This is a genomic window from Sandarakinorhabdus sp. DWP1-3-1, from assembly GCF_049896705.1.
GTDB lineage: Bacteria > Pseudomonadota > Alphaproteobacteria > Sphingomonadales > Sphingomonadaceae > Sandarakinorhabdus.
This window is the reverse complement of the sequence record NZ_JAFCUV010000001.1, coordinates 735,368-1,183,357: the sequence shown is the minus strand read 5'-3', so window position 1 is coordinate 1,183,357 and position 447,990 is coordinate 735,368. Positions and strand designations below refer to the sequence as shown.

Below are 447,990 nucleotides of genomic sequence, written 5' to 3'. Positions count from 1 at the left end.
TCGGCGGCATTGCGATGGGCGGCGACAGCGGCGTCGCGCGGGTCGAGGTGTCGGGCGATGGCGGCGCGAGCTGGGCGGAAGCGAAACTCGGCCCCGATGCCGGCAAATACAGCTTTCGGCGCTTCGATGCGGTCGTCACCCCGACGCGCGGCGCCGCCGCGCTGATGGCGCGCTGCACTAACGCCGCCGGCAAGGTGCAGCCGATGACCGGCATCTGGAACCCCGGCGGCTATCTGCGCGGCCAGGTCGAAACCACCAACGTGATCTTCGCCTGATGCGGACCATCATCGCCGCCCTGGCCGTGTCGCTGCTGTCGGTCGCCGGCCTGTCGGCGCCGGTTTCGATCGAATTGCCCAATGACCTCACGGCGTTTGCCGACATCCCGGGCGGCCCGAGCGCCGAGGCCGTCAACAACAACTGCCGCGCCTGTCACTCCGCGAGCATGGTGCTGACGCAGCCCCGGCTGACCCGCGCCGAATGGACCGCCGAGGTCGCGAAAATGCGCAATATCTACAAGGCGCCGGTCGATCCCGCCGACGATGCCGCGATCATCGACTGGCTGGTGGCGATGAGCGACAAGCTGGCGCCCAAAGCTGCCGGTTGACCCCCCCGCGTCGCGCCGACTACACGCTGCTTGTTGCACCTGCGAAAGCCCAAATGCCCGCGTCTCTGTCGTTTCAAGATATCATCCTGACGCTCCAGCGCTATTGGGGCGCGCAGGGCTGCGTGATCCTGCAACCCTATGACGTCGAAATGGGCGCCGGCACCTTCCACCCGGCAACGACGCTGCGCGCGCTGGGGCCGGATGCGTGGAACGCCGCCTTCGTGCAGCCGAGCCGCCGGCCGAGCGATGGCCGTTATGGCGAAAACCCCAACCGGCTGCAGCATTATTACCAGTTCCAGGTCATCCTGAAGCCGTCGCCCGACGACCTGATCGACCTGTATCTGGGCTCGCTGGATGCGATCGGCATCGACCGCAAGCTGCACGACATCCGGTTCGTGGAGGACGACTGGGAATCGCCGACGCTGGGCGCCTGGGGCCTGGGCTGGGAAGTCTGGTGCGACGGCATGGAGGTGACGCAATTCACCTACTTCCAGCAGGTCGGCGGCCATGATTGCGCGCCCGTCGCCGGCGAGCTGACCTATGGTCTGGAACGGCTCGCCATGTACGTGCAGGGCGTCGAGAGCGTCTATGACCTGCGCTACAACGACCATGGCGTCAGTTATGGCGATGTCTTCCTGCGCCAGGAGCAGCAGTTCAGCGCCTATAACTTCGAAGCCGCCAATACCGAGCGGCTGTTCCAGCATTTCAGGGATGTGTCCGAGGAGTGCCGCGCCCTGGTCGCCCGTGGCCTGCCGCTGCCGGCCTATGACCAGGCGATCAAGGCCAGCCATATCTTCAACCTGCTGAATGCCCGCGGCGTCATCTCGGTGGCCGAGCGCCAGGCCTATATCGGCCGGGTCCGCGACCTGGTGAAGGGCGTCGCGGACGTCTGGGTGGAGCAGGTCAAGTGAGCGATTTCCTGCTCGAACTCGCCAGCGAGGAAATTCCGGCGCGGATGCAGGCGGCGGCGGCCGAGCAGCTGCGGACGCGGCTGATTGACGGGCTGAAGGCGGCCGGGCTGGCGCATGGCGAGGTCACCGCCGATGCGACGCCGCGGCGGCTGTGGCTGATCGCGCACGACGTCGCGGCGGCGAGCGCGGCCTCGTCGGAGGAGCGCAAGGGCCCGTCGGCCAGCGCGCCGGAACAGGCGATCGCCGGTTTCCTGCGCTCGACGGGGCTGACGCGCGACCAGCTGGAGGAACGCGAGACCCCCAAGGGCGTCGTGCTGTTCGCGCATATCAAGACGGAGGGGCGGAGCGCGGCGGCAATCCTGGCCGAACTGGTGCCCATGATCGTCCGCGATTTCGCCTGGCCGAAGTCGATGCGCTGTGGCGCGGCCTCGGCATCGACGGCGTCCCCGCGCTGGGTGCGGCCGTTGACCGGGATCGTGGCGTTGCTCGATGGCGAGGTGGTGCCTTGCGCGATGCATGGCGTTTCCAGCGGGCGGATGACGCGCGGGCATCGCATTCACGCGCCGGAGCCGATCGCGATCGACAGTGCCGGCACCTATGCAGCGCAATTGCTGGCCACCAAGGTAATCGTGTCATCGGCCGAGCGCCGGACGTTGATCGCCGACCGTGCCGATGTGGCGGCGGCTGCAAAGGGCCTGACCATCATCCCCGATGCCGGGCTGGTGGCGGAAAACGCCGGGCTGACCGAATGGCCGGTGCCGTTGCTCGGCGCCTTCGACCCGGCGTTCCGTGCCGTGCCGCGCGAAGTCATCCAGCTGACGATGCGGACCAACCAGAAATATTTTGCCTGTGCCGATGCGGCGGGTGCACTGGCGCCCAATTTCGTCTGCGTCGCCAATCTCGACGCCAGCGACGGCGGCGTGGCCATCGTCAAGGGCAATGAACGCGTGCTGTCGGCGCGGCTGTCGGATGCAAAATTCTTCTGGGACCAGGATGTCGCGACGATAAAGGCCGGCGGGCTGGAGGCGTTCCTGCCCAAGCTGCAGGACATCGTGTTCCACGAGAAGCTTGGCACGGTCGCCGACAAAGTCGAGCGCGTGGCGAAACTGGCGCGCTGGCTGGTTGAAAGTGGCGCGGTTCCCGGCGATGCCGACCTTGCCGAACAGGCGGCGAAGCTGTGCAAGGCCGATCTGGTCTCGGCGACTGTCGGCGAATTCCCCGAAGTCCAGGGCATCGCCGGCGCCTATCTGGCGCGCGATGCCGGGCTCGACCCCCAGGTCGCCGACGCGATCCGCGACCATTACAAGCCGGTCGGGCAGGGCGACGATGTACCGACGGCGCCGGTCAGCGTGGCGGTGGCGCTAGCGGATAAGCTGGATACGATCGTTGCCTTCTTTGCTATCGGTGAACTGCCGACAGGGTCGCGAGACCCCTTTGCTATTCGCCGGGCAGCGTTGGGCTGCTGCGCTATAATCTTGAAAAGCGGCCTTAGGTTGTCGCTACGAACGGCACTGATGCTGCAAAGCCACTCGGTCAGGGCGACGCGGCTCCAGCTGGAAACTCGAGCCGGCGGTCAGCATCGAACATTTGCTCAGGCCGTTGCGCTTACCCACCAACCGCCGCCAAGCCATCCGCGGCGTAAGCACGAGGCTGTCGATTGGGCAGCGTCGGAGCGGATCATCCTGTTCTTGGGTGAGCGAATTGCTGTCCAACAGCGTGAAGAAGGCGTAAGATCTGACTTGATAGATGCCGTCATCAAGCCAAGTAGTGGAGATGAACTCTTCCATTACAGAGTGGAAGATGATCTCGTCCGCCTCCTCGCCCGCGTTCGCGCGCTGCAATCCGTCCTCGCCACCGAAGACGGCACAAACCTGCTCGCCGGGGTCAAGCGCGCCGCCAATATCCTCCGCATCGAGGAGGGCAAGGACGCCGCCACCTTCGCCCCCGAAACCGACCCGGCGCTGTTCACCGAATCCGCCGAAACCGCCCTCGCCGCCGCGCTCGACAGCGCCGTCCCGGCCATCGCCGCCGCGGTCGCGCGTGAGGATTTCACCGCAGCCATGGCGGCGCTCGCCGGCCTGCGGCCCGCCGTGGATGCCTTCTTCGATGGCGTGATCGTCAACGCCCCGGAACAAGCGGTGCGGCTGAACCGTTTGGGACTGCTGGCGCGGCTCCGCGCGGCTGCGATGAGCGTCGCTGATTTTTCGAGGATCGAGGGATGACCAAGTCCGTTTTCCGCTTTGGCGGCGGCAGCGCCGATGGCGATGCGACGCAAAAGACGCTGCTCGGTGGCAAGGGCGCCAATCTCGCCGAAATGGCCGGCATCGGGCTTCCCGTTCCCCCCGGGCTGACGATCGCCACCAGCGTCTGCGCCGCCTATTACGACGCCGGCGGCAAGCTGCCGGCCGATGTGAAGGCGGAGACGCTCGAGGCGCTTGGGGCTGTCGAAAGCATCACCGGCAAGCGCTTCGGCGATGCCGGCGACCCGCTGCTGGTCTCGGTCCGCTCCGGCGCGCGCGTGTCGATGCCCGGGATGATGGATACGGTACTTAACCTGGGGCTCAACGACACCACGGTCGAAGGGCTCGCCACCGCCTCGGGCAACCCGCGCTTTGCCTGGGACAGCTATCGCCGCTTCATCCAGATGTATGCCGATGTCGTCCTCGGCCTCGACCATTATGCCTTCGAGGATGCGCTCGAAATCCTCAAGGAAGACCGCGGGGTCAGCCTCGACACCGAATTGACCGCCGAGGACCTGCAGGGCCTCGTCGCCCGCTACAAGGCGATCGTGCTGCAGACCTGGGGCGACGAGTTTCCGCAGGACCCGCACGAGCAACTGTGGGGTGCCATCGGTGCGGTGTTCGGGTCGTGGCGCAGCGATCGCGCCCGCACCTATCGCCGGCTCAACGATATTCCCGAAAGCTGGGGCACCGCCGTCACCGTGCAGGCGATGGTGTTCGGCAACCGCGGCGACACGTCGGCCACCGGCGTGGCGTTCACCCGCGATCCGGCGATCGGCGAGCGCGTCACCTATGGCGAATATCTGATCAACGCCCAGGGCGAGGATGTCGTCGCCGGCATCCGTACGCCGCAATATCTGACCCGCGCCGCCCGCGAAAAGGCCGGCGCCCGCGCCGCGTCGATGGAAGAGGCGATGCCCGAAGTGTTCGGCGAACTCGCCAAGGTCTTCGCGTTGCTGGAGAATCATTACCGCGACATGCAGGACATCGAATTCACCGTCGAGGACGGTCGGTTGTGGATGCTGCAGACCCGCGCCGGCAAGCGCACCGCCAAGGCGGCGCTGAAGATCGCCGTCGACATGGCCAACGAGGGCCTGATCACCGAGGCCGAGGCGGTGCTGCGCGTCGAGGCCAATGCGCTCGACCAGCTGCTGCACCCGACGCTCGACCCCAAGGCGCCGCGCGATGTCATCGCCCGCGGCCTGCCGGCATCGCCGGGGGCGGCCTCGGGCGCCGTCGTGTTCGACAGCGACGTTGCCGAGGCGCGCGCCAAGTTGGGCGAATCGGTCATCCTGGTCCGCACCGAAACCAGCCCTGAGGACATCCACGGCATGCACGCCGCCAAGGGCATATTGACCGCGCGCGGCGGCATGACCAGCCACGCCGCCGTCGTCGCGCGCGGCATGGGGCGGCCGTGCGTGTCGGGCGCCGGCAGCTTGGCCATCGACCTGCAGGGCCGGATGATGAGCGTCGGCGGCCGCACGGTGAACGAGGGCGACCATATCACCCTCGACGGCAGCACCGGCGAAGTCATGCTCGGCCAGGTCGCGACGGTGGAGCCCGAACTTGCCGGCGATTTCGGCACGCTGATGATCTGGGCCGATCGTCATCGCCGGCTGAAGGTGCGCACCAACGCCGAAACGCCGGCCGATTGTCGCACCGCGCGCGGCTTTGGCGCCGAAGGCATCGGCCTGTGCCGCACCGAGCACATGTTCTTCGAACCCAGCCGCATCACCAGCGTGCGCCGGATGATCCTGGCCGAGGACGGCAAGGGTCGGGCCGCGGCGCTCGCCGAGCTGCTGCCCGAGCAGCGCAGCGATTTCGAGGGCATTTTCCGCGTGATGGCCGGGCTGCCGGTAACGATCCGCCTGCTCGATCCGCCGTTGCACGAATTCCTGCCGCACGACGACAGCGGCTATGACGATGTCGCCGCAGCGACGGGCCTCAGCGTCGCGACGGTGCGCCGGCGCATCGGGGAGCTGCACGAATTCAACCCGATGCTCGGCCATCGCGGCTGCCGGCTCGGCATCACCTATCCCGAAATCTATGCGATGCAGGCGCGGGCGATCTTCGAGGCCGCCGTCGCCGTCGCCAAGGATACCGGCGAGGCGGTCGTGCCCGAAGTGATGGTGCCGTTGGTCGCGACGGCGCGGGAACTGGAGATTACCAAGGCCGTCATCGATGCAGAGGCACGCGATGTCTTCGCCGAGACCGGCCGTACGCTCGACTATATGGTCGGCACGATGATCGAGCTGCCGCGCGCTGCGCTGCGCGCTGGGGACATTGCCGAGTTCGCCGAATTCTTCAGTTTCGGCACCAACGACCTGACGCAGACGGCGCTGGGCATCAGCCGCGACGATGCGGCACGGTTCCTGGGGCAATATGTCGAGCAGGGCATCTATCCGCGCGATCCGTTCGTCGGCATCGACGAGGACGGCGTCGGCGAACTGGTGCAGATCGCCACCGATCGCGGCCGCGCGGCGCGGGCGGGGCTGAAGCTCGGCATCTGCGGCGAACATGGCGGCGACCCGGCGAGCATCGCCTTTTGCGATAAGCTGGGCCTCGATTACGTCAGCTGCTCACCGTACCGGGTGCCGATCGCGCGGCTGGCGGCGGCGCAGGCCGCGCTAAGGGCAAAGGGCTAACGCCGCCGGGATGACAGACGGCCCGTCTACTTGCGCCAGATCCACCAGCCCGTGCCGAGGCCGACGGCGAACCCCGCCGCGACCCAGATCCAGATTTCCCCCAGCAGCCAGATCATCGCCGGTCCTGCCAGACGACCCCGGCGATGCCGGGCCGCGCCGCCAGTTGCGCCGCGATGCGGGCACGCGTCGCCGCGTCGGCGGTGCCCGACAGCCGCGCCAGGCGGCTGCCATGGCCTTCGGCATCGGTCCAGCGCGCTGCGCCATCGCTGACGCCATTGGCCGCCAGCACCGCAGCCGCCTCGGTTCCGAGTCTGGCGAACACCGACTGGCGCTGGGTGACAAAGGCCGCGCTTGCCAGCAGGTGGACGCCGGCGAGGCCGGTCAGCAGCTTGACCGCCGCCGGGACGGCGCTTGCCATCAGCTGCCGAGCTTGCCGAACAGCGTCTCATATTCGGTGTAGCGGCCCTCGGTCAGCAATCGCGCCTGTTCAACCAGGCGATCGCCCTCGATGCGGCCGCGGAATTCGCCCATCTGGCCATCGATGACCTGGATATCGGCACCGCTCCAGCCGGCGATCTGGTCGAGCCGGGTGATGCCGGCGGCACGCAGCTTGTCGGCGAACTTGGGGCCGACGCCCTTCAGCTGCTCAAGCGCCAACGGGTCGACGCTGCGGCCGTCACCGGCAACGCCGGTTGCGGTAGCATCATTGCCGACGCGGCCGCGGGCGAAATCGCGGCGCAGCTTGTCGACTTCATCCGACAGCGGGCGGATTTGCGCCTCGCGCGCCTTCAGCTCGACGGCGAGGCGGTCGCGCTCGGCAAAGGCGTTGTCGCGTTCGCGGGTCAGGCCGTCGTTGCGCTCGGCCAGCACCGCGGTCTTGCGCTTCAGCGGCGCGCGGATGGCAAGGCCCAGCATGATGCCGAGGATCAGCGCGACGACTGCCGCGAGCAGGACATAGGGGTCGATCGAATAGGTCATTTGGGTCTCCGACAGCATTTCTAGGCGCGCTAACGCATGACTCGCAACAAGAGTCGACCGCGCCGCGGCCCCGCGCTATCCCGGCGCCGATAATGACCGCCGCCGCCATTCCCCACCAGTACAGCCAGGCCGAACGCCGCGTCGCGCTCGGCGCCGTGCTGATCGTGCTGTTCCTGTCGGCGCTCGACCAGACCATCGTCGCCACGGCGATGCCGCGCATCATCAAGGAACTGGCGGGGCTCGATCGCATCGCCTGGGTCGGCACCGCCTATCTGCTGACCTCGACGGTGACGGTGCCGATCTATGGCAAGCTGGGCGACATCTATGGCCGGCGGCCGGTGCTGATCTTCGGGGTGCTGGTGTTCCTGGCCGGCTCGATGCTGTGCGGGCTGGCGGGGGAGTTCGGCGCCATGCCGCTGCTGGGGGACGGCATGAACCAGCTGATCGCCTTTCGCGCGCTGCAGGGCCTCGGCGCCGGCGCGCTGACGACGGGGGCCTTTGCGACGGTCGCCGACATCGCGCCGCCGGCGGAGCGCGGCAAATATACCGGGCTGTTCGGCGCGATGTTCGGACTGGCCGGGCTGGCCGGGCCGGTGCTCGGCGGCTTCCTGACCGATCATGCGACGACGACGGTGTTCGGGCATCTGGTGTCGGGCTGGCGCTTCGTTTTCTACGTCAACCTGCCGCTCGGCGCGGTGGCGCTGTACATCCTGCTGACCAAGCTGCCGCACGGCCGGCGCGGCGCCGATGCGCGGATCGACTGGCTCGGCAGCCTGCTCATCGTTGCCAGCGCGGTGCCGTTGCTGCTGGCGCTGAGCTGGGGCGGGCAGGGACTCGGCTGGGACCAGCCGAAGATCATCATCGGCTTTGTTGCGGCGGCCATCGCCTTTGCCGCCTTCATCACCGTGTCGCGAGGCAAGAGCTGGGCGGTGGTGCCGCTCGACCTGTTCGACGATCCGGTGGTGGTACGGGCCAACCTGGCGCTGTTTCTCGTCAACCTCGGCTATATCGGTGTGCCGATGTTCCTGCCGCTGTACCTGCAACTGGTGCGCGGGCTGTCGGCGAGCGAGAGCGGTTTCGCGATGCTGCCGCTGCTGTTCGGCGTGCTGATCGGGTCGATGGCGGCGGGGCGGACAGCGCGCAAGACGCAAGCGTACAAGCCCGTCATCGTCGCTGGCGGGGCCGTCGCGCTGGTGGCGCTGGCGGTGCTGACCCAGCTGACGGCGCAGACGCCGCGCTGGTTGCTGTCGGCCAATCTGCTGGCGCTGGGCATCGGACTGGGCCCGGCGCAGGGCATGTTCACCCTGGCGATCCAGAGCGCCGTCAGCCATGCCCGCACCGGCGTCGCGACCGCCTCGGCGCAATTCTGCCGGCAGATCGGCGCGACGGTGGGGGTCGCCATTTTCGGCGCGCTGCTGACCTATCAGCTGGCGGGCGAATTGCGGACCCGGGTGCCGGAACTCGCCGTCGCCGGCAGCGCGCTCGACCTGTCGACCGCGCAGCAGCTGGCGATGGAGCGTCCGGCGCTGGTCGCGGCGCTGGCGGCGCGCGGCATCGACGATGCGGCGGCGACGGCGCGGGTCGAAAGCGGCCTGCAGGCGAGTTTCGCCCTGTCGATCGAGCGGCTGTTTCCGGTGGCGCTGGCGATCCTGGGCGTCGCATTCCTGGTGACGCTGGCGGTGCCGTCGCGGCGCCTGCGCGGGCGCGACGATCTGGTCGCCGATCCCGAAGCCCTGGCCGCGTGAGCGATATCGGCCGCCGGCGGACGCTGCCGCCGGGCGGCACCGTCGCCATGCTGGCGATGCGCGATGGCTGGCCGGTGCGGACGGCACTGTGGCCGGGCCGCGCCGATGGTCCGGGATCGATCCTGTTCATCGCCGGGCGCGGCGATTTCCTCGAAAAATATGCCGAGACGTTTCACGATCTCGTCGATGCCGGCTGGGGCGTCGCCGCCTTCGACTGGCGCGGCCAGGGCCTGTCGGGGCGGCTCGGCGATACGCCGATGAAGGGGCACAGCACCGGTTTCGACAACTGGCTCGCCGATCTCGACGAACTGGTCGCATGGTTTGAACAATCGCTGCCAGGGCCTTGGTTTGCCGTTGCCCATTCGATGGGTGCCCATCTGCTTCAGCGGCATCTCGCGGGGGAGAATGGAGAGTTCACCCGCGTCGTGCTGCTGTCGCCGATGCTGGGCGTGACAGCGCGACCGCTGGGACCGGCGATGGCGCGGCGTTTGGCGCGGGTGGCGGTGAAGCTTGGTCGCGGCGGCGCCTTCGTGCCCGGCGGCGGGCCCTATGTGACCGGGCTGACGGGTTCTGTGCGCCAGTTGCTGCTGACCAGCGATCCCGAACGCTATGCCGATGAAGGCTGGTGGGTGGCGCGGAATGCCGGCCTCGCCATTGGTAGTGTCACCTATGGCTGGCTCGACGCCTGCTTCCGGTCGCTCGACGCCCTGTTTTCGTCGCCACCGGCGTTGCACGGCACAGGCGAAGGCGCGGCGGCGGTGCCGATGCTGCAGCGGATCACCACGCCGATGCTGATCCTGATCCCTGGCCATGACGGGCTTGTCGACAATGCGGCCACGCGGCTGGCGCTGGCCCGGATGCCCTATGCCCGGCTGGAAGAGATCGCCGGCGCCGCGCACGAACTGCTGCGGGAGGCCAGCGACATTCGCGCACGGGTGCTGGCGCGGGTGACGGCGTTCCTGGAGACGGGCGAATGACCTACGACATCGCCATCATCGGCGCCGGCATGGCGGGCGCGAGCCTTGCCTGGTCGCTGGGCCAGCGCAGCGGCGGGCGTCTGAAGGTCGCGCTCATCGAGATGGAATCGCAGCCGGGCTATCACACCACCGGGCGATCGGCGGCGTTCTGGGTGGCCAGCTATGGCGGCCCCGGCATCGTGCCGCTGACCCAGGCCTCGCGGGCCTTCTTCGATACGCCGCCACCGGGCTTTTGCGACCGGCCGTTGCTCGGGCCGCGCGCCGCGGTGATGCTGGCGCCGCCCGATGACGCCGATTTCCATGGCGGCGCGCTGGCGGCGCTGGCGACGGAGTTCGATGCCGGCGGCGTCGCCTATGTGCCTGTCGATGCCGCCTGGCTGGCCGCGTCGCCGCTCGGCCCGATGCTGCGGCCCGAATGGTTGACCGCCGGGCTGTTGCAGCCCGGGTGCTTCGATATCGACGTGGCCGCCCTCCACCAGGGCTTTCTGCGTGGCGTCGGGGATTGGAAGCCGACGCTGGTGCGCGATGCCGAGGTAACCGGCATGGCCCGGCGCGCCGGCGCCTGGCAGATCGACACCCGCGCTGGACCGCTGGTCGCTACGACAGTGGTCAACGCGGCGGGGGCCTGGGGCGATGTCGTCGCCGGACTGGCCGGCGCCCGGCCGCGCGGTTTGCAGCCGCTGCGCCGGACGATGGCGGTGCTGGCACTCGACCCGCCGGTGGCAGCCGACCTGCCGATCACCATGGACGCTGCCGAGCGTTTCTACTTCAAGCCCGACAGCGGCCGGCTGTGGCTGAGCCCGCACGACGAGACGCCCGACGTGCCGCATGACGTCCGGCCCGACGAGCTCGACCTGGCGACGGTGATCGACCGTTTCGAACAGGCGGCGCGGGCGCGGGTGGTTCGGCTCGAATCGAGTTGGGCCGGCTTGCGGACCTTTGCCCCCGATCGGCTGCCGCTGTTCGGCTGGGACGGCGCCGTCGACGGGCTGTTCTGGTGCACGGGGCAGGGCGGCTTCGGCATCCAGACCGCACCGGCGGCGGGCGACCTGTGCGCCGCGCTGCTGCTGGGGCAGGCGCCGGCGGTCGATCCGGCACCCTATTCCGCTAAACGGTTCACCATCTGAGGCCCGTCATCCCTGCCTGCGCGGGGATGACGGGCGTTTTTCGCGCGCTACCACTCCAGGCAAATCTTCCCGAAATGCGTCGCCGAGGCCTGGAGCCGGAACGCGTCACCGATGCCTTCCAGCGGGAAGCGCGAATCGATCACCGGCTTGATGCCATTGGCCTCGATGGCGCGGATCATCGCGATCTGCTGCTCGCGGCTGCCGACCGTCAGCCCGTTGATGCGGACATTGCCGGCCATCGCGGCGGCGGTCGGCACATTGCCGGCAAAGCCCGCCAGCACGCCGATCAGCGCGATATTGCCGCGCAGCCGGGTCGCGGTGATCGACTGGGCCAGCGTGCCGGCGCCGCCGATCTCGACGACATGGTCGACGCCGCGGCCACCGGTCAGCTTGCGGGCGGTGGCGCCCCATTTCTCGTCCTGCTTGTAGTTGATGAGGTGGTCGGCACCTAGGCTCTTCAGCTTTTCGAGCTTGGCGTCGGACGATGACGTCGCGATCACCGTCGCCCCGCACGCCTTGGCAAATTGCAGCGCAAAGATCGACACGCCGCCGGTGCCCTGGACCAGCACGGTCTCGCCGGGCTGCAGCGAACCTTCGACGAACAGCGCCCGCCAGGCGGTCAGGCCGGCGCAAGTCAGCGTCGCGGCCTCGGCATGGCTGTAGCCGGCGGGGGCATGGGTGAAGGATGCGGCCGGGGCGACGACCTCCTCCCGCGCATAACCGTCGTTGCGGTCGCCGGGCACCTGGGCGAGCGTTTCTAGCGTCGGCTCGCCGGCCTGCCAGAGCGGGAAGAAGGTCGACACGACATGGTCGCCGGGCTTGAAGCCGGTGACATCGCTGCCGACCGCGATCACCTCACCGGCGCCGTCGGACATCGGGATGCGGCCGTCGGGCGTCGGGATGCCGCCCAGCACGACGATATAGTCGTGATAGTTGAGCGAACTCGCGTGCAGCCGGACGTGCACGTCACCGGGGCCGATCGGCGCGAGCTCCGCAGTGCCGACGGTCAGATTGTCGATGCCGGCGGGGGCCTTCAGTCGAATGGCGCGCATGTGGGTCTCCCATGAAGTCGCGTCGGCTATAGCGCGGCCGCGGCGATTGGATCGCGCGCAGAAATGACAGGGCCGGCCGATACCCCCAAATGGGGATGTGGGAACGCCGCTGCTGCCGCCATTAAGGGCCCGGGCAAACGGGGGCAGGGCGCATGAAGTTCGGTTTGATCTGCGGTCTGGCAGTGCTGGCGGGGAGCCCGGCACTGGCAGCGGGGGAAGCGATCAAGGTGTCGGCGGCGGCGGCGGTGAGGGGCACCACCAGCGTCGTCGTCGGCGTCTTCAACGTCGGCTTCATCTTTGAATCGGTCGACAGGACGGCGCCGACCGGCGGCCTGATCGGAGCCTTCGGCGGCGCCACCCGGGCCAAGAGCCAACTCACCGGCGTCACGCCCGAGATGATGCAGGCCATCACCGACGCCGCCTACGCCGATTTCAGGGGCCAGATGGAGGCGCGCGGCGTCACCGTCGGTGACCCGGCGACGCTGTACGGCCATGCCAGCTTTGCCAAGGTGAAGCCGGTGGCCTCCCCCTATGAAGTCAGCGTCCATATCGACAAGAAGGCGACCGGCAAGGTCGAATATTACAAGCCGTCGGCGCTGCCCGGCCTGGTGATGCTGCCCGGCGACATCCAGGGCACCGGCCTGTCGTCGATGGGCATGCAGATGGCGGCGGGCATGACGCAATATGCGATGGCCGAATATGCCAAGGCGACCGGCCAGGCGGTCGTCGGCCTCACCTATCTCATCGATTTTTCCAATGTGAAGCGCCCCGGCGCTTTCAGCATGGCCGGCCTCAAGGTGTCGTCGGGCATGTCGGTGTCGCCCGAATTTTCGAAACTGTCGCTGATGACGCCATCGGGCAAGCTCGCCCAACTGGTGCTGAAGCAGGCCGTGATCGTCGAAGGCGATTTCGCGACGATGGACGACGCCACCAAGGATGCCGGGCTGCAGACCGCGGCCAACATCGCCGGCGGGGTCGCCGCGGTCTTCGGCGCCGGCGGCATGATGTTCGGCAAAAGCCGGACCTATGCGTTCGCGGTGAAGCCCGACAACTACACCGCCGGCGCGGTAAAGGTGACTAGCCTCGCCAACACGACGCTCGTCGATCAGCTCGCCGCCTTGCGATAGCGGGCCAGGAAATGCGCCGCGAAATCATGCACGCGCCGGCCGGCGATGGCATCGCGAAGCCCGGCCATCAGCTGCTGGTAGAACCAGATGTTGTGCTCGGTCATCAGCATGGCGCCGAGCATCTCACCAGCCTTGACGAGGTGGTGCAGATAGGCACGCGAAACGCCGCCGGCGCACGACGGGCAGCCGCATTCGGCATCGAGAACGGCCTGGTCCTCGTTGTGCCGGGCGTTGCGGATGTTGATCGGTCCATCAAGCGAAAAGGCCTGTCCATTGCGCCCGGATCGCGTCGGCAGCACGCAATCGAACATGTCGACGCCGCGCAGAACCGCCCCGACGATGTCGTCGGGCTTGCCGACGCCCATCAGATAACGTGGCGAATCAACGGGAAACTGGCCCGTGGCATAGTCGAGGACGCCGAACATCGCCTCCTGACCCTCGCCGACCGCCAGGCCGCCGATGGCATAGCCGTCGAAACCGATGGTGCGCAGTGCCGCCGCGCTCTCCGCGCGCAGCCGTTCGTCGAGCCCGCCCTGCTGGATTCCGAACAGCGCCGCCCGGCCGCTGTGCCCGGCATGGCTGTCGAAGGCGGCCCGGCTGCGCGCCGCCCAGCGCATCGACCGCTCCATCGCGGCCTGCATCGCCTCGCGCGGGGCTGGCAGGGCGATCAGTTCATCGAACGCCATGACGATGTCGGCACCCAGCAGTCGCTGGATTTCGATCGATCGTTCCGGGCTGAGCAGGTGCCGGGAGCCATCGAGATGACTGGCAAAGGCGACGCCATCCTCGCTGCGCTTGGTCAGGGCGGACAGGCTCATCACCTGGTAACCGCCGCTGTCGGTCAGGATCGGCCGTTCCCAGCCCATGAAATGATGCAGTCCCCCCAGCCGGGCGATGCGTTCGGCACCCGGGCGCAGCATCAGGTGATAGGTATTGCCGAGGATGATGTCGGCACCGGCGGCGCGAACCTCGGTCGGGCGCAGGCCCTTGACCGTCGCCGCCGTGCCGACGGGCATGAATGCCGGGGTACGGATGACGCCGCGTTCCATGGCGATGGCACCGGTGCGGGCGGCGCCGTCGGTCGCGGCGATGGTGAAATCGAAACGGGTCACCGGCGGATCACAGCTGCAGGGTCCAGGTCTCGCCGGGTTCCGGCTTCCCGAACGTGTCATGGGTCGCGGTCGCCGTCACCACGAAGCCCGCTTCGGCATAGAGCTGCCGTGCCGGCAGCAGCACCGCATGCGTCCACAGCATCAGCTCGCGATAGCCTGCAGCCCGGGCAAAATCGACGCAACCGCCGACCAGGCGTCGGCCCAGGCCCTGCCCGCGGACCCGCTCGTCGACATGCAGCAGCCGCAGCTGGGCGACATTGTCCCCGGCATCGCAGCAGAATATCGATCCGACGAGATCGTTGCCGGCCTCGGCCACCCAGCAATTGGTGCGGCCCGGCACATGGCGGCGCAGGAAATCGGCGCAGACTTCAAGCAGCAGGGACTCCATGGCACCGCGCCAGCCATAGGCCCGGTCATAGAATGCGGCTTGCGCCATCACGATGGCGCCCATGTCGCCATAGCGAAAATCGCGGAGTGTTGCGGTCATCACGCGGCTTTAGCCGATGCGGCGGACTTGTGAAGCGTAACAACGGCTCGAAACGCGCCCGTTCGGACCCCGATTGTCGCGCTAGCGTCACATTCCAGTATACTTTGTTAACCGGAACGTTTATCGTGACCACAAGTGGTCGCACATCCGGGCAACGTCCCGATCATTGTTTGTACAGGGGTCAAACATGAAGCGCCTACTGAATTCCGTGGCAACGGCCGCGGTAGCAGCCACAATTGCGTCAAGTGCAGCTGCGAACGTCCTATATTTCCAGATGAACCCGAACTTTTCCGGGGCCGGGCAGCGCCAGGCCTTCATTTTCGGTGCGGCCAATACCACCGGCAACGTGCTGGGCAGCAGTGGTTTCAGCCAGGCCTTCGACCTGGGCCTCCAGGGGTTCGCCGTGGTAACCTTGCCGAACGGCTCGGAGTTGCTGGCCGGGCAGGTGGAATCAAAGGGTTTCCAGATCACCGCCAGCAGCAATGTCAGCGGCTATTTCCTCAGCCGGCAGTCGGCCACCACCGACATGACCTATCTGATCGACGGGGAGCGGCTGGGCACCGACTATTTCGTCGCCGGTTATCAGAATATCCGCGCCGACCAGATGTCGGTGCAGGCCACGGCCGACAACACGACGGTGACCTTCACGCCCAAGGGGGCGGCTGCCTTCGATGTCGTGCTGAATGCCGGCCAGACCTATATGTATCAGGCCAACACCAACCTGACCGGCAGCCGCGTCACCAGTGACAAGCCGATCGCGGTGTTTTCGGGCAATAATTGCACGAACATCCCGAACGGCGTGTCGGCCTGCGACCATATCGTCGAACAGATCCCGAGCACCGACCTGCTGTCGAGCCGCTACCTGGTCGCCCAGACGCCGCGTACCGGCACGCAGGGCAATGTGGTCCGCGTCGTCGCGACCGCCAACGATACCGAGGTGCGGGTCAACGGCGCTGTCGTCGCGACGCTGCAGTCCGGCGAGTTCTATGAAGGCCGGGTCGTCGGCGGCAATCAGATCGATGCCAGCAAAAAGGTTCTGGTGGCGCAATATCTGATCGGCCAAGGCCAGGCCGGTGTCGACACCGACCCGGCGATGACGATCGTGCCGGGCGCTGACCAGTGGCTGAAATCCTATGTCTTTGCGACGCCGTCGGGCGATGCGGACTTCACCACCGACTTCGTCAGCATCATCATCGACACCGCGTCGCTGGGTTCGCTGGTCGTCAACGGGGCCTTTGCCAACACCTCGCTGTTCAATCCGATCGGCAGCACGGGCTTCAGCTTCGGCGATATCAATGTGTCGGACACGATCGGCCCGTTCAGCATCTTTGCCGATACGCCGTTCCAGCTGCTGTTGTCGGGCTTTGAATCCTTCGACAGCTATTTCACCTATGGCGGCGCCGCCTTCTCCCCCGGCGCCTCGCCGCCGCCGGACGAACCACCGCCGCCCCCCCCGCCGCCCCCGGGCACGACCTATCTTATCTGGGATGGTGATGGTGTCGGCAACGCCGGCAACGGCATCGGCGATGGCGGCGATGGCACCTGGACGACCACCGCGACCAATTTCACCACCGATGGCGGGGCCACCAATTCGAAGCAGACGCCGCAGCCGGGCGTCGTGCAGTTCGCCGGGCAACCGGGCGTGGTGACGGTCGACAACACCGATGGCCAGGTGTCCGTTTCGGGCATGATCTTCACCGTCGGCGGCTATGTCATCGCCGGTGCCCCGATCCTGCTCGCCGGCGCCAGCGCTCCGATCAATGTCGGTGATGGCAGCGATGATGCTGCGGCGATGGTGGCCACCATCCAGGCTTCGCTGTTCGGCGAGTCCGGGATCACCAAGGTCGGTGCGGGCACGCTGGTTCTCAGCGGGGTCAACACCCACACCGGCGACACCTACGTCAACGAAGGCAGGTTGATCGGCGCGGTCGGCAGCTTCGGCGACGGCACCATCATCAACAATGCCGCGCTGGTCATCGACCAGGCGGCCGCAGCAACGCTGGGCAATGTGCTCGACGGCACCGGCAGCTTCACGAAGCGCGGCGCCGGCACCCTGACCATCGTCGGTGAAAACGGCCTGTCGGGCCCGACGGTGGTGGAAACCGGCAGCCTGATCGTCAACGGCTCGCTGGCAGCGTCACCGGTCACGATCAACGGTGCTGCTCTGCTGGGCGGCACCGGTACCGTGGGCGCGATCGATGCGCTCGCGGGCAGCACGATCGCACCGGGCGAACCGATCGGAACGCTCAATGTGACCGGTACGGTCAACCAGCGCGCCGGATCGACCTACGCCGTACAGGTCACGTCGACCGGCCAGTCCGACAGGATCCTGGCCGGTGGAGATGTCACGCTGGCGTCGGGTGCCATCCTCAACGTCACCAAGACGGATGCACCGCGCTATGTGCTCAACACGCGCTACACGGTGCTTACATCGGCAACGGCGGTCAGTGGGCGTTACACCCTGACCGGCAACACGCGGGTCTCGCGGTTCATCGACGTCATCGCCACCTATGACCCGAAGAACGTCTACCTGAACGTCGCGCAGACCAGCCGCTTTGCCTCTGCCGCGGGCACGCCGAACCAGCTGGCCGCCGCGACGGGTGTCGATGCAGCCGGCAACGGCGGCTTGTTCACCGCCATCGCCTATCTGCCCGACACCGCGTCGGCGCAGGTGGCATTCGACCAGGTCTCGGGCGAAATCCACGCGACCATGCGCGGCGCCACCTTCGAGGACAGTCGCTTTGTCCGCGAGGCGGTGAACGCCCATCTGCTCGACACCCAGGATGCCGGTGCGGGCCTGTGGATCCATGGCTATGGATCCTGGGGCAGCCAGGACGGCGACGGCAATGCTGCGAAATATGATCGCAACATCGGCGGCTTCTTCCTCGGTCTCGATGCCCTGGGGTCGGACACCTGGCGGGTCGGCGTGCTTGCCGGCTACAGCAGTGCCAAGGTCACGGTGCCGGCGCGCAGCTCCCGGGCCGAAACTGACGACGTTCACCTGGGAGCCTATGGCAATTTCCAGGTCGGTGGCTTCAGCGGCCGGTTCGGCATTGCGAACATGTGGCGGACCATCAAGACGCGGCGGTCGGTGGCATTCGCCGGCTTCAGCGACACGCTGGGCGGCGACTACAAGGCGCGGCAGTTCCAGCTGTTCGGCGACGTCGGCTACCAGATCGACCTGGGCAATGTGGGTATCGAGCCGTTCGCGGCAGCTGCCTATGTCGACCAGAAAACCGACAGCTTTGTCGAAACCGGCGGTGCCGCGGCACTGCGGGCCCCCGGCGATACCGGCGACCATTACTGGTTCACGACGCTGGGCGCCCGGTTGAAAGTCGGCCTGCCGGTGGGCAAGGCCGGTGATGTCGGCCTGACCGCAAGCGCCGGCTGGCGTCATGCCGGCGGTGGCGACCGGGTGACGCCGGTGCGGCTGCAGTTCGCTGCCGGCCCGGCGTTCGATGTCGCCGGACCGCCGATCGCCGATAATGTGGCTGCGCTGGGCTTCGGGGTGACCGCACGCCTCGGCGAATCCGCAAACCTCGACATCGGCTATAGCGGCCAGGTCGGCAGCGGTCTGGAGGACCATGGCCTGAGGGCAGCGTTCAGCCTGCGCTTCTAGGTCCCACCTTCGACCAGAATTGGCCCGCCCGGTTCACGCCGGGCGGGCTTTTTTGTTGCCTGCAGCAGTCAAGCGACAACGCCATCGCCAAGGCGAGACACTTGTGCGACAGGCGCCGGTCAACACAGCGGAACGCACTTGCGATCTTGTACCATCGCCATGATACGAGATGACACTGGACTCCGATGACGTTGCATCGGTGCCAAGAATGTCCGATGCATTGCAGGTGGTCATGCCCCTGTTGTCCTGACAACATTCAGGACCGGAGATATTGGTGAACGCCATCGTGCCTGCAACGCCGCTTGCCGCCGACCATGGTACTGGCGCAGAGCTTGCGACCTTCTCCGACCTTTGGGCCGGCGGCTATTGTGAAGGCGATCCGCTCAACCCCGTCGCCACGAGCGGCTATGGCGACCTAGGCTATATTTCGGTTCTTCACGCCGCGCATCTGGTCTGTATTCGGCCGTTCATCAAACCCGATACCGTCGCGCTGGAGATCGGGCCGGGGCGCGGGACATTCACCCGCAGCCTGCTCGATGCCCGCGAGATCTGGTGCATGGATGCCCTCGATGCCGAGCATAACGGCTTCTGGCAGCATGTCGGAGAGGCGGCACGCCCGCGCATCCATTATCACCGTGTTGCGGACTTCAGCTGCAGCGTCCTGCCGGATGGGCACTTCGACTTCATTTTCTCGTTCGGCGTCTTTTGCCACATCACGGCCGAAGGGCAGCGCGCCTATTACCGCAATCTGTTCGCCAAGGCGAAGCCGGGCGCCAATGCAATGATCATGTTCGCCGATTTCGACAAGTACAACCGCGCCATGTCGCAGATCGACCGCTTGCGGACCTTGCGCTTCAGCCTCGGCGGGATCAAGGCCGCGCTGCTGTTCAATGCGCGCATCATCAAGGCCAGGCTGAAGGGCCAGGGCCGCTTGCGCGACAAGCAGGATGCCCGCCTCGGCCCCGGCAAGTTCCACCACATGGGCATTGCCGAGACCGTCGACATCCTGCATTCGATCGGCTGGGATGTCGTCAGTCCCGACGTCGGGATCAACCTGCGCGACCCGATCGTGCATTTCCGCAAGCCGTTGGATCGACCCTGAAACCCGTGCCTGCATGAAGACCCGCGTCGACCAGTTGCTTGCTACGCGCGGCCTTGCCGAAAGCCGAACGCGGGCACAGGCGCTGATCCTGGCCGGGCTGGTCTATGTCGGGACGCGGCAGGTGGCCAAGGCCGGCGAGCTCGTGGCCGAGGATGCCGATCTGGTCGTCAAGGGTCGCGATCATCCCTGGGTATCGCGCGGCGGCGTGAAGCTCGCGCACGGGTTGGCGCATTTCGGCTGGGATGTATCCGGCGCCATCGCGATCGACGTCGGGTCGTCGACGGGCGGCTTTACCGATGTGCTGCTGTCGGGCGGTGCGACGCGGGTCTATGCGGTCGACAGCGGCACCAACCAGCTGGCCTGGAAGCTGCGGCAGGACCCGCGTGTCGTCGTGCTGGAACAGCTGAGCGCGCGGCTGCTGACTGTCGGGCACGTTCCGGAGCCGATCGACATCATCGTCTGCGATGCCAGTTTCATCGCGATTGCCAAGGTGCTGGAACGGCCGCTGGACTTTGCGGCCTCGCGGGCCCGGCTGCTGGCGCTCGTAAAGCCGCAGTTCGAGGCCGGTCGCGGCGAAGTGGGCAAGGGCGGCGTTGTGCGTGACGCGGCGGTGCACACCCGGGTCTGCGAGGCGGCGACTGCCTGGCTGGCGGCCCAGCCTGGCTGGAGCGTCACCGGCCTGATCCAGAGCCCGATCACAGGTCCCGAGGGCAATGTCGAATTCCTGCTGGCCGGCGTCCGTGGCTGAGGCTGTTGCCGCCCAGCGATATCGTCTAGATGCCGGATATGACAGCAACTCCCCAGCGCGGTTCACAGTGGCGAGCCGGCATCGTAATGGTGCCGCTGCTGATGGTATTGGGCGGTCTGTCGGCACGCTATTCGGGATCGACAGAGGACAATGGCTGGTACCAGACGCTGACCCTGCCGGCGCTGCAGCCGCCCGGCCCGGTGTTCGGCATCGCCTGGTCGATCCTCTATACCGTCATCGCCATCGCCGCGGCGATCGTGTGGGGGCACAAGCGGGCCCCGGGACGGACCCTTGCGCTGGCGCTGTTCGCGATCGGTGTGGCGATCAACCTGACTTGGTCGCCGACATTTTTCCGTTTCCACCTGATCACGCCGGCGCTCGGCATCATCGTGGTGATGCTGATTGTCGCAATCGCGACGACTTTCGCCTTTGCGCGGGTCAGCAGGGTGGCGGCGTGGCTGATGGTACCCTATCTGGTGTGGCTGTGCTTTGCTGGCGCGCTCAACGCCCGCATCATGGTGATCAATCCGGCGGCCGACGCCTTTCAACTGAGGGTTTGACGATGCAGACCGAAAACAAGCTGTTCGAGGATCTGTCCAAGGTCGCATCCTCGGCGATCGGCACGCTGGCCGGGGTCGGCCGCGAAGCCCAGGACGCCGCGCGCCGGCGCGCCCGCGATTTCGTCGGCGGCGCCGACAGTATCGACCGTGACGAGTTCGAGGCCGTGAAGGCGAATGCCGCGGCCGCGCGCGAAACGGTCGAGATGCTGAAGGGCGAGGTCGCGGCCTTGCGTGCCGAAATAGCCGCATTGAACGCAAAAGGACCCGCCAAAGCGTGACATTGGATATTATTTGCAATTCGCCGGCGAGTCGCATGCTTGCCGAATCGACAGCGACTGCCCAGCCTGTGCGCCAGGTCCACGGGTGGGGGCTGGTGAAGCGAGGGGCTACCAGATGAGCCTGACCGATATCGACTATACGCCGTCACCAGCGGCGCCGATCGACATGCTTGAACATGTCTTCGACGCCAATGGCTGGGCCTTCGAGCGCTCCGGTGACGAGGAAATCAGCACGTCGATCAAGGGCGGCTGGGCAACATACCAGCTGCGCGCCCTTTGGCGGGAGGACGAGCGCGTGCTGCAGATCATTGCGCGCGCGGATTTGACCTGTGCCGACGATCGTCGCCTGGCGATTTACGAGACGCTCGGCCTGATCAACGAGCAACTGTGGATGGGCCATTTCGAGCTGTGGTCGGCCGACGGCACCGTGCTGTTCCGGCATGCGACGCTTCTGGACAACGACGATGCCGAGAACGTGCCCGACCTGACCATCGGTCAGGCCGAGGTGCTGGTCGAGGCCGCGGTCGATGAGTTCGAGCGCTTCTACCCGGTGTTTCAGCTGGTGATGTTCGCCGACCGCACGCCGGCCGATGCAATGGCGGCGGCGCTGCTGGAAACTGTCGGCGAAGCGTGACCGCTCCTATCTGGCTGCTCGGTTGCGGCAACATGGGCGGGGCACTGCTGCGCCGTTGGCTCGGCGCCGAGCTCGGGCCTGTGGTGGTCATCGATCCGGCGCCGCGCGGGTTGCCCGACGGCGTCGAAGCGGTCGCGACCCCGCCCGCCGGCCGACCCGACATCATCGTTCTCGCCGTCAAACCGCAGCTGTGGTGGGCGGCGACCGAGGCTCTGGCTGATCGCGCCGGCCCGACGACGCTGATCGTGTCGATCATGGCCGGCGTGACGACGGCCGCGATGGCACGCCGGTTTCCGGCTTCCCCGATCATCCGCGCCATGCCGAACACGCCCGCCGGCGTCGGCCATGGTGCCACGGCGCTGTTCTCCACCGCCGGCGATCTTGCCGAAGGGGCTGCGGAGGCGCTGTTTGGCCCGGCCGGCATGACATTCTGGCTGCGTGACGAAGTCGATTTCGACGCGGTTACGGCGGTATCGGGGTCGGGGCCGGCCTATGTGTTCGCCTTCATCGAAGGGCTGGCTGCGGCTGCGGTCGCGGCCGGGCTGGCGCCCGACCTGGCCGATCGGCTGGCGCGCGCCACGGTCATCGGCGCCGCGGCTCTGGCTGCTGCCGACCCTGCCGTGCCCCCGGGGGAGCTTCGCACCCGGGTGACGTCGCCGGGCGGCACGACGGCCGCGGCGCTCGATGTTCTGCGCCCGGGGCTCGACCCGTTGCTGCAGCGGGCCGTGGCGGCAGCGGCGGAAAGGTCGCGCCAGCTCGGCGGCTGATCGGAACCGGCGCGAGCCATCGCCGGTTCATCGCGGGGATGGCAAAGCGCGTCGTGACGATGACAGCCGGGCTGGCCCCTGACGCGAACGGCGGCGCTGCCGACCGCCGGCGGCCGCAGATCGCGATCGCCGTGCTGGTGCTTCATGTGCTGATCGGCTGGCTGCTGCTCAGCGGGCTGTCTGTCGAGGTCACCCGCCGGGCCGAGGCCGCGCTCAGCGTTTTCGAGGTGCGCGAAGTGCCGCGGCCGGTGGAAGTCGCTGCGCCGAAGCCGCGGGCGCCGCGGAAGTCGGGTGCATCGGCACCGGTCAACCGCACCGCCAAGGCCAGTCCCGTCGTCGCACCGGAGCCGATCGTGTTGCCGCCGATTCCGCCACCGAGCCTGGCCGCTGTCGTCGCCGGCTTTGGAGCCGATCCCGATGCCGGGGCTGCGCCGATCATCGGACCCGGAACCGGTGCGGGTGGCGAGGGGAAGGGTAAGGGCAGTGGTGATGCCGGTGATGGCGATGGCGGCGGCGGGGGGACGCCGCTGCGGTTGTTGTCGGGGCGCATCGGCAATCGCGACTATCCGCGCGCTGCACTGCAGGCGGGCGCCAGTGGCACGGTGCATCTGCGCTTCGTCGTCGATGTCGACGGGCGGGCCCATGATTGCGAGGTGACGCGGAGCAGCGGCAATGCCGATCTTGATGCGACGACCTGCAAGCTCATCGAAAAGCGTCTGCGCTATCGCCCCGAAACCGATGCCGCGGGCCGGCCCTATGCCGTCGTCGTTACGGGTCGGCAGGTCTGGGAACTGGCGCCGCGGCCACCGGTCGATCCGGTGTTGGTCGACCACGGCTGGGCACCGCCGCCGCCGCGGTAATTGTGATCTCGCTGTCGGCGCCCGCGGCTGTGCGATAATTACGGCGCCGTAAAAAGAGACCTGCCGTGCTGATTTTGGGCGTTCAATCGCATTTGTCCGGCGACGTGACGCGGCTCGGCCGAATTGGCGCCAAGAACCCGACTCTGGAGCGTGACCTGGGCTACGCGCCAGGGCGCCTTGGCAACGGCCACTGGATTTGTGTCCTGAAGGAGAAGCTGCGGGCCAACCATGTCCGGTTCGGCGGCCTGACGCTGCGCTCGGGCACAGGTTTCTCGCCGCGGTCGAAGTGGGCAGCGACTGCGTCGCGCGGACGGCAGCGGGTTGGAGTGTGGGCGTCTCCGAAACCGGCAGTTATGACGAACGGGCCCGGCTGCGTCGCTACCTGGCGACGTGTTAAATCAGCCTTGGCCGAGCCGGCCGACCAACGCGCGATCCTCGGGCGGGATCAGGCCGATCAGCACCGCCCAGAAGCCGGTGACGGCAGTCTGCCCGGCCTCACCATAGGCCGCCGCCATGCCGGCTTCGAGCTCGGCAAACAGCGCGGCTTCCAATGCTGCACCGGCTTCGGTCAGCCGCAGCAGGCGCTGGCGACGGTCGGTGGCGCCAACGCTCTGTTCGACGAGGCCATGCTGCTGAAGCTCGTTGAGGACGCGGCCGAGCGACTGCTTGGTGATGGCGAGCAGGCGCAGCAAGTCGCCCACGGCAAGGCCGGGCCGGCGGGCGATGAAGTACAGCGCCCGGTGATGGGCGCGGCCGAAGCCTTCGCGCGCCAGGATCGCATCGGCGCCGCGAATCATCGCCGAATAGCCGAAGTACAAAAGCTCGATGCCGCGCCGGATCTCGTCCTCGCGCAGGAACAGCGGGGAGGCGGCGGCGATCGGTGCGGACGCGCGAGATGGGACAGTCATGTTGACATATCTTGCATGGATGCCTAGCGAAAGGCAAGAACGTGCCGCGGCAGCTTCCCGGGACGGAACAATGTTGCACGAGAAGGCACGGACATGGTCGACGCCACCTTTGACGATCGCGATGGCTTCATCTGGTTCGATGGCGCGCTGCGGCCGTGGCGCGACGCCAATGTCCATGTGCTCACCCATGCCATGCACTATGCCAGCGCGGTATTCGAGGGGATGCGCTGCTACGGCGGCAAGGTGTTCGCCCTTGAGCAGCACAATCAGCGCCTGATCGAATCGGCGCAGATCCTGGGCTTCAAGCTGCCCTGGACGCGCGAGCAGATCGACGCGGCGGTCAACGAGACGATCGCCGCTAACGCGCTTGTCGACTGTTATGTGCGCCCGATCGCCTGGCGCGGTTCCGAGCAGATGGGCGTGTCGGCGCAGCGGACAAAGCCGCATCTTGCCATCGCCTGCTGGGAATGGGGCGCCTATTTCGGGCCCGAGGCGCTGGCCAAGGGCTTGCGGCTGAACATCGCGCCGTGGCGCCGCCCGGCGCCCTACACAGCGCCGACGAAGTCCAAGGCCGCGGGTCTGTACATGATCTGCACCATGTCGAAGCACGCTGCCGAAGATGCCGGTTATAACGACGCGCTGATGCTCGACTGGCGCGGGCAAGTGGCGGAGGCGACCGGCGCCAATATCTTTTTCCTGAAAGACGGCAAGCTGCACACGCCGACACCCGATTGTTTCCTCGACGGCATCACCAGGCGGACAGTGATCGGGCTGGCAAAGCAGCGCGGGATCGAGATCGTCGAGCGGGTGATCTGGCCCGAGGAACTTGAAAACTTCGAGCAGGCCTTTCTGACCGGCAGCGCCGCCGAAGTCACGCCGCTGGCCGAGATTGGTCCGTGGCGTTTCGAGGTCGGTGCCCTCACCCGGCAACTCGCCGCCGACTATTCGGACCTCGTCAACGGGCGTCGGTAGACCACGTCACGACCGAACGCGACGAAGTGTTGCTGAAAAAGGCCAGTCCGGGTTCCGCACTTAACAACTGTCAACTTCCGCCGTTATTCGATCGGCGGAACCGTTATGGTTATGCCGCACTTGCGAAGTGACCAAACTTCGATTAGTGAAGGTTGGTGTTCGTTCACGAGATTGCAACAACATAGCTGCTATGCCGGGGGGTGATAGGCAGCAGGTCTGATTTGGGTGTTCCTGATGTTCAAGATTGCAGTTACGGCTTTCCTGGCGACTGCGCTCTGGATCGTGCCTTCGGTAGGGACCCGTGGTCAGGGAACGCTCGGCGATCGTTTTGTCCATGCCGACCGCGGTATCGTCGAGGATACGCTTGCCGGCCATCGCTTGCTCGACCGCGCCGATGCGATCAACGCCGTCGCCGTCGCGCGCCTTTAGCGGCATCGCGTTTTTCCGCATGGCAGCGAATTTGCGTGGTCGTTGACGCTGTCGCGGTGCACCTTTACACGCCATCGCATTGCTTACAGGGTTCGGAATAATAATGCGCAATGCATTCGGGCGAGCCACCGGCGCGCTGGCAGTTGCCGCGTCGCTCGGCGCACTTGCGGCGCCAGGCTACGCACAGGCCATCGATCCGAAGCTGTTGCAACAGTTCCAGGGACAGCTGGGGACGCCGCCGAGCGCCGGCGATGCACTCGACCGTGCCCGCTCGCAGGGCGACGACCGCGCCGCCCCGACCTTGCCGACGGAGCGGGTCGGCCGTCTCGACACACGCGAGGAACAGGAGCTGCGCCGCGCCGAAGCACGCGACAGCCTGTCGAGGTTGTACCGCCCGTCGGCGATCGAACGTGAGTATCGCGAGCGGCTCGCCGATCCGACGCTGCGCCAGTTTGGTTACGACCTGTTCCAATCGGCGACCCAGGGCGGCGGCGGCCTGACCGGTGCGGTCAGCGACGATTATGTGATCGGCGTCGGCGACGATGTCATCGTGCAGTTCCAGGGGGCAACCAACGATTCGAAGACAGTGCGCGTCAATCGCGACGGCCGGCTCATCGTCGGGGCGCTGCCGCCGATCTCCGCCGCCGGCCGTTCGATCGCCGCGGTAACGCGGGATCTGCAGGCCGCCACCCGTCGCACGTTGCTGGGCACCGAAGTCTTCATCTCGCTTGGCTCGGTCCGCTCGGCGACCGTATTCGTTGGCGGCGAAGTCGATCGCCCCGGCCAGTATAACCTGACGTCGCTCAGCGATGTCTCGGCGGCGCTGGCCGCGGCCGGCGGCGTGCGGCGATCGGGTTCGCTGCGCAACGTTCGCATCGTCCGTGGCGGCGGCAGCATTAGCGTCGACCTGTATGGCCTGCTCGGCATCGGCGCGCCGCCGTCGGTGCGCCTGCGCGACGGCGACCGCGTGATCGTGCCGGTTATCGGCGACACAGTGGCCATCGGCGGCAGCGTGTCGCGGCCCGGCATCTACGAGATTCGCAGGGGTTCGTCGCTCGGAACGCTGCTTGCCTTTGCCGGCGGTGCGCTGCGCCCGCGCGGCAACCAGATCGCGATCAGCCGCATCACTGCCGATGGTAGCGAACAGTATATCCGTGCCGCGACCCTGGCGACGGCACTGGTGCCAGGCGATGCCATCCAATTGACCGGTGGCAGCGCCGGTGGCAGTACGGGCCGTGTCGTGCTGCGCGGCTTCGTCGCCAATCCCGGCGCGCGTGCGCTCGTTGCGGCGCCGACAGTACGCGACCTGCTCGGCGGCGTCACCGAGCTGAAGTCCGACACCTATCTGCCGTTTGCCGTGCTGATCCGGCGTGACCCGGTGACGGCGGCGCGCGTGTTCGAGCCGATCAACCTGCTGACGGCGCTGAATTCTCGCCCCGGCGTGGCGCTGCGCAGCGACGATCGCCTGTATGTCTTCTCGCGGCAGGATATCGACTTCATCAACCGCACGCCGGTGCGCCGCATCGTCCTTGGCCAGCGCAACACGCTGCCCGAATGCAACTCGCTGGAACGGCTGCAGACCCTGGTGCGCGACAGCCAGACAACGCGGTTCACGGTCGTCACGCGCGCAGCCTTGATCGTCGAGCGCGCCGGCCGGAGCGAGGTCGCAGCGACCGGCGGGTCTTTGGCGGAAATCAGCCGCGGTGGCGACGCGGCGCTTGCAGTCGGCGACGACCAAATCGGCTATCGCCGCAACCCCTTGTCGCGATCGGACAGCGAAGTTCGCGAGCCCGTCGAGGATCCGACGGCGACCGCCTTGTCGGCGCGGGCTGCCACGTCTGCCGACAGCCGCTGCCAGGCGGTGTTCGAAGAAGAGCCCGACCTGCTGCCGGTGCTCATTGAAAATGCCGTCTCGGTGGGGGGCGCGGTGCGGCGTCCCGGGGCCTATCCGATTGCCGGCCGAGCCAGCGCCGGCGAATTGGCGAGCGTTGCCGAGGGCCTGCTGACGTCGACATCGGCCCTGACGCTCGACGTCACCCGCGCCGAAGGCCAGGACCTGCGCCAGGAACGCTTCGCGACCGAAGGCTATCCGACCGCGATGACGGCGGTGACCCTGCGCGCCGGCGACGACATGCGGTTCAACGCCGCCCAGCCGCAGTTCGAGCCCGGCGCCGTGCTGCTGTCGGGCGAGTTCAACCGGCCGGGTCTTTATTCGATACGCAAGGGCGAAACGCTAGCCCAGCTGACGGCCCGCGCCGGCGGTCTGTCGCCGCTGGCCTATCCCTACGGCGCCATCTTCACCCGCCGCTCGGTCAAGGAACTGCAGCAGGAGGGGCTGCGCCGCACCAGCCGTGAGCTGACGACGGCGCTCCTGTCGGTGTCGGCGCGCAAGGAAGCGTCGGCTGATGCGCTCGTCGGCGGCCAGCAGCTTATCGCCCAGCTGGCAACGGTCGAGGCCCCTGGCCGCGTTGTCATCGAGGCCGATCCTCGCGTCCTCGCGGTGCGACCCGACCTCGACACCGTGCTCGAAAGCGGCGACGCCATCGTCATGCCCAAGCGGCCCAACTTCGTGCTGGCGCTGGGCGACGTTTCGAATCCGACGGCGCTGCAGTTCGTCGCCAACAAATCGGTCCAGGCCTATCTGCGCGAATCCGGCGGCACGTCGAAGAGCGCCGACAAGGGCCGCATCTTCCTTGTACTGCCCAACGGCACATCGGAGCCGATCACCGGCCGCGGCTGGGGCCGCGCGTCGAACACCATCGTACCGCCTGGCTCCACGATCATCGTGCCCAAGGATATCGACCCCCTGTACAAGCTTGATCTGATCAGGGACATCACCGGCATTTTCGGCACGTTGCTGACGTCGGTGGCGACGGTGGCGATCCTGGCGCGGAACTGAGGGCGGTCGCCAGGCTCGAAGTCGCGGTCGTTTTTAATGCTGCAGTGACTCCGGCACTTGGTAGCGCTGATCAAGCCACTCGCGATCCAGACGCCGGTCCTCGCCAATCCATGGGAACCGGCCCTTGGGCTTTGCGATAAAAAAGGCAAATTCGTTGCCTTGGCGCGGCGCCAGAACAAAGACGGCTCGGATTGGCAGCGCCAGCAACGTGAGCGCAACGCGCTTGCCGCGCGATCCGAACGACAACCTTTCGGTCGGAAGGCGCAAGCCGTAAAAAAAATCGATCGGGATCGGACCAGTAGGATCGTAGGACGCGACCACCTTCGTCACTTCTCGCTCGCTCCAGCGATAGACGTAGTTCGGCAGACTGGTGTTCCTCCAGCCTCCGAACGCATAGCCATGTGCTACGACGGCCTCCACTTCATGATCACTCGTCAACCCGAACAGCTTGCCGAAGCGCAGCAAAGCGCTGTCACGTGCCTCGAATGCGAGCACGGCGTGGCTGGCGACGCGGTACATCTCGGTCAACGCCCGGTGCGGAGACGCACAATGATGAAGTCCGGCATGCTCGATCACCTGTTGAAACTCATTGTCGGCATAGGTCAGGGCCTCGGCGTCCTGAAATGACCAGGCGTAAGGGGCGAACTGGTCTGCGATCATCCGCGTGTCGAGGTTGGAAATCGTGACATCCGTAAATCCGGCGGCCAGCAGGGCATCGCGGTCCGCAGAGCCGCCGGCGACGACCAGCGTCCGGGCCTTGGCATCCAGCTTGCCGGCGGCGATCAAGCTGCGAAGCGTATCGACGTAGAAATTCACTGATGGGCCCCACGACTAAAGGTTGCGGAAATGATCTCAAACCAGCCGCGAGCGCCGGTTGAACGCCAGTAACGTGCCGGCCATTGCCCCCAGCGCGGCCAGTACTGCCAGCGTCAGGAACGGGTTGGGCGTGACCGGATCGGGACTGGCAATCACCGCGCCGAGCGGCTCCGCCGAAAATGCCGATGACGCCATCGTCATCATCTTGACTCGCTCCTGTTCGCCCAGCGACTCTGCCAGTTCCGAACGATGCTCTGCGAGCACGACCGTCGGCAGTGTTCGCTTCAGATAGTCGATTGCTGCCTGTGCCCGCGCTAGCGCACGGTCGCGGACCAGCTTGTCCGCCTGTTTGTCCAGTGCGGACAACAGGGCGACGGCGAGTTTCGGGTCTTCGTTGGCAATGCTGATCGTCGCGATCGCATTGCGCTGGTCATCGGAAACGCTGACATTGTCCTGCAAGAACATCTGCAGTTGCGCAGCATCGGGCGGCGTCCACATCGGGATCGGCGCGCCGGCAAATCTTCTTACGGCATTCTTCAGCCAACGAGTCTTACTCGGCGGCTGACGCCAGACGCGGTTTCGCGCATCCCATGAGCGTTTGAAAATACCGCGCATCAAGGACCGGTCACGCGCCAGCACGGCTGCAACATCACGGCTCTTCAACAAGTTCAAGTAGAGTGTGAATGGCTTGGCCGCGTCGCCGCGACCGACCGAAACCCCGGCCACAGCTGCCAGGCTCGACAGGCTGCTAGACAGGCCGGGGCCGTCCGATCGCACGGGCGTGACCCGGTAGCTAGCAGCATATTCATAGGTTGCGAAGTTGAGATAAAGCAGTGCCACCACAAGGCCCACAGCGAAGCCTGCGACCGGAAACAGCCAGTTCCTACGTAATCGCAAGGCCAGGGAGGGCCGGGCGACCGGCTCGACTTCAATGACTTCGACGATATTCATCCATCTTCCCTGCGTGCATGCCGTCACATGGGCATGGCGGCCGGGCAGGGCCGCGCGACGCCGTGCGGTTGTGTTGACGCCGCAGCCGTCTGAGGGCAAGACCCAACCCGCATTTCAATGTGGTTTCATCGGATATTTTCTCATGGCGCAGCAAGGCCAGGTTTCGGCCAAACGCATTCTGGTGACGGGCGGAGCGGGATTTCTCGGGTCGCACCTCTGCGATCGTCTGGTCGAAGCCGGCGACGATGTTCTGTGCGTCGACAATTTCTTTACCGGCCGCAAACGCAACATCGAGCATCTGCTGGGGCACAAGCGTTTTGAACTGCTGCGCCACGACGTGACCATGCCATTGTACGTCGAAGTTGATGAGATCTATAATCTCGCCTGTCCGGCATCGCCGGTGCACTATCAGGTCAATCCGGTCCAGACGACCAAGACAAGCGTGCACGGTGCGATCAACATGCTGGGTCTCGCCAAGCGCGTGAATGCGCGCATTTTCCAGGCTTCGACGAGTGAGGTCTATGGCGACCCGGAGGTTCACCCCCAGACAGAGGCTTACTGGGGCAGGGTTAATCCCATTGGGCCGCGAGCGTGTTACGATGAAGGCAAGCGCTGTGCGGAGACGCTGTTCTTTGATTATCGACGCCAGCACGACCTTAGCATCAAGGTGGTGCGCATCTTCAATACTTACGGCCCCCGAATGGACCCTAATGATGGGCGCGTCGTCAGCAACTTCATTGTGCAGGCCCTGAAAGGCGAGCCGATAACGATCTTTGGCGATGGCAGCCAGACGCGCAGTTTCTGCTATGTCGACGACATGATCGACGGCTTCATCCGCCTGATGAACACCCCGCACGACGTTACCGGGCCTATGAACATCGGCAACCCGGGAGAATTCACCATGATCGAGCTCGCTGAACAGGTGCTGGCGTTGACGGGTTCCAAGTCGCCGCTGGTGCGCCGGCCATTGCCGACCGACGATCCGCGCCAGCGTCAGCCGGATATTACGCAAGCTAGTGCAGTGCTGGACTGGCGTCCCAAGGTGCAACTGGCCGAAGGCCTTGGCCGTACCATCGCGTATTTCGACCGCCTGCTGACCGAAGCCAGCGCAGCCTGAACCCGGCCGATGCCGCGTGCACTTATTGTCGGCGTCTCCGGTCAGGATGGCGCTTATCTTTCACAGTTGCTGCTCGACAAGGGCTACGAGGTCTGGGGTACGTCGCGCGACGCCGAGGGACGCAGATTTGCCAACTTGCAGGTGCTCGATGTCGCCAAGGCTGTCGTCAAGCGCTCCATGAATCCGCTCGATCTCGGCTCGGTTATCGAGCTATTCGGCGATTGCCGCCCCGATGAAATCTATAACCTCGGCGGCCAGAGCTCCGTTGGCCTGAGCTTTGCCCAGCCCGCCGAAACGCTGTCAAGCATCGTTTTGGGCACTCAGAACTTGTTGGAGGCCATCCGGCTGACACGGCCCAGCGCGCGCTTCTATTCTGCGGGATCGTCGGAAAGCTTTGGCGACACCGGTGGCTTCCCGGCTGACGAAACAACGCCGTTTCGACCGCGATCGCCCTACGGGGTCGCTAAAGCCAGTGCGTTTTGGCAGGTGGCCGCCTGGCGTCAGGCTTATGGCCTATTCTCTGCGACAGGTATCTTGTTCAATCATGAAAGCCCGTTGCGGCCGGCGCGCTTCGTCACGTCCAAGATCGTTCACGCGGCTGCGCGGATTGCGGCTGGCAGCGCAGAGCGGCTGGTGCTGGGCCAAACGGATATTGTGCGTGACTGGGGCTATGCTCCCGAATATGTCGAGGCAATGTGGGCTATGCTGCAGCAGCAAGAGCCCGAGGATTTCGTTATCGCAACGGGTTATCCGATGAGTCTCGACGATTTTGTTGCTACAGCTTTCGCTAGGTTCGGGCTCGACCATCGCGATCACATTGACAGCGATCCGGCATTCTTTCGCCCCAATGAACTTGGCTACAGCTGCGGCATGGCTGTGCTGGCTGAGGAGCGGCTGGGCTGGCGGGCCCGCACCCGCGGTCCAGAACTGATCACGTTGCTGGCAGATGCTGCCTCCAGCAAGTTGCGTACCGGGGAGTCGCGTGTTGGCTGATCGTGATCCGTTTATAACGCGCGTGAAGTATCGCTTGGGTCCCTTGCTTGATATCCCGCAGGTTAATGCGCTCAGGGGCGTGCCTATGCCGGATATCATGGCCGAGGACGCACAGAAGGCGATCTCCCGCATGATCGTCGAGGGCGGTCGCATGGTCGCGCGCGTGGGAGAAACGGAAGGTCGGGCTGCTGCCTGGTATCTGAACCAACGGCTAGGCCGCGCCGATAGCGCGCATTACCAGCCGTTAAATCGTGAACGATTGAAGCTGCTCGCCGGCTATTTCCCGACAACGGACGAAAGCATCGACGAACTGTCGGCGCTCTATGTGAAGTGTATTGCCGGCATCGACCTCTATGCCGCCTGGACCGCTCACGATCGGCTGCTCTGTCCACCTGCGGCCGCGAAGTGTCGCCTTATCGATCTTAACCCGTTTTTCAGCACGAACCGCTGGACACTGGCCTGGGCCGGAAAGCGGGTGACCATCGTCAGTCCGTTCAAAACGACGATCGCCCAGCAGTGGGAGCGGCGAAACGAGCTTTTCGCCACGCCGCTGCTCGGCGAATGTGATCTCAAAATCGTTCAGGCGCCCCAGACTCAATGCGAGGCGGACACATCGGGGCAGAGCTGGTTTGACAATCTCGACCGTCTTGACCGCATGGTAGCGGATACCGACCCGGAGGTCGTTGTGATCGGGGCTGGCGCTTATGGTCTGCCGATCGGCTTCCGTGCCAAAGCGCGTGGTGCCACCGCCATTGTCCTGGGTGGCGTGACGCAGTTGCTGTTCGGCATAATGGGCAACCGCTGGGAAACCAATAGCGCCTTTCGATCCTTGATAACGCCGGCTTGGACGCGTCCCGGTCCTGAAGAGCGTCCGCCTGGATACCAGAACTTTGAAATTTCGGGCGGGGCTTATTGGTGACAACCGCTAGTGCGCCGGCATATGGTCGCGGCCGGCGGATTGGCCATTGCTGCGCCTGCGGACGACCCGCAACACCGTGAGGGCCCTGGGAATTCCGACGTTGACGTCGGGCCTGGCAGCCGGATTGTCGGTCCTGTTCTTCATCGGGCTGTCGGCAGCGTTCGGTGACCGCATGCTGGGCGAGATCATCCTCGTGCAGGCTATTGTCCAGATCGTCGTTGTTACCTGCGTACCACAGTGCTTTGTCTATCTGTTAGGCAGCCGGGATGACACCGATACCGCGCAGCGATATTCCCAAGGCGCAGTCGCCGAGCTTGGTGGCGTGGCGCTGGCCCTTCTGGTTCTGGGCGTCGGCCTGAATCTACCCATCCCAGGACTGAGCACAGTGCAGGCGGGCGCGGTACCGATGTTCGTCAGCCTGGCGGTGCAGGCGCTCGGGTCGTGTCAGGCGCGGCTGCGTACCTTGGAGCGTTGGCCGCGATACATGCTGTGGGTGCTGCTGCCGAACATGGTCAGGGTGCCACTAATCTGGGCTACGCCGCTGGCGCAATCGGTCGGGTATCTTCCCGATTTTGCCGGCGACAGAGCAGCGATCATCGTTACATACTTCGTCATCCCCGATATTCTGCGCCTCGCTCTAATCTATATCCCAAATCTCGTGTCACATTTTGTCAGGCCGCAAGATGAATGTTTTCTAGGTGGGCTGCGGCAGATACTGCGCAACTGGTGGTTCGATATCGGGTCTGCGCTGACCGAGATCGCCGATAAGATCGTGGTCGGCGCCATGCTCGGTCCTGAACTCCTTGTCGTCTATTTCTTCGCTCGTCGCATCGGCATCGTGGCGATAATGGTTATCGAGCCGCTTTACGCCGAAAGCTTCCGTCGCATGCAGAAGATCGACAGCAGCCTACGCACCGCGGCGAGCGAACTGCGCATTTTCGGCAACGGCCTGGCGATGGCTATTTCGCTGTTTATCGTGATGGCGACCCTTTTCAGCGGTGCATTGCTCGTCCCCGCCGTTGCGGTGACTATACCAGAACCGATCATCGTGCATCGGCTCCTGTTCTTCATGGTCCTGTTTTTCGATTGCGTCGTATCGGCGAACCGTTGGAGCCGTTATGCTGCCCAGTTGCGGGGCAAATCTGCAACATTGTTCGCGATCCGGATCATGCTGTTTTCGGTGTTTACCCTCGGAGTTTGGATGTTTGGCAGCAACGGCGGTGGCATTGGTATCGCGGTCGCTTTCGGGATCGCTTGGGCGCTCGAGGCGCTGGTATTGCTGCGCTGGCTGTCACGTCCCGTCGACACACCAGAGGGACAGGTTCTGTGATCGCATATCTTGCGATTGTCATGGCCGGGCTTGCCGCCATCCTTGCCTGGCCACAGATAGAGAAATCTGTCGCAACGCGGACCATATTCGTCGCCGTCAATGCCGCCTTTGCTTACTGGTACTGGATACCATCGATCAACATCCTCGCCGGCGGCTATCTTGGCGAAGATCCCGTGCTGCCCAATCCACTGGTGGCGCGGGAAGCTGTATGGATTGTCCTCATTTATCATCTGGCGGCGCTTGTAACCCTCTCGCTTCTTCCAAGCGTTGTCGATGCATCGGCGGTCAGAGACCCGCGGCGTGGCGAGCCGGTCATGCCGTCGGGCGTTATTTCTATAGGGCTCTTCGCGGCAGCTATCGGCCTTTTCGCGTGGTACTTCGCCGATAAGGGGTGGTACATCCTGATCCAGGTGGCGACGGGCGGAGTGTCGGCACGCGAAGTCATGGATTTCGACAATTTTTCGTCGTCAGCCACCGATTCGCTGCGCGCACTTCTTGAAATCGCGGTGATCTACACTGGCCTTTTTGTTGTCGGCTATGCCACGCTCAAGCGGCAACTTGTGTCGATGCCGACGGGCTTTGCCTTTGCATCAATTATCCTGGTATTCCTTGGCACAGGGACACGAGCCACGATCCTGATGGTGCTGGTCGTCGTGCTCGTGGCCATTGCAAGTGGCGAGCGCGTCCGGCAAAGCACGGTGTCCAGCGGTCGTCTCGTCATTGGCGTGGTTGCCGCCATTATGTTCATAGTGCCGATCGCGATGACTATCGGTGCTCGCTATTCCGTATCCACAGGGCAAACCAATCCGGTGCTTGCCCTGTTGGTTGTCAACAATGACATGTTTCGCGAGCTCGTCTTTGTGATGGAGCAGATGCAGAGCTACCCGGGTGGTGACATTCGGAACTTCGTCGCCGTCCCGTTTACGTACGTGACGCCGCGATTTTTTGGTTTCGAGCGACATATCCCCGACCATTTGCTGATCTACAACATGGCGAGAAACGATATCGACCTGATCCTGGGCGCCGGTAACGTGTTCCCGGGTCTCGTTTCGGATTTTCGCCTGGTTTTTGGCATTTTTGGGCCGGTTGCCTTTTCGGCCTTCATCGGCGCTTTCGCCGTCGCGGTCGGAATGCTTGGACGATTGTTCATGCGGGGGCCGATGCTAACGGCCGCCCAGGTTGCCTTGGCCGCTTTTCTATTCTTCAGCTTTCGAAATATCCACCCTGGACTTGTTCTGGTGCTGATCTTTTCCGCTGCCGGGCTCCGCCTGCTGATTGTCATGGATCGCTTTACACGCGCGGACAGTGCCCATGCACGTCGGACTTGATTCTATCATATTCGGGTTGCAGCGCTTCGGCGGGATCTCGACCTATTGGATCGAGCTCGCGCGGTTGCTGGCGGCACGGCCGGGCGTCGACGCGTCGTTGTTGATGCCGGCGCGCATCATCAGCGGCCGTGCCGACGAGATCGCCGCCATCCCGCTGCCTCGCGCGACGGAATCATTGCCACCAAAGGTTGCGCGCTACTTGCCGGCGCCGCTGATGGCGGGCTGCGACATCCAGCATTCCAGCTATTATCGCCAGCCCCTGCGCTCGCCGTTTCAGAAGCGGCCGGCATCGGTGGTGACGGTCTATGACTTCATCTACGAACGCTATCGCAGCGGCGCCGCCCGTCTGGCCCACACGGTGCAAAAACGTGGCGCGGTGGCCGCGGCCGACGCTGTCATCTGCATTTCCGAAAGCACCCGCAACGACCTGATCGCGCGCTGGCCGCACGTTGACCCAGCCAAGGTCGTCACGGTGCCGCTGGCGGTCGATCACGCCGCCTGGTTCGCCGCCGAGGTGCCGCCGCCGGCCACCAGCCAGGTGCTGTTTGTCGGCCAGCGCGGTGGCTACAAGCGCTTCGACCTTGCCGTTGCCGCGGTGGCGGCGCTGCCGGAACTGTCGCTCGGCATTGTCGGCCCGGCGCTGGCACCCGACGAACTGGCGCTGCTCGAGGCGCGGCTCCCCGGCCGCTATCGGAGCTTTGCCGGCATTTCCAACGATGAATTGCGCCGGCTATATGGCCAGGCCCATGCGCTGCTGTTCCCGTCCGATTACGAAGGCTTCGGGCTGCCGCTGCTGGAGGCGATGGCATGCGGCTGCCCAGTGGTCGCGGCGCACCAGTCGTGCCTGCCCGAAGTCGGCGGTGATGCAGTGATCTGGGCGCGGGAGCAGCGCGCCGACGACTATGCCGCTGCGCTGGCCTGGCTGTCTGACAGTGACGCACGCCGCAACGCCATCACGGCCGGCCATGCCCGCGCTGCCGCCTTTACGTGGGACAGCACCGTCGACCAGACCGTCGCCGTCTATCGGCAACTCATCAGTCGTTGAACATCATCGTCACGCTGATCCGGCGGTTTCGCGGGTCGGTGGGGTCGGCGGGGTTGAACGGATCGGTGTCGGCGACGCCTTCGATGCGGCGAAAGCGGCCATCGTCGATGCCGCTGCCGGCGAGTGCGCGGCGGGTGGCGTCGGCGCGCAGGGTCGAAAGCGTCCAGTTGTTGGCGCCGGTCGCCTCCCGAAATCCGATTGCGTCGGTATGCCCGCGGACCGTCAGCCGGTTGGGGGCCTCGACGAGCGCGTTGGCGACGGTGCGAACCAGCGCCAGTGCCGCGGGCGTGAAGACGCTGGTGCCGATGGCGAACATCGAGAAATCGGCGCGCTCGACGATATCGATGCGCAGGCCGTCGCGGACCCGCACCAGGCGAATCTGGCCTTTCAGCCCCTTCAATGTCGGATCGCCGGCGAGCCGCGAGGCGATGATGCGTTCGACCATCCGAAAGCGCGCCTCGTCGGCGGCGCGGCGGTTGCCCGGATGGTTCTTTTTCTCCTGCGAGGCTATGTCCTGCGCCAGCGGGCCACCGCCGCCGCCGCCGGTTACCGCCAACGCGCGCGGGCCGGTGAGGGTCGGGTGCGGCGCCTGGCCCTCATCGGCCTGCAGCGAGCGCCCGCCCATGACGCCGTTGGAACCGCCGCTGTTCTTCATCTGGATGATCGTCGGGGTGAAATAGTCGGCAATGCCCTTGCGCTGGTCCTCGTTGGTGGCGCCGATGATCCAGAGCAGCATGAAGAACGCCATCATCGCCGTGACGAAATCGGCATAGGCGATCTTCCAGGCGCCGCCGTGGTGTGCGGCATGATGCTTGCCCTTGCGGTTGCGATAGACAATCTCGGGCTCGATATTGAGGTCCGGCTTCACTTGGCAGCCCTGAGCCCGTCGAAGACTTCGCTGAACGTCGGCTGGTTGTCGGGGCCGATCGCCGTCCGCGCCGCCTCGATGACCAGCGGTTGCGGCTGGCCGCGCAGGCTGGCGATGATGACGCGGCGGACGACGAGATAGATCTCGCTGTCGGCATCGATCACCGCCTTCAGCCGGGCCGCCGCCGGGCCGACGATGCCATAGGACAGCAAGACGCCAAGGAAGGTGCCGACCAGCGCCGATCCGATCATGCCGCCGAGGATCGCCGGCGGCTTGTCGATCGACGCCATCGTCTTGATGACGCCGAGCACGGCGGCGACGATGCCGAGCGCCGGCAGGGCATCGGACATGGTGGTCAGCCGCTCGACCGGGCGCATCGCGGCGGTGTGATGGGTGTCGATGGCGGTGTCGATGACATCCTCGACAGCCTGGGCGGGCAGGTTGCCGGTCGACACGACCAGCAACCGGATCGAATCGGTGAGCAGATGAAGAAACACCGGGTCGTTCAGGAACTGCGGATATTCGGCGAAGATGCTCGACGATTTCGGATCCTCGATGTGCGGCTCGACGGCGACGGCGCCATCGTTGCGGAACATCTTCATCAGCCGGGCGGTCAGGAAGATCGCCGCGCTGTAGTCGGCCTTTTTATATCGCGGCCCTTTGACGATGGCGGCAAAGCCGCCGCCCATCGCCTTGATGCCCTTGATGTCGGTGGCGACCAGCGTGGCGCCGGCGGCGGCGCCGCCGATGATCAGCATCTCGTGGGGCAGGGCGTGGAGCACCACGCCGAGGTTGCCGCCGGTCAACGCAAAGCCACCGAAGACCATGACGATCAGCACGATGAGGCCGAGTACGGAGATCAATGGTCCTGCTCCCCGGCAGTGCTGTTGTCACCCCGGGAGTTACGGCGCGACGGCCGACGGACTTAGCGCAGCAGGTCCCACAGGCTGAGATTGCTGGTCTTTACGAATACGCCCTGGCTGGCCTCCAGCACGGTGATGAGCCGCTGCATGCGGGCGATGGCCTCGCTCATGTCGAGATCTTCCAGCTTCGACAGGTCGGCCCTGGTGGCAAGGCTGGTGCGCGCCAGCCGCTCGGTTTCGGCGTCGAGGCGGGCGAGGAGGGCGCCGGCGGTGGCGCGGGCATCGGCGAGGCGATCGACATGGCCACTGAGCTGGTCGAGCGTGGCGGCCAGCGCCGGCTCGCGCAGCATGGTATCAGGCTCTACAAGGGCGGCGGCGAGGCCGGCAAAGGTGGCGAACAGGTCGGCGGCCCCGGTGGCGGCGTCGGAGCGCCCGAAGGCCTGCGGGCCTTCGATGCCGGTGGCGACGCGTGCGCCGCCGATGACGAGCGTCGGGGCGGTCCCGGCACCGGCCCAGGTCATCACGCCATTGGCATCGGGAGTATAGGCCGGTCCATCGGCGGCGGCACCGCCGAACAGCCGCTCGCCATCGCTGCCGCGGCTGTCGGCGAGGCCGGCAAAGGCCTTGCCCAGCTCGGCGACCTCGGTGGCAAGGGTGGCGCGGTCGGTGGGCGCCAGCGTGGCGTTGCTGCCCATCAGGGCGAGCTCCCGGGCGCGCTGGACGAGATTGGTGGTCCCCTCCAGCGCGACGTCGGTCGCGGTCAGGCGACGCGTGGCCGCATCGATGCCGCGGCCGGTCGCGCCGGCGGCGACGTCGGCGCGGCGCAGCGTGGCGGCGCGGGTGAACGCGACCGGATCGTCGGCGGGCAGGGTGACGCGCTTCGTCGTCGCGATCTGTGCCTGCAGGGTGTCGACGCGCGCGGACAGGTCGGTCATGCGCTGAACGGCGGCGGCATGGTTGGCGCGGGTGTTGACCTGGGTCACCGGCTGATGCCGATCAGCGTGTCGAACAGGTCGCGGGCGGCGGCGATAACCTGGGCATTGGCGCGGTAGGCGGTCTGCAACCGGGTCAGCTCGGCGGCCTCGCGATCGAGATCGACGCCCGAGACGGCATCGGCGGCGAGCGCGGCATCCGACGCCACCGCCATGGCGGTGGCGCGCAACCGGTCTGTCTCGGCCAGGCTGGAGCCGATGCGGGCGATGCCGGCGTCGAGGCTGGCCTCGATGGTGCCGCCGGGGCCGATGGCTGCGCGGACATCGGCGAATTTCAGCGCATTGCCGTTGTCGCTGCTGCCGGCGCCGGTGGTGAGGATGCGGAAACTGTCGCCGGCGACGGGCGTCCCGGTCAGCGTGATGCCGAAACCGGCGCCGATAATGCGGCTGCCGTCGATGGGCGCGCTGAGCAGCAGCGTGCCGGTGGCGATGTCGGTGATGTCGGCGGTGCCGCCCGCGGTGATGGTGACGCGGTACGGCGGCTGCGGCACGAAGGCCGCGGCGGCGGGATCGGTGTCGAGGACAACGGCACCATCGCCGCGGTTGCCGCTGTCGGCATCGGCGATGAAGCGGTCGGCGACGGCCAGGCGCTCAGGACCGATGGGCCGCAGCGACATCCCGATGGCGCCGCCGGCGGGATCGAGGAACCAACCATCGCCGTCACGCGCGCCGGCACCGGGGCGCACGGTGACGCCGTCGAGGGTGATGGTGCCCGGGCCGGTGACGGTGGCGCTGCCGTCGGCACGGCTCAGCGTCCAGCCGGCGGAGTCTTTCAGCAGGCGATAGCCGCCCGGGGCGAGGGCCGCGCCGTCGGCGATCGTCACGTCGATGCCCGCCGAACCGCCGTTAGCCTTGCCCGGCCGTACGCTCAGCCCGTCGGTATTGAACAGCGGCTGGCCCGGATCGCCGAGCGCGTCGGTGCCGGCGACGGCCTGGGCATTGACCCCGGTGGCAAAACGCGTCGCCAGCACGTCGACCTCGGCGCGGGCCGCCGTGACCTGGCGGGCGGCGTCGATCAGCCCCGCCAGGCTGCCGCTGGCGGGCAGGCGGATGACTTCGGCGCGGTGGGTGGGGTCGAGCACCAGTTCGGCGCCGCTGGCGCCGTCGCGGACGGCGATACGCAGGGCGGCACCCTTGTCAGGCACCAGCACCGGCGCGCCGCCGCCGGCGCCCAGCCGCACTGTGGCGGTGCCGCGATCGCTGATCGTCACGTCGATGCGGATGCGGTCGGCAAGGTCGGCGAGGAGCGTGTCGCGGCGGTCGAGCAGGCCGTTGGCGGCATTGCCGCCGGCCTGGGTGCGGCGCAGCTCGTCGTTCACGCCGGCAAGGGCGGCCACGATGGCGTTGACCTCGCCTGCTCCGGTGTCGGTGGCGGCCTGGATGTCGTCGGCGAGCGCCGCAAGGCTGGCGCCGAGGCTGGAAAAGCTGCCCGCCGCCTGGCCGGCGCGATCGAGGAAGATCACCCGCGCGGCGGTCGAGGTGGGTGCCGCGGCAAGGTCGGTGGCGGCGTCGAACAGGCCGCCGATGCGCGCATCGAGGTCGCTGTCGGCGACGATGCCCTGCAGCCGCGTCTGCCAGTCGGCGCTGGCGACGAAGCGCGCAGCGGCGCCCGCAGCGTTGCGGGCCGCCGTCAGCTTCAGCGCATCGGTGGCGCGGCCGATATCGCCCGACAGCACGCCGGCACCGCCGCTGCGATCGCGGCTCAAGGGTGTGCCGGCACCGCTCGGTCCCGTCGACAGCGTGACTGTGCGGCGCACGTAACCGGGGGTGTCGGCATTGGCGACATTGTCGCCGGTGATCGCCAACGCCGCCTGATAGGCGCGCACGCCCGACGCGCCGATGCCGAGCAGGTCGGTCATTTGCGGGCTTCGGCGAGCAGCCGCGCGACGCCGATCGGCGCTGCGCGGGCAATGGCCTCGGCGCGCTGGTGGTCGACCATGTCGCGGATGGAGTCGCCGGTGTCGCCAAGGCCGTCGTCGCCGAGCTTTGCCGCGCGGGCGGAGCGCAGCAGCGTCTCGGCGATGAGCGTTTCGAACTTGAGCGCGACTTCGGCATCGCTGGTGCGGGCGTGGCCTGACAACGGCGCGTCGAGGCGCCGTGGCGGTGCGAGGGCGAAAGCGCGGGGCGGTGCTAGGTCCATCAGATCACCACCAGTTCGGCGCGCAGCGCGCCGGCGGCCTTCAGCGCCTCCAGAATCGCGACTAGGTCGCCCGGCGCGGCGCCGAGCGCGTTCACCGCGTCGACGATGTCGCCCAGTTTGGCGCCCGGGCGGAACAGCGACATGCGTGCGGGGGCCTCGCCGGCCTCCACCCGCGACTGCTGGGTGACGACGGTGCTGCCGCCGCTGAGCGCGCCGGGCTGGCTCGCTTGGCTGTTCTCGGTGACCCGGACGGTCAGATTGCCGTGGGCGATGGCGGCAGCGAGGATACGGACCTCGCCGCCGATGACGACCGTGCCGGTGCGGGCGTTGACGATCACCCGTGCCGGTGGCGGGGCAAGCGCTAATTCCAGGCTCTCGATGCGGGCGGCGAGGGCGATGCGGGCGGCGGTGTCGGCGGGGGCGCTGATGCTGATGGTGGCGGCGTCGACGGCGCGCGCCGGGGTGCCGCTGGCGCAGATGGCGTCGGCGATGGCCCGTGCCGCGCTGAAATCCTGGTTGTCGAGGTCGAGCGTCAGCTCGGCGCTGCCGGCAAAGGGCGACGGCACGGCGCGTTCGACGCTGGCGCCGCCGGGCACGCGGCCCGACGACGGCGTGCCGACGACGATCTTGGAACCGTCGCGCCCCTCCGCGCCAAAGCCGCCGACGGCAAGATTGCCCTGCGCCAGCGCATAGACCTCGCCGTCGGCGCCCTGCATCGGCGCCATCAGCAACGTGCCGCCGCGCAGCGACTTGGCCTTGCCGAGCGCCGACACGGTGACGTCGAGGCGCTGGCCGGGCTTGGCAAAGGGCGGCAGCTCGGCAGTGATGATGACCGCGGCGGCGTTCTTGAGCCCTGGGTTGACGCCCGGCGGCAGCATCACGCCCAGCCGCGCGGCGGCGGATTTCAGCGACTGGACGGTGTATTCGAGGTTGTCGTCGCCGGTGCCCGACAGGCCGACGACGATGCCATAGCCGCTGAGCGCGTTGGCGCGCACGCCGGCGAAGTGGGCGATATCCTTGATGCGTTCGGCCTGGGCGGGGGCGGCGAGGAGGAGGGCGATGATGCCGAGCAGGAGGATGGCGAGTCGCCTCCCCCTTGAGAGGGAGGATGTGGTGGCGCTCACAGCGGCGACACCTTGGCAAAGAAGCGCGCCAGCCAGCCCTGGCGGCTCTGGTCCGCAATTTGCCCGGTGCCGGAATAGCGGATGCGGGCGTCGGCGACGCGCGTCGACGCCACGCTGTTGTCGGGGCCGAGGTCGTCCATGCGGACCAACCCCGTCAGTTGCACCTGTTCCTCGCCGCGGTTGAGGGTCAGGCGTTTCTCCCCGGCGATGGCGAGGACGCCGCCGGGGAGGACGCGCGCCACGGTGACGGTGATGTCGCCGGTCAGCTGGTTGTCCTGCGCCGCGGTGCCGCTGCCCTTGAAGCTTTGCGTCGAGCCGCCGGAGGTGAGGCCGGCGGGCACATAGGAAAAGGGCGGGGCGTCGGGCAGGGTCAGCCGCGTGTTGCCGTCGCGGCTGCTGTCGGCGGTAGCCGACTTGCGTGCCTGGGTGCGTTCGACGAGGCGGATGGTGAGCAGGTCGCCGACGCGGCGGGCGCGGCGGTCGCTGGCGAGGCTTGCGAAGGTGGCGGCATTGTAGAGGCTGCCGGTCGAAATCGAGGGCGCCGCGGGGGGCAAGGGCAGCGTCGCGGCCACGCCGGGGGCTCGGCCGAAACCTTCGTCGGCGCAGCCGGTCAGCGCCAGCATGACGAGACCGATGGCGACGAGCAGGGCAGGGCCCTGGAAATCGAACGGCCGGCGCGGGCGCTGCAGTGCGCTTCGGCGCAGGTTGCGCACGTCGAACGGGTCGCTGCGGCTGCGGCGGCGACGTTTGGGGGCCACGACCTCAGACATTCTGGGTCACATATTGCGCCATCTCGTCGGCGGCGTTGATGACCTTGGCATTGACCTCATAGGCGCGCTGGGTCTCGATCATGTCGACCAGTTCCTGCACCGTCGACACGTTGGAACCTTCGAGCGCGCCCTGGCGGATGCTGCCGGCACCATCGACCCCGGCGATGCCGGTCTGCGGCGCACCGCTGGCGGCGGTTTCGGCGTAGAGATTGTCGCCCCTGGGTTCGAGGCCGGCGGGGTTGAGGAAGCGCGTCACCTGCAGCTGGCCGGCCTCCACCGGCACTGCCTGGCCCTGGATGGTGGCGGAAACAATGCCGTCGGGGGCGATGGTGATGGCCTGCGCGCCTTCGGGAATGGTGACGCCCTGGGCCAGCCGCAGCCCGGCGGAGGTGACCATTTCGCCCGTCGCCGACAGCTTGAACGAGCCGTCGCGGGTATAGGCGATGCTGCCGTCGGCCTGGGTGACGGCGAAGAAACCGGCGCCTTCGATGGCGACATCGAGGGCATTTTCGGTCTGCACCAGCGTGCCCTGGGTGTGGATCCGCTCGGTGCCGTTGACGCGGACGCCGGTGCCGGTGCCGAGGCCGGTGGCGTACTGGCTGTCGGCGCCCGATGGCGCGCCGGCCTGCCGTGGATCCTGGTACATCAGCGTGACGAAGGCGGCGCGATCGCGCTTGAATCCGGTCGTGTTGACGTTGGCCAGGTTGTTCGAAATCGTTCGCATGCGCTGGTCGAGCGCATCAAGGCCGGAGCGGGCGATCTGCAGGGCGGATGTCATCGGGGGTGCTCCTTCACTGGCTGTCGAGCGCCATCAGGCGCGCGGTGCGTTCGTCGATGTCCTTGGCAAGGCCGAGCAGCCGGGCATTGACCTCGAATCCGCGCGATTGCTCGACGAGTTCGGTCAGCGCGCCGGCGGTCTGGACATTGGAATTTTCGAGCGCGCCGGTGGTCAGCGTGGCGGTGCGGTCGATCGGCAGCGGGGTTCTGCTGGTGAACTGCCCGTCGAGACCCTTGTCGAGGTCCCTCAAGCCCGCACCGGCGACGAGTTTCAGCTTGCCGAGGCTGGTGACGGCGTCGCCGATGCGCACCGACAGCCCGCCATCGGCGGCGATATCGAGGGCAGCGCCGGCGGGAATGGTGACCGGGCTGCCGCTGGCGCCGAGCACCGCCTTGCCGTCGCCGGTCTGGAGGACGCCGCCGACGCTGACCGACAGGTCGCCGCGGCGGGTATAGGCCTCGGTCGGCGTGCCGCCGACCACCGGTCCCTGCAGCGCCAGCCAGGCGTCGCCGGCCAGCGCGATGTCGAGCGGGCGGCCGGTGATGGTGATGCGACCGGGTTCGGCGGGGGTGGTGACGCTCGGCGCGCCGGCCTGGGCGCGGCTGACGGCGCTGTCGCCGTCGAGATAGCGGCCTTCGGCAGCCACCAGCTCGCGGCGAAACCCCGGTGTTCCGGCGTTGGCGAGGTTGTTCGCCGTCACCGCCTGGGCCCGCGAGCGGGCGTCGAGGCCGCTCAGCGCCGTGTAGATGAGGCGATCCATGGCTTTACTGGCGCAGGTTGATGATGGTCTGGAGCAGCGTCGTGTCGGTCTCCATGGCCTTGGCATTGGCCTGGAAGTTGCGCTGCGCGGCGATCAGTCCGACGAGTTCGATGGTCAGATCGACGTTGGAGCGCTCGAGGCTGCCCGACAAGATGCTGCCGATGCCGTTGCGGCCGGCCTCCCCGGTGAGGGCGACGCCGCTGTCCGGGGTCACGACATAGCTGGCGTCGCCGACCTGCTTGAGCCCTTGGGGGTTGGAAAACATCGCGACGGCGACCTTGCCGATGGTCTGGATCTCGCCATTGGTGAAGCTGGCGCGCATCGTCCCGGCGCTGTCGACGGCGATGCTCTCAAGCTGCCCGGTGGGAAAACCGTCCTGATCGATCGTGGCGCGGGTGAAGCCACCCGATTGCTGGGTGGTGGCGATGCCGTGGTCGACGGCGAGTCCCATCGCCTGGCCGCCGCTGCCGGGGTTGAAGGCATCGAAGGCGATGGGCGCCAGCGGGTCGGTGAGGATGCCCGCGGTGTCGAAGACCATCGGGATGCCGGGGGTGCCGGCCACCGTCAGCTCGCTGCCATTGACGACGACATGCGCGGTCCAGCGGTGAAACGGGTCGAGCGCGGTCGGCACCGACGTCTTCACATAATAAATATTGGCCGCCAGCGGGTTGCCGAGGGAGTCGTAGACGGTGGTCGACGTCGAATTATTGAAGGTCGCGGGGTCTTCGGGATTGAAGGCATAGGGGTTGAGCGGGGTGTAGATCGGCCGGTTCGGGATGATCTGGGCATCCGCCGGCAGGTTGACGGCGAGGCGGATATTGCTGGTCGCCTGGGGAACGCCCGAGGTCAGCGGCAGGCGCGCCGAGATAGTGGAGGCGAGATCGGTCGACACGATGCTGCCGTCGGTGGTGGTCGGGAACAGCTGCAACCGCCGCCCGGAGGCATCGACGACATAGCGTTCCTGGTTGACCGAGAAGCCGCCGTTGCGGGTGAAGCTGACTTCGTTGCCGCCGATCCCGCTCTTCACGGTGAAGAAACCCTGGCCGGAGATGGCGAGATCGAGCGAGCTGTCGGAGGATTCGATGGGTCCCTGGCTGAATTGCTGGGCCACGGCGCGGACGCTGGTGCCCGAGCCGATGGTGCGGGAGGGGGCCTGCAGCGGCGAATTGGAGATGATGTCGCCGAAACTGACGCGGCTGCGCTTGAATCCGTTGGTGCCGACGTTGGCGATGTTGTTGGCAAGCGCCGAAAGTTCGGTCTGGGCGCCCGAAAGCCCGCTGATCGAGGTGTAGAAAGCCATGGGTTCACTCCTTCACGGTGGTGGCGGCGATCAGGCGATCGAGCTTGTCGGCGATGGCGCCGAGGGCGGTATTGGTCGCAGCGATGCCGCTGACGGTGGAGAATTGCGCCATCTGGGCGACATATTCGCTGTTATCGACGGGCTTCGTCGGGTCCTGATTCTTCAGCTGCGCGCTCATCAGGGCGAGGAAATCGGACTGGTCGAGCGTCGTCTTGTGCGCTTTTGCAGGCGATCCCGACGTCGTCGGGATGGTGCTGGGGATGCCCGGGATGGCCATGATCAGCGACCCAGCCGCAGCGTGTCGAGCGCCAGCGCCTTGGCGGTGCCGAGAACCTCGACATTATTGGCATATTGGCGGGCGGTTTCGACCATTTCGACAAGCTCCTGGTTGGGATCGACGGCGGCGGCCCAGACGTTGCCGTCCTTGTCGGCGAGCGGATGGCCGGGGTCGTGGCGGCGTTCGGGGGTGCCGGTGCGCTCGATGGACGCGACATCAACCGTGGCGAACTGGCCATCATAGGCGGTGGCGAACACCGGTTTCAGGGCGCGATAGGCGCCGGCCTCGGTGCCGGCGATGGCGCCGGCGTTGGCGAGGTTGGACGCGATGTTGTTTAGCCGCACCAACTGCGCCGCCATGGCGCGGCCGGCGATGTCGAAGCTGTCGAGGCGGCTCATTCGCCGCCCTTCAGCGCAGCCATGATCGTCTGGATGCGGCCGCCGAGGAAGCTCAGCGAGGCGCGATAGTCGATGGCGTTTTCGGCAAAGGCGGTCTGTTCGGTGGCGAGCTCGACGGTGTTGCCGTCGAGCGAGGCCTGGACCGGGACGCGGTAGCGGATGGCCCCGCTGGTATTGCCGCTGCCCTCGGCCGCGGCCAGCGCCGCCTTGAAATCGAGGTCGCGCGCCTTGTAGCCGGGGGTGGCGGCGTTGGCGATGTTCGACGCGATCAGGTCGAGCCGCTGGGCCCTGAGGCGCAGCGCCGCTGCCGGTTGGCCGAGCTGGCGATCGAGGAAATCGGGTCCGTTCATGCCAGGGGTAAAGCAAGCGCCGTGCCAATTGCCGCTTGCAGGGGGCGGGGGCAGCCGGCGGCGGCGGCAGCGGCAAGACATTGCCGGTGGAACGGTAAAGGCTGGCCGCTGGTGGCGGCATGGCGGTCGGGCCGTGCTGCGCGGCACAGACTGGCGCGGTTTTTGCTGGGCGCGGCGCAGATGTTCCCACGAAAGGCCCCCCGATGCTGATCGCGATGCTGCTTGCCGCCCCTCAATTGATGGCGCCCGCCGTGCTACAGGCGCGGGTGGAGGCCTTTGCCGGCCGGCCGGCGATCGTCGACGCCCGGCTGCTGCTGCCCGATTGCGCTGAGCCCATCCTCGACTGGGCCAATGACCGCAGCGTCGCGGTGCGCTGTGCGGCGCCGGCCTGGCAGGTGTTCGTGCCGGTGGCGGCCGGCCGGGCCGCGGCGGTAATCGCCACGTCGGTGATCCGCCGCGGCGACCGGGTGGTGGTTGAGGCGGGCGGCACGGGCTTCGTCGTCGGGCTGGAAACGGTCGCCGAGGCCGACAGCCGCGATGGCCGCGTGACCCTGCGCGCGCCGGGCAGCAACCGGCGGTTGACCGGGACCATCGACGCCGACGGCCGCGTGCACATAAATGGTTTAAATGCCATGGTGAGCGGCCGTTAACCGCAAGCATGGCAGCCCCCCGGCCGTAGCTGGGGGCATGAGCCAGGAGGAGGACGCAGTGATCGATGGCATTGGCAGGGGCCAGCCGCCCCGGGCGGTGTCGCCCCGACAGGAACCGACCCCGGTGGACGTCGTGCGGGGCAGTTTCGACAAGCCGGCGATCCGCGAATCCGCAGCAGCGCTGTCGGGCATCGCCGCCGATCTGGCCGCCAGGCCGCCGGTCGATACGGCCAAGGTCGAACGGCTGCGCGCCGCCATCATCGGCGGCGATTATCGCGCCGATCCCGATGCGATTGCGTCGGCGATGATCGCGCTCGAGACGGTGCCGAAAAAGGCCTGACGATGGGTCCCGCCGATGGCCATGACACCAACAGCTTCATTCGCCTGATCGACGCCATTCGCGCCGAGATCGCGGCGCTGGAAGCGGAGGATGCCGCCGCCATCGAGGCGGCGACCGCCGGCAAGCTGGCGGCGCTGCAGGCGGTCGAGGCCGACATCGCCGCTGGCACACCGCCCGACAAGGCGCTGCTCGCCGATGCCCGCGACCTCAATGCCGAGGCGGCGCTCAGGGCGCGCGCCAAGATGCTCGGCGTCGAACGCCGGCTGGCGGCGGTGTCAACGGCCGCGGGCCGGCCGGCGCCGCTGGTCTATGGCCGGGATGGCCGCTGGGGGTAGCGGGCGCGGGTTGGCGTGCGTCGAGCCGATTTCAGCCAGGTAGCTTATGCCGAAACGGCTGCTGACGCCGCCACAATGGCGGCACCTCCCGCCACAATTGGCACAGCCCTTGCACAGCCTCTGCTGATGGCGGGCTTCGAGCCCGCTGCAATGCAGCAAGGTAGGCACGCGATGACCCAGGTTTTTGCGGTGGAGGCAATGACGGAGCGGGTGACCGGTGCCGTGCGCAGCGCCGCCGCGCGGACCGGGGTCGATTTTTCCTATCTGATGGCGCAGGCGCGGGTTGAATCGGGGCTGAACCCGGCGGCCAGGGCGCAGACGTCGAGTGCCAGCGGCCTGTTCCAGTTCACTGCCGCGACCTGGCTCGAGACGGTGCGCAAGCATGGTGCCGAGCATGGCCTGGGATGGGCGGCGGACGCCATCGGCAGCGGGGTGGCCGGTGCCGGCAGTGCGGCGCGCGCGACGATCCTGGCGCTGCGCGACAATGCCGATGCGGCGGCGCTGATGGCGGGGGAATTCGCCGCCGACAATGGCGCTGCGCTCGCGGCCAAACTGCAGCGGGCCGTAGGGGCGACCGACCTCTATATGGCGCATTTCCTGGGTGCCGGCGGCGCCACCAGGTTCCTGAAGACACTGCAGAATGCGCCGGAGACTACGGCGGCGTCGCTGTTCCCGGCGGCGGCGGCGGCGAACCGTTCGGTGTTTTATGGTCGCGATGGGGCGGCGCGGTCGGTGGGCGATGTCTACGCGCGGTTTGCAGCGAAGCTGGGCGCCGGCGGCCCCCTCTCCCCGCTTGCCGCTAGCGTGTCGAGTCGCCCCCTCCCGCAGCCGGAGGCGCCGCCTTCGCGTCAGCGGGAGAGGGACGGCGGTGCTGTGCCGGCAAGCGGCAACGCCTTGCCGGTTGCCGCCGATCGCGCCCGGCTCGCCTATCTGCTGCTGGCGGAGCTCGGCGCCTGATGGCTGGCGTTGCGCTTCTCCGTCGCGCCGACCCGCGCGCCGCGCTGCTGCCGGCCGCCATACTGATGCTGGTGCTGCTGATGGTGGTGCCGGTGCCGGCGGTGCTGCTCGACGGCTTCTTCATCCTCAACATCGCCATTTCGCTGGTCGTGCTGATGGTCGCCATCAACACGCAAAAGCCGCTCGATTTCTCCGCCTTTCCGACGGTGCTGCTGTTTGCCACCTTGCTGCGCCTCTCGCTCAATGTCGCCTCCACCCGCGTCGTCCTCGTCCACGGCCATGAAGGCACCGCGGCGGCCGGCCATGTCATCGAGGCGTTCGGCGCCTTCCTCGTCGGCGGCGATTACGTCGTCGGCATCTTCGTCTTTGCCGTCCTGATGATCATCAACCTTGTCGTCATCACCAAGGGCGCCGGGCGGGTGTCGGAGGTCGCGGCGCGATTCACCCTCGATGCGCTGCCCGGCAAGCAGATGGCGATCGACGCCGATCTCAACGCCGGGCTGCTGACCGCCGACGAAGCCCGCAAGCGCCGGCTGGAGGTGACGACCGAGGCGGATTTCCACGGGAGCATGGATGGCGCATCGAAGTTCGTGAAGGGCGACGCCGTCGCGGGCGTGCTCATTCTCGCCATCAACATCATCGGCGGGCTGATCCTCGGCACGGTCCAGCACGGGCTCGGCATCGGCGAGGCGGCACGAGTGTATCTCCTCCTCGCCATCGGCGACGGCCTGGTCGCGCAGGTGCCGGCGCTGCTGCTGTCGATCGCCGCCGCCATGGTGGTGACGCGCGTGGGGTCTGAGCTCGATCTCGCCGGCCAGGTGACGAGCCAGTTCGCGCAAAGCGCCAGCTGGGCGCCGGTGGCCGTCATCCTGGCGCTGCTCGCGGCGCTGCCGGGGATGCCACACCTCGTCATCCTGGCCGCGGCGGCCGGCGCCGGCTGGATCGCGTGGAAACTGCGCAAGCCCGCGGCCGCAGCCGCTGTTGCCGAGGCGCCCGCGCCGTCGGCCACCATCGAATGGTCGGAAGTGTCCGACGTCGCCCCGGCCAGCCTCGACATCGGTTTCGGACTGGTGCCGCTCGTCGACGAGGCGCGCGGCGCGCTGCTGATGGCGCGGATCACCGGGGTGCGGCGGCAGTTGTCGAAGCAGCTCGGCTTTGTGCTGCCGCCGGTGCGGGTTCGCGACGACCTGGCGCTGGCACCCTTCGCCTACCGCATCGCCATCGCCGGCGTGACGCTGGGGGAGGACCTGGCCTTTCCCGACGACGCGCTGGCGATCGAGGCCGGGCCGGTCGAGGCCGAGATCCCCGGACGGCCGGTGCGCGACCCGGCGTTCGGCCTGCCGGCGCGCTGGATCGACCCGGCCGAAAGCGACCTCGCCACCGCTGCCGGCTATACCGTCGTCGATGCGGCATCGGTCATCGGCACTCACCTCAATCACCTGCTGTCGAGCCATGCCCATCGCCTGATCGGCCAGGACGAAGTGCAGGCGATGCTCGACACGCTGGCCGACAGTGCGCCGGCGCTGGCGGCGGGGCTGGTGCCCAAGCTGATGCCGCTGGCGACCGTGACCGCGGTCATCCAGCGGCTGGTCGAGGAGGCCGTGCCGGTGCGCGACACCCGCACCATCATTGCCGCGCTCATCGCCCATGCGGCGCGCAGCCCCGACCCGGCTGAGCTCACCGAGCTGGTGCGGCCGGCGCTGGGCGCGGCGATCGTCCAGACGCTGGCGGGCCTGCGCGAGGCCGTCGCCGCCATCGCCATCGACCCGGCGCTTGAAAACCTGCTCTCCGGGGCCGTCCGCGCGGCGCCGGGCTCGCCCTGGCCGTTCGACCCCGAGCTGGGGCAGCGCGTGGGAGAGGCCATCGGCGCGGCGGCGGAGGCCCTGATGGCCGACAACCGCCGCTTTGCCATCGTCACCACGCCGATCGTCCGCCGGCCGCTATGGGCGCTGCTGCGCGTCCGCCTGCCGCAGCCGGTCGTGCTGTCGTTCACCGAAATCCCCGACGATCGCACCGTCGATGTTGTCGCCGTCGTCGGCGGCGCGGCCGTGCCCGATATGCAAGGAGCCTGACCCGATGGATGCCCGCCTTGGCCATGATCCGGCGCTTTATACCCCGGTGCGGCCCGTCCGTACCGAACCCGAACGGCTGGTGTCGTCGCACCTGGGGTTGGTCAGGAAGATCGCTTGGCATGTCCATGCCCGGGTGTCGTCGGCGATCGACGTCGAGGATCTGGTCCAGATCGGCATGATCAGCCTGATCGAGGCGGCGCGGGCCTTCGAGGATCGCGGCCAGGCGGCGTTCGCCACCTATGCCACCGTCCGTGTCCGCGGCGCGATGATCGACCAGTTGCGCAAAGGGGCGACGCTGGTCCGATCGGCAATGCGGCGGCGGCGCGAATGGGGGGCGGTGCGGGCCAGCCTCGAAGGCCTGCTGGGCCGCGCCGCCACCGATGCCGAGATGGCCGAGAAGCTGGAGCTGACGCTGGAGGCCTATCGATCGGCAATGGCAGCGACGCAGGCGGTGCACACCGAATCGATCGACGATGTCTATTCGGATCACAGCGACTGGTTCGCCGACGATACCCCCGATGCCCATGACCAGCTGGCGTCGAAATCGATGCACGCGGCGATCTCGGGCGCGGTCGCGACGCTGCCGGAACGCGAGGCGATGGTGCTGCAGCTGTACTTCGTCGAGGAACTCAACCTGGAGGAGATCGGCCAGGTGCTCGGCGTCGGCGCGGCGCGGGTCTGCCAGATCAAGAGGGCCGCGCTCGGCAAGCTGCGGGGCAAGCTCGGCGGCTGGGACGATGATTGACCGCAGACTGCGGCTGGCGCTTTAAGGCGCGGTCACCCCTGCGAGGTTCACCATGTCCCTGCGCCCGCGCCGTTCCGCGCTTTACCTGCCGGCGAATCGTGACAGCGCCGTCGCCAAGGCGCGCACGCTGCCGGCCGACTGCATCATCCTCGACCTCGAAGACGCGGTGCAGCCCGATGCCAAGGACGCGGCGCGTGACAAGGCGCTGGCCGCGGCCAACGCCGGCGGCTGGGGCGACCGCGAATTGCTGCTGCGGGTGAACGGTCTCGGCATGCCCTGGTCGGCGACGGATTTCGCGGCGGCGCGGGCAGGGGGCTTTGCCGGCGTCGTCGTGCCCAAGGTCGATAGCGCGGCGATGGCTGCGGAGGCCGTGGCGGCGGCGGGCGACCTGCCTGTCTGGGCGATGATCGAGACGCCACGCGGCGTGCTCGCGGCGGCCGGCATCGCCGCGGTCCCCGGTGTCATCGCACTGCTCGCCGGCATGGCCGACCTTGCCAAGGATCTGCACGCCCGGCCGGACGCGGCGCGGACGCCGCTGCTCTACAGCCTGTCGGCGATCGTCCTCGCGGCGCGGGCGGCGGGCATCCAGGCCTTCGACGGCGTGTTCACCGACATTCAGGACACCGCCGGCTTCGAGGCCGAGGCGCGCCACGGGCTGATGCTCGGCTTCGACGGCAAGTCGCTCATCCATCCGTCACAGGTCGATCCATGCAACCGGGTGTTTTCGCCCAGCGCCGAGGATATCGCCGAGGCCGAGGGGCTGATCGCCGCCTATGAGGCCGGGCTGGCGAGTGGGGCAGGGGTGACGACGTTCAACGGCAAGATGGTCGAGGTCCTGCACGTCGCCGAGGCGCGCCGCATCCTGGCGCTTCAGACGCCGGCATAATCCCGGTACCATTCGACGAACGCCGGCACGCCAACCGCCAGCGGCGTCGCCGGCGCATAGCCGAGGTCGCGCCGCGCCGGGTCGATGTCCGCCCAGGTTGCGACGACGTCGCCGGGCTGCATCGGCTGCAGGTCGAGGATCGGCCTGGTGCCGCAGGCCTGGCCGATGAGATCGACGAGCGCGCCCAATTGCTCGGGCTGATCGTTGCCGAGGTTGTAGACGGCGTGGGGGCTGAAATAGCCGCCGGGCTTTTCATTGTCGTCGTCCGCCGGCGGCCGGTCGAGCGCGGCGATGACGCCGGCAACGATGTCGTCGATATAGGTGAAATCGCGCTGCATCGCGCCGCCGTTGTAGAGCGGCAGGGGCTCGCCGCGCAGCACGCGCTCGGTGAACCGCCACAGCGCCATGTCGGGCCGGCCCCAGGGGCCATAGACGGTGAAGAAGCGCAGGCCGGTCATCGGCACGCGATACAGATGGGCATAGCTTTCGCTCATCAACTCGTTGGCGCGCTTGGTGGCGGCATAGAAGGACACCGGCCGATCGGCGCGGCCGGCGACCGACAGCGGTAGCTGCGCGGCGTCGCCATAGACCGACGAGGATGAGGCATAGACGAGATGCGCGATATTCCGGCTGCGCGCGAGCTCCAGGATCTCGAGCTGGCCGACCAGGTTGCTATGGGCATAGGCGCGTGGCGCATCGATGGAGAAACGCACCCCGGCCTGGGCGCCGAGATGGACGATGCCGGTGAGGGCTTCGCCGGCAATGGCGGCGCCGAGCGCGGCCTCGTCGGCGAAGTCCGCTTCGACGAAGCGAAAGCCCGGCTGCGATCCGATCAGTTGTTCGAGGCGGGCATGCTTCAGCGCGACAGGATAATAGGCGTTGAGGTTGTCGATGCCGATCACCCGTTCGCCGCGTGCCAGCAGGGCGCGGGCGACATGGGCCCCGATGAAGCCTGCCGCCCCGGTCACCAATATCGTCATTGCCGCAGCCCCCCTCTCCGCGCTCGATGTCCCGCTCCCCCTTGCTTTGGAATCGCGTTCGCGGCTAGTGGGATATCGGGTCGAAGGCATAGAACAGCCTCAGCTGCGTACAAAGGATAGCTTGCCCCTTGTCCATGCCGGCACTTTCCGCGGTCACGGCGATTATATCCCTGCTGGTCGCGTCATTGGTCGGTATTTTTGCGCGTCCATTGGGCGAAGCTCTGTTATTGCTTGATTTTCCCGATACCGATGGCGGCCGCAAGCGCCATGCCACGGTGACTCCGCTGGTCGGCGGGCTGGCGGTCGCCGCTGCCATTGTCGGGGCCGCCTGGCTGTCGGCGATCATCGTTCCCGAGGCGGCACCGGCGCTGCACCTGGGCTGGCTGGCGGGTACCGTGGCGGTCATGTTCGGCATCGGCATCGCCGATGATCGCTTCCACCTGTCCCCCATCCTGCGGCTTGGCGCCGCACTGACCGTGCTGCTGCTGGTGATCAGCGAGGCCCCGGATTTCAGCCTGGCGTTCCTGCGCTTTTCGGGCATGGACCAGACATGGCTGCTCGGCCGCGTCGGCGATGCCTTCACGCTGCTGTGCCTCGTCGGGCTGTTGAATGCGGTCAACATGGCGGACGGCAAGAACGGCATCGTCGCCGGCATGGGCCTGATCTGGGCGGTCATCCTGGCGCTGCACGCGCCGTCGGCGATGCTGCCGGTGCTGGCGGCGGCGGCGGTTGCGCTGGCGGTGATCTGGGCCTTCAACATGGCCGGCAAGCTGTTTTTGGGCGACGCCGGCAGCTATGCCATATCGGCGTTCTTCGGGCTGGCGGCGGTCTATGTCTACAACCATGATTTCGAGGTGATGCGCGCCGACGATGTCGCCGTGCTGTTCGCCATTCCGGTGTTCGACACGGTGCGGTTGATGGTGGTGCGCGTCGCCCAGCGCCGGTCGCCGTTCGAGGGCGATCGCAATCATCTTCACCATCATCTCTACGCTGCCATCGGCTGGCCGCGCGGGCTATGGGTCTATATGGCGTTAGTGGCCGTACCCAACGCCGGCGCCGTGCTGTTGCCGGGCACGGCCCTGTTGTGGCTGGTCGTGTCGTTCATCGCCTATTGCGGCGTCATGTGGCTGACCCGGTTCAGCAGCGCCCAGGCCGAAGCTGCCGCCCGCCCGGCGGAATGACGCGGCGCCGCCACGAGGACGCTTTTTATATTGCCGCCGCCGCCGCGCTGACCTAGGTCGCATGGCTTCGCATTGGGGCGTCGCCAAGTGGTAAGGCACCGGTTTTTGGTACCGGCATTCGCAGGTTCGAATCCTGCCGCCCCAGCCAGGCTTTTCGGCTGACGAACAGGTTTCGCGGACACCTCCCGCTTTGTCCGGCTCGAGGCTTGGCTACAGCTCGTTCCGCGCCAGCCATGGTGGTTGCCTGCTGGTCCGTGCGCCCCTGCACGCCACTTGGCCCGCCGGGACGTCACATTATCGGGTAGAAGCGCCGGCTGTGCGTGCGGGCATTTTGACAGGTTGAACCACTAATCGAAGATGGCATCCAAGTCCGGCTCGCTCGCATAGGCCGGGAGCGGTATCGCGGCCGCTGCCGCCCTGAGCGCGTTCGACCAGCGGTCGTTGAGTTCGCCGTAATATTCGTCGTCGGGGCCGATGCGGTGGCTGAGTTCGATCTTCGATACGCCGCTGCGGATGGTGATGAGGTCGATGGGCAGGCCGACGGCGAGGTTGGAGCGCATCGTGGCCGAAAAGGAGATCAGCCCGACCTTGATGGCTTCGGCGAGCGGCGTGTCATAGCTGATCATGCGGTCAAGCACGGGCTTGCCGTATTTGTGCTCGCCGATCTGGAGGAAGGGCGTGTCGGGTTGGCATTCTATGAAATTACCGGCGCCGTAGATGAGGAACAGCCGCGGGCGGCGGCCGCCGATGCTGCCCGACAACAGCAGGGTCGCATCGGTCAGCACACGTTCGTGGCGGGCGTTGGTCTCGTTCTTGACGACGGCGTCGATGGTTGCCTTGGCCTCGCTCAGCGCATGTCCGACGATCTGGGCGGCGCGGAACACCGTTGGTGCGCTGGTCAGCGTTTCCATCTCGCCGCTGTCGGGCATGGTGACGCCGAGCGCGACACGGCTCAGCGCCGATTGCGTCACCGACAGGCTGCCGGCCGAGGCGACGGCGATGACGCGGTCGCCCTGTGTTTCCATCACGCGCAGCTTGCGATAGGTCGAAATGTTGTCGACGCCGGCGTTGGTTCGGGTGTCGCCCATCATGACGACGCCTTCGCGGACCAGGATCCCCATGCAATAGGTCATGGCCAGCGCCTCCCCACCCAGCAGGCTGAATTGTTCGGGGGAGCGCTCATTCACTGCACCTGAGCCTGTGATTGCGACTGGCCCGATTGACTCTGGGACTGCCGCTGCGCCGGGCCGGCATCGCTGGCGGTGACGCTGACGATCATCGTCTCGGCACCGCCGCCTCGCCGGGCGCCGCGCACCGGGGCGGCATCGAGATAATCGAGGCCGATGGCGACGCGCAGATAGGCCTCGGTCGTCGACATGCCGTTGGTGGGGTCGAAGCCGACCCAGCCGAGATCGGGCAGATGCGCCTCCACCCAGGCATGGCCGGCGGGTTGGGTCACCAGGCCGTCGGCGCGAACGAGGTGCCCGGAGACATAGCGCGCCGGGATGCCGAGATGGCGGGCGGCGGCGAGGAAGACGTGGCTGTAGTCCTGGCAGACGCCGGCCATGATGCTGAAGGCGTGGATGGCATCGGTATGGCTGTGGGTGACGTCCGCGTCGAAGGTCATGCGGTCATACAGCCCGCCGAGCAAGGCGTGGCAGGTATCGAGCGGGTTGGGCGCCAGGCAACTACGGGCATAGGCACGGATCGCCTCGTCGGCGGTGCTGAGCGGGGTGGTGCGCAGGAACACCGACGGCGGCAGCGGCTCGGCGGTGCCGCCGAGGACGCCATGGGTCTCGGTGGTGTCGACGTCGCCGCTGACGTGCAGCGCCAGCCGGCGGATTGGCGCATCGGCGTAGAACATGTGGGTGATGTTGCCGAATACGTCGGCGCCGCGACGCAGATGGCCATCGGTATCGGTATCGAGCCGCCAACTGACGACATGCTGGGTGTCATGCCCCGACGGTTCGACGCGCAACAGCTGGATCACGTCGCTGGCGAGCAGTGAGTAATCGTAAGTTGTTGTATAGTCGACACGGATGCGCATGTGGCTATCGATTCAGAAGAGGTATTGTTCGGCGATGGCTTCGCCCAGCTTGTTGTTCTCGACGATGAAACGCGTCAGGAACTCGTGGAGGCCATCGGCGAAGACCTTGTCGATGTTCGATTGCGCCAGGCGGTTGTTTCCGGCCGACGCGAGGCGATGCGCCGGGCCACGCTTGCCGGTGACGCTGGCGAGCAGATCGAGATGGCGCAATATCTCTTCATAGCAGGACGCGAGGCTGCGCGGGATCTGGCGGTTGAGGATGAGGAGATCCGCGACCAGCCACGGCTTGACGCTGTCGCGATAGACCCAGCGATAGGCGGTCATCGCCGACACGGTGCGCAGGATCGTCGTCCACTGGAAATAATCGAGGCTGCCGCCGACCGATTCGCCGCGCGGCAGCAGCAGGTGATATTTGACGTCGAGCAGCCGCGCCGAGTTGTCGGCGCGTTCGATGGCGGAGCCCAGGTTGACGAACCAATAGGCGTCGCCGCGCAACATGGTGCGCTGGGCGGCGCCGTCATAGGCGGCGACGGCGTGCTTGATGAGCTCGAGCAACGGGCCCAGCGCCTCGCGACTTTCGAGATGGGTGCCATAGCGCGAGATTTCGAGCCAGGCGGTGTTGATCGCCTCCCAGGCTTCCTCCGTCAGCGCGGTGCGGACCGAGCGGGCGTTGGCGCGGGCGGCTTCGAGGCACGACCGGATCGAGGACGGGTTGGCCGGGTCGAGGGTAAGGAAGTCGCTGACCTGGTGCTCGTCGAGGGCGAGGCCGCGGTCCTTGTGCGCCTTGGTCATCCAGGTCGCGGCGAGCGCCGATTCCCAAGCGTTGCCGGCGCCGCCGTAGGAGGAGGGCAGGGCGGCGAGGCGCTGGGTGGCCTCGATCAGGCGCGCGGTGAAATCGGCGCGCTCGAGGTAGCGGCCCATCCAGTAGAGGTTTCCGGCGGTTCTAGAGAGCATCGCGTCAGCGCCCCGCGCGGCTTTGCGCCGATTGCGCAGCGATCGAAGCAAAGGCGCCGAGAGGCGCCAGCGCGGCCGGCGGGGCGACGCGGCCTTCGCGCGTCGAACCCGTCCGACGTCGGCGCGGCTTCGCCGCGGCGCTGCTGGCCTGCACTTCAGTCATCCACCACCCATGTATCCTTGGTCCCGCCACCCTGGCTCGAGTTCACCACCAGCGACCCCGGCGTCATCGCCACCCGGGTCAGCCCGCCCGGCACGATCTTCACGCCGTTGGCGCCGGTCAGCACGAACGGCCGCAGGTCGACATGGCGAGCCGCAACGCCGGCGTCGGTCGCGGTCGGGCAGGTGGACAGCGCCAGTGTCGGCTGGGCGATGAATTTTTCGGGGTGGGCCTTCAGCTTGGCGGCAAAGGCGGCGAGCGTCGCCTGGGGCGCGTGCGGGCCGATCAGCATGCCATAGCCGCCGGAACCATCGACTTCCTTGACCACCAGCTCGGCCAGGTGATCGAGGACATAACCCAGCGCCTCCGGCTCGCGGCAGCGCCAGGTCGGCACGTTCTTCAAGATCGGCTCCTCGCCGGTGTAGAAGCGGACGATGTCGGGCATGTAGCTGTAGATCGCCTTGTCGTCGGCGACGCCGGTGCCGACCGCATTGGCCAGCGTGACATTGCCGGCGCCATAGGCCGCCATCAGCCCGGGCACGCCGAGCATCGATGACGGGTTGAAGACCAACGGGTCGATGAAGGCATCGTCCAATCGACGGTAGATGACATCGACGCGTTCCGGTCCCTCGGTCGTGCGCATGAAGACGACATCGTCGCGGACGAACAGGTCGCTGCCCTCGACCAGTTCGATGCCCAGCTTGTCGGCGAGGAAGCTGTGTTCGTAGAAGGCGCTGTTGTGGCGGCCGGGGGTGAGCAGCACGCACACCGGCGCGCCGCCGTTGTGGCTCTTGCGCGGACTGACCGACGCCAGTGTTTCGAGCAGTTCCTCGGGGTAGGTTTCAACGGGCGCGACTTTCACCCTGTCGAACAGCTCGGGCACCAGTTTCAACATCACCTCGCGGTTTTCGAGCATGTAGCTGACACCCGACGGGGTGCGGGCATTGTCCTCCAGCACATAGAATTCATCGGGGCCGGTACGGACGAGATCGATGCCGGCGATATGGGTCCAGATGCCGCCCGGCGGCTTTTTCCCGGCCATGTGCAGGCAATAGCCGGGGTTCTGCAGCACCAGTTCCTCGGGCATGATGCCGGCGCGCAGGATGTCGCGGGCGCCATAGACATCGGCGAGAAAGGCGTTGAGCGCGCCGACGCGCTGTTTCAGCCCGAGTTCCAGCCGCTCCCATTCGCTGCGCGCCAGGATGCGCGGCACGATGTCGAATGGAATCAGGCGCTCGGCGGCGTCGGGATCGCCATAGACGGCAAAGGTGATGCCGATGCGACGAAAGAACAGCTCCGCCTGGCGCCGCCGCGCCGCCATGACCTCGGGCGGCGACTGGTCGAGCCAGAGCTGGATGGAGCGATAGGCGGCGCTGACCGATTGGCCGGCGGTGGGACCATAGGCGTCCCCCAGCCCGTACATTTCGTCAAAGGCTGTTGCCGCCGCCATTCCCGCTCCCGTCTGTGCCGGGCGATAGTGTGCAGCGCAGCGAAAAGCGCAAGTTCATTGTTTGGGAAAGGTGGATACGGGGCCGATTGTTGCCGCAAAGGCGCAACGCCGCGACCCCGTATCGCTTTACTGCGGCCGTTCGGCGCGCGATTCGCCCGACCGGCCACGGAAGCCGCCGCCGTTGTCGCCGCGCGGGGGCGGCGCCGAGCGTTGGACCTGCGGCGGTGCGGAGCGCTGGACCTGCGGTGGTGCCGAACGCTGCACCTGCGGTACAGGCCGCTGGACCATGCCGCCGGCAATGGCGCCACCGACATTGCCGCCCTGATAGGCCGGGCGACCACCGCCGGGCACGCCGCCGGGCACGCCATCCGGGCGCGGCCGGCCAAAGTTGGCGCCCGTGCCAGGCTGGCCGTTGCCGGGCCGACCCTGCCAATTGGCCGGTGGCCGCACCGGAGCGCCGGAAATGCCGCCGCCGATCGCCTCGCCGACGCCGGGCGGGCGACCCTGATTATAGCCGGGACGGCCCGCCTGATTGCCGCCGTTGGGCCGGCCCTGCCAATTGCCGCCGTTCGGCCGGCCCTGCCAGTTGCCGCCGTTGGGGCGACCCTGCCAGTTGCCGCTATAGCCCGGGCGCTGCGGCACGCCGGCGATGCTGCCGCCGATGGCACCGCCGACCGCCGGCTGGCGCGGGCGATTGCCGTTCCAGTTGCCGCCGGGCCGACCGCCATTCCAGTTGCCGCCAGGGCGGCCGCCGTTCCAGCCACCCGCGCGACCCTGCCAGTTGCCATAGCCCGGCCGGCCGTTCCAGCCGCTGTTCCAGTTCCAGCGGCTGCCGCGCCAGTAATCGAAGCCGCGGTTCCACGGCAGCACCCGGCCACCGAAACGCGGCTGGTACAGATAGGCGCTCGGTACCCAGACCCAGCTCGGCCCGTACCAGCTATTGAAATTGTCGAAGCCGAAGCCGCTGCCGAACCCGACGCCGAACGAATAGTTGACGCCCGGCGGGATCGGCGCCCAGCCGACGACCTGGCCATCGGCTTGGTCAGCCTCGCGCCATGCCACCCATGACGGGGCCCATTCGGTGCCAGGCACCCAGACCCAGGCGTTGATCCGTTCGTCATAGCCCCAGCGACCATAGTGATCGGTCGCCCAGCCCCAGGGATCGTCGCTGATCCACAGCCGGTCCTCGCCCCAGCGGCCGTTGACATAGGGGCGCCAGCCCGGGGACGCATTGGGCAGGAAGGCACGGCCGAAACGGCTGTCGACCCACTGGCCATATTGCGCCAGCGGTTCGAAGAACGCGTCGATCGACTGGACATTCTGGCCGCCGAACAGGTCGCCCGGCTGGATCATCTGGCCGCTGCCCATGCCGTCGTCATAGCCGGGCGGATATTCGGGTGCGTACCCCGTATTGTAGCCCAGCGCATAGCTGTCATAGGCGCAACCGCCGGTGAACATCAGCGCCACAAGCGGCATCACGCGCAGCAGGGAAGTCGGGGAAAACGGCATGGCAATCCTTTCGAATGTCCGATGCTGTACGCTCCGCCGACTGTCGCAGCGATGAATGGGCGGTTTAGCGGGGTGAAAGGAATGGCCGGCATAAGCCGGCGTTGCGCCTGTCTGCCCTATGGGCAGAAATGGCTCCGCGGGTAGGATTCGAACCTACGGCCAGACGATTAACAGTCGTCTGCTCTACCACTGAGCTACCGCGGAACAGGGCAAGGCGGCGGCTATAGCGGGGGGATCGGCGGGGGGCAAGCGGGTTTCGCAAGGCCAATTGCGCTCCGGCTGCGGGATCGGCTTTTCAGCTGGCGAACTGTTCGAGGACGATACGGTCGTCGAGGGCATAGCCGGGGTCGAAGAGCAGCTCCAGCGTCACCGATTTGTCGGTGACGACGCGGACGATGTCGACATCGCGGACCTCGCGCTGGTCGGCGACGGCGGAGACCGGGCGCTTCTTTGCCTCCAGCACGCGGAATTCGATGACGCTGGCCTGGGGCAGCAGCGCGCCGCGCCAGCGCCGCGGGCGGAACGGGCTTATCGGGGTTAACGCCAGCAGGTCGGACTGCAGCGGCAGGATCGGGCCATTGGCGCTCAGGTTATAGGCGGTGGAGCCGGCCGGTGTCGCGACCAGCACGCCGTCGCAGATCAGTTCCGCCATGCGAACCTGGCCGTCGATGGCGATCTCGATCTTGGCCGTCTGGCGGGTCTCGCGCAGCAGCGAGACCTCGTTGATCGCTGGTGACGTGATCGTTTCCCCGCCGACGGTGATCGCCGTCATCAGCAGCGGGTGCAGGGTGAAGGCGCGGGCGGCAGCGATGCGCGCCGGCAGGTCGTCCTCCTCGAACTCGTTCATCATGAAGCCGACGGTGCCGCGATTCATGCCGAACATCGGTTTCGGTGCCTGGGCGGACAGCGCCTCGTGGAGGGTGTGGAGCAGGAAGCCGTCGCCGCCGATGGCCACGACGACATCGGCATCGCGGACGGCGACGAAATCATAGCGGGCGCGCAGCGCGGCGCCGGCCGCCTCCGCGACCTCGGTATCGGACACCAGCAGCGCCAGCCGGGGATCAGCCACCGGTAACGCTCATGTGACGCCGGACGGCGGGGGCGGCGGCGCGGCGATCGATGACGAAATCATGGCCCCTGGGCTTGCGGGTGATGGCTTCGGTGAGCGCCGCATCGAGCGCATTGTCGTCATCGCTGGTGCGGACGACGCTGCGCAGGTCTGCGACATCGTCCTGGCCGAGGCACATGTAGAGCTGGCCGGTGGCTGTCAGCCGGACGCGGTTGCAGCTTTCGCAGAAATTGTGGGTCAGCGGCGTGATGAAGCCGAGCCGCTGTCCGGTTTCGCGGATACGGACGTAACGCGCCGGGCCGCCGGTGTTGTCGGGCAGGTCGTCGAGTGTCCAGCGCGTCTCCAGGTCGGCGCGGACACGGCTGAGCGGCAGGTAATGATCGACGCGATCGACGCCGATTTCGCCGAGCGGCATGGTTTCGATCAGCACCAGATCGTGGCCATGCGTCGCGCAGAACGCCAGCATGGCCTCCACCTCGCCGTCGTTGACGCCGGCGAGCGCCACCATGTTTATCTTGACGTGCAGCCCGGCGGCGCTGGCGGCGGCGATGCCACCCAGCACCTGCGGCAGCCGGCCCCAGCGGGTGATGTCGGCGAATTTGCCCGGGTCGAGCGTGTCGAGGCTGATATTCACCCGGCGCACGCCGGCGGCGAACAGGTCTTCGGCGTGGCGCACCATCTGGCTGCCGTTACTGGTCAGCGTCAGCTCGTCGAGGTCGCCGGTCCTCAGATGGCGGCCGAGCGCGCGGACGAGATCGATGATGCCGCGGCGGACCAGCGGCTCCCCGCCGGTCAGGCGCAGCTTGCGGGTGCCGCGGCGGATGAAGGCGGAGGCGAGGCGGTCGATTTCTTCCAGGCTGAGCACTTCGGCCTTGGGCAAAAACGTCATCGCCTCGGGCATGCAATAGACGCAGCGGAAATCGCAGCGATCGGTGACCGAGACGCGCAGATAGGAAATCGCGCGGCCGAATGGATCGACCAGCGGCGCGCCGCGGGTGGCGGGGCGATCGAGGAGGGCGGTGGGCGTCATCGCCGCGCAACGTGGCCCCGCGACCCCGACAAGTCCAGCCCGGCAGAAGCGACAGGCGGGCTGCGACCCAGTTGCGGCTGGCACTTGCCGATAGCGCTGCTATGAACGATCGGACCCGGGATGCGACACCGCTGTCGCCGGGCGGAGCGTGAATGCCGATGCCTGCGGCGCTACCAGTGCTGATCGTGTCCCCCCGCTATGCCGACGAGGTCGCGGCATCGGTGACGGCGACCGGAATGGTGCCGCGCATCGAACGCCGTACCGAACGTGCCGAGGAACGATTTGCCGATGAACCGGCGCGGCTGGTCGTCGTCGACGCCCGCGGCGCGCTGGCGCCGGGTATGGTGGTTGCCAAGGCGCTCGGCCCGGCCGTCGAGGAGCGCCGCGGTGCCATGCTGGTGCTGTTGTCGCGAGCCGACAGCGGCGCCACCAGCGCCGCCCATGATGCCGGCGCCACCGGCGTGCTGGTCAGCCCGTTCGGCGCCGCAACGTTCGGCAATGCGCTGCGGCTGGCGGCGCGCCACGCCCGGCGGCTCGACGCGGCGACCGAGGCGCTCGAGACGGGTGGCGGCACCGACCGCCGCCACGACACGCTGACGGGGCTTGCCACCGGCGACCTGTTGCAGGGCTGGATCGCCGCGCGGCTGGCCGAGCCCGGGCGCCCGCAGCCGGTCTATGTGCTCGCCGTCGGTGTCGGCCGCTTTGCCCAGATCAATGCCGCCTATGGCCGCGCCGTTGCCGATCGCGTGCTGAGCGCGGTTGCGCTGCGGCTGTCGCAGATCGTCGATGCGCGCAGCCACCGCGGCATCGATGGCGAAACCCGCCTGCTCGGACGCCTGGCGGCGGCGGAATTTGCGGTGGCGACGGCCGGGCGGCTGGTGCTGGCCGATGCGACGCGGCTGGCGCATGCGCTGGCGGCGGCGTTCGAGCGGCCGTTCGTCGTCGACGACCATGTCATCCATTTGTCGGCGCGGGTCGGTATCGCCGCCAGTGCCGACGAGGAAGGCGACAGCGATGGTGAGCGGGCGGAAAGCGACGCCGCGGCGATCATCCGTCGTGCCACGGCGGCGCTGGCGATGGCGCGCACCGGCGAGGCCGGGACGGTGGAGGTCTTCCAGACCGAACCCGGCGGCGACCCGCTGACGCGCATGGCCGACCTCGAATCCGACTTGCACGACGCCATCGAGAATGGCGACATCGCGCTCGTTTTCCAGCCGCAGATGGCGCTGGCCAGCGGGCAGATCGCCGCTGTCGAGGCGCTGGTGCGCTGGGAACACCCGCAATTGGGGCTGCTGCCGGCGGAAACGCTGCTCGAAACCGCGGCGTCGGCGGAGCTGGCCATCAAGCTTGGCCGCCATATCCGCGAGCGGGCGATCGCCGAGGCGGCGCGTTGGCTCGGCCGGCTGGCGCGGCTGAAGCTGTCAGTCAATGTCACCGCCGCCGACCTGGCCGACCCGGGTTTTGCCGAGGCGCTCGAGGCGGCGCTGGCGGCATCGGGACTGGCGCGACAGCGGCTGACGCTCGAAGTCACCGAAGGCGCGCTGATCGACGACATGCGCGGCGCGGTGAACCTGCTGGCGCGGCTGCGCGCGACGGGGGTCAAGGTGGCGCTCGATGATTTCGGCACCGGCTATTCGTCGCTGGCGTGGATGGCGCGGCTGCCGATCGACCAGATCAAGCTCGATCGCAGCTTCACCCTGGGGCTGACCGGGTCCCCGCGCGAGCGTGTCGTCGTCGAGACCGTGGTGCGGCTGTCGAAGCAGCTGGGGCTGACGGTCGTCGCCGAGGGTGTCGAGGACGATGTCCAGCTGGAGGCGACGCGGCTGGCGGGCTGCGATGCGATTCAAGGTTACCAGGTGGCGCCGCCGATGCAGCTGGCGGCGCTGGAGACGTTCTGCAACGGCTGGCGGGTGGCGGAGCTGGCTGGGTAGGCGACCAGTCTCCGCCGCGGCACGTCAGCGGCCCTTTACCTTCGCCTTGAACACGCTGGGACGCGGCGGTGCCAGTTTCGCCGGCGGCAGCGCCTTGCCCGCGGGCCTGGGTGCCGCGGGCTTGACGGTCGCACCGGCGGCGAGCTTGGCAAGCGTCGAGGCGACCTGCAGCGCACCCTTGAGCCGGGCCGAGTCGGCCGCCCAGTCCGCGGCGATGAACAGCTTCTGGTCCGGCCGGATCTTGGCGCGCGCGCCGAGCCGGTCGATATAGGCCATCAGGCCGTCGGGGTTGCTGAAATGGTCGTTCTGGAACGTGACGAGGCCGCCCTTGGGCCCCGCCTCCAGCTTGGCGACGCCGGCGCCCAGACACGCCAGCTTGATCTCGATGATGGCGAGCAGGTTCGATGCTTCCAGCGGCAGCGGCCCGAAGCGATCGATCATTTCCGCGGCAAAGCCGTCGATGTCCTGGCGGCCCTGCATCTCGTTGAGACGGCGGTAGAGCGCCATGCGGACGTTGAGGTCGGGCACATAATCCTCGGGGATGAGGATCGGCACTTCGGCGGTGATCTGGGGGCTGAAGGCTTCGGCCGGCGGCTTGACGCCCTTGGCGGTGGCTTGGGCCTCGAGGATCGCCTCCTCCAGCATCGACTGGTAGAGCTCGAAGCCGATCTCCTTGATATGGCCCGATTGTTCGTCACCGAGCAGGTTGCCGGCACCGCGCTGGTCGAGATCGTGGCTGGCGAGCTGGAAGCCGGCGCCGAGCGTGTCGAGCGCGCTGAGCACCTGCAGGCGTTTTTCGGCGCCTTCGGTGATCGACTGGTCGGCGGGCGTCGTGAGATACGCATAGGCGCGGGTCTTGGCGCGCCCGACGCGGCCGCGGATCTGGTACAATTGCGCGAGGCCGAAGCGATCGGCGCGGTGGACGATCAATGTGTTGGCGGATGGAATGTCGAGGCCCGATTCGATGATCGTCGTCGACAGCAGCACGTCATATTGCTTGTCGTAAAAGGCGCTCATCCGCTCCTCGACTTCGGTCGGCGCCATCTGGCCGTGCGCGGTGACGGGCTTCACCTCGGGCACCTGTTCGCGGATGAACTGTTCGATATCGGCGAGGTCGGCGATGCGCGGCACGACAAAGAAACTCTGCCCGCCGCGATAATGTTCGCGCAGCAGTGCCTCGCGCAGCACGACCTCGTCGAAGGGCATCACGTACGTCCGCACGGCGAGGCGATCGACCGGCGGGGTGGCGATGATCGACATTTCGCGAAGGCCAGTCAGCGCCATCTGCAGGGTGCGCGGGATCGGGGTGGCGGTCAGCGTCAGGACATGGACATCGGCCTTCATCGCCTTCAGCCGTTCCTTGTGGGTGACGCCGAAACGCTGTTCCTCGTCGACGATGACGAGGCCGAGGCGCTTGAAATCGACCGACTTGGCGAGGATGGCATGGGTGCCGACGACGATGTCGACGGTGCCGTCGGTGATGCCCTCGCGCGTCGCCTTGGCGTCGTTGGCGGTGACCAGCCGCGATAGCTGGCGAACCTCGATCGGCAGGCCGGAGAAGCGTTCGGCAAAGCCGGCGAAATGCTGGCGGGCGAGCAATGTCGTCGGGCAGACGACGGCGACCTGCATGCCCGACAGCGCCGCGGCATAGGCGGCGCGCAATGCCACCTCGGTCTTGCCGAAGCCGACGTCGCCGCAGACGAGCCGGTCCATCGGGCGGCCCGAGGCGAGGTCGCCGAGCACATCGTCGATGGCGCGAAGCTGGTCGTCGGTCTCGATATAGGGGAAGCGGTCGGCAAAGGCGGCATAGCCGTGCGGGTCGACGATCGCCGGCTCGGCCTCGCGCAAGGAGCGTTCGGCGGCGGTCTTGAGCAGCTCGCCGGCGATCTCGCGGATGCGATCCTTCATGCGGCCGCGGCGGGCGGCCCAGGCGACGCCGCCCAGCTTGTCGAGGCCGACGCCTTCGGACTCGCTGCCGTAGCGGCTGAGCACGTCGATATTCTCGACCGGGACGTAGAGTTTCGAGCCGCCGTCGTAGGTCAGCGCGACGCAATCATGCGGGCGGCGCGCGATCTCGATGGCGACGAGGCCTTCGTAGCGGCCGATGCCGTGCTCGCGGTGGACGAGCAGGTCGCCCGGCGTCAGCATTGCCAGCTCGGCCATGAAGGCATCGGCCTTTTTCGCCGAGCGCTTGCGGCGCACGAGGCGGTCGCCGAGCATGTCCTGTTCGGTCAGCACCAGCAACGCCGACTTGGGCTCGGTGCGGGTGAAGCCATGCTCCAGCGGCACGACGGTCAGCGCGACCTGGCCCTTGGCGGTCAGGCCAAGCGCCTCCTGCCAGCTGTCGGCGACGGCGAGGCGGTCGATGCCTTCGTCCGCCAACAGCCCGCGCAGCCGCTCGCGGGCACCGTTCGAATAGCTGGCGAGGATCAGCCGGTCGCCGGCGGTGCGGCGGTCGTGGATGTGGGTCTTGATCTCGCTGTAGACCGGCGCGCCGCCATTGGCCTGGGCAATGCGCTCGGGGGCGAAGTCGCGGGCCGGATCGGCGTCGCAATCGATGGTGTTGCGGGTGCCGTCGGGCACGCCATAGGGAGACGCGACGTGGACGGTGCGGGATTTTAGCAGGCCGGCCCATTCGTCCTTGGCGAGGTACAGCGCGTCGGCGGGCAGCGGGCGATAGCTACCCTTCTTGCCTGACAGCGCCGCGGTGCGGTTGTCGTGATAGTCGGCGATGGCGGCGAAGCGATCCTCGGCGGCCTTGTCGGCACCGGCCTCGCGGACGATGACGGCATCGTCGCCGAGATAGTCGAAGACGGTGGCGAGTTCGGGTTCGAACAACGGCAGCCAATGTTCCATGCCGGCAAGGCGGCGGCCGTCGCTGACTGCTTCGTACAGCGGGTCGCCGGTGGCGGTGGCGCCGAAGCGTTCGAGATAGCCCGAGCGGAAATTGCGGATGCGATCCTCGTCGAGCAGCACCTCGCTGACCGGCAGCAGGGTAAAGCCGTCGGCAGGGCCGAGTGTGCGCTGGCTGGCCGGATCGAACTTCCTCAGCGTCTCGACCTCGTCACCGAAGAAGTCGAGTCGGAGGGCGTGTTCCGAGCCCGCGGGCATCAGGTCGAGCAGCGAGCCGCGCACCGCATATTCGCCGGCCTCGATCACCGTATCGGTGCGGACAAAGCCGTTGGCGGCAAGTTTCTTCGCAAGCTGGTCGCGATCGATGCGGGTGCCGGCCTCGATCCGCGCCGTCAGCGCGGCGATGCGCGCCGGCGGCAAGGTGCGCTGGGTGAAGGCGTTGATGGTGGTGACGAGCAGTTGCGCGCCGGCGGGCTTGCGTTCCAGCGCCGACAGGGCGGCGAGGCGTTCGGCGGCCACCCGAAGCCCCGGGGAGGCGCGGTCATAGGGCAGGCAATCCCAGGCCGGCAGGGTCAGCACCTCGATCTCGGGCGCGAAATAGCCGGCGGCGTCGGCCAGCGCCCGGGCGCTGCTGTCGTCGGCGGCGATGAAGACGGCGCGGCCAGCCGCGGCGCGGGCAACGTCGGCCATCAGCCAGGGCAGGAAGCCGGGGGCGCAGCGGGCAAGTGTCAGCGGCGACGTGGCGGCGACGAAGCGGCGGAGATCGATCACTTCGGGTCAGCGCATGGTGAGCGAAACATAATCCAGCTTTTTCAACGCATCCAGCATCGGCCCGTGGAACGCCGGAGGGGCCGCGATGGTGCCGAAGGCCCAGCCCATGACGTCGACATCCTGTTCGTCGAGCAGCGCTTCGAACCAGCGCAGTTCGGCGTCGTTCCAGCCGGCGGCGTAGCGGTCGGCAAAGCCGCCGATCATCAGGTCGGCCTCGCGGGTGCCGCGGTGCCAGGCGCGGAAGCGCAAGCGGCGCAGCCGGTGGTCGTGCGTGATGCCGTCGTTGGCCGCTTCCATCGCAAACTCCAAATGCCGCGGGCCCGTTTGAAATCGGGCACGCGGCGGCTATGACTGTCCCTAGCCATGCGGCCCGCCATCCTCAACCCGCTGTTCACGGAAACCGCCGCGCTGAAGGGCGTGGGTGCCGCACTGGTGCGGCAATTGGCCCGGCTGAAGCTCAATCGTGCGCTCGACCTCGTGTTTCACCTGCCGGTGATGGCGATCGACCGGGTGCAGGTCGAACAGATCGACGAATCGCTCGTCGGGCGGCCGATCGTCGTGGTGCTGACCATCGTGCGGCACGACAGCGGCGGGCCGCGCAGCCCGCTCAGGGCGCGGGCCGTCGACAGCGGCGGGCAATGGGTCGACCTGGTGTTCTTTGGCCAGTCGGGCGCCTGGGCGCGATCGAAGCTGCCGATCCAGCAGCAGCGGCGGATCACCGGCAAGCTCGACCGCTATGGCCAGTCGCTGCAGATCAGCCATCCGGAGATAGCACTGCCCGGCGAGCCGATGGGGCCGATGCTGCGCGAGCCGGTCTATCCGTTGACCGAAGGCGTCAGCAATCGCCGCATGGGCCAGATCATCAACATGGCGCTGGAGCGCGCGCCCGAGCTGCCCGAATGGATCGAGCCGAGCGTGCTGGAGCGCCACCAGTGGTTGCCGTGGCGGGCGGCGCTGGCGGCGGCGCATGACCTGCAGGGGGAAGGCAAGGCCAAGGACCGCCTGGCCTATGACGAATTGCTCGCCAACCAGCTGGCGCTGCTGCTGGTGCGGCGCGACACGCGAATGCGCAAAGGGCGCGCGCTGGCGGGGGATGGCCGTCTGACGGCGCCGCTGATCGCGTCGCTGCCCTGGGCGATGACCGGGGCGCAAAGCCGCGTACTGGCGGAGATCACCGGCGACATGGCGCAATCGTCGCCGATGCTGCGGCTGGTGCAGGGCGATGTCGGGTCGGGCAAGACGCTGGTGGCGCTGCTGGCGATGCTGACCGCGGTGGAGGCCGGGGCGCAGGCGGCGTTCCTGGCGCCGACCGAGATTCTGGCGCGGCAGCATTTTGCGACGATCAGCAAGCTGCTCGGGGACCTGCCGGTACGGGTGGCGATATTGACCGGGCGCGACAAGGGCAAGGTGCGGGCTGACCTGCTCGACGATCTGGCGATGGGGCGGATCGACATATTGATCGGCACCCACGCGATCTTCCAGGATGCGGTCGATTACGACGACCTGGGGCTGGTCGTCGTCGATGAGCAGCACCGGTTCGGCGTGGCGCAGCGGCTGTTGCTCGCCGCCAAGGCCAAGGCGCCGCCGCACCTGATCGCGATGACGGCGACGCCGATTCCGCGCAGCCTCGCGCTGACCAACTATGGCGAGATGGACGGATCGCAGATCGACGAGCTGCCACCGGGGCGGCAACCGATCGAAACGCGGGTGACGGCGGTGGAGCGGATGGACGAGGTCGTCGAGGCGCTGGGCCGACATCTGGCGGGCGGCGGCCAGGCATACTGGGTGTGCCCACTGGTCGAGGGGACGGAGACGGGAGACGAGGCGGCGGCGGAGCTGCGCGCGACGATGCTGCGAGCGCGCTTCGGCGGGGGTGTGGGCCTTGTGCACGGCCGGATGAAGCCCGCCGAGAAGGACGCGGTGATGGCCGAATTTTCCAGCGGCAATCTCGGCCTTCTGGTTGCGACGACGGTGATCGAGGTCGGCGTCGACGTGCCCAATGCGACGCTGATGATCATCGAGGCGGCGGAACGCTTCGGCCTGGCGCAATTGCACCAGCTGCGCGGCCGGGTCGGGCGTGGGCCGGGGCGATCGGTGTGCCTGTTGCTGCGGGGGACCGACCTGTCGGAGACGGCCAAGGCGCGGCTGAAGCTGATGCGCGAGACCAACGACGGCTTTCGCATCGCCGAGGAGGATCTGCGGCTGCGCGGTGCGGGCGAAATTCTCGGCGTGCGGCAATCGGGAGAGGCGGCGTTCCGGCTTGCCGATCCTGAGCGCACGGCGAAATTCGTCGGCATGGCGCGCGACGATGCGCGGCTGCTGCTCGATCGCGACGGTGGGCTGGATGGCGCGCGCGGGCAGGCGGCGCGGGTGCTGCTGTACCTGTTCGAGCGCGACGCCGGGGTGGCGCTGCTGCGGTCGGGGTGACGGGTGGCGGCGATGGGGCTATGGGCCGGGCGATGATGAGGATCATGTTGATTGCGCTGGGCCTGCTGACGGCTTCCCCGGTGCGCGCGGCGGATGCGAGCGCTGCGTTGCAGGCCGGGCTGACGGCCTATGCCGCGGCGGATTATGGCGCCGCACGGCGGGCGCTGCGGCCGCTGGCGGACCGCGGCTCGGCGGTTGCCGAAACGCTGATGGGGGTGATGGCGGCCAAGGGGCAGGGCCGGCGCGCCGACCCGGGGGCGGCGGTCGGCTGGTGGCTGCGTGCCGCCAATCGCGGCTATGCCCCCGCGCAGCTGGCGCTGGCGAAAGCGATGGCGGCAGGGCGCGGTGTGGCGCGCGATCGCGGCAAGGCCTGGGTGTGGGCGCGGCTGGCGGCGGGGGCCGGTGGCGAGACGGCGGCGGCGGCAGCGGCGCTGGCGGAGGGGCTGGGGCGGGGGTTTTCGGAAGCGGAGCTGGCACGGTTGGAGGATGAGCGGGCGGCTTGGCGGCCGTGGTCGTAAGGCGCAGCGCGTCCGTGAGCAGCGTAGCTGCGCGAGTCCGCGCATAACGAGGGATTTGCGTAGCAAATCGCCCGTCATGCGCGGCCGCGCTGCAGCCAGAGGATCTATAAGCCGGGTTCTGTACCTGCCCGAAGACAGGCGACGATCATTCCTCTAGGACGCCGATTGCCCGGCGCCTCAAGCAACCAACCCGGACGGCGAGGCCGGTTCCTGCCCTGGGTCTTGCGACCCGTGCCGTCCCTATTCGGTCTTGCTCCCGGTGGGGTTTGCCATGCCGCTTCGGTTACCCGTCGCGCGGTGCGCTCTTGCCGCACCCTTTCACCCTTGCCTGTCTCTCCGTTGCCGGAGCCCATCGGCGGTCTGCTCTCTGTGGCACTGTCCCTGGGGTCGCCCCCGCCGGGTGTTACCCGGCACCGCGTTCCGTGGAGCCCGGACTTTCCTCCCCCGCTTCAGCCTTGCGACTTTTTCGGCGGCGATCGCCCGATCCTCTGACCGCGGCGCCGCCCTAACAGCTTGCGCCGGCGTTCGCCAGTCGCCAAGGCCTGCAGCCATGATCGAGATCGACAATGATGGCTTCACCGTCGCCGCCGAGGTGATCGCCGAGGGGCTGAAGCTTGCACCGGCCGATATCCAGCCGATGCTGAAAGCCGGGATTATCCTGTCGGCGACCGAGGCCGGGGTGGACGAGGACCTGGGCACCTTCCGCCTGACCTTTTCGACGCGGCATCGCCGGCTGCGGCTGGTCGTCGATGCACTCGGCGGCGTGCTGTCGTCGTCGGTGCTCGATTTCGGCGAACAGCCGCTGCCTCCCGCCTCGCGGCGGCCGGCGCGGTCTGAAGTTTATCGGCGATCCGGCGCATTTCGGCGCCCACGCCCCTTGAACATTACTGTTTTGTCATGATGTGAAAGCTGTGGACGGGCCCCTCTGGCGATCCTCCGGGATCGTGATGTCGGACACACGCCGATCCGCGGGAACGCGCCGATGCGCTGATCCTCGAGGACTGGGCCGATGAAAGCCTGTATTTCTTCGACCTGACGATGCGCAACTGGCCGCAGAACCGGCAATGGTTCCTCGACGACCTGCTGCATGCCGAATCTGGACTCAAGCGCCGCGTGCTGCAGGCGTTGGTGCCCGGCGCGCTGCGCAAGGTCGCGGTCAATCAGGGGCTGGGCCGCAAGACCAAGGCGCAGGTGGTCGCCGAATTGACGCGGCACTACGATGGCCTGAATGCCAAGCTGCAGGGCCACGCCTGGCTGGTCGGCGACAGCATCGGCATCGCCGACCTGGCGGTGCGATCGATGGTGAATGTGATCGACCGCACCGTGGAGGGCCAGGCGTTGGTGGCGGCGCGTCCGGCGCTGCGCGACTGGGCGGAGCGGGTCGACGCGGCGACACTCTAGCGGCGGTGGTGATCAGCCGCTCAGTCGCGGCGTGTCCGGTTCAGATAGCCGGCAATCCGGTCCTTGATGGCCAGGCGCAGCTTCTTCATGCGGCTCAGGCGCGCTGCGTCGGGAACCCGCCGGCGCGCTTCGTCGCCGATGGCGGCGTCGAGTTTGCCGTGGACGACGCTCAGGCGATAGATGTCGGCGCTGCTCATGTGATCTCCCATCGGTTCCAGATCCGGCGGCGCCGTTCGACAGCGCGGCCGGGGATCAGCCGCGGCTCGGGCGCGATGGCATCGAGATGAGCGATGATGTCGGTCGAATCGACGATAATCCGGTCGCCGAAGTCGACGGCGGGGAATTTATTTGTCGGGCTGACGTGCTTGAACTTGCCCGGCGGCACGACGGGGATTTCGACCACCGTCCAGCCGATGCCCTTGAGCTTGAGCGCGCGGCGGACCTTGTCGCAGAACGGCGAGATCCTGAATTGATAGAGCGTGACGTTCATCGGCCCCCCCAGCGCGCTGCCGCGTCATCGTCGCTCGCCTTTGCCGCCACCCAGTCGCTGCCGTCATGTTTCCAGAATGGCGCCCGGGTTTTCAGCCAGTCCATCAGGAATTCGGCGGCTTCGAATGCCGCCTGGCGATGGGCACTGGCGACGGCGACGAACACGATGGCCTCGCCGGTCAGCAGCCGGCCGTGGCGGTGAATGACAGTGCCGGCGAGCAGCGGCCAGCGCGCTTCGGCTTCGGCGGCGATCGTGGCCATCTGACGGTCGGTCATCGCCGGGTAGTGCTCGAGGGTGAGCGCCTCAAGGCCGTTTTCGGCGCGGACATGGCCGGTGAAGGTGACGACGGCGCCGATATCGGTGCGGCCGGCGGTGAGCGCCGCGGTTTCGGCGGCGGTGTCGAAGGGTTGGGGCTGGGTGCGGGTGGTGATCATTTGGGTTGTATCATCCCGGCGCAGGCCGGGACCCATACACCACTGGTTCGGTGGCAAGGGTGCACCCGTTGCAACACTGTTTGTGGTTTATGGGCCCCGGCCTTCGCCGGGGTGACACGGGGGCTCACCCTCCGGTCACCGGCGGGAAGATCGCGATTTCCCGCGCGCCTGCCACCGACCCGGCCGGCCCGGCGAAATCCTGGTCCACCGCCACCCGGATGGCATCGCGATCGGCGAGCGCCGCTGCATGGCCCGGCGATCGAGTCGCCAGCCAGTCGAGCAGCTCGCCGACCGTTGCCACATCCGCCGGGGGCGCCAGCACCTCCTCGCCGACGCCGATCCGTTCGCGCACCCAGGCGAAGTAGAGGATTTGCATCACGGCCATGATCAGGCCATGTGCTTCAGGCCGACCCGCAAATAGTCATAGCCGGTGACCAGCGTCAGCCCGGCGGCGATCCACAGGCAGATCAGCCCGGCCTCCAGCACCGGCACGCCGGGCATCAGCCAGCCGGAGGCGCCGGCCAGCACCAGGCCGCCGAGTGCGATCATCTGGAACGCCGTTTTCCATTTCGCCAGCTGCGACACCGGCAGCGACACCTGCAGCCCGGCGAGATATTCGCGCAGGCCCGAAACGATGATCTCACGCAGCAGGATGACCAGCGCGGCGATAACCGCAACACCATGAACGATGCCGCTGTGGACCAGCATGACGATGGTCGCCGCCACCATGATCTTGTCGGCGATGGGATCGAGAAAGACGCCGATCTTCGATACCGTGCCCTGCGCCCGGGCCAGATAGCCATCGAGGTAATCGGTGACGCCGGCGATGCAGAACAGCACGAATGCGGTCAGCCATTGCCAGTCGCCCGGGCCCCACATCAGCGCCACCAGCAGCGGCACGGCGAGGATCCGGCTGAGCGTCAGCAGATTGGGGAGGCTGGACAACACCGCCCCTCCCTAGGCAATCCTGCGCCGTCTTGAAAGTAGGGGCTTGCCATGAACGTCAGTGAAGCCGTCGCGTCGCGGCGATCCGTGCGCGGGTTTCTCGACACGCCGGTCGATCCCGATGTCATCCGCCGCGTCGTCGAAAAGGCGGCGCGCGCCCCGTCGGGTGGCAATTTGCAGCCCTGGCACATCGATGTCGTCGGCGGTGCACCGCTTGCCGAGCTGAAGACGATCATGCAGCAGCGCATCCGCGAGCTGCCGGGCGGGGAGCCGACCGAGTACAGCATCTATCCCAAGGAGCTGGCCGACCCGTACAAGCGCTATCGCTTTGAAGTCGGAGAGGAACTGTACCGCGCTCTGGGCATTCCGCGCGAGGACAAGATGAAGCGACTGATGTGGTTCGCGCGCAATTTCCAGTTCTTCGGCGCGCCGGTAGCGCTGTTCTGTTCGGTGGCAAAGACCATGGGGCCGCCGCAGTGGAGCGACCTCGGCATGTACCTGCAGTCGCTGATGCTGTTGTTGCGCGAGGAGGGGCTCGACAGCTGCCCGCAGGAATGCTGGGCGATCTATCCTGCGACAATCCGGGCTTTTCTCGGGATACCCGAAGAGCGGATGCTCTTCACCGGCATGGCGATCGGCTATATTGATGCAGATGACCCTGCCAATGCCGCGCGCGCTGCGCGTGCGCCACTGGCGGACTTTGCGACCTTCCGCGGTATCTGACCGCAACAGGAGCCGATTTGCTCGATCGTCGTCGTTTTTTCGGACTGGCTGGAACAGGCGTCGCGATGACGGCCGTGCCGGCAAGGCTGATGGCGAGCGTCGCGCCGTCGCCCACGCTCGATCCGCGGCTGCTGGCGCGGGCGCTGGCGTCGTTCCAGCGCCACCGCGCGCAGGTCGGCAAGGCCGATGTCATGGCGATCGCCGACTACAGCCGGCCGTCACGCGACAAGCGCTTTCATCTGCTCGACCTCGCGTCGGGTGCGACGACATCGATGCTGGTGGCGCATGGCCGCGGTTCCGACCCGGCGCACAGCGGCTGGCTGAAGCAATTCTCCAATACCGACGGCAGCTATGCCTCGTGCAACGGCGCGTTCGTGACCGGCGCCGAATATGTCGGCAAGCATGGCCGCTCGATGCGCCTCGCCGGTCTCGACGCCAGCAACTGCAATGCCGAGCCGCGAGCGATCGTCATCCACACCGCGCCCTACGTCACCGAGGTCATGGCGCGGACGATGGGCAAGGTCGGCCGCTCGCAGGGCTGCTTCACGCTGACCGAGGCCGACTTGGGGCAGGTCATGGCGCGGCTCGGCAAGGGCCGGTTCCTCTATTCCGACAAGGTTTGACGCCGGCTTTCGAACGCCGCAATCTTCCCGAAAAAGGGGAGTTTGCCATGGACCTGCCGCACCGTCTCGACACGCCGCGCATCGCGCCGTTGCCGGTCGATGATTGGGACCCGGCGTTGCGCGAACAATTGCTCGGCAATCGTCCGCCCGAGATGGGCGATGGCGAGGTGTTCAACATCTTCAGGACGCTGGCCAGTCATCCAAAACTCGCCGGCGCCTTCGGGCGCTGGGGCAACCAGATATTGTTCAAGTCATCGCTGTCCCCACGCGATCGCGAACTGGCGATCCTGCGCGTCGGCTGGCTGGCGCGCGCCGCCTATGAATGGGGGCATCACGTCGCCATCGCGCGCGACCATGCCGGGATGAGCGAGGGCGATATCGACCTGGCCCGGTCGGGGCCGGTGGCGGGCAGCGATGCGCCCGACGATGTGCTGCTGCGGGCGGTCGACGAGCTGGTCGGTGACCATTCATCAGCGCGCCGACCTGGGCGGCGTTGGCGACGCGCTACGACGAGACGCAGCTGATCGACCTGGTGTTCACCGTCGGCCAGTACACGATGGTCAGCATGGCGCTGAACAGCTTCGGGGTGCAGCTGGAGGACGGGTATCGGGGGCGCACTTCATAAGCTGTCACCCCGGCGTAGGCCGGGGTAACAGCTTCAAACCGCGGCCCTCACGCTTCTCGCTTGCCCATTTCGACCATGGACCGGGCGCGGTCGACGAAGCGGCGTGTCTCGTCGGTGTCTTCGGGCTTCATCTTGCTCGGCTCGGGTATCAGGATGCCGCGCTGGGCCGCCGGACGTTCGGCGATGGCGGCCTTCCAGCGCAGCAGATTGGGGAGGCCCTCGGTCTCGATGCCCGACCATTTGGCGGTGCGGACCCAGCACCAATTGGCGATGTCGGCGATGCTGTAGTCGCCGGCGAGATATTCATGGTCGGCGAGCTGGCGGTCGAGCACGGTGAACAGGCGGCGGCCCTCGCCCTGGAAACGCGCGATGGCGGCCGGGATCTTCTCGGGAAAATAGCGGTAGAAGACATTCGCCTGGCCCATCATCGGGCCGATGCCGCCCATCTGGAACATCAGCCATTGCATGACGCGGCTGCGGCCCTGCACGTCGGTCGGCATCAGCTGCCCGGTCTTTTCGGCGAGATAGACGAGGATGGCGCCCGATTCGAAGATCGGGAAGCCATCGTCGACCAGCGCCGGCACGCGGCCGTTGGGCGAAAGCGTCGTGAAGGCCGATGTCTTCTGCTCGCCGGCGGCCAGGTCGACGCGATGAACGTCGTAGGGCAGGCCCATCTCCTCCAGCGTCACGGAGACCTTGTAGCAATTCGGCGTCGCGGCGGTGTAGAAGCTGAGTGTCATCGTGCGGTCCATCCCGGGCGGGAGCGATAGCGCTGCGCCTGCACGCGGCGGCTGTAAAGAGGCTGCATCATCCGCGCGGGTGGAAATGCTGGTGGATCGCCTCCGCCATCAGCCGCGAGATACCGGGCGCGCGCTCCAAGTCCTCCAGCGTCGCGCCGCGCACCGCCCGCGAGGTGCCGAAGTGCATCAGCAGCGCCTTCTTGCGCGCCGGGCCGATGCCGGGAACATCGTCGAGCGGATTGGCGGCGATCGCCTTCGATCGCTTGGCGCGGTGGGCGCCGATGGCGAAGCGGTGCGCCTCGTCGCGCAGCCGCTGCAGGAAGAACAACACCGGGGCGTTGGGCGGCAGGTGGAGTTCGCGGCCCGACGGCAGATGGAAGGTCTCGCGACCGGCGTCGCGATCGAAGCCCTTGGACACGCCGACGACGCAGACATTGTCGACGCCGAGTTCGGAAAGCGCCTCGTTGACGCTCGACAACTGGCCCCTTCCGCCGTCGATCAGCACCAGGTCGGGCCAGTCGCCCGCCGTCCGGTCGGGATCTTCCTTTTCCAGCCGGGCAAAGCGGCGGGACAGCATCGCCTTCATCATCGCGAAGTCGTCGCCCGGCGTGATGCGCGAATCGTTCATGTTGAACTTGCGATACTGGTTTTTCAGAAAGCCGTCGGGGCCGGCGACGATCATCGCGCCCAGCGCATTGCTGCCCTGGATATGGCTGTTGTCATAGACTTCGATGCGCTTCGGCGGCGCGTCGAGATCGAACAGCTCGGCCAGCTCGACCAGCAACCGGCCCTGGGTGGTCGATTCGGCGAGCCGGCGCTGCAGCGCCTCGACGGCGTTGCGGCGGGCCTGTTCGATCAGCTTGCGGTTGGGGCCGCGTTGCGGTGCCTTGACGCCGACGCGGTGTCCGGCTTTTTCCGACAGCGCCTCGGATAGCAGCGGCGCTTCTTCCAGCGCGCGGTCGAGCAGCAGTTCGCGCGGCGGCGGCAGTTCCTCGTACAGCTGGGCAAGGAAGCTGAGCAGCACCTCGTCCTCGGAAACGCCGTCGGTGTGGGCCGGAAAGAATGCCCGATGGCCCCAGTTCTGCCCGCCGCGGATGAAGAAGATCTGGATGCACATGGTGCCGCCCTCACAGGCCAGCGCGATGATGTCGGCGTCGCTGGCCGAGCCCTCGGCGTTTATGGCCTGGCTGCCCTGGATGAAGGTCAGCGCGCGCAGCCGGTCGCGGAGGACCGCGGCGAGTTCGAAATCGCGTGCCGCGGCGGCGGCGGTCATGGCGTCGCCGAGCTTCTTCTGCGCCTCCTGGGTGCGGCCCGACAGGAACGACTTGGCGTCGGCGACGAGCTCGGCATAGGCGGCGTCGTCGATGCGGCCGACGCAAGGGGCGGAGCAGCGCTTGATCTGGTGCAGCAGGCAGGGCCGGCTTCGGTTGGCGAAGAAGCTGTCGCTGCACGATCGCAGCAGAAACACCTTTTGGAGCGCATTGAGCGTGACGTTGACGGCGCCGGCGCTGGCGAAGGGTCCGTAGAACACGCCTTTGCCGGCCTTGGCGCCGCGATGCTTGGAAATGCGGGGGAATTCATGATCTTCCCGCAGAAAGATGAAGGGGAAGCTCTTGTCGTCGCGGAGCAGCACATTGTACGGCGGGCGATAGCGCTTGATCAGCTGCGCCTCGAGCAGCAGCGCCTCCGCCTCGCTGTTGGTAGTGACGATCGTCATGTCGCGGGTCTGGGCGACCATGCGCTGCAGGCGTCGCGACAGGCGCGACACCTGGGTATAGTTGGTGACACGATTCTTCAGCGCCCGCGCCTTGCCGATGTAGAGCACGGCGCCCTCGGCATCGGTCATCCGGTAGACGCCGGGGCGGACGGGCAGGGTCCGCAGCACATTGCGGATGGCGGCGACGCCGCGATCGATATCGGGCGCATCCTTCCCCTGCACCGTGAAGGTGGCGGTTTCTTCCGAAAAGCGATCGAGGGTCGGCGGCTGTGCCATGCGGCGGATTTAGGGGTGCGCGGCGGGTTGCGCCAGCCCGGTATCGCCACCTGCGTCATCGCTTTGCCACAGGGGCTTGCGACAGGGTGGCCGACGCGGCAAGCGATTCCGGTCGGCTGTCGGCAACCTGCAAAGGCACGAACCATGCGCCACCCGATCCTGTTGCTGCTGCTGATGCTGGCGGCCTGTGCCGGGCCGCGGGTCGCCACCGCGCCGGGGGCCGGGTCGCGGCCGCCGGTCATCCTGGTGTCGATCGACGGCTTCAGGCCCGATTATCTCACCCGCGGCGTCACGCCGAACCTGAATGCGCTGGCCGCGGCCGGCACGCGCGCCACCGCGATGCGACCGAGCTTTCCGTCGCTGACCTTTCCCAACCACTACACGATCGTTACCGGGCTGCGGCCCGACCATCACGGCGTCGTCGGGAACAACATGGAGGATGCGGCCATTCCGGGGGTGCGCTTTGGCATGGGCAACCGCGATGCTGTCGGCGACCGGCGCTGGTGGGACCAGGGTGAACCGATCTGGGTGACGGCCGAACGCGCCGGGATCAAGACCGCGACGATGTTCTGGCCGGGCTCGGAAGCGCCGGTGCAGGGGGTGCGGCCGACGCGCTGGCTGCCCTTCGACGGCGCCATGCCCGGCGACCGCCGCGTCGACACGCTGCTCGGCTGGCTCGACGGCCCGGATCGGCCGGGACTGGCGACGCTGTATTTCGATACCGTCGACCATGATGGCCATGAATTCGGCCCCGATGCACCGCAGACGACGGCGGCGGTGGCCGCTGTCGACGTCCAGATCGGCCGGCTGGTGGCGGGGCTGCAGGCGCGCGGCATCGCCGCCAATATCGTCGTCGTGTCCGATCACGGCATGGCGGCGGTGCCGGCCGACCACATCATCCGCATCGACGAAATCGCTCCGGCGGGCAGTTTCCGGCTGGTCGGCAGCGGCGCCGTCGCCGGGATCGAGTCGCAGCCGGGGCAGGAGGCGGCGCTGGCCGCCGCGCTGCTGCAGCCGCGGCCCCACCTGCAATGCTGGCGCAAGGGGCAGATGCCGGCGCGGTACGGATATGGCCGCAATGCGCGGGTGCCGGCACTCGTCTGCCTTGCCGATGTCGGCTGGTACATGCTGGCGGCGCCGCCGCGCGCGGACATGACGCTGGGCGGCGCCCATGGCTTTGATCCGGCGGCGCCCGAGATGGCGGCCAGCTTTGTCGCCGCCGGGCCGGCGTTCCGGGCCGGCACGGTGCTGCCGCCCTTCGACAATGTTGACGTCCATCCGCTGCTGCTGCGCCTGCTCGGCCTGCCGCCGCGGGCTTCGGACGGCACGATCGCGCCGCTGCGGAAGGCGCTGCGCTGATCTCGACAGGGCCGGCGGCCGGTGCGATGCTGCGCGCGGAACGATCGATCGGAAATTGCATGCGCATGTTCGCAACCCTGGTCGCGGTCCTCGTCGCCGGCGCGCCCGCTGTCGCCCAGACGCCGCCCGCCGAAACGCTGTTTCGCAATGTCCGGGTCTTCGACGGCACCGGCGCGCCGCTGTCGCCGCCGACCGATGTGCTGGTGCGCGGCAATGTCATTGCCAGCATTGGTGCCGCCACCGCGGCTCCCGGTGCCACGGTGATCGATGGCGGCGGCCGCACGCTGATGCCGGGGCTGATCGATGCCCATACCCACATCATGTTCTCGACCTTGCCCCAGGCGGCGCTGCTGACCGCCGACATCGGTTTCGTCAGCATCGCCGCTGCAAAGGCGGCGCAGGACATGCTGATGCGCGGTTTCACCAGTGCCCGCGACCTGGGCGGGCCGGTGTTCGGGCTGAAGCAGGCCATCGATGCCGGGCTCGCCACCGGCCCGCGCATCTGGCCGTCGGGCGCCTTCATCTCGCAGACCGGCGGCCATGGCGATTTCCGCCTGCCCAATGAGCTGCCGGCGGCGCCGGGCAGCTTCGGTTATGCCGATCGCATCGGCGCCGCGGCGATCGCCGACGATGCCACGATGGTCCGCACCCGCGCCCGCGAGCAACTGGCGCTGGGCGCGACGCAGATCAAGCTGATGGCGGGCGGCGGTGTGTCGTCGGCCTATGATCCGCTCGACGTCACCCAGTATACCGAAGGCGAACTGCGCGCCGGGGTCGAGGCGGCGGAAAACTGGGGCACCTATGCCACCGTCCACGCCTATACGCCGCGCGCCGTGCGCCAGGCGCTGGCCGCCGGGGTGAAATGCATCGACCATGGCAACATGCTGGACGATGCGACGGCAAAACTCATGGCCGACAAGGGCGTCTGGTGGTCGCTGCAGCCCTTCACCGACGACGGCAGCGATTCCCGCTTTGCCGAAGGGTCGCCCAGCCGCATCAAGCAGCTGACCATGTATGCCGGCACCGACACCGCCTATGCGCTGGCCCGGAAGTACCGCATCAAGACAGCCTGGGGCACCGATATCCTGTTCAGCGCGGCGGCGGCGCGTGGCCAGGGGCAATTGCTGGCCAAGATGGTCAAATGGTACTCGCCCACCGAGGCGCTGACGATCGCCACGTCGGGCAATGCCGCGCTGCTGGCGCTGTCGGGGCCGCGCAACCCCTATCCCGGTAGGCTCGGCGTCGTTGCGGCCGGGGCGCTGGCCGACCTGATCCTGGTCGACGGAGACCCGACCAGGCACCTGGCGCTGGTCGCCGACGCCGACAAAAATTTCGTCGTCATCATGAAGGACGGCAAGGTCTACAAGAACACAGTGTCGCGCTGACCTTGCCGCTGACGGTGCCGGCCTGTAACGGCGGGGCCGCAATGACCAGCCCGCGTAAACAGACAGCGATCGTGACCGGCGGCGCCAAGCGCATCGGCGCCGCCATCGTGCGGGCGCTCGCCGCCGACGGCTGGCATGTCGTCATCCACTGCCACACGTCGGTGGTGGAGGCCGAGGCGTTGGCCGCCGAAATCGGCGCGGCGACGGTGGTGTCGGGCGACCTGGCCGACCCTGAAATCGGCGCCATCATTGTCGATGCCGCCGCCGGCGCGCCACCGCTGGGGCTGCTTGTCAATTCGGCATCGCGTTTCACCTATGACCGTATCGAGGATTTCACCGCGGCGGACTTCGACAGCCATATGGCGGTGAATCTGCGTGCGCCGGCGCTGATTGCCCGCGCCTTTGCCGCGGCACTGCCGGCTCATGCCGCCGAAGCGGCGCTGGTCGTGAACCTGCTCGATGCCAAGCTGCAGGCGCTCAACCCCGATTACCTGACCTATACGCTGTCGAAGATCGGGCTGGCCGGGCTGACCGAGCTGATCGCGCGATCCTATGCGCCGCGGCTGCGCTGTGCCGGCATCGCGCCAGCGGTAACGCTGGTCAGCGGGCCGCAGAGTCGCGAGAATTTCGAGGCGGTACACGACATGAACCCGCTGCGACGTGGTGTCGCGGTCGACGAGATCGTCGCGGCGCTGCGCTTCATCATTGCCACGCCGACCTTCAACGCCCAGACGATCACGCTCGACGGCGGCCAGCGCCTGCTGGGGCTGCCGCGTGACGTTGCTTACATGGTGAACACATGATCGATGACCTGACCCGCAACCCCGTCCTGCACGGGCTGGTGCCCGACCAGCTGGCGCCGCGGCGGCGCAAGATCATGCTCGAGGATTTCGATCTGCCGGTCGACATCGGCTTCCATGATTTCGAGATCGGGACGCCGCAGCGGCTGCGCGTCAATGTCGAGGTCTGGCTGTCGGCGGCGCATTTCCCGCAGTGCGATACCGTCGCCGAGGCCTGGGACTATGACGTGCTGCGCACCGCGATCCTGGCGCTGGTCGCCGGGCGCCGGTTCAACCTGCAGGAAACCGTGGCGCACGAAATCTACGGCTTGATCGCCGCGCGGCAAGGGGTCGAGGCGGTGCGTGTGTCGACGCGCAAGCCCGATATCTACCCCGATTGCGCTGCCGTCGGCGTTGAGTTGAGCAGCTTCTAGGACCCGCGGCCGCACGGCCCGATCGCGGCGAGCGCCGCCTGCCAGTCGGCGGCCAGGGCCGGGTCGCCGCCCCCGGCAGCGGCAGGCAATTTGGCGGGCAGCGTGCAGGCGAGGCGATATTGCAGCAGCGTCTCGGCCTTTACCATTGCCGCTGATTCATCAATGACATCGCCTGTCGAAACGGCGACGCTGCGGGCCTGGCCGGGCTTGGCGGTGACGACCATCGTCAGGCCGCGGCCGGTGCGTGTCGACAGGAAGAACTGGCTTTCGCTTTCGCCCGGCACGGTGCCGTCGGCGCGAAAACCATTGGTGACGCCGGTGACGATCGGCACGGCGCCCGACCGCGCCTCGACCGCGATGGCGCGGGTCCGGGTTTCGATCGCTGTATCCCAGGGCTGCTGGGCATCACGGGTGATCAGCCTTGTCTTGCCGTCAGGTCCCGGCGCGGCAATCCAGGCGAGAATGGCTTGGCCCTTGGGCTTGGGAACCTTGCCGCGGGCATCGAGCGGCGCGTCCCACAGCCATTGCAGGGTCGCCGGAATGGCGCCGGGGGCGACCAGCGACGCGTCGACGGCAGCGGAGATCAGCAGGCGAGCATGGCCGGGCGCCAGCCCCGGACTGTCCTTGTCAGCGATGCGTTCGGCGCGCGCGATCGTTGCGCGCACGATCACCGGCGCCGCCAGTGTCAGGTCGGCAAGGTCGGCATATCCGGGGGCGGCATTCCCCGGCACGGCGAGCATCAGGAACGATAGGAATAGCGTGGCGGGCGGGATTCGGACCATGGCGACGGTCTACGCCGGTGCTGTCGCGCCTGCAACGCCGGGCGCCACTCAGCAGGGTTCGATTATGCCAGGGCGCGGGTCGGATTCGGCAACTTGTATACAGATAACGGCTCGGCAACGAAAAAACCTGCTGTCCACCGGCATCGCCGGGCCTCGCAATGCGTCAATAACCGGTTGCTTGGCCGCACGCGTTGCGGTTAAAGCATCATTGGGAGAGGGTCTGCTGACGGGCTGAGGGAGAGACTGCCCCCGGCGATCCTCGCATTCGCATTCACAGGAGTATCGCAGCGCCCATGGCTTACGCTGATCAGGGGATGAGCAGAAATCGGATGGTGTCGCTGGTCATTGTGGCCTTGCTGCATGTCGTCATCGGTTATGCCCTCATCACCGGCCTCGCATTGCAGGTCGTCAAGGCAATCGTGAAACCGCTGGAGACGGTGAACGTCAAGGAGGAGGCACCGCCTCCGGAGGAACCGCCGCCGCCGCCACCCAAGGACGTCGAGATCCCGCCCTACGTGCCGCCACCGGAAGTTTCGGTGCAGTCGGAGGCCGCGCCGACGATCACCACCCAGACCACCGTGCCGGCACCGCAGCCGCCGGTCTTCACCCCGCCCGCTCCGCCGGCGCCGCCCGCGCCGGCCCCGACGGCCGCGCCCACCCCGGCAACGCCCAAGGGTCGCGGCAATTCCTTCTCGGACGATGATTTCCCGGATGCATCACGCCGCGCCGAGGAATCGGGCACGACCCGCGTCAGCTATGTGGTCGGGGCCGATGGCCGCGTGAACGAGTGCCAGGTGACCCAGTCGAGCGGCTTCCCGCGGCTCGACGAGGCAACCTGCAACATCATCAAGCGTCGGTTCCGGTTCAACCCGGCGACCCGCGATGGCCAACCGGTTGCGGAAACCAAGACCCAGCCGGTTCGCTGGAAGCTGACCGACGCGCGCTGATCTGGCCGCGCCGGGGGGATGGATCCCGGCACGGACCTGGAAGACCTGAAACAACGAAATAAATCGAGGGAAATCAAAATGGAAACAGTCGCAGCCGAAAACCCCTATGGCCTGGTAGCGTCGCTGCAGCAGGGCGGCATCATCGCTCAGGCGATCTTTGCCGTGCTGGTCTTCATGTCGTTCGTGTCGTGGTACATCATCATCACCAAGTACATCGATCAGCGTAAGGTGCTCGGCGAAGCCGGCGAGCTCGAGAAGAAGTTCTGGAGCGCCCCGGACCTCAAGACCGGTGCGTCCAAGCTCGAGAAGAATTCGCCGTTCAAGCAGATCGTCGACGACGGCCTGCGCGCTTCGGATCATCATGAAGGTCGCCTGACCGACAAGATCGACCAGCATGAGTGGGTGACGATGGCGCTCAACCGTTCGACTGCTGCTGTCGCTTCGAAGCTGACCGGCGGTCTCGCCTTCCTCGCTTCGGTCGGTTCGACCGCGCCGTTCATCGGTCTGATGGGTACCGTCATCGGCATCTATCGCGCGCTGATCAACATCGGCATTGCCGGCCAGGCGTCGATCGACAAGGTTGCCGGCCCGGTCGGTGAAGCGCTCATCATGACCGCCATCGGCCTGTTTGTCGCCGTGCCGGCCGTGCTCGGCTACAACTGGCTGATCCGTCGTAACAAGGACGTTTCGGACAAGCTCAACAACTTCTCGGCCGATGTTCATGGCGCCCTGGTTTCCGGTGCGCGCGTGGCCCAGCCGGCCGTCGTTGCGCCTGCCGCCGCCGTCAAGCCGCAGGCTCGCTGAAACGCGAGCCGGAAAGGGCATCTGACCCATGTCGATGAACATCGGATCGCCGGACGAAAACGGTGAAGAAGGCCCGATGACGGAAATCAACACGACGCCGCTTGTCGACGTCATGTTGGTGCTGCTCATCATCTTCCTTATCACCGTGCCGGTCGTGATCCAGACCGTGCCGTTGCGCTTGCCGACCGTCACCAACCTGCCGACGACGACGAAGCCCGAGAACGTGCTGCTCTCGGTCGACGCCAATTGCGATACCTATTGGGGTCAGGCCAAGGTCGAAACGAAGCAGGAGCTGCTGGATCGCGGTGTGGCGGCGCTGAAGGCCGAAATTGCCCGGCAGGAAAAGGCCGGCAGCAAGATCGAATTGCCCGAGGTCCATATCCGCGGCGACAAGGACATGGAATACCGGTGCGTCGGCGGCGTGATTTACACGATGCAGCGGGCCGGGTTCGTCAAGATCGGGTTCATTTCCGAACCTGTGCCGGGCGAAGTCACGCGCTGAAATCCCGCGGGGCGGCAGTGACGCCCCGCGGTCTCAATCCAGGAGTTTAGTCCATGTCAATGTCAGTGGGCGGTGGGGGCGGCGACGACGCCCCGATGAACGACATGAACACGACGCCGCTGATCGACGTCATGCTCGTGCTGCTCATCATGTTCATCATCACCATCCCGGTGCAGACCCATGCCGTGAAGCTGGATCTGCCGCCGCCGAACAACCAGCCGAACCAGGTCGATCCGGTGTTCAACCAGGTCGATATCGATTTCCTGTCCAACATCTACTGGAACAAGACCGAAGTCGATATGCCGACCCTGCGCAGCTACATGAAGCAGGCTGCTGCCATGCCGACCCAGCCCGAACTGCGCCTGCGCCCCGAGGGCCTGGCCAAGTACGACGCCGTCAACAAGGTCATGGCCGAGGCCCAGAAGGCCGGCCTCACCAAGATGGGCTTTGTCGGGAACGAAGCCTACGCCAACTGATCCCTCGGGATCGTTGATCGCGAATTCGGGGCGGGCCACAAGGTCCGCCCTTTTTCGTTGCGGACTGCCGGGCGCCCGCCGAGCGCGGGCTATCTGAATTGCCTCTCGTCCTTCGGCCGGCACTTGCCTACGCTTCCGGTAAAAGGGGAGCGATGATGGCGGATCGGGTTGCAGGTAAGGTCGCGCTGGTGACGGGCGCCGCCATGGGGCTCGGTGCCGAAACGGCACGGCGGCTGGCCCGGGAGGGCGCCGTGGTGCTGCTCACCGATCGCGATCCGGCGGTGGAGGCGGTGGCGCTGGCGATTGTCGCCGCGGGCGGTCGCGCCTATTTCAGGCTCCACGACGTGACCAGCGAGGCTGATTGGCAGGCTGCCGTCGCCGAGGCCGTCGGCACGTTCGGCAAGCTCGACATCCTGGTCAACAATGCAGGCGTCGCCAGCAGTTCGCTCGCGCTGATGACGCACACGCTCGATGATTGGCGGCGCATCCTGTCGATCAACCTCGACGGCGTCTTCCTCGGGTTGCGCTACGCCGGGCCGGTGCTGGCGGTGCAGGGCGGCTCGGTCATCAACCTTTCGTCGATCCTCGGCAAGGTCGCCATTCCAAACGCCGCCGCCTATTGCGCGTCGAAGGGCGGGGTGCTGCTGCTGACCAAGGCCGCGGCGGTCGAATGGGCGCCGCTCGGCATCCGGGTCAATTCCGTCCACCCCGGCTTCATAGACACGCCGATGGTAGCGAACGCGCTGCAGGCGTCCGAGAACGGCAACGAGATGCGCGATGCGCTGATCGCCGCGCATCCGATGGCGCGTTTCGGCGTACCGCGCGAGATCGCCGATGCGGTGGTGTTCCTGGCGTCGGACGAATCGAGCTTCATGACCGGGGCGGAACTGGTGGTGGACGGGGGCTATACGGCGCAGTAGCTCGCTTGCCGGCGAGAGGTGATGCGCTTCGCCCGGCCGTCGCGCGGATGGCGATGATCGCGGGTTGCCGAAGATGGTGGTCCATGGTCCCGGCCTTTGCCGGAGTGACAGGTGCCTGCGGGCGTTCAGGGCCGCGTATTGAGTGCGTGCTGATCGGCGAAGGCGCGGGCGTAAGCGGGCCGGGCCTCGCCGCGGACGACATAGGCGGCGAGGCTGGGAAATTCATCGAGCAGCCCCGAGGAGCGCAGTCGCAGCAGCACCGAAACCATCATCAGGTCGCCGGCGCTAAACGGGCCGTCGAGCCAGTCGTCACCGCCCAGCCTGCGGGACAATTGGCCGAGCCGGTCGCGGACGCGGGCTTCGACCAGCGGCAACCGTTCAGAGGCCCAGGGCTTGTCGCTTTCGAAAAGACGGGCGATCTCCAGCTCGATGACCGGCGGCTCCACGGTGTTGACGGCGGCGAACATCCAGGTGATCGCCCGGGCCCGTGCATCGGCAGCGGCCGGCAACAGCCCGGCGTGGCGTTCGGCGATGTGGAGGATGATGGCGCCGGTTTCGAACAGCACGAGATCGCCGTCTTCATATGTCGGGATCTGACCGAACGGGTTGAGCGCCAGATGCGCTGGCTGCTTCAGCGCGTCAAACGTGACCCGCCGCACCGCATAGGGCTGTCCGACCTCCTCCAGCGCCCAGCGCACCCGCGTATCGCGCGCCAGCCCGCGGCCGCCGTCGGGGGAGCGATCGAAGGCGGTAATGGTGATCGTCATCGCGGGCCTCACGCCACCTGTGGTTGCACCTGCTCGAATTGCAGCCGGGCGAGCTTGGCATAAAGCCCGCCCTGCTTGATCAGCTTGTCATGGGTGCCCTCGGCGACGATGCGGCCGGCATCCATGACGATGATGCGATCGGCGTTGCGGACGGTGGCAAGGCGGTGGGCGATGACCAATGTCGTCTTGCCCTGCATCAGCCCTTCGAGCGCGTGCTGCACAAGGCGTTCGCTTTCGCTGTCGAGCGCGCTGGTGGCCTCGTCGAGCAGCAGGATCGGCGCGTCGCGCAGGATGGCGCGGGCGATGGCCAGGCGCTGTCGCTGGCCGCCCGACAGGCGGGTGCCGGCTTCGCCCAGAAAGCTGTGGATGCCGTCGGGCAGTTGCTTCAGGAAGCCATCGGCATGGGCAGCCTCGGCCGCCGCCCAGACCTCGGCTTCGGTGGCGCTGGGCCTGCCATAGCGGATGTTCTCGAGTGCGCTGGTGGCAAAGACCATGGTTTCCTGCGGCACCACGGCCATCCGAGCGCGGACTTCCTCCGGGTCGGCGGCGACCAGCGGCACGCCGTCGAGGCGGATCTGGCCAGCCTCCGGGTCATAGAAACGCTGGACGAGCTGGAACAGCGTCGATTTGCCGGCGCCCGAGGGCCCGACGACGGCGACTGTTTCCCCTGCCGCGATGTCGAGCGAGAAGTCGATCAGCGCCGCGCCATCGGGCTTCGACGGATAGTGGAAGGTGACATGGTCGAGGCACAGCGCGCCGCGCGGCGGCACCGGCAGCGGCGTGGCATTGTCGGGAGCGCGGATGCCGGGCGTCGCGGCGAGCAGTTCGCGCATGCGGCCGCTGGCACCGGCGGCGCGCATGAAGTCGCCATAGACCTCGGTCAGCGTGCCGAAGGCACCGGCGACGATGACGGCGTAGAAGATGAAGGCGGCGATCGTGCCGCCGGTGAGGTTGCCCGAGATGACATCGAGCGCGCCCTGCCACAGGACCAGGGTGATGGCGCCGAAGATCAGCGTGATGACGACGGCGGTCATGCCGGCGCGCAGCAGGATGCGCTTTTTCGCGGTGACGAAGGCGCTTTCGACGGCGGCGCCGAAGCGGCCGGCTTCACGGCGTTCCTGGGTGAAGGCTTGGACGATCTTGATGGCGCCGAGCACCTCGGCCACCATCGTGCCGACATCGGCGATGCGGTCCTGGCTGGTGCGCGCGACGGTGCGGACGCGGCGGCCGAGCAGGATGATCGGCACCATCGTCACCGGGATGACGAGCAGCATCAGCGCGGTCAGCTTGGGGGCCAGGGTGAACATGAAGATGATGCCGCCGATGCCGGTGGCGGTATTGCGCAGCGCCAGCGAGGCGGAGGTGGAAACGACTTGTTCGATGACGGCGGTGTCGCTGGTCAGGCGCGAGGCGATTTCCGCGGGGCGGTTGATTTCGAAGAAGACGGGGTCGAGCGACAACAGGTGCGACTGGACGGCCTTGCGCAGGTCGGCGACGACGCGCTCGCCGATCCAGCTGACGAAATAGAAGCGGAAGGCGGTCGCGATGCCGAGCAGCAGCACGATACCGAGCATTGCCCAGAAGAACGGCGCGATGGTGGAGGGGTCCGAACCCGCGGCAAAGCCCTTGTCGACGACCAGTTTCAGGCGCTGCGGGATGGCGAGGGTAGCGAGCGCGGCGACGACCAGCGCGGTGAGCGCGGCGGCCAGGTGCGCGGGGTACGACCGGACAAAGCCCCACAGCAGCGACAGGTTGCTGAGTTTGCGCTGTTCGGGCGGCGGCAGATCGGGTTTTGTGGCCATCGGGCCTGATAGCAGGGGTTTGAGTGCGGCTCAATGCGCGCCCGGTCGCAGCCGCGGCGCGTGTCGTTCGTTACCCCATTATCATAAAGGATGGTGTCCGCGGCGTTTCTGCGCTTTATGCTGCACCTGCGATATGGCATGCGCGAGACGGCGGCATTTGTCCGGACAAACAGGGAAACACGATGCTCTATACGGCCTATGAAATGCAGCGGGCATGGCTTGGTGGCCTGGGTTCGCTGGCGCAGACCAGCTCCGAATGGCTGCTGAGCGCGTCCAACCCGATGTCGTTCATGCCAACGAGCCCGATACTGGCGCGCGGCCTGGAAGTTTTCGCCCATGCCAATGCGCCGCGCGGCAAGCCCGATTTCGGCCTCGACACGACGATCATCGACGGCGTCAGCATCGCGGTGAGCGAGGAGATCGTCGCCCGCAAGCCGTTCGGCCAGTTGAAGCATTTTACCCGCGCCGTCAGCGGCCGCACCGATCCGCGCGTGCTGATCGTCACGCCGATGTCGGGCCACTACGCGACCCTGCTGCGCGGCACGGTCGAGCGTCTGCTGCCCGACCACGACGTCTATGTCACCGATTGGCGCGATGCCAAGATGGTGCCGGCGTCGGAGGGCCGTTTCGACCTCAACGATTACATCGACTACATCATCGAATTCGCCAGTGTCGTCGGGGCTGGCTCCCACATGCTGGCGGTCTGCCAGCCGGCGGTGCCCTGCTATGCCGCGGTCGCCTATATGTCGGCCAACGATGACCCGGCGACGCCGCTGACCCTGACCATGATGGGCGGGCCTGTGGATACCCGCCGTGCGCCGACCTCGGTCGACGATCTCGCCACCGAACGGCCCTATGCCTGGTTTGAACAGAATGTCATCGCGACGGTGCCGGGCATGTATCCGGGCGCCGGGCGCAAGGTCTATCCGGGCTTCCTGCAGCTCGCCGGCTTCATGTCGATGAACCTTGCCAACCACATGAAATCGCACTGGGAGCTGTTCAAGCACCTTATCGACGGCGACGACGATAGCGCGGCGGCGACCAAGGCGTTCTATGAGGAATATCGCTCGGTCTGCGACATGACGGCGGAATTCTACCTGCAGACCATCGACGTGGTGTTCCAGCGCCAGGCGATCGCCAAGGGTGAGTTCGTCCACCGTGGCCAGCTGGTGAAGCCGGAATCGATCACGCGTACCGCGCTGCTGGCCATCGAGGGCGAGCGCGACGATATCTCGGGGCTGGGCCAGACCAAGGCCGCCTTGGAAATCGCCACCGGGCTGCCTGAGGACAAGAAGGCCTATTTCATGGCGGAAGGTGCCGGGCATTATGGCATCTTCAACGGCCGCAAGTGGCGCGACACGATCGCGCCGGTGGTGGAGAAATTCATCCGCCAGCACGACCCGGTCAAGATGACGGCGCTGCCCGAGCGGATCGCGCTGCCCGAGCATGTCGAGCCGGAGATCGTACCGGGCATGGAGGTCGCCTGAGCCATGGTGTCGGGCGCCCTTGACGGGCTGGCCCCGGTACTGTTTCGGCCATAAGCTTGCGGCCGACAGGATCGCAGACCATGCGCAGCACGATCAAGGAAGTTTCGGCTGCGGCAGGCGTTTCGGTGACGACGGTGTCACGGGTGCTCAACAACGAGCCCTATGTGAAGCCCGAGACCCGGCGCCGCGTCGAGGCGGCCATCGCCAAGCTGGAGTTCCGGCCCAGCGTCGCGGCACGGGCGCTCGCCGGCCAGCGGTCGTTCCAGATCGCGCTGCTGTATGACAACCCCAGCCCCTATTACATCTACAGCATCCAGACCGGCGCCCGGGCGCACTGTGTCGAGCGCGGCTTCCGGGTATTCTTCCAGGAATGCGACATCACCGCGCCGGGGCTGGCGACGGAGATCGCCGGGCTGATCGCCGAAACCCATCTCGACGGTGTCATCCTGTCGCCGCCGGTATCGGATTCGCCCATCGTCATCGAGCTGTTGCAACGCAGCAAGTTGCCGTTCGTGCGGATCGCGCCGGGCGCGGACCTAGATATCTCGCCCTATGTCTTCATCAACGACGAAGCGGCGGCCGAGGAGGTTGCCGATCATCTCGTCGGGCTGGGGCACCGCCGCATCGGCTTCATCATCGGCCATCCGGACCATGTCTCAAGCAGGCAGCGGCTGACGGGGTTTCGCCGGGCACTGGCGCGGCACGACATTGCCGAGGATCCGACGATGATCCGGCAGGGCTATTTCGATTTCGACTCGGGCCACCGCGCCGGGCGCGAGATGCTGGCTGCGGCGGAACGCCCGACGGCGATCTTTGCCAGCAACGACGACATGGCGGCCGGCGTGCTGGCGGCGGCACACGAGCTCGGCCTTCCGGTACCGGGGGATATCGCCATTGCCGGGTTCGACGATACCGACCTGGCGCGGCTGGTGTGGCCGCCGCTGACGACGATCCGCCAGCCGACGCGGGCGCTGGCCTATGCCGCCGCCAAGATGCTGATCGACGCGGTCGAGCCGGGCGGCCAGCAGCTGGGCCACGAGCTGATTGTCCGCGCCTCGACGATGGGGCCGGGCCCGGCCTGAGGGCCCGGACAGCCGGTGTGCGCTATCCCGTAACAAAGTGACTTGACACTGGGAGCGCTTCCGGACAAATTTCTGGTAACGTTTCCATACCAGAGAAACAGAGAAGGGGAGGGGTGGTGAGCCACCGATTGCGCGCCTGGAGGCCGATGCTGGCGATTGCCATCGCAGCAGCCGCGCCTGCCGTCGCCCAGCCGAGCCCGCCCACCGCCGTTGCGCAGCCGGCTTCGTGGCCCGCGCTCAAGGCGCCGCTGCCGGTCGATCCGGTCGTCGAAGCCCGTATCGACGGCTTGCTGAAGGTAATGACCGTCGAGCAGAAGGTCGGCCAGATCATCCAGGGCGACCTCGCCAGCATCACGCCCGACGACGTCTACAAATATCACCTGGGATCGGTGTTCAACGGCGGCAATTCCAGTCCCGGCAATGACGAGTTCGGGCCGGCGAGCGGCTGGCTGGCCGCGGCCGATGCCTTTTACGATGCATCGATGCGACCCGATGGCAAGCTCGTCCGCATTCCGGCGATCTGGGGCAGCGACGCCGTCCATGGCCACAACAATATCGTCGGCGCGACGCTGTTTCCGCACAACATCGGCCTGGGCGCGACGCGTGACCCCGGCCTGGTCGGCCGCATCGGGGCCGCAACGGCGCTGGAGATGCGCGTCACCGGGCTCGACTGGACCTTCGCGCCGACGCTGACGGTGGTGCGCGACGATCGCTGGGGCCGGACCTATGAAGGCTTCGGCGAACATCCGGAGATCACCGCAAGTTTCGCCGGGCCGCTGGTCGAGGGCCTGCAGGGTAGGATCGGCAGCGCCGACTGGCTGAAGGGTGCCCACATCATCGCCACCGCCAAGCATTTCCTCGGCGATGGCGGCACCGCCGGCGGCAAGGACCAGGGCGACACGCTGGCGACCGAGGCACAGCTGCGCGACACCTTTGCCGCAGGCTATCCGCCGGCGCTTGCCGCCGGCGTCCAGTCGGTGATGGCGTCGTTTTCGAGCTGGAACGGCGTCAAGCTGCACGGCAACGCCTCGCTGCTGACCGGCGTGCTCAAGGATCGCTGGGGTTTCGACGGCTTTGTCGTCGGCGACTGGAACGGCCATGGCCAGGTGCCGGGCTGCACCGTGACGCATTGCGCCGCCTCCGCCACGGCGGGGCTCGACCTTTACATGGCACCCGACAGCTGGAAGGGGCTGTGGCAGAACACCGTCGCCGATGTGAAGAGCGGCGCGCTGCCGATGGCGCGGCTCGACGATGCCGTGCGCCGCATCCTGCGGGTGAAGATCCGCGCCGGGGTGTTCGAGGCCGGGCGGCCGTCGACGCGGCCGCATGCCGGGGACTGGTCGCAGCTGGCATCGCCGGCACATCGGGCGCTGGCGCGGGAGGCGGTGCGCAAGTCACTGGTGCTGCTCAAAAACGACGGCGGCGTGCTGCCGCTACGCGCCGGCGCGCGCATCCTCGTCGCCGGCGATGGTGCCGACAATGTCGCCAAGCAGGCCGGCGGCTGGACGCTGACCTGGCAGGGGACGGGGACCAAGCCTGAGCACTTTCCCAACGCCCAGTCGATCTGGCGCGGCATCGCCGAGACGGTGAAGGCCGGTGGCGGCAGCGCCGAACTGGCGGTCGATGGCATCTGGAAGACAAAGCCCGACGCAGCGATCGTGGTGTTCGGTGAAGATCCTTATGCGGAATTCCAGGGCGATCGCGCCGATGTCGCCTTCAACGACACCCGCGACACGCTGGCGATGATGAAGCGGCTGCGTGCTGCCGGCATCCCGGTGGTGGCGGTGTTCCTGTCGGGCCGGCCGCTGTGGGTCAACCGGGAGGTCAATGCCGCCGACGCCTTTGTCGCTGCCTGGTTGCCGGGCTCCGAAGGCGGCGGCGTTGCCGATGTGCTGTTCGGCAAGGCGGATTTCACCGGCAAGCTGCCGTACAGCTGGCCGCGCCGGGCCGACCAGGTCGTGCTGAATGTCGGCGATGCCGATTACCAGCCGCTGTTCGCCTATGGCTTTGGCCGGTCGGCGCGGGACGCGGCCAAGCTGGCACCGCTGTCCGAAGATGGTCCGGCCGCGATGCGCAACGCGCCGGGCGTGCTGTTCACCGCCGGCCGCGCGACCACCGGCCGCCAGCTGTTCATCGCCACCGCCGGGCTGGCGCCGCAGAGCGTCGAGCTGACGGCGACGCTGCCGTCGCTCACCGCCCGTGCCGCCGATCGCCGCGCGCAGGAGGATTCGCGCCGCTTCACCTGGACCGGACCGGCGCAGGCCAGCGTTCTCGTCCGCGAACCCGCGGCGCGCGACCTGCAGCGCGAGGCCAATGGCGAACTGGCGCTGATCGTCGGCATGCGCGTCGATGCGGCACCGACCGCGCCCGTCGCGCTGCTGATGCGTTGCGGCGATGGCTGTGCCGGCAGCATCGACATCACGGCGCAACTCGCCGCCGCCAACGGCAGGGGTTGGACCAGCATCGCCGTGCCGCTGGCGCGCTTTGCCGCTGCCGGTGCCGACATGGCGCGCATCGATACGCCCTTCGAGCTCGGCACCGCCGGCCGGCTCGACCTGACCATATCCGAGGTCAGGCTGGGCTCCGCCGACGGCGCACGCTGACGATAACGACGCAAGAACAACAAAAGGGGATGGACATGATCATCGAAAACACCCGGAAGACGCTGCTCGCCATTCTGCTCGCCGGCGCCGCCGTGCCGGCGCTGGGCCAGCAGACAACTGCCACGGCCGAGACCACTGCCACGACCGACGAGGTCGACATCATCGTCACCGCCGAACGTCGCAACCAGAGCATCCAGGACGTGACCGGCGTCGTCCAGTCGCTGTCGCAGGCCCAGTTGCGCGCCGACGGCATCTCCGATTTCCGGCAGTTGCAGGTCGCCGTGCCGGGGCTCAGCATTGCCAACCAGGAAGGCAATATCGAGATCTTCATCCGCGGCGTCGGCTCGGCGAACAACACCGAGCTTGGCGATCCCGGCGCGGCACCGCATCTCAACGGCATCTATATCCCGCGGCCGCGCGGTCTCGGCTCGATGTTCTACGATCTCGACCGCGTCGAGGTGAACAAGGGACCGCAGGGCACGCTGTACGGCCGCAACGCGCTCGCCGGCACGATCAACATCATTACCGCCAAGCCGCGGCTGGGTGAAACCAGCGGCTATATCCAGGGCGAATATGCCAACCGCACCTCCTATGGCTTTGAAGGCGCGCTGAACCTCCCGCTCGGCCCGACGGCCGCGATCCGTGCCTCGGGCTTTTACGCCAACAAGGATTTCGGCTTCAAGAATGTCGCGACCGGCGCGCAGGCCAGCCAGCTGAAGCCGGCGGGGCTGGAGGAGAACTACGGCGGCCGCCTGTCGCTGCTGTGGGAACCGACGAGCGACCTGTCGCTATCCATTGTCGGCGATTACGGCAAGGAGACCGGCACCGGCTATCCCGGCGCCAACATCTTTGCCGCCGTTACCGCCACCGGCCTGCGGCCGGAGGACCTCGAACTGCGCAATGTCGTCTATCGCGGCCAGCAGGGCGTGCTCGACAACACGAACTGGGGTGTCCAGGGCAAATTGCGCTATGACTTCGGCGGCGTTTCGGCGGAATTCAACGCCAGCTATCGCGATGTCGATTTCTACCAGGCCAACGCCAGTTCCGAAAGCATCGACTGGCCCGGCCGTGACTTGAACGCCATCCAGTACGACAATTTCTCCAACAACTTCTGGCAGACCCGCTCACAGAGCCAGATCTATGAATTGCGCCTCGCCGCCGACGAGAAATCGTCGCTGCGCTGGACGCTCGGCGCCTTCTACTTCAAGGAAAAACAGCAGGTCGGCTTCCTGTCGCTCGCCGATCGCGGCTATTGCTGCTATTCGGGAACCGAGTTCGTGATGCCCGACGTCGAGGGCAAATCCTATGCCTTTTTCGCCGACACGACTTACGACGTCAGCGACCGTATCCGCATCTTCGGCGGCATCCGCTACACCGACGAAAAGAAGTCACGCTATGGCATCGGCGGCAATCTGGCGCTGACGCTGGGCGGCGAGGATTTCGCCTGCTGCATCGCGACGCGCTTCGGCACCGAAGGTTTCCGCCCCAATCTGCTCGACCGGCCGAATTTCGACCTGAGCAAGGTGCAGACGCCGGCGCAGGTGGCCCAGTTCCTTATCGAAAGCACCAAGACGCCGGGCCAGCGCGATACGCTGATCCAGCAGATTCAGGCGATCGCCAACGGCAGCAACCCCAATGGCACCTGCTTCACGCGTCCCGACATCGACAATGGCTTCGTCACCTGCCCGGCCGGCAACAATGGCGGCTTCAGCTATGCCAATTTGACCATCCCGAGCCAGCAGGTCGGCAGGGCCGCCTTCAGTTATTTCGACTTCCGCATCGGCGGCGACATCGACCTCAGCGACGACAGCAAGCTTTATGCAAAGGTGTCGACAGGCCACAAGGCCGGCGGCTTCAACGACAGCTTCAACGGCTCGACGATCCCCGAGGCCTTCAGCCCCGAAAAGGTCGTCGTCTACGAAATCGGCTCGCGCAACACGTTCGAGATCGGCGGCCGGCGCTCGGTCGTCAACCTGACCGGGTTCTGGTATGATTACAGCAACCAGGTCTTTCAGGACCTGACCTGCATCAACCTCGATCAGGCGCAGACGCCGCCGGTCTGCAACGGCTATTCGCTGGTCAACCGGAACATCGGTTCGTCGCGCATCCGCGGCCTCGAGTTCGAGACCCGCTTTGCGCTGCCGGCGCGCCTGGGCCTCGATTTCAACGTCACCTGGCTCGATACCAGGATCACCAGCGGCACCGTTGCCGATGCCCGGGCCCAGGATTTCGGCGCCGGCGGCAACTCGCCGTTGATCAGCCTGGCCGGCAACCGCGTGCCGCTGGCCTCCAAGTGGAACATCAACGCCCGGCTGTCGCAGACCATCGACGTCGGCCGCGGCAGCTTCGACTGGCAGGCGCTGGTCAACTATCGCTCAGCCTATTTCCTGTCGCAGTTCAACGAGGACGACATCGTCTTCCTCGACGGGACACGGCAATCGGCGCTGTCGGCCGGCTTCCCCGACGAACAAAGAGGCTATGCGACCTTCAACATCGCTGCCGGCTACACGCTCGGCAACTACCGGATCGAGGCCTGGGCCTCCAATCTGTTCGATGTCGAGGTCTCGCAAAAGGCGCTGGTCGGGTCGTCGCTCAACATTCGCTTCCTCAACGATGCCCGCACCTTCGGCGTCCGCGGCCGAGTGACGTTCTAGACCGATCGGGCGCTCGTGCCGGTTTGGCATGGGCGTCGTTCCTAGCCCACCGGTGCCGCCGCCCGACCGGCGCGGCCGGAAGGAGCCGCATGTCCTGTTCCCCTCCCGATCGCCCGGCCGGGCCCAGCCGCGATGCCGGCGCCGCCCGGGATATCGTTGCCGTCGATATCGGCGGCACCCATGCCCGCTTTGCCATCGCGACGATCGCCGGCGGCCGGGTGGTGGCGCTGTCCGACGATCGTCGCTTTCGCTGCGCCGATGATCGCGACTTTGCCACCAGCTGGCGGCGCTATGCCGCCAGCATCGGCCGCGTGCTGCCACGTGTTGCTGCCGTTGCCGTTGCGGCACCGGTCGGCGGCGATGTCATCGCACTGTCGAACAATGAATGGGTGCTGCGGCGTTCGGAACTGGCCGGCGAGCCCGGCATCGAGACGCTGTTCGTCATCAATGATTTTGCCGCGGTCGCCCATGCCGTGGCACAGGCACCGTCGGCGGACTTCCGGCGCATCTGCGGGCCGGATGTGGACCTGCCGGCAACCGGCGTCATCTCGGTCATCGGCCCCGGCACCGGCCTCGGCGTCGCCATGCTGGTGCGCGACAACGAAGGCCACCGCGTGTTTCCATCCGAAGGCGGGCACGGCAGTTTCGCCGCGCTCGACGCCGAAGAACGTGCGCTCGCGATGCGGCTCGACGACCGCTACGGCCGCACCTCCGTCGAGCGGATCGTGTCCGGGCCGGGGCTGCGCGACATCAGGGCAATGCTGGCAGAGACGGCTCAGTCGGCTGATGGCATCGACGATGCGGCGCTGTGGCAATCGGCGATCGCGGGTACCGATCCGTTGTCGGCGGCAGCGCTCGATCGCTTCTGCCGGTGCCTGGGCACGTTCGCCGGCGACATGGCGCTGGCGCATGGCGCGGCGGGTGTCGTCATCGCCGGCAGCCTGGCCAATCGGCTCGCCGGCCATCCGGCACTTGCAGGGCTGGCCGATCGCTTTGTTGCCAAGGGCCGGTTTTCGGCGGCCATGGCGGCGCTGCCGGTGCGACTGCTGACCCTGGCCGAGCCGGGCTTGTTCGGGGCAGCTGCGGCGTTCGCGGCCGAGGCCCCGGCCTCAGCCCGCTAGGGCGGCTTCCTTTTCCGCCAGCATCAGCCAGCGTTCCTCGGCGGCGGCGAGGTCGGCGCGGACACGTTCCAGCTCGGCGTTGACGCTGGCAAAGCGCTTGGGGTCACGGGTGTACAGTGCCGGATCGGCGAGTACCGCCTCGTGCCGCGCGATGGCGGTCGTCAGCAGCTCCAGCTTTTTCGGCAGGTCGGCGAGTTCGCGGGCATCGTTGTAGCTGAGCTTGCCGCCGGCCTTCTTCGGCGTCGCCGGCGCGTTGGCATTGCTCGCCTTGGGCCGGTTGGCGTCGCGATTGGCGGTGCGCGCCGCCGACAGCTTTTCCTTGTTGAACGCCGCCCAGTCGGACCAGCCGCCGACGACGGTTTCGGAATTGCCTTCGCCGTCGAGCGCCACGACCATGGTGACGACGCGATCGAGAAAGGCGCGATCATGGCTGACCAGCAGCACCGTGCCGGCGTAGCCATCGAGCACTTCCTCGAGCAGGTCGAGGGTTTCCATGTCGAGGTCGTTGGTCGGCTCGTCGAGCACCAGCAGGTTCGACGGCGTGGCGAATTCGCGGGCCAGCAGCAGCCGCGAACGCTCGCCGCCGGAAAAGCCGTCGACCGGGGCATCGATCACCGACGGGTCGAACAGGAATTCCTTGAGATAGCCCGCGACATGCTTGCGGACGCCGCCGACCTCCAGCCATTCGCCGCCATCGGCGAGTACGTCGCGCACCGTCTTGCCGACGCCGTTTTCGGCATCGAGGCGCTGGCGCCGTTGGTCGATGACCGTCGGATTGAGCGACTTGGCGCGCTTGACGACGCCGCTGTCGGGCTCGAGCTGGCCGAGCAGCAGCCGGATCATCGTCGATTTGCCGGCGCCATTGGGGCCAATGATGCCGATGCGGTCGCCGCGCCGCACGCGCAGCGTCAGGTCGCTGAGGATCGGGCGGCCGCCAAAGGCGATCGCGGCATGCTGGGCATCGATCAGCACCTTCGTCTTGCCGTCATCGGCAGTGGTGGCGATCTTGGCAACCGCGTCGCCGGTGGTCATCGCCTTCCTGGTGGCACGCAGTTCGACCAGCTTGGCGAGGCGACCCTCGTTGCGGCTGCGCCGGGCGGTGACGCCGCGCAGCAGCCAATGTTCCTCGGCGCGCAGCTTGGTATCGAGCTTGGAGGCGTTCTTGGCTTCCTCCGCCGCGACACGTTCCGACCAGTCCTCGAACCCGCCGAAGCCGACTTCGGCGCGCCGCAACGTGCCCCTGTCCAGCCACAGGCAGTTCTTGGTCAGCCGGGTCAGGAAGGTGCGGTCGTGGCTGATCGACAGGAAGCCGCCGTTGTAGCGATCGAGCCAGTTTTCCAGCCATTCGATGGCGGCGATGTCGAGATGGTTGGTCGGCTCGTCGAGCAGCAGCAGCCCGGGCTGTTCGGCGAGCGCCCGCACCAGTGCGGCACGGCGGCGTTCCCCCCCCGAGGCGGTGGCGGCGTCGCGATCGAGATCGGCGCCGAGCCGCGACGCGACGGAATCGAGCAGATGGTCCTGCGGGGCATCCTGGCCGGCGCGGGCATAGTCGCCCAGCGTCGCGAAGCCGGTGAGATCGGGGTCCTGCTCCAGCCGGACGATGCGCAGTGCCGGCGACACGGCGCGGCGGCCTTCGTCGAGCTCGATCTCGCCGGCGATCAGCTTCAACAGCGTCGTCTTGCCGACGCCGTTGCGGCCGATCAGCGCCAGCCGGTCGCGGGCATCGATGGTCAGGTCCAGACCGCGGAACAGCCAGCTGCCACCCTGGCGCAGGCCGGCGTTTTCGAGGGTCAGGATGGGTTCGGGCATGATCTTCGAAATGGTGCGGTGGGGAAGGCCCGGCAAGTGGCGCGGATCGTCCGCCCGCGCAACCGGTTTCGGTCAGGCGTCATTCGTGCCGTTCCGCCTCCTTGATGATATTCATCGAATATTCACGGCGACAAGTGCAGCTACGTTGCTGCAAAGGTAATCACTCGCCGCCATGAATCGTCCCCTTAAATTGCTGATCGCACTGGCAGTCGCCGCCGCGGCACCGCTGGCGACGCCGGTCTCAGCCGGTATCGAGGACCAGGTGCGCGGGCTTGTGCTGGCGGGCGAAATCATGCCGTTCGAAACCATACGCAACCAGGTGGCGTCGCGCGTGAAGGGTGACTATATCGGGGCAGAGTTCGATGCTGCCACGCTCACCTACCGATTCCGGTTTCTGGTCGATGGCAGCGTCAAGAATGTCGTGGTCGACGCACGGACCGGCAAGCGGGCGCGCTCGGCGAACTATTGAAAGATGTTGAATGCGCGTATTGGTCGTCGAGGATGAACCCAATCTGCTGCGGCAATTGAAGGCGGCGCTGGAAGGCGCGGGCTATGCCGTGGACACGGCCAGCGACGGCGAGGATGGCCAGTATCTCGGCAGCACCGAAAATTACGACGCGGTCGTCCTCGATCTCGGTCTGCCCGAAGTCGATGGCCTGACCGTGCTCGATCGCTGGCGCAAGGAAGGCAAGACCATGCCGGTGCTGGTGCTGACGGCGCGGGACAGCTGGTCCGACAAGGTCGCCGGCCTCGATGCCGGTGCCGACGACTATCTCGCCAAGCCGTTCCAGACCGAAGAGCTGATCGCCCGGCTGCGCGCGCTGATCCGCCGGGCCGCCGGCCAGGCGACGTCGGAGCTGACCGCAGGCGGCGTGCGGCTCGACAGCCGGTCCGGCCGGGTGACGCTGGATGGCGAGCCGGTCAAGCTGACCGCGCAGGAGTTCAAGCTGCTCAGCTACCTGATGCACCACAAGGGCAAGGTGGTCAGCCGCACGGAACTGATCGAACACATCTACGACCAGGATTTCGATCGCGATTCGAACACCATCGAAGTGTTCATCACGCGCATCCGCAAGAAGCTTGGCCCCGACCTGATCAGCACGACCCGCGGCCTTGGCTACAGTCTCAACGACGCCGCCTGAGGGACCAGCCGTTGCTCCGCCGATAAGGCCGCGCAGCCGCTGGTCGCCGGCCAAATCGCTGCGCCTGCGCATGATCGCGCTGGCGGCGGCGTGGATCATCCCGCTGCTCGGCCTTGGCGGCTACGCCCTTGACCGCGCGATGGTCGGCACCATCACCCGCAATTTCGAGAACCAGCTCGATTTCGCGCTCACGGCCATGGTCAGTGCCGCCGATCTCGACGATGTCGGTGAGGTGCGGTTTCTGCGGCCGCTCGGCGACCAGCGCTTTTTCGAGCCTTATTCGGGGCTGTACTGGCAGGTTTCGGCGGAAGGGCAGGAGCCTTTCCGTTCGCGGTCGCTGTGGGATCGCATATTGGGCGGGCCGCCCCGTGCCGACTGCCGCAAGCCCTGCCGCTATGCCAGCGAACGCTTTGCCGGCGAGACGCTGCGCATCGTCGGGCGCCAGATCAAGCTGCCGGGGTCCGACACCAGCTTCTACTTCCAGGTGGCCCAATCGACCCGCGACCTCGATGAACAGGTCAAATTGTTGCGGACGATCATGTTCTGGTCGCTGGGCGGGCTCGGGGTGTCGCTGCTGGCGCTGGCGGCGCTGCAATCGACCTATGGCCTGTCGCCGCTCGAAAAGGTCAGCCGTGCCATCGCCGCCATCCGGTCGGGCGAGGCCAAGCGCGTCGGCAGCGATTTTCCCGACGAGATCGCACCGCTGATCAGCGAGATCAACGAATTGCTGGAGCATAACGAGCGCCAGGCCGAAGCATCGCGGCGCCACGCCGGCAACCTGGCCCATGCGCTGAAGACGCCGATGAGCGTGCTGATCGGTGAAAGCCAGGGCCGCAACGACCCGCTGGCGCTGACGGTCGCGGCGCAGGTCCAGGTCATGCGGCGTCACGTCGATCACCAGCTGGCGCGCGCGCGTGCCGCGGGCCGCCGTGGTGCCAGCACCTCGCGCGCCGATGTCTGGCCCGCGCTGCAGGCGATCGCGCGCACCGTCGGTCGCATTCACCGCGACCGTGACGTCACCATCGATATCGCCGGCGACAAGCACAAGATCTTCCGCGGCGAGCGCCAGGACCTCGACGAGATGGTCGGCAACCTTGTCGACAATGCCGCGCTGCATGGCGGCGGCCGGGTGTTCGTCACCGTCGCCGGCGACCCCGGCTGCGTCGAGATCCTGGTCGAGGACGACGGCCGCGGCATTCCGGAGGCGGCGCGGGCGCGGCTGTTCGCGCGCGGCGAACGGCTCGACACCGACAAGCCGGGCACCGGGCTGGGGCTGGCGATCGTGCGCGATGTCGCGGAAATCTATGGCGGGTCGGTGGCGCTGGAGGAGTCAGAGGATCTGGGTGGCCTGCTGGTGCGGCTGACGCTGCCGGCGGTCTAGCGTTGCCGGAAAGACGTCCATCACCAGCTGTCAGGTCATGCTTTCGCGGCGACTTGGTGGTGCCGAATCACCTCGTCGATGATGAAGCGCAGGAATTTTTCCGAAAATTCCGGGTCCAGCTTTGCGGTCACCGCCAGCGCCCGCAGCCGCGCCACCTGGGCAGCCTCGCGACCCGGATCGGCAGCGGGCAGGCCGGCGGTCGCCTTGTAGCGGCCGACCGCCTGGGTGACCTTGAAGCGTTCGGCGAGGAGGAAGACCAGCGCGGCATCGATATTGTCGATGCTGTCGCGATAATCGCTCAGCGTTGCGTCCGGCACGGTGTGTCCCCAATCGGCGTCAATTCGGCAACACCTTTGCGGCGGAAGCGCGCGGTGGCAAGCGGCGGGCTTGCACGGACGCCACCAGCGGTTAAGGACTGAATTCGTGCCGGCCACCGTTCACCCCCTGCGTCCCCGCGCCAACCCGTCGCTGGTTGGGCTTGTCGCATTGACCGCGCCGGGCCTGACCCAGGTCAACCATGTCATCATCGACCGGATGCAGTCGCCGGTGTCTCTTATCCCGGAGCTTGCCGGCCATCTGATCGCCGGCGGTGGCAAGCGGTTGCGGCCGATGCTGACCTTGGGGTGCGCGGCGCTGCTCGAATATGGCGGCACCAGGCACCACAAGCTGGCGGCGGCGGTCGAGTTCATCCACACGGCGACGCTGCTGCACGACGATGTCGTCGATGTGTCGGGCCTCAGGCGCGGCAAGCCGACCGCCAACCGGCTGTGGGGCAATCCGGCGAGCGTGCTGGTCGGCGATTTCCTGTTCAGCCGGTCGTTCGAGCTGATGGTCGAGGACGGCTCGCTGCGCGTCCTCAAGATCCTCAGCAGCGCCTCGGCCATCATCGCCGAGGGCGAAGTCGCCCAGCTGACCGCCCAGCGCAACGTCGAGACCAGCGAGGACCGCTATCTCGAGATCATCACCGCCAAGACCGCGGCGCTGTTTTCAGCTGCCTGCCAGATCGCCGCCGTGGTTGCCGAGCGCGACAGTGCGGTGGAAGCGGCACTCGAGGCGTACGGCCGGAACCTGGGCATCGCCTTCCAGCTCGTCGACGACGCCATCGACTATGTCTCCGACGCCGACACGATGGGCAAGGACGCCGGCGACGACTTCCGCGACGGCAAGATCACCCTGCCGGTCATCCTCGCCTATGCCCGCGGCAATGAGGACGCGCGCGAATTCTGGCGCCAGGCGATGAGCGGCCGCGCCAATGGCGACGCCGAACTGGCGCGGGCGAGCGTGCTGCTGAACGAAACCCACGCCGTCGCCGACACCCTGGCCCGCGCCCGCCACTATGGTGCCCGCGCCATTGATGCTCTCGCCGGCTTCCCCAAGGGTCCTGCCCGCGAAGCCCTGACCGAGACGGTCGAGTTCGCCATCGCACGGGCTTATTGAATCGCGATAAGAATCCGCCGTTTGCGGCGGCCGCGTTTTGCTGTTGCAGAAGTAGTGCTTCTGCTTCGAGCCGATCTCTCGTTGCCTGGCCGTCACTTTCCGCTAGTAGCGTCCGTCAGAGCGGGGGCTTTCATGCAAAATATAGGCACACCATTAATATTTCTGTTCGTGCTCGTGGTGTTGATTGCGGTCGTCGGACTGATTGCTGCGCAAGGCAAGGCGTCACCGAAATACAGGGCGAAGCCGTTGATGACACCGACGGAGCTCGCTTTCTATCGATTGCTGCGCGAGGCCGCGCTGCCCCTGAACGTCGCGCCGCAGGTTGCAATGGGCGCTATTGTTAACACCGTCGCCGGCTTGGATGCCAAGGAGCGAACCGGCGCCCGCAACAAGTTCGACCGGAAGATGATCGATTTCGTGTTGTTCGAGGATGGCGGCGCTGTGAAGCTTCTGGTCGAACTCGACGATCGCACGCACAAGGCGGAAAAGGATGCCGAGCGTGATCGGATAACTGACAGTGCCGGCTACACAACATTGCGGATGCGTGGCGCCGACGCGAGGAATGTTGACGCCATCCGCACCGCCATTGTTGCCAAGCTTGCGGCTGCCAATCTCCCGCCGGCGGGGACGACCAAGGTTGCGCCACCCGGCCGACGTCGCCAATCAGGGCATGCGGCGGCCGAATGAGGTCCAGTGGCTAAACATGCGTCACTGGCTGCGGTCGTCCAGACCGACGGCGGAACCCTGCTGCTTTCGGCGATTATAACCTCCTGAACCACGGGAGACTCAGCATGGCCGACGACCGGACGAAACGCGGGCCGCAGGATGCCGCGCGGGTCAACATCAATGAGGATTACGAGGTCCGCTACTGGGCTGAGAAATGGGGCGTCAGCCGGGCCGAGCTCGAGGCGGCGGTACGACAGGCCGGGACCGGCGCCGATGCGGTGGCGCGCGCGCTCGGCAAATAGCAGCGGGTGCGCATTGCAACGTTCAACGTCAACGGCATCAACGGACGGCTGCCGGTACTGCTGCGCTGGCTGGCGGAGACCGCGCCCGACGTTGTCTGCCTGCAGGAGCTGAAGGCGCCGCAGGACAAGTTTCCGCAAAAGGCCATCACCGATGCCGGCTATGGCGCCATCTGGCAGGGCCAATCGCGGTGGAATGGCGTGGCCATATTGGCACGCGGGCGTGTCCCGATCGAGACGCGGCGCGGCCTGCCCGGTGACGCGACCGACGACCAGAGCAGGTACATCGAGGCCGCCATCGATGGCGTGCTGGTCGCCGGGCTGTACCTCCCCAACGGCAACCCGCGGCCGGGCCCGCGCTTCGCCTACAAGATGGCCTGGATGGCGCGGCTGCAAGCCCATGCCGCCACCCTGATGGCGAGCGGCGCGCCCGTGGTGATCGCCGGTGATTTCAACGTGATGCCGACCGAGGCCGACGTCTACAAGCCCGAGCGCTGGTTGGACGACGCGCTGTTCGCCCCCGAGGTGCGTGCGGCATTCGATGTGCTTATCGGCCAAGGCTGGACCGATGCCATCCGCCACCTCCACCCCGACGCGACCATCTATACCTTTTGGGACTATTTCCGGAATGCCTATGGCCGCAACGCCGGGCTGCGGCTCGACCATCTGCTGCTCAGCCCGGCGTTGCTGCCGCGCTTGAAGTCCGCCGGCGTCGATCGCGAAGTTCGCGGCTGGGACAAGGCCAGCGACCATGCGCCGGCCTGGATCACGCTCAGGAAGAGGTGAACCCGGGCGCGGCGCCGCTGTCGAGCCGCGGGTTGCGCACGGCCAGCTCGTCGGTGAGCCAGGAGCCGAAGCCTGACCATAGCGCCAGCGGCAGGCCGAGCGCCGCCGCCGGGCGATCCACGGTGGCGGCGACGGCAACATATGTGGCAGCGACACCGACCAGGGCACGGCTCTCGATGCTACCGGCGCTGAGATCGCGGTCGCCGAAGGTAATCTTGGCATAGCCGTCGACCAACACCACCGTCAGCCCGGCAAGACCGATCGCCACGTTGCGCGCCGGCGTGCTGTCACGGCGCAGCAACCGATACGCGCCGACGCCCAGCCCGGTCAGCAGGATTGGCCACATGATGCCGAAGGCAGCGTCGGGCGGTGTCACGCGGGGCTTGTCGAGCGCCTTGTACCAGCGCCGCAGCCGGGGATGGCTCGGATCGGGGCTGTAGGGCCGGCTGACGAGGCCGCTGATAGTCAGCGCGCCGGCAACGATGAGCCCGGCGGGCAGGGGATCGAGTCCGCGGGCCATGCTCATTCGGCCTCGGCGATGGCGGCGCGGATCATCGCGTCCCAGACCGCGGGGTCGCCGGCGGCGGCCATGGCCTCGTCGGGCTCGCGCAGGGTCTTCAACACTGCGATGGCGTCCTCGCGATAGACCTGCCAGCTGGCGTCGACGACATCGGCGGCCGATGGATCGTCGCCCCGGGCATTGCTGCTGATGCGCTGCCCCGCGAGCACGCGCGCAATGCGCTCCACCGCGCTGCCGACCGAAATGTCCATTGCCTGTCACCCTTGCTGTGGTTGCCCACGAAACGGTGGAGGCGTTGGCGCGGTTCCGCGTCAGGTCGCCTCGCCCTCGCCGACCTCGTACAGGCGCAGGTTGCGGCCGGAGATCTCGAGATCGGCCCAGTGGGAACGCCAGGCGGCGATATGGTCGGACCGGAAGTGCGCCTGCAGATGCGCGCGGCTGTCCCACAGTTCGGTGATGTGCATCAGCCCCGCATCGAGCACGTCCTCGGCATAGCTGTAGTGAAGGCAGCCGGGCTCGGCGCGGCTGGTTTCGATCATGGTACGCATGGCGGCGCGCGCGTCGGCGAGGCGGGCCGGCGGCAGGCGGATGGTCCCGACGATCAGCAGCATGGCATCCCTCCTTGGTATGAGCCGGCTGGTGCCACCCTGCCGCAAGCGACACTAGCCGCACCATCGCCGCTTGAACATCGCCGCCGGATGCGCGAAGGACGCGCCATGCCTGCCGCCCGCCTTTACCAGCGTCCCAAGAATGCCATGCAGTCCGGCCGCGCCCGTACCGGCCAGTGGCTGCTCGAATATGAGCGCGACGAGCCGCAGCGCGCCGACCCGCTGACCGGCTGGGCCGGATCCGGCGATACCGAGACGCAGATCCGGCTGCAATTCCCCGACCGTGACGCGGCGCTGGCCTATGCCGAGGCCAATGGCCTGACCGTGGAGATCGTGCCGCTGGGGCCGCGCACGCTGAAACTGCAGGCCTACGCCGACAATTTCAGATAAAGCCGCGTTTGCGGGCGCCCGTAGCTCAGTTGGATAGAGCGCGGGACTTCTAATCCTGAGGCCGCAGGTTCGAATCCTGCCGGGCGCACCACCGCTGCAAAGGCTGCCGCTGACATCCGAAATCTCCGCGAAAGCCGACGTTCTTCACCTATTTGTTGCGAAAAGATGGTGCGCGCCAGGCGCAGTGGCGGCCTGATCGTGCATCCGGCGGCCTTGTCGCCGCAGCGCCGGGATGATCCGGCGCGCGCGCACCTGTTACTTCTGGGTTTTTGAATCACGACGGGTATATGCCAGTGAACCAGGCACGCGCTGTACCGGCAGGGAGGTTCGACACATGCAGGCTCCCGATGCTGGCGATGCGGATTGCGTAGCGGATCGCACTGGCGACCTTGAGGCGCTGCGCGGTGCCATCCGCGCGTTTTTCGCCGACGGCTATCCGCAGGACCTGATGGCGCGGCTGCGCGCCGGGGAGACGTTGGGGCGCGAGGATAATCTGCGCTCGCAGGCGGCTTTGGCGGCGCGGGGCTGGGGGGCGCCGCATTGGCCGGCGGCGCATGGCGGACCGGGCTGGACGATCGCCGAGCGCCGGCTGTTCGAGGATGAATATGTTCGCGCCGGGGCACCGACGGTGGTGCCGATGGGGCTGATCTATGTGGCGCCGATCATCATCGCCTTCGGCACGCCCGAACAGCAGCGGCGCTGGCTGCCCGATATCCTCCACGGCCGCAGTTTCTGGGCGCAGGGCTATTCGGAGCCGCAGGCCGGGTCCGACCTCGCGGCGCTGGCGACACGGGCGCGGCGCGACGGCGATGACTATATCGTCAATGGCCACAAGACCTGGACCAGCCTGGGGTTCTGGGCGGACTGGATATTCTGCCTGGTGCGCACCGGCGACGCGGCGCGGGGCGGCGCCGGCATCTCGTTCCTGTGCATCGAGATCGCGTCGCCGGGTGTCACCGTGCGGCCGATCACCGCGATCGACGGCCGCCACCATCTCGCCGAGGTGATCTTCGACAATGTGCGTGTGCCGGCCGCCAATCTGATCGGCGAGGAAGGGCAGGGCTGGACCTATTCGAAGCAGCTGCTGTCGAACGAGCGCATCTGGTATGCCCATATCGAGGAAAAGCGTGCCGCGCTGCGCCGGGTCCGCGACCTGGCTGCGCAGCAGGCGGCGACCCGCGATTTCCGGCGCCGGCTGGCGGAAGCGGAGATTGCCGTCGACTGCCTCGACGGCTTTGTCGAGCGGGCGCTGCTGGATGATGGCGCCAACGTCGCGTCGCTGATCAAGATCCTCGCCACTGAAACGGCGCAGGCGATCACCGAACTGGAGCTCGAGCTCGCCGGCAACCTCGCCGCGCCATTGCTGCCCGACCGCGGCGCCGGCTGGGCCGCGGCGCTGCCCGACCTGCCGGGCTTCATCGTGCCGGCAGTGGAGGACTATCTGATGACCCGCGCTCAGACCATCTATGGCGGCACCACCGAAATCCAGAAGACGATCATCTATCGCGCCGCGATGTAGTCACGAGATGATGAACACCAGCGGGCAAAGGACCGGGACATGAGCGAGACGATCGAAGGCGGGTGCAACTGCGGCGCGATCCGCTACACGATCGCCGGCCCTCCGCTGGCAGTTGCGGCGTGCCATTGCACACGCTGCCGGCGGCAGTCGGGCAGCGCCTTTTCGGTCAACCTGGTGGTCAAGCCGGAGGACATGACGGTGGCCGGCGAGCTTGCGGTGTTCGAGGACACCGAGACGAGCAGCGGGCAATCGGTGCTGCGGGAGTTTTGCGGAATGTGCGGCTCGCCGATCCGGTCACGGCTGAACGCCAACCCGCAGATTGTCGCCGTGAAGGCCGGCACCGCCGATGCGCCGGACGGCTTTGCGCCGTCTATCCATGTCTGGACGCAATCGAAACTGGCGTGGGTGGAGATCCCTGCCGGCCTGCCGCAATTTGCCCGGAATGCCGGCTGACATGGCCATTGACCCGCCGCTCGCCGGCCTCACCGTCGTCGATGCGGTCGTCGGCCCGCTGGCGGCGATCACGCGTATCTTTGCGGAGCTTGGCGCCACGGTGCTGCGCATCGTTCCCGATGATGGCGATGCGATTGCCACGCTCGCCGCCAATCGCGGCAAGCAGCCGGCGACAGACGCGGTGCTGGCCGACGCCGACATCATCGTCGAGAACACCGGCCTCGACCTCGCGCCCCTGCGCGCCGGGCGTCCGGGCCTCGTCACCATGACGGTCAGCGACTTCGGCGCCGGCAACAGCCTGTCGGGCTGGCAGGCGACCGGCCCGGTGTTGCATGCGCTGTCGGGGGAGCTGTCGCGGTCGGGCATTCGCGGCCGGCCGCCGCTGCTGCCGCCGGGCGATCTCGCCTATCAATGCGCCGGGGTGCAGGCAGCCTATGCGCTGCTGGCCTCGCATTTCCATGTCCTGCGCACCGGGCAGGGGGACCATATCGACTTTGCGGCGCTCGACGGCGCGATCCAGGCGCTCGATCCGGGCTTCGGCATCCACGGCAGCGCGACGCTCGGTCGGCCGATGCACCTCCTGTCGCGCGACCGGCCGCCGGTCGGTTTTCAATATCCGATCCTGCCCTGTGCCGACGGCCATGTCCGCCTGTGCGTGCTGGCGCCGCGGCAATGGCAGGGCATGTTCCGCTGGATGGGCTCGCCGGCGCAGTTTTCGGACCCTGCGTTCAACACCACCACCGTGCGCCACAAATCGCCCGACCTGATGCCGGCGATCGCGGCGTTCCTGGCGACCCGCACCCGGGCGACGCTGGAGGCGGAAGGCGAGCAGCATGGCGTGCCGATCGCCGGTCTGTCGACCCTTGCCGAGGTGCTGCAGACCTCACAATTCGTGGCGCGGGAAAGCTTTGCCACGGCGGTGCTGCCCGATGGCCGCACGGTGCCGCTGCCCGCCGGGCCAGTCCGCGTCAGCCCGGACGCGCCGACGGCGGCGCTGCCCGACGCCACACCGATCGCCGCACCCCAGGCCTTTACCGGCCTCAAGGTTCTCGACCTCGGCATCATCGTCGTCGGGGCGGAGGCAAGCCGGCTGTTCGCCGACCAGGGCGCCGATGTCGTCAAGATCGAAAGCCGGTCCTTCCCCGATGGCGTGCGCCAGTCGCACTTGCCCTATGGCCTGTCGGTCAGCTTTGCCGCCGGGCACCGCAACAAGCGCAGCCTGGGGCTCGACCTGCGCGAGCCGCAGGGGCGCGAGCTGTTCCAGCGGCTGGTCGCCGATACCGATGTCGTGCTGTCGAACTTCAAGCCGGGGACCCTGGAGGCCCTGGGCCTCGGCCCCGATGTGCTGGCGGCCGCCAACCCGCGTATCGTGATGGTCGAAAGCTCGGCGTTCGGCGCCACCGGGCCGTGGCGCGGCCGCATGGGCTATGGCCCGCTGGTGCGCGCCGCCACGGGGCTGACCGATCGCTGGCGCTATCCGGATGACGCCGACGCCTACTCCGATTCGGTCACCGTCTATCCCGACCATGTCGCCGGCCGGATGAGCGCCATCGCCGCGCTGGCGCTGCTGGTGCGGCGGCAGCGCCGCGGCGGCGGCGGCCATGCCAGCATCGCGCAGGCCGAGGTGATGCTGTCGCATTTCGCTGCCGAGATCGCCGGCGCCGTGCTGGGCGCGGAGCGGACCACCGACGCACCCTGGGGCGTCTATCCGGCGGCTGGCGACGATGACTGGTGCGTCGTCACCGTCCGTGACGATGCCGACTGGCAGCGGCTGGCGGCGACCATAGGCGGCGATCTTGCCGATGCGGCGCTGCAGGCACGGACGGCGCGCATCGCGGCGCGCGAGCGCATCGATGCCGCCGTCACCGCCTGGCTGGCGTCGCGCAGCGCCGACGCCGCCATGCGGACACTGCAGGCCGCCGGCGTGCCCGCGGCGCGCATGTTGCGAATCGCCGACCTGCGCGACTTCGATTATCACCGGGAACGCGGCCTGTTCCGCGACGAGGTCCATCCGCACCTGGAGGAAGGTGTCGTCGGCGAGGCCTGGCACGCGCGCACCGGCCGGCTCGCGCCGCCCGACGCGCGCCCGGCGCCGCTGCCGGGCGAACACTCGGCCGAAGTGCTCCACCAATGGCTCGGCCTCGATGCCGCAACCATCGCCGCGCTTATCGCCGACGGCATCGTCCAGCCGACCGACCCCGCCGTCTATGACGCCATCGCGGCAACGCTCGCGGCGCGGCCGGCGGCGGCGCAGATCGCGGCGGCGCGGGCAGGTGCCGGCATGTGACCCGGTTCAGCCGCCGGCGTCGATCAGCGCCTGGACCTGGCGATAAAAGGCATCGCGCGCCGCCGGCTCGGGGCCCTGGGTGGCGCGGGTCCAGTCGGCGTTGCTGGCGATGACGAGGTTGCGCTTGCGATCGATGAAGATGCCCTGGCCGAAGATGCCCTGGGCGGCGACGGCACCATCGTCATAGGTCCACCATTGAAAGCCATAGCCCTCGCCGGGCGAGCCGATGTCCTTCTGCTTGGTCGTCGCCTGGGCGAACCAGTCGGCGGGCACGATCTGGCGACCGCCGACATTGCCGTTGGCGAGCACGAACAGCCCCATCCGGGCGAAATCGCGCGTCGTCGCCTGCAGGCAACAGCCGGCAATCTCATGCCCGGTCTTGCCCTTCAGCCAGGTCGCCGGCGCCGCCATGCCGCCGGGCTGCCAGATCTTCTCCTGCAGATACTGACCCAGCGGCTTCTTCACCGCCGATGACACCAGCACCCCGATCAGGTTGGTCTCGCCGGTGTTATAGTGCCAGACGGCGCCCGGCGGATGGGCGCGCGGCAGCTTGCGCATGTAGCTGACGGTGGCATCGACGCCCTTGTCGGGCTCGGCGGCGTTGAAGCGCGCGACATCGGCGTCAGGATCCTCATAATCCTCGTTCCAGCGCACACCTGAGCTCATCGTCAGTAGTTGCCGGATGGTGACATCGTCATAGGCCGAGCCGCGCAGGTCGGGGATGTACTGGCTGACCTTGTCCTCCAGACTCTTGATCGCGCCATCGGCGATGGCAGCGCCGACCAGTGTCGAGGTGAACGACTTGGCCACCGAAAAGCTCGTCCAGCGGCCATTGGCGTCGAAGCCCAGGCCATAGCGTTCGAACCGCACCTTGCCGTCCTGCAGGATGACGATGCCGGCCTCGCGCTGCCCCGCAAGATATTTGTCGATGCCCGGAATGGCGAGCGGCTTGCCCGCCGGCAGCGCCAGCGGTGTTGTCGACGCCGCGATCGGCGCGGCCTCGGCGAGCACCGGCAGGCGGTCCATGGCGCGGAACGCCGCGTCGCGCTGGTCGACCGACCAGGACAGCACATCGGCATTGGTCGGCATGGCAGCGAGGACGCCGCGGGTTTCCTTGTCGAGGCTGGCGTACCACACGCCGCCCGCCAGCAGGATGGCGCCGACGGCCGCCAGCCCGATTGTCCTTTTCCGCATGACGCTCCCCCGTTGTTTCGGGGGACCATAGGCGGCGGCCGTCCAGCGGCCAAGCCGGGTCAGGAAAGCCCCAGCAACCAGTCCGCCAGCGGCACCGGATGGATCTTCGCGCCCGGCATCTGGTCACTCAGCTCGCGCCGGTTGGCCATGATCCAGGCGAGGCATTCGGCGCGGCTGTCGAACAGCTCGAACTGCGACAGCGACGGGGCCTTGCGCTCGCCATCGACGAGGAAGCGCGCGTGCGCGCGGCAGCCGGGGGCCGCGCTCCAGTCCCTGCTCGGGGCTTCCACCGCGGCGACCCAGTGCGGCTTGCTGGGGTCGAGCCCGTTGACGTCGATACGCTGCATTGGACGGCTCCTTGCCGTCCCGGGCCGCGGCGACGGTCGCCGCAGCCCGGGTTCCGGCCTAGCGCGCGGCGGGCTCGGCGATGCCGATCGGTTCCACGCTGTCGGGGTTCTGCGGCAGGTCGAAGCGATCGGCGTTCATCACCTTGGTCCAGGCGGCGACGAAGTCGCGGACGAACTTTTCCTCATGGCCCTTCTCGGCATAGACCTCGGCGACGGCGCGCAACTGGCTGTTCGAACCGAAGATCAGGTCGGTCCGCGTCGCCCGCCATTTCTCGTGCTGGCCGCCGCGATCATAGCCGATGAATTCCTCGTCGGCGCTGGTGTCGACGACCTTCCAGAAGGTGCCGTTGTCGAGCAGGTTGACGAAGAAATCGTTAGTCAGCTGGCCCTTGCGTGTCGTGAACACGCCTTCGGGCGCGTCCTTGTAATTGGCGCCGAGCACGCGCAGGCCGCCGACCATTACCGTCATCTCCGGTACCGACAGGCCGAGCAGCGAGGCGCGGTCGATCAGCAGCTCCTCTGTCTTCACCGAATGCCGGGTCTTCAGATAGTTGCGGAAACCGTCCGCCACCGGCTCCATCACCGCAAAGCTTTCGGCATCGGTCCAGTCCTGCGTCGCGTCGCCGCGACCGCCCTTGAACGGCACCTCGACATCAAAGCCCGCATCGCGCGCCGCTTTCTCGACCGCCGCGGTGCCGGCCAGCACGATGGCATCGGCGATCGACAGGCTGCCGCGCAGTTCGTCGATGCTGGCCAGCACCTGGCCCAGTTCCTCGGGCTCATTGACCGTCCAGTTGCGCTGCGGATCGAGCCTGACGCGCGCGCCATTGGCGCCGCCGCGGTGATCGGACCGGCGATAGGTCGATGCCGAAGCCCAGGCGGTCTTCACCAACTGGCCGACGCTGAACCCGGCGCCGAGGATGGCCGTCTTGAAGCGCGCGACTTCGGCGTCGGACGGCATTGTGCCGGCGGGCACCGGGTCCTGCCAGATCAAGTCTTCCGCCGGTACGTCGGGGCCGAGATAGCGGACCTTGGGCCCCATGTCGCGATGGGTCAGCTTGAACCAGGCGCGGGCAAAGGCATCCTTGAAGGCTTCATGGTCGTTGCGGAACTTCTCGGAAATCACCCGGAATTCCGGATCGACCTTCAGCGCCATGTCGGCGGTCGTCATCATCGTCGGCACGCGCTTGTTCGGGTCGTGCGCCGCCGGCGCCATGTCCTCCTCGCGCTGGTTGACCGGCTGCCACTGCTTGGCGCCGGCCGGGCTGCGGACCAGCTCATATTCATAGTCGAGCAGCAGGCGGAAATAGTTCTCCGACCATTGCGTCGGCGTGTTCACCCACGAGCCTTCGATGCCGCTGGTGATGGTATGCTCGCCGAAACCGCTCTCGTGCGCGCTGGCCCAGCCGAGGCCCTGCAGCGCGATGTTCGCACCCTCGGGGGCGGCATCGATCAGGCTCGGGTCGCCGGCGCCATGGGCCTTGCCGAACGTGTGGCCGCCGGCGGTCAGCGCCACCGTCTCCTCATGGTTCATCGCCATGCGTTCGAAGGTGATCTTGATGTCGCGCGCCGATTGCAGGGCATCGGGCACGCCGCCCGGGCCTTCGGGGTTGACGTAGATCAGCCCCATCTGGATCGCCGCCAGCGGAGTTTCGAGCTCGAGCTGTTCCTCGGGCAGGATGCGCGTCTTGCTGTCGGCGTGGCCGACGAACTGCTCCTCGGACCCCCAATAAATGTCGCGCTCCGCCTCGAACACGTCGCGGCGGCCGCCGCCAAAGCCGAAAATGGGTCCGCCCATCGATTCGATCGCGACATTCCCGGCGAGGATGAACAGGTCGGCCCAGCTGATATGCTTGCCGTATTTGCGCTTGATCGGCCACAGCAGCCGCCGCGCCTTGTCGAGATTGCCGTTGTCGGGCCAGCTATTGAGCGGGGCAAAGCGCTGCTGGCCGCTGTTGGCGCCGCCGCGGCCGTCCGCCGTGCGATAGGTGCCGGCGGCGTGCCAGGCCATGCGGATGAGCAGTCCGCCGTAATTGCCGTAGTCGGCCGGCCACCAGGGCTGGCTGTCGGTCATCAGCGCGGTCAGATCAGCCTTGAGCGCGGCATGGTCGAGCGCGTTGAACGCCGCGGCATAGTCGAAATCATCGCCCATCGGGTCCGCCGACAGGCCACCCTGGTTGAGCACATCGAGCGGCAGCGCTTCCGGCCACCAATCCTTGTTCTGCCGGCCGAGCAGCGATCGAACCGTTGTCGGGCGTTCCACGGGGCAGCCGCCGCCAAGATCACCAACACGTGCATCCATGACACATCTCCACCTTGCAATGTCGAAAAGCTACGACCCGCGAGAAGCTGGCAGAAACGAGTTAACTTCGTCACCAACGGCGAGAAAATTCATCGACATCCACGGAACCCGGGCGGAACGTCGCGCGTTGGATATCGAACGCGCGTCTTAGCTCGCGTGCCGCCAGAGATGGATGCCGCGAAAAAGTCCGCGATCCGCCACCGACTCGAACATTTCGTCGGGCCCTTCCGGGTCGAGAACCTCGTTATCGGCCAACCATTTGGCCACGGCATCGACATCGGGCAGTTCGTACGGGCGCAGGCAGTTTTTCGTCGGTCGCAATGCCTCAATCGTCGCGATCAACGATCCGGTCCGCTCGATCGTCGCCGCGACCTCGTCGACCGTCGCATCGACGTGCTCGGCGATCAACCCGATCTTGATGTTGCGGATTGCCGCCGCGCGTGCGGCATTGTCGCCGTGCGCCGCGTGGATCGCGATGTCGCATTCGGTATCCAGCCGCAGCGAGCGATTGTTGATATTCGACGATCCGACCCGCAGCACCGCGTCGTCGATGATCAGGATCTTGGCATGGACATAGATGGGCTCGCCGCCGGTGGTGAACGGATGGTACAGCCGCAGCCGGCCGTGCCTGTCGCGGCGACGCAGCGCCTCGAACAGCCGGGCGCGGGCGGTGTCCATCGCGATGGGTTCCAGCCAGCCCTGCGCCGTCAGCGGATTGATGACGACGATCTCGGGCCCGTCGTCCTCGTCGAGCCGGCGGGCGATGGCTTCGGCGATGCGGCGCGAGGCGAAATACTGGCTTTCGGCGTAGATGAAGTGCCGCGCGCCGGCGATCTGGTCGAGATAGAGTCGCTCGATCTCCAGTACCGCGGCGCGATCGGGCATCAGCGGCTCCGATCGGGCGATGGCGACCTCGACATTCTCGAAATCGACCTCCAGATCATCGGGCCAGCAATCGCTGACCCCTGGTACCGGCTCCAACGGGTCGCAGCCGGCGCGCTGCCAGCGATCGCGGCACAGGTCGCCGAGCGCCGCGGCGACCGGGCCCTGCAGCGCGCTGGTGGCATCGTGCCAGGGCGGGCAGGGCGTGCCGTCGGGGCCGACGCGCCTTGGGTCGTCGTCCTTGTGCTCGCGCGTGTCCCAGCGGCCGCCGGTCATGTCGATGCCGCCGCAGAACGCCATGCAATCATCGACCACGCAGATCTTCTGGTGGTGCGAGGCGCCGGTCGGATGGGTGCCGTCGAGCTTGGTATGGATGCGCGGATGGCTCATCCATTTCAGCAGGGTCAGTGCCGTCGATCCGCGGGTGATCAGCTTCAGCGCGCCAAGGTCCCAGCGCAACAGATAGATATCAAGCTCCGGATTGGCCTCGACCAGCGACCAGATGAAATCGCCGACGGTCGGCTGGTCGGGCTCGGTCGGGCTGTCGCTGAGCCGGATACGGGTGTCGAAATCCCAGCCGATGAGCATGATCCGGTGCCGCGCCTTGCGCATCGCCGATCGCGCCGCGACGAAATAATTGGCGGCGTCGACGATGACCGACACCTTTGTGGCCGTTTCGATTCGCCAGCAATTCGTCCCAGGCTTCAGCAACGCCGATCGTCCCCACAGTTGATCGGCAGACCCTGCCTCAGCTGTGCGAAAATCGCAAAACCCGCGGTGTCAGCGGCCGGTGAACGCCGCCGGCCGTTTTTCGAGATAATGGGCGACGCCTTCGCGGAAATCGTCGCTGGCAAAGCTGCCGACCATGTCGAGATTCGCCGCCTCGATGGCCTCGCCGAGCCCGGTGAACTGGGCATTCCAGAGCTCGCGCTTCATCGCCACGAGCGAGCGTGGCGAGACTTCGCTGGCGAGCATCCTGGCATAGGCCTGCACCTCGGCGGCAAAATCGGCATGCGGGATGACGCGGTTGACGAGGCCGAGCCCCCGGGCTTCCGCCGCTTCCACCCGCCGCGCCGAAAACAGCAGGTCGGCAGCATTGGCCATGCCGACCAGGCGCGGCAGCAGCCAGGAAATGCCGTGCTCGGCGATCAGGCCACGCCGCGCAAACGCCGTCGAGAACACCGCCAGGTCGGATGCCAGCCGGATGTCGGCATAGAGCGCCAGCACCATGCCGAGCCCGGCGCAGGGGCCGTTGATGGCGGCGATGATCGGCTTGGGCACCGCCGGGAACCAGCTGTACTGTTTCCGGAAATCCTCCCGCGCCGCCGGGTCCCAGGGCCCGGCGGCCTCCGGTCGGGCGTCGCCGCCGCCGTCCTGGATGCCCTGCAGCACGTTCATGTCGGCGCCGGCGCAGAAACCGCGGCCGGCGCCGGTCAGCACGATCACCCGCACCGCATCGTCGTCGCTCGCCGCGCGCATCGCCGCCCGCACATCGGTATCGAGCGAGGCGCACCAGGCATTCAGCCGATCGGGGCGATTGAGCGTGATTGTGGCGACGCCGGCGTCGACACCGTAGAGGATGTCCGCATAATCCGTTGAATTGCCCATGCGTGCATCTCCACCCTATGCTGGCGCCCGCCGACCGAGTGGAGGATGCGCCCGATGACCGACACTAGCTTTCTCGGGCAGCGCCACCAGACTCTTCGAAACGACAGCCCGGCGCCCGGCGTCGCCCGGTTGACGCTCGACCGGCCGGCGGCGATGAACGCCTACAGCTTTGCCATGACGCAGGAATTGCTGGCCGGCATCGCCGCGTTTCGCGACGATGACAGCCTGAAGGTGCTGATCCTGACCGGCGCCGGCACCCGCGCCTTCTGCACCGGCGGCGACTTGTCGGGCGCCGATCCCGTGCACCAGTCCCGCGTCGCCACGGCGCCGATGGGGCATGGCCGCGAAATGCGGGAGGGCATGCAGGCGGTGGTGCTGGCGCTGACCCGGCTCGACAAGCCGAGCATCGCGATGATCCGTGGCCATGCCGTCGCCGGCGGGCTGGCCTTGGCGCTGGCCTGCGATTTCCGCCTGGCGGCAGCGACGGCCCGCCTCGGCGACACCAGCAACAAGGTCGGCCTGCTGCCCGACGAGGGCGGCGCCTGGTTGTTCCCGCGCGCCATGGGATACGACAGGGCGCTGAAGATGGTTCTGCTGAGCGAGATCTACGACGCGCCGGCGGCAGAACGGCTCGGGCTGGTCACCGAAGTCGTCGCCGATGACGCGCTGGCGGCGCGAACGCTGGAAATGGCGGTCGCGCTCGCCACCCGCGCGCCGCTGGCGGTGCGCCTGTCGAAGCAGATGCTGGCCCGCGCCGCCGGCCTGTCGCTGGCGGAATCGCTCGGGGATGCGCAGCTGGCCGTGATGATCACCAACCCCAGCGCCGATGTGCGCGAGGGCGTGCAGGCCTTTTTCGAGAAGCGTCCGCCCCATTTCGAGGGCCGGTAGCGCAGCGTGGTGACCCCTACGAGAATCGAACTCGTGCTTTCGCCGTGAGAGGGCGACGTCCTGACCGCTAGACGAAGGGGCCGCTGCGGGAGGCGGGATTTGGACGTTGTGCCGCCGCTTGTCAATCAGGTCCGGCGCGCCACTCCCAAGCAGCCCGCGCCGGGCGAGTCTCAGGCAGCCCGTGCCGGGCGGGCATCCCGTTCCGCCTTCAGCGCCTCGGCGATCAGGAACGCAAGCTCCAGGCTCTGGCTGGCGTTGAGGCGCGGGTCGCACTGCGTCTGGTAGCGGTCGGCGAGGCCCTCGTCGGTGATGGCGATGGCGCCGCCGGTGCATTCGGTGACGTTCTGCCCGGTCATCTCGATATGGATGCCGCCGGCGTGGCTGCCCTCGGCGCGGTGGACGGCGAAGACGCTCTTCACCTCGGCCAGGATGCGGTCGAACGGCCGGGTCTTCAGGCCGCCGGCGGCCTTTACCGTGTTGCCGTGCATCGGGTCGCACGACCAGATGACGCGCTTGCCTTCGCGTTCGACGGCACGGATCAGCCGGGGCAGGTGGGCCTCCACCTTGTCGTGGCCGAAGCGGGTGATCAGCGTCAATTTGCCGGGGATGTTGCCGGGATTGAGCGTGTCGATCAGGCGAATCAGGTCGTCGGCCTCCGTCGTCGGGCCGCATTTCAGGCCCAGCGGATTGCCGACGCCGCGCAGGAACTCGACATGAGCCGAACCGGCAAAGCGCGTTCGGTCGCCGATCCACAGCATGTGCGCCGAAGTGTCGTACCAGTCGCCGGTCAGCGAATCCTGCCGCGTCATCGCCTGTTCGTAGCCGAGCAGCAGCGCCTCATGGCTGGTGAAGAAGCTGGCGCCCTTCAGCTGCGGCACCGTCTCGGGCGACACGCCGCAGGCCGCCATGAAATCGAGTGCCTCGCCGATGCGATCCGCCAGTGCCTTGTACTGGTCCGACCACAGCGAGCGGCCGGTGAAGTCCAGGTTCCATTTGTGGACCTGGTACAGATTGGCATAGCCGCCGCTGGCAAAGGCCCGCAGCAGGTTGAGCGTCGCCGCGGCGTGCATGTAGCCGGTGCGCATGCGTTCGGGATCGGGCGTGCGGGCCTCGGGCGTGAAGGCGATGTCGTTGACATTGTCGCCGCGATAGCTCGGCAGCGAGACGCCGTCGATCTCCTCGAAATCGCCCGACCGCGGCTTGGCATATTGCCCCGCCATGCGGCCGACCTTCACCACCGGCATCTTCGACGCAAAGGTCAGTACGACCGCCATCTGCAGCAGCACGCGGAAGGTGTCGCGGATGTTGTTGGGGTGGAAATCGGCAAAGCTTTCGGCGCAGTCGCCGCCCTGCAGCAGGAACGCCTTGCCGGCCTCGACATCGGCGAGCGCGCCGATCAGGTCGCGCGCTTCGCCGGCAAAGACCAGCGGCGGATAGGAGCGCAACTCACCCTCGACGGCGGCCAGCGCGGCGGCATCGGGATAGGCCGGCAGCTGCCTCGCCTCATGGGCACGCCAGCTTTCAAGGGTCCAGGGTCTCGTCTTCGTCATAACTGTGCCGCTTTGCGTCGTCCCACGGCGCGGCGCAAGCCTTTCGCTGGGGAACCGTGCTGGCGGCACCCGGCTTTCAGGCGTATTTACGCTTGTCGTGTTGCGTATGGAGTACGAAAATGAAGCATCTCGTCTTTGCAGCGACGCTGCTGGTCGCGAGCGCCGGGATGGCCGACGAGCCCCCGTTCCTGGCCATGGCCGCCCAGGATGACCTGGCCGAAGCCGCCATCGGGCGACTGGCGGAGGCGCAGGGCCTGTCCAACCGGGTGCGCGAATTCGGCCGCATGCTGGTGACCGACCATGATGCGCATCTGAACCGTGTCAGCGAACTGGCCGAAGCGCGGCGCATCAAGCTGCCCGAGGTGCTCGATCCCGACCAGCGCGCCGCCTATGAGCGCCTGTCGCTGATGCAGGGCGCCGCCTTTGACGAAGCCTTCAAGGCGCGGATGATCGCCGATCGCGGCAAGGATATCGCCCGGTATCGGGCCCAGCTCGGCACCGGCGATGGCGAGGTGGCGGCGCTGGCGCGGGAAACGCTGCCGGTGCTGGAGCGGCAGCTGGCGGCGGCGGGCAAATTGTAGAGCCCGCCCTAGCGCATCAGCACCAGTTCCTCCGCCATCGTCGGGTGCAGCGCCACCGTCTCGTCGAACTGCGCCTTGGTCAGCCCGGCCTTGATGGCGATGGCGACGGCCTGCAGCACCTCCGGCGCATCGGGGCCGATCATATGGGCGCCGACCACCTTGCCGGTCGCTTCGTCGACGACGAGCTTGTAGAGCGCGCGCTCGTTGCGACCGGCGAGGACGTTGCGCATCGGCCGGAAATCCGACGTATAGACCCGCACCGGGCCCAGCGTGTTCCTGGCCTGGCCCTCGCTGAGCCCGACGCTGCCGAGCGGCGGGTTGGAGAACACCGCGCTGGGCACGCAATCATAGTCGACCCGCGTCGGCTTGTTGCCGAACACCGTGTCGGCATAGGCATGGCCCTCGCGGATGGCGATCGGCGTCAGCTGGATGCGATCGGTGACGTCGCCGACGGCGTGGATATGCGGGACATTGGTGCCACTGTCGGCATCGACGCGGATGGCGCCGCGCTCGTCGAGCTCCACCCCGGCGACGTCCAGCCCCAGGCCCTCGACATTTGGCCGGCGACCGACCGCCCACAGCAGCAGGTCGGCCTCGATGGCTTCATCGTCATCGAAATTGACACGGACGCCGGTCTCGATCTTCTCGATGCTCTTCAGGCTGTGGTTGAACTTGAAATTGATGCCCTTGGTCATCGAAATGGTCAGCAGCCGGTCGCGCAGGGCGGTGTCCCAGCCGCGCAGGATCTGGTCGCCGCGGTTGACCAAGGTAACGCTGACGCCGAGTTCGTGGAAGATGCCGGCGAATTCATTGGCGATATAGCCGCCGCCGGCAATGACGACCTTCTTCGGCAGCGTTTCCAGGTGAAACACCTCGTTCGACGTGATGCCGAGGTCGGCGCCGGGCAACGCCGGCACTGTCGGCCGGGCACCGGTGGCGATCAGGATGCGGCCGGCGGTGATGCGCTTGCCGCCGACATCGAGCGTGTGCGGATCGATGAAAACGGCGCGGTCGTGGAAGATCGTCACCTTGTGGCTATCGAGCGTGTTCTCGTAGATGCCGTTCAGCCGGTCGACCTCGGCCAGGACATTGTCGCGCAGCGTCGGCCAATCGAACGACTTGCCCTCCAGCCGCCAGCCGAAACGCCGGGCATCGACCAGGTCCTCGGCGAAATGCGCGCCATAGACGAGCAGCTTTTTCGGCACGCAGCCGCGGATGACGCAGGTGCCGCCGACGCGAAACTCCTCGGCCACCGCGACGCGCGCACCGTGCCCGGCAGCGATGCGCGAGGCGCGAACGCCGCCCGAACCGGCCCCGATGACGAACAGGTCGAAATCATAGTCGGTCATGGCGGGGCTTTCAGGCAAGAACGGTCAGCGGTGAGATAGGGAGGGCGGGCGCGAAGACCAATTGATTTCTCCGTTCGTGCTGATCGAAGGCCCGGCGGGTCGTTGCGGCGGCGTCAGGGGAATGGCTCTCCGATTGGTTGCCCATCGACGAACACCTGCCGCTGCGGCACTGTGCGAACTTCGACACGCCCGGCCTTGATGGCGCGTTCGATCGCCGCCTGTGACACAGTCTCCTTGGCAGCCTGGCGCGGCACCCCCCAGCCTTCCCTCAGCCACTTTCCGTTTGCTTGCCGCCGGATGATGTTGGCGCTGTTCACGATATCGCTTGTCGGTACCACGATGGCCTCGCCCTTCGTCGCGTCGACCATGATCAGGCAGGTGCGGCTGCCGAAGCCGCAGGAACTTTCGCTGCGCAGGGCATCGAGCAGCGCTTGCGGCGGCGCGATGCCGGCCGGCATGAACACCCATCGGCGTTCCTGCTCGGCGCGCTGCCGGACATCGACCATCTTGTACTTGCTCTCCGCCACCAGCGCCGCCGTGGCGGCGGCCCGGATCGCAGGCGTGCCGGTGCGCGCCAGCGCCCGCGTCGCCGCAACGCCCGCGGGCCCGAAATCGAAGCGCAGGGCGGCGAGGTCGAACTTTTCGGCCGTGACGGCGCCGCGCTGCAATCGTGCCAGCTGGTCGCGCGTCGCGATGGCGCCGAAATCGATCATCGGGCTTGCCAGCAGCAGGGCCAGCCCGCCCAGGCCGATCGCGAGGTTGAGATTGCTCTGACGTGCAACCGCCATCCATTCGGCGCGGCCGCGGAGCAGCGCCACCAGATAGGCGAGCCCATAGGCGCAGGCGATGCCGCAGACGGTGACGGCCCATAGCCGGTCGGGCGAAATCCCGTGCTGCCGGATGCGCGCCGCGACCGAAACGGCGGCGATAACGCCCAGGAACAGCAGCGTCGCCGACAGCGCCACCGCCGACCCGCGCAGCACGCGGGAGCGCGCCTCCTCGTCCCGCCCGTCGCCGATGACGGTGTTGACCAGCACCAGCGCTCCCCAGACACACGACAGCAATATCGGCGTCGTCGATCGCGTCGCCTGCCACAGCGGCGTCAGGCCGGTGAACGGCAGCGACAGGATGAACACCACCAGCCCGGCCGCCAGCACCGGCGCCAGCACGGCGAGCACCGTCGTCACGACGCGCTTCAGCGTCGCCAATATGGCGTCGCGCTCGCGCAGCAAGCCGATGCCGCCGCCCAGCGCTGCCCCGGTCAACGCCCAGCCGAACAATCGTTTGTCGAGCAACGTCTTCAGCGCCGCGATACCGATCAGGTTGAACAGCTCGGCCAGCAGCAGGGCCATGGTCCAGACGATGCCGACGAACACCAGGCCGGCGCCGAGTAGCAGCAGGTCGGTCCAGGCGCGTTCATGCGCGACGGCATAGGGCAGGCCGCCCCCATGGGGCCGCGCCGACCGCCAGGCCTGGAACAGCGGCGTCGCCACCGCCACGGCGACCACGGCCCACAGCAGCCGCCAGGGGTCGGGACCGAAGGGCACGCCGATGCCTGCGGTGCGCGTGACGCCGGCGACCACCGCGGCCGCAAGCAGCGCGAAGACCACAGCCGGGCGATTGCCGGTCCGTTCGACAAGCAGCGCGATGCACAGGCCGGCGACGGCAAGGAAGGTCGCGAAGGCCAGCGCGTCCGGCGGCGGCGGCCCCCGCCACAATTCCGCCGGCAGCAGCCGGTCGATGGCGACGCCGATCGCGGCGCCGGCGATCGTGAGGCCCCAGGACCGGGCCGGCCAGCCCTGGGATGCGGCCTCCGCCACCTATTTCAGCAGCAGCGCGAGCTTGCCCAGCCAGCTGCTCGCCTCCGCGGCGGCAGCGGTGCGCGGGCTGCCGAGGCCGCTGCATTCGAGGCAGCTGGCCTGCATCGTCGGGCCGCCGGCCATCGTCTTCAGGTCGCCGATGGCGGCGAGCAGCTGCAGCCGCGAGCCGGCGGCCAGCTTGGCAAAGGGATCGCGGCTGGCCTGGTCGCGATCGTCGCCGGGATCGGCAAAGCTGCTGAGCAGGCCGACGAACGGCGATTCCGTGCGCTCGATGTCGATGGTGCGGACCTCGCCCTTGATGCCGGCGCGGCGCGCCGCGGCGGCGACGGCGGTGTCGAGCCCGCCGAGGCCGTCGACGAGCTTCAGCTGCTTTGCGGTGGTACCGGCCCAGATGCGGCCCTGGCCGATGCGGTCGACCTCGGCCACCGGCAGCTTGCGGGCGGCGGCGACGAGGCCGGTGAAGCGGCGGTAGACATCCTCCACGCCGGTTTGCAACACGACCTTGGTTTCGGGGGAGATGCCACGCACGATATCGGGTTCACCCGAATAGGGCGTCGATTTCACCCCGTCGGTGCCGACGCCGAATTCGGCCAGCGTGCGGTTGAAGCTGGGGATGATGGCGAACACACCGATGGAGCCGGTGATCGTCGACGGCTGGGCGATGATTTCGTCGGCCGCCGTCGCCACCCAGTAACCGCCCGATGCCGCCACCGGGCCGAACGACGCGACGACCGGCAGACCCTTCGACTTGGCATCCATCAGCGCCTGGCGGATCTCCTCCGACGCCAGCACCGAACCCCCGCCGCTGTCGACGCGGACGACGAGCGCCTTGATGTCGTCGTTGTCGGCCACGGCCCGGGCGATGGCGCGCGAGATGGTGGTGCTGCCGGCGGTGCCGCGCGGCGCCTCGCCATCGACGATGTTGCCGGTGACATAGACGACGCCGACGGCGTCGCCCGATTTCGGCACCAGCGACGACTGCGCCGCCAGATAGCGATCGAGCGTCAGGCCGCTGTAGGTGCCAAAGCTCTTCTGCTCGCCTTCGCCGACCAGCTTGACCATCGCCGCGTTGAATTCGCTGCGCGTGCCGACGACATCGATCAGCCGGGCGTCCCGGGCGGCCCTGGCGGCGTCACCGCCGGCAGCACCGAGGCGTTGCGGCAACTGGGCGAGGAAGCCGGTCACATCGGCGGCCGGACGCGCCACCTTCACATCGGCGACATAGGTCTGCCACAGCGAATCGACGAGCGCCTGCTCGGCGGCCTTGGCCTCCGGCGACGACGCGGCGCGGGTGAAGGGTTCGACGGCGGCCTTGTAGGTGCCGACACGGAAGACATTGATGTCGACGCCATATTTGTCGAGCAACGTCTTGAAATAGAGGTTGGCGCCGCCCGGCCCGGTCAGCAGCACGCCGCCGAGCGGGTTCATCCACACCCGGTTGGCCTGGGCGGCGAGGTAATAGCCGTCGTCGGTATAGGCGGTGGCATAGGCCTCCACCGGCTTGCCGGCCTTGCGGAAACCGCGCAGCGCGGTGCCGATCGACTGGAGATTGGCCTCGCCGGCGCCGACGAAGGTGTCGAGATCGAGGACGATGGCCTTGATGCGGTCATCCTCGGCGGCCAGGTCGATGCCGCGAATGATGTCGCGCACCTGGCGCTGGCGACCGATATCGCTGCCGCTGGCAAACTCGAAGGGCGTCCGCTCCGATCCCTGGTCGACAACGGCGCCGTCGAGGTTGAGCACCAGCGCGCCGCCGCTGGGCACGGTCAGCGTCGTGCGGCTGTTGAGCGCCGCCCACAGCCCGATGAAGAACAGCAGCAGCAACAGCAGGACCAGCAGGTCCTTGATGCCAACCAGGACGCGCCAGGTGGTGCGGACAAAGCTCATCGGATACCCTTGAAACGGTGCATCCGACTGTCTTAGCCGTCTAGGGGGGCTGGCGGCAACCGCACCCGACGGCAGCAGCCCCGGGAGTGGCAGGATGCCGCCCCCGGGGAGAGATCAGCCGAAGGTCAGCTCGATGATCCGCGTCGGCGTGGCGCGGCAGTACATCGGGATGCGCCGCGTCTCGTCGGGATAGGTACCATTCAGCGTCATGCGCAGCCGATAGCCGCCATTGCCCTTTTCGACGTCGTCGAGTGCGGCGATGCTGATCTCCCGGCCGCCGGTGGCGCCGATCTGGCGCGCCGCCTCGGTCAGGCAGGTGCTGGCGACGGGGCGCGCCGCCGACGGCAATGTCATCAGGTCGACGTTGATCGCCGCCGGCTGGGCATCGTTACCCTGTGGCGGCACATAGGACTGGCCATTGCCGGCGGACGATGAGCGGTTGGCGGAACTCAGCAACGCCAGCAGGCCGCCGGCGACGACGACACCCGCGATCACTTCGCCGGCCGATGGTCCGCGGTCATAATAATATTGCGACGGCGGGTAATAGCCGCCGCCCCAGCCGCCGGGCGGCCGCGGCGGCGGCCGATACCACCCGCCATGGGGCGGCCGGTAGCCGTTGCCCGGATAGGGTGGTCGGACGACGACCGGCGGGCGCGGCGGGCGTGGCCGCGGCGGCTGGATCACCGGCGGCCGGATCGGCGGGCGCACCGCGACCGGCGGGCTGATCGGTGGCCGGACGGGCGGGCTTATCGGCGGTCGGGGGCGGTTGCCGCCGTTGAAGCCGTCACCCGGGCGCACCGGCCGCGGCGGCTGCACCGGCGGCCGGGGGCGATTGCCGCCGTTGAAGCCGTCGCCCGGGCGGCCCGGCGCCGGCCGCGCCATCTTGTCGGCCGGCTGGGCGAATGCCGGCGCGACGATGGCGATCTCACCGGCGACCAGGGCCGCGATGCAGAGCGAACCGACGATCTTGTTCACGACAATCTCCCCCCGGAGCGATGTCCGGATTGTTACAGTGCGCGGGTCCGTGCCTCAGAATACCCGGAAGCGGGCCCGGCAGCCGTTGTTGACCCAGATGGCGCCGCCGTCCCAACCCCAGCTGCGGCCCTGGATACATTCACCGCCGAGCACGCGCTCGACCTCTGCACCGCGCCGGATCATCGCCGGGCAACGCGCCGGGCGGTAATTCCGGCTGCTGCATTCGACGACCTGGCCATAACCGCCGCCGCCGCCCGGATAGCCACCACCCGGATAGCCGCCGCCGCCACCGGCGAAGCTGCCGCCGACGATGAAGTCCGCCCGGCAGCCGCGGTTGACCCAGATGCCGCCACGATCGAAGCCCCAGGTCTGGCCTTGCACGCACTGGCCACCGCGCAGCCGCGTGATGCGCACGCCGCCGCGGGTATCGGCGGCACAGCGCGCCGGCTGGTAATCGCGGCTTTCGCACGTCACCAGCTGCTGCTGCCCGCCGCCACCCGGATAGCCGCCACCCGGATAGCCGCCACCCGGGAAGCCGCCGCCCGGGTAACCGCCGCCGGGATAGCCACCACCACCGCCGCCGCCGCGCTGCACGACATCGAAAAACGCCCGGCAGCCGTTCTGCACAAAGATCGCGCGCCGGTCCCAGCGCCAGTCATCGCCCTGGCAGCGGCCGCCGATGACCTGGGTGATCCGCACATCGGCGGCGTCACCGATGGCGCAACTGGCAGGGCGATAGTTCTGCGATTCGCATTTGATGCGGTTGGTACCCTGGGCCGTCGCAGGACCGGCGACACCGAGCATGGCGAGCAGCGCAGCCGCGCCGGCGAACATGAATTTCAACATGGCAACTCCCCTTTGCCGTTGTTGCGACAATCTGGGCCGTTCTTAACCCCATGTCGAGGCCGTTACGCGATGGTGACACCGGCGGCGCCCGCGGTCTCCACCGTGAACTGCCAGGCGATCCGCCCCGATCGCGCGCCGCGCCCGGCCGCCCAGGTCAGCGCCGCCGGTGCGTCGAACGCCAGACCGAACGCGCGGGCATAACTTTCGCAGATCGCCAGATAGGTCGGCTGGTCGCAGCCATGGAAACCCAGCCGCAGCCCAAAGCGATCCGCCAGCGCCAGCCGGTCATCGGCGACATCGCGCGGGTTGATCGCGTCGACATCGTTTTCCGCCATCGACCGCGGCACCAGGTTGCGGCGGTTCGAGGTCACCACCAGTCGCAGATTGTCGGGCCGCGCCATCACCCCGCCATCGAGCAGGGAGCGCAGCGCATGGACCTCGCCGCCGTCGCCATCCAGCGACAGGTCATCGAGAAACACCGTGAAGCGCCGACGGCTGTCGGCCAGCCGGGTGAACAACGCCGGCAGTCCCGCGAGATCGGGCTGGCCGACCTGCACCAGCGCGACATCGGCGCCGCCAGCCACCAGTGCGCCATGAACGGCGCGCACCAGCGAGCTCTTGCCCATGCCGCGGGCGCCCCACAACAGCACATCGTGCGCCGGCAGCCCGGCCGAATGGCGGCGGGCGTTTTCGACGAGCTGGTCGCGTTGGCTGTCGACACCGGCGTAAAGCGAAAGTTGATTGCAGCGCGGCGGCGGGACCGCCTCCAGTCCGCGCGGTGTCCAGACGAACCAATGGCCCTCGGCGGGATCGGCGCTGGCCGGCGGCGGCGACAGGCGCTCGAGCGCGGCGGCGATGCGGAGCAGGGGGTCGGTCATCCCGACGTCGTATCGGCTTTTCGATGTCGCGGCCACAACACCTGCAGTTCGGATGGCGTTGTGGCCGCGACGGGGGTGGAACGCGGCGGTCGCGCAAGTGTTGCAGTCCGCTCACGAATATGTCCCACCGTTGCGCGCGCGCCGTCGACAAGCTAGAGCGCGCAGCTTGTCCAATCCGGACGCTGCGGAAAGCCCTTTGATGTTCGAAACCCCGGCCTTTGCCCAGGCGGCTGCTGGCGCCCCCGCCGGCGGCGCCGTCGGCCTGATCGCCTTCGTACCCTACATCGCCATCTTCGCGATCTTTTACTTCCTGATGATCCGGCCCCAGCAAAAGCGCGCCAAGGCGCAGCGCGACCTGATCGGCGCCGCGACCAAGGGCGACACCGTCGTCACCGCGGGCGGCGTCATCGGAAAAATCGTCCGCGTCATGGATGCCGAAGGCGAAGTCGAAATCGAGATCGCCCCCAACGTCAAGGTGCGGGTCGTCAAGGCGATGCTCGCCGATGTCCGCAACAAGCCGTTGCCCGCCGCCGCGAATGACGTGAAGGGCTGATCTTGCTCGACTTTCCACCCTGGAAGATCTGGACGATCATCGGCACCATCGTGCTCGGCTTTCTTTTCGCCGCGCCGAACTTCGTTTCCGAACGCCAGGCCGCGGCGATCCCGTCGTTCCTGCCGTCGAAACAGCTCAGCCTCGGGCTCGACCTGCGCGGCGGCTCGCACCTGATGCTGGAGGCGGATACCAACGATGTCCGCAAGGCCAAGCTCGAAAGCCTGGAGGAAACCGTCCGCAGCGAACTGCGCCAGGTCGAAGGCGGCGCGGTCGCCTTCACCGACATGTCGACCGCCGGCGGCAATCTCAGCCTGATCGTTACCGATCCGACTCGCCTCGATGCCGCCGTCGAGGCGCTGCGCAAGGTCACGCGGCCGCTGTCGGGCCTGTCGGGCGCCCGCGATGTCGAGGTCAACGTCGTCGACGGCAACAAGATCGTGATGACCGAGACCGATGCCGGCGTCGCCCAGTCGATCGACAACGCCATGGCCCAGGCTGTCGAAGTGATCCGCAAACGCATCGACGAGCTCGGCACGCGCGAACCGACGATCGTCCGCCAGGGGTCCAACCGCATCGTCGTCCAGGTGCCCGGCCTGCAGGACCCGAGTGCGCTCAAGGCCTTGCTCGGCAAGACCGCCAAGCTGGAATTCAAGCTCGTCGACGTCACCGCCGATCCGGCCGAGGTGGCACAGGGCCGGGCCCCTCCCGGCAGCCAAATCCTCGCCAGCCTCGAGGGCGGCCCCGTCGTCGTCAAGCGCCGCGCCATCATCAGCGGCGACCAGCTCGTCGACAGCCAGGTGTCGAGCGACCAGAACGGCGCTCCGGCGGTCAGCTTCCGCTTCGATTCCACCGGTGGGCGCCGCTTCGCCCAGGCCACGCAGGAAAATGTCGGCAAGCCGTTCGCCATCATCCTCGACAACAAGGTCATCTCGGCCCCCAACATCAACGAACCGATCCTCGGCGGCTCGGGCATCATCTCGGGCAGCTACACGACGGCGACGGCCAACGAACTCGCCATCCTGCTGCGCTCGGGCAAGCTGCCGGTCGAACTGAAGGTCGTCGAGGAACGCACGGTCGGGCCCGATCTCGGCGCCGATTCGGTCCGCGCCGGCACCATTGCCGCCATCGTCGCGGTGCTTGCCGTCTCGATCCTGATGATCGCGACCTATGGCCGCTTCGGCGTCTATGCGGTGATCGCGCTGGTCATCAACGTCGTGCTCATCCTGGGCGTCATGTCGGTCGGCGGCTTTACCCTGACGTTGCCGGGCATTGCCGGCATGGTGCTGACAATCGGCGCCGCGGTCGATGCCAACGTGCTGATCAACGAGCGCATCCGCGAGGAACAGCGCAAGGGCAGGGGGGTGATCCCTTCGGTCGAAGTCGGCTTCCGCGACGCGACGCGGACGATCTGGGATGCCAACAGCCTCAACATCATCGTCGCCATCATCATGTTCGCCTTCGGCTCCGGCCCGGTGAAGGGTTTTGCCGTCGTGCTGTCGATCGGCATCGCGACATCGGTGTTCACCGCGGTCACCGTCGTCCGCCTGATGGTGTCGCGCTGGCTGGCCAAGGGCCGGCCCGCGGCGCTCAGCATCTAGGATATCGACATGCCGCTGAAACTCGTTCCCGACAACACCAACATCGGCTTCGTCCGCGTTCGCTTCATCGCGTTCGCGCTGACCATCCTGCTGACGCTCGGCTCGATCGCGCTGCTCACCACCAAGGGGCTGAACCTGGGCGTCGACTTCAAGGGCGGCCTGACCATGGAGGTCGAATTCGCCGCGCCGCCGCCGCTCGACACGCTGCGCGGCAAGGTCGATGCACTCGGCGTCGGCACCTCGGCGCTGCAGGAATTCGGCAATCCCAGGAACATCCTGATCCGCCTGCCGTTGCCGGAAGGCGACCAGTCGGCGGTGCAGAAGGTCGTCGCCAAGGTCCAGTCGGGGCTCAAGGCCGACTATGGCGATGTCAAGTTCCGCCGCGTCGAATCGGTGTCGGGCAAGGTGTCGGGGGAGCTTATCACCAGCGGCACGCTCGCGGTGCTGGCTTCGATGGCGGCGGTGGCGCTGTTCACCTGGTTCCGCTTCGAATGGTATTTCGGCGTGTCGACGGTGGTCGCCCTGGTCCATGACGTCATCGTCACGCTGGGATTCTTTGCGCTGACCCAGCTCGAATTCGACCTCAACGTCGTCGCCGCGGTCCTGACGATCATCGGCTATTCGCTCAATGACAAGGTGGTCATCGACGATCGCATCCGCGAGAATCTGCGGAAATACCGCACGATGGACATCGGCCCCATCATCGATCTGTCGGTGAACGAGACCCTGCCGCGCACCGTGATGACATCGGTAACGCTGCTGGCGGCGCTCGCCTCGATGCTGGTGCTGGGGCCGGACGTCATCTTCGGCTTCACCGCGGCGATGATGCTCGGCATCGTCATCGGCACCTATTCGTCGATCTTCGTGTCGTCGTCGCTGCTGATCTCGCTGGGCGTCAAGAGCCGCGCTGCACCGGTGGTCGAAAGCCGGGCGGAACGGGTGACGCGGCGCTAGCTAGACCAGCGTCCCGATCCCGTCGCAGCTAAGGTCGAACGCTGCCAGGCCGGCGTCGAGGTCGGTGCTCAGCGTCGGCTGGTCGAGGACCCAGTCGGCGGCATCGTCGGTTTCCTCGGCGGCCGACTCCATCGCCTCGTCCCATTCGCTGGCGTCGTAGGTGCCATGGCCGACCATCGCCAGGGCGATCAGTTCGGCCTGCTCGTCCTCGGCCAGGTCGTCGATGATGGCGCGCAGCTCGGCCTCGGCCGGGTTCTCGTCGCGCCCGTCCTCGAGCTCGTCGACCGAGCCGTCGTCGCTGGCATTGGAGCCCGCGTCGGGATCGGTCTCGGGGACCAGCGCCTCATATTCCCGCGCGCGCAGGATGATCCGGCAGACGGTTTCGACGGGGATGGTGAGCTCCATGGCCGCACCCTTCGTTGCGGACGGGATATTTGCCGTCAACCCGCTTCAGGCAGCGATGTTCCGTGCGAAGATGTGCGCTCGGAAACCGATGCTAGATACCGGGCGCGGCGCAGGCGCCATAGTTGACGCACCACTGGCTGGCCGCCCCCATGGCGAGCGCCGCGAGCAGCCACAGCAGCTTGCCGCGCCGGGTGAGTTCGATGTTGCCGGGCATCATTCCGCCGCCATCGCCGCTGCCGGCGTGCCGACCAGCCGCGCCTTGGCCGCGGCATATTCACGCCGCAGCCGGGCGACAAGCTCGCCGGCCGGCAGCACATCCTTGACGGCGCCGATGCCCTGGCCGCAGCCCCAGATGTCCTTCCACGCCTTGGCATCGGTATTGCCGCCGCTGCCGAAGTTCATCGCGCTCGGGTCGGAAACGGCGAGATTGTCGGGATCGAGCCCGGCGTTGACGATCGACGGGCGCAGGTAATTGCCGTGAACCCCGGTGAACAGGTTCGAATAGACGATGTCGGACGAGGCGCTGCCGACGATCATCTCCTTGTAGCCGTCGACGGCGCGCGCCTCGGTGGTGGCGATGAACGCCGAGCCGATATAGCCGAAATCGGCGCCCATCGCTTCGGCGGCGAGCACTGCTTCACCGGTGGCGATGCTGCCCGACAGCGCCAGCGGCCCGTCGAACCATTCACGGATCTCGCGGACCAGCGCGAACGGCGAGGTCGTGCCGGCATGGCCACCGGCGCCAGCGGCGACCGCGATCAGGCCGTCGGCACCCTTTTCCACGGCCTTCCTGGCGAACTTGTTGTTGATGATGTCGTGCATGACGACGCCGCCATAGCTGTGGATCGCGGCGTTGACGTCCTCGCGGGCGCCCAGCGAGGTGATGATCATCGGCACCTTGTACTTCACGCACAGATCGAGATCGGCCATCAGCCGGTCGTTCGACTTGTGGACGATCAGGTTGACGGCATAGGGCGCATCGTTGGCCCCCAGTTCGGTCGACAGGCGCTGCAGCCATTCCTCGAACTGCGGCAGCGGCCGGGCGTTGAGGCTGGGGAAGCTGCCGATGATGCCGGCGCGGCACTGCGCCATGACCAGCTCGGGCCCCGAAATGATGAACAACGGCGAGCCGATGACCGGGATCGACAGGCGGTTCTGGAACTGGGCAGGAATCGACATCTTGGGCGTGCTCCGTGACGGTTGACGCGGACGTTACCCTTCGTCGTCGTAAATCGCCACTAGCGGCTTTGTGGAGGCGGTGACGCAGCCCCGGAACATCCCCGGCGTGTTGAACGACCAGCCGCAACTGCCGTCGGCACCGACGAAGATGATGCCGCCATCGCCGTCCGCCGCCTTAAGTTCGTGCTGGACCACGATGTCGGCAGCATCCTGTGGCGTCTCGCCGAGCATCCGCACGCGCGCGCCGATCTCGTGCGCCGCGGCCAGCCGGATGAAATCCTCCCCAGATCCCGTCGCCGAGATCGCCACGGCGCGGTCGTCGGCCCAGGTGCCGGCACCGATCAGCGGCGAATCGCCGATCCGGCCCCAGCGCTTGCCCGTCAGTCCGCCGGTCGATGTCGCCGCCGCCAGGTGGCCAGCGGCGTCGCGCGCCACCGCGCCGACGGTGCCGTACTTCAGCGCCTTGTCGAACACCGATTCGCCGCGCGCCGCCGCTGCCTTCATCGCCTGCAGCGCCTGCCAGCGCTCCTCGACGCGGAACCAGCCGGGCTCGGCTTGCGGCAGCCCCATCTCCAGCGAGAAGATGTCGGCGCCTTCGCGGGCGAGCAGCACGTGCGGGCTGTGCGCCATGACGGCACGAGCGAGGTCGACGGGGTTGCGGGTGCGTGTCACGCCGGCGATGGCACCGGCAGCGCGGGTCTGTCCGTCCATGATCGCCGCGTCGTGCTCGATACGGCCTTCGGCTGTGAACACCGCACCGCGGCCGGCGTTGAACAGCGGGTCGTCCTCCAGCGTGCGCACCGCCGCCGCCACCGCATCGACTGCGCCGCCGCCGGCGGCGAGGATGGCCGCGCCGGCAGCGAGCGCCGCCGCCAGCTCGGCGCGATAGGCGGCATCCTGTCCGGAAGCGATCGCGGCGCGGCGCATCTGGCCGGAACCGCCGTGCACGACAAGGGCCCAGGCGGGCGGGGCGGGAATGGCGGGGCTGGTCATCGCACGGGCTTTACCGAATGGGCGGGCGCAGCGCGATGGTGCTGGCGCCGCAGCGAACCGTGGTAGCAGCGGGCAGATTTGAACTGCCGACCTCCGGGTTATGAATCCGGCGCTCTCACCAACTGAGCTACGCTGCCACGGGTGCGGTGAGGCGCCCCTATAGTCGGCGCCGCCGCACAGGGTCAACCGCCGATCAGAAGGAATAGACCAGCGTCACCCGGCTGATGGTGTCATTGCTCTTGCGCCCGAGCGGTGGATTGGATTCGGTATTGAGCTGGAACGACGCCCGCGCCGACAAGGCCCCCGACAGTTGCGCGGTCAGCGCCGTCAGCGACTGGAACGAAGTGTTGAAACTGTCGTAGAACACCGTCGCACTCTCGCTGAATTCGAGGCCCGGGGTCAGTGCCCACCAGAAATTGCCGGCACCGCGCGCGGCAAGGGCATTGTCGCTGATGCCGTTGGTGAACTGCGTCTGGCGCAGCGCCGGGCCGGCCTCCACCGACAGCTTCATCGTGTCGGTGGCGATGATCCTGTAGCCGAGCCCGAGCGATTCCGCGAAACGCCGGCGGAAGCCCGAGAAAGTGTCGCGTTCGTAGGACAGGGTGGCAAGCGCATAGAAATTGGGCGTGATGTTGTAGTTGCCTTCATAGCCGGCGAAATAGCGCTCGCGGGTCGTCACGCCATCCTGGCGCTGATAGTCGACGAAACCGCGGACGCTGTGCTTCCACGATCGGGTTTCCTTGGCAAAATTCAGCCCGATCGCGACGCCCTTGTTGTTGGTGTTGCCGCTGGAGATGTTGGCGCCGGCCTCGCCCGATCCGCTCCAGCCGTCGAGCATGCCCTGGCTCGCCAGCTGTTCGGTGCGGGCATCGGCGCGCGCCTTTTGCAGCGCCGCGACCCGCGCGTCGATTTCGTCGGCGGCGGCGGGATTGGTCTTCTTGGCGATGTCGGCGATCGTTTTCAGCTGGTCGGGGTCGGCGGCGTCGATCATCGCGGCGACGGCATCCGGGATCGGCGCGGCGGCGGCGGCGGTCGCCAGCGACAACGTGAAGGCCAGCGACGACAGGACATTGGCTGGGTGCATGGGGCGACATCCTCGCGATTCGAAACGGTACCGTTACCATCATTTCGTTATTCAAATGTCGAGATCGTGGGGACTGTCCTTTCGCCGGCGGCTGGGGCAGAAGGCGAGGGCGATGACCCTTGCCGATATCCAGCCCATCCCCCTCGATCTCGTCGACCGCGACCTCGATGCGGCAGCCGCCGCATTCGGCGACGCCTTTGCCCGCACCGGCTTTGCCGTCGTGTCGGATCATGGCATTCCGCAGCCGCTGATCGACCATGCGCTGGCCGCCACCCGCGCGTTCTTCGCGCTGCCCGAAGAGGTGAAGGCCGCCTATGTCGTCTCCGGCGGCGGTGGCCAGCGCGGGCTGACCCCGTTCGGCGTCGAGGCCGCCAAGGGCGCCGACACGTCGGATCTGAAGGAATTCTGGCACGTCGGGCGCACGCTGCCGCCGGGGCATCGCTTTGCCGCGATCATGCCCGACAATCTGTGGCCGGCGGAGGTGCCTGACTTTCACGCCGCCGTGCAGGCGCTCTACGACGCGCTCGATGGCGCCGGGCGCCGCATGCTGCGCGCCATCGCCGTCCACCTCCAGCTGGCGCCGCATTTCTTCGACGATCCCGTTGCCGACGGCAATTCGATCCTGCGCCTGCTGCATTACCCGCCGGTGCAGGCGGCGCGGGCCGGGGCGATCCGCGCCGGGGCGCACGAGGACATCAACGTCATCACGCTGCTGCTCGGCGCCGAGGAGGCCGGGCTGCAACTGCTGGCCCGGGACGGCGAATGGCACGACATCGCGGCACCACCGGGCAGCCTCGTCTGCAACATCGGCGACATGCTGCAGCGGCTGACCGGCGGCCGGCTGCCGTCGACCACCCATCGCGTCGTCAATCCGTCGCCCGAGCGCGCCGCGTTTCCGCGCTATTCGACGCCGTTCTTCCTGCATTTTCGGCCCGATTACCTGATCGAGACCATGCCCGGCGGCGGCAGCGAATGGCCGCCGATCACCGCCGACGACTATCTGCGCGAGCGGCTGCGCGAGATCAAACTGCTGTAACATCGCCGGCCGATAGCGGCGCGACACCCGACCCGGAGATATCGATCATGCGCACCTTGCTGACGGCCCTGACGCTGGGTCTCACCGCACCCGCGCTCGCGGCGCCTGTGCTCGACACGCCGGTCAAGGATGCCTATTGGGCCGATGGCCGGGCCCAGGTCGCTGCCCGGCTGCGGGCGGTGAATCGCCCGACACGGGCCAGGAACGTCATCCTGATGATCGGCGATGGCATGGGCATCGCCACCATCACCGCGGCGCGCATCTACGACGGGCAGAACCCCGGACCGGGCCTGCCCCGTCGCAGCGGCGAGGAAAACAGCCTGGCGTTCGAAACATTGCCCCATGTCGCACTGGTCAAGACCTACAACATCAATGCCCAGGTCGGCGACAGCGCCGGCACCGCCAGCGCGATGAACACCGGCATCAAGACCGACATCGGCGTGATCAACTTCGGCCCCGACCAGGACGCGGCGGCCTGTACCACGCCCGCCGCGCTGCCGCGCACCTTTGCCGAGATCGCCAAGGCACAGGGCATGGCCGTCGGCGTGGTGACGACGACGCGGGTCACCCACGCCACGCCGGCGGCGGTCTATGGCCATGTCCCCAACCGCAACTGGGAAGGCGCCGACCGCGCCTATCCGGTCGCGGATCGCCAGTCGGGCTGTGCCGACCTCGCGACTCAGATGGTCGACTTCAAGCCCGGCGGCGGCCTCGACCTGGTGCTCGGCGGTGGTCGCGCGCGTTTCCTGCCGACCGCCGCCAAGGGGATGCGCGACGACGGCGTCGACCTGGTCGCCAGATGGCAGCAGCGCCACCCCGATGGCCGCTATGTCGCCGATGCGGCAGCCTTTCGCGCCCTCGATGCCAAGGCGCCGGGCCCCGTGCTCGGCCTGCTCGCCAACGACCATCTCAGTTATGAGGCCGATCGCGATCCGGCGCAGGAGCCCGGTCTCGTCGACCTCGCCAAATTCGCGGTGGCCAGGATGCAGGCGGCGACGCGGGGCAAGCCGGGCTATTACCTGATGATCGAGGGCGGGCGCATCGATCACGCCCATCACGCCACCAATCCGTATCGCGCGCTGACCGACGCGCAGCAGTTCTCGCGGGCCGTCGCCGCAGTGCTGGCAAGCGTCAACCTCGACGACACGCTGGTGCTGGTCACCGCCGATCACAGCCATGTCATGACGATCGCCGGCTATCCGGCGCGCGGCAACGACATCCTGGGCTATCTGAAGAACGTCAAGGGCGGCGAATCCGAAGGTCCGGCCGGGCCGGAGGGCGCCGCGCTCGACGACGAGAAGCGGCCGATGACGACCCTGTCCTATGCCAACGGCCCGCGCGCCGCGCCCACGCTTTCACACATGCTGGCACCGACCGAAAAGAACTACCTCGCCAGCAAGCTGAACGGCACCGGCGGCGAAACCCATGGCGGCGAGGATGTCGCCCTGTTCGCCGACGGCCCGCGATCGAACCTCGTCGGCGGCGTCATCGAGCAGAACGTCATCTTCCACATCATGGCGGAAGCGCTGGGCTGGCGTTAGGGCTGGGCGCGGGAAGGCGGCACCGCCCGCTCCGTCAGGCGCTCGACAGCGCCACGGCGGCAATCACCCCGGCAGTGACGCCAACCACCAGCCCGGCGATCCAGAAGGATCGTCCCGAACGATTTGCATTGGGCGTCTTGTCTGCGGCCATCGGCGATCCCTTTGGCCGGTCTTGATGCCGCGCCTTCCAACATCACCAAGCAAAGTCCGTGCCACCTGCGCAACGACAGCGAAGCGCCTGTATTCGTGAGCTTCGGCGCCGGCCCTGGTCAGGCCGGTGTAAAGCCTGCCGACATGTCGGGATAGAAAGCCCGGCAGAATGTCAGCCCGTCGGGCGGCGCGTTGAGGCCGAGCGCGGTGCGGTCGCGCGCGGCCAGCGCCGCCGCCAGGTCGTCCGCCGACCAGCGACCCTGGCCGACCAGCTTCAGGCATCCGGTCATCGATCGTACCTGGTGATGCAGGAACGACCGTGCCGCCGTCTCGATGATGACGGTCTGCCCCTCGCGGCGCACCGCGATGCTGTCGAGCGTCTTGACCGGCGACCGCGACTGGCAATGCGCCGAGCGGAAGGTGGTGAAATCGTGCCGGCCGACCAGCCGCTGCGCCGCCGCGTGCATCGCATCGGCATCGAGCGCCGCCGGCACCCGCCACGCCAGCCCGGCCTGCCAGGTCAGCGAGGCGCGGCGATTGACGATGACATAGCGGTACGACCGCCCGGTGCAGTCGAAGCGGGCATGAAACCCCGGCGCCACGACGCAGTCGAGGATGGCGACCGGCAGCGGTCGCAGCGCGGCATTGATCGCCTCGGTCAGCCGGAACGGCGTCATCGGCCGGTCGAGGTCGAAATGCGCCACCATCGCGTCGGCATGGACACCGGCATCGGTCCTGCCGGCGCCGTGGACCGCGACCGCCTCGCCGGTCAGCCGGTGAATCGCCGCCTCGATGGCGCCCTGCACGCTGGCGCCGGTGGTCTGGCGCTGCCAGCCGACGAAGGTCCGTCCGTCATATTCGATGGTGACGCGAAACCGCGTGGTCATGCAGCGCCCGTGCGGTCAACAATCGTACCGTCGGCGATTGCCCAGCCGTTGAGCGCGTCGCGGACCGGCATGGCGGGCTTGCCGGCGCGCTGGATGATGGTCGGCTGCAGGATGCCGTCGCCGGTGCCGATAACCAGCCCGGCGGCATCGCGGCGGATGCTGCCGGCGGGCAGCACGCCTGGCAGGGCGGTGGCGGCGAGGATCTTGACGCGCTCGCCGGCAAGTTCGAGGAACGCCCCGGGCGCCGGGTTATAGGCGCGGACGGCACGCTCGAGCTCGACGGCGCTGCGCTGCAAATCGAGCCGGGCCTCGGCCTTGCTGATCTTGGCGGCATGGGTCGCGTCGGCATCGGTCTGCCGTACCCCCGCCAACGCGCCTGCGAGCGCCGTCACGACGAGGCCGGCCCCCATGCGGGCGAGTTCGTCGGACAGGTCGCCGGCGGTCTTGGCGGCGATCGGGGTGGCGGCCTTGAGAATCATCGGCCCGGTGTCGAGCCCGGCCTCCATGCGCATGATGGTGACGCCGGTTTCGGTATCGCCTGCCAGGATGGCGCGCTGGATCGGTGCCGCTCCGCGCCAGCGCGGCAGCAGCGAGGCATGGATGTTGATGCAGCCGAGCGCCGGCGCATCGAGCACCGCCTGGGGCAGGATCAGGCCATACGCCGCGACGATGGCGATATCGGCCGCCAGCATGGCGAGGTCGACCTGGGCATCGGGGTCGCGCAGCGTGCGCGGGGTGCGCACCGGAATGCCCAGCGCATGGGCGGCGAGATGGACCGCCGATTGCTGCAGCGCCTTGCCGCGGTTGGCCGGCTGCGGCGCCCGCGTATAGGCCGCGACGACATTGTGCCCGGCGGCAACGAGCGCGTGGAGCGCCGGCACCGCAAAGGGCGGCGTGCCCATGAAGATGATCCGCATGGGCGCTGGCTAATCGGAAAATGCCGAACTGTCATCCCGGGACCGGCCCGGGATGACGGTCGCGGCTCAGCCGGCGCTGGCGACGACGCTGACGGCGCGGCGATTCTGCGCCCAGGCGGCTTCATCGCTGCCATCGACCGACGGGCGTTCCTTGCCATAGCTGATCGTCGTCATGCGGCCGGTATCGACGCCCTGTGCGGCCAGGAAGTTCTTGGCGGCGGTGGCGCGGCGATCGCCGAGCGCCAGGTTGTATTCGCGGGTGCCACGCTCGTCGGCATGGCCCTCGACCGTGATGCGGACCTGCGGATACCGCGCCAGCCATTCGGCCTGCTTGCCGAGGATGGTGCGGGCTTCCTCGTCGAGCTCATAGCTGTCGTACTGGAACAGCACATGGTCGGACCCTGCCTGGGCGGCGAAATCGGCGGCCGAGCCGGGGACGTTGGCGTTGCCGACGTTCGACGGCGGCGGCACATTGCTGTTGCCGGCATTGGGGTCGATACCGGGCTGGACCGGCGTCGTCGCGCTCGGCGGCGGCGGCGGCAGGTCCTTCTTCTTGGTGGCGCAGGCCGATACGCCCAGCGCCAGCACGGCAATCAGGGGCAGGGTGAGCGAACGACTGGCCATCAACTTCTTCCTTCTCGAAACTTGGCCCCGCCGGGCCTTTCTAGCTGCAATAGCGGTTAAGGCAACACCACCGCTTTGGTTCCGTTACGGCAACAACGGAGACCAGGCGGGGTCGGAGCCATCGAGCGGCGTCGGGACCTTGCGCTCGTTCTGCCCGGACAGGTCGACCGACCACAGGTCGACGGGCCCACCGCGTGCCGAGCGGAAGAACAGGATGACGCGGCCGTTGGGCGACCAGGTCGGGCCCTCGTCCTGATAGGCATTGGTGAGCAACCGCTCGCCCGAGCCGTCGGGCTTCATCACGCCGACCGAAAACCGCCCGCCGCCCATGCGGGTAAAGGCGATCAGGTCGCCGCGCGGGCTCCACACCGGCGTCGCGGCCCGGCCGTCGCCGAAACTGATGCGCTGCTGGCCGGAACCGTCGGCGTTCATCACATACAACTGCTGGCTGCCGCCGCGATCGCTTTCGAAGACGATGCGGCTGCCGTCCGGCGAATAGCTCGGCGCCGTGTCGATGCCGGCCTGGTTGGTCAGCCGGGTCAGCCGCCGGCTGCCGATGTCGAGCCGGAAGATATCGGTGTTGCCGCCGGTCGACATCGAAAAGATCAGGTTCGACCCGTCGGGCGAAAACCGCGGCGCAAAGCTCATGTTGGGGAAATCGCCGATCGCCTGCTGGCGGCCCGACCCGAGCGTATAGAGCCACACCCGCGGGCGATTGCCCTCGAACGACATGTAGGTGATCGTCTGCTGGTTCGGCGCAAAGCGCGGCGTCAGCACGAGATTCTGGCCCGAGGTCAGGAACCGGTGCCCGGCGCCGTCCTGGTCCATCACCGCCAGCCGCTTGATGCGCCTGGTCTTGCGGCCGGTTTCGGAGACATAGACGATGCGGCTGTCGAAATAGCCGGTTTCGCCGGTCAGCCGCGAATAGACGAGATCGGCGCATTTGTGCGCGGCACGGCGCCAGCCGGCGGCGGTGGTGACGAAGCCGTTGCGCGCCAGCTCCTCGGCCGAAAACACGTCATAGGCATAGCAGCCGACGGTGATGCCGCCATCGGGATTGGCGGTGACGGTGCCGGTGACCAGCGCCTGGGCCGCGACGGTCCGCCAGCTGGCGAACTGCGGCCGCAGCACATCGGGCGGGGTGACGGTGGTCGTGAACGCCGCCGGATCGAGCGGCCGGAACAGCCCGGAGGACTTCAGGTCGTTCGAAATCACCTGCGCCACCTGCGCGCCGAGCGCCGCCGTGCTGCCCGCCTCGGTATTCGCGACCGCCGGCGTGGCAAAGGCCGGCACCGCGATCGGCAGCGGCTGGGCGATGCCGGAGTTGATATCGACCCGAATGGGGGCGGCAAAGGCCGGGGCAGCGAGGGCGAGGGCAGTCAGGAACAGGATACGCATGGGAAGGTCCTTAGCAGCGGTTTTGTGCCCGGGGGAGGGCCTACGTCATGCTCTCCGGGTCGAAATTGATCTCCACCGATTTCCACAGGTCGTATTGCGCCGCCGGCAGCTTTAGCGGCGAACAGCGCAGGACCGCGCGGCGCGCCGTCTCGGCAAAGGCGCGCGAATAATCGGCGTTGCCCGCCGTCACCCCCGTCTGCCCGGCCACGGTCGGGTTGCCCAGCACGCGGCCATCGCGGGCATAGTCGGCACGGATCACCACCGTCATGCGCTTCACGTCGCTGCCGCCGATCGGCGGGTTCCAGCACGGCGCCACCTGGGCGCGGATCGCCTGCGCCAGCGTCGCCGCGGCGCGCGGGTCGATGCGCGCCTGCTTCGGCGCCGGATTGCCCAGCGTCTTGGCCAGTTCCGACACATCGAGCGGGCGCGTCTTTGCCTTGGGCAGCGCCTTGTCGATCAGGCTGTCGAGCGTCGACACGTCGAGCGGCTTGGGCTCGGGCCTGGGCTTCTCGGTGGCTTTCTTCGGCGGGGTCGGTGCGGGCTTGGGCTCCGGCGGCGGCACGGCGTCGGTCGGCGCTTCGGGCGTCGGCTCCGGCGGCGTCGGCTCCACCGTCGGCGGCGGCGCGGCGGTTTCCTGCGGGGCGGCCTTCATCGACGGCTTCGGCGCTTCGGTCACCCGCGGCGCGTCGGCGATGTCGACGAAATCGATCGGGATCATCTCGTCGGCCGGTGCCAGTGGCGTCTGGCTCCACTGCCAGCCGAGGCTGAGCGCCGCGAACAGCAGCAGATGGGCGACACCGGCGCCGAGCAGCGACTTCTGCTCCGATGTCACTTGCGCGCCTTCTCCGGACGCGAATCACTGACCAGCGCGACCTTTCGGAACCCTGCCGAAGATACCTCGCCGACCAGCTCCATCACCCGCCCGTAATCCAATCCGCGATCGGCGCGCACGTACACGCGGGCATCGTCCTGCCGCGCCTCGCGCAGCGCCGCCAGCTTGGCGGCCAAGGTCTCGCCGGGCACCTTCATCTGGTCGATGAACACCTGTCCGGATGAATCAATGCTGACCTGGATTGGCTTTTCATCGTTCTTCAGGGCGTTGGCCTTGCTGTCGGGCAGGTCGATCGGCACGCCCGTCACGAGCAGCGGCGCGGTCACCATGAAGATGATCAGCAGCACCAGCATGACATCGACCATCGGCGTGACGTTGATCTCCGCCATCGGCTGGCGGCGCCCGCGACGCTGGGGGGACCCCATAGCCATCTAGCTGTCACCCCGGCGCAGGCCGGGGCCCATGGCCCGCAGGCCACCGGCGCGGGTGGACCCATGCGGCCGAAATTGTGGTTCATGGGCCCCGGCCTGCGCCGGGGTGACACACGGCGCTGCGCTAAACACCATCACTTCGCGTCCATCCCGTCCAGCTGCCGCGACAACAGCCCCTGGAATTCCTCCGAAAACGCCCCCAGCCGCGCCTCCAGCCGGCCGACGTTGTGCAGCAACCGGTTGTACCCGATCACCGCCGGGATCGCCGCGAACAGCCCGATCGCCGTCGCGAACAGCGCCTCGGCGATGCCCGGTGCCACCACCGCCAGCGTCGTGTTCTGCGACGCCGCGATCGAGGTGAAGCTTCGCATGATGCCCCAGACCGTGCCGAACAGCCCGACGAACGGCGCCACCGACCCGATGGTTGCAAGCACGTTCAGCCGGTCGCCCAATTCGTCGATCTCGCGGGCGATGCTGACCTGGGTGATCGACGCCAGCCGCGCCCGCACGCCCTCGCGGTCGACGCGGCCGCGCGCGAGGCTGCGGCGCCATTCGTTCATGCCGGCGACGAACAGCTTGGCCGACGGGTGCTGCGCCTTGGCGGCGGGGTCGTAGAGGGCGTCGAGGTTCTCGGCCTTCCAGAACCATTCCTCGAACTGCTTGGCCTGCAGGTTGATCGCCTTCAGCCGTCGCGAGCGTTCGAAGATGATCGCCCACGACCAGATGCTGGCCGCCAGCAGCCCGAACATGACCAGCTTGACGACGATGTCGGCTTCGAGAAACAGCGCCCAGGGGGAGAGGTCGGCTGCAGCTTTGGCAATCGGGTCCATTACAGTTACGCGGCCTGTTGCATGAGGAGGGTGAAACGTTCGTGCCACGCCTTCGACTGGCGGCGCGGGCGGCCGTCCATGTCGAGGAACGCGGCGGTGACGGCGGCGGAGCAGAGCAGTTCGTCGCCGCGCATGACATCATGGACGAGGCAAGTCGCGGCGGCACGCACCTGCGTCACCCGGCTGACGACGACCAGCCGATCATCGAGCCGCGCAGGCCGCGACCAGGTGATGTTCATCGCATGGACGGCGTAATAGCCGGTACCTTCCGCCATCATCTCGGTATGGACGACGCCGGTCAGGCGCAGCATCTCGGTCCGCGCGCGTTCCATGTAGCGCAGATAATTGGCGTGATAGACGATGCCGGTCAGGTCCGTGTCCTCGAAATAGACGCGGATCGGCAGATAATGCCGGCCACGTTCGATACGGCCTTCAGTGGGGAGATCGTCGGTCACGGCCCCGTCTTAGAAGACCATGCGCCGCCGGGGAAGCACCGTCCGGCGCAAGCCGGGCACACATGGCACCGTCCGGCGCAAGCCGGGCACACATGGCACCGTCCGGCGAAAGCCGGGCACACATGATCCGCCCGGCGGGGGCATCGGGCCGTAACCGGATGTTAGGCTGCCCCTGTCATGTTGTTTCCCGGGTCAGCGCTCGCGTTGGGTCGGTGCCGCTCGAGCCCGAATGGGCCGCGGCAGATCGACCCGCCTGTGTGAACCGGCGCCATCCGCCGGAGGATGGAGTGGCATATGCGTCATCTTGCATCGGCGGGGCTCGTCGCATGCCTCGTGGCGGCGCCGGCGGCGGCCATCGATTTCAGCACTGTGTTCGCCGTCAAGGGGCGCAGCGTCTACGCCGCCGGCCCGGCGGTCGATGTCGACACCGGCGTGCGCCGCCTCGGTCCTGGCGCACAGGACCTGGGCAAGTCCTTCGGCAAGATCATCGATCCGTGCCGCCATACGCCGCTACCAAGCTGCGATACCGGTGCCGAGGCCGGCGCCGACGTGCATTTCAACTTCGGCCTCAACTATGCCGCCAGGTTCAACAGCGGCTCGTTCGATGCGCAATATCCGGTTAACGTCCGCATCGATGCGCCGGCGGATTTCAGCAATGCGATCGGCGATCCGTTCACCATCCGCAGCGGCTTCAGCATCCCGGGCTTCGACGCGCCGACGTTGAAACTGGGGGTCGGCGTCGCCCCCATCGGTGCCCGGCTGCAAGCCCATTCGCCGACGTTGCAGGCCTTTGTCGACATGGATGCCAAATTCAATGCCTTTGTCGGCGCCCGCGCCTGTGTCGCCGGCATTTGCCAGGGGCCCTCGCTGGGGCGGTTCGATACCGACCAGTCGCAAACATTGGTGGCGATCAACCGCAACAATGACGGCCGCTTCACGGTTGCCGGCAACAGCGTCAACCTCAATCAGTATGTCACCGCACTCGATGGCAATGTCGTGGCAAAGCTCAGCCTTCCCGACATCGACGCGCTGTCGAACGGCTTCAACGGCAGCACTGCGACCAATCTGGTGACGCTGGGCCGCGGCAATATCGCGGCGCTGGGCGCCAATGTCGGAAACATCGTCGGCAACGCGCTCGGCATACCGCTGAGCGGCAATATCGGCGGCATCGGCTATGGCCTGCTCGACGTCAGCGCCGGTCTGGCCTTCGATGTCCGCCAGACACTCACCCTGTCGTTCACGCCGGTGGAAACCTATAACTTCCTGTCGCCGGTGCGGCAGGTGTTCGCCGATGGCAGCATAGGGGCCTTTACCCGATCGATCAGCGTCCCGCTCGGCCAGGATTTCACGCTGATGTCGGGGGTGCGCAACCTGGGCGTCGCGCCCGTCACGTCGCTTGTCGCGACACTATCGAACCTTACGGAGCTGGTCTTTGCCGGCGATTTCGACATCCAGGCGCTGAAGGCCAGCATCTTCGGCTTCGACATCGGGCCGCTTTACGACAGCGGCAGCGTCAACGGCGGCATCTTCAGCATCCCGATCTACGAGACGAGCTTTGCCGTCGATTTCGGCAGCGTCAGCGGCATGCCGTTCAATATCCTGCAGGCGCAGGTGTTTGCCGATGCCGATCCCGGCTACCAGGCGCTGTTTCGTCTGCTCGGCGACGATCCGGATCATCCGGGTGTCTATCTGACCGATGTCGCGGCGCGGGACCTCGGCTGCGCCATCCTGCTGCCGTGCCAACCGGTGCACGCGTTCGATGGCAGCCCGGTGACGCTCGACGACAATTACCAGTTCGCCTTTCTGGCCGACGGCGGTGCGTTGACGCTGCCGGGCATCGCAGCGGGCCATGTCGGCACCGATGCCGAGCTGCTGGCGGCGTTGTTCGGCACCGGCTTCACTGTTGACCGCAGCCCGCTCACGGCACCCCCGGGCCTGCCGCGCCCGGCGGGATCGTTCGTCCCCGAACCTGCCGGCTGGACGCTGCTGATTGTCGGCTTTGGCTTTGTCGGGGGTGCGATGCGCCGTCGCAGCGTCCCGCCACGCGCTCGCCATCGTTCCTGACAGGCGCCCGGAGATCCGGCGGCGTGACCCCGTGACGGGGACGCGGGCGGGACCGCCGGTGGCGACTCCGGCGCCAGCACGCCGAAACCGGTCCCGGCATCGCGAACAGCTTGCAGACAGTGACCGAATGGACTAAATACTGAACCATATGGTTCAGTGTTCCGACAATCAGCTCGATCTGTCATTCGCGGCGCTCGCCGACGCGACGCGGCGCGGCGTGCTGCAGCGGCTGGGGCGTGCCGACGCCTCGATCACCGACCTGGCCGGAACCTTCCGGATGACGCTGACCGGGATGAAGAAACATGTCGGCGTGCTCGAGCGCGCGGGGCTGGTCGAGACGCGGAAAACCGGCCGGGTGCGGACCTGCACGCTGGGCCCGCGCGGCATGGCAACCGAGGCGGCGTGGATCGACGACTGTCGCCGGCTGTGGGAGGCGCGCTTCGACGCGCTGGATACGATCGTTGCGGACTTGAAAGCCAGGGAGACACAAGATGAGCAGCAATGACAGCGGCACGACCACCAATGTGGAGCGCCGGTCCGACCGGGAGTTGGTGGTGACGCGCAGTTTCGATGCGCCGGCGCGGCTGGTCTATGCGGCCTGGAGCCAGGCGGATCTGTTCCGGACATGGTGGGTGCCGCGATCGCTGGGCATGACGCTGCTGTCGTGCACCATGGATGTCCGCACCGGTGGCGGCTATCGCCTCGAATTCGCCGTCGACGGCGCCGAGCCGATGGCGTTTTTCGGCACCTATACCGACGTGATCCCGGGGGAGCGGATCGTCTGGACCAACGAGGAAGGCCCGGACGGCGCGGTAACGACGGTGACCTTCAGCGAAACCGACGGCCGGACGCTGGTCACCTACAGCGAGCTGTACCCGACCAAGGCCGCGTTCGAGGAGGGGCAGAGTGCGATGGTCGACGGCATGCGCGAACAGTTCGCGCAGCTCGACGAACTGCTTGCCGGAGAGGCCGTGCGCTGACCTCGGCTGCAATACGACCAGATCGTCATCCCCGCGAAGGCGGGGATCCATCGCCGACACGTCGCCACCATGACCCCCGCGATGAACCGGGCTTCGCGAGGATCAAGCCAGCTTCCATGCCGGTTGGCCGGGTCGGCCGGTCAGCAAAGCCAGGTTGTAGACTCGTAAAGCCGGCAGGTCTGCTTTCGCCCAGTTGCGGACGCTGGCAGACCTCGCGATAGTGTACGCATGTCGAGCTATGCGGAAATTGATCCTATCATAGAAAAGTGGGTCGCCGCTCTGGACACACAGCTGTGTACTGAATGTGCGGATGCCCCCGCCAGGTTCTTCTACACCGGTGGAGACCCACCTTTCGAATGCTTCCAAATTTCGGTAGATGCGCCCGAAAACAACAGGGTAGCAGTCCACGCCACAGCCATAGACACAAATGACGGCACCGACGAAGCGCTAGACCGAACCTGGACAGGATCGATCGTGGACTTTGACAACATGATGCGTATCGCGGTTGAGACTGTCAGCGCTTGGAAGTCACGAAGCCGCGAAAAGCCCGATCCTCTGTCACCGTGGGAATGACTGCTTTCCACCCCATAGCGGCAGTCCCTTTGCGGACACCAACATCGCTAAGCGGAGTTCGCACGGCATAAGCCGTGGTGTGGTTTGATTGCCAAAGCGCCCTCGAGGCCCTATACCAATCCTTGGTATAAGAGAGGATGCTGCACCCGATGTCAGCTAAGAACACTTCCGTGAGCTTAGGCGACCACATGCTGGGCTTCGCTCAGCGGCAGGTCGCAACCGGCCGCTACAGCTCGACAAGTGATGTTGTCCGCGCGGGGCTACGGCTGCTCGAGGAACATGAGTCCCGGGTGCAGGCACTTCGGGAGGCTCTGATCGCCGGCGAGAATAGTGGCGAGTCGACGCCTTTCGATTTTGACGCGTTCATCGCCGCCAAGCGGGCGAAGCATTCTGCTGCGTGACCCGCTACATCCTATCCCCGCTGGCGCGCGCCGACCTTAACAACATCTGGGAATACACTTCGAACCGCTGGGATGATGATCAGGCGGAGGCGTATCTGCGCATGATACAAGCAGCGATCGACACCGTGGCCACCAATCCAAAGCTCGGACGACAGTACGACGAGGTCCGGGTCGGATATCGGCGTCATCGTGCTGGCTCGCATCTCATTCTGTATCGCGAGACATCAGACGTGATCGATATTGTGCGCGTACTGCATGAGAAGATGGATATCGGATCTCACCTGCCGGATCTGCACTAAGCAGGTTCCAACACGGACACCTCCTAGACGGCCGCTTTCGCCCACTAGCGGACATCGAGCCCTCAGTTAGAATAGCGGCATGGCTCAGGAACTCACGACACCACCGGCTCAGAAGGGCGGCCCCGTCCAGTCGAACTACCTCCACCCGTACGCTTGCTTTCGGTGTCGCAAGAGCTTCAAGCGCGGCAGTCGAGAAGCTGCTGTCCTTCCGTGTCCGGAGTGCGGCGGACCGAGTATCGGGCTGACACGCAAGTTCAAGCCGCCAAAGCAGACCGACGAAAAGCAGTGGGAGAAAGTCGAAGCCTTGGTGCGACGAGGGTTTCTGTTCTGGAGCCTCGGCGAGCCTTACCCCGATACCTTGCGAGAGGTCGCTGACTTCGCCGAAAGACACGCCAACTTTATCGCCCAGGAGCGCGCACGACAACCTGAGGCCTATCGTCAGATCGACGCTGCCCTCTCGCTAACATGATGACGCACGAACGGCGGCTGTCCATCCGTATCAGCCGTTCCGGTCATGAGTTCACGGCCTGGTGCAGGGGATGACATCCGTCGCGATTTCGGTGCAAATGTCGTCCGGGGACACAGGGGGCAACACGACATGCCGTACCGTCACGCGTGGTTGTTCATCATCGGCCTGATCGCCGCGACGGTGTTTGCGTTCTGGCGCAGTTACTTCACCGTGCTGGCGACATCGCCGGCCGGCTTTCATGCGCATGGGTTGACGGCTTCGCTCTGGATGCTGCTGCTGCTGGCGCAGAGCTATACGCCGCACCGAGGCCGGATGGCGCTGCACCGCCTGTCGGGGCGGGCCATGTTCGTCGTGATGCCGCTGTTCGCCGCGGGCTCGATGGGCGTGCTCCATTCGATGGCGGCCGGCACCGGCGGCGGTGACCCGTTCTACGACCTGTGGGGCGCCAGGCTCGGCTATATGGACATATTGGCGTTCGCCGGCGTGCTCTACGCCGCCGCCATGGCGCTGCGTCATCGTCGCAATGTGCGCCTGCACGCCGGCTATATGCTGTCGACGGCGCTGCTGCTGGTCAGCCCGGTGTTCGGCCGGGTCATCAACCAGACGGTGCCCGGCCTGATCATCGCCGGCCCGCAGGATTTTCCGCTGTTCGGCTGGGCCGCGCAATTGGCCAGCGCGTGCGCCGCGCTGGTGGCGCTGTGGCTGTGGCAGCGCGATCCGCGCCACGGCCGGCCCTGGGCGGTGGCGCTGCTGGTGATCGTTGTCCAGATCATCGGCTTCGAGACCGTTGCGGCCGGCACGCCCTGGCGCGCGGTGTTCGAAAGCCTGGCAGTCCTGCCGCTCCTGGCGCTGATGGCGTTCGGGCTGGCAGCGGGTGCCGCGGCGATGGTTGTCGGGTGGACGGCGGTGGCCCGGCGTGGCGGACCGCGCGCGGCGGCGGCCTAGGGTTATCAACGAAAAGGCCGCCCCGGTGTCCCGGAGCGGCCCTTTCGATGCGCGATGGCGCCGCCGTTATGCTTCGGTCTTTTCCGGGCGCGGCAGGCGCTTTTCGACGATGCGGGCCGACTTGCCCGAACGGCCGCGCAGATAATAGAGCTTGGCGCGGCGGACGACACCGCGGCGGACGACTTCGATCGCCTCGATCGACGGCGAGTACAGCGGGAACACGCGCTCGACGCCTTCGCCGAACGAAATCTTGCGGACGGTAAACGACGACCCCATGCCGCAATTGCTGCGGGCGATGCAGACGCCTTCGTAATTCTGGACGCGGGTGCGTTCGCCTTCGACCACCTTCACGCCGACGCGCAGCGTGTCGCCGGCGCGGAACTGCGGGATGGCGCGGACGGCAACGGCCTTGGCGATATTTTCGGCTTCGATCTGCTGGATGAGATTCATCTCATTCCTCCTTCTTCTGTCGTCGCGCGCCAGAGGGCGGTGGGCCCGCAGCGTCGGAATGACGCTGCCAAAGGTCCGGCCGCCGTAGCCGTGTGTCCTGTTCGGACCGCTCCGACCGCCAGGCGGCGATCTTTGCGTGATCCCCCGATCGCAACACCTCGGGGATCGCCAGTCCCTCCCACAGGGGAGGCCTGGTATAGTGCGGATGTTCGAGAAGCCCCGTTTCGAAGCTTTCGTCCACACCGCTCAAGGCCGCGCCCATTACACCGGGCAACAGCCGGACGCAAGCATCGAGCAGCACCGTCGCCGCAACCTCGCCACCCGACAGGATATAGTCGCCGATGCTGAGCTGTTCGATGGCGCGCGCCTCGAACAGGCGCTCGTCGAAACCCTCGAAACGGCCGCACAGCAGCGTGACGCCGGGACCGGCGGCCAGCGCGCGGACGCGGGGCTGGGTGAGGGGGGCGCCGCGGGGGGTGAGGGCGATGACGGGGGTGCCGTTCGCCACCCCATCGACCGCTGCCGCCACCACGTCGGCGCGCAGCACCATGCCCGGGCCACCGCCCGCCGGCGTGTCGTCGACGCTGCGATGCTTGTCGGTCGCCCAGTCGCGGATGTTGCGGGCGTCGATGGACCAGAGGCCATCGGTGAGCGCCCGGCCGGCGAGGCTGTGGCCGAGCGTGCCGGGGAACATTTCGGGGTAAAGGGTCAGGACGATGGCGGCCCAGGTCATGGCTGCGTCCAGTCTTCGACTTGCAGGCCCGGCACATCCGCAAAGTCGCGCGGGTTGGCGGTCACCAGGGTCACGCCCAGTGCCAGGGCATGCGCCGCGATCAACCGGTCGGACTTGGCCCGCTTGAACGGCAATGTCCCATAGGCCTTCGCCGCGGCATCGTCGAACGGCATCGCCGGGGCGATGCGCAGCAAGTTGTCAAGCATCGGCAACGCGCTGCGGTCGAAGCGCTCGATACCGACCACCAATTCCGCCAGCACGATCGCGCTGATCGCGAGCTCGCCTTGCGCGCACGCCGTCACCCGCGCCTGCAACGGCAACGAGGCGGCGCCGAACAGATACAGGCAGATGTTCGTATCGAGAAGATAACGCGGCTCAGTCACGCTTGAGCAGCTTGCCGCCCCAATCGAGCTCGCGTTCCTCGAACTCACGGTCTTCGCCGGCGATCGGCTTGATGCCCGGAATGCTTCCCCAGATTCCCGTCAGGTCGATCTTCTTCGGCACGTCCGGCACGGCTTCCACGATCCAGCGCCCCTGTTCCTCGCGCACCTCGACAGTCATGCCGGGTTCGACGGCAAAGCTCGCCGGAAACCGCACGGCGTTGCTGTTGCCCGACTTGAAGACCTTTGTCCGCGCCATCGCCAATGTATACACGCCCCGTATATACTAGGCAAGCCACTCCAGGTCGACCACGACCACCTCGCCGACCTCGGGCACCGCTGGCGCGCGGAACGGAACCATCACCGTCTTCCCATCGGGAAAGGTGATTTCCAGGATATCGCCGGCGTTGAAATTCTCGATCGCGGTCACCGTGCCGACGGGCTCGCCACTTGTGGTGACGACCGAAAGACCGATGATATCCGCATGATAATATTCGCCCTCCGCCAGCGGCGGCAGGGTTTCGCGCGGCACCGACAGCAAGGTCCCGCGCAGGTTTTCGGCCTGCGTCCGGTCGCCGATCTCGGCAAAGCGCGCCACCGCGCCGATCTTGTCGGGGCGGATCGACTTCAGCGTCAGGGTCCGGCCGCCGGCGGTGAACACCTTGTGCACCGTCAGGCTTTCCAGCCCCTGTGCGAACAGCTTCAGCCGCACTTCGCCCGTGATGCCATGGGCACCGGCCACCGCAGCGAGCGTCACATCAGCCATCACGCTTCACCTCAACCAGTCGCGGCCACCACAGGAATAACGCCGCGGCGAACATCGGCGCCAGCAGCCAGGCGTCGGCATCGAGCGTGCCCGCCAGCCGCCGCGCCGACACGGCATAGACGATGCCCATCATGATCGCGACGGCCACCGCCTGGCGAGTGCGGGCCCACAACAGGCCGGGCACCGCGGCGAGGCACGCCAGCGCCGCCGCCAGCTTGCGGTCGACGCCGATCACGGCGGGGTCGTCGGGCATGGCCAGCGGGCTGGCCTGCAGATGGGCGAGGGCGGTCCACGCCATCGCCGCCGCAAGCGCTGCGGCGACGGCAGGGACCAGCCGACGGCTCAGGCCTTGGGCTCTTCGTCGGCGACGGCTTCGACACCGGCGTCTTCGGCCACAGGCTCTTCGACAGCATCCGGCGCGGCGTCGGCAGGCGCTTCCTCTTCCACGGCCGGCGCCGCAGCAGCTTCGGCGGCGGCAGCAGCAGCGGCCTCGGCGGCTTCCTTGGCTTCGACTTCGGCCTTGGCGGCGGCGGCGACGGCCGCTTCTTCCTTGTCGATGGCGATCTGGGCGCGTTCCTTGGCCTTTTCGCCCGGCTCACCCTTCTTCAGGTTGATCTTGGCGGCGCGGGTGCGCACGCCGGCGGCATCGAGGAAGCGCGCCACGCGATCCGAAGGCTGGGCGCCGACGCCGAGCCAATGCGAGGCACGGTCGGTATCCAGCTTGATCCGCTCGGCCGAATCCTTGGGCAGCAGCGGGTTGTACGTGCCGATCTTCTCGATGAACTTGCCGTCGCGGGCGTTGCGCGAATCCGTGACGACGATGCGATAGTACGGACGCTTCTTCATGCCACCACGGGCGAGGCGAATTGCGAGTGCCATTTGTCAGTCTTCCTTCGTTAATTTCGAGTGATTGGGATTTCTAGCGTTTGGTGAATTTGTCGAAACCGGGGGGCATCCCGCCGCCGCCGAGCAGCCCGCCAAGGCCACCAAGACCGCCGCCGCCGCCGCCCATCTTGGCCATCATCGCGGCCATGCCCTTCATGCCGCCCATCTTCCTCAGCTTCTTCATGGCCGTGGCCATGTCCATCTGCATCTTGATGACCTTGTTGACGTCCTGCACCGTGGTGCCCGACCCCTTGGCGATGCGGATCTTGCGCTTGGCGGTCAGGATCTCGGGCTTGGCGCGCTCCTTCGGCGTCATCGCACAGATAACGGCCTCCATCCGCCCCAGCACCTTGTCGTCGACCTTGCCGTCGGCCATCGCCTTCTTCGCGGCGCCCATGCCCGGCAACATGCCCGCCAGCGCGCCCAGCCCGCCCATGTTCTGCATCTGGCGCAGCTGGCTGCGCAAATCCTCCATGTCGAACTGGCCTTTGGCCAGCTTCGCCGCCAGCTTCTCGGCCTCGGCTTCCTCGAAATTCGCCGCCGCGCGCTCCACCAGGCCGACGATGTCGCCCATGCCCAGGATGCGGCCCGCCACGCGCTGCGGATCGAACGCCTCCAGCGCGTCGAGCTTTTCACCCGTGCCGGCAAACTTGATCGGGCGCTCGGTGATGGCGCGCATCGACAGCGCCGCCCCGCCGCGGGAATCGCCGTCCATGCGGGTCAGGATGACACCGGTCAGCGCGACCTCGGCCTTGAAGGCGCTCGCCACGTTCACCGCGTCCTGGCCGGTCAGCGCATCGACGACGAGCAAAATCTCGTCGGGCTTCGTCGCCCCGGCGATCGCCGCCATCTCCGCCATCAGCGCGGTATCGACGTTCAATCGCCCCGCGGTGTCGAGCAGCACGACATCGAAACCCTGCAACCGCGCCGCCTGCCGCGCCCGCTCCGCAATCGCCACCGGCTGCTGCCCGGCGATGATCGGCAGCGTCGCCACGCCGGTCTGTTCGCCCAGCACGCGCAGCTGCTCCTGCGCCGCCGGCCGCGCGACGTCCAATGACGCCAGCATCACCTTCTTGCCGTGCTTCTCGGTCAGATATTTGCCGAGCTTGCCCGTCGTCGTCGTCTTGCCCGAACCCTGCAGGCCGACCATCATGATGACGGCGGGCGGCGTCACATCGATCTTCAGCCCGAATTCGTCAGCGCCGCCACCATCAGCACCGCCGCCGAGCAGCTCCACCAGCGCATCGTTGACGATCTTGACGACCTGCTGCCCCGGCGTGACCGACCGGATGACCTCCGCCCCGATCGCCCGCTCCGTCGCCTGGTCGATGAAGGTCTTGACGACCGACAGCGCGACATCGGCCTCCAGCAGCGCAATCCGCACCTCCCGCATCGCCGCCCGCACATCGAGCTCCGTCAGCGCACCGCGCCCACGGAGTTTTTCGAATACGCTGCCAAGCCGATCGGAAAGACTGTCGAACAAAGGACTCTACACTCGATTGCAAGGGACAACCCCTCCAAACGAAATTACGCCGGCGGGCGAAACCTCGCCGGCCAGCGTGCATCCATGGACGCGTCGCCCCCATTTGGGGATTGATGCGGCGTGTACCCGCACGGGCCGTAGAAGGCAACCCACTTACCTCTCCCGCCTGCGAGAGAGGCGCGACGCACGCCAGTGCGCCGGGTGAGGGGGTGCCCGCGTTCCGCCACCAAAGCGCCTCGGGCGGGCATGGGGCTTGTCTCTTGCAATCGGCGGTTCTTCCACATCGCGCGTCAGTTTGCACATTATGGGATGTGGAAGTTGACTGGAAGATGGGTTTACCCCTTCGCGTGTCGCTGGGCTACTACGCGGGCAGTCAATTGCTATGGCTGGCCTTCCGGCCGCTCATTTAAGCCGGATGCCTCGTGCAGAAGTGGTCCTTGTGACCTTATCGTTCGGCCTGGGCGTAAGAGAATCGTAACGTCTTATTAATCACAAGTTTTCTTACTTGCGTTAACTAAAACAATATTCAAACTGGCATCGGGGTCGCAAATCGTCTGCTGGGGGTCAGCAATGGAGCGCGGTATTTTTCGGGGCGAGCTCGATCAGGAGCAGCGTACGATTTTTGCACAGATACTGGACGGCAAAACGGGACGGGAAATCGCCGCCAGCCTTGGGACTACGCCGTGCCGCGTGGAAAGAATCGTCAGGAACACGCGTCGGCAACTCGACGCGTCGAGCCGTCATGACGCTGCCCGCATCATCGCGCGTCATCTAGACTGGAAAACCGGCCCGGCAGTCCCATTCGTCGGTTGCGATGATGGCAGGCAAAGCCATCAATATGGCAAGGATAGCCATCGCTCCGCTGCCAAAACGGTTCAAACAGAACGTGAACAATCTCCCTTTTCCGGGTATGTCAGTGATGCCGGAAATCCGATCGTCGACCAAGGAAACAATACCGGCGCGTACAGCGAAATTGCGAGGGGGCTCGATATATCCGAATTCTTGACTGCGTCACCCGTCACGCGACGTCTGTTGTTGATGGCAGTGCTGGTCGCCAGCTCAAGTCTGACACTAGGCGCGCTTATCTCGGCGTTGCAAGGTTTGGATATGCTGATGTTTTCTTGATTTTCGTAATGGGTAAATCCACTAACGAAAGAATGCATCATGTCTGACAAGATTGAAGTTGCTCGTAGTGTTGCCTCGCATCTCCTTGCCACCGAAGAAGCAATTGACGTCGCCATTGCCTGTGCGGCAGGCCTCGTCGGCTACCTACCCGTTGCTCGTCAGCAAACACACGTCTCTGCCGCTGTCGGGCAACCGGCGTTTGAGCAGGTTATTGCCGCAATGTCGGTGCTCGGTGAAGCACGCCGGCGGATCGTCGAGGCCCATTCGTCATTGGCCGAAAGCGGACGGCAGGCGCGCATTCCCGCGCGAAATTTCGGCGGGTTCGTCGACAAGCCCAGTCATCACGCGCAGTCCGGCATGCAGGTCGTGGCCGAAAGTCGGGCAGCATAAATTGACCAAGGCGAGCGCATGCATCTGACGCAGGTCGCCTTTTTGGCAATATTCCTGGCCACGCTCACCGCGGCTTACGCCCGTGGTGGACGGCCTGAACGCCAAGGTGGCGCTCTGCTACTGGCTGCTGCGCTCGTCACCCCACTCGTGCAGTTGAAAATGTTCAACGATGTCGAGCTTGGAATTGCGGCGGTCGACACCATGCTATTGGCGGCTCTCACGTGGCTTGCCGTCTGCTCGGAGCGCCGCTGGCCGATCTTTGCGGCAGCTTCTCAGGCGGCCGCCGTTCTGACTCATATCGCTCGCTTCAAGGCTGGGCCGGTCCACGGGGACGCATACGGAAATCTGCTGGTCTTCTGGTCTTATCCGGTTGCGCTGTCCCTGCTCTGGGGTTCGTTGATCGAAGGCCGCCGGAAAGCGGGAGCCGTAACTGTCGAGTCATCGCCAACGCGCACGCCACCGGCGGGGCCGCCTGTGACGCTCGCCAGGGATCCAAAATCCCTGGCAATGCGCGGTGACGATGTTGCATTGTTGACGCAATTATTGACGCTTCACGGTCTTGGGCGCGAAAGCGCAAAGATTGCGAGCGACCTAATTCAACGTGCTGGAAGCTTTGCCGCAGCTGTTGCCGCCACCCCCGCCAGACTGCAGTCATGGGGCCTCGATAATCGTGTAGCCGAAGCGCTCGCATTCACCCGCCAGACCACGCGTACCTCTCTCAAACGAAAGCTGGAGGCGCGCGTTAAAGTCGACGATATTCGTGATACTGTCGACTATCTGCACAGCGAAATGGCGCATCTGCCGCACGAGCAGTTTCGCGTGCTATATCTGAATGCGCGCAACCGACTAGTTCATGATGAAGTGCATGGCATCGGTACCGTCAATCAGGCAGCTGTCTATCCTCGAGAGGTCATCAAGCGTGCGGTTGAGGTTGGCGCAGTCGGACTCATTCTTGCGCACAACCATCCGAGTGGCGACCCGAGCCCGTCACGCGACGATGTCGTCATGACGAGAGTCATCGTTGAAGCCGGCCGGCATATCGGCATCACCGTCATCGACCACTTCGTGATTGGCGTGACCGGACATGTCAGCATGAAAGGTACCGGACTTATCTAAGTGGGGCGGCGGGGCCGCAGGTTTGCCCCTTCCTTGGCGGTGCTTCTCCGCTGTCCTACACTAACCGGACCGGTTATATCTCGGCGATTCGCGCTGGTGAGGGGTGGCGCATGACGGGGCGGAACTTTACAATTGCCGTCGCCCTGAAAGTGAGTGACTTTCGAGACTTTCGTTGGATTTCCGGCAGCTCTTCACAATGGGGTCCGGGCCTCAGGCCCGGCCGCCGGAGGCTCTTTCCGAAAGCCGACAAGAAGAAGCCAGTCGCCGGCGGCTTTCACCGCCGGCGCAAGGACTTAGAAGCGCGTGCGGATCGTTGCGCCCCAGGTGCGGGGTTCGGCGAGGAAGCTGGAGAACAGCTGGTTGCCGGTGCCGCCAAAGGCCTGGACCTGCTGCGACGAGCCGGCGCCCTGGAACGGCGTGTTGAACGCGACCTGCTGGTAGTTCACGTTGAAGACGTTCTGGCCCCAGAGCTCGATCGCCCAGAGTTCGTTGGGGCCGCGCAGGCCGATGCGGGCGTTGACGGTGACAAAGCCGTCCTGCTGCTTTTCGATGAACAGGTCGGAGCCGGTGTTGTATTCCGACGTCAGGCGGGTATCGGCATAGAACAGCGCGCTGAGGCCGGTGTCGCCGATTGCCGGGGTCAAGGCGGCGGACGCGGTGACGACGTGTTGCGGGGCGTTCGACATGCGGTTGCCCGGCAGCAGGAACAGCGCCGGATCGAGCGGGGCGCCGGCCTTGCTGCCCACCAGGTTGCGGGCATATTTGGTGTCGGCATAGGTATAGCCCAGGCTGACATTGATGTCGCGGACGGGGCGCAGCGTGGCCTCGATCTCGACACCCTGGGAGATGACGCCGGGCTGGGTCTTGCCGGTGCAGGTGCCGGTGGCGGCGCTGTTGTCGCGGTCGCCGCCGTTCAGGCTGTTGCTGCAGCCGTTGATGTTCTGCACGACGAACACCGTGCCGTTGAAGGTGTTGAGCTGGAAGCTGCTGAATTCGCTGCGGAAGCCGGCAAGGTTGAGCGTGAAGCCACCCTGGCGGAACTTGGCGCCGAGTTCGAAGCTGTTGACGGTTTCGGGTTCGAACCGCAGCCCGGCGGCATCGGCATTGGAGCGCGGGAACAGCGCCGAGCCGAGATCCGAGCGATCGAGGTTATAACCGCCGGCCTTGTAGCCCTTGGCATAGGAGGCATAGACGAGCAGCTCGTCGACGGGCTTCCATGACAGGACGCCGGTGCCGGTCCACTGGCTTTCGGAGAAGCGGTCGTTGAGGTCGAGGGCGTTGAGCGCCGTGCTGCTGTTGCCGGTGCACGACAGGGTGATGATGCCGCCGGCCAGCGCCGCGAGGGCGGGATTGGCGAGCAGCGGCCCGAGCGCCGCCTGCTGCGCCGGGCAGACGGTGTTGTTGTTGTTGAAATCGGCCGAGAAGATCTTGCGCTCCTTGGTGTAGCGGGCGCCGACCGTCAGGCTGAGCCGATCGGTGATCTTGAAGATGTTGTGGGTGAAGAAGGCGTAGTTCTGGCTGTCCTGGTTGTAGACGGACCGCACGTCGCCGAGATCGTTGAGCGTGCTGAGCCGGTTGAGCCCGGCGATGATCGGCGCGGCGCCGGCGCCGAGCGCATTGTTGAGGGCAAAGGTGCCGGTGGGGCTGAGGCAGCCCGGGGCAGCCGGGTTGCGGAGGGCGGCGGCGGGGTTGACGTTGGCGACGACACGGCAGGCGGCGAAGGCGCCATACTGGGTGCCGAACTTGGCATTGTCGACGACCTGCAGCTTTTCACGGCTGTAGAAACCGCCGACCAGCCAGTCGAGCCGATCGTCGAACAGGGAGCCCTGGAGGCGGACTTCCTGGGTGAAGGTGCGGAAGCGGCGGTAGTTGTTGCCGTCGTCGGCGCGGTAGGTGAGGTCGACGTTGGTATAGTCGATGTCGGCGGCGCCGCCGGCCTTGTACTCGCGGTAGGCGGTGATCGACGTCAGCTTGGCATCGCCCAGGTTCCAGTCGAGCTGGGCCGAGCCGCCCCAGTCGGTGGTGGTGTTGCGATAGCTGCGGCCCGGTGAAACCGCGATGTTGCGGCTGTACGGGTCGCCCGGGAAGACGTTGCCGAGGCTGGAGAGGATGTCGACGATGCGGTTGGTCGGCGAAACGGCGAGGTCGCCGGGCTGGCCGGGGGTGGGATCGAAGGTTTCGCGGGTCGAGGTGTAGACGGCGCCGCAGCAGTTTTCGTCGCGGTGGGTATAGTCACCGATCAGGCGCAGGCTGATGTCGTCCGTGGGGGTGAACAGCAGCTGGCCGCGGACGAAGATGCGATCGCGGTCGTTGACCTTGTTGCCGGAAATGACGTCGGTGTAGAAACCGTCGCGCTTGTTGTAGACGCCGTCGATGCGGGCGGCGAGCTTGTCGGCGATTATCGGCCCGGTGATGCCGGCGGCGACGCGGATGTTGTTGTAGTTGCCATAGGTGGCTTCGGCATTGCCGCCAAGCGTGAACGACGGCGCGGCTGTGATGATGTTGATGAGGCCGGCCGAGGCGTTGCGGCCGAACAGCGTGCCCTGGGGACCGCGCAGCACCTCGATACGGTCGATCTCGCCGAGCTCGTTGAGGCCGGCGCCGGTGCGGGAGCGGTAGACGCCGTCGATGAAGACGGCGACCGAGGATTCAAGGCCGGGGTTGTCGCCGACGGTGCCGATGCCGCGGATGCGGGCGCTGCCATTGGCTTCATTGCCGGTGGACGACACCAGCAGCGACGGGGCGAGCTGGTTGAGGGCGCGGATGTCGTTGGCGCCGGAATTCTGCAGCGACTGCTGGCTGACGGCGGACACCGCGATCGGCACGTTGGACAAAGTGGTATTGCGGCGGGTGGCGGTGACGATGATCTCGCCATCGGCGGTATCGACGGCCGGGGCGACTTCGGCGGCGGCGACTGCGGGTTCAGCGGGCGGGGTGGTCTGGGCGAAAGCGGCGACAGGCAACGCAAACAGGCAAGCGGACGCCAACAAAATTGTCTTCATGATGCTCCCAAAGGTTTTGTTATTTGTAGTTGGGGGCAGGGCTAGGGGACGGGACTCCGGGGGGCAAGCCTTGCCGTGCCGCAGCGCGCACTCCGGCGCTCCACGTGGCAAATATGTCACGATTACAGAATGTTGTTGCGTTTCCGTTTCTAAACTCGTGCCGGGTCGCGGGTTTGCCGACCGGCCTCAGTCGCGGGGGTACAGCGCCCGCTTCGGCCCGAGATAGCCGAACAGGAACGCCGCGACCTTGCGCATCTGGATCTCTTCCGACCCTTCCGTGATGCGGTAGCGGCGGTGGTGGCGATAGATGTGCTCGAACGGCTTGTGCCGCGAATAGCCGATGCCGCCATGGACCTGCATGGCGCGGTCGGCGGCCTCGCAGACCAGCCGGTTCGCCCAATAATTGCACATCGAGACCTTGTCGGAAATTTCCCGCTCGATCTGCTTGTGCTCCATGCGGTCCATGTCCCAGGCGGTCTTGCGGATCAGCAGCCGCAGCATCTCAATCTGGGTGGCGAGCTCGACCAGGGGCCACTGGATCGCCTGGTTGTCGGACAGCGGCTTGCCGAACGGCTTGCGGGTCCGCGCATATTTCACCGACTCCTCGACGCAGAAATGCGCGGCGCCGAGCGACGATGCCGCCTGGCGGATGCGGTTCTGGTGGACAAACGACTGGCCGATACCGAGCCCGCGGTCGATCTGGCCCCAATAGGCATCCTCCGGCACCCAGACATCGGTGAAGCTGACCCGCGGGTGGTCGGTCGGCATGTTAAAGGTCCAGAGATATTCCTCGACCTTCACGCCAGGTGAATGCGCCGGCACGATAAAGCAGGTTATGCCGCTGGCGTCGCCGTCCTTGCCGGAGGTGCGGGCGAAGACCATCGCATGGGTGGCGACGTGCATGCCGGTCGACCACATCTTTTCGCCGTTGATCAGCCAGCCGGCCTGGCCGTCGCGGGTTTGCGGCACGGCGCGGGTTTCCATGAAGGTCGCGTCCGACCCATGGTTAGGCTCGGTCAGGCCGAACACCGTGCGCATGGCGCCCGACATCACCGCCTCGCCATCCCGGGCATATTGCTCCGGTGTTGCGAATTCCTTGAACAACAGGATGAAGGGGTTGTTGCCGACGATCGAATGTTCGTTCTGCAGGTCGTTGTGGAGGCCCAGGCCTTTCGCCGCGAGATGCTCGCGGATGACCGCCATGGCGAGGTTGCTCCCGCCCTTGCCACCCATGCTTTCCGGCCAGGCGAAACGATAGTGGCCGGCCTTGTCGGCAACGTCGCGCGCCTCGGCAAGCAGCGCCTCCCATTCGTGTTTCGGCAGGCCGCCGGCCTCCCAATCGGTGCGGGCATATTCGCGGCGGTGGTCGAAAAAGCGCATGTTGTCGTCGCGCTGTTCGATGGGCTTGATCTCGGCCTCGATGAAGGCGTCGAGCTCCGCCAGATAGGCGCTCAGTTCGGGCGGCAGGCTGAAATCCATGGGTATTTCCTCAAGGCTTTGTAGGCCTTGTGGTCCGGCCATGGGGAGCGCGCAACCTGACGGATTGGCTGGATCAGTCGCCCGTCAAGGCCGCCGCAAAGTCATCGGCTTCAAAGGCGCGGAGGTCGTCCATGCCCTCGCCGACGCCGATGGCGTGGATCGGCAGGCGGAACTTCTCCGCCGCCGCCACCAGCATGCCGCCGCGGGCCGATCCGTCGAGCTTGGTCATGACCAGCCCGGTGATCTTGGCAACCTCGCGAAATACCTCGATCTGGCTGAGGGCATTCTGACCCGTGGTGGCATCGAGGACGAGCACTGTGTCGTGCGGCGCCGCCGGCGACAGTTTCTGGATGACACGGCGCATCTTCGCTAGCTCGTCCATCAGCCCCGCCTTGTTCTGCAGGCGCCCGGCGGTGTCGATGATCAGCACATCGGTGCCGGCGGCGCGGGCCCTTTGCAGCGCCTCATAGGCGAGGCCGGCGGCATCGGCGCCCTGCTCGCCGGAAATGACCGGCACGCCGATGCGGTCCGCCCAGATCCGCAGCTGGGCGATGGCGGCGGCGCGAAACGTATCGCCGGCGGCCAGCATCACCGTGTAGTCGAGCTCGGTGAAGCGCCGCGCCAGCTTGGCAATAGTGGTGGTCTTGCCCGAGCCGTTGACGCCGACGACAAGGATGACATGCGGTCGCGGGAAGGCGGTGACGGTGAGCGGTTTGGCGACAGGCGCCAGCACGGCGGCAACCTCGGCAGCGACGGCGGCTTTCAATCCGGCTTCGTCGATACCCTTGGCGAACTTGACGTCGGCGAGCCGGGTGCGGATGCGGCCGGCGACGGCGGGGCCGAGATCGGCGCCGATCAGCGCCTCCTCGATAGCATCGAGGCGATCGTCGTCGAGCGGCAGCGAACCCGTCGCAAGGCCCGCGAGGCTGTCGCCAAGCTTGCTCGTCGACCGCGTGAGCCCGGTCTTCAACCGGTCGAGCCAGCTCATCGGTAATGCTCCAGGTCGATTTCGCCGCGCCAGGCGATGACCGCCGGCCCGGCCATGTGGAGGTGGCCGTCGGCGGCGCGGCTGATGACCAGGTCGCCGCCGGGCAGGGTGACGGCCACGGTGGCGTCGGCGAGGCCGCGACGCTGCGCGATCGCCACCGCAGCGACGGCACCGGTGCCGCAAGCGCGAGTCAGCCCGGCGCCGCGTTCCCAGACGCGCAGCACCATGCGATCGCGCGCCGGCAGCGACGCGACGCCGACGTTGACGCGCTCCGGGAACACCGGGTCATGCTCGATCTCGGGACCTAGCGTAGCAAGGTCGATGGTGTCGGCATCGTCCACGAAGAACACCACATGTGGATTGCCGACATTGGCGGCGCCTGGATGCGCGAGCGGCCCCCAGGCCAGCGGCAGGTCGCGGGTGTCCATGGCGTAGGCGAGCGGGATCGCGTCCCAGTCGAAGCGTGGCGCCCCCATGTCGACCGTGGCGCCACCCGCTGTGGCGGAGGCGGTAAGCAGCCCGCCGGCGGTCTCGATGCTGGCGTCGCCACCGACCAGTGCGGCGACGGCGCGACTGCCGTTGCCACAGGCGCCGACTTCCTCGCCATCGCCGTTCCAGAAACGGGCGCGGACGGTGGCGATGCTGCTCGGTTCGACGACGACCAGCTGGTCGCAGCCGATGCCGGTGCGGCGATCGGACACCGCGCGGACTTGCGCCGTCGTCAGCACCAGCGGCTCGGCGCGGGCGTCGAACACGATGAAGTCGTTGCCGAGACCGTGCATCTTCAGGAACGGGCGAGGGGCCATGGCGGCGGTGTAGGGGGCGCCGGCGGGATCAGGCAAGGATGAACTCGCCCTCGATCACCGTCCGGCATTTCCCGGTGAGTACGGCGCGGTTGCCATCGAGCCGGCAGCCGAGATCGCCGCCGCGCTTGCTGGCCTGGTGCGCCGTGAACTCGTAGCGGCCAAGCCGGGCCGCCCAATAGGGCGTCAGTATCGCATGGGCGGAGCCGGTGACGCTGTCCTCGTCGACGCCGGCCTCGGGAACGAAAACGCGGCTGACGACATCGGCATCGCCGGGCCCGCCGGGGGCGGTGGCGATGACCATGATGTCGGCGCCGCGCTGCAGGTCGATGATGGCGCGGAAATCGGGGTCGAGCGCGCGCACGTCGGACGCGCTGTCGAACACCGCGATGAAATAGTCATGGCCGCGCGCCAGCACCTCGGTCGGCTGTGCCCGCAGCGCTGCGCCGCAGGCTGCCAGGCGATCACCGGTCACCGGCACATCGGCAACCCAGGCCGGCAGTGACAGGGCATAGCCGTCGCCCGCCCGCGCGACAAGCAGAACGCCGGCCTTTTTCGTCGAAAAGCGCACCGCCGCCATCCCCGGCAGGGCCGCGAGGATCAGATGCCCGCTGGCCAGCGTTGCATGGCCGCACAGCGCCACCTCGACGCCCGGCGTGAACCAGCGCAGGTCGAAATCCGCGGTTTCGGGGTCGGGGCAGGGCACCAGAAAGGCCGTCTCCGCCAGATTGTTCTCTGCCGCGATCGCCTGCAGGGTCGCGTCGGGTAGCCATTCGGTCAGCGGCATCACGGCAGCGGGATTGCCGGTGAACGGCGCATCGGCAAAGGCGTCGATCTGGATGAACGGCAGGCGCATCATGGTCCTTCAGGCAGCAATGTCGGCGGCGGTGTCGCGGTGGCCGCGTGGATCGATATGGATGAAGAATTCCGATTCCGGAAATGTCTCGGCCAGGCGCTGCTCGACCGTGTCGACAATGTCGTGCGCCGCGGCGACGGTCATCTCCGGCGCGAGCCAGACATGGAACTGAACGAAATCGACATTGCCGCTCGATCGGGTGCGCAGGTCATGGATGTCCTCGACGCCCGGCACGGCCATGGCAATGGCGGCGAGCTCACGGCGTTTCTCATCGGGCCATTCGCGGTCCATCAGCATGTCGACGGCGCGCCGGGCCGATCGCAGCGCGCTCCAGCCGATCCACAACGCGATGATGATGCCGAACACGGCATCGGCGCCGTGAAGGCCCAAATAGGCATCGAGCGCAAAGGCCGCGATGACCGTGATGTTGAGCAGCAGGTCGCTCTGATAATGGAGCGCATCCGTCCCGATGGCGATCGAGCCTGTGCGCCGCACGACGCTGCGCTGCCAGGCGACCAGCGCCAGGGTGAGGACGATGCCGACGACCGAGACGCCGATGCCGACCGCGGGCGCCCGCGGCAGGTCGGTGTCGCCGAACGCCGCCACGGCGCGCCACATGATGGCGACGGCCGAGCCGAGGATCAGCAGCACCTGCATCAGCGCGGCGATCGCCTCGGCCTTGCCATGGCCGAAGCGGTGGTCGTCATCGGCCGGCTGGGCGGCGAGGCCGACGGCAAACAGCGTCAGCAGCGAGGCGAGCAGATCGAGTGCGGTGTCGGCAAGGCTGCCGAGCATGGCAACGCTGCCGGTTTCGAGCGCCGCCCAGGCCTTCAGTCCGAGCAGCGTCGTCGCGACCCCGGCGGAGGCAAGCGCCGCCGATCGCGTCAGCCAGGCGCGGCTGGCGGTCACGGGTACAGCAGCCCCGTTTCCCAGCCGTCGTCGGTGCGGCTGAACAGTTCGCGTTCATGCAAGCGATTGTCGCGGTCCTGCCAGAATTCGATGGCGTTGGGGACGACCCGCCAACCCGACCAGCGCGGCGGGCGCGGCACATCGCGGCCCTCGAAGCGGTCGCGCAATTCGGCGAGGCCAGCGTCGAAGGTGGCGCGGTCGGGCAGGGGACGGGACTGCGCCGAGGCCCAGGCGCCGAGCTGGGAGTCCCGCGGCCGGCTGGCGAAATAGGCGTCGGCCTCGGTATCGGGCACCGGCTCGGCACGTCCGTCGATGCGGACCTGGCGGCGCTGCGTCTTCCAGTGGAAATCCAGATGCACGAACGGGTTGGCGGCAAGCTCGCGGCCCTTGCGGCTATCGAGGTTGGTGTAGAAGACAAAGCCGCGCGCATCCCAGAATTTCAGCAGCACGACCCGAACCGCCGGCCGGCCATCGGGCGTCGCCGTCGCCAGCGCAAAGGCGTTGGGGTCGTTGGGCTCGCTGGCTTCGGCAGCGGACAGCCAATGGGCAAAACGTGTGAAGGGATCAGGCATCGCGATGCCCTAACGCCTGGGGGTGGGAAAGTCACGACGGGCAGCGCGCCGCACGCTAATCTCTGGCATTTCCCGGCGCATTCCCCTAATCATGACAGGCACGCGACAAGCCTGCATTCTTGCGCTCACAAGGCCTGAAAAAACCCGATGGATTCCGTGATTTCGCCGCCGCCAGCCGGCGCCCCCGATATTCAGCCGATCTCGATCGTTACCGAGATGCGGACGAGCTTTCTCGATTACGCCATGTCGGTCATCGTCGCCCGTGCCTTGCCCGATGTGCGCGACGGACTGAAGCCGGTGCATCGCCGCATCCTCTGGGGTGCCCACGAAAGCGGCTTTACCGCCGGCAAGCCCTATCGCAAGTCGGCGCGCATCGTCGGCGACGTGATGGGTAAATATCACCCGCACGGCGACAGCTCGATCTATGACGCGCTCGCCCGCATGACCCAGGATTGGTCGCTGCGGCTGCCGCTGATCGACGGCCAGGGCAATTTCGGCTCGATGGATCCCGATGCCCCGGCGGCGATGCGCTATACTGAGGCGCGGCTGGCGCGCTCGGCCGAGGCGCTGCTCGCCGACATCGACAAGGACACGGTCGACTTCATCGCCAACTATGACGGCTCGGAGCATGAGCCCGCCGTCCTGCCGGCGCGCTTCCCCAACCTGCTCGTCAACGGCGCCGGCGGCATTGCGGTCGGCATGGCGACCAACATCCCGCCGCATAACCTTGGCGAAGTCATCGATGCCGTGCGGGCCTGGCTCGACGACCAGACGATCAGCGTCGAAGAGCTGATGAAGCACCTGCCGGCGCCCGATTTTCCCACCGGCGCCTTTATCGTCGCCACCAGTGGCCTGCGCACTGCCTATGAGACTGGTCGCGGCACCATCATCATGCGGTCGCGCTGGATCGTCGAGGAAGGCCGCGGCGAAAAGCGCAGCCTGGTCCTGACCGAAATTCCGTACCAGCAGGGCAAGAACGCCCTCGTTGAAAAGATCGCCGAGGCGGTCAAGGACAAGCGTATCGAAGGCGTTTCCGACCTGCGTGACGAATCCAACCGCGAAGGCGTGCGGATCGTCATGGAGCTGAAGCGCGACGCGACGCCCGAAGTCGTGCTCAACCAGGTCTATCGCCACACGCCGGCGCAGCAGACGTTCAGCATCAACATGCTGGCGATCCGCGGCGGCCGCCCGGAACTGATGGGCCTGCGCGACATCATCCAGGCGTTCGTCCAGTTCCGCGAGGAGGTCATTACCCGGCGGTCGAAGTTCGAACTCGCCAAGGCGCGCGAGCGGGCGCACCTGTTGATCGGGCTGGTGGTCGCCGTCGCCAATCTCGACGAGGTCGTCCGCATCATCCGTGGCTCGGCAAGCCCCGCCGTCGCCCGCGAAACACTGCTGGCGCGCGACTGGAACGCCGAGGAAGTTCGCCCCTATCTCGAGCTCGTGGAAGCCGGTGAATTCGAAGCCGACGCCGCCACCATCCGGCTGAGCGATGCCCAGGTGAAGGCCATCCTCGACCTGCGCCTGTCGAAGCTGACGGCGCTGGGACGCGAGGAGATCGGCGACGAGTTGAAGGAACTCGCCGGCACCATCGGCGAACTGCTGTCGATCCTCGCCGACCGGGTGAAGCTTTACGCCGTGCTGCGCGCCGAGATCGAGGAAGTCTCCGACAAATTCTCGACCAAGCGCCGGTCCGAGATCGTTGCCGCCGGCGACGACATGGAAGACGAGGACCTGATCGAGCGCGAGGACATGGTCGTCACCGTGACCCACAGCGGCTGGATCAAGCGCGTTGCCCTCAACGAATATCGTGCCCAACGTCGCGGCGGCAAGGGCCGGTCGGGCATGGCGACCAAGGACGAGGACGCGATCACCAACTTGTTCGTGACCTCGACGCACAACCCCGTCCTGTTCTTCTCCAGCGCCGGCAAGGTCTATCGCCAAAAGGTCTGGCGCCTGCCTGTCGGCAGCCCGCAGGCCAAGGGGCGCAGTCTCAACAATCTGCTGCCGCTCGCCGAGGGCGAGACGATCACGACCGTGCTGCCGCTGCCCGAGGACGAGGCCGAATGGGGCCGGCTGCACGTCATGTTCGCAACCGCGCACGGCAATGTCCGGCGCAACAGCATGGATGCCTTCACCAACGTGCCGACCGCCGGCAAGCTCGCCATCCGCTTCGAGGACGGCGACGATGATAGGCTGATCGCGGTGGCGCTGTGCGACGAGGCCGACGATGTGTTCCTGGCGGCGTGCAGCGGCAAGGCGATCCGTTTCCCGGTCGACGATGTGCGGGAATTCGTCTCGCGCACCTCCACCGGCGTGCGCGGCATGACATTGGCCACGGGCGATCAGGTCATCTCCATGTCGATCCTCAAGGCCTTTCCGGCGACACCACAGGAGCGCGAGGATTATCTCAAGGCGGCGGCATGGAAGCCCGAGCCGGGCGAGCGCATCCTGTCCGAAACCCGAATGGCGCAGTTTGCGGCGGCTGAGGAGTTCATCCTGACCGTCACCGCCAAAGGCTTCGGCAAGCGGTCATCGGCATTCGAGTATCGCCAGTCGGGCCGCGGCGGCCAGGGCATCCGCAACATCGGCGAAAGCGACCGCAACGGCGATGTCGTGGCCAGCTTCACGGCAAAGGACAGCGACCAGCTGATGCTCGTCACCGACCAGGCCAAGCTCATCCGCACCATGGTCGGCCAGGTCGGCATCAAGGGCCGCTCGACCCTGGGCGTGACGCTGTTCGACGTCGGCAAGGGCGAGCATGTCGTCTCGGCGGCGCTGATCCCGGCGGATGACGAAGCGGCTGGCGACGAGGCGGCAGCCGTCGTGCCGGGTGACGGCACCCCCGCGACCGAGGACTGAGCTTTATCTGTCACCCCGGCGAAGGCCGGGGCCCATATACCACGAGCTACGGCACGGATGCACCCATGCAGTCGCGATTGCGGTTGATGGGCCCCGGCCTTCGCCGGGGTGACAGTTACGCCCGATACCGCACCAGTCGCCACAGATAGACCGCCACCAGCCCGCCGACCACGATCGTCGACCCCGGTGACGCCCAGCGCGCCACCTCGGCATAACGCGCCTCCAGCAGATACCCCGCTGTCATCAGCAGGGTCGTCCAGATCAGGCTGCCCAGCCCGGACAGCAGCAGGAAACGCCCGACCGGCATATGGGCGATGCCGGCGGGCACCGAGACGATCGACCGGATCGCCGGCACCATGCGCCCGAACAGCACGACCAGCCCGCCATAGCGATCGAACCAGGCGGTGCCGCGATCGATGTCGGCAGGGTGCAGCGTCAGCCAGCGACCGTGGCGTGCGACCAGTTGCCGGGTCCGCTCCAGCCCGATGGCACGGCCCAGGCCGTACCAGAACCAGGCGCCGGCCAGCGATCCCAGCGTGCCGGCGGCGATGACGCCGGGCAGGCTGAGCTCACCCCGCGCCGCGACAAAGCCCGCCAGCGGCATGAACACCTCCGACGGCAGCGGCGGAAAGATCGTCTCCAGAAAGGTGAGCAGGATGATGCCGGCATAGCCGCCGCGCTCGATCAGGCCGCTCAGCGCCTCGATCATCGCTCGGCCGTCGCGACGCCGGCAAAGATCAGCAGTTGCCCGAGATAGTAACTGTACCAGACCAGCAGGCCATGGACGCCGGCGCCGCCGACCAGCGAGCCGCCCATGCGCATGATCAGCAGTGTGTCGGAAATGACGAACAGCAACGCGCCGAGGCCGGTCCAGCGCGGCGCGAAGCGGCTGAGCAGCGCCGCCGTCGCCATGCCGCAGAGCAGCACCGAATAGAGCATCAGCGCGCCGACAGGAGCACCGACCGGCATCACCAGCAGCGGCATGCCGAGGCCATAACCGATCAGCGCCAGCGCCGCGACCCGATCGGGGATGACGAGGCCGGGCCGGCGCCGGCCCATGTAGAACAGGATGGCGATGACATGGCCGACGGCGAATGCACCGGCGCCGACGTAGAACAGCCCCGGCACATCGAGCAGCACGTCACCCGCGGCGCCGGCCGCCATGATCGCCGCCAGCCAGCGCTGGCCCGGCAGCAGCGCCGCCGCAAGGGCCAGCGCCGCCACCGGCAGGCCCTTGGCAACCAGGTTCGCGGCCAGCCCGAATCGGCCCTCGAGCAGTGGAAAGACAAATCCGGCGGCGATCGAGACCGCGATCAGCACCGAGACGTCGGCGCGACCGAACCGCACAAAATGGCGTGAAATGGCGGTGTTCATCGGGCCTGCCATGCCCCTGAATCTTTCGCTTCGCAACGTCTGCGTTTCTCTGTATGGGCGAGTTGCGCGAGGACTGCGCGTAATGATCACGGAGATTTCCAATATGAAGACTGCTCTGACGCTGGTGGCTGTGGCCAGCCTCGGCCTGCTGGCCGCTTGCGGTGAGAAGGCTGCCGAAACGACGTCGACGACGACGGAAACCACCACCACCGAGACGATGTCGACGACCGACACCACCTCGGCTGCCGATGCAATGGCAACCGCTCCGGCTGCCGATGCCATGGCTGCCCCGGCCGACGCGACCAGCGCCGCCGCCGCCGCCGGTGCCGATGCCGTCACCGACGCCGCTGCTGCCGGCGCCGACCAGGCTGCCGATGCCGTCAAGGCCGGTGCCGACGCCGCTGCGGACGCTGCCAAGAAGTAAGATCGCGCTTAGCGATACTGCTTTTTGCGAGCATCTGTTTGCAAGGATCAGGCCGGTTCCGCCACGCGGGGCCGGCCTTTTTCGTGGGCGGAACGGGCCCGGCGGGACAATCGTTCAATGGCCGTTCAGGGCCGCTGCGGCATCCGGAATCTGCAAAACGGCGCATTTCCGATGGGATATGTTGACCGGCGGTGCGGCAATGGCCTAGCCGATGCACGTTCATCCTGGGAGGTTTGACCAATGAAGATCTTGAAGCGCAGCGTTGCTGCCGCCCTGCTCGCCAGCGTTGCCTTGTCGGCCGGCCCGGTGCTCGCCAAGGACCCGCCGGCACCCGCCGCGCCGAAGCCGCCGAAGCTGTCGAAGCCCTATGCCAAGACCCTGATGGAAGCGCAGAAGCTGATGCAGGCTGGTGACAACGCCGGCGGCCTTGCCAAGCTCAACGAACTCGATGCCGTGCCGCCGACGGCCGACGACGATGCCTATACTACGCTGTCGCTGAAGCTGAACGCCGCGATCGGCCTCAAGGACAATGCCCTCACCGAGCAGACGCTGTCCAAGATGCTGGCCACCGGCAAGGTGCCTGCCGCCGACCAAGGCAAGTTCTACCGCACCGTCGGGTCGCTGGCGCTCAACCGCAAGGACTACAACGCCGCGACGATGGCCTTCCAGGAACTCGTCAAGATGAATCCCGGCGACGGCGAGGCCCAGGTCGCGCTTTCGGAACTTTACGCGGCGCAGAAGCAGAACAGCAAGGCTGTCGACACGCTCAACGCTGCCATCGCTGCGCAAAAAGCCGCCGGCCAGGCGGTGCCCGAGGCCTGGTATCGCCGGGCGCTGGCCTTCGCCTATGACGGCAAGCTGCCGGCGCAGGTGCAGCCGACCGCGCTGGCGCTGGTCACCGCCTATCCGAACGCCGTCAACTGGCGCGACGCCCTGGTCATCACCCGCGACAGCTTCCAGCTCGACGATCAGGGCTCGCTCGATTTCATGCGCCTGCAGGCGGCGACCAACTCGCTCAACGGCGAACGCGATTTCGTCGAATATGCCGACACGGCGCTCGGCCGCGGTTTTCCGGGCGAGGCGCAATATGCCATCAACGAAGGCATCAAGAAGAACATGCTGAACGCTTCGAAGCCGTTGGTCGCGGAATTGAAGCGCAGCGCCGACTCCAAGGTTGCAGCTGACAAGGCGGCGCTCCCGGGTCTCGAAAAGGAAATCAAGACCAACGGCAAGCTCGCGCTGGCCACCGGCGATGCCTATTACGGCTATGGCGATTTCGCCAAGGCGGCGACGCTGTACCGCCAGGCTGTCGGCAATGCGGCGGTCGATCAGGCCACGGCAAACCTGCGCCTCGGCATGGCGCTGGCCCGTTCGGGCGACAAGGCCGGGGCGACGACGGCGCTGCAGGCGGTCAAGGGCGGCCCGCGCGAGGTGCTGGCCCAGTATTGGATGGCGTACATCGGGGCCGGGGCTCCGGCGGCGGCGTAGCGAGGCGGGCGGCTGCTTCGCCGGTTGCGGCGGGGCGGCTGTGAAGCGGCGCGGCAAAGCCGCGCCGTGACGTCGGACGGGTTCGGCCGGGGTTTCCGGCCGCCCCGCCGGCCGGGCTCGGGCCTCTCAAGCGCAACTGCGTTGCGCTTGTGGGCCCTTCGCCGTAAGGACACGCGACTCAACCGCCCCCGGAGTCGCCCCGCACATGGAAATTCGCCTCGGCCTGACATTCGATGATGTCCTGCTCGTCCCGGCCGCATCGGCCGTCCTGCCCAGCATGGCCGACACCTCGACCAGCGTCACCCGCGGCATCACCCTCAACATCCCGATCCTGTCGTCGGCGATGGATACGGTTACCGAGGCCGACATGGCGATCGTCATGGCCCAGGCCGGCGGCATCGGGGTCCTCCACCGCAACCTGACCGTCGAGGAACAGGCCAACGCGGTCCGCCAGGTCAAACGCTTCGAAAGCGGCATGGTCGTCAATCCGGTTACGATGACGCCGCGCCAGACGCTGGGCGATGCCCGCGCTCTGATGGCCAAGCACAAGATCTCGGGTTTCCCTGTCGTCGATGACAGCGGTCGCCTGGTCGGCATCGTCACCAATCGCGACATGCGCTTTGCCGAAAACGCCGACCAGCCGATTTCGGAGCTGATGACCCACGAGAATCTGATCACTGTCCGTCCCGGCACATCGGAGAATGACGCCCGCCGGGTCCTCTACACCAATCGCATCGAAAAGCTGCTCGTCGTCGATGATGGCGGCCATTGCATCGGCCTCATCACCGTCAAGGACATCGAGCGCGCCGTCACCTATCCCAACGCCACCAAGGATGCCGCCGGCCGCCTGCGCGTCGCCGCCGCCACCACCGTCGGCGACCTGGGCTTCGAACGGACCGCGGCGCTGCTCGACGCCGAATGCGACCTCATCGTCGTCGATACCGCCCACGGCCATAGCGACCGCGTCGCCGAGGCGGTCAACCGCATCAAGAAAGCGTCGAATGGCGCCCAGGTCATCGCCGGCAACGTCGCCACCGCCGAGGCGGCACGCGCGCTGATCGGCGCCGGCGCCGACGGCATCAAGGTCGGCATCGGCCCGGGCTCGATCTGCACCACCCGCGTCGTCGCCGGCGTCGGCGTGCCGCAGCTGACGGCTGTCATCGACACCGCCGAAGCTGCGGCCAAGCTCGGCATCCCGGTTATCGCCGATGGCGGCCTGCGCACGTCGGGCGATGTCGCCAAGGCGCTGGCCGCCGGCGCCGCCGCCGTCATGGTCGGCAGCCTGCTCGCCGGCACCGAGGAGGCGCCCGGCGAGACCTTCCTGTGGCAGGGCCGCACCTACAAGAGCTATCGCGGCATGGGCAGCGTCGCCGCCATGGCGCGCGGCTCGGCAGATCGCTATTTCCAGCAGGACATCAAGGACCAGCTCAAGCTCGTCCCCGAAGGAATCGAGGGCCAGGTGCCGTTCAAGGGCCCGGCGCGCGACGTGCTGCACCAGCTGGTCGGCGGCGTGAAGGCGGCAATGGGCTATACCGGGTCGGCGACGCTCGATGAATTCCGCCATCGCGCCGAATTCATCCGCATCACCAATGCCGGCCTGCGTGAAAGCCATGTCCATGACGTGACGATCACGCGCGAAGCCCCCAACTATCCATCGATGGGTTGACGACGAATTGACACCTGCAGCACGCGTCCAGGCGGCCATCGAATGTCTTGACCAGGCGGTCGCGGCCGCGCGCACCGGCGGGGCAGCCGCCGACACCATCGTCCAGCGCTATTTTACCACCCGCCGCTATGCCGGGTCGAAGGACCGCCGCGCCGTCCGTGACCTGGTGTTCGATGTCATCCGCAGCATCGGATCGCCCCCCGACAGCGGCCGTGCGGCGCTGATCGGCCATGCCCGGGCCAATGCGCCGGAACTTCTCGACCTGTTCAACACCGACAAGGACGCCGCCGGTCACGGTCCTGCGGCGTTGGTGCCCGGCGAGGCCGAGGCGCGGCCGTCGCTGGCGCCCGGCTGGCAGCTCGACATGCTGCGCACCCGTTTCGGCAAGGACACCGAGGCTGCCGTCGCGGCACTGCTCGATCGCGCCCCGCTCGACCTGCGCGTCAACACGCTCGCCGCCAACCGCGACGAGATGCTGATCGAGCTTCCCGATTGCGCCCCGACGCGCCACGCCCCCGATGGCCTGCGCGCGCCGACCGGCCTCAACGTCGAAACGCTGCCGGCCTTCCATGCGGGGAAGATCGAGGTGCAGGACGAAGGCTCGCAACTGGCGGCGCTGGCCGTCGGTGCCGAGCCCGAGGAACTAGTCATCGACCTGTGCGCCGGGGCCGGCGGCAAGACGCTGGCGCTGGCGGCGGCGATGGGCAACCGCGGCCGGCTGATCGCCGCCGATACCGATCGCGGCCGGCTGTCCGCGATGCCGCAGCGGCTGGCCCGCGCCGGGGTGACGATCGTCGAAACCCAGCTGCTCAACCCGCGCCGCGAATGGGAGGCGCTCGGCGATCTGGCGGGCCTTGCCGATCGCGTCATGGTGGATGCGCCGTGTTCGGGCACCGGCACTTGGCGCCGCAATCCGGAGGCGCGCTGGCGGCTGACGCCCGAACGCCTCGAAAAGCTGATCGTTGAACAGGACCGTCTGCTGCTGCTGGCGGCGGAGCTGGTTCGTCCCGGCGGCAGCTTGACCTATGTCGTCTGTTCGCTGCTGCCGGCCGAAGGCGAAGCGCGCGTGGCGGCTTTCACGGCCAAAAAGACTGCCTTTCAGCCACTATCCTTCGGCATCCCTGGCGTAGCCGACGACGTATCTCAGCTGACATTGTCACCGGGGGAACAGGGGTGCGACGGTTTCTTCATCGCAAGGCTGCAGCGGACCTGCTAACAAGGCTCCGCTGCAACGAAGAGGTTCAGATGCACGCGCGTTGGTTCGTCCCCCTGGCCCTGTTGATCGCCGGCACGGTTTCGGCGGTCGCAGTCGGCGCCGTCCCGACCGGCGACGATGTGCTGAAGCCTGTGTCGGTCCGGATGTCGGACCAGGGCAAGGCGGCGCTGGCGCGCGGTGATGCCAATGCGGCGATCGATTTTTACGAGGCGGCGCTGGCCAGTGACCCCAAGAACGTCGCTGCGTTCACCGGTATCGCCCAGGGCTATGAAAAGCTCGGCCTGCCCGGCAAGGCGGTCAAATATTATCGCGAGGCCCTGGCGCTGAACCCGTCCGACCTCAATGCGCTCGAAGGGCAGGGGAAGGCGTATATCCTGCGCGGCGCCACGGCGCGCGCCCAAGTCAACCTCGCCCGCATCAAGGCGTTGTGCAAGGTCGACTGCCCGCCGGCGGCGCGCCTGCAGACCGCCCTCAACACCGCCACGACGGCGAGCGCCGAAGCGGCCAAGGTGCCCGTCGCCAAGAACTGACGCGCTACGGCGTGCCTTTCGGCTCCACGATCACATAGACGGCGGTGGTCGTGCCGATGTTGACCGCCTCGTGCCAGGCGATGCCGTCGCTCCACCAGTTGCTGCCCGACGCCAGCACGCGGTCGACGGTGCCCGCCGCGGTCGTGATCCGCATCGTGCCGCCGGCGACGATATAGCCCCAGTGCGGCGTGTGGAAATGCCGTTCATGCCCCATGCCCGGCGGGAACACGCAGCGCGCCGCACGCACGCTGGCGTTCTCGTACAACAGGGTACAGACCTTCTCGCCCTTCCAGCCGGCATCGAAGGCGCTGGGCAGCGGCGCCGCGGCGATGGCGGCGGTGAGCCAGAACGCGGTCATCATGGCTGCCCGATGTCGATGCGATTGCCGTCCGGGTCCTCGATCACGAACGCCCGCATGCCGTAATCCTTGTCGGCGATGGCCTTCACGATCGGCACGTCGTGCGCCACGCAACGGGCATGCAGCGCATCGACATCGTCGACGAAAAGATGGGCGACGTTGAAGGCCGGGCCGCGGTAGCCCGGCGCCAGCAGCAGATGGAGTTCGGCGGCGTCGCGCTCCATGATCGCGAAAATCACCGGGTCACCGTTTCGGAACACCGGGGCGAACCCCAGGACGTCGGTATAGAAGGCGACGGCTCTTTCCATGTCGGCAACGCCGATGCCGGCGGCGATTCGGCCGAAGCGAATGGCGCTATCGTTCATGTGGTGCCTCTACAGCCGTGCGGCTGCCCGCGCAAACGCTGCCACCGGCACCGTTTCCGCCCGCGCCTCCGGGCTGATGCCTTCGGCCACCATCGCCTCCAGTGCGCCGGGCATGGTCTTCAGGCTGGCGCGCAGCATCTTGCGGCGCTGGCCAAAGGCGGCCGCCGTCAATTGCGCCAGCCGGGCCGCGCCGGTGTCCGACATCGGCTCGCGCGGCACCAGATGCACGACAGCCGAATCGACCTTGGGTGCGGGTACAAATGCCCGCGGGGGCAGGGTGAAGGCGATTTTGGCGGTGGTCCGCCACTGCGCCAGCACCGACAGCCGGCCATAGGCGCCGCTGCCCGGCTCGGCGACCAGCCGCTGTGCGACCTCCTTCTGGAACATCAATGTCAGGCTCGCCCACCACGGCGGCCAGGCTTCGCCGCCCAGCCAGCCGGTGAGCAGCGCCGTGCCGATATTGTACGGCAAATTGGCAACGATGTGCGCGCCGCCGCCGACCAGCGCCAGCGGGTCGACGTCCATCGCGTCGCCTTCGATGATCGTCAGCCGGCCCGCCGCGGCTTCGGCGAGCTCGGAAAGCGCGGGCAGGGCGCGGGCGTCGCGCTCGACCGCCACCACCGTCGCACCGGCGCGCAACAGCGCCCGGGTCAGGCCGCCGGGGCCCGGACCGACCTCATAGACGGTCTTGCCCTCGAGCGCCCCAGGCACGCGCGCGATGCGATCGAGCAGATTGCCGTCGAACAGGAAATTCTGGCCGAGCGATTTTTTCGCGTTGAGGCCATGTCGCGCGATCACCTCGCGCAGCGGCGGCAGGCGCAGCAGCGCTTCGGGAACCGGGCTCAACTCACCAGCCGCCGGGCGGCGCATTCGCCGGCCATGCGGATCGCCGCGATCATCGCCTGCGGACTGGCCAGCCCCTTGCCGGCGATGCCGAACGCCGTGCCGTGGTCGGGCGAGGTCCGCACGATCGGCAGGCCCAGCGTGACGTTGACCCCATCATCGAAATGCAGCGTCTTCAATGGGATCAGCGCCTGGTCGTGGTACATGCACAGCGCGGCGTCGTAATGGCGGCGCGCCGCGGCATGAAACATCGAATCGGCGGCGATCGGCCCGTGCACGTCGATACCCTCCGCAGCGAGGATCTCCAGTGCCGGCCGAATGATGTCGAGCTCTTCCCGCCCCAGCGTGCCGCTTTCGCCGGCGTGCGGGTTCAGCCCGGCAAAGGCCAGCCGCGGCTGCGCGATGCCATAGTCGCGGATCAGCGCCCGCGCCGTCACCCGCGCCTTGGCAAGGATCAGCTCGATGCTGAGCAGCCGCGGTACTTCAGACAGTGGCGCGTGGACGGTGATCGGCACCGTGCGCAGCGTCGGCCCGGCGAGCATCATCACGGCGTTGGTGGCAGCGATGCCGCAGCGTTCGGCGACGAACTCGGTCTGGCCCGGATAGTTGAAACCGATGGCGTAGAGCTGTGCCTTGGACACCGGCCCCGTGACGATGCCGCCGGCAAAGCCGTTGCGCGCCAGGCCGACGGCGATTTCCAGGCTGTCGAGGGCACAGCGGGCGCCGGCGAGATTGGGCTCGCCGGGCTTGACATAGCCGGGGTCGTCGACCTGGACCAGCGGCAGCGCGCCGTCGAATGCCGCGGCGGCGGCATCGGGCGTCGGCAGGGTGGTGATCGGGCCGTCCCACACCGCCTTCAGCGCGCGGCGATCACCGATTGCAAAGAACGGCGGCAAGTTTTCGGCGACACGCGCCGCCCAGGCCGCGGCGACGATCTCAGGCCCAATGCCGGCCGGATCGCCCATCGAAACCGCCAGCGGCGCCGGCCTTGCCTGCATCTGCGCCCCCGGCTCCGCCGGCATCAACGCGCCCGGCTCCGCCGGCATCAACGGTAATCGACGATCGCGTCGCGGCGGAGATCGCGCAGATAGCGGCGGGCCCGCATGTTGACGCGCTCCTCGTTCATTTGGGCATAGATTTCGTCGAAGTTCGGCGCCTTCACCTGCGTCGTGCTGTCGTCGCGGCCGCACAGCACAAGGACGCGCAGACCCTCCCGGGCTGAACCAAAGGCCGGCGTGGCCTGGCCGATCGACAGGCCGCCGATGATCTGCTGCAGCGCCGGCGGCAGGTCCTTCATGCGAATGGCGTCGTTGAGCGCCACTTCGGCGCCGAGGCCCTTGGAAATTTCCTCGACCCGGCCGCAGCCGCCCATCGCCTGGGTCGCGGCCTGGAATTCCTTCACCTTCGCTTCCGCCTGCGCCTGGGTGATGCCGGCGGGCAGCGGCAGGGAAATCTGCTTCAGGCTGAGCACGGCGTCGGCGGGATCGGCGGCGAGCACCTGGCGTTTTTCGACCAGCGCCATGATGGCGACGCCGCCGGGCACGGGAATCGGGTCGCTGACGCTGGTCGGGCCGCCGCCGGGTTGCAGGGTGGACACCACCGGCGCCACCGCGTCGTTCAGCTGTTCGGCACGCACCCAGCCGAGATCGCCACCGACGCCGGCGGTCGAGCCTTCGGAAAACTGGCGGGCATAGGCGACAAACGAGGCGCCGCCGCGAACCTGGCCGACGATGCGCGCGGCGTCGTTCAACACCTGCGCCTGGGTTTCGGGAGTCGCTGTCAGGAAAATCTCGCTGACGCGATACTCGTCCTTGCCCTTGGCGGCGTTCAGCTTGGAAATCACCGACTGGACTTCATCGTCGCCGACGTTGACCAGCGGTTCGACCTTGCGGCGCAGCACGCGGTTCCAGGCAAGCTCGCCGCGGATCTGGGCCTTGATGGACGCGGGCGATGAGCCGGCATCGCGCAGGAACTGTTCGAAGCCGCTGGCGGACTTCTTGAAATTCTGGGCAACGCGATCGTACGATCGGTTGACCTCCTCTTCGCTGATCCTGATGTCGTTGCTTGCGGCTTCCTGCACCTGCAGCTTCTCGTCGATCAGGTTGCGCAGCACCTGCAGGCGCAGCCGCGGGATTTCTTCGGGCGGGACCTTGCCGCCGTTGGCGGCGACGACGAGGTTGAGGCGCTGGTCGATATCGGTATCGGTGATGACATCGCCGTTGACGATGGCCTGGGCCTTGCGCAGCGTCGGATCTATATCGCCGACAACCCGCATTTCGGGCAGCGATCCCGCATCAAAGCTCGCGGGGCCAACATTCTGGGCCAGCGCCGCGGGCGTCGCCGCCAGCACGGCAGAGCCGAGCAACAGGCCGAAAATCGAACGGGGTGAACGCATTCCTGTCTCCGAACCGGGCCTTTTCGATGACCCGCAACCGCGTGGCGCGGCCAATGATGCGGTTGAATAGCGCAACCATCGCCCAACGGCAAAGCGCAGTTAGACCATCGATCCTTAATCCGGCCTTACCAGACGGTGCCTTCTAGCGGCTTAGCGTCTTGAAGGCGAGGGTCAGGTTGAACGAGTTGCCGGCACGGAAGTCGCGATCGCCGACATAGTCGCGCCGCCAGCTGACACCCAGCCGGAAACATTCATCCTCATATTCGATGCCGGCGCGGTGGCGGATCGCCTTGAAGCCGTTGCCGATCGCCGCCGGGTTTTCGGCCCGGGTGGTGAGGTCGATGATCGCCGAGCCATAGGCCGACCAGAAGCGCGCGAAACCGACGCGGCCGCCGAAGCGCAGCTCGGCACGGTCTTCCAGATCCTCCAGCGCGATGTTGCGGTTGAGTTTCAGGTAGCCGATCGTCGCATAGGTGCTGCGGCTGCCGACCTGAACGTCGATCTCGTTGCGGCGCACGGCAAAGCTGTTGCGGTCGACGCGGAAGCGGTGGGTGATCTCGAACAGGCTGCCGAACTTCAAGTTGCTGCGCCCGACGAAATCGCTGACCGTGTCCGACAGGCCGGTGCCTTGCGGAAATTCATTGCCGTTGCCGGCCAGGCGCACCGACTGGCCGATCTCGCTCTTCAGCTGCCAGCCGGGCCTATCGAGCCGATATTCGACGCCCCAGGTCACCCTCGTGCCGCCTTCGAAGCGATCATAGCCCGGGAAGCGGTTGAGATCGAAAAGGCTGACGTCTTCAAGCTCGATGGCGCGGCTGTCTTCGTTGGGCAGGCCGTCGTTGCGGCCGTTGGGTGCCGACACCAGTTGCAGGCGCGGCGTGATGGTCTGGATGCCGCCCAGCGCCGGGCCGGCGAACGGCCACTCCACGTCGAGCGCGGCGAGCGGAATGACGCGGCCGCGAATGCCGTTGCGCCCGGCATATTCGGGCAGGGTCGCCTTGTCGGCGTCGCTGACATTGTACAGGTCGCCGCGCAGCATGGCGGTGGCGGTGACGCGCTGGCCGAACCCCGTCAGCAGGCTGCGATCCCAGCGGCCATAGGCGAGGGCGCGCTGCACGCTCTGCCCGTCGCTGCGATAGAGGTTCATGCTGTTCGCGGCGACGCGCAGCCGGCCGCCCAGCGGCGTCGCATCGGGGCGCCAGTCGTAATCGACCAGCGGCAGCACGATCGGGATCTCGCCGCCGCGGTCGCTGGCGCGCAGGCCCTGGAACGCCCAGCCGGTGAACGACAGGAAGCTGTTTGCGGTCTGCCGCTCCAGCGTGTAGGTCGTCCGCAGCGTGTCGTCATAATCCTGGTTGTACAGGCGGTTGAACGTGTCGTCGGTGGTCAGCCGGACCGAAAAGGTCGATCGCCATTCGGGCGTGTGCTGCAATTGCCCCTTCAACGCGAAATAGCCGCGCAGGCGGTCGCCGCGGTTGATCGGCGTCACGCCATCGGCAGCGAAATCGATCAGCTGCGCATAGGTGGCATTGGCGTCGATCTGGATCGGGCCATCGCGCAGCAGCCGCCGCGCCTGCACCGCCAGCGCCGGATTGGCAGCGGTGTAGAATTTCGGCGTGATGGTGTAGTCGCGATCGGGTGCCGTGGCGAAATGATAGGGCACGCCGATGCCCACCCCCAGCTGCCGGACGATCTCGATCTGCGGCAGCAGCACGCCGCTGACCTGCTTGGCCTCGCCATCCGGATGCGAAAAGCTCGGCAGGAAGAATACCGGCACGCCGAACATTTCGAGGCTGGCGTCGCGATACGACAGCCGGTGCCGGTCGCGATTATAGCTGAGCTTCTTGGCCTTTACCTGCCACACCGGGTCATGCGGACAGCCCATGTTGTCGACGACGGCGCAGGGGCTGTAGACGGCGCGGGTCAGCGCATAGACATTGCCGCTGCGCTGGCCATTGTCGGCGGCGACACGGCCGCCGTCGTTGAGGACGAGCAGGACATTGTCGATGGCGCCGTCCTTCAGCGATTCGGTCAACTCGACACGGTCGCCAAAGGCCTGGTTGCCTTCGGGATCGGTGCTGACGACCTTGCCGGTGGCGATGACGACGCCCGACCCCTGGTTGTATTCGATACGGTCGGCGGTCAGCCGCCAGGCGTCGCGTGCCAGCTCGACCTTGCCGATCGCGGTGACCACCTCGCCGCGGTCGTCATAGGTCATCTCGTCGGCGGCAAAATCGATGACGTCGCCGGGTGCGACGATGTCGCCGCCGTCACGGGGCACCATGGTCGGCTCGGTGGCCGGGGGTGGTTGCTCGCCCAGCGCCGGTGCCGGCGTCTCCTGCGCTGCCGCTGGCATGGCCGCGGCCCATAGCATTGCCGTCGCCAGCAACAGGGGACGGGAGGGCAAGCGATACTGGAGACAGCCGGGACGCACGACGGTGGCTTAGCCGCGTCGTCGCGCCCCGTCCATAACCGTCGCAGCGGTTTGCGTGAGCGGTTCCGGAAGTCTAGACGATGGCCGAGACCGAAGCCGAGGACCATCGATGATCATTGCCTTTCCGCCCGCCGCCGATCCCGCGCCGCACGCGCTCGTCGTTCTTGTCGGCCCCGGCGGCGCAATGAGCAGCGGTGCCGCCGCTGCCGATACGGCCAGCGACGGCCAGGTTGCCCGCGCCATCGCCGCGGCACGATTCGACGGCGAGGCTGCTGCCCTTGTCGAGATCCTCGCACCGACCGGAGTCAACGCCACAAGGCTGATCGTCGCCGGCAGTGGTCCCGGCCAGTCGGCCGATGCCGCCATGTTCGAAAAACTCGGCGGCGCCATCGTGGCGCGGCTGCAGACCAGCGGTGAAACAAGGGTCACCGTCGACCTGACGGGTTTTGCGGGCTCGCTGCCGGCGGAGGGCGCCGCGGCGCATCTGGCCCATGGTGCCGAGCTGCGCAACTGGCGGTTCGACAAGTACCACACCACGATGAAGCCCAAGCAGAAGCCGACGCTGACCAACTTCGATGTCATCGGGGTTCCCGGCGCCGAAAGCTATCACGCCCAGCTCGCCGCCATCGCGGCCGGCGTCATGCGGACGCGGGCGCTGGTGGCCGAGCCTGCCAATATCATCTACCCCGAAAGCTTCGTCGCCGAGGCGCAGGACCTGCGCGATCTCGGCATCGAGCTGACGGTGCTCGGCGAGCCCGAGATGAAGGCGCTGGGCATGGGCGCGCTGCTCGGCGTGTCCCAGGGTTCGGTGCGTCCGGCGCGGCTGATGGCGATGCGCTGGAACGGCACGGGCAATGCCGATGCCAAGCCGGTGGTGTTCGTCGGCAAGGGCGTCACCTTCGACACCGGCGGCATCTCGCTGAAGCCGCCGGCGGGCATGGAGGACATGAAATGGGACATGGGCGGCGCCGGCGCCGTCGTCGGGGCCATGCACGCGCTGGCCGCCCGCAAGTCGAAATCCCATGTCGTCGGCGTCGTCGGCCTCGTCGAGAACATGCCCGACGGCAATGCCCAGCGGCCGGGCGATGTCGTCACCAGCATGAACGGCCAGACCATCGAGGTCATCAACACCGACGCCGAAGGGCGCCTGGTGCTGTGCGACGCGATCTGGTGGGCGCAAGAGCAATATGAGCCGGAAGTCGTCATCGACCTGGCGACGCTGACCGGTGCCATCATCATCAGCCTGGGCCATGAATATGGCGGCATGTTCGTCAACGACGATGGCCTCGCCGCCCAGCTCGAAAAGGCCGGCAAGACCAGCGGCGAGCATCTGTGGCGGATGCCGCTCGGCGATGCCTATGACAAGCTGATCGACAGCCCGATCGCCGACATCAAGAACGTCGGCCCCCGCGAGGGCGGCTCGATCACGGCGGCGCAGTTCATCAAGCGCTTCGTCAAGCCAGGCGTGAAATGGGCGCACCTCGACATCGCCGGGATGGTGTGGGCGGCCAAGGCCGGCAACCTGTACGACAAGGGCGCGACGGGCTTCGGCGTGCGCCTGCTCGACCGCTTCATCGCCGAGAATCACGAGGGGTGACCCCGACTGTCACCCCGGCGCAGGCCGGGGCCCATAAACCGCAATCTCGGTCACCCGGGTCCGCCCGCGCCGACAGCCGGTGGGCCATGCGCCCCGGCCTGCGCCGGGGTGACACGCGATGATCGACATCGGCTTCTACCAGCTTGCCGAGCGCCGCGCCGAGGCGGTGCTGCCGCAGCTCATCACCAAGGCGCTCGCCGCCGGCCATCGCATCGTCGTCCGCGCCGAGGATCCGGCGCTGCTGGCGCGCATCGACACGGCGCTGTGGAGCCATGCACCCGACAGCTTCCTGCCGCACGGCATCGACAGCGACGTCGGGCCCGACCGCGTCGCCAGCCAGCCGGTGCTGCTGACCGGGGCACCATTGCCTGCCGGAAATGCCGCCGACTGCCTCGCCCAGGTCGGTGGCGACCTGCCCGACGACCTCGCCGGGCTGACCCGGGCCATGTTCCTGTTCGACGCCGACAATCTGGAAACGGCGCGGGCGCGCTGGCGCGTGCTGGCGAAGGGCGACGGCGTGCGCCCGGTCTACTGGCGCGAAGGCGAGGGCGGCCGCTTCGAAAAGGCCGCCTGACGGGGTGTAACTTGCCAATATGCGGCACTGCGGCTAGGGGGACGGCGCTTTCACAACCCCAATATCAGATATCCGGAGTTTTCCCCGTGGCCATCACGCGCACCTTTTCGATCATCAAGCCCGACGCCACCCGTCGCAACCTGACCGGCGCCGTCAACGCCATGATCGAGGCCGCCGGCCTGCGCATCGTCGCGCAGAAGCGCCTGCACCTGACCCAGGCCCAGGCCGAAGGTTTCTACGCCGTCCACCGCGAGCGCGGTTTCTTCGGTGAACTCGTTGCCTTCATGATTTCCGGCCCGGTCGTCGTCCAGGTCCTCGAAGGCGAAGACGCCGTTCCCGCCTATCGTGCCATCATGGGCGCCACCAACCCGGCCAACGCCGACGCCGGCACCATCCGCAAGGAACTCGCCGAATCGATCGAAGCCAATACGGTGCATGGCTCGGACAGCGACGACAATGCCGCGATCGAGATCGGCTACTTTTTCGCCCAGACCGAAATCGTCGGTTAAGTCGCGTAGCGTTGTAGCGCCGCGTGCGCGTAGCGGCGACGCTACGCGCCGACAGGCGCACGACCGGCCGGCGGTGCGGTCGGCGGCAAGCCCACCGAACCCGTCCGACGCCAGCACGGGCTTTGTGCTAATGACCGGCAGCACGCACCAGTGTAGGTCATAGCCTCTCCCGATAAGGAGGCGACCTTGCCGACACCCCCTCAGCACCAACCGCAAGCCACTCCGCCATGGCGCGTCATCGGCTGGGGCGGCGCGGCCCTGCTGTTGGCGGCGCCGCTCGCCGCCATGCAGTTCACTGCCGAAATGCGCTGGGACATTGCCGACTTCGCGATGTTCGGCACCATGCTGCTCGTCGCCGGTACGGCGCTAGAACTGCTGGTGCGCGTCACCCGCGCCGGCCGCGTGCGCGCTATCCTGGGCGTCGCGGTCGCCGTGGCGTTCCTCTCCGTCTGGGCCGATGCCGCCGTCGGCGTCTTTCCCGCCTAGAACGGCAGCATCGCCATCCGCTTCGGCGCGCTCGCCCGCCAGCTGCGTGTCAGCCAGTCCTCGATATGCTGCCAGTCGTTATCGCCGGTATCGAGGCGGATGCCGATCCAGCCCGAGGGGCCAAGATAGGCCGGCCGATAGTAGAGCCCGGGGTCGTTCTCGATCAGCTGCGCCTGTTCCTCGACGCCGCTGGCCTTGACCAGCAGGCCGGTCACCCCATCGTGATGGTGGTCATAGCTGAAATAGGCAAAGAACTTGCCGCCGCGGACGAAAAAGCCGAGGGAGCCGTGCGACAGTTTTTCCTCCGCTTCGGGCAACGCCAGCGCCAGCTGGCGGACCCGCGCCAGCAGGGCATCGGGGGACGTCCTGCTCTGCACCAGCGCCGCCAGCACACGCGGATACAGCTGATGTTCGGCGATGAGGATGCGCGCCGCCAGCGTGTCGGGCGTGTCGCCAGGCAGCACCACGACGCGCGTTTGGCCGAGCACCGGGCCGTCGTCGAGCTCCGGCGTCACCAGGTGCACCGAACAGCCGCTGACCGTCTCGCCGGCGGCCAGCACCGCCTCGTGGACATGCAGGCCCTTGTGCGCCGGCAGCAGCGACGGGTGGATATTGACCATCCGGCCCTGCCATTTCGCGACGAATTCTGGCGACAGCAGCCGCATGTAGCCGGCCAGCGCGACATGATCGCAGCCGGCGCGGGTAAGCTCCGCATCGATGATGGCATCGAACTCGGCACGCTTCAGCCCCTGGTGGGCGCGGGCAAAGGTCGGCACGCCCTCCGCCGCGGCGAGCGCCAGCCCCGGCGCATCCGGATCATTGGCGGCGACCAGCACCACCTCATAGGGGCAGTCCTCGGCGCGCGACGCATAGAGCAGCGCCGCCATGTTCGACCCGCGCCCCGAAATAAGGACGCCGACGCGGGATTTAGGCATCATGGCTCGCCGTCCAGGCACGCGCCGAACCCCAGTTGCCGGCAGCGCCGGTGACGTCGCAGCCCTTGGCGCCGGCCTCGATGCGGCCGATGACGGCGGCGCTCTCCCCGGCCGCGGCCAGCGCGGCGATAGCGGCCTGGGCGTCGCCTGGGGCCACGACCATCACCATGCCGGTGCCGCAGTTGAACGTCCGCGCCAGCTCACCCGGCGCGATGTCGCCTTCGCTGCGCAGCCAGTCGAACAAGGGCGGCAGGGCGGGGGCGTCGACGATGGCGCGGGCGCCCTTGGGCAGCACGCGCGGGATATTCTCCAGGAACCCGCCGCCGGTGATGTGCGCCATCGCCTTGACCGTGCCGGCGCGGACCAGCGGCAGCAGCGAACGGACATAGATGCGCGTCGGCACCAGCAGCGCTTCGCCGAGCGACATCGCGGGCGCGAACGGGGCGGGGGCGGCAAGATCGTGCAGGCGCAGTTCGATGATGCGGCGGATCAGCGAAAAGCCGTTCGAATGTGCACCCGACGAGGCGATGCCGACCAGCACGTCGCCTGGCGCCACGCTGTCACCGGTCAACTGCTGTCCACGCTCGACGGCGCCGACCGAAAAGCCGGCGAGGTCATAGTCCCCCGGCGCATACATGCCCGGCATTTCCGCCGTCTCGCCGCCGATCAGCGCGCAACCGGCCATGCGGCAGCCCTCGGCAATGCCTGCCACCACTGCCGTCGCGGTTTCCAGCTCCAGCTTGCCGCTGGCGAAATAATCGAGAAAAAACAGCGGTTCAGCGCCCTGGACGATCAGGTCGTTGACGCACATGGCAACCAGGTCGACGCCGACCGTGTCGTGGCGCCCGGTGTCGATGGCCAGCTTCAGCTTGGTGCCCACGCCATCGTTGGCGGCAACCAGCAACGGATCCTTGTACCCCGCGGCGCGCGGATCGAAAAAGCCGCCGAAACCACCCAGTTCGGCATCGGCGCCCGGCCGGGCGGTGGCGCGGGCCAGCGGTGCGATCATCCGCACCAGTGCGTTGCCGGCGGCAATCGAAACGCCGGCATCGGCATAAGTCAGCGGTTTGTGGTTCGACATGGACCGTCCTTAGCGGCCTCGCGCCCGCCGGCCAAGCTTGCCGCTTGGCATTCCGCCCGACGCCGCTAGAACGGCCAACGTGAAAGTGCTTTTCCGCCTGCTGCTGCTGGTCCTCGCCGCTATCGCTGCGCCCGCGCTGGCCCAGGACGCCGGCGGTGGCAGCGCCTATGCGGTCGGCGGCATCGAGGTCGACGTGTCGGCTGCCAACCCCGAGGCGGCGCGCATGGCCGCCTATCGCATCGCCCAGCGCAAGGCCTGGCCGCTGCTCTGGGCCCGGCTGACCGGCGGCGCCCCGGCGGCGGCACCGCGGCTGTCGGACGGCCAGCTCGACAACATGGTGTCGGGCATCGAAAGCCAGGGGGAACGCTTTTCGATGACGCGCTATATCGCCCGGCTCGGCGTCGTCTTCGATCGATCGCGCGCCAGCGATTATTTCGGCGGCTTTGGCGACCGGTTGCAATCGCCGCCGATGCTGCTGCTGCCGGTCTACAGCGACGGCGGCGCGCGTACGCTGTATCAGGCGCGGACGCCGTGGCGCGCCGCCTGGCAGCGTTATCGCGAGAATGTCACGCCGATCGACTATGTTGTCGCCTCGGGTTCTGCTGGCGACAATGTCGTCCTCACCGGCTGGCAGGTGTCGCGGCCCGACCGGCCGACCTGGCGCGCCATCCTCAACCGCTTCGATGCTGTCGACGTGCTCAGCGCCGAGGCGCGGCTGACGCGGGCCTATCCGGGCGGGCCGATCCGGGCATTGTTCATCGCCCGCCATGGCCCCGATGCGACCCAGCTCGGCCGCTTCGAACTGGCGATCGCCGACGACGATGGTCTCGACGCGATGCTCGACAATGGCGTCCGCCAGATCGACGAGATCTTTGCCATTGCCCTCCGCGATGGCCGGCTGCGCAGCGAATCCGACCTGACCGCGGACCTGACCCCGATCATCGCCGATGCACCGGCGATCGGACTGGTGCTCGAAAGTACCCAGGACGATGCCGCCGGTGCCGCGACGATCAGCATCGATGCAGCAATGCCGACACCCGATGCCGCCGCCGCGACCGCGCTCGAAACGCAACTGCGCAGCGTGCCGGGCATTACCGGCGTCACCATCACCAGCCTGTCGCTGGGCGGCACCTCGCGCGTGCTGATTGGCTATGCCGGCGCCCGTGATGCGCTGGCCTATGCGCTCGACCAGCGCGGGCTGCGACTGGCGGCCGAAAATGGCGAGACGGTGCTGCGCCGCCGCCGCGACGGCGATGCGCCGGTGCCGCCACCGGTGGTGGCGCTGCCGGTTCCCACGGCGCCGTCGGGGCAGGTACCCGCGCCGGCGCCGACGCAGCCGCCGGGACAGGCGCCGGGGCAGGTACCCGTCCAGGCGCCAATCCCGCCGACTGCCGAGCCGCCGCGTCGCAGCCGGCCTGAAACTCCGCCGCCACCCGACAAGCGCCCCGTCGACCTGCTGCCCAATTTCGGCGCATGAGCGACGCCCTGCCGCCCGAAGCCGAGCAGCCGCCGCTGCCGCTCGCCTATGTGCCGCGCCTGGGGGCGGGGGTGTTCCATGTTTCCGACAGCAACCGCGCCGCTGTCGAATGGCTCGCCGATCCGGCGCGCTGGCCGGGGCCGCGGACGCTGCTGGTCGGCCCGGCGCAGTCGGGAAAATCGCACCTCGCGGCACTCTTCGCCGCCGGTCACCACGGCCGCATCATCGACGATGCCGACCTGATCACCGACGGCGAACCGCTGTTCCACGCCTGGAACGCCGCGACCGCCGCCACGCCGCTGCTGCTGACCGCACGGCGGACGCCGAAATTCTGGGCGCACAGCCTTCCCGATCTGGCCTCGCGGTTGGCCGCCACGCCGCTGGTGCGGCTCGACGACCCCGACGATGCGCTGATGGTCGCTGTCATCGAAAAGCAGCTCGCCGATCGTGGTCTGCGCGTCATGCCCGAGGTCGTCACCTATCTGTGCAGCCGCATCGAACGCAGCTTCGCCGCCGTCGCCGATGCCGTGGCGCGGCTCGATGCGCTGGCGCTGGCCGAACGCCGCGACATCACCGTGCCGCTGGCACGCGAGCTGCTGGAAGGGCAGTTGCGACTGGCGTTCTAACCTCGCTTACACATCCAAAGCCCCGCCAGTCATCGACCTGTCATCCGCCATCCGCTAAGGTGCCGCCATGGCCAGCGTTCCGAAATCCCCGCCCGTCGCGGCAATTCCCGATGCCGAACGCTATTTCAACCGCGAAATCTCGTGGCTGGCGTTCAATGACCGCGTGCTCGAGGAAGCCACCAACCCGGCGCATCCGCTGCTCGAACGGCTGCGCTTCCTGTCGATCTCGGGCAACAACCTCGATGAATTCTACATGGTCCGCGTCGCCGGCCTGCGTGGCCAGGTGCGCGCCGGTATCGAAACCCTCAGCGCCGAGGGGATGACCCCGGCGCAGCAGCTCGCCGCCATCGCCGCCCATGCCGACCGGCTGATGGAGGCACAGCAAAAAGTCTGGGGCGATCTCGTCCGCGAACTCGGCCGCGCCGATTTCCATGTCATCACCGCCGAACGCCTGACCGGGCCGGAGCGCGACTGGCTGCAGCGGCATTTCCTCGACCAGGTCTTCCCGGTGCTCACCCCACAGGCGATCGACCCGGCGCACCCGTTCCCGTTCATCCCCAACAAGGGGTTCTCGCTGATTCTCGAGCTGCGCCGCCAGTCCGATGACGAGCTGCTGCGTGCATTGCTGATGCTGCCGGCGATGCTGCCGCGCTTCATCCGCCTGCCGGGGACGGTGATTCGCTTCATCAGCCTTGAAAACACGATTCGCGCCTTTTTCGACCAGCTGTTCCCGGGCTACGACCTGATCGGCGACGGCGCCTTCCGCGTCATCCGCGACAGCGATATCGAAGTCGAGGAGGAGGCCGAGGATCTCGTCCGCTTCTACCAGACCGCGCTCAAGCGCCGCCGCCGCGGCGAGGTCATCCGCCTGAAGATCGAGGCGTCGACCCCGCCCGGCCTCAACAGCCTGGTACAGGCGGCGCTCGGCGTCGGCGCCCGCGACACCACCGTCGTCACCGGCGTGCTCGGCGTCGCCGACCTGGCGCTGCTGGTGGACGAAGACCGGCCCGACCTGAAGTTCGAACCCTATTCCCCGCGCTTTCCGGAACGCATCCGCGAGCATGGCGGCGACTGTTTTGCCGCCATCCGCGCCAAGGACCTTGTCGTCCACCACCCGTACGAGAGCTTCGAGGTCGTCCTCGCCTTCCTGAAACAGGCCGCCGCCGACCCCGATGTCATCGCCATCAAGCAAACGCTGTACCGCGCCGGCAAGAACAGCCCGATCGTCCGCACCCTCATCGACGCCGCGGAGGCCGGCAAGTCGGTGACCGCGGTGGTCGAACTGAAGGCGCGCTTCGACGAGGAACAGAATCTCGTCTGGGCAGCGGCACTCGAACGCGCCGGGGTCCAGGTCGTCTATGGCTTCGTCGAATGGAAAACCCACGCCAAGCTGTCGATGGTGGTGCGCCGTGAAGGCAAGAACATCCGCACCTATGTGCATTTCGGCACCGGCAACTATCATCCGGTGACGGCGCGCATCTACACCGACCTGTCGTTCTTCACCGCCGATCCGGTGCTGGCACGCGACGCTGCGCAAGTGCTCAACTACATCACCGGCTATGTCCAGCCGACCCGGCTCGAAAAGATCGGCATGGCGCCGCTGATCATGCGCGACCGCATCTACGACCTGATCGATGCCGAGATCGCCCATGCCCGCGCCGGCCGTCCGGCGGAAATTTGGGTCAAGCTCAACAGCCTCGTCGACACCGGCATCATCGACAAATTGTACGAGGCGAGCAGCGCTGGCGTGCAGATCGAGCTGATCATTCGCGGCATCTGCTGCCTCAGGCCCGGCGTGCCCGGCCTGTCCGAGAACATCCATGTCCGTTCGGTGGTCGGCCGGTTCCTCGAACACAGCCGCATCTTTGCCTTCGGTAATGGCGCCGAGCTGCCCGGTCCGCAGGCAAAGCTGTTCATTTCCAGTGCCGACTGGATGCCGCGCAATCTCGACCGCCGGGTCGAGGTGATGGTGCCGATCGAGAACCCGACGGTCCACGCGCAGGTGCTCGACCAGGTCATGGTCGCCAATCTGAAGGATACCGAGCAGACCTGGCAGCTCCGCAGCGACGGCAGCTACCGGCGCCTGCGCGGGCTCGACCCGGCGTTCAACCTGCACCGCTATTTCATGACCAACCCGTCACTGTCGGGGCGCGGCGCCGCGCTGAAGAACACCGGCAAGGTGCCCCGGCTGGTGCTCGACGACGATAGCGACGACGATCGGGGCATCACCAGCGATGCCGCCAGCGACGCCGCGGATGCCGCCGGGCTTTCCTGACCCGATTTCCTGACACATCCGCCGCGATGGATGCTTTGCGCGCGCGGCGGCATCGGGCATAGCGTTCCCCTGAACAGGTCCGGAGCAGGCGTGGCCAGCATAGTGCAGATCGATGAGGCGGATATCCACATCGCACCCGCCACGGCGGGGCTGATCGGCATCATCGATATCGGATCCAACAGCGTCCGGCTCGTCGTCTACCAGGGCCTGACGCGGATCCCGGCGACGCTGTTCAATGAAAAGGTCATGGCCGGCCTCGGCCGCGGCCTCGCCGCCAACGGCCGGCTCGGACGCGGCTCGATGGATGCCGCGGTCGCGGCGTTGACCCGCTTTGCCGCGCTCGCCGATGCGATGGGCGTGACGACGCTGCGTACGGTGGCGACGGCGGCGGTGCGGGAGGCGTCGAACGCCGCGGAATTCATCGGCCGTGTCGAACGGGAATGCGGCCTCAGGATCGAAACCATCAGCGGGGAGGCCGAGGCGCGCGGCGCGGCGCTCGGCGTCATCGCCGGCATCCCCGATGCCGATGGCGTCGTCGGCGATCTTGGCGGCGGCAGCCTCGAACTGATCCGAGTCGCCGGCGGCGAGGCGCACGAGCGCATCTCGCTGCCGATCGGCTCGCTGCGCCTCGATGCGGTGCGCAAGCGCGACAAGCGCGCGCTGGCGCCGTTCATCCGCAAATCGCTCGATACCGTCGGATGGGCAGCGGCGGGCAAGGGGCTGCCCTTCTACATGGTCGGCGGCAGCTGGCGCGCACTGGCACAGGTCCATATCCACCAGACCGGCCATCCGCTGCCGATCGTCCACCAATACGAGATGCCGCGCGAGGCGCCGGCGTCGCTGGTCCGCAGCCTGACCCAGGTCGACCTGGCGACGCTGCGCCAGGTGCCCAACATCTCGACGTCGCGGCTGCCGTCGCTGCCGGGTGCCGCGATGCTGCTGGCGGCTACGGTGAAGCGGCTCGGCTCGTCATCGGTCATCGCCTCGGGCTTCGGCCTGCGCGAAGGGTTGTTGTTCGGCGAACTGCCGCCGGCGGCACGTGCGCTCGATCCCCTGATCGAGGCCGCGCGCGGCGAAGGCGAGCGGCAGGGCCGCTTCCCCGAACACGGCGACCTGCTGTTCAGCTGGATGGCCGGGCTGTTCGACGGCGAAACGCCCGCCGATCGCCGGCTGCGACTGGCCGCCTGCCTGCTCAGCGATATCGCCTGGCGGGCGCACCCGGATTTCCGCCCCGAACGCGGCGTCGACACGGCGCTGCACGGCAATTGGGTGGCGGTCACGGCGGCCGAGCGCGCGGCGCTGGCCCAGGCACTGCATTTCTGCTTCGGCGGTGGCGGCAATGCTCCGATCCTCGCGCTGCTGGCGCAACTGGCGTCACCGCAGCTCCTCGCCCGTGCCCGTGCCTGGGGTCTGGCCCTGCGCCTCGGCCAGCGCCTGTCGGGCGGCACCGCGGCGGCGCTGGTGGCGAGCCGACTGGTCCGTGATGGCAATGATGCGGTACTGCACCTCGATGCCCGGCACAGCGCGCTGCTCGGCGATGCGGTCGGCCGGCGGCTGAAACTGGTGGCCGGCGCACTGGGGCTGGAGCCGCGGGTCGTGGTGGCCCGGCAATGATGCTTCATCTTGCGATCCTGGCCGGGCTGGCGGCGGGGCAGGTGCCCGCTGACGACACCATCACCGTGACGGGGCGGCGCCTCGACAAGCCGGCCGCGACCGCCGTCGCCAAGGCGATGCTGGCGGTGCTGCCACCCAGCCCGCGTGCCGGGCAATATGCGCGATGGAACATGCCGGTCTGTCCAAAGGTCACTGGCCTCGATGATCGGCTGTCGGCCCGCATCGTCGCCAAGTTCCGCGCTGTCGCCACCGAGGCCGGCGCGCCTGTCGCCGCGGCCGACTGCAAAACCAACATCGTCATCAGCTTCACGACCGACGCCGCAGCCGTGGCAGCGCGCATCCACGCCAGTCGGCCGGCGACGCTCAACGTGCTGGCCGACGGCGATCGCCAGGCCATTCTGAAGGGCAATCTGCCGGTGCGCTGGTGGTCGGGGCTGCGCATCGAGGATTCGAACGGCTTGCCGGCCACCACGACGAGCACGGCGCTGGCCTTTGCCCAGACCAACGGCCAGGGCGGACCCATGGCGATGGGCGGCAACGACACGGTCGCGACCGACAGCTATTCGTCGAGCCTGATCGACACCCACGTCCAGGTCAGCGCCCGTGCCGCCACCGTCCTGGTCGATGTCGACCTGGCGACCGGCTATCGGCTCGATGCGGTGGCGGCGTACATCAGCATGGCGGTCCTGTCGCAAGCGGCGTTGGGCGGACCGGCCGATCCGGCCCAGACGATCCTCGGTCTGTTCAGCGGCGCCAGCCCGTTGACCGATCTCAGCCGTGGCGATCGCGCGCTGCTGGCCGCCCTGTACAAGATTCCCGCCAACCGCAACGACCGGCGCCAGCGCGGCGCGCTGACGGCGGCAATGGTCGACGCGCTGATGGGCACGCGCGACTGACCGCGGCGATCATGGTCGCGCGCCCAGGCCCAGCCTGCGATCCGCAGCGCTGCAGCCGGACACGGGCAAGCTGGCCCTGTCCGGAAACACCACGACCACATTGCTGCCCGGCCGGCGCCGGCTGGTAGGGCGAGGTGACCGCCAGCATGGCCGCGTCGTCTTTGCTTGCGGCCCGGTCACAATCATCGCGAAAGCGAGCGGTGCAAAAGCGCGATGTATGCCCGGGTCCTTCAGGTCGGGGGCGCGATCACATCCGGCCCATCACATCCGGAACGTGCCGAACCGCGTCTCCGGCACCGGCCGCTGCAGGCTCGCCGCCAGCGACAGCGCCACCACCGCCCGCGTGTCGGCGGGATCGATGACGCCATCGTCCCACAGCCGGGCGCTGGCGTGATACGGATGCCCCTCGCGGTCGTACTGCTCGCGGATCGGCTTCTTGAAGGCTTCTTCCTCGGCCTTGGTCTTGAAGCCGCCGGTCTTCACCGTCGCCAGCACGCTCGCCGCCTGCTCGCCGCCCATCACCGAAATGCGCGCATTTGGCCACATCCACAGGAACCGCGGCGAATAGGCCCGGCCGCACATGCCGTAATTGCCGGCGCCGAAGCTGCCGCCGGTGACCACGGTGATCTTCGGCACCGCGGCGCAGGCGACCGCCGTCACCAGCTTGGCGCCGTGCTTGGCGATGCCTTCCTGCTCGAAGCGCTTGCCGACCATGAAGCCCGAGATATTCTGCAGGAACAGCAACGGTATACGCCGCTGGCACGCCAGCTCGATGAAATGCGCGCCCTTTTGCGCGGATTCAGAAAACAAGATGCCGTTGTTGGCAAGGATGGCGACCGGATAGCCCTCGACATGGGCGAAGCCGGTGACGAGTGTCTCGCCGAAGCGCGGCTTGAAGGCGTGGAGTTCCGACCCGTCGACGATGCGCGCGATGACTTCATGGACATCGACCGGGTGGCGGGTGTCGAGCGGCGCCAGGCTGTGCAACTCGGCAGGGTCGAATAGCGGCGGCCGGTTGGGCTGCGGCGCCACCGAAGCGGGAACGGGCAGGGTCGCGACGATGCTGCGGGCGATGCGCAGCGCGTCCTCGTCATCGTCGGCGAGATGGTCGGCGACCCCCGACAATCGGGTGTGGACATCGCCACCGCCCAGTTCCTCTGCGCTGACCTCCTCGCCGGTCGCCGCCTTCACCAGCGGCGGCCCACCCAGGAAGATCGAGCCCTGATCGCGCACGATGATCGATTCGTCCGCCATCGCCGGCACATAGGCGCCGCCGGCGGTACAGCTGCCCATGACGACGGCGATCTGCGAAATGCCGAGCGCCGACATGTTGGCCTGGTTGAAGAAGATCCGGCCGAAATGGTCGCGGTCCGGAAACACCTCGTCCTGCCGCGGCAGGTTGGCGCCGCCCGAATCGACCAGATAGACGCACGGCAGCCCATTCTGCGCGGCGATTTCCTGGGCGCGCAGATGCTTCTTCACCGTCAGCGGGTAATAGCTGCCGCCCTTCACCGTCGCGTCATTGGCGACGACGACGCACAGCTTGCCGGCGACCTGGCCGACCCCGGCGATCATGCCGGCGGCGGGCACGTCCTCACCATACACACCATCGGCCGCCAGCTGTCCGATCTCGAGGAACGCCGTGCCCGGATCGAGCAGCGCCTCGACGCGCTGGCGCGGCAGCAGCTTGCCCCGCGCCACATGGCGGTCGCGCGATGCCTCAGGCCCGCCCAGCGAGATCTTCGCGATCTTGGCCTTCAGGTGGGCGACCAGCGCCGCCATCGCGGCAGCGTTGGCCTTGCTGTCCGGGCCGGGGGGGAGGGGGGTTCCGATGCTGGGCATGGCGTGACCTATAGGCATGGCGGCCCGCATAGCTCAAGGCGCGGCGCTGCGCCCTGCCGTGACCCAGCCGTCGGCCGACCGCGCGACGCCGAAGATCGCCGCCAGCCGCCCGGCATCGAGGACCGCTGCCGGCGGGCCATCGGCAACCAACGCGCCATCGGCGACAAGCAGCAACCGGTCGCAGCGCGTCATCGCGAGATCGAGATCGTGCAGCGCCACCAGGACGATGGCGCCGCGGGTTGCCTCGGCGCGCAGCAGGTCCATGACATGCAGGCGATGGCCGGGATCGAGATTGGCGGTCGGCTCATCGAGCAGCAACACCGCCGGCCTATTGACCAGCGCGCGCGCCAGCAACACCCGCGCGCGCTCCCCCGTCGACAGCGTGTCGACGCGGCGATCGGCAAAGGCAGCGGCGTCGGCGCGGGTAAGGGCATCGGCCACTGCACCATCGTCGCTGCCGCCGGCCAATCCCAGCACCACCACGTCACGCGCCCGCATCGGCCAGGCGACATCGCGATCCGCCGGCAGCCAGGCGAGCCGCGTCGCGCGCTGCCGGGCCGGTAGCGCTGCCAGCGGCGTACCCTCCAGCGTGACCGTGCCCGGGCCATGCCCCAGCCCGGCCAGAACGCGCAGCAGCGTCGTCTTGCCGGCGCCATTGGGACCGACGAGGCCGACGAGCGCGCCGGGATGCAGCGCGATATCGGTCGGTGCCAGCATCGGCGGCCGGGCGAGGGCGGTGGCGACCAGACTCATCGGCCCTTGACCACCAGCCAGATGAAGAACGGCGCGCCGAGCAGGGCCGTCAGCACGCCGAGCTTCAGTTCCTGGCCGTTGACCGGCACCCGCACCGCCATGTCGGCGGCCACGAGCAGCACCGCACCCGCCAGCATCGCCGGCAGCAGGGTCGCGCCGGGGCGGTTGCCGACCAGCGGCCGCACCAGATGCGGCACAACCAGCCCGACGAAACCGATGCTGCCGGCCACCGCCACACCGGCGCCAACCATCACGCCGGTGGCGATCACGACCGTCCAGCGCAGCCTGGCGACATCGACGCCCAGCGTTTCGGCGACATCCTCGCCCAATGCCAGGCTGTCGAGCGCCCGCGCTTGGCGCAACAGCACGGCACCGGCGACAAGCACGATCGGGCCTGCGATGGCGAGCTGCGGCAGGCTGCGATCGGCGAGCGAGCCCAAAAGCCAGAACATCACGTCGTAAAGCGCATAGGGTGAGGGCGCGAGGCTGAGCGCCAGGTTGACCAGCGCCCCCGCCAGCGCCGAAATCGCCACGCCGGCCAGCACCAATGTCGCCGTGCCCGCTGCAGGACCGGCCAGGGCCAGCAGCAGTGCCAGCGCCAGCAGCGCACCCGTTATGCCGCCCGCCGCCACCGCCAGCACGCCGCCGCCGAGGAAATAGCCGGCGAACACCGCGCCCAGCGACGCTCCCGTCGACGGTCCCAGCACATCGGGCGACGCCAGCGCATTGCGCAGCAGCCCCTGCATCGCGGCACCGCCGAGCCCGAGCGCACCGCCGATCAGCACGGCCAACGCCGTGCGCGGCAGGCGCAGTTCCAAAAGAATCGTCCGCGCCAGCCCCGGATCGCGCTGCGCGACCGCGCCCAGCATCGCCGGGTCCCAGCACAGCGACGCCAGCACCAGCGGCAGCAATGCCAGCGCCAGCACCGCCGGCAAGCGCGTCACCGTCGCACCAGCGCACGCAGCCGGGCCACCTCGGCCGCCACCAGCGGCCCACCACAGGTCCAGACCCGGCCATCGGTCTCGATGCGCTGAACGGCGGCCGGCAGGGCAGCGATTGCCGGATGCGCCAGCCAGTTCTGGTTCGCCGACATCTGGCCGGGATAATAGCGCGATACGACAAGCACTTGTGGAGGCTTGCTCAGAAGCTGCCCCAGATCGACCTGGCCCCGCGTCACCCGCTGCTGCTGCAGCCCGGCGTGCCGCAGCCATTGTGCCGACAGGCCGTCGGCGGCGATCGTCTGGCCGCCACCACCGACCATCAGCGCGGTCAACGGCGCGCGCGGCGGTGGCGCCAGGTCGACCAGCATGCGCGCGATCAGCGCCTCGCCGGCCGCCGCCCGGTCGAGCGCTCGCGCCACCTGCCGGATATTGGCGCTGACCTCGGCGAGGCTGCGCGGCTGCACGATATTGACGACGGCAAAGCCCAGCCGTCGCGCCGCCGTCGCCGCGCTGGCATCGCCGGCGCTGGTGAGCACCAGGTCGGGCTGCACGGCGACGATGTCGGTGACGCGGCCGCGGTTACGCACCAGCCCGCGCGCCCGCGCCGCGACCGGCGTTTCCATTGGCTCAGCCCCCAGCCGACTGACGGACACCAGCTGGCCCGGCGCCGCCAGCAGCAGCGCAAGCTCGTCGGTGCACAGGTTGAGGCTCGCGACGCGGCGCGGCCGCGCCGGCGCGGGTGGGGCGGGGAGGTCGAGCGCCAGCACCGGCGGCGGCTTCGATGGCAGCGTCGGCAGGCTGGCGACGGCCGACACGGCCACCAGCAGCGCTGCCGCCAGCCCCGCCACCGTCCGCTTCATGCCCGCGACCCCATCCTGATCCCCTACAGCCGCACCCGCACCCCGCCATGCACCGTTAGCCCCGGCGTACGATAGGCGAAGACATCCTGATACGATCGATCGAGCGCGTTTTCGATGCGCCCGGTGACGTCGAGCCGCGGGGTGACATGGATCGCCCCCGACACCGTCAGCAGCGTATAGGGCGCCAGCCGCACGGTCACGAAGCGGGCGAAATCGGTGTCCTCGCGGGCCCCGGTGATGGCGGCGCTGGCGGCGAGGTCGAAGGCCTTGCTGGTCCAAGCTGCGGTCACGCTGCCCGAATGGCGCGGCCGCCGCACCTCGCGCAGCTGCAGCCCGGCGGCAACCGTCTGCTGCGTCGCATCGAGCCAGGCATAGCTGGCGCTCAGCGTCAGGCCCTCGACCGGCCGGGCGGTGGCGGTCGCCTCGATCCCCTTGCGGCGGCTGCGGCCATTGGCATTGGCGACGCCCGACAGGAAGGTCGTCGAATCGAAGGTCGACACGATCTCGTCATCGAGCGTCGCATGATAGTAAGTGATATCAAGCCCGTAGACGGCGTTGCCCCAACCGGCACCAAGGTCCCAGCTGCGGCTGCGCTCGGGCTTCAACCCCGGATTGCCGACGAAAAAGCCCGGGAAAAAGCCGTAGAGATCGAAGAAGGTCGGGTCGGCGACGCCGGTGCCGAAACTGCCATGGACGGCAAAGCCGCCGCCGGGTCGCACCGCCGCGGTGGCGCGCACCGTCGTCGTATCGGCAAAGCGGTTGTTCAGGTCCCGCCGCACCGCGACACCGCCGCCGAGCCAATCACCGACATCGAGGCGATATTCGCCGACCAGGCTGGTCTGCAGCCGACTGCGCGACTGGTTCGACAGCGCCGTCGGGTCGGCATCGGCGCTGGTGAAGCGCTCGCGATCATGTTCGACGGCGGCGGTGAAGCGATGCCTGGCGGCGCCGGTCTCGGCGGTCAGGCTCGACTGGTAGCGAAATACCAGCCGGCCGCCGTCGGACCGGTTCTGGAGAACATCGGCATTGCGGTTGATGTTGGCGGTATCGGTGAACAGGACCGATACGTCGTTGCTCCAGCGGTCGTCGAGCAGCTTCACGCCAGCTTGGGCGCGCAGGGCCAGCTGGCGACTGCGCGTTGCGAGCGGCGCATCGAGCGGAACGCCGGCGCCATAGTCGAAATCGTCGAACTTGCTGTTGGAGGTGACGTAACGGCCGACCAGCGAGACGTTCGTGTTCTCAGTCGGTTTGGTCGCGACCTTCGCGTGGGCAGTGAAATTCTGATAGCCGTCCTTGTCGCCGCCGCTGCTGGCGATGTCGTAGCCGCGCGAGGTCAGATAGCTTGCCTGGCCGCTGATGCTTGTGTCGCCGCTGGCATAGCCCGCGCCGGCGCCGGCGCGGAAGGTGCCGAGCGAACCACCCTGCGCTTCTCCGTAAAGCCCGGTGTCGCTGCGCGTCAGAATGTTGATGACGCCGCCGATCGCCTGGCTGCCCCACAATGCCGATTGTGGCCCGCGCAACACCTCGATGCGGTCGACGCCGCCGGCGAGCAGCGTCTCGTATCTGAATTCGCCCGACGAGGCGGGATCGGTGACGTCGATGCCGTCGATGAAGGTGATCGTGTGATTGGCCTCCGCGCCGCGAATGCGGACCTGGGTCTGGGCGCCCAAAGGCCCAGACTGGCTGATGGCCACACTGGGGGCGAGCGTGAGATAATCCTTCACCAGCGGCAGCGCGAGCGCATCGATGGTGGTGCGGTCGATGATGGTCAGTGCGGTGCCCGACAGGGCGACCGACACGGGTTCGCGCGATGCCGTCACGGTGATCGGATCCCGCGCATCGGCAAAGATCGCGTCATCGGTGGTGGGCAGGGGGCCGGCCGCAGCCAGGGCCAACGAAATCAACATATTGCGTCCCTTCGTTAACGCCTGAACACAGGCGTGCGACAGCATGAAGCCGCCGCAAACGAAGGACGCGAGGATTCGCGTTCCCGTTACACGCTCCGCTGGACCCGGCAGGCATGGGACGACCAGGGACGGCAGGTTTCCTGGCTAACGGCTCGAACGCCCTTGCTTCGCCTTCCCGGTTGCCCAGTGGCATGAGAAGCAAGAACTCGCCGCTTACAGTTGCGGGCACAGCACCGGATTTTCACCGGCTTCCCTTTTAACCACGCTTTCGCGCAGCACCGTCCGCGGCGAGGGATATGCCACCCAAGGCCGCAGCGCAACCGTTGCATTTGTCGTGGCGGACGGCTATGCGCGCCGCTTCCCCTGGCTGGTCGGAACCAGCCGCACCCAGGAAAGTCCTTGCCATGAAGTCCGGTATCCACCCCGATTACCACATGATCACCGTCAAGATGACCGACGGTACCGAGTACAAGACGCGCTCGACCTACGGCAAGGAAGGCGACACGCTGGCGCTCGACATCGATCCGACCTCGCACCCGGCATGGGTCGGCGGCGCCGGCAAGATGCTCGATGCCGGTGGCCAGGTGGCGCGCTTCAACAAGCGTTTCTCGGGCTTCGGTCTCACGAAGTAGTTCCAGCCCCTCCTCTTGCGGGAGGGGTCAGAGCACCATCTCGCGCGCCGCGGCATAGTCCGCCTTGCCGTTCGGCGCGCGCGGCACCTTGTCGACGATGAACACCTGCTTTGGCGTCTTGTAGCCGGCAAGGTACGTCCGAACATGCGCGCGCAGCGCCTCCGGATCGGCGCCGCGTGGCGCCTCGACCACCGCCGTCACCGCCTGGCCCCATTTGTCGTCGGCGATGCCGAACACCAGCGCGTCATCGACCGCCGGATGGGTCTTCAGCGTCTCCTCGACTTCCTCGGGAAACACCTTTTCGCCCGCCGTGTTGATGCACTGGCTGCCGCGACCGAGCAGGGTGAAGCTGCCGTCGGCCTCGATGATCGCCCAGTCGCCGGCCATCGAATAGCGGGTGCCGCCGATGGTGACGAAAGTCTCCGCGGTCTTCTTCTCGTCGCGCCAATAGCCCCGCGGGATCAGGCCGCCGCGGGCGATGCGGCCGCGGGTGCCGGGCGGCACCGGGCGCAGTTCGTCGTCGACGATCAGGGTCTGGCCATCGGCGCTGAATACCGTCGCCGCGCCGGCATTGGCGCTGGTCTGCACCGAATTGCCGAGGCCCAGGCTCTCAGACGATCCCAGCGAATCGACGATCATCAGATTCGGCGCGTGACGCAGCAGCCCGGCCTTGACCTCGGGCGACCACATGGTGCCGCTGGAGATCATCACCGCCAGCGAGGCGATGCTGCCGTGGCCGGCGTCGAGCGCCCTCAGCAGCGGCCGGCCAAAGGCATCGCCGACGATGACGGCATAGTCGCAGCCGAGCCGCTGGCAGGTTTCGACCGCCAGTTCGGGCTCGAACGCGTGGCCGGGGATGGTGACGACGGTGCCGCCCCGCGACAGGGTGCTCAGCGCGATGATGAATCCGGTGCCGTGCATCAGCGGCGGCATGACGAGCGCGCGAAACCGCCCGACGCCGCCCTTCACCATCTCGAGATAAGTGGGCAGGTCGCTGTCCGGGGCGATGCCGTTGCCGACCATGACCATGGCGGACAGCGCGCCCTGGTCCCACATCACACCCTTGGGCATGCCGGTGGTGCCGCCGGTGTAGATGAACAGCATGTCTTCGGGGCTGTGCGCCTGTTCGACAAGGACGCCGCCGCTCTCGGCAACAGTGTCGAAGTCCTGCGCGTAATCAGGCGTTTCGGCGCCGACTTGCAGAAACAACTTCACCTTCAGACGATCGCGGATGCTTGCCACCAGCGGCTCGAATTCGGCGTCGTAGACAAGCACCGCGGCATCGCTGTTGTCGAGGATGTAGAACAGCTCCTCGCCGGTGTAGCGATAGTTGATGTTGACATGGACCAGCCGCGCCTTGAACCCCGCGATGGTGGTCTGGAGATAGGCGGGGCTGTTGCGCATCAGGTGCGCGATGCGATCCCCCGGCACCGCGCCGGCGGCGTGACAGGCGGCGGCGAGCGCATCGGTGCGCCGGTCGAAATCACCCCAGCTGGTGACGGTATCGCCGTGGATGGTGGCGGGGTGCGCCGGATCGACCGCGCTGCCGATTGCCGCGAAGATCGTGCCGAAACTCAGGCCCAAGGTCATTCTGTCATCTCCCCGGCGGCAATCTAGGCCCGGGGAGACGCTTGGCAATCCCGCCCAATCCGTTAGGCGGTCCTGCCCGGCTCCAGCATGCGATGCAGGTGGACGACGACATATTTCATCGTCGCGTCGTCGACGGTGCGCTGGGCGTTGGCACGCCAGGCCGCCTCGGCACTGGCATAGTCGGGGTAGATGCCGACGACATCCAGCGCGCCGGGCTCGATGAAGTCGAGGGTCTGGGGGTCGCTGACGCGGCCGCCGAAAACGAGATGCAGCTTGGTATCCATCGCCGCGGCCATACCCGCGCGGGCCGCAAAACTCTAGGCGTATTCGGCCATCAACCGCTTCATGGTGTCGCCGAACCAGGTTTCGAATTCGGGCCCGTCCCAGGCGCGATGGTCGCCGCGCTTGTAAGCGGCGCCGTTCAGCGCATAGAATTCGGCGTTGATGCGGTTGGCGAGCCGGTTGTCCTTGGTGCGGATCACCGTCGCCGGCGACCCGACGACGATCGAACTGGGCGGGACGATGGTACCGTCCTTCACATAGGCGTGCTGGCCGACGATCGAACCGCTGCCGATGACAACGCCATTGTAGATCGTCGCATTGATGCCGATCAGGCAATGATCGCCGATCGTGCAGCCGTGCAGCGTCGCGTGATGGGTGACCGAGCTGTACGCACCGACGACCACCGGCTTGCCGGGATCGGTGTGGATCATTACGAAATCCTGGACGTTGGCGAACGCCTCGATAGCGACATGCGCCGTTTCGGACCGCACCACGGCGTTGCACCAGATCGACGCGCCTTCGCCCACGCTGACGTGCCCATAAAGCTGCGCCGAAGGGTGGACGAAGGCCGTTTCGGCAATCTCGATACGACTGGTCAGCCTGCCGTCCTCGTCGCCAGCGACTTCGAATTGGCGCTCTTGAGGAAGGTCACCAGCGCGTCGAAGCCGTTCTTCTGCACATAGGCATTGAAGTCCGCCTCCTGCGTCAGCGACAGGTTGATACCCTGGACGGTCAGGTTGTTGATGACGTTCTTGCCGGCATTGTTCTTCTTGACCTGCCAGATCGCATCGACGGGCTGGGCACCCGGCCGGGTGACGCGGGTATAGACATCGGTCATCGGCCCGCGCGCGACGGTGCGCAGCACGGTGATGCTGGCATCCGAATAATCGTACAGGCGGTCGGCATAGGCATTGAGCACGAAATCGGGCAGCGCCTGTTGATAGGCGGTGTATTGCGCCGGGGTGATCGTCGCGCGATGGCGGCGGATCAGGCGGTTCCCGATATCCTGCAGGGCCACATTCTGCTGCAGCATCGTCCGAAATTTGGCGCGACCGGCGGTCTTCGATATCGACTTGTCGCGCAGCACGCCGAAGGCGTTATTGGCGAGGCTTTCGACAAAGGCGCGCGCGGCAGGGTCGCCGGCGTTGGCGGTCGCAGCAGCGACCTGGGCGTGGGCCGGCATCGCCAACGCCACAGGCGACACCAGGATCGCGGCGGTGGCAGCGAGGGTATTGAGCTTCATCGTCATGACTCCTGAACAGACCGGCCCGGCGCGTCAACGCAAAGGTTGCCGGGCCGGGCCGCTGTACGTTCATACGAATGGATGGCTGAACGGTTGCTGACGCGCGGTCAGCCCTTCATCTCGTCGCGTGCGGCATCCATCACAGACTGCGCCGCCTGCTTGGCCTTGCGGGTCGCCTCGCTGGCGCGAGCGCGCACGGTATCGACCGACAGGCCATGGGCGTCGAGCTCGTCCGATGCCCGGCGCGCCGCGGCCCGCGCGGCGGCACCCAGTTTGGCGCCGGTATCACCCAGTGCGCGGCGCTCGGCCTCGGTCGTCGGGAACAGCGCCCCAAGCGCGGCACCGGCGGCAAGGCCCATCAGGATCGACACAACTGGGTTGTCGGCAACACTACCGCTTGCCGACGCCGCCAGCGCCTGCCGGCGGACGGGCGGCGCCACATCGTCGTCGCCGTCTTCGTCGCCATAGGCGCGTGGCGCCCGGCCGGCATCATATCCGAAGCCGTCATCGTAATCGGTGTATTCACCCTCGCCATCGCCGAGATTGACAGTCGCCCTGGCCAGCTTGCCGCGCGCCAGCAACGCGACGCCGATCGCGGCAACCGCGGCGGCGATCGCTAGTGGGTGGGATCGTGCCGCGGTCTTGGCCTGTCCGACAAACTGCCGGCTGCTGCCCGAAACACGGTCCATGGCGTTGCCGACGATACGGCGCGGGTCGAGGCGGTCCTGGATTTCATCGATGGTGGAGGCGATGCGGGTGCGGGCGTCCTCGGCGTCTGCGGCGACGCTCTCTACCGGATCGGCTGCCATTTCAATCTCCCTTCAACGTTTCGACATCGCGCTTCAGATTGGCGACCATGCGCTTTGGCGCAAGCTCGATTTTCTTCAACATGCCGATACCGACAAAAATCAATATGGCGCCGATCACCGCCACGATGGCGGCGACGATCAGCGCCGCAGCGACGATGCCGACACTCTTTGCCAGCGCGGCGATGCCCGCCACCAGCAGGCAGAGCAGCGCCAGCGACGCGATCATCCCGCCGGCGGCGACCGCACCGACACCGGTCAGGGCCTGGCTCAGCCCCTCCTGCATCTCGGTACGGGCAAGACGCAGTTCGGTGCGGACAAGATGCACGACATCGTCGACAAGACGGATCGTCAACTGTCCCAGCGAATCCTTCGATGCCATGCCGTCACTGCCTGTCTCGACCGCAGGCAGGGTGGCCGTCGGTTGCAAATCGGACATTGTCAGCGACTTCCGGCTTTGACCAGCCGTGCCCCCAGAAAGCCGGCGGCGACCGCGATGCCGACAGCGAGGCCAGGCGACCGTCGAACGAGATCGCGGCCCTCGTCGATCAGGTCCTCGACGGGCGTGTCGCGGATCGTCTGCTGGATGTCACCGATCGCGTCGGCGGCCTGGCGAACATAGCCGGCGATCGGGCCGCCACCGACGGATTCGGCCTTTTCGGCAAGCTCGCGGATGATGACGACGATGCCGTCGATGCTGTTCGCCAACTCCGACTTGCCGTTATCTGCCAGCGAAAACAGCTTGTTCTGGGCGCCGCCGACCAGACCCTGCGCCAGCCCGGCCTTGCGCTTGGGCGTACCACTATCCTGGGTATCCGCAAAACCCGCGTCGTCGGCCGGCTGCCACTGTGTCTGATAATCTTCCGCCATGATCATTTCTTCCCGTACTGAAACCATGCTGCCGACAACGTACCGCTGCGCCGGCTGTTCCGAAGTATTTGCTCGACCGGGCCCGGCCCGATAGATGGCGATGCCGACCGGCCGGCACAATATTCATTGCGGCCCGGCAAGGACTATTTTGCGCCCGTCGGGCCGAACAGCAAGGGGCTGACCTAATGACCGCCATTATCGACATCCATGCCCGCGAGATTCTCGACAGCCGCGGCAATCCGACCGTCGAGGTCGACGTGGTGCTCGAAGACGGCTCGCTGGGTCGCGCCGCCGTGCCGTCGGGGGCGTCGACCGGCGCCCATGAGGCGGTGGAGCTGCGCGACGGCGACAAGACGCGGTACCTCGGCAAGGGCGTGCTCAAGGCGGTCGCGGCGGTCAACGGCGAGATCTTCGACGCGCTGTCGGGGATGGAAGCCGAGGAACAGGGCGAGATCGACGCCGCGATGATCGAGCTCGACGGCACGCCCAACAAGGCGCAGCTCGGCGCCAATGCCATCCTGGGCGTCAGCCTGGCCGCGGCCAAGGCGGCGGCCGAATCGCGCGGGCTGCCGTTGCACCGCTATGTCGGCGGCGTGTCGGCCAGCCTGCTGCCGGTGCCGATGATGAACATCATCAACGGCGGTGCCCACGCCGACAACCCGATCGATTTCCAGGAATTCATGGTGATGCCGGTCGGTGCCCCGACACTGTCCGAGGCCGTCCGCTGGGGCGCCGAGATCTTCCATACGCTGAAATCGGAACTGAAGGCCGGTGGGCACTCGACCGCGGTCGGCGACGAGGGCGGCTTTGCGCCCAATCTCAACGGCACGCGCGCCGCGATGGATTTCGTCATGGCGGCCATTGCCAAGGCCGGCTTCAAGGCCGGCGAGGACGTGTTCATCGCCCTCGACCCGGCCGCAACCGAGTTCTTCCACGACGGCCATTATGTCCTCGCCGCCGAAGGGTTGAAGCTGACGCCCGAGGCCATGGCCGAATATTATGTCGCGCTGGCCCGCGACTATCCGATCCTCAGCATCGAGGACGGCATGGCCGAGGATGACTTCACCGGCTGGAAGGCGCTGACCGATGCACTCGGCAAGACCCACCAGCTCGTCGGCGACGACCTGTTCGTGACCAATCCGGCGCGGCTGGGGCAGGGTATCAAGGACGGCCTCGCCAACGCGCTGCTGGTCAAGGTCAACCAGATCGGCACGCTGACCGAAACGCTGGCGGCGGTCGATATGGCGCATCGCGCCGGCTATCGCAGCGTCATGTCTCATCGGTCGGGCGAAACCGAGGATTCGACCATCGCCGACCTCGCCGTCGCCTGCGGGACGGGCCAGATCAAGACCGGATCGCTGGCCCGGTCGGACCGGCTCGCCAAGTACAACCAGCTGATCCGCATCGAGGAAGAGCTGGGCACCCAGGCGCGTTATGCCGGGCGGAGCGTGCTGCGGGGCTGAGGCCCGGCGGTTGCGGCAGCGGCGCCACCTCCGTATCGATCCGGGCGTGCGCTGCTGGTTGATCTTCTTGATGCTGCTGCTGCCGTCTCCCGTGCTGGCCGCGCGGCTGACCGGCCTTGCGTCGTCACCCGGCGTCGTCACCATCACCGCCGACGGGCCGCCCGCGGTGGCCCACCAGTTCGCCCTCGATGGCCCGCGCCGGCTCGTTGTCGACCTGCCGGCGGTGCTCGACGCGCCGCTTGCCGCCGATGGCGCCGGCAGCGTCACCCGGCTGCGCGCCGCGATGTTTTCTCCGGGGGTCGCGCGCCTGGTCATCGAGCTGTCGGGGCCGCTGGAGATCGTCGCGGCGCGCAACAGCGCCACCGGCCTGACGCTGACCCTGCGGCGCATCAACGAGGCCGATTTCGCGACTGCCGTGGCGCGTGGGCGGCGGCCGCTGCCGGTGGTGTCGGGCGGGACAACCGGCGCACCGACCATCTCGCCGGCAGCGCCACCCGCCGCGCCGGCGTTCGAGCTGCCGCAGGACATGTTCCAGACGCGCGGCAACCCGCCCGCGACTGCCGTGCCGGTGCCGGTCCTGCCGCCGCCGCCGGCACCGACCACGACCGCGACCCCCGACATCCCCATGGTCATCCCGCCACCCGAGCGGGCATCATCGCGTCGGCGCACGACCGGCGTCCGCCCGCGCAACGGCAGCCGGCCGCTGGTCGTCATCGATGCCGGCCATGGCGGCAAGGATGTCGGCGCGATCAGCGTCAACGGCGGCTATGAGAAAGAGGTGACGCTCGCCATCGCCCGCGCCACCGCGGCGGCGCTGCGGCGATCGGGCAAGGTCGATGTCCGGCTGACCCGCGACGACGACCGCTTCATCCCCCTTGGTGGCCGGGTGAAGATCGCGCAGCTGGCGCGTGCCGATTTGTTCGTGTCGATCCACGCCGATGCCGCCGGCAACGACCAGGCGCGCGGTGCCAGCGTCTATACCCTGTCGTCGGTCGCGTCCGACGCCGTCGCCGCGCGGCTGGCGGCGCGCGAAAACAAGGCTGACATCATCGGGGGCGTCAATCTCGGCGTCGAGGCGCCCGATGTCGGCGACATCATGATCGACCTGTCGCGCCGGGCGACCGGCAATGTTTCGGTGGCCTTTGCCGAAACGCTGCAGGACGAATTGTCCGACCGCATCAGGTTCCGCGGCGAATTCCATCATTTTGCCGGCTTTTACGTGCTGAAGGCGCCGGACGTGCCGTCGGTGCTGCTCGAAACAGGCTATGTCACCAACCGCGACGATGCCGAGCTGCTGTTCTCGTCCAGCGGCCGCAAGCGCGTGGCCGCAGGCGTCGCACGCGCCATCGAACGCCACCTCGTCGGCGATTGAGATGCTTCCCTCTGGCTGCCACAGGGGCTATCGCACGGCGTGCATGCTGGAGTGACGATGCGGCGTTGGTTGATTTTCGGCGGGGCGGGGCTGGTGGTGATGGCGCTCGCCGTCGCGGCCATTTTCTGGTCGGCGATGCAGGACCTGCCCGACGAGGCCGAGCTGGCGCAGTTCGCTCCGGCGCTGCCCTCGACCGTCCGCGACATCAATGGCGAGATCGTCGGCAATTTCACCCGCGAACGCCGCATCTACTTGGGCTACAACGAAATTCCGAAGAAGCTCGTCGAGGCCTATATCTCGGCGGAGGACAAGACCTTCTTCGAACACGGCGGCCTCGACTATCAGGGCATCGTCGCCGCAGTGTTCACCAATATCGAATCGCTGTTCACCGGCGGCCGGCCGGTCGGCGCCTCGACGATCACCCAGCAGGTCGCGAAAAGCCTGATCGGCAACGAGGTCACCTACAGCCGCAAGCTGCGCGAGGCGATCCTCGCCCGCCGCATCGAGGCGACCTTCACCAAGCAGCAGATCCTGGAACTCTACCTCAACCAGATTTTCCTCGGCCGTAACGCCTATGGCGTGGAGGCGGCGTCGCAGGCCTATTTCGGCAAGCCCGCCAACCAGATCGACCTCGCCCAGATGGCCTATCTCGCCATCCTGCCCAAGGCGCCGAGCACCTACAGCCCGGTCAGCCAGAATGCCCGTGCCGTGGCGCGCCGCGACTATGTGCTGGGCCAGATGCAGGCCAATGGCTATATCACCGCCGCAGAGCGCGCCGCCGCGTCTGCGGAACCGCTGGTGGCGGTGCCCAACCGCGCCCTCACCCAGGCGCGGGCGTCCGACTATTTCGTCGAAGATGTGCGTCGCACGCTGATGGCCAGATTCGGGGAGACCGAGAAGGACGGCCGCAACAGCGTCTATGGCGGCGGCCTGTGGATACGCACCTCCGTCGATCCGCGGCTGCAGATCGCTGCCGAGGAGGCCATGCGCAACGGCTTCATGCGCTATGAGCGTGGCCGCGCCTGGCGCGGACCGCCGGCGCAGATCGAGATCGGCGATGGCTGGCAGGCGCGGCTGCAGTCGGCCGCCGTCTCGACGGGCTTTCCCGACTGGAAAAAGGCGGTCGTACTGTCGAAATCGGGCAGCGATTCGACCATCGGTTTCACCGACGGCAGCACCGGCAGCCTTCCCGGCTATGCCGCCTCGCTGCCGCTGAAGGGCACCGCGACCTCGGCCGGCCAGGCGCTCAAGCCCGGCGACGTCGTTCCCGTCGTCAAGTCGGGCAATGCCTGGGCGCTGCGCCAGGCTCCCGAGGTTTCGGGCGGCATGGTCGTCGAGGATCCGCATACCGGCCGCGTGCTGGCGATGGTCGGCGGCTTCGACGCGCGCTCGCAAAGCTTCAACCGCGCCACCCAGGCCAGGCGCCAGCCGGGGTCGACCTTCAAGCCGATCGTCTATGCCACCGCGATGGACAATGGCTTCACGCCATCGTCGATCGTCGTCGATGCACCCTATTGCGTCTATCAGAGCCGCAGTCTCGGCCAGAAATGCTTCCGCAACTTCGGCAACATGCGCGGCGCCGGGGCGCAGACGCTGCGCTGGGGCCTCGAACAGTCTCGCAACCTGATGACCGTCCGCGTCGCCTACAACACCGGCATGGACAAGGTCGTGGCCCAGGCCAAGGCGCTGGGCCTGGGCAGCTATCCGGCGGTGCTCGCCATTGCTCTCGGCGCCGGCGAGACGACGGTGATGAAGCTGACCAATGCCTATGCGCAGATCTTCAACGCCGGCCGTGCGCTGGAACCGTCGACGATCGACATGGTGCAGGATCGCGACGGCAAGGTCATCTTCCGCCGCGACAATCGCGCCTGCCCGGGCTGCGCCGCCGCCGACTGGAACGGTGAACCGATGCCGCGGCCGGGCGGCAAGCCCCGCCAGGTGATGGACCCGCGCACCGCCTTCCAGACCGTGCACCTGATGGAAGGCGTCGTGCAGCGCGGCACCGGCACGCGCATGCTGGCGCTCGATCGCCCGTTCGCCGGCAAGACCGGTACCACCAGCGGGCCGAAGGACGTCTGGTTCGTCGGCGGCACCCAGGATCTCGTGGCGGCGCTCTACCTCGGCTATGACAAGCCCCGCGACCTTGGCGGCTATGTCCAGGGCGGCACCGTCGCCGCGCCGATCTGGCTCGATTTCGGCAAGGCCGCGCTGAAGGATGCGCCCAAGCTGCCCTTCGTCATCCCGCCGGGCGTCCGCATGGTCCGCGTCGACCGCCGCTCCGGCAAGCGCGTCTTCGGCGTCTGGCCGACCAGCGAGGCCAAAGCGGCGGTGATCTGGGAAGCCTTCAAGCCCGACAGCGAGCCGCGCCGGACGGGCACGGTGGCCGGCGCCGGGGCAGGGCAAGCCGGCCCGAGCCGCCGGGTGCGCAGCGACGCCGAGTTCATGAAGAACACCGGCGGCATCTACTAGAAACTTGCGCGGCCGGCGGGCCCGCCCTATGTCCGCCGCTCTTCGTCAAGGAACCAGACAATGCGTGCCGAGGCACAGACCTATGCCGATTCCATCAAGCAGGCATTGGACCTGCTGAGGAGGTTTCTTTGACTGGGATCGCGCACTCCGTCGCCTCGATGAACTGAACGCCCGGGTCGAGGACCCCAAGCTCTGGGATAATCCCAAGGCCGCCCAGGCCGTGATGACCGAACGCCGCCGCCTCGACGAGGCGGTGTCGGCGACCCGCGCCATCGAGATCGAGCTCTCCGACACGTCGGAACTGATCGAAATGGCCGAGGCCGAGGGCGATGAAGCCATGGCCGTTGAAGGCGTCGCGGCGTTGAAGACACTCGCCGAGCGCGCCGAACGCGACAAGGTCGCAGCGTTGCTGGCGGGTGAGGCCGACAACAACGACAGCTATATCGAGGTCAATTCGGGTGCCGGCGGCACCGAAAGCCAGGATTGGGCCGAGATGCTGCGGCGCATGTACCAGCGCTGGGCCGAACGTCATGGCTACAAGGTCGAGATCATCGACATCCATGCCGGAGAACAGGCCGGCATCAAGAACGCTACCATGCTGATCAAGGGGCCCCAGGCCTATGGCTGGTCCAAGACCGAGAGCGGTGTCCACCGCCTGGTTCGCATCAGCCCCTATGACAGCGCGGCGCGGCGCCACACCAGCTTTGCCAGCGTCTGGGTCTATCCGCAGATCGACGACGATATCGACATCGATATCAAGGAATCGGATCTGAAGATCGACACCTATCGCGCCTCGGGCGCCGGCGGCCAGCACGTCAACACCACCGATTCGGCGGTGCGTATCACCCATGTGCCGACCGGCGTCATCGTCGCCTGCCAGAACGAACGATCGCAGCACAAGAACCGCGCCACCGCGATGAAGATGCTGAAGGCGCGCCTCTATGAGCGCGAACTAGCGATCCGCGAAGCCGCGGCGGCGGATGTCGAGGCCGGCAAGACCGATATCGGCTGGGGCCACCAGATCCGTTCCTACGTCCTCCAGCCCTATCAGCTGGTCAAGGACCTGCGCACCGGCAAGACCTCGACGTCACCGTCCGACGTGCTCGACGGCGACATCGACCCGTTCATGGCGGCGGCGCTCAGCCAGCGCGTGACGGGCGACAAGGTCGATGTGGAGGACGTGGATTAGGCGCAGCGAACTCGCCGGGTCGCGTTCCGGCGCACGGACAGTCAGCTGCGGCCTAGGTCGAAACGACCTGTCTTGCGCTCGCAAACGGCCGCCACGCGTCGCGCAGACGCGGCATCAGCATGATCGGTCGGCGATCGGCGGGATCGGCGAGCGGCATCGCGGTGCTGCAATAAGCGCATTCGGCGGTCTGCCGGCCGACATGCCATTGCGTGCCCCCGCAGCCGGGGCAATAGTTGGGTCCGCCGACCCGATAGGTCATCGTGTAGCGGCGGATATTGCCGTCTGTCTGCGTGGTCTGCTGCTGCATCGGGAACCCTCCCTCGGTCCAATCAAATGGACGATCAGCAACGCTGTCTGTCGGCAGACGGTTCCGGGAGTGCGACGAACTGTTCAGCCGGCGGGCGTCTGCGCCGGGTACGGTACGCCGACCCGGATACGCCGCGAAAAATCGGGGTCGGGCGGCGACCCGGCGGCGCGCGGCCCGATGCGCGCCGCCGTGACCAGCACGGGCAGTGGCACCGCCCGGCTGACGAAGCGGTGCTCGCGCAGGTACGTCGGCAGCCGCCCGGGCAGCAGGATGCGCCAGTCCATCGCCACCTCGGGATCGAGCCGGCGCGCCATGCCGAAGATGACGGTCGTGCAGTTGGCCGCCAGCGTATTGTACCAGCGCGGCCGCGCCGACACGTCGTTGGCCAGCGTCACATATTCGCGCAGCAGCCCCAATGCGGTCGCCCGTTCGATATCGAGCCGGTACAGCCGCACATCCTCGCCGCGCACCGTGCTGCGCACCTTCACGATGTCGCGCTCGTCGGCGGCGATGATCGCCAGCTCATAGGTCTTGAAGAACCCTGCGCTGGCCGAATAGCGTTCGCCCTTTTCCTTCCTGATCTCGATCGAAAGGGCGAGCGGTGCGCTGTCCCGGAAATCGAAGCTGACGATGGCATGGGCGATGCTCTCGCCCGCCCAATAGCTGAGGAACAGGTCGGCGCCGGTCAGCTGGCTCAGACGGTACTGCCGCGTTTCCCAGCGCTGGTCGTAATCGGTCGCGCTGCGCCAGGCAAAGTTGCGGACATTGTTCACCGTCAGCACATCGCCGTCGATGCGGGCATCGGCGACCCGCGCCATATCGGGCTCCCAGACCCGGTCGTTCGACGGCAGGATCGTCGACCACCAGCCGAGCAGCACCGCCCAGGCGGCGATGACTGCCACGCCTGCGAACAGCCGCCGCTGCTTCCACGCCAATACCACTGCCACCAGCATCACCGCGACGAAAATGGCAGCGATGGCTCCGCGCCCGAAGCTCCCCAGCGGCAGCCGCAGCCACAGCGCCATGACGCCCCACAGCGTCGCCAGCGCCCACAGCAAGCCGAGCAGGAGACGGGCGAGCGCCCGGACGATCCGCATCAGAACTGCGCTTCGTAGCGCCGCAGCCCGGCATCCAGATCGGCGATCAGGTCGCCCGGATCCTCCAGCCCGATCGACAGGCGCACGAACGGCCCGGTGAAGGGCAGGGTGGTGACGCTGCGGCAGCCGTCGAGCCGCACCGGCAGCGCCAGCGATTCGAACCCGCCCCAGGAAAAGCCGATGCCGAAATGCTGGAGATCGTCGATCAGCGCCGCCAGCTGCCGCCGCGTGCCACGCTTCAGCACAAAGGCGAACAGCCCCGACGACCCGCTGAAATCGCGTCGCCACAGGTCATGGCCCGGGTGCGACGGCAGCGCCGGATGCAGCACGCGATCGACGGCCGGCTGCGCCGCCAGCCAGCGCGCCACCTGCAGCGCGCTCGCCTCCTGCCGGTCGAGCCGCACCGCCAGCGTGCGCAGCCCGCGCAGCGCCAGCGCGGCATCGTCGGGGGACACGGTATGTCCCAGCCGATAGGTCGCCGCCTTCAGGCGCGGCAGCAGCGCCTTTGTCGCCGTCGCCGACCCCATCATCAGGTCACTGTGCCCGCCGACATATTTGGTCAGTGCCTGGATGCTGATGTCGCAGCCCAATGCCAGCGGCTGCATTCGCAGCGGCGTCGCCCAGGTGTTGTCGAGCATGGTGACGATGCCGCGCGCCCGGGCGATGGCGGTGATCGCCGGCACATCCTGAATCTCGAAGGTCAGCGAGCCCGGCGATTCGAGCAGGATCACGCTGGTCTCCGCCCGCAGCAGGGTCTCGATCCCGGCGCCGATGGCAGGATCGAAATACTGCGTCGTGATCCCCATCCGCTTCAGCACCTGGTCGGCGAACAGCCGGGTGGGCTCATAGGCGCTGTCGGTGATCAGCACATGGTCGCCGGTCTTGACGACCGCCAGCAGCGCGGTGGCGATTGCCGCGACGCCCGACGGAAACAGTTTCGTGCCCGCCGCACCCGGCTCCAGCGCCGTCAGCGCATCCTCGAGCGCCCATTGCGTCGGGGTGCCGCGCCGGCCGTAGTAGAGCTGCGCATCGGGCGAGGCGTTGGCGGCCTCCAGGTCGGCGCAGCTATCGAACAGGATGGTCGAGGCGCGCCACACCGGCGGGTTGACGATGCCGTCCGAAAACCCCGGCCCGCGCCCGGCGTGAACCAGCCGCGTCGCAACGGCCTGGCCCGACAGGTCGGCGGGTGGCTGGCGCCGGCTGGTCAGACGCCCATCACCACCGGATTGGTGGCGCTGGCGCCCCATTCGGACCAGCTGCCGTCATAGATGGCGGTCTTGTTGTGGCCCAGCAGGCTGGCGGCAAAGGCCAGCACCGCCGAGGTCACGCCCGAGCCGCAGGTGGCGACCAGCGGCTTCGCCAGGTCGATACCGGCGGCGTCAAAGGCGGCCTTGATCTCGTCCTTCGACTTGTAGGTGCCGTCCTCGTTGAACAGCGTGTCATAGGGCAGGCTCCTGGAGCCCGGGATATGGCCGCCGCGCAAGGATGCGCGCGGTTCCGGCTCGGTGCCGGCGAAGCGGCCGGCGGAGCGGGCATCGACGACCTGTTCGGTCTTCGATCGCAGATTGTCGGTCATCTGCTTCTGGTCGCGGACCAGGCTCTTGTCGGCCCAGACGGTGAAATGGCGATGGCGGACGATCGGCTTGCCGCTTTCGACCGCGCGGCCTTCCGATTGCCATTTGGCGAAACCACCGTCGAGAATCGCGACCTCGTGAGCGCCGAATAGCGTCAGCATCCACCACACGCGCGCAGCCGACCGCAGCGGCGAATTGTCATAGACGATGATACGGCTGCCATCGCCCAGGCCCAGCGCCTGCATGCGGCTGGCGAATTTTTCCGGCGGCGGCAGCATATGGGGCAGGGGGCTGGTGGTATCCGACACCTCGTCGATGTCGAAGAACACGGCGCCGGGGATATGGGCGGCCTCGAATTCGGTGCGGGCGTTACGGCCATGTGCGGCCAGGAACAGCGTCGCATCGATGACGCGAATGTCGCTCTTGCCGAGTTCGGCCGCGAGCCATTCGGTTGTCACCAGCGGATTCATTGTTCACTCCCGATTTTTTCGTTGGGCGTGACATAATCGGGTCAAGACGCCATGTCATCCCGCAAGACAGGCGAGAGAGAACAGATTTTCACATGAACGACACGCTCCATCTCGGCCAGGCCTCCAGCCTGCCGGCATCGCCAGAAGCCGCCGTGCTCGATTACCCGCCCAATCCGCGGCCGGGCAGCGATTATCTGGTGCGCTTCACCGTGCCCGAATTCACGTCATTGTGCCCGGTCACCGGCCAGCCCGATTTCGCCCATATCGTCATCGATTATGTGCCCGACGCCACCATCGTCGAATCGAAGGCGCTGAAGCTGTTCCTGGGCAGTTTCCGCAACCACGCCGGCTTCCACGAGGATGTCACCGTCGGCATCGGCCAGCGGCTGGTCGCCGAAATGGCGCCGAAATGGCTGCGCATCGGCGGCTATTGGTACCCGCGCGGCGGCATCCCGATCGACGTGTTCTGGCAGTCGGGCCCGGTGCCCGCCGGGTTGTGGCTGCCCGACCAGGGCGTGCCGACCTATCGCGGTCGCGGCTGAGGGAACCGACACTGCTTCAGCGCGTTTGCTGCTCCGGCGTGGTCCTCATGCCGGGGGTGCCCGTATGCGTATGTTGCTTGCCGCGGTCGCGATCGCCATGGCCGGAATCGCGGCGCCAGCCGCCGCGACGACCCTGTTGTTCCTCATTTCGGGGCCGGTCGAGGCGGCGTTCAACATTGATACCACCGCGCCTGCCGTGATCGACGAACGCCATGTCGAGTTCATCGGCGTGCCCGGCTATTTCAACGGTGAGGACGACATCGCCGATGTGCGTTTCCACGCGGTCCACGACGATCCGACGCTGCCGGCGCTGTCGATCTTCCGGGCCAACGGCGGCAGTTTCAACCTGTTCGGCGACCAGCTCTTCGCCGGGTCGGCCCGGGCTGCCCGTTTCACGCCCGGCGACTTCCTGCTCGCCAGCCTCGACCACGACGACCCCGTGCTGCTGTCGATCATCGGCGAAGACGGCATTTCTGGCACCGTACCCGAGCCGGCGAGCTGGGCCTTGCTGACGCTGGGCTTCGGCCTTGTGGGCGCGCAGCTGCGGCGGCGCGCCATCGCCGCCTGATCAGGCGATCCCGACGACCTTGTGGGTCTGTACGCCCAGCCGCCACTGCGGGTGGTCGAGGCAATAGGCGATCGCCGCCCGGGTGTTCTCGGCGCGCGCCGGGCCATCCATCGGCTGCAGGAAGAAATGCTGGAAATCGAGGTCGGCGAAGCGCTCGGGCATCGCCAGCGGCTGCGGATAGACGAGCTTCAGCTCCTGGCCGCGGGTCAGGACCAGCGGCGCCGCCGCCTTGGGGCTGACGCAGATCCAGTCGATGCCAGACGGCGGGACCTGGGTGCCGTTGCTCTCGATGGCGATCTCGAAACCGCGCACGTGCAGCGCCTCGACCAGCGCGGCATCGAGCTGCAGCAGCGGCTCGCCGCCGGTGCAGACCACCAGGCGATGCGCGGCCGGCGTGCCCCAGCAGTCGCTCACCGCCGCCGCCAGCGTCGCCGCATCGACGAACTTGCCGCCGCCTGGGCCATCGGTGCCGACGAAATCGGTGTCGCAGAAGCTGCAGACGGCGGTGGCACGGTCCTGTTCGCGGCCCGTCCACAAATTGCAGCCGGCAAAGCGCAGGAACACCGCGCGCCGCCCGGTCTGCGCGCCTTCACCCTGCAGGGTGAGAAACAGTTCCTTGACGGCGTAGGTCACAGCGCCGGGTCCGCTACGCCTGCCTCCGCGAACCCCTTCGCCCGCAGCCGGCAGCTGTCGCACTCCCCGCACGGCGTTCCCGCCGGTGTCGGGTCGTAGCAGCTCCAGGTCAGTTCGATCGGCGCCCCGACGGCGGCGGCCGCGCGCACGATATCGGCCTTGGTCATCGCCGCCAGCGGGGTGTGGACCTTGAACTGTTCGCCCTCGACCCCGGCCTTCGTCGCGGCGTTGGCCATCATCTCGAACGCCGCGATGAATTCCGGCCGGCAGTCGGGATAACCCGAATAATCGAGCGCATTGACCCCGATGAACAGATCGCGCGCGCCCGCCGCCTCGGCCCAGCCCAGCGCCACCGACAGGAAGATGGTGTTGCGCGCCGGCACATAGGTCACCGGGATACCCGGCTCGACGCCGCTCTTCGGCACATCGATGTCCGCTGTCAGCGCCGATCCGCCGAAACCGCGCAGGTCGAGCGGCAGGGTGATATGCCGCTCCGCCCCCAGCGCCGCGGCGACGCGCGCCGCATGCGTCAGCTCGATGCGATGCCGCTGGTTGTAATCGATGGTCAGCGCCAGCAGGCGAAAGCCATCGGCCCGCGCCATCGCCGCCACCGTCGTCGAATCGAGCCCGCCCGACAGCAGGACGACAGCCGTCTTCATGCCGCGATCCGCCACACCCGGGCGCAGAACTGGCAATCGACTCCGATCATGCCATCGGCACCGCGCATGTCGGCGCGCTCGGCCTCTGGAAAACGCTCGATGACGTCCTTGATGTGCGCCAGCGAGCAGCGGCAACCTCGCGTCGGCGTCGGCCCCGGGGTCAGCCGCACCTCCTCCTCATGGAACAGCCGCCACAGCAGGGCTTCCTCGGTCAGGTCGGGGCTGTTCAGCTCGTCGGCGGTCACCGTCGCGGCCAGGGTCCGCATATGCTGCCAGTCCTCGGGCTCCGGCGTGCCGTCATCCTCGGCGAACAGCCGCGCCCGGCCTTCCTCGCCGCGCGGCAGATATTGCAGCAGCAGCCCGCCGGCGCTGTAGCCGGTCAAGGTATTGCCGGCGACGGCGGTGCGGATCAGCGTCGGCAGCTGTTCCGAAGCGCGGAAATACTGCTCGATGGCGTCAGCGATGCTGTCGCCCTCCAGCGGCACGATGCCCTGGTAACGCTCGCTGGCGTCGGTCTGGTCGAGCGTGATCGCGAGGTGCCCGGTGCCGAACATCGTCGCCAGATCGCCCGCCGGCGTATCGGGCTCACCGCGCAGATAGCCGCGCAGCTGCCCGGCGTTATAATCGCAGACCAACAGGCTGACCGGGCCGTCGGATTGCGCCTGCAGCGTCAGGCCGCCGCCGTTCTCGCGCAGCGTCGCACCGAGCATGGCGGTGACGACCAGCGCCTCCCCCAGCAACTGCGCCAGCGCCGGCGGATAGTCATGCGCGGCCAGGATCGCGGTGATCGAGGCGTCGAGGCGTATGACGCGGCCCCGGACATCGCGCGCCGGCACGGCAAAGCTGAGCACACGGTCGCGGATCGGCGCCAGGCCTTCGCGGATGGGGGTATCGGTCACAGTCTGTCCAGGCACCAGAGCAGGATCGCCTTCTGGACGTGCAGACGGTTTTCCGCCTCGTCCCAGATCAGCGAGCGCGGGCCGTCGATGACGTCAGCGGTCACTTCTTCGCCGCGATGGGCGGGCAGGCAGTGGAGGAACAGCGCCTCCGGGCCGGCCTTGGCCATCAGCGCCTCGGTGACCTGGAACGGCATCATCGCCGCGAGTTTTTCCTTGCTGTCGGCCTGGCCCATCGAGATCCAGGTGTCGGTGACGACGACATCGGCGCCCTCCACGGCGGCCGTGGCGGAACGGACGATATCGATGGCGCCGCCGCGGGCGCAGGCGGTCGCCATCACGGCGGCATCCGGATCATAGCCGTGCGGCACGCCGAGCCGCAGGTCGAAGCCCAGCACCGATGCCGCCTCGATCAGCGAATTGGCCATGTTGTTGCCGTCGCCAAGGTACGACCAGCAGCTGCCCGCCACCGGTCGGCCGCTGCGTTCCTCATAGGTCATGATGTCGGCGAGCACCTGGCAGGGGTGGCTGATGTCGGTCAGGCCGTTCACCACCGGCACGCTGGCAGCGGCGGCGAGCGCCTCCAGCGTCTGGTGGACATTGGACCGCAGCATGATGACATCGACCATGCGGCTGAGCACCCGGGCGGTGTCGGCGACGGGCTCGCCGCGGCCCAATTGCATGTCGCCGGCGCTGGTGACGATGCTGCTGCCGCCCAGCTGCCGCGCCGCCATGTCGAAGCTGAAGCGGGTGCGGGTGCTCGGCTTTTCAAAGATCATCGCCAGCACATGGCCGGCCATCGGCGCATCGGCATCGACCTGGCCTTTCGACCAGCCGGCACGCGCCGCCTTGCGCCGGTGCGCCTCGTCGAGAATGGCGCGCAGGCCCGGCGCCCTGGCGCTGGCGAGATCGAGGAAATGCGGCATCAACTATACCTGGCTCCCCTCCCGCGTGCGGGAGGGGCTGGGGGTGGGGGACTCAGGGGGTCGAGGGAAGCCTTGCCGAATACTTCCCCACCCCCGACCCCTCCCGCAGGCGGGAGGGGCGATGATGCTCAGGCAGCAACCGCCGGTTCATAGGCCCGCGCCGCCGCCGACAATTTGTCGACGCACTCGCGAATATGATGTTCCTCGATGATCAGCGGCGGCAGCAGGCGGACGACATTGTCGCCGGCCGCGACCAGCAAGATGCCGTGGCTGCGGGCATGATTGACGAAGGCACGGCTGTCGGACTTCATCTTCAGGCCCATCATCAGCCCCATGCCGCGGACACTGTCGAACAGATGGTCGTGGTTGGGGATCATCTGTTCCAGCGCGGCGCGCAGCCGCGTCGCCATCTCGTTGACATGGGCGAGGAACGACGGCTCGGTGACGACATCGAGCACCGCCTCGCACGCCGCCATGGCGAGCGGATTGCCGCCATAGGTGCTGCCATGGGTGCCGACGACCATGCCCGATGCGGCATGTTCGGTGGCGAGGCAGGCGCCGACCGGGAAACCGCCGCCGATACCCTTGGCGATCGCCATGATGTCGGGGGTGACGCCATATTGTTCATGGGCGAACAGCGTGCCGGTGCGGGCGACGCCGCACTGCACCTCGTCGAGGATCAACAGGAGCCCGTGCTCGTCGCACAGGTCGCGCAGGCCCTGGAGGAACGCCTGCGTCGCCGGCCGAATGCCGCCTTCACCCTGGATCGGTTCGATCAATATGCCGCCGATCGACGGATCGATGGCGGCCTTCACCGCCTCCAGGTCCCCGAACGGCAGCACATGGAACCAGTCGGGCAGGGGCTCGAAGCCCTTCCTGAGCTTTTCCTGGTCGGTCGCCGAGATGGTGGCGAGGGTGCGGCCGTGAAAAGCGTTCGAAAAGGTGAGGATGCGATAGCGTTCGGGATGGCCGGCGGCATAGTGATGGGCGCGACATGTCTTGATCGAGCACTCAAGCGCTTCTGCCCCGGAATTGGTGAAAAACACCGTGTCGGCGAAGGTCAGATCGACCAGCCGCTGTGCCAGATTGGCCTGCGCCGGCACCTTGTAGAGGTTCGACGTGTGCATCAGCGTCGCCGCCTGCTTCTGGATCGCGCCGACAAGGTGCGGATGGCTGTGGCCGAGCAGGTTCACCGCAATGCCGCTGGCGAAATCGAGCCACTCGCGGCCTTCGGCGTCGTAAAGATAACAGCCATCCCCGCGCACCGGCTCGACCTCGCAGCGGCCATAGACGGGCATCAGGGCGGTGATGGTCATGTTCTCTACTCCGTGCGGCATCATCAGCGGATACCGGCGACGCATGAAGGGCAACGCAAAAAGGCGGCCCTGAGCGACCGCCTCGCTGCCGGATATAGCGAGTTGTGACGGGTGTCTCAACCCCGCACCCTTGCGCTTTGCCGCCCGGACCGCAAAGACGGCGCCACAGACGCACCGGGAGCCCATCATGTCGCCACCACTTCGCATCGGCATCGCCGGCCTGGGCACGGTCGGCGCGGGCGTCGCGAAGCTGCTGGCCGACAATGCCGAGCTCATTGCCCGCCGCGCCGGCCGCCCGATCACCGTCAGCGCGGTGTCCGCCCGCGATCGCAACCGCAACCGCGGCGTCGACCTCGGCAACTATGCCTGGGTCGATGACGCTACGGAACTCGCCGGCCGCGACGATGTCGACGTGGTTGTCGAGTTGATCGGCGGTTCCGACGGTCCCGCGCTCACCCTGGCGCGGCGCACGATCGCTGCCGGCAAGGCGTTCGTCACCGCCAACAAGGCCATGCTCGCCCACCACGGCCTCGACCTCGCCGCCGCCGCGGAGGGCGCCGGCGCGCCGCTGAAGTATGAAGCGGCGGTCGCCGGCGGCATTCCGGTCATCAAGGGCCTCAGCGAAGGCATGGCGGCCAACCGCATCGCCCGCGTCTATGGCCTGCTCAACGGTACCTGCAACTACATCCTCAGCCGCATGGAGGCCGAGCGACTCGACTTCGCCGTCGTCCTCGCCGAGGCCCAGGCCGCCGGCTATGCCGAGGCCGACCCCAGTTTCGACATCGACGGCATCGACACCGCGCACAAATTGTCGATCCTCGCGGCGCTGGCCTTTGGCGCACGCATCGACTTCGACGGTGTGGCGACCGAGGGCATCCGCGCCGTCGAACTCGCCGACATCGACCAGGCCCGGGCGCTGGGCTTCCGCATCAAGCTCGTCGGCCTTGCCGAACACGACGGCGGCACCCTGTTCCAGCGCGTCCATGCGGCGCTGGTGCCGCTCGATCACCCGCTCGCCGCTGCCTCGGGCGCGCTCAACGCTGTTGCCGCCGAGGGTGATTTCGTCGGCCGGCTGTTCTTCCAGGGCCGCGGGGCAGGCGAGGGACCGACCGCCAGCGCCGTCGTCGCCGACCTGATCGACATCGCCCGCGGCATCACCGGGCCCGCCTTCGGCATGCCGGTCGCCAGCCTGGCGCCATTGCCGCGTGCCGATGCCGCCAGCCGGCGCGGCCGCTATTACCTGCGGCTGACCGTTACCGACCGCCCGGGCGTGCTGGCGGAACTGACCGCGGCGCTGCGCGATCATGGCGTGTCGATCGAAAGCCTGATCCAGCGCGGTCATGCGGCCAGCGGCGACGCCATGGTGGTGATGGTCACCCATGTCGCCAGCGAGGCCGAAGTGCTCGCCAGCCTGGCCCAGATGGCCGGCAGCGATGCCGTCACCGGGCCGCCGGTGATGATGCACATTCTGGACTTCTGACCTTTCATCCCCACGGTAAACCGCCTAGACCCGCCCGGATATCGCAGTTTTCCGGAGCGCATATGTCCTCAATCGCCAGCAGTTCGATCCTCGACCGTGTCCTGGTGCTCGAAATGGTGCGCGTCACCGAGAACGCCGCCATTGCCTGCTCCAAGCTGATCGGCCGCGGCGATGAAAAGGCCGCCGATGCCGCCGCCGTGGAGGCCATGCGCGACGCCCTCAACCAGCTCGATTTCGACGGCACTGTGGTCATCGGTGAAGGCGAACGTGACGAGGCACCGATGCTGTTCATCGGCGAAAAGGTCGGTCGGGGCCATCTCGAGACCGGGGTCGGCACCGGTCCGCGCATTGATATCGCCCTCGATCCGCTGGAAGGCACGACGATCACCGCCAAGGCCGGCCCCAATGCCCTCGCCGTGTTGGCGATCGCCGAGGAAGGCGGGCTGTTGAATGCCCCCGATACGTACATGGACAAGATCGCCGTCGGCCCCGGCTACCCCGCCGGCGTCATCGATTTGCGCAAGTCGGCGACCGAAAATGTGCGCTCGGTGGCCGCGGCCAAGGGTGTCGAGCCTCATGAACTGATGGTCTGCGTGCTCGATCGGCCCCGCCACGAGGCGCTCATCGCCGAACTGCGCGGGCTCGGCTGCGGCATCATGCTGATCCCCGACGGCGATGTCGCCGGCGTGATCGCCACCACCAATCCCGATACCGGCATCGACCTCTACATCGGCAGCGGCGGCGCCCCCGAAGGCGTGCTGGCGGCGGCGGCTTTGCGCTGCGTCGGCGGCCAGATGCAGGGCAAGCTGGTGTTTCGCAACGAGGATGAGAAAGGCCGTGCAAGGCGCTGGGGGATCAAGGATCTCGACCGCGTCTACAATCTCGAGGACCTGGCCTCGGGCGATGTCATCTTCGCCGCGACGGGCGTCACCGACGGCTCGCTGCTGAAAGGCGTCAAGCGCCGCCGCGACGGCGTCATCACCACCCAGTCGGTGGTCATGCGCGCCTCCTCGGGCACCATCCGCTGGGTCGATGGCGAACACCGCGCCCATCGCCACGCCTGAGGCCATGCAGAGCGTATTTGGCGTCAACGCGTCGCTGCTCGGCCAACCCTGGCGCTGGCGTGGCAATGTGCTGCCGGGCAGCGACGTTGACGGCCGCAGCGCCATGGATGGCCGCGGCGCCGACGAACTGCTGCACCACCTGTTCCGCGCCCGCGGTGCGAACCCGGATGATTTCGCCCGGCTGAAGGTGCCAACGCTGCGCGACTGGCTGCCCGATCCGGCGATCTTCCAGGACATGGAGCGCGCCGCCGCCCGCCTCGCCGACGCCATCGCCGCCGGCGAAGCCATCATCGTCTATGGCGATTATGATGTGGATGGAGCAACTTCCGCCGCCGTCCTCATCCGTTACCTGAGGATGGTCGGCGCCACCGTCGGCCATTACATCCCCGACCGGCTGCTCGAAGGCTATGGCCCCTCGGCCGACGCCCTGATGGCGCTGAAGGATGCCGGCGCCGACCTGGTCGTCACCGTGGATTGCGGCACGCAGGGCTTCGAGGCGCTCGCCGCCGCCCGCGCCGCCGGTCTCGATGTCATCGTCGTCGACCATCACAAGGCCGCCACCGCGCTGCCGGTCGCCCATGCGCTGGTCAACCCCAACCGTCTCGATGAATGCGATGCGGCGGCCGCGCACGGCCATCTCGCGGCGGTCGGTGTCGCCTTCCTCCTCGCCGTCGCGCTCAACCGGCTGCTGCGCCAGCGCGGCGCCTTCGCAACCCGGCCAGAGCCGAAGCTGACGGAACTGCTCGATATCGTCGCGCTCGGGACCGTCGCCGATGTGGTGCCGCTGACCGGGCTTAACCGGGCCTTCGTGACCCAGGGCCTGAAGGTCATGCGCAACCGGCGCAATCCCGGCATCGCGGCGCTGCTCGATGTTGCCGGTGTGCTGCGCGCGCCGCAGTGCCGCGACCTCGGATTTGCGTTGGGGCCGCGCGTCAACGCCGGCGGCCGCGTCGGCAAGTCCGATCTCGGCGTGCGGCTGCTCACCACCGACGACCCCGCCGAGGCGCTGGCGCTGGCGCAGGAGCTCGACCGGCTGAACGTCGAGCGGCGCAGCATCGAGGCCGAGGTCACCGAAGCGGCGCTGGCGCTCGCCGACCGCGACAGCAACATGGCGGTTGCGGTGATCGCCGGTGAAGGCTGGCATCCCGGCGTCATCGGCATCGTCGCTTCGCGGCTGAAGGAACGCCTGCACCGGCCGACGATCGTCATCGCCATCCAGCCCGACGGCACCGGCAAGGGTTCGGGCCGCTCGATGCCCGGCGTCGACCTTGGCGCCGCGGTGCTGGCGGCGAAGGATCATGGCCTGCTGATCGCCGGCGGCGGCCATGCGATGGCCGCCGGGTTGACGGTCGCCGGCCACAAGATCGACGCGCTGGCGGCTTTTCTCAACGAGCGGCTGTCGGGCGCCGTCGACACCGCCGCCACCGGCCGCGCCCTCCACTGCGACGCCGCCGTGGCACCGCGCGGCGTCTGCCTGGCGCTGGTCGAAACGCTCGATGTCGCCGGGCCCTATGGTCAGGGCTGGTCGGCACCGCGGGTCGCCTCGGGGCCCTGGGTCGCCGTCGATTGTCGCATCGTCGGCGAGTATCACGTCAAGCTGATGCTGTCGGGAGCCGACGGCGCGCGCTGCAAGGCGATCGCCTTTCGCCAGGCCGACACGGCGCTGGGCGCGGCGCTCGCCGGCGCCCGCGGCCGCGCCTTCTACATCGCCGGTCGCATCAAGCGTGACGACTGGAAGGGCGAGCCCAGCGCCGAGATCGAGATCGACGATATCGCCTGGGCATGATTCGAACCCGGGGGTCGGGCATGGTGCGAGCCAGATCCAGGCAATTTGCGAGCGCGTGCGCCACAGCGATGCGACATTCGCGCGGCATCGCAACCAAATGCTTGACGCCAACCGCTGTCGCCTTTAGCAGCCGCTCTCCCGCTGGTCCCTTCGTCTAGCGGTCTAGGACGTCGCCCTTTCACGGCGAAAACACGGGTTCGATTCCCGTAGGGATCACCACCGCCTCGGCGGCGCCGCGCGGCAGCTGCCGCGGGGATGAAAAGTCGCCGGGTTTCATTACCAGCGCCGGCTTTCGCGGCTATCATCGGCGAGAACCGTCGTGACCATCCGCAAGATCATCCACATCGACATGGACGCGTTCTACGCCTCCGTCGAACAGCGCGACGCGCCTGACCTGCGCGGGCGCCCGGTCGCCGTCGGCAGCGCCCAGGCGCGTGGCGTCGTGGCGGCCGCAAGCTATGAGGCGCGGGCGTTCGGCGTGCGGTCGGCCATGGCCTCCGTCACGGCACTGCGGCGCTGCCCGACGCTGGTCTTCGTGCCGCCGCGCTTCGATATCTATCGCGCCGTGTCGCAGCAGATTCGCGCCATCTTCGCCGATTACACCGACCTCATCGAGCCGCTGTCACTGGACGAGGCCTATCTCGATGTGACTGATGACCGCCGCGGCATCGGTTCGGCGACCGCCATCGCAAGCGAGATCCGCGCCCGCATCCGCGCCGACACCGGGCTCACCGCGTCCGCCGGGGTGTCGTACAACAAGTTCATCGCCAAGCTGGCGTCGGACCAGAACAAGCCCGACGGGCTGTGTGTCATCCGCCCCGCGCAGGGGCCGGCGTTCGTCGCGGCGTTGCCGGTCAAGCGCTTCCACGGTGTCGGGCCGGTCACGGCGGCGCGCATGGAGCGTCTGGGCATCTTGACCGGCGCCGATCTGAAGGCGCGCGACCTCGACGAGCTCACCCGCCATTTCGGCAGCAGCGCCGGCTATTTCCACCGCGCCGCGCATGGCGACGACGATCGCCCGGTGCGCCCCGACCGGCCGCTGAAATCCGTCGGCGCCGAACGCACCTTCGATACCGACCTTAGCGAGCCCGCCGACCTGGTGGCGGCGCTCGACACGGTCATCGATGCCGCCTGGACGCGCATCGCCCGCGCCGGCGCGCGCGGACGCACAGTGACGCTCAAGGCAAAGTTCGCCGATTTCCGCAGCATTGCCCGTTCCCGCACGCTGCCGCAGCCGATCGCCGACCGCGCTGGCCTCGCCGACACCGGCCGCGGCCTGTTGCAGGCGCTGCTGCCGGTCCAACTCGGCATCCGCCTGCTCGGCCTGACGCTGTCGGGTCTCGACGACGGCCGGGCCCCGACCACGCAGCCCCCGCTGGATTTCGGCGACTGAACCGGCATTATGGGGAGGCGGAGCCGGCATGGGGGCAGTCTGATGCGGATCGATACCAATCGCCGGCAGTTGATGGGGGCGGGCCTCGCCGGGCTGGCCGCGCCGGCGCTGGCGGCGGCCGGCGACGATCGCGGTGCCGACCTCGTCGTCCACAACGCCGTCGTCCATACCGTCGATGCCGCCGCGCCGCGGGCGACGGCCTTTGCCGTCCGCGACGGCCGCTTCCTGCGCATCGGCAGCGATGCCGCCGCCCGGGCGCTGGCGGGCAAGGGCACGCAGATCGTCGATGCCAAGGGGATGACCATCGTTCCGGGCTTCATCGACTGCCACAACCATGCCAGCGGCGACGTGCTGCTGTACGAGGTGCTGGTCGGCAACCCGTTCGAGGTCGAGGTCGTCACCATCGCGAGCATCATCGAGAAATTGCGCGCCCGCGCCGCCAGGACACCACCCGGTCACTGGGTCGACGGCTTTTTCTACGACGATACCAAGGTCAAGGACGGCCGACTGCTCACCGTCGCCGATCTCGACCAGGTGTCGCGCGACCATCCGGTGGCGGTGCACCACCGCGGCGGCCATACGGCGTTCTACAACAGCACGGCGCTGCAACTCGCCGGCATTACACGCGCCACGCCGAACCCCGCCGGCGGCACCTTCGACCGCGATGCCGACGGCGCGCTGAACGGCCGTGTCACCGATCTCGCCATGAACGTGTTCGACTCCGTCGGGCAGCGGCCGCAGTTCACCCCGGCGCAGGAGGCCGAGCGGGCGCGCGCCGCAGCGGCGCATATTTCAAAGGCATTCGTCCGCTATGGCCTGACCAGCGTCCACCACGAAGGCGGCGACCTGGCCGCGCTGCAGGCGATCCGGGCGCGCGGCGACTTGCTGCACCGTGTCAGCTACGAGGCCTATCCGCCGTTTCTCGACGCGATGATCGCCGGCGGGCTGCAGACCGGCTTCGGCGACGACTGGATCAGGCTCGGCGCCACCGCGGAACATACCATCGATGGATCTTTCTCCGAGCGCACCCTGGCGCGCAGCACGCCCTATGCCGGGCGCACGCCGGCCTATTACGGCAATGTCACCACGACACAGGAGGCGCTCGACGCCTGGGTGGAAAGGGTCCATCGCGCCGGCATCCAGGTCAACTGCCACGCCAATGGCGATGTCGCGATCGCCATGCTGCTGACGGCGGTGGAGCGGGCGCAGCGGCTGTTCCCCGTCGCCGATGCCCAGCCCAAGATCACCCATTGCACGCTGGTCAACGCCGACCTGGTGCGCCGCATCAAGGCAGCGGGCGCGATCCCGGCGCCGTTCACCAGCTATGCCTATTACAACCCAGACAAGTTCAGATATTACGGCGAGGACCTCATGCAGCATTGCATGGCATTCCGCTCCTTCCTCGACGCCGGCATCCCGGCCTGCGCCGGATCCGACTATGATCCAGGCCCGTTTTCGCCGCTGATGGGCATGCAGGGCATGGTGACTCGCACCGGCTGGAACGGCGAGACCTGGGGCGCCAACCAGCGCGTGACGGTGGCGGAGGCGCTGCGCATCAACACGCTCAACGGCGCCCACGCCTCCCGCGAGGAAACCATCAAGGGCTCGATCACCGCCGGCAAGCTCGCCGATTTCGTGATGCTGTCGGACGATCCGCACACGGTCGCGCCGGACCGGATCAAGGACATCAAGGTGGTGCGGACCGTGACCGGCGGGCGGACCGTTTACGACGCCTAGGCTAGACCCCCGCCGCCACCGGATCATAGGCCATGATCGCCGGATCGCCGACCGGCGCACTGGCGCCGTCGAAGGTGTCGGGATCGAGCGACTGGGTGACCTTGCCCTGGATGATCGATTTGGCGTGGAGCAGCGCGGTACGCGGGCCACGGGCGGCCTCGTAGCGGGCAAAGGCGTCCTCCACGGCAGCTTCCCGGGAAAAGGCCGCCGCAAGCGCCCAGCCGTCCTCGATCGCCATGGCGGCGCCCATGCCGAGGAAGGGCAGCATGGCGTGGGCCGCGTCGCCGAGCAGGGTCACCCGCCCGCGTGACCAGCGCGGCAGCACGGCGCGGTCGTACAGGCCCCATTTGATGCTGCTGGCCGCACAGCCGATCAGGCCGATGACATCGGGGTGCCAGCCGGCGAATGCCGCCAGCAATTCGTCGCGCGTTGCCGGGATCGACCAGCCTTCGCCGGCCCATGCAGTGGTTTCGACGATCCCGGCGCAGTTGACGACGCTGCCGCCGCACATGGTGTAGCGGTTGAAGGTTCGCTGCGGCCCCATGAAGATGACGCTGCGGCCAAGGCCCATGAACGGCGCGGCCTCTGCGGCCGGCACCAGGAAACGATAGGCGACATGGTCGGTGAAGCGCGGTGCATCGCGCGGCCACAGCAGCTCGCGCACCGCCGAGCGGACGCCATCGGCGCCGACCAATGCCGCGCCCTGCGCGGTGCTGCCATCGGCAAAGCGCGCCGTCACCCGATCTCCGCCTTCGTCGATGCCGACCGGCGCATGGCCGGTGGCGACAGTCACCTCGAGGTCTGCGAGCGCCGCCAGCAGCACCGCCTGCAGATCGGCGCGATAGATATGGCGGACGATGTCGGCGACGCCATCGTCGGGCGTGCCGTCGCCGCTGTCGAAGCCCCCCATCAGCAGCCGCGCCGTGCGGTAATGGACGAACGGCAGCGCACCCGCCGGACACGCCCGCGCCGCCACCGCCGCCTGCAGCCCGAGCGCCCGGAACACCGATTGCGCGCCGCGGCCGAGCGTCAGCCCGGCACCGACCTCGCCCAGCGCCGTCGCGGCCTCGTGCACCTCGACGGCAAAGCCCCGCTGCCGCAGCGCGATCGCCGCGGTCAACCCGCCAAGGCCGGCGCCGATGACGAGGATGGTCAGCCGGCGGTCCGCGCCGGGGTGTTGACGCCCATCGACTGCAGGTACTTCCGCACGTTGCGCGCCGCCTGGCGCAGTCGCTGCTCGTTCTCGACCATGGCGATGCGGACAAAGCCTTCGCCGTCCTCGCCATAACCGACGCCCGGTGCCACGGCGACGCCGGCGTGGGTCAGCAACTGCTTGGAAAACTCCAGGCTGCCGAGATGCGCCAGCGCCGGGGGCAGGGGGGCCCAGCAGAACATGCTGGCGCGCGGGGAAGGGATGTCCCAGCCGGCGCGGCCGAAGCTTTCCACCAGCACGTCGCGGCGGCGCTGATACAGCAGGCGGTTGGCCTCCACGATATCCTGCGGGCCGTTGATGGCGGCGACCGCAGCGGCCTGGATCGGCGTGAACGCGCCATAGTCGAGGTAGGATTTCACACGGGTCAGCGCGCCGATCAGCGTCTTGTTGCCGACCGCAAAGCCGATCCGCCAGCCGGCCATCGAGTAAGTCTTCGACATCGATGTGAACTCGATCGCCACGTCCTTGGCGCCGGGCACCTGCAGGATCGACGGCGTGGGCTTGCCGTCGAAATAGATCTCCGAATAGGCGAGGTCGGACAGCACCCAGAGCTGGTGCTTTTTCGCGAACGCCACGACGCGCTCGTAGAATGCCAGGTCCACCGTCTCGGCGGTTGGGTTCGACGGATAGCCCATGACCAGCACCGACGGCTTTGGCACGGTAAAGCGCATCGCCCGTTCCAGCGATTCGAAATAGCGTTCGTCGGGCGTCGTCGGCACGCTGCGGATGGTGGCGCCGGCGATGATGAAGCCGAAGGTGTGGATCGGGTAGCTCGGGTTCGGCGCCAGCACGACATCGCCCGGCGCGGTGATCGCCTGGGCCAGGTTGGCAAGCCCTTCCTTCGACCCCAGGGTCACGACGACCTCGGTTTCCGGGTCGACATCGACGCCGAAGCGGCGGCCGTAATAGCCGGCCTGGGCGCGCCTAAGCCCGGGAATGCCCTTCGATGCCGAATAGCCATGGGCATCGGGCTTGGCCGCGACCTCGCACAGCTTGGCGATGACATGCGGCGGCGGCGGCAGGTCGGGATTGCCCATGCCGAGATCGATGATGTCGTCGCCGCGGGCACGGGCGGCCGCCCGCATGCCGTTGACTTCGGCGATGACATAGGGGGGCAGGCGCTTGATGCGATAGAAATCTTCGGACATCGTCTGGGCTCTCGACAATCTGGTACGGGCTTAACGCACCCGGGTCATAACACAAAACAGAGCGGGCGAGGGCACCGCCCCCGCCCGCCTTGCCGGACCAGAACGGTGGTTCGCATCACATCGGGGCGGCGGCCTTCTTGGCGGGCTTGGCCGCACCATCGGGCGTCCAGGCGCCGCCATGGGCGGCGTCGCGCATATCGGCCTGCTCGCCGGTCATCGCGCGCTTTTCGGCGGCGGCGGACTGGACGCAGCCATCGGTGACCTTGGCGCTGCAGGTCGGCAGGGTCGGCGCGGCGGGCGCGGCCGGGGCGGCGTCCTGGGCCAGCGCCGGGGCGGCGTCCTGGGCCAGCGCCGGGGCGGCGACCAGGGTCGCGGCGAGGATGAAGATCGAACGGATCATGTCTATTCTCCCAAAGGACCACCAGCCGGTTGCGCCAGCGTCGATGCGTTCATAACGCCTCCGTGCCGGCGCCGAAAGTGCGGAATCGATGCGCCGACGGGGGTTGCCATCCGGGTCCCGAGGGCCAAAGTACCGGGCGACAAATATCGCGCTTTGGGGAACAGGCAGATGGCCGAGACGCCGGTGGACGTGCAGCCGCTCGAAGCATTCCAGAAATGGACCGAACTGGCCGGGCGCGGGCAGCAGCTGATGCTCGAATTCTGGTCGAAGGAGCCGGGGCTGCCGGTCGCCGATCCGCTCGGCGTCGTCGCCACCTGGCAGCGCGCCGTCGCCGCGGCGATGACCGATCCGCAGCGCCTGTTCGAGCTGCAGACCCGCTATATGACCGATGCGATGGCACTGTGGCAGTCGTTCCTGACGCCGGGCAGTGTTGCCAGCCCGGTCGGTGCGGTCAAGGACAAGCGCTTTGCCGGCGAGGCCTGGCAGGAGGCGCCGGCCTTTGATTTCCTGCGCCAGTCCTACCTGCTCACCTCCAGCTATGTGATGGAGGCGACGCAGGGCATCGAGGGCCTCGACGAGCACGAGAAAGCCAAGGCGCAGTTTCTCGTCAAGCAGTTCGTCGATGCCATGTCACCCTCCAATTTCGCGCTGACCAACCCCGAGGTGCTGAAGAAGACCGCCGAAACCGGCGGCAGCAACCTGCTGAAAGGGCTCGAGCATCTGCTCGAGGACCTGAAGGCCGGCCGCATGAAGATGACCGACGAGAACGCCTTCGAGGTCGGCCGCAACGTCGCCATCACGCCGGGCAAGGTGGTGTTCGAAAACCGCCTGTTCCAGCTGATCCAGTACAGCCCGACGACCGACACGGTTTACGAGATCCCGCTGCTGATCTTCCCGCCGTGGATCAACAAATTCTACATTCTCGACCTGACTGCGGAAAAAAGCTTCATCCGCTGGGCGGTCGAACAGGGGCTGACGGTGTTCGTCACCAGCTGGAAAAGCGCCGACGCGACGCTCGCCGACGCGACGCTCGACACCTATGTCGGCGAAGGCCAGTTGACCGCGCTCGACATCGTGCTCGAAATCTGCGGCACCGCCAGCGCCCATACCATCGGCTATTGCGTGGCCGGCACTACGCTCGCCGCCACGCTCGCGGTGCTGGCGGCGCGGGGGGAGGCCGACAAGGTCAGGTCCGCGACCTTCTTCACCGCCCAGGTCGACATGAGCGAATGCGGCGAACTGGCGGTGTTCATCGACGATGCCGGGCTGGAAGCGGTCGAGCGGCTGACCGCGGAAAAGCCCTGGCTCGACGGCCGCAACATGGCGATGACGTTCAACCTGCTGCGGTCGAACGACCTGATCTGGAACTATGTCGTCAACAACTACATGATGGGGAAGGATTATTTCCCCTTCGACCTGCTCTATTGGAACAGCGACGCGACCAACGTGCCGGCGAAATGGCACATGAGCTATCTGAAGGACATTTACCGCGACAATCTGCTGGTCAAGCCCGGCGGCATCACCGTACTGGGCGTGCCGATCGACCTCACGAAGGTGGCGACGCCGAGCTATATCCAGGGCGGCAAGGAGGACCATATCGCCCCGGCGCGATCGGCTTACAAGCTGACCAGCAACTTCACCGGTGAAAAGCGCTTCGTCCTCGCCGGATCGGGCCATATCGCCGGCGTCGTCAACCCGCCGTCGCAGAACAAATATCAATATTGGACCAGCGACACGCTGCCCGAACGCTTCGACGACTTCGTTGCGGGCGCCAAGGAGACCAAGGGAAGCTGGTGGCCCGACTGGATCGCCTGGCTGGCGCCGCGCTCGGGTGAACGCGTCAAACCGCGGGTGCCGGGCAAGGGCAAGTACAAGGCCATCGAGGATGCCCCCGGCCGCTATGTGAAGGAGCGGATTTGACCGCCTTTCGCGACGCCATGCGCCGGGTCGTCACCGGCGACGACGCCGGCGGGCAGTCGGTCGTCATCATCGACGGCGGCCCCTCGGCGTTCAGCGGCGACCCCGATCTCGGCGGTCTGTTCGAGATCTGGGAGGATTCGACCTCGGCGCCACTCGACCCAAAGGATCACGCCGACCTCGGCACCACCCGCGCCGTGCTTGGTCCTAGGCCCGGCAACGTCCAGGTGCGCTGGTTCGTCGTGGCGCCGCTGCCCGACGGCGTGCCCAAGCCGCAGCTCGACGCCATCGTGAAGACCGTCTTCGCCGGCTTCGACGGCGACCGCCACATCATCGACCAGACCCGCCACCCGGCGATGCACGAGACCCACTCGATCGACGTCATCTGCCTGCTGCAGGGCGATGTCAGCCTCGTCCTCGAAGGCAGCGAGACCCGGATCAAGCCGGGGCAGGTGGTCATCCAGCGCGGTACCAACCACGCATGGGTGGCGCATGGCGGCCCGGCGTTGCTGCTGGCGGTGCTGATCGATCGGCCGATGGCCTAGGGCGCCGGGAGGTCTGAACGCCGGGCGGGAACTGCCAACCGGTGTCGGCGAGACAGAAAAGGGTGGTTAACTGCCGTTCCGCCATCGGGCTAAGCGCGCTTCTATAAACCGGCTGACGGTCGCCTGTGTCTCCCATGTATCGGGAACATGGTAGAGCGTTTCGGTGCTGGAGAATGCATGGTCGTAATCAGCTAGGTATGATCCCGACCCTGTGTGAAGCCCATTCTCGTGTGCGTAGTAAGCTGCCGCGAACTGCTGTCCGTCGCCATTCAAGTCCTCGTCAGTAAACTTACCATCACAGACGCTGAGCAACCATTCTCCGGGCGAGATCTCCTGCCTTCTGAGCTTCCCAAGATCTTCGGAGCATTCGCTGGTATGCAGATCACCTGCCATGCCATTCAGGACAGCCCACGATACGAACATCGCAATGTGCGTCGCCCCAGCACTCTCGGGAAGGCTGGAAGGGAAATCGCCGCCATAGTGCCATGATGCATCATCGTACTTCAAATCATCGATCCTTGTGCCGACGCGCGTAGGTTGGCGTACCGGGCGAACGTCCGCAAATGGGCGAAGCCGGACCGTACTCTCCGGGCCGGCACGAACAAGTCCTCCAAAAGTCTCGAAAGTCACTCACTTTGCGTCTTTGCCGCCGCGAAGATATATCTTCGCCGCCGAATCCTACAGATACTCACGATGTGAAAGAGCGAAACGCTCACTGTGCTAACCAAATAGGAGATAAATGTCAACCCTCTCCCGCTTGCGGGAGAGGCGAGACGCGCGTCAGCGCGCCGGGTGAGGGTGTTTGTGCGCTTTGGGACGAAAGAAACACCCTCACCCGCTCGGCGGAGGCGCCGAGTCGCCTCTCCCGCAGGCGGGAGAGGGAGGATGGGTTTACTCCGCGGCTTCGGCCAGTTCCGGTCGCACCACCACCGCCGCCTTCGAGAACACCATCTCCTGCGCCAGGTCGCCCTCGCGCAGTTCCTTGCGGTCGTGCTTGTAGCTCGCGGTGACCATCCAGGGCGCGCGGTTACCGGATTTCGGCAGGGCGTCGGCGCCCCGCTGGACGTAGCCGGACGACAGGTCCATCGCCAGCCGCTCGGGCTGGACGTCGGGGCCGGGGGTGGGGGTCGCCACCGCCACGCCGGTCGCCTTCATGTGGTTGAGCAGGCGCACGACATATTCGGCGATCAGGTCGGACCGCAGCGTCCAGCTGGCGTTGATATAGCCGAAGCTGACCGCAAGGTTGGGAAGGCCGGAGAACATCATGCCCTTGTACGACAGCGTCTCGCCGATGGCGCGGGGCTGCCCGTCGACGCTGACCGCCATGCCGCCCAGCGCCTCCAGCTTCAGGCCGGTCGCCGCCACGACGATATCGGCCTTCAGCAGCGCGCTCGAGGCGAGGCGGATGCCGTCGGCCTCGAAACGGTCGATGGTGTCGGTGGCGATATCGGCCTTGCCGGCCCTGATGGCGTCGAACAGGTCGTTGTCGGGAACGAGGCAGAGCCGCTGGTCCCAGGGGTTGTATTTGGGGTTGAAATGCGTGGCCATGTCATAGCCGTCGGGCAGCAGTTTCTGCAGTCGGCCGAGCAGGCTGGCGCGGACTTTCGCGGGGTTCTTCCGCGTCTGGTTGTAGAACCACATGCCGAGCGTGACATTCTTCCAGCGGACGATGTCATAGGCCAGTTGCGCCGGCAGTATCCTGCGCAAGGCATTGGCAATGCCGTCGCTGCCCGGCCGGCTGACCATGTAGGTCGGCGACCGCTGCAGCATCGTCACATGCGCCGCCTTTTGCGCCATGGCCGGCACCAGCGTGACGGCGGTGGCGCCCGATCCGATGATGACGACGCGCTTGCCGGCATAGTCGAGGTTTTCCGGCCAGAATTGCGGCTGGATGACCTGGCCGGCAAAGTCCGCCTCGCCCGGCCATTCGGGCTTATGGCCTTTCGAATAGCTGTAATAACCCGAGCACATGTAGAGGAAATTGCAGGTGAATTGCCCGGTGCCGCCATCGGATTGCCCGGTCGTCACCGTCCAGCGCGCCGTGGCGCTGTCCCAGTCGGCCGACCTGACCTTGTTGCCGAAGCGGATGTGCCGTTCGATACCGTGCTCGCGGGCGGTTTCGCTGACATAGTCGCGGATGCTCGGGCCGTCGGCGATGGCGTTGGCCTGTTCCCAGGGTTTGAAGCTGTAGCCCAGCGTGTACATGTCGCTGTCCGACCGGATGCCGGGGTAGCGGAACAGGTCCCAGGTGCCGCCGATGGCGTCGCGGCCTTCGAGAATGGCATAGCTGCGATCCGGCGCGCCCTTTTGCAGGTGTACCGCGGCGCCGATGCCCGACAGGCCGGCACCGACGATCAGCACGTCGAAATGGTTGGTCACGCTGTTCTCCCGGGCGCAGCCCCCGCTGCTTGACGCTTACGTTAACTGCGTGGCGCCCCATTCGCAACCAGCGCGTCGGCGTCGATGGCGGCCACGCTGGTCACGCCGGTCAGCGCCATGGCGACGCGCAGTTCGGCGGCGATGAGCGCGAGCATATGGGCGACGCCGGCCTGTCCACCGCCGCCGAGCGCCCAGGCCCAGGCACGGCCCAGCCAGACGCCGTCGGCGCCCAGCGCCAGCAGCCGCGCGACGTCGAGCCCGGAGCGTACCCCGCCATCGGCGAACAGCGTCATGCGGCCGCCGACGGCATCGGCGATGGCGGGCAGGGCGCGCGCTGCCGACAGCACGCCATCCAGTTGCCGCCCGCCATGGTTGGACACCACCAGGCCATCGGCGCCGGCGACGAGTGCCGAGCGCGCATCATCGGCATCGAGCACGCCCTTCAGGATCAGCGCCCCGTCCCAGGCGGCGCGCACCGCCTCCAGGTCGGCCCAAGTCACCGATGCGTCCATGTTGCCGGCGATCCAGGCGAAGAAGTCCTCCAGTCCCGACTGGCGCCCGAGCAGCGCCGCGACATTGCCGAGGTGGTGCGGGCGCCCGTGCAGGCCGACATCCCAGGCCCAGCCGGGGTGGCGCAGCGCCTGGCCGACCCGCCGCAACTGGCCGCCGAGGCCCGGCGCGCCGGCGAGGCCCGAGCGGCGATCGCGGTAGCGCGCGCCGGCCACCGGCAGGTCGACGGTGAAGACCAGCGCCGGGCAGCCCGCCGCCTTGGCACGCGCCATCAGGTCGCGCATGAAGCCGCGATCCTTCATCATGTAGAGCTGGAACCAGGGCGGCGGCGCCGCGGCCGCGACCTCGGGCAGGGCGCAGATCGACAGGGTGGACAGGCAGAAGGGCACGCCGGCGGCGGCAGCAGCGCGGGCGGCCTGGACCTCGCCGCGGCGGGCGTACATGCCGGCAAGGCCGACCGGGCCGAGCGCGACCGGCAGCGCCTGGTGCATGCCGAACCATGACGTCGAGGTGTCGATCGCCGACACGTCGCGCATCACCCGCTGCTTCAGCGCGATGGCCTGCAGGTCGGCGACGTTCCGGTGCAAGCTGGTCTGCGCGTAGGAACCGCCGTCGATATATTCGAACAGGAACGGCGGCAGCCGGCGGCGCGCGGCCTCGCGGTGATCGGCGATATCGGCGACGATCACCGCGGGACGGGCATCAGCGCCGCGGCATGCCCGGCATCTGCGGCGGCGGCCGGCGATCGCGATCGCGGCGCGGCAGCTGCGCCTGATAGGCGACGAGGCAATGTTCGGTGCAATAGGGGAAACCGGCCTGCGAGGCCTTGCCGCAGAAATGGAAGTCGGCGTCGCCGGGATGGCCGATCGGCCATTTGCAGACCTTTTCGTTCAGGTCGAGCAGCGTCGTCTTGGCGGCCTTGCCACTGCGCGCCGGCTTCTTGGCGACCGGTGGCGGCGCGGGGCGGGCGATGACCGGCGCCGGCGCGACCGGCGCTGCCGCAGCGGGTGCCGCGACGGGGGCAGCAGCGGCGGCGGGTGCGGCCTCGGCCACCGGCTCCTCGCCGCCCTTCACAGGCGACGGGCGCGATTCGAGGCCCAGGCGATGCGCCTTGCCGATGACCGCGTTGCGGCTGACGCCTTCACCGAGCAGTTCGGCGATCTGGCTGGCGGTCATGCCGCCTTCCCAGCCGGCTTTCAGCTGTGCGATGCGTTCGTCGGTCCAGGCCATCAATATCGTCCCTGTTGCCGTGCCGCCTTGCGGTGGTCACGGTCCCGGCGTTAAAGCCGGGGAATGCTGAACCCCGATAGTCCGAAAATCGCTCAGGGTGCCCGCCATCCCGAACCGGGCGTGGTCGTCATCCCGTCGGTCAACTGGCAGGGGTTGAAGACGCTGTATCTGAAGGAGGTGCGCCGGTTTTTCAAGGTGCAGTTGCAGACGATCTGGGCGCCGGCCATTACGACGCTGTTGTTCCTCGTCATTTTCGCCCTCGCGCTGGGCGGCACGCGGACGGCGGTGCTCGGCGTGCCCTATCCCGATTTCCTGGGGCCGGGCCTTATCGTCATGGGCATGATCCAGAACGCCTTTGCCAATTCATCGTCGTCGCTGCTGGTCGCCAAGGTGCAGGGCTCGATCATCGACGTGCTGATGCCGCCGCTGTCGGCGGGGGAACTCGTCGCCGCCTATGTCGCCGGCGCGCTGACCAGGGCCTGGCTGGTCGGCATCGCGGTGTGGGCGGTGATGGCGGTGGCGCCCGGCGTCGACGTGCCGATCCGCGATCCGTTGCTGGTGATCTATTTCGGCACGATGGGCGCGGTCATGCTGGCGCTGCTCGGCGTGCTGACCGGCATCTGGGCTGACAAGTTCGACCATGCCGCGGCGGTGACCAACTTCGTCATTCAGCCACTGACGCTGCTGTCGGGCACCTTCTATGCCATCGACCGCGTCAACCCGACGATGAAGATGATCAGCCATGCCAATCCTTTCTTTTATGTCATCGACGGATTTCGCAGTGGATTCATCGGGGTTTCCGATGGATTGCTGGGGCAGGGCGCGATACTCCTGTTCGTTGTCAACGTGCTGCTGTGGGTCGTCAGCTACCGGGTCCTGCGCTCCGGCTGGCGGCTGAAGGCCTGAACGCACGCGACGGCGGACGGTATCGCCTGCGCAGGCCGGGGCGAATCGCCGCGCCGGCGTTGCCGGGCGGCGCCGGACAGGAATACCGGGTAGCAGGCGATTGTTTCGTATGAGGTTATAGCGTCCGCATGAACCGTCTGTCTCCCCTGGGCCTGCTGCCGCTGTTCGCCCTTTCCGCCTGTGGCGGCGATGGCGGCGGTGCCGATGCCAAAAAGGCGCGGCCGCCGGCGCTGGTCGGGGCGCAGACCGCGGGCGCCGTCGATTTCGCGCCAAGCCTGATTGCGCTCGGCACCGTCACGCCGCTGCAATCGGTGCAGGTGCGGTCGCGCATCGACGGCCAGATCACCCGCATCCTGTTCAACGAAGGCGACGCCGTCCGCGCCGGCCAGCCGCTGTTCCAGCTCGACGACCGCGCGGCGCGGGCAGCCCTCGCCCAGGCCCGCGCCGGCCTCGCCAGCGCGCACGCCCAGGCCATGCTGGCGAGGGGCGAACTGACCCGCGCCGAGGCGCTGGTCGGCAAGGGCTTTGTTTCCGGCGCCGTCGTCGACCAGCGCCGCGCGCTGGCGGGAACCGCCGCCGCCGCCATCGCCGGCGCCGAGGCGGAGGTGCAGAGCGCCGAAACGACATTGAGCTACCTGACCATCCGCGCGCCTGTCAGCGGGCGCACGGGGGAGATCGGTTTCCGGCTCGGCGCCAACATCCGCGCCGCCGACACGCTGCCGCTGGTGACCGTCAACCAGCTGTCGCCGATCGCCGTGCGGTTCCTGGTGCCGGCCGACCAGATCCAGATGGTGCGGACGGCGATGGGGTCCGGCCCGGTCAGCGTCGTCGCCCGCCCGCAGGAAGACGACAGCGCGCCGGCGATCGCGCAAGGGCGGCTGACCTTCCTCGACAACAATGTCGGCGCCGGCAATGGCGCGGTCGCCGCCAAGGCGGAATTCGCCAATGTCGGCAATGTGCTGTGGCCGGGCGGCATCATCAACATCGCGCTGCCGCTGGGTGCCGCGCGGCCGCGCATCGCCCTGCCCGAGGCGGCGGTGCAGACGGGCCGCGACGCGCCGTTCGTCTGGGCGATCGGCAGCGACGGCAAGATCGCCATGCGCGATGTCACCGTCGCCGGCCGGTCGGGCGGGAAGGTCTATCTCGCCAGCGGCGTCGCACCGGGTGAGCGGATCGTCGTCGATGCGCTGTCCAAGCTGAAACCCGGCGACAAGGTGCGCACCAAGGACGGCCCCGGCCGCCCGCCCCGCACCGCCGCCGCGGCGCCCGCGCCGGCACCGACGGTCGGCGGCTGATGGGGCTGGTGCGCCTCGCCGTCGAACGGCCCGTCGCCACGGTGCTGCTCAGCCTGGCGCTGATCTTTGCCGGCATCTTCGGCTATCGCACCCTGCCGGTTTCGGCGCTGCCCGAGGTTGACCTGCCGACCATCCAGATCAGCACCAACCTGCCCGGCGCCAATCCGGCGACCATGGCTTCGTCGGTCGCGACCCCCATCGAGCGCCAGCTGTCGACCATCGCCGGCATCGATCTGATCACCTCGTCGTCGACGACGGGCTCCACCACCGTCACCGTCCAGTTCGCGCTCGATCGCAACATCGATGCGGCGGCGCTCGACGTGCAATCGGCGCTGTCGGCGGTGGCGCGTCGCCTGCCGCGCGAGATGCCGACGCCGCCGACCTTCAAGAAGATCAATCCCGCCGACCAGGCCGTGCTGCTGATCTCCATCCGCGACAGGACACGGTCGTCGAACGCGCTGCAGACCATCGTCGACACGCTGGTGGTGCCGCGCATCTCCACCATGTCGGGCGTCGGCGAGGTGCAGACCTATGGCAGCCGCCGCTATGCGATGCGCATCCAGTTCGATCCCGCCGCGCTGACGGCCCGCAACCTGACGCCCGACGATGTGCGCGCCGCGGTCGCCGCCGCCAACAGCAACATCGCCGTCGGTTCGATCACTCGCGGGGAACGCAGCTACATCCTCGATGCCAGCGGCAACCTCGAGACGACGCGCGAATTCGCCAGTATCATCGTCGCCAGCCGCGATGGCCTGCCGGTGCGGGTCGGCGACGTCGCCAAGGTCATCGACAGTTTCGAGAACTATTACGGCGGGTCGAAACTCAACGGTGAACCGTCGCTGACGCTCGCCATCTCGCGCCAGCCCGGCGCCAATGTCGTCAAGCTGGTCGACGATGTGCTCGCGACCTTGCCCGCGATCCAGGCATCGGTGCCGCCGTCGATCACCATGCAGCCGATCGTCGACCGATCGGATTCGGTCCGCCATTCGGTCACCGATGCGCAATACACGCTGGTCGGCACCGCGATCCTCGTCATCCTCGTCATCTATCTGGTGCTCGGTGACTGGCGCGCGACGATCATCCCGGCGATCGTGCTGCCGCTGGCCGCCGTCGGCACCTTTGCCGGCATGTATTTCTTCAAGTTCAACCTCGACAACCTGTCGCTGCTGGCGCTGACGCTGGCGACCGGCTTCGTCGTCGACGATGCCATCGTCGTCCTCGAAAACATCGTGCGGCGGATCGAGGGCGGCGAGGACCCGCGCCGGGCGGCGGTGACCGGTGCCAACGAAATCGCCTTCACCGTGCTGTCGATTTCGATTTCGCTGGTCGCGGTGTTCATCCCGCTGCTGTTCATGGGCGGCGTCATCGGGCGGTTGTTCCGCGAATTCGCGGTGACGATGACGATCGCCATCGCCATTTCGGCGGCCTTGTCGCTGACGCTGATCCCCATGGTCGCGGCCCGCGTGTTGAAACCCGGCCACCAGGGGGAGGGCAGCCGCGTCGCGCGCGCCTCCACCCGCGCCTTCGGCAAGCTGCAGTCGCGCTACATCAGGGCCTTCGATTCGACGTTGCGGCACAGGAAGATCGTCGGCGTGCTGACCGTCGTGTCGATCGGCGTCGCAATCTGGGGCTTCACCGTGGTGCCCAAGGGCTTTTTCCCGACGGAAGATACCGGCGCCATCTTCATCGGTACCGAGGCGGCACCCGACATCAGCTTCACCGACATGCAGGCCAAGCAGGACCAGGTGGCGCGGATCGTGCGCGCCGACCCGGCGGTACTGCGCGTCAACAGCTTCCTCGGCGGCGGCAGTTTCGGCAGCGCCAACACCGGCCGCATGTTCGCACCGCTGAAACCGCGGTCCGAGCGCGATTCCGCCGAAGTCGTCCAGGCGCGGTTGCGCAAGAAGCTGGCAAGCATCCCCGGCATCTCGGCCTTCCCCAACATCCCGCAGAACTTGCAGCTCGGCGGCCGCCAGTCCTCGTCGAACTACCAGTACACGTTGTCGTCGGTCGACAAGGAAAGCCTCTATGCCTATGCGCCGCAGCTCGAGGCCCGCCTGCGCGCCACGCCGGGGTTCGAGGACGTGTCGACCGATTACCAGCGCGGCGCCCGCCAGGTCATGGTCAAGGTCGATCGCGATGCCGCCAGCCGGCTCGGCGTGCCGGTCGCCGCCATCCGCCAGACCCTGTTCGCCGCCTTCGGCAACCAGCAGGTGTCGACGATCTACACCGATGCCGACAGCTATGACGTGATCATGGAGGCCGAATCGACCCAGCAGATGACGCCGGACGGCATCGGCCGGCTGACGGTGCGCTCGGCCGCGGTCAATGGCGCGCCGGGCCAGCTGGTGCCGCTGTCGGCGCTCGTCACGCTGAACATCGAAGGCGCGCCGACGGTCGTCGCCCACCAGAGCCAGTTGCCGGCCGTCACCGTCTCCTTCAACCTCGCCAAGGGGGTGGCGCTGTCACAGGCCAAGCCATTGATCGATGCCGCGGCGGCGGAGCTCGACCAGCCGGCAAGCATCAGCGGCGCCTTCGGCGGCAATGCCCAGCAATTCGGCGCCTCGACATCGTCGATGCCGATCCTGTTCCTCGCCGCCATCATCGTGATCTACATCGTCCTGGGCGTGCTGTATGAAAGCTTCGCCCACCCGATCACCATCCTGTCGGGCCTGCCGGCCGCCGGCATCGGCGCGGTGGCCTTCTTGTGGCTGTTCAACATGCCATTGGACATCATCGGCATCATCGGCGTCGTGCTGCTGATCGGCATCGTCAAGAAAAACGCCATCATGATGATCGATTTTGCGCTCGCCGGGCAGCGCGAGCACGGCTGGACCCCGGTCCACGCCATCCGCGAGGCGGCATCAAAGCGCTTCCGCCCGATCATGATGACGACCTTCGCCGCCATGGCCGCCGCCGCACCGCTGGCCTTCGGCATCGGCGCCGGCGCCGAACTGCGCCAGCCGCTGGGGATCGCGGTGATGGGCGGGCTGCTGGTCAGCCAGGTGCTGACGCTGTTCATCACGCCGGTCGTCTATCTCGGCATCGAAGGCATCAACGCCCGGCTGCGCGCGCGGCGCGGCGGCGCGGAAGTGCGCGAGCTGCCGGGGGCGGAAGCGCCGGGGCGGGTGGCGGCGGAGTAGGGCTGCGCAGAATTAACAGGCCGCTTTAAGTCTAACATATTATCGGAAGACCGTCGATGTAAGGCCATTGTCCATGTGGCCGATATTGGATCAGTTTATCAACTGCATCGGATCTTCGCTTATCGGCATCGCTTTGGACTTCGCTAAGCCATTCGCGCACGCCCAAATCCAGAGCGATCATGAAGTCTTTGATCGTTATATAGAATGCCGCATCATTGGGTCGGGCTCCGGTTCTGGCGAGGTAGAAATTAACCACGACGTTTGCTCGGTTCGGTGGCACGAAGATAATGCGGTCAAATCCATGCTTGCCTCTGGTGAATCCCGTCGACTCATGAATCAATGCGTTTCGCACTATATAAACTACTGAGCCATCAAAGTTTACTATCTTAGCTGTAAATCGAGGCAATACCCATTTATCGTACCATTCTACATACCGCTCCTTCGGCTTCTTTGGCTGACCCCAGAATTCAACAGCGCCACAGGCGTCAGGCAACATCAACAATGTCGATACGACCGGATAGTAAATCCCACAGTCAAAAGTTGCTCGGATTTCATCAAGTAGAGGTTCCACAATAACTCTCCTTATCCTAGCCGATTTGGCGAGAATTGCGACGACCTAGGTAGAGACTTACGAATAGAGGCGCTTTAGTCTGGACCTCTTTCTTGAGTATTTCGCACTACCGGACGGCTGTACCCTAATGTCTACCCGAGTTTCACCAGCGCCCGCTCGACCTCGGTCCACAGTCCCGCGAGCGCGCGGGCGGCGGGCGACTTTGGCGATCCGGCCAGCACCGGCATCTGCGTCGCCGCCATGGTTTCGATGGCGGCGGCATAGGGGATGACGGGCCTGTCGGGCGCCAGCGCCACGGTGCTGCGGTGGAGGGCCTTGCGGCGATCGACCATGGTGAACACCGGCAGCACCGTCGGCGCGCTGCCGCGATGGTGTTTGGCCAGATGCTCGAGCAACTGGTCATAGGCCCGCATCGACAGCGGGGAGGGCAGCATCGGCACAACGAGCAGGTCGACGGCGCGAAACACCTGGTCGGCGAGCTGGGTCAGGCCGGGCGGGCAGTCGAGGATGACGCGGTCATACTCGGCCTCCAACGACTTGATCAGCTTTCGCAGCCGCTTGGCCCTGTCGTCCTCGCCGAGCTGTTTTTCGAGCTGGCGGAGCGACTTGTCGGCGGCGAGCACGTCGAGCCTGGCGAAATCCGACGCCTGGACCAGCGGCATCAGGTCGCCGCCGGCGATGCCCTTGCGCGCCGACGCGTCGGCGCGGGCGGTCAGGCGCAGTGTGTAGGTCGCGGCGCCCTGGGCGTCGAGGTCCCACAACAGCGTGCGGCGCGCCGACAGCGAGGCCGCGGCATGGGCGAGATTGACCGCCAGGGCCGATTTGCCGACGCCACCCTTGACGCTGAACACGGCAAGGCTGCGCACCGGTCAGGCCGCGAGGGCGTGGCGCAGGCGGTCGCGGATGTCGCGCAGGGCGGCGAGGTCGAGGATCGGCCCTGGAATGGAAGGCGGTACAAAGGTGGCGACTGGCGTCGGCACAATGGCGGGAACGGCTTCGGGGGCCGGCGGCGGCTCCATGACGGTGCGAACCGGCGCCGGCTTGGCGCGGTCCTTGGTGCCACCGAGCGCCAGCTGGGCGCCGCGGATGGTCAGCCCCTCGTCGTGGAGCATCGCCTTGATGGTGGCGAGCAGCGCCATGTCGGCCGGGCGGTAATAGCGGCGGTTGCCACCACGCTTCAACGGTTGCAGCTGCGGAAAGCGCGTTTCCCAGAAGCGCAGGACATGCTGGGGCACGCCGATCGTTTCGGCCGCCTCGCTGATCGTCCGGAACGCCCGGTCGGATTTTTCCTTGTCCGCGCTTCCGCCGGCGCCTGCAGATGCCATGGCCTAGCCCTTATTCGCCGGCTTGTTGATCGCCTCGCGCAGTAGCTGGCTCGGGCGGAAGGTCAGCACGGTGCGCGGCTCGATCGGCACTTCGATGCCGGTCTTGGGGTTGCGGCCGATGCGCAGGCCCTTCTGGCGCAGGACGAAACTGCCGAAGGACGAGATCTTGACGTTGTTGCCGGCAACCAGCGCATCACCGATGCGATCGAGCACCGATTCGACCAGCGACGCCGATTCGGCCCTGGAAAGCCCGATTTCGTTGTGAACCGCGTCGGCCAGGTCGGCGCGCGTCAGGCTGCCTGCTGCGATGCTTTCTGTCTTGCTCATTCGCTTCACCTTCCCCCAACGGACGCCTCGAAACACGCAAGCCGCGACACTCCCACCATCATTAACCGAAGATTATGGAATAAGCTACCACCTGACTGCGGCGGCCCCCCAGGTAAAGCCACCACCCATCGCTTCCAACAACAGCAAATCATTGGCTTTCACCCGCCCGTCGCGGACCGCGGCGTCGAGCGCCAGCGGCACCGATGCCGCCGAGGTGTTGGCATGGCGGTCGACAGTGACGACGACGCGCTCGATCGGCAGGCCCAGCTTTTTCGCCGTGCCCTCGAGAATGCGCAGATTGGCCTGGTGGGGGATCACCCACGCGACCTCGGCGGGATCGAGCCCGGCGGCGCCGAGCGTTTCGGTCATCACCGCGGCCAGGTTGGTGACGGCGTGGCGGAACACCTCGCGGCCCTTCATGCGCAGCTTGCCGGTAGTGCCGGTCGATCCGGGGCCGCCGTCGACATAGAGCAGGTCGTTGTAGCGGCCGTCGCTGTGCAGGCGGGTGGCAAGAATGCCGCGATCGACAGCGGTGCCGGTGCCGGCTTCGGCGCGGAGCACCACGGCGCCGGCGCCATCGCCGAACAGCACGCAGGTGCCGCGATCCTCCCAGTCGAGGATCCGCGAGAAGGTTTCGGCGCCGATGACCAGCGCGGTGCGATAGGCGCCGGACGTGATCAGCGCATCGGCGACCTGCAGGGCATAGAGGAAACCCGAGCACACCGCCGCGACATCGAAGGCGACGCCGTGGATCATGCCCAATTTGTGCTGCACAACGGTGGCGCAGGCCGGGAACGTCTGGTCGGGGGTGGCCGTCGCGACGACGATCAGGTCGATGTCGTCGGGGGTCAGGCCGCAGCTTTCCAGCGCCTTGCGGGCAGCTTCTGTGGCGAGATCCGAGGTGAATTCCCCCTCGGCGGCGATGTGGCGCTGGCGGATGCCGGTGCGTTCGACGATCCATTCGTCGCTGGTGTCGACGCGAGCGGCGAGCTCGACATTGCTCAGGATGTGCTGGGGCAGATAGCTGCCGGTGCCGATGATGCGGGCCCGGATCATGCCGCGGCGATCACTTGGCGGCGATTTCGGCAACCGCCGGGCGGTGCGCCTGGAAATTGGCGAGATCGTGCATGATGCGTTCGCTGACATTGTCGGCGATCAGGTCGTGCGCCACGCCGATGGCGTTGGCAATGCCGCGCACGTTCGCCGATCCGTGGCTTTTGACGACGATGCCGTTCAGGCCCAGGAAAACCGCGCCGTTATGGGCATTGGGATCGAGATGCGCGCGCAGTGCCGACAGCGCGCCGCGCGACAGCAGATAGCCGAGCTGCGTCAGCCAGGATGATTTGAAGGCGGCGGTGAGCAGGCCGACGACCAGCTTGCCGGTGCCTTCGGCGGTTTTCAGCGCGATATTGCCGGAAAAACCGTCGGTGACGATGACATCGACATTGCCCTGGCCGATCTTGTCGCCTTCGACAAAGCCCTCGAATGTCATCGGCAGATTGGCGCCGCGCAGCAGCCCGGCGGCTTCCTTCAACTCATCGGTGCCCTTCAATTCCTCCTCGCCGATGTTGAGGAGGGCGACCCGCGGCTTTTCAAGGCCGAGCACGGTGCGGGCAAAGGCGGCGCCCATGACGGCGAACTGCACCAGGTTTTCGGCATCGCATTCGGTATTGGCGCCCAGGTCGAGGACGACCGAATCATTCTTCAGTGTCGGCAGCAGCGCGGCGAGGGCGGGGCGGTCGATGCCCGGCATGGTGCGCAGCGCGAACAGCGCCATCGCCATCAGCGCGCCGGTGTTGCCGGCGGAGACTGCGGCATGGGCGGCGCCGTCCTTGACCGACTGGATGGCCATGCCCATCGACGAGGTGCGCGAGCGGCGCAACGCCTGGCTGGGCTTGTCGGTGCCCTTCACGACCTCGTCGGTGTGGACGACGACGGCCGTGGCGGCGAGGCGCGGGCAACGCGCCAGCTCCGCCTTGATGCGGGTTTCGGGGCCGTGCAGGCGAAAGACGAGGCGCGGATAGCGTTCGGAGGCCAGTTCGGCGGCGGCCATGACATCGGCCAGGCCGGCATCACCACCCATCACGTCGAGCGCAATGGTCGGCGAGACCGTTGCGGACGGGACGGGGGCGATCATGCGTTCGGCGTCAGCCACCAGGGCCTGAACGGATTCAGGCCTGGTTTTCGGCGATGACTTCGCGCCCGTTATAGTGGCCGCAGGCGTTGCACAGGTGGTGCGGCTGCTTCAGCTCGCCACAATTGGGGCATTCCTGGAACGCGGCCGGGACCAGCGCGTGGTGGCTGCGGCGCATGTTGCGCTTGGAAGGCGAAGTCTTGCGTTTCGGAACGGCCATAAGGCACCTGTATCTGTCTTGCGGTTGAGGCGTGTCTCACGGCGTCTTTAGGCCGCATCGGCGACCGCCGGAAGCCCCGGGTTTCGTGAAGCGCCGCCGTATAGGGATTTTTCCGCTTTGCGCAAGCACAAAGGCTGGTGTCGGGGCCGCTGCAGCGGGGGAGACGAACGGCCAAAGCACTTGTAAGGAAGGGCCGTGCTGACCCTGCTCGATATCCGCAACGTGGTGCTGATCGAAGCGCTGGCGCTGGATTTCAGCGCCGGCCTGTCGGTGCTGACCGGCGAAACCGGGGCGGGCAAATCGATCCTGCTCGACGCGCTGGGGCTGGCGATGGGCGCACGCAGCGATGCCGGGCTGGTGCGGACCGGCGCCGATTCGGCGCGGGTGACGGCGGAATTCACCGTCGGGGCCGCGCATCCGGCGCGCGCGCTGCTGCTGGCCAACGATATCGACGGCGCCGGCGACGGCGATATGCCGATCATCCTGCGCCGCCAGCTGAAGGCCGATGGCGGCAGCCGCGCCTATGTCAACGACCAGCCGGTGTCGGCGGCGCTGCTGCGCGAGGCGGGAGCGGCCCTGGTGGAGATTCACGGCCAGTCCGATGATCGTGGCCTGCTGGCGGCGCGCGGCCATCGGGCGTTGCTTGACAGTTTTGCCGGGCTGGCATCGCAACTGGCGGCGGTTCGGGGGGCGTGGGGGGCCTGGCAGGCGGCCAAATCGGCGGAAACAATGGCTGCCGAACGCCTGGAGAGTGACCAGCGCGACCGGGAATGGCTTGATCACGCAATCAAGGAATTATCGGCGCTGAATGCGCTGCCAGGCGAGGAAGCCGAGCTCGCCGAGGCGCGTGCATCGATGCAAAAGGGCGCGCGGCTGACCGACGACCTGACCGCGGTCGAGGCGTTACTGTCCGGAAAAGACGGCGGAATCGGCCAGTTGGCGCAGGCGGCGCGGCGGCTCGACCGCATCGGCGCCGAACATCCGCTGCTCGGCGAAGCGCTGGAGAGCCTCGATCGCGCGCTGGTGGAGGCCGGCGAAGCCGAAACCCGGCTGGCAGCGGCCGTCCAGGCGCTCGATGCCGACCCGGCGCGGCTCGAAGCGACCGAAACCCGGCTGTTCGACCTGCGCGCCATGGCCCGCAAGCACCGCGTCGAGGCCGATGCATTGGCCGACCTTGCCGACACCTTGCAGGCGCGGGCCGCGGCGCTGGTGGCGGGCGAGGGGGGCCTGAAGGCATTGGCGGCGGCAACCCGCGCCGCGGCGGCCGCCTATGACGGTGCCGCGACGGCACTGGGCGCCGCCCGCCGCGCCGCTGCCGGCCGCCTCGACGCTGCCGTGGCGGGCGAACTGGCGCCGCTGAAGCTCGACGCGGCGCGCTTTCGCACCGTCGTCGTCGCCGCCGAACCGGGGCCGGAGGGCGCCGAACGCGTCGAGTTCGAGATCGCCACCAACCCGGGCGCGCCGTTCGGCCCGCTGATCAAGATCGCCAGCGGGGGCGAACTGTCGCGTTTCGTGCTCGCCTTGAAGGTCGCGCTGGCCGAAACCGGCAGTGCGGGCACGCTGATCTTCGACGAAATCGACCGCGGCGTGGGGGGTGCAGTGGCCTCCGCCATCGGCGACCGGCTCGCCAGGCTGGCGGAAACCGCCCAGGTCCTGGTCGTCACCCACAGCCCGCAGGTGGCGGCGCGGGGTGCGCATCAGTGGCGGATTGCCAAGGCCACCAGCGCCGGGGCGACGCGAACCAATGTCGTTCCGCTGGACATCGCGGCGCGGCAGGAGGAGATTGCCCGCATGTTGTCAGGGTCCGATGTCACCGACGAAGCCCGCGCCCAGGCGGCGCGGCTGCTCGGGCACTGAGTTTGGGCATCGCGACACTTTCACTGCACCGCCGCGAACAACTCCGCACCATGCTGCGCTGGCTGCTTTCCGTGATCTATTTCACTGTCGGCTGCATCCATCTGCGCTCACCCGAGGCGTTTTTGCCGATCGTGCCGGCCTGGGTGCCGAGCCCGCGCGAGACGATCCTGCTCACCGGTGTCTGTGAAATCATCGGCGCCGTCGCGCTGTTCGTGCCGCGGCTGCGCTGGCTGGCGGGGCTGGCGCTCGCCGCTTATGCCGTCGCGGTCTATCCGGCCAACATCAAGCATGCGCTGGAAGGCGTGAAGGTCGGCGGCACGGCGCTCGGCTGGGGCTATCATGCGCCGCGCCTGGCGTTCCAGCCGGTGTTCGTCTGGTGGGCGTTGTTCGCCGGCGGCGTCGTCGACTGGCCGTGGCGCAAGGCTCGCTAGGTGTTCGTCGGCCATTTTGCGGCCGGGATCGTCGGCAAGATCGCCTGCCCGAGGCTGCCGCTGTGGCCGTTGATCGGTGCCAGCCAGCTTCTCGACCTCGGCTGGGCGACGCTCGTCATGGCGGGCGTCGAGAAATTGCGCATCGTGCCGGGGCTGCCGGGCAGCCCGCTCGACCTTTATTACATGCCCTGGACGCACAGCCTGCCCACCGCGCTGCTATGGTCGGCGGTCGCCGGGCTGCTGGCGGCGCGGTGGTGGCAGGGGGTGCCCAGGGCCGGGATCGTCGTCGCGCTGGTGGTGTTTTCGCACTGGCTGCTCGACCTTGTCGCACACCGGCCCGACCTCGGCCTGTGGTTCGACAGCATGAAGGTGGGGCTGGGCCTGTGGAACCTGCCCCAGCCGGAGATGGCGCTGGAGATGGGCGTGGTGGCGCTGGCGGGGGGCGGCTGGATCGCGTTGCGCAAGGACCAGGGCCTCGCCGCGGGTCCGGCGCTGGGGTTCCTGCTGCTGCTGACGGTGCTGCAGATGGTTTCGCTGGTGTCCGGCGCCGCCGAAAACGGCGTGCAGATGGGCCTGCTGGCGCTGTTCGGCTATGGCGTGACGATGGCCGGAGCCTGGGTGGCGGAGCGGCGCGACAAGGCGGCCATTCATCGATAACGCCGGTTATTCGTCGATGACGTCGGCGATGGGGCGATCATCGCCCCTGGCGACTTCCTCATGCCATTTGCCGTCGGCGTCCTGCCAACTGATCGGCACGGTTTCGCCGCCGAGTTGCTGTTCGGCGACGACGGCACGGGCGGCGGCCAGGGCATCGTCATGAGTGCGGAAGGTTTCGGCAAAGACGTCGCCGAGCTTGTAGGTCCAGCCACCGTCATGCTCGACGATGCGATAGTGGATCTCGGTCATCGACTTTCTCCGCGTGGGTGCAGGCAAGACTGGAACGCTACTGGCGCAAGACCGTTCCGCAGCCATATTATACTTTGGTCTGGGTGTCTTGCAGGTTGCACCGCAGCATTGGCCGGGTTAGATGAACTCCCTGTAATGTAACATCGGTCCGGAGAGCGAATGGCGAGCAAGAGTGTGGCGGCAAGCAAGCGGGGCCTGTTTTCCAGCTGGCGGTCCGACCTTCCGGCCTCGATTGTCGTGGCGCTGGTTGCCTTGCCGCTTTGCCTCGGCGTCGCGCTTGCATCGGGGGCGCCGCTGTTCTCCGGACTGATCGCCGGAGTCGTCGGCGGCATCGTCATCGGCGCGTTGAGCGGCTCTCCATTGTCGGTCAGCGGCCCTGCTGCCGGCCTCACCGCCATCGTCTTCGGCGCCATCGAGCGGCTGCCGACCTACGAGGTGTTCCTGCTTGCCGTTTGTCTGGCGGGTGCGCTGCAGCTGCTGTTCTCGCTGACCCGTGCCGGCGTGCTCAGCGAATTCGTGCCGTCGTCCGTCATCGTCGGCATGCTCGCCGCCATCGGCATCATCCTGATTCTGAAGCAGTTGCCCTATGCCATTGGCTATAATGGCGATTACGAAGGCAGCTTCACGTTCAGCGAGCCCGGCGGCAGCAACACGCTCAGCCATTTGTCGATGCTGTTGCGCGAACAGATCATCTGGGGATCGGCGCTGATCGCGGCGGTCTCGATCGTCTTCATGATCTGGTGGGACAAGGCGAAGCCCAAGGACGGCCCGCTGAAACTGTTGCCGGGGCCGCTGGTCGTCGTCGTATTCGGCGTGGTCGCCAACATGGTGTTCGGCATGGTGGCGCCGGGCCTCGCGATCGGTCCCGAGCATCTGGTCCAGGTGCCGGTGCCGAAATCGACCGGCGAGTTCATCGGCCTGTTCCGCACCCCCGACTTCAGCGCCATCGGCAACAGCGCGATGTGGGTCGCGGCGATCACCATCGCCATCGTCGCCAGTCTCGAATCGCTGCTCAGCGTCAAGGCTGTCGACGAGATCGATCCCAAGCGGCGCGTGACCGACAAGAATCGCGAATTGCTCGCCCAGGGCGCCGGCAACCTGGTGTCGGGTCTCCTTGGCGGCATCCCGGTCACCTCGGTCATCGTGCGCAGCTCGGCGAACGTCGAATCGGGTGCCGACAGCCGGCTGTCGACGATGCTGCACGGCACCTGGCTGCTGCTCAGCGTGGTGCTGATTCCCTTCGTTCTCAACATGATCCCGCTGTCGGCGCTGGCCGCGGTGCTGATCATGACCGGCTACAAGCTGACGAAGCCCAAGCTGTATACCGAGCGCTGGAGCCATGGCTGGACGCAGTTCGTGCCGTTCGTGGCGACCATCGCGGCGATCCTGTTCACCGACCTTTTGCGCGGGATCATCATCGGGCTGGTCATCGGCTTCGGCTTTGTCATCGCGCGCAATTTCAGCACGGCGATCAGCTATGTCGAGAACGGCGACACCTGCATGGTGCGGGCGCGTCGGGACCTGTATTTCATCCACAAGGTCCAGCTGCAAAAGGCGCTGTCGCGTATCCCGGACAATTGCGACGTGCTGATCGACCTGTCGGCGACCAGCTATGTCGACCTCGACAACATCGACATCATCAACGCCTTTGCCAAGGGCGCGCCGTTTCGTGGTATCACGGTGCTGGTCAAGGGCGATGCTGCCGGCCGCACCGCCTCGCAGATCGAGGCTCCGCTCAAGAAGGTGCGTTTCGCATGAACGAATACAAGCAGCTCCTGCTCGCCAACCGAGCCTGGGCGGCCGAACAGCTTCATGACGATCCCGACTATTTCAGTCGGCACCTGGTCGGGCAGCGGCCGGAATTCCTGTGGATCGGTTGCTCCGACAGCCGCGTGTCGCCCGACCAGATGACCGATTCGACGCCGGGCGGCCTGTTCATCCACCGCAATGTCGCGAACCTGGTGTCGACGGCCGATCTCAACCTGATGGCGGTGCTGCAATATGCCGTCGACGTGCTCGAGGTGCCGCACATCATCGTCTGCGGCCACTATGGTTGCGGCGGTATCACGACGGCGCTCGATGGCAATGTCGAGGGGCCGATCGACCGCTGGCTGGAGAACGCCCGCGAGGTCCATGCCAACCACGCCCATGAGATCGACGCGATGCCCGACCGCGAGGCGCGGGTGAACCGCTTTGTCGAGTGCAACGTCCGCGACCAGCTGGTGAAGCTTGCCAATACCGCGACCGTGCAAGGGGCATTCGCCCGCCAGGCCAAGTTGTGCCTGTACGGCTGGGTCTATGACATGCGCAACGGCCATATCGAGCCGCTGCTGGAGATCGACGCGACCACGGCTCTCGATACCGTGCCGCAGCCGGGGCGCGTGCTGGTCTAGGGCGCTGCCAGCCCGTTGCTGACCAGTCCGGCCGCCACCTCCGCCACCGCCTCGGGTGACAGGCTCTCGTCCCAGACGCCGAAGCGCAGACCGAGAAAGACGTTCATGCCCATGATCGCCCAGGCGCGGACGGTCATGTCGCCGTCCGAAATCTCGCCGCGGCCATGGGCGGCGCTTAGCGAGGCGGCATAGCCTTCCGCGATCTCGCGATAATGGCGGCGATAGGCGTCCTCGGCGACAAAGGCGCTTTCGTCGATGATGCGATAGAGCGCCTTGTGCTGGCGGACGAAGCCGATGAAGGCGGCGATGCCGGCGCGTTCCCCCGACAATCGGTCGGGGGCGGCGAGAATGACGGGCGCCACCGTCTCGCGGACTTGGCGGCTCATGTCGGCGACGAGGGCGCGAAAGATCGCCTCCTTCGAATCGAAATAGGTGTAGAAACTGCCGATGGCGACGCCGCCGCGCTGGGCGATGCGGGCGATCGAGCCTTCGTGATAACCGCGCTCCCCGAATTCCTCGGCGGCCGCGTCGAGGATGGCGCGCAGCGTGCGGCGGCCGCGTTCGGTGCGCGGGGTCTTGTCCGGCGCGTCGGCAAGCTGTGGCTTCTCGGGCACATCCATCATCGGTGTTCGATGCCTAGTTGAATAGTGGTTCAGGTTTCAGTATTGCACGCCCCAACGATACGCAACCGTTATGCGTGAACCGTCGGGGAGACAAACATGGCCATCTCAATTCGCGCTGCCCTCACGCTCGGCGTGGCATTTTCGGCGCTGTTGCCGGTGGCGCCGGCGGGAGCCCAGTCGATCACCGAGGCCGCAAGCGCCGATGCCGAGATCATCGTTACCGCCCGCCGCCGCGACGAACGGCTGATCGACGTGCCGGTCGCGGTCACCGCGTTCGGTGCCGCCGATGTGGCGCGGCTGCAGGCGATCGACCTCGGCGGGTTGCAGGGGGCGTCGCCCAATCTCAACATCGTCCAGGGCCGCGGTTCGTCGGCCAGCGCCAACATCTTCATCCGCGGCATCGGCCAGCCCGACGCGCTGCAGACCTTCGATCCCGCCGTCGGTGTCTATGTCGATGGCGTCTATCTCAGCCGCATCCAGGGCGCGCTGCTCAGCCTCAACGATGTCGAGCGCATCGAGGTGCTGCGCGGGCCGCAGGGCACGCTGTACGGCAAGAACACCATCGGCGGCGCCGTCTCGATCGTGTCGAAAAAGCCCGATCTCGGCGTGCTCAAGGGCGAGGCCAGCGCCCAATATGGCAGCTACAACCAGATCCTCCTCAACGGCTATGTCTCGGCTCCGATCATTGCCGACAAGCTGGCATTGTCGCTGGCTGGCCAATGGGACAAGCGCGACGGCATCGTCACCGATCCGCTGACGGGCAAGGAATACAACGATCGCAACGGCATCAGCGCCCGCGCCATCCTGCGCGCCAAGCCGGCGGAGACGGTCGAGCTGATCCTGTCGGGTGACTACACCCGCCAGCGCACGGCGCTGACGCTCGGCTATGCGACAACGCCGCTGATCCAGACCAGCCTGTTCCCGGTGGCGGTGAAGACGCTGGTGCCGGCCAACCCCTATGGCCCCTATGACTACAAGGCTTCGACCAGTTTCCGGAACGGCGAGGGCCAGAAGCTCGACCATTGGGGCGTGTCGCTGACCGCCAATGTCGAGCTTTCGGACGTCTTCACGGTGACCTCGATCACCGCCTATCGCAAGCTGCGCCCCGATTTCTTCATCGACATCGATGCCACCGAGGCCGAATTGGGCGATGTCTTCGTCGGCGTCGACCAGCACCAGTTCAGCCAGGAGGTGCAGCTGAAATGGGATGCCGGCAAGTTCAAGGGCGTGTTCGGGCTCTATTACCTCAACGAGACCGTCCGCTCGCACCAGGAAGCCTATGCCGACGACCTGTTCACCTTCCTCGGCGGCCCGGTGACCTTCACCCGCTTCATCGACGATGTGCAGAACACCAAGTCGTACGCGGCGTTCGGCCAGGCGACCTATGATTTCACCGATCGGCTCTCGCTGACGGCGGGGCTGCGCTATACCAAGGAAGATCGCAGCTACAACCGCGTCACCACCACGACATCGAACCTGGCGGCGCTGGTTGGCCGCTTTGCCTTCCCCGACAATCTGCCCGCGCCGCTGAATGGCGACAACACCGCCAGCTTCGACGCCTGGACGCCGATGGCGACACTGTCGTTCAAGCCCGTCGACGACACGTTGCTTTATGTGTCGGCCAGCCGCGGTTTCAAGTCGGGTGGTTTCAACGGCCGCGCCAACTCGCTCAACGACCTGACATTGGTGGTCAACGGCACGCCGACGCTGGTGACGCGGTTCGAGCCGGAAAAAGTCTGGACCTATGAGGCCGGCGCCAAGGGCGTGTTCATGGGCGGCAAGGTGCGGCTGTCGGGCGATGTCTTCTACAGCGACTATACCGATTTCCAGGCCCGCGTCGGCGGCGGCACGGTCGGCGCCGCCAATACCGGCGTGTTCCCGGTGATCAACGCCGGCAAGCTGCGCATCTGGGGCATCGAGGCCGAGGCGGCGGTGCGTCCGGCGACCAACTGGAACCTGCGTATGGCGTTCGGTTACCTCGACGCCAAATACCAGGAGTTCAACGACGGCCGCCGCGTGCCGCCGTCGACCTTCTCGTGCAACCCGACCGGCGCCGCGATCACCTGCAAGCCGGCCTTTGCGCCGCCGATCACGCTGACGCTCGGCACCGACTATACCATCCCGCTGGGCAGCGCCGGATCGATCACGCTCGGCGGCGACGCCCGTTTCGTCGACAAGCATTTCCTGTCGGTCGACAATCGCCCGGGGCTGACCGAGCCGGGCTATTGGCTGGCCAATGCCTATGTCCAGTACGATGCGTCGGGCGGGCAATTCTATGTCCGCGGCGGCGTCAAGAACCTCGCCAACACGCTGTACCGCACCGACGGGCAGGAGTTCTCGTCGGTCGGCAACATCCAGACCGTCTATTACGGCGATCCGCGGACCTGGAGCATCACCGGCGGCTTCCGCTTCTGACGCGCGTCGAGCGGCGCGCTGTCCCGGGTGGACGGCACGGCGATCGTATCGCCTCGATTTGCGCTCGACTTGCCGACGCGGCACGGCGCCGTTCATATGCCCGCAAGCTTTCGACCGACATTCCGGATGACGGTTATGGTGAAAGTGGAGGGTCTCTTGCGTATCCCAATCCTGGCTCTGGCGGTTTTCGGCAGCCTCGCGCTCGGCGCCTGTGCGCAGCGCAGTGAAGTCGCGGCCGCGCCGCCGCTGCCGCCACCGCCGCCCCCGCCGCTGGGCGCCGTCGCCGGCAGCGTCGCTGCCGATCGCGACGGCGATGGCATCATCGACGGCTATTACACGTCGGATGGCATCTACCACGCCAACTATGTGCCGCCGCCGCCGCCGCCGATGCCGATGCCGACCCGCCGCGGCGAACGCGGCTGATCCTGCTGCGGGGAATGCCGAACCTCGGGGTTCCCCGCTGGCTGCTGCCTGTTGTGCTGTCGTTCGCGATTGCGGCGCCGGCTGCGGCGCAGCCTGCCGACCTGCGCGCAGCGATCCGCAGCGAGGCGCGTGGCAAGGTTCGCGACTTCTATGCGACACGCGGTTTCCAGCCGCTCTGGGCTGCCGACGGCGCGATCCCGCCGCAGGCGGCGGCGCTGGTCGATGATCTCGCCACCGCCGATGCCGACGGCCTGAAGCCATCGTCGTACAAGCCGCAAAAGCTCCTCGATGCCATTGCGGCGGCCCGCGGCGGCGATGCGCGCGCCGTGGCCCGGGCGGAGGTGCTGCTGTCGACCAGCCTTGCCCGCTATGTCCGCGACCTGCGCAAGCCGCGGGGCGGCGACGAGATGACCTGGCTCGACCCGCGGCTGAAGCCGGCGAAGCTGGCGCCCGACGCCGTGCTGCGCGCCGCTGCACTGCCGCAGCCCTTTGCCGATTATGTCGCGACGATGGGCTGGATGAGCCCGCATTATCTGCGGCTGCGCAGGCAGGTGATGCGGGCACGGGCCGACGGCGCCGACCGGGAGACACTCGACCGGCTGCGGCGCAACCTCGATCGGGCGCGGGTGCTGCCGGGCCCCTGGACCCATCATGTCGTTGTCGACGCATCGTCGGGGCGGCTCTGGTACTATCAGGCCGGCCGGCAGCTTGGCGCCATGAAGGTCGTCGTCGGCCGGCCGGAGACGCCGACGCCGATGCTCGCGGGCATGCTGCAATATGCGGTCCTCAACCCCTATTGGAACGTCCCCGTCGACCTGGCGCAGACGCTGGTGGCGCCGAAAGTGCTCGCCGGGCGGTCGCTGAAGGCGATGGGCTATGAGGCGCTGTCGGACTGGTCCGTGGCACCGCAGCGCTTGCCGGCGAGCGCCATCGACTGGCCGGCGGTAGCGGCGGGCACGCAGGAGCTGCGGCTGCGCCAGCTGCCGGGCGGGGCCAATTCGATGGGGCGCGTGAAGTTCATGTTCCCCAACGACCTCGGCATCTATCTCCACGACACGCCCGATCGTCATTTGTTCAAGCCGGCGGACCGGCATTTCAGCAATGGCTGCATCCGGCTGGAGGATGCACCGGCTTTGGGGAAGTGGCTGCTGGGGCGGCCGATCCGGGGTGCCGGCCGGGCGCCGGAACAGGCGGTGCCGCTGGCGGCGCCGGTGCCGGTGTATCTGACCTATCTGACCGTGCAGGACGACGGGGTCGGGTTTCGGGAGGACGTTTACGGGCGGGATCGCTAGGGCTGTCCCGAACCTCGGCGGGAGCCGACTTGGCTCGCCAGCAAAGCCGGCAGTGCCGCCGTCATCCGCGCGATTGCGCCGTCCAGCACCGCGTCCTGCTTGGCGAAGCACAGGCGCAGCGTGCTGGTGACCGGATCGTCGGCGTAGAAGGCGGAGACCGGGATGCTCGCGACGCCGGCGGCGATCAGCCGGTCGGCCACCTCGACATCGCCGTGGCCGATGCCCGAGGCGGTGAGGTCGATCGAGACGAAATAGGTGCCGGCACTGGGCAGCATCGCAAAGCCGGCGGCGGCGAGGCCGGTGACGAGCCGGTCGCGCGACCGCTGGAAGCCGGCACGCATCGCGGTGAACCAGCCGGGGTCCTTGGCGAGCCCCTGGGCGATGCCGGCCTGCAGGTTGGGCGGGGTGGTAAAGGTGAGAAACTGGTGCGAGCGGGCGAGGGCGCGGGTGAGGTCGGGGCCGGCGCACATCCAGCCGACCTTCCAGCCGGTCAGGGCGAAGATCTTGCCGCCGGAGCCGATCTTAACGCTGCGCTCGCGTAGTGCCGGCACGGCGAGGACGCTGGTGTGGGCGGCGCCGTCGAAGACGACATGTTCCCAGACCTCGTCGCTGACCACGATGGCGTCATGGGCGGCGGCGAAGCGGGCCAGCAGTTCGAGGCTGGCGCGGTCGAAGGTCGAGGCCGACGGGTTGAGCGGATTGTTGATGAGGACCACGCGGGTTTTCGGGCCGAAGACCGCGGCAAGGTCGGCTTCGCTGAACTGCCAGCGGGGCGGCGCCAGGCGCACCAGTCGCGGCACGCCGCCGGCACGGCGGACGAGCGGGAGGTAGGCATCGTAGAGCGGCTGGAACAGCACGACCTCGTCGCCCGGCGTGATTAGCGCCAGCAGCGCCGCGGCCAGCGCCTCGGTGGCGCCCGAGGTCACGGTGACCTCGCTTTCCCAGTCGAGATCGACCGCCTGGTGGGCGCGGTAATGGTCGGCGATGGCGCGGCGCAGCCCGGGCGTGCCGGCCATCGGCGGATACTGGTTCGAGCCCGTCAGCAGCGCCGCGGCGGCGGTGTCGAGGACATCCTGCGGCCAGCCGGCATCGGGAAAGCCCTGGCCGAGGTTGATGGCGCCGGTCGCCCGGGCGCGCGCCGACATGGTTTCGAAGATGGTGGTCGGCAGGCTGGCGTAGAGCGGGTTCATGAACGTGAATAGGGCGGGCGGGCGGGCCGGTGTCAATCGCAGCCGCGATACGTTAAGCTGGCGGCGCGGGAGGGACGCGAATGACGAAGCTGTGGGTGGCCGTGATGGCCGCGTTGCTGGCATGGCCGACATGGGCAGCGCCGTTCGAGTTCAGCCCGGTACCGCGCTGGGCGGAGGAGCCCGAAACCGAGGTCAAATGCGCCGCGGTGAAGGCCGAATGCCCGGCCCTGGCAAACAAGGACACAATCGAAGTCGAGGTCGGCTACGACGAGCTTTACGATGGCGACGGCATGCTCGTCGGGCTGCGGTTGACGCGATCGACTGAATGCAAGCCGCTCGACGAGGCGCTGCTGCTCAGCCAGCGCCGCTTCAAGCTGTTGTTCCACAAGGACGGCGTGCCCGATCTCGACAATATTCATGTCGAGGTCCGCAGCGGCGTCAAGCCGGAAGACGTGCGGGTGGTGAAGTCGAGCGGCACCAGCCTGTCGCTGGGCTGCAACTAGTCGGGCATGGCTTGGCGGCGGCGCCGGGGTGATGCTATCGGCGGCGCCATGGACATGCCGCCCGACGAAATGACCGAGGCCGAGGCCGCCGCCGAACTGGCGCGGCTCGGTGCGCTGATCGCCGAGCATGGCCGGCGCTATCACGGCGAGGATGCGCCGGTGATTTCGGATGCCGAGTATGACGCACTGGTGCAGCGGAACAGCGCCATCGAGGCGCGCTTTCCGCATCTGGTCCGCGAGGATAGCCCAAGCTGGAAGGTCGGCGCGGCGCCGGCAGCGGGGTTCGGCAAGGTGGTGCATTCGCGGCCGATGCTGAGCCTCGACAATGTGTTTTCGGATGACGAGGCGCGCGAGTTCGTCGGGCGGGTGCGGCGTTTCCTGGGGCTGTCCGCCGAGGAGCCGGTGGCGCTGCTCGCCGAAGCCAAGATCGATGGGCTGTCGTGCAGCCTGCGTTATGAGGGGCGGCGGCTGGTGACGGCGGCGACGCGCGGCGACGGTGCGGTTGGTGAGAATGTCACCGCCAATGTCCGCCATGTGTCGGGGCTGGCGATGACGCTTCCGGACGACGCCCCCGATGTCGCCGAGGTGCGCGGCGAAGTCTATATGCGCAAGGCCGATTTTGCCGCGCTCAACGCCCGCCAGGCGGTGGCAGGGGACAAGGTGTTCGCCAACCCGCGCAACGCCGCCGCGGGCTCGCTGCGCCAGCTCGATGCGAGCATCACGGCGGCGCGGCCGCTGTGTTTCCTGGCGCATGGCTGGGGGGAAATGAGCGCGGTCCCGGGCGATACTCAGACCGGCGTCATGGCGGTGATCGCGGGCTGGGGTTTCGACATCGGCGACTTGCGGGCGCAGTGCGATTCCATCGAGGCGGCGCTTGCATTCACCCGGCGGATCGAGGCGATGCGGGCCGACCTGCCCTTCGATATCGACGGCGTCGTGTACAAGGTCGATCGGCTCGACTGGCAGGCGCGGCTGGGGCAGGTGGCGCGCAGCCCGCGCTGGGCGGTCGCGCACAAATTCGCCGCCGAGCAGGCCGAAACGACGCTGCTGGCGATCGATATCCAGGTCGGCCGCACCGGATCGCTGACGCCGGTGGCGCGACTGCAGCCGGTGACGGTCGGCGGGGTCGTCGTCACCAACGCGACGCTGCACAATGAAGACGAGATCAACCGGCTCGACGTGCGCGCCGGCGACCGGGTGCGGGTGCAGCGCGCCGGCGACGTCATCCCGCAGATCCTCGGCCGGGTGCCGTCGGACGCGGCGCGCGGCCCGGCCTATGAGTTCCCCGATCATTGCCCGGTGTGCGCCTCGACGGCGGTGCGGGAGGAGGGCGGGGTGGTGCGGCGGTGCACCGGCGGGCTGACCTGCCCGGCGCAGCGCAACGAGCGGCTGCGGCATTTCGTGTCGCGGCTGGCCTTCGATATCGAGGGGCTGGGCAGCGAGCGCATCGAGCAGTTCGCCGCCGCGGGCATGATCGCGACGCCCGCCGACATCTTCCGGCTGGAACGCGACGCGTTGCTGGCGCTGCCGGGGTTCAAGGCGAAATCGGTCGACAATCTGCGCGGCGCCATCGCGGCGCGGCGTTCGGTCGGGCTCGATCGATTCCTTTATGCGCTCGGCATCCGCCATGTCGGCGAGGTGACGGCGCGCGACCTGGCGCGGGCGTTCGGATCGGCCGAGGGCCTGCGCGACGCGGCGCTGGCGGCGGCCGACGATCCGGAAGCACTTGCCCGGCTCACCGACATCAGTGGCATCGGGCCGGTGGTCGCCGAGGCGCTGGTGGATTTCTTTGCCGAACCGCACAACCAGGCGACCTTTGCCGACTTGCTGGGGCAGGTGACGCCCGAAGCGCTGGTGGCGGCGCGGCAGACGGCGCTGACCGGCAAGACGGTGGTGTTCACCGGCTCGCTGACGGCGCTGACCCGCGACGAGGCGCGGGCGCAGGCCGAGGCGCTGGGTGCCAAGGTGGCGGGATCGGTCTCGGCGCGCACCGACCTCGTCGTGGCCGGCGCCGACGCGGGGTCGAAGCGCGCCAAGGCAGAGGCGCTGGGCGTGCGGGTGATTGACGAGGCCGAATGGCAGGCGCTGGTGGCGGACGCAGCGGGCGGTTGACGGACTTTGCAGGGGGCGGGGGCATGACGATCGGGCGGCGCGCGGTGATGGCCGGCATGGCGGCGGCATTGCTGCCCGGGGTGGCGCGAGCGGCCGAGGCCGGGGTGCCGCCACCCGATCGCGAGCTGCGCGTCAAGGTCGCCGGCGGCAGCCTGTATGTGCGGATCAACGGCGACCTGAAGGCGAAGCGGCCGCCGCTGCTCATGGTCCATGGCGGGCCGGGCGGCGCGCTGTGGCAATTCTTCCCGGCGCTGCCGCTCGCCGACACGCGCGCGGTGGTGCTCTATGACCAGCTCGACAGCGGGCGCTCCGACGCGCCGGGCGACAAGGCCAACTGGACCGTCGATCGTTTTGTCGGGGAGATCGCCGCGATCCGCGCGGCCCTGGGATTGGAGCAGGTGCATCTGCTCGGCCACAGCTGGGGCGGCATCGTCGCCAACCGTTATGCCGCCACCCGTCCGGCGGGCTTGCGGAGCCTGGTCCTGCAGGGGGCGCCGCTGTCGGCGAGGCGTGCGAAGGACAGTATCGCCAGCCTGCTGCCGGGCCTGCCCGATGGTGCCGGCGCGGTGCTGGCGGCGGGGGCGGCCAGCGATCCGGCAGCCTATGGCAAGGCGATGGGGGTGTTCATGCGCAAGCACCTCGCCAGGACGAGCGTGCGTGATGTCGCCATGCCCTATATGGCGCCGACGCCCGAGGACCGCGGTGATGCGGTGGCGGCAGCGATCGCGGGTACCGACCTGGTGGGCGGTTTCGAAGGCGCGCTCGCCGGCTTCGATGACGACGGCCTGGCGCGGCGGGTGACCGCGCCGACGCTGCTGATGTGCGGCGAGCTCGACATCATGACGCCGGCCGCGACGCGGGCGATGCTGCCGCTGTTCGGTCGGGCCGATTTTGCGATGCTCTCGGGAGCGGGGCACATGGCGCAGTTCGATGCGCCGGCGGCGTGGCGCGACACGCTCTCAAGGTTCATCGCACGCCATGATGGATGAGCGCACAAGTGCCTGATTCCGTTTCGCCATGCATTCGGTGCATGGCTGCTCATCGCAATGATGCAGTGCACAATCATTTCGGTTGTCTTTATATCCCACTTTGTCGATGGGAATTAGCCCACGACGATGAGGAGACAAGCGATGAAGGTTATCCTTCAGGACTACGAGCCTCGGCAGCGTCCGTTCGGCGATGCCGAACAGAAGACCAAGCCGATGGTCCGCAAGCCCCGCCTGCGCCTTAACCCGGTGGTCAGCGACAACAGGCTGTTCCACGCGCTTTAGGCGCTAACGACGTTGAGGCTCCGCGCTAATCCGCGCGAGCAGGCCGCGTCAGCACCAGGCAGGGCCATTCGCCCAGCCGGTGTTGGCGTAGCGGCACGATTCCGTGCCGGCGATACGCCGCACGCACCCGGCGCGCCTGCGATTGCAGCAGCCCGGCCAGCACCAGCACACCGCCCGGCGCCAGCAGGCGCGACACATCACGGCTGATGTCGATCAGCGGGGCGGCGAGAATGTTCGCCATTATCAGGTCATAGGGCGCGCGCACCGCGAGGCGCAGGTGCGCGACCCCGGCGGCCTCCACCAGTTCGATACGCCCGGCGCTGCGGCCCTCCGGCATGGCATTGTCGTGCAAATTGCCGCGCGTGACCGCAACCGATACCGGATCGATGTCGCTGGCGATGGTCCGGGCTTTCCGCCAGCGTCGCGCCGCGCCGATGGCCAGCACGCCGGTGCCGGTGCCCAGGTCGGCGATCCCGCTGAATTTGCGACGTTTGGCGAGCCGGTCGATGGCGAGCAGGCAACCGTGCGTCGTCGCGTGCTGGCCGGTGCCGAAGGCGAGCCCGGCCTCGATGGCGATGCCGATGTCGCCGATCCGCACCGCATCGGCATGGGCGGCGGTGTGGACGACGAACCGCCCGGCGCGCACCGGCTCCAGCCCGCGCTGCGACAATGTCGTCCAGTCGGCAGCGGGCAGGGGGGCGATCGTCACGTCGCGCGCCGCCGGGAACAGCGCGACGATGCGCGCCACCAGGTCCGGCGCCGGTTCGTCGGCGAAATAGGCGGTCATCACCCAGTCGTCGGGACGGTCGGGGTCGGGCTCCTCCACATTCAGTGTCGGGGGATCGAGCAGGTCGGGAAAGACATCGCCGATCTCGGGCATCGCCTCGGCATCGGCGCGGTTGCAGGCGAGCGTCAGCGCCCAGCCACTAGCGGACATAGCTGGCGCCGTTGATGTCGAGCGTCGCGCCGGTCAGCGAGGCCGGGGCGTCGGTGGCCAGCCAGCGGATCGTCTCGGCGACTTCGCCGGCGGTGGCGACGCGACCCAGCGGCGTGTCGGCGATGACCTGGGCGCCGGCCGGCGTGGCCATGTACGCCTCCGCCATGTCGGTCAGCGTAAAGCCCGGCGCCACGACATAGGCGACGATGTTCTGCGCGCCATAGCCGCGGGCGATGCTCTTGGTCATGGCGATCATGCCGGCCTTCGCCGCCGCATAGTGCCAGTGGGCGGGGCTGTCGCCGCGGTGGCCGGCGCGGCTGGCGACATTGACGATGCGGCCGCCGCCATTTTCCTGGAAGTGCAGCACGGCGTGGCGGCAAAGATCGGCGGCGGCCTGCAGGTTGATGGCAAGGCTGCGCGCCCAGATGGTGGCGAACTGGTCGGCGTCGGTGATGTCGGCATCCTCGAAGACGCCGGCATTGTTGATGACGACATCGATGCGGCCGCCGGCGCGGGCCAGCGCCGCGGCCCACAGGGCATCGGCGGCGCGGGGTTGGGCGAAATCGCTGGCGATGATGCCGTTGCTGCCGGCGGTGCTCTGCCCGATGACGTTGTGCCCGGCTGCGATCAGCACGTCGCGGGCGGCGGCGCCGATGCCGCGCGAGGCACCGGTAAGGAGGATGTTGGCCATGGCGCTGCTTTGGAGTGCCGCGCCGGCGCTTGCAACCTTATCGCGCCAGCAGTGCGGTGATCGCCGCCTCCGCGGCCAGGCGCCGGCCTTCCCAATCGCCGGCGATGATCACCGGCGTGATGCCGCGCAGCGCCAGTTCGTCGGCGATGGTGCGGTGGAACTTGGTGCGCGCGGCGCCGCCGAACAGGCGCGTGCCGTCGTCAATCCATGGCGTGTCGGGGGTGAACAGCAGGTAGAGGTCGGCATCGGCCTTGATGGCGCTGAGCAGCGGGTCGCGGCGGCCGTGCAGCATCCGCGACCAGGCGCTGGTCATCACGATGTCGGTGTCCTCGATGATCAGCGGCGGCTTGTCGGCCTCCAGTTGGCGGCGGGCCGCGAGGTGCCCCTCCGCGATGTCGCGCAGCGCGGCGACGGTGAAATCGGTGCCCAGCGTTTCCGCCCAGGACCGGCCATACTCCGCCATGACGACGCCGCCGAAGCGGGCCGCAAGCCGCTGCGCCAAGGTCGATTTTCCGGTGCTTTCGACGCCGATCAGGCAGGCGCGCTTCATGTCACGGCCCGGCGCCAGCTGTCCCACCCCCAGCAGGCGATGCACAGATAGACGGCATAAAGCCCGGCGGTGGCGAGCAGGCCCTGGTTGGCATAAAGCCACACCGACAGGATGTTGATGGCGATCCACAACGGCCAGCTTTCGACGTGGCGGCGATCGGTGAGGATCTGCGCGACCATCGACCAGGCGGCGTTGCCGGCATCGAACCAGGGGGCGGCGGCGTCGGTGTAGCGGCTCATCACCAGGCCGAGCAACGTGGTGCCGCAGATGCCGGCGGCGAAGACCATCAGCAGCGACCGGCGTTGCAGGGTGCGGACGGGCACCGGTTTGGTGACGTCGACGACGGCACGCCGCCAGTACCACCATCCGTAAAGCTGGGCAGCGAGGAAAAACACCTGCAGGCCGGCGGCGCTGTAGAGCCGGGCCTGGGCGAAAACGATGAAATAGAGGCAGACCGTCACTACGCCGAACGGATAGTTCAGCAGCGATCGCCGTGCGATCAGCGTGATGTTGACGAGGCCGAACAGCGCGGCAAGGGCTTCAAGCGGAGTCACGCCGAACTCTGTGCCGAAGAAATGCCCCCCGCGCCATCGGCACGGGGGGCATTGTCATCAGAAGCGATAGCGGATGCTGCCGCCATAGGTGCGCGGCAGGTTGCGATACCCCGACAGGCTGCCGGCCTGCGCCACCGACGGGAAGATGGTGGTCAGATAGGCGGCATCGGTCAGGTTGCGACCCCAGGCGGTGACTTCCAGGCCCTTGCCGAGGCCGAGCGTGACCGAGGCGTTGAGCGATTCGGTCTCGCGGGTGTAGGTCGGGGCGCCCTGGGCGATCGCCACCTTGCTCTCGTGGTTGAAGTCGGCGTGGAAGATCAGGCGCGCCGATTCCGACAGCTCGGCGGTGTAGGTGGCGCCGACGGCAACGGTGAACTTGGGGATGCCGGCGGGTGTCTCGCCGCTCAGGTCGGTCGGCTGGGTCCCGAAGGTCGGGGTCAGCGCGGTGCCGCCGGTGAAGCTGTCGAACTTGGGATCGAGATAGGTCAGCGACGCCGTGACGTTCAGCGCCTTGACCGGCGTGAAGCTGGTGTCGATCTCGACGCCGAAGGTCGACTGCTTCTCGGCGTTGCCGAGGACGAAGCCGGTGCCGGTGAAGATATTGCCCTGGAAGCCTTCCAGCGACTGCTTGAACACGGCGAGGTTGAAGGCGAAGCCGGTGTACTGGCCCTTGATGCCGATTTCATAGACTTCGGCATTTTCCGGGTCGGCAAAGCGCGTGCCGGTGGTCAGGTTGGGCTTGCCGAGACCGGCGGCGAGGATCGCCGGCAGGTTGGCGGCGGTCGGCCGGCTGTCGCGCGACAGGTTGAACGACGACGCCTTGAAGCCGGTCGCATAGGTTGCATAGGCGTTGATGTTGTCGCTGGCCTTGTAGGCGACGCGCAGCGTGTACGACAGGTCGTTGTCGCTGGTCTTGCCGTCCTCGACTGCGTTGGGGAAGTTCACGAACTGCGGCAGGAACTGCAGCGCGCGCAGGCCGAGGAGCGGGTTGAACTGCGGGTTGCCCGCCACTGCGGCGGGGATGCCGAGCCGGACGCCGGCGTTGACGAGGTCGATCGACGAGAAGACGTCGGTGCTGGTGACGTCGCTGACGACGGTCTTGCGGTCGCGGGTGTAGTTGAAGCCGGCGGTCAGCGTGAGCCGGTCGGTGACGTCATAATCGACCTGGCCGAACACCGAGATGGCACGGTTGCGATAGTCGTAATTCTCGAACACACCCTGTCCGGCGGCGCCGAAGCTGCCGGCGGGGGCGAAGCCGAGGCGCTCGAGCACCGTATAGGCCGGCCCCGGGTCCAGGCCGACACCGGCCGGAACATTGCCGGCGAGCAGGCTGGCATAGTTGCGGAAATCACGGCCGAGCGTGAGCGTCGGGCTGAAATCGATATTCTCGCGGAAGTAGAAGGCGCCGAGCAGGAAGTTGACCGGACCGTCGAAGTTCGAGGCGATGCGGGCCTCGGCGGTATAGGTGTCGATCTTGGTTTCGGCGCTGTTGCGACCGATCAGGTCGGCGCTGGTGAAATCCGAATCCTGGTTGGTGTAGCTGCGGACGCCGCGATAGGCGCCGATCAGCGTCAGGTCGAAAGCGCCGGCGCGCCAGTCGGCCTGGGCCGAGACGCCATAGTTTTCGATCTCGTTGTCGGAATCGAAATTGGTCGTGCTGGTCAGCGCCAGCGGGTTGCGGCTGTCGATCTTGCCACCGAGGCCACGGACGGCAGCGCCGGTCGGGCCATCGACGATGTTGACGACGGCGCAGCAATTTTCGTCGATCTTGTCATAGTCGGCGATGATGCGGAGCTTGAAATCATCGCTCGGCTTCAGCAGCAGCTGGCCGCGGACACCCCAGCGATCACGCTCGTTGAATTCCGAACCCGAGGCCAGGTCGGTGACATAGCCGTCGCGCTTGTTGACGTTGCCGGCCAGGCTGAACGCCACCTTGTCGGTGATCGGCCCGCTGATGCTGGCACGACCGATGATGGCGTTGTAATTGCCGTAGGACACTTCGCCCGAGCCGCCGAAATCGAACTGCGGCTCGCGGGTGACGATGGAGATGATGCCGGCGCTGGCGTTCTTGCCGAACAGCGTCGACTGCGGCCCGCGCAGCACTTCGACACGCTCCAGGTTGGGCAGGTCGCCGATCTGGGCGGCGGAGCGCGAGCGATAGACGCCGTCGATGAAGACGCCGACCGAAGGCTCGATGCCCGGATTGTTGGCGCCGTTGCCGAAGCCGCGAATGATGAAGTTGGTGTTGGCCGAGCTTTGCAGCTGCGAGACGCGAAGCGACGGGACCAGCGTCTGCAGGTCGATCAGGTCGCGGACCTGCGAGCGTTCGATGGCGGCGCCGGTGGTGACGGCGACCGAAATCGGCGTGTCCTGCAGCGTGGCGGCGCGCTTGGACGCGGTGACGACGATGATGCCTTCGTCGTCATCGGCGGCGGTATCGGTGACAGCGGCCGACGTCGTCGGGGCGGTCTGGGCCGTGGCCGCCGACGCGAGGCTGGTGGCGGCAATGGACGCGAGCAGGCCCGCCTTGAACGCGGGGGTACGGAACAGCATTGATAGACCTTCCCAAGGAGCTTGGTTGCATGAGATGCCGCAGTGAACCTGCGAACGGTAACGAAACGAAGGGCGTCCGGGACGGACGCGCCGACGCGACGGCTGGCGGCGCTCTGCATCAAAACGTTCCGGTACACAACAAACTGTTAAGGACGGGCAGTGTCTCTGTCGGCGGGTGCGGCACTTAAGCCACAGTTTATCGAATGACTTGCCGGCGGCACCGGCCTATCGGCAGGGCATGACGGCGCGGCGACAAGGAAAACGGGTATTGCAGGATCGTGGCTGGGTATTGGAAACGCCGCGGTTGACCGTCAGGCCGATGCAGATATCCGACGCCGACGATTATCACCGCATCCGCGGCCTGATGCCGTTCGATCCGCAGAGCCGCAGCCTCGATGAAAGCCGGGCGCTGGTCGCGGCGATGGTGACCCGCCCGGCCGTCGATGCCGAAGGCTGGGGGCAATTCGCGGTCATCGATCGGGCGTCTGGGGTGCTCGTCGGCGACCTGGGGGTCAATTTCGACACGCCGCGGGCGCGCCAGGCGGAGCTGGGCTTTGCCATGGATCCCGCCTGGCGCCGGCAGGGGCTGGCCGTGGAGGCGGCCGGCGCGATGGTCGACGCGCTGTTCCGCAGCGGCCGGACGCGGGTGACGGCGCTGACCGATGCCCGCAACATCGCGGCCCAGCGCCTGCTCGCCCGGCTCGGCTTTCGCATCGAGGGCCGCTTCGTCGACAGCTGGCAGGATGGCGACCAGTGGTACGACGAGCTGTCCTATGCCCGGCTGGCGTCGGAACACCGCTGACGAATATCGCCGGTTTGCCCGGGCGGCAGGGCCCGCTAGGGTCGCCCCGATGACCATGATTGCCCCCGATGCCGTTACCGCCCTGCTGTCGCGGGTGGCCGACGATGTCGGCATCGTTGCCGTCACGGCGCTGTCGGGCGGGGCGGCATCGGCGACCTATGCCGTCGATGCGACGCGGGGCGGCGCGGCCTGGCCGCTGATCCTGCAATGCGCCGCGGCCGGTGAAGTGGCGGAAGGCAGCCTGCCCAAGGCCGACCAGGCGGCGCTGCAGATGCTGGCCGGGCGCCACGGCATCCCGGTGGCGCCGGTGGTGGCGGTGCTGGAGCCGGGCGACGGGCTGGGCGCGGGCTTCGTCATGGCGCGGATCGAGGGCGAGGCGCTGGCGCCGCGCTGGTTGAAGCTGCCGGATTATGCCGCGGCGCGGGCGGCGATGACGGGGCAGTGCGCCGCGGTGCTGGCGCGGCTGCACGCGATTCCGCTGGCGAATGTGGCCGACCTGGCCTTGCCCGGCGGCGGGATCGAGGCGGCGCGGCAGCGGATGTTCGACCATTATCGCAGCTTCGGCGTCGCCTCGCCGGTGTTCGACCTGGCCTTTGCCTGGCTGGCGGAGCGCTGCGGCGATGCGGCGCCGGCGGCGATCGTCCATGGCGACTTCCGCAGCGGTAATTTCATCGTCGACGAACAGGGCCTGGCGGCGGTGCTCGACTGGGAACTGGCGCATCTCGGGGAGGGAGCGGAGGACCTTGGCTGGCTGTGCGCCAACGCCTGGCGGTTCGGGGTCTGGCAGAATCCGGTGGGCGGGTTCGGGCAGCGCGAGGCGCTTTACGATGCCTATGCGGCCGCCGGAGGCGCGCGCATCGACCGCGGGCGGGCGCATATGTGGGAGGTGTGGGGCACGCTGCGCTGGGGGCTGTCGTGCCTGCAACTGGGCAACGACCATGTCAGCGGGCGTGTGCCGTCGGTGGAGCGGGCGGCGATCGGCCGGCGGACGTCGGAAGTCGAGCTCGATTTGCTGCATCTGATCAAGTTTGGAGACATCTGATGGCCGAACAGATCGAGGCGCAGGCGCTGGTCGAGGCGGTGGCGGCGTTTCTCGGCACCATCGAGGGCCGATTGAGCGGGCGCGAGGCGTTCCATGCCAAGGTGGCGGCCAACGCGCTGGGCATCGTGGCGCGTGAACTGGCGCAGCAGCCGCGGGCGGCGGAGGTGGCGGCGCTGTCGGCTTTCCTGGGCCATGACGCCGGCGTCGATGCGCTCAGGGCCGAAATCTGCGGCCGGTTGCGCGCCGGCCAGTTGACGCCGGAGACGCCGGGGCTGCTCGACGCGCTGCTGGCGGCGACCTTGGCCAAGGTGGCGGTCGACAATCCGCGCTATTCGACGTTCCGGCGGTTGTCCGGGGGTGGCAAATGATGACGCGGCGGGCGGTGCTGGCGGGGGCGGCGGCGCTGGCGGCGGGCCCGGGGTTTGCGCGGCCGGGGGTGGAAATCGCGGGGATCCGGCTGGAACCCGACCATGAGGCGATGGTCGCGGTGCCGGGCGGGCGTATCTACGTGCGGGTCAACGGCGACCTCAAGGGGCCGCGGCCGCCGCTGGTGATGATCCATGGCGGGCCGGGCAGCGCGCACTGGTATTATCTGAATGCCACCGCGATGGCGGGGGAGCGGGCGATCATCCTGTACGACCAGCTCGATTGCGGGCGATCGGACGCGCCCGACGACCCGGCAAACTGGCAATTGCCGCGCTTTCTCGACGAGCTTGACGCCATTCGGGCGCATTTCGGCGTGGCGCGCTGGCATGTGCTGGGCGGCAGTTGGGGCGGGACGGTCGCTCTGGAGTATGCGGCGCGCGTGTTTCGGGATGCGCCGGACACGTTGGCGAGCGTGATTTTGCAGTCGCCACTGGTGTCGACGCCGTTGTGGCTGCGCGACGCGGGCGTGCTGAAGGCTGGAATGCCGCCGAAGATCCGCGATCTGCTCGACCGCTGCGACGTGCCGGGGGCGGTGCCGCAGGCGGAGTGCGATGCCGCGACCGATGCCTTTTATGCCCGCCATGTGCACCTGGCGGAGCCGACGCCGACGATTGCGGCCTACAAGGCGGCGTTGCCGCGCAGTTTCAGCAGCGGAATCTACAATCATATGTGGGGCCGGGCGGAGTTCACGGCGACGGGAACGCTCAAGGATTATGACGGTACGCCGCTGCTGCAGTCGCTGGACGGGCGCCGCACGCTGTTCGTGGCGGGGGCGCAGGACGAGGCGATCCCCGCGACGGTGGCGGGGTTTGCCGCGGCGGTGCCGGGTGGCGCGACGTTCCGCGAGGTGCCCGATGCCGCGCATTCGGTGATGAACGACAATCCGGGCGCGTATCTGGCGGTGCTGGGGCCGTGGCTGGCGGCGCACGATTGAGGCTGGGACGCGCTGAACCACCACCGTCATGCTGGCGAACGCCAGCTTCCACTGCGCCGCGGGGGGCGGCGTGGCGGGTTTTCGGGGCGTTTGCGCCGTGGTTTCGGAGGCCGGCGCCTGGTCATCGGTGATGCCGGCGTGCGCCAGCATGACGGGGAGGGGTCAGGGCTTGGCAGTGAAACCCGTGGATTCCGACCAGAACATGTCGATATCGGGGTAATGGCATTGGTCCGCCGCGGGGAAATCGGTGCCGATCGCGACGAAAACGGCGGGTGCCGGGCTGCGGTTCTGCAGATGATGGCCGTTGGGTTCCCCCGCCTTGAACGTTGCGATGTCGCCGGCGTGGAGCAAGGTCTCGCCGCCGTCCTCGACCAGCACCGCTACGCCCGACAGCATAACCACCATCTCGTCCTCCGCCGTGTGCCAGTGGCGCTGGCTCGACCAGCCGCCCGGGGCAAGGGTGACGAGGTTGGCGCCGAACTGGGTCAGGCCGCCGGCGGCCGCGACGGCACGCCAGCTGCGGCCGGCGACGGCATCGCGATAGGGCGGCAGGTAGCCCGAGCCGGTGTTGACCGGCAGCGCCGCGATATCGACCTTCGGCATCAGTGCCTTTCGATGACGACCGGCAGCTTCTTGTAGCCGTGGACGAACGACTGGGCGACATACTCGGGCTCGCCGGTCACCCGCACCGTCATCTTTCGCTTGAGCATTTCCTCGATCAGGATCTGGATCTGCAATTCGGCAAGGCGCGCGCCGACGCAGCGGTGGACGCCGAAGCCGAAGGCCAGGTGGCGCCGGGCATTGGGCCGCGCGATGTCGAGCCGCTCGGCATCGGGGAACACGCTCTCGTCGCGGTTGCCCGAAATGTACCACATGACGACCTTGTCGCCCTTTTTCATCGCGTGGCCATTCAACTCGGTATCTTCGACGCAGGTGCGCCGCATGTGCGACAGCGGTGTCTGCCAGCGGATGATTTCGGGCACGGCGGCGGGGATCTTGCCGTGGTCGGCGACCAGTTTCTGCCATTCGCCGGGATATTGGTGGAAGGCGTGGACCATCCCCGACATCGAATTGCGAGTGGTATCGTTGCCGCCGACGATGAGCAGGATGAGATTGCCCATCCGCTCATTATATTCCATGTCGCCCATCGCATCGGAATGCGCCATCAGCGAGACGAGATCGCCGCTCGGCGGCAGCGCCTTGCGTTCGGCGAACAGGCGATCGAAATAATCGGTCATGTCGCGCAGATGCTGCTGGCGGATGTCCTTGGTCGCCGGATTCAGCGCCGCCTCGATGTCGCCGCCCCAGTCCGACCACAGGGTCAGCTTGCGCCGGTCCGCCCAGGGGAAATCGAACAGGATCGCCAGCATCTGCGTGGTCAGCTCGACCGAGACGGTGTCCACCCAGTCGAATTCGGTGTCATAGGGCAGGGTGTCGAGCAGTTCCGCCGTCCGCGCCCGCACGCTTTCCGCCATGCGGGCGATTTCGGACGGGCCGAAGCTCGGCGTGATGACGCGGCGCTGCTCGCCATGCCGGGGCCGGTCCATGGCGATGAACTGGACCAGATTATATTCGCCCAGCATGTCGACGACGGTGATGCCGCCAAAGACATGGCTGCTGGAAAAAATGTCGGGCCGCGCCTCGACCGCCTGTATGTCGGCGTGGTTGCTGATCGACCAATAGGGGCCGAACGGGCTGTCGGCGGTATAGTGGATCGGCGCCTCGGCGCGCAGCCGGGCGAACCAGGGCCGCCAGCTGTCGGTGGCGTAGATCGTCGGATCGGTCACATCGATATCGCGCAGCGGCATGGTGTCTGCCGTGTCGTGCGCCCGCAATTGCGTCGCCATCGTGCCAGTCTCCCCAAAAGAAACCATGCCGATCATGCGCCGGCTTGTGGCAGATGCTACGCTCGAAAAGGCAACGATGCGAGTCTATCGAAATGACCAATGTCGACCGGACGATCGACCGCAGCATCGACCCGACCGCCGACCAGGTGCGGGCGCTGCGCGACCATGGCAGCGACGGCGCGGTGGTGATGCTCAACCTGCTGAAATTCCGCGATCGCGCCGACTATCCGGACGCTGCCGGCATGGCGTCATGCTCGGGTGCGGAGGCCTATGACCGCTACCAGCACGCCTTTACCGTGACGGTCGCCGCGATCAGCCAGGCCGAGGTGCTGTACGATGGCCCCGTCGAGCAGGTGTTCATCGGCATGGCCGGCACGCCCGAGACCGACTGGGACAAGGTGCTGATCGTCCGCTATCCGACGCGCCGCCATTTCCTCGCGATGATGGCCGATGCGGCCTACCGCGAGGCGCTGGTCCACCGCTATGCCGGGCTGGCGCGGACGGTGCTGCTGCAGTGCGGCGGATAGCGCTTGCGATGAACGGTTGCGCTGGGCGGCTGAACGCTTAAAACGGCGCCAATCCGGCCTGGTCGGAAAAAAGTCGCAGCTTTCAGCACAGGTGACCCCATGGCCGGCCGTCCGACCGCTCCACGCCCGCTTTCGCCGCATATGACCATCTGGAAATGGCAGGTGCATGCGATCGTGTCGATCCTGCACCGCATCACCGGCAATGCCATGGCGCTAGGCGCGGTCGTGCTGTTCCTGTGGTGGCTGATCGCCGCGGCGACGGGGCCGGAGGCCTATCGCATCTTCATGGCCGTGGCGACCGGCTGGTTCGGTATCCTGGTCGCGATCGGTTTCAGCTGGGTGTTCTTCCAGCACCTCTGCTCGGGCATCCGCCATCTGGTCATGGATACCGGCCAGGGGCTGGAGATCACCGCAAGCAAGACGCTGGCGCGCGGCACCATTGTCGCCGCGATTGCGCTGACCGTCATCCTCTGGGTCGGCATCTATCTGTACAAGGGCTTTTGACCATGGGCGCCGGAACCGAACTCGGCCGGGTACGCGGCCTGGGCGCCGCCAGGAACGGCGTGCATCACTGGTGGCTGCAGCGGGTGACCGCGGCCGGCAACATCATCCTGATGTTGTGGTTCATCTTCTCGCTGGCCCGGCTGCCGTCGCTCGATCATTCGGCGGTGGTGGTGTGGCTGCGGCAGCCTGTCGCTGCGGTGCCGATGCTGCTGCTCATCGTCTCGGTTTTCTGGCACTTCCGCCTTGGCGTGCAGGTGATGCTGGAAGATTACGTCCATGGCGCCGCGCGCGTGCTGGCCCTGCTGGCACTGAATTTCTACGCGTTGGCGGGGGCGGCAGCGGCCGTTTTCGCCGTTCTCAAGATTGCGCTCGGAGCGGCATGATGGCGGCAAGCTACCAGATTATCGACCATGTCTATGATGCGGTGGTCGTCGGCGCCGGCGGATCGGGGCTGCGCGCCGCAATGGGCATCGCCGAGGCCGGGCTGAAGACCGCCTGCATCACCAAGGTGTTCCCGACGCGCAGCCACACCGTCGCGGCGCAGGGCGGGATCGCGGCGTCGCTGGGCAACATGGGGCCGGACCACTGGACCTGGCACATGTACGACACCGTCAAGGGGTCGGACTGGCTCGGTGACCAGGACGCCATCGAATATCTGTGCCGCGAGGCGCCCGCCGCTGTTTACGAGCTCGAGCATTTCGGCGTGCCGTTCAGCCGGACCGAGGCGGGGCGCATCTACCAGCGGCCGTTCGGCGGCATGATGCAGAACATGGGCAATGGCCCGCCGGCGCAGCGCACCTGCGCCGCCGCCGATCGCACCGGCCATGCCATGCTGCACGCGCTGTACCAGCAGAGCCTGAAATACGCGACGGACTTCTACATCGAATATTTCGCCATCGACCTCATCATGGTGAACGGTGAGTGCAGGGGCGTCATCGCCATCAACATGGATGACGGCAGTATCCACCGCTTCCGCAGCCACAAGACCGTGCTGGCGACGGGCGGCTATGGCCGCTGCTATTTCTCCGCCACCAGCGCACACACGTCGACCGGTGACGGCGGCGGCATGGCGATCCGCGCCGGCGTGCCGATGCAGGACATGGAGTTCGTGCAATTCCACCCGACCGGCATCTATGGCGCCGGCGTGCTGATCACCGAAGGCGCGCGCGGAGAGGGCGGCTACCTGACCAATGCCCAGGGTGAACGCTTCATGGAACGCTATGCGCCGTCGGCGAAGGACCTCGCCTCGCGCGATGTCGTCAGCCGTTCGATGGCGATGGAGATTCGCGAAGGCCGCGGTGTCGGCAAGGAGGGGGATCATATCCACCTTCACCTCAACCATATCGATCCTGCCGTGCTGCACGAGCGCCTGCCCGGCATTTCGGAGACCGCCAAGGTCTTTGCCGGCGTCGATGTGACGAAGGAGCCGATCCCGGTAACCCCCACGGTTCATTACAACATGGGCGGCATCCCGACCAATTACCACGGCGAAGTCGTGACGCTGAAGGACGGCGATCCGGATTCGGTCGTGCCCGGGCTGTTCGCTGTCGGCGAGGCGGCGTGCGTTTCGGTGCATGGCGCCAATCGGCTCGGCTCCAACAGCCTGATCGACCTCGTCGTCTTCGGCCGTGCGACGGCGCATCGCATCGGCGAGACGCTGAAGCCCGGCACCGCCCATGCGCCGCTGGCCAGGGACAGCGCCGACATGGCACTGGGTCGGCTCGACGGCTTCCGGCATTCCAGGGGTGGTTCGGGCACCTCCGAAGTGCGGCTGGCGATGCAGAAGACGATGCAGTCGAACGCTGCGGTGTTCCGCACGTCGGAGATCCTCGACGAGGGCACCCGCAAGATCGACGCCGTCTATCAGCGCATGGCCGATATCGGCATCCAGGATCGTTCACTGGTGTTCAACACCGACCTGATCGAGACGATGGAACTCGACAACATGATCGGCCAGGCCGTGCTGACCATGCACATGGCCCAGGCGCGGCACGAAAGCCGCGGCGCGCACATGCACGAGGACTTCCCCAACCGCGACGACGACAAGTTCATGAAGCATTCGCTGGGCTGGTTCCGCGACGGCTCCGTGGAGCTCGCCCAGCGGCCGGTGCACACCTACACGCTCACCGACGAGATCGAGTATATCAAGCCCAAGGCCCGCGTTTACTGATGGCGCGGCTGCTGGACCTGGACAAGCTTGTTTCCCGGGCCGGCGCCTTCAGCCTGACGGTGTCGCTGATCTCGTACAGCTTTTCGGCCGGCAAGATCTCGGTGTTCGGGCCGCGGTTGCAGTCGTTCTTCTCGTTTCCCGACCTGGCGTTCAATTTCAGCGCCCTGACGCGGGCGACGGTGACGGTGCTGTCGGTGGTGCTGGTGCTGCAGGTCGGCGCCTGGCTCGCCGGGCATCTGGTGCAAGCCTATCCCGGCGCGACGGGGCAGTTGCAGCGGTTGCTGGGCCCGGCCTTTGGCCTGCGGGGCACGATCCTGTTCAGTATTCCCCTCACACTCATCATCTATTTCGTCTGGCGCCCATTCATCGACAATGAATATGACAACGAATACCGCATCATGTTCCATATCCTGCTGCCGCTGTTCGGGCTGGCGACATGGTTCAGCCTGGGGCGCTATCTCAACGGCAGTGCCGACGGCTATGTGGTGATGACGACGATGATCCCGGCGATCCTGATCTTTGCGTTCTTCGTCGGGCGCTTTGAATCGATCGCCCAGGTGTCATGCTATGAATATGACGACCGCGCCGACCGCCGCTATTTCGTCGACAGCTATGTCGACGGCAAATGGAAGCCTGATGGCGAGGGCTACAAGGTCATCGTCGCGTCCTCCAGCCGGGCGCTGCTGTTTCGCCGGCTGCCGACGCGCGATGCCTATATACGGCTCTGGGACTATGCCCAGGACCGCTCACTGATGCGTTATCTGATCAAGGACGGCGCGCTGAACTCACTGCCCTGCCGCGCCACCAGCTGAAAAGAGTAAGGTAAGACCATGGCTGAATTCTCCCTGCCCGCGAACAGCAAGATCGGTGCCTCGGGCAAGCGCTATCCGGCGCCGGCCGGTGCGAAGAACACCCGCAGTTTCAAGATCTACCGCTGGAACCCCGACGATGGCGCCAACCCGCGCTATGACACCTATGAACTCGACCTCGACAGCACCGGGCCGATGGTCCTCGACGCGCTGATCAAGATCAAGTCGGAGGTCGATTCGACGCTGACCTTCCGCCGCTCGTGCCGCGAAGGCATTTGCGGTTCATGCTCGATGAACATCGACGGCACCAACACGCTGGCGTGCACCCAGGCCATCGCCGACATCAAGGGCGAGGTTGGCATCCTGCCGCTGCCGCACATGGAGGTCGTCAAGGACCTGGTACCCGATTTCAAACACTTCTATGCGCAATATGCGTCGATCAAGCCCTGGCTGCAGACCGTCACGCCGACACCGTCGGGGGAAGAGCGACTGCAGTCTGTGGAGGATCGCGGCAAGCTCGACGGCCTGTACGAATGCATCCTGTGCGCCTGCTGCTCGACGGCGTGTCCGAGCTATTGGTGGAACAGCGACAAATTCCTGGGCCCGGCGATCCTGCTGCAGGCCTATCGCTGGCTGGCCGACAGCCGCGACGAGATGACCGGCGAGCGGCTCGACCAGCTCGAGGATCCGTTCCGGCTGTATCGCTGCCATACGATCATGAACTGCGCCAATGTCTGCCCCAAGGGTCTGAATCCCGCCAAGGCGATCGCGGAGATCAAGCTGATGATGATCGAGCGGCAGGGCTGAGGGCACAATTTACTGATGGGTGCTCGGGGGCGGTCCGGGCGGGATGACACTTCGCGATTATGCGCTCGCGCTACCCATTACCGCACGCGCGCCACGATAATTCCGTCCCAGCCCTTGGCACCGGCCAGTTGCAGCGCCGTCGCCTCCACCCGCGGATCGACCTTAAGTGCGGCGAACAGCGCGACCGTGCCCAGCGCTTTTTCATCCAGCGGGGCCAGAATATCGCCGCCGCGCACGACATTGTCGACGATGATCAGCGTGCCGGGCCGCCCCAGCCGCACGGCATGATCGAAATAGACGGCGTTGTTCTGCTTGTCGGCGTCGATGAAGACCAGGTCATAGGGTCCGGCCAGGTCCGACAGCACGTCGAGAGCGGCGCCGCGGTGGAGGGTGATGCGGTCGGCGAGCCCGGCGGCGGCGAAGTTCGCCGTGGCGACATCGGCATGGCCGGCATCGATCTCGATGGTGTCGAGATGGCCGCCGTCCGCGAGGCCGCGCGCAAGCCAGAGGGTCGAATAACCGGCCAGCGTACCGATTTCCAGGATGCGGTGGGCGCCGACGAGCCTTGCCAGCAGGTACAGGAACTTGCCCTGCGGTGCCGACACGTTGATGGCCGGCAGGCCGGCGGCATCGGCGCGGGCCAGCGCCGCTGCGAGCACATCATCGTCGCCGCCCAGATGGGCGAGCAGGAAATCGTCGACGGCGGCGAAATCCATGGTGTCAGAGGCCGTCGAAGCTGCCGCCACGGCCCTTGCCGGCGCTGAACCGGGCGGCGCCGGCCACAGCCTCGGCGCGCAGCGGGGCCAGGCCACCATGCGCCTCGGCATAGAGCGCATCGGTCAGCGCCATGTCGAACTGGGCGAGGGCGGAGGCACGATCAGCGCGCAGACAGATTTGCGGGAAGCGGGCGATATCGGCGGCGAGCGCCTGCGCCGTCGCCAGCGCGGTGCCGGCGGGCACGACACGGTCGGCGAGGCCCCAGGCCAGTGCCTCCGCGGCGGCGACCGGGCGGCCGGTCAGGATCATGTCCATGGCGCGGCCCTGGCCGACGATGCGCGGCAGGCGGACGGTGCCGCCGTCGATCAGCGGCACGCCCCAGCGCCGGCAGAATACCCCGAAGGTGGCGGTGTCGCCGGCGACGCGCATATCGCACCAAAGCGCCAGCTCCAGCCCGCCGGCGACGGCATGGCCCTCGATGGCGGCGATCACCGGCTTCGACATCTGCATTCGCGTCGGTCCCATCGGGCCGGGTCCGTCGGGATCATAGCGCGGATTGGCGTCGCCGACGGATTTCAGGTCGAAACCGGCGCAGAAGGTGCCGCTGCCGCCGGTCAGGATCGCCACCGACAGCGTGTCATCGGCATCGAAATCTGCAAAGACGGTGCGCAGCGCCAGCGCCGTCGCCGGATCGACGGCGTTGCGCGCCTGCGGCCGATCGATGGAGACGGTCAGGACCGGTCCATCTCGTGCAACGATAACACTCATGCCATCCTCCCGCGACGCACCATACTGGACGCGGACGAGGCCGGACGCTAGCCACGCTGGCATGACACGCGAACACATCACCTCGGGCGACCTGGCGGGCTGGACACGGTGGCGGCGCGATCCCGACGGGCGCTTTGCCTCGCTGCTCGGCGATTTCTATTTCCGCGCCACCGATCATGGCGTCGAATGCCGGATGGAAACCGACCGCAAGCATTCCAACGGCCTCGGCTATATCCATGGCGGGTTCATCATGTCGTTCATCGACATGGCGATGTTCGCCTTCATCTATCGCCAGCTCGAAAACAGCGCCGCGGTGACATTGAGCTGCGCCACCGATTTTCTGTCGGCGGGCGTCGTCGGCAAGCCGATCGAGGCGTCGGGCGAGATATTGAAGGAAACCGGCAAGATGCTGTTCGTGCGCGGACTGGTGCGCCAGGACGGCGTCAACGTCGCCTCGTTCACCGGCACGATGCGCAAGGTGCCGCGCCTGCCGCGCCCCGATGGCGATGCCGCCGCCAGCCGCCCGGCGTCGCCGCAGGTCGATTGATGGCGGGCGTGCGCGCGGCCTATGAGGCGCTGGTCGCCGCCGGCGAATTGCGGCCCGACGCGGCGCAGGCGGCGGTCGCCGACAGGCTGCAGGCGCTCGCCGACGAACTCGAGGTACCGGTCGAGCGGCCCGGGCTGTTCGCCCGGCTGCGCGGCGCGGCGCCGCCCGAGCCGCCGCGCGGCCTGTATATCTGGGGCGGGGTCGGTCGCGGCAAGTCGATGATCATGGACCTGTTCTTTGCCCATGCGGAGGTCAGCCCCAAGCGTCGGGTGCATTTCAACGAGTTCATGCTGGAAATCCATGCCGCCATCCATGCGGCGCGCGAGGCATCGGGGGAGGACCCGATCCCGCGCGTCGCCGCCTGGGTGGCGGGGCGGGCGCGGCTGCTTGCCTTCGACGAGATGCAGGTGAAGGACATTGCCGATGCGGCGATCCTGTCGCGGCTGTTCGCGTCGCTGTTCGAACATGGCGTGACGGTGGTGACGACCAGCAACCGGGCGCCGGTCGACCTCTACAAGGATGGCCTCAACCGCCAGTTGTTCCTGCCGTTCATCGCGCTGATCGAGCAGAAATGCGATGTGGTGACGCTCGATGGCCCGACCGACTACCGGCTGCAGCGGCTCGGCGGCGCGGCGACCTGGCATGTGCCCAATGGCCCGGCAGCGACGGCGGCGATGTCGGAAACCTTCTTCCGGATGACCGATTACCCGGTGGAGGATCGCGCCCGGGTGCCGACCGAAACGCTGGCGGTGCCGGGCGGGCGGACGCTGCATGTGCCGAAATCGCTGAAGGGTGTGGCGGTGTTCTCCTTCGCGCGGCTGTGCCGGCAGCCGCTGGGCAGCGCCGATTATCTCGCCATCGCGCGGCATTTCCATACCGTATTCCTGGTCGGCATTCCGGTGATGGGACCCGAAAACCGCAACGAGGCGGCGCGCTTCGTGGCGCTGATCGATGCGCTGTACGAGCACAAGGTCAAGTTGATTGCCGCCGCCGATGCCGAGCCGGCGGCGCTGTACCCGACCGGCGACGGCAGTTTCGAATTCGAGCGCACGGTTTCGCGGCTGATGGAGATGCAGTCGGCGGATTACATGGCGCTGGGACACGGCGAGGGCGGGGCCTGAGACTTTTGGGGTGGCGGGTCCCAATCGGTTGCACCGCACCATCATCGGGACTATCCGGACCCGGTCTTTGAACGACTCAAACGAAGGATCGAAAGCCCATGGCCCGCAACAAGATTGCGCTGATCGGCGCTGGCAACATCGGTGGCACGCTGGCGCATCTCGCCGCTGCCAAGGCGCTGGGTGATGTCGTGCTGTTCGACGTGGTGGAGGGCGTGCCGCAGGGCAAGGCGCTCGACCTGGCGCAGTGCGGCCCGGTCGAAGGTTTTGATGTCGAATTGAAGGGCACCAACGATTACGCCGACATCGCCGATGCCGATGTGATCATCGTGACGGCCGGCGTGGCGCGCAAGCCCGGCATGAGCCGCGACGACCTGCTCGGCATCAACCTGAAGGTGATGAAGGCGGTCGGCGAGGGCATCAAGGCCAATGCGCCGGGGGCGTTCGTCATCTGCATCACCAACCCGCTGGACGCGATGGTCTGGGCGCTGCGCGAGTTTTCGGGCCTGCCGCATCACATGGTCGTGGGCATGGCGGGCGTGCTCGACAGCGCGCGTTTCCGCCATTTCCTGGCCGATGAGTTCAAGGTTTCGGTCAAGGACGTGACCGCGTTCGTGCTCGGCGGCCATGGCGACACGATGGTGCCGGTGGTCGAATATTCGACCGTTGCCGGCATTCCGATCCCCGACCTGATCAAGATGGGCTGGTCTACCCAAGAGCGCATCGACGCGATCGTCCAGCGCACCCGCTCGGGCGGCGGCGAGATCGTCGGCCTGCTGAAGACCGGCAGCGCCTATTATGCGCCCGCAACCAGCGGCATCGCGATGGCGGAGGCATTCCTCTATGACCAGAAGCGCGTCATTCCGGCGGCGGTGAACCTGACCGGGCAATATGGCGTCGACAACCTTTACGTCGGCGTGCCGTGCGTGATCGGCGCCGGCGGTGTCGAGAAGATCGTGGAGATCGCTCTGACGGAAGAGGCCCAGGCCAATTTCACCGTGTCGGTGGATGCGGTGAAGGAACTGCTGGTGGCGTGCAAGGCGATCGATCCGAGCCTGAACTGAATTTTTCCCGTCATCCCCGCGAAGGCGGGGATCCATCGCTCGCCGTTCGGGTGATGGACCCCCGCCTCCGCGAGGGTGACGATCCTCCCGCAAAGGTGAGCGCGCATGAACATTCACGAATATCAGGCCAAGGAAGTCCTCGCCAAATTCGGCGTGCCGGTGCCGGCGGGCTTTGCCGCGCTGACCGTCGACGAGGCGGTGGCCGCGGCGGGCAAGCTCCCCGGGCCGTTGTGGATCGTCAAGGCGCAGATCCATGCCGGCGGGCGCGGCAAGGGCAAGTTCGTCGAGCTGCCGCCGGAGGCCAAGGGTGGCGTTCGGCTGGCGCGCTCCGCCGATGATGTTCGCGCCGCCGCGACCGACATGCTCGGCAACACGCTGGTGACGATCCAGACCGGGCCGCACGGCAAGCAGGTCAATCGCCTCTACATCACCGATGGCGTCGACATCGCCAAGGAGTTCTACCTGGCGCTGCTCGTCGATCGTGCCACCGGCCGCATCTCGCTGGTCGTAAGCACCGAAGGCGGCATGGACATCGAGAGCGTCGCGCACGACACGCCGGAGAAGATCCAGACGCTGACCATCGACCCGGCGACGGGCGTGATGCCGCATCACGGCCGTGCCGTCGCTGCTGCGCTGGGCCTGACGGGCGACCTTGCCAAGCAGGCCGAGAATGTCGTCGCCAGGCTGTACGATGCCTTCGTCGGCACCGATGCCTCGCAGATCGAGATCAACCCGCTCGCCGTCACCGAAGACGGCAAGCTGATGGTGCTCGATGCCAAGGTCGGCTTCGATCCCAATGCGCTCTATCGCCACCCCGACCTGGTTGCGCTGCGCGACCTGACCGAGGAAGACCCTGCCGAGGTCGAGGCGTCGAAATACGACCTCGCCTTCATCAAGCTCGACGGCACCATCGGCTGCCTCGTGAACGGTGCCGGCCTCGCCATGGCGACGATGGACATCATCAAGCTGAACGGTGCCGAGCCGGCCAACTTCCTCGACGTCGGCGGCGGCGCCGACAAGGAGAAGGTGACCAACGCCTTCAAGCTGATCCTCAAGGATCCGGCGGTGAAGGGCATCCTGGTCAACATCTTCGGCGGCATCATGCGCTGCGACATCATCGCGGAAGGCATCATCGCCGCGGCGAAGGAAGTGAACTTGAGCGTGCCGCTGGTCGTCAGGCTGGAGGGCACCAATGTCGAGCTCGGCAAGAAGATCCTCGCCGAATCCGGCCTGCCGATCATTTCCGGCGACAATCTCGGTGACGCCGCGGCAAAGATCGTCGCCGAAGTGAAGAAGGCTGCCTGATGTCCATTCTCGTCAACAAATCCACCCGGGTCATCACCCAGGGCTTCACCGGCAAGCAGGGGACGTTCCACACCGAGGCGTCGATCGCCTACGGCACCCAGGTCGTTGGCGGCACGGCGCCGGGCAAGGGTGGCCAGGAGCATCTCGGCCTGCCGGTGTTCAACACCGTGCACGAAGCCCGTGCCGCAACCCATTGCGATGCCAGCGTTGTCTATGTGCCGCCTCCCGGTGCTGCCGATGCCATCTGCGAGGCCATCGACGCCGAGGTACCGCTGATCATCTGCATCACCGAGGGCATTCCGGTGCTCGACATGGTGCGGGTCAAGCGCTCGCTGTCGGGCTCCAGGTCGCGCCTCATCGGGCCGAACTGCCCGGGCGTGCTGACGCCGGGCGAGTGCAAGATCGGCATCATGCCGGGCAACATCTTCATGAAGGGCTCGGTCGGCGTCGTCTCGCGTTCGGGCACGCTGACCTATGAGGCGGTGCATCAGACCACCGCCGTCGGCCTCGGCCAGACCACCGCGGTCGGCATCGGCGGCGATCCGGTCAACGGCACCAACTTCATCGACATGCTCGAGCTGTTCCTCGCCGATGACGCGACCCAGTCGATCATCATGATCGGTGAAATCGGCGGCAGCGCCGAGGAGGAAGCGGCGCAGTTCATCCAGGACGAGGCGCGCCGCGGCCGCAAGAAGCCGATGGTCGGCTTCATCGCCGGCACCACGGCGCCTCCGGGTCGTCGCATGGGTCATGCCGGCGCCATCGTTTCGGGTGGCAAGGGCGATGCGGCATCGAAGATGGCGGCGATGGAAGCCGCCGGCATCCGTGTGTCGCCGTCGCCATCGCTGCTCGGCATCACCCTGGCGGAAGTGCTGAAGGGCTGATGCCCGGCACGATCGAATTGACCGGGCAGGCGGAGCTGCCCGCCTGTGCCTGCTGCGGAATCCCATCGCGGCGGGTGTGGGGCAATCTGATCGATGACGAGGGCACCACCGTCTATGTCGTGCAATGGGCGCCGGGGACGAACGGCAGCCATGCCGTCGCCATCGGGATGGTGTTCGGCCCCTGGGGCGAGGGGACGGACCGCGAGGACCGGGCCTTTGCCGCGGTCGAGGGCCGGCTTGTCGAGGACGGCGTGCAGCTGATGGTGATCGATGCGGCACGATCGCCGATCGATGCCGCGCCGCTGGCGGCCAAGGCGCTGCGCCGGCACGAGATCATCAACCGGCCGCTCCACGACCGCGTCTTTCGCTATGTCGAACAGATCCGGGTGCGGGATGCGCGCGTTGCCGGATTGACCTCGGCCTGAGCCGGGCCTGAAAACGGGAGCGTGCCGATGACCGTCAAGTCGCTCGATCACGTCAATATCCAGACGACCGCCGTCGCCGAAACCGCGCAGTTTCTCGCCGATGTGCTCGAACTTCGGCCGGGGCCGGTGGTGCCTGGCGGCGACATGGCCAGGGTGACCTGGATGTACGATGCGCAGGACCGGCCGCTGGTGCACATCACCTTGCCCGGGCAGACCTTTGCCGAGGATGCCGACAGGCCGCTGCGCGCCGATACCGGCGCGCTGCATCATGTTGCGTTCGAATGCACCGGCCATGCCGCAATGCTCGAGCGGCTGGAACGCCTTGGCATCCCGGCGCGGCATCGCCATATCGGCGAAATCGGGCTGCAACAGGTGTTCGTGACCGAGCCCAACGGCGTGTTGCTGGAGCTGAATTTCCGCGAAGGCTGACACCAGGGGCGATAGCGGCCGTAAAACATGCCTGCCATGCGTTAATCTGCGGTGACACGCCGGGCCGCCGGGGCTATCAGCCCGCTACGATGCAAGGACTGTCGTGATGGAATATGAAGCGTTGCTGCCCACGGCCGAGGACAGCGCGGGGCCTAGCTGGGCGCGCAGCGACTGGCCGCCGGTTGCGACCGACGATCTGACCCGGGCGCTCGATGCGTCCGACATGATCGTCACGGCGCCGGCGAAAGTCGCCGCCAAGGCCATGCAGGTCGCCGCCGCCAATGGTGCCGACAGCGATGCGATCGCGCGCGCCGCGCAGGATTCGATTTCGGCGCTGATGCTGATCCGCACCTATCGCGTGCGCGGGCACCTTGCCGCCAATCTCGATCCGCTGGGGCTGATGAAGCGCGAGCTGCCGGCCGACCTGACGCCCGAATACCACGGCTTCAAGGACAGCGACCTCGATCGCCCGGTGCATATCGGCGGGGCGCTCGGCCTGCAGACCGCGACGATCCGCGAGCTCGTCGACATCCTGCGCCGCAATTATTGCGGCAATGTCGGTCTCGAATACATGCACATCAACGACGTCGAGGAACGCCGTTTCCTGCAGGACAAGATCGAGGGCCGCGACAAGGAGATCCAGTTCACCGCGCTTGGCAAGAAGGCGATCCTCAACAAGCTGGTCGAGGCCGAGCAGTTCGAACGATTCCTCGGTCGCAAATATGTCGGCACCAAGCGCTTCGGGCTCGACGGCGGCGAAGCGATGATCCCGGCGATGGAATCGATCATCAAGATCGGCGGCCAGCTCGGCATCACCGAGATCGTGTTCGGCATGCCGCACCGCGGGCGCTTGAACATGCTCGGCAATGTCATGCAGAAGCCGTTTCGCATCATCTTCCATGAATTCGGCGGCGGTTCGGCCAACCCGGACGATGTCGGCGGCTCGGGCGATGTCAAATACCATCTCGGTGCCAGCACCGACCGCGAGTTCGATGGCAACAAGGTCCATCTGTCGCTCGCGCCGAACCCGTCGCACCTGGAGGCCGTCGATCCGGTCGTGCTCGGCAAGGTGCGCGCCATCCAGACCATGGCCGGCGACGAGGACCACACCCGGGCGATGCCGGTGCTGCTGCATGGCGACGCGGCGTTTGCGGGGCAGGGCATCGTCGCCGAATGCTTCGGCTTTTCGGGGCTGACGGGCTATAACACCGGCGGTACCATCCATTTCATCGTCAACAACCAGGTCGGTTTCACGACGAGCCCGCAGTTCGCGCGCTCGTCGCCCTATCCGTCGGATGTCGGCAAGATCGTCCAGGCGCCGATCTTCCACGTCAACGGCGACGACCCCGAGGCGGTGACCTTTGCCACCAAGGTCGCCACCGAGTTCCGCCAGACGTTCAAGCGCGACGTCGTCATCGATATGTGGTGCTATCGCCGCTTCGGCCACAACGAGAGCGACGAGCCGAGCTTCACCCAGCCGCTGATGTACGCCGCCATCGCCAGGCATCCGCCGGTCAGTGAGCTTTATGCCACCCGGCTGCGGCGCGAGGGCGTCATCGACGACGCGTTCCTGCAGGCTGCCATCGATGGCTATACCGCGGCGCTGGAGGCCGATTTCGACGCCGCCGCCGGCTTCAAGGCCAACAAGGCGGACTGGTTCGAGGGTCGCTGGTCGGGCCTGGGCAAGCCCAAGGACGAGATCGGCGCCCGCCGCGCCGCGATGACCGGGGTGCCGGCGGCGGAACTGCGCGCCATCGGCCAGACACTGACGACGGTGCCGCCGTCGTTCAACATTCACAAGACGTTGGCGCGCATTCTTGATGCGAAGGCCGAAACGCTGAAATCCGGCACCAACATCGATTGGGCGACCGCCGAGGCGCTGGCCTTTGGTTCGTTGCTGCAGGACGGCAATGGCGTACGCCTGTCGGGCCAGGATTCGGGGCGCGGCACCTTCAGCCAGCGCCATGCGGTGTGGACCGACCAGCTCGATGGAAGCCGCTACACGCCGCTGAAGGCGATCAGCCCGGAATTCGAGGTGCTCGACAGCCCGTTGAGCGAGTTCGGGGTGCTCGGTTTCGAATATGGCTATGCGCTCGCCGATCCGCGCACCCTGGTGCTGTGGGAGGGGCAGTTCGGCGATTTTGTCAACGGCGCCCAGACCATCATCGACCAGTTCATCGCATCGGGCGAGATCAAGTGGCTGCGCGCCAACGGGCTCGTGATGCTGCTGCCACATGGTTACGAGGGGCAGGGGCCCGAGCACAGCTCGGCGCGCATGGAGCGGTTCCTGCAGCTGTGTGCGGAGGATAACCTCCAGGTGGCGAACGCGACGACGCCGTCGAACTATTTCCACCTGCTGCGCCGCCAATTGCTGCGCGATTTCCGCAAGCCCTTGATCATCTTCACGCCGAAATCGTTGCTGCGGCACAAGCGGGCGGTGTCGACGATCGCCGACATGGATGCGGGGACGACGTTCCACCGCTGCCTCGATGACCTGGCACCGTGCACGCCCGAAAACGTGCGTCGCCTCGTGCTGTGCAGCGGCAAGGTTTATTATGACCTGCTCGAGGCGCGCGAGAAGACCGATCGGGACGATGTCTATCTGCTCCGCGTCGAGCAGCTGTATCCCTTCCCGTCCGATGTCATCTCCGATTATGTCGCGCGATTCCCGAACCTCGAGGAGGTGGTGTGGGCGCAGGAGGAGCCGAAGAACGCCGGCGCCTGGACCTTTGTCGCGCCGCTGATCGAGGACGCGCTCGACCGTCGGCCGATCTATGCCGGCCGCGCCGCCGCCGCCGCGACCGCGACGGGGCTGATGCGGCGCCACAATGCCGAACAGGCCAAGCTGGTTGCCGAGGCGCTGGGCGCCAGCCGCGCCGAAGTCACCGCCGCCATCCGCGGCGGGCTGAAATCAAAGCAGAATGCAGGATAACATCATGGCAACCGACGTCATCATCCCGGCGCTGGGCGAATCGATCACCGAGGCGACCGTCGGCCAGTGGCTGAAGCAGCCCGGCGACGCGGTGGCCGCCGACGAGCCGATCGTCAGCCTGGAAACCGACAAGGTCGCAGTCGAAGTGCCGTCGCCGGTCGCCGGCACGATGGGCGAGCAGTTGTTCAAGGTCGGCGACAATGTCGCGGTCGGCGCGCGCATCGCGCTGATCGAGGTGGCGGGTGCGGCGCCGGCGGCCAGGGTCGAGAAGAGCGGCACCGAGGCGGCGGCAGCAGCCGCAGCGCCGACGCCGGTGGCAGCAGCGGAGAAGGCGGCTGAGGTGGCGGCGCCTGCTGCTGCGCCGGCACCTGCCGCGGCCCCCCTGGCGCCCGCCGCTGCCGGCGTTCAGCCGCTCGAGGCGATGGGCCCCGCGGTGCGGACGCTTGTCGATACCTATAACCTCGACCCGGCAAGCATCACGGCGTCGGGCCGCGATGGTCGCCTGACCAAGGGCGATGTGCTCGCCGCGATCGAGGCCGGCACGGCCAAGGTGCGTGCCAAGGCCTCGGAATCGGCGGCGCCTGCGGCAGTTGCGGCCCCGGCGACGAGCGAGCGCAAGGAGGAGCGCGTCCGCATGACGCGACTGCGCCAGACGATCGCGCGCCGGCTGAAGGAGGCGCAGAACACCGCCGCGATGCTGACGACGTTCAACGACGTCGACATGACGGCGGTGATGGCGGCGCGTTCCAGGTACAAGGACTTGTTCGAGAAGAAGCATGGCGTCCGCCTTGGCTTCATGTCGTTCTTTTCTCAGGCGGTCGTCCAGGCGCTGCGCGACGTGCCCGCCGTCGGCGCTTCGGTGGAGGGCGAGGAGATCGTCTATCGCAACTATGCCGATCTCGGCATCGCGGTGTCGTCGCCCGGCGGCCTCGTCGTTCCCGTGCTGCGCAACGCCGACAAGCTGAGCTTTGCCGAGATGGAGAAGGCGATCGGCGATTTCGGCAAGCGGGCGCAGAACGGCCAGCTGAAGATCGAGGAACTGCAGGGCGGCAATTTCACCATCAGCAACGGCGGCGTCTTCGGCTCGCTGATGTCGACGCCGATCCTCAACACGCCGCAATCGGGCGTGCTCGGCCTGCATCGTATCGAGGATCGCGCCGTGGTGCGGGACGGCGAGATCGTGATCCGCCCGATGATGTACCTGGCGCTGTCTTACGACCATCGCATCGTCGATGGCCGCGAGGCGGTGACCTTCCTCGTCAGCATCAAGAACGCGATCGAGGATCCGTCGCGCCTGCTGATCGACCTGTAAAGGACTGACACCATGGCCGAATTCGATTTCGATGTCGTCGTCATCGGCGCCGGCCCCGGTGGCTATGTCGCCGCCATCCGCGCGGCGCAGCACGGCCTTAAGGTCGCCTGCGTCGAAAAGCGCGACCGGCTTGGTGGTACTTGCCTCAACGTCGGCTGCATTCCGTCGAAGGCGCTGCTTCACGGCAGCGAATATTACGAGGAAGCCAGGGACGGGTCGCTCGCCAAGTTCGGCGTCAAGCTGGGCAGCGTCGAGCTCGACCTGCCGGCGCTGCTCGGTGAAAAGGACAAGGCGGTCAAGGAGCTGACCGACGGCATTGCCTTTCTGTTCAAGAAGAACAAGGTCGAATGGATCAGGGGCGAGGCCAAGTTTACCTCGGCAAAGGCGATCGAGGTCGGCGACCGTGCGATCACGGCGAAGGATTTCATCATCGCCACCGGTTCCGAAGTCGCGCTGTTGCCGGGCATGACTCCCGATGGCGAGGTCATCGTCACCTCGACCGAGGCGCTGTCGCTGGACAAGGTGCCGGGGCATCTGGTGGTCATCGGCGGTGGCTATATCGGGCTGGAAATGGGCTCGGTCTGGCGGCGCCTCGGGGCCAAGGTCACGGTTGTCGAATATGCCGAGCGGATCGTGCCGGCGATGGACATCGAGGTCGCCAACGCCTTTGCAAAGGTGCTGACGAAGCAAGGCTTTGCGATCCATACTTCGACCAAGGTGACAGGCGTCAAACGCGACGGCGCCGGCGCCGTGGTCAGCGTCGAGCCCGCCGCGGGCGGGGATGCAACCGACATCGCCGCCGATATCGTGCTGCTGTCGGTCGGCCGGCGGCCCAATACCGATGGCCTGAACATCGAGGCGACGGGGCTGGTTCTCGATCGCGGTCGCATCATGGTCGGCCATGACTTTTCGACGCCGGTGGCGGGCATCTGGGCGATCGGCGACGTCGTTCCCGGCCCGATGCTGGCGCACAAGGCCGAGGACGAGGGGCTGGCCTGTGCCGACAACATCGCCGGGCTGACCGGCTATGTGAACCACGACGTCATTCCAGCGGTCGTCTATACCCACCCCGAAGTCGCGACCGTCGGCAAGACCGAAGAAGAACTGAAGGCCGCCGGCATCGACTACAAGGCCGGCAAGTTCCCGTTCGCCGCCAACAGCCGCGCCAAGGCCAATCGCGACACCGAAGGCTTCGTCAAGGTGCTGGCCGATGCCAAGACGGATCGCGTGCTCGGCGTCCACATCATCGGCAGCATGGCCGGCACGATGATCGCCGAAGCCGCGATCGCGATGGAGTTCGGCGCGTCGAGCGAGGACATCGCCATGACCTGCCACGCCCACCCGACCCACCCCGAGGCGCTGAAGGAAGCCGCCATGGCGGTGACGGGCAAGCCGATCCACATGTGATGGCGCCGCCGGCGGCGATGCTTGCGGCGCGAGGGTGCCTGCATTGGCCGCAGGTCGCTTCCGCAGCGGCCATTGCCGCATTGCGATCAAGTTGCACGACGGCTTCCAAGCCCGGCCAGCGCTATGCATGCAGCTCCGCTTTCGTCACCGATGCGCTGCATGTCATGCAGGACATCGCGTCTGCATGCTGCGAGGGCGCCCGGCCGGTTCGTGCCGTGCTGTTTGACAAGACGCCCGGCAGCAACTGGTTTGTGCCATGGCACCAGGACCGAACGATCGCGGTGCAGCAGCGGGTCGAACTTGAGGGCTTTGGACCGTGGTCGGTGAAGGACGGCATGACGCACGTCGAGCCGCCGTTTGCAATCATGGCGCGCATGGTGACGCTGCGGCTGCATCTCGACGACTGCGGTCCCGGTAATGCGCCCCTGCACGTCGCATTCGGAAGCCACCACAGCCGCGTGGCCGCCGATGATGCCGGTCGGATTGCAGCCGGTAGCGAGCAAATGGCCTGTGTCGCGCAAGCCGGGGATGTCTGGGCCTATGCGACTCCCATCGTGCATCGGTCAGACCGCGCCGTGGCACCGTCGCGCCGCCGGGTGCTGCAGGTCGATTTTTCGCCAGACCAGCTGGCCGGCGGACTGGCGTGGCTCGCATGACCGTTCAGATGGCGCCGCGCCGCCGGTTCACTGTGCGGCTGTTTCACAAGATCCATCTATGGATCGGTGTCGTCGTTGGTATCCAGCTGTTGTTGTGGACGGCGAGCGGGCTGCTGATGACCTCCTTTGCCATCGAGGAGGTGCGGGGCACGACGTTGCGGCGCGATGTGCCGGCGGTCGACCTGCGGGCCTTTCGGCTCGCACCGATGCCGCGGTCCGATCGGCCGATCGAGCGGGCCGAACTGATCGCCTTGCTTGGTCGCCCGGCTTATCGGATGGCGGCAGGCGAGCGGCGCTGGCTGATCGATGCGCGGGATGGGCAGAACTGGACGATCGGTCGGGGCGATGCGCTGGCGATTGCGGGCAACGAGGTCAAGCTGCGGCCGCCACTGGTGGCTATGCCGGTCGCCGATCCGCCGCCGCTGGAGTTGCGCCGGCCAGGGGCGGCGTGGCGGGTCGATGACGCGGATGGCACCCATGTCTATATCGGCACGGCGGGGGAGGTGATGGCGGTGCGCACCGATCTGTGGCGCTGGTTCGATTTCGCGTGGGGCCTGCATATCCTCGACCCGCTGGGGCGCGAGGACACGCATCATCCCTTTCTCATCGCGTCGGCGGCGCTTTCGCTGGTCTCGGTATCGAGCGGGTTCGTCCTGCTCTGGGTGCGGTTTCGCCCGCGGCGGCGCCGGGCATGATCGACCCGCCGGCGCTGGAAACCGTGCGGCCCTTGCTGTCGTGGCTGGACATGGCGGGCGTGGCGGTGTTTGCCGTATCCGGCGCGCTGGCGGCGGCGCGGGCCAAACAGACAATTGTCACCTTTGCGTTCTTTGCCGCGATCACCGGCATCGGCGGTGGCACGCTGCGCGACCTGCTGATCGGTGCGCCTGTGTTCTGGGTCGGGCGGTCGGACTATCTCGGCATTTGCCTGATCGCCGCAGGCGCCGTCTGGGTGCTGCGCGCCGATCGCTGGCAATTGCCGGCGTTGCTATGGTTCGATGCCATCGGCATGGCGGCCTATGCGGTGATCGGTGCGGCGAAGGCCGGCAGCTATGGGCTGCCGCCGCTGCCGTGCATCGTGATGGGCGTGTTGACAGCGAGTTTCGGCGGGATCGTCCGCGACGTGCTGGCCGGCGAGCCGTCGATCCTGCTGCGGCGCGAAATCTATATTTCCGCCGCTGCGCTGGGGGCGACGACCTATGTGCTGCTTGTCGTGCTCGGCATGGCGGCGCTGCCGGCGGGGATCATCGGCGCTGCGGCAGGCTTTGCTTTGCGCGCGCTGGCGATCGGCAAGGGGCTGGCGCTGCCGGCGTATCGCGACGAGTAGCAAAAGAGCCCGTGCGTTCCGAAGATTGTCAATCACGGGCCTCGGCCCTCGCCGGGGTGACAGGGATGCGCCGCTAGATTCTCAGCGTCAGCATCGCGCCGACGGCGATCGCGGCGCCGATCTGCAGCCCGAGCAGGATGGCCGCCTGGCTGGCGAAAGGCTGTTCGTCGCGCATATGATCGAGCCGAACCTGTGCGACAAGGGCGCCAATGCCGCCGCCGAAGGCAATCAGACCGAGCAGTTCGGCCTCGGCGATGCGGTTGATATTGGTCACCTGGCGGCGCTTGTCGGCCGCGAAGACGAAGTAGGTGACGATATTCATCAGCAGCAGGTAGAGCGGCAGCCAGCGCCAGATGACGGACGGGATGATCAGCGCCGGTCGGGGCGGCGGCGCGGCGGCGACGCGGCGGCTGCGGATTTCGTTGGCGCAGCGGGTAATGTTGTCGTTGCCGAGCGCATAGCCGTCGGCGACCATCTGGCACGACAGGTCGACATCGCCGATCATGCAGCGGACGATGGTGCGCGGCGGATTGTCGAGGCTTGTCCGCCCGCCCGTCGGGGTGCACCGGAGTTCCTTGCCGCGGGTCAGCGCGGCAAGGTGGTCACGGGCCGCGGCGCCGGGATCGACCGGGCAATCGCCGAACAGGCCGCCGCATGGCACGGCGGGCTCGGGGGCCACGATGTCGTGCAGCTGCATGGCCTGGCCGCGGGCCGCGCAGCGCACGACCTCACCGCTGGAATGCGCGGGGTTCATGCAGGCAAAGCCGGTGGCTGCGGCAAGAACGAGCAGAGACATGATCATCCATTAGTTTGAACGAAACGCTAATGAAAGATTTTTACGTGTGCGTTGCCGGGCTCCGGAGGTTGTGGTCGCGGCGCTAGATGACCGGCGCGGCAAGGGCGAGGATGATGCCGAGGTGGACGCCGGCGATCATCAGCAGGCGGTTGGCGAAGGGTCGTTTCCGCGTCTTGTGGCGCAGGATTTGCTGGACGGCGATGGCGCCGGCACTGCCGCCGATCGCCGCGACGAGCAGCAGCGTGGATTCGGGTACGCGCCGCCGGCTGTCACCGGCCATGGCGCGACGTTTGTCGATGAAGAACAGCACCGCGGCGAGCAGGTTCATGACCAGCAGCCACAGGCCGATACGCGGCCAGGTCAGCCACGCCGTCCGCACCGTCGGCGCGGGGTCCAGCGCCTCTATCTGCGTGCGCTCCGGCAGCGGCGCTGCGCCCGGCGTCGCGAGATCGACAAGCTCGGCACGCGACGGGGTGTCGGTCCGATCGCCGGCGACATCGGCAAGCTGGTCGGCAACCGTGAGCCGCGCCGGGCCGCAATCCAGCTGCCCGTAGCGCGGCGCTGCCATGCCGGCCGCGATCATGTCGCAGCCGAGGTTGCGGCCGTCCGCTGTGCAGTCGACGACCTGGCGGCCATAGCGATCGGTATCGACCGCATCGCAGGTTACCCGCTTGCCGCGGGTCAGGCCGGCGAGATAGTCGCGCGACCGGTAGGGATCGCCGGGCGTGCAGGCACGACCGGGACGGCAGGCGCCCGGCATTTCCGGCGCGTCGATGGCATGGAGGCGCATCGCCTTGGGGATGCCCTCACAGCGAATGGCGTCCCCGTCGTGATGACGGGGATTGACGCAGGCGAAGCTTGCCGCCGCGATGAGGGTGATCAATGCCACTAGCGTAACGATATGCCGAGGCGCGTGCCGGAACAAGCCGGCACGGCATCAGTCCATGAACGGGTCGCGGACCAGGATGGTGTCGTCACGCTGGGGTGATGTGCTGACCAGCGCCACCGGGCATTGGGTGAGTTCCTCGATGCGCCGGATGTACTTGATGGCCTGGGCCGGCAGATCGGCCCAGCGGCGGGCGCCGGCGGTCGATTCGGCCCAGCCTTCGAAGGCCTCGTAGATCGGTTCGACCCGGGCCTGGTCTGCGCTGTGGGCGGGGAAATAGTCGAGGTCCTGGCCGTCGAGGCGATAGCCGGTGCAGATCTGCAGCGTTTCGAAGCCATCGAGCACGTCCAATTTGGTCAGCGCCATGCCGGCGACGCCCGACACGGCGATCGCCTGGCGGACGAGCACCGCGTCGAACCAGCCGCAGCGGCGCTTGCGCCCGGTGACGGTGCCGAATTCATGGCCGCGCTGGCCGAGCTTTTCACCGTCGGGATTGTCCTGTTCGGTGGGGAAAGGTCCGGAGCCGACGCGCGTCGTGTACGCCTTGACGATGCCGAGGACATAACCGACCGCGTTCGGCCCCATGCCGCTGCCCGCCGCCGCCTGGCCGGCGACGACGTTGGAACTGGTCACGAACGGATAGGTGCCGTGGTCGACATCGAGCAACACGCCCTGGGCGCCTTCGAACAGGATGCGGCTGCGCTTGGCCTTGGCATCGCGCAGCGTCGTCCACACCGGTTTGACGAAGGGCAGCACCGATGGCGCGATCTCGTGCAGCTGGGCGACCAGTGCTTCGCGATCGACGGGCGCGATGCCGAAGCCGGTGCGCAGGGCATTGTGGTGGGCGAGCAGGCGATCGAGCTGGGGGCCGATGTCGTCGAGGTGAGCGAGATCGCAGACACGGAGCGCGCGGCGCCCGGCCTTGTCCTCATAGGCCGGGCCGATGCCGCGACGAGTGGTGCCGATCTTGCCGGCGCCCGACGCATCCTCGCGGGCACCGTCGAGATCGCTGTGCAGCGGCAGGATCAGCGGGCACTGGTCGGAAACGTGCAGGTTCTCGGGCGTGATGCTGACGCCCATGGCGGAGACGCGCGCGACCTCGTCGCGGAAATGCCAGGGATCGAAGACGACGCCGTTGCCGACGATGCTGAGCGTGCCGCGCACGATGCCGGACGGCAACAGGCTCAGCTTGTAGACCTTATCACCGACGACGAGGGTATGGCCGGCATTGTGGCCGCCCTGGAAGCGCACGACGACATCGGCGCGTTCCGACAGCCAGTCGACGATCTTGCCTTTGCCTTCATCGCCCCATTGGGCGCCGATGACGGTAACGTTGGGCATGGGTTTCCTTTGGTCAGACCGGGCTGGCCTCTACGCCATTCCACGCATGGGTACAGCGAAAATCCCGGGGGTCGGCGGCCGCATCGAAGGCAGCGACGGTCGACCAGCCGGCGGCGCGCAGCGTGGCGCCGACAGCGGGGTCGGTACCGGCCGGCAGCAGCACGCGGCGCGGGTCGCTGACGCCGAGCCCGGCATCGACCAGCCCGTCGATGTAAAGCGAGAAACCGATCGCCGCCTCGGCCGAGCCATCCGGGCGCATGATGACATAGGCGCCGCCGCGGCCGACTTCGCCCGAAATGCCGGTGCCGAACAGCGAAAAGCCGATCCAGGTCTGGTATTCGAAGCCGTGTCGCTCGGTCGGATCGATGGTCACCGCGATGTCGCCGAGTCCCGCGACCAGTGCCGCGACGGCATCGAGCCGGGCCCTGACCAGCGCGGGCAGGGGGAGCGCCGCAAGCCGTGACAGCGCCTGTGGAGCGGGGCCGGCGGCGGCGATCAGTGGTTCATAGGCGCCGGCGCCGAGCGCCATCAGGCCGCCGACGTCCTTGCCGTCGAGCAATGCCTGCACATCGGCGAGCGCGGCGCGGCCCAGCGGCCAGCCAGCGCCGGCCAGATCGGCGACCAAGGTCGGCAGCGTGATGTCGATCGACAGACCGCTGAGGCCCGCCGCGCGCAATGCCTCGACGGCGACGCCGATGACTTCGCCGGCGGCGGCGGCGGTGTCGCTGCCGATCAGTTCGGCGCCGACCTGCACGGCCTCGCGTTCCGGATTGAGCTGGGTGCCACGCACGCGGACGACCGGTCCGGCATACGACAGGCGCAGCGGCCGGGCGGCATCGCCGAGGCGGGTGACCGCGATGCGGCCGACCTGGCCGGTCATGTCGGACCGCAGCGCCAGCGTGTGCTGGCTGACCGGATCGGTGAAGCGCAGCAACTCGCGCCGGGCCGCGCCGCCGAGACGGCTGCCGAGCGATTCCTCATATTCGACCAGCGGCGGCTGCACGCGTTCATAGCCGTGCGCGGCGAAGCTGCCGGTCAGGCTGCGGACGAGCGCGGCGGTCGCCTCCGCCTGCGGGGGCAGGCGGTCGCGAAGGCCCTCGGGGAGGAGGCCGGGGGGGATCATGGGCGAAGTGAGAGCATGGCGGGGAGGGGAGTAGCCCCCTCTCCCCGATCACGGCAAGGGCCGTGAGCGGGGCAGGGGCTCATGCTCACGCGAACACCAGCGCCTTCACCGTCTTGACGCCGGGCAGCTGGCAGATGCCGGCGAGCAGTGGATCGGGGATGGCGTCGTCGACCGACAGCAGCAGGATGGCCTCCTGGCCCTCGTTGCGGCGGCCGAGGTGGAAGGTGCCGATGTTGACACCGGCCTCGCCGAGCGTCGAGCCGAGCCGGCCGATGAAGCCGGGCTTGTCCTCGTTGACGATGTACAGCATGCGGCCGTTGAGATCGGCCTCCACGGTGATACCGAAGATCTCGGTCAGCCGCGGCTTGGTCATGCCGAACAGCGTGCCGGCGACGCTGCGATCGCCATCCGGCGTCTTCACGGTGACGCGGACCAGCGTGTGATAGTCGGTCTCGCGCTCGTGGCGGACCTCGGCGATCTCGATGTTGCGTTCGCGCGCCAGGAACGGTGCGTTGACCATGTTGACCGTGTCGCTGTGGGTGCGCATCAGCCCGGCGAGCACGGCGGCAGTGATCGGCTTGATGTTGAGTTCGGCGGCGGCGCCTTCGACCTCCACCGTCACGCCGCTGATGCCCGACGACACCAGCTGGCCGACGAGGCTGCCGAGCCGTTCCGCCAGCTGCATGTAGGGGCGCAGCCGCGGCGCTTCCTCGGCGCTGAGCGACGGGACGTTGAGAGCGTTGGTGACGCCGCCGGTCAGCAGGAAGTCCGACATCTGCTCGGCGACCTGGATGGCGACATTGACCTGGGCTTCATCGGTCGAGGCGCCGAGGTGCGGCGTCGAGATGAAGTTCGGCGTGCCGAACAGCGGCGAGGCCTTGGCGGGCTCCTCCACGAAGACGTCGAGCGCGGCGCCGCCGATGTGGCCGCTGTCGAGCCCGGCCTTGAGCGCCACCTCGTCGATCAGGCCGCCACGGGCGCAGTTGATGATGCGCACGCCGGGCTTGGCCTTGGCGAGATTTTCCGCCGACAGGATGTTGCGGGTGCTGTCGGTCAACGGCGTATGCAGCGTGATGAAATCGGCCTGGGCGAGGAGTTCATCGAGGGTCACCTTGGTGACGCCCATATGCTCGGCGCGTTCGGCGGTGAGGAACGGGTCATAGGCGATGACCTTCATCTTCAGCCCGAGGGCGCGGTCGGCGACGATGCTGCCGATGTTGCCGGCCCCGATCAGCCCCAGTGTCTTGGCGGTCAGCTCGACCCCCATGAAGCGGTTCTTTTCCCACTTGCCGGCCTGGGTGCTGGCATCGGCCTCGGGCAGCTGGCGGGCGAGGGCGAACATCAGCGCGATGGCGTGTTCGGCGGTGGTGATCGAGTTGCCGAAGGGCGTGTTCATGACGACAACGCCGGCGCCCGATGCGGCCGGAATGTCGACATTGTCGACGCCGATGCCGGCGCGGCCGATGACCTTAAGGTTTGTCGCGGCGGCGATGACGTCCTTGGTGGCCTTGGTGGCGCTGCGCACCGCGAGGCCGTCGTAGTTGCCGATGATCTTGATCAGCTCGTCCTTGCTGAGGCCGGTGATTTCATCGACCTCGATGCCGCGGGCGCGAAAGATTTCGGCGGCCTTGGGGGACATCTGGTCGGAGATAAGGACTGTGGGCATGGGCTGTTTCCTCTGCTTCGTCATGCCGGGCTCGACCCGGCATCCACTGTGGTGGGAGACGACGACGACCGGCGCCTGGGCCGGCGGTGGATCCCGGCCTGCGCCGGGATGACGATTATTTCGTGACTTCGGCGTGGGCCCAGTCGAGCCACTGCGTCAGCGTCTCGATATCGCTGGTGTCGACAGTGGCGCCGCACCAGATGCGCAGGCCGGCCGGCGCGTCGCGATAGGCGCCGATGTCATAGGCGGCGCCGTCCTTTTCGAGCAGCGACACCATGGCCTTGACCTGCTCTTCGGTCGTACCGGGCAGGGTCAGGCACACACTGGTGTTCGACCGCGTCTCCGGCGCCTTGGCGAGGTGTTCGACCCAGGGTGTCTGCTCAACCCAGCGGGCCAGTGCCTGGGCATTGCCGTCGGCGCGGGCCATCAGTTCGGGCAGGCCGCCGATGTGCTTCGACCATAGGAGCGCATCGATATAGTCTTCGACCGCCAGCATCGACGGCGTGTTGATCGTCTCGCCGCTGAAGATGCCTTCGATCAGCTTGCCCTTGGAGGTGAGGCGGAAAATCTTGGGAAGCGGCCAGGCCGGGGTGTAGCTTTCGAGACGCTCGACGGCGCGGGGGCCAAGGATCAGCACGCCATGGCCGCCTTCGCCGCCCAGCACCTTTTGCCAGCTGTAGGTCAGCACATCGACCTTGTCCCAGGGGATCTCCTGGGCGAACACGCCCGAGGTGGCGTCGACGAGGTTGAGACCTTCGCGGTCGTCGCGGATCCAGTCGCCGTTGGGGACGCGGACGCCGGAGGTCGTACCGTTCCAGGTGAAACAGATGTCGCGGCTCTGGTCGATGCGGGTCAGGTCGGGCAACTCGCCATATGGCGCGGTGACGACATCGGCATCGAGCTTCAGCTGCTTGACGGCGTCGGTCACCCAGCCTTCGCCGAAGCTTTCCCAGGCCAGCATCGTCGCCGGACGGGCGCCGAGCAGGCTCCACATCGCCATTTCATAGGCGCCGGTGTCGGAGGCGGGGACGATGCCGATGCGGTGCGTCGACGGGACGTTGAGGATTTCGCGGGTCAGGTCGATGGCGAGTTTCAGGCGCGCCTTGCCGATCTTGGACCGGTGCGAACGGCCGAGCGAATCGGTTGGAAGGTCGGAGGCTGCCCAGCCGGGGCGCTTGGCACAGGGGCCGGACGAAAAATGCGGACGCGCCGGGGGCGCGGTAGGACGGTCAGTCATGTTCTCTCCTTACAGAGAGCTCGCGCGGCGTTGGGACCGCGTGGCCCGGGGCCGCTCATAGGCGGCTCGCCGGCCCGGTCAAGCGAATGTTTCGGGTGCTACAGCGCCGCGGTGATCGCCCGGGCCAGCCCGGCATGTGCGGCATAGAGCGTGTCGGAGGGCGCCGTGCCGCCGTTCACGAAGCTGGCGATCAACACGGGTCCGGCAACGCTGCGAACCGGCCAGACGATGGCGACATCATTGACGCTGCCATGGCCGCCGGTGCCGGTCTTGTCGCCGACCCTCCAGCCTTTCGGCAGCCCGGCGCGCAGGCGGGTGTCGCCGGTGGTGTTGGCGACCAGCCAGGCGGTGAGTTGCCGACGGCTGGCCGGCGACAGGATGTTGCCGAGCAGCAGGCGTTCCCAGGTGGTGGCGATGGCATCGGGGCTGGTGGTGTCGCGCGGGTCGCCGGGCAGGGCCTCGCTCATCATCGGCTCCATGCGGTCGAGGCGGGTTACCGGGTCGCCGATGCGGCGCAGGAAGGCGGTCAGCCCGGCGGGGCCGCCGACGGCGGGCAGCAGCAAATTGGCGGCGGTGTTGTCGCTGTAGATGATCGTCGCCTCGGCCAGCGCAGCGACGGTCGCGGTGCCGCCGACATGCTGTTTCGACACCGGCGAAACGTCGAGGATGTCGCGCGCCGTAACCGGGATGGCGCGGTCGAGCCGCTCCTTGCCGCGGTCGACCTGCTCGAGGATCGCCGCCACCAGCACCATCTTGAAGGTGCTGGCCATCGGGAAGCGTTCGGCGCCGCGATGGCTGAAGCGGCGGCCGGTGGCGGTGTCGTGGACGGCAAGGCCGATGCGGCCGCCGGTGCTGCGTTCGGCGGCCAGCACCGCGACCTCGAGGTCGAGCGGCGGCGCTGCCCGCGCCAGCGCCGGGGCGGCAGCGAGCAACGCGGTCATCTGGACGAAGTGGCGGCGGTCGATCATCGTCTCGGGCTCCCGTGATGGCGATTGCCACGCTAGCGACGAGGGACACCCGGGCAAGCGAGCATATTTCACCCCAGCCATTACCCAGGCTAATGACGCGGGATGGATCGTCCGCAAATCCCGCTCAACGCGCTGCGTGCCTTCGAGGCGGCGGCGCGGCATCGCAACTTCACCCGCGCTGCGATCGAGCTGTGCGTCAGCCAGGCGGCGCTGAGCCACCAGATCAAGGGGCTGGAGGCACGGCTGGGTGTGCAGCTGTTCCGCCGATTGCCGCGCGGCGTGCTGCTGACCGACGAGGGCGAGGCACTGGTGCCGGTGCTGGGGGCAGCCTTCGACAGCATCGGCGCGACCCTCGATCGCTTTGTCGATGGCCGCTATCGTGCCGTGCTGGCGGTGGGGGTGGTCGGCACCTTTGCCGTCGGCTGGCTGCTGCCGCGGCTGACCGATTTCGCGGCCCGGCACCCGGCCATCGACCTGCGCGTGATGACCAACAACAATCGCGCCGACCTGGCCGCCGAGGGTCTGGACCTCGCTGTCCGCTTCGGCGATGGCGACTGGCCGGGCGTGCTGGCGACGCTGATCATGCCGGCGCCGATGATCCCGATGGCGGCGCCAAACTTTGCCGGGCAGCCGATCGCGAGCCTGCCGCTGCTGCGATCCTATCGTGCCGGCGAATGGCAGCGCTGGTTTGCCGCCGCCGGGCTGCCGTGCCCAGTGCTGCAAGGGCCATTGTTCGATTCGGGGCTGGCACTGGCGATCGCCGCGGCGGGCGGTGCCGGCGTCGCACTGCTTCCGGCACCTATCTTTGCGGCGGGGCGGGTGGTGCCCGGGCTGGTGCCGCTGTCGGACGTCACCATCGATGTCGGCAGCTATTGGTTGACGCGGGCGCGGTCGCGGCCCGAAACTGCGGCGATGGCGGTGTTTCGGGACTGGCTGGAGGCGGGGGGCGCGAGATGATCGATTTCAACGGCCAGGTGGCGTTGGTGACCGGCGCCGGATCGGGTATCGGCCGCGCCTTGTCCGAAGCGCTGGCGGCCCGCGGGGCGCGGCTGTTCTGTGCCGATATCGACGGCGATGCCGCGGCGGAAACCGCGCTCGGCATCGATGGCGAGGCGCTGGCGATCGACCTTGCCGAACCCGATGCCGCGGCGACGCTGGTCGATCATATCCAGGCGCGCACCGGTCGTATCGATTTTATCGCGTCGAATGCCGGCGTCGGTTATCGCAAGCGCCTGCTGAAGGCCGATCTCGACGATCCGGCACTGGCGCGGATGCTGGAGCTCAACATGCTGGCGCCGCTGCGGCTGGCGCAGGCCTGGCTGCCGCACCTGGAGGCGGGCGGAACGCGCGGCCGGCTGATGATCACCGGCAGCGAAAATTCGCTGTCGGTGCCATCGGCGGTGAAGGGTTTCGGCCTCGGGCTCTATGCCGCATCCAAGCATGGCGTGCTGGCGCTGGCCGAATGGCTGCGCGACGAGGCGGTGGGCGGCGACAAGCCACTCGACGTCCATGTCCTGCTGCCGGGCGGCGTGTATACCGGCATGACGCGTGACGGGCTGGGCCCCGATCCGGCAGCGTGGCCGGCAGCGATGGCGGTCATCACGCCCGAACGCTGTGCCGAAATCGCGCTTGCCGGCCTCGATGCAGGGCTGTTTCATATTCCGACACACCGGCATCTCGCCGACGACATGGCCCCGCGGCACGCGGTGATCGCAGAGGCCGTACGGGTGCTTGGGCTCTAGCGATTGCCTCGCCAGAGCCCGAAGCCCAATCATGAACGCTACGCAACCGTTACTACAATCTTAACAGACTGCAGCAGGTCAACGCATCGCGGACGTTCAGGTTCCCAGCTCGCCAATCGATTCGTTGGATGAAACGGTGGCTTCATCGCTCACCCTGGTCATCGTGAGTTTGCCATCCTTGACGACGAAACCGAGCTGACCCTCGACAAGCGCCAGGGCATCAGCGCCGAATACATCCCGGCGCCAGCTTTCGAGGACCGGCAATCCGGTGGTGACGCCGGCGGCCAGCGCATCGATATCGTCGCCGCGGACAATCAGCTTGGGGGCGACGCCGGTCTCCTTGGAACGAATCTTGAGCAGCAGCTTGAGCAGATCGGCGATCAGTGCGCCTTCTGACGACAGGCCCGGCCGCTGTGGCTCGCGCGCCGGCATTTCCTCGAGCGGCAGCGGTCCGGCATCCTGCAGCGCGCGGATCAGCCGATCACCGATGGCGTTCGACGCCCAGGCCGCGCTCAGACCGCGCACCTTGGCGAGATCGGCCTGGCTGCGCGGCGGCGAGCCGGCGAGATCGCCGAGCGTTTCATCCTTGACGATGCGGCCGCGCGGCACGTCCTTGTCCTGCGCCTCCAGCTCGCGCCAGCGCGCCAGCGCCTTGAGCCTGCCCAGCACATCGGCCTTGCGCGACGGCAGGCGCAGGCGCTGCCACGCCCGATCGGGATCGTTGGCATAGGTAGCGGGGTCGCAGGCGCGTGCCATCTCGTCGTCGAGCCAGGCGCCGCGACCGGTGCGGCGCAGCTTGTCGACCATCTTGGGAAACAGCGTCGCCAGATGGGTGACGTCGCCGATGGCATATTCGAGCTGGCGATCATTCAGCGGCCGCCGCGCCCAATCGGTGAAGCGCGCGCCCTTGTCGACCTGATGGCCGAGATAGGCGGCAACGAGGTTGGTATAGCCGATCTGTTCGCCGAGCCCCAGGGCCATGGCGGCGATCTGGGTGTCGAACAGCGGGGCGGGGGTCTTGCCGGTCAGGTTGTAGATGATCTCCAGGTCCTGGCCGCCGGCGTGGAACACCTTGAGCACCTCGTCCTCGACCAGCAGCTTCAGCAGCGGCGCGAGATCGATGCCCGGCGCCTTGGGATCGATGGCGGCGGCTTCGGTCGGACTGGCGACCTGGACCAGGCACAGATCCGGGTAATAGGTGCTTTCGCGCATGAATTCGGTGTCGACGGTGACGAATTCGGCCTGGCTCAGGCGCTCGCACAATGCAGTGAGGGTTTGGGTATCGGTGACCAACGGGTGTATGAGCATGACTCGGCATAGCGCAGCCGTGCATGCTTGACAAAGCCGCAACGCCGGTGTGTCACGCGGCATCCTGACACCAGCGCATCATTGCCCGGAAATTGCCCATCATGCACGCCTATCGCACCCATAATTGCGGCGCCCTGCGCGCCACCGATGCCGGCGCCGCGGCCCGGCTGTCGGGCTGGATCCATCGCAAGCGCGATCATGGCGGCGTGCTGTTCATCGACCTGCGCGACCATTTCGGGTTGACCCAGATCGTCGTCGGCCCGGCGTCGCCGGCGTTCGAGACGCTGGATCGCGCCCGGCTCGAATCGGTGGTGACGATCACCGGTGATGTCGTGGCGCGCGAGGGCGGGGCGGTGAACCCCAATCTCGCCACCGGCGATATCGAGGTGCGGGCGACCGCGGTGACGGTGCAGTCGGCGGCGAGCGAGTTGCCGCTGCCGGTGGCCGGCGACGCCGAATATCCCGAGGATATTCGGTTGAAGTACCGCTTCCTCGATCTGCGGCGCGAGCGGCTGCACGCCAACATGATGCTGCGGTCGAATGTCATCGCGTCGCTGCGCCGGCGGATGATCGAGCAGGGCTTTACCGAGTTCCAGACCCCGATCTTGACGGCGAGCAGCCCCGAGGGCGCACGCGATTACCTGGTGCCGAGCCGCGTGCATCCGGGCAAATTCTATGCGCTCCCGCAGGCGCCGCAGATGTTCAAGCAGCTGCTGATGGTCGCCGGCTTCGACCGCTATTTCCAGATCGCGCCGTGTTTCCGCGACGAGGATGCGCGTGCCGATCGCAGCCCCGGCGAATTCTACCAGCTCGATTTCGAAATGAGCTTTGTCACGCAAGACGATGTTTTTGCGGCGATCGAACCTGTGCTGGCCGGGGTGTTCGAGGAGAACGCCGGCTTCGGCGGCCGCACGCCCTGGGCGGTGACCAAGGGGGCGTTCCCGCGCATCCCCTATGCGGAGTCGATGCTGAAGTACGGCAACGACAAGCCCGACCTGCGCAATCCGATCGAGATCCAGGATGTGACGGCCCAGTTCGTCGGCTCGGGCTTCGGCCTGTTCGCCAAGATGGTCGAAAGCGGCAATGTCGTGCGCGCCATCCCGTCGCCGGGCACCGCCGAAAAGAGCCGCAAGTTCTTCGACGACATGAACGAATGGGCGCGGGCCGAAGGTTATGCGGGGCTGGGCTATGTCACCCGCAAGGGCGGCGAGTTCGGCGGGCCGATCGCCAAGAATCACGGCGAGGCCGGCATCCAGGCTGTTTACGACCAGCTCGGGCTGGGGCCGGACGACGGCTGCTTCTTTGCCGCCGGCAAGGAATCCCAGGCGGCGAAGCTGGCCGGGCTGGCGCGGACCCGCGTCGGGCAGGAACTCGGGCTGATCGAGAGGGACACCTTCAAATTCTGCTGGATCGTCGATTTCCCGATGTTCGAATATGACGAGGACGCCAAGAAGATCGATTTCAGCCACAACCCGTTCTCGATGCCGCAGGGCGAGCTCGAGGCGCTGGAGACGCAGGACCCGCTGACGATCAAGGCGTATCAGTACGACATCGTCTGCAACGGCGTCGAACTGTCGTCGGGCGCCATCCGCAACCATCGCCCGGAAATCATGTACAAGGCCTTCGAGATCGCCGGCTACAGTCGCGATGATGTCGATCGCGATTTCGCCGGCATGATCAACGCCTTCAAGTTCGGCGCGCCCCCGCACGGGGGCTCGGCGCCGGGTGTCGACCGCATGGTCATGCTGATCGCCGACGAGCCCAACATCCGCGAAGTCGTCGTCTTCCCGATGAACCAGAAGGCGGAAGACCTGATGATGAACGCGCCGAACGTGGCGACGGCGAAGCAGCTGCGCGAGCTGCATATTCGGGTGGTCGAGTAGATGTCCAGGCTGCGCCTCAAGCATTTCGAAGACGTCGTTCCTGTCGACGGCAAGACCTACAAGGCGCGGCTGAAGGAATTGCAGCACCGGATGGAACTGATCCAGGCGGCGTATATCTGCCACAACCTGCGCGGCATCGTTGCCGTCGAAGGCTGGGACGCCGGCGGCAAGGGCGGGCTGATCAAGCGGCTGACCGAAACGCTCGACCCGCGCTTCACCGATGTCTGGTCGATCGGTGCGCCGACCGACATCGAGCGGGGCGAGCATTATCTCGAACGCTTCTGGCGCCGGCTGCCCGACAAGCGCGAGATCGTTGTCTATGACCGCACCTGGTACGGGCGGGTGCTGGTCGAGCGGATCGACGGCTTTGCCACCGCGGCGGAATGGGGCCGGGCGTATGACGAGATCAACCAGTTCGAGGCGATGCAGGCCGCCGACGGCGTGCGCATCGTCAAGCTGTTCCTCCATGTGACGCAAGGTGAACAGGATCGGCGCCTGAAGGAACGGCTGGAAGTGCCCTGGAAACGCTGGAAAACCGGGCTGGACGACTACCATAATCGGTCGAAGCGCGCGGACTATATCGACGCCTATCACGACATGTTCGACAAGACCTCGACCGAAATCGCGCCCTGGACGATCATCGCCGCCGACGACAAGAAGGCGGCGCGGCTGGCCGGGCTGGAAGCGGTGGTCACGGGCCTGGGGGCAGGGGTCGACCTCAGCTGGCCCGAGATTTCGCCCGAGCTGAAGACGGCCGCGAAAAAGGCCGGCGTGCTTTAGGCTGTTCCCGCAGCGCGGCGGGGCGCTGTTCAGCCTGGCGTGCTCTTGCCCAGATACGCACTCAACCGGTTGGTCGTCGGCATCACCGCCGTCCGCGGGTGCATGAGATCATAGACCACGGCATTTTCGAGCACGCGCTGGACGTAGTTGCGGGTTTCCGAAAGCGGGATCGCCTCGATCCAGTCGACCGTGTCGATGCCGTCGAGGCGGGGGTCGCCGTTGGCGGTGATGAACCGGCGGACGTTGCCTGGCCCGGCGTTGTAGCCCGCCACCGCAAGGACATGCGAGCCGGCGAAGTTGCTCTTCAACCGCGCGAAATAGGCCGACCCCAGGGTAACGTTGTAGATGGGATCACTGCTCAGCCGTTCGGTCGACGCCGGCAGGCCCAGCTTTGCCGCCTGTTCGGCCGCGGTGCTCGGCAGCAGCTGCATCAGGCCGCGGGCATTGGCCGACGACAGCGCCGTGCGGTCGAACTGGCTTTCCTGCCGCGCGATGGCGTGGATGATGGTGAACTGGCTCGACAGGCTGGCGGGCAGGTCCAGCATCGGAAAGGCGGCATCGAGCAGCGCCAGTTCGCCGAAGCTGCGCGACGTCTTGCCGGCGTAGACGCCGACGTCGGGACGATCGAGCGGCCTGGCAAGGCCGGCCACCAGCGCCTGTTGCAGCGGCGTTTCGGCGCGGTCGGCGAGGTGCCGCAGGAAGATCGTCTGGCGGCCGCGATCGCCGAGATCGCCGAACGCCGTCGCCGCCCGCACCAGAGGATCGGCGCGGAAATTGCCCGCAGCATCGGCGGTGACCGCGGGTGCCGGAACGCGGTTGACGACCAGCGCGCGGGCCAGCCGCTCGGCAGCAAGCTGGCCGTAGAAGTAATCGAAATGCGTTGCGGCGGCGGCATAGGCGGCGTTGGCTTCGGATTTGCGCCCGGCAGCTTCGGCGGCGCGGCCGGTCCAGTAATCGCCGCGGGTCTGGCTGATCGGCGTCAGCGCGGCGGCCCGGACATTGCGGAAATGCACCAGCGCCTGTGCCGGCTGCCCCAGCTTGCGCAGCGCCAGCCAGCCGGCGAGCCATTCATTGTCGATGAACTGCACGCGTTCGCCGAGCGACCGCTCGGCGATGGGCTTGTCGGCGCCAAAGGCATTGTGCCGCGCGGCGATGCGATAGGCAGTATCGAAATTGCCGGCGCGCCAGGCGAGGCGGACATATTCGAGCCGGGCCTTGAGCCAGGCTTCGGGGTCGAGCACCGTGCCCGGCGCCGTCCCGCCGGCGGCGAGCAGAGCCTGGGCGCCGGCCATGTCGGTGCGGCGCAGCCATTGGGCACGATCGAGCAGCAGGCCGGGGTCGCTGCGCAGCGCCGGGGGAACGCCCGCAAGCCGGTTTGCGGCATCGGGCGAATTGGCGCGCAGGGCGATGCGGGCGAGCAGCCACAGCCGGCGGTCCATGTCGATGCGCGGCAGCAGCCGGGCCGCGGCCGTCGTCTGGCCGCTCCACAACAGACGGTCGGCGCGCGCCAGGTGATCCGCCGGCGTCAGGTCGTTTTCGAAGCGATTGAGCAATTGCGCCTCGGCGACGACATCGAGGCCGGACGAGCGCCAGGCTTCGGCGGCGGCGTTGCGCGCCTCGGCACCGCGGCCGGTGGCGGCCAGTGCCTCGGCGTAACGCAGCCGGGCGATCGCCGTCAGCGGCGGAAATTGCCGGAAATAGGCGATGCGATCGGCGGGCGCGACGGCGGCGTCGATGCTTTTCTCGGCGAGGCGGCGGATGACGCTCGCCTGCGGCCAGTCGGGATTGTTGCGCAGGAACAGCGCATATTCGGGGAAGAAGCCCTTGTAGGTGTCGCGGCGCAGGCGATCCCAGGTGACGACGGTATCGAGCACCGGCACGCTGCCGGCGCCGACCAGTGGCGATCCCGCGACACCGGAGAACTGGCCGGCGGCATTGCTCGCCAAGCGCTGCACGTAAAGGCTGCGCGTGCCCTCGTCGATGGCGGCTAGCGCCGGCGTGGCGGTACCCAGCAGCAATGCCAGGGCCAGCGCGGCGCCAAAGACATTGCTTGCCATTCCTGCGCTGCGCTTCATATCAACTCTGTTCCCGAACACTGGATCGCTCGCATAGGCGGTAACCGTGGCGGGGTGAAGGCTTTCGAGGGTATAGATGTTTCAGGGTTCGATCCCGGCGCTGGTGACGCCGTTCAAGGACGGTGCGGTCGACCTTGCCGGCTTTGCGGCGTTCGTGGACTGGCAGATCGCCGAGGGCTCGAACGGCCTTGTCCCCGTCGGCACCACCGGCGAATCGCCGACGCTGAGCCACGCCGAACATTATGCCGTCATCACCGCCTGTGTCGAAACGGCGGCCAGGCGCGTGCCGGTCATCGCCGGGTGCGGATCCAACGATACCGCCACGGCCATCGCGCACATGGCCCATGCCGAAAAGGTCGGCGCCGATGCGGCGCTGATCGTCGTGCCCTATTACAACAAGCCGAGCCAGGCCGGGCTGATCGCGCATTTCACCGCGCTGACCGAGCGCTCGAAACTGCCGATCATCATCTACAACATCCCGGGGCGGTCGGTCGCCGACATGAGCACCGAGACGATGGCGGCGCTTGCAAAACTGCCGCGCATCATCGGAGTGAAGGACGCTACCGGCAATCTCGCGCGGGTCTCCGCCCAGCGCGAGGCGTGCGGCGCCGATTTCGTCCAGTTGTCGGGCAATGACGACATGGCGCTCGGCTTCAATGCCATGGGCGGTGTCGGTGCGATCTCGGTCACCGCCAATGTCGCGCCGAAACTGTGCGCGCAGTTCCAGGCGGCGACGCTGGCGGGCGATTTCCGGACGGCGCTCGCCATCAACGATCGACTCTATCCGCTCCACGCTGCCTTGTTCAGCGACACGTCGCCGGGGCCGACGAAATATGCGCTGGCGCGTTTGGGGCACATGACCAGTGATGTCCGCCTGCCGATCGTCGAACCCGATGCCGCCTCGCGAGCGGCGGTGGATGCCGCGCTCAACCATGCCGGGCTCGCCTGATGGTCCGGCCGCACAAGGAGACCGTGAAGGTCAAGACCGTCGCCGAGAACCGGCGCGCGCGGTACGAATATTTCATCGAGGACGTCGTCGAGGCCGGCATTGCGCTGGCGGGGACCGAGGTAAAGGCGCTGCGCGGCGGGGAAGGCAGCATCGCCGAAGCCTATGCCGAGTTGCAGGACGGCCAGATGTGGCTGGTCAACGCCAACATCCCCGAGTTCAGCCATGGCAACCGGTTCAATCACGAGCCGAAGCGCCCGCGCAAGCTGCTGCTCCACGAGCGCCAGATCAACAAGATGGGCGCGGCGGTGGCGCGCCAGGGCATGACGCTGATTCCGCTGTCGATCTATTTCAACGATCGCGGCCGCGCCAAGGTCGAGCTGGCGCTGGGCAAGGGCAAGCAGCTCCACGACAAGCGCGAGACCGAAAAGACCCGCGACTGGAAGCGGGAAGCGGCGCGCATCATGCGGGATCGCGGCTGATGACGGACGACGGCGGCTTCAGGGACAAGCTGGTCGCCGTCAAGCAGGCCTGGGCCCGCGCCGGCCGGCTGCTGACCGGGACGCCTGACGAGGAGCATGCCCATCGCCTGCCGCCGGGGCAGCACCTGGTCACCAACTGGCCGGTGCTCGATCTCGGCATCCAGCCCGACGTGCCGCGCGCCGACTGGCGGCTGACCGTCGATGGCGCCGTCGTTAACCCGATCACCTGGGACTGGGACGCGCTGATGGCCCAGCCGCCGTTCGAGGACGTGTCGGACATTCACTGCGTCACCCAATGGTCGCGCTATGACAATAGCTGGCAGGGCGTTTCGACCCAGCATCTGCTGTCGGTGGTGCAGCCGCTGCCCAATGCCGCCCATGTCGTCCTCCACGGCTATGACGGCTATACGACCAACGTGCGGCTCGATCATTTTGCCGACGGCGACTGCCTGCTGGCGCACAGCCATGACGGGGCGCCGATCGGCCGCGAGCATGGTGGCCCGGTGCGCGCCATCATTCCGCGCTATTATCTGTGGAAATCGGCCAAATGGCTGAAACGCATCGAGATACTGCCCGCCGACAAGCCCGGTTTCTGGGAAACCCGCGGCTATCACAACGAAGGCGACCCCTGGACGGAGCAGCGCTACGGCTGACGATCGGTCCTTGGCCGCGCCGCGCCGGCCCGACGGCTGGCCGGCGCCCTATGCCGATGGCGAGGCCAGCCCGTGGATCGCCAAGGTATTGATGACATTGCCGATGGCACTGGCGCTGTTGTCGCGCAGCGGCCGCATCGTGGTCGGCAATGATGCGCTGTTCGCCACCGTCGGTGCCGGTTGCCGCCCGGGAGCGCGGCCCGAGTGGCTGGTGGTGCCCGACGACGCCGATCGGATCGCCGCTGCTGTCCGGCAATCGATCGACAGCAGCAGCGGGCTGGAGGTTCTGGCTGCGCTGCAGAACCGTCCCGATGACAAGCAGATCATCACCATCACGCCGGTGCCCCCCGGGTTCGGCGTCGCCGCGATCATGGCGCTGCGCGATATCCGCGACCGACAGCGGCTGGAGGCCCAGGTTGCCGCGGCGACGCGGATGCAGGCGGTGGGCCAGCTCGCCGGCGGGATCGCCCATGATTTCAACAATATCCTGACGGCGGTGCTGGCGCTGACCGACCAGCTGCTGGAGCGGCACCCCCCCGGTTCTGACGATCACGAAAGTCTCGACGAGATCGGCCGCAACGGTCGGCGGGCGGCGGCGCTGGTCGAACAGCTGCTGGCCTTTGCCCGGCAGCAGCCGCAGCGGCAGCAGATCCTCGACCTGATGCCGTTGATCGAGGCGTTGCGGCCGTTGCTGGCGCAGCTGCTCGGCCAAGGAGTCACGCTCGAGATCGGCGGGGCGCCGCGCAATGCCGTCCGCGCCGATCCGGGCCAGATCGAGCAGATCATCGTCAACCTGGCGGTCAATGCCCGCGACGCGATGGGCGGGACCGGGCGACTGGAGATCGCGCTGCGCGATGTGCTGGCGGCCGACATTGCCGGGCTCGGCCACCGCATCATACCCCAGGCCGACCATGTCGTCATCGATGTCAGCGATACCGGGGAGGGCATCCCCTCGGCGATCGCCGGCAAGATCTTCGAGCCGTTCTTCACCACCAAGCCGCAGGGCCAGGGCACCGGGCTGGGGCTGTCCACGGTCTATGGCATCGTCAAGCAGAGCGGCGGGTATGTGTTCACCCGGCCCGGCACCGGCGGCCAGGGCACGGTGTTCTCCATCTTCCTGCCCGCCGTGCCGGCGCCCGAGACGGTGGCGCCGGCGCCGCCTGTCCAGCGCGGCGCCGCGCTGCCGATCACCGGCACGCGGGTACTGCTGGTCGAGGACGATCCCGCCGTGCGCAGCATCCTGGAGCGCGGCCTGAAGCGGCAGGGCGCCCTGGTCACCGCGGCGCCGGAGGCCATGGCGGCGCTGGCGCATCTCGACGGCGAAGCGACCTTCGACGTGCTGGTTTCGGACGTGATGATGCCCGGCATCGACGGTGTCGAGCTGGCGTCGCGAGCGCTGACGATGCGGCCGGGGCTGGCGATCGTGTTGATGTCGGGCTTTGCCGAACCGCCGCTGCACCGCGCCGCCAATGCCAGCGGCGTGCGGTTCGTTGCGAAACCGTTCGCATTGGCCGACCTGACCGCGGCGATCGCCGAGGCGCAGCGGGCAACCCTATGATATAGAACGTCAATCCGACCGATTGAATTTTCGTGTTCTCCCCTTGTTCTGTAGGAACAAATACGATACAAGTGCGGCATTGACGTGATGCGACAGACGTTTACGAAAGGGCGGAGAGCATGGCAGCGGCATTGAAGGTAGTTGACGGCAGCATGGACAGGCAAAAGGCGCTCGAGGCAGCTCTCGCCCAGATCGATCGGGCTTTCGGCAAGGGCTCGGTGATGAAGCTCGGCTCGCGCGAGACGATGGAGGTCGAGGCGATTTCGTCGGGGTCGCTGGGCCTCGATATCGCTCTCGGCATCGGTGGCCTGCCGCGCGGCCGCGTGATCGAGATCTACGGTCCGGAAAGCTCGGGCAAGACGACGCTGGCACTGCATGCGATCGCCGAGGCGCAGCGCGGCGGTGGCACCGCGGCCTTCGTCGATGCCGAGCATGCGCTCGACCCGGCCTATGCCAAGAAGCTCGGCGTCAACATCGACGAGCTGATCGTCTCGCAGCCGGATACCGGCGAGCAGGCGCTGGAGATCGTCGACACGCTGGTGCGCTCCAACGCCATCGACGTGCTGGTCGTCGATTCGGTCGCGGCGCTGGTGCCACGCGCGGAAATCGAAGGCGAGATGGGCGACAGCCATGTCGGTCTGCAGGCGCGATTGATGTCGCAGTCATTGAGGAAGCTGACCGGATCGATCAGCCGGTCGCGCTGCATGGTGATCTTCATCAACCAGCTGCGCATGAAGATCGGCGTGATGTACGGCAACCCGGAAACGACGACGGGTGGCAACGCGCTGAAATTCTACGCTTCGGTGCGCCTCGACATTCGCCGCACCGGCCAGATCAAGGATCGCGACGAGGTCGTCGGCAACACCACGCGGGTGAAGGTCGTCAAGAACAAGGTGGCGCCGCCGTTCAAGCAGGTCGAATTCGACATCATGTACGGCGAAGGCATTTCGAAGCTGGGCGAAATCCTCGACCTCGGCGTCAAGGCCGGCGTCGTCGAGAAGTCGGGCGCCTGGTTCAGCCATGACTCGATCCGGATCGGCCAGGGCCGTGAAAACGCCAAGAAGTATCTGAAGGAACATCCCGAGATGGCAGCGAAGATCGAAAAGGTCATTCGCGACAATGCTGCCGGTATCTCCGACGCGCTGATGGCCGGGCCCGATGCCGATGATGGCGACGACGCCGAAATGTAGGTTCCTCTGGCCCGGTCGGTCGCAAGTGCGGCGGGCCGGGTTCGGGACAAGGGTGTGCAACGGGCGGACCTCTCGAGCTACCGCCTGAAATCTCGGGTTGACCCGGCCAGCCAAAACGGCCGAATTGCTGGTCATGAACGCACCCGCAACCATGGACCATGACCGGTCCCGCCCGGCCCATGATCATTATGACCTGGTGGTGATCGGCGCCGGGGCGGCCGGCCTGGTGGCCGCCGGCGGTGCGGCCCAGCTCGGCGCCCGCACCCTGTTGATCGAACAGCACAGGCTCGGCGGTGAATGCCTGTTTACCGGCTGCGTGCCGTCGAAGGCACTGATCGCGATTGCCGCCAAGGCGCGGGGCGGGGCTCCGATCGACTGGGCTGCGGCGCACCGCGCCGTCCATGGCGCCATCGCCACCATCGAACCGCATGACTCGCCCGAGGTGTTCGAGGATTTCGGCGTCGAGGTCGTCTTTGGCCATGCACGCTTCGCCGGCCGCGATGCGATCGAAGTCGGTGGCCGGCGCGTCACCGGCCGGCGCTTCGTCATCGCCACCGGTTCCGATCCCGCCGTGCCGCCGATTGCCGGCATCCATGACGTGCCGTTCAACACCAACGAAACCATCTTCGATATCGCCGAACGCCCCGATCACCTGGTCATCATCGGGGGCGGTGCCATCGGTTGCGAGCTGTCGCAGTCCTTTGCCCGGCTCGGCAGCGAGGTGACGCTTGTCGACGTCGGCACACTGTTGCCGCGCGACGATCCCGATGCCGTCGCCGTGGTCCGCCGCCAGCTGGTCGCCGACGGCGTCGTCCTGCACGAGAGCGTGAAGATCGCCTCAGCCGCGGGAGGCGCCGGCGCGGTCAGGCTCACACTGGCCGACGGCAGCGTCATCGCCGGATCGCATCTGCTTGTGGCCGCCGGCCGCGCGGCGCGCCTCGCGGGTTATGGCCTCGACATCGCCGGTGTTGCGTCGACCAAGGCCGGCATCACGGTCGATAAATACCTCCGCACCAGCAACCCCCGCATCTTTGCCATCGGCGATTGCCGCGAAGGCCCGCGGCTGACCCATGCCGCCAACCAGGATGCCCGCTGCGTCATCCAGAATGCGCTGTTCCCGTTCCGCAAGGCGGCCGATTATTCGGCGCTGCCGGCGGTCACCTATACCGATCCCGAGCTGGGCCAAGTCGGCCTGACCGAGGCCGCGGCGCGCACGGCACATCCAAGGGTCGAGGTGCTGCGCCACGACTTCGACCATATCGACCGTTCGATCGCCGAGCATGACGTCCGCGGCTTCCTCAAGATCATGGCGGTGGGCAACAAGGTTGTCGGCGCCACCATCGTCGGTGCCCATGTCGGCGAGCTCGTCGCGCTGCTCGGCTTCGCGGTGAGCGGCAAGTTGAGCCTCGGCGATCTCGCCAATCATACCTACGCCTATCCGACTCTGTCGGAAGTCATCCGCTTCGCCGCCGAAAAGCCGGGCCAGGCGCGACTGTTCACGCCGTTCATGCGCCGCGTCACCGGCCTGTTCCAGAAGCTACCCTGAGGACCGCCGTCGATGAGCAATGCCGAGCAAGTCGAATATTGGAACGGCAAGGTCGGCGAGACCTGGGTCCGCATGCAGGAGCGGATGGACCTGGCGCTGACGCCGGTGACCGCGACGCTGCTGTCGCTGGCGGCGCCGCAGCCGGGCGAGCACGCGCTCGATGTCGGCTGCGGGAGCGGCGAGACGACGCTGGCGCTGGCCAATGCGGTCGGCGACGACGGTCTGACCATCGGTATCGACATTTCGGAGCCGCTGCTCGCCCGCGCCCGGGAGCGTGCCGAGGAGTTGCTGAGCGAGGCTGATTTCCGCAATGCCGACGCGGCGACGTTCGATGACGAGGTCGATGGCTTCGATCTCATCGTTTCGCGCTTCGGCGTGATGTTCTTCGCCGACCCGGTTGCCGGCTTTGGCAATTTGCTCCGGCTTGCCTGCCCGGGCGCGCGGCTGTGCTTTGCCTGCTGGCAGCCGCCGTCAGAAAACATCTGGGCGACCCTGCCGCTGCAACTCCTCGCCGATGTGCTGCCGCCGCAGCCGCCGGCCGATCCGCACGCGCCAGGGCCGTTCGCCTTTGCCGATCCCGAGCACACCGGCGCGATCCTGGCCGACGCCGGTTGGCAGGATATCGCCTTTCACGCCATGCCCTTTGCGATGGTGATAGGCACCGGCGACGATCCCGTGGCGGCGGCGGTGCAGTTCGCGCTGCGGATCGGCCCGGCGGCGCGCGCCGTCCGGGAGGCCGGGCCGCAAGTGGAGGCGATCGCGAAGGAACGCCTTGCCGCGGCCTATGCCGGCTATCTGGCCGAGGGCGAAGTGGCATTGCCCGCCGCGATCTGGCTGGTATCGGCGCGCGCCTGAAACGATCCCCCGAAGCGGCGTCATTGCCGCCACTTGAGGAACGGCGTCCTGTCGCCTAAGTCCTGACAAATGATTTCTTCCAACGATATCCGTCGCAGCTTCCTCGCCTATTTCGAGAACGCGGGGCATCGCGTCGTGCCGTCGGCGCCGCTGGTGCCGCAGAACGACCCGACGCTGATGTTCGTCAACGCCGGCATGGTGCCGTTCAAGAATGTCTTCACCGGCCTGGAAACCCGCCCCTATGTCACTGCCGTGTCGTCGCAGAAATGCGTTCGCGCCGGCGGCAAGCACAATGATCTCGACAATGTCGGCTATACCGCGCGCCACCATACGTTCTTCGAAATGCTCGGAAATTTCAGCTTCGGCGACTATTTCAAGCCGCAGGCGATCGAGCATGCCTGGACGTTGCTGACGAAGGAGTGGGGCATTCCCGCCGACCGGCTGACCGTCACCGTCTATCATACCGACGACGAGGCGGCATTGCTGTGGAAGCAGATTGCCGGCCTGCCCGACGAGCGGATCATCCGTATCGCGACCAACGACAATTTCTGGTCGATGGGCGATACCGGGCCGTGCGGGCCGTGCTCCGAAATCTTTTACGACCATGGCGATCATATTCCGGGTGGCCCGCCGGGCAGCCCCGACGAGGACGGCGACCGTTTCGTCGAGATCTGGAACCTCGTCTTCATGCAATATGAGCAGGTCGATGCCGCGACCCGCCTCGACCTGCCGCGACCCAGCATCGACACCGGCATGGGGCTGGAGCGCGTCGCTGCGGTGCTGCAGGGCGTCCATGACAATTACGAGACCGACACCTTCAAGGCGCTGATCCGCGCCAGCGAGGAGCGGACGCAGCCGGCGACCGATGCCGCGTCCACCGCCTCGCATCGCATCATCGCCGATCACCTGCGTTCGTCGGGCTTCCTGGTCGCCGATGGCGTGCTGCCGTCGAACGAGGGACGCGGCTATGTGCTGCGCCGGATCATGCGCCGCGCCATGCGCCACGCCCATCTGCTCGGCGCGGCCGAGCCGCTGATGTATCGTCTGGTGCCGGCGCTGGTCGCCGAAATGGGCGTCGCGTTCCCTGAACTGGCCCGCGCCCAGGCGCTGATCGAGGAGACGCTGAAGCTGGAGGAAACCCGGTTCCGGCAAACGCTGGTCAATGGGCTGCGCCTGCTCGACGAGGTGACGGCGAAGATGGGCCCGGGCGATGTGCTGCCTGGCGATGTCGCGTTCAAGCTGTATGACACCTTCGGTTTCCCCTATGACCTGACCGAGGACGCGCTGCGCAGCCAGGGCCAGACGGTCGACCGCGCCGGCTTCGATGTGGCGATGGCCGAACAGAAGCGCGCCGCTCGCGCCGCCTGGACGGGCAGCGGCGCCAAGGCGTCGGACACGGTGTGGTTCGACATCGTCGAGGCGAAGGGTGCCAGCGAATTCACCGGCTATTCGGGCGTGAAGGGCCAGGCCCAGGTCGTCGCGCTGGTCCAGGGCGGCAAGCAGGTCGACCGGGTCGAGGCCGGTGCCAGCGTCGACATCGTCACCAACCAGACGCCATTCTATGCGGAGTCCGGTGGCCAGGCCGGTGACGCGGGCCTGATCAGTGGCGACGGTGTGGCGATCACCGTCAGCGACACGTCGAAACCGCTGGGCAAGCTGCACGTCCATCACGGCACGGTCGAAAGTGGCAGCATTGCCGTTGGCGACACCGTCTCGTTGGTCGTCGATGCCGACAAGCGCGACCGGCTGCGCGCCAATCATTCGGCGACGCACCTGCTGCACGCGGCGCTGCGCCATCGGCTCGGCGGCCATGTCACGCAAAAGGGCTCGCTGGTTGCGGCCGATCGCCTGCGCTTCGATTTCAGCCAGCCGCGGGCGCTGACGGCGGAGGATATCGCCGCGGTGGAGGCCGAGGTGAATGCCCAGATCCGCGGCAACCGCCCGGTGTCGACGCGGCTGATGACGCCCGATGCGGCGATCGAGGCCGGGGCGCTGGCGCTGTTCGGCGAAAAATATGGCGAGGAAGTCCGCGTGCTGAGCATGGGCGGCGATGACGAGGCGAATTATTCGACCGAGCTGTGCGGTGGCACCCATGTCACGGCGCTGGGCGACATCGGGCTGTTCAAGATAACGGCCGAATCGGCGGTGGCCAGCGGCGTGCGGCGCATCGAGGCGCTGACCGGCGAAGCGGCGCGGCGCTACATGACCGACCAGGAAGAGCGGCTGAAGGCGGCGGCGGCGGCGTTGCGGGTGCGACCGGATGAGGTGGCCGCGCGGGTCGAGGTGCTGGTCGAGGAGCGCCGCCGGCTCGAACGCGAACTGGCCGAGACGAAGAAGGCGCTCGCGATGGCGGGGCCGGCGAGCGGCGGCGGCGCCGCCGCACCGGAAAGCGTCGGCGGCGTCGGCTTCATCGGGCAGGTGCTCGAGGGGCTCGACCCCAAGAGCCTGCGCGGGCTGATCGACGATGCCAAAACGACCCTCGGCTCGGGCGTCGCCGTGCTGGTCGCGGTCAACGATGGCCGTGCCTCGGTCGCGGTCGGCGTCACCGATAATCTGAAGGACAGCCGCTCGGCGGTCGATTTCGTCCGCATCGCCTCGGCGGCGCTGGGCGGGCAGGGCGGCGGTGGCCGGCCCGATTTTGCCCAGGCGGGCGGGCCCGACGCGGCCAAGGCTGCCGATGCCATCGCAGCCGTGCGGGCCGCGCTCGCCTTGCGGGCCGATGCTGCCTGACCTGCCAGGGGTCGAAATCTGCCGGATCGACGGCAGCAGCCTGGCGCGGCTGGCCGAAGTCGAAGTCGATGTCTTCGACGCGCCGATCGATCCTGAGCGGGCGCGTGACTGGCTGGCGTCGCCCGATGTCGTGCTGGTCGTCGCGATCGTCGGGGGTCGAGTGATCGGGCAGGTGCAGGGCCTGATCCTGCGCCACCCCGACCAACCCACCGAACTCTATATCGACAATCTGGGAGTGACGCCGGCCTGGCAGCGCCGCGGCGTGGCGACGGCGTTGGTGGATCGGCTCGGCAGCATCGCCCGTGCCGATGGCTGCACGGCGGGCTGGGTGCTCAGCGAGCCCGACAATGCGGCGGCTCGCGGATTCTACGCGGCGCGGAACTTCGCTGCCCACCCGACCGTGCTGTACGAACGACCATTATGACGACCGCGGCCGACGGCAGCCCGCCGCCCGGTTATCACGGCACGATATAGGTGACCGACGCCTGCGCCACCGGGCGGTCGGGACCGTCGGTCCAGATCTGCACGTCGCTGACGATGAGCCGCTTGCCGAGGCGCAGCAACCGGGCGTCGGCGGTCAGCAGCATCGGCGGGCAGGCGCGCAGAAAATGCACCGTCAGCGCGCTGGTCACCGCCATCGCCACCGGGCCGATATGGGCCAGCACCAGCGCATAGGCGACATGGTCGGCGAGCGCCATCTGTGTGGGGCCGGACACGATGCCGCCCGGCCGAAGATGGCTGGCGTCGGGCATCATCGTCATGCGGACATGGCCGGGCCGGGCGCTGGCGATGCGCGAGCGGCGGTCGTCGGGCACTTCCGGAAAGGCGGCGGCGATGAAGGCGTCGACCTCGGCGGCGTCCATCAGCAGCGTGTCGGCGGACGGTACCGTCACGCGCGCGCCAGCACGACCTGGGCGAGCACCGTCAGCGGCATCGATCCCATGCGAAGCACCTCGTGGAAGGCCTTGATATCGAACGCTGTGCCTTGTTTGGCCTCGACGGCCTGGCGCAGGCGTCGCCACTCGGTATGGCCGACCTTGTAGCTGCACGCCTGGCCCGGCCAGACGCAATAACGGTCGATCTCGCGCTGGGCGCGGCCGCGGGCAAAGCCGGTGGCGGTCACCATGTAATCGGTCGCGCGTGCCCGGTTCCAGCGCTTGAAGTGCAGCCCGGTGTCGACGACCATGCGCACGGCACGGAACATCAGCGATTGCAGGTGCCCGATCTCACCGAGCGGATCGCCGGCATAGACGCCGAGTTCGGCGGCCAGGTCTTCCGAATAAAGCCCCCAGCCTTCACCATAGGCGGCAAAGCCACCGAAGCGGCGCAGCGCCGGGATGTCGGGCGATTCGCGGGCGATGGCGCCCTGCCAGTTATGGCCGGGCAGCGCCTCGTGATAGGTCAGCGTCGGCAGGTTGAACTTGGGCCATTCCGCCGTGTCCTTGAGATTGATGTAGTATCGCCCCGGCCGCTTGCCATCGAGGCTGCCGCCGACGGCATAGCCGCCCGGCGCACCGGCCTGTATTTCGGGCGGCACGCGGACGATCTCCACGTTTGCCGCCGGCAGCGTGGCGAACACCCGGGGCAGCAGCGCGCGGACGGTGGCGGTCTGTTCGTTCAGCGACTTGAGCAGCCCGGCGCGGTCGGCATCGGTGTTGGGCCATAGCTGGTCCGGCCGCTGCGCCAGCGCGGTCAGTCGGTCGCCGACGCTGCCCTGCGTCAGCCCTTCGCCCTTCAGCAGCGTGTCGATCCGGCCCGACAGGTCGGCGACCTGGGCGAGGCCGAGGGCGTGGACGGCATCGGGCGTCATGGTCGTCGTGGTCTGGAAGGCGAGCGCGCCCGCGTAATAGGCCTCGCCATCGGGCAGCTTCCAGACGCCGGCATCGGGGAGGGCCTGGGCGCGCAGGCGGCGCACCGCGGCGATCTGGCGATCGAGCGCCGGCGCGACCTTGCCGGCCATGATGGCCTGGGCGCGAACCTGCCAGTCGCCGGGAATGCCGGCCGCCGTGGTCTTGTCGCCGAGCACGGTGACGAGCTTGGCGGCCGCGGGATCGATGGCGCGCTGGCTCTGCAACTGGCCCAAAGTGAGGTCCAGCACGAAATCGGGCGGCAGCACGCCGGCGGCGGCATCGGTTTCGAGATTGGTCGTCGAGGCGTCGATCGAGGCGGCATAGGCGGCAAGGCGCGACAGCCAGGCGTCGGCGTCGGCGGTGGTGGCGACCGGATGGTTCGACACAATGAAGTCGGGGACGCTTTGGTATGGCCCGGTAAGCTGGCTGACGGCATAGGGCGAGTAGGGAATATAGCCGAAGCCGTCCGAACCTTCGCCGAAGCGGAAGTGCTTGCCGCCGTCGGCGACGCGCCTGGCCTGATAGGCGACGACGTCGTGATCGATCTGCGCTGCCGGCGACAGTTTCGCGCGGTCGATGGCGGCAAGCCGGACCAGCCGGTCGGCATTGGCGGCGACATAGGCCTCGCGGCCGGTGCGGGTGGCATCGTTGAGCAGCGCCCGCTGGCCGGCACGCGCCCCGGTATCGAGGCCGAGCGCCGTCACCTGCTGAGGGTGGCGATCGAGCTGTTCCGCCCAGAAGCGGTCGAGCAGCGCGCGCAGCCGCGCGTCTTCATCGGCCGCGGCAAAGGCCGGCGCGGCGCCGGCAGCAAACAGGCTGGCCGCGGATTGCAGCAACTGGCGACGGTTCATTCGGGACCCCTTGATCGTTGCCGCGAGACTAGGCGGTCACATTCACTGCGGCTAGTCCGCGGCCCCGAGGCGGGTTATTCTCCGCATCCAGCCCATTGCCTGCAGGAGCTTGCGATGATCGATCACTTCGGTTGCGGTGTGGGCGACTATGAGGCGGCGAAACGCTTCTACACGGCCGCCCTGGCGCCGCTCGGCTACATGCTGATAATGGAGGCGACCGCCGCGGAGGCGGAGAGCGGTGCCGCTGCCGCCGGTTTCGGTCGCGACGGCAAGCCCGATTTCTGGATCGGGGCGGAAGGACAGACGGCGCCGCCGCTGCACGTCGCGATCACGGCAGACGACCGGAATGCCGTCGATGCCTTTTACGCCGCCGCGATGGCGGCGGGCGCCACCGATAACGGTGCCCCGGGGCTGCGGCCGCATTACCACCCGAACTACTATGCCGCCTTTGTGCGTGATGCGGACGGCCATAACATCGAGGCGGTCTGCCATGCGCCCGCCTAGGTGACTGATCGCCGGCGCACCGCGCGCCGCGGCCGTGTCGGGCCGCCGGCCTGGATGCGGCTGCGCAGTTCGGCGCGCTTTTCGTGGATGGAGGCGATGACCGGGCCCATCGGCACGCCCAGGTCCACGAGCACGGCCTCGGCAAGTTGCAGGCTCGATTCGATGGTTTCCGGCACCGCATCGGTGACACCTTGGGCGTAGAGCCGCGACGCATGGTCGGCGTCGCGGGCGCGGACGACGACGCACAGCGCCGGGTGGCGTTCGCGGATCAGGCGGACCAGCGTGTCGAGGCTGTCGGCGGCGTCGATGGTCAATACCACCGCCCGCGCGGTTTCGAGATGGAGGGCGTCGAGCAGTTCGGGGCGGCGGGCGTCGCCATAGATCACCGGCTTGCCGGCGGCACGGAGCCGGATGACCTCGTCGGGGTCGCTGTCGACGGCGATATAGGGCTGCTCGTGGGTGTCGAGCATCGCCGCCACCAGGCGCCCGACGCGGCCGAAGCCGATGATGACGGTGCGGTCGGGCGCGGCGGTGTCGGAGGCTGCCGTCGCGGCGCGCCCGGCGCCGAATCGGGTTTCGATATGTTGACCGAGCAGCCCCAGCAGCGGGGCGATCGCCAGCGCCAGGCCGGTGACCAGCAGCGCGGTCTGCGCGGCGCCGCCGCCGGTCAGTCCGGTGGCGGCAGCGGTGCCGAGCAGGATGAGGCTGGTTTCGGACGGTGCCGCCAGCAGGGTGGCGACATGGCCGGCGACGCCGGTGCCGCGGCCTTCCCAGCGCAGCAGCACGAAGATGACGGCCGCCTTGACCGCGCAGACGGCAAAAACGCCGCCGAGAATTAGCAATGGATCGGCGAGGACGGCGCCGAGATCGAGTTGCATCCCCACCCAGATCAGGAACACCCCGAGCAGCAGGCCCTGGAACGGCGCGATCGCCGCCTCGACCTGGCGCCGGTAGTCGGTTTCGGCAAGCATGACGCCGGCGACGAGGGCACCGACCGCGGGCGACAGCCCGACGCTGGCGGTGGCGACCGAGCTGCCGATCAGGACGACGAGCGCCGCCGCCAGGAACAGCTCCGGCCGGCGGGTGCGCGCTGCCTGCAGGAACAGCGCCGGCAGCAGCAGCCGGCCGGCCAGTGCGACGCCGCCAATGGCGAGCAGCCCCATCGCCAGGCTGGAGATAAAGCCATCGGCGGCCGATCCGGCGCTGAGCAACAGCAGCAGTGGCGCGATGGCGATGTCCTGCGCCAGCAGGATGCCGAAGGCGGTGCGCCCGGCCTGGGTGCCCATCCGGCCGCTGGCGCTGAGCATCTGCAGACCTACGGCGGTCGATGACAGCGACAGGGCGAGCGCCAGCGTCAGCGTCACCGTCGGCGACAGGGCGAAGGGCAGCAGCAGCAGGATCAGCGCGAAGGTGCAGGCGACGATCTGGCCGATCCCGGTGCGGAAGACGAGGACGCGCATGGTGCGTAGCCGTTCGATGGAAAGTTCGAGGCCGAGGGCGAACAGCAGCAGCGCGATGCCGATCTCGGCCGGCGCCGCCAGCGTTTCGGCATGCGAGATGGTGAAATTGCCGAGCCAGGGATAGGCGGGCGCGAAATGCCCGATGCCGAACGGCCCGACCGCGACGCCGACGAGGATGAAGCCGACAACCGGCGAGATGCGGAGCGCGGCGAAGGCCGGAATCACCAGCCCGGCGGCGCCGAGGACGACGATGATATCCTGGAAGGTCGATGATTCGAGTGGGAGGGACATGGCACCACACTGGCAGCTTGGGCGGGTCATGCCAGCCTAAAGGCCCTGCGGCAGCCACATCCCTTGTTGCCCGGCCGGCGATCGCCTATCCCCGCGCCGGATTGGGGGTGCGGCCGTGCGTGATCTGACAACCGGCTCGATACCGCGGCATCTGGTCGGCATGGCGGCGTTCATCGGCGTCGGTCTGGTGGCGCAGACGGCCTATTTCCTCGTCGACCTGTATTTCGTGGCACGGCTCGGCGATGCGGCGATTGCCGGCGTGGCCAGTGCCGGCGCCTCGACGTTCATCGTCATGGCGGCGACGCAACTGGTCGCGGTCGGCGCGCTGGCGCTGATCGCCCAGGCCATCGGGCGGCGTGATGACGCCGATGCGCAGACGGTCGTCGACCAGGCGCTGTCGATGTCGCTGGCGATGGGCCTGGTGACGGCGGTCCTTGGCTATACAGTCGGGCTCGGCGCGGTGCGGGCGCTCGGCGCCGATGCGGCGACGGGGGATGCGGCGGTGGCCTATCTGGTGGCGTTCCTGCCGTCGCTGGTGTTGATGTTCCCGCTGGCCGTCATCGGGTCCACGCTGCGCGCGGCGGGCGTCGTCGGGCCGCCGATGGTCATCCAGATCGCCACCATTGGCATCAACATCGTGCTGGCGCCGGTCTTGGTCGCCGGGTGGGGCACGGGGCATCCGTTGGGGGTCGCCGGCGCCGGCTGGGCAAGTTCGATCGCGACCGTCATCGGCGGCATTGCCTTTTGCATCGGCTTCGGGCGCTGGCAGCATCGTCTGCGCCTGCGGCCCGGGGCGTTGGCACCCATCTGGCAGCAATGGTGGCGGATCACCGCGGTCGGCCTGCCGGCATCGGGCGAGTTCCTGATGATGTTCCTGCTCAATGCGGTGATCTTCTGGATCATCCGCGACTATGGTGCGGCGGCACAGGCCGGCTATGGCATCGGCTCGCGGCTGATGCAGTCGATCTTCCTGCCGGCGATGGCGGTGGCCTTTGCGACCGCGCCGATCGCCGGGCAAAATTTCGGCGCCGGCCAGGCCGATCGGGTGCGCGCGACGTTCCGCGCCGCGGCGATCATCGGCAGCAGCCTGATGGTGGTGCTGACGCTGTTCTGCCAGTGGCGGCCGGAGCTGCTGGTCGTGCTGTTCACCGACGAAGCGGCGGTGGTGGCGGTGGCGGTCGATTACCTGCGCATCATCTCGCTCAACTTCGTTGCGATCGGGCTGGTGTTCGCCTGCTCGGGGATGTTCCAGGCGCTCGGCGACACCCGGCCGGCGCTGATCAGCTCGATCGTGCGCGCGGTGGCGTTCATCGGCCCGGCGCTGCTGATGGCGCGGCAGCCCGGCGTCGCCCTTCATGACCTGTGGTATCTGTCGGTGGCGGCGGTGACGGTGCAGGCGCTGGTCAGCCTGTGGCTGCTGCGCGGCCAGTTGCAGACGAAGCTGGCCGGGCTGGTGCCTGTCTAGCCCTCGCGCAGCCGCGGCATCAGCTCGACGAAGTTGCAGGGCCGGTGGCGGCTGTCGAGCTGGTCGCGCAGGATGCCGTCCCAGCCGTCCTTCACGGCGCCGGTGGAGCCGGGCAGGGCGAAGATATAGGTGCCGCGGGCGACACCGGCGCAGGCGCGCGACTGGATGGTCGAGGTGCCGATGGTCTGGAAACTGAGCCAGCGGAACAGCTCGCCGAAACCCGGAATGTCCTTGTCCTGCACCTGGGCCAGCGCCTCGGGCGTCACGTCGCGGCCGGTGACGCCGGTGCCGCCGGTGCTGATGATGCAGTCGATCTTGGGGTCGTCGATCCAGTCGTTCAGCTGCGCCACCAGCAGCGGGACATCGTCGCGGCTGATGGCGCGGGCGGCGAGAATGTGGCCGGCGGCCGTCAGGCGATCGACGAGCGTGTCGCCCGAGGTGTCGTTGGCGGCGTTGCGGGTGTCCGAGACGGTGAGGACCGCGATACGGATCGGGGTGAAGGTGCGGGTTTCATCGATGGGCATGGGGGGAGGGTATGCGGGTGCGTTGCGCTTGTCATCCCGGCCGTCGCCGTGGTGACAGGGTTGTTCTACTGCGAGAGCCCCGCGGTAACCGTCACCTGGTCGTCCTCGTCGAGCTTCAGCTGCGGCGGCACGCTGCCGGGTAGCAGCGGGGCCGGCACGGTCGACGGCGCCATCAGCGGTCGCGGCGCCATCTTGATGCCGGCGGCGCCGGGCATGCCGGGGAATTTCGGCCACATGTTGGCGGCGAGCGCGTCCATGCTCGCCGGCTTCACCCCGTCGCGAAGCTGGTACATCCAGTAATTGCGCAGCACGACCTCGACATAGTGCCGTGTCTCCTTGAACGGGATCGATTCGATGAACAGCAGCGGGTCGCCGCGATCATCGAGGGTCGCGTTCCAGCGCTGCACCGAGCCCGGACCGGCATTGTACGCCGCGACCACCTTGGGCAGCAGGCCCTGGGTATAGCTCATGTCGCGCAGCGCCTCGAGATAGGTCTGGCCGACTTCGATGTTGAACGCCGGATCGGCCAGGTCGCCTACGACGAAGGCGGATCCCTGGGACAGCGCGGCCTCGGTCATTTCGGCCTTCACTTGGCGGGCGGTGCCGGGCATCAGCTGCATCAGGCCCTTGGCCCCGGCGCGCGAGGTGGCGGTGGTGATGAAGGTCGATTCCTGCAGCGCATGGGCGAACACCAGCCCGCGATCGACCCGCCAGCCGCGCGCCGGCACCCAATCCGGCGCCGGATAACGCGCCGACAGCGGCGCCTCGATGCCGGCCGGCGGGCGCACGGCGAGGCTATACTGCGTCGCCGGCAGGCCGAGCCGGGCGGCAAGCCGCAGCAGGGCCGGATAGTCGGCCTCGGGCGCGGTCTGGGCGAGGTAGCGGAGTTCGCGGTCGCCGAGGCCGATCTGACCGATCTCGATCAGCGCGGCGGCGCGCTTGGCACCGGGGACGGTCTTCAGATGGTTCCAGTCGGCGGTGATGAAATCGGGCTCGTTCCAGTCCTGCGCCGCCGGCAGGCCGAGGGTGCGGCGGGCGAGCAGGCCGTAGAAGTTGTTCGGCGTCCTGGCGGCGGCTTCGAGGCGTTCGGAGACGAGTTCCGGCCGCCCGGCGGCCAAATGCGCGCGGCTGGCCCAAAAATTGGCGGCGGCGGCGAGATCGCCGGCGGGCGACTTGGTGAGAACCTGGTCGAATGACCGGGCGGCGAGGTCATATTGCCCGGTGCGGAACGCCGCCAGCCCGGCGACCCAGGCGCCGAGCGCCGGATACTGGCCATTGCCATAGTGGCTGGCCTTGGCGGCTTCCTGCGCCAGGCGCAGCGCGGCGACATTGTCGTTGGCGCCGTAATAGCTCCAGGCGATGCGCTGCGCCCATTGGCTGCGCGCGCCCGGCGACAGCGAACCTGCGTCGGCGATCCAGCGCGCCTCCGCCTCCGCATTGCGATCGGCGGCGAGCAGCAGCTTGATGGCGCCGCCGGTGCTGAGGTCGATCGGGCCGGCGTCGTTTGGTGCCACCGTGTAGCTGACGGTGCGGAACGGCTTCACCGTCGGCAGCAGCGGCAGCGGCGCGGTATCGGCGCCGGGCAGCCGTGCCGCCATCTGGGCGATGCGCTGGGCCTGGGGCAAGTCGCGACAGGCCTGCAGCCAGGTGGCGAGTTCGGAGCGGCTGAGCTTTCCGGTCGAACCGCGGACGATCATCAGCTGGGCGCGGGCGGTTTCGGTGAGCAGCCCGTTGCCAACATTCATCAGTCCGGCTTCGGCGGCACTGGTACGGCCGGCCTCGATATCGAGGAAGATCTGGCGATAGGCGGCGCGGTCGGCAGCGGACAGTTGCGGCGGCACGGCGCGCTGGCGGGCGGTGATGCCGGGGCGATTGGCGGTGACGGTGAGAACGGTGTCGCCCGGGTCGGCGACTTCGGCCTGTGCGGGGACGTGCGCGGCGCCCGCAATCAGCAGGGCGGCAAGGGAGAGTGTCTTGATCATCGGCTCTCGATTCGCGCCGCGAAGGTCTGGAGATCGGCCCAGGCAAGGCGCTTCAGTTCGGGTTGCGCGAGCAGTTGCCGCGGGTGAAATGTCGCCAGCAGCGGAATGCCGGCGGCGGCCAGCCAGTTGCCGCGCAGCGAGGCGATGCCGCGCGGGTCGCCGGCGACCGACGACGCGGCCTGGCCGAGCGCCAGGATGCAGCGCGGCCGGGCAAGGGCGATGGCGCGGGCGAGGAAGGGCGCAAAGGTCGTCGCCTCCTCGGCGCGCGGCGCACGGGCCAGTGGCCAGGGCACAACATGGCCGGTTGCATGGTCGGCAGGCGCCAGGCCGATGGCGGCGAGCATGCGCTCCCGCAGCAGGGCGGCCGGGCTGCCGGGTTCCTCCGGCTGGTCGCAGAGGATCGCGACGGCGGTTCCGGGTTCGCCGCGCCACAGCTGCGGCACCAGGCCGGGGCGGCGCAGCGGATGGCTGTATTCGGCGACCGCCGAGGCCAGCGCCGGCAGGTCCATGGCGGCATCGGCGAGCGCGGTCGCCGCGGCGGGAGCCGCGGTGCGCGCGGTAGCGGCCGGCGCGGCGATCGCGGCGGCTGGGCGCTGCACCGGGCGCGGAACCGGCGGTGCCGCCAGCCAGTTGCGCGGCGTGTCGGTGACCAGCGCATCGGCCCCGGCGGTCACCAGCCAGGCAAGCGCCGACACCCCTTCGGCATCCCCGATATTCATGTTGCCCTGTCGCACGACTGTCATGATGCGGCCTAACGGCCTCTGGTCAAGCCGCAATGGCTTCCGTATCTGGTGAATCATGGCAAAGCCGCGACGTGTCGTTACGAATGCGTCAGGCGGCCGGAGCGACAAAGGCTGATCGATGACCGACCGTGAATCAATGCCCTATGACCTGGTGATCGTCGGCGGCGGGCCGGCGGGCCTCGCCGCGTCGATCCGCGCCAAGCAGCAGGCCGCGCAGATGGGTGTCGAACTGTCGGTCTGCATCCTCGAAAAGGGTTCGGAGATCGGCGCGCATATCCTGTCGGGGGCCGTCGTCGATCCGCGCGCGCTCGATGAACTGCTGCCGAACTGGCGCGACCTCGACAGCCCGATGACGGTGCCGGTGACCGAGAACCACCACTGGATCCTGACCGAGGGCAAGAAGTACGAGTTTCCGCACGGCCTGATGCCGCCGTTCATGAACAACAAGGGTTGCTACACCGTCAGCCTGGGCAATCTGTGCCGCTGGCTGGCGACCCAGGCCGAGGCGCTGGGCGTCGAGATCTTCCCGGGGTTTGCAGCGGCCGAAGTGCTGTGGAACGACGATGGCAGCGTCAAGGGGGTCGCCACCGGCGACATGGGCATCGCCCGCGACGGGACGCGCAAGGACAGCTGGCAGCCGGGACTGGAGCTGCACGCCAAGTACACGTTCTTCGCCGAAGGGGTGCGTGGCCATCTGTCGAAGCAGCTGGCGAAGCATTTCGACCTGTGGAAAAACAGCCAGCCGCAGATCTTCGGCATCGGCCTCAAGGAGCTGTGGGACATTCCGGCCGACAAGCATGTGCCGGGCAAGGTCATCCATTCGCAGGGCTGGCCGCTCAGCGACGCCAACGGCGGCGGCTTCATCTATCACCAGGCCAACGGCCAGGTCGCGCTCGGCTTTTCGGTGTGGCTGAACTACGACAATCCCTATCTGTCGCCGTTCGATGAATTCCAGCGCTGGAAGACGCATCCGGCGATCCGCGAGATGCTGGAGGGTGGCCGCCGCGTCTCCTATGGCGCCCGCGCCATCAACGACGGCGGCTGGCAGGCGGTGCCGAAGCTGACCTTCCCTGGCGGCGCGCTGATCGGTTGTTCGGCGGGTTTCGTCAACGTGCCGCGCATCAAGGGCAGCCATACCGCGATGAAGACGGCAATAATGGCCGCCGATGCTGCCGTCGAGGCGATCGCCAGCCAGCGCAGTAGCGATGAGCTCGTCGCCTATGGCGAGGCCTACAAGAAGAGCTGGGTCCATGACGAGCTCAAGATGGTGCGCAATACGCTTCCGCTCGTCGAAAAATACGGCAACCTGGTCGGCACCGGCCTCGCCGGTGTGTCGATGTGGATGGAATATCTCGGCTATACGCTGCCGTTCACGATGAAGCTGAAGCCTGATTTCACCTATATGAAGCGCAAGGGCGCGGCCAAGCCAATCGCCTATCCCAAGCCCGATGGCGTCATCAGCTTCGACAAGCTGACCAGCGTTTTCCTGTCGAACACCAACCACGAGGAAGACCAGCCGATCCACCTGACGCTGAAGGACCCGACGGTGCCGATCCGGGTCAACCTGCCGATGTACGACGAGCCGGCGCAGCGTTATTGCCCGGCCGGCGTGTACGAGGTCGTCGGCCAGGACACCGACGAGCCGCGTTTCCAGATCAACGCGCAGAACTGCGTCCACTGCAAGACGTGCGATATCAAGGACCCGTCGCAGAATATCGTCTGGGTGGTGCCGGAGGGCGGCGGCGGACCGAACTATCCGAATATGTAGCGCAGCGCGGGAGGGCGCGTGCCGCGCCCACCTCGCGCAAGCTCGGCCGGCGGGGCGGTCGGCTCCGCCGGCCGAACCCGTCCGACGCCAGCATGGGCTTTGCCCATGCCCTCCCTGTCATCAACCCGCCGCCCCCACGGCTCGACTCCCACCCCCAACCAAGCCACTGTCCCACCCATGCGCCGCACCCTTGCCATCCTGCTCCTGCTCACCCCGGCCGCGACCCTGGCCCGCCAGGTCGTGCCTGCCCCGGCGAGCGCCGAATCCGCGTTGCACGGCTATGTGCTCGGGCGCTTTGCGGCAGCCGATGACGCGCTCGACCGCGCCACCCGCTATTTCGACGAAGCCAGGGCTGCCGATCCGGGCCAGCCCGAGCTGACACGGCGAACCTTCGACCTGGCCGTCGCATCGGGCGACCGGACGCTCGCGACAACGATCGCCCGCCAGATCGCCAGCACAGGTACAGCCGATTCCGATGTGTCGCTGGTGCTGCTGGCCGACGCGGTGCTGCGCAAGGACTGGGCGGAAACCGACAAGGCTCGCGCCGGGCTGGCCAGCGCCGGCTATGGCGTCGTCGTGGGACCGATCGTCGAGGCCTGGACGCTGTTCGGCCGCGGCAAGCGCGACGACGGGCTGGCGAAGCTCGATCCGGCGGCGTTCAGCGGTTTTGCGCGCTCATACATCGCCGAGCAGCGCGCTCATATGCTCGCTGCGATGGGCAAATGGCCCGAAGCGGCGGCGGCCTATGCCGAACTGCGCGCCGGTACCGGCACCGGCATCAGTTTCCTGCGGCAGGGCGAGGCCGATGCCTTGGCACAAGGCGGCGACAAGGCCGCGGCGCTGAAGCTGCTGGCGGGCGATGACGCGATGGTGGCGACGGCGCGGGCGCAGCTGGAGCGCGGCAAGCGCATCGGCGCGCTGGCGCCCGATCCGCGCCGCGGCATCGGCTGGATGGCGGCACGGCTGGCGACCGACCTGTCGCGCGACAAGCCGGTGCCGCTGGCGCTGCTGTTCGCCAGGGTCGGCAGCTTCCTGGCGCCCGAGATGCCGGCAACCTGGCTGATCTGCGGCGATGTGCTGGCGCGATCGGGCCAGCAGGCGCCGGCGCTCGATGCCTATGCGATGATCCCGGCCGACAGCCCGCTTGCCGCCGCGGCGCAGGCACGGCGTGCCGAGGTTCTGGAGGCGATGGGACGGGCCGGCGATGCCGGGACGCTGCTGGCGGCGGCGGCGACGGCCGATGGCGCCGGCAGCGACGACTGGACGCGCCTCGGTGACTGGCACCGCCGAGCAGAGCGTTTTCCCGATGCGATCACCGCATATACCAGGGCGATCGCGGTCGCCGGGGCCGATGCCAGCTGGGGCCTGTATTTCCTGCGCGGCAGCATGAACGAACGCGGCGGCAATTGGCCCGCAGCGGAGGCCGACCTGCGCGAGGCGCTGCGCCTGTCGCCAGACGAGCCGATCGTGCTCAACTATCTCGGCTATTCGCTGCTCGATCGGGGCGGCGACCCGGTCCTGGCGGCGACGATGATCGAGCAGGCGGCCAAGCTGCGTCCCGGGGATGGCGGCATCATCGATTCGCTGGGCTGGAGCCAGTATCGCCGCGGTCGTTATGCCGAGGCGGTGGCGACGCTGGAAAAGGCCAGCAAGCTGGAGCCGACCGATCCGACGGTGACCGGGCATCTCGGCGACGCCTACTGGCAGGTCGGCCGGCGCATCGATGCCAAGTTCATGTGGCGGGCGGCGCTCGACCTCGATCCCGATGCCAAGGAACGGGCGGCGCTGACGGCAAAGCTCGACTATGGTCTCGATGCGGCGCTGGTGATGGTGTCGGCGAAATAGCCCGCGACGCCATGCGCCTGACCGAACCAGCGCCGGCCAAGCTGAACCTGGCGCTGCACCTGCGGCGGCGGCGGCCCGACGGCTATAATGATATCGAGACGGTGTTTGCCTTTACGGCATTCGGCGACACGCTGGCGGTGGCGCCTGCGGATGACCTGTCGCTGGCGGTGACCGGGGAGTTTGCAGGGCCGGCGGGGCAGGGGGCGGACAATCTGGTGCTGCGGGCGGCACGTGCGCTGGCGGCGGCGGCCGGTATCAATGCCGGGGCAGCGCTGACGCTCGACAAGCGTATTCCGGTGGCGGCGGGCCTGGGCGGCGGCTCTGCCGATGCGGCGGCGGCGCTACGGCTGCTCAATCGGCTGTGGGGGCTCGACTGGCCGGCCGACCGGTTGCGCGCGATTGCCGATCCGTTGGGGTCGGACGTACCGGCGTGCGTGGCGCCGGTGACCAGCCTGGGGTCGGGACGCGGCGAGCAGCTGGCGCCGTGGCCCGACGTGCTGACCGGTACGGCGGTGCTACTGGTCAATCCGCGGGTGGCGGTGCCGACCGGGCCGGTTTTTGCCGGCTGGGACGGGCAGGACCATGGTGGCATCACGGCCGGTGCCGCGCTGGCGGGGTTGCGCAACGACATGACGGTGGCGGCGGTGACGATTGCCCCGGTAATTGCGGACGTGCTCGCGGCGCTGTCGGCAACCGCCGGTGCGCAACTGGTGCGGATGAGCGGGTCGGGGGCAACGTGCCTCGCGCTTTATGATTCGCCGGCTGCCTGTCGCGCCGCCGAGGCTGCGCTGGCACCGCGCGGTTGGTGGCTCGCCGCGACTCACCTGTTGTAACCGAGTCGGACTCGGTTTCGGTCCGGATCTGCTGCTACTTTTGCGGCTGATAGCGCGCCGCGTGATTGTGCAGCGCAGCAAAAATCATTGACGAAACCTTGTTTCTACCGCAGAAACGACGTGTTGCGCTGCAAAAACGACAAAAATGCTGACCGCCGCTCAAATTCCGCTTGACCCGGTTCTGAGTGCCACTTAAAGCTTCACTCAGTTGATTTGAGTAAGGCTCAACCGAACGAGATCACCCGGGCAGCCCCGCCCAGAACGCCAGCAAGGAGCAAGTACCATGACCAACCGTTTCTTCCTCGTTCCCGTCGCCATCGCCATCAGCGCCGCTTTCCTCGGTGCCGCCGCGTCGCCTGCCATGGCCGCTGAAGGGACCTGCAACACCGCGCCGGCACAGATCCGCGCCATCGCCGCCACGGCGCAGCCCGACCAGGCGCGCAAGGCGCTCAACCTCGTCCAGACCGGCGAGAAGCTGTGCGAAGCCGGTGGCCGCAACGAAGCCGGCAAGAAGTTCGCGGCCGCCGCCAAGGCGCTCGGCACCGACATGGCCGCGCTGACGACGACGACCGCCGCCCAGTAAGGCAGTTCGTTCCGATTTACCCTCGATATCCTGACCCCAGGATGCCCTAGGGGCCGGCGATCCCCTCGCCGGCCCCTTTTTCTTGGGCGCGCGCCCGCCTATGGATTGGCGATGTCCAATCCGCACCTCCATCTTGCCCGCAACGGCGGCGTCGCCCGCCTGCTCATCGATCGGCCGGTGCGCCGGAACGCCATGGACCAGGCGATGTGGGAGGCGTTCCCGACGCTGGTCGAAGCGGCGATGTCGGATCCGGCAGTTCGAATCCTGATTGTCCAGTCGGCACACCCGGGGCCGTTCTGCGCCGGCGCCGACATCGGTGAGTTCGCCACGGCGGCCCCCGATCCGGTCTGGCGGGCGCGCAACCAGGCTGCCATTCGCGCCACCCAGGTGACGCTGGCGCGGGCGCCGAAGCCGACCGTTGCGATGATCGATGGCGATGCCGTCGGCGGTGGCTGCGGGATTGCGCTGGCCTGCGACGTTCGGATCGCTTCGCGGCGGGCGCGGCTGGGCATCACGCCGGCAAAGCTCGGCCTTGTCTATCCGCTCCATGACACGCGGTTGCTCGTCGATCTTGTCGGCCCGGCGCAGGCCAAACGCTTGCTGTTCTCGGCCATGCTGATCGACGCCGCCGAGGCACTGCGCATCGGGCTGGTGCAGCAGGTCGTCGAGGACCTGGAGGGCGAAGTCGCCGCCTTTGCCGACAGCATCATCGCGGTGTCGCCGGCAAGCCAGCGCGCCAGCAAGGCCATCATCCGGCGCATCGCCGAAGGCGCCCACGACGACGACGCAACGTCGGCGGCCGGCTTCGACGAGGCCATTACCGGCGCCGATTTCCAGGAAGGCGTCGCGGCCTTCCTTGAAAAGCGCAAGCCGGTGTTCGTGGCGTGACAGCGCCGCGGATGATCGATGGCGCGGCGCCGCTGCTGCTGATTGCCGACCATGCGTCGAATGCCGTGCCGCCGGGGGTTGACCTCGGCATCGATCCGGCGCTGCTCGATCACCATATCGCCGTCGATATCGGCACCGCTGCGCTGGCCGAGGCGCTGGCCCGGTCGTTGTCCGCGCCGGCGATCATTGCGACGGTTTCGCGCCTCGTCATCGATCTCAACCGCGATCCGCACGTCGCCGGACTGGTGCCGATCGCCAGCGACGGCCACGTCATCACAGGCAATGTGACGGCGGGGGCGGGGGAGCGGGACCTGCGCATCGCCGCGATCCACGCGCCCTATCACGCGGCGATCGCGGCCAAGATCGCGCGGCGGCGCCCGGAGATGCTGGTCAGCATCCATAGCTTCACACCAAGACTGGCAACCGCGCCGGAACTGGCGCGCCCATGGCCGGTGGGCATACTCTACAACAGCGACGATCGCGCCGCGCGGCCTGGCATCGCCGCGCTGGCGGCGCGCGGATTGCATGTCGGCGACAACGAGCCCTATTCGGGCCGCGACCTCAACTACACGATGAACCGCCATGCCGAGGCGGCGGGACTGCCCTATCTCGGGGTCGAAATTCGCAACGACGGGATCGCCGATGCCGCCGGAGTGGCGCACTGGACGACGGTGCTGGCCGACACGATTCACCACGTGCTGCGCGCGCTCCGCTAGGCGGGCGGCTCCCACAGTTCGATGCCGTTCCCTTCGGGATCGTGGATGCGGGCGAAACGACCGGTCGCCGGATCGTCCCATTCGGCGCGAGTTTCGACCGTGATGCCGGCGGCCTGCAGGGCCACGATCATCTCGGCGATGTCGCTCACCCTGAAGTTGATCATGAAGGCCTTGTCGGTCGCGAAATAGTCGGTGTCAGCCTTGAATGGTGCGAACACGGTGGGGCCGCCATCCGCCCGCCAGTACCAGTCGTCGGGGTCGCCTGTCCCCGAGGCGTTGCAACCCGCGCCGACACCGAGATGGGTGCGATACCAGGCGCCAAGCGCATCAGGATCGCGCGACCGAAAAAACAAGCCGCCAAAGCCGGTGACGCCCATCAGATGACCTTTCAACGCAAGATAATATCTCCGGGACGCCTTGACGCGCACTGTCGTTGCGCGCAACGAGACCCGCAATTCTTGCCGGAGTCGTCATGTCCAACCCCGTTCCGCCCCGCTTCGACAAATCGCGCCTGCCCAGCCGCCACGTCTCGGTCGGTCCCGAACGGGCGCCGCACCGCAGCTACTATTACGCGATGGGGCTGACCGAGGAAGAGATTTCGCGACCATTCGTGGGGATTGCGTCGGCCGGCAATGATTCGGCACCGTGCAACACCACGCTCGATGCCCAGGCGGATGTCTGCCGACAGGGTGTTGATGAAGCTGGTGGCATGCCGCGGCGCTTCAATACGATCACGGTCACCGATGGCATCGCCATGGGCCACCAGGGCATGAAGTCGTCGCTGGTCAGTCGCGAAGTCATTGCGGACTCGGTTGAACTTTCGGTCAGGGGTCATTGTTATGACGGGCTGATCGGCTTTGCGGGGTGTGACAAGTCGCTGCCTGGCATGATGATGTCGATGCTCCGGCTGAACGTGCCCAGCATTTTTGTTTATGGCGGCTCGATCCTGCCAGGCCGGTTCGAGGGCAATGACGTGACGGTGGTCGACGTCTTCGAGGCGGTGGGAGGCTATGCGGCCGGCAGCTGCCCGATTGCGCGGCTGACCGCGCTCGAAAAGGTCGCATGCCCTGGCCATGGCGCCTGCGGAGGGCAGTTCACGGCGAACACCATGGCCTGCGTCGGTGAAGCGATCGGCCTCAGCCTGCCGAACAGCAACATGGCGCCGGCACCCTATGCCAGCCGCGCCGACATTGCCATCGCTGCCGGGCGCCAGATCATGACTCTGATAGAGCGCAACATCCGGCCGCGCGATATCTGCACGCGTGAGGCGTTCGAGAATGCCGCGCGCATTGTTGCCGCCACCGGGGGGTCCACAAACGGTGCGCTGCACCTGCCGGCCATGGCCAATGAAGCGGGGATCGATTTCGACCTGTTCGACGTCGCCGAGATATTCAAGACAACACCTTACATTGCTGACTTGAAGCCGGGTGGCAGGTATGTTGCCCGCGACATGTACGACGCCGGCGGCGTTTACATGGTGATGAAGCAGCTTTTCGACGCCGGTTTCCTGCACGGCGAGTGCATGACCGTCAGTGGCAAGACGCTCGCCGAGAACATCGACGAGATCACCTGGAACCCGGACCAGAAGGTCATCTATCCGGTCAGTGCGCCGCTGTCGCCTACGGGCGGCGTCGTCGGGCTGAAGGGCTCGCTCGCGCCGGACGGTGCCATCGTCAAGGTGGCCGGCATGGCGCGACTGCAGTTCACCGGACCGGCGCAGGTGTTTGATTGCGAGGAAGATTGCTTCGCCGCCGTCGAGGCGCGGCGGGTGTTGCCGGGCAGTGTCGTCGTCATCCGCTACGAAGGCCCCAAGGGTGGTCCCGGCATGCGCGAGATGCTGTCGACGACGGCGGCGTTGTACGGGCAGGGGCTCGGCGAGCATGTTGCGCTGATCACCGACGGGCGATTTTCGGGCGGGACCCGCGGCTTCTGCATCGGCCATGTCGGGCCGGAGGCAGCGGAAGGCGGCCCGATTGCGCTGGTCGAAGATGGCGACATCATCAGCATCGACGCGGAGGCTGGCACGATCGAGCTCGATGTGGCTGACGACCTACTGGCGGCGCGGCGCGCGGCCTGGGTCCCGCGTCGCCACGATTACCAGTCGGGGGCAATCTGGCGGTTCGGCCAGAACGTCGGCCCGGCGCGAAACGGCGCCGTTACCCACCCGGGCGCACGGGCCGAAACCCACATGTTCGCCGATATTTGACTTAGCGCGGCGGCGGGGGCGTCAGTGGCACGGCACCCGGGGGCGGCTGGATGGCGATGCCCTGGCCGGTCGGATAGGGCTGGATCGGCGGCACGGGCACCGGCGCGCGGATATCGTTCCACAATGGTTCGCCGCGACTGTCGCGAGGCACTTCAGCCAGGCTCGGAGCGCGCGAATTGCCGACATAGAGAGGCGACGGCGCACAGGCGGACAGGCCCATCAGGCCCAGCAACAGCAATTTGGTACGCGCCAGCATCTGCGCGGCTTGATACACGGCGCACCGATGAAGACAAGTCACTCATGCTGATTCCAGCGCCGGGCCTGCCGCTGCCGACCCCCGGCGAGATGCGTGCTGCCGAGCAGCGGGCGATCGCCGATGGGACGCCGGCCCTCGTCCTGATGGAGCGTGCGGCCGCAGCGGCGGCGCTGGCGACCCGACGCTATGCACCGCGCCGTGAGGTGCTGGTGCTGTGCGGGCCCGGCAATAATGGCGGTGACGGTTATGGCGTGGCGCTGTTGCTGCAGGCGGCCGGCGTAATGGTGCGGGTGGCGGCGAGCGGACCGCCCCGATCCCAGCCGGCGGCCACGATGGCGGCGCGCTGGACAGGACCGATCGAGGCGCTGGCATCCGCTGCGCCGGCGCCGGTGATTGTCGACGCACTCTATGGGACCGGTGTTGCACGGCCGCTGGATGACGAGACCCAGGCGACACTAGATCGGCTGCGGTGCGCGGGAGCGGCGGTCGTTGCGCTCGACATCCCGAGCGGTGTCGATGGTGCGACGGGTGCAATGCTCGGGCGACCGCTGCCGGCTGACCTGACGGTCGCCTTCGGGGCGATGAAGCGCGGCCACGCGATCGGCGCCGGGCGTCTGCTGTCGGGGCGGGTCGTCATCGCCGATATCGGCATCGCCGTGCCGTCGTCGACCGTGCTCGTGCAGCAGGCAACATTGGCCTTGCCCGCCGACACCCACAAATATCAGCGCGGCGCGGTGCTGGTCATCCGCGGGACAGCGCCCGGTGCAGCGCGGCTGGCGGCGCTGGCTGCGCTGCGGGCCGGGGCCGGACTGGTAACTCTGGTCGGTCCGGATGCCGGGGTGCCGGCGGATGCGATCATGCAGCGGGATGATGCAGCCGGGTTGGCGCTGCTTGCCGACCCGCGCACCGGCGCGATCGCCATCGGCCCGGGCCTCGCCGATGACCAGCGCAGCCGGGATTGGCTGCTGCAGGCGTTGGCAGGCGAGGCACCGGTCGTGATCGACGCCGGCGCCCTGGGCCTGGCGGGGGATCCCGCGCGCTTCGCCGCTGGCCGCGTGTCGCTCGTGCTGACGCCCCACGAGGGGGAGTTCACGCGGCTGTTCGGGCCACCGGGATCGGACCGCATCGCGGCGGTGCAGGCGGCGGCGAATGTCGCGGATGCCGTCGTACTGCTGAAGGGCGCCGAGACCATCATTGCCGCGCCCGATGGGCGGGTGGCGGTCAACACTCATGCCGCACCGTGGCTGGCGACGGCGGGATCGGGCGATGTGCTGACCGGTATCATCGCCGCGTTGCTGGCGAGCGGCCTGTCGCCGTTCGACGCGGCCACGACCGGCGCCTGGCTGCACGGCGATGCCGGCATCCGCGGCGGGGCGGGCCTGATCGCCGACGACATTCCGGGGCTGTTGTCCGCCGTCCTGGGCGCCTTGTGAGCGAGGCCGTGCCTGTGGTGCGATTGGCGGCCCGCGGCGACGGGGTCACCGCCGACGGGCGGTTTGTGCTCGGGGCGGCCATTGGCGACGCCGCGCTGTTCGACGGTGACACCGTGACGATCCTGGCCGGACCGGGCCATGCGACGCCGCCGTGCCGGCATTTCCCCGAATGCGGCGGTTGCCAGCTGCAGCATATCACCGACGACGGTTATGCGCGTTTCGTCGCCGATCGCATCGTCGGCGCGCTCGGCCACGTCGGCATTGTGCCGGGCTGGGTGGCGCCGGTGGCATTGTCACCGCCAAAAAGCCGCCGCCGGGCGTCGCTGCGGGCGGTCAAGCGCGGCAACAAGCTGGCGCTCGGCTTCAATGCGGAGGCCAGCCACCAGATTATCGACATGCACCAGTGCGAGGTGCTGACGCCGGCGCTGTTCGCCCTGGTTGCGCCGCTGCGGGAATTGCTGCGGACGGCGCTGGCCGATGGGCAGGGTGCCGGCGTGACGTTGACCGAGAGCGACACCGGCATCGATGCGCTACTCGCCAATGTCGCCGCCGAGCGTTTGGTCGATATCGAGCGGCTGACCGATTTCGCCGCCGTCCACGACCTGGCGAGGCTGTCGATCGAAGGCGCCCATGGTGTCGAGACGGTCATGGAGGCGCGCCAGCCGCTACTGGCGATGGGCGGCGTGCCGGTCGCCTTGCCGCCGGCGCCGTTCCTGCAGGCGACGCGAGAGGGGGAGGCGGCACTGGTCGCGGCGGTCGCCGAGGCGGTGGGCGGGACCAGGCGGATCGCCGACCTGTTCTGCGGGCTGGGCACCTTTGCCTTGCCGCTCTCGCAGGCCGCCCAGGTGTTCGCGGTCGATGCGGCGGGGCCGGCGGTGCAGGCGCTGACCGCGGCGGCGCGCGCCCATGGTCGGCGCGTGAAGACGGTGCACCGCGACCTGTTCCGCCGGCCGTTGACGGCGGCCGAGCTCGAGGCGTGTGATGCGGTCGTCTTCGACCCGCCGCGCGCGGGCGCGCAATCGCAGGCCGCGATGCTGGCGGCGTCAAGGGTCGATACGGTAGTTGCCGTATCCTGCAATCCCAACACCTTCGCCCGGGATGCTGAGACATTGGTCAAGGGTGGTTATCGCCTGGAGCGGCTGTGGCCGGTGGCGCAGTTTCGCTGGTCGACGCATGTCGAGCTGGTCGCGCAATTTCGCCGATAGACTTGCCAACGCCACGAAATGCCGGTTTCCTTGCGGTTCGGGAGGTTGCCACCATGCCCCACGACCCGCGCGTCACCGCCTATATCGACAAGGCGCTGCCCTTTGCCCAACCGATCCTCGGCCATGTGCGGGGCCTGGTTCACGCATTCCTGCCGGCGGCGACCGAGACAATGAAATGGGGCATGCCGTTCTTCCAGCTGAATGGCCGCGATATCGCTATGATGGCGGCGTTCAAGGCCCACGCCGGCCTCGGCATCTTCGATGGCAGCGCGATGGCGACCGGCGACGGCATGGGGCAGTTCGGCAAGCTGGCGTCGGTCGCCGATCTGCCCGGCGACGCGCTGCTGGTGGAGCGACTGAACGCCGCCGCGGCGCTGGCGCAGGCTGGCCGGCCGGCACGGCCGCGACCACCGGCGGCGCCGAAAGCGCCGGCTGCGGTGCCCGACGATCTCGCGGCGGCCCTTGCTGCGGAGCCGGCGGCGGGGGCTGCGTTCGCGGCTTTCCCGCCCGGCGCGCGGCGCGACTATGTCGATTGGGTGTTGGGGGCAAAGCAGCCGGCAACGCGGGCAAAGCGCATTGCGACGACCGTGGCGCAGGCGGCAGAGGGCAAGAAGATCAACTGGAAGTATGAGAAAAGCTGATCAGTGCCAGGCGAGCGCCAGTGCGGCGTGCAGCGTCATCGCCATCAGCGCCAGCGTGCTGAGCGCGAACAACGCAAAGCGCAGCTTGATGATGTTGCTCGTCGACTGGACGATGCTGTGGACGACACGCAGGCCAACATAGGACCAGGCGAGGAGGGCGTTGAAGCCGCCACCGGTGCCAGTCACGGCCAGCACGCCGCAGATGGCGTAGAACAGCACCGGCTGTTCGGTCAGGTGGATGTAGTTGTGCATCTTCCACTGCGCCTGGTCGGCGAGCACGCCGTCGAGGCCACCGGGCTTGCTGCCGCGGACCTTGTTGATGTCGATCCCGACCCGGGCGAATTCGGAGATGCGGACTATGACGGCCCAGACCAGCATGATCAGCGTCCAGGCAACGAGCGCTACTACCGGCGCGAGTATCGGACTGTGCATGAAAAGACCCTCCGTGTTGCCACGGAGGGTCGGATTTCATTGCGAAAGTGTCAAATGCTCAGGCGGACATCTTGACCGGCGTTCGCCGTCAGGCGAACATCTTCCCCCACGCGCGCTTGGCACGGTCCTTCCAGTGGCCGCGGTGATAGGCGTCGCTGGCGAGCAGCGGCATCACCGAGCCGGCTTCGGCGAAGACCATCTGCTCGATGCCGGTATTGACCTTGCCCCAGCTGGCGGCCTCCTGCAGCGTCGACGAAGAGCAGGCGCCGTCGCGGACGTCGGCGACAGTGATCTGCACCGCATATTTGTGGACCTGGACGTCGTCATGTCCCAGGATCTCGGCACAGACGACGGTGTCCTGGATGAAGTTCTTGGGCACGCCGCCGCCGATCATCAACAGCCCGGTGGTGCCGGCCTTGATCTTGATGTCGGTCAGTTCGCGGAAGTCGGCGATGGCGTCGAGCACCATGTACGGCTTGCCTTCCTTGGCACGGTCGACCTGATGCTTGACGAGGCCAAAGCCGGCCGATGAATCGACGAACGCCGGGCAGAAGATCGGCACGTCATGCTCGTACGCCAGCTTGACGAGGCTGTTGTCCTTCTTGCCGTGCTCGACGAGATACCTGCCCATCTCGCGGATGAAGGCACGGCTCGAATAGGCCTTGGGCTCCAGGCTGTTGGCGATTTCCAGGATGGTGTGGTCGCAATCCTGCAACTGCTCTTCGTCGATATAGGTGTCGTAGATGCGATCGATCAGCAGCGAACGCAGCGTGTCGTCGTCGGGCACCTCGAGCGCCTGGTAATGCTTGTGGCCAAGGCCTTCGAAGAAATCCATGTCGACGATGCTGGCGCCGGTGGCGACGATGCCGTCGATCATGTTGTTGCGCAGCAATTCGGCATACAGGTCCATGCAGCCGCCGGCGCTGGTGGAGCCGGCGATGACGAGGAAGATGGTGCAGTCGGGGTCCGACAGCATCTGGTTGTAGATCGACGTGGCACGGGCGAGATCGCGCGAGGTGAAGCTCATGTTCGCCATGCCGTCGATGATCGGGCGCGCGTCGAAACTGCGGATGTCGATGTGCTCGACAACCTTGGACAGCAGCTCGGCCTTGCGCTGCTGGTTGATCTGCTCGGTCATTTTCAGTGCCTCCAGTGGCGTGTCACTGGCACGACGCTGACAACAGCGTCGCCCGCGGCCGGATCATTCCGGCGCCGAGCGGGTAAGCTGCCCCGGCTCGCGCCGGGGCAGGGAATTAGCGGAGTCGTATAACCTTGGCGTCGGACTCTTCCGTGACACCATAGGCGGTTTCCATCGGCTCGTCCCGAGCGATCACCGTCGCACCGGCGGTGAAGCCGTTGAAACCGGTGCGCATCGCCGAGCCATAGGCGCCCAGCATGCCGACCTCGATATAGTCGCCAGCCTGGATATCGGCGGGCAGGTCGAACGGCCCGTGCATGAAGTCCATGTCGTCGCAGGTCGGCCCGTAGAAGCTGAAGCCCATCGTCTTGGCCCGCGAATCGGTACCGCGGACCAGCGCGACCGGGAACCGCCAGGCGACGTGCGCCGCATCGAACAACGAGCCATAGGCACCGTCGTTGATGTAGAGCACATCGTCCTTGCGCGCCTCGACGCGGACGAGGACGCTGGCATATTCCGCCGACAGGGCCCGGCCCGGCTCGCACCACAGCTCGGCCGAATAGGACACCGGCAGCGATTCATAGCCGCGGCTGATGACTTCGAAATAGCCATCGAGCGCCGACGGCTCCATGCCCGGGTAGATCGACGGGAAACCGCCCCCCACATCGACGACGTCGACGGTGACACCGGCAGCGACAATGGCGACGCGGACCTGGGCCAGCGCCTCGGCATAGGCCTGCGGGCTCATCGCCTGCGAACCGACGTGGAAGCAGATGCCCAGCGCATCGGCCGCCTGGCGGGTGGCCATCAGCAACGGCGCGGCATCCTCGGCAGCGATGCCGAACTTCGACGCCAGGCTGAGCTTGCTGTGCGACGACGACACGCGCAGCCGGACGCAGAGCGTCAGGTCGGTCGCGGCGACACCATCGGTGGCGGTCGCCTCGACGATCTTGTCGAGCTCGGTCAGCGAATCGAGGCTGAAGGTGCGAACGCCATGGACCTTGTACGCTTCGGCAATGGCTTCCTGGCCCTTGACCGGGTGCATGAAGCACAGGGTCGCATGCGGCAGCAAGCCACGCACCAGGCGCACTTCGGCGATCGAGGCGACGTCGAAATGCGTGATGCCGGCATCCCACAGCGCCCGGATCAGGTCCGGCGAGGGGTTGGCCTTCACCGCATACATCGACGTACCCGGAAACTTCTCGAGGAAGTAACGGGCAGCGCGATGCGCGGCGTGCGGCCGGACAAGGGTGACGGGTTGGGTCGGCTTCTGGCCGAGCGCTACCCCCAGCGCGTTATGGTTTTCGTGCAATTCAAGGGACCTCCGGGTGGGCAAAGCGTGACGACTTGCGTCGTCACCAAAGCTGCCTTGCGGTGGAAGTCCCATGGGGCAGCGGAGGGCGTATCTAGGGTCGCGCCCCCCCCATGTAAAGCCGTTTTTTCACATCCGTAAAAAACAGTGTTTTCCGTTGCCCTTTCAACAGCTTGTCTATAGGTTCAGCGTGACCGGAAAAGGGGCTTTTTCAATGACTTCCACTGTGACGCTCGGCGAGGTCGTTGCAGCCGCCGCCCGAATTGCCGGTGTGGCGGTGCGAACCCCGCTGGTGCGCAGCGACACGCTCGATGCGCTGACCGGGGCACGGATTTTCCTGAAGGCCGAGAATCTGCAGCGTACCGGCTCCTTCAAGTTCCGCGGCGCCTATAACCGGCTGTCGGCGATCCCGGCCGACCAGCGCGGCGCCGGCGTCGTCGCCTTTTCGTCGGGCAACCATGCCCAGGGCGTTGCGCTGGCAGCCAGGCTGCTCGGAATGCCGGCGACGATCGTGATGCCGAGCGACGCACCCGCCATTAAGGTCGAGCGGACCCGCGGCCATGGTGCCGAAGTAGTGTTCTATGACCGGCTGACCGAGGACCGCGACGCCATCGCGACGGCGATCGCGGCCGAGCGCGGCGCCGTTGTCGTGCCGCCGTTCAACGATCGCCACGTCATCGCCGGGCAGGGCACCGCGGGCCTGGAGGCGGTCACGGACCTTGCAAAGATGGATGTGACAGCCGATCTGGCGCTGGTCTGCTGCGGCGGCGGCGGCCTGGCCAGCGGCTTCGCCGTCGGCTCGCAGCTGCCTGTCATCGCCGTCGAACCGCAGAATTGGGACGACGTCACCCGCAGCCTTGCCGGCGATGCGATCGTGCCGGTCACCGACCCGCAGCCGACGCGCTGCGATGCTCTTCAGACGTTGCGCATGTCGGAACTGACCTTTGCCACGTTACAGGCTCATGGCGCCGTCGGCCATGTCGTCAGCGAGGGCGAAGTCGCCCAGGCGGTGGCCTTTGCCTTTCGCGAGTTGAAGCTGGTCGTCGAGCCGGGCGGCGCGGTGGCGCTGGCGGCAGCCCTGGCGGGCCGCATGGACCTTGCCGGCAAGACGGTGCTGGTGGTGTTGTCGGGCGGCAATGTCGAGGCCGGGGTGTTCGCTGCTTGCCTCGCCGAGGCGGGCTGAACGACAGCGTCGCTCTCAGGCGCCCGGAGTTGCAAAGCGGTGTGTGACCGGCGTGTCGACGCTGGTCGGTCCGGCCGCTTCGCCGAACCAGCGCGCGACCTCGGCACGGCCGGCGCTGCCGATGTGCAGGCCCAGCTTGGTACGCCGCCACAGCACATCGTCGGCGCTGGTTGCCCATTCGGCGTCGACGTAATGCTGCAGCTCGGCCTCGAAGATCCCGCCGATGTTGGCGCCGAGCCCGGCGGCAAGCAGGGGTTCGGCGGCAGTACCGAGGGTGATCGCCAGCCGCTTGACCAGCCTGGGGTCGTAATCCTCGTTGGCCGCAACCAGGTTGGCAAGCCAGCGAGCAAAGGCCTGCTGACCGGTTTCACCCGGCAGCTTGTCGACATCGCCGCCTGGCAGCGCCGCCGTATGGGTCCAGGGCTTTGATTTCGGCGCAATGCGTTTCAGCACATCCTCCGCGAGCACGCGGTAGGTGGTGATCTTGCCGCCGACGACCGTCATCGCCGGCACACCATCGTGTTCGACCAGGCGATAGTCGCGCGTCGTCTCGCGGTCGCCCTTGCCGGCTTCGAGGATCAGCGGGCGGACACCGGCAAAGCTGTGGACGACATCGTCATGTGTCAGCGGGCGCGCCAGATAGCGATTGGCGGCGGCGAGCAGGTAATCGGTCTCGTCGACGGTGATCTTCGCGGCTTCCGGCGCCTCGATGTCGCGCTCCGTCGTCCCGATCAGCGAGAAATCGCGTTCGTAGGGAATGACGAAGATGATGCGGCCGTCGGGCTGCTGGAACATGTAGGCGTCGCGGCCGAGGTGGACGCGGCGCGTGACGATGTGGGAGCCCTGCACCAGCCGCAACGCCGGCGCATCGTTGCGGCCAAGCACACTGCGGGCCACCTCGGACGCCCAGGGCCCTGCGGCGTTGACGATGCGGCGCGCCTGAAGGCTGCGGCCGTCGCCGAGCGTCACCTGCCACAGGCTGCCGTCATATTCGGCGCGGGTGACGCGGGTGCGCGGCAGGATCAGCGCGCCGCGGTTGCGGGCATCCTGGCAGTTGGCGATGACCATGCGGGCATCGTCGACCCAGCCATCCCAGTACCGGAACGCGGCGCTGTACCTTGCATCGAGCGCACGGCCGGCGCGATCCCGGCGCAGGTCGATGCGCGACGATCCCGGCACGATCTTGCGCCGGGCGAGATTGTCATAGAGCCACAGGCCGGCGCGCAGCATCCATAGCGGGCGACTGCCGGCATGGGGCAACACGAAGCTTTGCGGCCAGCTGATGTGCGGCGCGATGTCGAGCAGGACCTCGCGTTCGGCCAGCGCCTTGCGGACGAGGCCGAAGGCGTAGAATTCGAGATAGCGCAGGCCGCCGTGGATGAGTTTGGTGGAAGCGCTCGAGGTGGCACCGCCGAGATCGCCGGCCTCAACCAGTGCGACGCTGAGCCCGCGGCCCGATGCGTCGCGGGCGATGCCGGCGCCATTGATGCCGCCGCCGATGATCAGCAGGTCGTGTATGCGGTCGAGGCTGGCGGTCATCATGTGATGCGGGGTTAACTAGTCGGCACTGCCGGTTTAGGGAAGGCGGCATGACAGCCGATCTGATCCTCGTTCTCGACGCCGGGACCACCTCCACCCGGGCGATCGCCTTCGACACGCGCGGCGCCATCGTTGCCAGCTGTGGCCGGCCGATCACCCAGCATTATCCGCAGTCCGGCTGGGTGGAGCATGACGCCGCCGAGATCTGGCGCTTGAGCCGGGATTGCCTGATCGATGTCTCCGACCAGGTCGGCGCGCCCCGCATCAAGGCGATCGGCATCACCAACCAGCGCGAAACCATCGTGTTCTGGGATCGGTTGACCGGCGAGCCGCTGGCCAATGCCATCGTCTGGCAGGACCGGCGCACCGGCGATGCGTGTGCGGCATTGAAGGCTGCAGGGCATGAGGCGGCGGTGCAGGCGCAGACCGGGCTGCTGCTCGATCCCTATTTTTCGGGCACCAAGATCCGCTGGGCACTGGACAATTGGCCGCGGGTGGCAGCGGCAGAGCGGGACGGGCGACTGCTGGTCGGTACGGTCGAGAGCTGGCTGATCTGGAAACTGTCGGCCGGGGCGCGGCATGTGAGCGATGCGACCAATGCCTCTCGGACACTGCTGATGGATCTTGCCAGCTGCGCATGGGACACGGGGCTGTGCGAACTCATCGGTGTGCCCCAGGCTGTGCTGCCGACCATCGTTGACTGTGCCGGGGCGCTGGCAACGACGGCGCTGCTCGGTGGCGAAACACCGATCACCGGCAGCGCCGGCGACCAACAGGCGGCGGCGATCGGCCAGGCCTGTCTGGAACCGGGGCAGCTGAAGGCGACCTATGGTACCGGCTGCTTTCTGCTGGCCCATGCCGGGGCGCGCCCGCCGACATCGACGCATCGCCTGCTGTCAACGGTCGCGTGGCGGCTGGATGGTGTGCCGGCCTATGCTCTGGAAGGGGCAATCTTTACCGCCGGGGCTGCCGTCCAGTGGCTGCGGGACGGGCTGGGGATCATCGGCAGCAGCGCCGAGACGGAGGCCCTGGCGCAGAGCGTGGCCGACAGCGGCGGCGTGGTCTTTGTGCCGGCGCTGGCCGGCATGGGGGCGCCGCACTGGCAGCCGACGGCCCGGGGCACGCTGACCGGCCTGTCGGGCGGCACGACGCGGGCGCATATCGTGCGCGCCACGCTGGAAGCGATGGGCCAGCAGACGGCCGATCTTGTGGATGCGCTGGCCGCCGACGGCGTGCCGGCGGCGGCGCTGCGGGTCGACGGCGGCATGGTCGCCAACGACTGGCTGTGCCAGAATCTTGCCGACAGCCTGGGCGTGACCGTCGAACGGCCGCGGGTGATCGAGACGACGGCACTTGGGGCAGCCATGCTGGCGGGGGTCGGGGCGGGGCTGTGGCCCGACCTCGGCGCGGCAGCGGCGGCGATGTCGGCGCCGGATCGCAGTTTCACGCCGAACGTCGATGATGCAACCCGGACGACACGCCGGGCCGCCTGGGCCCATGCCGTCCGCCAGACATTGGCCGACTGACCATGAACGAAGCTCCACAGATCATTTTCGCCCTGTCGGTTGCCGCGGCGCTGGCACTGATCATTACCGGCATCTGGCTGGTCCGCCAGCCGGGCGGCAACCGCACCAAGGCGGCGCTGATGATCGTTGCCGGTGTTGTCATCGTCTTCAACGCCTGGATCAACAGCCTGCCGGTGCCGGTCAGCCCATCAGGGAGTTGATCTCGCCATAGGTGATCGTGCCGGGCACGGTACTGGCGTCGCCGGTCAGGAAATCGTGGGCCAGCGTGCGCGCCAGGCCATAGACGGCCTGGGTGATGCCGGAGCCGGCGCTGAGGCGGCGAACGCCCATCGCCGCCAGTGCCGGGGCATCGGGGACGCCGTCGCGTGCCAGCACGTTCAGCGGCAGGCCGAACTGGTCGCGGATATCGCTCGCCAGCCGCGTGATCGCGTCGGCATCGGTGACGCCGGGTACGAAAATGCAGTCGGCGCCGGCGGCGGCATAGATTGCAGCGCGGCGCATGGTTTCGGCGTGCTCTTTGCCCGGCGCCAGCGCGCGCAGCCAGACATCGCAGCGGGCATTGATGAACAGGTCGGGGCGCCTGGCTGCCTTGATCTTGGCGGCGAGCAACTCGGGCGTGCCGGCACCATCCTCGATGTTGATGCCGACGGCGCCGGCGGCGGCAAAGCGGCCGACAGCGGCGCCGACCTCTTTGGGTTCATCCGAATAGCCGCCCTCGATGTCGACGGTGACCGGCAGCTTCACGGCAGCGACGATCGCCTTAACGGCATTCAGGTGCTGGAACAACGGCAGCGCGTCGCCATCGGGAAAGCCGAGTGACCAGGCCATGCCGGCGCTGGTGGTGGCGATGGCGGGCGCGCCCAGGCTTTCGATCAGGCGCGCCGAGCCGACGTCCCAGGCATTGGCGAGGCGCAGTAGCTCGGGGCCGGCGTGCGCCGCGCGAAAACGGGCGGCGCGGCTGGAAAAGGCGGTCGTCATGGCGGGTTGCTCCCTGTGGGCAGGCCGCAAGGGCCTGCGACTTTGATGTGCTTGCGGCCGGGATGAACGCTGATAGTCTCCGTGCCAACGATAAAAGCGATGGGGACGGGGATATGCGGATCTTGGCGGGCGCAAGTGTCGCGGCGTTGGCAGCAGCGATGTGGCTGGTGCCGATGGGACAGGGCGATGCGGCAATGCCCACGCGCGCCGCCAGTGTCGATGCGCAGCGGCTGCTGAACGCCGCGGCAGAGCCCGGCAACTGGATGACCCATGGCGGCAGCTATGCCGAGCAGCGCTATGCCAATCTCGAGCAGATCAACGCCGGCAACGCTGGCAAGCTCGGGCTCGCCTGGTCGCATGATTTCGACAGCAACCGCGGCCAGGAGGCGACCCCGCTGGTCATCGACGGCGTGATGTACACCACCAGTGCCTGGTCGAAGGTGGTGGCACTCGATGCCGCCACCGGGGCCGTGAAATGGTCCTACGACCCCGAAGTATCGAAGGATCGCGGCCATTCGGCGTGCTGTGATGTCGTCAACCGTGGGGTGGCGGCCTGGGGCGGAATGATCTTTGTCGGCGCGCTCGATGGCCGGCTGATCGCGCTCGATGCGGCGACGGGCAAGGTGAAATGGTCGGTCGTCACCTTCGACCAGAAACAGCCCTATACGATCACCGGCGCGCCGCGGGTGGTGAAGGGCAGGGTGCTGATCGGCAATGGCGGCGCCGAGCTGGGCGTGCGCGGCTATGTCACCGCCTATGATGCGATGACGGGCAAGAAGGCCTGGCGGTTCTACACCATCCCTGGCGACCCCGCCAAAGGCCCCGATGGCGAGGCGTCGGACGAGGTACTGAAGGCCAAGGCCGGCGAAAGCTGGTCGGGCAAATACTGGCAGGCGGGCGGCGGCGGCACCGTGTGGGATGCCATCGTCTATGATGCGGAGCTCGATCGCTTGTACATCGGCGTCGGCAACGGGTCGCCTTGGAATCACCAGGTGCGATCGGAAGGAAAGGGCGACAATCTGTTCCTGTCCTCGGTGGTGGCGCTCGACCCCGATACCGGCAAGTACATCTGGCATTACCAGGGCACGCCCGGCGAAACCTGGGATTTCACCCAGACCCAGCCGATCATCCTGGCGACGCTGCCGATCGACGGGAAGCCTCGCAAAGTGTTGATGCAGGCGCCGAAGAACGGGTTTTTCTACGTCATCGACCGCGAAACCGGAAAGCTGATCAGCGCCAAGGGTTTTGTGCCGCAAAGCTGGACGACGGGCGTCGATCCCGGCACCGGGCGGCCGATCGAAGTAGCTGAGGCGCGCTATCGCACCGGGACGGCGCTGGTCACGCCCTCGGCACTCGGCGCGCACAACTGGCACCCGATGGCCTTCAGCCCCAAGACCGGCCTGGTTTATCTACCGGCACAGGAAGTGCCCTTCGCCTATCAGAACGACGCCGGCTACAAGCACAAGCAGGGCGCCTGGAACATCGCCGTCGTCGCCGCGCTGAACGCGCCGCCCAACAACGCCGCGCAGACGCGTGCAACCCGCGCCATATTGAAGGGGCAGCTGCTGGCCTGGGATCCGGTCAAGCAAAAGGAAGTCTGGCGCGTCCAGTATGACGGGCCGTGGAACGGCGGCGCGCTCGCCACCGCCGGCAATCTGGTTTTCCAGGGCAATGCCAAGGGCAAGTTCCAGGCTTTCGACGCCGCCACCGGCAAGACCGTGTGGAGTTTCGACGCACAGACCGGCGTGATGGCGGGGCCGGTTAGTTATACCGTCGACGGCGTGCAATATGTCGCCGTCTCGGCCGGTTATGGCGGCGCCTATCCGCTGTCGACGGGTTATGTCGACGGGCCGCAGCGTATCCAGCCCAATGGCCGCATGCTGGTCTTCAAGCTGGGCGGCACGGCCAAGCTGCCGCCTTATGACGCGCCGACGTTGGCGGCTGCGAACCCGCCGACCGACAAGTTCACGCCGCAGCAGATCGCGCTCGGTGCCGATATCTTCGAAGGCAATTGCGGCCTGTGCCATGGCGCCGGCGCGCGTTCGAGCGGGCTGGTGCCCGATCTGCGCCGATCGGGAGCGTTGAGCGACCGTCAGACCTGGGCGGCGGTCGTCCACGGCGGCATCCTGAAGGACCGCGGCATGGTCAGCTTTGCCAAATGGTTCAAGCCCGAGGAGATCGAGGCGGTGCGTGCCTATGTCGGCGAACAGGCGAAGTTCCTGGCCAGCGACGAGGGCGCGCAACTGGCGGCGAAGGGGGCCGACAGCAAGTAGCTGTGCTGGCGAGCGCGTTGCTCTCGCTCGCCAAATTCCCCTAGTGCGATCGCGTCAACTCGCGCATCGCGCGATCGAGGCCTTCGAGCGACAGCGGGTACATGCGGTTTTCCATGATCGTCTTGATCATCTGGATCGACTGGCTGTGGCCCCAGCTTTTTTCGGGGATTGGATTCAGCCAGGCCGCCGAGTGATAGACGTCGAGCATCCGCTGCATCCAGACGTCGCCGGCTTCCTCGTTCCAGTGTTCGACCGAGCCGCCGGGATAGTTGATCTCATAGGGTGACATCGACGCATCGCCGACGAACACCAGCTTGTAGTCATGCGGGAATTTGTGGAGCAACTCCATGACGGGCGTGCGTTCGGCCCAGCGCCGCTTGTTGTCCTTCCACAGCGCCTCATAGGGGCAATTGTGGAAGTAGAAGAATTCCAGATGCTTGAACTCGCTGCGCGCAGCCGAGAACAGCTCCTCGCAGACCTTCACATGCGGATCCATCGAGCCGCCGACATCGAGCATCAGCAGCAGCTTGACCGCATTGTGCCGCTCCGGCCGCATGACGATGTCGAGATAGGCTTTTTTGGCAGTGCCCGAGATGGTTTCGGCAAGGTCGAGTTCGTCGGCGGCACCGTCGCGGGCGAAGCGGCGCAGGCGGCGCAGCGCCACCTTGATATTGCGGGTGCCGAGCTCAACCGAATTGTCGAGGTTCTTGAACTCGCGCTTGTCCCAGACCTTGACCGCCTTGCCGTTGCGTCCCTTGTCCTGGCCGATGCGGACGCCCTCGGGGTGCGAGCCTTGCGCGCCGAACGGTGACTTGCCGGCGGTGCCGATCCATTTGTTGCCGCCTTCGTGGCGCTTCTTCTGTTCCTCGAGCCGCTCTTTCAGCGTCTCCATCAGCTTGTCCCAGCCGAGCTTTTCGAGCTCCGCCAGTTCCTCGGCCGAGAGGTTGAGCTCGGCGACGGCGCGCAGCCAGTCTTCCGGGATTTCCGCAGTCCCGGTCTCAACGGTCGGTTCCAGGCCCTTGAAGACCTTGGCAAACACCATATCGAAGCGATCGAGCAGGCCCTCGTCCTTCACATAGGTCGCGCGCGCCAGGTAATAGAAATCGGTGATCGACCAGTCGATGACGTCGGCCTTCAGCGCCTCCAGCAGCAGCAGATGCTCCTTCAGCGATGCCGGGATCTTGGCTGCGCGCAGCTCTTCGAGAAAGGTCAGGAACATGGGGCAATCTCTACCATCATTGCGCCGGCTGCAAAGCCCGCTTTGGAGAGGGGTCGTGCAGCCGTGAGACCAGCACGAAGGAGATGATCATCAGCAGGTACCAGGCGCCGAGCTTCGACAGCGGCACCATCGACCAGCCATGCGCCTGTGCAGGATAGCGCCAGGCATTGGCGAAGGTGGCGATATTCTCGGCGAACCAGATGAACAGCGAGACGAGCAGGAAACCGAGCAGCAGCGGCATGGCGCGGCGGGCGCGAAAGACGGTGAACTCGACCGAGGTGCTGCGGAAGATCCAGGCGGTGACGGCGAACAGGCCCCAGCGCAGGTCGGGCACGAAGTGATGGGTGAAGAAGTTGGCATAGATCATTGTCGCCAGCAGGGTCGGCTGCCAGCGCGGCGGATACCGCCGAAAGCCGAAGCCGAAACCGCGCCAGGTGCGGGCGATATAGCTGCCGACCGCGGCGTACATGAAGCCGGAGAACAGCGGCACGTCGCCGATGCGGAGCAGGCTGGGCTCGGGATAGGTCCAGGAGCCCATCATGGTCTTGAACAGCTCCATGATGGTGCCGACGATGTGGAAGCCGAGGATGACCCGCGCCTCGTCGAGGGTCTCGAGCCGCAGCGCCAGCATCGCCAACTGGATCGACAGCGCGGCGAGGGTCAGGAAGTCATAGCGCGCCAGCGCCGCGTCGGCCGGGTAGAACAGATGCGTCGCCAGCAGTAGCGCCAGCATCAGCCCGCCGAACAGGCAGGCCCAAGCCTGCTTGAAGCCGAACAGCAGGAATTCGAAGCCCCAGGCCTGCCAGCGCGAGCCGAATTCGAGCGATTCGAGGCGGTCGCGGACACCGGCAAAACGAGTACGCGGCGCCGTCATCCAGCGGTTTTCAGGGCCTTGAGGGTGCGATTGGGTGGCGACACGGTTTCGATCCGACCTCCCGGGTAAAAGGCCCGGATCGCAGCTTGCTCGGGTTCGTCGGCGAGCGCCAGCGCCAGCGCTTCGGGGCTCCATCCACCGTCGTGCGTGAACAGCCGTTCGGCGCTCCACGGCGTGTACAGCGCCACGTCGGGCCCTTCGACGCCGAACACGCGGCCGGTGAAGCGGCACGCCGGCGAGGCGAGGTAGACGACCAGCGGCGAGACATGCTCGGGGGAATGTCGGTCGAAATCGGCGCCGCGCGGCATCAACTGGTCGACGCTCGGCGAGGCCATGACCATCCGGGTACGGGCGCAGGGCGCGATGGCGTTGACCCGCACGCCCAACCCGGCGAGCTCCTGGGCATGGACCTGGGTGAGTGCCGCAATGCCGGCCTTGGCCGCACCATAGGCGCCGCCGTCGGGCATCGGATGGACACCGACGGGGGAGGTGGTGTTGACGATGGCGCGCCCCGCCGCCGGGCCGCGTTCGGCCCAGAACCGCGCGGCATGATGGCTTACGGCGGCGGTGCCCTTCAGGTGCACGCCGATCTCCAGGTCGAAATCGGTCTCGGTCATGGTGATCACCGACGCCGGACGGTTGATACCGGCATTGTTGACGACGATGTCGAGGCCCCCGTAGGTCGCCACGGCCTGGGCGATGATGGTCTCGGCGCCGGCCCAGTCGGCGACGCTGGCCAGGTTGGCGACCGCCTGGCCGCCGGCGTTCTGGATTTCGGCAACCACCTCTGCCGCGGCGTCGCTGCTGCCTTCGCCGAGCACGCTGCCGCCGAGATCGTTGACGACGACGCGTGCCCCCGCCGCCGCCAGCGCCAGCGCATGGCAGCGCCCCAGGCCGCGCCCGCCGCCTGTCACAACCGCCACCTTGCCGTCGAGCATGCCCATCGCCAACACTCCGCCCCAATCAGGAGATTGAGCCTTGGGCGCGTTCGATTTTGCCGGCAAGACCGTGCTTGTGACAGGGGGCAGCACCGGGATCGGCAACGCCGCGGCGCGTGGCTTTCGCGACGGCGGCGCGCGCGTGGTGGTGACCGGCACCCGCGCCGCTGCCGCAGACTATGCCGGGGAAGACGGCGACCTGTCGGGCATGACGTACCACCGGCTCGACCAGGGCGACCGCGACGCGGTCGCCGCTTTCGATCCGGGCATCGCCAGCCTCGATGCGCTGGTCGTGGCAGGGGCCAAGGTCGCGTACCGGCGGCAGGAATTCGAGATCGACACCTTTGCCGATGTGCTCGCCACCAATTTGACGGGACCTATGCAGCTGGCGATGCGGTTCCGCAGCGCGCTGGCTGCCGCGCGGGGCAGCATCGTCTTCATCGGCTCGGTCGCCAGCTTTCGCGGCACCATAGGCCAGCCGGCCTATTCGGCATCGAAGGGCGGGCTGCTGACGCTGACACGGACGCTGGCGCAGGCGCTGGCGCGGGAGGGCATCAGGGTAAACCTGGTCGCGCCGGGGCTGGTGCGCAGCAAGATGACCGCGATCACCTGGGCCGATGCCGATCGCCTCGCCGCCACGGAGCGCCAGGTGCCCCTTGGCCGCATCGGCGAGCCCGACGACATTGCCGGGGCGATCCTGTTCCTGGCCTCGCCACTGGCGGCCTATGTTACCGGCACGTCACTGACCATCGATGGAGGATTGAGCGCATGAGCTGGGCAAATGGCAAGACGGCGCTGGTCACCGGCGGCAGCCAGGGCATCGGCCATGCGACCGCCGCGGCGCTGCGCGACCTCGGCGCCGAAGTGACCGTAACCGGCACGCGCGCAAGCTTTAGCGATTATGACGATCCGCTGGCGGGTGTTGCCTATGTCCAGGCCGATCTCGCCACCCCCGCGGCGCGGGCGCACCTGGCCGGGCGCTTCTCGGCGCTCGATGTGCTCGTCAACAATGCCGGCGGCGGCAGCGCCAATGAATATGACCAGGACCAGTTCGAAAGTGTCATGGACCTCAACCTTAACGCCGTGATGGACCTGAGCGTCAGGCTGTTTCCGCTGCTGAAGGTCGGCGGCGGCAGCATCGTCAACGTCGGTTCGCTGGCGTCGTTTCTCGCGCTGAAGGAAACACCGGCGTACACCGCATCGAAGGCGGGGCTGCTCGGCCTGACCCGCGCGCTCGGCGACAAATGGGCAACGGAGGGCGTGCGCGTGAACCTGGTGGCGCCGGGCTTCATCGCGACGCGGATGACCGAGCGCATGCGGGTCGATCCGGCGTACGAGAAAAAGCTGCTGAAGGCGGTTCCGATGCGGCGCTGGGGCGAACCGCGCGAGATTGCCGATGCCATCGTGTTTCTGGCGTCGCCGGCTGCCAGCTACATCACCGGGCAGAGCATCGCGATCGATGGCGGCCTCATGCTGCGCTGATGCGCATTCGCGATCATCTGCTGACCGCCGTCGACCTGGCGGCGACGTTCCTGCTGGCGATCGAATGCGCGATCGTCGGCATCCATGCGGGTCTCGACCTGTTCGGGCTGCTGGTCCTGGCCTTTGTCGGGTCGGTCGGCGGCGGCGTCATGCGCGATCTCTTGCTGGGCGAGCATCCGCCATCGGCGTTCCGGGACTGGCGCTACGCCGCCCTGGCGCTGCTGGCGACGGCGGGCACGGCCGTGGTCACGTTCGCGTTCGGCCCGGTCGGTGGCTTGACGCCGCCGCTGACGCTTGACGTCTTCGCAGCCGTCGGGCTGGCGCTGGCGGCGCTCGCCGGCACGCAGAAGGCGCTGGACTGTGGGATCAGCAGCACCGGGGCGATCATCATCGCCACCGTCAACGGCTGCGGCGGCGGCATCCTCCGCGATATCCTGACCGCGCAGGTGCCGCATGTCCTGCGTGCGGACTTCTACGCAACCGCGGCGTTGGCGGGTGCCGCGCTGATCGTCGTGCTCGTCCGTCGGTTCGGAGTGGCGCGCGGCCGCGCGGTGCTCGCCGGCGGGCTGGTGATCTTTGCGCTGCGGACGGCAGCCCTGGTCGGCGACTGGTCGCTGCCGCATCTGCGTTGACGCCCCCGTCAGGGCAGCTTCGCCAGCCAGCGCTGCTTGGCGGCGGCGAGGGCGAGCAGCACCGCATAGCCCAAGGCGCACAGCGCCAGCAGCGTGCCCTGACCGACCGGACGATGGACAGGCGTCAGGAAACACGCAAGCGCCGCGACGATGATGACATGCGCGCTGTAGACGAACAGGCTGTTGCGTCCGAGCAGTACCAGCCATGGCGCCTTGCAGACCGCATCGAGGCACTGCACCAGGGTCGGGTAGCGCCCTGACCGGTCGGACCGGATGAAGAGATAGAAGATGGTGTAGCTGGTGGCGGCAACACAAAGCACGGCCTGCACCGACAGCAGGTCGCGCGCCGGATAGAACAGGCTGTCGTTGTCCAACATCGAAGCACTGTCGAGAACGCGCCCCAGGTAGAAGAAGGCGCAGACCAGCAGGCATGCGACGAGGAGCCGGTCCATCAGTTTGCCATCCATCGCCAGCAATGATGCCGGTGGGGTCTTGTAAAGCCAGCCGATGGTGAAACCGAAATAGAAGAAGGCACCCCATGACAGCAGGTTGAACGCGCCGCTGATCCGGATATAGTCACGCCATGGGACGATACTGGCCATGATCCAGTCGCCCATGGCGGTATCGAAACCCGCATCGGCGATCAGCCATGCATCGACAAGGACTGCTATGAACACGATCGGCCCGAAGCCATCGAGCAGACGGATCGCCGATGGAATGAACAGCATGGCACCCATGAACAGGATGAGGATCTGCAGGTTGCCGGGCTGGTAGACGAAGGTGAATGCGGCGCCGATGCTCTGCCAAAGGACAGGCACGCCTGCGGCGTCGACCGGCATCCCGGCGCGGCCGAACGCTATAATAGGCAGCAGCAACACCGCGAGGCAGGTCACCACCTGATAGCCGTAGAGCGCACGGACGCGGCGCAAAACGACGCGCTGGGCGCCGCCGAAACCCTGGCTTCGATAGTGACCGATATAGGCGAGCGCCGCGACGAATCCCGAAAGCGGCACCAGATATTCGGCATCGAACACCGGCAGCAGCACGGAATGATGCAAGCGGGCGAGTACGAAGTCTGTGCCGAACACCTGGCCCATGGCGGTGAAATGCACCAGGTACATCATCGACAGCAGGTAGCCGCGAAGGCCGTCGAGTCGGTGCAGGCGCACGCTGCCGCCCTGTAGTCCGGCGGTTCTGGCGACCTCGACACCCGCCGGCGCTAGCGCGGCGGCGAGGCCTGCTTCTCCGCTCGCCATGCTGTGCCGCCCCCGCCGACAGTGACCCGTTGCGGCGTCAGCCTCCCTGGCGCCGGCTCATGAAAGCGAGGCGTTCGAACAGCATCACGTCCGCCTCGTTCTTCAGCAGGGCGCCGTGCAGTGGCGGGATCAGCGACTTGGTGTCGCGATTGCGCAGTACCTCGATCGGCAGGTCCTCGTGCATCAGCAGCTTCAGCCAGTCGAGCAGCTCCGATGTCGACGGCTTCTTCTTCATGCCCGGCACTTCGCGGATGTCGAAGAAGATGTTCATCGCCTCGGCAACCAGCGTCTTCTGGATGTCGGGGTAATGGACGCGGACGATCGCCTCCATCGTCTCGCGGTCGGGAAACTTGATATAGTGGAAGAAGCAGCGGCGCAGGAACGCGTCCGGCAGCTCCTTTTCATTGTTGCTGGTGATGATAACGATCGGCCGCGCTTCGGCCTTCACCCGCTCGCCGGTTTCATAAACGTCGAACTCCATGCGATCGAGCTCGGTCAGCAGATCGTTCGGAAACTCGATATCGGCCTTGTCGATCTCGTCGATCAACAGCACCGGCAGCTTGGGCGCGGTGAACGCCTCCCACATCTTGCCCTTGCGGATGTAATTGGAAATGTCGTGTACGCGGGCATCGCCAAGCTGGCTGTCGCGCAGCCGGCTGACGGCGTCATATTCATACAGGCCCTGCTGCGCCTTGGTCGTCGACTTGATGTTCCATTCGATCAGCGGCGCATCAAAGGCATCGGCGATCTGCTGGGCGAGCACGGTCTTGCCGGTGCCGGGTTCGCCCTTGACGAGCAATGGCCGGCGCAGCGTGACGGCGGCATTGACGGCAACCTTCAGATCGTCGGTCGCGACATAGCCGGAGGTGCCCTGGAAACGCATCGATGTCATGATCAGCCCTTGCTTAACGTTTGCGGCAGGCTAGAGGGCCAGCGTTTGGCTCGCAACTAGCGATACGCGTATGTGACTTCGCTCTTCTCGCCACCGGCAAAGCCGAACATGGTGCCGGCACTGTCGGCAACCTGGCTGGCCAGCCGCGGTCGACCGCGGTCGTCTAGCCGATATTCGCTGGTCTGCTCGAAGGTCAGCACCTTGATCAGCATGTTCATCCGGAACGGCTCGCGCGACGTCACCTTGACACGTTCGACCCAGGGCTGGCCGGCGCGGGTGGCAAGCACGACCTCGGCCTGGAGATGCGACGAGATATCGGCGCTGTCGGTCCGCACCGAGCCGGCGGGAAGGACCGGGATCTTGAGAACAGTCCGCCCTTGGCTGTCGGTCGTTCGCTCGGTCGCGCCCGACAACAGCACTGCCATGCGGTGATAGCCGGGGACCGGCGAGGCAGCCGCCAGCTTCTGCGCCTCCTCGCGTTGTCCCGACGTCGGTTTCTTGCCGTTGATCGACACCAGTTGCCAACGCCGACCATCCCAGCGTTCGACCTTCAGCAGGTTGGTCGTGGTGCCGCCGCCGGTCCGCACCGACCGCGTCGTCCGTTCAAATACCAGGGTGGCCGGGGGCATCGCCTGGGCATCGGCGATGACACGATCGCGCAGGCTGTCTGGCACGGGCAGGGGGACAGACGCGATCAGCGCGAGCGCCAGGGGCAGCATCTGCAAAGCGGCTGGGGTCATGGGCAGAGGCTTACCGATGCGCAGCGCCTGCCACAAGTGAAGGATATAATGGCACACCGATTGCGGCAGGGTGTCACGCGACGGCAACGGCGACCCGTAGGGGGGTCAGCGTGTCGGGGTATAGATCGTCTCGGTGCGGGTCGTGCCGGCCTTGCCCAACTGCGCGCCGGCGAGGGATTGGGTCTGGCGGACCAGCGCCGGGCGGCCGCCGGGTCCCGGCTTGTACTCGTTGACGACTTCGAACGTGTCGAGCTTGGCGACCAGGAAGAACGACAGCGGCTTGGCCAGCATGATCCGCAGGCGCGACACGAACGGCACCGGCCCGCTGGTGTCGACCAGCGCCTCGGCGACCAGATTAGCCGATATGTCCTTGCCGATATCGATGCTGCCTTTGGGCAACCCCTCGACACGATAGACTGTGCGGCCCTGGGCATCGGCGACCCGGCGGGCCTTGCCGCCGAGATAGTCCGCAATGCGGTAATAGCCGGCGATCGGCCGGGCGGCCGCAGCCTTGCGGATGCGGGCGACGTCCTCGGCAGAGGCCGGCTTGCCGCCGACAGTGAGCGGTGTGAGGACCTTGCCGTCCCAGCGTTCGGTTCGCAGCTGGGTTTCCGGTGCCGCCGCGCCTTCCTGTGCCAAGGTGCGCACCGACCGTTCGAAGGCGATGCTTGCCGGCGGCACGGCCCGCGCCCCGGCGACGATCTGGACAAGCAGCGGATCGGCCGGAGCGGCCGCGACCGGCGACAGGGATAGCGCCGACAGCGCCAAGGCTATGATGGCTTTCATTCCTTGCCTGTAACAGCCTCGCCGGCGGGCGCAATCGTTCAAGCTGCCATCGCCGCCGTCAGACCCGCGCCGGCCAGGCTGTTGCCGGGCCTCTGCACGAGCGCCCGCCGGAAATCGGCCGCCGCACCCGACCGATCCCCCGATTTCAACCGCACGGCGCCCGCCAGCACGGCCACCGGCGTCGGCCACAACGGCGGCTCGAAATAGGGAAAGTTCGCCTCCACGGCCTCCGCGGCACGGTAATGCCGCAGCGCCTCGGCCGGCTCACCCCGCGCCTCGGCAATCCGGCCGCGTGCCACTCCATCGGCGATCGCCGCCAGCGCCAGGTCACTCACGCTTGTCCGTGTCGCCTCCGGCCCCGCCTTGATCGCATCGCGCGCCGCCCGCAACGCCAGCAGTTCGGCCTCGGCGCCCGCGATATCGCCCGTCTGCGCCTTTGCCTCGGCGCGCACGCCATGCCACGCCACCATCAGGCGCAACAGCCGCGGATCGGGCGCCGGCAGCGCCAGCACCTCGGCCGGCGTCAGGAACCGTGCCCGCGCATGCAACGCCGTCGCCAACCGTGCCTGCAGATACGGCCTTTTCACCGCCGCCTCCGGCAAGATCGCCGCCTCGATCGCACCCGCCGCCGCCAGCGCCGTCACCCGGTCCCCGGTCTGCGTCGCCGCCGACGCCAGGAAGTGATTGTGATGAATGAAATAGCCATAGAACTTCGGGTCGTCGCCCACCGCCCGCGCATAGGCATCGTCCGCCGCGATCGCCGCGCGGTTGGCATCGATTGCCTCCTCGAACCGCCCGATCCGGTACCAGGTATGGCTCGGCATATGCACCATGTGCGGCGCCGCAGGGGACAAGCGCCCCAGCCGCGCCGCCGGCCCCGCCGCCCGCCCTGGATCGGCCGATGCCTCCGTAAGGTGGATCAGCAGATGGATCGCCTGCGGATCGTCGGGAGACCGCGCCAGCACCGTCTCCACCAGCCGAATCGCCTCGCCGGCGCGGCCCTTGTTCACCCGACCGCCGGCCGCCCAATAATCCCAGGGCTGTGCGTCCATCACCGCCTCGGCGGCCAGTATCGCGACTAGGTCATCCGCCGGCCAGCGCGCCGCCAGCCGCAGCATCGTGTCGGCATAGCGGTCGCCATGCACGCCGCTCTGTTTCCCACCCGGCGCGTGCCGCATGTGCACCGCGTCCACCAGCGCCCGGTCCCGCTCGGACAGCGCGCCGCTGCGCAACGCCCGCCCCGTATACCCCTGCGCCCGCGCGACAGTCGCCGCGTCGATCGGCCCACTGTTGATATAGGGCCCCAGCGCCAGCGCCGTTCCCCAGCCGCACATCGCGCATGCCGGATCGATCACCGCCGCCCGCGCGAAACTCTTGAGCGCCTCGTCATAATCGAACCCGAACAACTGCCCGAGACCCTGGTCGAAAAACGCCTGCGCCTCGCGGTTCGCACTCACCGGCATATGCGCCGGCGTCAGCCCGGCCACCAGCACTGCCGGCTTCACCCCCGCGCGTCCGGCACCTTCCCCCGATCCGCACGCGCTCACCGCCATTGCCTTGGCCAGCGCCGCATCCGCCGGTACCGGAGCGTTGCTCGCCGGCGTGGCGACGAGAGCGGCAGTCAGGGCAAGTGCGGCACGGACGATCATTCCGCCATGGTGGTGCAAACCCCGGAGGATGGCAAAGCCAGAATGGCTCCGGCGGCTGGGGCCGACGGCTCAAGACCACAAGGCAAAAGCGGCCGGGGCCAGGGCCCCGGCCGGCTGCAGCGCTAAACGTCCAGGAAACTCCGCATCTTTCGCGACCGCGACGGATGCTTCAGCTTCCTGAGCGCCTTCGCCTCGATCTGGCGGATACGCTCGCGGGTGACGCTGAACTGCTGCCCGACTTCCTCAAGCGTGTGATCGGTATTCATGCCGATGCCGAAGCGCATGCGCAGCACCCGCTCCTCGCGCGGCGTCAGCGATGCCAGGACGCGGGTGACGGTTTCCTTGAGATTGGCGTGGATCGCCGCGTCGACGGGGATGACCGCATTCTTGTCCTCGATGAAATCGCCAAGGTGCGAGTCCTCCTCGTCGCCGATCGGTGTCTCGAGGCTGATCGGTTCCTTGGCGATCTTCATCACCTTGCGGACCTTTTCGAGCGGCATCGACAGCCGCTCGGCGAGTTCCTCGGGCGTCGGCTCGCGGCCGATCTCGTGGAGTATCTGGCGGCTGGTCCGCACCAGCTTGTTGATCGTCTCGATCATGTGCACCGGGATGCGGATCGTCCGCGCCTGGTCCGCGATGCTGCGCGTGATCGCCTGGCGGATCCACCAGGTCGCATAGGTCGAAAACTTGTAGCCGCGGCGATACTCGAACTTGTCGACCGCCTTCATCAGGCCGATGTTGCCTTCCTGAATAAGATCAAGGAATTGCAGGCCGCGATTGGTGTATTTCTTGGCGATGGAGATGACCAGGCGCAGGTTCGCCTCGACCATTTCCTTCTTGGCGATCCGCGCCTCGCGTTCACCCTTCTGCACCATGTTGGTGATACGGCGGAATTCGCCCAGCTCGACGCCTGTCGCCTCGGCGATGCTGGCGATCTCGCCGCGAATGGCGTCGACGCTTTCGACTTCCGCTGCGGCAAAGGCTGCCCATTTCTTGTCGATACCGGCGACACGGCTCATCCAGCTATCGTCGAGCTCGTTCCCCATATAGTCGTCGAGGAAGGCCTTGCGGTTGATCTTGTGCTTGTCGGCCAGCTTCATCATCTGGCCTCCGAGCGTCAGCAGCCGGCGGTTCTGGGTATACAGCTGGTCGACGAGCAGCTCGATCTTGTTGTTGTTGAAATGGATCGACTGGACGCCGCGGGTCAGTTCCTCGCGCAACTTCTGGTACTTGCGCTCGTCAGCCGGCGGGAAGGCGGCATTGGCATGCAGCGCCGTCAGCCGGGTTTCCTGCAGCTTGAGGAACTTCTTGTAGGTAGCGGTAATCTCGGCAAACTTTTCCAGCGCAGCCGGCTTCAGCACCTCTTCCATCGCGGCGAGCGACAGGGTGGTGTCCTCCTCGTCATCGTCCGGAATCGCCGGCTTGCCATCGGGGCGCATGCGCCGCTCGGTCATGCCGTCTTCCTCGTCGGGGGCCGCAGCCTCCTCCGCCGGTTCCTCGTCGTCCTTGAACTGCACGGTCGGCAGGTCGCTGCCCTCGGTCGGCTCGCCGTTCTCGTCGGTGGCGGCCTCGGCCGGGTCCTTGGCGAGCATGGCTTCGAGATCGAGGATCTCGCGCAGCTGCATGCGGCCTTCGTTGAGCGCGTTCGACCATTCGATCATCGCGGTGAAGGTCATCGGGCTTTCGCAAAGCCCGGCGATCATCGTGTTGCGACCGGCCTCGATGCGCTTGGCGATGGCGATCTCGCCTTCGCGGCTGAGCAACTCGACGGCGCCCATCTCGCGGAGGTACATGCGCACCGGGTCATCGGTGCGATCGAGCGGCGCCTTGACGACCGGGGCGGCCGGTGCAGTGCCGAGATCGCCTTCAACGGGTTCCGGCTCGTCCTCGTCATCTTCAGCGCGCGCGGTTTCGGCCCCGTCGTCGGCGGGCTCGTCATTCTCGATGATGTTGATGCCCATTTCCGACAGGGCGGCCATCACGTCCTCGATCTGCTCGCTGGACATCTGGTCCTGCGGCAGCGCCTCGTTCAGCTCGTCGTAGGTGATGTAGCCGCGCTTCTTGGCGCGGGCGAGGAGCTTCTTGACCGAAGCTTCGTTGAGATCGAGCAGCGGCGCGTCTTTGGCGTCAGGACCATCCGTGTCGGAACCATTGCCGGTACCGGTTCCGTTCGCTTTTGCCATTCGTTGCTTCCCTTGTCCGTCCAGCGAACTTCCAGTTTCCCTGGGCGCTTTCCGGCGAATCATACGCCTTTAGTCGTCACGCAGAGATTCCGCCAGCCGCATCATCGCCGAATCGATCTCGACACGTTCGGCAAGCAAAGCCTGCTGACGCTCGAAATCACTGTCCTCCAGGCTCGAGCGAAATCGCGCCGTGGCGGTTTCCAGCTCCAGCTCGATCCGGGTGCGGGCCGCGATGGTGTCAACCATCATGCCAAAATCCCGGGCCGTGGCGTCCGCCGCCGCATCTCTCCTGGTAAAGGAAAAGCGCAAGCGATTGGATTTCAATGTCGCGTCGGCCAGTCCGCCAACACCTCTGCGGACAAGGTCGGCATTGAGCGCGTCACTTTCAAGGTCGGGACTCAACGCCAGCGCCGACAGGATTGCGTCGCGGAGCTCCGCCTGGCGTGGGTCGGACATAGGCAGGGCGGCCAGGGCTTCGCCATGGCGGTCAGCAAGGCCGGGATGGGTGAGCAGGCCGGCGAGCAGCGCCGTGACTTCACCACTTGCTGTCCGGGCGCCAGGGCCACGTGAGCGCAAGGCAGGGGAGGCGCCGGCCAACGGCGCCACATAGCGTGCGCCGCGCACAAAGGCCTGACGGGGAGGGCGCTCGGGTCGGGCGAAATAGAGCGCATCGAAGCGGGCGTTGAAATCTGCCGCGTAAAGCGCGCGTACCGACGGATCGGCGATGGCATCGGCATGTGCCTTCAGCCGCTGGCGCACCGCTGCGCGACGTTCCGGAGTCGCCGTGTCCTGGCCCTCGGTTTCGCTGCGCCAGAGATACTCGCTCAGCGGCAGCGCAGCGTCCAGCACCACCTCGAATGCCGGCGCCCCGCCACGTTTGACGAGGTCATCCGGGTCCTCGCCCGGCGGCAACGTGGCAATCCGCAGCGACTTGCCTGGCGCCAGCAGGGGCAGGGCGCGCAGGCAGGCCCGCAGCGCGGCACGTTGCCCGGCGCCGTCGCCGTCGAAGCACAGGATCGGCTCGTCGACCTGCCGCCAGGCCAGCGCCAGCTGCGTCTCCGTCATCGCAGTGCCGAGCGGCGCAACGAGCTCGGCAATACCGGCTTGGGCGACGCCGATGACGTCCATATAGCCCTCGACGACCACAAGGCGGCCCGACTTGTGCGCGACCGGTCCGGCGCGATCGAGATTGTAGAGCAGCCGGCCCTTGTCGAACAGCGGGCCATCAGCCGAGTTCAGATATTTGGGCTGGATGTCACCCAGGGCACGGCCACCGAAGCCGACCACCCGCCCGCGCCGGTCGCGGATCGGGAACATCAGCCGGCCGCGGAACCGGTCATAGGTCTGGCCGTCGTCGCTGCGACCAAGCAGCCCGGCTTCGACCAGCTTGTCCTCGCCGGCATCCTTCAGCGCGGTCTTCAGCGCGGTGCGGCTTTCAGGCGAAAAGCCCAGTGCGAAATCCTTGATCATTGTCGCCGAGACTCCGCGGCGATCGAGATAGGCACGCGCCTCGGCGCCGGCGGTGGATCGTAGCTGGGCCTGGAACCACTCCGCGGCCCGGCCAGCCAGCGACTGCAGCGTGTCGGCAACCTCCGCCCGGGCACGCGCCTCGGGACTTTCGCTCGGCACCTCCATGCCGGCCTGGGCGGCGAGCTGCTTGACCGCGTCGATAAAGCCCATGCCTTCCTGCTCGGTCAGGAAACGGATGACGTCGCCATGCGCGCCGCAGCCGAAGCAATGGTAGAAGCCCTTGTCGTCGTTGACGTAAAAGCTCGGTGTCTTTTCGTTGTGGAACGGGCAGCAGCCTTTCCATTCCCGGCCCGCGCGCGTCAGCTTGACACGGCGGCCGACGACCGGCGCCAGCGGGACGCGGGCCCTCAGCTCGTCGAGAAAGGCGGGCGGCAGGCTCATGCGGCCGGGTAGAGCGTAGTCGGATTGGTGGCAAAGGCCGGAAACAGCACGTCCAAACGCCAATCCGACACAATCGGCAGGCGCTCGCACAAATGGGCTTCGACCGCCGCATAGCCGGCCATGTCCTCGTCGATCTCCACGATCCCGTCGCTGGTTGCGATGGCGAGGCACAGCAAGTCCACCGTCAACAGGTCCCGCTTGTACGCAACGACGTGTTGCACCGCGTCCCAGCGCACCGATCGCGACTCGCGGCGGGCCAGCAGCGTAAAACCATCGTCGTCGGCCAGCAGGCGCCGGACATGCCGCAGCCGCCAGTCAATATAGCGCCGCCACCACGCCGGCATGGTCATCCCGCCAGTGCCACCTTCACCATCGCCCCGGCAGTGCCCATGTCGATCTGTCCGGCAAAGCGCTCCTTCACCAGCGCCATCACCTTGCCCATGTCCTTCACTGACGTGGCACCCACTTCGGTGACAATTTCGCGGATCTTGGCCTGGGCCTCCCCCGCGGACATCTGTGCCGGCATGAAGCCTTCGATGACGCCGAGTTCGGCGCGTTCGGCATCGGCGAGTTCGGGGCGGTTGCCCTGGACGTACATCTCGATCGATTCGCGGCGCTGCTTGGCCATCTTGGACAGAACTTCGGCGACCAGCACATCGTCATCGGCGGGCGGCGTACCGGTGCGGAGTTCGATATCGCGGTTCTTGATGGCCGATGCGATCAGGCGCAACGTGCCCGTGCGCACCAAATCCCCCGCCTTCATCGAGGTGATTGTGGCGGCCTTGATATCGTCGCGGATCATGTTCGAGTTCCTGTCTGTGTTGCGTCCAAGCCTAGCGGCTGCGCGGCAGAAAGAATAGATTGACGCGCGCCGAACCCGCCCCTAACTCGCCAGCCGTTTGAGCCCCAGACAGCAGGCGAAAAGCCCAACCCTAAAAGGATCCCCCATGGCCGTGGCGCCCGCACCCGCACAACCAAAAGGTGCGACTGGCGTATTGGTTCTGGCGGACGGTTCGGTCATTTGGGGTCGGGGTTTCGGTGCCGAAGGCGTCGCCGTCGGCGAGGTCTGTTTCAATACGGCAATGACCGGGTATCAGGAGGTGATCTCCGATCCTTCTTATGCCGGGCAGATCATCACCTTCACCTTTCCGCATATCGGCAATGTCGGGTCGAACAGCGACGATATCGAATCGCCCAATCCGCACGCGCTGGGTTGCGTGGTGCGCGAAGCGATCACGCCGGCGGCATCGTTCCGCTCGACGCGCAATTTCGACGACTGGATGCGTGCCTGGGGCCGCATCGGGATTTCGGGCGTCGATACCCGCGCGCTGACCAAGCGCATCCGCATGGGCGGCGCCCCCAATGCAGTGATCGCGCACAACCGCACCGGCAGCTTCGACCTGAAGGACCTGATGCGCCAGGCCAAGGGCTGGCCGGGGCTGCTCGGCATGGACCTGGCGTCGGTGATCAGCACGACGCAGAATTATGGCTGGGACGACGGCCTGTGGACGCTGCAGGACGGTTATGCGGTCCACAGCGGCAACCCGGACGGCCCGCACGTTGTCGCCATCGATTATGGGATGAAGCGCAACATCCTGCGCAATCTGGTCGCGGCCGGGGCGCGGGTGACGGTGGTGCCCGCGACAGCGACCTATGACGAGATCATGACGTTGAAGCCCGACGGGATCTTCCTGTCGAATGGTCCCGGCGATCCGGCGGCGACCGGCGTTTATGCGGTGCCGACGATCCAGAAGTTCCTCAACGACAATCTGCCGCTGTTCGGCATCTGCCTCGGCCACCAGCTGCTCGGGCTGGCGGTCGGTGCGAAGACCGTGAAGATGCAGCAAGGCCACCGCGGCGCCAACCATCCGGTGAAGCGGCTCGACGATGGCCGGGTCGAGATCACCTCGATGAACCATGGCTTCGCGGTGGAAACCGAAACGCTGCCGGCCAACGCCAGGCCGACGCATATCTCGCTGTTCGACGGCTCGCTGGCGGGGCTGGAACTGACCGACACACCGGCATTCTCGGTGCAATATCACCCGGAGGCGAGCCCGGGGCCGCAGGATAGCAAATATCTGTTCGAAAAGTTCGTGGCGTCGCTGGAGAAGGCAGCATGAGCAGCATTGATCCCAAGCGCTTGGCCGAGGAACTTGAGGCCAATGAAGAGGTTTTGCAGGCGCTCGCGGCGAACGGCGATATCGCCGAATCGCCGCGCACCATCGACGTGCATTTCAAGGGTGCTCAGGACGACATCGAGACCCTTGCCGAAGATGCCCAGGGCCTCGGCTTTCGTTTCATCGACTTCGGTGAATTCGAGGACGGCGATTGGGCGGCCGACTTTCAGGTCGATGGCCCCGTCACCCGCGACGCCCTGAAGTCGCTCATCACCCGCGCGCTCGAAATCGAGATCAGCCATGGCGTCGAATTCGACGGCTGGGGCTGTGCCGCAGAGACCGGATCCGACCAGTAATGCCCAAACGCACCGACATCTCGTCCATCCTGATCATCGGGGCGGGGCCGATCATCATCGGCCAGGCCTGCGAATTCGACTATTCCGGCACCCAGGCGGTGAAGGCGCTGAAGGCCGAAGGGTATCGCATCATCCTCGTCAATTCGAACCCGGCGACGATCATGACCGATCCCGAACTGGCCGATGCGACCTATGTCGAGCCGATTACCCCCGAGATCGTCGCCAAGATCATCGAGAAGGAGCGGCCTGACGCGGTGTTGCCGACGATGGGCGGGCAGACGGCGCTGAATACCGCGCTTGTCCTGCACCGCGACGGCACGCTGGCGAAATACGATGTCGAGCTGATCGGCGCCGATGCCGAAGCCATCGACAAGGCCGAGGACCGGCTGAAATTCCGCGATGCGATGGACAAGATCGGCCTTGAAAGCCCGCGCTCGCAGATCGCCCACAGCATCGACGAAGCGATGGTGGCGCTTGATTTCGTTAGCCTGCCGACGATCATCCGGCCAAGCTTCACAATGGGCGGCACCGGTGGCGGCATTGCCTATAACAAGGAAGAATTCGTCCGGATCGTCACCGGCGGGCTCGATGCCTCGCCGACCACCGAAGTGCTGATCGAGGAATCGGTGCTCGGCTGGAAGGAATATGAGATGGAGGTCGTGCGCGACCGCGCCGACAACGCAATCATCATTTGTTCCATCGAGAATATCGATCCGATGGGCGTCCACACCGGCGATTCGATCACCGTCGCGCCGGCGCTGACGCTGACCGACAAGGAATATCAGATCATGCGCAACGCGAGCATTGCTTGCCTGCGCGAAATCGGTGTCGAAACAGGTGGTTCCAACGTCCAGTTCGCAGTCAATCCTAAGGATGGGCGGCTCGTCGTCATTGAGATGAATCCGCGTGTGTCGCGGTCGTCGGCGCTGGCGTCCAAGGCTACCGGCTTCCCGATCGCCAAGGTCGCGGCGCTACTCGCCGTCGGCTACACGCTCGACGAGGTGATGAACGACATCACCGGCGCAACGCCGGCCAGTTTCGAGCCGACGATCGACTATGTCGTAACCAAGATCCCGCGCTTCGCCTTTGAAAAGTTCAAAGGGGCCGAGCCGCTCCTCTCGACGGCGATGAAGTCGGTCGGCGAAGTCATGGCAATCGGCCGGAATTTCCAGGAGAGCGTGCAGAAGGCGCTGCGCGGCCTCGAAACCGGGCTGACCGGTTTCGACGAGATCGAGGCGTTGGTCGGCGCCAGCCACGACGAGATCGAGGCCGAGTTGAGCCGGGCGACTCCCGACCGGCTGCGTGTTGCCGCCCAGGCGCTGCGCGAGGGGCTCACCGTCGAGCGGATCCACGATATCGCCAAGTTCGAGCCCTGGTTCCTGCGCCAGATCGAGGAGCTGATGCAGGTCGAGGCGCGGCTGAAGGCCGGCGAGTATCCCAACGGTCCCAACAGCTTTCGCCGGCTGAAGGCGCAGGGGTTCTCCGACGCCCGCATCGCCAAGCTGACTGGCAAGACCGAAACCCAGGTCGCCGCCGATCGCCGCATCCTCGGTGTCCGCCCGGTGTTCAAACGTATCGACACCTGCGCCGGGGAATTCACCGCCAAGACGCCGTATATGTATTCGACCTACGAAGCGCCCAGCTTCGGCGTGTCGGACTGCGAATCCGAACCCAGCGACGCCACCAAGATCGTCATCCTGGGCGGTGGCCCGAACCGCATCGGGCAGGGCATCGAGTTCGATTACTGCTGCTGTCATGCCTGCTTTGCGCTGCACGACGCCGGGTATGAAACCATCATGATCAACTGCAATCCGGAAACGGTGTCGACCGATTACGACACCTCGGATCGCCTGTATTTCGAGCCGCTGACCGCCGAGGACGTGCTCGAGGTGCTCGACAAGGAAATGCAGAATGGCACGCTTGCCGGCGTCATCGTCCAATTGGGCGGCCAGACGCCGCTGAAGCTGGCGCGCGCGCTGGAGGCCGCCGGCATCCCGATCCTTGGTACTGCGCCCGACAACATCGACCTTGCCGAAGATCGGGAGCGCTTTGCCGGTTTGATCGAGCGGCTGGGCCTGAAGCAGCCCGAGAACGGCATCGCCCGCAGTCGCGAAGAGGCGATCGCCGTCGCCACCCGCATCGGCTATCCGGTGCTGATGCGGCCGAGCTATGTGCTCGGCGGCCGGGCGATGGAGATCGTCGATACCCAGGCCCAGCTCGAAACCTATATACGCGAGGCGGTCATCGTATCGGGCGACAGTCCCGTGCTGATCGATCGCTATCTGCGCGACGCCATCGAAGTCGATGTCGATGCGGTCGCCGATGGCGAGACCGTCTATGTCGCCGGGGTGCTGCAGCATATCGAGGAAGCGGGGGTCCATTCTGGCGATTCGGCTTGCTCGCTGCCGCCGTACAGCCTGCCCGCCGACATCATCGCGGAAATCGAGCGGCAGACGAAAGTTCTGGCCGAAGCACTTGAAGTCAAAGGCCTGATGAACATCCAGTTCGCCGTCAAGGACGGCGACGTCTACCTGATCGAGGTCAATCCGCGCGCCAGCCGGACCGTGCCGTTCACCGCCAAGGCAACGGGCATCCAGGTCGCCAAGATTGCCAGTCGGGTCATGGCCGGGGAGGCGTTGGCCAGTTTCGATCTCAGCCCTCGCGGTACCGGTGGCCATATCGCGGTCAAGGAAGCCGTGTTCCCGTTCGCCCGCTTCCCCGGCGTCGACCCGGTGCTCGGCCCCGAGATGAAGTCGACCGGCGAGGTCATGGGCCTCGACAGCGACTTCGCCACCGCATTCGCCAAGGCGCAGCTTGGCGCCGGCACTGTGCTGCCGCAATCGGGCACGGTGTTCGTGTCGGTCAAGGACAGCGACAAGCCGCTGGTCATCCCTGCCATGCGCGACCTGCTCGCCATGGGTTTCACGCTGATGGCGACGGAAGGCACGGCGCGGTCGCTGGCCGCCGCCGGGCTGACCGTGACCCAGGTCAACAAGGTGGCGGAAGGCCGGCCACACATCGTCGACCGCATCAAGGACGGCGATATCGCGCTGATTTTCAACACGACGGAGGGCGTGCAGTCATTGCGCGACTCGGCATCGATCCGCGCCTCGGCGCTTTATGGTCGGGTGCCGGTGTTCACCACGGCGGCCGCCTCCATCGTGTCAGTATCGGCAATTGCCGCACTGCGGCGACGCGCGCTTGATGTACGACCCCTGCAGGCCTATCATCTCCAGCCCGAGGCGTAGAACCCCCCACGGACAGCGAAGCCCAAGGCGGTGGAACCATCATCGCAGGGGGGCGTCTTTGAGCGATCAGAAGGTTGAGTGACGAGAATGGCAACGGTCGAAAAGCTGCCCATGCTGGCAGAAGGTCATGCGGTCCTGGCGACCACATTGAAGCGCCTGAAGGAAATCGAGCGGCCCGAGGTCGTCGAGCAGATCGAAGTCGCGCGTGCCCATGGTGACCTGTCTGAAAATGCCGAGTATCACGCCGCCAAGGAACGCCAAGGCCAGATCGAGGCCCAGGTCATCGAACTCGAAGACCAGTTGGCGCGTGCCGTCATCATCGACCCGACGACCCTGTCGGGTGACAAGGTCGTGTTCGGCGCCACCGTCCACCTGCTCGACGAGGACGACAAGAAGATCGTCTATCAGATCGTTGGCCATACCGAAGCCGACGCACGCCGCGGACGCATCAGCTACAACAGCCCGCTTGGCCGCGCGCTGATCGGGCGTCGCATCGGCGAGGAAGTCGAAGTGACGACGCCGTCGGGTGATCGCTATTACACGATCGAAAGCGTCGAGTTCATCTGACCGTGACGACGCGGTGAAACCTTTCAAGCCGCCGACACCGATCGCCACCAACTCGTTGATCGGCCTGTGCGTCGTCGTGCAGGTCGCGACGGCGCTTGCTGGCACGGGCTTCGCCGACGCGCTGCATTTCAACTTCGGGCTCATTCCAGCGCGCATCACCGCGGCGATCGGCGGTCGTGCCGATGCTGCATCGGCGCTGGCGACCTTGCTCACCCATGTTTTCCTTCATGGCGGATGGCTGCATCTGGGGCTCAATGTGCTGTTCCTCGCCTGGGTCGGCCGCTACGTCGAATGGGTCACCGGACGGGCGGCGCTGATCGCGATCTTCCTGGCCGGCGGGATCATCGGCGGCATCACGCAGGTGCTGGCCGGGCCGGCCGACACCTTGCCGGTGGTGGGGGCGAGCGGCGCAATCGCGGCGGTGTTCGGTGCCTATGCCGTGCTGTTCGCGCAAAGCCGGGTGGCGTCGCGACGCTTGCTGGGCCTCGCTATATCGGGTGAGACACTGACGGCGCTCTGGTACGCCGCAACCTGGATCGCGCTGCAGTTGCTGACCGCGGTGGCGTTTCAGGGCGGCGGCATGCAGGTGGCAATCTGGACCCATATCGGCGGCTTCATCACCGGATTGCTGATCGCGCGTATCTGGGGTCGCGGGCCGCAACCGTTCTGAATGCGGGCGCTGGTTTGCCATGTGTTGAGCGACGATCGCTCCGGATTGCGTTTCGAGACCGACTGGCCAGAGCCGCCGGCGCCCAAGCCGGGCGAGGTAACTGTTGCCATACACGCAGCAAGCCTCAATTTTCCCGATCTGCTGATGTTGTCGGGCGGTTACCAGTTCCGCCCAGAGGTGCCGTTCATCCCCGGCACCGAGGGCTGCGGCACCGTCATCGCCTGTGGGGCAGGGGCGGAGGCGCTGGCCGGAGCGCGGGTCATCGTTGGTGGGCGCGGCGGCTGTTTTGCCGAGCGCCTGACACTTCCGGCCCCTGCGGTGCGCCCGGTGCCGGCCGGCCTGTCTGATGCCGAGGCGGCGGCCTTTACCGTTGGTGCCCTGACAGCCTGGGTCGGGCTGATGACGCGTGGGCGCCTGCAAGCCGGGGAGCGCGTGCTGGTGACCGGCGCCGGCGGCGGCATGGGCCTGGCGGCGGTCGCGCTTGCTGCACACGAAGGCGCCCATGTCATTGCGGTTGCCTCGACGGCCGCACGCTTGGCCCTGGCGCAGGCGGCAGGAGCGCACGACACTGTGCTGGTGGACCGAGCGGCGCCGGTGATCGAAGCGCGCGACATCGATATCGTCTTCGACCCGGTCGGCGGACCGCTGGTGCCGCAGGCGATCCGCACGCTCAGGCGCAACGGCCGCTACCTGATCATCGGCTTTACCGGGGGGCGTCCGTCGCCGTTTCCACTCAATCGCGCGCTGCTGAAGGAGATCGAGGTGCTCGGCGTCCGCGCCGGCGAGTTCGGGCGGCAGGATCCCGCCGCGGGTCGCCGCCATATCACGGCCATCGACGCCCGTGCCGACGCGCTGCGGCCGCAGATCGGCCTTACGGTGCCCTTGGACCACGCCACCAGAGCGTTCGACGCGATGGCAGCGGCGACCCTGTCGGGCAAGGCCATCGTCACGATCTGATCGGATTCGCAGCTTGGCGGAAGGGGTGGGATTCGAACCCACGGATGCTTGCACATCGGCGGTTTTCAAGACCGCTGCAATCGACCACTCTGCCACCCTTCCGTGGGCGCTGCTTTGCCCAACGCGGGGCGGGAGGGCAAGCCGTCACCCGAATTGGCGTTTGTATCGGCGTCTCATTGTGGCACTACATCTGGTATGTTGATGCGTATCCTTCTTCTGGCCCTGTTGGCCACCATGCCGGCCAGCGCCGACGAGACCGACGCGGCGCTGGGCTTTCGAATCTGGCTCGGCAATTACCGCACCGCCGCGGAGGCGCGCGGCCTGAAGCGCGAATGGCTTGATGCCGGGCTGGCCGAGGCAGTCTATATGCCGCGCGTCGTCTCGCTCGATCGGGCCCAGCCTGACGACAGCGGCCGGCGCAACATCTTTGCCGATTATCTCGCCCGGCAGCTCAACGACGTGCGGATCAACCAGGGCCGGGCGCGGGCTGCCGACAATCTCGCGACGCTGCAGGCGGTCGCCGCCAGCACCGGCGTCGCGCCCGAGATCATCATCGCCATCTGGGGCATGGAAACCAGCTATGGCGCGGTCACCGGCAACTTCGACCTGCCGTCGGCACTGGCGACGCTCGCCTATGACGGCCGGCGTGCCGAGCTGTTCACACGCGAGCTCGACGCCGCGGTGCGCATGGTCGGTGAAGGCAAGGCGACACGCGAGCAGATGCGCGGCAGCTGGGCCGGCGCCTTTGGCCAGCCGCAGTTCCTGCCATCGAGCTATCTCGCCCACGCCGCCGATGGCAATGGCGACGGCCGCATCGATATCTGGGGCAGCGTGCCCGACACCTTTGCCTCGATCGGGCGCTATCTGGCCGATGCCGGTTGGAAAGCTGGCGTGCCTTGGGGCTTCCGGACGTTGCCGCCACCGGGCTTCGATCGGGCGAGCGTCGCCAATCCGGTGGTGCCGACGACCTGCATCCGGCCGCTGCAACGTCACAGTCTGTCGCTGCCGGCGCGCGACTGGCGGGCGCGCGGTTTCCAACCCGTGAATGCGATGTGGCCGGCCGATGACGTGCCGATGGCGCTGGTGGAGCCCGACGGCGATGGCCAGGGCGCCTATCTCGTGACTGCAAACTATCGGGCCATCATGGAGTATAACTGTTCCAATTTCTATGCGCTGTCGGTGGCGCTGCTGGGGGATGCGGTTGCGACGGCCACGCGTTGAGTTGATCCTGGCCCTGATGCTGGCGGCCTGCGCAACGAGCAACCGTCCGCCCTCCCGGGTGCCAACGGCGCGCGCGCCGGCCAGCGTTCCCGGCGCGCCCAAGATCGGCAAGCCCTATCAGGTGTTCGGCGTCTGGTATTATCCCGCCGACGATCGCGCCTATGACGAAAAGGGTATTGCCAGCTGGTACGGCCCCGGTTTTCACGCGCTCAGCACAGCGAACGGCGAGCGCTATGACCAGGATGATGTGACGGCGGCGCACAAGACGTTGCCGATGCCGAGCTATGTCGAGGTCGAGAACCTCGACAATGGCCGCAGGCTGACGGTGCGCGTGAACGATCGCGGACCCTTTGTGGCCGGGCGCATCATCGACCTGTCGCGGCGTTCGGCCCAACTGCTCGGGGTCGATCGTGTCGGCACCGCGCGCGTCCGCGTCCGTCGCGTCTATCCCGATGCGGACACGCGCCAGCGACTGGCGCCGCCACCCGCGCCGCCGCCGTTGCCGCCGATCGTCGTCGCCAGTGCGGCAGCGGTAGCGCCCATCCCCGACGCCGTGCCGGTGGTGTCGACGGTGACGATCCCCGGCAGTGCTCCGCCCGCGGCGGTATCGCTCGCCAACGGCCATTTCATCCAGGTCGCGGCGTTGACCGATGCCGGGCGCATCGCCTGGCTCAGCGGCTATCTGACAGCTTTTGGCCCGGTCCTGCAGCAGCCGGCGCCCAACGGCCTGACCCGGATTCGGCTCGGACCCTTCAAGGACGATACCGCGGCCAACGCCGTGCTGGCGCAGTTGCGAGTCGCCGGTTACAGCGAGGCGCGATTGATCCTGCCATCATCCGGTATCGCCACAACGCCCCGTCCCGTCACACCCTGACACTCCGAAAGTAACCGATCGATGCGTCCCTTGCTGTTTCTTGCCTTGCTTGCCACCGTCAGCCCCGCCGCGGCGCAGGCGCCGACGTTCAACACGCCTGCCGCTTTTGCCTATATGAAGGACCTGTCGAACGGCGCGGTGCTTTATGCCAAGGATGCCGACACCCCGATGCCGCCGGCGTCGATGGGCAAGATGATGTCGGTCTATGTCGCCTTCAAAATGCTGAAGAGTGGCGAGGCCAAGCTCGACCAGAAGATCCTGGTGCGGCCGGAAACCTGGACGAAGTGGCATTCGCAAGGTTCGACGATGTTCCTTTCGGTCAACGAGCAGGTCAGCGTCGAGAATCTGCTGCACGGCATTGTCACCCTGTCGGGCAACGACGCCTGCGTTGTACTGGCGGAAGGCCTTGGCGGCACAGAGGAGAACTATGTGGCGCTGATGAACCGCGAGGCGCAGCGCCTGGGCATGAAGAAGTCGCGTTTTGCCAACACCAACGGCTGGCCCGATCCCAATGAGTATGTGACCGCGCACGACCTGGCGCTTGTTGCCGAAGCGACGATCCGCGACTTTCCGGATCTCTACAAGCGTTTCTATGCCAAGGATAAGTTCACCTGGGGCAAGACGCTTGGCAAGGGCGAAGCGATCACCCAGGCCAACCGCAACCCGCTGCTCGGTCGGATCAGCGGCGCCGATGGCCTGAAGACCGGCCATACCGAGGAAGCCGGCTATGGCTTCACCGGCTCCGCGGTGCAGAACGGCCGCAGATTGGTCATGGTCGTCGCCGGCCTGTCGTCGTTCAACGAACGCGTCGCGGCATCGGTCGATTTCATGAATTGGGGCTTTGCCGCCTGGCAATCGGTGCCGGTGCTGAAGGCGGGGCAGGCAGCGCAGATGGTGCCGATCGCGGGCGGGGCCGAGCGCGAGGTCCAGGCCGTCGCACCGCGCGACCTGTTCGTCACCATGCCGCGCGGTTTTGCCTCCGACCGCAAGCAACGGGTCGTGCCGCTGGCCAATGTCACAGCGCCGATCGCCAAGGGCCAGAAGATTGCCGACCTGATCGTGTCCGTGAAGGGCCTGCCCGACACGCGCCTGCCGCTGGTGGCGGCGCAGCCGGTCGCCGAGGCCGGTATCTTCCGCCAGTTCTGGAACTGGCTGACGTCGTTCTTCGGCTGACCGTGAGCGGCCGCTTCATCACGTTCGAAGGCGGCGAAGGCAGCGGAAAATCGACCCAGGCGCGGTTGCTTGCCGAGGACCTGACTTCGCGGGGGCACAAGGTGGTGCTGACCCGCGAGCCCGGGGGCACGTCGGGTGCCGAGGCAATCCGCTCGCTGCTGGTGACCGGCGATCCGGATCGCTGGACGGCGTGGGGGGAGGCGTGTCTCGTCAACGCCGCCCGCGCCGACCATGTCGCCCGGGTTATCCGGCCGGCGCTCGATCGCGGTGACTGGGTGATCTGCGACCGCTTCGTCGACTCGACCCGCGCCTATCAGGGTGCTGGCAAGGGCATCGCGGATGCCGACTTGTGCCGGCTGCACGCCATGGCCAGCGGCGACCTGTGGCCCGACCGGACCCTGGTCCTGCAGGTGTCGCCGCGGCAGGGACTGGCGCGGGCAGGGGCGCGGGGCGACCTGGAGCGCCGTTTCGAGGGGCATGACGCGGCCTTTCACGATCGTATCGCAGCTTTTTTTGCGGCTTTGCCGGGGCAGGAGCCCGATCGCTGCCACGGTCTCGACGCCGATCAGCCGGTCGAGGTGCTTGCCCTGGCGATCCGGGCGCTGGTGGCATCGTGATCGGTCATGATGACCAGGTCGAGGCGTTCAAGGCCGCGTTCAAAGGGCAGCGCCCGCATCACGCCTGGTTGCTGACCGGGCCGCAGGGGCTGGGCAAGGCGCTATTCGCCGAAACAGCGGCGATCTGGCTCCTCGCTGGCCGTCCGGAAGGGTCCGGCTTCGAGGGCGGCAGCGAAAGCAGCGCCGCCTCGCTGATCGCTGCCGGCAGTCACCCCGACTTTCGGCGGCTGGTGCGAACAGAGGACGACAAGGGCAAGCTGCGCTCCGTGATCCGCGTCGACGAGGTGCGCGCGTTGCAGCCGCTGTTCCGGCAGACACCTTCGATTGCCGATTGGCGGATCGTCATCGTCGACAGCGCCGACGAGATGAATACGCAATCCGCCAATGCGCTGTTGAAGAACCTCGAGGAGCCGCCGCAGCAGACGCTGTTTTTCCTCATCAGCCACACGCCGGGCCGACTATTGCCGACCATCCGGTCGCGCTGCCGGACCCTGCGCTTCGGTCGGCTGACCGATACCGAGGTCGATGCGGTGCTGGGTGCGGCGCCAGGCCTCGACGATGATGATCGCGCCGCGCTGGTCCGCATCGCCGAGGGCGCCCCCGGCCGCGCGTTGCGCTTCGCCGAAAGCGGGATCGCCGCACTGGAGGAGCAACTTGCCGAACTGGCGGTCACGCCGGCCGCCGCAGCGCCGGGCCGCGCCATGGCGCTCGCTCGCAGCCTTGCCGGCAAGGCCAATACGCCCCGGTACGAGGCGTTCCTGGAGCTCGCGCCGGCAATGATTGCCCACGCCGCGCGCGATCGGCAGGGCACCGCCCTTGCCCGCGCGCTGGCGGACTGGGAGGCCGCGAGCAAGCTTGCCGCCAGTGCCGTCGCGCTGTCGCTCGATCCGCAGTCGGTTGCCTTCGATATCGCCGGCAAGGTGGCGGCGCTGGCGGACACGCACTGAATTGTTGCGCCGCAGCGCGTTCTCCCGCATTCCGTCGCGCCATGAACAAGCGCTATTACATCACCACTGCCATCGCCTACCCCAATGGCCGGCCGCACATGGGCCATGCCTATGAGGCGATTGCGACCGACGCCATCGCCCGTTTCAAACGTCTCGACGGCCATGATGTGCGCTTCCTTACAGGCACCGACGAGCATGGGCTGAAGATCGCCCAAGCGGCGCGCGCTGCAGGCGTCGAACCCCGCGACTATGTCAACGGCACCTCGCAGCCGTTCATCGATCTCGATCGCCAACTCGGTGTCAGCTTCGATCGCTTCATCCGGACGACCGACGAGGATCACAAGGCGCTTTGCCAGGACCTGTGGCGCCGTATTGCCGCCAATGGCGACATGTATCTCGGCCGCTACGAAGGCTGGTACTCGGTTCGCGACGAGGCCTATTACGACGATGCCGAGCTGGTCGCCGCCGAGGATGCGCAGGGGCAGCCGGTCAAGCTGTCACCGCAGGGCACACCCGTCGACTGGACGGTCGAGGAGAGCTGGTTCTTCAAGCTGTCGGCTTATGCCCAACCCTTGCTCGACCTTTATGCCAACAACCCTGATTTTGTTGCGCCGGTCAGTCGTCTCAACGAGATGCGGGCGTTTGTTGCCGGCGGACTTTCGGACCTGTCGGTGTCTCGCACCAGTTTCGACTGGGGTGTGCCGGTGCCCGATGCGCCGGGCCATGTCATGTACGTCTGGCTCGATGCGTTGGCCAACTACCTCACCGGAGCCGGGGGCATCGATGGCGAATGGTGGCCGGCCGACCTCCATGTCATCGGCAAGGATGTCGTGCGTTTTCACGCGGTCTATTGGCCCGCGTTCCTGATGTCGGCCGGCATTGCCCTGCCGAAGAAAGTGTTCGGCCATGGTTTCCTGCTCAATCGCGGCGAGAAGATGTCGAAATCGGTCGGCAATGTCGTCGACCCGGGTGAGATGGCCGATCGCTTCGGCGTCGATCGCCTGCGCTGGTTCCTGCTGCGCGAAGTCGCCTTCGGCGAGGACGGTAGCTACAGCGACGAGGCCATCGTCGAGCGGACCAACGCCGATCTTGCCAATGGCATCGGCAACCTGGCGCAGCGGGCGCTGTCGATGGTCGCCAAGAACCTGGGCGGCGTCATGCCGGCGCCGGGCGACTTTGAGGGTATCGAGGCACTGTCGGACAGCATTGCCGCGCTGACCGAAGCTTATTTTGCTGCTATGAATAGCCTGCAACTGCATCGTGCGCTGGAGGCGGTGATGGGCATGGTGTCCGCCACCAACGGCTTTTTTGCCGAGGCAGCGCCGTGGAAGCTTGCCAAGACAGACACCGACGCCATGGCCGGGGTCCTGGCGGTGACGCTCGATGCCACGCGGCGTATCGTGCTGCTGGTCCAGCCCTTCATGCCGGATTCTTCGTCGACGTTGCTCGACCAGCTGGGTGTCGAAGTCGGGGCGCGCGATTTCAACGCCAAAGACGTAATTGTTCCCGCCGGAACACAGCTGCCGACGCCCAATGGCGTGTTCCCGCGCTGGTCGGAATTAGCGTGACGACGGCGCCGGTTCTGCGCTGGGCGACCGAGGCCGATCTGCCGGCGCTGCGCGCGATGATGGCGCGCGCGATCGCCGAGCTGCAGCGCGAATTCCTGTCGCCCGCCGAGGTCGAGGCCAGCAAGGCAATGATGGGCCTCGATACGCAGCTGATAGCCGACGGCTGCTATGCATTGGCCGAGCTCGACGGGCAGCTCGCCGGCAGCGGCGGCTGGAGCCGGCGCGCCACACTATACGGCGGCGACCACAGCGCCGGTCGCGATGCGCGGCTGCTCGATCCGGCGACCGAGCCGGCACGGATCCGCGCCATGTACACCGATCCGGCGTTTGCCCGTCGCGGTATCGGGCGCGCCGTCCTCCAGGCCTGCGAGGCGGCAGCACGCGAAGCCGGTTTCCGGCGCGTTGAGCTGATGGCAACGCTGGCGGGGCAACCGCTGTATCTTGCCGCGGGTTTCACACCCATCGAACGCATCATCGACAGCAACGGTGCGGTACCGGTGCCGCTGGTCCGCATGGGCAAATCGCTATAGGGCAGGGGCCATGCTCATCGACAGCCATTGCCACCTCAACTATCCCGGCCTGCGCGAGGACGTGCCGGGCGTCCTCGGCCGCGCCCGCGCTGCCGGTGTCGGCGGGTTCCTCGGCATATCCACGAAGCGCGGCGAATGGGGCGAGGTCATCGCCCTGGCCGATGCCGAGCCCGATATCTGGGCCACGGTCGGGATTCACCCGCACGAAGCCGACATGCATCCCGATACCGACGCAGCGACACTGATCGATGCGACGCGCCATGCTCGCGTCGTCGGCATCGGTGAAACCGGGCTCGACTATTTCTACGACAAGAGCGACCGCGATCGGCAACGCGCCAGCTTTCGCGCCCATATTCTCGCGGCGCGCGCCACCGGCCTGCCGCTGATCGTTCACACGCGCGATGCCGAGTACGATACGCTGGCGCTGCTGAAAGAGCCGGGCGAGGGCGTGCTGCGCGGCGTCATCCACTGCTTCACCGCAAGCCAGGCCTTTGCCGAAGAGGCACTTGCACTGGGTTTCTACATCTCGCTGTCAGGCATCGTCACCTTCAAGAATGCGCGCGACCTGCAGGCGACGGCGCTGACCATTCCCGCCGACCGGCTGCTTGTCGAAACCGATGCGCCATTCCTCGCGCCCGTCCCGATGCGCGGCAAGGTCTGCGAGCCGGGCTTCGTCGCCCACACCGCGCGCTTCGTTGCCGACCTGCGCGGGGAGGGGGTCGAGACGCTCGCTGCCAGCACCAGCGCCAATTTCCACCGTCTGTTTGCCAAGGCGCTGCCGGCAACGTGAAAGTTACGATCCTGGGTTCGGGCACATCGAGCGGCGTGCCTCGCATCGGCGGCCCCGACGGCGCCGGCGACTGGGGCGCTTGCGACCCGGCTGAGCCCAGGAACCGGCGCCGGCGGGTGTCGATCTTGGTCGAGCATGATAACCAGACCCTGTTGATCGACACCGGACCCGACCTGCGCGAGCAATTGCTTTCCGCGCGGGTGGCCCATCTCGACGCGGTCTTCCTCACCCACGACCATGCCGATCACGCCCATGGCATCGACGACCTGCGCCAGGTCTTTCACGCCATGGCCGCGCCAGTCGCCTGTTTCGCCTCGCCGGCAACCTGGGCTGTGCTGCGCCCGCGCTTCGCTTATGTCTTCGAAGGCACGAATTTCTACCCGCCGACCTGCACCGCGACCGATCTCGATGGGCCGGTAAGTGTTGGCGCGATGCAGGTGACGCCATTCCCGCAGAACCACGGCAACATCGATTCGGCCGGCTATCGCATCGCGGCGGCGGGCAGGGCGCTCGCCTATTCGACCGATGTGAAGGCGCTTGATGCCCGCGCCGATGCCGCGCTGGCCAACCTCGACCTGTGGATCGTCGATGCACTGCGCCGCACGCCGCATCCGACCCACAGCCATCTGGCGCAGACACTCGACTGGATCGGACATTATCACCCGCGCCGGTCGGTGCTGACGCATATGGACCAGTCGATGGACTACGCCACTCTGTGCAAAGAACTGCCCGCCGGCGTCGAGCCCGGCTATGACGGGCAGGTGCTGATGCTTGACGAACCAGCGGGCCGCTGAAGTCTCAGGCGATCCGCAGCCAGGCATAGAGCAGCGCCAGCGCAAAGGCCGTGGCCGAGGCGGCGACCACAGCGACGAGCGGGCGGGGGCCGGACTTCATGATCTCCGCCAGCGGCGACCGAATTGCCGTTGCAGCGACCGAGACCGCCAGCATGACAGCCGCGGTTTCTGCTGCAAAACCGGAAACTTGCGCCGGAATCACGCCTGTCGAATTGACACCGGCGACAGCAAAGAAGCCGAGCACGAACCACGGCACCAGCGGCGGCTTCCTGGCGCCGCCGGTGACCTCTAGCTTCGCGGGAAACAACAACGCGATGATGGCCAGCACCGGCGCCAGCATCGCGACCCGCGCCAGCTTGACGATCGTCGCGGTCTCCCCGGCGGCGGGCGAAAAGGCATAGCCCGAGCCCAATGCCTGGGCGACATCATGGACCGAGGCACCGAGGAAATAGCCGGCCTGGGCGTCGCTGAACTGCAGCGCATGGGCGACGGGTGGGTACAGTACCATGGCCAGCGAACTCATGGCCGAGATGCCGACCAGTACAAGGGTCAGTTCGGCCTGGCGGACGCGGCTTTCGCCAAGTGTCGCCGACAACGCCATGGCCGCCGAGCCACCGCAGATGGCGACAGCGCCGCCCGAAAGGATACCGAACGGCATGGTAAAGCCCATCGTGCGCGCAACAATGGCACCGGTGGCGATCGTCGCGGCGATCGTGACGACGACCATCACCAGCGCCTCAGGGCCAAGTGCGACGATCTGGGCAAAGGTGATGCGAGCACCGACGAGGACGATCGCCCAACGCAGCAGCTCACGTGCCGCCAGCGTCAGGCCCGGCGTCAAGCGACTGTCGGCCGACAGGAAGTTCAGCGCCAGGCCGATCAGCAGCGACATCAGCGTGAGCGGCGCGCCGTAGCGGCTGGTCAGCGTCGCAGCCGCCATCGTGGCGAGGCCCGCGACCATCAGGCCGGGAATATAGCCGGTCAGCCCGACCTTTGGCGTCGGTTCGATATCACCGAACAGGTCGGCGGCCTGGGGAATGGGGCGGTTCGACATCGCCCGAAGTCGTTAAGCCACCGGCGCGCTACGGCCAAGGCTGATATTATTTAACATAATATATATTATCGGGATAACATCATCGACGAAGGGGGTGACTCCGGCGACGCCTTCCGGCACATCCCCGCCATGGCCGTGCCCCTCTCGCTCGAACGTCTTGCCGATATCATGGCTCGGCTGCGTGATCCCGACAACGGCTGTCCCTGGGACCTGGCGCAGGACTTTGCCACGATCGCGCCTTACACGATCGAGGAAGCCTATGAAGTTGCCGAGGCCATCGCCGGCGGCGACATGCCGGAATTGAAGAAGGAACTCGGCGACCTGCTGTTTCAGGTGGTGTTTCACAGCCGCATGGCCGAGGAAGCCGGCCACTTTGCCCTGGGCGACGTTGTCGCCGCCGTTTGCGACAAGATGGAACGTCGCCATCCACACATCTTCGGCACCGGCACCGCTGCGACCGATGCCGGCGCGCAGAAGCTGGAATGGGAGGCCATCAAGGCAGCCGAGCGCGCCGCTGCCGGCGTCGCGGACAAGCCGGTCTCGGCGCTCGACGGCGTCGCGCTCGCCCTGCCCGCATTGATGCGCGCCGAAAAGCTGCAGTCGCGCGCCGCCCGCGTCGGCTTCGACTGGCCCGACATTGCCGATGTCCGCGCCAAGGTCGACGAGGAGCTCGCCGAGCTCGACACAGCCATCGACGCCGATCACCGCCGCGAGGAAGCCGGCGACCTGTTGTTCGTCATCGTCAATCTGCTGCGCCGCCAGGGCATCGACCCCGAGGACGCGCTGCGCGCCGGCAGTGCCAAGTTCGAGCGCCGCTTTCGAGCCATGGAGACCCTCGCGGGCGCCAGCTTTCCCGATCTCGATCTCGATGCTCAGGAGGCGCTTTGGCAGCGGGTGAAGGCGAGCGAACGGGCATGATCGAGCCCCTATCCGCGGCGCTCCTGCCACCCGGTGTTCGCGCACGGCATGTCCACAACGTCAACGGCCTGTCGATGCATGTCCTCGAAGCCGGATATGAGGACAGCGGCCGCCCGATGCTGTTGCTCCTCCACGGCTTTCCAGAGCTTGCTTACAGCTGGCGGCATGTCATGCCGGCGCTCGCCGCCGCAGGCTATCATGTCGTGGCGCCCGATCAGCGTGGCTTTGGCCGCACGACGGGCTGGCCGCCGGGTTATGACGTCGATCTCGATCCTTTCCGGATGATCGGCCTCGCTACCGATGCACTGGCGCTGGTCGATGCCTTGGGGCGGCGGGAGGTTGCCGCCGTCGTCGGCCATGATTTCGGCTCGCCGGTGGCCGCCTGGTGTGCGATCGCCCGTCCGGACGTGTTCCGCGCCGCGGTGCTGATGAGCGCCCCCTTCCCCGGAACGCCGCGCCTCGCCGCCACTGCGGTGCCCGACGAGATCCACCGGCAACTCGCCGCATTGCCGCGTCCGCGCAAGCATTATGTCGGCTATTATGCGACCCGGGATGCCGATGCCGACATGCACGCGGCGCCGCAAGGATTGTCGGCGTTCCTGCGCGCCTACTACCACGCCAAGAGCGGTGACTGGGCCGGTAACGTCCCCTTCCCGCTCGCGGCCTGGACGGCAGCCGAGCTGGCCCGGATGCCCACCTATTACATCATGGATGCCGCCGCCGGCATGGCGGCGACCGTCGCGCCAATGATGCCGTCGCCCGTAGAGATCGCAGCCTGTCAGTGGCTGACCGACGCCGAACTGGCAGTCTATACGGGCGAGTATGTCCGCACCGGCTTCCAGGGCGGGCTGAACTGGTATCGCGCAACCATCGACGGCCGCAATCTTGGCGAGCGTCTGTTTGCCGGGCGCCGCATCGACGTGCCCTGCATTTTCATCGCCGGTGCGCGGGATTGGGGCATTCACCAGCGCCCGGCAGCGCTCGCCGCCATGGAAGGGCGTGCGTGCAGCAACTATCGCGGCACGGTACTGGTCGAGGGTGCCGGCCATTGGGTGCAGCAGGAGCGCCCCGACGACGTCGTTCGCGCCATCCTCGGCTTCATGGCAGCAGTGTAATGGCGACGCCGGCGACGGCGCAGCCCATCACGACGACGAGCGGCGGCAGCCGATATCGCACGAGCGCCAGCAGGGCCAGGGCGGCAACGATCACTTCGACAATACCGACAAGGGCGTTGGTCGCGACCGGTGTGAAGAGGGCCCAGCCGAGCACGCCGACGACCGCGGCGTTGGCACCGCGGATCGCCGCGCGTACCCCGGCTCGGCCTCGCAGCCGGTCCCAATGGGGCACCGTGCCGAGCACCAGCAGCAGTCCTGGCAAAAAGATCGCCACTGTCGCCAGGATGGCACCGCCAGGGCCGGGTGTCGCCAGCGCGCCGAGATAAGTCGCAAAGCCGAACAAGGGACCGGGCAGCGCCTGTGCGATGGCATAGCCGGCAAGAAACGCCTCCTCCGAGACGAACGACGGTACCACCCGCGCCTCCAGCATCGGCAGCACGACATGACCGCCGCCGAACACCAGCACTCCCGACCGGTAGAAGGCGTCGAACAGCCCGGCCCAGCGCCAGCCGGCCGCCGCCAGGATCGGCCCGCCGACAAGCAGCAGCATCAACAATGCCAATGCCGCGACGCCAACCCGGCGGGAGACGCCGGCCGCGGGCGCGGTAGCAAAATGGCCCGGCGCATTGCACAGCCATCGGCCCAGCAGCGCGCCGACGACGATCGCCAGCAACTGCCCGGAACCGCCACCCAGCAGCGCGACGATGATCGCCGCCAGAACCGCTAAACCCAGCCTGACGGCGTCGCTCGCCTGCGTGCGCGCCATATCGAACACCGCCTGCGCGACGATCGCCACTGCGGCAAGTTTCAGCCCATGTATGATCCCGGAGCCGACCGGCCCCGCCAGCGTCGCCAGGCCGCACGCCGCCGCATACATCAGCAGTGCCGATGGCAGCGTGAATCCCACCCAGGCCGCGATGCCGCCGGCGAGGCCGGCATGGCGCAATCCTATGGCAAAGCCGAGCTGCGACGATGCCGGCCCGGGCAGGAACTGGCAGATTGCCAGCAATTCGGTGAAGTCGTCGGTATCGAGCCAGCGCCGACGCTCGACGATTTCGCGGCGAAAAAAGCCGATATGGGCGAGTGGCCCGCCGAAACTGGTCATTCCCAGACGCAGGAATGTCCAGAAGACCGGACCGATCACCTCAGCGCTGCGAAACGTTCCCGATCGGCGTCGCTCAATCGCACTTGCAGGGCGATGCCGTCGTCATTGCTGCTGCGCCCGATGACCTCGCCATGCTCGTGCAGCCAGGCGAGCCGCCGCCCATCACCGGCCCCCAGCTGGAATTCGTGCACATGGGTGCCGGCGCGCAGCAATATGTCCATGCGTTCGCGCAGCGCGTCGAGGCCTTCGCCGGTCAGTGCCGATACCATCACCGCATCGTCACCGACCCGGCCGGCGAGCGCTTGGCGTTCCTCCGCGTCCATCGCATCGATCTTGTTCCAGACCGTCAGCAACGGCACGCGCTTCAACTCGTCAGCCAGGCCCAGCCCGCTCAGCACGCCGGCGACATCGGCAGCCTGGGCCTCGCTGTCGGGGTGCGAGATGTCGCGGACATGGACGATGAGGTCAGCTTCGGTCACTTCCTCCAGCGTTGCGCGAAAGGCGGCAACGAGCTGCGTCGGCAGGTCGGAAACGAAGCCGACAGTGTCGGACACCACGACCTTGTCATGGCCGGGCAGCTTGATCGCCCGCATCGTCGGGTCGAGCGTGGCGAACAGCAGGTCCTCGGCCCGCACCTCGGCGCCGGTGAGACGGTTGAACAGCGTCGATTTGCCGGCATTCGTGTAGCCGACCAGCGCGACGACCGGCCATGGCGCCTTCTGCCGTTGCCGCCGATGCAGCCCGCGGGTGCGGCGCACATCCTCGAGTTCGGCCTTCAAGCGCACGATCCGATCGCGGATCAGCCGCCGGTCGGTCTCGATCTGGCTTTCACCGGGGCCGCCCATGAAGCCGAAGCCGCCGCGCTGCCGTTCGAGGTGGGTCCAGGACCGCACCAGGCGGCTCGCCTGATACTGGAGATGTGCCAGCTCGACCTGCAGCGTGCCCTCGCGCGTGCTGGCACGTTCACCGAAGATCTCGAGAATGAGGCCGGTGCGGTCGATGACCTTGGCCTTGAGATGCTTTTCGAGGTTGCGCTGCTGGATCGGCGAGACGGCACCATCGATGACTACGAGCTGCGCGTCATGCGCCGCGACCGCAGCCGCAAGCCGCTCGATCTGGCCCTTGCCGAACAGGGTCGACGCGCTTGCCCCGCGCAGCTTCACGACTTCCGAATGGACGACGTCGAGAGCGATGGCCTGCGCCAGCCCTTCGGCCTCGGCCAGGCGCGCCTCAGGCGAACGGATCGCCGGCACGCCGCCCTTGGCCTCCTTCACCGGCAACACGACGACCGTAGGCGCGCCGAAGCGTACGCCCTTGCTATCGTCCCAGATCTGCCCCCCGGCAGGATGTGATGAGGTCAATCGGTATCGCCTTCGTCTTTTTCGGCATCGAACAGCTGCACCGGCGATGCGGGCATGACCGTCGAGATCGCGTGCTTGTACACCAGCTGGGAATGTCCGTCGCGGCGCAACAGCACCGAGAAATTATCGAACCATGTGATGACGCCCTGAAGCTTCACGCCGTTGACGAGAAACATGGTGACCGGCGTCTTGGTCTTGCGGACGGCGTTGAGAAAGACATCCTGCAGGCTGTTGGATTTGTCGGCCATGGTAAGCCCCTTTCCGAATCTTGTTGGCGGCAGGTTTCCCACCGCGATCGCCTCGTTGCCCGGCGTCGGCTGCCGCACCGGAAAGGCGCGACACCCAAAGGATAGGGTGGCGACGGCCGCTTCTCAATGGGGCGAATGACCAAGGTCGCCGATTACTCGATGTCGGCCTCGGTATCTTCCAACGGGCCATCGGACAGGCCGAGCGCCTTCAGCTTGCGATGCAGCGCCGACCGCTCCATGCCGATGAAGGCGGCAGTTTTGGAGATATTGCCCGAAAAGCGCCGGATCTGGGCGCGGAGATATTCGCGCTCAAAAGCTTCTCGTGCCTCGCGCAGCGGCGTTCCCATGATGGAACGCACCGCCTGTCCCGGGACCAGCTTTGCCGGCTCTGCCGTGACTTCCGCCGGCAGCATGTCGATGTCGAGGCTGGCCATCCGCTCAGGCGGCGCCAGGATCAGCGTGCGCTCGACGACATTGCGCAGCTGCCGGACATTGCCCGGCCAGTCATAGGTCTGCAGCGCCGCGATCGCATCGTCGGTCAGCGTCGGCGGCGACACCCGGCGTTCGGCGGCGTAGCGCGTCAGGAAGTACTGGACGAGCTCGGCGACATCCTCTCGGCGCTCGGCCAACGACGGCAGCCGGACGGGGACGACATTGAGCCGATAGTAGAGGTCCTCTCGGAACCGCCCCGCCGCGATCTCGGCAACCAGATCGCGCGACGTCGCGCTGATGACGCGGACGTCGACGCGCACCCAGCGTGACCCGCCGACCCGCTGGAAAATCTGCTCGGTCAGCACGCGCAGGATCTTTGCCTGCGTCGGCATCGGCATGTCGGCGACATCGTCGAGGAACAGCGTGCCGCCATGGGCCTGCTCGAACAGGCCCGATCGCACCAGATGACCATTCTCCTCGACGCCGAACAGCGCTTCCTCGACCCGCTCGGGCGTCATCCGCGCCGCGCTGACGACCACGAAGGGCGACGAGTCGCGTGGGCTCCATTGGTGCAGCAGCCGCGCCGCGACCTCCTTGCCCGACCCTGCGGCGCCGGTGATCAGCACGCGGCTGCCGGTGGCGGCGACGCGCTTGAGCGTCGCGCGCACGGCGTTGATCTGCGGGCTCGACCCCGTCAACTCGGTATCGAAACCGACGCGCTCCTTCAGCGCCTCGAACTCGCGCTTCAGCCGCTCGGTCTCGGTCGCCCGGCGCACCACCAGCAGCAGTTGCTCGGATTGAAACGGCTTCTCGATGAAGTCATAGGCGCCGCGCTTGATTGCTGCGACGGCCGTTTCGATGTTGCCGTGGCCCGAAATCACCACCACCGGCAGGGTCGGCTCGCGCCGCTTGATCTCGTCGAGCAACTCGATGCCGTCAAGCCGCGAGCCCTGCAGCCAGACATCGAGAACGATCAGCGACGGCCGCCGCTCGGCCAATGCGGCCAGCGCGCCGTCGCTGTCACCGGCGGTTCGCGTGCCATAGCCTTCGTCGTCGAGGACGCCCGCGATCAGGTCGCGGATATCGGCCTCGTCGTCGACGATCAGAATGTCGAGTGCCATCTAATGCTTCATCCTAGGCTGTCATCTTCAGCGCGCCCGGGTCGAGCGCGTCTGCCGTCATGGCGCGTGACAGGCGCGCGCGTGCAAAGGCGCCGCCATCAGCGGAATCGCCCAGTTCCAACGTACCACCATGGTCCTCGACGATCTTCTTCACGATCGCCAGGCCCAGCCCGGTGCCGCGCGCGCGCGTCGTCATATAGGGCTCGGTCAGGCGCTCACGGCCTTCGGTCGGCAGGCCGATGCCATTGTCGGTGACCGTCAGCGTGACGCGGCGCTCATCATCCTCAATCAGGATGTCGATCAAGCCCTCGCGTGCCAGCTGCCCCTCGCCGGTCTCGCGATCGATCCGGGCGGTGACCGATTCGGCCGCGTTCTTGATGAGGTTGGTGAGTGCGCGCGACAGTTGCTGTCGGTCGCACACCAGCGGCTCCGCCTGCCCTGCTGCGATAAAGCGAATCGCCGGATAGGCGACTTCCTGAAGCACCAGCGCCTGGCGGACGATGCGTTCCAGGCTTTCGATAGCGAACACCGGCTTGGGCAGCCGGGCAAAATCCGAGAATTCGTCGACCATGCGGCGCAAGTCACCGACCTGGCGGACGATCGTGCCGGTCAGGGTGCCGAAGGTCTCGGCATCCTCGCTGATCTGCCGGCCGAACTTCTTTTGCAGGCGCTCGGCGGCGAGCTGGATCGGCGTCAGCGGGTTCTTGATCTCGTGCGCGATGCGGCGCGCCACATCGGCCCAGGCCGCGCGGCGCTGGTCCGCCAGCTGCGCCGAGATGTCGTCGAACGTCAGCACGAAGCCACCGTCGGTCTCGTTCTCCGCGGCGATGCGCACTGACAACGTCTGGAGCTCGGCGCCGCGGGCGATCCGAACCTGGGCCGAGGCATCGCCACTGGCCTGCGCTTCTTCGAGCAAGGTCGCCAGCTCGGGCACCACCCGGTTCAGCGGTTGCCCGGTCAGCTGGATCTCGGACATCTCGAGCAGTGCGGCTGCCGAGCGGTTGGCGACGCGGATAACGCCCTTGGCCGAAATCGACAGCACGCCCGCGGACACGCCCGACAGTACCGCCTCGGTGAACTGGCGGCGAACGTCGAGCTGCTGGTTGGCGCCGACCAGCGCCTGTTGCTGCGCCTTCAGCTGGCCGGTCATGCGGTTGAAAGCCCGCGCCAGCGTGCCGATCTCGTCGGGTGACCCGCGGACCGGAACGCGCGCATCGAGATCGCCGGCACCGACGCGCTCCGCTGCCAATGCCAGTCGCGAGATCGGCGCCACGATGCGATTGGCGAGCCACAGGGCGAACCAGACGGCCACCGCCAGGGTCAGCAGCGAGACGCCCATCAGCACCAGATTAAAGCGCAGCTGCATCACCCGTGACCGTTCGATCAGCGCACGATATTCGCCGAGTGCGCCTGCCGCCTGCGCGGCGCGCGCCAGCACGACGGGATCGACCTTGCGCGTGACGTACAGAAACCGGTCCGAATTCGGTTCGGTGGCGACCACTGCCTCGATACGGTCGGTGCCCTTGGCCACCGCGACGCCGATGCCGACCTTGGCCTGGCTGAGGTCGATCCCCGACAGGCGCCGGCCGATATCGGCGGCCGGAATGCCGCTGGCGGCGATGGTCGTCAGACGGCCGTCGGATGCGCGGCTGAAAACGGCCGCTTCGGTAAGGTTCCGGCCCTGCACCTGATATTGCAGGCCTTCCCTGAATTGCTCGCTGCCCAGGCCGAACTCGCGCGCATAATTCTCGATGTCGGTGGCCATCGGCACGATATCGGTGGCCACCCGCTGCCGATTTTCCTCGACATAGGCTTGGGCGACTTCGTTCGAGCCGTCGAGAATGGTCTTCACCCGGTCGGAAAACCAGAACTGCACGCCGAACTGAAACAGCAGCGACGCGAATATGACTACGAGTACGGTGGGCACCGCCGCGATGCCGGCGAACAGCGCCACCATGCGAATATGCAGCTGCGCCCCCGCCAGCCCGGCACGACGATTGGCCAGCAATATCGCCACCCGCCGCCCGATCAGTACGACGAGCACCATCAGCGGCAACAAGTTGGCAACGACGAGCAGCGTCACCAGCCGCGGCGACACGCCGTTCACCGGCGCCGCCCCGCCGGTCAGCAGCGCATAGCTCGACCAGCCGAGGATGATGGTCAGGACGGCAGCAGCGACCTCGAGTCGCGGATAGAAATCGACCCGCCGGGTCCAGCGCTGCAGGCGTCGCCGAACCGGTCGCCAACGCGACGGCGCGGCACCCGGATCGGGAAATGCGACGGCATGTGTCATCTGCGTGACCTCTTACGGCAAAAGCGTTGCCAAAGGAACACAGGCGTGTCGGCGTTGCGACAGACGGCGATGGATCAGCTGCGGCGTATCGCCATGGGGTCGAGGCCGAGGTCGGTCAGCTTCTTGCGCAACGTGTTGCGATTGATGCCGAGCAGGCGGGCCGCCTTCAGCTGGTTGCCACCGGTCGCGTCGAGGCAGGCGCTGATCAGCGGCCGCTCGACCTCGGCGAGCAGCCGGTCGTAGACACCCTCTGGAGGCAGTTGGTTGCCGAAGCCAGCGAAGTAAACTGCGATATGCGCGGCCGCAGCGCTGCCCAGCCCTTCGCCGTCCACAACAGCCGGCGGCGCGGTCGCAATGACGCCCTGCCCCAGCCCGGCGATGACGGCGGCGGCCGTGATCGTGTCACCGCGCTCCAGGACCGCCAGCCGCCGCATCAGGTTTTCCAGCTCACGGACATTGCCCGGCCAGCTGTGACCGCGCAGCGCATCGATGGCGTGCGTGTCGAGCTGCTTGCGCGGCAGCCCTTCATTGACCGCCATCTCGAGAAAATGCCGCGCCAGCGCCGGCACGTCCTCGCTGCGCGCCCTGAGTGGCGGCAAGGTCAGCGGCACGACGTTGAGACGGTAGTAGAGATCCTCGCGGAAGCGTCCGGCGCGCGTCAGCGCCAGCAAATCCTGGTTGGTCGCCGAGACGATGCGGACGTTGGCGCGCTGGCTGCGATTGCCGCCGACCGAGGTGAATTCGCCGGTCTGCAGCACACGCAACAGGCGCGTCTGCGCTTCCAGCGGCATGTCGCCGATCTCGTCAAGGAACAGCGTGCCGCCCTGGGCCTGCTCGAACTTTCCGGCGGCCCTCGCCTGCGCACCGGTAAAGGCGCCGCGTTCATGGCCAAACAGCTCGCTTTCGATCAGCTCGCGCGGGATTGCCGCCATGTTGAGCGCGATAAACGGGTGATGCGCTCGCGGTCCCATGTCGTGGATCGCGCGTGCGACAAGCTCCTTGCCGGTGCCTGATTCGCCCAGAACGACGACCGTCAGGTCATTGGGCACGACGCGGGCGATCAGGCGATAAACCTCCTGCATCGCCGGTGACCGGCCGATCAGGGGGGTGTCGTCACCGCCGAATTCACCAGTGTCGGTTTCCGCGCGTCCTTCCAGTGCCGCTGCAACCGATCGGATCAATTCATTGAGATCGAAGGGTTTCGGCAGATAGTCGAAGGCGCCCTGCTCGGTCGCCCGAACCGCCGTCGACAGGGTATTCTGCGCGCTCATGACGATGACGCGCAGACCCGGCCGAAGCGCCAGCAGCCGCGGAATCGTATCGAGGCCGTTGGCATCGGGCAGGATGACATCGGTGATCACCACGTCACCGCGGCCTTCCTGGACCAGCTTGACGAGGCCAGCGCCGGTTTCGGTGAGCCGCACCTGGTAGCCGGCACGGGTCAGCGCCTGGCGGACGACGGTGCGGATGGCGGCGTCGTCGTCGGCAACGATGATCGTGGCGGTCAAGCTGGTTCTCCGCTTTCACGCGTCACCGGCAGCAGCACGCGGAATATGGTCTCCTCGGGCTCGCCTGCGCGGTCATATTCGACAACGCCGCCATGCTCGGCGACGATCTTGGCGACCAGCGCCAGCCCCAGCCCCGAACCGCCACGCTTCGTGGTGACGAAGGGCTCAAAGACGTGATCGACCAGGTCGCCGTCGACGCCGGGGCCGTTGTCGATGATCCGCACCTCGAGCGGCAGCGACACCGGCGTTGCCGCCCCGCCGGCACGGACCTTGAGACCCGGCCGGTAGGCCGTGGTGATCCAGATCCGGCCTTTGCGCCCAGAGGCTTCGGCGGCGTTCTTCAGCAGGTTGAGAAAGACCTGGACCAAGGCATCGCGGTTTGCAGCGACCAGCGGCAGCGATGGATCATAGCGTTCGCGAATGACGGCATCGGCGGCAAAGCCCCGCTCCGCAACACGGCGGACATGGCCCAGGATCTCGTGGATATTCTCCGGCCGCAGCTTCATCGGCCGGGTGTCGGTGAAGCTCTCCATGCGATCGACCAGCTTGGCGATGCGATCGACCTCGGCAACGATCAGGTCGGTGAGTTCACGGCCATCGGAATCGATCCCGCTGGCCAGCAACTGCGCGGCGCCGCGAATACCGGACAGCGGGTTTTTGATCTCGTGCGCCAGCATCGCCGCGACGCCGACCGCCGAGCGCGCCGCGCCCTGCTGATGCACCTGGCGGTCGACGAGCGTCGCGACCGATCGCGTCTGGAACGCGACGGTCAGCCACTCGGGCGCCTCACCGACAGGGGAGACGAGCACATCGGCCCTGGCAGTGCGGCCACCACTGAACTGCAGCGGCACGTCATAGGCTGCGCAGCCGCCGCCTTCGCTGCGCGCCCGCGAGACCAGTCCCTCGACGGCGCTGTCGGGACCGAAAGCCGCAGACCAGCCGCGTTCGCGCAACGCCTGCTGGCTGGCGTTGAGGAAATTTTCCGCGGCGAGATTGACCTGGGTCAGTGCGCCGTCGGGGTCGACGAGGATCGCCGGCACAGCCAGGCCGGCCAGCATCTCCGCGGCACCGGCGATCACGCCGCCAGCGCCGTGGTGTCCGTATCGTGCGCGATCAGCGCCGCATAGAAGCGATCGACCATGTCCAACACAGCGACCGGACTGCCCAGCTTGTTGACTTCATTGCGGAACAGGCCGGAATCGTGCAGCCCCTTGGTGTACCAGCCAAGGTGCTTGCGCGCCAGGTTGACGCCTATTACCTCGCCATACAGGTCGAGCATCATCGCATAATGTTCGCGCACGACGGCGTGCTGCTCGGCGAGCGCCGGGTCGGCCGGCACCGGCCGCCCGGTCAGAGCCGCCATCACCTGCGCAATCAACCACGGCTTGCCATAGGCGCCCCGTCCGATCATCACGCCATCGGCGCCCGACTGTTCGAGCGCCATCTCGGCATCGGCGATCGAGCAGATATCGCCATTTGCAATAACAGGAACTTTGACCGCATCCTTGACTTGACGGATGAAAGCCCAGTCGGCCGAACCCGAATAGAGCTGGCAACGCGTACGGCCGTGGACGGTGATCAGCTGGATGCCCAGGTCTTCGGCGACGCGCGCCAGTTCCGGGGCATTGAGGCTGGCATGGTCCCAGCCCATCCGCATCTTCAGCGTGACGGGCACCTTCACCGCCTTGACCGTCGCCTCGATGATGCGGCGCGCCAGGTCGGGCTCACGCATCAGCGCCGAGCCGGCATGACCGTTGACCACCTTTTTCACGGGGCAACCCATGTTGATGTCGATGATCGCGGCGCCCATGCCCTCGTTGAGCTTGGCGGCTTCGGCGATGCGTTCCGGATCGCAGCCGGCAAGCTGCATCGAAACGGGCTCCTCGCTGGCATCCCAGGCGGCCTTTTGCAGCGATTGGCGAGTCTCCCGGATCATTGCCTCGCTAGCAATCATCTCGGTGACCGTCAGCCCGGCGCCGAAGCGCTTGACCAAGGTCCGGAACGGCCGATCGGTGACGCCGGTCATCGGCGCCAGGATGACCGGCATGTCGAGCGTCAGCGGCCCGATCGGGATGGGATGGATGCGCGTCACGAGAAACTGCCCAAAAAACAGGCACGGGCCATATCGGCTTTCCCCCTGTTCGGCAAGCGAAGGGCGCGATAGAGGGCGCAGGTGACCACACACGCCATCATCGTTGCAGCCGGCAAAGGCCATCGTGCCGGCGGCGACATTCCCAAACAGTATCGGACCGTTGACGGCAAGGCGCTGCTGCGCCACGCCATCGAGTGCCTGCAGGCCCACCCTGCCATCGATGGCGTGACGGTTGTCATCAACCCCGATGACCGGACGCTCTACGATTCTGCGCTCACGGGCCTTGCCCTGCCCACGCCCGTGGCTGGCGGCGCGACACGCCAACAGTCGGTGCTGAACGGACTGGAGGCACTCGCCGCGTCGCCGCCCGACATCGTCCTCGTACACGACGCAGCACGGGCCTTCTTGCCTGCAACCGTCATCGACGCGCTTTTCGCCGCCCTTGACGATCCTGCCAACGACGGCGCGGTGCCGGCCTTGCCCGTCGTCGACAGCCTGCGACGGGGTGGCCGCCACTTCGAGACCTCGGTCGATCGGGACGGTCTGTTTCGTGTCCAGACGCCCCAGGCGTTCCGTTTCGCCGCGCTGCTCGCCGCCCATCGCGCTTCCGCACCCGGTGCCACCGACGAGTTGGCGATCGCGATGGCCGCGGGCCTGCGCGTCGCGGTCGCAGCGGGCGACGAACGCGCCTTCAAGGTGACGGAGCCTCAGGATTTTGCCAAAGCTGAAGCCATGATTAGCCCTGCCCTATCCTCTCGCGCCGCGAGCGGCTTCGATGTCCATCGCTTCGGTCCTGGCGACCATGTCTGGCTTTGCGGCGTCCGTATCCCGCACAGCCACGGCCTCATCGGCCACAGCGATGCCGACGCCGGGCTGCATGCCCTCACCGATGCGCTGCTCGGCACGATCGCCGCCGGCGATATCGGCGACCATTTCCCGCCCAGCGATCCGCAATGGCGCGGCGCCGCGTCGGACATCTTCCTCGCCCATGCGGCAGGGCTTGTTCGCGCTGCCGGCGGCAACATTGATCACGCCGACATCACGCTCATCTGCGAACGCCCCAAGATCGGACCTCATCGAGATGCCATGCGAGCGCGCGTGGCCGCCATCCTCGACATCGATGTCGCACGCGTCAGCGTCAAGGCAACCACAACGGAGTTGCTCGGGTTTACGGGCCGCAGCGAAGGCCTTGCCGCCCAGGCGATGGCCAGTGTCCGACTGCCGGCGTAGAGGAGCCCAATGAACCCCGAACTCATCGCCGCCGCAAAGGACGTGATCGATGCAAATCGGGCCCTCGGTCGGACCGTGGCCACGGCCGAAAGCTGCACCGGCGGCCTCGTCGCGGCGGCGCTGACTGAACTGGCCGGGGCATCCGACGTTTTCGATCGCGGCTTTGTCACCTATTCGAACGAAGCCAAGATGGAATCGCTCAGCGTCAGCAGCGACATCCTGGAAACCTTCGGTGCCGTGTCGATCGCCGTCGCCTGGGCGATGGCGCAGGGCGCATTGAAGCATAGCCATGCCGACATCGCCGTCGCCGTTACCGGGGTCGCCGGGCCCGGCGGCGGCAGCGCGAAGAAGCCGGTCGGCACGGTGGTCTTCGCCCGCGCCACCCGCGATGGCGATCCCGATGTCGTTGTCGCCGACATTCGCCAGTTCGGCGACCTCGGCCGCGCCGAAATCCGCCGCCAGGCGGCGCTTGTTGCGCTCAACCTGCTGCTGCCCGAGGCCTGATTGTGGCATGAAGACCGTCCGGCTGATCGGGGTGCCGACCGATCGCAACTCGAGCTTCCTGCGCGGTGCTGCCGGCGCGCCTGCACCGATCCGCGCCCAGCTGTTTTCGTCGCATGGCAACCTCGCTGCCGAAGTCGGCGGCGAACTTGGCGGCAGCATCGGTTTTCACGACGCCGGGGACCTGCCGCTGCTTGAGGACGGCGGCGACGACGCGATCATCACCGCCTCGGTCGTCGCCGCACTCGTCGCCGGCGAAGCGCCGTTGCTGCTGGGCGGCGACCATGCCGTGACCTTTCCGATCGTCCAGGCCATCGCTGCGCATCATGGCCCGGTCAGCATCCTGCACTTCGATGCCCATCCCGATCTCTACGACGATTTCGAGGGTAATCCGCGCAGCCACGCATCGCCCTTTGCGCGGATCATGGAGGCCGGCCTTGCCACCCGCCTGGTCCAGGTCGGCATCCGCACCATGAACGACCATTGCCGTGACCAGGCGGCGCGCTTCGGAGTCGAGGTGCTGCCGATGCGCGGCTTCCGGCCGGACCAGGTCCCGCGCCTGTCGGGCCCGGTCTATATCTCGATCGACCTCGACGGCCTCGATCCGGCGTTCGCGCCAGGAGTCTCACACCACGAACCTGGAGGACTGACGGTGCGGGAGGTGCTCGATGTGCTGGCAGCAGTCGAGGCCCCGGTCGTCGGTGCCGACATCGTCGAGTACAACCCGCTGCGCGATATCAACGACATGACGGCGGTCGTCGCCGCCAAGCTGGTCAAGGAGCTGGCTGCGCTGCTGTCACGTTGAGCGGCGCCGCCGGGGCGGCCGACGGCCCATAGATCGCTGCGGCGCGTGTTTCGAAGGCGCCGACCATCCGCTTGAACGCCTCGCCGAAGAACATGCCGGCGAGGCGCTCGAACATCTTGTTGCGAAATTCGAAATCGACCGAGAAATCGACGTCGCAACCGCCAGGCGCAGCGCGGAAATGCCAGTCGTTCTTCAGGTATTTCAGCGGCCCGTCGATATAGTCAACGTGGAGCTTTGCGGGCCGTTCAAGCAGCACCCGGCTGGTAAATCGCTCCCGCACCATCTTGAAGCCGACGACCATGTCGGCAACGACGGTCTGCCCATCATCGCTGCGAATGCGCATCGCCTGGACCCAGGGCAGGAATTCGGGATAGCGCCGAATGTCGGCGACCAGGTCGAACATCTGCTCGGGCGACCAGGGCAGCCGCCGGGTTTCGGAATGGCGCGGCATCAGGCGCCGGCTTTGGCCCGGCGCTTGGCCTGCATCTCGGCAAAATCGGCGCCGGCGTGATAGGAGGACCGCGTCAGCGGCGACGCAGCGACCTGCAGGAAGCCCTTGGCACGCGCTACTGAAGCATAGGCTGCGAACGTCGCTGGCGGCACGAACTCGACCACCTTGGCATGCCGCGGTGTCGGCTGCAGATACTGGCCGACGGTCAGGAAATCAACGCCGGCGGAGCGCATGTCGTCCCAGACCTGGTGCAATTCCTGCCCGGTCTCGCCAAGGCCGACCATCACGCCCGACTTGGTGAAAACCTGGTCATTGAGCGACTTGACTTGATCGAGCAGGCGCAGCGAGTGATAATAGCGCGCGCCCGGCCGGATCGTCGGGTACAACCGCGGCACGGTTTCGAGGTTGTGATTGTAAACGTCGGGTCCAGCGGCAACGATCATCTCGACCGCGGTCTTCTGCTTGTTGCGAAAATCCGGGGTCAGAATCTCGATCGTCGTCTTCGGGGCATGCTTGCGCAGTTCCTCGATGACCCGAACGAACTGGCGCGCGCCGCCATCGGGCAGGTCATCGCGGTCGACCGAGGTGATGACGATATGCTCCAGCCCCAGCGCGCCGGCAGCCTCTGCGACGTGCGCCGGTTCCAGCAGGTCGACGGGACCCGGCATGCCGGTCTTGACGTTGCAAAAGGCACAGGCGCGCGTGCACGTGTCGCCCAGGATCATCACCGTCGCGTGCTTCTGGCTCCAGCACTCACCGATATTGGGGCACGCCGCTTCCTCGCAGACAGTATTGAGGTTCAACCGCCGCATCAGCGCCCGGGTCTCGGCAAAGGCCGGCGACGTCGGCGCGCGAACCCGCAGCCAATCGGGCTTGCGGGCGCGGAGCTGGGCAGCGGGGTTCTCGATCATGCCCCGGAGATAGCGACAACGGCCGCGATATCCAAGTGCGTGCATCGCGCCGCGCGTCATCTTGCCAAGGTTGCCGGGGCTGCGTAACCCTTCGCGCGGCGATTGGCCGATGGGGACGATGTTCAGATGGCCGGCTTCGACGACCTGATTGCCGGATACCGCCGCTTTCGGGGCGGCGCCTATGTCGAGCAGCGCCAGCGTTATGATGCCCTCGCCGCGGCCGGGCAGAAGCCGCGGGTGATGATCATCGCCTGTTCCGACAGCCGCGTTGATCCAAGCCGCGTGTTCGACAGCGGCCCTGGCGAAGTCTTCGTCGTTCGCAACGTCGCCAATCTCGTCCCGCCCTATGAGACCGACCGCGGCTATCACAGCGCCTCGGCCGCCATCGAGTTCGCCGTCACCCAGCTTGAAGTCGAGGAGCTTGTCGTGCTCGGTCATGCCCAGTGCGGCGGCATCACCGCCTCGTTGACCGGCAAATTCGACGGGGCGGAACATGGCGCGGGCGCCTTCATCGACCACTGGATGGACATGATCGAGCCTGCCCGCGACGCCGCGCTGAAGGCGGCTGCAGCGCATCCCGATGTCGACGCCCAGGAAGTTCTGGAGCTCGCCGCCATTCGGCTCAGCCTCGCCAACCTCCGCAGCTTCCCGTTTGTAGCGGCACGCGAAGCCGCCGGCACGCTGACCCTGCGCGGCGCTCATTTCGGCATTGCCGACGGTGCACTGCGGGTCCTCGATCCGGCGACCGACCGCTTCGTGCCGGTTTCGACCGGCCTGTCGCACTGAAGCGCTATTTCGCCGGCACGTCCCACAGGCGACCGCGCGGATCACGCGCGCCGGCGCGCTGCTCGACCCAGTTCTTGTGGCGCTTGAAGCCGCAGCCCGAGCCGCCTGCCGCGCCGGCCGTCGAGCAACTGTGCATGCCGCCCGCGTCGTAATCGAACAGCGCGTTGCGCTCGCGCGACACGCTGGTGGTGGCGGGGTCGTCCGCGTCGCGCTCGACCGGCAGCGGCAGCCGATATGGCGACTTGGGTGGGTCCGGGTTTGCGCAGACGACGATCTCCCCCGGCTGCGCCTTGGGGCACAAGGCGCTGAGCGACGGTGGCACCAGCGGCAGCCCCTGCAGCAACAGCAGGGACATTGCCGCGATCAGAAATGCAGCGCCCGGCCATAGGCCCCGAGGACGCTCTCGTGCATCATCTCGGACAGCGTCGGGTGGGCAAACACCGTCTCCATCAGCTCGGCTTCGGTGGTTTCGAGCTGACGGGCGATGACATAGCCCTGGATCAGCTCGGTGACTTCGGCGCCGACCATATGGGCGCCGAGCAATTCGCCGGTGGCGGCGTCGAACACCGTCTTCACAAAACCTTCGGCCTCGCCCAGCGCGATCGCCTTGCCATTGCCGATGAACGGGAATTTGCCGACCTTGACGTCATGCCCCGCCGCCTTCGCCTTCGACTCGGTCAGGCCGACGCTGGCGACCTGTGGACGCGAATAGGTGCAGCCCGGGATATTCCAGATTTCGAACGCATGCGGGTTCAGGCCGGCAATGTTTTCGACGCAGACAATGCCTTCATGGCTGGCCTTGTGTGCCAGCCAGGGCGGACCGGTCACGTCGCCGATGGCGTGCAGGCCCGGCACGTTGGTGCGACCATAGCCGTCGACGGCGATGTGCCCGCGCTCGGTCACAACGCCGAGCGCCTCCAGGCCGATATTCTCGGTATTCGGCACGATGCCGATGGCTACGAAGACATGGGAGAATGTCGCGACGGTCGCCTCGCCGTCGGGGGTGGTGATCGTCGCCTTCACCTCGGCAGCCGATGTCGTCACATCGCTGAGCTTGGTCCCCGACAGGATGCGCATGCCCTGCCTTGTCAGCGTCTTGGCCATGAAGGCGGAAATTTCCTCGTCCTCCACCGGCAGGACGCGGTCGAGCATCTCGACGACGGTAACGTCGGCGCCCATGTCGTTGTAGAAGCTGGCGAACTCCACCCCGATGGCGCCCGATCCGATGACCAGCAATTTCGTCGGCATTTCCGGCGGCACCATCGCGTGGCGATAGGTCCAGATCCGCAGGCCATCGGCCGCCAGGCCGGGCAGGTCCCGCGCCCGGGCACCGGTGGCGACGATGACGTTCTTGCCAGCCAGCACCCGATCGCCGGCGCCGGTCTTGACGGTCACCTCGGTCGCTCCGGTCAAACGCCCCTCGCCTTCGACGACCGTGACCTTGTTCTTCTTCATCAGCGACTTTACGCCGGCATTCAGCTGCCCGGCCACCTTGCGACTGCGCTCGGTGATCCTTGCGAGGTCGAAAGACACGCCGGTCGCCGACAGGCCATAGGCCTCGGCATTCTGCATGTAGTGATAGATTTCCGACGTGCGCAACAGCGCCTTGGTCGGAATGCACCCCCAGTTGAGGCAGATTCCACCCAGGCGTTCGCGCTCGACGATGGCCACGGACAGGCCAAGCTGCGCGGCGCGGATGGCGGCGACATAACCGCCTGGGCCGGACCCGAGGATGACGAGATCGAAGGAGTCAGACATTATCCAGCTTCCGTTCCAGCTTTTTGCCGCGGCCCTTCCGGCAGCACAGCCAGCGATACCGCGGCACCCGGGATGACGCCCAAGATCAGCGCCATCCACAGGTTCGAAGTGAAGGCCGCCATCAACGTCGTCCCAAGGATACCCCCAAGCCCAGCGACTGCGGCCGGATGCAATACAGCGCCTAGGCGACGCGCGAACAGCCTCATCGCAATGGAGAATGCGCCCACGATGAGAATCGGGATGAGTACGATTGCCAAGACGATGCCGAAGAAGCCCGCGGCGCCAGTGGCATTCCCATCGCGCAACATGCCACCGGCAAATATGCCCCAAGCTGGCAAGGTCACACCCAGAAGCACCACCGCGATGATGATCAGATGCCTGATCGATCGCCAGGTCGCGGACTGATCGACCGGTATCACGCCACCAATCCCAGCGGGCTCTCGATCAGCGCCTTGAACGCGCTCATCAGCTCCGCCCCGTCGGCGCCATCGATCGCCCGATGGTCGAAACTGCCCGTCACCGTCATGATCGTGGCGATCGCCAGCGCGTCTTCGGTCACGAACGGCCGCTTCTCGCCGGCGCCGACCGCCAGGATCATGCCCTGCGGCGGGTTGATGACCGCGTCGAACTGCTTGATGCCATACATGCCGAGGTTGCTCACGCTGGCAGTGCCGCCCTGATATTCATGCGGCTGCAGCTTCCCGTCGCGCGCCTTGGCCGCCAGCGCCTGCATCTCGGTGGCGATCACCGACATCGGCTTCAGGTCCGCCCCGACGATGATCGGCGTGATCAGGCCCGAAGGCGCCGCCACCGCGACCGAGATGTCGGCACGCTGGTAGCTGACGAGCGTTTCACCCGCGAACGACACATTGGCCTTGGGCACCTGGCGCAATGCCAGCGCCAGCGCCTTGATGACCATGTCGTTGACGCTCAACTTGATCTTGCGCGGCTCCAGGGCATTGTTGAGTTCCCCGCGTAGCTTGAGCAGTGCATCGATGCGCACATCGCTGGTCAGGTAGAAATGCGGCACCGTCTGCTTGGCTTCGGTCAGGCGGCGCGCAATGACCTTGCGGACGTTGCCGAGCTTTTCCGATGTCTGCGGAATATCGGCAAACCCGGGCGCAGGGGCTGCCGGCTTCGGCGCCGGCGGTGCTGCGGCGGCTGGGGCCGGGGCCGGCGCGCTTGCAGCAACAAGCGCCGGGGCGGCCGGCTTGCCCGACGCCGCGTCGACATCGGCCCGCACGATGCGACCGTTCGGCCCGGACCCGCTCACGCCCGCCAGGTCCACGCCCTGCGCCTCGGCAAGCCGCCGGGCGAGCGGTGACGCATTCACACGCCCCTCCTTCTCCACTCCCTGCATGGGAGCGGCAGGGGGCGGGTTCTCCGCGACAGGCGCCGGCTTCGGCGCTTCGGCTGCGGGGCTGGGCGCTTCGGGTGCCTCGACCTTCTCGGCCGGCGGCACCTCGGCGGCCGGCTTCGGCGACGGCGCCGCCGCCTCCCCCTCACCGCTCAACCGCATGATCACCTGCCCGACCGGTACACCCTCCGTGCCGGCGGCAACGACCAACTCTGCCACCGTCCCCTCGTCGATGCTCTCGACCTCCATCGTCGCCTTGTCGGTTTCGATCTCGGCGAGCACGTCACCCGACGTCACGGTATCGCCGACCTTGACGAGCCATTTCGACAGCGTGCCGGTCTCCATCGTGGGAGACAGCGCTGGCATGGTGATATCGATGGGCATCGTTACTCCAGTCTCGGCCTTGGACCGGTCAAACCCGGGCTTTGTATTCGCGTTCGAAAGCGCTGACGACGCCGACAGCCCAGGCATAGTGCCCGGTCCAGTCGGCAGCTTCCGACATATAGCCGCCAGGGCGCGACGCGCGTATCACCGACCGGCTGCGAGCCGGGTCCGGATTGTCCCAGTCCAGCACTTCGCCGACCGCACCCTGAAAAGCATCCCGGTCGGCGTGCAGCTTGTTCAAAATCGACCGGTCCTGGTCCAGATCGTTGTTGAGATTGACCCTGAGGCTATCGCTGATGACGCTGACCCCGATGTGCGAGGCCTCGCCGATGGCTGGAAAGCGGATCGAATTGTTCGTCCCCTTCGGCTCGCTGGGGCTCAGCCCCGCCTCCGACGCGAAAGCGTGGAAGCCGTCCAGGAACTGGCGGCAGCGGGGATTTGTCGTCATTTGTAACAAACCTTCTTCGCCGCGCTGACGACATCCTCGACCTTGAGCAACGCCAGCTTCTCGAGGTTCGCCGCATAGGGCAGCGGCACGTCGACATTGGTCACCCGCAACACCGGCGCGTCGAGATCATCGAACCCCTGCTCCATCGCGACCGCGATGATCTCGCTGGAGATCGAACAGGTCGGCCAGCCTTCCTCCACCACGACCATGCGGTTGGTCTTCTTCAGCGACGCCAGCACCGTCGCCGTGTCGAGCGGCCGCAGCGTCCTGAGGTCGATGACCTCGGCGTCGATGCCCTGCTCGGCCAGCTGCGTCGCCGCATCGAGGGCCACGCCGACGCCGATCGAATAGCTGACCAGCGTCAAGTCCTTGCCCTCACGCACCACGCGCGCCTTGCCGATCGGGACAACGACATCGCCCTCGGGCACGTCGAAGCTCTGGCCGTAAAGCAGCTCGTTCTCGAGGAATACCACCGGATCAGGACAGCGGATCGCTGCCTTCAACAGTCCCTTGGCGTCGGCGGCGCTGTATGGCGCGATAACGATCAACCCCGGCACGCTGGCATACCAGGGTCCGTAATTCTGGCTGTGCTGCGCCGCCACCCGCGAGGCGGCGCCGTTGGGCCCGCGGAACACGATCGGGCAGCGCATCTGGCCGCCCGACATGTAATTGGTCTTTGCCGCCGAATTAATGATGTGATCGATCGCCTGCATGGCGAAATTGAAGGTCATGAACTCGATGATCGGCCGCAACCCGCCCATCGCGGCGCCGGTACCAAGCCCGGTAAAGCCATATTCGGTAATCGGCGTATCGACGACCCGCTGCGCCCCGAACTCCTCGAGCAACCCTTGCGTGACCTTGTAGGCGCCCTGGTACTCGGCGACCTCCTCGCCCATCACGAAGACCTCGGGCGTCGTCCGCATTTCCTCGGCCATCGCATCGCGCAGCGCCTCGCGGACGGTCTGACGCTTCGTCGGGCCGTCGGCGGCACCGGTGTCGGGCACACCCTCGTCGGGCACGAGCGGGCTGACCTTGGGCGGCGCCTTGGGGTCGGCGCTCGGCGGCGCAGCGGCCGTTACAGCCTGCGCCTGTTCCGGCGATGCGCCCGGCTCGAGCGCGGCCCCAGCCTCTTCGTCAACAGCCTCTTCGCCGACCGCCTTCCTGGCTTCCGCCTTCGGCGCCGGCGGCGCAGCCTCTTCATCCTCTCCGGCAATCGTCGCGATCAGCGTGCCCACCTTCACGCCCTCGCTGCCGGCGGCGACATGCAGTTTCTGCACCACGCCGCCGTCATCGGCCTCCAGTTCCATCGTCGCCTTGTCGGTCTCGATCTCGGCGAGCACATCGCCCGGCTTGACGGTGTCGCCCTCGGCCACCAGCCATTTGGCCAGCGTGCCTTCCTCCATGGTCGGCGACATGGCCGGCAGCTTGATCTCGGCCATCAGTAGGTTCCCACCAGCACATCGGTGTAAAGTTCGGACGCCTCGGGCTCCGGCGAGGATTCGGCAAAATCGGCGGCGGCGGTGACGATGTCGCGCACCTCCTTGTCGATCGCCTTCAACGCCACCTCATCGGCAAAGCCGGCCTCGATGATCTCGCGCTTGGCCTGTTCGATCGGGTCGCTCTTCTCGCGCATCGCCTGGACTTCCTCGCGGCTGCGGTACTTGGCCGGGTCCGACATCGAATGGCCGCGGTAGCGGTAAGTCTTCAGTTCGAGCAGCAATGGCCCCTTGCCGGCGCGCACCCATTCGACTGCGGTCTGCGCCGCGCCGCGCACGGCCAGCACGTCCATGCCGTCGACCTGCAGCCCCGGCACCCGGAAGCTCTCGCCGCGCCGATACAGCAGGTCTTCGGCCGAAGAACGATTGACGCTGGTGCCCATGGCGTACTGGTTGTTCTCGATGACGAAGATCACCGGCAGCTTCCATAGCTCGGCCATGTTGAAGCTCTCGTAAACCTGGCCCTGGTTCGATGCGCCGTCGCCGAAATAGGTAACCGCGATGCCGCCATCTCCGCGATATTTGTGGGCAAAGGCGAGGCCGGTGCCGAGCGGCACCTGCGCCGCGACGATGCCATGGCCGCCGTAAAAGCCATGTTCGACGCTGAACATGTGCATCGATCCGCCCTTGCCCTTGGAAATGCCGGCCTGGCGCCCGGTCAGTTCCGCCATCACGGCATTGGCAGGAATGCCGGCGGCAAGCATATGGCCATGGTCGCGATAGCCGGTGATAACCGAATCGGTTTTGTCGAGCGCGGCCTGGATGCCGACGACGACAGCCTCCTGCCCGATATACAGGTGACAGAAACCGCCGATCATCCCCATGCCGTACAGCTGCCCGGCACGCTCCTCGAAGCGGCGGATCAGCAGCATGTCGCGGTAGAAGCCGAGCAGCTCGTCCCTGGTCGGCTTGTGCCGGACCGGTTCGTCGGGCCGCGGCCAATTATGCTCGGGAACTGGGTTGGAAGCGGTGGCGGCCATTTTCGTTACGGTCCGAGCCATGAAACACGCCTTTCCGGTGAAGCATCCCCGCTATAGGAGCCTCCCCCCGTCCGCTTCAACCCCGCATGGGGTTATTTGGTATCGAGCGGCACCACGACTTCGTCGGGCTTCACCACGTTGAGGTTGCGGCGAACGAGCTCGTCGGCGAGATCGGGATCGACCCGCCGCGGATCGAGCAGCCGGACCTTGCGATCGAGCGCCGCCTTGGCCTCGGCACTAGCCGCGGCCTGCTGCTGCAACTGGTTGCGCTCCGTCTTGTAGCCCTTCCACGCGATGACCCCTGTCGGCCCTGAAATGGCGTGGCTGACGAAATAGCCGATCAGCAGGATGCAAACCGCCGGCAGCGCCGCGGCGCGCAGGTAACGGGCGAGGACAGCACGCGATTCCATCGTCGATTGCGATACCGTTTCGCAGCGAGGGACGCAACGTCTCCCCACCCCGGCCAAGGGAGCGGAGAAGGCTGGCCTCGCGTGGCGACCCTGCTATGACCGTCGCAAACACTGTCTCTGGGGAGAGTCGCCATGACCGCCATCAACACCGTCGTCGACCTGCGCAAGGATGGCGATATCGCCGTCGTCACGATTGATTCGCCCCCCGTGAACGCTCTCAGCGCCGATGTCCGCGATGGCCTCGCCGGCGCCTTTGCCGCCATCGCCGGTGATGCCGCCGTCAAGGGGGTCGTGCTGGTCTGTGCCGGCCGCACTTTCATCGCCGGCGCGGACATCTCCGAATTCGGCAAGCCGCCGCGCGGTGCCTCGCTGCACGCCGTTCAGGATGCCATGGAGGGTGCCCCCGTCCCCGTCATCGCCGCCATCCACGGCACGGCCCTGGGCGGTGGCCTGGAGGTCGCGCTGTGCGCCCATTACCGCGTCAGCGATGCCAAGGCGAAGTTCGGGCTGCCCGAGGTTAAGCTGGGGCTGCTGCCCGGCGCCGGCGGCACCCAGCGGCTGCCGCGCATCGTCGGCGCCAAAAAGGCCGTCGAGATGACCACAAGCGGCGCACAGATGAATGCCCGCGACGCGCTCGCAGCCGGGTTGGTCGATGAGGTCGTGGACGGCGACCTGACCACCGGCGCTGTCGCCTTTGCCCGCAAGGTCGTCGCCGAAGGCCGGCCGCTCAAGAAAGTCCGCGACGACAACAGCAAATTGGGCGGCGATGCCGCCTCGCTGGCGCCGATGTTCGCCGACTTCCGCAAGGCCAATGCCCGCGCCTTCAACGGCTTCGAGGCCCCCGAGGCGAATATCAAGTGCATCGAGGCTGCGGTCGCCCTGCCCTTCGAGGAGGGCATGCGCGTCGAACGCAGCGAGTTCATGAAGTTGATGGGCGGGCTGCAGTCCGCCGCCCAGCGCCATGTCTTTTTCGCCGAGCGCCAGGCCGCCAAGATCGACGGGCTCGACCCCAAGGCCGAGCTGCTGCCGGTCAGATCGGTCGGCATCATCGGCGCCGGTACCATGGGCGGCGGCATCGCCATGAATTTCCTGTCGGTCGGCATCCCCGTCACCATCGTCGAGACGAAGCAGGAGGCGCTCGACCGCGGCGTCGCCGTGATCCGCCGCAACTACGAGAACAGCGCCAGGAAGGGCCGGTTCAGCTCGGAGGAGGTCGAGGCGCGCATGGGCCGGTTGACCCCGACGCTGGCGCTGGAAGACCTTGGGCAAGCCGACCTGATCATCGAAGCGGTGTTCGAGAACATGGACATCAAGAAGCAGATCTTCGGCCGGCTCGACGCCATCGCCAAGCCCGGCGCCATTCTCGCGTCGAACACCAGCTATCTGAACGTCGACGAGATTGCCGCCAGCACGCAGCGGCCCGAGAGCGTCCTCGGCATGCACTTCTTCTCGCCGGCCAACGTCATGCGGCTGCTGGAGGTCGTGCGCGGCGCCAAGACCGCGCCGCAGGTGCTCGCCACCGCCATGGCCATCGGCAAGCAGATCGGCAAGATCGGCGTCGTCTCCGGCGTCTGCCACGGCTTCATCGGCAACCGCATGCTCGGCAAGCGCCAGGAACAGGCCAACAAGCTGATCCTGGAGGGTGCCCGACCGTCCGATGTCGATCGGGTGCTGACCGATTTCGGCTTTCCGATGGGCCCGTTCCAGATGGCCGACCTTGCCGGGCTCGACATCGGCTGGTCGACGGAAACGTCGAAGGGCGAAACCGTCCGCGACCGGCTGTGCGAGGCCGGGCTGCGCGGGCAGAAGAACAGCCACGGTTTCTACGACTATGACGAGAACCGCAATCGCACCCCCTCGCCGGTCGCCGAGAAGATCATCGACGACTATGCCGCTGAAAAGGGCATCAATCGCCGCCAGATCGACGACCAGGAAATCCTCGAGCGCTGCCTCTATCCGATGGTCAACGAAGGCGCCAAGATCCTCGACGAGGGCATGGCCCAGCGCGCCAGCGACATCGATATCGTCTGGATCAACGGCTATGGCTGGCCGGTCTATCGCGGCGGCCCGATGTTCTGGGCCGAACACGACGCCGGTCGCGAGACCATCGCCGCGGCGCTGGAGCGGATGGGCATGGACGTATCGCCCCGCCTGAAGGCCGGCTGGTAACATGCGCAGCTTCCTCGTTGCCGCGCTCCTTGCCACCCCCGCTGCATTGCCGGCCGCCGAATATGTGGCGCCCGACTATGCCCAGGATGCGAGCTGGCTGTGCCGGCCCGGCCGCGCGGACGCCTGTGCCGCCGACCTCGGCACCACCAGCGTCGCCGCCGATGGCAAGCTGACGGCGGTGACGCCGGCGGCGCCGGCCCGCGAGCCGGAATTCGACTGCTTCTACGTCTATCCAACCGTATCGACCGACCGGACCGGCAACAGCGACATGGTCGCCGACCCGGCCGAAACCAACGTCGCACGCGTGCAGTTCGCCGCGTTCCGCAACGTCTGCCGGCCGTTTGCGCCGCTGTATCGCCAGGTGACGCTCAAGGCGCTGCGCGACGTGATGACCGGCCAGCCCAGCGACGCTGACCGCACGATGGCCTATCGCGACGTCGCCGCCGCCTGGGCCAGCTATCTGTCGCGCGACAACAGCGGTCGCGGGGTCGTCCTCGTCGGCCATAGCCAGGGCAGCGGCGTGTTGAAGGCGCTGCTCGCCAACGCCATCGAGGGCAAGCCCGCCGCCAAACAACTCATCGCCGCCTATATCCCGGGCCATAATGTGCTTGTGCCCGTCGGCAAGGATGTCGGCGGCGATCTCAAATCGACGCCGTTGTGCCGCCGCGACGACCAGACCGGCTGCGTCCTCGCCTGGGTCTCCTTTCGCGACGGGGCCGCGCCGCCCGCGAACAGCCGTTTCGGCCGCACGACAGAGGCTGGCATGACGGTCGGCTGCACCAACCCGGCGGCGCTTGCCGGCGGCCGTGGCGCCGCGCATCCGTTGCTCCCTGCCGGCCCCGCCATCGTCGACAACACCACGCCGCCGCGGCCCTGGGCAAAGAATGCCCGGATCGCCTCGCCGTTCGTCACGCTGCCGGGGCTGCTGTCCGCCGAGTGCAAGGCGGTCGACGGCGCCAATGTCCTCGCCATCCGCACTGATGCCGACGCCGCCGACCCGCGCATCGACGACATCGGTGGCGATGTCGTCGTCGGCGGGCAGGTGTTTGCGGACTGGGGGCTGCATCTGGTCGACGTCAATGTCGTCCAGGGCGACATGCTCGTGCTCGCCGACAAACAGGGCAAGGCCTGGCTGGCGCGCAACAAGGGTGCGGCGACAGCGCCGTAACCTTTTGGTCGCCGGCCACGTATATTGGGGCATGACCGATCGCCGAACCATCCTCGCTGCCGGACTTGCCGGCGTTGCCGCCCTGCCCTTCCTGCGCAGCTTCATCGAACAGCCGGCGCTTGCCGCGGGCACGACGAAGTTCACCTATGCGCTGACCGATGCCCAGTGGCGCGCGAAGTTGCCGGGCCTCGCCTATGACGTGCTGCGCCACGAGGCGACCGAGCGCCCCTATAGCTCGACGCTGAATGACGAACATCGCGCCGGCACCTTTGCCTGCAAGGGTTGCGCGCTGCCGCTGTTCGCGTCGAGCACCAAGTTCGACAGCGGCACCGGCTGGCCGAGCTTCTACGCGCCGCTCGCCAACGCCGTCGGCACGACCGTCGACAAGAGCATTCCGTTCATGACCCGCACCGAGGTCCATTGCCGACGCTGCGGGGGCCATCTCGGCCATGTCTTCGATGACGGTCCCAAGCCGACCGGCCTGCGCTATTGCATGAACGGTGCCGCACTCACCTTTTCTCCTGCCAAGGCCTGATCCGATGACCACGCTCCGCATCCTGATGGCCGCCGCCCTGCTCGGCAGCGCCGGCTGCTCGCTCGCGGCCGAGCGCATGGTTGCGGCGCCGGCGCCGTCTGCCGATGTCGTCTTGAAGCGTGGCCCGCTCCAAACGGCGGTGTTCGCCGGCGGATGCTTCTGGGGCGTCGAGGGCGTGTTCGAACGCATCAAGGGCGTACAGTCGGTCCGATCGGGCTACGCCGGCGGCACCAGGCAAACGGCGGCATACGACGTCGTCAGTTCCGGCCGGACGGGCCACGCCGAAGCCGTCGAAATCCGCTACGATCCCGCCAGGGTCAGCTATGGTACGCTGTTGCGCGTGCTGTTTTCGGTGGCGCACGATCCGACCCAGCTCAATCGCCAGGGACCCGATCGCGGCAGCCAGTACCGCAGCGCGATCTTCCCGCAGACCCCCGAGCAGGCGAAGCTGGCGAAGGCCTATATCGCCCAGCTGACCTTGGCCAGAACCTGGCCCGGCGGCATCGTCACCACGATCGAAACCGGCAAACCCTTCTACGTTGCCGAGAGCTACCACCAGGATTATCTGCGCGCCAATCCCGATCAGCCCTACATCGCCATCAACGACATTCCGAAGGTCGACGGGCTGAAGCGCATCTTCCCGCAACTGTGGAGCGACAAGGCGGCCAGCTAGCCACCTGCGCTACAGCAAGCGCGCGAGCGCTAGTGACCGAGGTTCTTGACGATGGTTTCCACCATCTTCTTGGCGTCGGCGAGCAGCATCATCGTATTGTCCATGTAGAAGACCTCGTTGTCGACGCCGGCATAGCCGACCCCGCCCATCGAGCGCTTGATGAACAGCACGGTCTTGGCCTTTTCGACGTCGAGGACCGGCATGCCATAGATGGGTGACGTCTTGTCGGTCTTGGCGGCCGGATTGGTGACATCGTTGGCGCCGATCACGAAGGCGACATCGGCCTGCGAGAAATCGCTGTTGATGTCCTCGAGCTCGAAGACCTCGTCATAGGGTACATTGGCCTCGGCGAGCAGCACGTTCATATGACCGGGCATGCGGCCGGCGACCGGGTGGATGGCGTATTTGACCGAAACGCCCTCTTTCTTCAGCAGGTCCCCCATTTCGCGCAGCGCATGCTGCGCCTGGCTGACCGCCATGCCGTAACCCGGCACGATGATGACGCTCTCGGCGTTCTTCATGATGAAGGCCGCGTCCTCGGCTGATCCGGCCTTGTACGCCTTCTGGATCGCCGCACCCTTGTCGGTGGCGCCGCCGGCGTCGCCGAAGCCGCCGGCGATGACGCTGATGAAGCTGCGGTTCATCGCCTTGCACATGATGTAGCTCAGGATCGCACCCGACGAGCCGACCAGGGCGCCGGTGATGATCATCGCGGTGTTGCCGAGCGTGAAGCCCATCGCCGCGGCCGCCCAGCCCGAATAGCTGTTGAGCATCGAAATGACGACGGGCATGTCGGCGCCGCCAATGGGGATGATGAGCAGGAAGCCGATGACGAAGCTGAGCGCGGTGATCGTCCAAAACACCCAGGGGCTCTGGTCCGCGACGAAATAGGCGACCAGGCCGAGGATGGCGGCGAGCAGGCCGAGGTTGATGACATGGCGGCCCGGCAGCATGATCGGATTGCCGCCCATGCGGCCCGAAAGCTTGAGAAAGGCGATGACCGAACCCGAGAAGGTGATGGCACCGATGGCCACGCCCAGCCCCATTTCGACCCGGCTGACGCCATAGATCTCGCCGGTGACGGTATCCAGAATGCCGAAGGCCGCCGGGTTGAGATAGGCGGCGCAACCGACCAGCACGGCGGCCATGCCGACCAGGCTGTGAAAGCCGGCAACCAGTTCCGGCATCGCCGTCATCTTGATGTTCTGCGCGATGTAATAGCCGATGCCGCCGCCGATCACGATTGCGCCGATGATCAGCGGCAGGCCAACCTGGTGCAGGATCAGCGTTGTGCCGACGGCAATACCCATACCGATCATGCCATAACGGTTGCCCTGCTGCGACGACTCCGGCGACGACAGGCCGCGCAGCGACAGGATGAACAACACGCCCGCGACCAGATAGGCGAGCATGGCCCAGGCAGGCGTGGCAGCGGCGGCAGCATGTTCCATCGATCGGGCCCTTACTTTGCCGCTGCCGGGACGACCGGCTTCTTGTCTTTTTTCTTGTACATCGCGAGCATCCGCCGCGTGACGGCAAAGCCGCCGAAGATGTTGACGCTGGCCAGTACCACCGCGAGGAGACCAAGCCACTTCGACGTTTCGGACCCGCCCGCTGCCGCCGATGACGCGATCAGCGCGCCGACGACGATGACGGACGAAATCGCATTCGTCACCGCCATCAGCGGCGTGTGCAGCGCCGGCGTGACCGACCAGACGACATAATAGCCGACGAAGCAGGCCATCACGAAAATGGAGAAGATCGACAGGAATTCCATGGCTCTGCTCCTCAGGCCGAAAGGCGTTCGTGGACGACCTTGCCGCCCTCGGTCAGCTTGATGCCCTTGACGATCTCGTCATCGGCGGTGAACGCCGCGGCCTTCGCGTCCTTGTCCCAGAAGGCGTTGACCAGATTGAAGACGTTGCGCGAATACAGCGCCGACGCATCGGCCGCGAGGCGCCCCGCGGCATTCTTGTGGCCGATGATCTTCACGCCATGGACGACCGCCGTCTCGCCGACCTTCGAACCTTCGACGTTGCCGCCGCTTTCGACCGCCAGGTCGACGACGACGCTGCCGGCGCGCATCGATGCCAGCTGTGCGTCGTTGATCAGCCGCGGCGCCGGACGCCCGGGGATCAGCGCGGTGGTGATGACGATGTCCTGCTTGGCGATGTGGCTCGACACCAATGCAGCCTGCGCTGCCTTGTATTCGTCCGACATTTCGGTGGCATAGCCGCCACTGCCCTCACCCTCGATGCCCTTGACGTTCTCGACGAAGATGGCCTTGGCACCCAGCGATTCAATCTGCTCCTTCGTCGCCGAGCGCACGTCGGTCGCCGAAACCAGCGCCCCCAGGCGCCGCGCCGTCGCGATCGCCTGCAGGCCGGCAACGCCGACGCCCATGACGAACACGCGCGCCGCCGAAATCGTGCCGGCCGCGGTCATCATCATCGGAAAGGCGCGGCCATAGGCTTCGGCCGCGTCGATCACCGCCTTGTAACCGGCGAGGTTGGACTGTGACGACAGCACGTCCATCGACTGGGCGCGAGTAATGCGCGGCATGAATTCCATCGCCATCGCCGTCACGCCCGCGGCGGCATAGCCGTCGATGCGGGCGCGATCGGCGAACGGCGACAGGATGGCGGCGAGCATCGCGCCTTGCTTGACGCCGGGCAGGTCGGCAGCGGCCGGCCCCTGCACGCCGATGATCAGGTCGGCATCGGCAATCGTTGCCGCGCGGTCACCGACAGTGGCGCCGGCCTCGGTATAGGCCGCGTCGGAAATGTTGGCGCCCGCCCCGGCCCCGGCCTCGACGGCGAGCGTTGCCCCCAGGCCGATGAACTTCTTGACGGTTTCCGGCGTGGCAGCGACGCGGGGTTCAGCGTCGGCGGTCTCGCGCAGCACGGCGATCTTCATTCCCAGCCCTTTTCGTCTTGTGCGCGGCGTTCGGCGATCAACGGACCAGGAACACGGCCAGCAGGATCAGCGCGATCGCAATCAGGATGACGGCCCATTTCGTGACCGTCATGAAGGAATCATAGGTCTGGCGGTGGTTGGTGCCCGGTGTCGTGCCCTCTGCCGGCTCGTTGCCGTCGTTCGCCATGATCATTCCCGTTGTCATTGATACGCGTCCCTCGCGCCTTTGCCCAATAGCAGATGCTACACCGCTGTGAAGATGTCACGCTGCATTGCACAAGCTGGCGCTTCCGCGAGGGCATGGCGATTGTCCGTGCCCTGCGACTTCGTTACGCTCGCCGCAGGGGGAAGCAATGCAACAGCCGGAAACCAGCGACCATCAATTCGTGGTGGGGCGGAACTATCGCAGCATCAGGGGCGATATCACCGTGCTCGACGCCATCGCCGGCCAGCCCCCGGCCGCGATCGAACGTCGCCTGGGCTACCACGCCGGCCGGCTGGCCAAGGGCTACAGCCTCTTGCGGATGGTGGAAAAGGTCGGGCCCGACGATTTTACCTGGGGTGACCAGACCCGCTATTCGGGCGGCCGCCAGCTTTACCGCGACGCCGGGGCGATGGTGCCTCGCCGCGACCTGCTGCGCGGCGAGCTGCTCGTTCGCCACGGCAGCGACGCCGCCGCCGATGCCGAACTGTACCGCATCTTCGGCGACTCCCTCCGCCGGATCAACGACGGCGTCGGCAAGGGCCTCATCATCAAGGTGTTTCCGAATATCCCGCACAACGCTGCCATGCCATCCCACGTCCAATATCCCGACGCCGATGTCCGCAACATCCCGCAATGGACCCTGGTCCATGGCAAGGCGATGGCATGTATCGCCAATGTCCACGCCGGCGCCGTCTTCGGCGGCCGGCTCTAGCCGTCACTGGATCGCCCGGGCGACCGCGAGCGCCTGCACCGTTTCCGCGACATCATGGACCCGCACCACCTGTACTCCACAGGCGGCGGCGTGCAGCGCCAGCGCCAGGCTGCCTGGCAACCGATCATCGGGCGGGACATTGCCAGCGAGGCGCGCGATCAGCTGCTTGCGGCTCGCCCCCAACAGCAGCGGCACGCCCAAGCCGTGGAACAGCGTGAGCCCGCGCAGCAGTGCCAGATTATGCGACACATCCTTGCCGAATCCGATGCCCGGGTCGGCGATGATGCGGTGGCGCGCAATGCCCGCCGCCACACAGGCGTCGATCCGCGCCGCCAGCCAGTCATAGACATCGAGCAGCGCATCGGCATAGCGCGGCGCCTCCTGCATCGTCGCCGGTTCGCCCTGGGCATGCATCAGCACCACCGGGCAGCCCCGCGCCGCCACCAGCGCCAGCGCGTCGGGATCGTGCGCCAGCGCCGAAACATCGTTCACCAGTGCCGCCCCGGCGTCGATCGCATCCGCCATCACCGCCGCCTTGCGGGTATCAATGCTCCAGTTCAGCCCCGACAGGCCGGGCAGCACGGCCCCCAGCCGAGCGCGTTCGGTGGCCAGGTCGACCAGCGCCGCCCGCGGCCGCGTCGATTCAGCCCCGATGTCGATGATGTCGGCCCCTGCCGCCACCATCGCCCGCGCTGCCGCGATCGCCACCTCGGGCGCGGCATGGCGGCCGCCGTCGGAGAAACTGTCAGGCGTGACGTTCAATATCCCCATCACCGCTGTCCGGCCACTCGGCAGCCCCGCAATCGCCGCGCGCGGCGCAACCAATCGCGCCAGCACGTCGGTATCGACCTGTTCGGCGTCGACGATCCGCGCCCGCTCCCCGCGGGCCGAAATTTCGACCCGGGCGAAGCGCAGCCGGCCGCCCGCCAGTGGCAGCCCGTCGCCGAGCGCCACCGGGCGATAATATCGGGTTACCAGACCTTCACCCGGTCGGCCGGCGCCAGGAAATAGGTCTCGCCGGGCTTGGCATCGAACGCCGCGTACCAGCTATCGAGATTGCGCACGACATAGGGGCGATAGTGCCCCGGCGTATGCGGATCGGTCGTCAGTCCGCGCAGCAGTGCGGCATCGCGATACTTCTGGCGCCAGATCTGGGTGGCGCCGAGGAAGAATCGCTGTTCGGGCGTGTAACCGTCGATGACGCGGCCCTTCGAATTCCCCAGCGAGCGCTTGTAAGCATCATAGGCAACGGTAATGCCGGCAAGATCGGCCATGTTCTCGCCCAGCGTCAGCTCGCCGTTCACATGCGTGCCCTTCAGCGGCTCATAGGCGGCATATTGCTTGACGACCTTGTCGGTAAGCGCGGTGAAGCGCTTCACATCCTCGGGGGTCCACCAGTCCGCCAGCTTGCCTTCCTTGTCGAACTTGCGGCCCTGGTCGTCGAAATGGTGGCTGATCTCGTGGCCGATGACCATGCCGATGCCGCCGTAATTGACTGCCGGGTCGGCATTGGGATCAAAGAACGGCGGCTGCAGGATGGCGGCCGGGAACACGATTTCGTTCCACAACGGGTTGGCATAGGCATTCACCGTCATCGGCGTCATGCCCCATTCGCTGCGATCGATCGGCTTGCCGACCTTGTCGAGCTGGCGCTGGTATTCGTAACGCGAGGACCGCATGGCGTTGCCCAGCGCATCACCGCGCACGACCTCGAGCGCCGAATAGTCGCGCCACTTGTCCGGATAGCCGATCTTGGGCGTGAACGCCGCCAGCTTGGCACGCGCCTGCAGCTTGGTCTTGGGATCCATCCAGGTCAGGTTGGCGAGGCGATCGTCCATGGCGAGGATGATGTTCTTCACCAGTTCATCGGCCTTGGCCTTCGACGCCGGCGGGAAATACTGCGCGACATACAGCTTGCCGACGGCCTCGCCGAGCGCCCCCGACGTGTTGTCCACGGCCCGCTTCCAGCGCGGCTGGTTCTGCGGCTGACCGTTCAGCACCGTGCCGTTGAAGGCGAAATTGGCATCGACAAAGGCCTTGGGCAGATAAGGCGCGGCCGCCCGCAGCGTATGGAACTGCAGATAGGCCTTCCAGGTGTCGAGCGGCTCGCTGTCGATCAGCTTCGCGGCGCCGGCAATGGCGCTCGGGTTGGCGACGATCAGTTCCTTTTGCGCCGACAGGCCGGCAGCCTCGATCAGCGGGGCCCAGGCAACGCCGGGATAGGCGGCGGCGACGCCGTTGGCAGCGACGGGGTTGTACAGCTTCTCGACCTGGCGCTGCTCGACCTGCGTCCAGTGCGCCGTGGCTATCTTCTTCTCGAGATCATAGATCGCCTGCGCCTTGGCGGGCGCATCGGCAACGCCGGCCAGTGTCAGCATCTGCGCGATATAGGGTACATATTTGGCGCGCACTTCGGCAAAGCGCGGGTTCTTGTCGTCGAGATAATAGTCCCGGTCGGGCAGGCCGATGCCGCCCTGGCCGACATAGGCCGCCATGACATCGGGGTTTTTCAAGTTCGGCTGAACGCCGACGCCGATCGGCGTGTCGATGCCGTTGCGGCTGGCATCGCCGATGAAGCGGGCGAGCCCGGCCTTGTCCTTGATTGCAGCGATGGCGTCGATCTGCGGCTTGATCGGCGCGACACCCTTCGCCTCGATGCCGGCTTCATCCATGAAGCTGGCGTACCAGTCGCCGACCTTCTGGGCTTCGCTACCTTTCGGCGCGGTCTTCGCCCCTTCGGCAGCGCCTTCGATGATGGTCCGCGTACGTTCCTGGCTGAGGTCACGCAGCTTGGTGAACATGCCATAGTTCGACTTGTCGGCTGGAATTTCCAGCTTCTCGATATAGGTGCCGTTGACATAGCGGACCCAGTCGTTGCCGGGCGTGACGCTCTTGTCCATGCCGGCCAGATCGATGCCGAAGCTGCCAAGCTCGGGCTTGCCGGCCGCAGCGACGCTGTCGGCAGCAAGCGCCGGCGCGAACGGCATCGTTGTCGCCAGCATCGCGGCGACCGAAGCGCGCAAGAGAAAGGAACGAGCCATGGAAACTCCCCGCAAAAGATTGATGCGGCGTGTTATCCAATTAGTACGGCGGCTGTAAAGACCTGCGTCGACCAGCCCCAATCGGCAGAGCAATCCGAGTCCTCAGGCCACACCGACGCTGGCGCGATAGACGGCCCTCTTGGCATCGAGCGGCACCAATTTGCCGGCTTCCTCGATGTGCCAGAATGTCCAGCCGTTGCAGCTTGGCAGGCCCTGCGCCGCGGCGCCGAGCTGGTGGATCGAGCCCGTCTTGGCGCCCATGCTGAGCGAGCCGTCGGCGCGCACTTCGGCATGATGGCGACGCTGCGGATCGATGAGCCGGGTGCCGGGGCGCACCAGCCCCGATTCGACCAGGCTGCCGAACGGGATGCGCGTCTCGGCGCGCTTTCCCTGGCTGACCGTCATGTCGCCGCCCGATAGCGGCAGCAGCCCGGCGATGCGCGCCTCTGCCACCTTCACGTATTTTTCCTCGCGCTCGATGCCGATGAAATGACGGCCGAGCAGCTTGGCGACGGCGCCGGTCGTGCCGGTGCCGAAGAACGGATCGACGATCAGGTCGCCCGGCTCGGTGCAGGCGAGCAGCACGCGATAGAGCAGCGCCTCGGGCTTTTGCGTCGGATGGGCCTTGACGCCGTCGGTCTTCAATCGCTCGCCGCCGGTGCAGATCGGGATCAGCCAGTCCGACCGCATCTGCAGCTCGTCGTTCATCGCCTTCATGGCGTGATAGTTGAACTTGTACCTGGAGTTCTCGGACTTCGACGCCCAGATCAGCGTTTCATGGGCATTGGTGAAGCGCGTGCCCTTGAAATTCGGCATCGGATTGGCCTTGCGCCAGACGATGTCGTTGAGGATCCAGTAGCCGGCATCCTGCAGCGCCGCCCCGACGCGGAAGATGTTGTGATAGCTGCCGATCGTCCAGATCGCGCCATCGGGCTTCAGGATGCGACGCGCGGCCGTCAGCCAGGCGACGGTGAATTCGTCATAGGTGGCATAGGAGGCGAACTTGTCCCAGTCGTCGTCGACCGCGGCGACCTTGCCACCTTCGGGGCGGTGGAGGTTGTGCGCGAGCTGGAGATTGTACGGCGGGTCGGCAAAGACCAGGTCGACCGAGGCTTCGGGCATGGCATTCATGGCGGCGATGCAGTCGCCCAATATGATGCGGTCTTTTTCCATGGTCCGGCCTTCTCGAAAAACGCTCGAGAATCGCCATGAGTCATCGCCGAATCGCCGTCAACCCGCACGCGGCGTCCGGGCGAATCGCCGCTGAATCATTGCGTTGGCGCGATTCGCTCCGAAACGACTCCAGACAACCGCATGTTGAGTCCGGCGGCCTACGGCACCACCAGCACTGGCGTGTTGCCGAAAAGACTCAGCCGGCGGATTTCCGGAACCGCCGGGGCTCCAGAGTCTGCCATCCGCGCACGGGCGCAAAGCTCTGGCGGTGGTGCAGCGTCGGCCCCTGCGCGCGCAGCCCGGCGGCGTGCTCGGGCGTGCCATAGCCCTTGTTGCTGCGCCAGGCGAAACCCGGATGCTGCGGGCACAGCTCCTCCATGATCGCGTCGCGCACCGTCTTGGCGATGATCGAGGCAGCGGCGATCGACAGCGACAGCGCGTCCCCACCGACGATTGCCGTCGCAGTATGTGACCAGCGCGGCAGGCGGTTGCCGTCGACAAGAACATGGTTGCAGGGTTTCGGCAGCGCCGCGACCGCCCGCTCCATCGCCAGCATCGTCGCCCAATGGATATTGAGGCGATCGATTTCCTCGACCGACGCCATGCCGACGCCGATTTCGGCACAGTCCTGCAGCAGCAGGCGCAGAGCGGCGCGGCGCTCGGCCGTCAGTTGCTTCGAATCGTTCAGGCCCTCGGGATAGCAATCGGGATCGAGGACAACAGCCGCGGCAACCACAGGCCCGGCCCAGGGCCCGCGCCCCGCCTCGTCGACGCCGGCCACCCGCCCGCCGATCCGGATTTCATGGGCAAACGAAACACCCTCTCCCCTTGCGGGAGATGGCGACTCGGCGCCAGCCGAGCGGGGTGAGGGGCTGCCACCCTTCACAATGGATAAAACCCCAGCGGCCCGTGCCCGCCCCCGAACCCCGGCGCCCGCGCAATCCCCTGCGCCACGAACGCCCGCGCCCGCACCACCGCGGCCTTCAGGTCCAGCCCCTGCCCCAACCCGCACGCCAGTGCCGACGCCAGCGTACAGCCGGTGCCATGGGTATGCCGAGTCTCGACCCGGGTGCCCGTAAACGCCACATGCCCGCCGCGCGTCACCAGCCAGTCAGTCAGCCGATCGCCCGTCAGATGCCCGCCCTTGGCCAGCACCGCGCCGGGTCCCTGCAGCAGCAACTCCTGCGCCGCCAGCAGCGCATCGGCCTCATCCTCGACCTCGGTGCCCGACAGTGCCACCAGCTCGGGCGTGTTCGGCGTCACCACGCTGGCCAGCGGCAGCAACCGCTCGATCAGTGCGAGCGCGGCTTCATCATCGAGCAGCGATGCACCACCCTTGGCCATCATCACCGGGTCGAGCACGATCGGCACCTTGAGCCAGCCCAGGATTTCGGCAATTGCAATGACCGTTTCCGCCGCGCCGATCATGCCGATCTTCACCGCATCGACCCCGATATCGTCGATACACGCTCGCATCTGTGCCACCACCACGTCGGCTGGAATGGGGTGGATGCCCATCACGCCGAGCGTATTCTGCACCGTCACCGCCGTTACCGCCGTCATGGCATAGCCGCCGAGACAGGTAATCGTCTTGATATCGGCCTGGATGCCGGCGCCACCGCCGCTGTCCGACCCGGCAATGACCAGAATGCGCGCCGGCCGATCGCTCACGCCGCCACCACCGCCGCGCAAATCTCCTCCACGATTGCCTTCACCATCTGCTTGTCGTCGCCCTCTGCCATCACGCGGATCACCGGCTCCGTCCCCGACTTCCTGATCAGCAGCCGGCCATGGCCGTTCAGCCGCGCCTCGCTGCTGGCGATCAGCGCCTTCACCTGGTCGTCGTCGAGCGGTTTGCCGGTGAAGCGCACGCTTTTCAGCAGCTGCGGCACCGGATCGAAGATGTGGAGCACCTCGCTCGCCGGCCGGGCACTCGCCACCAGCGCCGCCAGCACCTGCAGCGCCGCCACCAGGCCGTCCCCGGTCGTCGAATGGTCGGCGAGGATCAGATGCCCCGACTGCTCGCCGCCGATGTTGTAGCCGCCGGCGCGCATCGCCTCCAGGACATAGCGGTCACCAACACCGGCGCGGTGCAGGTTCAACCCGCGCCCCGACAGCCAGCGCTCCAGCCCCAGGTTCGACATCACCGTCGCCACCAGCCCGCCGCCCTTCAGCGTGCCGGTGTCCTGCGCGCGGCCGGTGATCAGTGCCATGATCTGGTCGCCGTCGACGATCTGGCCCTTTTCATCGACGACGATCAGCCGGTCGGCATCGCCATCGAGCGCAATGCCGATGTCGGCGCCGACTTCCAGCACCCGCATCTGCAGCGCCTTGGGATGGGTCGAGCCGAACTGGTCGTTGATGTTGAAACCATTGGGCGTCACCCCGATGGCATCGACATCGGCGCCCAGCTCCCAAAGCGCCTGCGGGGCACAGCCATAGGCGGCGCCATGGGCGCAATCGATGACGACCTTCAACCCGTCGAGCCGCAGGTCGTCGGGGAACGTCGCCTTGGCAAAATGGATGTAGCGGCCGCGGGCATCCTCGATACGGCGGGCCCGGCCGATCGACTTGGGCTCGGCGAGCGCGACATCGGAATCGATCATCGCCTCGATTTCGATTTCGTCGGCATCCGACAGCTTGAAGCCATCGGGCCCGAACAATTTGATGCCGTTGTCCTGATAGGCATTGTGGCTGGCGGAGATCATCACGCCCAGGTCGGCACGCAGCGAGCGCGTCAGCATCGCTACCGCCGGCGTCGGGATCGGCCCGGCCTGGATGACGTCCATGCCGACCGAAGTGAATCCCGCGGTCAGCGCCGATTCCATCATGTATCCGGACAGTCGCGTGTCCTTGGCAATGACGACCTGGTGCTTGTGGTTGCCGCGCAGGAACCGCGTGCCTGCCGCCTGCCCCACCTTCATGGCGATCGCCGCGGTCATCGGGCTGGCGTTGGTCAGGCCACGAATGCCGTCGGTGCCGAAATATTTGCGTGTCATGCTGCTTTGCCCTGGCTCTTTGCCGGCTGTTTACGCGCAAGTGATTGGCTTGTCGAAGCCCCGCGCTTAGCATCACCAGCGAAGAGGAGCCGGAAATGCAGCATCGCAAACTAGGTACGCAGGGACTCGAGGTTTCGGCGCTCGGGCTGGGCTGCATGGGCATGGCGGGCACCGCCGGCCAGGCGGCGATGTACGGTGTCGTCGACATCGACGAGGCGGTGGCGACACTGCACCGGGCGCTCGACCTCGGCGTCAATTTCTTCGACACCGCCGAAGTCTACGGCCCCTGGATCAACGAGGAACTCGTCGGCCGCGGACTGAAAGACAAGCGTGACCAGGCCGTCATCGCCACCAAATTCGGCTTCAGGATCGTCGACGGCAAGGTTTCGGGCACCGATTCGCGCCCCGAAAACGTGCGCGCGGTCGCCGAAGCCAGCCTGAAGCGGCTCGGCACCGACCATATCGACCTGTTTTACCAGCACCGCGTCGACCCCAACGTCCCCATCGAAGACACCGTCGGCGCGATGGCGGACCTCGTCCGCGAGGGGAAGGTGCGTTATCTCGGCCTGTCCGAAGCCGGCGCCGGCACCATCCGCCGCGCCCATGCCGTCCACCCGATCAGCGCCTTGCAGAGCGAATGGTCGCTGTGGGAACGCGGCGTCGAGGACGAGATCTGGCCGCTGTGCCAGGAACTCGGCATCGGCTTCGTGCCCTATTCACCGCTCGGCCGCGGCTTCCTGACCGGCAGCCAGCCCCGCGCCGAGGACCTGCCCGACAGCGACTATCGATCCAAGGACCCCCGGTACCAGGGCGCCAACTACGACGCCAACATGGCCGCAGTAACAGTCGTGAAGGAGATCGCTGCCACCCATGGCGCCACCGCCGCACAGGTCGCCCTCGGCTGGCTGCTTGCCAAGGGTGACAGCGTGGTGCCGATCCCCGGCTCCAAGCGCCGCTTGACGCTGGAAGACAACGCCGGTGCCGCTTCGCTCACCCTCACCGCCGCTGACATGGCAACGCTTGACGCCGCCCTGCCCCCGGGCACCACCGCCGGCGACCGCTATGGCTCCAAGGCGATGATGGCGATGGTCCGGCTTTAGGCCGGCACAATTTCGGCACACGCGGCCGCCGCGCGGACGCCGGCGCGATACAATGCTTCGGCACGATCATTATCGCCGGCCATCGCGGCTGCTGCGGCGGGCGCGATGAAATCGTCATACAGCCGGCGGTAATGCTCGGCGGCATCGGGCAGGCGATCGATTGCCGCCACGATCGCCGGCGCTTCCGCATAATAGGCAGCGACGGCGGCCGCCCCTGACGGGGTCGCCAGCATCACCTCATCGCGATAACGGCGCAGCGCCTGCAGCTCGGCGCAGTCATCGGCCAACCCCATCGCCGCGCAGGTTGCCGTGGTGATATAGCATTTGAAGCAGCAACCCGTGTTTGTCGCCGTCGCCGGCGCCACGCTCAGCGCCATGAAGCGGTTGGTGCCGCGACTGGGGTCGGCAAACGCCTCGCGCAGGTTTGCGGTGATCGAAGGCTGACCAAAGGGCGCGGCGACACGCCGGGTCACACGCCGCATCGCCTCGATCTGGCCCGCCGGTACGTCGAGCTGGTAATCGGTATAGCTGAGACCGCCTGCCGTTCGGGTCGCTGTCAGCCAATGGGCACCGGTGGCGCCGAAGTCATCGTCCCAATCCATGACCAGGACGACAAAGCGGGTCCCGACCGCGCAGGCGCCCATCTGGCCGGCTATCACGCCGACGGACAGAGGGTTGACGGTATCGCCGATACGATTGACCGCAAATCCGTGACGAGACATCAGCCAGCGTTGTACGCCAAGCACCTGCGCCGGCAGCGTGTCCTTCGCCAGGTCGGACCGTGCGACCGCGCACTTGCGGTAGGCGTATTCGAGGAAAACCTCCTCGATTTTTGCAACCGGCACGCCGACGTCGGCGATCACGGCCCCGCGTTCCGCCTCGGCGGTGGTTCCGGCCAGCCCGGCCACGCAGCACAGCGCGCAGTTGACCATCGCCGCATCGGCAGCAGGCGTGTCGTTTACCGGCATGATCCCCTCCGTTGGCGCCCCCGCGCCGGCTGAATTAGGCACGCGACTGGCACGGCAGGCAAGTCCCGATTCGGCGCCGCTCTTGACCCCGGACCGCCATTCGCCACAGTCGATACTTTCCGGGGGTTCACCATGCCGATCAATCGCCGCCTGTTTCTCGCCGGCAGCGCCGTCGCTGCCGTGCCCGGCCTCGCCCGCGCCGCCATCAGCGCGCCCGGCGCCAATGCTGCCCAGCAACAGGCGCTCGCCGCCATTGCCGCCTATGTCGAGGACCATCGCCGACGCTTCGGCCTGCCCGCACTCGGCCTTGTCGTCGTCGATGGCCCGCTGACGGCGCTGATCCAGTCCGGCACCCGCGACTATGAACGCCGGCAGCCGCTCGGCCCCGATGACCTGTGGCAGATCGGATCGATCAGCAAATCCTTTGTCGCCATCTGCCTGTTGCAACTCGCCGAGGCCGGCAAGCTCGATCTCGAAGCCGATATCCGGACCGTGCTGCCCGAGGCGCCGCTGCCCGATGCGCCGTTCACCATCCGCGGCCTGCTCGACCACACCACCGGCCTGCCCGATTTCGCACCGCCCTTCGGCCCCGCCGGCCACAAATTGTGGACAGGATTCAAGGCCGGCAGCCACTGGAGCTATTCCAACACCGGCTATGATCTTCTCGGCAGCGTCATCGAGCGCATCGACGGCCGCCCGCTGGCGCGCAGCATCGAGGCGCGCATCATGCAGCCGCTCGGCATGGCCGCCAGCCGCGGCAACATCGCCTTTCGCGATCGCGCCCGTTACCCGGCCAGCTATGGCCCGCTGCGTCCCGACCGGCCGATGCTGTCGCCGTACACGCTGGCGCCGGCACCCTGGGTCGATGCCTCGCTGGGCGCCGGCTCCGTCGCGGCGACGCTGCCCGACATGGGGCGGTACCTGCGTTTCCTGATCGGCGTCGGCAAGGGCAAGGGCGGTCCGCTGTTCAGCGACGCCACCGCCAGGCTGTGGCTGGCCAGCCCCGTCGTCCAGGTGCCGGCGGCACCGGCGGAAACCTACGGCCTCGGCATCATGCACCGCCCCGTCGACGGTCATGATCTCCTTCACCACACCGGCGGCATGGTCAGCTTCGCCTCATCGTTCCACAGCGATGCCGTGTCCGAAGTCGGCGCCTATGCCAGCACGCCGATGTCGGGCGGCGCCGGCTATCGCCCGCGGCTGATCACCCAGTTCGCCTGCCAGGCCATGCGCGCGGCCAAGGAGGGCAAGCCGCTGCCGACGCCGACGGCGCTGGTCGAGGCTGCGGCTCCCAGGCCGGCAGACTATGCGGGGCGCTATGCCGGCCCCGGCGGCAGCTTCATGGTTGAGGCCGGGCCGGCGCTGACCCTCGTCGATGGCGGCACTCGCACGCCGCTGCGCATGCTCGCCCCCGATATCTTCGCCGCCGACAGCGTCCGCTTCGGCGAGTTCCCGATGGCTTTTGCCCGTTCCAACGGCAATGTCGTCGCTGCCGACTGGGGCCCCGGCCGCTTTGGCCGAAACGGTGCCGCGGCGACGCTGCCGGCCACCCCCGAGCGGCTTGCCCAGCGCGCCGGCCACTACCAGAGCGACGATCCCTGGATCGGCGGCTTCACCCTCGTTGCGCGCGGCGACAAGCTCTACGCCGATGGTGTGCAGCAGCTTTACGAGATCGGCGAAGACGTCTGGCGGCCGAGCGACGATGACTGGAACCCGGAGCGCGTAGGCTTCACCGGCTTTGTCGCAGGACGCCCGCAGGTGGCCATCCTGTCGGGACGCATGCTCGAACGCCGGGACGGCTAGCGCGTCAGCACGAGGCACCGGTCGTGCCCGGCCAGGTCCCGCCGCAGCAGGATGCGAAAGCCTTCCGCCCGCGCCAGGTCGGCGACAGCCTCGGCCTGGGTCGCGCCGATTTCGATGATGGCGGCACCGCCCGGGTTGAGCAGGTTGGGCAGTTGCGGGATCAGCATGCGATAGGCATCGAGACCGTCGGCGCCGGCGAACAATGCCGCCGCCGGTTCATGGTCGCGCACGTCGGTCGCGAGCTCCGCGCCGGTCTCGACATAGGGCGGGTTGCTGAGGATCAGGTCGAACCGACCATCGACCGCCTGCCCCCAATCGCTTTCGCTGAACACAGCACGGTCCGACAGCCCGAGCCGCGCCGCATTGCCTGCCGCCACGACCAGCGCTGCGAAGCTGCGATCGACGCCCAGCCCGCGCGCCCGCGGCCAGATGCTGAGCGCCGCCAGCAGCAGGGCGCCGGAACCGGTGCCGAGGTCGAGGATCGTCGCCGGCGCATGATCGCCACGCACGCGCTGCGCCGCCTCGATCAGCGTTTCCGAATCCGGCCGCGGGATCAGCACGTCGGGCGTCACGGCCAGCTCCAGCGACCAGAATTCCCGCCAGCCGGTGATATAGGCGACGGGCTCACCCTTCTCGCGCCGCGCCACCAGCGCCTCGTAACCGGCCTCGTCGATGTCGCGGCTCGGCCCCGTCAGCAACGTCATGCGATCGGTGCCGACGAGATGCGCCAGCAGCACCTCGGCGTCGAAGCGATCGATACGGCGGGACGCGGCGAGCAGCGCGGCGGCGGCGTTCACCCGAGTTCCGCCAGGCGCGCGGCTTCGTCCTCGGAAATCAGCGCCGCGACGAGTTCCTCCAGCCCCGGGCCCTCGAGAATTTCGGGCAGGCGGTGCAGCGTCAGGTTGATGCGATGGTCGGTAACGCGCCCTTGCGGGTAGTTGTAGGTGCGGATGCGCTCGGAGCGATCGCCCGAACCGACCATCGCCTTGCGGTCCGCCGACCGCGCCGAATCGACCTTGGAACGTTCGAGGTCGTACAGGCGCGAGCGCAGCACCTTCATCGCCTTGGCCTTGTTCTTGTGCTGCGATTTCTCGTCCTGCTGCTGCACCACCAGCCCCGACGGCAGATGGGTGATGCGCACGGCGCTGTCGGTGGTGTTGACCGACTGGCCGCCCGGGCCCGACGAGCGGAACACGTCGATGCGCAGGTCCTTGTCTTGGATGTCGATATCGACCTCCTCGGCCTCGGGCAGTACGGCGACGGTGGCGGCGCTGGTGTGGATGCGGCCTTGCGTCTCGGTCGCCGGCACGCGCTGGACGCGGTGGACGCCGCTTTCGAACTTCAGCCGGGCAAAGACGCTATCGCCGGTGACGCTGGCGATGACTTCCTTGAAGCCGCCCATTTCGCCCGGGGACATCGATATCGGCTCGATCCGCCAGCCGCGCGTCGCCGCATAGCGCTCGTACATGCGGAACAGATCACCGGCGAACAACGCCGCTTCATCGCCGCCGGTACCGGCGCGGATTTCGAGCATGGCGGGCTTGGCATCGGCGCTGTCGCGCGGCAGTAGCTTCAGCGCCAGTGCGCGCTCGGCGGCGGGCAACTGCTCCTCGATGGCGCCGAGTTCCTCCTGCGCCATGTCGTACATCTCGTCAGCGGCGGCGATCGACTTTAGGCTCTCGGCCTCTTCACGTAACGACCGCAGCGCCGCCGCAGCTTCGACGACCGGCGTCAACTCGGCATAGTCCTTCGACAGCTGGACGAACTTGTCCGCAGCGAGCGCCGGGTTGCCCATCTGCGACGCGAGGTCAGCATGCCGACGTTCGATCTGCGCGATGCGTTCGGGAGAAATGATCATGCAGCGTGCACCGCAAGCAGCGTCAACAGTCGATCCGCATCGGCGTCCGCAGCCAGCGTCTGGACATGGATTGGTTGATCCGCTCCTGCGCCGCGCACGATGACAATCGCACTCGCGCCGCGCTTCCTGGCGACCTCGATCTGCCGCTTGGCATTGCCGCGATAGGCCATCTCGGCAGCAATGCCGGCCCGGCGCAGGGTCAACAGGCAAGCGCGCGCTTCCGGCTCCAGATCGGGGCTGTTCGAAACGACCGCGACTGTGCTGGCCACCTCCGGCTCCGCCACCAGCATAGCCAATCGCTCAACCCCCCCGGCCCAGCCCACCGCCGGCGTCTCCGGCCCGCCCATCGCGCCGATCAGACCGTCATAGCGGCCGCCGCCGATTACCGTCCCCTGCGCGCCCAGCGCGTCGGTCACGAATTCGAACGCCGTGTGGCGGTAATAGTCGAACCCACGCACCAGCGCCTCGGCGCGCACGAAATCGACACCCGACGCCTGCAGGCCCTTCTGCACCGCCTCGAAGAACGCCCCCGCCTCGGCGGTCATATAGGCATCGATGCGCGGTGCATCGGCGACCAGCGCCTTGTCGCCCTCCGCCTTGGAATCGAGAATCCGCAGCGGGTTCTTCGCCAGCCGCTCCCGGCTTTCGGGTGACAGTACATCGAGATGCGCCGAAAAATGCGCCACCAGCCCCTCGCGCCACGCTGCCCGCGTTTCGGCATCACCCAGCGTGTTCAGCTGCAGCACGACGCGGTCGTCGACCCCCAGCTCGTCCAGCAATTGTGCCGCCAGCGCGATCACCTCGACATCGGCCGCCGGCTCGGCTGCGCCCAGCACCTCGGCATCGAGCTGGTGGAACTGCCGGAACCGCCCCTTCTGCGGGCGTTCATAGCGGAACAGCGGCCCCCAGGTCGCAAGCTTCATCGGCGCGTGCTGCTGCCAGCCATTCTCGATATAGGCGCGCGCAATCCCTGCCGTGAATTCCGGCCGCAGCGTCAGCGAATCCCCGCCGCGATCCTCGAACGAATACATTTCCTTCGACACCACATCGGTGGTCTCGCCGAGCGAGCGCGCGAACACCGCGGTCGATTCAAATATCGGCACCTCGACCCGGCCGAAACCATAGAGTTTCCGCACCCGATTGAACGTCTCGACGACATGATCGAAGCGCGCAGCCTGCTCACCCATCATGTCCTGCGTGCCGCGCGGCCGCTGTGGCGCCCGCTGCGGTGGTTTCTGTGCTGTCGTCATAACGCTGCCGGATAGGCGAGGCCGCGGCGAATGTCACCTGCAACGCCGCTGGACAGCCGCAAAGCGCCGCGCCTAATTGTGACAAAAGAAGGAATCTCGATGCCACGTCCGTTTCTGCTGGTCGGCCTTGCGGCCCTGTTGTCCACCTCTACCATCGCCGCCCCGATCCGCAGCCTGCCGCAACCCCTGCCCATCACCAGCACCATCCCGGCGCCGCAGGACATCGCCTACCCCGGCACCATCACGCTGAAGGTCGACGCCACCGACGTTACCCGCGGCATCTGGAAGGTGCGGCAGACCATCCCAATCGTCGAACCCGGCCCGATGACGCTGCTGTTTCCGAAATGGCTGCCCGGCAACCACAGCCCGACCGGCCAGGTCGAAAAAGTCGCGGGCCTGACCATCAGCGCCGGCGGCAAGCCGCTGCGGTGGAAGCGCGACGAAATCGACGTCTATGCCTTCACCGTCGATGTCCCCGCCGGCACGCGCAGCCTCGACGTCCGTTTCCAGTTCCTGTCGGCCACCGCCGGAAACCAGGGCCGCATCGTCGCCACCACCGACATGCTCAGCCTGCAACCGAACAGCGTCGCTCTCTATCCCGCCGGCTATTTCACCCGCCAAATTCCGTTCAGCACCAGCGTCACCTGGCCGGCCGGCTGGACCGCCTATGGCGTGCTGAAGCCGACGGGCCGCAGCGGCGACACCACGACCTATGAGACCGTCGATTTCGAAACGCTTGTCGATTCGCCCTTCATCGCTGGCCGGTGGGCGAAAAGCTGGGACCTCGGCAACAACGTCAGCCTCGACGTCGTCGCCGATGCGCCGCGCTTTCTTGAAGCCACGCCGGCGCAGATCGACGCTCACAAACGCCTCGTCGACCAGTCGCTGAAGCTGTTCGGCGCCCGGCATTTCGATCGTTATCACCTGCTGCTGTCGCTCTCCGACGTGATGGGCGGCATCGGCCTCGAACATCATCGCAGCAGCGAGAACGGCGTTTCACCGCCCTATTTCACCGACTGGAACAAGGGGCCCGGCGATCGCAACCTGCTGCCGCACGAATTCACCCACAGCTGGAACGGCAAGTACCGCCGCGGCGCCGACCTGTTCACGCCGAACTACAGTGTGCCGATGCGCAATTCGCTGCTCTGGGTCTATGAAGGCCAGACGCAGTTCTGGGGATATGTGCTCGGTGCGCGCTCGGGCATCACGTCGAAGCAGGATACGCTCGACAGCCTCGCCGCCATCGCCGCGTCGCTCGACAACCGCCCGGCCCGCAGCTGGCGCTCGCTCGACGACACCACCAACGATCCGGTGATCAGCCGCCGCGCGCCGAAAGGCTGGACCAGCGAGCAGCGCAGCGAGGATTATTACGCCGAAGGCATGCTGATCTGGATGGAGGCCGACGCCATCATCCGGCGCGAGAGCAAGGGCGCCAGGGGCCTCGACGATTTTGCCCGCGCCTTCTTCGGCGTCAACGATGGCGACTGGGGCGTCAACACCTATGATTTCAACACGGTCGTCAGCACCCTGAACGGTGTCGTGCCCTATGACTGGGCGGGTTTCCTCAACCAGCGGCTGACCGAAAAGGCCGAGCACGCGCCGCTCAACGGCTTCACCATGTCGGGCTACAAGCTCGTCTATACCGACACCCCGACGACGGCCTTTGCGGAAGCACGTCGCGGCGTGCGGAGCAACAATCTCAGCTATTCGGGCGGGCTCGTCATCGGCAAGGACGGGTTGATCGAGCAGGTCGTCTGGGACAGTGCAGCCTATGCCGCCGGCCTGACCGTCAGTGACAGCCTGGTCGCGGTCAACGACAAGCCCTATTCCGACGACCAGCTCAAGGCCGAGATCACCGCGGCCAAGGGCGGCAAGGCGCCGATCCGGCTGCTGGTGAAGACCGCCGACCGGCTGCGCGTCGTGGACTTCGCCTGGAATGGCGGCCTGCGCTACCCGCGCTTCGAAAAGACCGGGCCGGAGGGGGCGCTCGACCAGCTGCTCAAGGCTAGGCCTTGATCAGCTTCAGCCCGACGATGCAGCCGACCAGGCCCGCCAGCAGCAGCAGGCGCGGCAGGCTGGCGACCTCGCCGAACCAGATGATGCCGACGATCGCCGTACCGGCCGCACCCACCCCGGCCCACACGGCATAGGCGGTGCCGATCGGAATGGTCCGCCCGGCATATTCGAGCAGCCCCATCGACAGGCTGACCGCGACAAGGAAGACCAACACCCAGGGCAAGTTGCGAAAGCCGTCGACAAAGCGCAGCGACGTCGTGAAGCCTACTTCGAACAATCCGCCGAGGATCAGTGCCAGCCAGGCCATAGCCATCCTTCCCATAGACAAATCACGCCGCGGCCCCTACGCCGCGCCGCAGCACAGGAGACATTAATGCGGATCGATCAAATCCCCATCGGCGTGAACCCGCCGCACGACGTCAACGTCGTCATCGAATGCCCGCTGGGCGGCGAACCGGTCAAGTACGAGCTCGACAAGGCCTCGGGCGCGCTGTTCGTCGATCGCATCCTGCACACCGCCATGCGCTATCCGACCAACTACGGCTTCATCCCGCACACACTCGCCGAGGATGGCGACCCGATCGACGCCCTTGTCGTCGCTCGCACCCCCTTCGTGCCCGGCTGCATCAGCCGCGTCCGCCCGGTCGGCGTGATGATGATGGAGGACGACGCCGGCGGTGACGCCAAGTTGCTCTGCGTGTCGGTTAACAAGGTTCACCCCTATTACGACAATGTCAGCGAATACACCGACTTGCCGGACATTCTTCTTCAGCAGATCGAGCATTTCTTTACCCACTACAAGGACCTGGAGCCCGGCAAATGGACGAAGTTCCAGGGCTGGCAGGGCAAGGCGACCGCCGAACGGCTGATCCTGGAATCGATCGAACGGTATAACGAAGCCGAAAAGGGCGCCAACGTGCCGTCACCCCGCGAACATCCGGGCGCGCCACGCGGCTGACCCTTACTTCCCCCCTCCCTTTCAAGGGAGGGGTCGGGGGAGGGTGTGTCCGACCCTCACTGAACTCGGGCGCGGGATGGCTCACCCTCCCCCGCATCCCACTCCCTTTCAGGCAGGGGGAGCAGCGCCCGCCAGCGCCGCCAGCGCGTCGCCATCCACCCGCATAACCGTCCACTCGTCTCGCGGCCTGGCCCCCAGCGCCTTGTAGAACCCGATCGCCGGCTCGTTCCAGTCAAGCACTTGCCATTCGAACCGGCCATAGCCTCGCGCGACAGCGATCCCCGCCAGATGCACCAGCAGCGCCTTGCCGACCCCGGCCCCGCGCGCTTCCGGCCGGACGAACAGGTCTTCGAGATACAGCCCGCCCCTGCCCTCCCAGGTCGAGAAATTGGTGAAGAACAGCGCCAGCCCGACTGCTTCTCCGTCATGCTCCGCCAGCACCGCCTCGGCGATCGGCCGCGCGCCGAACAGCGCCTCGTGCAGCTGGGCCTCGGTCGCTTTCACGGCATCGGGTTCACGCTCGTAAATCGCCAGCTCGACGATCAGCTGACGGATTGTGGCGATATCGGCGGGTGTCGCGGGACGGATCATGACGCCACTGACCATTGCAAGCACCGCGGCGCAAGTCCGGTCAGGCGACGCGACGTCGCCACTGCAACGCCACGACGACCATCAGTCCGGTCAGTGCCAGCGCCAGCACGGCGGCGCCCCACCGACTTTCGATCAACAGCACCAGCGCCGCGATCTTGGCAATGCCGACCAGCGCCCACAGCAGCACGGTGACGATGCCATGCATCAGCGCTATTCCGCCGCAATCGCTTCCGCCGCCAGCTTGGCTGCTTCGAGCTCGGCGGCCTTCTTCTCGACCAGCATCACGATGTGATCGACCATCTTCTCACTCTCGATGACATGGTCGGTGATGCCGCTAAGGAACACCATGTGCCGCCCATTGCCGCCGCCGGTCAGGCCGATATCGGTCTCGCGCGCCTCACCGGGGCCATTCACCACGCAGCCGAGCACCGACAGCGACAGCGGGGTGGTGATATGCGCCAGCCGCGTCTCCAGCGTCTCGACGGTCTTGACGACATCGAAGCCCTGGCGCGCGCAGCTGGGGCATGACACGACGCGAACGCCGCGCGCCCGGATGCCGAGCGACTTCAGGATATGATAGCCGACCTTCACTTCCTCGACCGGGTCCGCCGACAGCGACACGCGGATCGTGTCACCGACACCGGCCCACAGCAGCATGCCCAGCCCGATCGATGACTTGACGGTACCGCCCTGCAGCCCGCCGGCCTCGGTGATGCCGAGGTGCAGCGGATAGTCGCAGACTTCGGCGAGGCCGTTGTAGGCGGCAACGGCGAGGAACACGTCCGAAGCCTTCACCGAAATCTTGAACTCGTGAAAATCCTCGTCCTGGAGCATCTTCATATGCTCGAGCGCGCTTTCGACGAGCGCCTCCGGGCACGGCTCGCCGTACTTCTCGAGCAGATGCTTCTCCAGCGATCCGGCGTTCACGCCGATGCGGATCGAACAGCCATTGGCCTTGGCAGCGCGGACGACTTCCTTGACGCGAGCCTGCGACCCGATGTTGCCCGGATTGATGCGCAGGCAGGCGGCGCCGGCATCGGCCGCCTCCAGGCCGCGCTTGTAGTGGAAATGGATGTCGGCAACGATCGGCACGTTGACCGCGCGGACGATGGTCGACAGCGCCGCCGTGCTCTCCACATCGGGGCACGACACGCGGACGATATCGGCGCCGACCTCCTCGCAGCGGCGGATCTGGTCGATCGTCGCCGCGGCATCGCTGGTCAGCGTGTTGGTCATCGTCTGCACGGCGATCGGCGCATCGCCGCCCACCGGCACCTTGCCAACCATGATCTGCCGCGATTTGCGGCGGGTGATGTCACGCCAAGGGCGAACGCTCATGCTATGCTCCCGATCTTGCGCCCGGCCTTACACCGGCACGCGTCGCCGTCCAAGCGCTTCAGGCCCGCCACAGCCGGCGCCACAGCGGCCCCAGGATCCGCCAGGCCAACCAGAGCAGCACCGCCGCCAGCGCCGCCAGGCCCAGCGCCAGCGCCGCCGCCCACTGCGGATGGCTCAGCGCCAGCCACAGCCCGCCCGCCACCAGCCCGTCCTCCGCCACCGAGACGACGACGTTGCTGACCGGCTCCGGCGAACCGTTGATGACCGCGCGCGACCCCGCCTTGGCCGCATGCGAGGCCAGCGCCGCGCCGCCGCCGAGCAGAAACACCACCACTGCCAGCGCATTGTCGTCCGGCGACACCACCGCCAGCGCCAGCAGAGCCCCGCCAACCGGCCGCACCAACGTGTGCAGCGTGTCCCAGACGCTGTCGAGCCAGGCCACCTTGTCGGCCAGGAACTCCGCCGCCGTCCCCAGCGCCGCGATGCCGAGCACCCAGGGGTTGGACAGCACCTGCAGCCCCGCGAGTGCATGCGGCAGCGCCGGCACGCCGACCATGTCGAGCACGCCGAACCGCATCGCCAGCCCCGCCGCCAGCACCGCGGCATAAAGCCGCCAGCCCGCCAGCAGGCTCAGGCTGGCAGCCAGACCGAGGATTTCGATTGCATTCATGCGGCCGACCCTCCCACAGCCGCGCCCTTATTTCCAGCAGGGGTGCAACGGATCGGCTTCGCGCCTACGGTCCGACCCATGACCAGTATCCTCGCCGCCACCGTGATCCTGCTGCGCGATTCGCCCGCCGGCCCTGAAATCCTGATGATCAAGCGTGGCGATAACCTCGCCTTTGCCGGCGGCGCGCTGGTGTTTCCCGGCGGCCGGGTCGATCCGGCCGATGTGACCACGGCGCGAGACCCCCGCCTCGCGACCGGGTTCGAACGCCTAGACGACATCGATGCCTCGGCCCGCATCGCCTGCTGCCGTGAAGCGCTGGAGGAAACCGGCGTGCTGCTGACCAGCGGCGCCGCCGCCGACCCGGCGCAGCTTGCCCGCGCTCGCGCCGAACTCGCCACCGGTCCCGACAGCGCCGAAGCGTGCACGTTTGCCGCCACGCTCGCCGCGCTCGATCACAAGGTGGCCGCCGATCGCTTCATCCCCTTCGCGCGCTGGGAACCGCCGGCTGCGGCGCCCATCAAGCGTCGTTTCGATACGCATTTCTATCTCGCCGACGCCGGCAACACCGCCGGCGCCGCCATCTCGCCCGACGGTCATGAAGCGGTGGCGATCCACTGGACCACCGCGGCCCAGGTGCTCGCCGACGAAGCCGCAGGCACAGCGGCGCTGGTGTTCCCGACAAAATGCAATCTGCAGCGCCTCGGCCAGTACGACAGCGTCGCCGCAATCATGGCCGCCGCCGCGACCCGCGCCCCGCCATTCATCCAGCCCGAGATCGTCGAGCGCGACGGCGCCATGTGGCTGATCATCCCGGAGGATTGCGACTATCCGGTAACCGAGGAGCGCATGGACAGCGTGCGCCGCGAATAGCTCAGCCGGCCAGCTTCTTGCGGAAATTGCGGACAGCGCTCCACGCGCCGTAAGCGACCAGCGCGCCGAGGAATATCCACACCCACACCGGGATGTTGCGGCCGACAATGGCGAGGTAGAGATAGGCCGAGACAAAGCACAGCCCGGCCGCCAGGATCGGCAGGACCGCCGACTGGCGCGCCCGTATCCGCTTCACGGCCAGGCCGGTAAACAGCAAGAAGAACGGGATCGCGCCGACATAGATCGCACCGAACACGACCGGGTTCACACCATAGCGTGCACCGAGTGCCATCACCCAGGCCTGGGCCGCCGCGATCTGGTCCATCAATCTTCCATCCACAGGTCTGCGACTGGATCGGCACCGGTATAGGCCAGGAGGAATTCGGCCTGGCCGCCGAGGTGCACCGGCGCGGTTATCTCCCAGACCTCGCCGGCGGCCAGCCTGTCAGCGCCGATATGGCCGCTGCCCGAAACCACGGCAAGCCAGAGAATCCTGCCGACCGGCGGAACCACCTGGCCGCCGGCGGTGACAATGCGCTCGAGCACGAAACTTGGCCCGGCCACCAGCAATTCTCGGCCAGGCCCGGGGGACGGCAGCGGCTGCGGTGGCGCCCAGGCCCGCATATCGGCCACCGCCAACCCGTCGTCGAGGTGCAGCGGCCGATCGCGGCCATGGTCGAACAGGCGGTAGGTCAGGTCGCAATTCTGCTGGATTTCAAACAGCGTGACCCCTGCGCCGATGGCGTGGATGGTGCCGGCGGGCGTGAAGAAAACATCGCCCGCGGCACAATCATGCCAGTGCAGCATGTCCATGATGGTGCCGTCATGCGCCGCCGCCCGCAGCGTCGCCGCGTCGCCGTCCCGAACCAACCCCTTGCCGATCCGGGCGCCGGGTTCGGCGGCGAGCACCACCCAGGCCTCGTCCTTGCCGCGCCGGTGTCCGCGCGCCTGCGCGCCCGCCTGATCGGGGTGCACCTGCACCGACAGCGGTTCGCCGGTGAACAACGTCTTGATCAACAGCGGCGGGTCGCCGGCGGCAACGCGGTGATGAACCTCTCCAATGGGCTGGCGCCCGTTGCCGAGTTCGAGTCCCCACGGGCCGAGCATGATGCGGCCCCAGGGCTTCTCGCATGGCTCGGGGGTCAGGCGCACCGCATTGCCGAACAATTTCGATGACTTTTCGGGCCGCGTCGCCATCAAGACACTCAAGCCCCGCACACATTTACCATGCGCTCGCTCTTAACCGGCTTGGCGGGGCGCGCCAAGCCAGGCTTTGCAATGTCTGAGCAGCTGGGGCAGAGCCGGGGGAAAGCCGGTTCGCCGACGTATCGAACCTGAAACCCGGGAGATCATCGACATGCGCATCTTGCTGCTGGCCGCCGCCGTTCTCGCCGCAAACGCCGCCGCCGCCCAGACCGCGCCGACCGACGCCGCCGGCATGGCAGAGGCACGTGCCAAGCTGGTCGCCGCCGACACCAACAAGGATGGCAAGTGGGACAGGGCCGAATGGCTCGCCGCCGGCCGCCGCGAAATGGGGTTCCGGTTGCTCGACGCCGACAAGGACGGCTTCGTCAGCCAGGACGAGCTGAAGTCCGGCATGGAGCGGATGCGGGCCATGCAGGGCAATTGACCTTTTTACATAGCGTTCAAAGGACCGCGCTCAATTCCTTGATATCCTTGTTGAGGATGCGGTCGTTATCTGAATAGTCGACCGGGCATTCGATCAATTGCACGCCTTTGGCTGCCAGGCACGACGCAAGCAGGTCGGGTAGCATTTCGGCGCTTGTGACGCGGTGGCCATGCGCGCCATAGCTTTCGGCGTATTTGACGAAATCCGGGTTGCCATAGCTGAGCCCCCAGTCCCGAAAGCCCATGTTCGCCTGTTTCCAGCGGATCATTCCGTAACTATTGTCGTTGAGAATGAGCACGGTGATGTCGAGACCGAGCCTGACCGCCGTCTCCATCTCCTGCGAATTCATCATGAAGCCGCCGTCGCCGCAGATCGCCATCACCTTGCGACCCGGATAGACCATCGCCGACGCCATCGCCGACGGCAGCCCTGCCCCCATGGTCGCCAGTGCGTTGTCGAGCAGCACCGTATTGGCCTGGTGTGCCGTGTAGTTGCGCGCGAACCATAATTTGTAGACACCGTTGTCGAGCGCGATGATCCCGTCAGACGGCATCGCCTTCCTGACCTGGTCGACCAGATATTGCGGATAGATCGGGCAGCGCAGGTCCGTGACCGCCGCTTCGCGGTGCGCCACCTCTGCCGCGCGTGCCGCCAACATTGGCGAGCAGGCCCAATGCTGCTGCCGGGTGATGGCCTCGGTGATCTGCCAGACGGCGTTGGCGATATCGCCGATGACCTCGATTTGCGGGAAATAGACCGGGTCGACCTCTGCCGATCGGTTGGACACATGGATGACATCGGTACCGCCGGTCGTCATGAAGAAGGGCGGCTTTTCGATGACATCATGACCGATGTTGACGATCAGATCGGCATGGCGAATGGCGGCATGAACGAAATCGCCCGACGACAGGGCGGCGCAGCCGACGAACTTGGGGTGGCGTTCGTCGATGACGCCCTTCCCGAGCTGCGTTGTCAGGAACGGGATGCCGGTCTTGTCGACGAGCAGGTTCAGCATCCGCGACGTCATCGTCCGGTTGGCGCCGGCCCCGATCACCAGGATCGGCGCACGCGCCGCCTCGATCGCCCGCACCGCCGCGGCGATCGCCTTGGCATCGGGCACCGGGCGGCGCACGTGGCTCGGCGCGATCGGCGTCGCATCGGTCGGATCATGCGCGATGTCCTCGGGCAGCTCGAGGTGTGTCGCGCCAGGCTTTTCCTCTTGCGCCAGGCGGAACGCCTCGCGCGTTCGCGCCGGGATGTTGTCGGCCGACGCCAACTGATGCGTATATTTGGTGATCGGCCGCATCATGTCGACGACATCGAGAATCTGGAAACGACCCTGCTTCGATTTCTTGATGGGTTTCTGCCCGGTGATCATCAGCATCGGCATGCCGCCAAGTGTTGCATAGGCGGCCGCAGTGACAAGGTTGGTTGCACCCGGCCCCAGGGTCGCCAGGCACACACCGGCCTTGCCCGTGTGCCGGCCATAGGTCGCCGCCATGAAGCCGGCGCCCTGCTCGTGCCGTGTCAGGATCAGGCGGATCTGTGTCGATCGCGACAGGCTGTCGAGGAAATCGAGGTTCTCCTCGCCGGGCACGCCGAAAACATACTCGCAGCCTTCATTCTCCAGGCACTGTACCAGCAGGTCGGAAGCCTTGGTCATCACGCATCCCCTGGTTAAGGTGCCATGATGGCCGCTGCCGGCGCCGGTGAATAGCCCGCTTAACGCCCGGCCTTGATATCGTCGGCCCAGCGTTCGCCGGCATCGCCGCCCCACAACAGCCACGCGATATAACCCGCCGACGGGTCGTCATCATCGCCCCATTCATGGGCCTTGGCCTCTTTGTCGACGGCATGACGCTTGAAATAGCTGCTGATCGCCGTGATGTCGTCGTCGCTGACCGGCCGGCGGGCCTGCAACTGTTCGGCCCGGTGGACCCCGACATCGGTGCCGCCGCGGTTGAACCTGGCGCGCAGCTCCAGGCCCTTGGCGGCGGCTTTTGCCACGGTCTCAGGCGGCTTGTGCCCAGCCATGGCTCAGGCCTTTTTCAACGCGTCGGGTTTGTGGATCGCCTCGCCGCCGCTCTTGTCCGACTTCACCAGATATTCCGGCTTGTCCTTGGTCGCCTTGGCGACATGGCCCTTTACCTTGGCGGTACCGGTGATCTTCCTGACCACCTTGCCGACCGAATGACCGCCCGACGACTCCCATTCGACCTTGTCGCCGGCCTTGAAGCTCTTGTCTGCCATTGTCCGTCTCCCTTCGGGACGGCAACGTCCGCTGGCGCGGCCCTGTTCCCACCGCTGCCTTCGGTCGCAGGTCAAACCAGGATGCCGCGAATCAGGCTGCTGTCCAGCCCCCGTCGATCGACAGATTGGCACCGGTGATCTGCGCCGCGGCGTCGGAGCACAGATAGACCGCGAGCGAAGCGACCTGTTCGCTGGTCACGAACTCCTTGGTCGGCTGCGCTTCCAGCAGCACGTCGTTGATGACCTGTTCGCGCGTCAGCCCGCGCGCCGCCATGGTGTCGGGGATCTGCTTTTCGACCAGCGGCGTCCAGACATAGCCCGGGCTGATCGCGTTGACGGTAATGCCATGGGTCGCCACTTCCAGCGCCGCGGTCTTGGTGAGGCCAGCAAGCCCGTGCTTGGCGGTGACATAGGCCGATTTGAACGGGCTCGCGGCCTTGCTGTGGGCGCTCGCCGTGGAAATGATGCGGCCCCATTTCTTCGCCTTCATCTGCGGAATGACGGCGCGCATCGCATGGAAGGCCGCCGACATGTTGAGCGCGATGATCTGGTTCCATTTGTCGACCGGGAACTCGTCGATCGGCGCGACATGCTGGATGCCGGCATTGTTGATGAGAATGTCGACACCGCCGAACCGGGTCGCCGCGTCGGCAAACATGGCAGCAATGGCGTCGCCATCGGTCATGTCTGTGGGTGAATAAAACGCCCTGACACCGTGGCTTGCTTCAAGCTTTGCCCGCTCCGCCTCCACTACCGCCGCGTCGCCAAAGCCGTTGATGATGATGTCGGCACCTTCGGCCGCCAGTGCCGTCGCCATGGCGAGGCCGATCCCGCTCGTCGATCCGGTCACGAGCGCCGTATTGCCAGCGAGCATCTTGGTCATGATTTCACCTGTCGGGTCAGTTGGGGAATACTGGCGTCGGGTCGGGTCAGGTCGTAGACGACGGTGCCCTGCTGCATCGGCTGCGCCATCCAGGCGGCATCATGGACGGTGCGCATGACGTCCTCACGACCGTGCAGCCAGTGTTCCGCCATGGTGGCGCGGCTGAACTCGTAATCCTTGGCCTCGCCGGCCCAGCTCTTGTCGCGATAGATCAGCTGGGCGATGGTGATGCGGTTCTCACGAGCAATCTCCGACAGCACGCGCACTTCCTCGCTGTCGCGCAGTTCCGGCGGCAGCTTGGCGACCAACCCCTTGAACGCTGTCCGTGCCCGCAGCATCCGGACATTGCTGTCGGTATTCTGCCGTGTACGACTGGAAAAACGGATATCCTTCACCCGCTCCTCGGCCTCGCCGATGGTTTCCGGCATCGGCCCGCGCGACGGGAACAGGTCGACCTGGAAAATCATCAGATCACGCTCCTGCTCGACTTCGAGCACATGATCGAGCGGCGTGTTCGACACCAGCCCGCCGTCCCACCAGTATTCGCCGTCGATCAGCACCGGCGGGAATCCCGGCGGCAACGCGCCCGATGCCATGATGTGCTCGGGTCCAAGCCGTTGCTCGCGATTGTCGAAATAGCGGAAGTTGCCGGTCTCGACGTTGACCGTGCCGACCGACACTCGTACCGGGCCGTCGTTGAGCAGGTCCCAGTCGACCAGCCGCTCCAGCGTCGCCCGTAGCGGCGCCGTGTCATAATAACCGATCGGCCCCTTCAGCCAGGGCACGACCGGTGGCCAGATCGGCTTGAAGAATCCGGGCGCCCCCTGGGCCACGGTCATCGCCGCGGCGATCTGGTTCCATTGCTTGCGAATGCCGTCGCCCAGCATCGGCGCGTCCGCGGTCACTCCCGACGTCACCAGGTCCCAGAATTCGGTAAGCCGGGCGACCCGCTTCTCGACCGGATTCCCGGCAATCAATGCCGCATTGATGGCGCCGATCGAGATGCCGGCAACCCAGTCCGGGCACATGTCGACCTCGGTCAGCGCCTCGAACACCCCGGCCTGGTAGCTGCCGAGCGCACCGCCGCCCTGCAGCACCAGCACACACATTGCCGCATTCTCGCCGTCCGACATCCCTGCTCCTGTCTTCGCAGGTGCGGCATAGCCAATTCCGGCCGCCGTTGCGATGGCCTGTTTTGCCGTCCGCGCATGGGCACGACAACGTGGCGTCCGTCGATCTAGATCAGCTCAACATGCAGAAACTGATTGAATGCACTCGCCTGATAGGTGCCGAACGCCGGGCCATTGCGAAAACCGTGCCGTCGATACAGTTGCAATGCGGCATCGAACGCCGCGCCGGTGCCCGTTTCAAGGCTCAGACGCCTTGCACCACGGGCGCGGGCGGCCGCCATTATCGTGACCAGGATCGCCGTCGCAGCCCCCTGCCGTGCAAATTCCGGGTGGGTGCGCATCGACTTCACCTCGGCATTGCCATCCGCCAGCATCTTGATGGCGCCGACGCTCGCCAACCGGTCGCCGCGCCACGCAGTCCACACCGTGACCTCGGGCGCCGCCAGGCCCGACAGGTCGAGCGCAAACACCGCCCCCGGCGGCGAACTCGCGTGCATGCCGGCCAGGTGCAGCGCCAGCAGCGCCCGCACCTCGGCACCGGCCAGGTCATCCTCGCGAATCGCGAACATCCGCGCCGCCCCGTGGCCCGGCGCTACTCGACGCCCATCAGCTCCACGTCGAAGATCAGCGTCGCGCCCGGCGGAATGTCGGCACCCGCGCCGCGATCGCCATAGCCCGCCGCCGCCGGGATGATCAGCGTGCGCTTGCCGCCGATCTTCATGCCGGCGACGCCTTCGTCCCAGCCCTGGATGACCTGGCCGGCGCCCAGTGCAAAGGCGAAAGGCTCGTTGCGGTCACGCGAGGAATCGAACTTCGCGGCGCGGCGCCCGTCCTGGTACAACCACCCCGTGTAATGGACGCTGACAATCTGGCCCGGTGCCGCTTCCGCGCCCTTGCCGACCTTCACATCGGTAATCGATGTCCCGCTCGCCAGTACGACAGGTGCGACCGACGCGCCGGCAGTGGTGGCGACCAGGCTGGCGATCGCGGCGGCAAGGGCGGCAACGTTGGCGGCGGTCATGGCAGGGTCTCCTCGATGGCGTCGCGGCCTGATAGCCCGAGCCGGTGGCGAAAGAAATCAATCGTGCGCGTTTCGGCGGCCTTGCCGGGCCCGCTTTCCGGCAGATGGATGGTCAGCACCGAATGCGGTGCCATGCCGGTGCCGGGTCGCGCATCGGCATCGTCGAGCTCGACAGTCTCGAAACGCTCGCCGAACTCATAGGCATAGCGGTCGAAACGCGCATCGGGCACCAGCCCGTCCGATTTGTACCTGAGGCCGAGCATCGACAGGTTCTCCATTTCAAAGCGCCCCCGCGCGCAAGCGACCTCCGCCGGCGACACATCGATGGCCCCCTTGTCGCCGCCTCGCAGCGGCAGCGACGGCTGTGACAACACCGGCGCGATGACGCTGGGCTCGGTCATCATCGCCAGCGCGAAGCCGCCGGTGAAGCACATGCCGACCGCGCCCACCCCGGGACCGCCGCATTCTTCATGGGCATGCCGCGCCAGTGCCCGCAGCCAGTCGACGATCGGCGAAGACTTGCCGCCGCTCCAGGTATGGAATTCACGGCGTATGCAGATGTTGAGCAGGATCTGGCCGATGGCATAGGCCTTGGTGACCGGCTTTCCCGGCGTGCCGAACAGGCTGGGCATGAACACCGTGAAGCCGGCCTCGACCAGCCTGTCGCCGAATGCGACGACCAGCGGGTGCAGCCCCGGTACTTCGTGGATGACGATGACTGCCGGCCCCGACCCGCGCCGGTAGACCGGCCTGGTGAACGGCACTGCCGTAAAATCGGATAACTGATAATCGGCCAATGGCATGTGCACGTCCCCCCTTGCCCTCGGTAGCCGGGCGCTGCCGCCAGGTCACGCAGCGTTTCAGCCTGCCAGTTGCACCCGGTCGCGGCCATTCTGCTTGGCGTGGTACATCGCGCGATCGGCGGCCTGCATCCCGGCGGCAACGGTCAACCCGGGCCCGCCGGCGACGCCGATGCTGACCGCCAGCGGAATCGCGTCGCCATCTTCGCCGATGATGCGCAGCGCGCCGACAGCGTGGCGGATCTGTTCGGCCAGCCACAGCGCCGCGGCGCTGCTGCCGACCGGCAGGTAGATGGCAAATTCCTCCCCGCCGATGCGGGCGACGATATCGTCGGGGCCGACGGTGTCGATGATTGCCCGCGCCACGGCAACCAGCGCCGCGTCGCCGATGGCATGGCCGTTGCTGTCATTGATGATCTTGAAATGATCGATATCGACGATCAGGAACCAGCCGGGTCGACGCGCCTGCAACCGGGTTACCCGCGCTTCGAAGGCGGCACGATTGGCGACCCCGGTCAGATGGTCGGTTTCCGCGGTGCGTTGCAGGCTGGAATAGGCTTCGGTCAGCTCGGCATTGAGCCGCCGGATCGATTCCGATTGGCGGACCAGGATCACCGTGATGGGCGTCGATACCAGCACCGGCAGGATCATCCCGACCAGCCACCATTCCGTTGCCACCGGGTCGGTGCCGGGCAGCGACGCCACCACAAGCATCGTCAACAACGTCGCGACAAGCGAGAAGCCGACGGAAAGTAATATCTTCCAGCCGGGTGCCACCCGTTCAGGCCTGCATTGACTGGTCGACGTCCCGAACCTTCACCCGTCGCTCCGCAAAAGTTGGTGGGCCCAGCGGGATTCGAACCCGCGACCTAGCGCTTAAAAGGCGCGCGCTCTACCGATTGAGCTATGGGCCCGAAGCCATGACAGCTTCGATACGGCCCGGCACCGTAGCCGAACCGTAATCAGCCGCGGGCTTTAGGCCGCATTGCGCGCGCGCGCAACTGTCTCGCCGTCAGGTTGCGCACCGGATGCCGCCACATCGGCGCCACCTCGACCAGCGGATCGAGCACGAAGCGCCGTCCGGCCAGGCGGGGATGCGGCACCTGCAAGGGGCCCGATCGCACCACCGCGGCACCGGCCCCGATGATGTCGAGATCGAGCACCCGGTCACCCCAGCGCCGCCCGCCGCGTCGGCCGAAATCGTGCTCGATGCGCTTGATGAGCAACAGCACGTCGGCCAGTGGCAAAGCGCTCGTGACTGTCACCACGGCATTGGCAAAGCGCCGGCCGCCCGGCCCCAGCGGTGCCGTCGGATGCGTGCGCG

443 protein-coding genes, 8 tRNA genes, 1 other RNA gene, 1 pseudogene and 1 riboswitch (2 of these 454 only partly in view) are annotated in these 447,990 nt (G+C 67.2%); of the genes and pseudogenes, 220 read left to right on the top strand and 233 right to left on the bottom strand.

Annotated features, from left to right (window positions below; all coding sequences use genetic code 11):
- The 5 genes in view from ACP7AI_RS05655 to ppdK are tightly spaced (at most 53 nt apart) and all read left to right on the top strand, a layout consistent with a single transcriptional unit that may run on beyond the window.
- On the top strand, positions 1-275 hold the end of the coding sequence (locus ACP7AI_RS05655) for a molybdopterin-dependent oxidoreductase (RefSeq protein ID WP_426165003.1). The gene continues 877 nt to the left of window position 1, outside the view; the window shows 275 of its 1,152 coding nt (coding positions 878-1,152); the start codon falls outside the window, past its left edge; it ends in the stop codon at positions 273-275.
- Positions 275-604 (top strand): cytochrome c, encoded by a 330-nt coding sequence (locus ACP7AI_RS05650; RefSeq protein ID WP_426165001.1) that lies wholly within the window; start codon positions 275-277, stop codon positions 602-604. Before ACP7AI_RS05655 ends, ACP7AI_RS05650 begins: the two co-directional genes overlap by 1 nt.
- Positions 605-657: 53 nt before the next feature.
- Positions 658-1,515 carry a glycine--tRNA ligase subunit alpha gene (locus ACP7AI_RS05645; protein WP_426164999.1) on the top strand — a complete coding sequence of 286 codons (858 nt, stop codon included), beginning with the start codon at positions 658-660 and terminating at the stop codon, positions 1,513-1,515.
- Entirely contained in the window at positions 1,512-3,737 is a 2,226-nt protein-coding gene (gene glyS / locus ACP7AI_RS05640; protein ID WP_426164997.1) for a glycine--tRNA ligase subunit beta, read from the top strand. Before ACP7AI_RS05645 ends, glyS begins: the two co-directional genes overlap by 4 nt.
- Entirely contained in the window at positions 3,734-6,400 is a 2,667-nt protein-coding gene (ppdK, locus tag ACP7AI_RS05635) for a pyruvate, phosphate dikinase (RefSeq protein WP_426164995.1), read from the top strand. Before glyS ends, ppdK begins: the two co-directional genes overlap by 4 nt.
- A 112-nt stretch (positions 6,401-6,512) precedes the next feature.
- Here ppdK and ACP7AI_RS05630 read toward each other — a convergent pair whose 3' ends face one another.
- Positions 6,513-6,818, bottom strand: a complete 306-nt coding sequence (locus ACP7AI_RS05630; RefSeq protein ID WP_426164993.1) for a hypothetical protein — start codon at positions 6,816-6,818, stop codon at positions 6,513-6,515.
- Positions 6,818-7,378 carry a hypothetical protein gene (locus ACP7AI_RS05625; protein WP_426164991.1) on the bottom strand — a complete coding sequence of 187 codons (561 nt, stop codon included), beginning with the start codon at positions 7,376-7,378 and terminating at the stop codon, positions 6,818-6,820. The genes ACP7AI_RS05630 and ACP7AI_RS05625 overlap by 1 nt, the downstream gene beginning before the upstream one ends.
- Positions 7,379-7,470: 92 nt before the next feature.
- Here ACP7AI_RS05625 and ACP7AI_RS05620 point away from each other — a divergent pair, with 92 nt between their 5' ends.
- The 3 genes from ACP7AI_RS05620 to ACP7AI_RS05610 are packed head-to-tail and all read left to right on the top strand — an operon-like array spanning position 7,471 to position 11,227.
- Positions 7,471-9,123, top strand: a complete 1,653-nt coding sequence (locus ACP7AI_RS05620; protein WP_426164989.1) for an MDR family MFS transporter — start codon at positions 7,471-7,473, stop codon at positions 9,121-9,123.
- On the top strand, positions 9,120-10,100 hold the full coding sequence (locus tag ACP7AI_RS05615; protein ID WP_426164987.1) for an alpha/beta hydrolase: 981 nt from the start codon (positions 9,120-9,122) through the stop codon (positions 10,098-10,100). The genes ACP7AI_RS05620 and ACP7AI_RS05615 overlap by 4 nt, the downstream gene beginning before the upstream one ends.
- Positions 10,097-11,227, top strand: coding sequence for an NAD(P)/FAD-dependent oxidoreductase (locus ACP7AI_RS05610; protein ID WP_426164985.1), 1,131 nt, complete (start codon positions 10,097-10,099; stop codon positions 11,225-11,227). The genes ACP7AI_RS05615 and ACP7AI_RS05610 overlap by 4 nt, the downstream gene beginning before the upstream one ends.
- A 47-nt stretch (positions 11,228-11,274) precedes the next feature.
- On the opposite strand, the gene ACP7AI_RS05605 is transcribed toward ACP7AI_RS05610, so the two are convergent.
- Positions 11,275-12,279: a zinc-dependent alcohol dehydrogenase family protein gene (locus tag ACP7AI_RS05605; protein WP_426164983.1), complete on the bottom strand. Its 1,005-nt coding sequence runs from the start codon at positions 12,277-12,279 to the stop codon at positions 11,275-11,277.
- 152 nt (positions 12,280-12,431) lie between these two features.
- On the opposite strand from ACP7AI_RS05605, the gene ACP7AI_RS05600 reads away from it, so the two are divergent.
- On the top strand, positions 12,432-13,406 hold the full coding sequence (locus tag ACP7AI_RS05600) for a hypothetical protein (protein ID WP_426164981.1): 975 nt from the start codon (positions 12,432-12,434) through the stop codon (positions 13,404-13,406).
- Here the strand turns inward: ACP7AI_RS05600 and tgt are convergent.
- Positions 13,385-14,518: a tRNA guanosine(34) transglycosylase Tgt gene (tgt, locus tag ACP7AI_RS05595; protein ID WP_426164979.1), complete on the bottom strand. Its 1,134-nt coding sequence runs from the start codon at positions 14,516-14,518 to the stop codon at positions 13,385-13,387. The genes ACP7AI_RS05600 and tgt overlap by 22 nt on opposite strands.
- A 7-nt stretch (positions 14,519-14,525) precedes the next feature.
- The gene (locus tag ACP7AI_RS05590; RefSeq protein ID WP_426164977.1) at positions 14,526-15,005 is read right to left on the bottom strand and encodes a GNAT family N-acetyltransferase; all 480 of its coding nucleotides are present in this window, start codon (positions 15,003-15,005) and stop codon (positions 14,526-14,528) included.
- 274 nt (positions 15,006-15,279) lie between these two features.
- Here ACP7AI_RS05590 and ACP7AI_RS05585 point away from each other — a divergent pair, with 274 nt between their 5' ends.
- The 8 genes from ACP7AI_RS05585 (at position 15,280) to ACP7AI_RS05550 (ending at position 23,573) form a co-directional block, all read left to right on the top strand.
- The gene (locus tag ACP7AI_RS05585) at positions 15,280-18,624 is read left to right on the top strand and encodes an autotransporter domain-containing protein (RefSeq protein ID WP_426164975.1); all 3,345 of its coding nucleotides are present in this window, start codon (positions 15,280-15,282) and stop codon (positions 18,622-18,624) included.
- Positions 18,625-18,898: 274 nt separating this feature from the next.
- On the top strand, positions 18,899-19,726 hold the full coding sequence (locus ACP7AI_RS05580; RefSeq protein WP_426164973.1) for a class I SAM-dependent methyltransferase: 828 nt from the start codon (positions 18,899-18,901) through the stop codon (positions 19,724-19,726).
- A 13-nt stretch (positions 19,727-19,739) separates the two neighbouring features.
- Positions 19,740-20,474: a TlyA family RNA methyltransferase gene (locus ACP7AI_RS05575; RefSeq protein ID WP_426164971.1), complete on the top strand. Its 735-nt coding sequence runs from the start codon at positions 19,740-19,742 to the stop codon at positions 20,472-20,474.
- Positions 20,475-20,512: 38 nt separating this feature from the next.
- Positions 20,513-21,034 carry a TspO/MBR family protein gene (locus ACP7AI_RS05570; RefSeq protein ID WP_426164968.1) on the top strand — a complete coding sequence of 174 codons (522 nt, stop codon included), beginning with the start codon at positions 20,513-20,515 and terminating at the stop codon, positions 21,032-21,034.
- Between the two features lie 2 nt (positions 21,035-21,036).
- On the top strand, positions 21,037-21,312 hold the full coding sequence (locus ACP7AI_RS05565) for an accessory factor UbiK family protein (RefSeq protein WP_426164966.1): 276 nt from the start codon (positions 21,037-21,039) through the stop codon (positions 21,310-21,312).
- Between the two features lie 115 nt (positions 21,313-21,427).
- On the top strand, positions 21,428-21,946 hold the full coding sequence (locus ACP7AI_RS05560) for a YbjN domain-containing protein (protein WP_426164964.1): 519 nt from the start codon (positions 21,428-21,430) through the stop codon (positions 21,944-21,946).
- The gene (gene proC / locus ACP7AI_RS05555) at positions 21,943-22,713 is read left to right on the top strand and encodes a pyrroline-5-carboxylate reductase (RefSeq protein ID WP_426164962.1); all 771 of its coding nucleotides are present in this window, start codon (positions 21,943-21,945) and stop codon (positions 22,711-22,713) included. Before ACP7AI_RS05560 ends, proC begins: the two co-directional genes overlap by 4 nt.
- Positions 22,714-22,751: 38 nt before the next feature.
- Complete coding sequence (locus ACP7AI_RS05550; protein WP_426164960.1) at positions 22,752-23,573, top strand: energy transducer TonB; 822 nt, start codon at positions 22,752-22,754, stop codon at positions 23,571-23,573.
- A gap of 398 nt (positions 23,574-23,971) precedes the next feature.
- Here ACP7AI_RS05550 and ACP7AI_RS05545 read toward each other — a convergent pair whose 3' ends face one another.
- The gene (locus tag ACP7AI_RS05545; protein ID WP_426164958.1) at positions 23,972-24,481 is read right to left on the bottom strand and encodes a MarR family winged helix-turn-helix transcriptional regulator; all 510 of its coding nucleotides are present in this window, start codon (positions 24,479-24,481) and stop codon (positions 23,972-23,974) included.
- A gap of 93 nt (positions 24,482-24,574) precedes the next feature.
- On the opposite strand from ACP7AI_RS05545, the gene ACP7AI_RS05540 reads away from it, so the two are divergent.
- From ACP7AI_RS05540 to ACP7AI_RS05530, 3 genes are all read left to right on the top strand, one after another.
- Positions 24,575-25,453, top strand: coding sequence for a branched-chain amino acid aminotransferase (locus ACP7AI_RS05540; protein ID WP_426164956.1), 879 nt, complete (start codon positions 24,575-24,577; stop codon positions 25,451-25,453).
- A 225-nt stretch (positions 25,454-25,678) separates the two neighbouring features.
- The gene (locus ACP7AI_RS05535) at positions 25,679-25,882 is read left to right on the top strand and encodes a hypothetical protein (protein ID WP_426164954.1); all 204 of its coding nucleotides are present in this window, start codon (positions 25,679-25,681) and stop codon (positions 25,880-25,882) included.
- Positions 25,883-25,985: 103 nt separating this feature from the next.
- Positions 25,986-28,781 (top strand): SLBB domain-containing protein, encoded by a 2,796-nt coding sequence (locus ACP7AI_RS05530; protein ID WP_426164952.1) that lies wholly within the window; start codon positions 25,986-25,988, stop codon positions 28,779-28,781.
- 33 nt (positions 28,782-28,814) lie between these two features.
- Here ACP7AI_RS05530 and ACP7AI_RS05525 read toward each other — a convergent pair whose 3' ends face one another.
- Both ACP7AI_RS05525 and ACP7AI_RS05520 read right to left on the bottom strand, forming a co-directional pair.
- The gene (locus ACP7AI_RS05525) at positions 28,815-29,597 is read right to left on the bottom strand and encodes a methyltransferase domain-containing protein (RefSeq protein ID WP_426164950.1); all 783 of its coding nucleotides are present in this window, start codon (positions 29,595-29,597) and stop codon (positions 28,815-28,817) included.
- A gap of 36 nt (positions 29,598-29,633) precedes the next feature.
- Positions 29,634-30,548: a hypothetical protein gene (locus ACP7AI_RS05520; RefSeq protein ID WP_426164948.1), complete on the bottom strand. Its 915-nt coding sequence runs from the start codon at positions 30,546-30,548 to the stop codon at positions 29,634-29,636.
- A gap of 73 nt (positions 30,549-30,621) precedes the next feature.
- Here ACP7AI_RS05520 and ACP7AI_RS05515 point away from each other — a divergent pair, with 73 nt between their 5' ends.
- From ACP7AI_RS05515 to ACP7AI_RS05490, 6 genes are read left to right on the top strand one after another with little or no spacing between them, the layout of a single operon-like run.
- Complete coding sequence (locus tag ACP7AI_RS05515) at positions 30,622-31,665, top strand: UDP-glucuronic acid decarboxylase family protein (RefSeq protein ID WP_426164946.1); 1,044 nt, start codon at positions 30,622-30,624, stop codon at positions 31,663-31,665.
- Positions 31,666-31,674: 9 nt separating this feature from the next.
- Complete coding sequence (locus ACP7AI_RS05510) at positions 31,675-32,658, top strand: GDP-mannose 4,6-dehydratase (RefSeq protein WP_426164944.1); 984 nt, start codon at positions 31,675-31,677, stop codon at positions 32,656-32,658.
- Positions 32,651-33,577, top strand: coding sequence for a hypothetical protein (locus tag ACP7AI_RS05505; protein ID WP_426164942.1), 927 nt, complete (start codon positions 32,651-32,653; stop codon positions 33,575-33,577). Before ACP7AI_RS05510 ends, ACP7AI_RS05505 begins: the two co-directional genes overlap by 8 nt.
- Positions 33,578-33,623: 46 nt before the next feature.
- Positions 33,624-34,907, top strand: a complete 1,284-nt coding sequence (locus ACP7AI_RS05500) for a hypothetical protein (RefSeq protein WP_426164940.1) — start codon at positions 33,624-33,626, stop codon at positions 34,905-34,907.
- On the top strand, positions 34,904-36,235 hold the full coding sequence (locus ACP7AI_RS05495; RefSeq protein WP_426164938.1) for a hypothetical protein: 1,332 nt from the start codon (positions 34,904-34,906) through the stop codon (positions 36,233-36,235). The genes ACP7AI_RS05500 and ACP7AI_RS05495 overlap by 4 nt, the downstream gene beginning before the upstream one ends.
- Before the next feature lie 16 nt (positions 36,236-36,251).
- Entirely contained in the window at positions 36,252-37,280 is a 1,029-nt protein-coding gene (locus ACP7AI_RS05490) for a glycosyltransferase family 4 protein (RefSeq protein ID WP_426164936.1), read from the top strand.
- Here ACP7AI_RS05490 and ACP7AI_RS05485 read toward each other — a convergent pair.
- The 13 genes from ACP7AI_RS05485 to ACP7AI_RS05425 form a co-directional block, all read right to left on the bottom strand.
- Complete coding sequence (locus ACP7AI_RS05485) at positions 37,270-38,148, bottom strand: flagellar motor protein MotB (RefSeq protein WP_426164934.1); 879 nt, start codon at positions 38,146-38,148, stop codon at positions 37,270-37,272. The two genes, ACP7AI_RS05490 and ACP7AI_RS05485, sit on opposite strands and share 11 nt — an antisense overlap.
- On the bottom strand, positions 38,145-39,011 hold the full coding sequence (gene motA / locus ACP7AI_RS05480) for a flagellar motor stator protein MotA (RefSeq protein WP_426164933.1): 867 nt from the start codon (positions 39,009-39,011) through the stop codon (positions 38,145-38,147). The genes ACP7AI_RS05485 and motA overlap by 4 nt, the downstream gene beginning before the upstream one ends.
- A gap of 62 nt (positions 39,012-39,073) precedes the next feature.
- Complete coding sequence (locus tag ACP7AI_RS05475) at positions 39,074-39,994, bottom strand: flagellin (protein ID WP_426164931.1); 921 nt, start codon at positions 39,992-39,994, stop codon at positions 39,074-39,076.
- Positions 39,991-41,862, bottom strand: coding sequence for a FlgK family flagellar hook-associated protein (locus tag ACP7AI_RS05470; RefSeq protein WP_426164929.1), 1,872 nt, complete (start codon positions 41,860-41,862; stop codon positions 39,991-39,993). Before ACP7AI_RS05470 ends, ACP7AI_RS05475 begins: the two co-directional genes overlap by 4 nt.
- The gene (locus ACP7AI_RS05465) at positions 41,859-42,143 is read right to left on the bottom strand and encodes a hypothetical protein (protein WP_426164927.1); all 285 of its coding nucleotides are present in this window, start codon (positions 42,141-42,143) and stop codon (positions 41,859-41,861) included. The genes ACP7AI_RS05470 and ACP7AI_RS05465 overlap by 4 nt, the downstream gene beginning before the upstream one ends.
- Positions 42,143-43,267 carry a flagellar basal body P-ring protein FlgI gene (locus ACP7AI_RS05460; RefSeq protein WP_426164925.1) on the bottom strand — a complete coding sequence of 375 codons (1,125 nt, stop codon included), beginning with the start codon at positions 43,265-43,267 and terminating at the stop codon, positions 42,143-42,145. The genes ACP7AI_RS05465 and ACP7AI_RS05460 overlap by 1 nt, the downstream gene beginning before the upstream one ends.
- Positions 43,264-44,037, bottom strand: a complete 774-nt coding sequence (locus ACP7AI_RS05455) for a flagellar basal body L-ring protein FlgH (protein WP_426164923.1) — start codon at positions 44,035-44,037, stop codon at positions 43,264-43,266. The genes ACP7AI_RS05460 and ACP7AI_RS05455 overlap by 4 nt, the downstream gene beginning before the upstream one ends.
- Entirely contained in the window at positions 44,030-44,815 is a 786-nt protein-coding gene (flgG, locus tag ACP7AI_RS05450) for a flagellar basal-body rod protein FlgG (protein ID WP_426164921.1), read from the bottom strand. Before flgG ends, ACP7AI_RS05455 begins: the two co-directional genes overlap by 8 nt.
- A gap of 13 nt (positions 44,816-44,828) precedes the next feature.
- Positions 44,829-45,575: a flagellar hook-basal body complex protein gene (locus ACP7AI_RS05445; RefSeq protein ID WP_426164919.1), complete on the bottom strand. Its 747-nt coding sequence runs from the start codon at positions 45,573-45,575 to the stop codon at positions 44,829-44,831.
- A gap of 4 nt (positions 45,576-45,579) precedes the next feature.
- On the bottom strand, positions 45,580-46,875 hold the full coding sequence (locus ACP7AI_RS05440; protein ID WP_426164917.1) for a flagellar hook protein FlgE: 1,296 nt from the start codon (positions 46,873-46,875) through the stop codon (positions 45,580-45,582).
- 4 nt (positions 46,876-46,879) lie between these two features.
- Positions 46,880-47,152: a flagellar hook assembly protein FlgD gene (locus ACP7AI_RS05435; RefSeq protein WP_426164915.1), complete on the bottom strand. Its 273-nt coding sequence runs from the start codon at positions 47,150-47,152 to the stop codon at positions 46,880-46,882.
- 2 nt (positions 47,153-47,154) lie between these two features.
- On the bottom strand, positions 47,155-47,550 hold the full coding sequence (flgC, locus tag ACP7AI_RS05430) for a flagellar basal body rod protein FlgC (protein WP_426164913.1): 396 nt from the start codon (positions 47,548-47,550) through the stop codon (positions 47,155-47,157).
- Complete coding sequence (locus ACP7AI_RS05425; RefSeq protein WP_426164911.1) at positions 47,547-47,900, bottom strand: flagellar basal body rod protein FlgB; 354 nt, start codon at positions 47,898-47,900, stop codon at positions 47,547-47,549. Before ACP7AI_RS05425 ends, flgC begins: the two co-directional genes overlap by 4 nt.
- Before the next feature lie 203 nt (positions 47,901-48,103).
- On the opposite strand from ACP7AI_RS05425, the gene ACP7AI_RS05420 reads away from it, so the two are divergent.
- From ACP7AI_RS05420 to ACP7AI_RS05390, 7 genes are all read left to right on the top strand, one after another.
- Positions 48,104-48,550 (top strand): flagella basal body P-ring formation protein FlgA, encoded by a 447-nt coding sequence (locus ACP7AI_RS05420; protein WP_426164909.1) that lies wholly within the window; start codon positions 48,104-48,106, stop codon positions 48,548-48,550.
- A gap of 124 nt (positions 48,551-48,674) precedes the next feature.
- Entirely contained in the window at positions 48,675-48,890 is a 216-nt protein-coding gene (flgM, locus tag ACP7AI_RS05415) for a flagellar biosynthesis anti-sigma factor FlgM (RefSeq protein ID WP_426164907.1), read from the top strand.
- A 2-nt stretch (positions 48,891-48,892) separates the two neighbouring features.
- Positions 48,893-49,225, top strand: a complete 333-nt coding sequence (locus tag ACP7AI_RS05410; RefSeq protein ID WP_426164905.1) for a hypothetical protein — start codon at positions 48,893-48,895, stop codon at positions 49,223-49,225.
- Between the two features lie 171 nt (positions 49,226-49,396).
- Positions 49,397-50,182 carry a transglycosylase SLT domain-containing protein gene (locus tag ACP7AI_RS05405; RefSeq protein ID WP_426164903.1) on the top strand — a complete coding sequence of 262 codons (786 nt, stop codon included), beginning with the start codon at positions 49,397-49,399 and terminating at the stop codon, positions 50,180-50,182.
- Complete coding sequence (gene flhA, locus ACP7AI_RS05400) at positions 50,182-52,254, top strand: flagellar biosynthesis protein FlhA (protein ID WP_426164901.1); 2,073 nt, start codon at positions 50,182-50,184, stop codon at positions 52,252-52,254. The genes ACP7AI_RS05405 and flhA overlap by 1 nt, the downstream gene beginning before the upstream one ends.
- 4 nt (positions 52,255-52,258) lie before the next feature.
- On the top strand, positions 52,259-52,999 hold the full coding sequence (gene fliA / locus ACP7AI_RS05395) for an RNA polymerase sigma factor FliA (RefSeq protein WP_426164899.1): 741 nt from the start codon (positions 52,259-52,261) through the stop codon (positions 52,997-52,999).
- Positions 53,000-53,051: 52 nt separating this feature from the next.
- Positions 53,052-53,885 carry an HpcH/HpaI aldolase/citrate lyase family protein gene (locus tag ACP7AI_RS05390; protein WP_426164897.1) on the top strand — a complete coding sequence of 278 codons (834 nt, stop codon included), beginning with the start codon at positions 53,052-53,054 and terminating at the stop codon, positions 53,883-53,885.
- Here the strand turns inward: ACP7AI_RS05390 and ACP7AI_RS05385 are convergent.
- Positions 53,870-54,865: an NAD-dependent epimerase/dehydratase family protein gene (locus ACP7AI_RS05385; RefSeq protein WP_426164895.1), complete on the bottom strand. Its 996-nt coding sequence runs from the start codon at positions 54,863-54,865 to the stop codon at positions 53,870-53,872. The genes ACP7AI_RS05390 and ACP7AI_RS05385 overlap by 16 nt on opposite strands.
- A gap of 227 nt (positions 54,866-55,092) precedes the next feature.
- On the opposite strand from ACP7AI_RS05385, the gene ACP7AI_RS05380 reads away from it, so the two are divergent.
- Positions 55,093-56,046 carry an MraY family glycosyltransferase gene (locus ACP7AI_RS05380; protein ID WP_426164893.1) on the top strand — a complete coding sequence of 318 codons (954 nt, stop codon included), beginning with the start codon at positions 55,093-55,095 and terminating at the stop codon, positions 56,044-56,046.
- 73 nt (positions 56,047-56,119) lie between these two features.
- Positions 56,120-56,194: transfer RNA gene (locus tag ACP7AI_RS05375), tRNA-Gln, on the top strand.
- Between the two features lie 199 nt (positions 56,195-56,393).
- On the opposite strand, the gene ACP7AI_RS05370 is transcribed toward ACP7AI_RS05375, so the two are convergent.
- The 8 genes from ACP7AI_RS05370 to moaA form a co-directional block, all read right to left on the bottom strand.
- Complete coding sequence (locus ACP7AI_RS05370; protein ID WP_426164891.1) at positions 56,394-57,233, bottom strand: peptidase; 840 nt, start codon at positions 57,231-57,233, stop codon at positions 56,394-56,396.
- The gene (locus ACP7AI_RS05365) at positions 57,230-58,093 is read right to left on the bottom strand and encodes a transglutaminase family protein (RefSeq protein ID WP_426164889.1); all 864 of its coding nucleotides are present in this window, start codon (positions 58,091-58,093) and stop codon (positions 57,230-57,232) included. The genes ACP7AI_RS05370 and ACP7AI_RS05365 overlap by 4 nt, the downstream gene beginning before the upstream one ends.
- Positions 58,094-58,105: 12 nt before the next feature.
- A complete protein-coding gene (locus tag ACP7AI_RS05360; protein WP_426164887.1) occupies positions 58,106-59,047 on the bottom strand; it encodes an alpha-E domain-containing protein in 942 nt (313 codons plus the stop codon).
- A gap of 155 nt (positions 59,048-59,202) precedes the next feature.
- Positions 59,203-60,657 carry a circularly permuted type 2 ATP-grasp protein gene (locus ACP7AI_RS05355; protein ID WP_426164885.1) on the bottom strand — a complete coding sequence of 485 codons (1,455 nt, stop codon included), beginning with the start codon at positions 60,655-60,657 and terminating at the stop codon, positions 59,203-59,205.
- 126 nt (positions 60,658-60,783) lie between these two features.
- On the bottom strand, positions 60,784-62,166 hold the full coding sequence (locus ACP7AI_RS05350; protein WP_426164883.1) for a DUF6600 domain-containing protein: 1,383 nt from the start codon (positions 62,164-62,166) through the stop codon (positions 60,784-60,786).
- Between the two features lie 129 nt (positions 62,167-62,295).
- Positions 62,296-62,370, bottom strand: a tRNA-Asn gene (locus ACP7AI_RS05345).
- Between the two features lie 91 nt (positions 62,371-62,461).
- A complete protein-coding gene (locus ACP7AI_RS05340; protein WP_426164881.1) occupies positions 62,462-63,235 on the bottom strand; it encodes an NAD kinase in 774 nt (257 codons plus the stop codon).
- Positions 63,228-64,265 (bottom strand): GTP 3',8-cyclase MoaA, encoded by a 1,038-nt coding sequence (moaA, locus tag ACP7AI_RS05335; RefSeq protein WP_426164879.1) that lies wholly within the window; start codon positions 64,263-64,265, stop codon positions 63,228-63,230. Before moaA ends, ACP7AI_RS05340 begins: the two co-directional genes overlap by 8 nt.
- Positions 64,266-64,417: 152 nt before the next feature.
- Between moaA and ACP7AI_RS05330 the strand changes: the two genes are divergently transcribed.
- Positions 64,418-66,196, top strand: a complete 1,779-nt coding sequence (locus ACP7AI_RS05330) for an EAL domain-containing protein (protein ID WP_426164877.1) — start codon at positions 64,418-64,420, stop codon at positions 66,194-66,196.
- 24 nt (positions 66,197-66,220) lie between these two features.
- Here the strand turns inward: ACP7AI_RS05330 and mfd are convergent, their stop codons facing one another.
- Both mfd and ACP7AI_RS05320 read right to left on the bottom strand, forming a co-directional pair.
- Positions 66,221-69,820 carry a transcription-repair coupling factor gene (gene mfd, locus ACP7AI_RS05325; RefSeq protein ID WP_426164875.1) on the bottom strand — a complete coding sequence of 1,200 codons (3,600 nt, stop codon included), beginning with the start codon at positions 69,818-69,820 and terminating at the stop codon, positions 66,221-66,223.
- A gap of 6 nt (positions 69,821-69,826) precedes the next feature.
- A complete protein-coding gene (locus ACP7AI_RS05320) occupies positions 69,827-70,117 on the bottom strand; it encodes a succinate dehydrogenase assembly factor 2 (protein WP_426164873.1) in 291 nt (96 codons plus the stop codon).
- A gap of 66 nt (positions 70,118-70,183) precedes the next feature.
- On the opposite strand from ACP7AI_RS05320, the gene recG reads away from it, so the two are divergent.
- Both recG and ACP7AI_RS05310 read left to right on the top strand, forming a co-directional pair.
- Entirely contained in the window at positions 70,184-72,247 is a 2,064-nt protein-coding gene (gene recG / locus ACP7AI_RS05315) for an ATP-dependent DNA helicase RecG (RefSeq protein ID WP_426164871.1), read from the top strand.
- A gap of 32 nt (positions 72,248-72,279) precedes the next feature.
- Positions 72,280-72,765: a hypothetical protein gene (locus tag ACP7AI_RS05310; protein ID WP_426164869.1), complete on the top strand. Its 486-nt coding sequence runs from the start codon at positions 72,280-72,282 to the stop codon at positions 72,763-72,765.
- 91 nt (positions 72,766-72,856) lie between these two features.
- Here ACP7AI_RS05310 and rnpB read toward each other — a convergent pair.
- An RNA gene (gene rnpB, locus ACP7AI_RS05305) (RNase P RNA component class A) lies at positions 72,857-73,257 on the bottom strand.
- Positions 73,258-73,315: 58 nt separating this feature from the next.
- Between rnpB and ACP7AI_RS05300 the strand changes: the two genes are divergently transcribed.
- Positions 73,316-73,666, top strand: a complete 351-nt coding sequence (locus ACP7AI_RS05300; RefSeq protein WP_426164867.1) for a DUF6522 family protein — start codon at positions 73,316-73,318, stop codon at positions 73,664-73,666.
- Positions 73,667-73,803: 137 nt separating this feature from the next.
- Complete coding sequence (locus ACP7AI_RS05295; RefSeq protein WP_426164865.1) at positions 73,804-74,166, top strand: glutathione binding-like protein; 363 nt, start codon at positions 73,804-73,806, stop codon at positions 74,164-74,166.
- Between the two features lie 20 nt (positions 74,167-74,186).
- On the opposite strand, the gene ACP7AI_RS05290 is transcribed toward ACP7AI_RS05295, so the two are convergent.
- The 5 genes from ACP7AI_RS05290 to pgsA all read right to left on the bottom strand — a co-directional run bounded on the left by ACP7AI_RS05290 (position 74,187) and on the right by pgsA (position 76,035).
- A complete protein-coding gene (locus tag ACP7AI_RS05290; RefSeq protein ID WP_426164863.1) occupies positions 74,187-74,363 on the bottom strand; it encodes a YdcH family protein in 177 nt (58 codons plus the stop codon).
- A complete protein-coding gene (locus tag ACP7AI_RS05285) occupies positions 74,360-74,656 on the bottom strand; it encodes a glutathione S-transferase family protein (protein WP_426164861.1) in 297 nt (98 codons plus the stop codon). Before ACP7AI_RS05285 ends, ACP7AI_RS05290 begins: the two co-directional genes overlap by 4 nt.
- Complete coding sequence (locus tag ACP7AI_RS05280; RefSeq protein ID WP_426164859.1) at positions 74,653-75,090, bottom strand: molybdenum cofactor biosynthesis protein MoaE; 438 nt, start codon at positions 75,088-75,090, stop codon at positions 74,653-74,655. Before ACP7AI_RS05280 ends, ACP7AI_RS05285 begins: the two co-directional genes overlap by 4 nt.
- Before the next feature lie 124 nt (positions 75,091-75,214).
- Complete coding sequence (gene moaD / locus ACP7AI_RS05275) at positions 75,215-75,475, bottom strand: molybdopterin converting factor subunit 1 (protein WP_426164857.1); 261 nt, start codon at positions 75,473-75,475, stop codon at positions 75,215-75,217.
- Positions 75,476-75,477: 2 nt separating this feature from the next.
- Positions 75,478-76,035: a CDP-diacylglycerol--glycerol-3-phosphate 3-phosphatidyltransferase gene (pgsA, locus tag ACP7AI_RS05270; RefSeq protein ID WP_426166562.1), complete on the bottom strand. Its 558-nt coding sequence runs from the start codon at positions 76,033-76,035 to the stop codon at positions 75,478-75,480.
- Positions 76,036-76,086: 51 nt separating this feature from the next.
- Here pgsA and ACP7AI_RS05265 point away from each other — a divergent pair, with 51 nt between their 5' ends.
- The 4 genes from ACP7AI_RS05265 (at position 76,087) to ACP7AI_RS05250 (ending at position 78,006) form a co-directional block, all read left to right on the top strand.
- A complete protein-coding gene (locus ACP7AI_RS05265) occupies positions 76,087-76,758 on the top strand; it encodes a nitroreductase (RefSeq protein ID WP_426164855.1) in 672 nt (223 codons plus the stop codon).
- Between the two features lie 65 nt (positions 76,759-76,823).
- On the top strand, positions 76,824-77,381 hold the full coding sequence (locus ACP7AI_RS05260; protein WP_426164853.1) for a murein L,D-transpeptidase catalytic domain family protein: 558 nt from the start codon (positions 76,824-76,826) through the stop codon (positions 77,379-77,381).
- 47 nt (positions 77,382-77,428) lie between these two features.
- Entirely contained in the window at positions 77,429-77,905 is a 477-nt protein-coding gene (locus tag ACP7AI_RS05255; RefSeq protein WP_426164851.1) for a carboxymuconolactone decarboxylase family protein, read from the top strand.
- On the top strand, positions 77,875-78,006 hold the full coding sequence (locus tag ACP7AI_RS05250; RefSeq protein WP_426164849.1) for a hypothetical protein: 132 nt from the start codon (positions 77,875-77,877) through the stop codon (positions 78,004-78,006). The genes ACP7AI_RS05255 and ACP7AI_RS05250 overlap by 31 nt, the downstream gene beginning before the upstream one ends.
- A gap of 47 nt (positions 78,007-78,053) precedes the next feature.
- Here ACP7AI_RS05250 and ACP7AI_RS05245 read toward each other — a convergent pair whose 3' ends face one another.
- Together ACP7AI_RS05245 and uvrC are read right to left on the bottom strand one after the other, a co-directional pair.
- Positions 78,054-78,758: a glutathione S-transferase family protein gene (locus tag ACP7AI_RS05245; protein ID WP_426164847.1), complete on the bottom strand. Its 705-nt coding sequence runs from the start codon at positions 78,756-78,758 to the stop codon at positions 78,054-78,056.
- Between the two features lie 55 nt (positions 78,759-78,813).
- Complete coding sequence (gene uvrC / locus ACP7AI_RS05240; RefSeq protein ID WP_426164845.1) at positions 78,814-80,739, bottom strand: excinuclease ABC subunit UvrC; 1,926 nt, start codon at positions 80,737-80,739, stop codon at positions 78,814-78,816.
- 144 nt (positions 80,740-80,883) lie between these two features.
- On the opposite strand from uvrC, the gene ACP7AI_RS05235 reads away from it, so the two are divergent.
- The 4 genes from ACP7AI_RS05235 (at position 80,884) to ACP7AI_RS05220 (ending at position 84,696) form a co-directional block, all read left to right on the top strand.
- Entirely contained in the window at positions 80,884-82,098 is a 1,215-nt protein-coding gene (locus ACP7AI_RS05235) for an ectonucleotide pyrophosphatase/phosphodiesterase (protein ID WP_426164843.1), read from the top strand.
- A 65-nt stretch (positions 82,099-82,163) separates the two neighbouring features.
- Complete coding sequence (locus tag ACP7AI_RS05230) at positions 82,164-83,483, top strand: amidohydrolase family protein (protein WP_426164841.1); 1,320 nt, start codon at positions 82,164-82,166, stop codon at positions 83,481-83,483.
- 41 nt (positions 83,484-83,524) lie between these two features.
- Positions 83,525-84,286, top strand: a complete 762-nt coding sequence (locus ACP7AI_RS05225) for an SDR family NAD(P)-dependent oxidoreductase (RefSeq protein WP_426164839.1) — start codon at positions 83,525-83,527, stop codon at positions 84,284-84,286.
- Positions 84,283-84,696, top strand: a complete 414-nt coding sequence (locus ACP7AI_RS05220; protein ID WP_426164837.1) for a dihydroneopterin aldolase — start codon at positions 84,283-84,285, stop codon at positions 84,694-84,696. Before ACP7AI_RS05225 ends, ACP7AI_RS05220 begins: the two co-directional genes overlap by 4 nt.
- Here ACP7AI_RS05220 and ACP7AI_RS05215 read toward each other — a convergent pair.
- Positions 84,693-85,478, bottom strand: coding sequence for a hypothetical protein (locus ACP7AI_RS05215; protein WP_426164835.1), 786 nt, complete (start codon positions 85,476-85,478; stop codon positions 84,693-84,695). The genes ACP7AI_RS05220 and ACP7AI_RS05215 overlap by 4 nt on opposite strands.
- 314 nt (positions 85,479-85,792) lie before the next feature.
- Between ACP7AI_RS05215 and ACP7AI_RS05210 the strand changes: the two genes are divergently transcribed.
- From ACP7AI_RS05210 to ACP7AI_RS05190, 5 genes are all read left to right on the top strand, one after another.
- On the top strand, positions 85,793-86,425 hold the full coding sequence (locus ACP7AI_RS05210; protein WP_426164833.1) for an energy transducer TonB: 633 nt from the start codon (positions 85,793-85,795) through the stop codon (positions 86,423-86,425).
- Positions 86,426-86,503: 78 nt separating this feature from the next.
- Complete coding sequence (locus ACP7AI_RS05205; protein WP_426166560.1) at positions 86,504-87,229, top strand: MotA/TolQ/ExbB proton channel family protein; 726 nt, start codon at positions 86,504-86,506, stop codon at positions 87,227-87,229.
- A gap of 28 nt (positions 87,230-87,257) precedes the next feature.
- On the top strand, positions 87,258-87,731 hold the full coding sequence (locus tag ACP7AI_RS05200; protein ID WP_426164831.1) for an ExbD/TolR family protein: 474 nt from the start codon (positions 87,258-87,260) through the stop codon (positions 87,729-87,731).
- Between the two features lie 59 nt (positions 87,732-87,790).
- Positions 87,791-88,207: an ExbD/TolR family protein gene (locus ACP7AI_RS05195; RefSeq protein ID WP_426166558.1), complete on the top strand. Its 417-nt coding sequence runs from the start codon at positions 87,791-87,793 to the stop codon at positions 88,205-88,207.
- A gap of 155 nt (positions 88,208-88,362) precedes the next feature.
- Positions 88,363-89,127 (top strand): SDR family NAD(P)-dependent oxidoreductase, encoded by a 765-nt coding sequence (locus ACP7AI_RS05190; protein WP_426164829.1) that lies wholly within the window; start codon positions 88,363-88,365, stop codon positions 89,125-89,127.
- A gap of 125 nt (positions 89,128-89,252) precedes the next feature.
- Here the strand turns inward: ACP7AI_RS05190 and ACP7AI_RS05185 are convergent, their stop codons facing one another.
- Positions 89,253-89,894, bottom strand: a complete 642-nt coding sequence (locus tag ACP7AI_RS05185; RefSeq protein ID WP_426164827.1) for a glutathione S-transferase family protein — start codon at positions 89,892-89,894, stop codon at positions 89,253-89,255.
- Positions 89,895-89,902: 8 nt separating this feature from the next.
- Complete coding sequence (locus tag ACP7AI_RS05180; protein WP_426164825.1) at positions 89,903-91,696, bottom strand: ABC transporter transmembrane domain-containing protein; 1,794 nt, start codon at positions 91,694-91,696, stop codon at positions 89,903-89,905.
- Positions 91,697-91,878: 182 nt separating this feature from the next.
- On the opposite strand from ACP7AI_RS05180, the gene ACP7AI_RS05175 reads away from it, so the two are divergent.
- The 5 genes from ACP7AI_RS05175 (at position 91,879) to ACP7AI_RS05155 (ending at position 100,643) form a co-directional block, all read left to right on the top strand.
- The gene (locus tag ACP7AI_RS05175) at positions 91,879-93,183 is read left to right on the top strand and encodes a polyhydroxyalkanoate depolymerase (RefSeq protein WP_426164823.1); all 1,305 of its coding nucleotides are present in this window, start codon (positions 91,879-91,881) and stop codon (positions 93,181-93,183) included.
- Between the two features lie 80 nt (positions 93,184-93,263).
- Positions 93,264-94,265 carry a LacI family DNA-binding transcriptional regulator gene (locus ACP7AI_RS05170; RefSeq protein WP_426164821.1) on the top strand — a complete coding sequence of 334 codons (1,002 nt, stop codon included), beginning with the start codon at positions 93,264-93,266 and terminating at the stop codon, positions 94,263-94,265.
- A gap of 116 nt (positions 94,266-94,381) precedes the next feature.
- Positions 94,382-96,868, top strand: a complete 2,487-nt coding sequence (locus ACP7AI_RS05165) for a glycoside hydrolase family 3 protein (protein ID WP_426164819.1) — start codon at positions 94,382-94,384, stop codon at positions 96,866-96,868.
- Positions 96,869-96,903: 35 nt separating this feature from the next.
- On the top strand, positions 96,904-99,522 hold the full coding sequence (locus ACP7AI_RS05160; RefSeq protein ID WP_426164817.1) for a TonB-dependent receptor: 2,619 nt from the start codon (positions 96,904-96,906) through the stop codon (positions 99,520-99,522).
- Positions 99,523-99,611: 89 nt separating this feature from the next.
- A complete protein-coding gene (locus ACP7AI_RS05155; RefSeq protein WP_426164815.1) occupies positions 99,612-100,643 on the top strand; it encodes a glucokinase in 1,032 nt (343 codons plus the stop codon).
- Here the strand turns inward: ACP7AI_RS05155 and ACP7AI_RS05150 are convergent.
- Positions 100,632-102,452 (bottom strand): ABC-F family ATP-binding cassette domain-containing protein, encoded by a 1,821-nt coding sequence (locus ACP7AI_RS05150; protein ID WP_426164813.1) that lies wholly within the window; start codon positions 102,450-102,452, stop codon positions 100,632-100,634. The genes ACP7AI_RS05155 and ACP7AI_RS05150 overlap by 12 nt on opposite strands.
- A 172-nt stretch (positions 102,453-102,624) precedes the next feature.
- Here ACP7AI_RS05150 and ACP7AI_RS05145 point away from each other — a divergent pair, with 172 nt between their 5' ends.
- The 3 genes from ACP7AI_RS05145 to ACP7AI_RS05135 all read left to right on the top strand — a co-directional run bounded on the left by ACP7AI_RS05145 (position 102,625) and on the right by ACP7AI_RS05135 (position 104,975).
- Positions 102,625-102,921, top strand: coding sequence for a PepSY domain-containing protein (locus ACP7AI_RS05145; protein ID WP_426164811.1), 297 nt, complete (start codon positions 102,625-102,627; stop codon positions 102,919-102,921).
- Positions 102,922-102,931: 10 nt separating this feature from the next.
- Positions 102,932-103,594 (top strand): response regulator transcription factor, encoded by a 663-nt coding sequence (locus ACP7AI_RS05140; protein WP_426164809.1) that lies wholly within the window; start codon positions 102,932-102,934, stop codon positions 103,592-103,594.
- Between the two features lie 70 nt (positions 103,595-103,664).
- Entirely contained in the window at positions 103,665-104,975 is a 1,311-nt protein-coding gene (locus tag ACP7AI_RS05135) for a sensor histidine kinase (protein ID WP_426164807.1), read from the top strand.
- Between the two features lie 35 nt (positions 104,976-105,010).
- Here the strand turns inward: ACP7AI_RS05135 and ACP7AI_RS05130 are convergent, their stop codons facing one another.
- Positions 105,011-105,292: a chorismate mutase gene (locus ACP7AI_RS05130; RefSeq protein WP_426164805.1), complete on the bottom strand. Its 282-nt coding sequence runs from the start codon at positions 105,290-105,292 to the stop codon at positions 105,011-105,013.
- Positions 105,293-105,398: 106 nt separating this feature from the next.
- Between ACP7AI_RS05130 and ACP7AI_RS05125 the strand changes: the two genes are divergently transcribed.
- The 4 genes from ACP7AI_RS05125 (at position 105,399) to xth (ending at position 108,163) form a co-directional block, all read left to right on the top strand.
- Entirely contained in the window at positions 105,399-106,412 is a 1,014-nt protein-coding gene (locus ACP7AI_RS05125) for a polyprenyl synthetase family protein (RefSeq protein ID WP_426164804.1), read from the top strand.
- Positions 106,413-106,544: 132 nt separating this feature from the next.
- Positions 106,545-107,099, top strand: a complete 555-nt coding sequence (locus ACP7AI_RS05120) for a DUF2726 domain-containing protein (protein WP_426164802.1) — start codon at positions 106,545-106,547, stop codon at positions 107,097-107,099.
- Between the two features lie 104 nt (positions 107,100-107,203).
- Complete coding sequence (locus tag ACP7AI_RS05115; RefSeq protein ID WP_426164800.1) at positions 107,204-107,380, top strand: DUF3606 domain-containing protein; 177 nt, start codon at positions 107,204-107,206, stop codon at positions 107,378-107,380.
- Between the two features lie 6 nt (positions 107,381-107,386).
- Complete coding sequence (xth, locus tag ACP7AI_RS05110) at positions 107,387-108,163, top strand: exodeoxyribonuclease III (RefSeq protein ID WP_426164798.1); 777 nt, start codon at positions 107,387-107,389, stop codon at positions 108,161-108,163.
- Here xth and ACP7AI_RS05105 read toward each other — a convergent pair.
- The 3 genes from ACP7AI_RS05105 to ACP7AI_RS05095 are packed head-to-tail and all read right to left on the bottom strand — an operon-like array spanning position 108,150 to position 109,294.
- Positions 108,150-108,689 (bottom strand): tryptophan-rich sensory protein, encoded by a 540-nt coding sequence (locus ACP7AI_RS05105; protein ID WP_426164796.1) that lies wholly within the window; start codon positions 108,687-108,689, stop codon positions 108,150-108,152. The genes xth and ACP7AI_RS05105 overlap by 14 nt on opposite strands.
- Positions 108,686-108,934: a hypothetical protein gene (locus tag ACP7AI_RS05100; RefSeq protein ID WP_426164794.1), complete on the bottom strand. Its 249-nt coding sequence runs from the start codon at positions 108,932-108,934 to the stop codon at positions 108,686-108,688. The genes ACP7AI_RS05105 and ACP7AI_RS05100 overlap by 4 nt, the downstream gene beginning before the upstream one ends.
- A gap of 60 nt (positions 108,935-108,994) precedes the next feature.
- Positions 108,995-109,294, bottom strand: coding sequence for a putative quinol monooxygenase (locus ACP7AI_RS05095; protein WP_426164792.1), 300 nt, complete (start codon positions 109,292-109,294; stop codon positions 108,995-108,997).
- 105 nt (positions 109,295-109,399) lie between these two features.
- On the opposite strand from ACP7AI_RS05095, the gene ACP7AI_RS05090 reads away from it, so the two are divergent.
- From ACP7AI_RS05090 to ACP7AI_RS05070, 5 genes are all read left to right on the top strand, one after another.
- The gene (locus ACP7AI_RS05090; RefSeq protein ID WP_426164790.1) at positions 109,400-109,681 is read left to right on the top strand and encodes an ETC complex I subunit; all 282 of its coding nucleotides are present in this window, start codon (positions 109,400-109,402) and stop codon (positions 109,679-109,681) included.
- Between the two features lie 14 nt (positions 109,682-109,695).
- A tRNA-Arg gene (locus ACP7AI_RS05085) sits at positions 109,696-109,772 on the top strand.
- A gap of 243 nt (positions 109,773-110,015) precedes the next feature.
- Entirely contained in the window at positions 110,016-111,200 is a 1,185-nt protein-coding gene (locus ACP7AI_RS05080; RefSeq protein ID WP_426164788.1) for an acyl-CoA dehydrogenase family protein, read from the top strand.
- Positions 111,201-111,239: 39 nt separating this feature from the next.
- Positions 111,240-111,653 carry a GFA family protein gene (locus ACP7AI_RS05075; protein ID WP_426164786.1) on the top strand — a complete coding sequence of 138 codons (414 nt, stop codon included), beginning with the start codon at positions 111,240-111,242 and terminating at the stop codon, positions 111,651-111,653.
- Position 111,654: 1 nt separating this feature from the next.
- The gene (locus ACP7AI_RS05070) at positions 111,655-113,940 is read left to right on the top strand and encodes a CoA transferase (RefSeq protein ID WP_426164784.1); all 2,286 of its coding nucleotides are present in this window, start codon (positions 111,655-111,657) and stop codon (positions 113,938-113,940) included.
- Positions 113,941-113,946: 6 nt separating this feature from the next.
- Here the strand turns inward: ACP7AI_RS05070 and ACP7AI_RS05065 are convergent, their stop codons facing one another.
- The 5 genes from ACP7AI_RS05065 to ACP7AI_RS05045 all read right to left on the bottom strand — a co-directional run bounded on the left by ACP7AI_RS05065 (position 113,947) and on the right by ACP7AI_RS05045 (position 120,273).
- Positions 113,947-115,134: a serine hydrolase domain-containing protein gene (locus ACP7AI_RS05065; protein ID WP_426164782.1), complete on the bottom strand. Its 1,188-nt coding sequence runs from the start codon at positions 115,132-115,134 to the stop codon at positions 113,947-113,949.
- Between the two features lie 59 nt (positions 115,135-115,193).
- Positions 115,194-115,481 (bottom strand): hypothetical protein, encoded by a 288-nt coding sequence (locus ACP7AI_RS05060; protein ID WP_426164780.1) that lies wholly within the window; start codon positions 115,479-115,481, stop codon positions 115,194-115,196.
- Between the two features lie 58 nt (positions 115,482-115,539).
- Positions 115,540-117,783: a catalase/peroxidase HPI gene (katG, locus tag ACP7AI_RS05055; RefSeq protein ID WP_426164778.1), complete on the bottom strand. Its 2,244-nt coding sequence runs from the start codon at positions 117,781-117,783 to the stop codon at positions 115,540-115,542.
- Between the two features lie 147 nt (positions 117,784-117,930).
- Entirely contained in the window at positions 117,931-119,328 is a 1,398-nt protein-coding gene (locus ACP7AI_RS05050) for a phospholipase D-like domain-containing protein (RefSeq protein ID WP_426164776.1), read from the bottom strand.
- Between the two features lie 117 nt (positions 119,329-119,445).
- Positions 119,446-120,273: an enoyl-CoA hydratase gene (locus tag ACP7AI_RS05045; RefSeq protein ID WP_426164774.1), complete on the bottom strand. Its 828-nt coding sequence runs from the start codon at positions 120,271-120,273 to the stop codon at positions 119,446-119,448.
- Between the two features lie 54 nt (positions 120,274-120,327).
- Between ACP7AI_RS05045 and ACP7AI_RS05040 the strand changes: the two genes are divergently transcribed.
- Positions 120,328-121,161: an enoyl-CoA hydratase/isomerase family protein gene (locus ACP7AI_RS05040; protein WP_426164772.1), complete on the top strand. Its 834-nt coding sequence runs from the start codon at positions 120,328-120,330 to the stop codon at positions 121,159-121,161.
- 7 nt (positions 121,162-121,168) lie between these two features.
- Here ACP7AI_RS05040 and ACP7AI_RS05035 read toward each other — a convergent pair.
- Positions 121,169-121,243: transfer RNA gene (locus tag ACP7AI_RS05035), tRNA-Glu, on the bottom strand.
- Positions 121,244-121,331: 88 nt separating this feature from the next.
- The gene (locus tag ACP7AI_RS05030; RefSeq protein WP_426164770.1) at positions 121,332-122,711 is read right to left on the bottom strand and encodes a class II 3-deoxy-7-phosphoheptulonate synthase; all 1,380 of its coding nucleotides are present in this window, start codon (positions 122,709-122,711) and stop codon (positions 121,332-121,334) included.
- A 119-nt stretch (positions 122,712-122,830) separates the two neighbouring features.
- Between ACP7AI_RS05030 and ACP7AI_RS05025 the strand changes: the two genes are divergently transcribed.
- On the top strand, positions 122,831-123,292 hold the full coding sequence (locus tag ACP7AI_RS05025) for a DUF4142 domain-containing protein (protein ID WP_426164768.1): 462 nt from the start codon (positions 122,831-122,833) through the stop codon (positions 123,290-123,292).
- A gap of 8 nt (positions 123,293-123,300) precedes the next feature.
- Here ACP7AI_RS05025 and gor read toward each other — a convergent pair whose 3' ends face one another.
- The 6 genes from gor to ACP7AI_RS04995 all read right to left on the bottom strand — a co-directional run bounded on the left by gor (position 123,301) and on the right by ACP7AI_RS04995 (position 131,047).
- Positions 123,301-124,641 (bottom strand): glutathione-disulfide reductase, encoded by a 1,341-nt coding sequence (gor, locus tag ACP7AI_RS05020; protein WP_426164766.1) that lies wholly within the window; start codon positions 124,639-124,641, stop codon positions 123,301-123,303.
- 113 nt (positions 124,642-124,754) lie between these two features.
- Positions 124,755-126,461, bottom strand: a complete 1,707-nt coding sequence (locus tag ACP7AI_RS05015) for a DUF4153 domain-containing protein (protein WP_426164764.1) — start codon at positions 126,459-126,461, stop codon at positions 124,755-124,757.
- Positions 126,462-128,348 carry a signal peptide peptidase SppA gene (sppA, locus tag ACP7AI_RS05010; protein ID WP_426164762.1) on the bottom strand — a complete coding sequence of 629 codons (1,887 nt, stop codon included), beginning with the start codon at positions 128,346-128,348 and terminating at the stop codon, positions 126,462-126,464. It abuts the gene before it with no gap.
- A 114-nt stretch (positions 128,349-128,462) separates the two neighbouring features.
- Complete coding sequence (locus tag ACP7AI_RS05005) at positions 128,463-129,323, bottom strand: hypothetical protein (protein WP_426164760.1); 861 nt, start codon at positions 129,321-129,323, stop codon at positions 128,463-128,465.
- A gap of 54 nt (positions 129,324-129,377) precedes the next feature.
- Entirely contained in the window at positions 129,378-130,169 is a 792-nt protein-coding gene (locus ACP7AI_RS05000) for a DUF3011 domain-containing protein (RefSeq protein WP_426164758.1), read from the bottom strand.
- 62 nt (positions 130,170-130,231) lie between these two features.
- Positions 130,232-131,047 (bottom strand): ATP-binding protein, encoded by an 816-nt coding sequence (locus tag ACP7AI_RS04995; protein WP_426164756.1) that lies wholly within the window; start codon positions 131,045-131,047, stop codon positions 130,232-130,234.
- Positions 131,048-131,246: 199 nt separating this feature from the next.
- Between ACP7AI_RS04995 and yajC the strand changes: the two genes are divergently transcribed.
- The 3 genes from yajC to secF are packed head-to-tail and all read left to right on the top strand — an operon-like array spanning position 131,247 to position 134,152.
- The gene (gene yajC, locus ACP7AI_RS04990; RefSeq protein ID WP_426164754.1) at positions 131,247-131,600 is read left to right on the top strand and encodes a preprotein translocase subunit YajC; all 354 of its coding nucleotides are present in this window, start codon (positions 131,247-131,249) and stop codon (positions 131,598-131,600) included.
- Between the two features lie 2 nt (positions 131,601-131,602).
- Positions 131,603-133,198: a protein translocase subunit SecD gene (gene secD / locus ACP7AI_RS04985; RefSeq protein WP_426164752.1), complete on the top strand. Its 1,596-nt coding sequence runs from the start codon at positions 131,603-131,605 to the stop codon at positions 133,196-133,198.
- Between the two features lie 9 nt (positions 133,199-133,207).
- A complete protein-coding gene (secF, locus tag ACP7AI_RS04980; RefSeq protein ID WP_426164750.1) occupies positions 133,208-134,152 on the top strand; it encodes a protein translocase subunit SecF in 945 nt (314 codons plus the stop codon).
- On the opposite strand, the gene ACP7AI_RS04975 is transcribed toward secF, so the two are convergent.
- From ACP7AI_RS04975 to ACP7AI_RS04950, 6 genes are all read right to left on the bottom strand, one after another.
- Positions 134,153-134,557: a DUF3775 domain-containing protein gene (locus ACP7AI_RS04975; protein ID WP_426164748.1), complete on the bottom strand. Its 405-nt coding sequence runs from the start codon at positions 134,555-134,557 to the stop codon at positions 134,153-134,155.
- 91 nt (positions 134,558-134,648) lie between these two features.
- Positions 134,649-134,774, bottom strand: coding sequence for a hypothetical protein (locus tag ACP7AI_RS04970; RefSeq protein WP_426164746.1), 126 nt, complete (start codon positions 134,772-134,774; stop codon positions 134,649-134,651).
- Entirely contained in the window at positions 134,771-135,736 is a 966-nt protein-coding gene (locus ACP7AI_RS04965) for an NAD(P)H-dependent flavin oxidoreductase (RefSeq protein ID WP_426164744.1), read from the bottom strand. The genes ACP7AI_RS04970 and ACP7AI_RS04965 overlap by 4 nt, the downstream gene beginning before the upstream one ends.
- Before the next feature lie 33 nt (positions 135,737-135,769).
- The gene (locus ACP7AI_RS04960) at positions 135,770-136,729 is read right to left on the bottom strand and encodes an isoaspartyl peptidase/L-asparaginase family protein (RefSeq protein ID WP_426164742.1); all 960 of its coding nucleotides are present in this window, start codon (positions 136,727-136,729) and stop codon (positions 135,770-135,772) included.
- A 60-nt stretch (positions 136,730-136,789) separates the two neighbouring features.
- Positions 136,790-136,866 (bottom strand) — tRNA-Met (locus ACP7AI_RS04955).
- A gap of 56 nt (positions 136,867-136,922) precedes the next feature.
- The gene (locus ACP7AI_RS04950; protein ID WP_426164740.1) at positions 136,923-137,813 is read right to left on the bottom strand and encodes a DUF481 domain-containing protein; all 891 of its coding nucleotides are present in this window, start codon (positions 137,811-137,813) and stop codon (positions 136,923-136,925) included.
- 112 nt (positions 137,814-137,925) lie between these two features.
- Here ACP7AI_RS04950 and ACP7AI_RS04945 point away from each other — a divergent pair, with 112 nt between their 5' ends.
- Both ACP7AI_RS04945 and ACP7AI_RS04940 read left to right on the top strand, forming a co-directional pair.
- The gene (locus tag ACP7AI_RS04945; protein WP_426164738.1) at positions 137,926-138,849 is read left to right on the top strand and encodes an isopenicillin N synthase family dioxygenase; all 924 of its coding nucleotides are present in this window, start codon (positions 137,926-137,928) and stop codon (positions 138,847-138,849) included.
- Between the two features lie 47 nt (positions 138,850-138,896).
- Positions 138,897-140,390 carry an alkaline phosphatase gene (locus ACP7AI_RS04940; protein ID WP_426164736.1) on the top strand — a complete coding sequence of 498 codons (1,494 nt, stop codon included), beginning with the start codon at positions 138,897-138,899 and terminating at the stop codon, positions 140,388-140,390.
- A gap of 269 nt (positions 140,391-140,659) precedes the next feature.
- Here the strand turns inward: ACP7AI_RS04940 and truA are convergent, their stop codons facing one another.
- From truA to ACP7AI_RS04900, 8 genes are all read right to left on the bottom strand, one after another.
- Entirely contained in the window at positions 140,660-141,427 is a 768-nt protein-coding gene (gene truA, locus ACP7AI_RS04935; protein WP_426164734.1) for a tRNA pseudouridine(38-40) synthase TruA, read from the bottom strand.
- Complete coding sequence (gene fmt / locus ACP7AI_RS04930; RefSeq protein WP_426164732.1) at positions 141,424-142,344, bottom strand: methionyl-tRNA formyltransferase; 921 nt, start codon at positions 142,342-142,344, stop codon at positions 141,424-141,426. The genes truA and fmt overlap by 4 nt, the downstream gene beginning before the upstream one ends.
- 66 nt (positions 142,345-142,410) lie before the next feature.
- Positions 142,411-142,968: a peptidoglycan-associated lipoprotein Pal gene (gene pal, locus ACP7AI_RS04925; protein ID WP_426164730.1), complete on the bottom strand. Its 558-nt coding sequence runs from the start codon at positions 142,966-142,968 to the stop codon at positions 142,411-142,413.
- A gap of 84 nt (positions 142,969-143,052) precedes the next feature.
- On the bottom strand, positions 143,053-144,366 hold the full coding sequence (gene tolB / locus ACP7AI_RS04920; protein WP_426164728.1) for a Tol-Pal system beta propeller repeat protein TolB: 1,314 nt from the start codon (positions 144,364-144,366) through the stop codon (positions 143,053-143,055).
- Between the two features lie 40 nt (positions 144,367-144,406).
- Positions 144,407-145,198 carry a hypothetical protein gene (locus ACP7AI_RS04915; RefSeq protein ID WP_426164726.1) on the bottom strand — a complete coding sequence of 264 codons (792 nt, stop codon included), beginning with the start codon at positions 145,196-145,198 and terminating at the stop codon, positions 144,407-144,409.
- Positions 145,195-145,629 (bottom strand): protein TolR, encoded by a 435-nt coding sequence (gene tolR / locus ACP7AI_RS04910; protein ID WP_426164724.1) that lies wholly within the window; start codon positions 145,627-145,629, stop codon positions 145,195-145,197. Before tolR ends, ACP7AI_RS04915 begins: the two co-directional genes overlap by 4 nt.
- A gap of 134 nt (positions 145,630-145,763) precedes the next feature.
- Positions 145,764-146,459 carry a protein TolQ gene (gene tolQ / locus ACP7AI_RS04905; RefSeq protein WP_426164722.1) on the bottom strand — a complete coding sequence of 232 codons (696 nt, stop codon included), beginning with the start codon at positions 146,457-146,459 and terminating at the stop codon, positions 145,764-145,766.
- A 5-nt stretch (positions 146,460-146,464) separates the two neighbouring features.
- Complete coding sequence (locus tag ACP7AI_RS04900; RefSeq protein ID WP_426164720.1) at positions 146,465-146,914, bottom strand: YbgC/FadM family acyl-CoA thioesterase; 450 nt, start codon at positions 146,912-146,914, stop codon at positions 146,465-146,467.
- A 294-nt stretch (positions 146,915-147,208) separates the two neighbouring features.
- Between ACP7AI_RS04900 and ACP7AI_RS04895 the strand changes: the two genes are divergently transcribed.
- The 8 genes from ACP7AI_RS04895 to ACP7AI_RS04860 all read left to right on the top strand — a co-directional run bounded on the left by ACP7AI_RS04895 (position 147,209) and on the right by ACP7AI_RS04860 (position 152,645).
- On the top strand, positions 147,209-148,978 hold the full coding sequence (locus ACP7AI_RS04895; protein WP_426164718.1) for a PEPxxWA-CTERM sorting domain-containing protein: 1,770 nt from the start codon (positions 147,209-147,211) through the stop codon (positions 148,976-148,978).
- A 148-nt stretch (positions 148,979-149,126) separates the two neighbouring features.
- Positions 149,127-149,483 (top strand): ArsR/SmtB family transcription factor, encoded by a 357-nt coding sequence (locus ACP7AI_RS04890; RefSeq protein ID WP_426164716.1) that lies wholly within the window; start codon positions 149,127-149,129, stop codon positions 149,481-149,483.
- Complete coding sequence (locus ACP7AI_RS04885; RefSeq protein ID WP_426164714.1) at positions 149,470-149,958, top strand: SRPBCC domain-containing protein; 489 nt, start codon at positions 149,470-149,472, stop codon at positions 149,956-149,958. The genes ACP7AI_RS04890 and ACP7AI_RS04885 overlap by 14 nt, the downstream gene beginning before the upstream one ends.
- Before the next feature lie 228 nt (positions 149,959-150,186).
- Positions 150,187-150,531 carry a hypothetical protein gene (locus ACP7AI_RS04880; RefSeq protein ID WP_426164712.1) on the top strand — a complete coding sequence of 115 codons (345 nt, stop codon included), beginning with the start codon at positions 150,187-150,189 and terminating at the stop codon, positions 150,529-150,531.
- Positions 150,532-150,668: 137 nt separating this feature from the next.
- The gene (locus tag ACP7AI_RS04875; protein WP_426164710.1) at positions 150,669-150,932 is read left to right on the top strand and encodes a type II toxin-antitoxin system ParD family antitoxin; all 264 of its coding nucleotides are present in this window, start codon (positions 150,669-150,671) and stop codon (positions 150,930-150,932) included.
- The gene (locus ACP7AI_RS04870) at positions 150,929-151,231 is read left to right on the top strand and encodes a type II toxin-antitoxin system RelE/ParE family toxin (RefSeq protein ID WP_426164707.1); all 303 of its coding nucleotides are present in this window, start codon (positions 150,929-150,931) and stop codon (positions 151,229-151,231) included. The genes ACP7AI_RS04875 and ACP7AI_RS04870 overlap by 4 nt, the downstream gene beginning before the upstream one ends.
- 79 nt (positions 151,232-151,310) lie before the next feature.
- A complete protein-coding gene (locus tag ACP7AI_RS04865) occupies positions 151,311-151,700 on the top strand; it encodes a hypothetical protein (protein WP_426164705.1) in 390 nt (129 codons plus the stop codon).
- A gap of 129 nt (positions 151,701-151,829) precedes the next feature.
- Complete coding sequence (locus ACP7AI_RS04860) at positions 151,830-152,645, top strand: hypothetical protein (protein ID WP_426164703.1); 816 nt, start codon at positions 151,830-151,832, stop codon at positions 152,643-152,645.
- A 66-nt stretch (positions 152,646-152,711) separates the two neighbouring features.
- Here ACP7AI_RS04860 and rplS read toward each other — a convergent pair whose 3' ends face one another.
- The 8 genes from rplS to ffh are packed head-to-tail and all read right to left on the bottom strand — an operon-like array spanning position 152,712 to position 157,342.
- Positions 152,712-153,095 (bottom strand): 50S ribosomal protein L19, encoded by a 384-nt coding sequence (gene rplS, locus ACP7AI_RS04855; protein ID WP_426164701.1) that lies wholly within the window; start codon positions 153,093-153,095, stop codon positions 152,712-152,714.
- Position 153,096: 1 nt separating this feature from the next.
- Positions 153,097-153,828 carry a tRNA (guanosine(37)-N1)-methyltransferase TrmD gene (trmD, locus tag ACP7AI_RS04850; protein WP_426164699.1) on the bottom strand — a complete coding sequence of 244 codons (732 nt, stop codon included), beginning with the start codon at positions 153,826-153,828 and terminating at the stop codon, positions 153,097-153,099.
- Positions 153,825-154,211 carry a type II toxin-antitoxin system VapC family toxin gene (locus ACP7AI_RS04845; RefSeq protein ID WP_426164697.1) on the bottom strand — a complete coding sequence of 129 codons (387 nt, stop codon included), beginning with the start codon at positions 154,209-154,211 and terminating at the stop codon, positions 153,825-153,827. The genes trmD and ACP7AI_RS04845 overlap by 4 nt, the downstream gene beginning before the upstream one ends.
- Positions 154,204-154,467: an AbrB/MazE/SpoVT family DNA-binding domain-containing protein gene (locus ACP7AI_RS04840; protein WP_426164695.1), complete on the bottom strand. Its 264-nt coding sequence runs from the start codon at positions 154,465-154,467 to the stop codon at positions 154,204-154,206. The genes ACP7AI_RS04845 and ACP7AI_RS04840 overlap by 8 nt, the downstream gene beginning before the upstream one ends.
- A gap of 27 nt (positions 154,468-154,494) precedes the next feature.
- Positions 154,495-154,974: a ribosome maturation factor RimM gene (rimM, locus tag ACP7AI_RS04835; protein ID WP_426164693.1), complete on the bottom strand. Its 480-nt coding sequence runs from the start codon at positions 154,972-154,974 to the stop codon at positions 154,495-154,497.
- Entirely contained in the window at positions 154,967-155,272 is a 306-nt protein-coding gene (locus tag ACP7AI_RS04830; RefSeq protein WP_426164691.1) for a hypothetical protein, read from the bottom strand. Before ACP7AI_RS04830 ends, rimM begins: the two co-directional genes overlap by 8 nt.
- A 44-nt stretch (positions 155,273-155,316) precedes the next feature.
- The gene (rpsP, locus tag ACP7AI_RS04825) at positions 155,317-155,853 is read right to left on the bottom strand and encodes a 30S ribosomal protein S16 (RefSeq protein WP_426164689.1); all 537 of its coding nucleotides are present in this window, start codon (positions 155,851-155,853) and stop codon (positions 155,317-155,319) included.
- A gap of 40 nt (positions 155,854-155,893) precedes the next feature.
- Positions 155,894-157,342, bottom strand: coding sequence for a signal recognition particle protein (gene ffh, locus ACP7AI_RS04820; protein WP_426164687.1), 1,449 nt, complete (start codon positions 157,340-157,342; stop codon positions 155,894-155,896).
- Positions 157,343-157,912: 570 nt separating this feature from the next.
- Between ffh and ACP7AI_RS04815 the strand changes: the two genes are divergently transcribed.
- Genes ACP7AI_RS04815 through ACP7AI_RS04805 form a run of 3 tightly spaced genes read left to right on the top strand, consistent with a single transcriptional unit; the run spans position 157,913 to position 159,973 of the window.
- The gene (locus ACP7AI_RS04815) at positions 157,913-158,467 is read left to right on the top strand and encodes a hypothetical protein (RefSeq protein WP_426164685.1); all 555 of its coding nucleotides are present in this window, start codon (positions 157,913-157,915) and stop codon (positions 158,465-158,467) included.
- 39 nt (positions 158,468-158,506) lie between these two features.
- The gene (locus ACP7AI_RS04810) at positions 158,507-158,857 is read left to right on the top strand and encodes a hypothetical protein (RefSeq protein ID WP_426164683.1); all 351 of its coding nucleotides are present in this window, start codon (positions 158,507-158,509) and stop codon (positions 158,855-158,857) included.
- A gap of 18 nt (positions 158,858-158,875) precedes the next feature.
- Positions 158,876-159,973 (top strand): JAB domain-containing protein, encoded by a 1,098-nt coding sequence (locus tag ACP7AI_RS04805; protein WP_426164681.1) that lies wholly within the window; start codon positions 158,876-158,878, stop codon positions 159,971-159,973.
- A gap of 293 nt (positions 159,974-160,266) precedes the next feature.
- On the opposite strand, the gene ACP7AI_RS04800 is transcribed toward ACP7AI_RS04805, so the two are convergent.
- The 7 genes from ACP7AI_RS04800 to pdxH all read right to left on the bottom strand — a co-directional run bounded on the left by ACP7AI_RS04800 (position 160,267) and on the right by pdxH (position 168,582).
- Positions 160,267-162,975: a TonB-dependent receptor gene (locus ACP7AI_RS04800; protein ID WP_426164679.1), complete on the bottom strand. Its 2,709-nt coding sequence runs from the start codon at positions 162,973-162,975 to the stop codon at positions 160,267-160,269.
- Between the two features lie 186 nt (positions 162,976-163,161).
- A complete protein-coding gene (locus tag ACP7AI_RS04795) occupies positions 163,162-164,454 on the bottom strand; it encodes an acyl-CoA dehydrogenase family protein (RefSeq protein WP_426164677.1) in 1,293 nt (430 codons plus the stop codon).
- Positions 164,455-164,527: 73 nt separating this feature from the next.
- Positions 164,528-165,442 (bottom strand): signal recognition particle-docking protein FtsY, encoded by a 915-nt coding sequence (gene ftsY / locus ACP7AI_RS04790; protein WP_426164675.1) that lies wholly within the window; start codon positions 165,440-165,442, stop codon positions 164,528-164,530.
- Positions 165,439-166,248, bottom strand: coding sequence for a diaminopimelate epimerase (gene dapF / locus ACP7AI_RS04785; RefSeq protein ID WP_426164673.1), 810 nt, complete (start codon positions 166,246-166,248; stop codon positions 165,439-165,441). The genes ftsY and dapF overlap by 4 nt, the downstream gene beginning before the upstream one ends.
- 28 nt (positions 166,249-166,276) lie before the next feature.
- A complete protein-coding gene (locus tag ACP7AI_RS04780) occupies positions 166,277-167,104 on the bottom strand; it encodes a PhzF family phenazine biosynthesis protein (RefSeq protein WP_426164671.1) in 828 nt (275 codons plus the stop codon).
- Between the two features lie 6 nt (positions 167,105-167,110).
- Positions 167,111-168,010, bottom strand: a complete 900-nt coding sequence (locus ACP7AI_RS04775; RefSeq protein ID WP_426164669.1) for a cation diffusion facilitator family transporter — start codon at positions 168,008-168,010, stop codon at positions 167,111-167,113.
- Positions 168,007-168,582 carry a pyridoxamine 5'-phosphate oxidase gene (gene pdxH / locus ACP7AI_RS04770; RefSeq protein WP_426164667.1) on the bottom strand — a complete coding sequence of 192 codons (576 nt, stop codon included), beginning with the start codon at positions 168,580-168,582 and terminating at the stop codon, positions 168,007-168,009. The genes ACP7AI_RS04775 and pdxH overlap by 4 nt, the downstream gene beginning before the upstream one ends.
- Positions 168,583-168,729: 147 nt before the next feature.
- Between pdxH and gyrA the strand changes: the two genes are divergently transcribed.
- On the top strand, positions 168,730-171,444 hold the full coding sequence (gene gyrA / locus ACP7AI_RS04765; RefSeq protein WP_426164665.1) for a DNA gyrase subunit A: 2,715 nt from the start codon (positions 168,730-168,732) through the stop codon (positions 171,442-171,444).
- 115 nt (positions 171,445-171,559) lie between these two features.
- Here gyrA and ACP7AI_RS04760 read toward each other — a convergent pair whose 3' ends face one another.
- Both ACP7AI_RS04760 and ACP7AI_RS04755 read right to left on the bottom strand, forming a co-directional pair.
- On the bottom strand, positions 171,560-172,153 hold the full coding sequence (locus tag ACP7AI_RS04760; RefSeq protein ID WP_426164663.1) for a DedA family protein: 594 nt from the start codon (positions 172,151-172,153) through the stop codon (positions 171,560-171,562).
- A complete protein-coding gene (locus ACP7AI_RS04755) occupies positions 172,150-172,830 on the bottom strand; it encodes a lysoplasmalogenase family protein (protein ID WP_426164661.1) in 681 nt (226 codons plus the stop codon). The genes ACP7AI_RS04760 and ACP7AI_RS04755 overlap by 4 nt, the downstream gene beginning before the upstream one ends.
- Positions 172,831-172,921: 91 nt before the next feature.
- Between ACP7AI_RS04755 and ACP7AI_RS04750 the strand changes: the two genes are divergently transcribed.
- The 5 genes from ACP7AI_RS04750 to ACP7AI_RS04730 all read left to right on the top strand — a co-directional run bounded on the left by ACP7AI_RS04750 (position 172,922) and on the right by ACP7AI_RS04730 (position 178,142).
- Positions 172,922-173,242 carry a hypothetical protein gene (locus ACP7AI_RS04750; protein ID WP_426164659.1) on the top strand — a complete coding sequence of 107 codons (321 nt, stop codon included), beginning with the start codon at positions 172,922-172,924 and terminating at the stop codon, positions 173,240-173,242.
- Between the two features lie 240 nt (positions 173,243-173,482).
- Complete coding sequence (locus ACP7AI_RS04745; protein WP_426164657.1) at positions 173,483-174,730, top strand: tetratricopeptide repeat protein; 1,248 nt, start codon at positions 173,483-173,485, stop codon at positions 174,728-174,730.
- A 205-nt stretch (positions 174,731-174,935) separates the two neighbouring features.
- The gene (guaB, locus tag ACP7AI_RS04740) at positions 174,936-176,396 is read left to right on the top strand and encodes an IMP dehydrogenase (RefSeq protein ID WP_426164655.1); all 1,461 of its coding nucleotides are present in this window, start codon (positions 174,936-174,938) and stop codon (positions 176,394-176,396) included.
- A 7-nt stretch (positions 176,397-176,403) separates the two neighbouring features.
- Positions 176,404-177,612: an RsmB/NOP family class I SAM-dependent RNA methyltransferase gene (locus ACP7AI_RS04735; protein ID WP_426164653.1), complete on the top strand. Its 1,209-nt coding sequence runs from the start codon at positions 176,404-176,406 to the stop codon at positions 177,610-177,612.
- Between the two features lie 29 nt (positions 177,613-177,641).
- A complete protein-coding gene (locus ACP7AI_RS04730; protein ID WP_426164651.1) occupies positions 177,642-178,142 on the top strand; it encodes a tetratricopeptide repeat protein in 501 nt (166 codons plus the stop codon).
- Between the two features lie 4 nt (positions 178,143-178,146).
- Here ACP7AI_RS04730 and ACP7AI_RS04725 read toward each other — a convergent pair whose 3' ends face one another.
- From ACP7AI_RS04725 to ACP7AI_RS04700, 6 genes are all read right to left on the bottom strand, one after another.
- The gene (locus ACP7AI_RS04725) at positions 178,147-178,503 is read right to left on the bottom strand and encodes a cupin domain-containing protein (RefSeq protein ID WP_426164649.1); all 357 of its coding nucleotides are present in this window, start codon (positions 178,501-178,503) and stop codon (positions 178,147-178,149) included.
- Positions 178,500-178,865, bottom strand: coding sequence for a glyoxalase superfamily protein (locus ACP7AI_RS04720; protein WP_426164647.1), 366 nt, complete (start codon positions 178,863-178,865; stop codon positions 178,500-178,502). Before ACP7AI_RS04720 ends, ACP7AI_RS04725 begins: the two co-directional genes overlap by 4 nt.
- A gap of 9 nt (positions 178,866-178,874) precedes the next feature.
- Positions 178,875-179,735, bottom strand: a complete 861-nt coding sequence (rsmA, locus tag ACP7AI_RS04715; protein WP_426164645.1) for a 16S rRNA (adenine(1518)-N(6)/adenine(1519)-N(6))-dimethyltransferase RsmA — start codon at positions 179,733-179,735, stop codon at positions 178,875-178,877.
- Positions 179,708-180,706, bottom strand: coding sequence for a 4-hydroxythreonine-4-phosphate dehydrogenase PdxA (pdxA, locus tag ACP7AI_RS04710; RefSeq protein WP_426166556.1), 999 nt, complete (start codon positions 180,704-180,706; stop codon positions 179,708-179,710). Before pdxA ends, rsmA begins: the two co-directional genes overlap by 28 nt.
- Positions 180,707-180,753: 47 nt before the next feature.
- Positions 180,754-182,103 (bottom strand): peptidylprolyl isomerase, encoded by a 1,350-nt coding sequence (locus ACP7AI_RS04705; RefSeq protein ID WP_426164643.1) that lies wholly within the window; start codon positions 182,101-182,103, stop codon positions 180,754-180,756.
- A 142-nt stretch (positions 182,104-182,245) separates the two neighbouring features.
- The gene (locus ACP7AI_RS04700) at positions 182,246-184,459 is read right to left on the bottom strand and encodes an LPS-assembly protein LptD (RefSeq protein ID WP_426164641.1); all 2,214 of its coding nucleotides are present in this window, start codon (positions 184,457-184,459) and stop codon (positions 182,246-182,248) included.
- A 187-nt stretch (positions 184,460-184,646) separates the two neighbouring features.
- Between ACP7AI_RS04700 and ACP7AI_RS04695 the strand changes: the two genes are divergently transcribed.
- The 4 genes from ACP7AI_RS04695 to ACP7AI_RS04680 all read left to right on the top strand — a co-directional run bounded on the left by ACP7AI_RS04695 (position 184,647) and on the right by ACP7AI_RS04680 (position 187,703).
- On the top strand, positions 184,647-186,134 hold the full coding sequence (locus ACP7AI_RS04695) for a leucyl aminopeptidase (RefSeq protein ID WP_426164639.1): 1,488 nt from the start codon (positions 184,647-184,649) through the stop codon (positions 186,132-186,134).
- A 118-nt stretch (positions 186,135-186,252) separates the two neighbouring features.
- A complete protein-coding gene (locus ACP7AI_RS04690; protein WP_426164637.1) occupies positions 186,253-186,708 on the top strand; it encodes a DNA polymerase III subunit chi in 456 nt (151 codons plus the stop codon).
- 86 nt (positions 186,709-186,794) lie between these two features.
- Complete coding sequence (gene ndk, locus ACP7AI_RS04685; RefSeq protein WP_426164635.1) at positions 186,795-187,217, top strand: nucleoside-diphosphate kinase; 423 nt, start codon at positions 186,795-186,797, stop codon at positions 187,215-187,217.
- A 186-nt stretch (positions 187,218-187,403) separates the two neighbouring features.
- Positions 187,404-187,703 (top strand): hypothetical protein, encoded by a 300-nt coding sequence (locus ACP7AI_RS04680; protein WP_426164634.1) that lies wholly within the window; start codon positions 187,404-187,406, stop codon positions 187,701-187,703.
- Here the strand turns inward: ACP7AI_RS04680 and purN are convergent.
- Entirely contained in the window at positions 187,700-188,638 is a 939-nt protein-coding gene (gene purN / locus ACP7AI_RS04675) for a phosphoribosylglycinamide formyltransferase (RefSeq protein WP_426164633.1), read from the bottom strand. The genes ACP7AI_RS04680 and purN overlap by 4 nt on opposite strands.
- The gene (gene purM / locus ACP7AI_RS04670) at positions 188,631-189,719 is read right to left on the bottom strand and encodes a phosphoribosylformylglycinamidine cyclo-ligase (RefSeq protein WP_426164631.1); all 1,089 of its coding nucleotides are present in this window, start codon (positions 189,717-189,719) and stop codon (positions 188,631-188,633) included. Before purM ends, purN begins: the two co-directional genes overlap by 8 nt.
- Positions 189,720-189,798: 79 nt before the next feature.
- Between purM and ACP7AI_RS04665 the strand changes: the two genes are divergently transcribed.
- From ACP7AI_RS04665 to ACP7AI_RS04645, 5 genes are all read left to right on the top strand, one after another.
- Complete coding sequence (locus ACP7AI_RS04665) at positions 189,799-191,196, top strand: heavy-metal-associated domain-containing protein (protein ID WP_426164629.1); 1,398 nt, start codon at positions 189,799-189,801, stop codon at positions 191,194-191,196.
- Complete coding sequence (locus ACP7AI_RS04660) at positions 191,193-191,822, top strand: HdaA/DnaA family protein (RefSeq protein WP_426164627.1); 630 nt, start codon at positions 191,193-191,195, stop codon at positions 191,820-191,822. Before ACP7AI_RS04665 ends, ACP7AI_RS04660 begins: the two co-directional genes overlap by 4 nt.
- Positions 191,823-191,889: 67 nt before the next feature.
- Positions 191,890-194,097 carry an RNA degradosome polyphosphate kinase gene (locus ACP7AI_RS04655; protein WP_426164625.1) on the top strand — a complete coding sequence of 736 codons (2,208 nt, stop codon included), beginning with the start codon at positions 191,890-191,892 and terminating at the stop codon, positions 194,095-194,097.
- A gap of 90 nt (positions 194,098-194,187) precedes the next feature.
- Positions 194,188-195,711 (top strand): Ppx/GppA family phosphatase, encoded by a 1,524-nt coding sequence (locus ACP7AI_RS04650; protein ID WP_426164623.1) that lies wholly within the window; start codon positions 194,188-194,190, stop codon positions 195,709-195,711.
- Entirely contained in the window at positions 195,708-196,607 is a 900-nt protein-coding gene (locus tag ACP7AI_RS04645) for a hypothetical protein (RefSeq protein WP_426164621.1), read from the top strand. The genes ACP7AI_RS04650 and ACP7AI_RS04645 overlap by 4 nt, the downstream gene beginning before the upstream one ends.
- Positions 196,608-196,868: 261 nt before the next feature.
- Here ACP7AI_RS04645 and ACP7AI_RS04640 read toward each other — a convergent pair whose 3' ends face one another.
- The 5 genes from ACP7AI_RS04640 to ACP7AI_RS04620 are packed head-to-tail and all read right to left on the bottom strand — an operon-like array spanning position 196,869 to position 202,910.
- Positions 196,869-198,449, bottom strand: coding sequence for a carboxyl transferase domain-containing protein (locus tag ACP7AI_RS04640; protein ID WP_426164619.1), 1,581 nt, complete (start codon positions 198,447-198,449; stop codon positions 196,869-196,871).
- Between the two features lie 33 nt (positions 198,450-198,482).
- Positions 198,483-199,202, bottom strand: coding sequence for an ABC transporter ATP-binding protein (locus tag ACP7AI_RS04635; RefSeq protein WP_426164617.1), 720 nt, complete (start codon positions 199,200-199,202; stop codon positions 198,483-198,485).
- Positions 199,199-200,146, bottom strand: coding sequence for a FecCD family ABC transporter permease (locus ACP7AI_RS04630; protein ID WP_426164615.1), 948 nt, complete (start codon positions 200,144-200,146; stop codon positions 199,199-199,201). Before ACP7AI_RS04630 ends, ACP7AI_RS04635 begins: the two co-directional genes overlap by 4 nt.
- Positions 200,143-201,003, bottom strand: a complete 861-nt coding sequence (locus ACP7AI_RS04625; protein ID WP_426164613.1) for an ABC transporter substrate-binding protein — start codon at positions 201,001-201,003, stop codon at positions 200,143-200,145. Before ACP7AI_RS04625 ends, ACP7AI_RS04630 begins: the two co-directional genes overlap by 4 nt.
- Before the next feature lie 23 nt (positions 201,004-201,026).
- Positions 201,027-202,910, bottom strand: coding sequence for a TonB-dependent receptor plug domain-containing protein (locus ACP7AI_RS04620; protein ID WP_426164611.1), 1,884 nt, complete (start codon positions 202,908-202,910; stop codon positions 201,027-201,029).
- 113 nt (positions 202,911-203,023) lie between these two features.
- Positions 203,024-203,208, bottom strand: a riboswitch (cobalamin riboswitch).
- 106 nt (positions 203,209-203,314) lie between these two features.
- Between ACP7AI_RS04620 and rpmE the strand changes: the two genes are divergently transcribed.
- Complete coding sequence (gene rpmE / locus ACP7AI_RS04615) at positions 203,315-203,542, top strand: 50S ribosomal protein L31 (RefSeq protein ID WP_426164609.1); 228 nt, start codon at positions 203,315-203,317, stop codon at positions 203,540-203,542.
- A gap of 27 nt (positions 203,543-203,569) precedes the next feature.
- Here the strand turns inward: rpmE and ACP7AI_RS04610 are convergent, their stop codons facing one another.
- The 7 genes from ACP7AI_RS04610 to ACP7AI_RS04580 form a co-directional block, all read right to left on the bottom strand.
- Positions 203,570-205,132, bottom strand: coding sequence for an AMP-binding protein (locus ACP7AI_RS04610; RefSeq protein ID WP_426164607.1), 1,563 nt, complete (start codon positions 205,130-205,132; stop codon positions 203,570-203,572).
- A 62-nt stretch (positions 205,133-205,194) separates the two neighbouring features.
- Positions 205,195-205,416, bottom strand: coding sequence for a DUF4170 domain-containing protein (locus ACP7AI_RS04605; RefSeq protein WP_426164605.1), 222 nt, complete (start codon positions 205,414-205,416; stop codon positions 205,195-205,197).
- A 33-nt stretch (positions 205,417-205,449) separates the two neighbouring features.
- Positions 205,450-205,941 carry a gamma carbonic anhydrase family protein gene (locus tag ACP7AI_RS04600; protein ID WP_426164603.1) on the bottom strand — a complete coding sequence of 164 codons (492 nt, stop codon included), beginning with the start codon at positions 205,939-205,941 and terminating at the stop codon, positions 205,450-205,452.
- 68 nt (positions 205,942-206,009) lie between these two features.
- Positions 206,010-206,657: an MlaC/ttg2D family ABC transporter substrate-binding protein gene (locus ACP7AI_RS04595; protein WP_426164601.1), complete on the bottom strand. Its 648-nt coding sequence runs from the start codon at positions 206,655-206,657 to the stop codon at positions 206,010-206,012.
- A 107-nt stretch (positions 206,658-206,764) separates the two neighbouring features.
- Positions 206,765-207,466 (bottom strand): DUF3618 domain-containing protein, encoded by a 702-nt coding sequence (locus tag ACP7AI_RS04590; RefSeq protein WP_426164599.1) that lies wholly within the window; start codon positions 207,464-207,466, stop codon positions 206,765-206,767.
- A 1-nt stretch (position 207,467) separates the two neighbouring features.
- Positions 207,468-207,845, bottom strand: a complete 378-nt coding sequence (locus tag ACP7AI_RS04585; protein WP_426164597.1) for a phage holin family protein — start codon at positions 207,843-207,845, stop codon at positions 207,468-207,470.
- A gap of 59 nt (positions 207,846-207,904) precedes the next feature.
- A complete protein-coding gene (locus ACP7AI_RS04580; protein ID WP_426164595.1) occupies positions 207,905-208,333 on the bottom strand; it encodes a hypothetical protein in 429 nt (142 codons plus the stop codon).
- 185 nt (positions 208,334-208,518) lie between these two features.
- On the opposite strand from ACP7AI_RS04580, the gene eno reads away from it, so the two are divergent.
- The 4 genes from eno (at position 208,519) to prfB (ending at position 214,826) form a co-directional block, all read left to right on the top strand.
- Positions 208,519-209,796, top strand: a complete 1,278-nt coding sequence (gene eno / locus ACP7AI_RS04575) for a phosphopyruvate hydratase (protein ID WP_426164593.1) — start codon at positions 208,519-208,521, stop codon at positions 209,794-209,796.
- A gap of 70 nt (positions 209,797-209,866) precedes the next feature.
- Positions 209,867-211,168, top strand: coding sequence for an N-acetylmuramoyl-L-alanine amidase (locus ACP7AI_RS04570; protein WP_426164591.1), 1,302 nt, complete (start codon positions 209,867-209,869; stop codon positions 211,166-211,168).
- A gap of 57 nt (positions 211,169-211,225) precedes the next feature.
- Positions 211,226-213,637: a penicillin-binding protein 1A gene (locus tag ACP7AI_RS04565; protein WP_426164589.1), complete on the top strand. Its 2,412-nt coding sequence runs from the start codon at positions 211,226-211,228 to the stop codon at positions 213,635-213,637.
- Between the two features lie 60 nt (positions 213,638-213,697).
- Positions 213,698-214,826, top strand: a protein-coding gene (prfB, locus tag ACP7AI_RS04560) for a peptide chain release factor 2 (RefSeq protein ID WP_426164587.1) whose coding sequence is annotated in 2 segments (ribosomal slippage) — positions 213,698-213,766 and positions 213,768-214,826 — 1,128 coding nt in all. Because the reading frame shifts where the segments join, the coding sequence is not laid out codon by codon here.
- A 52-nt stretch (positions 214,827-214,878) separates the two neighbouring features.
- Here prfB and ACP7AI_RS04555 read toward each other — a convergent pair.
- From ACP7AI_RS04555 to sseA, 4 genes are all read right to left on the bottom strand, one after another.
- Complete coding sequence (locus tag ACP7AI_RS04555) at positions 214,879-215,133, bottom strand: hypothetical protein (RefSeq protein ID WP_426164585.1); 255 nt, start codon at positions 215,131-215,133, stop codon at positions 214,879-214,881.
- Between the two features lie 83 nt (positions 215,134-215,216).
- Positions 215,217-216,230, bottom strand: coding sequence for a DUF4105 domain-containing protein (locus ACP7AI_RS04550; RefSeq protein ID WP_426164583.1), 1,014 nt, complete (start codon positions 216,228-216,230; stop codon positions 215,217-215,219).
- The gene (metC, locus tag ACP7AI_RS04545; RefSeq protein WP_426164581.1) at positions 216,230-217,477 is read right to left on the bottom strand and encodes a cystathionine beta-lyase; all 1,248 of its coding nucleotides are present in this window, start codon (positions 217,475-217,477) and stop codon (positions 216,230-216,232) included. The genes ACP7AI_RS04550 and metC overlap by 1 nt, the downstream gene beginning before the upstream one ends.
- Complete coding sequence (gene sseA, locus ACP7AI_RS04540) at positions 217,435-218,274, bottom strand: 3-mercaptopyruvate sulfurtransferase (RefSeq protein ID WP_426164579.1); 840 nt, start codon at positions 218,272-218,274, stop codon at positions 217,435-217,437. Before sseA ends, metC begins: the two co-directional genes overlap by 43 nt.
- A 92-nt stretch (positions 218,275-218,366) precedes the next feature.
- Between sseA and queF the strand changes: the two genes are divergently transcribed.
- Together queF and ACP7AI_RS04530 are read left to right on the top strand one after the other, a co-directional pair.
- Positions 218,367-218,816 (top strand): preQ(1) synthase, encoded by a 450-nt coding sequence (gene queF / locus ACP7AI_RS04535; protein WP_426164577.1) that lies wholly within the window; start codon positions 218,367-218,369, stop codon positions 218,814-218,816.
- 64 nt (positions 218,817-218,880) lie between these two features.
- On the top strand, positions 218,881-219,384 hold the full coding sequence (locus tag ACP7AI_RS04530) for a PEPxxWA-CTERM sorting domain-containing protein (protein WP_426164575.1): 504 nt from the start codon (positions 218,881-218,883) through the stop codon (positions 219,382-219,384).
- Here the strand turns inward: ACP7AI_RS04530 and queE are convergent, their stop codons facing one another.
- From queE to ACP7AI_RS04505, 5 genes are all read right to left on the bottom strand, one after another.
- On the bottom strand, positions 219,385-220,017 hold the full coding sequence (gene queE, locus ACP7AI_RS04525; RefSeq protein ID WP_426164573.1) for a 7-carboxy-7-deazaguanine synthase: 633 nt from the start codon (positions 220,015-220,017) through the stop codon (positions 219,385-219,387). It abuts the gene before it with no gap.
- On the bottom strand, positions 220,014-220,676 hold the full coding sequence (gene queC, locus ACP7AI_RS04520) for a 7-cyano-7-deazaguanine synthase QueC (RefSeq protein WP_426164571.1): 663 nt from the start codon (positions 220,674-220,676) through the stop codon (positions 220,014-220,016). The genes queE and queC overlap by 4 nt, the downstream gene beginning before the upstream one ends.
- Positions 220,673-221,575 carry an Hsp33 family molecular chaperone HslO gene (locus tag ACP7AI_RS04515; RefSeq protein WP_426164569.1) on the bottom strand — a complete coding sequence of 301 codons (903 nt, stop codon included), beginning with the start codon at positions 221,573-221,575 and terminating at the stop codon, positions 220,673-220,675. Before ACP7AI_RS04515 ends, queC begins: the two co-directional genes overlap by 4 nt.
- Positions 221,572-222,501, bottom strand: coding sequence for an ornithine carbamoyltransferase (argF, locus tag ACP7AI_RS04510; RefSeq protein ID WP_426164567.1), 930 nt, complete (start codon positions 222,499-222,501; stop codon positions 221,572-221,574). The genes ACP7AI_RS04515 and argF overlap by 4 nt, the downstream gene beginning before the upstream one ends.
- Positions 222,502-222,626: 125 nt before the next feature.
- Entirely contained in the window at positions 222,627-223,814 is a 1,188-nt protein-coding gene (locus tag ACP7AI_RS04505) for an aspartate aminotransferase family protein (RefSeq protein ID WP_426164565.1), read from the bottom strand.
- A gap of 187 nt (positions 223,815-224,001) precedes the next feature.
- On the opposite strand from ACP7AI_RS04505, the gene ACP7AI_RS04500 reads away from it, so the two are divergent.
- From ACP7AI_RS04500 to ACP7AI_RS04475, 6 genes are all read left to right on the top strand, one after another.
- On the top strand, positions 224,002-225,294 hold the full coding sequence (locus ACP7AI_RS04500) for a homoserine dehydrogenase (protein WP_426164563.1): 1,293 nt from the start codon (positions 224,002-224,004) through the stop codon (positions 225,292-225,294).
- 62 nt (positions 225,295-225,356) lie between these two features.
- Positions 225,357-226,358, top strand: coding sequence for a class II fructose-bisphosphatase (gene glpX, locus ACP7AI_RS04495; RefSeq protein ID WP_426164561.1), 1,002 nt, complete (start codon positions 225,357-225,359; stop codon positions 226,356-226,358).
- A gap of 4 nt (positions 226,359-226,362) precedes the next feature.
- Positions 226,363-228,144 (top strand): single-stranded-DNA-specific exonuclease RecJ, encoded by a 1,782-nt coding sequence (recJ, locus tag ACP7AI_RS04490; RefSeq protein WP_426164559.1) that lies wholly within the window; start codon positions 226,363-226,365, stop codon positions 228,142-228,144.
- Between the two features lie 143 nt (positions 228,145-228,287).
- Positions 228,288-228,363: transfer RNA gene (locus ACP7AI_RS04485), tRNA-Glu, on the top strand.
- Positions 228,364-228,463: 100 nt separating this feature from the next.
- Positions 228,464-229,537: a DNA polymerase IV gene (dinB, locus tag ACP7AI_RS04480; RefSeq protein WP_426164557.1), complete on the top strand. Its 1,074-nt coding sequence runs from the start codon at positions 228,464-228,466 to the stop codon at positions 229,535-229,537.
- Positions 229,538-229,579: 42 nt separating this feature from the next.
- A complete protein-coding gene (locus ACP7AI_RS04475; RefSeq protein WP_426164555.1) occupies positions 229,580-231,274 on the top strand; it encodes an amidohydrolase in 1,695 nt (564 codons plus the stop codon).
- Between the two features lies 1 nt (position 231,275).
- Here ACP7AI_RS04475 and ACP7AI_RS04470 read toward each other — a convergent pair whose 3' ends face one another.
- The 3 genes from ACP7AI_RS04470 to ACP7AI_RS04460 all read right to left on the bottom strand — a co-directional run bounded on the left by ACP7AI_RS04470 (position 231,276) and on the right by ACP7AI_RS04460 (position 234,035).
- Positions 231,276-232,415 carry an FAD-dependent monooxygenase gene (locus ACP7AI_RS04470; protein WP_426166554.1) on the bottom strand — a complete coding sequence of 380 codons (1,140 nt, stop codon included), beginning with the start codon at positions 232,413-232,415 and terminating at the stop codon, positions 231,276-231,278.
- An 11-nt stretch (positions 232,416-232,426) separates the two neighbouring features.
- Positions 232,427-233,635 (bottom strand): LL-diaminopimelate aminotransferase, encoded by a 1,209-nt coding sequence (locus ACP7AI_RS04465; RefSeq protein WP_426164553.1) that lies wholly within the window; start codon positions 233,633-233,635, stop codon positions 232,427-232,429.
- A 115-nt stretch (positions 233,636-233,750) separates the two neighbouring features.
- Positions 233,751-234,035 carry a hypothetical protein gene (locus tag ACP7AI_RS04460; RefSeq protein WP_426164551.1) on the bottom strand — a complete coding sequence of 95 codons (285 nt, stop codon included), beginning with the start codon at positions 234,033-234,035 and terminating at the stop codon, positions 233,751-233,753.
- A gap of 168 nt (positions 234,036-234,203) precedes the next feature.
- Here ACP7AI_RS04460 and ACP7AI_RS04455 point away from each other — a divergent pair, with 168 nt between their 5' ends.
- Together ACP7AI_RS04455 and ACP7AI_RS04450 are read left to right on the top strand one after the other, a co-directional pair.
- Positions 234,204-235,955 (top strand): PHA/PHB synthase family protein, encoded by a 1,752-nt coding sequence (locus tag ACP7AI_RS04455; protein ID WP_426164549.1) that lies wholly within the window; start codon positions 234,204-234,206, stop codon positions 235,953-235,955.
- Positions 235,952-236,497, top strand: a complete 546-nt coding sequence (locus tag ACP7AI_RS04450) for a hypothetical protein (RefSeq protein WP_426164547.1) — start codon at positions 235,952-235,954, stop codon at positions 236,495-236,497. The genes ACP7AI_RS04455 and ACP7AI_RS04450 overlap by 4 nt, the downstream gene beginning before the upstream one ends.
- 66 nt (positions 236,498-236,563) lie before the next feature.
- Here the strand turns inward: ACP7AI_RS04450 and ACP7AI_RS04445 are convergent, their stop codons facing one another.
- The 4 genes from ACP7AI_RS04445 to ACP7AI_RS04430 form a co-directional block, all read right to left on the bottom strand.
- Positions 236,564-237,004 carry a hypothetical protein gene (locus ACP7AI_RS04445; protein WP_426164545.1) on the bottom strand — a complete coding sequence of 147 codons (441 nt, stop codon included), beginning with the start codon at positions 237,002-237,004 and terminating at the stop codon, positions 236,564-236,566.
- A gap of 384 nt (positions 237,005-237,388) precedes the next feature.
- Complete coding sequence (locus ACP7AI_RS04440) at positions 237,389-238,876, bottom strand: flavin-containing monooxygenase (RefSeq protein ID WP_426164542.1); 1,488 nt, start codon at positions 238,874-238,876, stop codon at positions 237,389-237,391.
- Between the two features lie 41 nt (positions 238,877-238,917).
- Positions 238,918-240,075 (bottom strand): L-lactate dehydrogenase, encoded by a 1,158-nt coding sequence (locus ACP7AI_RS04435; protein WP_426164540.1) that lies wholly within the window; start codon positions 240,073-240,075, stop codon positions 238,918-238,920.
- A 13-nt stretch (positions 240,076-240,088) separates the two neighbouring features.
- Positions 240,089-240,616 carry a GcrA family cell cycle regulator gene (locus ACP7AI_RS04430; RefSeq protein WP_426164538.1) on the bottom strand — a complete coding sequence of 176 codons (528 nt, stop codon included), beginning with the start codon at positions 240,614-240,616 and terminating at the stop codon, positions 240,089-240,091.
- A 63-nt stretch (positions 240,617-240,679) separates the two neighbouring features.
- Between ACP7AI_RS04430 and ACP7AI_RS04425 the strand changes: the two genes are divergently transcribed.
- The 3 genes from ACP7AI_RS04425 (at position 240,680) to ACP7AI_RS04415 (ending at position 245,960) form a co-directional block, all read left to right on the top strand.
- On the top strand, positions 240,680-241,522 hold the full coding sequence (locus ACP7AI_RS04425; RefSeq protein WP_426164535.1) for an ABC transporter permease: 843 nt from the start codon (positions 240,680-240,682) through the stop codon (positions 241,520-241,522).
- A gap of 128 nt (positions 241,523-241,650) precedes the next feature.
- Complete coding sequence (locus ACP7AI_RS04420) at positions 241,651-242,817, top strand: efflux RND transporter periplasmic adaptor subunit (RefSeq protein ID WP_426164532.1); 1,167 nt, start codon at positions 241,651-241,653, stop codon at positions 242,815-242,817.
- Entirely contained in the window at positions 242,817-245,960 is a 3,144-nt protein-coding gene (locus tag ACP7AI_RS04415; RefSeq protein WP_426164529.1) for an efflux RND transporter permease subunit, read from the top strand. The genes ACP7AI_RS04420 and ACP7AI_RS04415 overlap by 1 nt, the downstream gene beginning before the upstream one ends.
- 31 nt (positions 245,961-245,991) lie before the next feature.
- Here ACP7AI_RS04415 and ACP7AI_RS04410 read toward each other — a convergent pair whose 3' ends face one another.
- The 7 genes from ACP7AI_RS04410 to rpmF form a co-directional block, all read right to left on the bottom strand.
- Positions 245,992-246,531 (bottom strand): hypothetical protein, encoded by a 540-nt coding sequence (locus ACP7AI_RS04410; RefSeq protein ID WP_426164527.1) that lies wholly within the window; start codon positions 246,529-246,531, stop codon positions 245,992-245,994.
- Positions 246,532-246,662: 131 nt separating this feature from the next.
- Positions 246,663-247,397, bottom strand: coding sequence for a ParA family protein (locus ACP7AI_RS04405; RefSeq protein ID WP_426164525.1), 735 nt, complete (start codon positions 247,395-247,397; stop codon positions 246,663-246,665).
- 3 nt (positions 247,398-247,400) lie between these two features.
- Entirely contained in the window at positions 247,401-247,856 is a 456-nt protein-coding gene (locus ACP7AI_RS04400; RefSeq protein ID WP_426164523.1) for a MerR family transcriptional regulator, read from the bottom strand.
- A 3-nt stretch (positions 247,857-247,859) separates the two neighbouring features.
- Positions 247,860-248,183: an integration host factor subunit alpha gene (locus ACP7AI_RS04395; RefSeq protein WP_426164520.1), complete on the bottom strand. Its 324-nt coding sequence runs from the start codon at positions 248,181-248,183 to the stop codon at positions 247,860-247,862.
- A gap of 84 nt (positions 248,184-248,267) precedes the next feature.
- Complete coding sequence (locus ACP7AI_RS04390) at positions 248,268-249,239, bottom strand: beta-ketoacyl-ACP synthase III (protein WP_426164517.1); 972 nt, start codon at positions 249,237-249,239, stop codon at positions 248,268-248,270.
- A 10-nt stretch (positions 249,240-249,249) separates the two neighbouring features.
- Entirely contained in the window at positions 249,250-250,320 is a 1,071-nt protein-coding gene (gene plsX / locus ACP7AI_RS04385) for a phosphate acyltransferase PlsX (protein ID WP_426164514.1), read from the bottom strand.
- 34 nt (positions 250,321-250,354) lie between these two features.
- Positions 250,355-250,537 carry a 50S ribosomal protein L32 gene (gene rpmF, locus ACP7AI_RS04380; protein WP_426164511.1) on the bottom strand — a complete coding sequence of 61 codons (183 nt, stop codon included), beginning with the start codon at positions 250,535-250,537 and terminating at the stop codon, positions 250,355-250,357.
- Between the two features lie 195 nt (positions 250,538-250,732).
- On the opposite strand from rpmF, the gene recN reads away from it, so the two are divergent.
- The 3 genes from recN to ACP7AI_RS04365 are packed head-to-tail and all read left to right on the top strand — an operon-like array spanning position 250,733 to position 253,482.
- A complete protein-coding gene (gene recN / locus ACP7AI_RS04375) occupies positions 250,733-252,394 on the top strand; it encodes a DNA repair protein RecN (protein ID WP_426164508.1) in 1,662 nt (553 codons plus the stop codon).
- A gap of 50 nt (positions 252,395-252,444) precedes the next feature.
- Positions 252,445-252,825 carry a DoxX family protein gene (locus ACP7AI_RS04370; protein WP_426164505.1) on the top strand — a complete coding sequence of 127 codons (381 nt, stop codon included), beginning with the start codon at positions 252,445-252,447 and terminating at the stop codon, positions 252,823-252,825.
- Positions 252,826-253,482 (top strand): hypothetical protein, encoded by a 657-nt coding sequence (locus tag ACP7AI_RS04365; protein ID WP_426164503.1) that lies wholly within the window; start codon positions 252,826-252,828, stop codon positions 253,480-253,482.
- A 6-nt stretch (positions 253,483-253,488) separates the two neighbouring features.
- Here ACP7AI_RS04365 and ACP7AI_RS04360 read toward each other — a convergent pair whose 3' ends face one another.
- Positions 253,489-253,731 carry a DUF2188 domain-containing protein gene (locus ACP7AI_RS04360; RefSeq protein WP_426164501.1) on the bottom strand — a complete coding sequence of 81 codons (243 nt, stop codon included), beginning with the start codon at positions 253,729-253,731 and terminating at the stop codon, positions 253,489-253,491.
- Between the two features lie 159 nt (positions 253,732-253,890).
- Between ACP7AI_RS04360 and ACP7AI_RS04355 the strand changes: the two genes are divergently transcribed.
- Together ACP7AI_RS04355 and ACP7AI_RS04350 are read left to right on the top strand one after the other, a co-directional pair.
- A complete protein-coding gene (locus ACP7AI_RS04355) occupies positions 253,891-255,489 on the top strand; it encodes a SulP family inorganic anion transporter (protein WP_426164499.1) in 1,599 nt (532 codons plus the stop codon).
- On the top strand, positions 255,486-256,124 hold the full coding sequence (locus tag ACP7AI_RS04350; RefSeq protein WP_426164497.1) for a carbonic anhydrase: 639 nt from the start codon (positions 255,486-255,488) through the stop codon (positions 256,122-256,124). Before ACP7AI_RS04355 ends, ACP7AI_RS04350 begins: the two co-directional genes overlap by 4 nt.
- Here ACP7AI_RS04350 and ACP7AI_RS04345 read toward each other — a convergent pair.
- On the bottom strand, positions 256,121-256,744 hold the full coding sequence (locus tag ACP7AI_RS04345) for a TetR/AcrR family transcriptional regulator (protein ID WP_426166552.1): 624 nt from the start codon (positions 256,742-256,744) through the stop codon (positions 256,121-256,123). The genes ACP7AI_RS04350 and ACP7AI_RS04345 overlap by 4 nt on opposite strands.
- 99 nt (positions 256,745-256,843) lie before the next feature.
- On the opposite strand from ACP7AI_RS04345, the gene ACP7AI_RS04340 reads away from it, so the two are divergent.
- The 3 genes from ACP7AI_RS04340 to ACP7AI_RS04330 all read left to right on the top strand — a co-directional run bounded on the left by ACP7AI_RS04340 (position 256,844) and on the right by ACP7AI_RS04330 (position 260,877).
- Entirely contained in the window at positions 256,844-259,162 is a 2,319-nt protein-coding gene (locus ACP7AI_RS04340) for a TonB-dependent receptor (RefSeq protein WP_426164495.1), read from the top strand.
- Positions 259,163-259,318: 156 nt separating this feature from the next.
- Complete coding sequence (locus ACP7AI_RS04335) at positions 259,319-259,585, top strand: hypothetical protein (protein WP_426164493.1); 267 nt, start codon at positions 259,319-259,321, stop codon at positions 259,583-259,585.
- A 14-nt stretch (positions 259,586-259,599) separates the two neighbouring features.
- Positions 259,600-260,877: a L,D-transpeptidase family protein gene (locus tag ACP7AI_RS04330; RefSeq protein WP_426164491.1), complete on the top strand. Its 1,278-nt coding sequence runs from the start codon at positions 259,600-259,602 to the stop codon at positions 260,875-260,877.
- Here ACP7AI_RS04330 and ACP7AI_RS04325 read toward each other — a convergent pair.
- Positions 260,874-262,067: an aminotransferase gene (locus tag ACP7AI_RS04325; protein ID WP_426164489.1), complete on the bottom strand. Its 1,194-nt coding sequence runs from the start codon at positions 262,065-262,067 to the stop codon at positions 260,874-260,876. The two genes, ACP7AI_RS04330 and ACP7AI_RS04325, sit on opposite strands and share 4 nt — an antisense overlap.
- 80 nt (positions 262,068-262,147) lie before the next feature.
- On the opposite strand from ACP7AI_RS04325, the gene ACP7AI_RS04320 reads away from it, so the two are divergent.
- The 4 genes from ACP7AI_RS04320 (at position 262,148) to ACP7AI_RS04305 (ending at position 265,953) form a co-directional block, all read left to right on the top strand.
- Positions 262,148-262,570 (top strand): hypothetical protein, encoded by a 423-nt coding sequence (locus ACP7AI_RS04320; protein WP_426164486.1) that lies wholly within the window; start codon positions 262,148-262,150, stop codon positions 262,568-262,570.
- Positions 262,571-262,618: 48 nt separating this feature from the next.
- Positions 262,619-264,682, top strand: a complete 2,064-nt coding sequence (gene ligA / locus ACP7AI_RS04315) for an NAD-dependent DNA ligase LigA (RefSeq protein ID WP_426164483.1) — start codon at positions 262,619-262,621, stop codon at positions 264,680-264,682.
- Between the two features lie 23 nt (positions 264,683-264,705).
- A complete protein-coding gene (locus tag ACP7AI_RS04310) occupies positions 264,706-265,671 on the top strand; it encodes an alpha/beta fold hydrolase (protein WP_426164481.1) in 966 nt (321 codons plus the stop codon).
- 141 nt (positions 265,672-265,812) lie between these two features.
- On the top strand, positions 265,813-265,953 hold the full coding sequence (locus ACP7AI_RS04305; RefSeq protein WP_426164479.1) for a hypothetical protein: 141 nt from the start codon (positions 265,813-265,815) through the stop codon (positions 265,951-265,953).
- Between the two features lie 25 nt (positions 265,954-265,978).
- On the opposite strand, the gene ACP7AI_RS04300 is transcribed toward ACP7AI_RS04305, so the two are convergent.
- Genes ACP7AI_RS04300 through ACP7AI_RS04280 form a run of 5 tightly spaced genes read right to left on the bottom strand, consistent with a single transcriptional unit; the run spans position 265,979 to position 271,238 of the window.
- Positions 265,979-266,890 (bottom strand): 50S ribosomal protein L11 methyltransferase, encoded by a 912-nt coding sequence (locus ACP7AI_RS04300; protein WP_426164477.1) that lies wholly within the window; start codon positions 266,888-266,890, stop codon positions 265,979-265,981.
- Entirely contained in the window at positions 266,880-267,581 is a 702-nt protein-coding gene (locus tag ACP7AI_RS04295; RefSeq protein ID WP_426164475.1) for an SDR family NAD(P)-dependent oxidoreductase, read from the bottom strand. The genes ACP7AI_RS04300 and ACP7AI_RS04295 overlap by 11 nt, the downstream gene beginning before the upstream one ends.
- A gap of 37 nt (positions 267,582-267,618) precedes the next feature.
- A complete protein-coding gene (locus tag ACP7AI_RS04290) occupies positions 267,619-268,131 on the bottom strand; it encodes an AAA family ATPase (protein WP_426164473.1) in 513 nt (170 codons plus the stop codon).
- Positions 268,128-268,685 carry a nicotinamide riboside transporter PnuC gene (pnuC, locus tag ACP7AI_RS04285; RefSeq protein ID WP_426164471.1) on the bottom strand — a complete coding sequence of 186 codons (558 nt, stop codon included), beginning with the start codon at positions 268,683-268,685 and terminating at the stop codon, positions 268,128-268,130. The genes ACP7AI_RS04290 and pnuC overlap by 4 nt, the downstream gene beginning before the upstream one ends.
- Positions 268,686-268,742: 57 nt before the next feature.
- Positions 268,743-271,238, bottom strand: a complete 2,496-nt coding sequence (locus ACP7AI_RS04280) for a TonB-dependent receptor (protein ID WP_426164469.1) — start codon at positions 271,236-271,238, stop codon at positions 268,743-268,745.
- A 238-nt stretch (positions 271,239-271,476) separates the two neighbouring features.
- Between ACP7AI_RS04280 and ACP7AI_RS04275 the strand changes: the two genes are divergently transcribed.
- The 4 genes from ACP7AI_RS04275 to ACP7AI_RS04260 are packed head-to-tail and all read left to right on the top strand — an operon-like array spanning position 271,477 to position 274,442.
- The gene (locus ACP7AI_RS04275; protein WP_426164467.1) at positions 271,477-272,040 is read left to right on the top strand and encodes a GNAT family N-acetyltransferase; all 564 of its coding nucleotides are present in this window, start codon (positions 271,477-271,479) and stop codon (positions 272,038-272,040) included.
- A 49-nt stretch (positions 272,041-272,089) separates the two neighbouring features.
- Positions 272,090-273,082: a phosphotransferase family protein gene (locus tag ACP7AI_RS04270; RefSeq protein WP_426164465.1), complete on the top strand. Its 993-nt coding sequence runs from the start codon at positions 272,090-272,092 to the stop codon at positions 273,080-273,082.
- Positions 273,082-273,450, top strand: coding sequence for a DUF6285 domain-containing protein (locus tag ACP7AI_RS04265; protein ID WP_426164463.1), 369 nt, complete (start codon positions 273,082-273,084; stop codon positions 273,448-273,450). The genes ACP7AI_RS04270 and ACP7AI_RS04265 overlap by 1 nt, the downstream gene beginning before the upstream one ends.
- On the top strand, positions 273,447-274,442 hold the full coding sequence (locus ACP7AI_RS04260) for a proline iminopeptidase-family hydrolase (RefSeq protein ID WP_426164461.1): 996 nt from the start codon (positions 273,447-273,449) through the stop codon (positions 274,440-274,442). Before ACP7AI_RS04265 ends, ACP7AI_RS04260 begins: the two co-directional genes overlap by 4 nt.
- A 162-nt stretch (positions 274,443-274,604) precedes the next feature.
- Here ACP7AI_RS04260 and ACP7AI_RS04255 read toward each other — a convergent pair whose 3' ends face one another.
- Complete coding sequence (locus tag ACP7AI_RS04255; protein ID WP_426164459.1) at positions 274,605-275,045, bottom strand: cupin domain-containing protein; 441 nt, start codon at positions 275,043-275,045, stop codon at positions 274,605-274,607.
- The gene (locus ACP7AI_RS04250; RefSeq protein WP_426164456.1) at positions 275,045-276,289 is read right to left on the bottom strand and encodes a cytochrome P450; all 1,245 of its coding nucleotides are present in this window, start codon (positions 276,287-276,289) and stop codon (positions 275,045-275,047) included. The genes ACP7AI_RS04255 and ACP7AI_RS04250 overlap by 1 nt, the downstream gene beginning before the upstream one ends.
- Before the next feature lie 92 nt (positions 276,290-276,381).
- Here ACP7AI_RS04250 and ACP7AI_RS04245 point away from each other — a divergent pair, with 92 nt between their 5' ends.
- The 6 genes from ACP7AI_RS04245 to ACP7AI_RS04220 all read left to right on the top strand — a co-directional run bounded on the left by ACP7AI_RS04245 (position 276,382) and on the right by ACP7AI_RS04220 (position 281,106).
- Entirely contained in the window at positions 276,382-276,816 is a 435-nt protein-coding gene (locus tag ACP7AI_RS04245) for a DUF1330 domain-containing protein (RefSeq protein WP_426164454.1), read from the top strand.
- Positions 276,817-276,915: 99 nt separating this feature from the next.
- On the top strand, positions 276,916-277,320 hold the full coding sequence (gene sdhC, locus ACP7AI_RS04240) for a succinate dehydrogenase, cytochrome b556 subunit (RefSeq protein WP_426164452.1): 405 nt from the start codon (positions 276,916-276,918) through the stop codon (positions 277,318-277,320).
- 2 nt (positions 277,321-277,322) lie between these two features.
- The gene (gene sdhD, locus ACP7AI_RS04235) at positions 277,323-277,703 is read left to right on the top strand and encodes a succinate dehydrogenase, hydrophobic membrane anchor protein (protein ID WP_426164450.1); all 381 of its coding nucleotides are present in this window, start codon (positions 277,323-277,325) and stop codon (positions 277,701-277,703) included.
- The gene (gene sdhA, locus ACP7AI_RS04230) at positions 277,703-279,490 is read left to right on the top strand and encodes a succinate dehydrogenase flavoprotein subunit (RefSeq protein ID WP_426164448.1); all 1,788 of its coding nucleotides are present in this window, start codon (positions 277,703-277,705) and stop codon (positions 279,488-279,490) included. The genes sdhD and sdhA overlap by 1 nt, the downstream gene beginning before the upstream one ends.
- Positions 279,490-280,302, top strand: a complete 813-nt coding sequence (locus ACP7AI_RS04225) for a hypothetical protein (protein WP_426164446.1) — start codon at positions 279,490-279,492, stop codon at positions 280,300-280,302. The genes sdhA and ACP7AI_RS04225 overlap by 1 nt, the downstream gene beginning before the upstream one ends.
- An 18-nt stretch (positions 280,303-280,320) precedes the next feature.
- Positions 280,321-281,106 carry a succinate dehydrogenase iron-sulfur subunit gene (locus ACP7AI_RS04220; RefSeq protein ID WP_426164443.1) on the top strand — a complete coding sequence of 262 codons (786 nt, stop codon included), beginning with the start codon at positions 280,321-280,323 and terminating at the stop codon, positions 281,104-281,106.
- A gap of 77 nt (positions 281,107-281,183) precedes the next feature.
- Here the strand turns inward: ACP7AI_RS04220 and ACP7AI_RS04215 are convergent, their stop codons facing one another.
- On the bottom strand, positions 281,184-281,822 hold the full coding sequence (locus tag ACP7AI_RS04215; RefSeq protein WP_426164440.1) for an O-methyltransferase: 639 nt from the start codon (positions 281,820-281,822) through the stop codon (positions 281,184-281,186).
- 4 nt (positions 281,823-281,826) lie between these two features.
- Positions 281,827-282,591, bottom strand: coding sequence for a crotonase/enoyl-CoA hydratase family protein (locus ACP7AI_RS04210; RefSeq protein WP_426164438.1), 765 nt, complete (start codon positions 282,589-282,591; stop codon positions 281,827-281,829).
- Positions 282,592-282,652: 61 nt separating this feature from the next.
- Between ACP7AI_RS04210 and ACP7AI_RS04205 the strand changes: the two genes are divergently transcribed.
- The 13 genes from ACP7AI_RS04205 to ACP7AI_RS04145 all read left to right on the top strand — a co-directional run bounded on the left by ACP7AI_RS04205 (position 282,653) and on the right by ACP7AI_RS04145 (position 295,994).
- Positions 282,653-283,138, top strand: a complete 486-nt coding sequence (locus ACP7AI_RS04205; RefSeq protein WP_426164435.1) for a PaaI family thioesterase — start codon at positions 282,653-282,655, stop codon at positions 283,136-283,138.
- Positions 283,138-284,259, top strand: a complete 1,122-nt coding sequence (zapE, locus tag ACP7AI_RS04200) for a cell division protein ZapE (RefSeq protein WP_426164431.1) — start codon at positions 283,138-283,140, stop codon at positions 284,257-284,259. Before ACP7AI_RS04205 ends, zapE begins: the two co-directional genes overlap by 1 nt.
- 98 nt (positions 284,260-284,357) lie before the next feature.
- Positions 284,358-285,320, top strand: coding sequence for a malate dehydrogenase (gene mdh / locus ACP7AI_RS04195; protein WP_426164428.1), 963 nt, complete (start codon positions 284,358-284,360; stop codon positions 285,318-285,320).
- 105 nt (positions 285,321-285,425) lie between these two features.
- Positions 285,426-286,625, top strand: coding sequence for an ADP-forming succinate--CoA ligase subunit beta (gene sucC / locus ACP7AI_RS04190; RefSeq protein ID WP_426164425.1), 1,200 nt, complete (start codon positions 285,426-285,428; stop codon positions 286,623-286,625).
- Positions 286,625-287,509: a succinate--CoA ligase subunit alpha gene (gene sucD, locus ACP7AI_RS04185; RefSeq protein ID WP_426164422.1), complete on the top strand. Its 885-nt coding sequence runs from the start codon at positions 286,625-286,627 to the stop codon at positions 287,507-287,509. The genes sucC and sucD overlap by 1 nt, the downstream gene beginning before the upstream one ends.
- On the top strand, positions 287,509-287,934 hold the full coding sequence (locus ACP7AI_RS04180; RefSeq protein WP_426164420.1) for a hypothetical protein: 426 nt from the start codon (positions 287,509-287,511) through the stop codon (positions 287,932-287,934). Before sucD ends, ACP7AI_RS04180 begins: the two co-directional genes overlap by 1 nt.
- Before the next feature lie 27 nt (positions 287,935-287,961).
- The gene (locus tag ACP7AI_RS04175) at positions 287,962-288,363 is read left to right on the top strand and encodes a VOC family protein (protein ID WP_426164417.1); all 402 of its coding nucleotides are present in this window, start codon (positions 287,962-287,964) and stop codon (positions 288,361-288,363) included.
- Between the two features lie 106 nt (positions 288,364-288,469).
- The gene (locus ACP7AI_RS04170; RefSeq protein ID WP_426164414.1) at positions 288,470-291,295 is read left to right on the top strand and encodes a 2-oxoglutarate dehydrogenase E1 component; all 2,826 of its coding nucleotides are present in this window, start codon (positions 288,470-288,472) and stop codon (positions 291,293-291,295) included.
- A gap of 4 nt (positions 291,296-291,299) precedes the next feature.
- A complete protein-coding gene (gene odhB / locus ACP7AI_RS04165; RefSeq protein WP_426164412.1) occupies positions 291,300-292,607 on the top strand; it encodes a 2-oxoglutarate dehydrogenase complex dihydrolipoyllysine-residue succinyltransferase in 1,308 nt (435 codons plus the stop codon).
- A gap of 12 nt (positions 292,608-292,619) precedes the next feature.
- Positions 292,620-294,014, top strand: a complete 1,395-nt coding sequence (lpdA, locus tag ACP7AI_RS04160) for a dihydrolipoyl dehydrogenase (RefSeq protein WP_426164409.1) — start codon at positions 292,620-292,622, stop codon at positions 294,012-294,014.
- The gene (locus ACP7AI_RS04155) at positions 294,014-294,670 is read left to right on the top strand and encodes a phytanoyl-CoA dioxygenase family protein (protein WP_426164406.1); all 657 of its coding nucleotides are present in this window, start codon (positions 294,014-294,016) and stop codon (positions 294,668-294,670) included. The genes lpdA (ACP7AI_RS04160) and ACP7AI_RS04155 overlap by 1 nt, the downstream gene beginning before the upstream one ends.
- Positions 294,667-295,365, top strand: coding sequence for a hypothetical protein (locus ACP7AI_RS04150; RefSeq protein WP_426164403.1), 699 nt, complete (start codon positions 294,667-294,669; stop codon positions 295,363-295,365). The genes ACP7AI_RS04155 and ACP7AI_RS04150 overlap by 4 nt, the downstream gene beginning before the upstream one ends.
- Positions 295,362-295,994 carry a trimeric intracellular cation channel family protein gene (locus tag ACP7AI_RS04145; RefSeq protein WP_426164400.1) on the top strand — a complete coding sequence of 211 codons (633 nt, stop codon included), beginning with the start codon at positions 295,362-295,364 and terminating at the stop codon, positions 295,992-295,994. The genes ACP7AI_RS04150 and ACP7AI_RS04145 overlap by 4 nt, the downstream gene beginning before the upstream one ends.
- 73 nt (positions 295,995-296,067) lie before the next feature.
- On the opposite strand, the gene ACP7AI_RS04140 is transcribed toward ACP7AI_RS04145, so the two are convergent.
- From ACP7AI_RS04140 to bla, 7 genes are all read right to left on the bottom strand, one after another.
- Positions 296,068-296,790, bottom strand: a complete 723-nt coding sequence (locus ACP7AI_RS04140) for a DUF1294 domain-containing protein (protein ID WP_426164397.1) — start codon at positions 296,788-296,790, stop codon at positions 296,068-296,070.
- Positions 296,791-296,872: 82 nt separating this feature from the next.
- Positions 296,873-297,679 (bottom strand): DUF1294 domain-containing protein, encoded by an 807-nt coding sequence (locus ACP7AI_RS04135; protein ID WP_426164394.1) that lies wholly within the window; start codon positions 297,677-297,679, stop codon positions 296,873-296,875.
- 48 nt (positions 297,680-297,727) lie between these two features.
- Positions 297,728-299,017 (bottom strand): adenylosuccinate synthase, encoded by a 1,290-nt coding sequence (locus tag ACP7AI_RS04130; protein ID WP_426164391.1) that lies wholly within the window; start codon positions 299,015-299,017, stop codon positions 297,728-297,730.
- A 13-nt stretch (positions 299,018-299,030) separates the two neighbouring features.
- A complete protein-coding gene (locus ACP7AI_RS04125; protein ID WP_426164388.1) occupies positions 299,031-300,140 on the bottom strand; it encodes an ATP phosphoribosyltransferase regulatory subunit in 1,110 nt (369 codons plus the stop codon).
- An 85-nt stretch (positions 300,141-300,225) separates the two neighbouring features.
- Positions 300,226-301,806 (bottom strand): phosphoglycerate dehydrogenase, encoded by a 1,581-nt coding sequence (serA, locus tag ACP7AI_RS04120; protein ID WP_426164385.1) that lies wholly within the window; start codon positions 301,804-301,806, stop codon positions 300,226-300,228.
- Positions 301,807-301,921: 115 nt separating this feature from the next.
- A complete protein-coding gene (locus tag ACP7AI_RS04115; protein ID WP_426164383.1) occupies positions 301,922-303,043 on the bottom strand; it encodes a phosphoserine transaminase in 1,122 nt (373 codons plus the stop codon).
- Positions 303,044-303,141: 98 nt separating this feature from the next.
- On the bottom strand, positions 303,142-304,011 hold the full coding sequence (gene bla, locus ACP7AI_RS04110; RefSeq protein ID WP_426164380.1) for a class A beta-lactamase: 870 nt from the start codon (positions 304,009-304,011) through the stop codon (positions 303,142-303,144).
- 102 nt (positions 304,012-304,113) lie between these two features.
- Here bla and ACP7AI_RS04105 point away from each other — a divergent pair, with 102 nt between their 5' ends.
- Positions 304,114-304,968, top strand: a complete 855-nt coding sequence (locus ACP7AI_RS04105) for a LysR substrate-binding domain-containing protein (protein WP_426164377.1) — start codon at positions 304,114-304,116, stop codon at positions 304,966-304,968.
- Positions 304,965-305,753 carry an SDR family NAD(P)-dependent oxidoreductase gene (locus tag ACP7AI_RS04100; protein ID WP_426164375.1) on the top strand — a complete coding sequence of 263 codons (789 nt, stop codon included), beginning with the start codon at positions 304,965-304,967 and terminating at the stop codon, positions 305,751-305,753. The genes ACP7AI_RS04105 and ACP7AI_RS04100 overlap by 4 nt, the downstream gene beginning before the upstream one ends.
- Before the next feature lie 96 nt (positions 305,754-305,849).
- On the opposite strand, the gene rnd is transcribed toward ACP7AI_RS04100, so the two are convergent.
- On the bottom strand, positions 305,850-307,061 hold the full coding sequence (gene rnd / locus ACP7AI_RS04095) for a ribonuclease D (RefSeq protein WP_426164372.1): 1,212 nt from the start codon (positions 307,059-307,061) through the stop codon (positions 305,850-305,852).
- 101 nt (positions 307,062-307,162) lie between these two features.
- Between rnd and aspS the strand changes: the two genes are divergently transcribed.
- Together aspS and ACP7AI_RS04085 are read left to right on the top strand one after the other, a co-directional pair.
- Positions 307,163-308,944: an aspartate--tRNA ligase gene (aspS, locus tag ACP7AI_RS04090; RefSeq protein ID WP_426164370.1), complete on the top strand. Its 1,782-nt coding sequence runs from the start codon at positions 307,163-307,165 to the stop codon at positions 308,942-308,944.
- Positions 308,945-309,724, top strand: coding sequence for a polyphosphate kinase 2 family protein (locus ACP7AI_RS04085; protein ID WP_426164368.1), 780 nt, complete (start codon positions 308,945-308,947; stop codon positions 309,722-309,724).
- Positions 309,725-309,753: 29 nt separating this feature from the next.
- Here the strand turns inward: ACP7AI_RS04085 and ACP7AI_RS04080 are convergent, their stop codons facing one another.
- Positions 309,754-311,799 (bottom strand): lytic transglycosylase domain-containing protein, encoded by a 2,046-nt coding sequence (locus ACP7AI_RS04080; RefSeq protein WP_426164366.1) that lies wholly within the window; start codon positions 311,797-311,799, stop codon positions 309,754-309,756.
- A 76-nt stretch (positions 311,800-311,875) separates the two neighbouring features.
- Here ACP7AI_RS04080 and dapA point away from each other — a divergent pair, with 76 nt between their 5' ends.
- The 9 genes from dapA (at position 311,876) to ACP7AI_RS04035 (ending at position 322,183) form a co-directional block, all read left to right on the top strand.
- Positions 311,876-312,748 (top strand): 4-hydroxy-tetrahydrodipicolinate synthase, encoded by an 873-nt coding sequence (gene dapA, locus ACP7AI_RS04075; protein WP_426164363.1) that lies wholly within the window; start codon positions 311,876-311,878, stop codon positions 312,746-312,748.
- Complete coding sequence (smpB, locus tag ACP7AI_RS04070; protein ID WP_426164361.1) at positions 312,748-313,227, top strand: SsrA-binding protein SmpB; 480 nt, start codon at positions 312,748-312,750, stop codon at positions 313,225-313,227. Before dapA ends, smpB begins: the two co-directional genes overlap by 1 nt.
- Positions 313,227-313,880, top strand: coding sequence for a sulfite oxidase-like oxidoreductase (locus tag ACP7AI_RS04065; protein ID WP_426164359.1), 654 nt, complete (start codon positions 313,227-313,229; stop codon positions 313,878-313,880). The genes smpB and ACP7AI_RS04065 overlap by 1 nt, the downstream gene beginning before the upstream one ends.
- A 10-nt stretch (positions 313,881-313,890) precedes the next feature.
- Positions 313,891-315,438: a hybrid sensor histidine kinase/response regulator gene (locus ACP7AI_RS04060; RefSeq protein ID WP_426164357.1), complete on the top strand. Its 1,548-nt coding sequence runs from the start codon at positions 313,891-313,893 to the stop codon at positions 315,436-315,438.
- A 119-nt stretch (positions 315,439-315,557) separates the two neighbouring features.
- On the top strand, positions 315,558-316,628 hold the full coding sequence (recA, locus tag ACP7AI_RS04055; RefSeq protein WP_426164355.1) for a recombinase RecA: 1,071 nt from the start codon (positions 315,558-315,560) through the stop codon (positions 316,626-316,628).
- 133 nt (positions 316,629-316,761) lie between these two features.
- Positions 316,762-318,174 (top strand): dihydrolipoyl dehydrogenase family protein, encoded by a 1,413-nt coding sequence (locus tag ACP7AI_RS04050; protein ID WP_426164353.1) that lies wholly within the window; start codon positions 316,762-316,764, stop codon positions 318,172-318,174.
- Between the two features lie 12 nt (positions 318,175-318,186).
- Entirely contained in the window at positions 318,187-319,029 is an 843-nt protein-coding gene (locus ACP7AI_RS04045; protein ID WP_426164351.1) for a class I SAM-dependent methyltransferase, read from the top strand.
- 69 nt (positions 319,030-319,098) lie between these two features.
- Positions 319,099-321,759 (top strand): alanine--tRNA ligase, encoded by a 2,661-nt coding sequence (gene alaS / locus ACP7AI_RS04040; protein WP_426164349.1) that lies wholly within the window; start codon positions 319,099-319,101, stop codon positions 321,757-321,759.
- Positions 321,749-322,183: a GNAT family N-acetyltransferase gene (locus tag ACP7AI_RS04035; RefSeq protein ID WP_426164347.1), complete on the top strand. Its 435-nt coding sequence runs from the start codon at positions 321,749-321,751 to the stop codon at positions 322,181-322,183. The genes alaS and ACP7AI_RS04035 overlap by 11 nt, the downstream gene beginning before the upstream one ends.
- A 34-nt stretch (positions 322,184-322,217) precedes the next feature.
- On the opposite strand, the gene ACP7AI_RS04030 is transcribed toward ACP7AI_RS04035, so the two are convergent.
- Positions 322,218-322,652: a PaaI family thioesterase gene (locus ACP7AI_RS04030; protein ID WP_426164345.1), complete on the bottom strand. Its 435-nt coding sequence runs from the start codon at positions 322,650-322,652 to the stop codon at positions 322,218-322,220.
- Complete coding sequence (locus tag ACP7AI_RS04025) at positions 322,649-324,460, bottom strand: DUF885 domain-containing protein (protein WP_426164343.1); 1,812 nt, start codon at positions 324,458-324,460, stop codon at positions 322,649-322,651. Before ACP7AI_RS04025 ends, ACP7AI_RS04030 begins: the two co-directional genes overlap by 4 nt.
- A gap of 114 nt (positions 324,461-324,574) precedes the next feature.
- Here ACP7AI_RS04025 and ACP7AI_RS04020 point away from each other — a divergent pair, with 114 nt between their 5' ends.
- A complete protein-coding gene (locus ACP7AI_RS04020; RefSeq protein WP_426164341.1) occupies positions 324,575-324,964 on the top strand; it encodes a VOC family protein in 390 nt (129 codons plus the stop codon).
- On the opposite strand, the gene ACP7AI_RS04015 is transcribed toward ACP7AI_RS04020, so the two are convergent.
- Positions 324,961-326,715, bottom strand: a complete 1,755-nt coding sequence (locus tag ACP7AI_RS04015; protein ID WP_426164339.1) for a cation:proton antiporter — start codon at positions 326,713-326,715, stop codon at positions 324,961-324,963. The two genes, ACP7AI_RS04020 and ACP7AI_RS04015, sit on opposite strands and share 4 nt — an antisense overlap.
- Before the next feature lie 115 nt (positions 326,716-326,830).
- Here ACP7AI_RS04015 and ACP7AI_RS04010 point away from each other — a divergent pair, with 115 nt between their 5' ends.
- Positions 326,831-328,180, top strand: coding sequence for an MATE family efflux transporter (locus ACP7AI_RS04010; protein WP_426164337.1), 1,350 nt, complete (start codon positions 326,831-326,833; stop codon positions 328,178-328,180).
- Here ACP7AI_RS04010 and moaB read toward each other — a convergent pair.
- The 3 genes from moaB to ACP7AI_RS03995 all read right to left on the bottom strand — a co-directional run bounded on the left by moaB (position 328,177) and on the right by ACP7AI_RS03995 (position 331,429).
- The gene (moaB, locus tag ACP7AI_RS04005; RefSeq protein WP_426164335.1) at positions 328,177-328,704 is read right to left on the bottom strand and encodes a molybdenum cofactor biosynthesis protein B; all 528 of its coding nucleotides are present in this window, start codon (positions 328,702-328,704) and stop codon (positions 328,177-328,179) included. The two genes, ACP7AI_RS04010 and moaB, sit on opposite strands and share 4 nt — an antisense overlap.
- Positions 328,705-328,769: 65 nt before the next feature.
- The gene (locus ACP7AI_RS04000; RefSeq protein ID WP_426164332.1) at positions 328,770-330,686 is read right to left on the bottom strand and encodes a transglycosylase SLT domain-containing protein; all 1,917 of its coding nucleotides are present in this window, start codon (positions 330,684-330,686) and stop codon (positions 328,770-328,772) included.
- Positions 330,683-331,429 (bottom strand): uracil-DNA glycosylase family protein, encoded by a 747-nt coding sequence (locus ACP7AI_RS03995; RefSeq protein WP_426164330.1) that lies wholly within the window; start codon positions 331,427-331,429, stop codon positions 330,683-330,685. Before ACP7AI_RS03995 ends, ACP7AI_RS04000 begins: the two co-directional genes overlap by 4 nt.
- A gap of 118 nt (positions 331,430-331,547) precedes the next feature.
- Between ACP7AI_RS03995 and ACP7AI_RS03990 the strand changes: the two genes are divergently transcribed.
- From ACP7AI_RS03990 to ACP7AI_RS03965, 6 genes are all read left to right on the top strand, one after another.
- Entirely contained in the window at positions 331,548-333,197 is a 1,650-nt protein-coding gene (locus tag ACP7AI_RS03990; RefSeq protein WP_426164328.1) for an electron transfer flavoprotein-ubiquinone oxidoreductase, read from the top strand.
- A gap of 177 nt (positions 333,198-333,374) precedes the next feature.
- Positions 333,375-335,042 (top strand): tetratricopeptide repeat protein, encoded by a 1,668-nt coding sequence (locus tag ACP7AI_RS03985; protein WP_426164326.1) that lies wholly within the window; start codon positions 333,375-333,377, stop codon positions 335,040-335,042.
- A gap of 11 nt (positions 335,043-335,053) precedes the next feature.
- Entirely contained in the window at positions 335,054-335,875 is an 822-nt protein-coding gene (locus tag ACP7AI_RS03980) for a 4-(cytidine 5'-diphospho)-2-C-methyl-D-erythritol kinase (RefSeq protein WP_426164324.1), read from the top strand.
- 283 nt (positions 335,876-336,158) lie between these two features.
- The gene (locus tag ACP7AI_RS03975) at positions 336,159-336,458 is read left to right on the top strand and encodes a hypothetical protein (RefSeq protein ID WP_426164322.1); all 300 of its coding nucleotides are present in this window, start codon (positions 336,159-336,161) and stop codon (positions 336,456-336,458) included.
- A gap of 111 nt (positions 336,459-336,569) precedes the next feature.
- Complete coding sequence (locus ACP7AI_RS03970; RefSeq protein ID WP_426164320.1) at positions 336,570-337,346, top strand: enoyl-CoA hydratase/isomerase family protein; 777 nt, start codon at positions 336,570-336,572, stop codon at positions 337,344-337,346.
- Positions 337,343-338,062 carry an N-formylglutamate amidohydrolase gene (locus ACP7AI_RS03965; protein WP_426164318.1) on the top strand — a complete coding sequence of 240 codons (720 nt, stop codon included), beginning with the start codon at positions 337,343-337,345 and terminating at the stop codon, positions 338,060-338,062. Before ACP7AI_RS03970 ends, ACP7AI_RS03965 begins: the two co-directional genes overlap by 4 nt.
- Here ACP7AI_RS03965 and ACP7AI_RS03960 read toward each other — a convergent pair.
- The gene (locus ACP7AI_RS03960) at positions 338,059-338,439 is read right to left on the bottom strand and encodes a VOC family protein (RefSeq protein WP_426164316.1); all 381 of its coding nucleotides are present in this window, start codon (positions 338,437-338,439) and stop codon (positions 338,059-338,061) included. The genes ACP7AI_RS03965 and ACP7AI_RS03960 overlap by 4 nt on opposite strands.
- A gap of 95 nt (positions 338,440-338,534) precedes the next feature.
- Here ACP7AI_RS03960 and ilvD point away from each other — a divergent pair, with 95 nt between their 5' ends.
- Positions 338,535-340,268 (top strand): dihydroxy-acid dehydratase, encoded by a 1,734-nt coding sequence (gene ilvD / locus ACP7AI_RS03955; protein ID WP_426164314.1) that lies wholly within the window; start codon positions 338,535-338,537, stop codon positions 340,266-340,268.
- A gap of 1 nt (position 340,269) precedes the next feature.
- On the opposite strand, the gene ACP7AI_RS03950 is transcribed toward ilvD, so the two are convergent.
- A complete protein-coding gene (locus tag ACP7AI_RS03950) occupies positions 340,270-340,524 on the bottom strand; it encodes a hypothetical protein (protein ID WP_426164312.1) in 255 nt (84 codons plus the stop codon).
- Positions 340,525-340,568: 44 nt separating this feature from the next.
- Between ACP7AI_RS03950 and ACP7AI_RS03945 the strand changes: the two genes are divergently transcribed.
- From ACP7AI_RS03945 to ACP7AI_RS03935, 3 genes are read left to right on the top strand one after another with little or no spacing between them, the layout of a single operon-like run.
- The gene (locus tag ACP7AI_RS03945; protein ID WP_426164310.1) at positions 340,569-341,957 is read left to right on the top strand and encodes an NAD(P)H-hydrate dehydratase; all 1,389 of its coding nucleotides are present in this window, start codon (positions 340,569-340,571) and stop codon (positions 341,955-341,957) included.
- A complete protein-coding gene (locus ACP7AI_RS03940) occupies positions 341,954-343,162 on the top strand; it encodes a class I SAM-dependent RNA methyltransferase (protein WP_426164307.1) in 1,209 nt (402 codons plus the stop codon). The genes ACP7AI_RS03945 and ACP7AI_RS03940 overlap by 4 nt, the downstream gene beginning before the upstream one ends.
- A 53-nt stretch (positions 343,163-343,215) precedes the next feature.
- The gene (locus ACP7AI_RS03935; RefSeq protein ID WP_426164304.1) at positions 343,216-343,803 is read left to right on the top strand and encodes a YdeI/OmpD-associated family protein; all 588 of its coding nucleotides are present in this window, start codon (positions 343,216-343,218) and stop codon (positions 343,801-343,803) included.
- Here ACP7AI_RS03935 and ACP7AI_RS03930 read toward each other — a convergent pair whose 3' ends face one another.
- The 3 genes from ACP7AI_RS03930 to ACP7AI_RS03920 form a co-directional block, all read right to left on the bottom strand.
- Positions 343,804-344,235: an MAPEG family protein gene (locus ACP7AI_RS03930; RefSeq protein WP_426164301.1), complete on the bottom strand. Its 432-nt coding sequence runs from the start codon at positions 344,233-344,235 to the stop codon at positions 343,804-343,806.
- 88 nt (positions 344,236-344,323) lie between these two features.
- The gene (locus tag ACP7AI_RS03925; protein ID WP_426164298.1) at positions 344,324-345,373 is read right to left on the bottom strand and encodes a 1,9-bis(guanidino)-5-aza-nonane synthase; all 1,050 of its coding nucleotides are present in this window, start codon (positions 345,371-345,373) and stop codon (positions 344,324-344,326) included.
- Positions 345,374-345,488: 115 nt separating this feature from the next.
- On the bottom strand, positions 345,489-346,685 hold the full coding sequence (locus ACP7AI_RS03920) for a type III PLP-dependent enzyme (RefSeq protein ID WP_426164295.1): 1,197 nt from the start codon (positions 346,683-346,685) through the stop codon (positions 345,489-345,491).
- Positions 346,686-346,899: 214 nt separating this feature from the next.
- On the opposite strand from ACP7AI_RS03920, the gene ACP7AI_RS03915 reads away from it, so the two are divergent.
- Positions 346,900-347,868, top strand: coding sequence for a threonine ammonia-lyase (locus ACP7AI_RS03915; protein WP_426164292.1), 969 nt, complete (start codon positions 346,900-346,902; stop codon positions 347,866-347,868).
- A gap of 15 nt (positions 347,869-347,883) precedes the next feature.
- On the opposite strand, the gene glpD is transcribed toward ACP7AI_RS03915, so the two are convergent.
- Complete coding sequence (glpD, locus tag ACP7AI_RS03910; RefSeq protein ID WP_426164290.1) at positions 347,884-349,410, bottom strand: glycerol-3-phosphate dehydrogenase; 1,527 nt, start codon at positions 349,408-349,410, stop codon at positions 347,884-347,886.
- Positions 349,411-349,457: 47 nt separating this feature from the next.
- Between glpD and glpK the strand changes: the two genes are divergently transcribed.
- Together glpK and ACP7AI_RS03900 are read left to right on the top strand one after the other, a co-directional pair.
- Positions 349,458-350,933 (top strand): glycerol kinase GlpK, encoded by a 1,476-nt coding sequence (glpK, locus tag ACP7AI_RS03905; RefSeq protein ID WP_426164287.1) that lies wholly within the window; start codon positions 349,458-349,460, stop codon positions 350,931-350,933.
- A gap of 2 nt (positions 350,934-350,935) precedes the next feature.
- Complete coding sequence (locus ACP7AI_RS03900) at positions 350,936-351,133, top strand: hypothetical protein (protein WP_426164284.1); 198 nt, start codon at positions 350,936-350,938, stop codon at positions 351,131-351,133.
- On the opposite strand, the gene ACP7AI_RS03895 is transcribed toward ACP7AI_RS03900, so the two are convergent.
- Positions 351,114-351,911, bottom strand: coding sequence for an isocitrate lyase/PEP mutase family protein (locus tag ACP7AI_RS03895; RefSeq protein WP_426164281.1), 798 nt, complete (start codon positions 351,909-351,911; stop codon positions 351,114-351,116). The genes ACP7AI_RS03900 and ACP7AI_RS03895 overlap by 20 nt on opposite strands.
- A gap of 113 nt (positions 351,912-352,024) precedes the next feature.
- Here ACP7AI_RS03895 and ACP7AI_RS03890 point away from each other — a divergent pair, with 113 nt between their 5' ends.
- A complete protein-coding gene (locus tag ACP7AI_RS03890; RefSeq protein ID WP_426164278.1) occupies positions 352,025-354,184 on the top strand; it encodes a PQQ-dependent dehydrogenase, methanol/ethanol family in 2,160 nt (719 codons plus the stop codon).
- A gap of 40 nt (positions 354,185-354,224) precedes the next feature.
- Here ACP7AI_RS03890 and ACP7AI_RS03885 read toward each other — a convergent pair whose 3' ends face one another.
- From ACP7AI_RS03885 to ACP7AI_RS03875, 3 genes are read right to left on the bottom strand one after another with little or no spacing between them, the layout of a single operon-like run.
- Entirely contained in the window at positions 354,225-355,403 is a 1,179-nt protein-coding gene (locus ACP7AI_RS03885; RefSeq protein ID WP_426164275.1) for a vWA domain-containing protein, read from the bottom strand.
- A 16-nt stretch (positions 355,404-355,419) separates the two neighbouring features.
- Positions 355,420-356,277, bottom strand: a complete 858-nt coding sequence (locus tag ACP7AI_RS03880) for a DUF817 domain-containing protein (protein ID WP_426164272.1) — start codon at positions 356,275-356,277, stop codon at positions 355,420-355,422.
- On the bottom strand, positions 356,274-357,221 hold the full coding sequence (locus ACP7AI_RS03875; RefSeq protein WP_426164269.1) for an SDR family NAD(P)-dependent oxidoreductase: 948 nt from the start codon (positions 357,219-357,221) through the stop codon (positions 356,274-356,276). The genes ACP7AI_RS03880 and ACP7AI_RS03875 overlap by 4 nt, the downstream gene beginning before the upstream one ends.
- Positions 357,222-357,255: 34 nt before the next feature.
- Between ACP7AI_RS03875 and ACP7AI_RS03870 the strand changes: the two genes are divergently transcribed.
- Genes ACP7AI_RS03870 through ACP7AI_RS03860 form a run of 3 tightly spaced genes read left to right on the top strand, consistent with a single transcriptional unit; the run spans position 357,256 to position 359,329 of the window.
- On the top strand, positions 357,256-357,987 hold the full coding sequence (locus ACP7AI_RS03870; protein WP_426164267.1) for an SDR family NAD(P)-dependent oxidoreductase: 732 nt from the start codon (positions 357,256-357,258) through the stop codon (positions 357,985-357,987).
- On the top strand, positions 357,984-358,697 hold the full coding sequence (locus ACP7AI_RS03865; RefSeq protein ID WP_426164264.1) for an SDR family NAD(P)-dependent oxidoreductase: 714 nt from the start codon (positions 357,984-357,986) through the stop codon (positions 358,695-358,697). The genes ACP7AI_RS03870 and ACP7AI_RS03865 overlap by 4 nt, the downstream gene beginning before the upstream one ends.
- On the top strand, positions 358,697-359,329 hold the full coding sequence (locus ACP7AI_RS03860; RefSeq protein WP_426164262.1) for a trimeric intracellular cation channel family protein: 633 nt from the start codon (positions 358,697-358,699) through the stop codon (positions 359,327-359,329). The genes ACP7AI_RS03865 and ACP7AI_RS03860 overlap by 1 nt, the downstream gene beginning before the upstream one ends.
- Before the next feature lie 8 nt (positions 359,330-359,337).
- On the opposite strand, the gene opgC is transcribed toward ACP7AI_RS03860, so the two are convergent.
- The 9 genes from opgC to ACP7AI_RS03815 all read right to left on the bottom strand — a co-directional run bounded on the left by opgC (position 359,338) and on the right by ACP7AI_RS03815 (position 369,548).
- Positions 359,338-360,585 carry an OpgC domain-containing protein gene (gene opgC, locus ACP7AI_RS03855; RefSeq protein ID WP_426164260.1) on the bottom strand — a complete coding sequence of 416 codons (1,248 nt, stop codon included), beginning with the start codon at positions 360,583-360,585 and terminating at the stop codon, positions 359,338-359,340.
- Positions 360,586-360,622: 37 nt separating this feature from the next.
- Entirely contained in the window at positions 360,623-361,468 is an 846-nt protein-coding gene (locus ACP7AI_RS03850) for an AAA family ATPase (RefSeq protein ID WP_426166550.1), read from the bottom strand.
- 65 nt (positions 361,469-361,533) lie between these two features.
- On the bottom strand, positions 361,534-362,217 hold the full coding sequence (locus ACP7AI_RS03845) for a hypothetical protein (RefSeq protein WP_426164257.1): 684 nt from the start codon (positions 362,215-362,217) through the stop codon (positions 361,534-361,536).
- 105 nt (positions 362,218-362,322) lie between these two features.
- Positions 362,323-363,003: a hypothetical protein gene (locus tag ACP7AI_RS03840; RefSeq protein ID WP_426164255.1), complete on the bottom strand. Its 681-nt coding sequence runs from the start codon at positions 363,001-363,003 to the stop codon at positions 362,323-362,325.
- A 38-nt stretch (positions 363,004-363,041) separates the two neighbouring features.
- Positions 363,042-364,652, bottom strand: a complete 1,611-nt coding sequence (locus ACP7AI_RS03835; protein WP_426164253.1) for a hypothetical protein — start codon at positions 364,650-364,652, stop codon at positions 363,042-363,044.
- A gap of 122 nt (positions 364,653-364,774) precedes the next feature.
- Complete coding sequence (rpoD, locus tag ACP7AI_RS03830; RefSeq protein ID WP_426164250.1) at positions 364,775-366,835, bottom strand: RNA polymerase sigma factor RpoD; 2,061 nt, start codon at positions 366,833-366,835, stop codon at positions 364,775-364,777.
- A gap of 69 nt (positions 366,836-366,904) precedes the next feature.
- The gene (dnaG, locus tag ACP7AI_RS03825; protein ID WP_426164248.1) at positions 366,905-368,746 is read right to left on the bottom strand and encodes a DNA primase; all 1,842 of its coding nucleotides are present in this window, start codon (positions 368,744-368,746) and stop codon (positions 366,905-366,907) included.
- Positions 368,743-369,096, bottom strand: a complete 354-nt coding sequence (locus tag ACP7AI_RS03820; RefSeq protein ID WP_426164246.1) for a hypothetical protein — start codon at positions 369,094-369,096, stop codon at positions 368,743-368,745. Before ACP7AI_RS03820 ends, dnaG begins: the two co-directional genes overlap by 4 nt.
- A complete protein-coding gene (locus tag ACP7AI_RS03815; protein WP_426164244.1) occupies positions 369,093-369,548 on the bottom strand; it encodes a GatB/YqeY domain-containing protein in 456 nt (151 codons plus the stop codon). Before ACP7AI_RS03815 ends, ACP7AI_RS03820 begins: the two co-directional genes overlap by 4 nt.
- Positions 369,549-369,693: 145 nt before the next feature.
- Here ACP7AI_RS03815 and carA point away from each other — a divergent pair, with 145 nt between their 5' ends.
- From carA to ACP7AI_RS03785, 6 genes are all read left to right on the top strand, one after another.
- The gene (carA, locus tag ACP7AI_RS03810; protein WP_426164242.1) at positions 369,694-370,866 is read left to right on the top strand and encodes a glutamine-hydrolyzing carbamoyl-phosphate synthase small subunit; all 1,173 of its coding nucleotides are present in this window, start codon (positions 369,694-369,696) and stop codon (positions 370,864-370,866) included.
- Positions 370,863-371,219, top strand: coding sequence for a ribonuclease E inhibitor RraB (locus ACP7AI_RS03805; RefSeq protein ID WP_426164240.1), 357 nt, complete (start codon positions 370,863-370,865; stop codon positions 371,217-371,219). Before carA ends, ACP7AI_RS03805 begins: the two co-directional genes overlap by 4 nt.
- Entirely contained in the window at positions 371,219-374,467 is a 3,249-nt protein-coding gene (carB, locus tag ACP7AI_RS03800) for a carbamoyl-phosphate synthase large subunit (RefSeq protein WP_426164238.1), read from the top strand. The genes ACP7AI_RS03805 and carB overlap by 1 nt, the downstream gene beginning before the upstream one ends.
- Positions 374,468-374,554: 87 nt before the next feature.
- Positions 374,555-375,034 carry a transcription elongation factor GreA gene (gene greA, locus ACP7AI_RS03795; RefSeq protein ID WP_426164235.1) on the top strand — a complete coding sequence of 160 codons (480 nt, stop codon included), beginning with the start codon at positions 374,555-374,557 and terminating at the stop codon, positions 375,032-375,034.
- Positions 375,035-375,047: 13 nt separating this feature from the next.
- On the top strand, positions 375,048-375,704 hold the full coding sequence (locus ACP7AI_RS03790) for a rhomboid family intramembrane serine protease (RefSeq protein ID WP_426164233.1): 657 nt from the start codon (positions 375,048-375,050) through the stop codon (positions 375,702-375,704).
- A complete protein-coding gene (locus ACP7AI_RS03785) occupies positions 375,705-376,661 on the top strand; it encodes a zinc-binding dehydrogenase (RefSeq protein ID WP_426164231.1) in 957 nt (318 codons plus the stop codon).
- Positions 376,662-376,675: 14 nt separating this feature from the next.
- Here the strand turns inward: ACP7AI_RS03785 and ACP7AI_RS03780 are convergent.
- Positions 376,676-376,763: transfer RNA gene (locus tag ACP7AI_RS03780), tRNA-Ser, on the bottom strand.
- A gap of 99 nt (positions 376,764-376,862) precedes the next feature.
- On the opposite strand from ACP7AI_RS03780, the gene ACP7AI_RS03775 reads away from it, so the two are divergent.
- Genes ACP7AI_RS03775 through ACP7AI_RS03735 form a run of 9 tightly spaced genes read left to right on the top strand, consistent with a single transcriptional unit; the run spans position 376,863 to position 385,175 of the window.
- Complete coding sequence (locus tag ACP7AI_RS03775; RefSeq protein ID WP_426164229.1) at positions 376,863-377,882, top strand: lytic murein transglycosylase; 1,020 nt, start codon at positions 376,863-376,865, stop codon at positions 377,880-377,882.
- A gap of 1 nt (position 377,883) precedes the next feature.
- On the top strand, positions 377,884-378,756 hold the full coding sequence (locus ACP7AI_RS03770) for a septal ring lytic transglycosylase RlpA family protein (RefSeq protein ID WP_426164227.1): 873 nt from the start codon (positions 377,884-377,886) through the stop codon (positions 378,754-378,756).
- 21 nt (positions 378,757-378,777) lie between these two features.
- Positions 378,778-379,929 carry a D-alanyl-D-alanine carboxypeptidase family protein gene (locus ACP7AI_RS03765; protein WP_426164225.1) on the top strand — a complete coding sequence of 384 codons (1,152 nt, stop codon included), beginning with the start codon at positions 378,778-378,780 and terminating at the stop codon, positions 379,927-379,929.
- A 2-nt stretch (positions 379,930-379,931) separates the two neighbouring features.
- Positions 379,932-380,546, top strand: coding sequence for a dTMP kinase (gene tmk / locus ACP7AI_RS03760; protein WP_426164223.1), 615 nt, complete (start codon positions 379,932-379,934; stop codon positions 380,544-380,546).
- Complete coding sequence (locus ACP7AI_RS03755; RefSeq protein WP_426164221.1) at positions 380,543-381,493, top strand: DNA polymerase III subunit delta'; 951 nt, start codon at positions 380,543-380,545, stop codon at positions 381,491-381,493. The genes tmk and ACP7AI_RS03755 overlap by 4 nt, the downstream gene beginning before the upstream one ends.
- Before the next feature lie 41 nt (positions 381,494-381,534).
- On the top strand, positions 381,535-383,061 hold the full coding sequence (gene metG, locus ACP7AI_RS03750) for a methionine--tRNA ligase (protein ID WP_426164219.1): 1,527 nt from the start codon (positions 381,535-381,537) through the stop codon (positions 383,059-383,061).
- 56 nt (positions 383,062-383,117) lie between these two features.
- Positions 383,118-383,591: a GNAT family N-acetyltransferase gene (locus tag ACP7AI_RS03745; protein WP_426166548.1), complete on the top strand. Its 474-nt coding sequence runs from the start codon at positions 383,118-383,120 to the stop codon at positions 383,589-383,591.
- Between the two features lie 10 nt (positions 383,592-383,601).
- A complete protein-coding gene (locus ACP7AI_RS03740; RefSeq protein WP_426164217.1) occupies positions 383,602-384,381 on the top strand; it encodes a TatD family hydrolase in 780 nt (259 codons plus the stop codon).
- Positions 384,378-385,175: an MBL fold metallo-hydrolase gene (locus ACP7AI_RS03735; protein ID WP_426164215.1), complete on the top strand. Its 798-nt coding sequence runs from the start codon at positions 384,378-384,380 to the stop codon at positions 385,173-385,175. Before ACP7AI_RS03740 ends, ACP7AI_RS03735 begins: the two co-directional genes overlap by 4 nt.
- Positions 385,176-385,179: 4 nt before the next feature.
- On the opposite strand, the gene ACP7AI_RS03730 is transcribed toward ACP7AI_RS03735, so the two are convergent.
- Complete coding sequence (locus tag ACP7AI_RS03730; RefSeq protein WP_426164213.1) at positions 385,180-386,229, bottom strand: YeiH family protein; 1,050 nt, start codon at positions 386,227-386,229, stop codon at positions 385,180-385,182.
- 129 nt (positions 386,230-386,358) lie between these two features.
- Here ACP7AI_RS03730 and mazG point away from each other — a divergent pair, with 129 nt between their 5' ends.
- Entirely contained in the window at positions 386,359-387,147 is a 789-nt protein-coding gene (gene mazG, locus ACP7AI_RS03725; protein ID WP_426164210.1) for a nucleoside triphosphate pyrophosphohydrolase, read from the top strand.
- A complete protein-coding gene (locus tag ACP7AI_RS03720) occupies positions 387,144-388,262 on the top strand; it encodes an alpha/beta fold hydrolase (protein WP_426164208.1) in 1,119 nt (372 codons plus the stop codon). Before mazG ends, ACP7AI_RS03720 begins: the two co-directional genes overlap by 4 nt.
- Here the strand turns inward: ACP7AI_RS03720 and chrA are convergent.
- From chrA to dusB, 8 genes and pseudogenes are all read right to left on the bottom strand, one after another.
- Positions 388,246-389,406, bottom strand: a complete 1,161-nt coding sequence (gene chrA, locus ACP7AI_RS03715; RefSeq protein ID WP_426164206.1) for a chromate efflux transporter — start codon at positions 389,404-389,406, stop codon at positions 388,246-388,248. The two genes, ACP7AI_RS03720 and chrA, sit on opposite strands and share 17 nt — an antisense overlap.
- Positions 389,403-390,728, bottom strand: coding sequence for a GTPase HflX (hflX, locus tag ACP7AI_RS03710; protein WP_426164204.1), 1,326 nt, complete (start codon positions 390,726-390,728; stop codon positions 389,403-389,405). Before hflX ends, chrA begins: the two co-directional genes overlap by 4 nt.
- 17 nt (positions 390,729-390,745) lie before the next feature.
- Positions 390,746-390,976: pseudogene (gene hfq / locus ACP7AI_RS03705) on the bottom strand (RNA chaperone Hfq); the annotation flags it as partial.
- A 152-nt stretch (positions 390,977-391,128) separates the two neighbouring features.
- A complete protein-coding gene (locus tag ACP7AI_RS03700; RefSeq protein WP_426164202.1) occupies positions 391,129-392,529 on the bottom strand; it encodes a sigma-54-dependent transcriptional regulator in 1,401 nt (466 codons plus the stop codon).
- A gap of 13 nt (positions 392,530-392,542) precedes the next feature.
- Complete coding sequence (locus ACP7AI_RS03695) at positions 392,543-394,822, bottom strand: ATP-binding protein (RefSeq protein ID WP_426164200.1); 2,280 nt, start codon at positions 394,820-394,822, stop codon at positions 392,543-392,545.
- A gap of 74 nt (positions 394,823-394,896) precedes the next feature.
- Complete coding sequence (gene ntrC / locus ACP7AI_RS03690; RefSeq protein ID WP_426164198.1) at positions 394,897-396,330, bottom strand: nitrogen regulation protein NR(I); 1,434 nt, start codon at positions 396,328-396,330, stop codon at positions 394,897-394,899.
- Positions 396,327-397,409 carry a two-component system sensor histidine kinase NtrB gene (locus ACP7AI_RS03685; protein WP_426164196.1) on the bottom strand — a complete coding sequence of 361 codons (1,083 nt, stop codon included), beginning with the start codon at positions 397,407-397,409 and terminating at the stop codon, positions 396,327-396,329. Before ACP7AI_RS03685 ends, ntrC begins: the two co-directional genes overlap by 4 nt.
- Complete coding sequence (dusB, locus tag ACP7AI_RS03680) at positions 397,406-398,422, bottom strand: tRNA dihydrouridine synthase DusB (protein WP_426164194.1); 1,017 nt, start codon at positions 398,420-398,422, stop codon at positions 397,406-397,408. The genes ACP7AI_RS03685 and dusB overlap by 4 nt, the downstream gene beginning before the upstream one ends.
- A gap of 81 nt (positions 398,423-398,503) precedes the next feature.
- On the opposite strand from dusB, the gene ACP7AI_RS03675 reads away from it, so the two are divergent.
- From ACP7AI_RS03675 to speB, 3 genes are read left to right on the top strand one after another with little or no spacing between them, the layout of a single operon-like run.
- Complete coding sequence (locus ACP7AI_RS03675; protein WP_426164192.1) at positions 398,504-399,652, top strand: bifunctional 2-C-methyl-D-erythritol 4-phosphate cytidylyltransferase/2-C-methyl-D-erythritol 2,4-cyclodiphosphate synthase; 1,149 nt, start codon at positions 398,504-398,506, stop codon at positions 399,650-399,652.
- Between the two features lie 9 nt (positions 399,653-399,661).
- Positions 399,662-400,156: a CinA family protein gene (locus tag ACP7AI_RS03670; protein WP_426164190.1), complete on the top strand. Its 495-nt coding sequence runs from the start codon at positions 399,662-399,664 to the stop codon at positions 400,154-400,156.
- A gap of 7 nt (positions 400,157-400,163) precedes the next feature.
- On the top strand, positions 400,164-400,958 hold the full coding sequence (speB, locus tag ACP7AI_RS03665) for an agmatinase (RefSeq protein ID WP_426164188.1): 795 nt from the start codon (positions 400,164-400,166) through the stop codon (positions 400,956-400,958).
- On the opposite strand, the gene ACP7AI_RS03660 is transcribed toward speB, so the two are convergent.
- Entirely contained in the window at positions 400,927-401,409 is a 483-nt protein-coding gene (locus ACP7AI_RS03660) for a type II toxin-antitoxin system RatA family toxin (protein ID WP_426164186.1), read from the bottom strand. The genes speB and ACP7AI_RS03660 overlap by 32 nt on opposite strands.
- Complete coding sequence (gene lipA, locus ACP7AI_RS03655) at positions 401,409-402,320, bottom strand: lipoyl synthase (RefSeq protein ID WP_426164184.1); 912 nt, start codon at positions 402,318-402,320, stop codon at positions 401,409-401,411. The genes ACP7AI_RS03660 and lipA overlap by 1 nt, the downstream gene beginning before the upstream one ends.
- A 126-nt stretch (positions 402,321-402,446) precedes the next feature.
- Between lipA and ACP7AI_RS03650 the strand changes: the two genes are divergently transcribed.
- Positions 402,447-403,106, top strand: coding sequence for a carbonic anhydrase (locus ACP7AI_RS03650; protein WP_426164182.1), 660 nt, complete (start codon positions 402,447-402,449; stop codon positions 403,104-403,106).
- A gap of 4 nt (positions 403,107-403,110) precedes the next feature.
- On the opposite strand, the gene ACP7AI_RS03645 is transcribed toward ACP7AI_RS03650, so the two are convergent.
- The 8 genes from ACP7AI_RS03645 to ACP7AI_RS03610 form a co-directional block, all read right to left on the bottom strand.
- The gene (locus tag ACP7AI_RS03645) at positions 403,111-403,461 is read right to left on the bottom strand and encodes a hypothetical protein (protein ID WP_426164180.1); all 351 of its coding nucleotides are present in this window, start codon (positions 403,459-403,461) and stop codon (positions 403,111-403,113) included.
- 8 nt (positions 403,462-403,469) lie between these two features.
- Positions 403,470-404,864 (bottom strand): dihydrolipoyl dehydrogenase, encoded by a 1,395-nt coding sequence (lpdA, locus tag ACP7AI_RS03640; protein WP_426164178.1) that lies wholly within the window; start codon positions 404,862-404,864, stop codon positions 403,470-403,472.
- On the bottom strand, positions 404,864-405,283 hold the full coding sequence (locus ACP7AI_RS03635; protein WP_426164176.1) for a hypothetical protein: 420 nt from the start codon (positions 405,281-405,283) through the stop codon (positions 404,864-404,866). Before ACP7AI_RS03635 ends, lpdA (ACP7AI_RS03640) begins: the two co-directional genes overlap by 1 nt.
- Positions 405,280-406,605 (bottom strand): pyruvate dehydrogenase complex dihydrolipoamide acetyltransferase, encoded by a 1,326-nt coding sequence (locus ACP7AI_RS03630; protein ID WP_426164174.1) that lies wholly within the window; start codon positions 406,603-406,605, stop codon positions 405,280-405,282. The genes ACP7AI_RS03635 and ACP7AI_RS03630 overlap by 4 nt, the downstream gene beginning before the upstream one ends.
- A 28-nt stretch (positions 406,606-406,633) precedes the next feature.
- Entirely contained in the window at positions 406,634-407,053 is a 420-nt protein-coding gene (locus ACP7AI_RS03625) for a hypothetical protein (protein WP_426164172.1), read from the bottom strand.
- Entirely contained in the window at positions 407,050-408,495 is a 1,446-nt protein-coding gene (locus tag ACP7AI_RS03620; RefSeq protein WP_426166546.1) for a pyruvate dehydrogenase complex E1 component subunit beta, read from the bottom strand. Before ACP7AI_RS03620 ends, ACP7AI_RS03625 begins: the two co-directional genes overlap by 4 nt.
- The gene (gene pdhA / locus ACP7AI_RS03615; protein ID WP_426164170.1) at positions 408,492-409,550 is read right to left on the bottom strand and encodes a pyruvate dehydrogenase (acetyl-transferring) E1 component subunit alpha; all 1,059 of its coding nucleotides are present in this window, start codon (positions 409,548-409,550) and stop codon (positions 408,492-408,494) included. The genes ACP7AI_RS03620 and pdhA overlap by 4 nt, the downstream gene beginning before the upstream one ends.
- Positions 409,551-409,621: 71 nt before the next feature.
- The gene (locus tag ACP7AI_RS03610) at positions 409,622-409,939 is read right to left on the bottom strand and encodes an FtsB family cell division protein (RefSeq protein ID WP_426164168.1); all 318 of its coding nucleotides are present in this window, start codon (positions 409,937-409,939) and stop codon (positions 409,622-409,624) included.
- Between the two features lie 132 nt (positions 409,940-410,071).
- Here ACP7AI_RS03610 and ACP7AI_RS03605 point away from each other — a divergent pair, with 132 nt between their 5' ends.
- The 4 genes from ACP7AI_RS03605 to msrA are packed head-to-tail and all read left to right on the top strand — an operon-like array spanning position 410,072 to position 414,484.
- A complete protein-coding gene (locus ACP7AI_RS03605) occupies positions 410,072-412,108 on the top strand; it encodes a 3-hydroxyacyl-CoA dehydrogenase NAD-binding domain-containing protein (protein WP_426164166.1) in 2,037 nt (678 codons plus the stop codon).
- Between the two features lies 1 nt (position 412,109).
- Complete coding sequence (locus ACP7AI_RS03600; RefSeq protein ID WP_426164164.1) at positions 412,110-413,276, top strand: DUF3089 domain-containing protein; 1,167 nt, start codon at positions 412,110-412,112, stop codon at positions 413,274-413,276.
- A gap of 31 nt (positions 413,277-413,307) precedes the next feature.
- The gene (gene msrB / locus ACP7AI_RS03595; RefSeq protein WP_426164162.1) at positions 413,308-413,811 is read left to right on the top strand and encodes a peptide-methionine (R)-S-oxide reductase MsrB; all 504 of its coding nucleotides are present in this window, start codon (positions 413,308-413,310) and stop codon (positions 413,809-413,811) included.
- A gap of 4 nt (positions 413,812-413,815) precedes the next feature.
- On the top strand, positions 413,816-414,484 hold the full coding sequence (gene msrA / locus ACP7AI_RS03590; RefSeq protein ID WP_426164160.1) for a peptide-methionine (S)-S-oxide reductase MsrA: 669 nt from the start codon (positions 413,816-413,818) through the stop codon (positions 414,482-414,484).
- Positions 414,485-414,513: 29 nt separating this feature from the next.
- Here the strand turns inward: msrA and ACP7AI_RS03585 are convergent, their stop codons facing one another.
- Genes ACP7AI_RS03585 through ACP7AI_RS03570 form a run of 4 tightly spaced genes read right to left on the bottom strand, consistent with a single transcriptional unit; the run spans position 414,514 to position 417,593 of the window.
- On the bottom strand, positions 414,514-415,935 hold the full coding sequence (locus tag ACP7AI_RS03585) for an NAD(P)(+) transhydrogenase (Re/Si-specific) subunit beta (protein WP_426164158.1): 1,422 nt from the start codon (positions 415,933-415,935) through the stop codon (positions 414,514-414,516).
- Between the two features lie 11 nt (positions 415,936-415,946).
- Positions 415,947-416,261, bottom strand: coding sequence for a proton-translocating transhydrogenase family protein (locus ACP7AI_RS03580; protein ID WP_426164155.1), 315 nt, complete (start codon positions 416,259-416,261; stop codon positions 415,947-415,949).
- An 11-nt stretch (positions 416,262-416,272) separates the two neighbouring features.
- Entirely contained in the window at positions 416,273-417,400 is a 1,128-nt protein-coding gene (locus ACP7AI_RS03575; RefSeq protein ID WP_426164153.1) for a Re/Si-specific NAD(P)(+) transhydrogenase subunit alpha, read from the bottom strand.
- A 37-nt stretch (positions 417,401-417,437) separates the two neighbouring features.
- Positions 417,438-417,593: an aa3-type cytochrome c oxidase subunit IV gene (locus ACP7AI_RS03570; protein ID WP_426164151.1), complete on the bottom strand. Its 156-nt coding sequence runs from the start codon at positions 417,591-417,593 to the stop codon at positions 417,438-417,440.
- A 160-nt stretch (positions 417,594-417,753) separates the two neighbouring features.
- Between ACP7AI_RS03570 and ACP7AI_RS03565 the strand changes: the two genes are divergently transcribed.
- A complete protein-coding gene (locus ACP7AI_RS03565) occupies positions 417,754-418,317 on the top strand; it encodes a hypothetical protein (protein ID WP_426164149.1) in 564 nt (187 codons plus the stop codon).
- A gap of 3 nt (positions 418,318-418,320) precedes the next feature.
- Here the strand turns inward: ACP7AI_RS03565 and folP are convergent, their stop codons facing one another.
- From folP to glmM, 6 genes are all read right to left on the bottom strand, one after another.
- A complete protein-coding gene (folP, locus tag ACP7AI_RS03560; protein ID WP_426164147.1) occupies positions 418,321-419,271 on the bottom strand; it encodes a dihydropteroate synthase in 951 nt (316 codons plus the stop codon).
- Positions 419,272-419,288: 17 nt separating this feature from the next.
- On the bottom strand, positions 419,289-421,358 hold the full coding sequence (locus ACP7AI_RS03555) for a M13 family metallopeptidase (protein WP_426164145.1): 2,070 nt from the start codon (positions 421,356-421,358) through the stop codon (positions 419,289-419,291).
- 102 nt (positions 421,359-421,460) lie between these two features.
- Positions 421,461-422,531 (bottom strand): site-specific DNA-methyltransferase, encoded by a 1,071-nt coding sequence (locus tag ACP7AI_RS03550; RefSeq protein WP_426164142.1) that lies wholly within the window; start codon positions 422,529-422,531, stop codon positions 421,461-421,463.
- Positions 422,532-422,727: 196 nt separating this feature from the next.
- Positions 422,728-423,312, bottom strand: a complete 585-nt coding sequence (locus tag ACP7AI_RS03545; protein WP_426164139.1) for a ribonuclease HII — start codon at positions 423,310-423,312, stop codon at positions 422,728-422,730.
- Between the two features lie 101 nt (positions 423,313-423,413).
- Complete coding sequence (thiD, locus tag ACP7AI_RS03540) at positions 423,414-424,202, bottom strand: bifunctional hydroxymethylpyrimidine kinase/phosphomethylpyrimidine kinase (RefSeq protein WP_426164136.1); 789 nt, start codon at positions 424,200-424,202, stop codon at positions 423,414-423,416.
- Positions 424,199-425,530: a phosphoglucosamine mutase gene (gene glmM, locus ACP7AI_RS03535; protein WP_426164133.1), complete on the bottom strand. Its 1,332-nt coding sequence runs from the start codon at positions 425,528-425,530 to the stop codon at positions 424,199-424,201. The genes thiD and glmM overlap by 4 nt, the downstream gene beginning before the upstream one ends.
- Positions 425,531-425,625: 95 nt before the next feature.
- Between glmM and ACP7AI_RS03530 the strand changes: the two genes are divergently transcribed.
- Entirely contained in the window at positions 425,626-426,630 is a 1,005-nt protein-coding gene (locus ACP7AI_RS03530) for an aldo/keto reductase (RefSeq protein WP_426164130.1), read from the top strand.
- Here the strand turns inward: ACP7AI_RS03530 and ACP7AI_RS03525 are convergent.
- Positions 426,627-427,598, bottom strand: a complete 972-nt coding sequence (locus tag ACP7AI_RS03525; RefSeq protein ID WP_426164127.1) for a CFI-box-CTERM domain-containing protein — start codon at positions 427,596-427,598, stop codon at positions 426,627-426,629. The genes ACP7AI_RS03530 and ACP7AI_RS03525 overlap by 4 nt on opposite strands.
- 132 nt (positions 427,599-427,730) lie before the next feature.
- Here ACP7AI_RS03525 and ACP7AI_RS03520 point away from each other — a divergent pair, with 132 nt between their 5' ends.
- Complete coding sequence (locus ACP7AI_RS03520; RefSeq protein WP_426164124.1) at positions 427,731-429,401, top strand: serine hydrolase domain-containing protein; 1,671 nt, start codon at positions 427,731-427,733, stop codon at positions 429,399-429,401.
- Here ACP7AI_RS03520 and prmC read toward each other — a convergent pair.
- Genes prmC through hisS form a run of 3 tightly spaced genes read right to left on the bottom strand, consistent with a single transcriptional unit; the run spans position 429,398 to position 432,509 of the window.
- Positions 429,398-430,198 carry a peptide chain release factor N(5)-glutamine methyltransferase gene (prmC, locus tag ACP7AI_RS03515; RefSeq protein WP_426164123.1) on the bottom strand — a complete coding sequence of 267 codons (801 nt, stop codon included), beginning with the start codon at positions 430,196-430,198 and terminating at the stop codon, positions 429,398-429,400. The two genes, ACP7AI_RS03520 and prmC, sit on opposite strands and share 4 nt — an antisense overlap.
- Positions 430,195-431,259, bottom strand: coding sequence for a peptide chain release factor 1 (prfA, locus tag ACP7AI_RS03510; RefSeq protein ID WP_426164121.1), 1,065 nt, complete (start codon positions 431,257-431,259; stop codon positions 430,195-430,197). Before prfA ends, prmC begins: the two co-directional genes overlap by 4 nt.
- A complete protein-coding gene (hisS, locus tag ACP7AI_RS03505) occupies positions 431,256-432,509 on the bottom strand; it encodes a histidine--tRNA ligase (protein ID WP_426164119.1) in 1,254 nt (417 codons plus the stop codon). Before hisS ends, prfA begins: the two co-directional genes overlap by 4 nt.
- A 99-nt stretch (positions 432,510-432,608) precedes the next feature.
- Between hisS and ACP7AI_RS03500 the strand changes: the two genes are divergently transcribed.
- Positions 432,609-434,525: a M61 family metallopeptidase gene (locus ACP7AI_RS03500; protein ID WP_426164117.1), complete on the top strand. Its 1,917-nt coding sequence runs from the start codon at positions 432,609-432,611 to the stop codon at positions 434,523-434,525.
- On the opposite strand, the gene ACP7AI_RS03495 is transcribed toward ACP7AI_RS03500, so the two are convergent.
- The gene (locus ACP7AI_RS03495; protein WP_426164114.1) at positions 434,515-434,832 is read right to left on the bottom strand and encodes a DMT family transporter; all 318 of its coding nucleotides are present in this window, start codon (positions 434,830-434,832) and stop codon (positions 434,515-434,517) included. The two genes, ACP7AI_RS03500 and ACP7AI_RS03495, sit on opposite strands and share 11 nt — an antisense overlap.
- A 66-nt stretch (positions 434,833-434,898) precedes the next feature.
- Here ACP7AI_RS03495 and ppa point away from each other — a divergent pair, with 66 nt between their 5' ends.
- Positions 434,899-435,483 (top strand): inorganic diphosphatase, encoded by a 585-nt coding sequence (gene ppa / locus ACP7AI_RS03490; RefSeq protein ID WP_426164112.1) that lies wholly within the window; start codon positions 434,899-434,901, stop codon positions 435,481-435,483.
- 108 nt (positions 435,484-435,591) lie between these two features.
- Here ppa and ACP7AI_RS03485 read toward each other — a convergent pair whose 3' ends face one another.
- The 4 genes from ACP7AI_RS03485 to ACP7AI_RS03470 are packed head-to-tail and all read right to left on the bottom strand — an operon-like array spanning position 435,592 to position 438,082.
- The gene (locus ACP7AI_RS03485) at positions 435,592-436,074 is read right to left on the bottom strand and encodes a GNAT family N-acetyltransferase (protein WP_426164110.1); all 483 of its coding nucleotides are present in this window, start codon (positions 436,072-436,074) and stop codon (positions 435,592-435,594) included.
- A gap of 40 nt (positions 436,075-436,114) precedes the next feature.
- The gene (locus ACP7AI_RS03480) at positions 436,115-436,279 is read right to left on the bottom strand and encodes a hypothetical protein (protein ID WP_426164107.1); all 165 of its coding nucleotides are present in this window, start codon (positions 436,277-436,279) and stop codon (positions 436,115-436,117) included.
- A 5-nt stretch (positions 436,280-436,284) separates the two neighbouring features.
- Positions 436,285-437,412: a flavodoxin-dependent (E)-4-hydroxy-3-methylbut-2-enyl-diphosphate synthase gene (gene ispG / locus ACP7AI_RS03475; RefSeq protein WP_426164105.1), complete on the bottom strand. Its 1,128-nt coding sequence runs from the start codon at positions 437,410-437,412 to the stop codon at positions 436,285-436,287.
- Positions 437,413-437,470: 58 nt separating this feature from the next.
- On the bottom strand, positions 437,471-438,082 hold the full coding sequence (locus tag ACP7AI_RS03470) for a DUF4126 domain-containing protein (protein WP_426164103.1): 612 nt from the start codon (positions 438,080-438,082) through the stop codon (positions 437,471-437,473).
- Between the two features lie 78 nt (positions 438,083-438,160).
- On the opposite strand from ACP7AI_RS03470, the gene ACP7AI_RS03465 reads away from it, so the two are divergent.
- On the top strand, positions 438,161-438,952 hold the full coding sequence (locus ACP7AI_RS03465; RefSeq protein WP_426164101.1) for an NUDIX hydrolase: 792 nt from the start codon (positions 438,161-438,163) through the stop codon (positions 438,950-438,952).
- Between the two features lies 1 nt (position 438,953).
- Here ACP7AI_RS03465 and ACP7AI_RS03460 read toward each other — a convergent pair whose 3' ends face one another.
- Positions 438,954-439,277, bottom strand: a complete 324-nt coding sequence (locus ACP7AI_RS03460; RefSeq protein ID WP_426164098.1) for a hypothetical protein — start codon at positions 439,275-439,277, stop codon at positions 438,954-438,956.
- The gene (locus ACP7AI_RS03455; RefSeq protein ID WP_426164096.1) at positions 439,277-440,149 is read right to left on the bottom strand and encodes a class I mannose-6-phosphate isomerase; all 873 of its coding nucleotides are present in this window, start codon (positions 440,147-440,149) and stop codon (positions 439,277-439,279) included. The genes ACP7AI_RS03460 and ACP7AI_RS03455 overlap by 1 nt, the downstream gene beginning before the upstream one ends.
- A 160-nt stretch (positions 440,150-440,309) precedes the next feature.
- Between ACP7AI_RS03455 and ACP7AI_RS03450 the strand changes: the two genes are divergently transcribed.
- Complete coding sequence (locus ACP7AI_RS03450; RefSeq protein ID WP_426164093.1) at positions 440,310-440,582, top strand: hypothetical protein; 273 nt, start codon at positions 440,310-440,312, stop codon at positions 440,580-440,582.
- A 16-nt stretch (positions 440,583-440,598) separates the two neighbouring features.
- Here the strand turns inward: ACP7AI_RS03450 and ACP7AI_RS03445 are convergent, their stop codons facing one another.
- The 11 genes from ACP7AI_RS03445 to folK all read right to left on the bottom strand — a co-directional run.
- Entirely contained in the window at positions 440,599-442,245 is a 1,647-nt protein-coding gene (locus ACP7AI_RS03445; RefSeq protein WP_426164091.1) for an acetolactate synthase large subunit, read from the bottom strand.
- 59 nt (positions 442,246-442,304) lie between these two features.
- Positions 442,305-442,616 (bottom strand): hypothetical protein, encoded by a 312-nt coding sequence (locus ACP7AI_RS03440; RefSeq protein ID WP_426164089.1) that lies wholly within the window; start codon positions 442,614-442,616, stop codon positions 442,305-442,307.
- A 3-nt stretch (positions 442,617-442,619) separates the two neighbouring features.
- Positions 442,620-442,832: a DUF2945 domain-containing protein gene (locus ACP7AI_RS03435; protein ID WP_426164086.1), complete on the bottom strand. Its 213-nt coding sequence runs from the start codon at positions 442,830-442,832 to the stop codon at positions 442,620-442,622.
- 91 nt (positions 442,833-442,923) lie between these two features.
- On the bottom strand, positions 442,924-443,715 hold the full coding sequence (locus ACP7AI_RS03430) for a 3-hydroxybutyrate dehydrogenase (protein WP_426164084.1): 792 nt from the start codon (positions 443,713-443,715) through the stop codon (positions 442,924-442,926).
- Entirely contained in the window at positions 443,712-444,848 is a 1,137-nt protein-coding gene (locus tag ACP7AI_RS03425; protein WP_426164082.1) for a patatin-like phospholipase family protein, read from the bottom strand. Before ACP7AI_RS03425 ends, ACP7AI_RS03430 begins: the two co-directional genes overlap by 4 nt.
- 104 nt (positions 444,849-444,952) lie before the next feature.
- Positions 444,953-445,414, bottom strand: coding sequence for a GNAT family N-acetyltransferase (locus ACP7AI_RS03420; protein ID WP_426164080.1), 462 nt, complete (start codon positions 445,412-445,414; stop codon positions 444,953-444,955).
- A gap of 23 nt (positions 445,415-445,437) precedes the next feature.
- Positions 445,438-445,866: an FKBP-type peptidyl-prolyl cis-trans isomerase gene (locus ACP7AI_RS03415; RefSeq protein ID WP_426164077.1), complete on the bottom strand. Its 429-nt coding sequence runs from the start codon at positions 445,864-445,866 to the stop codon at positions 445,438-445,440.
- On the bottom strand, positions 445,863-446,669 hold the full coding sequence (locus ACP7AI_RS03410; RefSeq protein ID WP_426164075.1) for a dienelactone hydrolase family protein: 807 nt from the start codon (positions 446,667-446,669) through the stop codon (positions 445,863-445,865). Before ACP7AI_RS03410 ends, ACP7AI_RS03415 begins: the two co-directional genes overlap by 4 nt.
- Before the next feature lie 57 nt (positions 446,670-446,726).
- Positions 446,727-447,443, bottom strand: a complete 717-nt coding sequence (locus ACP7AI_RS03405; protein ID WP_426164072.1) for a GGDEF domain-containing protein — start codon at positions 447,441-447,443, stop codon at positions 446,727-446,729.
- Between the two features lie 61 nt (positions 447,444-447,504).
- Positions 447,505-447,580, bottom strand: a tRNA-Lys gene (locus ACP7AI_RS03400).
- Positions 447,581-447,628: 48 nt separating this feature from the next.
- Positions 447,629-447,990 carry the 3' portion of a 2-amino-4-hydroxy-6-hydroxymethyldihydropteridine diphosphokinase gene (folK, locus tag ACP7AI_RS03395; RefSeq protein WP_426164070.1) on the bottom strand. 127 nt of this gene lie beyond the right edge of the window, so the window shows 362 of its 489 coding nt (coding positions 128-489); the start codon falls outside the window, past its right edge; it ends in the stop codon at positions 447,629-447,631.

Bases quoted from the DNA above. Each gene is read 5' to 3' on its own strand.
- ACP7AI_RS04745 (WP_426164657.1), top strand. From the start codon at position 173,483: ATGAAGATCTTGAAGCGCAGCGTTGCTGCCGCCCTGCTCGCCAGCGTT.
- ACP7AI_RS05455 (WP_426164923.1), bottom strand. From the start codon at position 44,037: ATGTCTGAGGTCGTGGCCCCCAAACGTCGCCGCCGCAGCCGCAGCGAC.
- ACP7AI_RS04100 (WP_426164375.1), top strand. From the start codon at position 304,965: ATGATCGATTTCAACGGCCAGGTGGCGTTGGTGACCGGCGCCGGATCG.
- ACP7AI_RS04880 (WP_426164712.1), top strand. From the start codon at position 150,187: ATGTCGAGCTATGCGGAAATTGATCCTATCATAGAAAAGTGGGTCGCC.
- ACP7AI_RS03915 (WP_426164292.1), top strand. From the start codon at position 346,900: ATGACTTCCACTGTGACGCTCGGCGAGGTCGTTGCAGCCGCCGCCCGA.
- ACP7AI_RS03670 (WP_426164190.1), top strand. From the start codon at position 399,662: ATGAACCCCGAACTCATCGCCGCCGCAAAGGACGTGATCGATGCAAAT.
- ACP7AI_RS04555 (WP_426164585.1), bottom strand. From the start codon at position 215,133: ATGCAGCAGCAGACCACGCAGACAGACGGCAATATCCGCCGCTACACG.
- ACP7AI_RS05630 (WP_426164993.1), bottom strand. From the start codon at position 6,818: ATGGCAAGCGCCGTCCCGGCGGCGGTCAAGCTGCTGACCGGCCTCGCC.
- ACP7AI_RS03450 (WP_426164093.1), top strand. From the start codon at position 440,310: ATGCGCATCTTGCTGCTGGCCGCCGCCGTTCTCGCCGCAAACGCCGCC.
- ACP7AI_RS05225 (WP_426164839.1), top strand. From the start codon at position 83,525: ATGACCAGCCCGCGTAAACAGACAGCGATCGTGACCGGCGGCGCCAAG.
- lipA (WP_426164184.1), bottom strand. From the start codon at position 402,320: ATGATCGAGAACCCCGCTGCCCAGCTCCGCGCCCGCAAGCCCGATTGG.
- glpD (WP_426164290.1), bottom strand. From the start codon at position 349,410: ATGATGACCGCCAGCCTCGACCGCATACACGACCTGCTGATCATCGGC.
- ACP7AI_RS03865 (WP_426164264.1), top strand. From the start codon at position 357,984: ATGAGCTGGGCAAATGGCAAGACGGCGCTGGTCACCGGCGGCAGCCAG.
- alaS (WP_426164349.1), top strand. From the start codon at position 319,099: ATGATTTCTTCCAACGATATCCGTCGCAGCTTCCTCGCCTATTTCGAG.
- ACP7AI_RS05605 (WP_426164983.1), bottom strand. From the start codon at position 12,279: ATGCGCGCCATTCGACTGAAGGCCCCCGCCGGCATCGACAATCTGACC.
- ACP7AI_RS04170 (WP_426164414.1), top strand. From the start codon at position 288,470: ATGGAATATGAAGCGTTGCTGCCCACGGCCGAGGACAGCGCGGGGCCT.
- ACP7AI_RS04035 (WP_426164347.1), top strand. From the start codon at position 321,749: ATGCTGCCTGACCTGCCAGGGGTCGAAATCTGCCGGATCGACGGCAGC.
- fmt (WP_426164732.1), bottom strand. From the start codon at position 142,344: ATGCGGATCATCTTCATGGGCACGCCGCCCTTTGCGGTGCCGGCGCTC.
- ACP7AI_RS03860 (WP_426164262.1), top strand. From the start codon at position 358,697: ATGCGCATTCGCGATCATCTGCTGACCGCCGTCGACCTGGCGGCGACG.
- ACP7AI_RS03480 (WP_426164107.1), bottom strand. From the start codon at position 436,279: ATGCATGGCATCGTCACCGTGCTGCTGTGGGCGCTGGTCGGCATTGCC.
- ACP7AI_RS03460 (WP_426164098.1), bottom strand. From the start codon at position 439,277: ATGGACCAGATCGCGGCGGCCCAGGCCTGGGTGATGGCACTCGGTGCA.
- guaB (WP_426164655.1), top strand. From the start codon at position 174,936: ATGGAAATTCGCCTCGGCCTGACATTCGATGATGTCCTGCTCGTCCCG.
- ACP7AI_RS03440 (WP_426164089.1), bottom strand. From the start codon at position 442,616: ATGGCTGGGCACAAGCCGCCTGAGACCGTGGCAAAAGCCGCCGCCAAG.
- ACP7AI_RS04795 (WP_426164677.1), bottom strand. From the start codon at position 164,454: ATGGATTTCAGCCTGCCGCCCGAACTGAGCGCCTATCTGGCGGAGCTC.
- ACP7AI_RS05590 (WP_426164977.1), bottom strand. From the start codon at position 15,005: ATGACCGCAACACTCCGCGATTTTCGCTATGGCGACATGGGCGCCATC.
- queF (WP_426164577.1), top strand. From the start codon at position 218,367: ATGAACGACACGCTCCATCTCGGCCAGGCCTCCAGCCTGCCGGCATCG.
- ACP7AI_RS04250 (WP_426164456.1), bottom strand. From the start codon at position 276,289: ATGGCGACGCAATTGCGGGCGCACGACACGGCAGACACCATGCCGCTG.
- ACP7AI_RS03625 (WP_426164172.1), bottom strand. From the start codon at position 407,053: ATGACGACAAATCCCCGCTGCCGCCAGTTCCTGGACGGCTTCCACGCT.
- ACP7AI_RS03970 (WP_426164320.1), top strand. From the start codon at position 336,570: ATGTCCAATCCGCACCTCCATCTTGCCCGCAACGGCGGCGTCGCCCGC.
- metC (WP_426164581.1), bottom strand. From the start codon at position 217,477: ATGGGGCGCCAGCGCCACCAATCCGGTGGTGATGGGCGTCTGACCAGC.
- ACP7AI_RS05170 (WP_426164821.1), top strand. From the start codon at position 93,264: ATGCGCAGCACGATCAAGGAAGTTTCGGCTGCGGCAGGCGTTTCGGTG.
- ACP7AI_RS04020 (WP_426164341.1), top strand. From the start codon at position 324,575: ATGATCGATCACTTCGGTTGCGGTGTGGGCGACTATGAGGCGGCGAAA.
- ACP7AI_RS03425 (WP_426164082.1), bottom strand. From the start codon at position 444,848: ATGTCGGACGGCGAGAATGCGGCAATGTGTGTGCTGGTGCTGCAGGGC.
- katG (WP_426164778.1), bottom strand. From the start codon at position 117,783: ATGGATGCACGTGTTGGTGATCTTGGCGGCGGCTGCCCCGTGGAACGC.
- ACP7AI_RS03775 (WP_426164229.1), top strand. From the start codon at position 376,863: ATGCGTATCCTTCTTCTGGCCCTGTTGGCCACCATGCCGGCCAGCGCC.
- tolB (WP_426164728.1), bottom strand. From the start codon at position 144,366: ATGCGTATCCTGTTCCTGACTGCCCTCGCCCTCGCTGCCCCGGCCTTT.
- ACP7AI_RS05235 (WP_426164843.1), top strand. From the start codon at position 80,884: ATGCGCCACCCGATCCTGTTGCTGCTGCTGATGCTGGCGGCCTGTGCC.
- ACP7AI_RS05295 (WP_426164865.1), top strand. From the start codon at position 73,804: ATGCGCAACTGGCCGCAGAACCGGCAATGGTTCCTCGACGACCTGCTG.
- moaB (WP_426164335.1), bottom strand. From the start codon at position 328,704: ATGCCCATCGATGAAACCCGCACCTTCACCCCGATCCGTATCGCGGTC.
- ACP7AI_RS03765 (WP_426164225.1), top strand. From the start codon at position 378,778: ATGCGTCCCTTGCTGTTTCTTGCCTTGCTTGCCACCGTCAGCCCCGCC.
- ACP7AI_RS04530 (WP_426164575.1), top strand. From the start codon at position 218,881: ATGCGTATGTTGCTTGCCGCGGTCGCGATCGCCATGGCCGGAATCGCG.
- rnd (WP_426164372.1), bottom strand. From the start codon at position 307,061: ATGCTCATACACCCGTTGGTCACCGATACCCAAACCCTCACTGCATTG.
- ACP7AI_RS04840 (WP_426164695.1), bottom strand. From the start codon at position 154,467: ATGGCGCGGACAAAGGTCTTCAAGTCGGGCAACAGCAACGCCGTGCGG.
- ACP7AI_RS04950 (WP_426164740.1), bottom strand. From the start codon at position 137,813: ATGCACCCAGCCAATGTCCTGTCGTCGCTGGCCTTCACGTTGTCGCTG.
- ACP7AI_RS03990 (WP_426164328.1), top strand. From the start codon at position 331,548: ATGACCGACCGTGAATCAATGCCCTATGACCTGGTGATCGTCGGCGGC.
- ACP7AI_RS05570 (WP_426164968.1), top strand. From the start codon at position 20,513: ATGACAGCAACTCCCCAGCGCGGTTCACAGTGGCGAGCCGGCATCGTA.
- ACP7AI_RS04270 (WP_426164465.1), top strand. From the start codon at position 272,090: ATGACCATGATTGCCCCCGATGCCGTTACCGCCCTGCTGTCGCGGGTG.
- ACP7AI_RS05365 (WP_426164889.1), bottom strand. From the start codon at position 58,093: ATGCGCATCCGTGTCGACTATACAACAACTTACGATTACTCACTGCTC.
- ACP7AI_RS04260 (WP_426164461.1), top strand. From the start codon at position 273,447: ATGATGACGCGGCGGGCGGTGCTGGCGGGGGCGGCGGCGCTGGCGGCG.
- ACP7AI_RS03530 (WP_426164130.1), top strand. From the start codon at position 425,626: ATGCAGCATCGCAAACTAGGTACGCAGGGACTCGAGGTTTCGGCGCTC.
- ACP7AI_RS04640 (WP_426164619.1), bottom strand. From the start codon at position 198,449: ATGCCCAGCATCGGAACCCCCCTCCCCCCCGGCCCGGACAGCAAGGCC.
- ACP7AI_RS03695 (WP_426164200.1), bottom strand. From the start codon at position 394,822: ATGACACATGCCGTCGCATTTCCCGATCCGGGTGCCGCGCCGTCGCGT.
- ACP7AI_RS05105 (WP_426164796.1), bottom strand. From the start codon at position 108,689: ATGAGCATGGCCCGCGGACTCGATCCCCTGCCCGCCGGGCTCATCGTT.
- ACP7AI_RS05625 (WP_426164991.1), bottom strand. From the start codon at position 7,378: ATGACCTATTCGATCGACCCCTATGTCCTGCTCGCGGCAGTCGTCGCG.
- flgG (WP_426164921.1), bottom strand. From the start codon at position 44,815: ATGACATCCGCCCTGCAGATCGCCCGCTCCGGCCTTGATGCGCTCGAC.
- ACP7AI_RS03630 (WP_426164174.1), bottom strand. From the start codon at position 406,605: ATGCCCATCGATATCACCATGCCAGCGCTGTCTCCCACGATGGAGACC.
- ACP7AI_RS03950 (WP_426164312.1), bottom strand. From the start codon at position 340,524: ATGCTGGCGCGTACCAAATTGCTGTTGCTGGGCCTGATGGGCCTGTCC.
- dapA (WP_426164363.1), top strand. From the start codon at position 311,876: ATGTTTCAGGGTTCGATCCCGGCGCTGGTGACGCCGTTCAAGGACGGT.
- ACP7AI_RS03805 (WP_426164240.1), top strand. From the start codon at position 370,863: ATGAGCAGCATTGATCCCAAGCGCTTGGCCGAGGAACTTGAGGCCAAT.
- ACP7AI_RS04175 (WP_426164417.1), top strand. From the start codon at position 287,962: ATGACCGTCAAGTCGCTCGATCACGTCAATATCCAGACGACCGCCGTC.
- ACP7AI_RS05585 (WP_426164975.1), top strand. From the start codon at position 15,280: ATGAACCCGAACTTTTCCGGGGCCGGGCAGCGCCAGGCCTTCATTTTC.
- sucD (WP_426164422.1), top strand. From the start codon at position 286,625: ATGTCCATTCTCGTCAACAAATCCACCCGGGTCATCACCCAGGGCTTC.
- ACP7AI_RS04115 (WP_426164383.1), bottom strand. From the start codon at position 303,043: ATGACTGACCGTCCTACCGCGCCCCCGGCGCGTCCGCATTTTTCGTCC.
- ACP7AI_RS04605 (WP_426164605.1), bottom strand. From the start codon at position 205,416: ATGGATACCAAGCTGCATCTCGTTTTCGGCGGCCGCGTCAGCGACCCC.
- ACP7AI_RS05290 (WP_426164863.1), bottom strand. From the start codon at position 74,363: ATGAGCAGCGCCGACATCTATCGCCTGAGCGTCGTCCACGGCAAACTC.
- ACP7AI_RS03935 (WP_426164304.1), top strand. From the start codon at position 343,216: ATGCCCCACGACCCGCGCGTCACCGCCTATATCGACAAGGCGCTGCCC.
- ACP7AI_RS03415 (WP_426164077.1), bottom strand. From the start codon at position 445,866: ATGACCGCCGCCAACGTTGCCGCCCTTGCCGCCGCGATCGCCAGCCTG.
- sucC (WP_426164425.1), top strand. From the start codon at position 285,426: ATGAACATTCACGAATATCAGGCCAAGGAAGTCCTCGCCAAATTCGGC.
- ACP7AI_RS04475 (WP_426164555.1), top strand. From the start codon at position 229,580: ATGCGGATCGATACCAATCGCCGGCAGTTGATGGGGGCGGGCCTCGCC.
- ACP7AI_RS03575 (WP_426164153.1), bottom strand. From the start codon at position 417,400: ATGAAGATCGCCGTGCTGCGCGAGACCGCCGACGCTGAACCCCGCGTC.
- ACP7AI_RS03600 (WP_426164164.1), top strand. From the start codon at position 412,110: ATGCGCAGCTTCCTCGTTGCCGCGCTCCTTGCCACCCCCGCTGCATTG.
- ACP7AI_RS04345 (WP_426166552.1), bottom strand. From the start codon at position 256,744: ATGGATGTGCCCGAGAAGCCACAGCTTGCCGACGCGCCGGACAAGACC.
- ACP7AI_RS04815 (WP_426164685.1), top strand. From the start codon at position 157,913: ATGGAGCGCGGTATTTTTCGGGGCGAGCTCGATCAGGAGCAGCGTACG.
- eno (WP_426164593.1), top strand. From the start codon at position 208,519: ATGACCGCCATTATCGACATCCATGCCCGCGAGATTCTCGACAGCCGC.
- lpdA (WP_426164178.1), bottom strand. From the start codon at position 404,864: ATGTCTGACTCCTTCGATCTCGTCATCCTCGGGTCCGGCCCAGGCGGT.
- ACP7AI_RS04565 (WP_426164589.1), top strand. From the start codon at position 211,226: ATGCGGCGTTGGTTGATTTTCGGCGGGGCGGGGCTGGTGGTGATGGCG.
- ACP7AI_RS05360 (WP_426164887.1), bottom strand. From the start codon at position 59,047: ATGCTCTCTAGAACCGCCGGAAACCTCTACTGGATGGGCCGCTACCTC.
- ACP7AI_RS03610 (WP_426164168.1), bottom strand. From the start codon at position 409,939: ATGGAATCGCGTGCTGTCCTCGCCCGTTACCTGCGCGCCGCGGCGCTG.
- ACP7AI_RS05060 (WP_426164780.1), bottom strand. From the start codon at position 115,481: ATGCAGCGTATCGACGTCAACGGGCTCGACCCCAGCAAGCCGCACTGG.
- ACP7AI_RS05620 (WP_426164989.1), top strand. From the start codon at position 7,471: ATGACCGCCGCCGCCATTCCCCACCAGTACAGCCAGGCCGAACGCCGC.
- ACP7AI_RS05645 (WP_426164999.1), top strand. From the start codon at position 658: ATGCCCGCGTCTCTGTCGTTTCAAGATATCATCCTGACGCTCCAGCGC.
- ACP7AI_RS03570 (WP_426164151.1), bottom strand. From the start codon at position 417,593: ATGATCATGGCGAACGACGGCAACGAGCCGGCAGAGGGCACGACACCG.
- ACP7AI_RS05100 (WP_426164794.1), bottom strand. From the start codon at position 108,934: ATGGACATTTCGGTCGGCAGCGCGGTGGAGCGCATTGCGCGCGTGCTC.
- ACP7AI_RS04125 (WP_426164388.1), bottom strand. From the start codon at position 300,140: ATGATCCCCCCCGGCCTCCTCCCCGAGGGCCTTCGCGACCGCCTGCCC.
- sseA (WP_426164579.1), bottom strand. From the start codon at position 218,274: ATGAATCCGCTGGTGACAACCGAATGGCTCGCGGCCGAACTCGGCAAG.
- ACP7AI_RS04550 (WP_426164583.1), bottom strand. From the start codon at position 216,230: ATGCGGATCGTCCGGGCGCTCGCCCGTCTCCTGCTCGGCTTGCTGTGG.
- ACP7AI_RS03555 (WP_426164145.1), bottom strand. From the start codon at position 421,358: ATGGCTCGTTCCTTTCTCTTGCGCGCTTCGGTCGCCGCGATGCTGGCG.
- ACP7AI_RS04205 (WP_426164435.1), top strand. From the start codon at position 282,653: ATGACACGCGAACACATCACCTCGGGCGACCTGGCGGGCTGGACACGG.
- ACP7AI_RS05025 (WP_426164768.1), top strand. From the start codon at position 122,831: ATGAAGCATCTCGTCTTTGCAGCGACGCTGCTGGTCGCGAGCGCCGGG.
- ACP7AI_RS05510 (WP_426164944.1), top strand. From the start codon at position 31,675: ATGCCGCGTGCACTTATTGTCGGCGTCTCCGGTCAGGATGGCGCTTAT.
- ACP7AI_RS05545 (WP_426164958.1), bottom strand. From the start codon at position 24,481: ATGACTGTCCCATCTCGCGCGTCCGCACCGATCGCCGCCGCCTCCCCG.
- pdxH (WP_426164667.1), bottom strand. From the start codon at position 168,582: ATGCCTGATCCCTTCACACGTTTTGCCCATTGGCTGTCCGCTGCCGAA.
- ACP7AI_RS04275 (WP_426164467.1), top strand. From the start codon at position 271,477: ATGACGGCGCGGCGACAAGGAAAACGGGTATTGCAGGATCGTGGCTGG.
- ACP7AI_RS03845 (WP_426164257.1), bottom strand. From the start codon at position 362,217: ATGACCCCAGCCGCTTTGCAGATGCTGCCCCTGGCGCTCGCGCTGATC.
- ACP7AI_RS04255 (WP_426164459.1), bottom strand. From the start codon at position 275,045: ATGCCGAAGGTCGATATCGCGGCGCTGCCGGTCAACACCGGCTCGGGC.
- ACP7AI_RS04415 (WP_426164529.1), top strand. From the start codon at position 242,817: ATGGGGCTGGTGCGCCTCGCCGTCGAACGGCCCGTCGCCACGGTGCTG.
- ACP7AI_RS04965 (WP_426164744.1), bottom strand. From the start codon at position 135,736: ATGTCGATTCCTGCCCAGTTCCAGAACCGCCTGTCGATCCCGGTCATC.
- rpmF (WP_426164511.1), bottom strand. From the start codon at position 250,537: ATGGCCGTTCCGAAACGCAAGACTTCGCCTTCCAAGCGCAACATGCGC.
- ACP7AI_RS03930 (WP_426164301.1), bottom strand. From the start codon at position 344,235: ATGCACAGTCCGATACTCGCGCCGGTAGTAGCGCTCGTTGCCTGGACG.
- ACP7AI_RS04645 (WP_426164621.1), top strand. From the start codon at position 195,708: ATGATGCTTCATCTTGCGATCCTGGCCGGGCTGGCGGCGGGGCAGGTG.
- ACP7AI_RS04300 (WP_426164477.1), bottom strand. From the start codon at position 266,890: ATGTCCGCTAGTGGCTGGGCGCTGACGCTCGCCTGCAACCGCGCCGAT.
- ACP7AI_RS03840 (WP_426164255.1), bottom strand. From the start codon at position 363,003: ATGAAAGCCATCATAGCCTTGGCGCTGTCGGCGCTATCCCTGTCGCCG.
- plsX (WP_426164514.1), bottom strand. From the start codon at position 250,320: ATGATCGCCCCCGTCCCGTCCGCAACGGTCTCGCCGACCATTGCGCTC.
- ACP7AI_RS04465 (WP_426164553.1), bottom strand. From the start codon at position 233,635: ATGTCCGAAGATTTCTATCGCATCAAGCGCCTGCCCCCCTATGTCATC.
- purM (WP_426164631.1), bottom strand. From the start codon at position 189,719: ATGTCGAACCACAAACCGCTGACTTATGCCGATGCCGGCGTTTCGATT.
- sdhA (WP_426164448.1), top strand. From the start codon at position 277,703: ATGGCGGCAAGCTACCAGATTATCGACCATGTCTATGATGCGGTGGTC.
- yajC (WP_426164754.1), top strand. From the start codon at position 131,247: ATGTTCGAAACCCCGGCCTTTGCCCAGGCGGCTGCTGGCGCCCCCGCC.
- ACP7AI_RS04700 (WP_426164641.1), bottom strand. From the start codon at position 184,459: ATGCCAGCGGCAGCGCAGGAGACGCCGGCACCGGCGCTGGGCGAGCAA.
- ACP7AI_RS03550 (WP_426164142.1), bottom strand. From the start codon at position 422,531: ATGGAAAAAGACCGCATCATATTGGGCGACTGCATCGCCGCCATGAAT.
- secF (WP_426164750.1), top strand. From the start codon at position 133,208: ATGCCGCTGAAACTCGTTCCCGACAACACCAACATCGGCTTCGTCCGC.
- greA (WP_426164235.1), top strand. From the start codon at position 374,555: ATGGCAACGGTCGAAAAGCTGCCCATGCTGGCAGAAGGTCATGCGGTC.
- ACP7AI_RS04330 (WP_426164491.1), top strand. From the start codon at position 259,600: ATGCCGAACCTCGGGGTTCCCCGCTGGCTGCTGCCTGTTGTGCTGTCG.
- prfA (WP_426164121.1), bottom strand. From the start codon at position 431,259: ATGATCATTTCTCCCGAACGCATCGCGCAGATCGAACGTCGGCATGCT.
- ACP7AI_RS04455 (WP_426164549.1), top strand. From the start codon at position 234,204: ATGGCCGAGACGCCGGTGGACGTGCAGCCGCTCGAAGCATTCCAGAAA.
- ACP7AI_RS05140 (WP_426164809.1), top strand. From the start codon at position 102,932: ATGCGCGTATTGGTCGTCGAGGATGAACCCAATCTGCTGCGGCAATTG.
- ACP7AI_RS04755 (WP_426164661.1), bottom strand. From the start codon at position 172,830: ATGGCAGGCCCGATGAACACCGCCATTTCACGCCATTTTGTGCGGTTC.
- ACP7AI_RS04460 (WP_426164551.1), bottom strand. From the start codon at position 234,035: ATGATCCGTTCGATCTTCATCCTCGCCGCGACCCTGGTCGCCGCCCCG.
- ACP7AI_RS05405 (WP_426164903.1), top strand. From the start codon at position 49,397: ATGACCCAGGTTTTTGCGGTGGAGGCAATGACGGAGCGGGTGACCGGT.
- ACP7AI_RS04290 (WP_426164473.1), bottom strand. From the start codon at position 268,131: ATGAAGCGCGCCTGCCTGATCGGCGTCGAAAGCACCGGAAAATCGACC.
- ACP7AI_RS05435 (WP_426164915.1), bottom strand. From the start codon at position 47,152: ATGGCCATCCCGGGCATCCCCAGCACCATCCCGACGACGTCGGGATCG.
- ACP7AI_RS05600 (WP_426164981.1), top strand. From the start codon at position 12,432: ATGAAGTTCGGTTTGATCTGCGGTCTGGCAGTGCTGGCGGGGAGCCCG.
- msrA (WP_426164160.1), top strand. From the start codon at position 413,816: ATGACCACGCTCCGCATCCTGATGGCCGCCGCCCTGCTCGGCAGCGCC.
- ACP7AI_RS04045 (WP_426164351.1), top strand. From the start codon at position 318,187: ATGAGCAATGCCGAGCAAGTCGAATATTGGAACGGCAAGGTCGGCGAG.
- rsmA (WP_426164645.1), bottom strand. From the start codon at position 179,735: ATGCGCCGCCCGGCGGCTGGTGAGTTGAGCCCGGTTCCCGAAGCGCTG.
- ACP7AI_RS05070 (WP_426164784.1), top strand. From the start codon at position 111,655: ATGGCCATTGACCCGCCGCTCGCCGGCCTCACCGTCGTCGATGCGGTC.
- ACP7AI_RS05080 (WP_426164788.1), top strand. From the start codon at position 110,016: ATGCAGGCTCCCGATGCTGGCGATGCGGATTGCGTAGCGGATCGCACT.
- ACP7AI_RS03720 (WP_426164208.1), top strand. From the start codon at position 387,144: ATGATCGAGCCCCTATCCGCGGCGCTCCTGCCACCCGGTGTTCGCGCA.
- ACP7AI_RS05040 (WP_426164772.1), top strand. From the start codon at position 120,328: ATGACCGACACTAGCTTTCTCGGGCAGCGCCACCAGACTCTTCGAAAC.
- ACP7AI_RS05065 (WP_426164782.1), bottom strand. From the start codon at position 115,134: ATGCGGAAAAGGACAATCGGGCTGGCGGCCGTCGGCGCCATCCTGCTG.
- ACP7AI_RS05330 (WP_426164877.1), top strand. From the start codon at position 64,418: ATGCCGATGCCTGCGGCGCTACCAGTGCTGATCGTGTCCCCCCGCTAT.
- ACP7AI_RS04570 (WP_426164591.1), top strand. From the start codon at position 209,867: ATGCTGCTGCTGCCGTCTCCCGTGCTGGCCGCGCGGCTGACCGGCCTT.
- ACP7AI_RS03565 (WP_426164149.1), top strand. From the start codon at position 417,754: ATGCAACAGCCGGAAACCAGCGACCATCAATTCGTGGTGGGGCGGAAC.
- ACP7AI_RS04295 (WP_426164475.1), bottom strand. From the start codon at position 267,581: ATGGCCAACATCCTCCTTACCGGTGCCTCGCGCGGCATCGGCGCCGCC.
- ACP7AI_RS03650 (WP_426164182.1), top strand. From the start codon at position 402,447: ATGGCCGGCTTCGACGACCTGATTGCCGGATACCGCCGCTTTCGGGGC.
- ACP7AI_RS04395 (WP_426164520.1), bottom strand. From the start codon at position 248,183: ATGAGCAAGACAGAAAGCATCGCAGCAGGCAGCCTGACGCGCGCCGAC.
- ACP7AI_RS04865 (WP_426164705.1), top strand. From the start codon at position 151,311: ATGGCTCAGGAACTCACGACACCACCGGCTCAGAAGGGCGGCCCCGTC.
- ACP7AI_RS04975 (WP_426164748.1), bottom strand. From the start codon at position 134,557: ATGGAGCTCACCATCCCCGTCGAAACCGTCTGCCGGATCATCCTGCGC.
- ACP7AI_RS05385 (WP_426164895.1), bottom strand. From the start codon at position 54,865: ATGACGATATTGGTGACCGGGGCGGCAGGCTTCATCGGGGCCCATGTC.
- ACP7AI_RS04145 (WP_426164400.1), top strand. From the start codon at position 295,362: ATGATCGACCCGCCGGCGCTGGAAACCGTGCGGCCCTTGCTGTCGTGG.
- pdxA (WP_426166556.1), bottom strand. From the start codon at position 180,706: ATGCAGGCAAGGCCGGCGCCGCTGGCGGTTTCGATGGGCGATCCGGCC.
- ACP7AI_RS04150 (WP_426164403.1), top strand. From the start codon at position 294,667: ATGACCGTTCAGATGGCGCCGCGCCGCCGGTTCACTGTGCGGCTGTTT.
- ACP7AI_RS05210 (WP_426164833.1), top strand. From the start codon at position 85,793: ATGAGCAGAAATCGGATGGTGTCGCTGGTCATTGTGGCCTTGCTGCAT.
- ispG (WP_426164105.1), bottom strand. From the start codon at position 437,412: ATGAGCGTTCGCCCTTGGCGTGACATCACCCGCCGCAAATCGCGGCAG.
- ACP7AI_RS04000 (WP_426164332.1), bottom strand. From the start codon at position 330,686: ATGATCAAGACACTCTCCCTTGCCGCCCTGCTGATTGCGGGCGCCGCG.
- ACP7AI_RS05245 (WP_426164847.1), bottom strand. From the start codon at position 78,758: ATGGACCGCACGATGACACTCAGCTTCTACACCGCCGCGACGCCGAAT.
- ACP7AI_RS05115 (WP_426164800.1), top strand. From the start codon at position 107,204: ATGGCCGACGACCGGACGAAACGCGGGCCGCAGGATGCCGCGCGGGTC.
- ACP7AI_RS03925 (WP_426164298.1), bottom strand. From the start codon at position 345,373: ATGACCGAGCAGATCAACCAGCAGCGCAAGGCCGAGCTGCTGTCCAAG.
- ACP7AI_RS04610 (WP_426164607.1), bottom strand. From the start codon at position 205,132: ATGACCTTGGGCCTGAGTTTCGGCACGATCTTCGCGGCAATCGGCAGC.
- smpB (WP_426164361.1), top strand. From the start codon at position 312,748: ATGGTCCGGCCGCACAAGGAGACCGTGAAGGTCAAGACCGTCGCCGAG.
- ACP7AI_RS05045 (WP_426164774.1), bottom strand. From the start codon at position 120,273: ATGGGCAATTCAACGGATTATGCGGACATCCTCTACGGTGTCGACGCC.
- ACP7AI_RS05075 (WP_426164786.1), top strand. From the start codon at position 111,240: ATGAGCGAGACGATCGAAGGCGGGTGCAACTGCGGCGCGATCCGCTAC.
- ligA (WP_426164483.1), top strand. From the start codon at position 262,619: ATGGACATGCCGCCCGACGAAATGACCGAGGCCGAGGCCGCCGCCGAA.
- ACP7AI_RS03430 (WP_426164084.1), bottom strand. From the start codon at position 443,715: ATGACCAAGATGCTCGCTGGCAATACGGCGCTCGTGACCGGATCGACG.
- ACP7AI_RS04390 (WP_426164517.1), bottom strand. From the start codon at position 249,239: ATGATCCGGGCCCGCATCATCGGCACCGGCAGCTATCTGCCCCAGCAC.
- ACP7AI_RS03815 (WP_426164244.1), bottom strand. From the start codon at position 369,548: ATGATCCGCGACGATATCAAGGCCGCCACAATCACCTCGATGAAGGCG.
- ACP7AI_RS03580 (WP_426164155.1), bottom strand. From the start codon at position 416,261: ATGGAATTCCTGTCGATCTTCTCCATTTTCGTGATGGCCTGCTTCGTC.
- uvrC (WP_426164845.1), bottom strand. From the start codon at position 80,739: ATGGCACAGCCGCCGACCCTCGATCGCTTTTCGGAAGAAACCGCCACC.
- ACP7AI_RS05445 (WP_426164919.1), bottom strand. From the start codon at position 45,575: ATGGATCGCCTCATCTACACGGCGCTGAGCGGCCTCGACGCCCGCTCG.
- ACP7AI_RS05420 (WP_426164909.1), top strand. From the start codon at position 48,104: ATGCTGATCGCGATGCTGCTTGCCGCCCCTCAATTGATGGCGCCCGCC.
- ACP7AI_RS04620 (WP_426164611.1), bottom strand. From the start codon at position 202,910: ATGTTGATTTCGTTGGCCCTGGCTGCGGCCGGCCCCCTGCCCACCACC.
- rpsP (WP_426164689.1), bottom strand. From the start codon at position 155,853: ATGGCACTCGCAATTCGCCTCGCCCGTGGTGGCATGAAGAAGCGTCCG.
- ACP7AI_RS05155 (WP_426164815.1), top strand. From the start codon at position 99,612: ATGTCCTGTTCCCCTCCCGATCGCCCGGCCGGGCCCAGCCGCGATGCC.
- ACP7AI_RS05465 (WP_426164927.1), bottom strand. From the start codon at position 42,143: ATGGACCTAGCACCGCCCCGCGCTTTCGCCCTCGCACCGCCACGGCGC.
- ACP7AI_RS05195 (WP_426166558.1), top strand. From the start codon at position 87,791: ATGTCAGTGGGCGGTGGGGGCGGCGACGACGCCCCGATGAACGACATG.
- ACP7AI_RS03960 (WP_426164316.1), bottom strand. From the start codon at position 338,439: ATGGGCGTCACCGGCTTTGGCGGCTTGTTTTTTCGGTCGCGCGATCCT.
- ACP7AI_RS05425 (WP_426164911.1), bottom strand. From the start codon at position 47,900: ATGAACGGACCCGATTTCCTCGATCGCCAGCTCGGCCAACCGGCAGCG.
- ACP7AI_RS04350 (WP_426164497.1), top strand. From the start codon at position 255,486: ATGAACGAATACAAGCAGCTCCTGCTCGCCAACCGAGCCTGGGCGGCC.
- ACP7AI_RS05190 (WP_426164829.1), top strand. From the start codon at position 88,363: ATGGCGGATCGGGTTGCAGGTAAGGTCGCGCTGGTGACGGGCGCCGCC.
- bla (WP_426164380.1), bottom strand. From the start codon at position 304,011: ATGATCGACCGCCGCCACTTCGTCCAGATGACCGCGTTGCTCGCTGCC.
- ACP7AI_RS03740 (WP_426164217.1), top strand. From the start codon at position 383,602: ATGCTCATCGACAGCCATTGCCACCTCAACTATCCCGGCCTGCGCGAG.
- ACP7AI_RS05280 (WP_426164859.1), bottom strand. From the start codon at position 75,090: ATGATCACCACCCGCACCCAGCCCCAACCCTTCGACACCGCCGCCGAA.
- ACP7AI_RS04705 (WP_426164643.1), bottom strand. From the start codon at position 182,103: ATGCGTTCACCCCGTTCGATTTTCGGCCTGTTGCTCGGCTCTGCCGTG.
- ACP7AI_RS04590 (WP_426164599.1), bottom strand. From the start codon at position 207,466: ATGGCAGCCGATCCGGTAGAGAGCGTCGCCGCAGACGCCGAGGACGCC.
- carA (WP_426164242.1), top strand. From the start codon at position 369,694: ATGGCCGTGGCGCCCGCACCCGCACAACCAAAAGGTGCGACTGGCGTA.
- ACP7AI_RS03660 (WP_426164186.1), bottom strand. From the start codon at position 401,409: ATGCCGCGCCATTCCGAAACCCGGCGGCTGCCCTGGTCGCCCGAGCAG.
- ACP7AI_RS05285 (WP_426164861.1), bottom strand. From the start codon at position 74,656: ATGAACGTCACGCTCTATCAATTCAGGATCTCGCCGTTCTGCGACAAG.
- ACP7AI_RS04225 (WP_426164446.1), top strand. From the start codon at position 279,490: ATGGCGCGGCTGCTGGACCTGGACAAGCTTGTTTCCCGGGCCGGCGCC.
- tolR (WP_426164724.1), bottom strand. From the start codon at position 145,629: ATGGCTATGGGGTCCCCCCAGCGTCGCGGGCGCCGCCAGCCGATGGCG.
- ACP7AI_RS04505 (WP_426164565.1), bottom strand. From the start codon at position 223,814: ATGACCATCACCGCCCTGATGCCCGTCTATGGCCGCTGCGAGGTCGAG.
- recJ (WP_426164559.1), top strand. From the start codon at position 226,363: ATGCAGAGCGTATTTGGCGTCAACGCGTCGCTGCTCGGCCAACCCTGG.
- ACP7AI_RS03985 (WP_426164326.1), top strand. From the start codon at position 333,375: ATGCGCCGCACCCTTGCCATCCTGCTCCTGCTCACCCCGGCCGCGACC.
- ACP7AI_RS04960 (WP_426164742.1), bottom strand. From the start codon at position 136,729: ATGACCAGCCCCGCCATTCCCGCCCCGCCCGCCTGGGCCCTTGTCGTG.
- ACP7AI_RS04895 (WP_426164718.1), top strand. From the start codon at position 147,209: ATGCGTCATCTTGCATCGGCGGGGCTCGTCGCATGCCTCGTGGCGGCG.
- pdhA (WP_426164170.1), bottom strand. From the start codon at position 409,550: ATGGCTCGGACCGTAACGAAAATGGCCGCCACCGCTTCCAACCCAGTT.
- ACP7AI_RS05260 (WP_426164853.1), top strand. From the start codon at position 76,824: ATGACGGCCGTGCCGGCAAGGCTGATGGCGAGCGTCGCGCCGTCGCCC.
- moaD (WP_426164857.1), bottom strand. From the start codon at position 75,475: ATGGCCGTGATGCAAATCCTCTACTTCGCCTGGGTGCGCGAACGGATC.
- ACP7AI_RS03850 (WP_426166550.1), bottom strand. From the start codon at position 361,468: ATGCGTTTCCAGGGCACCTCCGGCTATGTCGCGACCGACGATCTGAAG.
- ACP7AI_RS05120 (WP_426164802.1), top strand. From the start codon at position 106,545: ATGCAAAATATAGGCACACCATTAATATTTCTGTTCGTGCTCGTGGTG.
- ACP7AI_RS04595 (WP_426164601.1), bottom strand. From the start codon at position 206,657: ATGAAGCTCAATACCCTCGCTGCCACCGCCGCGATCCTGGTGTCGCCT.
- ACP7AI_RS04725 (WP_426164649.1), bottom strand. From the start codon at position 178,503: ATGATGACCGCGTTCTGGCTCACCGCCGCCATCGCCGCGGCGCCGCTG.
- ACP7AI_RS05410 (WP_426164905.1), top strand. From the start codon at position 48,893: ATGGGTCCCGCCGATGGCCATGACACCAACAGCTTCATTCGCCTGATC.
- ACP7AI_RS04220 (WP_426164443.1), top strand. From the start codon at position 280,321: ATGGCTGAATTCTCCCTGCCCGCGAACAGCAAGATCGGTGCCTCGGGC.
- flhA (WP_426164901.1), top strand. From the start codon at position 50,182: ATGGCTGGCGTTGCGCTTCTCCGTCGCGCCGACCCGCGCGCCGCGCTG.
- ACP7AI_RS03890 (WP_426164278.1), top strand. From the start codon at position 352,025: ATGCGGATCTTGGCGGGCGCAAGTGTCGCGGCGTTGGCAGCAGCGATG.
- moaA (WP_426164879.1), bottom strand. From the start codon at position 64,265: ATGACGCCCACCGCCCTCCTCGATCGCCCCGCCACCCGCGGCGCGCCG.
- speB (WP_426164188.1), top strand. From the start codon at position 400,164: ATGAAGACCGTCCGGCTGATCGGGGTGCCGACCGATCGCAACTCGAGC.
- ppdK (WP_426164995.1), top strand. From the start codon at position 3,734: ATGACCAAGTCCGTTTTCCGCTTTGGCGGCGGCAGCGCCGATGGCGAT.
- ACP7AI_RS05205 (WP_426166560.1), top strand. From the start codon at position 86,504: ATGGAAACAGTCGCAGCCGAAAACCCCTATGGCCTGGTAGCGTCGCTG.
- odhB (WP_426164412.1), top strand. From the start codon at position 291,300: ATGGCAACCGACGTCATCATCCCGGCGCTGGGCGAATCGATCACCGAG.
- pal (WP_426164730.1), bottom strand. From the start codon at position 142,968: ATGGCCAGTCGTTCGCTCACCCTGCCCCTGATTGCCGTGCTGGCGCTG.
- ACP7AI_RS05090 (WP_426164790.1), top strand. From the start codon at position 109,400: ATGCCTGCCGCCCGCCTTTACCAGCGTCCCAAGAATGCCATGCAGTCC.
- ACP7AI_RS04860 (WP_426164703.1), top strand. From the start codon at position 151,830: ATGCCGTACCGTCACGCGTGGTTGTTCATCATCGGCCTGATCGCCGCG.
- fliA (WP_426164899.1), top strand. From the start codon at position 52,259: ATGGATGCCCGCCTTGGCCATGATCCGGCGCTTTATACCCCGGTGCGG.
- dnaG (WP_426164248.1), bottom strand. From the start codon at position 368,746: ATGAGCCTGCCGCCCGCCTTTCTCGACGAGCTGAGGGCCCGCGTCCCG.
- rpoD (WP_426164250.1), bottom strand. From the start codon at position 366,835: ATGGCAAAAGCGAACGGAACCGGTACCGGCAATGGTTCCGACACGGAT.
- ACP7AI_RS05300 (WP_426164867.1), top strand. From the start codon at position 73,316: ATGATCGAGATCGACAATGATGGCTTCACCGTCGCCGCCGAGGTGATC.
- glmM (WP_426164133.1), bottom strand. From the start codon at position 425,530: ATGACACGCAAATATTTCGGCACCGACGGCATTCGTGGCCTGACCAAC.
- ACP7AI_RS03730 (WP_426164213.1), bottom strand. From the start codon at position 386,229: ATGTCGAACCGCCCCATTCCCCAGGCCGCCGACCTGTTCGGTGATATC.
- ACP7AI_RS04500 (WP_426164563.1), top strand. From the start codon at position 224,002: ATGTCGCCACCACTTCGCATCGGCATCGCCGGCCTGGGCACGGTCGGC.
- ACP7AI_RS04140 (WP_426164397.1), bottom strand. From the start codon at position 296,790: ATGTCTCTGCTCGTTCTTGCCGCAGCCACCGGCTTTGCCTGCATGAAC.
- ACP7AI_RS04800 (WP_426164679.1), bottom strand. From the start codon at position 162,975: ATGAAGACAATTTTGTTGGCGTCCGCTTGCCTGTTTGCGTTGCCTGTC.
- ACP7AI_RS05310 (WP_426164869.1), top strand. From the start codon at position 72,280: ATGATGAGGATCATGTTGATTGCGCTGGGCCTGCTGACGGCTTCCCCG.
- ACP7AI_RS04430 (WP_426164538.1), bottom strand. From the start codon at position 240,616: ATGGCCTGGACCGACGAACGCATCGCACAGCTGAAAGCCGGCTGGGAA.
- ACP7AI_RS04085 (WP_426164368.1), top strand. From the start codon at position 308,945: ATGTCCAGGCTGCGCCTCAAGCATTTCGAAGACGTCGTTCCTGTCGAC.
- queC (WP_426164571.1), bottom strand. From the start codon at position 220,676: ATGAAGACGGCTGTCGTCCTGCTGTCGGGCGGGCTCGATTCGACGACG.
- ACP7AI_RS04780 (WP_426164671.1), bottom strand. From the start codon at position 167,104: ATGATGCGCCTGCCGTTCATCCAGATCGACGCCTTTGCCGATGCGCCG.
- ACP7AI_RS04305 (WP_426164479.1), top strand. From the start codon at position 265,813: ATGAAGGTTATCCTTCAGGACTACGAGCCTCGGCAGCGTCCGTTCGGC.
- recG (WP_426164871.1), top strand. From the start codon at position 70,184: ATGCGGCCCGCCATCCTCAACCCGCTGTTCACGGAAACCGCCGCGCTG.
- ACP7AI_RS04370 (WP_426164505.1), top strand. From the start codon at position 252,445: ATGCTGCGCTGGCTGCTTTCCGTGATCTATTTCACTGTCGGCTGCATC.
- ACP7AI_RS03995 (WP_426164330.1), bottom strand. From the start codon at position 331,429: ATGACAGTCGTGCGACAGGGCAACATGAATATCGGGGATGCCGAAGGG.
- ACP7AI_RS05095 (WP_426164792.1), bottom strand. From the start codon at position 109,294: ATGCTGCTGATCGTCGGGACCATCCGCCTGCCGCCGGCCCGCCTCGCC.
- ACP7AI_RS03485 (WP_426164110.1), bottom strand. From the start codon at position 436,074: ATGATCCGTCCCGCGACACCCGCCGATATCGCCACAATCCGTCAGCTG.
- ACP7AI_RS04155 (WP_426164406.1), top strand. From the start codon at position 294,014: ATGGCGCCGCCGGCGGCGATGCTTGCGGCGCGAGGGTGCCTGCATTGG.
- rpmE (WP_426164609.1), top strand. From the start codon at position 203,315: ATGAAGTCCGGTATCCACCCCGATTACCACATGATCACCGTCAAGATG.
- hisS (WP_426164119.1), bottom strand. From the start codon at position 432,509: ATGACGACAGCACAGAAACCACCGCAGCGGGCGCCACAGCGGCCGCGC.
- lpdA (WP_426164409.1), top strand. From the start codon at position 292,620: ATGGCCGAATTCGATTTCGATGTCGTCGTCATCGGCGCCGGCCCCGGT.
- ACP7AI_RS04215 (WP_426164440.1), bottom strand. From the start codon at position 281,822: ATGGATTTCGCCGCCGTCGACGATTTCCTGCTCGCCCATCTGGGCGGC.
- ACP7AI_RS05150 (WP_426164813.1), bottom strand. From the start codon at position 102,452: ATGCCCGAACCCATCCTGACCCTCGAAAACGCCGGCCTGCGCCAGGGT.
- zapE (WP_426164431.1), top strand. From the start codon at position 283,138: ATGGCGGGCGTGCGCGCGGCCTATGAGGCGCTGGTCGCCGCCGGCGAA.
- ACP7AI_RS04340 (WP_426164495.1), top strand. From the start codon at position 256,844: ATGGCCATCTCAATTCGCGCTGCCCTCACGCTCGGCGTGGCATTTTCG.
- ppa (WP_426164112.1), top strand. From the start codon at position 434,899: ATGCGGATCGATCAAATCCCCATCGGCGTGAACCCGCCGCACGACGTC.
- aspS (WP_426164370.1), top strand. From the start codon at position 307,163: ATGCACGCCTATCGCACCCATAATTGCGGCGCCCTGCGCGCCACCGAT.
- ACP7AI_RS05355 (WP_426164885.1), bottom strand. From the start codon at position 60,657: ATGGCGGCGGCAACAGCCTTTGACGAAATGTACGGGCTGGGGGACGCC.
- ACP7AI_RS05440 (WP_426164917.1), bottom strand. From the start codon at position 46,875: ATGGCTTTCTACACCTCGATCAGCGGGCTTTCGGGCGCCCAGACCGAA.
- ACP7AI_RS05350 (WP_426164883.1), bottom strand. From the start codon at position 62,166: ATGCCGTTTTCCCCGACTTCCCTGCTGCGCGTGATGCCGCTTGTGGCG.
- ACP7AI_RS03445 (WP_426164091.1), bottom strand. From the start codon at position 442,245: ATGACCAAGGCTTCCGACCTGCTGGTACAGTGCCTGGAGAATGAAGGC.
- ACP7AI_RS03980 (WP_426164324.1), top strand. From the start codon at position 335,054: ATGCGCCTGACCGAACCAGCGCCGGCCAAGCTGAACCTGGCGCTGCAC.
- opgC (WP_426164260.1), bottom strand. From the start codon at position 360,585: ATGGCGAGCGGAGAAGCAGGCCTCGCCGCCGCGCTAGCGCCGGCGGGT.
- mdh (WP_426164428.1), top strand. From the start codon at position 284,358: ATGGCCCGCAACAAGATTGCGCTGATCGGCGCTGGCAACATCGGTGGC.
- trmD (WP_426164699.1), bottom strand. From the start codon at position 153,828: ATGACCTGGGCCGCCATCGTCCTGACCCTTTACCCCGAAATGTTCCCC.
- tolQ (WP_426164722.1), bottom strand. From the start codon at position 146,459: ATGGACCCGATTGCCAAAGCTGCAGCCGACCTCTCCCCCTGGGCGCTG.
- ACP7AI_RS03975 (WP_426164322.1), top strand. From the start codon at position 336,159: ATGACCAACCGTTTCTTCCTCGTTCCCGTCGCCATCGCCATCAGCGCC.
- metG (WP_426164219.1), top strand. From the start codon at position 381,535: ATGAACAAGCGCTATTACATCACCACTGCCATCGCCTACCCCAATGGC.
- ACP7AI_RS04585 (WP_426164597.1), bottom strand. From the start codon at position 207,845: ATGGCATCGAAGGATTCGCTGGGACAGTTGACGATCCGTCTTGTCGAC.
- ACP7AI_RS03645 (WP_426164180.1), bottom strand. From the start codon at position 403,461: ATGTCCCTGCTGTTGCTGCAGGGGCTGCCGCTGGTGCCACCGTCGCTC.
- ACP7AI_RS04355 (WP_426164499.1), top strand. From the start codon at position 253,891: ATGGCGAGCAAGAGTGTGGCGGCAAGCAAGCGGGGCCTGTTTTCCAGC.
- ACP7AI_RS05390 (WP_426164897.1), top strand. From the start codon at position 53,052: ATGTCCCTGCGCCCGCGCCGTTCCGCGCTTTACCTGCCGGCGAATCGT.
- ACP7AI_RS04265 (WP_426164463.1), top strand. From the start codon at position 273,082: ATGGCCGAACAGATCGAGGCGCAGGCGCTGGTCGAGGCGGTGGCGGCG.
- ACP7AI_RS03820 (WP_426164246.1), bottom strand. From the start codon at position 369,096: ATGACCATGCCGGCGTGGTGGCGGCGCTATATTGACTGGCGGCTGCGG.
- gyrA (WP_426164665.1), top strand. From the start codon at position 168,730: ATGGATTCCGTGATTTCGCCGCCGCCAGCCGGCGCCCCCGATATTCAG.
- ACP7AI_RS05565 (WP_426164966.1), top strand. From the start codon at position 21,037: ATGCAGACCGAAAACAAGCTGTTCGAGGATCTGTCCAAGGTCGCATCC.
- ACP7AI_RS05175 (WP_426164823.1), top strand. From the start codon at position 91,879: ATGCTCTATACGGCCTATGAAATGCAGCGGGCATGGCTTGGTGGCCTG.
- ftsY (WP_426164675.1), bottom strand. From the start codon at position 165,442: ATGAGCTGGCTCGACCGGTTGAAGACCGGGCTCACGCGGTCGACGAGC.
- ACP7AI_RS03945 (WP_426164310.1), top strand. From the start codon at position 340,569: ATGCTGATTCCAGCGCCGGGCCTGCCGCTGCCGACCCCCGGCGAGATG.
- ACP7AI_RS04695 (WP_426164639.1), top strand. From the start codon at position 184,647: ATGATCATTGCCTTTCCGCCCGCCGCCGATCCCGCGCCGCACGCGCTC.
- ACP7AI_RS04425 (WP_426164535.1), top strand. From the start codon at position 240,680: ATGCTGAACCCCGATAGTCCGAAAATCGCTCAGGGTGCCCGCCATCCC.
- ACP7AI_RS03500 (WP_426164117.1), top strand. From the start codon at position 432,609: ATGCCACGTCCGTTTCTGCTGGTCGGCCTTGCGGCCCTGTTGTCCACC.
- ACP7AI_RS05135 (WP_426164807.1), top strand. From the start codon at position 103,665: ATGATCGCGCTGGCGGCGGCGTGGATCATCCCGCTGCTCGGCCTTGGC.
- ACP7AI_RS04050 (WP_426164353.1), top strand. From the start codon at position 316,762: ATGAACGCACCCGCAACCATGGACCATGACCGGTCCCGCCCGGCCCAT.
- sdhC (WP_426164452.1), top strand. From the start codon at position 276,916: ATGGCCGGCCGTCCGACCGCTCCACGCCCGCTTTCGCCGCATATGACC.
- ACP7AI_RS04180 (WP_426164420.1), top strand. From the start codon at position 287,509: ATGCCCGGCACGATCGAATTGACCGGGCAGGCGGAGCTGCCCGCCTGT.
- ACP7AI_RS05650 (WP_426165001.1), top strand. From the start codon at position 275: ATGCGGACCATCATCGCCGCCCTGGCCGTGTCGCTGCTGTCGGTCGCC.
- ACP7AI_RS04360 (WP_426164501.1), bottom strand. From the start codon at position 253,731: ATGACCGAGATCCACTATCGCATCGTCGAGCATGACGGTGGCTGGACC.
- ACP7AI_RS05030 (WP_426164770.1), bottom strand. From the start codon at position 122,711: ATGACGAAGACGAGACCCTGGACCCTTGAAAGCTGGCGTGCCCATGAG.
- ACP7AI_RS04885 (WP_426164714.1), top strand. From the start codon at position 149,470: ATGAGCAGCAATGACAGCGGCACGACCACCAATGTGGAGCGCCGGTCC.
- glpK (WP_426164287.1), top strand. From the start codon at position 349,458: ATGACAGCCGATCTGATCCTCGTTCTCGACGCCGGGACCACCTCCACC.
- ACP7AI_RS05550 (WP_426164960.1), top strand. From the start codon at position 22,752: ATGGCAAAGCGCGTCGTGACGATGACAGCCGGGCTGGCCCCTGACGCG.
- ACP7AI_RS04325 (WP_426164489.1), bottom strand. From the start codon at position 262,067: ATGAACCCGCTCTACGCCAGCCTGCCGACCACCATCTTCGAAACCATG.
- ACP7AI_RS04625 (WP_426164613.1), bottom strand. From the start codon at position 201,003: ATGAAGCGGACGGTGGCGGGGCTGGCGGCAGCGCTGCTGGTGGCCGTG.
- ACP7AI_RS05215 (WP_426164835.1), bottom strand. From the start codon at position 85,478: ATGGTCCGAATCCCGCCCGCCACGCTATTCCTATCGTTCCTGATGCTC.
- ACP7AI_RS05470 (WP_426164929.1), bottom strand. From the start codon at position 41,862: ATGACCGACCTGCTCGGCATCGGCGCGTCGGGCGTGCGCGCCTATCAG.
- ACP7AI_RS05575 (WP_426164971.1), top strand. From the start codon at position 19,740: ATGAAGACCCGCGTCGACCAGTTGCTTGCTACGCGCGGCCTTGCCGAA.
- ACP7AI_RS03525 (WP_426164127.1), bottom strand. From the start codon at position 427,598: ATGCCGGTAAACGACACGCCTGCTGCCGATGCGGCGATGGTCAACTGC.
- sppA (WP_426164762.1), bottom strand. From the start codon at position 128,348: ATGAGCTTTGTCCGCACCACCTGGCGCGTCCTGGTTGGCATCAAGGAC.
- carB (WP_426164238.1), top strand. From the start codon at position 371,219: ATGCCCAAACGCACCGACATCTCGTCCATCCTGATCATCGGGGCGGGG.
- ACP7AI_RS05265 (WP_426164855.1), top strand. From the start codon at position 76,087: ATGAACGTCAGTGAAGCCGTCGCGTCGCGGCGATCCGTGCGCGGGTTT.
- ACP7AI_RS04890 (WP_426164716.1), top strand. From the start codon at position 149,127: ATGGTTCAGTGTTCCGACAATCAGCTCGATCTGTCATTCGCGGCGCTC.
- ACP7AI_RS04105 (WP_426164377.1), top strand. From the start codon at position 304,114: ATGGATCGTCCGCAAATCCCGCTCAACGCGCTGCGTGCCTTCGAGGCG.
- ACP7AI_RS03895 (WP_426164281.1), bottom strand. From the start codon at position 351,911: ATGACGACCGCCTTTTCCAGCCGCGCCGCCCGTTTTCGCGCGGCGCAC.
- ACP7AI_RS04720 (WP_426164647.1), bottom strand. From the start codon at position 178,865: ATGAACGATAGCGCCATTCGCTTCGGCCGAATCGCCGCCGGCATCGGC.
- ACP7AI_RS03495 (WP_426164114.1), bottom strand. From the start codon at position 434,832: ATGGCCTGGCTGGCACTGATCCTCGGCGGATTGTTCGAAGTAGGCTTC.
- ACP7AI_RS04210 (WP_426164438.1), bottom strand. From the start codon at position 282,591: ATGAGTGTTATCGTTGCACGAGATGGACCGGTCCTGACCGTCTCCATC.
- msrB (WP_426164162.1), top strand. From the start codon at position 413,308: ATGACCGATCGCCGAACCATCCTCGCTGCCGGACTTGCCGGCGTTGCC.
- ACP7AI_RS04130 (WP_426164391.1), bottom strand. From the start codon at position 299,017: ATGCCCAACGTTACCGTCATCGGCGCCCAATGGGGCGATGAAGGCAAA.
- ACP7AI_RS04310 (WP_426164481.1), top strand. From the start codon at position 264,706: ATGACGATCGGGCGGCGCGCGGTGATGGCCGGCATGGCGGCGGCATTG.
- gor (WP_426164766.1), bottom strand. From the start codon at position 124,641: ATGACCGACTATGATTTCGACCTGTTCGTCATCGGGGCCGGTTCGGGC.
- ACP7AI_RS03700 (WP_426164202.1), bottom strand. From the start codon at position 392,529: ATGGCACTCGACATTCTGATCGTCGACGACGAGGCCGATATCCGCGAC.
- dapF (WP_426164673.1), bottom strand. From the start codon at position 166,248: ATGGCCCCTCGCCCGTTCCTGAAGATGCACGGTCTCGGCAACGACTTC.
- ACP7AI_RS04875 (WP_426164710.1), top strand. From the start codon at position 150,669: ATGCTGCACCCGATGTCAGCTAAGAACACTTCCGTGAGCTTAGGCGAC.
- ACP7AI_RS05185 (WP_426164827.1), bottom strand. From the start codon at position 89,894: ATGACGATCACCATTACCGCCTTCGATCGCTCCCCCGACGGCGGCCGC.
- ACP7AI_RS04580 (WP_426164595.1), bottom strand. From the start codon at position 208,333: ATGGCGGAAGATTATCAGACACAGTGGCAGCCGGCCGACGACGCGGGT.
- ACP7AI_RS03410 (WP_426164075.1), bottom strand. From the start codon at position 446,669: ATGCCATTGGCCGATTATCAGTTATCCGATTTTACGGCAGTGCCGTTC.
- ACP7AI_RS03885 (WP_426164275.1), bottom strand. From the start codon at position 355,403: ATGTTCCTGACCTTTCTCGAAGAGCTGCGCGCAGCCAAGATCCCGGCA.
- ACP7AI_RS03455 (WP_426164096.1), bottom strand. From the start codon at position 440,149: ATGGCGACGCGGCCCGAAAAGTCATCGAAATTGTTCGGCAATGCGGTG.
- ACP7AI_RS04025 (WP_426164343.1), bottom strand. From the start codon at position 324,460: ATGAACCGTCGCCAGTTGCTGCAATCCGCGGCCAGCCTGTTTGCTGCC.
- ACP7AI_RS05320 (WP_426164873.1), bottom strand. From the start codon at position 70,117: ATGGAAGCGGCCAACGACGGCATCACGCACGACCACCGGCTGCGCCGC.
- ACP7AI_RS04065 (WP_426164359.1), top strand. From the start codon at position 313,227: ATGACGGACGACGGCGGCTTCAGGGACAAGCTGGTCGCCGTCAAGCAG.
- truA (WP_426164734.1), bottom strand. From the start codon at position 141,427: ATGACCACGCGGTTTCGCGTCACCATCGAATATGACGGACGGACCTTC.
- ACP7AI_RS05180 (WP_426164825.1), bottom strand. From the start codon at position 91,696: ATGGCCACAAAACCCGATCTGCCGCCGCCCGAACAGCGCAAACTCAGC.
- rimM (WP_426164693.1), bottom strand. From the start codon at position 154,974: ATGGCTGATGTGACGCTCGCTGCGGTGGCCGGTGCCCATGGCATCACG.
- ACP7AI_RS03785 (WP_426164231.1), top strand. From the start codon at position 375,705: ATGCGGGCGCTGGTTTGCCATGTGTTGAGCGACGATCGCTCCGGATTG.
- ACP7AI_RS04810 (WP_426164683.1), top strand. From the start codon at position 158,507: ATGTCTGACAAGATTGAAGTTGCTCGTAGTGTTGCCTCGCATCTCCTT.
- ACP7AI_RS04995 (WP_426164756.1), bottom strand. From the start codon at position 131,047: ATGACCGACCCCCTGCTCCGCATCGCCGCCGCGCTCGAGCGCCTGTCG.
- rplS (WP_426164701.1), bottom strand. From the start codon at position 153,095: ATGAATCTCATCCAGCAGATCGAAGCCGAAAATATCGCCAAGGCCGTT.
- glpX (WP_426164561.1), top strand. From the start codon at position 225,357: ATGTCCTCAATCGCCAGCAGTTCGATCCTCGACCGTGTCCTGGTGCTC.
- ACP7AI_RS05540 (WP_426164956.1), top strand. From the start codon at position 24,575: ATGGTCGACGCCACCTTTGACGATCGCGATGGCTTCATCTGGTTCGAT.
- ACP7AI_RS03875 (WP_426164269.1), bottom strand. From the start codon at position 357,221: ATGGGCATGCTCGACGGCAAGGTGGCGGTTGTGACAGGCGGCGGGCGC.
- ACP7AI_RS04940 (WP_426164736.1), top strand. From the start codon at position 138,897: ATGCGCACCTTGCTGACGGCCCTGACGCTGGGTCTCACCGCACCCGCG.
- flgC (WP_426164913.1), bottom strand. From the start codon at position 47,550: ATGAGCCGCCTCGACAGCTTCGACATCGCCGGCCGCGCCATGGCGGCG.
- mazG (WP_426164210.1), top strand. From the start codon at position 386,359: ATGGCCGTGCCCCTCTCGCTCGAACGTCTTGCCGATATCATGGCTCGG.
- ACP7AI_RS05530 (WP_426164952.1), top strand. From the start codon at position 25,986: ATGCGCAATGCATTCGGGCGAGCCACCGGCGCGCTGGCAGTTGCCGCG.
- ACP7AI_RS03420 (WP_426164080.1), bottom strand. From the start codon at position 445,414: ATGTTCGCGATTCGCGAGGATGACCTGGCCGGTGCCGAGGTGCGGGCG.
- ACP7AI_RS03520 (WP_426164124.1), top strand. From the start codon at position 427,731: ATGCCGATCAATCGCCGCCTGTTTCTCGCCGGCAGCGCCGTCGCTGCC.
- ACP7AI_RS04690 (WP_426164637.1), top strand. From the start codon at position 186,253: ATGATCGACATCGGCTTCTACCAGCTTGCCGAGCGCCGCGCCGAGGCG.
- ACP7AI_RS03585 (WP_426164158.1), bottom strand. From the start codon at position 415,935: ATGGAACATGCTGCCGCCGCTGCCACGCCTGCCTGGGCCATGCTCGCC.
- sdhD (WP_426164450.1), top strand. From the start codon at position 277,323: ATGGGCGCCGGAACCGAACTCGGCCGGGTACGCGGCCTGGGCGCCGCC.
- ACP7AI_RS04320 (WP_426164486.1), top strand. From the start codon at position 262,148: ATGACGAAGCTGTGGGTGGCCGTGATGGCCGCGTTGCTGGCATGGCCG.
- ACP7AI_RS05220 (WP_426164837.1), top strand. From the start codon at position 84,283: ATGATCGATGACCTGACCCGCAACCCCGTCCTGCACGGGCTGGTGCCC.
- ACP7AI_RS03745 (WP_426166548.1), top strand. From the start codon at position 383,118: ATGATGGCGCGCGCGATCGCCGAGCTGCAGCGCGAATTCCTGTCGCCC.
- ACP7AI_RS04750 (WP_426164659.1), top strand. From the start codon at position 172,922: ATGAAGACTGCTCTGACGCTGGTGGCTGTGGCCAGCCTCGGCCTGCTG.
- ACP7AI_RS04400 (WP_426164523.1), bottom strand. From the start codon at position 247,856: ATGGCATCTGCAGGCGCCGGCGGAAGCGCGGACAAGGAAAAATCCGAC.
- ACP7AI_RS05160 (WP_426164817.1), top strand. From the start codon at position 96,904: ATGATCATCGAAAACACCCGGAAGACGCTGCTCGCCATTCTGCTCGCC.
- ACP7AI_RS03435 (WP_426164086.1), bottom strand. From the start codon at position 442,832: ATGGCAGACAAGAGCTTCAAGGCCGGCGACAAGGTCGAATGGGAGTCG.
- ACP7AI_RS04635 (WP_426164617.1), bottom strand. From the start codon at position 199,202: ATGAGTCTGGTCGCCACCGCCCTCGCCCGGCCGCCGATGCTGGCACCG.
- ACP7AI_RS04970 (WP_426164746.1), bottom strand. From the start codon at position 134,774: ATGATGCCCGGCAACATCGAACTCACCCGGCGCGGCAAGCTGCTGTGG.
- ACP7AI_RS04660 (WP_426164627.1), top strand. From the start codon at position 191,193: ATGAGCGACGCCCTGCCGCCCGAAGCCGAGCAGCCGCCGCTGCCGCTC.
- ilvD (WP_426164314.1), top strand. From the start codon at position 338,535: ATGTCCAACCCCGTTCCGCCCCGCTTCGACAAATCGCGCCTGCCCAGC.
- ACP7AI_RS05000 (WP_426164758.1), bottom strand. From the start codon at position 130,169: ATGTTGAAATTCATGTTCGCCGGCGCGGCTGCGCTGCTCGCCATGCTC.
- serA (WP_426164385.1), bottom strand. From the start codon at position 301,806: ATGCCCACAGTCCTTATCTCCGACCAGATGTCCCCCAAGGCCGCCGAA.
- ACP7AI_RS04760 (WP_426164663.1), bottom strand. From the start codon at position 172,153: ATGATCGAGGCGCTGAGCGGCCTGATCGAGCGCGGCGGCTATGCCGGC.
- ACP7AI_RS05145 (WP_426164811.1), top strand. From the start codon at position 102,625: ATGAATCGTCCCCTTAAATTGCTGATCGCACTGGCAGTCGCCGCCGCG.
- ACP7AI_RS05230 (WP_426164841.1), top strand. From the start codon at position 82,164: ATGTTCGCAACCCTGGTCGCGGTCCTCGTCGCCGGCGCGCCCGCTGTC.
- ACP7AI_RS05560 (WP_426164964.1), top strand. From the start codon at position 21,428: ATGAGCCTGACCGATATCGACTATACGCCGTCACCAGCGGCGCCGATC.
- ACP7AI_RS04945 (WP_426164738.1), top strand. From the start codon at position 137,926: ATGACCCTTGCCGATATCCAGCCCATCCCCCTCGATCTCGTCGACCGC.
- ACP7AI_RS04805 (WP_426164681.1), top strand. From the start codon at position 158,876: ATGCATCTGACGCAGGTCGCCTTTTTGGCAATATTCCTGGCCACGCTC.
- ACP7AI_RS04830 (WP_426164691.1), bottom strand. From the start codon at position 155,272: ATGGCGTGGACCGCCCTCGCCCATCTGCAGGCCAGCCCGCTGGCCATG.
- ACP7AI_RS04015 (WP_426164339.1), bottom strand. From the start codon at position 326,715: ATGTCCCTCCCACTCGAATCATCGACCTTCCAGGATATCATCGTCGTC.
- ACP7AI_RS03835 (WP_426164253.1), bottom strand. From the start codon at position 364,652: ATGATCGTCCGTGCCGCACTTGCCCTGACTGCCGCTCTCGTCGCCACG.
- purN (WP_426164633.1), bottom strand. From the start codon at position 188,638: ATGCCTAAATCCCGCGTCGGCGTCCTTATTTCGGGGCGCGGGTCGAAC.
- ACP7AI_RS03900 (WP_426164284.1), top strand. From the start codon at position 350,936: ATGAACGAAGCTCCACAGATCATTTTCGCCCTGTCGGTTGCCGCGGCG.
- recA (WP_426164355.1), top strand. From the start codon at position 315,558: ATGGCAGCGGCATTGAAGGTAGTTGACGGCAGCATGGACAGGCAAAAG.
- ACP7AI_RS04730 (WP_426164651.1), top strand. From the start codon at position 177,642: ATGCACGCGCGTTGGTTCGTCCCCCTGGCCCTGTTGATCGCCGGCACG.
- ACP7AI_RS04655 (WP_426164625.1), top strand. From the start codon at position 191,890: ATGGCCAGCGTTCCGAAATCCCCGCCCGTCGCGGCAATTCCCGATGCC.
- ACP7AI_RS03465 (WP_426164101.1), top strand. From the start codon at position 438,161: ATGACCAGTATCCTCGCCGCCACCGTGATCCTGCTGCGCGATTCGCCC.
- ACP7AI_RS05255 (WP_426164851.1), top strand. From the start codon at position 77,429: ATGGACCTGCCGCACCGTCTCGACACGCCGCGCATCGCGCCGTTGCCG.
- ACP7AI_RS03470 (WP_426164103.1), bottom strand. From the start codon at position 438,082: ATGAATGCAATCGAAATCCTCGGTCTGGCTGCCAGCCTGAGCCTGCTG.
- ACP7AI_RS04280 (WP_426164469.1), bottom strand. From the start codon at position 271,238: ATGCTGTTCCGTACCCCCGCGTTCAAGGCGGGCCTGCTCGCGTCCATT.
- ACP7AI_RS05610 (WP_426164985.1), top strand. From the start codon at position 10,097: ATGACCTACGACATCGCCATCATCGGCGCCGGCATGGCGGGCGCGAGC.
- ACP7AI_RS03880 (WP_426164272.1), bottom strand. From the start codon at position 356,277: ATGACGGCGCCGCGTACTCGTTTTGCCGGTGTCCGCGACCGCCTCGAA.
- ACP7AI_RS05520 (WP_426164948.1), bottom strand. From the start codon at position 30,548: ATGAATATCGTCGAAGTCATTGAAGTCGAGCCGGTCGCCCGGCCCTCC.
- ACP7AI_RS04080 (WP_426164366.1), bottom strand. From the start codon at position 311,799: ATGAAGCGCAGCGCAGGAATGGCAAGCAATGTCTTTGGCGCCGCGCTG.
- ACP7AI_RS03605 (WP_426164166.1), top strand. From the start codon at position 410,072: ATGACCGCCATCAACACCGTCGTCGACCTGCGCAAGGATGGCGATATC.
- ACP7AI_RS04420 (WP_426164532.1), top strand. From the start codon at position 241,651: ATGAACCGTCTGTCTCCCCTGGGCCTGCTGCCGCTGTTCGCCCTTTCC.
- ACP7AI_RS04245 (WP_426164454.1), top strand. From the start codon at position 276,382: ATGACCAATGTCGACCGGACGATCGACCGCAGCATCGACCCGACCGCC.
- ACP7AI_RS05200 (WP_426164831.1), top strand. From the start codon at position 87,258: ATGTCGATGAACATCGGATCGCCGGACGAAAACGGTGAAGAAGGCCCG.